The sequence below is a fragment of the Stappia sp. genome (assembly GCF_965276915.1).
GTDB lineage: Bacteria > Pseudomonadota > Alphaproteobacteria > Rhizobiales > Stappiaceae > Stappia.
The window spans coordinates 1,761,704-2,213,546 of the sequence record NZ_OZ255709.1 but is presented as its reverse complement, the minus strand read 5'-3'; the positions used below and the strand labels follow the sequence as shown (position 1 = coordinate 2,213,546).

423 protein-coding genes, 2 tRNA genes and 2 riboswitches (2 of these 427 cut by a window edge) are annotated in these 451,843 nt (G+C 66.2%); of the genes, 170 read left to right on the top strand and 255 right to left on the bottom strand.

What is annotated here, in order from left to right; translation table 11 throughout:
• From ACQY46_RS10360 to dctP (ACQY46_RS10340), 5 genes are all read right to left on the bottom strand, one after another.
• On the bottom strand, positions 1–993 hold the 5' portion of the coding sequence (locus tag ACQY46_RS10360; RefSeq protein ID WP_428700158.1) for a malonate--CoA ligase. Its footprint begins 525 nt before the window's first position; the window shows 993 of its 1,518 coding nt (coding positions 1–993); its start codon is at positions 991–993; the stop codon falls past the left edge of the window.
• Positions 990–2,351 (bottom strand): malonyl-CoA decarboxylase, encoded by a 1,362-nt coding sequence (locus ACQY46_RS10355; protein ID WP_428700157.1) that lies wholly within the window; start codon positions 2,349–2,351, stop codon positions 990–992. The genes ACQY46_RS10360 and ACQY46_RS10355 overlap by 4 nt, the downstream gene beginning before the upstream one ends.
• A complete protein-coding gene (locus tag ACQY46_RS10350; protein ID WP_428700156.1) occupies positions 2,348–3,664 on the bottom strand; it encodes a TRAP transporter large permease in 1,317 nt (438 codons plus the stop codon). Before ACQY46_RS10350 ends, ACQY46_RS10355 begins: the two co-directional genes overlap by 4 nt.
• Positions 3,661–4,146, bottom strand: a complete 486-nt coding sequence (locus tag ACQY46_RS10345; RefSeq protein WP_428700155.1) for a TRAP transporter small permease subunit — start codon at positions 4,144–4,146, stop codon at positions 3,661–3,663. The genes ACQY46_RS10350 and ACQY46_RS10345 overlap by 4 nt, the downstream gene beginning before the upstream one ends.
• Positions 4,147–4,306: 160 nt before the next feature.
• Complete coding sequence (gene dctP, locus ACQY46_RS10340; protein ID WP_428700154.1) at positions 4,307–5,311, bottom strand: TRAP transporter substrate-binding protein DctP; 1,005 nt, start codon at positions 5,309–5,311, stop codon at positions 4,307–4,309.
• Positions 5,312–5,489: 178 nt separating this feature from the next.
• Here dctP (ACQY46_RS10340) and ACQY46_RS10335 point away from each other — a divergent pair, with 178 nt between their 5' ends.
• From ACQY46_RS10335 to ACQY46_RS10325, 3 genes are all read left to right on the top strand, one after another.
• Positions 5,490–6,194 (top strand): GntR family transcriptional regulator, encoded by a 705-nt coding sequence (locus tag ACQY46_RS10335; RefSeq protein WP_428700153.1) that lies wholly within the window; start codon positions 5,490–5,492, stop codon positions 6,192–6,194.
• 566 nt (positions 6,195–6,760) lie between these two features.
• Positions 6,761–7,291, top strand: coding sequence for a PadR family transcriptional regulator (locus tag ACQY46_RS10330; RefSeq protein ID WP_428700152.1), 531 nt, complete (start codon positions 6,761–6,763; stop codon positions 7,289–7,291).
• Positions 7,285–7,914 carry a GyrI-like domain-containing protein gene (locus tag ACQY46_RS10325; RefSeq protein WP_428700151.1) on the top strand — a complete coding sequence of 210 codons (630 nt, stop codon included), beginning with the start codon at positions 7,285–7,287 and terminating at the stop codon, positions 7,912–7,914. Before ACQY46_RS10330 ends, ACQY46_RS10325 begins: the two co-directional genes overlap by 7 nt.
• A 301-nt stretch (positions 7,915–8,215) precedes the next feature.
• On the opposite strand, the gene ACQY46_RS10320 is transcribed toward ACQY46_RS10325, so the two are convergent.
• Positions 8,216–8,932 carry a haloacid dehalogenase type II gene (locus ACQY46_RS10320; protein WP_428700150.1) on the bottom strand — a complete coding sequence of 239 codons (717 nt, stop codon included), beginning with the start codon at positions 8,930–8,932 and terminating at the stop codon, positions 8,216–8,218.
• Between ACQY46_RS10320 and ACQY46_RS10315 the strand changes: the two genes are divergently transcribed.
• On the top strand, positions 8,820–9,971 hold the full coding sequence (locus ACQY46_RS10315; protein ID WP_428700149.1) for a LysR substrate-binding domain-containing protein: 1,152 nt from the start codon (positions 8,820–8,822) through the stop codon (positions 9,969–9,971). The genes ACQY46_RS10320 and ACQY46_RS10315 overlap by 113 nt on opposite strands.
• Positions 9,972–9,992: 21 nt before the next feature.
• Here the strand turns inward: ACQY46_RS10315 and ACQY46_RS10310 are convergent, their stop codons facing one another.
• Positions 9,993–10,721 (bottom strand): L,D-transpeptidase, encoded by a 729-nt coding sequence (locus ACQY46_RS10310; RefSeq protein ID WP_428700148.1) that lies wholly within the window; start codon positions 10,719–10,721, stop codon positions 9,993–9,995.
• Positions 10,722–11,009: 288 nt separating this feature from the next.
• On the opposite strand from ACQY46_RS10310, the gene ACQY46_RS10305 reads away from it, so the two are divergent.
• Together ACQY46_RS10305 and ACQY46_RS10300 are read left to right on the top strand one after the other, a co-directional pair.
• Positions 11,010–11,729 (top strand): FadR/GntR family transcriptional regulator, encoded by a 720-nt coding sequence (locus ACQY46_RS10305; protein WP_428700147.1) that lies wholly within the window; start codon positions 11,010–11,012, stop codon positions 11,727–11,729.
• A 124-nt stretch (positions 11,730–11,853) separates the two neighbouring features.
• Complete coding sequence (locus tag ACQY46_RS10300) at positions 11,854–13,692, top strand: ABC-F family ATP-binding cassette domain-containing protein (RefSeq protein WP_428700146.1); 1,839 nt, start codon at positions 11,854–11,856, stop codon at positions 13,690–13,692.
• 134 nt (positions 13,693–13,826) lie between these two features.
• Here the strand turns inward: ACQY46_RS10300 and ACQY46_RS10295 are convergent, their stop codons facing one another.
• The 11 genes from ACQY46_RS10295 to ACQY46_RS10245 all read right to left on the bottom strand — a co-directional run bounded on the left by ACQY46_RS10295 (position 13,827) and on the right by ACQY46_RS10245 (position 23,011).
• Positions 13,827–14,048 carry a hypothetical protein gene (locus tag ACQY46_RS10295; protein ID WP_428700145.1) on the bottom strand — a complete coding sequence of 74 codons (222 nt, stop codon included), beginning with the start codon at positions 14,046–14,048 and terminating at the stop codon, positions 13,827–13,829.
• A 35-nt stretch (positions 14,049–14,083) separates the two neighbouring features.
• Positions 14,084–15,361 (bottom strand): hypothetical protein, encoded by a 1,278-nt coding sequence (locus ACQY46_RS10290; protein WP_428700144.1) that lies wholly within the window; start codon positions 15,359–15,361, stop codon positions 14,084–14,086.
• 186 nt (positions 15,362–15,547) lie between these two features.
• The gene (locus tag ACQY46_RS10285) at positions 15,548–15,727 is read right to left on the bottom strand and encodes a hypothetical protein (protein ID WP_428700143.1); all 180 of its coding nucleotides are present in this window, start codon (positions 15,725–15,727) and stop codon (positions 15,548–15,550) included.
• On the bottom strand, positions 15,724–15,954 hold the full coding sequence (locus tag ACQY46_RS10280; protein WP_428700142.1) for a hypothetical protein: 231 nt from the start codon (positions 15,952–15,954) through the stop codon (positions 15,724–15,726). Before ACQY46_RS10280 ends, ACQY46_RS10285 begins: the two co-directional genes overlap by 4 nt.
• Complete coding sequence (locus ACQY46_RS10275; protein ID WP_428700140.1) at positions 15,951–16,403, bottom strand: group III truncated hemoglobin; 453 nt, start codon at positions 16,401–16,403, stop codon at positions 15,951–15,953. Before ACQY46_RS10275 ends, ACQY46_RS10280 begins: the two co-directional genes overlap by 4 nt.
• The gene (locus ACQY46_RS10270) at positions 16,400–16,843 is read right to left on the bottom strand and encodes an RrF2 family transcriptional regulator (protein ID WP_428700139.1); all 444 of its coding nucleotides are present in this window, start codon (positions 16,841–16,843) and stop codon (positions 16,400–16,402) included. The genes ACQY46_RS10275 and ACQY46_RS10270 overlap by 4 nt, the downstream gene beginning before the upstream one ends.
• 142 nt (positions 16,844–16,985) lie before the next feature.
• Positions 16,986–17,546: a GDYXXLXY domain-containing protein gene (locus tag ACQY46_RS10265; protein WP_428700138.1), complete on the bottom strand. Its 561-nt coding sequence runs from the start codon at positions 17,544–17,546 to the stop codon at positions 16,986–16,988.
• Entirely contained in the window at positions 17,543–18,904 is a 1,362-nt protein-coding gene (locus tag ACQY46_RS10260; RefSeq protein ID WP_428700137.1) for a DUF2157 domain-containing protein, read from the bottom strand. The genes ACQY46_RS10265 and ACQY46_RS10260 overlap by 4 nt, the downstream gene beginning before the upstream one ends.
• Before the next feature lie 90 nt (positions 18,905–18,994).
• The gene (locus tag ACQY46_RS10255) at positions 18,995–20,503 is read right to left on the bottom strand and encodes an inorganic phosphate transporter (RefSeq protein WP_428700136.1); all 1,509 of its coding nucleotides are present in this window, start codon (positions 20,501–20,503) and stop codon (positions 18,995–18,997) included.
• A gap of 141 nt (positions 20,504–20,644) precedes the next feature.
• Positions 20,645–21,142: an NUDIX hydrolase gene (locus ACQY46_RS10250; protein WP_428700135.1), complete on the bottom strand. Its 498-nt coding sequence runs from the start codon at positions 21,140–21,142 to the stop codon at positions 20,645–20,647.
• A gap of 225 nt (positions 21,143–21,367) precedes the next feature.
• Positions 21,368–23,011: a peptide chain release factor 3 gene (locus ACQY46_RS10245; RefSeq protein WP_428700134.1), complete on the bottom strand. Its 1,644-nt coding sequence runs from the start codon at positions 23,009–23,011 to the stop codon at positions 21,368–21,370.
• A gap of 191 nt (positions 23,012–23,202) precedes the next feature.
• Between ACQY46_RS10245 and ACQY46_RS10240 the strand changes: the two genes are divergently transcribed.
• Entirely contained in the window at positions 23,203–23,778 is a 576-nt protein-coding gene (locus tag ACQY46_RS10240; RefSeq protein WP_428700133.1) for a DUF2585 domain-containing protein, read from the top strand.
• An 84-nt stretch (positions 23,779–23,862) separates the two neighbouring features.
• Positions 23,863–24,852, top strand: a complete 990-nt coding sequence (locus tag ACQY46_RS10235) for a hypothetical protein (protein WP_428700132.1) — start codon at positions 23,863–23,865, stop codon at positions 24,850–24,852.
• Here ACQY46_RS10235 and ACQY46_RS10230 read toward each other — a convergent pair.
• From ACQY46_RS10230 to ACQY46_RS10220, 3 genes are all read right to left on the bottom strand, one after another.
• Positions 24,779–26,611: a glucosamine inositolphosphorylceramide transferase family protein gene (locus ACQY46_RS10230; protein WP_428700131.1), complete on the bottom strand. Its 1,833-nt coding sequence runs from the start codon at positions 26,609–26,611 to the stop codon at positions 24,779–24,781. The two genes, ACQY46_RS10235 and ACQY46_RS10230, sit on opposite strands and share 74 nt — an antisense overlap.
• 103 nt (positions 26,612–26,714) lie before the next feature.
• Positions 26,715–27,326, bottom strand: coding sequence for a TetR/AcrR family transcriptional regulator (locus tag ACQY46_RS10225; RefSeq protein ID WP_428700130.1), 612 nt, complete (start codon positions 27,324–27,326; stop codon positions 26,715–26,717).
• Between the two features lie 86 nt (positions 27,327–27,412).
• Positions 27,413–28,588 (bottom strand): acyl-CoA dehydrogenase family protein, encoded by a 1,176-nt coding sequence (locus tag ACQY46_RS10220; RefSeq protein ID WP_428700129.1) that lies wholly within the window; start codon positions 28,586–28,588, stop codon positions 27,413–27,415.
• A 106-nt stretch (positions 28,589–28,694) separates the two neighbouring features.
• Between ACQY46_RS10220 and ACQY46_RS10215 the strand changes: the two genes are divergently transcribed.
• Together ACQY46_RS10215 and ACQY46_RS10210 are read left to right on the top strand one after the other, a co-directional pair.
• Entirely contained in the window at positions 28,695–30,254 is a 1,560-nt protein-coding gene (locus ACQY46_RS10215) for an acyl-CoA carboxylase subunit beta (protein ID WP_428700128.1), read from the top strand.
• A 7-nt stretch (positions 30,255–30,261) separates the two neighbouring features.
• Entirely contained in the window at positions 30,262–32,259 is a 1,998-nt protein-coding gene (locus tag ACQY46_RS10210) for an acetyl/propionyl/methylcrotonyl-CoA carboxylase subunit alpha (protein ID WP_428700127.1), read from the top strand.
• 14 nt (positions 32,260–32,273) lie between these two features.
• Here the strand turns inward: ACQY46_RS10210 and ACQY46_RS10205 are convergent, their stop codons facing one another.
• Together ACQY46_RS10205 and ACQY46_RS10200 are read right to left on the bottom strand one after the other, a co-directional pair.
• A complete protein-coding gene (locus tag ACQY46_RS10205) occupies positions 32,274–32,906 on the bottom strand; it encodes a DsbA family protein (protein ID WP_428700465.1) in 633 nt (210 codons plus the stop codon).
• A 41-nt stretch (positions 32,907–32,947) separates the two neighbouring features.
• Positions 32,948–33,559, bottom strand: coding sequence for an NAD(P)-dependent oxidoreductase (locus ACQY46_RS10200; RefSeq protein WP_428700126.1), 612 nt, complete (start codon positions 33,557–33,559; stop codon positions 32,948–32,950).
• A 148-nt stretch (positions 33,560–33,707) separates the two neighbouring features.
• Here ACQY46_RS10200 and ACQY46_RS10195 point away from each other — a divergent pair, with 148 nt between their 5' ends.
• Entirely contained in the window at positions 33,708–34,091 is a 384-nt protein-coding gene (locus ACQY46_RS10195; protein WP_428700125.1) for a winged helix-turn-helix transcriptional regulator, read from the top strand.
• Positions 34,092–34,114: 23 nt separating this feature from the next.
• Here the strand turns inward: ACQY46_RS10195 and ACQY46_RS10190 are convergent, their stop codons facing one another.
• Both ACQY46_RS10190 and ACQY46_RS10185 read right to left on the bottom strand, forming a co-directional pair.
• Positions 34,115–34,438, bottom strand: a complete 324-nt coding sequence (locus tag ACQY46_RS10190; RefSeq protein WP_428700124.1) for a 2Fe-2S iron-sulfur cluster-binding protein — start codon at positions 34,436–34,438, stop codon at positions 34,115–34,117.
• Positions 34,439–34,553: 115 nt separating this feature from the next.
• Positions 34,554–35,738, bottom strand: coding sequence for a cytochrome P450 (locus ACQY46_RS10185; protein WP_428700123.1), 1,185 nt, complete (start codon positions 35,736–35,738; stop codon positions 34,554–34,556).
• Between the two features lie 138 nt (positions 35,739–35,876).
• Here ACQY46_RS10185 and ACQY46_RS10180 point away from each other — a divergent pair, with 138 nt between their 5' ends.
• The 12 genes from ACQY46_RS10180 (at position 35,877) to hpaH (ending at position 48,620) form a co-directional block, all read left to right on the top strand.
• A complete protein-coding gene (locus ACQY46_RS10180; RefSeq protein ID WP_428700122.1) occupies positions 35,877–36,788 on the top strand; it encodes a LysR family transcriptional regulator in 912 nt (303 codons plus the stop codon).
• Positions 36,789–36,914: 126 nt separating this feature from the next.
• Positions 36,915–37,475: a homoprotocatechuate degradation operon regulator HpaR gene (gene hpaR / locus ACQY46_RS10175; RefSeq protein ID WP_428700121.1), complete on the top strand. Its 561-nt coding sequence runs from the start codon at positions 36,915–36,917 to the stop codon at positions 37,473–37,475.
• 148 nt (positions 37,476–37,623) lie between these two features.
• Positions 37,624–38,778, top strand: coding sequence for an ABC transporter substrate-binding protein (locus ACQY46_RS10170; RefSeq protein ID WP_428700120.1), 1,155 nt, complete (start codon positions 37,624–37,626; stop codon positions 38,776–38,778).
• 120 nt (positions 38,779–38,898) lie between these two features.
• Complete coding sequence (locus tag ACQY46_RS10165; RefSeq protein WP_428700119.1) at positions 38,899–39,939, top strand: branched-chain amino acid ABC transporter permease; 1,041 nt, start codon at positions 38,899–38,901, stop codon at positions 39,937–39,939.
• Positions 39,936–41,696, top strand: a complete 1,761-nt coding sequence (locus ACQY46_RS10160; protein ID WP_428700118.1) for an ATP-binding cassette domain-containing protein — start codon at positions 39,936–39,938, stop codon at positions 41,694–41,696. The genes ACQY46_RS10165 and ACQY46_RS10160 overlap by 4 nt, the downstream gene beginning before the upstream one ends.
• On the top strand, positions 41,693–42,466 hold the full coding sequence (locus ACQY46_RS10155; protein WP_428700117.1) for an ABC transporter ATP-binding protein: 774 nt from the start codon (positions 41,693–41,695) through the stop codon (positions 42,464–42,466). Before ACQY46_RS10160 ends, ACQY46_RS10155 begins: the two co-directional genes overlap by 4 nt.
• Before the next feature lie 29 nt (positions 42,467–42,495).
• Positions 42,496–42,888, top strand: coding sequence for a 5-carboxymethyl-2-hydroxymuconate Delta-isomerase (locus ACQY46_RS10150; protein WP_428700116.1), 393 nt, complete (start codon positions 42,496–42,498; stop codon positions 42,886–42,888).
• Between the two features lie 12 nt (positions 42,889–42,900).
• A complete protein-coding gene (hpaE, locus tag ACQY46_RS10145; protein WP_428700115.1) occupies positions 42,901–44,418 on the top strand; it encodes a 5-carboxymethyl-2-hydroxymuconate semialdehyde dehydrogenase in 1,518 nt (505 codons plus the stop codon).
• A gap of 56 nt (positions 44,419–44,474) precedes the next feature.
• Complete coding sequence (gene hpaD / locus ACQY46_RS10140) at positions 44,475–45,455, top strand: 3,4-dihydroxyphenylacetate 2,3-dioxygenase (RefSeq protein WP_428700114.1); 981 nt, start codon at positions 44,475–44,477, stop codon at positions 45,453–45,455.
• A 58-nt stretch (positions 45,456–45,513) separates the two neighbouring features.
• A complete protein-coding gene (locus tag ACQY46_RS10135) occupies positions 45,514–46,920 on the top strand; it encodes a pyridoxal phosphate-dependent decarboxylase family protein (RefSeq protein ID WP_428700113.1) in 1,407 nt (468 codons plus the stop codon).
• Positions 46,921–46,929: 9 nt separating this feature from the next.
• Positions 46,930–47,814, top strand: a complete 885-nt coding sequence (locus ACQY46_RS10130) for a fumarylacetoacetate hydrolase family protein (RefSeq protein WP_428700112.1) — start codon at positions 46,930–46,932, stop codon at positions 47,812–47,814.
• 2 nt (positions 47,815–47,816) lie between these two features.
• On the top strand, positions 47,817–48,620 hold the full coding sequence (gene hpaH, locus ACQY46_RS10125) for a 2-oxo-hept-4-ene-1,7-dioate hydratase (protein ID WP_428700111.1): 804 nt from the start codon (positions 47,817–47,819) through the stop codon (positions 48,618–48,620).
• A 107-nt stretch (positions 48,621–48,727) separates the two neighbouring features.
• Here the strand turns inward: hpaH and ACQY46_RS10120 are convergent, their stop codons facing one another.
• Entirely contained in the window at positions 48,728–50,122 is a 1,395-nt protein-coding gene (locus ACQY46_RS10120; protein ID WP_428700110.1) for a PLP-dependent aminotransferase family protein, read from the bottom strand.
• 142 nt (positions 50,123–50,264) lie between these two features.
• Between ACQY46_RS10120 and dctP (ACQY46_RS10115) the strand changes: the two genes are divergently transcribed.
• From dctP (ACQY46_RS10115) to ACQY46_RS10095, 5 genes are all read left to right on the top strand, one after another.
• Positions 50,265–51,299 (top strand): TRAP transporter substrate-binding protein DctP, encoded by a 1,035-nt coding sequence (gene dctP, locus ACQY46_RS10115; protein WP_428700109.1) that lies wholly within the window; start codon positions 50,265–50,267, stop codon positions 51,297–51,299.
• An 85-nt stretch (positions 51,300–51,384) separates the two neighbouring features.
• A complete protein-coding gene (locus tag ACQY46_RS10110; protein ID WP_428700108.1) occupies positions 51,385–51,888 on the top strand; it encodes a TRAP transporter small permease subunit in 504 nt (167 codons plus the stop codon).
• On the top strand, positions 51,885–53,198 hold the full coding sequence (locus tag ACQY46_RS10105; RefSeq protein WP_428700107.1) for a TRAP transporter large permease: 1,314 nt from the start codon (positions 51,885–51,887) through the stop codon (positions 53,196–53,198). Before ACQY46_RS10110 ends, ACQY46_RS10105 begins: the two co-directional genes overlap by 4 nt.
• Before the next feature lie 11 nt (positions 53,199–53,209).
• The gene (locus ACQY46_RS10100) at positions 53,210–54,487 is read left to right on the top strand and encodes a hydroxymethylglutaryl-CoA reductase, degradative (RefSeq protein ID WP_428700106.1); all 1,278 of its coding nucleotides are present in this window, start codon (positions 53,210–53,212) and stop codon (positions 54,485–54,487) included.
• Positions 54,488–54,510: 23 nt separating this feature from the next.
• The gene (locus ACQY46_RS10095) at positions 54,511–55,404 is read left to right on the top strand and encodes a hydroxymethylglutaryl-CoA lyase (RefSeq protein WP_428700105.1); all 894 of its coding nucleotides are present in this window, start codon (positions 54,511–54,513) and stop codon (positions 55,402–55,404) included.
• 36 nt (positions 55,405–55,440) lie between these two features.
• Here ACQY46_RS10095 and ACQY46_RS10090 read toward each other — a convergent pair whose 3' ends face one another.
• From ACQY46_RS10090 to ehuB, 6 genes are all read right to left on the bottom strand, one after another.
• Positions 55,441–56,433, bottom strand: a complete 993-nt coding sequence (locus ACQY46_RS10090; protein WP_428700104.1) for a cyclodeaminase — start codon at positions 56,431–56,433, stop codon at positions 55,441–55,443.
• Positions 56,423–57,430 (bottom strand): hydroxyectoine utilization dehydratase EutB, encoded by a 1,008-nt coding sequence (gene eutB / locus ACQY46_RS10085; protein WP_428700103.1) that lies wholly within the window; start codon positions 57,428–57,430, stop codon positions 56,423–56,425. Before eutB ends, ACQY46_RS10090 begins: the two co-directional genes overlap by 11 nt.
• Entirely contained in the window at positions 57,427–58,248 is an 822-nt protein-coding gene (gene ehuA, locus ACQY46_RS10080; protein WP_428700102.1) for an ectoine/hydroxyectoine ABC transporter ATP-binding protein EhuA, read from the bottom strand. The genes eutB and ehuA overlap by 4 nt, the downstream gene beginning before the upstream one ends.
• Complete coding sequence (gene ehuD / locus ACQY46_RS10075; protein WP_428700101.1) at positions 58,248–58,916, bottom strand: ectoine/hydroxyectoine ABC transporter permease subunit EhuD; 669 nt, start codon at positions 58,914–58,916, stop codon at positions 58,248–58,250. The genes ehuA and ehuD overlap by 1 nt, the downstream gene beginning before the upstream one ends.
• Before the next feature lie 3 nt (positions 58,917–58,919).
• Positions 58,920–59,585 carry an ectoine/hydroxyectoine ABC transporter permease subunit EhuC gene (ehuC, locus tag ACQY46_RS10070; protein WP_428700100.1) on the bottom strand — a complete coding sequence of 222 codons (666 nt, stop codon included), beginning with the start codon at positions 59,583–59,585 and terminating at the stop codon, positions 58,920–58,922.
• Positions 59,586–59,690: 105 nt separating this feature from the next.
• Positions 59,691–60,542, bottom strand: a complete 852-nt coding sequence (gene ehuB, locus ACQY46_RS10065; RefSeq protein ID WP_428700099.1) for an ectoine/hydroxyectoine ABC transporter substrate-binding protein EhuB — start codon at positions 60,540–60,542, stop codon at positions 59,691–59,693.
• Positions 60,543–60,855: 313 nt separating this feature from the next.
• Here ehuB and ACQY46_RS10060 point away from each other — a divergent pair, with 313 nt between their 5' ends.
• Positions 60,856–61,587, top strand: coding sequence for a GntR family transcriptional regulator (locus tag ACQY46_RS10060; protein WP_428700098.1), 732 nt, complete (start codon positions 60,856–60,858; stop codon positions 61,585–61,587).
• Between the two features lie 90 nt (positions 61,588–61,677).
• Here ACQY46_RS10060 and ACQY46_RS10055 read toward each other — a convergent pair whose 3' ends face one another.
• The 36 genes from ACQY46_RS10055 to ACQY46_RS09880 all read right to left on the bottom strand — a co-directional run bounded on the left by ACQY46_RS10055 (position 61,678) and on the right by ACQY46_RS09880 (position 100,752).
• The gene (locus ACQY46_RS10055) at positions 61,678–62,133 is read right to left on the bottom strand and encodes a YaiI/YqxD family protein (RefSeq protein WP_428700097.1); all 456 of its coding nucleotides are present in this window, start codon (positions 62,131–62,133) and stop codon (positions 61,678–61,680) included.
• A gap of 411 nt (positions 62,134–62,544) precedes the next feature.
• A complete protein-coding gene (locus tag ACQY46_RS10050; RefSeq protein ID WP_428700096.1) occupies positions 62,545–62,811 on the bottom strand; it encodes a hypothetical protein in 267 nt (88 codons plus the stop codon).
• Positions 62,808–63,668 (bottom strand): energy transducer TonB, encoded by an 861-nt coding sequence (locus ACQY46_RS10045; protein ID WP_428700095.1) that lies wholly within the window; start codon positions 63,666–63,668, stop codon positions 62,808–62,810. The genes ACQY46_RS10050 and ACQY46_RS10045 overlap by 4 nt, the downstream gene beginning before the upstream one ends.
• A 158-nt stretch (positions 63,669–63,826) precedes the next feature.
• Positions 63,827–64,222: an ExbD/TolR family protein gene (locus ACQY46_RS10040; RefSeq protein ID WP_428700094.1), complete on the bottom strand. Its 396-nt coding sequence runs from the start codon at positions 64,220–64,222 to the stop codon at positions 63,827–63,829.
• 9 nt (positions 64,223–64,231) lie between these two features.
• Entirely contained in the window at positions 64,232–64,615 is a 384-nt protein-coding gene (locus tag ACQY46_RS10035) for a biopolymer transporter ExbD (protein ID WP_428700093.1), read from the bottom strand.
• A complete protein-coding gene (locus tag ACQY46_RS10030; RefSeq protein ID WP_428700092.1) occupies positions 64,605–65,321 on the bottom strand; it encodes a MotA/TolQ/ExbB proton channel family protein in 717 nt (238 codons plus the stop codon). Before ACQY46_RS10030 ends, ACQY46_RS10035 begins: the two co-directional genes overlap by 11 nt.
• A 54-nt stretch (positions 65,322–65,375) precedes the next feature.
• Positions 65,376–66,461 carry a DUF6925 family protein gene (locus tag ACQY46_RS10025; RefSeq protein ID WP_428700091.1) on the bottom strand — a complete coding sequence of 362 codons (1,086 nt, stop codon included), beginning with the start codon at positions 66,459–66,461 and terminating at the stop codon, positions 65,376–65,378.
• On the bottom strand, positions 66,458–67,273 hold the full coding sequence (locus ACQY46_RS10020) for an ABC transporter ATP-binding protein (RefSeq protein ID WP_428700090.1): 816 nt from the start codon (positions 67,271–67,273) through the stop codon (positions 66,458–66,460). The genes ACQY46_RS10025 and ACQY46_RS10020 overlap by 4 nt, the downstream gene beginning before the upstream one ends.
• Positions 67,270–68,268, bottom strand: coding sequence for a FecCD family ABC transporter permease (locus tag ACQY46_RS10015; RefSeq protein ID WP_428700089.1), 999 nt, complete (start codon positions 68,266–68,268; stop codon positions 67,270–67,272). Before ACQY46_RS10015 ends, ACQY46_RS10020 begins: the two co-directional genes overlap by 4 nt.
• Complete coding sequence (locus ACQY46_RS10010; RefSeq protein ID WP_428700088.1) at positions 68,265–69,032, bottom strand: ABC transporter substrate-binding protein; 768 nt, start codon at positions 69,030–69,032, stop codon at positions 68,265–68,267. Before ACQY46_RS10010 ends, ACQY46_RS10015 begins: the two co-directional genes overlap by 4 nt.
• A gap of 91 nt (positions 69,033–69,123) precedes the next feature.
• Positions 69,124–69,720 carry a DUF7676 family protein gene (locus ACQY46_RS10005; RefSeq protein ID WP_428700087.1) on the bottom strand — a complete coding sequence of 199 codons (597 nt, stop codon included), beginning with the start codon at positions 69,718–69,720 and terminating at the stop codon, positions 69,124–69,126.
• 67 nt (positions 69,721–69,787) lie between these two features.
• Positions 69,788–71,740, bottom strand: a complete 1,953-nt coding sequence (locus ACQY46_RS10000) for a TonB-dependent receptor plug domain-containing protein (RefSeq protein ID WP_428700086.1) — start codon at positions 71,738–71,740, stop codon at positions 69,788–69,790.
• Positions 71,741–71,916: 176 nt separating this feature from the next.
• Positions 71,917–72,132, bottom strand: a riboswitch (cobalamin riboswitch).
• A 378-nt stretch (positions 72,133–72,510) separates the two neighbouring features.
• A tRNA-Phe gene (locus ACQY46_RS09995) sits at positions 72,511–72,586 on the bottom strand.
• A 178-nt stretch (positions 72,587–72,764) separates the two neighbouring features.
• Positions 72,765–75,569, bottom strand: a complete 2,805-nt coding sequence (locus ACQY46_RS09990) for a FecR domain-containing protein (protein WP_428700085.1) — start codon at positions 75,567–75,569, stop codon at positions 72,765–72,767.
• Positions 75,570–75,604: 35 nt separating this feature from the next.
• Entirely contained in the window at positions 75,605–77,014 is a 1,410-nt protein-coding gene (locus tag ACQY46_RS09985; RefSeq protein ID WP_428700084.1) for a tetratricopeptide repeat protein, read from the bottom strand.
• A 206-nt stretch (positions 77,015–77,220) separates the two neighbouring features.
• On the bottom strand, positions 77,221–78,858 hold the full coding sequence (locus tag ACQY46_RS09980) for a bifunctional metallophosphatase/5'-nucleotidase (RefSeq protein ID WP_428700083.1): 1,638 nt from the start codon (positions 78,856–78,858) through the stop codon (positions 77,221–77,223).
• Positions 78,859–79,127: 269 nt separating this feature from the next.
• Positions 79,128–79,961, bottom strand: a complete 834-nt coding sequence (locus ACQY46_RS09975) for a FecR family protein (RefSeq protein ID WP_428700082.1) — start codon at positions 79,959–79,961, stop codon at positions 79,128–79,130.
• Positions 79,962–80,084: 123 nt separating this feature from the next.
• Positions 80,085–80,324 carry a DNA gyrase inhibitor YacG gene (locus ACQY46_RS09970; RefSeq protein WP_428700081.1) on the bottom strand — a complete coding sequence of 80 codons (240 nt, stop codon included), beginning with the start codon at positions 80,322–80,324 and terminating at the stop codon, positions 80,085–80,087.
• A gap of 53 nt (positions 80,325–80,377) precedes the next feature.
• Positions 80,378–81,184 (bottom strand): SDR family NAD(P)-dependent oxidoreductase, encoded by an 807-nt coding sequence (locus ACQY46_RS09965; RefSeq protein WP_428700080.1) that lies wholly within the window; start codon positions 81,182–81,184, stop codon positions 80,378–80,380.
• Positions 81,181–82,716, bottom strand: a complete 1,536-nt coding sequence (locus ACQY46_RS09960) for an AMP-binding protein (protein ID WP_428700079.1) — start codon at positions 82,714–82,716, stop codon at positions 81,181–81,183. The genes ACQY46_RS09965 and ACQY46_RS09960 overlap by 4 nt, the downstream gene beginning before the upstream one ends.
• A 114-nt stretch (positions 82,717–82,830) precedes the next feature.
• The gene (locus ACQY46_RS09955; protein WP_306030559.1) at positions 82,831–83,514 is read right to left on the bottom strand and encodes a Maf-like protein; all 684 of its coding nucleotides are present in this window, start codon (positions 83,512–83,514) and stop codon (positions 82,831–82,833) included.
• A gap of 54 nt (positions 83,515–83,568) precedes the next feature.
• Positions 83,569–83,787 carry a translation initiation factor IF-1 gene (gene infA, locus ACQY46_RS09950; RefSeq protein WP_224807306.1) on the bottom strand — a complete coding sequence of 73 codons (219 nt, stop codon included), beginning with the start codon at positions 83,785–83,787 and terminating at the stop codon, positions 83,569–83,571.
• Between the two features lie 114 nt (positions 83,788–83,901).
• Positions 83,902–84,306, bottom strand: coding sequence for a low molecular weight phosphatase family protein (locus ACQY46_RS09945; protein ID WP_428700464.1), 405 nt, complete (start codon positions 84,304–84,306; stop codon positions 83,902–83,904).
• 53 nt (positions 84,307–84,359) lie between these two features.
• Positions 84,360–84,848, bottom strand: coding sequence for a UPF0262 family protein (locus tag ACQY46_RS09940; RefSeq protein ID WP_428700463.1), 489 nt, complete (start codon positions 84,846–84,848; stop codon positions 84,360–84,362).
• Between the two features lie 382 nt (positions 84,849–85,230).
• The gene (gene hisD / locus ACQY46_RS09935; protein ID WP_428700078.1) at positions 85,231–86,526 is read right to left on the bottom strand and encodes a histidinol dehydrogenase; all 1,296 of its coding nucleotides are present in this window, start codon (positions 86,524–86,526) and stop codon (positions 85,231–85,233) included.
• Between the two features lie 75 nt (positions 86,527–86,601).
• The gene (locus ACQY46_RS09930; protein ID WP_428700077.1) at positions 86,602–87,039 is read right to left on the bottom strand and encodes a DUF2948 family protein; all 438 of its coding nucleotides are present in this window, start codon (positions 87,037–87,039) and stop codon (positions 86,602–86,604) included.
• 153 nt (positions 87,040–87,192) lie between these two features.
• A complete protein-coding gene (locus tag ACQY46_RS09925; protein ID WP_428700076.1) occupies positions 87,193–90,591 on the bottom strand; it encodes a bifunctional diguanylate cyclase/phosphodiesterase in 3,399 nt (1,132 codons plus the stop codon).
• Positions 90,592–90,961: 370 nt separating this feature from the next.
• A complete protein-coding gene (locus ACQY46_RS09920; RefSeq protein ID WP_428700075.1) occupies positions 90,962–91,729 on the bottom strand; it encodes an SDR family NAD(P)-dependent oxidoreductase in 768 nt (255 codons plus the stop codon).
• The gene (locus tag ACQY46_RS09915) at positions 91,726–93,366 is read right to left on the bottom strand and encodes an SMP-30/gluconolactonase/LRE family protein (RefSeq protein WP_428700462.1); all 1,641 of its coding nucleotides are present in this window, start codon (positions 93,364–93,366) and stop codon (positions 91,726–91,728) included. Before ACQY46_RS09915 ends, ACQY46_RS09920 begins: the two co-directional genes overlap by 4 nt.
• Before the next feature lie 65 nt (positions 93,367–93,431).
• Positions 93,432–94,406: an NAD-dependent epimerase/dehydratase family protein gene (locus ACQY46_RS09910; protein ID WP_428700074.1), complete on the bottom strand. Its 975-nt coding sequence runs from the start codon at positions 94,404–94,406 to the stop codon at positions 93,432–93,434.
• Positions 94,406–95,512 carry an ABC transporter ATP-binding protein gene (locus ACQY46_RS09905; RefSeq protein ID WP_428700073.1) on the bottom strand — a complete coding sequence of 369 codons (1,107 nt, stop codon included), beginning with the start codon at positions 95,510–95,512 and terminating at the stop codon, positions 94,406–94,408. Before ACQY46_RS09905 ends, ACQY46_RS09910 begins: the two co-directional genes overlap by 1 nt.
• Before the next feature lie 3 nt (positions 95,513–95,515).
• On the bottom strand, positions 95,516–96,346 hold the full coding sequence (locus ACQY46_RS09900; RefSeq protein ID WP_306030569.1) for a carbohydrate ABC transporter permease: 831 nt from the start codon (positions 96,344–96,346) through the stop codon (positions 95,516–95,518).
• 10 nt (positions 96,347–96,356) lie between these two features.
• On the bottom strand, positions 96,357–97,265 hold the full coding sequence (locus ACQY46_RS09895) for a carbohydrate ABC transporter permease (RefSeq protein WP_306030570.1): 909 nt from the start codon (positions 97,263–97,265) through the stop codon (positions 96,357–96,359).
• 94 nt (positions 97,266–97,359) lie between these two features.
• Positions 97,360–98,634 carry an ABC transporter substrate-binding protein gene (locus tag ACQY46_RS09890; RefSeq protein ID WP_428700072.1) on the bottom strand — a complete coding sequence of 425 codons (1,275 nt, stop codon included), beginning with the start codon at positions 98,632–98,634 and terminating at the stop codon, positions 97,360–97,362.
• A gap of 25 nt (positions 98,635–98,659) precedes the next feature.
• Entirely contained in the window at positions 98,660–99,829 is a 1,170-nt protein-coding gene (locus ACQY46_RS09885; protein WP_428700071.1) for a mandelate racemase/muconate lactonizing enzyme family protein, read from the bottom strand.
• The gene (locus tag ACQY46_RS09880) at positions 99,826–100,752 is read right to left on the bottom strand and encodes a dihydrodipicolinate synthase family protein (RefSeq protein WP_428700070.1); all 927 of its coding nucleotides are present in this window, start codon (positions 100,750–100,752) and stop codon (positions 99,826–99,828) included. Before ACQY46_RS09880 ends, ACQY46_RS09885 begins: the two co-directional genes overlap by 4 nt.
• 110 nt (positions 100,753–100,862) lie before the next feature.
• Between ACQY46_RS09880 and ACQY46_RS09875 the strand changes: the two genes are divergently transcribed.
• Genes ACQY46_RS09875 through ACQY46_RS09865 form a run of 3 tightly spaced genes read left to right on the top strand, consistent with a single transcriptional unit; the run spans position 100,863 to position 103,367 of the window.
• Positions 100,863–101,819, top strand: coding sequence for a 2-dehydro-3-deoxygalactonokinase (locus ACQY46_RS09875; RefSeq protein ID WP_428700069.1), 957 nt, complete (start codon positions 100,863–100,865; stop codon positions 101,817–101,819).
• Entirely contained in the window at positions 101,806–102,438 is a 633-nt protein-coding gene (locus tag ACQY46_RS09870) for a 2-dehydro-3-deoxy-6-phosphogalactonate aldolase (RefSeq protein ID WP_428700068.1), read from the top strand. Before ACQY46_RS09875 ends, ACQY46_RS09870 begins: the two co-directional genes overlap by 14 nt.
• A gap of 32 nt (positions 102,439–102,470) precedes the next feature.
• Entirely contained in the window at positions 102,471–103,367 is an 897-nt protein-coding gene (locus ACQY46_RS09865) for a DMT family transporter (RefSeq protein ID WP_428700067.1), read from the top strand.
• Here ACQY46_RS09865 and ACQY46_RS09860 read toward each other — a convergent pair.
• The 9 genes from ACQY46_RS09860 to ACQY46_RS09820 all read right to left on the bottom strand — a co-directional run bounded on the left by ACQY46_RS09860 (position 103,274) and on the right by ACQY46_RS09820 (position 116,180).
• Entirely contained in the window at positions 103,274–103,870 is a 597-nt protein-coding gene (locus tag ACQY46_RS09860; RefSeq protein ID WP_428700066.1) for a DUF2478 domain-containing protein, read from the bottom strand. The two genes, ACQY46_RS09865 and ACQY46_RS09860, sit on opposite strands and share 94 nt — an antisense overlap.
• A gap of 12 nt (positions 103,871–103,882) precedes the next feature.
• On the bottom strand, positions 103,883–105,163 hold the full coding sequence (locus ACQY46_RS09855; protein ID WP_428700065.1) for a molybdopterin molybdotransferase MoeA: 1,281 nt from the start codon (positions 105,161–105,163) through the stop codon (positions 103,883–103,885).
• Positions 105,160–105,777 (bottom strand): carbonic anhydrase, encoded by a 618-nt coding sequence (locus ACQY46_RS09850; protein ID WP_428700064.1) that lies wholly within the window; start codon positions 105,775–105,777, stop codon positions 105,160–105,162. Before ACQY46_RS09850 ends, ACQY46_RS09855 begins: the two co-directional genes overlap by 4 nt.
• Before the next feature lie 34 nt (positions 105,778–105,811).
• Complete coding sequence (locus ACQY46_RS09845) at positions 105,812–106,678, bottom strand: peptidylprolyl isomerase (protein WP_428700063.1); 867 nt, start codon at positions 106,676–106,678, stop codon at positions 105,812–105,814.
• Between the two features lie 63 nt (positions 106,679–106,741).
• Positions 106,742–107,464, bottom strand: coding sequence for a respiratory nitrate reductase subunit gamma (narI, locus tag ACQY46_RS09840; RefSeq protein ID WP_428700461.1), 723 nt, complete (start codon positions 107,462–107,464; stop codon positions 106,742–106,744).
• On the bottom strand, positions 107,464–108,162 hold the full coding sequence (gene narJ, locus ACQY46_RS09835; protein ID WP_428700062.1) for a nitrate reductase molybdenum cofactor assembly chaperone: 699 nt from the start codon (positions 108,160–108,162) through the stop codon (positions 107,464–107,466). The genes narI and narJ overlap by 1 nt, the downstream gene beginning before the upstream one ends.
• 11 nt (positions 108,163–108,173) lie before the next feature.
• Positions 108,174–109,697: a nitrate reductase subunit beta gene (gene narH / locus ACQY46_RS09830; RefSeq protein WP_428700061.1), complete on the bottom strand. Its 1,524-nt coding sequence runs from the start codon at positions 109,695–109,697 to the stop codon at positions 108,174–108,176.
• Positions 109,694–113,446 carry a nitrate reductase subunit alpha gene (locus tag ACQY46_RS09825; RefSeq protein ID WP_428700060.1) on the bottom strand — a complete coding sequence of 1,251 codons (3,753 nt, stop codon included), beginning with the start codon at positions 113,444–113,446 and terminating at the stop codon, positions 109,694–109,696. The genes narH and ACQY46_RS09825 overlap by 4 nt, the downstream gene beginning before the upstream one ends.
• Positions 113,447–113,459: 13 nt before the next feature.
• Positions 113,460–116,180: a nitrate/nitrite transporter gene (locus ACQY46_RS09820; protein ID WP_428700059.1), complete on the bottom strand. Its 2,721-nt coding sequence runs from the start codon at positions 116,178–116,180 to the stop codon at positions 113,460–113,462.
• Between the two features lie 280 nt (positions 116,181–116,460).
• On the opposite strand from ACQY46_RS09820, the gene ACQY46_RS09815 reads away from it, so the two are divergent.
• Entirely contained in the window at positions 116,461–117,159 is a 699-nt protein-coding gene (locus ACQY46_RS09815; RefSeq protein WP_428700058.1) for a helix-turn-helix domain-containing protein, read from the top strand.
• A 15-nt stretch (positions 117,160–117,174) separates the two neighbouring features.
• Here ACQY46_RS09815 and ACQY46_RS09810 read toward each other — a convergent pair whose 3' ends face one another.
• Together ACQY46_RS09810 and ACQY46_RS09805 are read right to left on the bottom strand one after the other, a co-directional pair.
• The gene (locus ACQY46_RS09810) at positions 117,175–117,843 is read right to left on the bottom strand and encodes an NnrU family protein (protein ID WP_428700460.1); all 669 of its coding nucleotides are present in this window, start codon (positions 117,841–117,843) and stop codon (positions 117,175–117,177) included.
• A 2-nt stretch (positions 117,844–117,845) separates the two neighbouring features.
• The gene (locus tag ACQY46_RS09805; protein ID WP_428700057.1) at positions 117,846–119,048 is read right to left on the bottom strand and encodes an NnrS family protein; all 1,203 of its coding nucleotides are present in this window, start codon (positions 119,046–119,048) and stop codon (positions 117,846–117,848) included.
• A 135-nt stretch (positions 119,049–119,183) separates the two neighbouring features.
• Here ACQY46_RS09805 and ACQY46_RS09800 point away from each other — a divergent pair, with 135 nt between their 5' ends.
• The gene (locus ACQY46_RS09800; protein WP_428700055.1) at positions 119,184–119,588 is read left to right on the top strand and encodes an Rrf2 family transcriptional regulator; all 405 of its coding nucleotides are present in this window, start codon (positions 119,184–119,186) and stop codon (positions 119,586–119,588) included.
• 22 nt (positions 119,589–119,610) lie between these two features.
• Here the strand turns inward: ACQY46_RS09800 and ACQY46_RS09795 are convergent, their stop codons facing one another.
• A complete protein-coding gene (locus tag ACQY46_RS09795; RefSeq protein ID WP_428700054.1) occupies positions 119,611–120,468 on the bottom strand; it encodes a LysR family transcriptional regulator in 858 nt (285 codons plus the stop codon).
• A gap of 168 nt (positions 120,469–120,636) precedes the next feature.
• Between ACQY46_RS09795 and ACQY46_RS09790 the strand changes: the two genes are divergently transcribed.
• From ACQY46_RS09790 to ACQY46_RS09760, 7 genes are all read left to right on the top strand, one after another.
• Complete coding sequence (locus tag ACQY46_RS09790) at positions 120,637–121,905, top strand: NAD(P)/FAD-dependent oxidoreductase (protein WP_428700053.1); 1,269 nt, start codon at positions 120,637–120,639, stop codon at positions 121,903–121,905.
• Positions 121,902–123,080, top strand: a complete 1,179-nt coding sequence (locus tag ACQY46_RS09785; RefSeq protein WP_428700052.1) for an NAD(P)/FAD-dependent oxidoreductase — start codon at positions 121,902–121,904, stop codon at positions 123,078–123,080. The genes ACQY46_RS09790 and ACQY46_RS09785 overlap by 4 nt, the downstream gene beginning before the upstream one ends.
• A gap of 11 nt (positions 123,081–123,091) precedes the next feature.
• Positions 123,092–123,805 (top strand): SDR family NAD(P)-dependent oxidoreductase, encoded by a 714-nt coding sequence (locus ACQY46_RS09780; RefSeq protein WP_428700051.1) that lies wholly within the window; start codon positions 123,092–123,094, stop codon positions 123,803–123,805.
• Between the two features lie 57 nt (positions 123,806–123,862).
• A complete protein-coding gene (locus ACQY46_RS09775; protein ID WP_428700050.1) occupies positions 123,863–125,404 on the top strand; it encodes an ABC transporter substrate-binding protein in 1,542 nt (513 codons plus the stop codon).
• A 161-nt stretch (positions 125,405–125,565) separates the two neighbouring features.
• A complete protein-coding gene (locus tag ACQY46_RS09770) occupies positions 125,566–126,507 on the top strand; it encodes an ABC transporter permease (protein WP_306031393.1) in 942 nt (313 codons plus the stop codon).
• On the top strand, positions 126,504–127,418 hold the full coding sequence (locus tag ACQY46_RS09765; RefSeq protein WP_428700049.1) for an ABC transporter permease: 915 nt from the start codon (positions 126,504–126,506) through the stop codon (positions 127,416–127,418). The genes ACQY46_RS09770 and ACQY46_RS09765 overlap by 4 nt, the downstream gene beginning before the upstream one ends.
• Entirely contained in the window at positions 127,415–129,211 is a 1,797-nt protein-coding gene (locus tag ACQY46_RS09760; protein ID WP_428700048.1) for an ABC transporter ATP-binding protein, read from the top strand. Before ACQY46_RS09765 ends, ACQY46_RS09760 begins: the two co-directional genes overlap by 4 nt.
• A gap of 313 nt (positions 129,212–129,524) precedes the next feature.
• On the opposite strand, the gene ACQY46_RS09755 is transcribed toward ACQY46_RS09760, so the two are convergent.
• Entirely contained in the window at positions 129,525–130,013 is a 489-nt protein-coding gene (locus tag ACQY46_RS09755) for a MarR family winged helix-turn-helix transcriptional regulator (protein ID WP_428700047.1), read from the bottom strand.
• Positions 130,014–130,123: 110 nt separating this feature from the next.
• Positions 130,124–131,356 (bottom strand): DUF3179 domain-containing (seleno)protein, encoded by a 1,233-nt coding sequence (locus ACQY46_RS09750; protein WP_428700046.1) that lies wholly within the window; start codon positions 131,354–131,356, stop codon positions 130,124–130,126.
• A 429-nt stretch (positions 131,357–131,785) separates the two neighbouring features.
• On the opposite strand from ACQY46_RS09750, the gene ACQY46_RS09745 reads away from it, so the two are divergent.
• The 4 genes from ACQY46_RS09745 (at position 131,786) to ACQY46_RS09730 (ending at position 134,609) form a co-directional block, all read left to right on the top strand.
• Positions 131,786–131,977, top strand: a complete 192-nt coding sequence (locus ACQY46_RS09745) for a PLDc N-terminal domain-containing protein (protein ID WP_428700045.1) — start codon at positions 131,786–131,788, stop codon at positions 131,975–131,977.
• A 226-nt stretch (positions 131,978–132,203) separates the two neighbouring features.
• Positions 132,204–132,401 (top strand): NepR family anti-sigma factor, encoded by a 198-nt coding sequence (locus ACQY46_RS09740; protein ID WP_428700044.1) that lies wholly within the window; start codon positions 132,204–132,206, stop codon positions 132,399–132,401.
• The gene (locus ACQY46_RS09735) at positions 132,401–132,979 is read left to right on the top strand and encodes a sigma-70 family RNA polymerase sigma factor (protein WP_428700043.1); all 579 of its coding nucleotides are present in this window, start codon (positions 132,401–132,403) and stop codon (positions 132,977–132,979) included. Before ACQY46_RS09740 ends, ACQY46_RS09735 begins: the two co-directional genes overlap by 1 nt.
• A gap of 34 nt (positions 132,980–133,013) precedes the next feature.
• Positions 133,014–134,609, top strand: coding sequence for a sensor histidine kinase (locus ACQY46_RS09730; RefSeq protein ID WP_428700042.1), 1,596 nt, complete (start codon positions 133,014–133,016; stop codon positions 134,607–134,609).
• Positions 134,610–134,707: 98 nt separating this feature from the next.
• On the opposite strand, the gene ACQY46_RS09725 is transcribed toward ACQY46_RS09730, so the two are convergent.
• Both ACQY46_RS09725 and ACQY46_RS09720 read right to left on the bottom strand, forming a co-directional pair.
• Entirely contained in the window at positions 134,708–134,887 is a 180-nt protein-coding gene (locus ACQY46_RS09725) for a DUF1328 domain-containing protein (RefSeq protein WP_306031386.1), read from the bottom strand.
• A 123-nt stretch (positions 134,888–135,010) separates the two neighbouring features.
• The gene (locus ACQY46_RS09720; RefSeq protein ID WP_428700041.1) at positions 135,011–135,442 is read right to left on the bottom strand and encodes a hypothetical protein; all 432 of its coding nucleotides are present in this window, start codon (positions 135,440–135,442) and stop codon (positions 135,011–135,013) included.
• 3 nt (positions 135,443–135,445) lie between these two features.
• On the opposite strand from ACQY46_RS09720, the gene ACQY46_RS09715 reads away from it, so the two are divergent.
• The 3 genes from ACQY46_RS09715 (at position 135,446) to ACQY46_RS09705 (ending at position 137,368) form a co-directional block, all read left to right on the top strand.
• Positions 135,446–136,453, top strand: a complete 1,008-nt coding sequence (locus ACQY46_RS09715; protein ID WP_428700040.1) for a PRC-barrel domain-containing protein — start codon at positions 135,446–135,448, stop codon at positions 136,451–136,453.
• A 141-nt stretch (positions 136,454–136,594) separates the two neighbouring features.
• Positions 136,595–136,945, top strand: coding sequence for a DUF883 family protein (locus ACQY46_RS09710; protein ID WP_428700039.1), 351 nt, complete (start codon positions 136,595–136,597; stop codon positions 136,943–136,945).
• A 3-nt stretch (positions 136,946–136,948) separates the two neighbouring features.
• Positions 136,949–137,368 carry a hypothetical protein gene (locus tag ACQY46_RS09705; RefSeq protein ID WP_428700038.1) on the top strand — a complete coding sequence of 140 codons (420 nt, stop codon included), beginning with the start codon at positions 136,949–136,951 and terminating at the stop codon, positions 137,366–137,368.
• 12 nt (positions 137,369–137,380) lie between these two features.
• Here ACQY46_RS09705 and ACQY46_RS09700 read toward each other — a convergent pair whose 3' ends face one another.
• Positions 137,381–137,926, bottom strand: a complete 546-nt coding sequence (locus tag ACQY46_RS09700; protein ID WP_428700037.1) for a sigma-70 family RNA polymerase sigma factor — start codon at positions 137,924–137,926, stop codon at positions 137,381–137,383.
• A complete protein-coding gene (locus ACQY46_RS09695; RefSeq protein WP_428700036.1) occupies positions 137,923–138,123 on the bottom strand; it encodes a NepR family anti-sigma factor in 201 nt (66 codons plus the stop codon). The genes ACQY46_RS09700 and ACQY46_RS09695 overlap by 4 nt, the downstream gene beginning before the upstream one ends.
• A 136-nt stretch (positions 138,124–138,259) precedes the next feature.
• Here ACQY46_RS09695 and ACQY46_RS09690 point away from each other — a divergent pair, with 136 nt between their 5' ends.
• Entirely contained in the window at positions 138,260–139,054 is a 795-nt protein-coding gene (locus ACQY46_RS09690; RefSeq protein WP_428700035.1) for a response regulator, read from the top strand.
• Positions 139,055–139,179: 125 nt separating this feature from the next.
• Here ACQY46_RS09690 and ACQY46_RS09685 read toward each other — a convergent pair whose 3' ends face one another.
• A complete protein-coding gene (locus ACQY46_RS09685; protein WP_428700034.1) occupies positions 139,180–139,377 on the bottom strand; it encodes a CsbD family protein in 198 nt (65 codons plus the stop codon).
• A gap of 191 nt (positions 139,378–139,568) precedes the next feature.
• On the opposite strand from ACQY46_RS09685, the gene ACQY46_RS09680 reads away from it, so the two are divergent.
• Together ACQY46_RS09680 and ACQY46_RS09675 are read left to right on the top strand one after the other, a co-directional pair.
• Positions 139,569–141,167, top strand: coding sequence for a CHASE domain-containing protein (locus ACQY46_RS09680; protein WP_428700033.1), 1,599 nt, complete (start codon positions 139,569–139,571; stop codon positions 141,165–141,167).
• Between the two features lie 119 nt (positions 141,168–141,286).
• Entirely contained in the window at positions 141,287–142,348 is a 1,062-nt protein-coding gene (locus ACQY46_RS09675) for an AI-2E family transporter (RefSeq protein ID WP_428700032.1), read from the top strand.
• A gap of 40 nt (positions 142,349–142,388) precedes the next feature.
• Here the strand turns inward: ACQY46_RS09675 and ACQY46_RS09670 are convergent, their stop codons facing one another.
• Positions 142,389–143,345, bottom strand: coding sequence for a LysR family transcriptional regulator (locus tag ACQY46_RS09670; protein WP_428700031.1), 957 nt, complete (start codon positions 143,343–143,345; stop codon positions 142,389–142,391).
• A gap of 165 nt (positions 143,346–143,510) precedes the next feature.
• Here ACQY46_RS09670 and ACQY46_RS09665 point away from each other — a divergent pair, with 165 nt between their 5' ends.
• The 5 genes from ACQY46_RS09665 to ACQY46_RS09645 all read left to right on the top strand — a co-directional run bounded on the left by ACQY46_RS09665 (position 143,511) and on the right by ACQY46_RS09645 (position 147,801).
• On the top strand, positions 143,511–144,062 hold the full coding sequence (locus tag ACQY46_RS09665) for a hypothetical protein (protein WP_428700030.1): 552 nt from the start codon (positions 143,511–143,513) through the stop codon (positions 144,060–144,062).
• Positions 144,063–144,076: 14 nt separating this feature from the next.
• Positions 144,077–144,856, top strand: a complete 780-nt coding sequence (locus ACQY46_RS09660) for an alpha/beta fold hydrolase (protein WP_428700029.1) — start codon at positions 144,077–144,079, stop codon at positions 144,854–144,856.
• Positions 144,857–144,882: 26 nt separating this feature from the next.
• A complete protein-coding gene (gene dctP, locus ACQY46_RS09655) occupies positions 144,883–145,947 on the top strand; it encodes a TRAP transporter substrate-binding protein DctP (protein WP_428700028.1) in 1,065 nt (354 codons plus the stop codon).
• A gap of 70 nt (positions 145,948–146,017) precedes the next feature.
• Positions 146,018–146,500, top strand: a complete 483-nt coding sequence (locus ACQY46_RS09650) for a TRAP transporter small permease (RefSeq protein ID WP_428700027.1) — start codon at positions 146,018–146,020, stop codon at positions 146,498–146,500.
• Positions 146,497–147,801 (top strand): TRAP transporter large permease, encoded by a 1,305-nt coding sequence (locus ACQY46_RS09645; RefSeq protein ID WP_428700026.1) that lies wholly within the window; start codon positions 146,497–146,499, stop codon positions 147,799–147,801. Before ACQY46_RS09650 ends, ACQY46_RS09645 begins: the two co-directional genes overlap by 4 nt.
• 96 nt (positions 147,802–147,897) lie before the next feature.
• On the opposite strand, the gene ACQY46_RS09640 is transcribed toward ACQY46_RS09645, so the two are convergent.
• The 7 genes from ACQY46_RS09640 to ACQY46_RS09610 all read right to left on the bottom strand — a co-directional run bounded on the left by ACQY46_RS09640 (position 147,898) and on the right by ACQY46_RS09610 (position 155,206).
• Positions 147,898–148,710, bottom strand: coding sequence for an ABC transporter ATP-binding protein (locus ACQY46_RS09640; RefSeq protein ID WP_428700025.1), 813 nt, complete (start codon positions 148,708–148,710; stop codon positions 147,898–147,900).
• Entirely contained in the window at positions 148,707–149,675 is a 969-nt protein-coding gene (locus tag ACQY46_RS09635; protein WP_428700024.1) for an iron chelate uptake ABC transporter family permease subunit, read from the bottom strand. Before ACQY46_RS09635 ends, ACQY46_RS09640 begins: the two co-directional genes overlap by 4 nt.
• A gap of 22 nt (positions 149,676–149,697) precedes the next feature.
• Positions 149,698–150,660 (bottom strand): ABC transporter permease, encoded by a 963-nt coding sequence (locus ACQY46_RS09630; protein ID WP_428700459.1) that lies wholly within the window; start codon positions 150,658–150,660, stop codon positions 149,698–149,700.
• Positions 150,661–150,713: 53 nt separating this feature from the next.
• Positions 150,714–151,643 carry a siderophore ABC transporter substrate-binding protein gene (locus tag ACQY46_RS09625; RefSeq protein ID WP_428700023.1) on the bottom strand — a complete coding sequence of 310 codons (930 nt, stop codon included), beginning with the start codon at positions 151,641–151,643 and terminating at the stop codon, positions 150,714–150,716.
• A 29-nt stretch (positions 151,644–151,672) separates the two neighbouring features.
• Positions 151,673–152,650, bottom strand: coding sequence for an alpha/beta hydrolase (locus ACQY46_RS09620; protein WP_428700022.1), 978 nt, complete (start codon positions 152,648–152,650; stop codon positions 151,673–151,675).
• The gene (locus ACQY46_RS09615) at positions 152,647–152,940 is read right to left on the bottom strand and encodes a DUF2218 domain-containing protein (RefSeq protein WP_428700021.1); all 294 of its coding nucleotides are present in this window, start codon (positions 152,938–152,940) and stop codon (positions 152,647–152,649) included. Before ACQY46_RS09615 ends, ACQY46_RS09620 begins: the two co-directional genes overlap by 4 nt.
• A gap of 85 nt (positions 152,941–153,025) precedes the next feature.
• Entirely contained in the window at positions 153,026–155,206 is a 2,181-nt protein-coding gene (locus ACQY46_RS09610; protein ID WP_428700020.1) for a TonB-dependent siderophore receptor, read from the bottom strand.
• Positions 155,207–155,510: 304 nt separating this feature from the next.
• Between ACQY46_RS09610 and ACQY46_RS09605 the strand changes: the two genes are divergently transcribed.
• Together ACQY46_RS09605 and ACQY46_RS09600 are read left to right on the top strand one after the other, a co-directional pair.
• Positions 155,511–156,374, top strand: a complete 864-nt coding sequence (locus tag ACQY46_RS09605; RefSeq protein ID WP_428700019.1) for a helix-turn-helix domain-containing protein — start codon at positions 155,511–155,513, stop codon at positions 156,372–156,374.
• Positions 156,375–156,936: 562 nt separating this feature from the next.
• On the top strand, positions 156,937–158,631 hold the full coding sequence (locus tag ACQY46_RS09600; protein WP_428700018.1) for a methyltransferase domain-containing protein: 1,695 nt from the start codon (positions 156,937–156,939) through the stop codon (positions 158,629–158,631).
• Positions 158,632–158,698: 67 nt separating this feature from the next.
• Here the strand turns inward: ACQY46_RS09600 and ACQY46_RS09595 are convergent, their stop codons facing one another.
• A complete protein-coding gene (locus ACQY46_RS09595; protein ID WP_428700017.1) occupies positions 158,699–159,523 on the bottom strand; it encodes an IclR family transcriptional regulator in 825 nt (274 codons plus the stop codon).
• The gene (locus ACQY46_RS09590; RefSeq protein WP_428700016.1) at positions 159,513–159,959 is read right to left on the bottom strand and encodes an acyl-CoA thioesterase; all 447 of its coding nucleotides are present in this window, start codon (positions 159,957–159,959) and stop codon (positions 159,513–159,515) included. Before ACQY46_RS09590 ends, ACQY46_RS09595 begins: the two co-directional genes overlap by 11 nt.
• Positions 159,960–160,015: 56 nt before the next feature.
• Between ACQY46_RS09590 and ACQY46_RS09585 the strand changes: the two genes are divergently transcribed.
• From ACQY46_RS09585 to ACQY46_RS09535, 11 genes are all read left to right on the top strand, one after another.
• Positions 160,016–162,751: a benzoate-CoA ligase family protein gene (locus ACQY46_RS09585; protein ID WP_428700014.1), complete on the top strand. Its 2,736-nt coding sequence runs from the start codon at positions 160,016–160,018 to the stop codon at positions 162,749–162,751.
• Between the two features lie 117 nt (positions 162,752–162,868).
• A complete protein-coding gene (locus ACQY46_RS09580) occupies positions 162,869–163,849 on the top strand; it encodes a TAXI family TRAP transporter solute-binding subunit (protein ID WP_428700013.1) in 981 nt (326 codons plus the stop codon).
• A gap of 70 nt (positions 163,850–163,919) precedes the next feature.
• Entirely contained in the window at positions 163,920–165,881 is a 1,962-nt protein-coding gene (locus ACQY46_RS09575; RefSeq protein ID WP_428700012.1) for a TRAP transporter permease, read from the top strand.
• Positions 165,882–165,921: 40 nt separating this feature from the next.
• Positions 165,922–166,617 (top strand): fumarylacetoacetate hydrolase family protein, encoded by a 696-nt coding sequence (locus tag ACQY46_RS09570; RefSeq protein WP_428700011.1) that lies wholly within the window; start codon positions 165,922–165,924, stop codon positions 166,615–166,617.
• Positions 166,618–166,621: 4 nt separating this feature from the next.
• On the top strand, positions 166,622–167,269 hold the full coding sequence (gene maiA, locus ACQY46_RS09565; protein ID WP_428700010.1) for a maleylacetoacetate isomerase: 648 nt from the start codon (positions 166,622–166,624) through the stop codon (positions 167,267–167,269).
• Positions 167,270–167,302: 33 nt separating this feature from the next.
• Positions 167,303–168,409, top strand: a complete 1,107-nt coding sequence (locus tag ACQY46_RS09560; RefSeq protein ID WP_428700009.1) for a cupin domain-containing protein — start codon at positions 167,303–167,305, stop codon at positions 168,407–168,409.
• Positions 168,406–169,083 (top strand): maleylpyruvate isomerase N-terminal domain-containing protein, encoded by a 678-nt coding sequence (locus ACQY46_RS09555; protein WP_428700008.1) that lies wholly within the window; start codon positions 168,406–168,408, stop codon positions 169,081–169,083. Before ACQY46_RS09560 ends, ACQY46_RS09555 begins: the two co-directional genes overlap by 4 nt.
• Positions 169,084–169,199: 116 nt before the next feature.
• Positions 169,200–171,401 carry a TonB-dependent receptor gene (locus tag ACQY46_RS09550; protein ID WP_428700007.1) on the top strand — a complete coding sequence of 734 codons (2,202 nt, stop codon included), beginning with the start codon at positions 169,200–169,202 and terminating at the stop codon, positions 171,399–171,401.
• A gap of 12 nt (positions 171,402–171,413) precedes the next feature.
• Positions 171,414–172,676 carry an MFS transporter gene (locus tag ACQY46_RS09545; RefSeq protein WP_428700006.1) on the top strand — a complete coding sequence of 421 codons (1,263 nt, stop codon included), beginning with the start codon at positions 171,414–171,416 and terminating at the stop codon, positions 172,674–172,676.
• Positions 172,673–173,350 carry a class I SAM-dependent methyltransferase gene (locus ACQY46_RS09540; protein ID WP_428700005.1) on the top strand — a complete coding sequence of 226 codons (678 nt, stop codon included), beginning with the start codon at positions 172,673–172,675 and terminating at the stop codon, positions 173,348–173,350. Before ACQY46_RS09545 ends, ACQY46_RS09540 begins: the two co-directional genes overlap by 4 nt.
• Before the next feature lie 111 nt (positions 173,351–173,461).
• Positions 173,462–174,007: a TetR/AcrR family transcriptional regulator gene (locus tag ACQY46_RS09535; protein WP_428700004.1), complete on the top strand. Its 546-nt coding sequence runs from the start codon at positions 173,462–173,464 to the stop codon at positions 174,005–174,007.
• A gap of 120 nt (positions 174,008–174,127) precedes the next feature.
• Here the strand turns inward: ACQY46_RS09535 and ACQY46_RS09530 are convergent, their stop codons facing one another.
• Positions 174,128–175,843, bottom strand: a complete 1,716-nt coding sequence (locus tag ACQY46_RS09530) for a ShlB/FhaC/HecB family hemolysin secretion/activation protein (RefSeq protein WP_428700003.1) — start codon at positions 175,841–175,843, stop codon at positions 174,128–174,130.
• A gap of 92 nt (positions 175,844–175,935) precedes the next feature.
• Complete coding sequence (locus ACQY46_RS09525) at positions 175,936–181,524, bottom strand: MBG domain-containing protein (protein ID WP_428700002.1); 5,589 nt, start codon at positions 181,522–181,524, stop codon at positions 175,936–175,938.
• A gap of 224 nt (positions 181,525–181,748) precedes the next feature.
• Here ACQY46_RS09525 and ACQY46_RS09520 point away from each other — a divergent pair, with 224 nt between their 5' ends.
• Together ACQY46_RS09520 and ACQY46_RS09515 are read left to right on the top strand one after the other, a co-directional pair.
• Positions 181,749–183,203 (top strand): sensor histidine kinase, encoded by a 1,455-nt coding sequence (locus ACQY46_RS09520; protein WP_428700001.1) that lies wholly within the window; start codon positions 181,749–181,751, stop codon positions 183,201–183,203.
• A complete protein-coding gene (locus tag ACQY46_RS09515; protein WP_428700000.1) occupies positions 183,200–183,901 on the top strand; it encodes a response regulator transcription factor in 702 nt (233 codons plus the stop codon). Before ACQY46_RS09520 ends, ACQY46_RS09515 begins: the two co-directional genes overlap by 4 nt.
• Positions 183,902–184,090: 189 nt before the next feature.
• Here the strand turns inward: ACQY46_RS09515 and ACQY46_RS09510 are convergent.
• Positions 184,091–184,165, bottom strand: a tRNA-Thr gene (locus tag ACQY46_RS09510).
• Positions 184,166–184,367: 202 nt separating this feature from the next.
• Here ACQY46_RS09510 and ACQY46_RS09505 point away from each other — a divergent pair.
• Positions 184,368–184,589: a hypothetical protein gene (locus ACQY46_RS09505; RefSeq protein ID WP_428699999.1), complete on the top strand. Its 222-nt coding sequence runs from the start codon at positions 184,368–184,370 to the stop codon at positions 184,587–184,589.
• An 81-nt stretch (positions 184,590–184,670) separates the two neighbouring features.
• Here ACQY46_RS09505 and ACQY46_RS09500 read toward each other — a convergent pair whose 3' ends face one another.
• Positions 184,671–185,150, bottom strand: a complete 480-nt coding sequence (locus tag ACQY46_RS09500; protein WP_428699998.1) for a protoglobin domain-containing protein — start codon at positions 185,148–185,150, stop codon at positions 184,671–184,673.
• Positions 185,151–185,354: 204 nt separating this feature from the next.
• Here ACQY46_RS09500 and ACQY46_RS09495 point away from each other — a divergent pair, with 204 nt between their 5' ends.
• Positions 185,355–185,831: an RrF2 family transcriptional regulator gene (locus ACQY46_RS09495; protein ID WP_428699997.1), complete on the top strand. Its 477-nt coding sequence runs from the start codon at positions 185,355–185,357 to the stop codon at positions 185,829–185,831.
• A gap of 25 nt (positions 185,832–185,856) precedes the next feature.
• Here the strand turns inward: ACQY46_RS09495 and ACQY46_RS09490 are convergent, their stop codons facing one another.
• From ACQY46_RS09490 to ACQY46_RS09465, 6 genes are all read right to left on the bottom strand, one after another.
• Positions 185,857–186,303, bottom strand: coding sequence for a response regulator (locus tag ACQY46_RS09490; protein ID WP_428700458.1), 447 nt, complete (start codon positions 186,301–186,303; stop codon positions 185,857–185,859).
• A gap of 104 nt (positions 186,304–186,407) precedes the next feature.
• Positions 186,408–186,584, bottom strand: coding sequence for a cbb3-type cytochrome oxidase assembly protein CcoS (gene ccoS / locus ACQY46_RS09485; RefSeq protein ID WP_306027287.1), 177 nt, complete (start codon positions 186,582–186,584; stop codon positions 186,408–186,410).
• A complete protein-coding gene (locus ACQY46_RS09480) occupies positions 186,584–188,806 on the bottom strand; it encodes a heavy metal translocating P-type ATPase (protein ID WP_428699996.1) in 2,223 nt (740 codons plus the stop codon). The genes ccoS and ACQY46_RS09480 overlap by 1 nt, the downstream gene beginning before the upstream one ends.
• Positions 188,807–188,857: 51 nt before the next feature.
• Complete coding sequence (locus ACQY46_RS09475) at positions 188,858–189,382, bottom strand: FixH family protein (protein WP_428699995.1); 525 nt, start codon at positions 189,380–189,382, stop codon at positions 188,858–188,860.
• Between the two features lie 119 nt (positions 189,383–189,501).
• Positions 189,502–190,959, bottom strand: coding sequence for a cytochrome c oxidase accessory protein CcoG (gene ccoG, locus ACQY46_RS09470; RefSeq protein WP_428699994.1), 1,458 nt, complete (start codon positions 190,957–190,959; stop codon positions 189,502–189,504).
• A gap of 431 nt (positions 190,960–191,390) precedes the next feature.
• On the bottom strand, positions 191,391–193,274 hold the full coding sequence (locus ACQY46_RS09465) for an amidohydrolase (protein ID WP_428699993.1): 1,884 nt from the start codon (positions 193,272–193,274) through the stop codon (positions 191,391–191,393).
• A gap of 381 nt (positions 193,275–193,655) precedes the next feature.
• On the opposite strand from ACQY46_RS09465, the gene ACQY46_RS09460 reads away from it, so the two are divergent.
• Both ACQY46_RS09460 and qhpR read left to right on the top strand, forming a co-directional pair.
• Positions 193,656–195,671: a tyramine oxidase gene (locus ACQY46_RS09460; RefSeq protein WP_428699992.1), complete on the top strand. Its 2,016-nt coding sequence runs from the start codon at positions 193,656–193,658 to the stop codon at positions 195,669–195,671.
• A 115-nt stretch (positions 195,672–195,786) separates the two neighbouring features.
• Positions 195,787–196,836: an AraC-like transcriptional regulator QhpR gene (gene qhpR / locus ACQY46_RS09455; protein WP_428699991.1), complete on the top strand. Its 1,050-nt coding sequence runs from the start codon at positions 195,787–195,789 to the stop codon at positions 196,834–196,836.
• Between the two features lie 11 nt (positions 196,837–196,847).
• Here qhpR and ACQY46_RS09450 read toward each other — a convergent pair whose 3' ends face one another.
• Positions 196,848–198,284: a peptidoglycan-binding domain-containing protein gene (locus ACQY46_RS09450; protein ID WP_428699990.1), complete on the bottom strand. Its 1,437-nt coding sequence runs from the start codon at positions 198,282–198,284 to the stop codon at positions 196,848–196,850.
• A 153-nt stretch (positions 198,285–198,437) separates the two neighbouring features.
• Between ACQY46_RS09450 and ACQY46_RS09445 the strand changes: the two genes are divergently transcribed.
• A complete protein-coding gene (locus ACQY46_RS09445; protein WP_428699989.1) occupies positions 198,438–198,581 on the top strand; it encodes a hypothetical protein in 144 nt (47 codons plus the stop codon).
• 58 nt (positions 198,582–198,639) lie between these two features.
• Here the strand turns inward: ACQY46_RS09445 and ACQY46_RS09440 are convergent, their stop codons facing one another.
• The 5 genes from ACQY46_RS09440 to ccoN form a co-directional block, all read right to left on the bottom strand.
• Positions 198,640–199,023 carry an SH3 domain-containing protein gene (locus ACQY46_RS09440; protein WP_428699988.1) on the bottom strand — a complete coding sequence of 128 codons (384 nt, stop codon included), beginning with the start codon at positions 199,021–199,023 and terminating at the stop codon, positions 198,640–198,642.
• A 181-nt stretch (positions 199,024–199,204) separates the two neighbouring features.
• Positions 199,205–200,083: a cytochrome-c oxidase, cbb3-type subunit III gene (gene ccoP, locus ACQY46_RS09435; RefSeq protein WP_428699987.1), complete on the bottom strand. Its 879-nt coding sequence runs from the start codon at positions 200,081–200,083 to the stop codon at positions 199,205–199,207.
• Between the two features lie 4 nt (positions 200,084–200,087).
• Complete coding sequence (locus ACQY46_RS09430) at positions 200,088–200,243, bottom strand: cbb3-type cytochrome c oxidase subunit 3 (protein WP_428699986.1); 156 nt, start codon at positions 200,241–200,243, stop codon at positions 200,088–200,090.
• Positions 200,244–200,259: 16 nt separating this feature from the next.
• The gene (gene ccoO, locus ACQY46_RS09425; protein ID WP_428699985.1) at positions 200,260–200,994 is read right to left on the bottom strand and encodes a cytochrome-c oxidase, cbb3-type subunit II; all 735 of its coding nucleotides are present in this window, start codon (positions 200,992–200,994) and stop codon (positions 200,260–200,262) included.
• Between the two features lie 14 nt (positions 200,995–201,008).
• Positions 201,009–202,661 carry a cytochrome-c oxidase, cbb3-type subunit I gene (ccoN, locus tag ACQY46_RS09420; RefSeq protein WP_428699984.1) on the bottom strand — a complete coding sequence of 551 codons (1,653 nt, stop codon included), beginning with the start codon at positions 202,659–202,661 and terminating at the stop codon, positions 201,009–201,011.
• Between the two features lie 356 nt (positions 202,662–203,017).
• On the opposite strand from ccoN, the gene ACQY46_RS09415 reads away from it, so the two are divergent.
• Positions 203,018–203,584: a GNAT family N-acetyltransferase gene (locus ACQY46_RS09415; protein WP_428699983.1), complete on the top strand. Its 567-nt coding sequence runs from the start codon at positions 203,018–203,020 to the stop codon at positions 203,582–203,584.
• 42 nt (positions 203,585–203,626) lie between these two features.
• On the opposite strand, the gene ACQY46_RS09410 is transcribed toward ACQY46_RS09415, so the two are convergent.
• The gene (locus ACQY46_RS09410) at positions 203,627–204,763 is read right to left on the bottom strand and encodes an AbrB family transcriptional regulator (protein WP_428699982.1); all 1,137 of its coding nucleotides are present in this window, start codon (positions 204,761–204,763) and stop codon (positions 203,627–203,629) included.
• An 89-nt stretch (positions 204,764–204,852) separates the two neighbouring features.
• Between ACQY46_RS09410 and hemN the strand changes: the two genes are divergently transcribed.
• Positions 204,853–206,202: an oxygen-independent coproporphyrinogen III oxidase gene (gene hemN, locus ACQY46_RS09405; RefSeq protein ID WP_428699981.1), complete on the top strand. Its 1,350-nt coding sequence runs from the start codon at positions 204,853–204,855 to the stop codon at positions 206,200–206,202.
• A 104-nt stretch (positions 206,203–206,306) separates the two neighbouring features.
• Here hemN and ACQY46_RS09400 read toward each other — a convergent pair whose 3' ends face one another.
• The 7 genes from ACQY46_RS09400 to ACQY46_RS09370 form a co-directional block, all read right to left on the bottom strand.
• Positions 206,307–207,020, bottom strand: a complete 714-nt coding sequence (locus ACQY46_RS09400) for a helix-turn-helix domain-containing protein (RefSeq protein ID WP_428699980.1) — start codon at positions 207,018–207,020, stop codon at positions 206,307–206,309.
• Positions 207,021–207,249: 229 nt separating this feature from the next.
• Entirely contained in the window at positions 207,250–207,588 is a 339-nt protein-coding gene (locus ACQY46_RS09395) for a response regulator (protein ID WP_428699979.1), read from the bottom strand.
• Between the two features lie 184 nt (positions 207,589–207,772).
• Complete coding sequence (locus tag ACQY46_RS09390; RefSeq protein WP_428699977.1) at positions 207,773–208,384, bottom strand: response regulator transcription factor; 612 nt, start codon at positions 208,382–208,384, stop codon at positions 207,773–207,775.
• Entirely contained in the window at positions 208,381–209,568 is a 1,188-nt protein-coding gene (locus ACQY46_RS09385) for a two-component system sensor histidine kinase NtrB (protein ID WP_428699976.1), read from the bottom strand. The genes ACQY46_RS09390 and ACQY46_RS09385 overlap by 4 nt, the downstream gene beginning before the upstream one ends.
• Before the next feature lie 124 nt (positions 209,569–209,692).
• Entirely contained in the window at positions 209,693–210,862 is a 1,170-nt protein-coding gene (locus ACQY46_RS09380; protein ID WP_428699975.1) for a pyridoxal phosphate-dependent aminotransferase, read from the bottom strand.
• Between the two features lie 83 nt (positions 210,863–210,945).
• Positions 210,946–211,374 (bottom strand): large-conductance mechanosensitive channel protein MscL, encoded by a 429-nt coding sequence (gene mscL / locus ACQY46_RS09375; RefSeq protein WP_428699974.1) that lies wholly within the window; start codon positions 211,372–211,374, stop codon positions 210,946–210,948.
• A gap of 73 nt (positions 211,375–211,447) precedes the next feature.
• The gene (locus ACQY46_RS09370) at positions 211,448–212,110 is read right to left on the bottom strand and encodes a hypothetical protein (protein ID WP_428699973.1); all 663 of its coding nucleotides are present in this window, start codon (positions 212,108–212,110) and stop codon (positions 211,448–211,450) included.
• Between the two features lie 110 nt (positions 212,111–212,220).
• Here ACQY46_RS09370 and ACQY46_RS09365 point away from each other — a divergent pair, with 110 nt between their 5' ends.
• Together ACQY46_RS09365 and ACQY46_RS09360 are read left to right on the top strand one after the other, a co-directional pair.
• The gene (locus tag ACQY46_RS09365; RefSeq protein ID WP_428699972.1) at positions 212,221–215,745 is read left to right on the top strand and encodes a PAS domain-containing hybrid sensor histidine kinase/response regulator; all 3,525 of its coding nucleotides are present in this window, start codon (positions 212,221–212,223) and stop codon (positions 215,743–215,745) included.
• A 132-nt stretch (positions 215,746–215,877) separates the two neighbouring features.
• Entirely contained in the window at positions 215,878–216,477 is a 600-nt protein-coding gene (locus ACQY46_RS09360; RefSeq protein WP_428699971.1) for a cytochrome P460 family protein, read from the top strand.
• Between the two features lie 39 nt (positions 216,478–216,516).
• On the opposite strand, the gene ACQY46_RS09355 is transcribed toward ACQY46_RS09360, so the two are convergent.
• Complete coding sequence (locus ACQY46_RS09355) at positions 216,517–217,200, bottom strand: response regulator (protein ID WP_428700457.1); 684 nt, start codon at positions 217,198–217,200, stop codon at positions 216,517–216,519.
• 365 nt (positions 217,201–217,565) lie between these two features.
• On the opposite strand from ACQY46_RS09355, the gene ACQY46_RS09350 reads away from it, so the two are divergent.
• From ACQY46_RS09350 to pip, 5 genes are read left to right on the top strand one after another with little or no spacing between them, the layout of a single operon-like run.
• Positions 217,566–217,865, top strand: coding sequence for a DUF4212 domain-containing protein (locus ACQY46_RS09350; protein ID WP_428699970.1), 300 nt, complete (start codon positions 217,566–217,568; stop codon positions 217,863–217,865).
• The gene (locus ACQY46_RS09345) at positions 217,862–219,697 is read left to right on the top strand and encodes a sodium:solute symporter family protein (RefSeq protein WP_428699969.1); all 1,836 of its coding nucleotides are present in this window, start codon (positions 217,862–217,864) and stop codon (positions 219,695–219,697) included. The genes ACQY46_RS09350 and ACQY46_RS09345 overlap by 4 nt, the downstream gene beginning before the upstream one ends.
• A gap of 29 nt (positions 219,698–219,726) precedes the next feature.
• Entirely contained in the window at positions 219,727–220,023 is a 297-nt protein-coding gene (locus tag ACQY46_RS09340; RefSeq protein WP_428699968.1) for a hypothetical protein, read from the top strand.
• A gap of 4 nt (positions 220,024–220,027) precedes the next feature.
• On the top strand, positions 220,028–220,357 hold the full coding sequence (locus ACQY46_RS09335; protein ID WP_428699967.1) for a hypothetical protein: 330 nt from the start codon (positions 220,028–220,030) through the stop codon (positions 220,355–220,357).
• A 54-nt stretch (positions 220,358–220,411) separates the two neighbouring features.
• Positions 220,412–221,362 (top strand): prolyl aminopeptidase, encoded by a 951-nt coding sequence (pip, locus tag ACQY46_RS09330; protein WP_428699966.1) that lies wholly within the window; start codon positions 220,412–220,414, stop codon positions 221,360–221,362.
• Between the two features lie 13 nt (positions 221,363–221,375).
• Here pip and ACQY46_RS09325 read toward each other — a convergent pair whose 3' ends face one another.
• A complete protein-coding gene (locus ACQY46_RS09325) occupies positions 221,376–221,780 on the bottom strand; it encodes a secondary thiamine-phosphate synthase enzyme YjbQ (RefSeq protein ID WP_428700456.1) in 405 nt (134 codons plus the stop codon).
• 290 nt (positions 221,781–222,070) lie between these two features.
• Between ACQY46_RS09325 and ACQY46_RS09320 the strand changes: the two genes are divergently transcribed.
• Both ACQY46_RS09320 and ACQY46_RS09315 read left to right on the top strand, forming a co-directional pair.
• Positions 222,071–223,039, top strand: a complete 969-nt coding sequence (locus ACQY46_RS09320; protein WP_428699965.1) for an alpha/beta hydrolase — start codon at positions 222,071–222,073, stop codon at positions 223,037–223,039.
• A gap of 44 nt (positions 223,040–223,083) precedes the next feature.
• Positions 223,084–223,956 (top strand): acyl-CoA thioesterase, encoded by an 873-nt coding sequence (locus ACQY46_RS09315; protein WP_428699964.1) that lies wholly within the window; start codon positions 223,084–223,086, stop codon positions 223,954–223,956.
• Between the two features lie 3 nt (positions 223,957–223,959).
• Here the strand turns inward: ACQY46_RS09315 and ACQY46_RS09310 are convergent, their stop codons facing one another.
• From ACQY46_RS09310 to ACQY46_RS09290, 5 genes are all read right to left on the bottom strand, one after another.
• Positions 223,960–224,463: a hypothetical protein gene (locus ACQY46_RS09310; protein WP_428699963.1), complete on the bottom strand. Its 504-nt coding sequence runs from the start codon at positions 224,461–224,463 to the stop codon at positions 223,960–223,962.
• A 105-nt stretch (positions 224,464–224,568) separates the two neighbouring features.
• Entirely contained in the window at positions 224,569–225,189 is a 621-nt protein-coding gene (locus ACQY46_RS09305; RefSeq protein ID WP_428699962.1) for a 2-hydroxychromene-2-carboxylate isomerase, read from the bottom strand.
• Between the two features lie 59 nt (positions 225,190–225,248).
• Entirely contained in the window at positions 225,249–226,904 is a 1,656-nt protein-coding gene (locus tag ACQY46_RS09300) for a cisplatin damage response ATP-dependent DNA ligase (protein WP_428699961.1), read from the bottom strand.
• A gap of 13 nt (positions 226,905–226,917) precedes the next feature.
• Entirely contained in the window at positions 226,918–227,340 is a 423-nt protein-coding gene (locus ACQY46_RS09295; RefSeq protein WP_428699960.1) for a DUF4440 domain-containing protein, read from the bottom strand.
• A complete protein-coding gene (locus ACQY46_RS09290; RefSeq protein ID WP_428699959.1) occupies positions 227,337–228,470 on the bottom strand; it encodes a ligase-associated DNA damage response exonuclease in 1,134 nt (377 codons plus the stop codon). The genes ACQY46_RS09295 and ACQY46_RS09290 overlap by 4 nt, the downstream gene beginning before the upstream one ends.
• Before the next feature lie 108 nt (positions 228,471–228,578).
• Here ACQY46_RS09290 and ACQY46_RS09285 point away from each other — a divergent pair, with 108 nt between their 5' ends.
• The gene (locus ACQY46_RS09285) at positions 228,579–231,110 is read left to right on the top strand and encodes a ligase-associated DNA damage response DEXH box helicase (RefSeq protein WP_428700455.1); all 2,532 of its coding nucleotides are present in this window, start codon (positions 228,579–228,581) and stop codon (positions 231,108–231,110) included.
• Positions 231,107–231,832, top strand: coding sequence for a ligase-associated DNA damage response endonuclease PdeM (gene pdeM / locus ACQY46_RS09280; RefSeq protein WP_306027249.1), 726 nt, complete (start codon positions 231,107–231,109; stop codon positions 231,830–231,832). The genes ACQY46_RS09285 and pdeM overlap by 4 nt, the downstream gene beginning before the upstream one ends.
• A gap of 67 nt (positions 231,833–231,899) precedes the next feature.
• Here the strand turns inward: pdeM and ACQY46_RS09275 are convergent, their stop codons facing one another.
• From ACQY46_RS09275 to ACQY46_RS09265, 3 genes are all read right to left on the bottom strand, one after another.
• Positions 231,900–232,706 (bottom strand): TIGR02186 family protein, encoded by an 807-nt coding sequence (locus ACQY46_RS09275; protein WP_428699958.1) that lies wholly within the window; start codon positions 232,704–232,706, stop codon positions 231,900–231,902.
• A complete protein-coding gene (locus ACQY46_RS09270) occupies positions 232,703–233,638 on the bottom strand; it encodes a sulfite exporter TauE/SafE family protein (protein WP_428699957.1) in 936 nt (311 codons plus the stop codon). The genes ACQY46_RS09275 and ACQY46_RS09270 overlap by 4 nt, the downstream gene beginning before the upstream one ends.
• Before the next feature lie 218 nt (positions 233,639–233,856).
• Complete coding sequence (locus tag ACQY46_RS09265) at positions 233,857–238,167, bottom strand: peptidoglycan-binding protein (protein ID WP_428699956.1); 4,311 nt, start codon at positions 238,165–238,167, stop codon at positions 233,857–233,859.
• Positions 238,168–238,540: 373 nt separating this feature from the next.
• Between ACQY46_RS09265 and ACQY46_RS09260 the strand changes: the two genes are divergently transcribed.
• The 6 genes from ACQY46_RS09260 (at position 238,541) to ACQY46_RS09235 (ending at position 246,524) form a co-directional block, all read left to right on the top strand.
• Positions 238,541–238,999 (top strand): MerR family transcriptional regulator, encoded by a 459-nt coding sequence (locus ACQY46_RS09260; RefSeq protein ID WP_306027245.1) that lies wholly within the window; start codon positions 238,541–238,543, stop codon positions 238,997–238,999.
• Positions 239,000–239,411: 412 nt separating this feature from the next.
• Positions 239,412–241,208, top strand: coding sequence for an acyl-CoA dehydrogenase C-terminal domain-containing protein (locus ACQY46_RS09255; RefSeq protein ID WP_428699955.1), 1,797 nt, complete (start codon positions 239,412–239,414; stop codon positions 241,206–241,208).
• Positions 241,209–241,391: 183 nt separating this feature from the next.
• The gene (locus ACQY46_RS09250; protein ID WP_428700454.1) at positions 241,392–242,516 is read left to right on the top strand and encodes an acyl-CoA dehydrogenase family protein; all 1,125 of its coding nucleotides are present in this window, start codon (positions 241,392–241,394) and stop codon (positions 242,514–242,516) included.
• Positions 242,517–242,601: 85 nt separating this feature from the next.
• Positions 242,602–243,810: an acetyl-CoA C-acetyltransferase gene (locus ACQY46_RS09245; RefSeq protein ID WP_428699954.1), complete on the top strand. Its 1,209-nt coding sequence runs from the start codon at positions 242,602–242,604 to the stop codon at positions 243,808–243,810.
• Between the two features lie 29 nt (positions 243,811–243,839).
• Complete coding sequence (locus ACQY46_RS09240; RefSeq protein ID WP_428699953.1) at positions 243,840–244,298, top strand: cupin domain-containing protein; 459 nt, start codon at positions 243,840–243,842, stop codon at positions 244,296–244,298.
• 15 nt (positions 244,299–244,313) lie between these two features.
• Positions 244,314–246,524 carry an FAD-dependent oxidoreductase gene (locus ACQY46_RS09235; protein WP_428699952.1) on the top strand — a complete coding sequence of 737 codons (2,211 nt, stop codon included), beginning with the start codon at positions 244,314–244,316 and terminating at the stop codon, positions 246,522–246,524.
• Positions 246,525–246,597: 73 nt separating this feature from the next.
• On the opposite strand, the gene ACQY46_RS09230 is transcribed toward ACQY46_RS09235, so the two are convergent.
• The 3 genes from ACQY46_RS09230 to ACQY46_RS09220 form a co-directional block, all read right to left on the bottom strand.
• The gene (locus ACQY46_RS09230; RefSeq protein WP_428699951.1) at positions 246,598–246,990 is read right to left on the bottom strand and encodes a hypothetical protein; all 393 of its coding nucleotides are present in this window, start codon (positions 246,988–246,990) and stop codon (positions 246,598–246,600) included.
• Positions 246,969–247,394 (bottom strand): HEPN domain-containing protein, encoded by a 426-nt coding sequence (locus ACQY46_RS09225; protein WP_428699950.1) that lies wholly within the window; start codon positions 247,392–247,394, stop codon positions 246,969–246,971. Before ACQY46_RS09225 ends, ACQY46_RS09230 begins: the two co-directional genes overlap by 22 nt.
• A 68-nt stretch (positions 247,395–247,462) precedes the next feature.
• On the bottom strand, positions 247,463–247,912 hold the full coding sequence (locus ACQY46_RS09220; RefSeq protein WP_428699949.1) for an META domain-containing protein: 450 nt from the start codon (positions 247,910–247,912) through the stop codon (positions 247,463–247,465).
• A 375-nt stretch (positions 247,913–248,287) separates the two neighbouring features.
• Here ACQY46_RS09220 and ACQY46_RS09215 point away from each other — a divergent pair, with 375 nt between their 5' ends.
• Positions 248,288–248,563, top strand: coding sequence for a DUF6460 domain-containing protein (locus ACQY46_RS09215; protein WP_428699948.1), 276 nt, complete (start codon positions 248,288–248,290; stop codon positions 248,561–248,563).
• Positions 248,564–248,573: 10 nt separating this feature from the next.
• Here ACQY46_RS09215 and ACQY46_RS09210 read toward each other — a convergent pair whose 3' ends face one another.
• From ACQY46_RS09210 to ACQY46_RS09180, 7 genes are all read right to left on the bottom strand, one after another.
• A complete protein-coding gene (locus tag ACQY46_RS09210; RefSeq protein WP_428699947.1) occupies positions 248,574–249,476 on the bottom strand; it encodes a histone deacetylase family protein in 903 nt (300 codons plus the stop codon).
• 146 nt (positions 249,477–249,622) lie between these two features.
• Positions 249,623–250,069, bottom strand: coding sequence for a MarR family winged helix-turn-helix transcriptional regulator (locus ACQY46_RS09205; RefSeq protein WP_428699946.1), 447 nt, complete (start codon positions 250,067–250,069; stop codon positions 249,623–249,625).
• 1,556 nt (positions 250,070–251,625) lie between these two features.
• Positions 251,626–252,291 carry a hypothetical protein gene (locus ACQY46_RS09200; RefSeq protein WP_428699945.1) on the bottom strand — a complete coding sequence of 222 codons (666 nt, stop codon included), beginning with the start codon at positions 252,289–252,291 and terminating at the stop codon, positions 251,626–251,628.
• Positions 252,288–253,448 carry an NAD(P)/FAD-dependent oxidoreductase gene (locus tag ACQY46_RS09195; protein WP_428700453.1) on the bottom strand — a complete coding sequence of 387 codons (1,161 nt, stop codon included), beginning with the start codon at positions 253,446–253,448 and terminating at the stop codon, positions 252,288–252,290. Before ACQY46_RS09195 ends, ACQY46_RS09200 begins: the two co-directional genes overlap by 4 nt.
• Positions 253,449–253,541: 93 nt before the next feature.
• Positions 253,542–257,057 (bottom strand): AAA family ATPase, encoded by a 3,516-nt coding sequence (locus tag ACQY46_RS09190; RefSeq protein WP_428699944.1) that lies wholly within the window; start codon positions 257,055–257,057, stop codon positions 253,542–253,544.
• The gene (locus tag ACQY46_RS09185) at positions 257,054–258,301 is read right to left on the bottom strand and encodes a metallophosphoesterase family protein (RefSeq protein WP_428699943.1); all 1,248 of its coding nucleotides are present in this window, start codon (positions 258,299–258,301) and stop codon (positions 257,054–257,056) included. The genes ACQY46_RS09190 and ACQY46_RS09185 overlap by 4 nt, the downstream gene beginning before the upstream one ends.
• Before the next feature lie 146 nt (positions 258,302–258,447).
• Complete coding sequence (locus ACQY46_RS09180) at positions 258,448–260,289, bottom strand: glycosyltransferase family 2 protein (protein ID WP_428699942.1); 1,842 nt, start codon at positions 260,287–260,289, stop codon at positions 258,448–258,450.
• A gap of 324 nt (positions 260,290–260,613) precedes the next feature.
• On the opposite strand from ACQY46_RS09180, the gene ACQY46_RS09175 reads away from it, so the two are divergent.
• Positions 260,614–261,504: a transporter substrate-binding domain-containing protein gene (locus ACQY46_RS09175; protein ID WP_428699941.1), complete on the top strand. Its 891-nt coding sequence runs from the start codon at positions 260,614–260,616 to the stop codon at positions 261,502–261,504.
• Here the strand turns inward: ACQY46_RS09175 and ACQY46_RS09170 are convergent.
• Entirely contained in the window at positions 261,475–262,326 is an 852-nt protein-coding gene (locus tag ACQY46_RS09170; RefSeq protein WP_428699940.1) for a sterol desaturase family protein, read from the bottom strand. The two genes, ACQY46_RS09175 and ACQY46_RS09170, sit on opposite strands and share 30 nt — an antisense overlap.
• 177 nt (positions 262,327–262,503) lie before the next feature.
• Between ACQY46_RS09170 and ACQY46_RS09165 the strand changes: the two genes are divergently transcribed.
• On the top strand, positions 262,504–263,157 hold the full coding sequence (locus ACQY46_RS09165) for an alpha/beta family hydrolase (RefSeq protein ID WP_428699939.1): 654 nt from the start codon (positions 262,504–262,506) through the stop codon (positions 263,155–263,157).
• A 212-nt stretch (positions 263,158–263,369) separates the two neighbouring features.
• On the opposite strand, the gene ACQY46_RS09160 is transcribed toward ACQY46_RS09165, so the two are convergent.
• Both ACQY46_RS09160 and ACQY46_RS09155 read right to left on the bottom strand, forming a co-directional pair.
• Positions 263,370–266,798: an efflux RND transporter permease subunit gene (locus ACQY46_RS09160; protein ID WP_428699938.1), complete on the bottom strand. Its 3,429-nt coding sequence runs from the start codon at positions 266,796–266,798 to the stop codon at positions 263,370–263,372.
• A gap of 2 nt (positions 266,799–266,800) precedes the next feature.
• Complete coding sequence (locus ACQY46_RS09155) at positions 266,801–268,198, bottom strand: efflux RND transporter periplasmic adaptor subunit (protein ID WP_428699937.1); 1,398 nt, start codon at positions 268,196–268,198, stop codon at positions 266,801–266,803.
• A 340-nt stretch (positions 268,199–268,538) separates the two neighbouring features.
• On the opposite strand from ACQY46_RS09155, the gene ACQY46_RS09150 reads away from it, so the two are divergent.
• Positions 268,539–268,835, top strand: coding sequence for a hypothetical protein (locus tag ACQY46_RS09150; RefSeq protein ID WP_428699936.1), 297 nt, complete (start codon positions 268,539–268,541; stop codon positions 268,833–268,835).
• 10 nt (positions 268,836–268,845) lie between these two features.
• Here the strand turns inward: ACQY46_RS09150 and ACQY46_RS09145 are convergent, their stop codons facing one another.
• The 3 genes from ACQY46_RS09145 to ACQY46_RS09135 are packed head-to-tail and all read right to left on the bottom strand — an operon-like array spanning position 268,846 to position 271,968.
• Entirely contained in the window at positions 268,846–269,829 is a 984-nt protein-coding gene (locus ACQY46_RS09145; protein WP_428699935.1) for an Hsp33 family molecular chaperone, read from the bottom strand.
• Positions 269,830–269,836: 7 nt separating this feature from the next.
• Entirely contained in the window at positions 269,837–270,769 is a 933-nt protein-coding gene (gene argF / locus ACQY46_RS09140; RefSeq protein ID WP_428699934.1) for an ornithine carbamoyltransferase, read from the bottom strand.
• Positions 270,769–271,968, bottom strand: a complete 1,200-nt coding sequence (locus ACQY46_RS09135; protein ID WP_428699933.1) for an aspartate aminotransferase family protein — start codon at positions 271,966–271,968, stop codon at positions 270,769–270,771. The genes argF and ACQY46_RS09135 overlap by 1 nt, the downstream gene beginning before the upstream one ends.
• Positions 271,969–272,449: 481 nt before the next feature.
• Here ACQY46_RS09135 and ACQY46_RS09130 point away from each other — a divergent pair, with 481 nt between their 5' ends.
• Positions 272,450–272,995 (top strand): GcrA family cell cycle regulator, encoded by a 546-nt coding sequence (locus ACQY46_RS09130; protein WP_428699932.1) that lies wholly within the window; start codon positions 272,450–272,452, stop codon positions 272,993–272,995.
• Between the two features lie 158 nt (positions 272,996–273,153).
• Here ACQY46_RS09130 and phoB read toward each other — a convergent pair whose 3' ends face one another.
• The 7 genes from phoB to ACQY46_RS09095 form a co-directional block, all read right to left on the bottom strand.
• A complete protein-coding gene (phoB, locus tag ACQY46_RS09125; protein ID WP_428699931.1) occupies positions 273,154–273,852 on the bottom strand; it encodes a phosphate regulon transcriptional regulator PhoB in 699 nt (232 codons plus the stop codon).
• A gap of 131 nt (positions 273,853–273,983) precedes the next feature.
• Positions 273,984–274,694 (bottom strand): phosphate signaling complex protein PhoU, encoded by a 711-nt coding sequence (gene phoU, locus ACQY46_RS09120; RefSeq protein WP_428699930.1) that lies wholly within the window; start codon positions 274,692–274,694, stop codon positions 273,984–273,986.
• Between the two features lie 93 nt (positions 274,695–274,787).
• On the bottom strand, positions 274,788–275,549 hold the full coding sequence (pstB, locus tag ACQY46_RS09115; RefSeq protein WP_428699929.1) for a phosphate ABC transporter ATP-binding protein PstB: 762 nt from the start codon (positions 275,547–275,549) through the stop codon (positions 274,788–274,790).
• Positions 275,550–275,600: 51 nt separating this feature from the next.
• Positions 275,601–276,845 carry a phosphate ABC transporter permease PstA gene (gene pstA, locus ACQY46_RS09110; RefSeq protein ID WP_428700452.1) on the bottom strand — a complete coding sequence of 415 codons (1,245 nt, stop codon included), beginning with the start codon at positions 276,843–276,845 and terminating at the stop codon, positions 275,601–275,603.
• Between the two features lie 116 nt (positions 276,846–276,961).
• A complete protein-coding gene (pstC, locus tag ACQY46_RS09105) occupies positions 276,962–278,422 on the bottom strand; it encodes a phosphate ABC transporter permease subunit PstC (protein WP_428699928.1) in 1,461 nt (486 codons plus the stop codon).
• 69 nt (positions 278,423–278,491) lie between these two features.
• Complete coding sequence (locus ACQY46_RS09100; protein WP_428699927.1) at positions 278,492–279,529, bottom strand: substrate-binding domain-containing protein; 1,038 nt, start codon at positions 279,527–279,529, stop codon at positions 278,492–278,494.
• Between the two features lie 111 nt (positions 279,530–279,640).
• Entirely contained in the window at positions 279,641–281,029 is a 1,389-nt protein-coding gene (locus tag ACQY46_RS09095) for an ATP-binding protein (RefSeq protein ID WP_428699926.1), read from the bottom strand.
• Between the two features lie 303 nt (positions 281,030–281,332).
• Here ACQY46_RS09095 and ACQY46_RS09090 point away from each other — a divergent pair, with 303 nt between their 5' ends.
• On the top strand, positions 281,333–281,944 hold the full coding sequence (locus ACQY46_RS09090) for a tetratricopeptide repeat protein (protein ID WP_428699925.1): 612 nt from the start codon (positions 281,333–281,335) through the stop codon (positions 281,942–281,944).
• Positions 281,945–281,950: 6 nt separating this feature from the next.
• Here ACQY46_RS09090 and ACQY46_RS09085 read toward each other — a convergent pair whose 3' ends face one another.
• The 6 genes from ACQY46_RS09085 to ACQY46_RS09060 form a co-directional block, all read right to left on the bottom strand.
• Positions 281,951–282,661, bottom strand: a complete 711-nt coding sequence (locus tag ACQY46_RS09085; protein ID WP_428699924.1) for a hypothetical protein — start codon at positions 282,659–282,661, stop codon at positions 281,951–281,953.
• Positions 282,658–283,143 carry an SRPBCC family protein gene (locus tag ACQY46_RS09080; protein WP_428699923.1) on the bottom strand — a complete coding sequence of 162 codons (486 nt, stop codon included), beginning with the start codon at positions 283,141–283,143 and terminating at the stop codon, positions 282,658–282,660. The genes ACQY46_RS09085 and ACQY46_RS09080 overlap by 4 nt, the downstream gene beginning before the upstream one ends.
• Positions 283,144–283,259: 116 nt before the next feature.
• A complete protein-coding gene (locus ACQY46_RS09075) occupies positions 283,260–284,105 on the bottom strand; it encodes an ABC transporter permease (RefSeq protein ID WP_428699921.1) in 846 nt (281 codons plus the stop codon).
• Entirely contained in the window at positions 284,102–285,391 is a 1,290-nt protein-coding gene (locus tag ACQY46_RS09070) for an ABC transporter permease subunit (protein WP_428699920.1), read from the bottom strand. The genes ACQY46_RS09075 and ACQY46_RS09070 overlap by 4 nt, the downstream gene beginning before the upstream one ends.
• Positions 285,392–285,395: 4 nt before the next feature.
• Positions 285,396–286,511 (bottom strand): ABC transporter ATP-binding protein, encoded by a 1,116-nt coding sequence (locus ACQY46_RS09065; RefSeq protein WP_428699918.1) that lies wholly within the window; start codon positions 286,509–286,511, stop codon positions 285,396–285,398.
• 93 nt (positions 286,512–286,604) lie between these two features.
• The gene (locus ACQY46_RS09060; RefSeq protein ID WP_428699917.1) at positions 286,605–287,723 is read right to left on the bottom strand and encodes an extracellular solute-binding protein; all 1,119 of its coding nucleotides are present in this window, start codon (positions 287,721–287,723) and stop codon (positions 286,605–286,607) included.
• A 348-nt stretch (positions 287,724–288,071) separates the two neighbouring features.
• On the opposite strand from ACQY46_RS09060, the gene ACQY46_RS09055 reads away from it, so the two are divergent.
• The 8 genes from ACQY46_RS09055 to ACQY46_RS09020 all read left to right on the top strand — a co-directional run bounded on the left by ACQY46_RS09055 (position 288,072) and on the right by ACQY46_RS09020 (position 295,951).
• Entirely contained in the window at positions 288,072–288,995 is a 924-nt protein-coding gene (locus tag ACQY46_RS09055; RefSeq protein WP_428699916.1) for an MBL fold metallo-hydrolase, read from the top strand.
• A 130-nt stretch (positions 288,996–289,125) separates the two neighbouring features.
• Entirely contained in the window at positions 289,126–289,833 is a 708-nt protein-coding gene (locus tag ACQY46_RS09050; RefSeq protein ID WP_428699915.1) for an HAD family hydrolase, read from the top strand.
• A gap of 2 nt (positions 289,834–289,835) precedes the next feature.
• Entirely contained in the window at positions 289,836–290,549 is a 714-nt protein-coding gene (locus ACQY46_RS09045) for an HAD family hydrolase (protein WP_428699914.1), read from the top strand.
• Between the two features lie 129 nt (positions 290,550–290,678).
• Positions 290,679–292,301 carry a long-chain-fatty-acid--CoA ligase gene (locus tag ACQY46_RS09040; protein ID WP_428700451.1) on the top strand — a complete coding sequence of 541 codons (1,623 nt, stop codon included), beginning with the start codon at positions 290,679–290,681 and terminating at the stop codon, positions 292,299–292,301.
• A gap of 104 nt (positions 292,302–292,405) precedes the next feature.
• A complete protein-coding gene (locus ACQY46_RS09035; protein ID WP_428699913.1) occupies positions 292,406–293,416 on the top strand; it encodes a DUF1499 domain-containing protein in 1,011 nt (336 codons plus the stop codon).
• A gap of 276 nt (positions 293,417–293,692) precedes the next feature.
• On the top strand, positions 293,693–293,839 hold the full coding sequence (locus ACQY46_RS09030) for a hypothetical protein (protein WP_428699912.1): 147 nt from the start codon (positions 293,693–293,695) through the stop codon (positions 293,837–293,839).
• 127 nt (positions 293,840–293,966) lie between these two features.
• On the top strand, positions 293,967–294,941 hold the full coding sequence (locus ACQY46_RS09025; protein ID WP_428699911.1) for a magnesium transporter CorA family protein: 975 nt from the start codon (positions 293,967–293,969) through the stop codon (positions 294,939–294,941).
• The gene (locus ACQY46_RS09020; protein WP_428699910.1) at positions 294,938–295,951 is read left to right on the top strand and encodes a hypothetical protein; all 1,014 of its coding nucleotides are present in this window, start codon (positions 294,938–294,940) and stop codon (positions 295,949–295,951) included. The genes ACQY46_RS09025 and ACQY46_RS09020 overlap by 4 nt, the downstream gene beginning before the upstream one ends.
• A 9-nt stretch (positions 295,952–295,960) precedes the next feature.
• Here the strand turns inward: ACQY46_RS09020 and ACQY46_RS09015 are convergent, their stop codons facing one another.
• A complete protein-coding gene (locus ACQY46_RS09015; RefSeq protein ID WP_428699909.1) occupies positions 295,961–296,470 on the bottom strand; it encodes a GNAT family N-acetyltransferase in 510 nt (169 codons plus the stop codon).
• Positions 296,471–296,700: 230 nt separating this feature from the next.
• Here ACQY46_RS09015 and ACQY46_RS09010 point away from each other — a divergent pair, with 230 nt between their 5' ends.
• From ACQY46_RS09010 to ACQY46_RS09000, 3 genes are all read left to right on the top strand, one after another.
• The gene (locus ACQY46_RS09010) at positions 296,701–297,204 is read left to right on the top strand and encodes an RT0821/Lpp0805 family surface protein (protein ID WP_428699908.1); all 504 of its coding nucleotides are present in this window, start codon (positions 296,701–296,703) and stop codon (positions 297,202–297,204) included.
• A 128-nt stretch (positions 297,205–297,332) separates the two neighbouring features.
• Positions 297,333–298,340, top strand: a complete 1,008-nt coding sequence (locus ACQY46_RS09005; RefSeq protein ID WP_428699907.1) for a DnaJ C-terminal domain-containing protein — start codon at positions 297,333–297,335, stop codon at positions 298,338–298,340.
• 12 nt (positions 298,341–298,352) lie between these two features.
• Positions 298,353–298,481, top strand: coding sequence for a hypothetical protein (locus ACQY46_RS09000; RefSeq protein ID WP_428699906.1), 129 nt, complete (start codon positions 298,353–298,355; stop codon positions 298,479–298,481).
• A 21-nt stretch (positions 298,482–298,502) separates the two neighbouring features.
• Here the strand turns inward: ACQY46_RS09000 and ACQY46_RS08995 are convergent, their stop codons facing one another.
• From ACQY46_RS08995 to ACQY46_RS08985, 3 genes are read right to left on the bottom strand one after another with little or no spacing between them, the layout of a single operon-like run.
• Positions 298,503–299,366, bottom strand: a complete 864-nt coding sequence (locus tag ACQY46_RS08995) for an SDR family oxidoreductase (RefSeq protein ID WP_428699905.1) — start codon at positions 299,364–299,366, stop codon at positions 298,503–298,505.
• A gap of 28 nt (positions 299,367–299,394) precedes the next feature.
• The gene (locus ACQY46_RS08990; RefSeq protein WP_428699904.1) at positions 299,395–300,150 is read right to left on the bottom strand and encodes a crotonase/enoyl-CoA hydratase family protein; all 756 of its coding nucleotides are present in this window, start codon (positions 300,148–300,150) and stop codon (positions 299,395–299,397) included.
• 23 nt (positions 300,151–300,173) lie between these two features.
• The gene (locus tag ACQY46_RS08985) at positions 300,174–301,943 is read right to left on the bottom strand and encodes an acyl-CoA dehydrogenase (RefSeq protein ID WP_428699903.1); all 1,770 of its coding nucleotides are present in this window, start codon (positions 301,941–301,943) and stop codon (positions 300,174–300,176) included.
• Between the two features lie 196 nt (positions 301,944–302,139).
• On the opposite strand from ACQY46_RS08985, the gene ACQY46_RS08980 reads away from it, so the two are divergent.
• The 3 genes from ACQY46_RS08980 to ACQY46_RS08970 all read left to right on the top strand — a co-directional run bounded on the left by ACQY46_RS08980 (position 302,140) and on the right by ACQY46_RS08970 (position 304,896).
• On the top strand, positions 302,140–303,132 hold the full coding sequence (locus ACQY46_RS08980) for an L-threonylcarbamoyladenylate synthase (protein WP_428700449.1): 993 nt from the start codon (positions 302,140–302,142) through the stop codon (positions 303,130–303,132).
• 436 nt (positions 303,133–303,568) lie between these two features.
• Entirely contained in the window at positions 303,569–304,498 is a 930-nt protein-coding gene (locus tag ACQY46_RS08975) for a histone deacetylase family protein (protein WP_428699902.1), read from the top strand.
• A gap of 143 nt (positions 304,499–304,641) precedes the next feature.
• Positions 304,642–304,896, top strand: a complete 255-nt coding sequence (locus tag ACQY46_RS08970; RefSeq protein WP_428699901.1) for an exodeoxyribonuclease VII small subunit — start codon at positions 304,642–304,644, stop codon at positions 304,894–304,896.
• Between the two features lie 20 nt (positions 304,897–304,916).
• On the opposite strand, the gene ACQY46_RS08965 is transcribed toward ACQY46_RS08970, so the two are convergent.
• The 12 genes from ACQY46_RS08965 to ACQY46_RS08910 form a co-directional block, all read right to left on the bottom strand.
• Positions 304,917–306,035, bottom strand: a complete 1,119-nt coding sequence (locus ACQY46_RS08965) for a class I SAM-dependent methyltransferase (protein WP_428699900.1) — start codon at positions 306,033–306,035, stop codon at positions 304,917–304,919.
• A gap of 35 nt (positions 306,036–306,070) precedes the next feature.
• Positions 306,071–307,330 carry a class I SAM-dependent RNA methyltransferase gene (locus ACQY46_RS08960; protein ID WP_428699899.1) on the bottom strand — a complete coding sequence of 420 codons (1,260 nt, stop codon included), beginning with the start codon at positions 307,328–307,330 and terminating at the stop codon, positions 306,071–306,073.
• Between the two features lie 51 nt (positions 307,331–307,381).
• On the bottom strand, positions 307,382–308,125 hold the full coding sequence (locus ACQY46_RS08955) for a TlyA family RNA methyltransferase (protein WP_428699898.1): 744 nt from the start codon (positions 308,123–308,125) through the stop codon (positions 307,382–307,384).
• 12 nt (positions 308,126–308,137) lie between these two features.
• The gene (locus tag ACQY46_RS08950; protein ID WP_428699897.1) at positions 308,138–308,272 is read right to left on the bottom strand and encodes a hypothetical protein; all 135 of its coding nucleotides are present in this window, start codon (positions 308,270–308,272) and stop codon (positions 308,138–308,140) included.
• A 27-nt stretch (positions 308,273–308,299) separates the two neighbouring features.
• A complete protein-coding gene (locus ACQY46_RS08945; RefSeq protein ID WP_428699896.1) occupies positions 308,300–308,917 on the bottom strand; it encodes an SCO family protein in 618 nt (205 codons plus the stop codon).
• Between the two features lie 7 nt (positions 308,918–308,924).
• Positions 308,925–309,533 carry a copper chaperone PCu(A)C gene (locus ACQY46_RS08940; protein WP_428699895.1) on the bottom strand — a complete coding sequence of 203 codons (609 nt, stop codon included), beginning with the start codon at positions 309,531–309,533 and terminating at the stop codon, positions 308,925–308,927.
• A 49-nt stretch (positions 309,534–309,582) separates the two neighbouring features.
• Complete coding sequence (locus ACQY46_RS08935) at positions 309,583–309,975, bottom strand: hypothetical protein (protein ID WP_428699894.1); 393 nt, start codon at positions 309,973–309,975, stop codon at positions 309,583–309,585.
• Positions 309,976–310,064: 89 nt separating this feature from the next.
• Complete coding sequence (locus tag ACQY46_RS08930; protein ID WP_428699893.1) at positions 310,065–311,474, bottom strand: MFS transporter; 1,410 nt, start codon at positions 311,472–311,474, stop codon at positions 310,065–310,067.
• Positions 311,475–311,662: 188 nt separating this feature from the next.
• The gene (gene dxs, locus ACQY46_RS08925; RefSeq protein WP_428699892.1) at positions 311,663–313,582 is read right to left on the bottom strand and encodes a 1-deoxy-D-xylulose-5-phosphate synthase; all 1,920 of its coding nucleotides are present in this window, start codon (positions 313,580–313,582) and stop codon (positions 311,663–311,665) included.
• Positions 313,583–314,029: 447 nt separating this feature from the next.
• On the bottom strand, positions 314,030–315,349 hold the full coding sequence (gene ribB / locus ACQY46_RS08920; RefSeq protein ID WP_428699891.1) for a 3,4-dihydroxy-2-butanone-4-phosphate synthase: 1,320 nt from the start codon (positions 315,347–315,349) through the stop codon (positions 314,030–314,032).
• Positions 315,350–315,417: 68 nt separating this feature from the next.
• Positions 315,418–316,503, bottom strand: a complete 1,086-nt coding sequence (aroC, locus tag ACQY46_RS08915) for a chorismate synthase (protein WP_428699890.1) — start codon at positions 316,501–316,503, stop codon at positions 315,418–315,420.
• 98 nt (positions 316,504–316,601) lie between these two features.
• Complete coding sequence (locus tag ACQY46_RS08910) at positions 316,602–317,822, bottom strand: DUF3095 family protein (protein WP_428699889.1); 1,221 nt, start codon at positions 317,820–317,822, stop codon at positions 316,602–316,604.
• 242 nt (positions 317,823–318,064) lie between these two features.
• On the opposite strand from ACQY46_RS08910, the gene ACQY46_RS08905 reads away from it, so the two are divergent.
• On the top strand, positions 318,065–318,349 hold the full coding sequence (locus ACQY46_RS08905; protein WP_428699888.1) for a DUF1344 domain-containing protein: 285 nt from the start codon (positions 318,065–318,067) through the stop codon (positions 318,347–318,349).
• Positions 318,350–318,412: 63 nt separating this feature from the next.
• Here the strand turns inward: ACQY46_RS08905 and ACQY46_RS08900 are convergent, their stop codons facing one another.
• Together ACQY46_RS08900 and fabI are read right to left on the bottom strand one after the other, a co-directional pair.
• Positions 318,413–319,039, bottom strand: coding sequence for a histidine phosphatase family protein (locus tag ACQY46_RS08900; RefSeq protein ID WP_428699887.1), 627 nt, complete (start codon positions 319,037–319,039; stop codon positions 318,413–318,415).
• A gap of 90 nt (positions 319,040–319,129) precedes the next feature.
• A complete protein-coding gene (gene fabI / locus ACQY46_RS08895) occupies positions 319,130–319,951 on the bottom strand; it encodes an enoyl-ACP reductase FabI (RefSeq protein ID WP_428699886.1) in 822 nt (273 codons plus the stop codon).
• 226 nt (positions 319,952–320,177) lie between these two features.
• Between fabI and ACQY46_RS08890 the strand changes: the two genes are divergently transcribed.
• On the top strand, positions 320,178–321,602 hold the full coding sequence (locus tag ACQY46_RS08890; protein WP_428699885.1) for an FAD-binding oxidoreductase: 1,425 nt from the start codon (positions 320,178–320,180) through the stop codon (positions 321,600–321,602).
• Between the two features lie 9 nt (positions 321,603–321,611).
• Here the strand turns inward: ACQY46_RS08890 and ACQY46_RS08885 are convergent, their stop codons facing one another.
• Positions 321,612–322,409 carry an SOS response-associated peptidase gene (locus ACQY46_RS08885; protein WP_428699884.1) on the bottom strand — a complete coding sequence of 266 codons (798 nt, stop codon included), beginning with the start codon at positions 322,407–322,409 and terminating at the stop codon, positions 321,612–321,614.
• Positions 322,410–322,527: 118 nt separating this feature from the next.
• Between ACQY46_RS08885 and ACQY46_RS08880 the strand changes: the two genes are divergently transcribed.
• The 4 genes from ACQY46_RS08880 to ACQY46_RS08865 all read left to right on the top strand — a co-directional run bounded on the left by ACQY46_RS08880 (position 322,528) and on the right by ACQY46_RS08865 (position 324,490).
• The gene (locus ACQY46_RS08880; protein WP_428700448.1) at positions 322,528–323,034 is read left to right on the top strand and encodes a hypothetical protein; all 507 of its coding nucleotides are present in this window, start codon (positions 322,528–322,530) and stop codon (positions 323,032–323,034) included.
• A gap of 70 nt (positions 323,035–323,104) precedes the next feature.
• Entirely contained in the window at positions 323,105–323,554 is a 450-nt protein-coding gene (locus tag ACQY46_RS08875; protein WP_428699883.1) for an NUDIX hydrolase, read from the top strand.
• 85 nt (positions 323,555–323,639) lie between these two features.
• Entirely contained in the window at positions 323,640–324,071 is a 432-nt protein-coding gene (locus tag ACQY46_RS08870) for a TIGR02301 family protein (RefSeq protein ID WP_428699882.1), read from the top strand.
• Positions 324,072–324,217: 146 nt separating this feature from the next.
• Positions 324,218–324,490, top strand: coding sequence for a hypothetical protein (locus ACQY46_RS08865; protein ID WP_306027166.1), 273 nt, complete (start codon positions 324,218–324,220; stop codon positions 324,488–324,490).
• A gap of 34 nt (positions 324,491–324,524) precedes the next feature.
• Here the strand turns inward: ACQY46_RS08865 and ACQY46_RS08860 are convergent, their stop codons facing one another.
• A complete protein-coding gene (locus ACQY46_RS08860; RefSeq protein WP_428699881.1) occupies positions 324,525–325,154 on the bottom strand; it encodes a LysE family translocator in 630 nt (209 codons plus the stop codon).
• A 211-nt stretch (positions 325,155–325,365) separates the two neighbouring features.
• Between ACQY46_RS08860 and ACQY46_RS08855 the strand changes: the two genes are divergently transcribed.
• Both ACQY46_RS08855 and ACQY46_RS08850 read left to right on the top strand, forming a co-directional pair.
• Entirely contained in the window at positions 325,366–326,052 is a 687-nt protein-coding gene (locus ACQY46_RS08855; protein ID WP_428699880.1) for a hypothetical protein, read from the top strand.
• Between the two features lie 15 nt (positions 326,053–326,067).
• Complete coding sequence (locus tag ACQY46_RS08850) at positions 326,068–326,451, top strand: DUF427 domain-containing protein (RefSeq protein WP_428699879.1); 384 nt, start codon at positions 326,068–326,070, stop codon at positions 326,449–326,451.
• 35 nt (positions 326,452–326,486) lie between these two features.
• Here the strand turns inward: ACQY46_RS08850 and ACQY46_RS08845 are convergent, their stop codons facing one another.
• Positions 326,487–327,755 (bottom strand): L,D-transpeptidase family protein, encoded by a 1,269-nt coding sequence (locus tag ACQY46_RS08845; RefSeq protein ID WP_428699878.1) that lies wholly within the window; start codon positions 327,753–327,755, stop codon positions 326,487–326,489.
• Positions 327,756–328,092: 337 nt separating this feature from the next.
• On the opposite strand from ACQY46_RS08845, the gene ACQY46_RS08840 reads away from it, so the two are divergent.
• Positions 328,093–328,851: a hypothetical protein gene (locus ACQY46_RS08840; RefSeq protein WP_428699877.1), complete on the top strand. Its 759-nt coding sequence runs from the start codon at positions 328,093–328,095 to the stop codon at positions 328,849–328,851.
• A gap of 100 nt (positions 328,852–328,951) precedes the next feature.
• On the opposite strand, the gene ACQY46_RS08835 is transcribed toward ACQY46_RS08840, so the two are convergent.
• Both ACQY46_RS08835 and ACQY46_RS08830 read right to left on the bottom strand, forming a co-directional pair.
• Positions 328,952–330,256, bottom strand: a complete 1,305-nt coding sequence (locus ACQY46_RS08835; RefSeq protein WP_428699876.1) for an ArgE/DapE family deacylase — start codon at positions 330,254–330,256, stop codon at positions 328,952–328,954.
• 39 nt (positions 330,257–330,295) lie between these two features.
• Positions 330,296–331,120 carry a class II glutamine amidotransferase gene (locus tag ACQY46_RS08830; RefSeq protein WP_428699875.1) on the bottom strand — a complete coding sequence of 275 codons (825 nt, stop codon included), beginning with the start codon at positions 331,118–331,120 and terminating at the stop codon, positions 330,296–330,298.
• 339 nt (positions 331,121–331,459) lie between these two features.
• Here ACQY46_RS08830 and ACQY46_RS08825 point away from each other — a divergent pair, with 339 nt between their 5' ends.
• The 4 genes from ACQY46_RS08825 to ACQY46_RS08810 all read left to right on the top strand — a co-directional run bounded on the left by ACQY46_RS08825 (position 331,460) and on the right by ACQY46_RS08810 (position 334,656).
• The gene (locus tag ACQY46_RS08825) at positions 331,460–332,410 is read left to right on the top strand and encodes a YgfZ/GcvT domain-containing protein (RefSeq protein ID WP_428699874.1); all 951 of its coding nucleotides are present in this window, start codon (positions 331,460–331,462) and stop codon (positions 332,408–332,410) included.
• Positions 332,411–332,423: 13 nt separating this feature from the next.
• Positions 332,424–333,074, top strand: coding sequence for a hydrolase (locus tag ACQY46_RS08820; RefSeq protein WP_428699873.1), 651 nt, complete (start codon positions 332,424–332,426; stop codon positions 333,072–333,074).
• Between the two features lie 95 nt (positions 333,075–333,169).
• The gene (locus tag ACQY46_RS08815) at positions 333,170–333,694 is read left to right on the top strand and encodes a tyrosine phosphatase family protein (RefSeq protein ID WP_428699872.1); all 525 of its coding nucleotides are present in this window, start codon (positions 333,170–333,172) and stop codon (positions 333,692–333,694) included.
• Positions 333,691–334,656, top strand: a complete 966-nt coding sequence (locus tag ACQY46_RS08810; protein WP_428699871.1) for an NUDIX hydrolase — start codon at positions 333,691–333,693, stop codon at positions 334,654–334,656. Before ACQY46_RS08815 ends, ACQY46_RS08810 begins: the two co-directional genes overlap by 4 nt.
• Here the strand turns inward: ACQY46_RS08810 and ACQY46_RS08805 are convergent.
• Positions 334,637–335,185 carry a MarR family winged helix-turn-helix transcriptional regulator gene (locus ACQY46_RS08805; RefSeq protein ID WP_428699870.1) on the bottom strand — a complete coding sequence of 183 codons (549 nt, stop codon included), beginning with the start codon at positions 335,183–335,185 and terminating at the stop codon, positions 334,637–334,639. The two genes, ACQY46_RS08810 and ACQY46_RS08805, sit on opposite strands and share 20 nt — an antisense overlap.
• A gap of 173 nt (positions 335,186–335,358) precedes the next feature.
• Between ACQY46_RS08805 and ACQY46_RS08800 the strand changes: the two genes are divergently transcribed.
• The 4 genes from ACQY46_RS08800 to ACQY46_RS08785 all read left to right on the top strand — a co-directional run bounded on the left by ACQY46_RS08800 (position 335,359) and on the right by ACQY46_RS08785 (position 340,300).
• The gene (locus ACQY46_RS08800) at positions 335,359–335,847 is read left to right on the top strand and encodes a PaaI family thioesterase (protein WP_428699869.1); all 489 of its coding nucleotides are present in this window, start codon (positions 335,359–335,361) and stop codon (positions 335,845–335,847) included.
• Between the two features lie 87 nt (positions 335,848–335,934).
• A complete protein-coding gene (locus tag ACQY46_RS08795) occupies positions 335,935–336,621 on the top strand; it encodes an RluA family pseudouridine synthase (protein WP_428700447.1) in 687 nt (228 codons plus the stop codon).
• Positions 336,622–336,840: 219 nt separating this feature from the next.
• A complete protein-coding gene (locus ACQY46_RS08790; protein WP_428699868.1) occupies positions 336,841–338,112 on the top strand; it encodes a cell wall hydrolase in 1,272 nt (423 codons plus the stop codon).
• A gap of 325 nt (positions 338,113–338,437) precedes the next feature.
• On the top strand, positions 338,438–340,300 hold the full coding sequence (locus ACQY46_RS08785) for an EAL domain-containing protein (RefSeq protein WP_428699867.1): 1,863 nt from the start codon (positions 338,438–338,440) through the stop codon (positions 340,298–340,300).
• A 9-nt stretch (positions 340,301–340,309) separates the two neighbouring features.
• Here ACQY46_RS08785 and hyi read toward each other — a convergent pair whose 3' ends face one another.
• The 5 genes from hyi to ACQY46_RS08760 form a co-directional block, all read right to left on the bottom strand.
• On the bottom strand, positions 340,310–341,092 hold the full coding sequence (hyi, locus tag ACQY46_RS08780; protein WP_428699866.1) for a hydroxypyruvate isomerase: 783 nt from the start codon (positions 341,090–341,092) through the stop codon (positions 340,310–340,312).
• Between the two features lie 71 nt (positions 341,093–341,163).
• The gene (gene nadC, locus ACQY46_RS08775) at positions 341,164–342,030 is read right to left on the bottom strand and encodes a carboxylating nicotinate-nucleotide diphosphorylase (protein WP_428699865.1); all 867 of its coding nucleotides are present in this window, start codon (positions 342,028–342,030) and stop codon (positions 341,164–341,166) included.
• Positions 342,027–343,661 carry an L-aspartate oxidase gene (locus tag ACQY46_RS08770; RefSeq protein WP_428699864.1) on the bottom strand — a complete coding sequence of 545 codons (1,635 nt, stop codon included), beginning with the start codon at positions 343,659–343,661 and terminating at the stop codon, positions 342,027–342,029. The genes nadC and ACQY46_RS08770 overlap by 4 nt, the downstream gene beginning before the upstream one ends.
• 245 nt (positions 343,662–343,906) lie before the next feature.
• Complete coding sequence (nadA, locus tag ACQY46_RS08765) at positions 343,907–344,989, bottom strand: quinolinate synthase NadA (protein WP_428699863.1); 1,083 nt, start codon at positions 344,987–344,989, stop codon at positions 343,907–343,909.
• Positions 344,990–345,414: 425 nt separating this feature from the next.
• Entirely contained in the window at positions 345,415–346,452 is a 1,038-nt protein-coding gene (locus tag ACQY46_RS08760) for a hypothetical protein (protein ID WP_428699862.1), read from the bottom strand.
• 368 nt (positions 346,453–346,820) lie between these two features.
• Between ACQY46_RS08760 and ACQY46_RS08755 the strand changes: the two genes are divergently transcribed.
• Positions 346,821–348,062, top strand: coding sequence for an MFS transporter (locus tag ACQY46_RS08755; RefSeq protein ID WP_428699861.1), 1,242 nt, complete (start codon positions 346,821–346,823; stop codon positions 348,060–348,062).
• 79 nt (positions 348,063–348,141) lie between these two features.
• Entirely contained in the window at positions 348,142–348,405 is a 264-nt protein-coding gene (locus tag ACQY46_RS08750; RefSeq protein ID WP_428699860.1) for a hypothetical protein, read from the top strand.
• Between the two features lie 18 nt (positions 348,406–348,423).
• Here ACQY46_RS08750 and glyS read toward each other — a convergent pair whose 3' ends face one another.
• The 5 genes from glyS to ACQY46_RS08725 all read right to left on the bottom strand — a co-directional run bounded on the left by glyS (position 348,424) and on the right by ACQY46_RS08725 (position 354,940).
• Positions 348,424–350,658 carry a glycine--tRNA ligase subunit beta gene (gene glyS, locus ACQY46_RS08745; protein ID WP_428699859.1) on the bottom strand — a complete coding sequence of 745 codons (2,235 nt, stop codon included), beginning with the start codon at positions 350,656–350,658 and terminating at the stop codon, positions 348,424–348,426.
• Positions 350,659–350,781: 123 nt separating this feature from the next.
• Positions 350,782–352,725, bottom strand: a complete 1,944-nt coding sequence (locus ACQY46_RS08740; protein ID WP_428699858.1) for a DUF2207 domain-containing protein — start codon at positions 352,723–352,725, stop codon at positions 350,782–350,784.
• An 11-nt stretch (positions 352,726–352,736) separates the two neighbouring features.
• Positions 352,737–353,294: a LemA family protein gene (locus ACQY46_RS08735; RefSeq protein WP_428699856.1), complete on the bottom strand. Its 558-nt coding sequence runs from the start codon at positions 353,292–353,294 to the stop codon at positions 352,737–352,739.
• 164 nt (positions 353,295–353,458) lie between these two features.
• On the bottom strand, positions 353,459–353,944 hold the full coding sequence (locus ACQY46_RS08730) for a hypothetical protein (RefSeq protein WP_428699855.1): 486 nt from the start codon (positions 353,942–353,944) through the stop codon (positions 353,459–353,461).
• A 66-nt stretch (positions 353,945–354,010) separates the two neighbouring features.
• The gene (locus ACQY46_RS08725) at positions 354,011–354,940 is read right to left on the bottom strand and encodes a glycine--tRNA ligase subunit alpha (RefSeq protein WP_428700446.1); all 930 of its coding nucleotides are present in this window, start codon (positions 354,938–354,940) and stop codon (positions 354,011–354,013) included.
• 302 nt (positions 354,941–355,242) lie between these two features.
• Here ACQY46_RS08725 and ACQY46_RS08720 point away from each other — a divergent pair, with 302 nt between their 5' ends.
• Together ACQY46_RS08720 and ACQY46_RS08715 are read left to right on the top strand one after the other, a co-directional pair.
• Positions 355,243–355,659 carry a hypothetical protein gene (locus tag ACQY46_RS08720; protein WP_428699854.1) on the top strand — a complete coding sequence of 139 codons (417 nt, stop codon included), beginning with the start codon at positions 355,243–355,245 and terminating at the stop codon, positions 355,657–355,659.
• Positions 355,660–355,927: 268 nt separating this feature from the next.
• Positions 355,928–356,341, top strand: coding sequence for a MerR family transcriptional regulator (locus ACQY46_RS08715; protein WP_428699853.1), 414 nt, complete (start codon positions 355,928–355,930; stop codon positions 356,339–356,341).
• A gap of 43 nt (positions 356,342–356,384) precedes the next feature.
• Here ACQY46_RS08715 and ACQY46_RS08710 read toward each other — a convergent pair whose 3' ends face one another.
• The 3 genes from ACQY46_RS08710 to ACQY46_RS08700 all read right to left on the bottom strand — a co-directional run bounded on the left by ACQY46_RS08710 (position 356,385) and on the right by ACQY46_RS08700 (position 358,602).
• Positions 356,385–356,570, bottom strand: a complete 186-nt coding sequence (locus tag ACQY46_RS08710; RefSeq protein WP_428699852.1) for a hypothetical protein — start codon at positions 356,568–356,570, stop codon at positions 356,385–356,387.
• Between the two features lie 31 nt (positions 356,571–356,601).
• Entirely contained in the window at positions 356,602–357,468 is an 867-nt protein-coding gene (locus ACQY46_RS08705; RefSeq protein ID WP_428699851.1) for a S49 family peptidase, read from the bottom strand.
• A gap of 114 nt (positions 357,469–357,582) precedes the next feature.
• Entirely contained in the window at positions 357,583–358,602 is a 1,020-nt protein-coding gene (locus ACQY46_RS08700; protein WP_428699850.1) for a uracil-DNA glycosylase, read from the bottom strand.
• Positions 358,603–358,793: 191 nt separating this feature from the next.
• Between ACQY46_RS08700 and ACQY46_RS08695 the strand changes: the two genes are divergently transcribed.
• A complete protein-coding gene (locus ACQY46_RS08695) occupies positions 358,794–360,473 on the top strand; it encodes an electron transfer flavoprotein-ubiquinone oxidoreductase (protein ID WP_428699849.1) in 1,680 nt (559 codons plus the stop codon).
• A gap of 69 nt (positions 360,474–360,542) precedes the next feature.
• Here ACQY46_RS08695 and ACQY46_RS08690 read toward each other — a convergent pair whose 3' ends face one another.
• The 3 genes from ACQY46_RS08690 to ACQY46_RS08680 form a co-directional block, all read right to left on the bottom strand.
• Positions 360,543–361,100 (bottom strand): flavodoxin domain-containing protein, encoded by a 558-nt coding sequence (locus ACQY46_RS08690; protein ID WP_428699848.1) that lies wholly within the window; start codon positions 361,098–361,100, stop codon positions 360,543–360,545.
• Between the two features lie 110 nt (positions 361,101–361,210).
• Positions 361,211–363,514, bottom strand: a complete 2,304-nt coding sequence (locus ACQY46_RS08685) for an NADP-dependent malic enzyme (protein ID WP_428699847.1) — start codon at positions 363,512–363,514, stop codon at positions 361,211–361,213.
• Between the two features lie 96 nt (positions 363,515–363,610).
• Positions 363,611–364,282: a ceramidase domain-containing protein gene (locus ACQY46_RS08680; RefSeq protein WP_428699846.1), complete on the bottom strand. Its 672-nt coding sequence runs from the start codon at positions 364,280–364,282 to the stop codon at positions 363,611–363,613.
• A gap of 152 nt (positions 364,283–364,434) precedes the next feature.
• On the opposite strand from ACQY46_RS08680, the gene moaB reads away from it, so the two are divergent.
• Positions 364,435–364,992 (top strand): molybdenum cofactor biosynthesis protein B, encoded by a 558-nt coding sequence (gene moaB / locus ACQY46_RS08675; protein WP_428699845.1) that lies wholly within the window; start codon positions 364,435–364,437, stop codon positions 364,990–364,992.
• Here the strand turns inward: moaB and ACQY46_RS08670 are convergent.
• On the bottom strand, positions 364,989–365,831 hold the full coding sequence (locus tag ACQY46_RS08670; RefSeq protein ID WP_428699844.1) for a helix-turn-helix domain-containing protein: 843 nt from the start codon (positions 365,829–365,831) through the stop codon (positions 364,989–364,991). The genes moaB and ACQY46_RS08670 overlap by 4 nt on opposite strands.
• Positions 365,832–365,984: 153 nt before the next feature.
• On the opposite strand from ACQY46_RS08670, the gene ACQY46_RS08665 reads away from it, so the two are divergent.
• Positions 365,985–366,878, top strand: a complete 894-nt coding sequence (locus ACQY46_RS08665; RefSeq protein WP_428699843.1) for a hypothetical protein — start codon at positions 365,985–365,987, stop codon at positions 366,876–366,878.
• Between the two features lie 110 nt (positions 366,879–366,988).
• Complete coding sequence (locus ACQY46_RS08660; protein ID WP_428699842.1) at positions 366,989–367,957, top strand: MBL fold metallo-hydrolase; 969 nt, start codon at positions 366,989–366,991, stop codon at positions 367,955–367,957.
• A gap of 79 nt (positions 367,958–368,036) precedes the next feature.
• On the opposite strand, the gene ACQY46_RS08655 is transcribed toward ACQY46_RS08660, so the two are convergent.
• Together ACQY46_RS08655 and ACQY46_RS08650 are read right to left on the bottom strand one after the other, a co-directional pair.
• Entirely contained in the window at positions 368,037–369,521 is a 1,485-nt protein-coding gene (locus ACQY46_RS08655; protein WP_428699841.1) for a flavin-containing monooxygenase, read from the bottom strand.
• Between the two features lie 65 nt (positions 369,522–369,586).
• Positions 369,587–370,087, bottom strand: coding sequence for a cupin domain-containing protein (locus ACQY46_RS08650; protein ID WP_306027122.1), 501 nt, complete (start codon positions 370,085–370,087; stop codon positions 369,587–369,589).
• A 290-nt stretch (positions 370,088–370,377) separates the two neighbouring features.
• On the opposite strand from ACQY46_RS08650, the gene ACQY46_RS08645 reads away from it, so the two are divergent.
• The 4 genes from ACQY46_RS08645 to ACQY46_RS08630 all read left to right on the top strand — a co-directional run bounded on the left by ACQY46_RS08645 (position 370,378) and on the right by ACQY46_RS08630 (position 374,035).
• The gene (locus ACQY46_RS08645) at positions 370,378–371,370 is read left to right on the top strand and encodes a helix-turn-helix domain-containing protein (RefSeq protein ID WP_428699840.1); all 993 of its coding nucleotides are present in this window, start codon (positions 370,378–370,380) and stop codon (positions 371,368–371,370) included.
• A gap of 325 nt (positions 371,371–371,695) precedes the next feature.
• Positions 371,696–371,926 (top strand): hypothetical protein, encoded by a 231-nt coding sequence (locus ACQY46_RS08640; protein ID WP_428699839.1) that lies wholly within the window; start codon positions 371,696–371,698, stop codon positions 371,924–371,926.
• 201 nt (positions 371,927–372,127) lie between these two features.
• Positions 372,128–373,258 (top strand): PA0069 family radical SAM protein, encoded by a 1,131-nt coding sequence (locus ACQY46_RS08635; protein WP_428700445.1) that lies wholly within the window; start codon positions 372,128–372,130, stop codon positions 373,256–373,258.
• A gap of 105 nt (positions 373,259–373,363) precedes the next feature.
• Complete coding sequence (locus ACQY46_RS08630; protein ID WP_428699838.1) at positions 373,364–374,035, top strand: ribonuclease HII; 672 nt, start codon at positions 373,364–373,366, stop codon at positions 374,033–374,035.
• A 75-nt stretch (positions 374,036–374,110) separates the two neighbouring features.
• On the opposite strand, the gene ACQY46_RS08625 is transcribed toward ACQY46_RS08630, so the two are convergent.
• The 9 genes from ACQY46_RS08625 to ACQY46_RS08585 all read right to left on the bottom strand — a co-directional run bounded on the left by ACQY46_RS08625 (position 374,111) and on the right by ACQY46_RS08585 (position 382,603).
• The gene (locus ACQY46_RS08625) at positions 374,111–374,590 is read right to left on the bottom strand and encodes an ATP F0F1 synthase subunit B (protein WP_428699837.1); all 480 of its coding nucleotides are present in this window, start codon (positions 374,588–374,590) and stop codon (positions 374,111–374,113) included.
• A gap of 10 nt (positions 374,591–374,600) precedes the next feature.
• Positions 374,601–375,152, bottom strand: coding sequence for a F0F1 ATP synthase subunit B (locus ACQY46_RS08620; protein ID WP_428699836.1), 552 nt, complete (start codon positions 375,150–375,152; stop codon positions 374,601–374,603).
• 117 nt (positions 375,153–375,269) lie between these two features.
• The gene (locus ACQY46_RS08615; RefSeq protein WP_067220716.1) at positions 375,270–375,497 is read right to left on the bottom strand and encodes a F0F1 ATP synthase subunit C; all 228 of its coding nucleotides are present in this window, start codon (positions 375,495–375,497) and stop codon (positions 375,270–375,272) included.
• Between the two features lie 78 nt (positions 375,498–375,575).
• Entirely contained in the window at positions 375,576–376,334 is a 759-nt protein-coding gene (locus ACQY46_RS08610) for a F0F1 ATP synthase subunit A (protein ID WP_428699835.1), read from the bottom strand.
• A gap of 84 nt (positions 376,335–376,418) precedes the next feature.
• A complete protein-coding gene (locus tag ACQY46_RS08605) occupies positions 376,419–376,778 on the bottom strand; it encodes an AtpZ/AtpI family protein (RefSeq protein WP_428699834.1) in 360 nt (119 codons plus the stop codon).
• Positions 376,779–377,099: 321 nt separating this feature from the next.
• Complete coding sequence (locus ACQY46_RS08600) at positions 377,100–377,465, bottom strand: phospholipid-binding protein (RefSeq protein WP_428699833.1); 366 nt, start codon at positions 377,463–377,465, stop codon at positions 377,100–377,102.
• A 180-nt stretch (positions 377,466–377,645) separates the two neighbouring features.
• Positions 377,646–381,110 (bottom strand): chromosome segregation protein SMC, encoded by a 3,465-nt coding sequence (smc, locus tag ACQY46_RS08595; RefSeq protein WP_428699832.1) that lies wholly within the window; start codon positions 381,108–381,110, stop codon positions 377,646–377,648.
• 84 nt (positions 381,111–381,194) lie between these two features.
• The gene (locus ACQY46_RS08590; protein ID WP_428699831.1) at positions 381,195–381,833 is read right to left on the bottom strand and encodes a DsbA family protein; all 639 of its coding nucleotides are present in this window, start codon (positions 381,831–381,833) and stop codon (positions 381,195–381,197) included.
• A gap of 197 nt (positions 381,834–382,030) precedes the next feature.
• A complete protein-coding gene (locus ACQY46_RS08585; RefSeq protein ID WP_428699830.1) occupies positions 382,031–382,603 on the bottom strand; it encodes a DUF721 domain-containing protein in 573 nt (190 codons plus the stop codon).
• Between the two features lie 166 nt (positions 382,604–382,769).
• Between ACQY46_RS08585 and mutY the strand changes: the two genes are divergently transcribed.
• Positions 382,770–383,864 (top strand): A/G-specific adenine glycosylase, encoded by a 1,095-nt coding sequence (gene mutY, locus ACQY46_RS08580; protein WP_428699829.1) that lies wholly within the window; start codon positions 382,770–382,772, stop codon positions 383,862–383,864.
• Between the two features lie 109 nt (positions 383,865–383,973).
• On the top strand, positions 383,974–384,522 hold the full coding sequence (locus ACQY46_RS08575; RefSeq protein WP_428699828.1) for a 2OG-Fe(II) oxygenase: 549 nt from the start codon (positions 383,974–383,976) through the stop codon (positions 384,520–384,522).
• A gap of 19 nt (positions 384,523–384,541) precedes the next feature.
• Here ACQY46_RS08575 and ACQY46_RS08570 read toward each other — a convergent pair whose 3' ends face one another.
• A complete protein-coding gene (locus ACQY46_RS08570; protein ID WP_428699827.1) occupies positions 384,542–386,080 on the bottom strand; it encodes an AMP nucleosidase in 1,539 nt (512 codons plus the stop codon).
• Between the two features lie 381 nt (positions 386,081–386,461).
• Between ACQY46_RS08570 and ACQY46_RS08565 the strand changes: the two genes are divergently transcribed.
• The gene (locus tag ACQY46_RS08565) at positions 386,462–387,622 is read left to right on the top strand and encodes a site-specific DNA-methyltransferase (protein WP_428699826.1); all 1,161 of its coding nucleotides are present in this window, start codon (positions 386,462–386,464) and stop codon (positions 387,620–387,622) included.
• Positions 387,623–387,726: 104 nt separating this feature from the next.
• On the opposite strand, the gene ACQY46_RS08560 is transcribed toward ACQY46_RS08565, so the two are convergent.
• From ACQY46_RS08560 to ACQY46_RS08515, 10 genes are all read right to left on the bottom strand, one after another.
• The gene (locus ACQY46_RS08560; RefSeq protein ID WP_428699825.1) at positions 387,727–388,311 is read right to left on the bottom strand and encodes a hemerythrin domain-containing protein; all 585 of its coding nucleotides are present in this window, start codon (positions 388,309–388,311) and stop codon (positions 387,727–387,729) included.
• Positions 388,308–389,018: a cysteine hydrolase family protein gene (locus ACQY46_RS08555; RefSeq protein WP_428699824.1), complete on the bottom strand. Its 711-nt coding sequence runs from the start codon at positions 389,016–389,018 to the stop codon at positions 388,308–388,310. Before ACQY46_RS08555 ends, ACQY46_RS08560 begins: the two co-directional genes overlap by 4 nt.
• A gap of 22 nt (positions 389,019–389,040) precedes the next feature.
• The gene (locus ACQY46_RS08550; RefSeq protein ID WP_428699823.1) at positions 389,041–389,511 is read right to left on the bottom strand and encodes a MarR family winged helix-turn-helix transcriptional regulator; all 471 of its coding nucleotides are present in this window, start codon (positions 389,509–389,511) and stop codon (positions 389,041–389,043) included.
• Between the two features lie 249 nt (positions 389,512–389,760).
• Positions 389,761–391,353, bottom strand: a complete 1,593-nt coding sequence (gene gcvPB / locus ACQY46_RS08545) for an aminomethyl-transferring glycine dehydrogenase subunit GcvPB (RefSeq protein WP_428699822.1) — start codon at positions 391,351–391,353, stop codon at positions 389,761–389,763.
• Positions 391,354–391,672: 319 nt separating this feature from the next.
• Complete coding sequence (gene gcvPA / locus ACQY46_RS08540) at positions 391,673–393,019, bottom strand: aminomethyl-transferring glycine dehydrogenase subunit GcvPA (RefSeq protein WP_428699821.1); 1,347 nt, start codon at positions 393,017–393,019, stop codon at positions 391,673–391,675.
• A gap of 1 nt (position 393,020) precedes the next feature.
• Positions 393,021–393,383, bottom strand: coding sequence for a hypothetical protein (locus ACQY46_RS08535; protein WP_428699820.1), 363 nt, complete (start codon positions 393,381–393,383; stop codon positions 393,021–393,023).
• Positions 393,380–393,883 carry an OsmC family protein gene (locus tag ACQY46_RS08530; RefSeq protein ID WP_428699819.1) on the bottom strand — a complete coding sequence of 168 codons (504 nt, stop codon included), beginning with the start codon at positions 393,881–393,883 and terminating at the stop codon, positions 393,380–393,382. Before ACQY46_RS08530 ends, ACQY46_RS08535 begins: the two co-directional genes overlap by 4 nt.
• Positions 393,884–393,888: 5 nt before the next feature.
• The gene (gcvH, locus tag ACQY46_RS08525) at positions 393,889–394,260 is read right to left on the bottom strand and encodes a glycine cleavage system protein GcvH (RefSeq protein WP_428699818.1); all 372 of its coding nucleotides are present in this window, start codon (positions 394,258–394,260) and stop codon (positions 393,889–393,891) included.
• Between the two features lie 72 nt (positions 394,261–394,332).
• Positions 394,333–395,475: a glycine cleavage system aminomethyltransferase GcvT gene (gene gcvT / locus ACQY46_RS08520; protein ID WP_428699817.1), complete on the bottom strand. Its 1,143-nt coding sequence runs from the start codon at positions 395,473–395,475 to the stop codon at positions 394,333–394,335.
• A gap of 194 nt (positions 395,476–395,669) precedes the next feature.
• Positions 395,670–395,762, bottom strand: a riboswitch (glycine riboswitch).
• Positions 395,763–395,887: 125 nt separating this feature from the next.
• The gene (locus tag ACQY46_RS08515) at positions 395,888–396,496 is read right to left on the bottom strand and encodes a hypothetical protein (RefSeq protein ID WP_428699816.1); all 609 of its coding nucleotides are present in this window, start codon (positions 396,494–396,496) and stop codon (positions 395,888–395,890) included.
• 307 nt (positions 396,497–396,803) lie between these two features.
• On the opposite strand from ACQY46_RS08515, the gene ispH reads away from it, so the two are divergent.
• Genes ispH through rnhA form a run of 4 tightly spaced genes read left to right on the top strand, consistent with a single transcriptional unit; the run spans position 396,804 to position 399,887 of the window.
• Complete coding sequence (gene ispH, locus ACQY46_RS08510; RefSeq protein ID WP_428700444.1) at positions 396,804–397,763, top strand: 4-hydroxy-3-methylbut-2-enyl diphosphate reductase; 960 nt, start codon at positions 396,804–396,806, stop codon at positions 397,761–397,763.
• 21 nt (positions 397,764–397,784) lie between these two features.
• Complete coding sequence (locus tag ACQY46_RS08505; protein ID WP_428699815.1) at positions 397,785–398,417, top strand: LysE family translocator; 633 nt, start codon at positions 397,785–397,787, stop codon at positions 398,415–398,417.
• Positions 398,418–398,469: 52 nt separating this feature from the next.
• Entirely contained in the window at positions 398,470–399,435 is a 966-nt protein-coding gene (thrB, locus tag ACQY46_RS08500) for a homoserine kinase (protein ID WP_428699814.1), read from the top strand.
• On the top strand, positions 399,432–399,887 hold the full coding sequence (gene rnhA / locus ACQY46_RS08495) for a ribonuclease HI (RefSeq protein ID WP_428699813.1): 456 nt from the start codon (positions 399,432–399,434) through the stop codon (positions 399,885–399,887). The genes thrB and rnhA overlap by 4 nt, the downstream gene beginning before the upstream one ends.
• A gap of 181 nt (positions 399,888–400,068) precedes the next feature.
• Here the strand turns inward: rnhA and ACQY46_RS08490 are convergent, their stop codons facing one another.
• The 5 genes from ACQY46_RS08490 to ACQY46_RS08470 all read right to left on the bottom strand — a co-directional run bounded on the left by ACQY46_RS08490 (position 400,069) and on the right by ACQY46_RS08470 (position 407,290).
• On the bottom strand, positions 400,069–402,996 hold the full coding sequence (locus ACQY46_RS08490) for an EAL domain-containing protein (RefSeq protein ID WP_428699812.1): 2,928 nt from the start codon (positions 402,994–402,996) through the stop codon (positions 400,069–400,071).
• Between the two features lie 10 nt (positions 402,997–403,006).
• Positions 403,007–403,693 (bottom strand): GNAT family N-acetyltransferase, encoded by a 687-nt coding sequence (locus tag ACQY46_RS08485; RefSeq protein ID WP_428699811.1) that lies wholly within the window; start codon positions 403,691–403,693, stop codon positions 403,007–403,009.
• Between the two features lie 18 nt (positions 403,694–403,711).
• On the bottom strand, positions 403,712–405,007 hold the full coding sequence (locus tag ACQY46_RS08480) for a M16 family metallopeptidase (protein ID WP_428699810.1): 1,296 nt from the start codon (positions 405,005–405,007) through the stop codon (positions 403,712–403,714).
• Entirely contained in the window at positions 405,007–406,416 is a 1,410-nt protein-coding gene (gene thrC / locus ACQY46_RS08475) for a threonine synthase (protein ID WP_428699809.1), read from the bottom strand. Before thrC ends, ACQY46_RS08480 begins: the two co-directional genes overlap by 1 nt.
• 274 nt (positions 406,417–406,690) lie before the next feature.
• On the bottom strand, positions 406,691–407,290 hold the full coding sequence (locus tag ACQY46_RS08470) for a YqgE/AlgH family protein (RefSeq protein ID WP_428699808.1): 600 nt from the start codon (positions 407,288–407,290) through the stop codon (positions 406,691–406,693).
• 292 nt (positions 407,291–407,582) lie between these two features.
• On the opposite strand from ACQY46_RS08470, the gene ACQY46_RS08465 reads away from it, so the two are divergent.
• Complete coding sequence (locus ACQY46_RS08465; RefSeq protein WP_428699807.1) at positions 407,583–408,464, top strand: protein-disulfide reductase DsbD domain-containing protein; 882 nt, start codon at positions 407,583–407,585, stop codon at positions 408,462–408,464.
• Positions 408,465–408,632: 168 nt separating this feature from the next.
• On the top strand, positions 408,633–409,118 hold the full coding sequence (locus ACQY46_RS08460; RefSeq protein WP_428699806.1) for a peroxiredoxin: 486 nt from the start codon (positions 408,633–408,635) through the stop codon (positions 409,116–409,118).
• Between the two features lie 74 nt (positions 409,119–409,192).
• Here ACQY46_RS08460 and ACQY46_RS08455 read toward each other — a convergent pair whose 3' ends face one another.
• The 9 genes from ACQY46_RS08455 to coxB form a co-directional block, all read right to left on the bottom strand.
• Positions 409,193–409,960, bottom strand: a complete 768-nt coding sequence (locus ACQY46_RS08455) for an SURF1 family protein (protein WP_428699805.1) — start codon at positions 409,958–409,960, stop codon at positions 409,193–409,195.
• Positions 409,950–410,372 (bottom strand): DUF983 domain-containing protein, encoded by a 423-nt coding sequence (locus ACQY46_RS08450; protein ID WP_428699804.1) that lies wholly within the window; start codon positions 410,370–410,372, stop codon positions 409,950–409,952. The genes ACQY46_RS08455 and ACQY46_RS08450 overlap by 11 nt, the downstream gene beginning before the upstream one ends.
• 57 nt (positions 410,373–410,429) lie before the next feature.
• Positions 410,430–410,843: a L,D-transpeptidase family protein gene (locus tag ACQY46_RS08445; protein ID WP_428699803.1), complete on the bottom strand. Its 414-nt coding sequence runs from the start codon at positions 410,841–410,843 to the stop codon at positions 410,430–410,432.
• 113 nt (positions 410,844–410,956) lie between these two features.
• Positions 410,957–411,817, bottom strand: coding sequence for a cytochrome c oxidase subunit 3 (locus ACQY46_RS08440; RefSeq protein WP_428699802.1), 861 nt, complete (start codon positions 411,815–411,817; stop codon positions 410,957–410,959).
• Positions 411,818–411,885: 68 nt separating this feature from the next.
• The gene (locus tag ACQY46_RS08435; RefSeq protein WP_428699801.1) at positions 411,886–412,518 is read right to left on the bottom strand and encodes a cytochrome c oxidase assembly protein; all 633 of its coding nucleotides are present in this window, start codon (positions 412,516–412,518) and stop codon (positions 411,886–411,888) included.
• 19 nt (positions 412,519–412,537) lie between these two features.
• Positions 412,538–412,693: a hypothetical protein gene (locus tag ACQY46_RS08430; protein WP_428699800.1), complete on the bottom strand. Its 156-nt coding sequence runs from the start codon at positions 412,691–412,693 to the stop codon at positions 412,538–412,540.
• Positions 412,690–413,640: a heme o synthase gene (locus ACQY46_RS08425; RefSeq protein WP_428699799.1), complete on the bottom strand. Its 951-nt coding sequence runs from the start codon at positions 413,638–413,640 to the stop codon at positions 412,690–412,692. Before ACQY46_RS08425 ends, ACQY46_RS08430 begins: the two co-directional genes overlap by 4 nt.
• A 99-nt stretch (positions 413,641–413,739) precedes the next feature.
• Positions 413,740–415,338, bottom strand: coding sequence for a cytochrome c oxidase subunit I (gene ctaD / locus ACQY46_RS08420; protein WP_428699798.1), 1,599 nt, complete (start codon positions 415,336–415,338; stop codon positions 413,740–413,742).
• Between the two features lie 108 nt (positions 415,339–415,446).
• Positions 415,447–416,364 (bottom strand): cytochrome c oxidase subunit II, encoded by a 918-nt coding sequence (coxB, locus tag ACQY46_RS08415; protein ID WP_428699797.1) that lies wholly within the window; start codon positions 416,362–416,364, stop codon positions 415,447–415,449.
• Positions 416,365–416,894: 530 nt separating this feature from the next.
• On the opposite strand from coxB, the gene ACQY46_RS08410 reads away from it, so the two are divergent.
• Positions 416,895–417,392 (top strand): invasion associated locus B family protein, encoded by a 498-nt coding sequence (locus tag ACQY46_RS08410; protein ID WP_428700443.1) that lies wholly within the window; start codon positions 416,895–416,897, stop codon positions 417,390–417,392.
• Positions 417,393–417,465: 73 nt separating this feature from the next.
• A complete protein-coding gene (gene tldD, locus ACQY46_RS08405; RefSeq protein WP_428699796.1) occupies positions 417,466–418,890 on the top strand; it encodes a metalloprotease TldD in 1,425 nt (474 codons plus the stop codon).
• Between the two features lie 34 nt (positions 418,891–418,924).
• Here the strand turns inward: tldD and ACQY46_RS08400 are convergent, their stop codons facing one another.
• The 3 genes from ACQY46_RS08400 to purD form a co-directional block, all read right to left on the bottom strand.
• Positions 418,925–420,022 (bottom strand): phosphotransferase family protein, encoded by a 1,098-nt coding sequence (locus ACQY46_RS08400; protein ID WP_428699795.1) that lies wholly within the window; start codon positions 420,020–420,022, stop codon positions 418,925–418,927.
• A complete protein-coding gene (locus ACQY46_RS08395) occupies positions 420,019–420,948 on the bottom strand; it encodes an alpha/beta fold hydrolase (RefSeq protein ID WP_428699794.1) in 930 nt (309 codons plus the stop codon). Before ACQY46_RS08395 ends, ACQY46_RS08400 begins: the two co-directional genes overlap by 4 nt.
• A 118-nt stretch (positions 420,949–421,066) precedes the next feature.
• Complete coding sequence (gene purD / locus ACQY46_RS08390; protein ID WP_428699793.1) at positions 421,067–422,350, bottom strand: phosphoribosylamine--glycine ligase; 1,284 nt, start codon at positions 422,348–422,350, stop codon at positions 421,067–421,069.
• A 169-nt stretch (positions 422,351–422,519) separates the two neighbouring features.
• Here purD and ubiA point away from each other — a divergent pair, with 169 nt between their 5' ends.
• On the top strand, positions 422,520–423,464 hold the full coding sequence (gene ubiA, locus ACQY46_RS08385; protein WP_428699792.1) for a 4-hydroxybenzoate octaprenyltransferase: 945 nt from the start codon (positions 422,520–422,522) through the stop codon (positions 423,462–423,464).
• Between the two features lie 33 nt (positions 423,465–423,497).
• Here the strand turns inward: ubiA and ACQY46_RS08380 are convergent, their stop codons facing one another.
• On the bottom strand, positions 423,498–424,082 hold the full coding sequence (locus ACQY46_RS08380) for a DUF6101 family protein (protein WP_428699791.1): 585 nt from the start codon (positions 424,080–424,082) through the stop codon (positions 423,498–423,500).
• A 229-nt stretch (positions 424,083–424,311) separates the two neighbouring features.
• On the opposite strand from ACQY46_RS08380, the gene ACQY46_RS08375 reads away from it, so the two are divergent.
• The 6 genes from ACQY46_RS08375 (at position 424,312) to lpxK (ending at position 429,865) form a co-directional block, all read left to right on the top strand.
• On the top strand, positions 424,312–425,655 hold the full coding sequence (locus ACQY46_RS08375; RefSeq protein ID WP_428699790.1) for a TldD/PmbA family protein: 1,344 nt from the start codon (positions 424,312–424,314) through the stop codon (positions 425,653–425,655).
• The gene (locus ACQY46_RS08370; RefSeq protein WP_428699789.1) at positions 425,648–426,439 is read left to right on the top strand and encodes a 3'(2'),5'-bisphosphate nucleotidase CysQ; all 792 of its coding nucleotides are present in this window, start codon (positions 425,648–425,650) and stop codon (positions 426,437–426,439) included. Before ACQY46_RS08375 ends, ACQY46_RS08370 begins: the two co-directional genes overlap by 8 nt.
• A 62-nt stretch (positions 426,440–426,501) precedes the next feature.
• Positions 426,502–426,744 (top strand): DUF4170 domain-containing protein, encoded by a 243-nt coding sequence (locus ACQY46_RS08365; protein WP_306027072.1) that lies wholly within the window; start codon positions 426,502–426,504, stop codon positions 426,742–426,744.
• Positions 426,745–426,798: 54 nt separating this feature from the next.
• Positions 426,799–427,488, top strand: coding sequence for a lysophospholipid acyltransferase family protein (locus ACQY46_RS08360; protein WP_428699788.1), 690 nt, complete (start codon positions 426,799–426,801; stop codon positions 427,486–427,488).
• Complete coding sequence (locus tag ACQY46_RS08355; protein ID WP_428699787.1) at positions 427,485–428,810, top strand: 3-deoxy-D-manno-octulosonic acid transferase; 1,326 nt, start codon at positions 427,485–427,487, stop codon at positions 428,808–428,810. The genes ACQY46_RS08360 and ACQY46_RS08355 overlap by 4 nt, the downstream gene beginning before the upstream one ends.
• Entirely contained in the window at positions 428,807–429,865 is a 1,059-nt protein-coding gene (gene lpxK / locus ACQY46_RS08350) for a tetraacyldisaccharide 4'-kinase (RefSeq protein WP_428699786.1), read from the top strand. The genes ACQY46_RS08355 and lpxK overlap by 4 nt, the downstream gene beginning before the upstream one ends.
• On the opposite strand, the gene ACQY46_RS08345 is transcribed toward lpxK, so the two are convergent.
• Together ACQY46_RS08345 and ACQY46_RS08340 are read right to left on the bottom strand one after the other, a co-directional pair.
• On the bottom strand, positions 429,838–430,059 hold the full coding sequence (locus ACQY46_RS08345) for a DUF2093 domain-containing protein (protein WP_428699785.1): 222 nt from the start codon (positions 430,057–430,059) through the stop codon (positions 429,838–429,840). The genes lpxK and ACQY46_RS08345 overlap by 28 nt on opposite strands.
• 113 nt (positions 430,060–430,172) lie before the next feature.
• A complete protein-coding gene (locus ACQY46_RS08340) occupies positions 430,173–431,969 on the bottom strand; it encodes a monovalent cation:proton antiporter-2 (CPA2) family protein (protein WP_428699784.1) in 1,797 nt (598 codons plus the stop codon).
• A gap of 143 nt (positions 431,970–432,112) precedes the next feature.
• Between ACQY46_RS08340 and ACQY46_RS08335 the strand changes: the two genes are divergently transcribed.
• The 3 genes from ACQY46_RS08335 to ACQY46_RS08325 all read left to right on the top strand — a co-directional run bounded on the left by ACQY46_RS08335 (position 432,113) and on the right by ACQY46_RS08325 (position 434,586).
• Complete coding sequence (locus tag ACQY46_RS08335; RefSeq protein WP_428699783.1) at positions 432,113–432,589, top strand: MOSC domain-containing protein; 477 nt, start codon at positions 432,113–432,115, stop codon at positions 432,587–432,589.
• 129 nt (positions 432,590–432,718) lie between these two features.
• A complete protein-coding gene (locus ACQY46_RS08330; RefSeq protein WP_428699782.1) occupies positions 432,719–433,573 on the top strand; it encodes a patatin-like phospholipase family protein in 855 nt (284 codons plus the stop codon).
• A gap of 419 nt (positions 433,574–433,992) precedes the next feature.
• The gene (locus ACQY46_RS08325; protein WP_428700442.1) at positions 433,993–434,586 is read left to right on the top strand and encodes an MBL fold metallo-hydrolase; all 594 of its coding nucleotides are present in this window, start codon (positions 433,993–433,995) and stop codon (positions 434,584–434,586) included.
• A 22-nt stretch (positions 434,587–434,608) separates the two neighbouring features.
• Here ACQY46_RS08325 and ACQY46_RS08320 read toward each other — a convergent pair whose 3' ends face one another.
• The 3 genes from ACQY46_RS08320 to ACQY46_RS08310 form a co-directional block, all read right to left on the bottom strand.
• A complete protein-coding gene (locus tag ACQY46_RS08320; RefSeq protein WP_428699781.1) occupies positions 434,609–434,953 on the bottom strand; it encodes an antibiotic biosynthesis monooxygenase family protein in 345 nt (114 codons plus the stop codon).
• A 97-nt stretch (positions 434,954–435,050) separates the two neighbouring features.
• A complete protein-coding gene (locus ACQY46_RS08315; RefSeq protein ID WP_428699780.1) occupies positions 435,051–435,776 on the bottom strand; it encodes a hypothetical protein in 726 nt (241 codons plus the stop codon).
• A 169-nt stretch (positions 435,777–435,945) separates the two neighbouring features.
• Complete coding sequence (locus ACQY46_RS08310; protein ID WP_428699779.1) at positions 435,946–436,659, bottom strand: hypothetical protein; 714 nt, start codon at positions 436,657–436,659, stop codon at positions 435,946–435,948.
• A gap of 250 nt (positions 436,660–436,909) precedes the next feature.
• On the opposite strand from ACQY46_RS08310, the gene ACQY46_RS08305 reads away from it, so the two are divergent.
• Positions 436,910–437,617, top strand: a complete 708-nt coding sequence (locus tag ACQY46_RS08305) for a Crp/Fnr family transcriptional regulator (RefSeq protein ID WP_428699778.1) — start codon at positions 436,910–436,912, stop codon at positions 437,615–437,617.
• Positions 437,618–437,644: 27 nt separating this feature from the next.
• On the opposite strand, the gene ACQY46_RS08300 is transcribed toward ACQY46_RS08305, so the two are convergent.
• The 3 genes from ACQY46_RS08300 to ACQY46_RS08290 all read right to left on the bottom strand — a co-directional run bounded on the left by ACQY46_RS08300 (position 437,645) and on the right by ACQY46_RS08290 (position 440,006).
• Positions 437,645–438,514, bottom strand: a complete 870-nt coding sequence (locus ACQY46_RS08300) for a hypothetical protein (protein ID WP_428699777.1) — start codon at positions 438,512–438,514, stop codon at positions 437,645–437,647.
• A 133-nt stretch (positions 438,515–438,647) separates the two neighbouring features.
• Complete coding sequence (locus ACQY46_RS08295) at positions 438,648–439,079, bottom strand: nucleoside deaminase (protein WP_428700441.1); 432 nt, start codon at positions 439,077–439,079, stop codon at positions 438,648–438,650.
• 567 nt (positions 439,080–439,646) lie between these two features.
• The gene (locus ACQY46_RS08290) at positions 439,647–440,006 is read right to left on the bottom strand and encodes a hypothetical protein (RefSeq protein ID WP_428699776.1); all 360 of its coding nucleotides are present in this window, start codon (positions 440,004–440,006) and stop codon (positions 439,647–439,649) included.
• Positions 440,007–440,108: 102 nt separating this feature from the next.
• Here ACQY46_RS08290 and ACQY46_RS08285 point away from each other — a divergent pair, with 102 nt between their 5' ends.
• Positions 440,109–441,770, top strand: a complete 1,662-nt coding sequence (locus tag ACQY46_RS08285) for a pseudouridine synthase (RefSeq protein ID WP_428699775.1) — start codon at positions 440,109–440,111, stop codon at positions 441,768–441,770.
• The gene (gene rsmD, locus ACQY46_RS08280) at positions 441,767–442,321 is read left to right on the top strand and encodes a 16S rRNA (guanine(966)-N(2))-methyltransferase RsmD (RefSeq protein ID WP_428699774.1); all 555 of its coding nucleotides are present in this window, start codon (positions 441,767–441,769) and stop codon (positions 442,319–442,321) included. The genes ACQY46_RS08285 and rsmD overlap by 4 nt, the downstream gene beginning before the upstream one ends.
• Positions 442,322–442,354: 33 nt before the next feature.
• Here the strand turns inward: rsmD and ACQY46_RS08275 are convergent, their stop codons facing one another.
• The 6 genes from ACQY46_RS08275 to ACQY46_RS08250 form a co-directional block, all read right to left on the bottom strand.
• Positions 442,355–443,356 carry a radical SAM protein gene (locus ACQY46_RS08275; RefSeq protein WP_428699773.1) on the bottom strand — a complete coding sequence of 334 codons (1,002 nt, stop codon included), beginning with the start codon at positions 443,354–443,356 and terminating at the stop codon, positions 442,355–442,357.
• A complete protein-coding gene (locus tag ACQY46_RS08270; RefSeq protein WP_428699772.1) occupies positions 443,353–443,874 on the bottom strand; it encodes a hypothetical protein in 522 nt (173 codons plus the stop codon). The genes ACQY46_RS08275 and ACQY46_RS08270 overlap by 4 nt, the downstream gene beginning before the upstream one ends.
• 87 nt (positions 443,875–443,961) lie before the next feature.
• Entirely contained in the window at positions 443,962–445,641 is a 1,680-nt protein-coding gene (locus tag ACQY46_RS08265; protein ID WP_428699771.1) for an FAD-dependent oxidoreductase, read from the bottom strand.
• Between the two features lie 18 nt (positions 445,642–445,659).
• Positions 445,660–445,938, bottom strand: a complete 279-nt coding sequence (locus ACQY46_RS08260; protein WP_428699770.1) for a hypothetical protein — start codon at positions 445,936–445,938, stop codon at positions 445,660–445,662.
• A 117-nt stretch (positions 445,939–446,055) separates the two neighbouring features.
• Entirely contained in the window at positions 446,056–447,966 is a 1,911-nt protein-coding gene (gene mutL / locus ACQY46_RS08255; RefSeq protein WP_428699769.1) for a DNA mismatch repair endonuclease MutL, read from the bottom strand.
• Between the two features lie 143 nt (positions 447,967–448,109).
• Positions 448,110–450,047 (bottom strand): cache domain-containing protein, encoded by a 1,938-nt coding sequence (locus ACQY46_RS08250; protein ID WP_428699768.1) that lies wholly within the window; start codon positions 450,045–450,047, stop codon positions 448,110–448,112.
• Between the two features lie 293 nt (positions 450,048–450,340).
• Between ACQY46_RS08250 and ACQY46_RS08245 the strand changes: the two genes are divergently transcribed.
• Together ACQY46_RS08245 and ACQY46_RS08240 are read left to right on the top strand one after the other, a co-directional pair.
• On the top strand, positions 450,341–451,213 hold the full coding sequence (locus ACQY46_RS08245; RefSeq protein ID WP_428699767.1) for a TIGR01459 family HAD-type hydrolase: 873 nt from the start codon (positions 450,341–450,343) through the stop codon (positions 451,211–451,213).
• A 230-nt stretch (positions 451,214–451,443) separates the two neighbouring features.
• Positions 451,444–451,843: the start of a hypothetical protein gene (locus ACQY46_RS08240; protein ID WP_428699766.1), read on the top strand. The gene runs 641 nt beyond the window's last position; the window shows 400 of its 1,041 coding nt (coding positions 1–400); the start codon lies at positions 451,444–451,446; its stop codon lies beyond the right edge, outside the window.

The following is a 451,843-nucleotide window of genomic DNA, read 5'->3' as shown; positions in this document are numbered from 1 at the left end:
GACGCCGGGCAGCGGATAGCCCACCGTCCCCGGACGGCGGTCGCCCTCATAGGGGTTGGAGGTGTTCATGTTGGTCTCGGTCATGCCGTAGCGCTCGAGGATCGCATGACCCGTGCGGGCGCTGAAGGCCTTGTGCACCTCGGCCGAAAGCGGCGCGGAGCCCGACACGAAGAGCCGCATGTGGGCGGCCAGCTCGCGGGTGAAGTCGTCGGTGCCGAGAAGCCGCGCATAGAAGGTCGGCACGCCCATCATCGTCGTGGCGCGCGGCATCAGCCGCAAGACGTCGGCGAGGTCGAATTTCGGCAGGAACAGCATCGACCCGCCGGCCAGCAGCGTCACGTTGGTGGCGACGAAGAGCCCGTGCGTGTGGAAGATCGGCAGTGCGTGCAACAGCACGTCCCGTTCGGTGAACTTCCAGTAGTCGCACAGCACCCGCGCGTTCGAGGCGAGGTTCTCGTGGGAGAGCATGGCGCCCTTCGAGCGGCCCGTCGTGCCGGACGTGTAGAGGATCGCTGCGAGGTCGCCGGGCCCGCGCGCGATGTCGGAGAATGTCGTCGCGGCCGCGTCGGCCCGCGCGCGCAGGCTGCCCCTGCCGTCGGCGTCGAGCGTCTCGACCTTCGCGCCGACCTTGCCCGCAACGCCCTTCAGCGCGTCAAGCCGCGCCGGATCGCAGACCAGCAGCGCCGGTTTGGCGTCGCCGACGAAATAGTCGATCTCCGCCGGCGTATAGGCGGTGTTGAGCGGCAGGAAGATGGCGCCGGCGCGCACCGTGCCGAGGTAAAGCATCAGGGCTTCCGGCGATTTCTCCACCTGCACCGCGACGCGGTCGCCGGGCGCTACGCCCAGCGCGACGAGCGCGTTGGCGAAGGCGGCCGAGCGTCCGATGAGACCGCCATAGGTGGTGACCTCGCCGGCCGGCGTCTCCAGGAAGGGCGCCGCTTCGTCGCGGACAGCCGAGAGGATCTGGGAAAAGAGATGGTTTTCTTGCGTCATGCGACGGGGTCCGGTGTCTGTTTTTTCTGTTCGGGGACGGCTTTCAGCAGGCGGGTGACGCCGCTGGCGGCGGCCACCACGCCATTCGCCGCGAAGGCTTCGTGGTTCTTCTCTATATGGCCGAGATCGTAAAGGTAATTGACCATCAGCCCGTAGGACTGGCGCAACCCGTTGCGCGAGGGATCGGCGTTCCAGTTGACGCGTTCCAGCCGCGCGCCATTGCCCAGATGAAAGCGGGCGACCGGATCGAGCGGCCGCTGGCCGCCGCGTTTCTCGCGCACCAGATAATGCGCGCAAAGCGCCTTGAGCGGTTCGCGCGCGGTCTCCGGCAAGGGTTCGCCGGTGTCCGCCTCCAGCATCCCGCGCAGCTCTTCGGAGACGAGCGCGGGCAGTGGCGGCTCGCCGCTTTCCAGCGCCGATGCCAGCCAGGCACGGAAACCGGGCACCGGCGACAGGGTCACGAAGGTCTTCAGGTTGGGCAGGTCGCGGCGCAGTTCCTCCACCACCTGCTTGATCAGGAAATTGCCGAAGGAGATGCCGCGCAGGCCCTCCTGGCAGTTGGAGATCGAGTAGAAGACGGCGGTGCCGGCTTCGGCCGCGGCAAGCTCGTCGCGGCCCTCCGCCAGAATCGGCGGGATCGCGCCGGGAATGTCGCGGGTCAGCGCCACCTCGACGAAGATCAGCGGATCGTCGACCAGCGCCGGATGGAAGAAGGCATAGAGCCTGCGGTCGGCCAGGTCGATGCGGCGGCGCAGGTCGTTCCAGTCGCTGATTTCGTGCACCGCCTCGTAGCGGATGATGCGTTCCAGGATCACCGCCGGCGTCGACCAGTCGATGCGCTGCATGACCAGGAAGCCGCGATTGAACCAGGACGAGAACAGGTGTTCGAAATCGCGGTCGACCTCGCGCAGGGCCGGATTGGCGCGCAGCGCGTCGATCAGGTCCTTGCGCATCCTGACGAGCGCCGAGGTGCCGCCGGGCGCCAGGTTCAGCCGGCGGATCAGCTCCTGCCGGCGCGGCTCCGAGACCGCGTGCAACTGGCGCAGGCGCGCATCGTCGTCCGGCGCCTCGATCACCGCGCGGGCGGCGGCCTCGACGTTTTCCCGGTTCGCGCCGAAACGCTCGTGCAGCTCCTGAAAGAACGCCACCCGCTCCTCCGCCGACAGCCCCGCATAGCTCGTCAGCACGTCCCGGGCGAGCGCCACGCCCGACGCCTCGCCGCGCCCCGAAAGCAGCGCCTCGCACAGTTCGCCCAGCGCCCGGCCGCTGGGGATGCGCTCGCGGCGCAGGTCGAGCAGGTGCCGTCCCTGTTCCGCGATCGAGGCAAGGAGGTCGTTGAAGAAGCTGCTGCGGTTCATAAGGCGGGTCCCATCAACAGGTTCGGCAGCCAGAGCGCGATCTCCGGCACCAGGCACAGGAGCACGATCCCCGCGACCATGCAGCCGACATAGGGGAGCGAGCCGCGCAGGATCTCGCCGAGCGTGATGTTCGGCGCGATCCCGTTGATCACGTAGAGATTTAAGCCCACGGGCGGTGTGATCAAGCCGATTTCCATGTTGATGGTGAGGATGACCGCGAACCAGTAGGGATCGAAGCCCGCCTGGATGATGATCGGCAGCAGGATCGGCGCGGTCATCAGGATCACGGCGACCGGCGGCAGGAAGAAGCCGGCGAACAGCAGGAAGGCGTTGATGATCGCCATCAGCACCCACCTGTTCACATCGAGCGCCGCGATCCATTCGGCGATGGTCTGGGTGATGAACAGCGAGGAGAGCGCGAAGGAGAACAGCTCCGAGGCGCCGATGATCATCATGATCATCACGCTCTCCTTCAGCGTGTCGCGGAACAGGGTGCTGTAGAGCGACAGCTTCCAGAGGCGGTAGATCAGGGCGACGAAGATCAGGCAGAACAGCGCGCCGACGCCGGCCGCCTCCGAGGGCGTCGCGACGCCCCCGTAGAGCACGTAGAGAATGGCGAGGATGATGCCGAGGAAGGGCAGCACCCGGGGCAGCACCTCCAGCCGCTCCCTGAACGAGAAGCGCCGGCCGAGCGCGTCGAGGCCGATGCCCCGGCGATGGCAATCATAGATCGTCCAGGCCATGAACAACGCCGTCAGCATGGCGCCGGGCAGCAGGCCGGCAAGGAACAGCCGGCCGATGGAGGTCTCGGTGGCGATACCGTAGACGATCATGGTGATCGATGGCGGGATGAGGATGCCGAGCGTGCCGCCGGCGGCGATGGAACCGGCGGCGATCTCGTTCGGATAGCCGCGCTTGGTCATCTCCGGGATGCCCATCTTGCCGATCGCGGCGCAGGTCGCCGGCGAGGAGCCGGAAAGCGCGGCGAAGATCGAGCAGGCGCCGAGATTGGAGAGCACGAGACCGCCCGGCACCCGGTTCAGCCACCGGTCGAGGGCCTCGTAGAGGTCTTTGCCGGCGGGCGAGGAGGACACCGCCGCGCCCATCAGGATGAACATCGGGATCGACACGAGGCCGAAGGAGGCGAGACCGCCGAAGAAGGTCTCGCCGAGGATCGACACGCTGCCCCAGCCATCGGCGAGGATGAGCGCGACGATCGAGACGAGGCCGAGCGCGAAGGCGATCGGCGTGCCGATGGCCAGCAGGCCGAGCAGGCCGACAAGGACGCCGGCGCCCCAGAGCATGGGCGTCATTTCGCGCCTCCATGGATCTTCATGATTTCAGCGATGTATTGCAGCACCATCATGCCGATGCCGAGCGGCAGCGGCAGCAGGGGGATCCACAGCGGGATCGCCCAGACCGTGTCGGTGCGCCAGCCATAGGACCAGGCCTCGTGGAAATAGGTCCAGCCGGACCAGGCAAGCAGCGCGCAGAAGGCGATGCCGACGAGGCCCGACAGGGTCTGCAGCAGCCGGCGGACCGGCGGCGAGGCGCGCAGCTGGAACAGGTCGACATTGACGTGGCCCTTGTGCAGCAGCACGTAGGGCGAACCGAGAAAGGTCGCCGCGACCAGCGCGTAGATGACGTATTCGGTCTGCCAGATGGTCGAGCCGTTGAGGAAGTAGCGCACGATCACCATGTGGGTGACGACGAGCGCGGCCGTGCCGGTCAGCACCATCGCGACGACGCCGAGCGCCCGCGACACGGCCGAAACCGCTGAAATGTAGAAAGACATCGCCTTTTATGTTCCAGGTTCGACCGGCAGGCGGCAAGCCGCCGCCGGGAGGCCCGCGCCTGAGAAGGTACGGGCCGCTCGTGAAGATGGTCGGTCGGGGCGTTAACGGCGATCCGGGGCGAACCGCCGGCCGGGCCGGCCGGCGGTTGCCGTTTGCGGATCAGTCGACGGCAAGCGCCTTGGCGATCAGCTCCTCGCCGCCGGGAACGTTCTCGGAGAAGTTCTTGTAGGACGTCTCCTTGGCGATCGAGAGCCAGGCGTCATAGTTCTCCGGGCTCATCTCGACAACCTCGACGCCGGCGCTCTTGAACGTCTCGGCCATCTTGGCGTCGAGCCCCTTGGCCTCGCCGGCGAAATAGTCCTCGGCCACCTTGCCGGCCGCCAACAGTGCGTCCTGCTGCTCCTTCGACAGCTGGTCCCAGCTGCGCTTCGACATCAGGATCGGCTCGTACATGAACCACAGCGCGTTGGCGCCGGGCGCCGTCAGGCAGGTGGTCTGCTCGTAGAGGCGATACGAGACGAACGAGCCGGACGAGGTGTTGGCCGCATCGAGCACGCCGGTCTGGAGGCCGGTATAGATCTCCGAGGACGGCATCGAGGAAATCGACGCACCAGCGCCCACCAGCATCTGCTCGAAGGCGGGACCGGCGGCGCGGGTCACCTGGCCCTGCATGGTCTCGGGCGAGGTGATGCACTGCTTCTTGGAGGCGAAGCCGCCGGCAAGCCAGGCATCGGCGATGACGACCACGCCCGCATCGTTCACGATCTTCTTGATGTCGTCCATGAAGGGCGAGGTGTTGAGGCGGGCGGCGCGGTCATGGTTGCGCACCAGGCCCGGCATCAGCGTCGCCGAGAACTGCGGATGGCGGCCCGAGGCATAGTCCAGCGGGAAGGCGGAAATGTCGAGCTGGCCCTTGGTCATGGCGCCCCACTGCTCGCGCGCCTTGAACAGCGACTGGCCCGGATAGACCTTGATCTCGACGCCGACACCGGCCTTGGCGACCTCGCGGGCGAGGATCTGGACCATCTCGTCGCGCACGTCGCCCTTGCCGCCCGGCCACTGGTGCGAGGCCTTGAGGACGACGTCTGCGGCATGAGCTGCCGGAACGGCGATGGCGAGCGCGGTGGTCAGGCCGAGAGCGGCCCTCGTCAGTTTCTTGAGCATGTGTTTCCTCCCACTGCCGATCGGCGTTTGTCGCGGCCGCCGGCTTGCGTGTCTTCGGGACGGCACGACGACCGGCCCCCCGCCGGCGTTTTCCGTCTGCCCACAGGCAACCACCGGACTGCATCCAAGTCAACGGTTTTTGTATACAAGAACGCCGCGCTTGCATAAGCTCTCCGACATGGACGCTTCGACCCCTTCGCACAAACCGGCGACCCGCGCCGCCCAGGCCCTGCGTGAAACGCTGGAATACGACATCGCCGTCGGGCTCTACCCGCCCGGCACCCGGCTTGACGAGGTCTCGCTCGCCACGCGATTCCAGGTGTCGCGAACACCGATCCGCGAGGCCCTGATCGAGATGTCGGCCTCGGGCCTCGTCGAGATCCGGCCCCGGCGCGGCGCCTTCGTGCGCGAGATCGGCATCCCGCGGCTGATCGAGATGTTCGAGGTGATGGCGGAACTGGAGGCGATGTGCGCAAGGCTTGCCTGCCGGCGCATGACGGTGTCGGAGCACCAGGCCTTGCAGGCGGCACACGAGGCCTGCGAGGCAGCGGCGGCGGCCGGAGAGCCGGACGCCTATTTCCACGCCAACGAGAAGTTTCACGACGCGATCTACCGGGGCAGCGGCAACAGCTTCCTTGCCGAGCAGGCGCGCTCGCTGCAAAACCGGCTGAAGCCCTATCGGCGCCTGCAGCTTCGGGTGCGCAACCGGATGGGCGGTTCGCTCGCCGAGCACCAGCAGATCGTCGACGCGATCCTGGCCGGCGACGACCGCAAGGCGGAAAGCGCCCTGCGCTCGCACATCCTCATCCAGGGCGAGCGGTTCAACGACTTCGTCGCCTCGCTCAGCACGGTGGGAGAACCGGCGCGCAGCCGCGCCGGCTAGGACGTGGACTCATAATTGTGCCGGAAACGGCGTCCGGTCCGGCAATGACCCGCCAGAAAGGCCGCGATGGCCGGGGCGGGGCCCCGGTCAAGCGGTATGACGCCGCGGATCGAAGCCGGACGGGCGCCCTCCGGGTATGAGAGAACGGGCTGGCAACGGCGTCGCACCCCCTTGAAAACCCGGCGGTTTCCTGCGGGTTTGCTCCTGGTATCCAGTCCCGTTCCCTCATACCGTTTCTCGCCAGAATTATGAGTTCACGTCCTAGTGTGGTGAATATGAAATACGCCTCACTTTGGCGTCACGCCCAGAGCGTATTTCAAATTCGAAAACAACAATAGAAACATAAACTTACTAGTCACCCCCTTGAATCTGAAGTTCGTTCAGAGCATGCCGGGAAATGTGACGAACTTCAGATTCTGGTGACTAGGGTCCGTTGACAAAGGGTGCCCCGGAGGAGCAGCTGCCGATCGTTCGCGGCTGCCTTTTGGCGGAAAGCGAATCCCGCGAGTGAAGGGCCTGAATGCTTGACGCCTGCCATTCTCATATTCTAGTACTAGAATATGCCGATGAATCTTACAGATTCTGAACTCCTGTTGCTCGGACTCGTCGCTGAGATGCCGCGCCATGGATATGAGCTTGAACAGATCATTGAAGCGCGGGGGATGCGCGAGTGGACGCAGGTTGGCTTCTCGTCGATTTACTTTGTGCTGGGCAAGCTGGAGAAGGCGGGACTTGTGGCGGCCGAGGTACCCGCGGGTGCGAAGGCGCGGAAGACGTTTTGCATCACTTCATCGGGCCGTGAGGTTCTGGGCGAACAGACCATTGCTGCCCTCGGAACATATCGCCCGACGTTCTCGTCACTCCTGCTCGGAATGGTGCACTGGCCAGTGCTGTCACGCGATGCGGCACTGGATGCCTTGGAGGCACGCCTGCCGTCGGTCGTCGCGGAACTCGAGCGGCTCGAGCGCGTGCGCCGACAAAGGCAGCCCATGCCTGATCATGTCGAGGTTCTCTTTGATTTTTCGGCCGGCCAACTGAACGCCGAGCGCAACTGGATCAGCACCACACTGGACTATATGAGAAGCAAGCCATGGTAGACGAAGCACTGATCGATCTGACGCAGGACCGGACCACATTGCGCACGCTGTACGCGCCACCGGCAGGTGCCTTCAGCGTGGTCGATGTGCCCAGGCTTCCCTTCGCGATCCTGGATGGGGAAGGCCCACCCGAACAGACCTCCATCCAGGCTGCGGTGAAGGCTCTCTACACCGCAATCTACGCCATCCGGCGCGAAGCGCGGGAGCGAATGGGCAAGTCCTTTGTCGAGCCGCCGGTGGAAATCCTCTACTGGGCGGACGACATGCGCGACCTGGCAGCGGGCAATCGCGAGAAGTGGCATTGGCGCGTACAGATTACCCTGCCGGTTTGGGCCGACGCACAGAGACTGAAGGACTCGGCTGCCGAGGCGAGGCACGAATTGGGCGATAAGCCTGCCGTTCGATGGGAGGTTCTGGCCGAAGGCACGTGCGTTCAGTTCCTGCATCTTGGCGAAACGGACGACCTTCCGGAGATTCTGGCAGGGCTCTACGGCGACTACCTGGCGCAGCAAGGGCTGGAACCGGATGGCCCCTATCACGAGATCTATCTCGATGATTGGAGCCGCGTTGCACCGCGTCAGCGCAGGATCATCCTCCGGCAGCCGGTGCGCCCGACGAGGTAGGTGAAAGTCCGGCGCTGGCTGGCCCTTCTTGCAAAGACCGGTATCCATGGCTTTTGCGGCGGCAAGTGCGAGGACGCCCAGGAAGGAAGCCTTGAACCAGTCACGCCGCGATCCGGGAAACCCTCTTGTCAACAGACCCTAGTGTGGTGGATTTGAAGTCCGTTTCATTGGCTGCTGCAAGCTCCGAAACGGACGTCAAATCCAAGAACCACACTAGAAACATAAACTTGCTAGTCACCTTCTTGAATCTGAAGTTCGTTCAGAGCCTGTCGCGAGTGAAGCGAACTTCAGATTCGGGTGACTACGCTCCAAGCCGGTCGGCAAGGTCGAGCAGGTCCTTGCAGCTGTAGTCCCACCCCTCGCCCGCTTCCCGGTTGCCGGCCTTGGACGGATCCCCCGCATTCGACCGGGCAATATGGGCAGTCTTCAGTCCGCAATCGCGCGCCGCTTGCAGGTCGTATCCATGCGCCGCCACCAGCATCGCATTTTCCGGCTTCACCCCAAGCAGCTCGCATGCGCCCAGATAGGCCCGCGGCACCGGCTTGTAGGTTTGGGCGATATCGGCGCCGACAACCGCGTCCCATGACAGGCCGTTGTGTCTCGACACATCCACCAGAAGCCGGGTGTGCCCGTCGGACAGCGGCGCGACAATGAAACGCGCCCTCAGGCGGGGAAGCCCTTCAGTCAGATCCGGCCAGGCCTTCAGCCGGTGCCAGGCCCGGTTGAGCTGTTCGAGTTCCCCGGGAGGGAATGCCCCCGGCGCCAGCCCGAATTGCCCGAGGCAGGCCTCGAGGTTCTCCCGGTTCACCTGATCGAGCGAGACGAAGGGGCGCTCGCCGCGACGCACCGGCTCGACCGAGGCGTCGTAGCGACCGACCCAGGCATCGGCGAAGGCGGCGGGATCGATGTCGCCGCGCCCGTTGCGTTCGAGGAACGCGCGGGTCTCGGCCGCGATGCTGCCGCGCCAGTCGACCATGGTCCCCAGGACGTCAAAGAAAAGCACGTCGATCGTGTGCATGTCTGCCTCCGTTGGCTTCGGGCGAGTTTCAGACCCCGGCACGCCATGGCCATGCTTATATTGCACGACGAAAACGCGCCGATTTCCTTGGCAAGGACTAGCCTATCTGATCAAATCCGTAAGACCAGAAACCCTGATCCGGCATAAGCGTGAAGTTATGGTACCGCGTCGTCATCTCCCTCCCCTCCGCCTGCTGTCGGCGTTCGAGGCCGTCGTGCGGACGGGCGGCATGCAGAGCGCGGCAACGCAGCTGAACGTTACCCAGCCCGCGATCAGCCAGGCCCTGCGGAGCCTTGAAGAGCACGTCGGGACGAGGCTGCTCGACCGCGGCAAGCGCCCGGCCGCCCTGACCGAGGCCGGCCGCATCCTGCTTCACGCGGTGTCAGGCGGGCTCGACCAGATCGAAAGTGCGATCGGAAAAATCAGGGTTCAGGAGCAGGAAAGGCGGAACGTCGTGACGATCGCCTGCACTGTCTGCACCGGCATGTACTGGCTGATGCCGCGCCTGGCGGCGTTCTACGCCCGCCATCCGGAGATTGTCGTCCAGGTGGTGCCGACCTCCGGCACCCCGCGCTTTGCCGCCGAAACCGACCTCCTGATCCGCTACGGCGCGGGCAACTGGCCGGACGGCCGCTGCGAACGGCTGTTCGACGAGCGGCTTGTGCCCGTCTGCAGCCCCGGGATCCTTGAGCGGATCGGCCCCGGAAACTTCGCCAAAGCCACCCTTCTTCACGTCGAGGCGGACGAGGACCTGTCGCCGGGCTGGGACGAGTATTTCGACGCAACCGACCTGCCGCACGCGCGGCAGGGCGACCTTTCCTTCGGCGACCATGTGCAGGCGACCCAGGCCGCGCTGGCGGGGCTGGGGGTGATGCTCGGATGGATCGCCAACACCGCCGACCTCGTCCGGGAGGAGCGGCTGGCGGTCTTCCACGACCGGGCCGTCATTCCCGGCGGCGCCTATTACCTGGTGAGCCCGCCGCAGGGAGCGGACAAGCCGGCAGCGGCGCTGCTGGCCGCGCACCTGCAGGCGGGCTGAGGCCCCAGGAAGTTGTCGACCTCAGGAGGTTGTCGAGGCCTTCGACAGGACGACCACCTTGGTGTGGGTCGGCACCCGCTGGAACAGGTCGAGGATGTCCTGGTTCCACATGCGGATGCAGCCCGACGAGACGCTGCGGCCGATGCTCGTCGGCTCCTTGGTGCCGTGGATGCGGTAGAGCGTGTCGACGCTGCCCTGCCACAGGTCGAGGGCGCGCGCGCCGAGCGGGTTCTTCGGCCCGCGCGGATAGCCGTCCTTCCAGTATTTCTCCAGCCCCGGGTTGCGGGCGATCATCTCGCGCGGAGGGCGCCAGAGCGGCCACACCCGCTTGACCCGCACCTTGGCATCGCCCGACCAGGCAAAGCCCGCCTTGCCGACGCCGATGCCGTAGCGCAGCGCCTTGCCGCCGGGCAGCGTCCAGTAGAGAAACTTCGAATAGGGATCGACGATGATCGTGCCGGCCGCGTGGCGGCTGTCATGGTCGACGACCTGGCGCCAGTACTTGCGGTCGAAGTTCTTGTAGGGGATCGCCGGGATCTTGAAATCGTAATCCGTCAGCGCCGCATAGGCCGAGGCGTAGTCGAAATCCTCGCCCGGCAGCGGCGGCGTGTTGGGAGCCGCTCCCGTCAGCGCCGCGCCGGTGGTGCCGACGCCCGAGCTCTGGCAGGCGGCAAGAAGCAGCGGCGCACCGACGAGGAGGGCGCGGCGGCTCAGAAGAACGGATCGTGATGCGGAACGTGTCGGTTCCATGTCTGAAATGCTCCCGGTCGACGGGTGGAAAACCCGTCCCTCATATCCGATCGGGACCTCGAGCGCGAGTGCAGCCGTGCAACGCCGCCCGACGATCTTGCCCGCGCGCCCTTCACAAACGCGCGAAACAGTCGGCACAAATGCGTGAGAAAGCCGGCCGGCACCCCTTTCCGGCATGATTTTCCCTGTTTTTCTTGATTTGCCGGCCGCAATCGCGGAAGGCATAGGCCAGCGCCGCGATCCGCACGCGAGGGACGGGCCGCAACCACGATGCAAGAGACGAAACCGATGTCATCCGCCCCGCCGCAGCTGCGCGGCAATCTCAAGTCCGCCGTCGCGGAAATCATCGCGCTGCGCATTCTCGACGGCACCTATCCGCCGGGAACGACGCTGCCGACCGAGGCGGACCTGCTTGGCGATCTCGGCGTCAGCCGCACCTGCCTGCGCGAGGCGCTGCAGATGCTGGTCGGCAAGGGGCTGATCACCTCGCGGCCGAAACACGGCACCAGCGTGCGCCCGGCCGTCGACTGGAACTATCTCGACGACCAGATGCTGTCCTGGCGGCGCAAGGTCGTGCCGCAGACCCAGCTGCTGGCCGAACTGGTCGGCATCCGCGAACTGGTCGAGCCGGAGGCCGCAGCCCTGGCCGCGCTGAACGCCACGGAGGCCGAGATCGCCGCCATGCGCGAGGCGCTCGACGCCATGGGCATCGCCGACGGCAACCGCACGCCGGCGACCCTTGATGCCGATGTGCGCTTCCACCGGCTGCTCTTGGCGGCCAGCGGCAATGCATTGATGTCCGGGCTCGGGGCCTGTATCGAGAACGCGCTGCGCGCCTCGATCCGGATCACCTCGGACCCGAAGGTCAGCGACCCGATCGCGCTCGGCCAGCATGCCGGCGTGCTCGACGCGGTCGCGGCCCGCGATGCCGAGCGGGCCCGCGCCGAGATGCGCAAGCTGATGGCGATGACCCGCGCGCTGCTGGTCGATGCCGGCGCCCTCGACTGACACCACGCCGACCTGATACCAACACCCGGCGCGGCGGCGCGGGCTCCTCCAGGCCCCTCCCGCGCACCTTGCCGCGCCGCGCTTCGCCGCGGCTTTCGAACACGAGCCCTCAACGCGAGACTTCATGGCCCCTCCCCTTCTGCATCTTCGCGACATCGCGCTCACCTTCGGCGGCACGCCGCTCCTCACCTCGGCCGAATTGCAGGTCGGCGAGGGCGACCGCATCGGCCTTGTCGGGCGCAACGGCTCGGGCAAGTCGACGCTGCTGAAGATCGCCGCCGGCCTTGTCGAGGCCGATGCCGGCGAGCGCTTCGTCCAGCCCGGCCGCACCATCCGCTACCTGCCGCAGGAGCCGGATCTTGCCGGCTTTGCCACCGTGCTCGACTACGCCTCGGGCGGCCTTGCGCCCGGCGACGAGCCCTACCGCGCGCAGTACCTGCTCGATGTGCTGGGCCTGCGCGGCGACGAGGATCCGGCGACCCTTTCCGGCGGCGAGAAGCGGCGCGCCGCGCTTGCCCGCACGCTGGCGCCCGAGCCCGACATCCTGCTTCTCGACGAGCCGACCAACCATCTCGACCTGCCGGCCATCGAATGGCTGGAGAGCGAGCTTTCCTCCATGAAATCGGCCCTCGTCCTGATCAGCCACGACCGCCGTTTCCTGGCGGACCTCACCCGTGCCACCGTGTGGATCGACCGGGGCATCGGGCGGCGCCACGACCGGGGCTTTGCCCATTTCGAGGCCTGGCGCGACGAGGTGTTCGAGCAGGAGGAACGCGACCAGCAGAAACTCGCGCAGAAGATCAAGCGCGAGGAGCACTGGATGACCTACGGCGTCACCGCCAGGCGCAAGCGCAACATGCGCCGCGTGCGCGAACTCGCAGACCTCCGCGCCCAGAAGAAGTCGCATCGCGGGCCGCAGGGCAATGTGCGCATGACCGTCGGCGAGACGGAGGTTTCCGGCAAGCGGGTGATCGAGGCGCGAGGCATCGCCAAGGATTTCGGCCCCGGCCCGGTGGTCGACGGTTTCTCCACCCGCATCCTGCGCGGCGACCGGGTCGCCCTTGTCGGCGCCAATGGCGCGGGCAAGACGACGCTCCTGAAGATGCTGACCGGCGCGCTCGAGCCCGACAGCGGCACCGTCATCCTCGGCTCCGGCCTCACCATGGTGACCATGGACCAGTCGCGCGAGGCGCTGAAGAAGGACGAGACCGTCTCGGAGATCCTCACCGGTGGCGGCGGCGACCAGGTGATGCTGAGCGACGGGCCCCGCCACGTCGTCTCCTACATGAAGGACTTCCTCTTCGCCCCCGAACAGGCGCGCACGCCCGTTTCCGCCCTGTCGGGCGGCGAGCGCGGCCGGCTGCTGCTCGCCCGGGCCCTCGCCCGCGCCTCCAACCTTCTGGTCCTCGACGAGCCGACCAACGATCTCGACCTTGAAACCCTCGACCTCCTGCAGGAAATGCTCGCCGATTATCCCGGCACGGTGCTCCTCGTCAGCCACGACCGCGACTTCCTCGACCGGGTGGCGACCTCCGTCGTCTTCGCCGAAGGCAACGGCGTGTGGCGCGAATATGCCGGCGGCTATTCCGACATGATCGCCCAGCGGGGCGCCGGCGTTGCCGCGCGCAAGTCCGTCACCGAAAGCGGCGGCAGGACAAAAACCTCCGACGACAAGTCCGGCGGGAACACCTCTGGCAGCGAAAAGACGGGCGGAGACAAGGCGAAGAAGAAGTCGAAACTCACCTTCTCGCAGCAGCACCAGCTGAAGACCCTGCCGAAGGACATCGAGAAGCTCGGCGCCGAAATCGCAAAGCTGCAGGGCGAGCTGGAAGACCCGAAACTTTATGCCCGCGAGCCCAAGCGCTTCGACACGCTGATGGCCAAACTCTCCGACCTGCAGTCGAAACTCGCCACCGCCGAGGAGACCTGGCTGGAACTGGAGATGCTGGCGGAGGAAGGGTGAGGTGAGCGATGGAAAATGATAAGGACACTCTAGTCCAACATTCTACACCTTAGCATATTATACCACCTCGAACACCTCCCCAATCGGGGACGTGTCGCCACTACACAGCACAAATACAACTAGCCACCATCTAACTATTTACAAGACTCTTTCTTGCGCTGAAGGTGACTTTCAATTTTTTCGGTATCCAACTTATACTTCCCAATATCTTCAAATAAATCGCTATGCATATCTCGAATAATTGACTGAATCTCATCTTCAAGCCAACCGACATCGGAAACATTGTACTCAAGGTCTCCACGCTTGAATCTAACGAAAAGGTTTCTCTCGCGCTCCATCAAGCTTGCTTGCTTCATAACTTGGTCCCTCGATTATGCGCAGATCACACCTATCAGAAACGCCGAAAATAGGCCGTGTTTAGGTCCGGCTGAAAATAGTGCTTGCGCCGTATCCAGACAAATCCCTCCGCCTTGCTGATTACAGCGACATCGACGTCGCCACCCACCGTGTCCGCCTCCATTGACACCTTTCGCTTCAAAGAGGTCAGTTCGATAAGCGAACCAGCGACCAATGGCAACTCACTCTTGGGTAAAAATCTTACCATTTGTAATAGCGGCTGAGAATAGTTTTTATCCATGTACTCATCCAATCGACGCATTTCATTTTTAATTATGTCGACAGCAGGTGCCTGCAATTCCTTAGATAGCTCCTTACGAAGGTCGTCATCTTCTTCATCTGGGACAAGCAATGATAAAACTTTATTTCTAAACGCAAATATTGCAAAAAGCATCCTAGCCTGAATATGCAACAACAGATCTGAAGACGCACCATCAACAAATGATTCAACCATATCCTTTTGCGCAAACCCAGAAACGAAAGCAGGATTCTTGTTTCGATCTATATCAACCGATTTTGTCTGCTGAATTTTAAGTTGACCTCCAATTATTCCGTCTATTTCATAGGAAACAAGCGTCGGACACAGATCCTTATTACCAAATCCACAAAAAACAAGCCCAGATAAATTCTTGCTCATAATATTTTTTCTTAAAATTATTTCAAAATATTTCCATATTTTATTTTTATTTGCCTTTGAAATTTTTCCTATAAAATAACTATCACATATATCATCATCAATTGCCTCAAGTATTATATCTTTTGGAAACTTTATATTTTTTATGTTCGGGATATCTTCATATTCTTCAGCAGAAACGATTAATTCATCAATCTTTCGAGAAAATTTCGCGCCAAATTTATTTTTTTCTGGCCTACCAGAGGTCAATGAATCTCTAAATATGGTTTCACACGCAGATTTTATATTTGGAAGAGCAACAGATCTTATAATACTAACCGCACCAATCCACTCATTCACATCCTCATACGGAATATCATTGCCCAGATATTCGATGAACTTATCCGCATATTCGACAAGACTATTGTACCCATCATCAGGGATTTTCTTCCGAAATTCCTTGATGAGAACTTCAAGAGGAAGATTCATAAAATTAATATTACCATATATCATTATGGCAACAGGATGTTTTTTACTTAATTCAAATATTTTATTTACAGAATTATATACTTTCTTATTTTCGCCTACGCCGATTGTTACTGCACTATCTGCAGCTAAGCAAGCGGCTGACATATTTAAGATCGCGATCTCGGCAGTCATTCTAAATCTCCCGAATCAATAATTCGCTCATTGAGCATATAATAAATAGAATTCAAAATAAATTCTCTGTGGTCGTTATCTCATAGACGAAACGTTGCTTGGAGCCTTCACCCAGTTATGCCTGACGAAAGCGTGCTTTGAGCACCGCGTACGGTCGTTGTCGTTGCAAGTCGACATCGGCCGACCCTACACCATCATCCCCACCACCAGCCAGATATAGAGCGGCATGGGCGCGGCGCCCCAGAGCAGCGCCCAGGGCCAGATCCGGCCCCAGCGGCTGCGCTGCGGCATTGCCTGCGCTCCCCTCTCCGCCCGCGCGCCCTCGCCCGCTGCCGCGTTTGCCTGCCCGTTTGCATGTCCGTTCATGCCACGCTCCCCGCGATGTTCAGGAGGGTCAGGACGACGACGGCGAATATGCCGGCGCCGAAACCGTATTTGGCGGCCGAGAACAGCGCCCGGCCCGTCGCATCGAGGACCGGCACGCGTCCTTCCGCGCGGTCCTCGCGCAGGCCCAGCGTCAGCGCGCCCAGATAAATGGCGAAGAAAAGCCCCGTCCCGACCTCGGCGAGGATGACGACAGCGGCGATGCTCATGGCCTCTCTCCGGTGTTGAGGGGCGGCAGGCCGGAAATGGCGAATTCCAGGCTCTGGGCGATGCGCCGTGCCCGCTCCATGAAATAGGGGCCCGCCTCCGGGTGCGGCGCGGTGTCCTTCAGCACCTGTTCGAAAAGGCCGAGCCAGACGCCGAAATGCCAGGGCTGCAGGTCCGTGAGCTTCGTGTGCGCCGGCACGGGCTTGCCCGAATAGCGGCCGGCATTCATCGCCACCGAGGCCCAGAAGTCCTTCATCTTGGCCAGATGCGGCCCCCAGTCGTCGCCGATCTCCTGCCCAAAGATCGGCCCGAGCAGCGCATGGGCGCGGATCCGCTCATAAAACGTCTCGACCAGCAGCGAGATATAGGCATCGTCAATGCCGAGTCGCGCCGCTTCGCGCTGGATTTCCTCACGGCGCTCGGCCGCGCTCCTGACCCTGATCGTCGTCATGCCGCCTCTCCGGTGAGAATGTGCCTGAGGCCGCTGTTGCCGGCCACAAGGTCGTCGATAGAATAGGTGTCGAGCACCGCGAAGAAGGCCTCGCGGGCCGCGTGAAGGGCGTGTTTCAGCTGGCAGGACGGGGTGATCCGGCAGGTGCCGTTGCCGCCCGGGAAGCAGTCGACCAGCGCGGTGCCCTCCTCCAGGTGGCGGACGACGCCGCCGACGCTGATCCGTTTTGCCGGAAGCGCCAGTCGCAAGCCGCCGCCGCGCCCGCGCACCGCCTCCACCAGCCCGGCACGGACCAGCGCCTGCGCGACCTTCATCAGGTGGTTTTTCGAGATCCGGTAGCTCTGCGCCACGTCGGCAATGGTGGCGAGGTCATCCACGCCCACAAGCGCCAGATGCATCAGCATGCGCAGGGCATAGTCGGTCTGGTGCGTCAGCCGCATCGGTCTCTCCATAAAAGATGCGTATCAGATACCTCTTTTTGAGAGCGCCGCGCAAGGAAAAACATGCATCTCAAATGCTTCTTTTATGCGACGCGGCGTCGCAGGGCTTTATGACAGCCCGGCAACCCGGACCACGGGCAGCTTAAAAGGCGCTGTCCTGAAGCAGCACCTTGCCGTCGGCCATGAGGCGCAGCGGCGCCGCTGCGCCGCCCGCACTCACCGCGACGACGAGGCGGACCCGGTCGCGCGGCATGCGCTCGATGTCGAGCCCCTGTCCCTCCGGCACGAAGAACGCGTCGAGGCCGTAGTCCACGGCAAGGCTCTGTCCCGCGCGGTGGCCGCGCACCCGGCCCCGGATCGCCAGCCGGCCGTCCTCGGGGGCCGCATCCCGCAGCGCCACGGCGCGGTGGATGCCCTCCTCGTCCGCCTCCAGCACGGCCCAGACGGGATCGTCCTGGTAGACGCTGTCGGCGAGATCGCCCGCCTCGACCACGTTGATCTGCGGGTTGAGGATGACGTAGTCGCCGCGCAACAGGTCGCGCGGGTCGATGGGGGCGAGCGCCAGCGTCACCTCGGTGCCCGTCGCGTGCACGCGCAGCCGCTCGGTGAGCGGCAGGGCGACCAGCGCCAGCTGGATCAGCGCGACAAGACCCCATTTCATAAAGGGGGAGCGCATGAAGGGGGAGCGGAGCGCGGCGGTCATGTGTTGTCTCCCGTGGCGGTCCCGGCCCGCTGACGGCGCATCCGGCGCGCGGCGACAATGGCGACAGTGACCAGAACGATGCCGGCGACAAGGAAGAACACCGACTGGCCGAGCAGCGAGCCGACCGTGACATAGAGCAGGAAGAACAGCGCTGCGGCGATGCCGACATTGCCGGTGGCGCTCCAGCCCCTGTTGTCGCCAAGCGAGCCGGCCGCGCTCGTCGCCACCATGGCGCCCAGCACCAGGGCCGCCAGCACCACCCGCGCCTCCGGCGCCATGATCAGCGCCAGCGGACAGGCGAGCATCAGCAGCACCGCGCCCGCCAGTGCCTGCGCGGCCTGGTCGCCGCTTGCGCGCGCGAACATGAGGGCAAGGCCCGCCAAGGCAAGCACGAGGGTCAGCCAGAGCGGCCAGACGGAGAGCAGGTCGCGCGCCGCGACGCCCTTGTCCAGCGCGTCGAAGAAACCGAGCACGAGCGAGAGCAGCGCCGTGCCCGCGAGCAGCAGCAGCCCGTATGTGTCGGCGGAACCGGCAAGGCGCGCGGCGCCCTCGCCCGTGTCGCCGGCAAGGCGTCCGGCGCGCGAGGCCAGCACCCGGCCCCAGGCGACCAGCACCGCGCCGAGCCCGGCAAAGGCCGGCAGCACGGCGAATTCCATGTCGGAGGAGGAGAGCGTGTAGCGCGCCTCGAGCAGGGCGGCGAAGAGCCAGCCATAGACCGCGGATGCCTGCAGCAGCACGATCCAGCGCCCGGCCAGCGAGGTGCGGCGCAGCACATGGCCGGCCGTCAGCGCCAGCAGCGCCAGTGCGATCGCCGTCTCCGCCAGCGTCGGGCGGGGCGGGTCGCCGATCCAGGCAAGCCAGGTGATCGCGGCAATCGCGCCGGCGACCAGCGAGGCGCGCGAGCCGCAGATCCAGGCAGCGGCCAGCGCGCCGATGGCGATCAGCAGCGCGCCGCCGGCCCAGTCGACCGGCAGGTGGTACATCTGGCCGACCAGCGACATGCCGCTGACGAAGACCAGCGTCGCGAACATGGTCGCCAGGTCGGCAATGCCTTCGCGCCCGCGTGCCGCCATCGCGGCGGCGAAACCGTGCGCGCCGAGGAGCAGCACGGCGATGCCGGCAAGCTTGGCGGGGCGCGGGATCGCATCCCAGTTGGCGGCGACGAAGGCGGCAACGGCAAGCGCCAGGCAGATCGTGCCGATGCCGGCAAAGAGCGCCGGCAGCCGGCTTGACGCCTGCGGCGCGGCCGCCAGCTCTGCCCGGATGTGGCCCGCGCCCTCCGTGCCGATCCAGCCCTTTTCAAGCCAGCGGACGAGATCCGCTTCCAGCAGCTTGCGGTAGTGCGACCGGTCCATCATTCCTCACCCTGCATGCATGGCCCCGCGCCGGGGTCGACAAGGCCGTCCGCGCGCGTTGAAAGTCAATCCCTTGTACGCACGCGCCGGCCTTCAATGCACCAGCGAGAAGCCCGCCCAGACGATGGCGGCCAGAAGCGCGGCCGCCGGCACGGTCACCACCCAGGCGCTGACGATGGTCAGCACATGGGCGCGGCGCACCAGCTTGCGGCGGCGCAGGTCCGCCGGCTCCGGATGGCGCCAGCTGCCGGCGATGGTCACGGCGACATCGTCGATCCGCTCCAGAACGCGGCGGGTGCGGATGCGGTTCGTGTACCATTCGCGGTAGAAGCCGACGCCGAACACGGCACCGACGGCAATGTGGGTGGAGGAGACGGGAAGCCCCAGCGCGCTGGCCAGCAGCACGGTGGCGGCGGTCGCCAGCAGCACGCAGAAGGCGCGGATCGGGTTCAGCCGGGTGATCCGCTCGCCGACCATGCGGATCAGTTTCGGCCCGAACAGGAGCAGGCCGAGCGAGATGCCGAGCGCCCCGACCAGCAGCACCGGCAGCAGGAAGTCCTGGCCCGTGTAGCTCCAGTTCTCCTGGTCGAGGGCGGAAAAGATGGCGGCGACCGGACCGACCGCGTTGGCGACGTCGTTGGCCCCATGGGCGAAGGAGAGGATCGCGGCGGCGGCGATCAGCGGCACGCGGAAGAGCTGGCGCAGCGAGCTGTTGCGGTTCTCCAGCCCGTGCGCGGCCCGTCCGACGAAGGGCACGGCGAGCAGATAGGCGCCGAGCGCGGCCGCCATGCCGATGGCGAGGGCGCCGAGAGCGCCCGGCGTGCGCGCCGGCGGCAGGCCGATCAGCACCAGATAGAGCGTGAAGGTTCCCGCCAGCAGCGCGAACAGCACCGGCAGCCAGCACCTGGCGGCGGCGATCTTGTCGTCCCGATACATGATCCGGTTCTTGATCAAGGCCAGGCAGCCGGCGGCGGCGAACGCGCCGAGCAGCGGCGAGACCACCCAGCTCGCGGCAATGGCCGCGATGGTGCCGCCATCCAGCGCGGAAACACCGGCCGAGGCGAAGCCGGCGCCGAGCACGCCGCCGACCACCGCGTGGGTGGTGGAGACCGGCGCACCGATGACGGTTGCAAGGTTGATCCACAGGGCGGCGGCGACCAGGGCGGCCAGCATGGCGAGCGGAAAGTCGGCCGGGCGGGCGAAACTGTCGAGGTCGATGATCCGCGAGGAGATCGTCGTCACCACCTCCGAGCCGGCGAGCAGCGCCCCGGCGCTTTCGCAAATGGCTGCAAGCACCAGCGCGCTGCCCATGGTGAGCACGCGCCCGCCCACCGCCGGGCCCATGTTGTTGGCGACATCGTTGGCGCCGATGTTGAGCGCCATGTAGCCGCCGAGCACGAGCGCCGCGGTCAGCAGCAGCCAGTGGGAGCTGTCGGAGAAGAACAGGGCGGCGACACAGGCCGTGACGATGAGGAACAGGAGGCCGAAGCCGAGCGTCACATAGGAGCGCGACAGGTAGGCCGTCGCCTCCTCCACATAGGTGAACTTGTCGAGATCCTTGTCGATCGTCGATCTGGATTGTCGGGAGATCCGCTCGCTCATTGTCCTATGCTGCGCCAGATGCGTAACGGTTTGGCGACACAGACCCGCGAGATACGGACCCCGGAAGCACAGACCCGCGAGACACGCCCCCCGGAAGCACCGGGCAGGCCCGCCGCATGCCGGCGTAGCGCGGCGCCGTGATCACCGCAGGCGGTCCAGCAGCCGCACATTGCGCAAGAGGCCCGAAAGCTCCGGCTCGTGCACGTTGCGTGCCGCTTCCTGCGGGGCAAACCAGCCAAAGCGGCGCTGGCCCTTTTCCGGCCAGTCCTCGTCGATGGAAACGACGGCAAGCGGAAACACCTGCACCCGCACCCGGCGGCGCAGCCCGTTGTCGAGCACCTTGCGGTAGAAGAAGCTGCCCAGCGGATCGGCGCCGATATCGCCGACAAGCCCCGCCTCTTCCCAGGCCTCGCGCGCCGCCGTCTCGCTCAGCGAGCGGCCTTTTTGCGGCCAGCCCTTGGGCAGCACCCAGCGGCCCGTGTCGCGGCTCGTCGCCAGCAGGATCTCCAGCGCACCCTCGCCGTCGCGGCGCCACGGCAGCGCCGCGACCTGAACGGCGGCCGGCTTGCCGCCGAGCCACAGGCGCATGATCTCGATCGCATCCCCGATGCGCGAGTTCCCCCTGGGTTCGGTTGGCACGGCTAGGGCCACGGCTGGAATGCCCCTCTTGTTGCGGCTCGACTGCTGCGTTTCGCTGTCCGATCGCTTTAGTCGTTGTCGAATCAAACAGAATCAATGAAGCCGTCATACTAACGGCTGATATGTCAGAGATAGGGCGCGTCGCGCCGATTTGCAACAAAAAGCGTAATATGTGCGCCTTTTGTTGCAAGCCGGGCGTCCTGCGCGCGCCCTTCGGGACCCTGCTCAACCCTCCGGCGTATGGACGATTTCGCGGGTCTCGCGGAAACGGATATCCGGGTTCTTCTCTCCGACATAGTTTACCTCCCAGGCATTCTTGAAAAGGTAAACGGGCCGGTCGTCGCGATCCTGGGCAACGCTCATGCGGGTCGTTTCCAGGAACTTGCGCAAGGTCGTCTCGTCGTCGCACTCGACCCAGCGCGCGGTGCTGTAGGGCACCGGGTCGAAGCCGATCTCGGTCGCATACTCGTTGCGCAGCCGGTCGACGACCACGTCGAGCTGCAGCACGCCGACAACGCCGACGATCCAGTTGGAGCCGATCTGCGGCTTGAAGATCTGCACAAGCCCCTCCTCGGCCAGGTCCATCAGGCCCTGGCGCATCTGCTTGACGCGCATCGTGTCGGAGAGGCGCACGCGCCGCAGCACTTCCGGGGCGAAGGCCGGCAGGCCGGTGACGTGGATCTCCTCGCCCTCGCTCAACGTGTCGCCGACGCGCAACTGGCCGTGGTTGGGCACGCCGATCACGTCGCCGGGATAGGCGGTCTCGGCCAGTTCGCGCTCCTCGGCGAAGAAGAAGATCGGCGCGGTAACGGCGATGGTCTTGCCGGCGCGCACGTGTTTCAGCTTCATGCCGCGCTTGAAGACGCCCGAGCACAGGCGCACGAAGGCGATGCGGTCGCGGTGCTTGGGGTCCATGTTGGCCTGCACCTTGAAGACGAAGCCGGTGACCTTCGGCTCCTCCGGGCGGATCACCCGCGTCGTCGCCGGCTGGGCATGGGGCGCGGGGCCGGAGCTGGCGATGAACCGGATGATCTCCTCGACGCCGTAGTCGCGCAGCGCCGAGCCGAAGAAAACCGGCGTCATGTGCCCTTCCAGGAAGGCCTCGCGGTCGAAGGCCGGATAGGCCTCGGCGCCGAGTTCGACATTCTCCTGAAGCTCGGCCAGCACGTTGGGAAACAGCGTCTCGACCAGATAGGGATCGTCGACGCCGCTCACCTGCCGCTCGGTGTCGAGGCGCTGACCGCGCCCTTCCGAGGAAGTCAGGAACGTCTTCGTCTGCCAGTCGTAGACGCCGAAGAAATCCGAGCCCATGCCGACCGGCCAGGTCATCGGCGTCACGTCGAGGGCCAGCGCCTCCTGGATCTCGTCCAGCGCCTCCAGCGGATGTCGGCCCTCCCGGTCGATCTTGTTGATGAAGGTGATGATCGGGATGTCGCGCAGGCGGCAGACCTCGAACAGCTTGCGCGTCTGGGTCTCGATGCCCTTGGCCGCGTCGATGACCATGATCGCCGCGTCCACCGCCGTCAGGGTGCGGTAGGTGTCCTCGGAAAAGTCCTCGTGGCCCGGCGTGTCGAGCAGGTTGAAGGTGATCCCGTCGCGCTCGAAGGTCATCACCGAGGACGAGACCGAGATGCCGCGTTCCTGCTCGATCTTCATCCAGTCGGAGCGGGCGCGGCGGCGCTCGCCGCGGGCGCGCACCTGGCCGGCGGCACGGATGGCGCCACCGGACAAGAGCAGCTTTTCCGTCAGCGTCGTCTTGCCCGCATCCGGATGCGAGATGATGGCGAAGGTGCGCCGGGTCAGATGCGACGGCGCGGTCCCGGCGGCATTGGTTGCCCCTGCATCGGCGCGGGTTTCGGTGAGGCTCATGGCCGCTCCCTGGAGTTCGGTCTGGAGTTTGCTGGCGCCGGCCGGTTCCCGTCCGCGCGAAGGTTGGCGCAAGGTCTAGTCGTTTGCACCGGCAAATTCCAGTGCGCCTTGCGCATGGCGGCTTTCCCGACCATAGGTGTCGGACCTTCAGACCGCCCTCCCCGCCAATGAGCAGGACGAGACCCCGCCGCATGACCCTCTCCCGCCGCGCCCTCGCGCCCCTCCTGACCGGGCTCGTGCTGATCGCCCTGACCGCCGTCATCCTGCTTGCCATGGGCCGCGTGCCGATCTGCACCTGCGGCGAGATCAAGCTGTGGACCGGCGACGTCGTCTCCGCCGACAATTCCCAACACCTGGCCGACTGGTACGTGCCCTCGCACATCATCCACGGCATGCTCTTCTACGGGCTGTTCCATCTGGTGACGCCGCAGCTGTCGCTCGGCTGGCGCGCGGTCGGGTCGATCGTCATCGAGGCCGCCTGGGAGATCCTCGAGAACAGCCCCCTGATCATCGACCGCTACCGCGAGGCGACCATCGCCGTCGGCTATACTGGCGACAGCGTCATCAATTCCGTCGCCGATATCGGCTGGATGCTGCTCGGCTTCTGGCTGGCGCTGCGCCTGCCGGTCGCGCTCACCGTCGCGCTGGCGCTCGCCATGGAGATCGGCACGGCCATCGTCATCCGCGACAATCTCACCCTCAACGTGATCATGCTGGTCTGGCCGCTCGATATCATCCGCGACTGGCAGCAGGGGCTGGGCGGTTAGGCCGCCCGCGCTTGACACGACGCGGCCGGGCGGCAATCTCCCCGTTCCGACCGGCGTTTCACTCGCCCGCATGAAAAGGCCGCCATGTCCCTCGCCTATCCGCTCGCCCTTGCAGCACTCGGCGGCTGCGCCGCGACAGCGGTTGCCGTGCACGATTTCTTCGAGGGCGAGACGCTGGTTGCCGACCTGATCCGCACCCGCCGTCTGGCGCGGCGCGACATTGCCGACCTTGACGCCCGCGCGGCGGCAGCCACCGAGCGCGGACCCGTTGTCAGCCTGACGACGATCCCGAGCCGCATCGGCCATATCGCCATGACGATCAAGAGCCTGCTCGACCAGACGCTGCCGCCGGTGGAAATCCGCCTCAACGTGCCGGAACACTCGCGCCGGGAAAATTGCGGCTACGAGATCCCGGACTGGCTCGCGGCGCTCCGGTGCGTCACCATCGTGCGGTGCAAGGATTTCGGCCCGGCGACGAAGCTCTTCCCGACACTGACGCGCGTGCCGGAGGAGACGGCCATCGTCGTCGTCGACGACGACCGGATCTATCCGCCGGACTTTCTGGAAAACCTCGCGGCCCACGCGGCGGCGGAGCCGGATGCCGCCTTCGGCCTTTCGGGCTGGGTGGTGCCGGGCGACTTCATCGACCGTTCGACGACGCTGCGCAGCAATCTCTTCATGCTGCCGCCCGCGCCGATCCGTGCCCGGCGCATCCGCAAGCCCGTCGCCATCGACATCCTGCAAGGGTTTTCCGGCTACCTCGTGCGGCCGCGCTTCTTTCCCGAAATGGAGGCGATGCTCGCCCATCGCGACGCGCCGGAAGCAGCCTTCTTCGTCGATGACGTGTGGATCTCCGGGTTTTGCGCGGCGCCGAAATACGTCGCCCCGGCAAGGCGCGCCGGGTTCCAGATGATCAGCCGGATGTCCTTCTACAAGGCGTCGAGCCTTGCCCTCGTCAATCGCGGCGAGGGCACGCCGGAAACGCGCAACAACACCATCGTCATCCGCCATCTCGCCGAGCGCTGGACGGTCGGCGGCCATCGACTGGCCGGGTCTCGTCCACCAGCCGGCTGACCGCCCCGGCGATCCCGGCAAGCACGTGCGGATCGCCGGCGAGAAAGCGCTTGGCGGCCGGGTCGAGCCGGTTGAGCCGGCGCCCGATCCAGGGCAGGCCCGAGACGAAGCCGAGCCGGGTGCGCAGGTCGAAGGCGACCGTGTCGCCGGCCATAGAGACATGATGCGGCGAGGCAAGGCGCGCCAGATCGGCGAGCGGATGCCCCGCGCCCACTGCCGTCTCGCGATAATCGCCCGTCTCCAGCCCGGCCATGCGCCGGACCTCGGTTCCCTGGCCGTAATAGCCCGTGTTCTTCTGCATCACCCGCAGCAGGCCGTCGCCGTCGGCAAAGACGCCGCCCGCCCCCCGGCCGAGGCCGTTTTTCGCGTCGGCGAAGATCTTCTCGTCATTGACCGGCAGCGGCTGGAAACCGCCCGACAGGAGGTCGCGCGCCCGGCAGGCGGTCAGCCAGCGCGGCCCGTCCGCTCCCGCCGGCTTCTCGCAGGTGACAAGCCACCACCAGTCCTCGTGCCGGAAAAGCAGGCTGTCGACCGCGTCGCGCCCCTCGAAGATGCGGCGCACCCGCCGCCATTTGTCCGGAAAGCGCTCGCATTGATAGAGATCGAGCGCGCCCATCGCGCAGGTCTCCGGCAGCATGTAGAGCGTGCCTTCCGCCTCGAAGAGGAACGGAAAGCTCGCATGCTCGCGGATCGGCAGGACGGGGACCGCGGGGCCCGGCGTCAGGTCCTCGCCCAGTTCCATCGCCACCAGCCGGCCGCGCTGCTCGAGATACTCGAACTCCTCGACGAAGAGCCAGGTCCGCCCGTCGCGCTGCCACAGGAAGGGATCGGCATAGTAGCTCAAGGCCGGCGTTGGCACAGGCGTCGGAACGCTGTCGCCGGCACGCATCACGAAGGTCTGGAAGTGCTCCTTGGGGAACCGGTGCAGGCCCAGAACCCGGCGGCGATAAAAGTCCTGCCAGCGCAGGTTGAGCCGGTCTCCCGCCTTGTAGGCGCGATGCCAGAGCCGCTGCAGCGGGTCGGTCCAGGCCGGGCGGCTTGTGTCGATCTTGTTGCGCGACGACATCCAGCGCACCGGCCAGGGCGAACTGATGTCGATGTCGCCCGCGTTGAGGGTGAGATCGCCGCGCTTTTGCGCCCGGAACAGCAGGATGGAGAGGATCGCCTGGTCGGCATTGTGGCTGTGGTCGGGCCGCGCCGGGATGAACACTTTCGGATCGAGCGAGAGCTCCGCCCAGTCGATCAGCAGGTCGCGCGCGGCGGGCCGGGCGAGATCAAGGCCGACAACGCCGCCGACGCGGATTTGCCGGTCGAGGAATTCCGGCTCCACCGCGAGCCTGTCACGGATTTCGGCGGCGCAGCGTTCGGCAAGGTTCGACTGGCCCGAAAGCGTGTAGGTGCCGAGACGGTCAAGCTCGGCGAGCGGCGCGTCGAGGGGGCCGTGAAACAGCGTCGCGCTGTCGAACCAGAAGAGCCGGCCGCCGAAACGCTCCGCCGCATCGGCGATGACCAGCGGCTTCCAGGCATAGGTGCCGGCGGCGGGCGCCACATGCGCCGGATAGGGCACCAGGCTGAAGGGCAGGAACTCGGCGAACGCAAAGCGCGCCGCAAGGCTTTCACGCTCCGCCGGATCGAGCCCGAGGTCGTAGACGGCGATCCGCGCGGTCGTCCCGATGCCGTGCCGCCTGACGCTTTTCAGGAACTGCGCCAGCGTTCGGGCAAAGGCCGCGTCTGCGGCGGTGACGATGGTCAGCGACATGAAAGACAGCGCCTTGTGGCGGCCGGACGGCCGGGAACTTCGGGGTGGCTCGTTCGTTCATGTCCGACCGGGCGCTGCGATGCAAGCGCCGGCTTGCGCGGGTTCAGGCAGGGCCGCCCGGCTCCCCCGGCAGCAGCCGCGCAAGCGTTTCGACATAGCCCGCGACATCGTCCCTTTCGGGGGCGAACCATTCCAGCGACCAGTTCAGCGCACCGATCAGCGCATGACGCAGGTAGCGCACCCGGTTGGCATCGGCGTCCGGCCCCAGATAGGCGCGGATGATGCCGCTCCAGACCTTGTCATAGGCGCGGCGCACCTCTTTCAGTTCCGCCTGCACGGCCGGGGGCACGAAGGGATAACAGCGGATATGGGCGGAGGCGAAGTCGCTCGCCGACTGCAGGCTCTGAAGGTGGATACGCAGCGCCGTGACAAGCCGGTCCCTCGGCGGGATATCCCCGGCCTCTTCCAGCCCTTGCGTCACCGCCTCGGAGACGATCTCGACGCCGGCCCGCATCACCTCGCAGGCCAGCTCCTCCTTCGAGGAGAAGTGGTAATAGAGGCTGCCGGCCTTCATGCCGACCTCGGCCGCCAGATCGCGCAGCGACGTCTCGGCATAGCCGCGCTCGCGCATCATCCGGGCGGCAACCGTCAGGATCTCGTGGCGCGCCACCTGCGCCTTCCGCGTCGGCTTCCGCAGCGTCGTTTCCTCGATCAAAAATGACTCTCCATTTCGACAATTTTTGGCGAGTTTGACGCAAATTCTGCGTCAAACTTGTCGCATTGCGACAAGCGCCGCGCGCCTCACATGCGCTTGGCGACCTCTTCCAGCATCACCTCGGTCGCCCCGCCGCCGATCGACTGCACCCGGGCGTCGCGCGCCATGCGCTCGATCGTGCTCTCGCTCATGAAGCCCATGCCGCCATGGAACTGGACGCAGGCATACATGACCTCGTTGACCAGTTCGCCGCAATAGGACTTGATCATCGACACCTCGCGCACGAGATCCTCACCGGCGGCGGAGCGGGCAGCCGTTGCATAGATCATCTGCCGCCCGGCCTCGACCCGGGTCGCGAGTTCCGCAAGCCGCTGGCGGATCACCTGTTTTTCCCACAAGGGGGCGCCGAACGCCTTGCGTTCGCGGGCATGATCCACGGTCAGCTCGATCGCCGCCTGCGCCTCGCCCATCGACATGGCGCCAAGCACGAGCCGCTCGTTCTGGAAGTTCTTCATGATGGCGTAGAAGCCGCGCCCCTCCTCGCCGAGCACGGCGTCCGCCGGCACGCGCGCGTCGACAAAGGAAAGCTCGGCCGTGTCGGAGCTGCGCCAGCCATGCTTGTCGAGCGCCCGCGAAACACGGAAGCCGGGCGTGTCCTTCTCCACCAGGAACATGGTCACCGACTGGCTCGCCGGGCCGGCCGCCTCGGTCTTCGCCGCCACGCAATAAAGGTCCGCATGAACGCCGTTGGTGATGAACATCTTGGAACCGTTGAGCAAATAGTGGTCGCCCTCGCGCCGCGCCGTGGTCCGGATGCCCTTCACGTCGGAGCCGGCATCCGGCTCCGTCACCGCGACCGCCGTGATGAGTTCGCCTGAAATCACGCCGGGCAGGTAGCGCGCCTTCTGCGCCGCGCTGCCGGCATTGAAGACGTGGACCGAGGCCATGTCGGTATGGACCAGCGCGGTGATCGCAACGCCCGCATAGGTCGAGCGGCCAAGCTCCTCGGCGAGGACCACCGTCGCCCGCTCGTCCATGTCGGAACCGCCATATTCCGCCGGATAGCGGATGCCGAAGAAGCCCAGCTCGCCCATCTTGCGCAGGACGGCGCGCGGGGTCAGCCCGTCCTTTTCCCACTGGCCGGCATGCGGCTTGATCTCTTCCTCGACGAAGCGGCGCACCTGCGCCCGCAGCATGTGGTGCTCCTCCTCGAAGAAGAAGCTGCTGGCCGTTGTCGCGTCAAATCCGAGTGTCGCCTTCATGTTCCCTGCCCTTCTGTCCGGCCGGTTTCAGGCCCTGTCGTTTGACATAATTTCTAACGAACGTTAGACAGAACGTCAAACCGGATAGTGGCAAGGGAGGCGCGCCGTGCCCGACATCGAGACGCCGGCAATCGGAAAACTGGTCGAGGACTTGCGGGCGAAGCACGCCGCCGCCTCGCAAGGGGGCGGCGAGAAGTTCCGCGCCCGCCACACCGAGCGCGGCAAGTGGTTCGTGCGCGAGCGCATCGAGTTCGCCCTCGATCCCGGCACCGCCTTCCTGGAGCTGTCGCCGCTGGCCGCCCACGGGCTTTACGGCGGCGAGGTTCCGGGCGCCGGCATCGTCACCGGCATCGGCCTGATCCACGACCGGCCTTGCATGATCATCGCCAATGACGCGACGGTGAAAGGCGGCTCCTTCTTCGCAGAGACGGTGCGCAAACATGCCCGCGCCCAGGAGATCGCGCAGGAAAACCGCCTGCCGGTGATCTATCTGGTCGATTGCGGCGGCGCCTTCCTGCCCGAGCAGGACCGGGTGTTTCCCGACAAGGACCATTTCGGCGGCGCCTTCTGGCGGCAGTGCCAGATGTCGGCGCAAGGGCTGCCGCAGATCTCCGTCGTTTTCGGCGGCTGCACGGCGGGCGGCGCCTATATCCCGGCGCTCAGCGACCAGGTGATCATGGTGCGGGGCACGGGGCGCATCCACCTTGGCGGACCGCCCATCGTCAAGGCGGCGATCAACGAGATCGTCGACGGCGAAACGCTGGGCGGCGCCGACATGCACACCAGCGTTTCCGGCGTCAGCGATCATGTCGCGGCCGACGAGGAAAGCGCACTGCGCAAACTGCGCGAGATTGTCGCCCATCTCGGCGAGGGCCGCCGGATCGCGCCGCCGACGCAGGCCGGCACACCGCCCTCGCCCGCCTTCGGCACCCCGTCCGATCATGCGCCGGTGGACCTGAAGCGCCCCGCCGACATGCGCGCGCTGATCTGTTCGATGGTGGACGGATCGCGGCTTTCGGAGTTCAAGCCCGACTATGGCGCGACGCTGATCACCGGATTTGCCCATCTGCACGGCTATCCGGTCGGGATCCTTGCCAATGACGGGGCGCTGTTTTCGGAAAGCTCCCTGAAGGGCGCCCATTTCATCGAGTTGTGCGACCAGCGGCAGATCCCGCTCCTGTTCCTGCAGAACATCACCGGCTTCATGGTCGGCACGGCGGCGGAGCGCGGCGGCATTGCCAAGCATTCCGCCAAGCTCGTCTACGCGGTCTCCAACGCACGCGTGCCCAAACTCACGGTGATCGTCGGCGGCTCCTATGGCGCGGGGAATTACGGCATGTGCGGGCGCGGCTTCCGTCCGCGCTTCCTGTTCTCCTGGCCGAACGCACGCATCGCGACGATGAGCCCGGATGTCGCGTCGACGGTCGTCACGGAGTTGCGCCGCGCCAGCCTGACAAGCGCGGCAAGCGAAGCCGATATCGCCGAACTGGACCGCCGGACGCGGGCCCAGTTCGAGGAACAGTCCGATCCCTATTACGCCACCGCGAGGCTCTGGGACGACGGCATCATCGAGCCGGACCAGACCCGCGACGTCATGGGCCTTTGCCTGGCGCTTTCCGCCGGAGAGCCGCGGGACACCGGCCCGCGTCCGGTCTACAGGATGTGAGGCCTCCATGTTCGACAGCCTTCTGATCGCCAATCGCGGCGAGATCGCCTGCCGCATCATCCGCACCGCGCGCCGTCTCGGGTTGCGCACCATCGCGGTCCATTCCGACGCCGACCGCGATGCCCTGCATGTGCGGATGGCGGACCAGGCCGTGCCTATCGGTGCCTCCCCAGCGAGCGAGAGCTATCTCAGGGTCGAGCGCATCATGGCGGCCGCAAGGGCGACGGGCGCCGCCGCGATCCATCCGGGCTACGGCTTTCTCTCCGAACGGCCGGACCTCGCCCGGACCTGCGCGCAGAACGGCCTCATCTGGGTCGGTCCGCATGTTGCCGCGATCACCGCCATGGGATCGAAGATCGAGGCCAGGCGGATCGCCGAAGCGGCAGGCGTGCCCTGCGTTCCCGGTTATTCGGGCGACGACCAGAGCGACGCCGCGCTTGTCGCCGCAGCCCGCAGGATCGGCCTGCCGGTGATGGTCAAGGCCAGTGCCGGCGGCGGCGGCAAGGGCATGCGCGCCGTCTTCGCCGAAGCGGAGCTTGCCTCCGCCATCGCCTCCGCCAGGAGCGAGGCGGAGCGTGCCTTCGGCGACGGCCGGCTGCTTGTCGAAAAGCTCGTCCGGAACCCGCGCCACATCGAGGTCCAGCTTCTCGGCGATGCCCATGGCAACCTCCTCCATCTCTTCGAGCGCGACTGCTCGGTCCAGCGCAACCACCAGAAACTGCTGGAGGAAGCACCGGCCCCGAACCTCGATCAGAAGACCCGCGAGCGGCTTTTTTCGGCCGCCCTCAGGCTCGGCCGGGCCATCGGATACGACAATGCCGGAACGGCCGAGTTCATCATGGATGGGGCGAGCGGGGATTTCTTTTTCCTGGAGATGAACACGCGCCTGCAGGTGGAGCACACCGTCACCGAGGAGATCACCGGGATCGACCTGGTCGAGATGCAGCTGCGCGTTGCCGCCGGGGAGGCGCTGCCTTTCGCACAGGACGAGATCCGTGCCACCGGTCACGCCATCGAGGCACGGTTGACGGCGGAGGATGCCGGCGCAGGGTTTCGCCCGCAAACCGGCGAGATCGTGCATTGGCGCCCGTCCCCGGACCTGCGCTGCGACAGCGGCATAGAGGCCGGATCGACGGTGGGTGTCTTCTACGATTCGATGATCGCCAAACTCGTCGCCCACGGCCGCGACCGGGACGAGGCCCGCCGCAAGCTTGCCGCCGGGCTGGAGCGAACGGCAATCGCCGGAGTGACGACCAACCGCATGTTTCTGCGCGATGCCGTCCAGCGGCCCTGCTTCGCCGAGGGACGCGCGACCACCGGTTTCCTCATGCAGGAGTGGCCGGACGGCTGGCAGGCGGAAGACACGGCCGACAGCCTTGTCCTCGCGGCCCTTGCCCGGCATCTGCGAGACCGGCCCGGCCTTTCCCCTGCACGGCCCGCCTCTCCCTGGCAGGCGCTTGGCGGCTTTCGCCTCCTTGCCAAGGCCGGCAGCCCAGCCCGCGCCACCTATCTCGATGCCGACCGGCCCGACGCTCGGGTGACGATCGACGGTCGCGCGAGCCCCTTTGCGGTGACGCATGGCGGCGAGACACGAGAGATTTCCGCTGAATGGCGGGACGGGACGACACTTGCCGTTTCAGTGGACGGCCGGTTCGAGACGGTCGGCGCGCTCACGCCTGGCGACACCGTTCATCTGTGGAGCGCGCGCCATGATGCCGTCCACCGGATCATTGCGGCCGGCGACTTCGATGCCGGCCAGGCCGGAGAAGGTGCGGGCGCGGCGGACCGCATCACGACACCGATGCCGGGACTGCTCGTCTCGATCAGCGTTCGTCCGGGCGACAGGGTGGCAAAGGGCGACACGCTGGCGGTGATGGAATCGATGAAACTCTTGATCGACCTGAAAGCGGCCGCGCCCGGCACCGTCACCACTGTCAGGGCGGCGGCCGGGGATACGCTCGATGCCGGCGCGGTTCTGGTCACGCTCGACCCCGACGAGACCTGAGCCGGGCGTGGATGTCAGGCCGCCTCGAGCCTGGCGAAAAGCGCGTCCGGATCGCCGTAAAGCACGTCCGTCCCGATGAGGCGACGCGCCCCGCCCTTGTCCAGGACGAGGGCTGGCACGCCGCGCGCGCCGAAGCGGGCCATCCCGGCGCGCCCGGTCCCGATGCGCTCGCGATTGGCCTGGACAAGCTTCTCGTCCGGGGCGGCGAAGAGGTTCGCCGCCTCGTCCAGTCCCATATCCTCCAGAACCTCCGCAACGACAACGGGATCGCCATTGTCCCTGCCCGCCACGTAGCGGACGCGCTGGATGGCGGAGAGCGCCTCCAGCTCGCGCTCCGGAGCGGTGAGGCGCACCGCCGTCAGGGCCAGCGTTGCTGGCCCGGAATCGACGCGGGACGCGTTGCCGCCCAGCACATTGGCGCGATAGGCCTCGCTGAAGGGCTGCCCGCTCAGACTGGCGATGCGCTGGTCCGCCTCCCAGGCATGCGCGGCAAACCCGGCATTCATCGGGAAGGCGCCCTCGCCCGCAAACAGGCCGGAAGGGACCAGTTCAACCGAGATGTCCGGGTGCCGGTCGGCCTGCACGATGGCCGGCAATGCGCCGTAGCACCAGCCGCACAGGGGATCGAAGATATAATCCAGATGCATCATCGACACGGTCTCCATGGTCCCTGTCCCTGCCTGTGACGTCAGTAACCGACGGTGAAACGCTGACGCGAGTGCTTCGGCGTCTCGATCTCGTCGACCATGGCAATGGCATAGTCCTCGAAGGAGATGCTGCTGCCGGTCTCGTTCGCCAGAAGCGCGTCCTTGCCAAGCCGGAACCGGCCGGTGCGCTCGCCCGGCACGAACATCGCGGACGGGGACAGGAAGGTCCAGTCGAGATCGTCCGCGCTCTTCAGCAGATCAAGGAAACGCGCGCCGCCGAGGGCCTCTTCCCTGTATTCGGCCGGAAAGTCCGGCTGGTCGACCAGCCTCTGGCCCGGCGCCACCTCAAGGCTGCCGGCACCGCCGACGACCAGATAGCGCCTGACGCCCGAGGCACGCGCGGCCTGCAGGAGGATGGCCGGATCGCTGACGCTGAAATGCACCGAGCTGATCACCGCATCATGCCCTTTCAGAAGAGCGGCAAGGCCTTCGGCGTCGTAGACATCGCCCTTCGCCGCCGTCACGCCCGGCAGCGCCGCGATGCGCTCCGGATTGCGGGCAATCGCCGTCACCTTGTGGCCCCGGTCGGAGAGTTCCTTGAGGATGCGCGCTCCGGCATTGCCGGATGCGCCGATCAGCGCAACATGTGTCATGTTTCATCCTTTGGTTTCAAAATCGGATCTGGTCTATTATCCAGACTGAAACCCAGTTAGGACGGACGCGTCAAACCCGCAAGAAGTCATCTTTTCGCGACATGGTCATCGCGGCGTGACCCTTGGCGCTGGCAGGAAAGGACCTCGCATGATCACTGAAACCGAACTCCCCAAGTCCCGCTCCTTCGAGCAACCCTGCCCGATACGCGACGTGCTGGACAGGATCGGCGACCAATGGAGCCTGCTTGTGCTCGACGCATTGGCCGGCGGGACCTTGCGCTTCAACGCGATCTCGCGACAGATCGACGACATTTCCAAGCAGATGCTGTCCAAGACCCTGCGGCGGCTGGAGCATGACGGCTTCGTCCACCGCACGGTCTACGCGGAGGTTCCCCCGCGGGTGGAGTACGAGCTGACCGGGCTCGGACGCTCCTTCCTGGAGCCGATGAAGGGCCTGATCGCCTGGGCGGACACCCATCATGCGGCAATCTGCGAGGCGCGGGCCGACTACTCCGCCAGGGAACCGGCCTGACCGCCGGCGGAGCCCGAGATTTCCTAAACCTGCGTGTCGGGCACCCGGACCGCCAGCCCGTCCAGTTCCTCGGTGAGCAAGACCTGGCAGCCCAGACGGCTGTTTTCCTGCCGCCCCGAGGCGGCGAAGTCGAGCATTTCAGCTTCGTTTTCGGAGATCGGCGGGAGCGCCGCGTCGTGACCCGGCTCGACGTGAACATGGCAGGTGGCGCACATGGCCGAGCCGCCGCATTCGCCGACAATGCCGGCGACATCGTTCGAAACCGCCGCCTGCATGATGCTGGTGCCGGCCGGCACGTCGAGCGTGCGGCTCGATCCGTCGGGCTGGATATAGGTGATGCTGGGCATGGCAAACCTCGCAAGGGATATCGGGGGCGGGCGGGGCCGTGGCGCCGCCTGTCATGCGGCCGCGCGCCGGACCTTCAGGTCGAAGCCGATAGCGGCCGGACGGCCCCGGCGCGGCTCACGCATCCCACCGGCAGGGCAGGTTGAGGGGACCGCGGAAGACCCAGCCGCCAAAGCGCACCGGCGGTTCGTCTGCAAGCCGCAGGTTCTTCAGCCGGCCGAACAGGGCCGGCAGCGCGACCTCGCCCACCTGCACCCGCGCCGCCCAGGCACCAAGGCAGAAATGCGGGCCACCGCCGAAAGCGACATGCGGCTTCTTCGCCCGGTGAATGTCGAAGGCGTCGGCCCTGTCGAAGACGCTCTCGTCGCGGTTGCCCGACGCCAGCACGACACCGATCCGAGCGCCCGCCGGCAGCAGGGTGCCGCCCAGTTCCACCTCGCAGGTGGTCTGGCGCGGATACATGCCGATCGGCGAGACCCAGCGCACGGTTTCCTCGAAAACGGCCCGCCACAGGGCGGGATCGGCCTCGACCGCGGCGCGCTGCGCCGGATCGGCGAGAAGCGCGAAGGCGGCGGTCGCGATCGCATCGCGCGGCTCGTTGAGGCCGCCGCCGATGATCACCTTGACGTTGGCGGCGATCTCCTCCCGGTTCAGCGGGTCCTCCGCATGCAGCATGCAGGAGACCAGCGAGCGGTCCGGGTTGCGCTGGAGGTAGGGGATCATCTCGTCGAGCGCCGCGTCGACACCGGCGGCGGCGGCCTCCGAACGGCGCCAGATATCCGGGTCGTCGGCATAGTTGCCGGTGCCGTCCATCATCGCCTGCGACCACTCGCGCAGGTCCTTCTGGTCGACATTGGTCAGGCCGAGCATGCCGGCCAGCGACAGGGCCGCGCAAGGGGCGGCGAACCGGTCGAACAGGTCGGCCTCGCCCTCCCCGATGAAGCCGTCGATGAGTTCGTCGACGATGCGGCGGAACTCGGGCATCCAGTGGGTCTTCACCGTCGCCGGCCGCAGCGCCGGTTCGCAGGCGATGCGCTCTCGGCGATGGCTCGGCCCGTCCTTGCGCAGGAGCGAATGCCCCATGACGCGCTTCATCAGCGACTTTTCCTCATCGGCGCTGAAGATTTCGGGCTGGCGCTCCAGCGTCACGATGTCCGCATGACGGGTGACCAGATAGCGGTTGGCGGCCGGCACCCAGGCAACCGGCTCCTCCCGCCGGAGCCGCTCGTAGACGGGATAGGGATCGTCCCAAAGATCGGTGAGCCGCACGCCTTCGCCCGGCCTTGCAACCTTCGCCTCCATCGCAGTCTCCTCCGCATCGCAAGCGGAGCCTTTTCCTGGCTCCGTCTTCTTCACGGCAGAGTGTTGCGGGAGATAGAAAACATGTAAAACAGATTTAATCGTATTACTAAGCCTGTTTTTCAGGGGAAGGTGCCCGCCATGCAGATCCCGCGCTTTTCGCTCAGGCAGATCGGCTACTTCCTCGCCATCGCCGAGGCGGGCTCGATCCGGGCCGCTTCGGAACGGCTCAACATCTCCCAGACAGCGCTCTCGCAGGCGCTCACCGACCTTGAAACGGAACTCGGGACGCCGCTCCTGGCGCGCCGGCGGTCGCTCGGGGCCAGCCTGACGGCGGCCGGGATACGCCTGCTCGGCGAGGCCCGCGCCGTCCTCGATGCCGCCGACGACCTCTATGCCGCCGCCAGCGGCTGGGACCAGGGGCTGGCCGGACGGCTTGCCGTCGGGTGCTACACGACCATGGCGCCGATGCTCGTACCGCGCCTTTTCTCCGGCTTCATGCAGCAGCATCCGGCAATCGAGCTGGAACTGATGGAAGGTTCGGCCGACCGGATCCGGGCGGAGCTGCGCGCCGGCATCTGCGAGCTTGCCCTGCTCTACGAGTTCGGCCTCGGCGACGACGTCGAGCGCGAGCGGCTTTACGAACTGCGCCCCCACGTCGTGCTGCACAAGGACCATCCGCTGGCGGACCGGGAGGAGGTCGACCTGCGCGATCTTGCCGGCGAACCCTTCATCCTGTTCGAGCTCGCGCCGGCGGCGAGCAACACGTTCGAGGTCTTCGCCCAGGCCGGCGTGCAACCGCGGATCGTCTACCGGACATCGAATTTCGAACTGGCGCGCTCGCTCGCGGCGCGCGGACTGGGATATACGATGCTGATCCAGAAGCCGGCGCTCGACACCAGCTACGATGGCAGCCCGGTGGTGACCCGCTACGTCAGCGGACTGGCGAGCCGCTATCAGGTGGTTCTTGCCTGGGCCAGGTCGGCGAGACTGACGCGCCGCGCCGAAGCCTTTCGCGGCTTCTGCAAGGAGACGCTCGTCGCCCGTGCCTGAACACGCTCTCGCCACCCCGGACGAGGCGCTTTTCGGGTTCACGGCGCTGGCGGGATCTATCGCCACAAATTAGGTTATCATGTGAACTAACGGCCCGCGTGCATGCGGAGCAAGCGGAGACAATCGATGAAAGAGGGCGGCAATCCCGATATCAACAGGGACGCAGGTGCCGGGGCAGCGACCGCAAAGCCGGGATCGCGCGCCAGGCTGCGCGATTTCTCGCGCTCGCTGCCGATGTCGCTTTTGAAGGCACGCGAGGCGGTGATGCGCCACTTCCGGCCGGGCCTGCATCACTTCGGCATCACCGAGCAGCAATGGCGCGTCCTGCGCGCCCTGACCGCGGTGGAAACCATCGAGGTGATGGCGCTGGCGGAGGCGACGTTCCTGCTCCCTCCGTCCCTGTCCAGAATCCTGAAAGACCTTGAGGAACGGAAACTTATCCTGCGCCGCACCTCCCCGCAGGACATGCGGCGGGGGATCATCTCGATCACCGTCGAGGGGCGCCACCTGATCGACCAGGCCGGCGTTCACTCGGAAGCGATCTATGCAGAGATCACCAGTCGCTACGGCGCCGAAAAGCTTGCGGAACTGCAGGGAATGCTGAGGGACCTCGAGGCGATCCTGGCCGAGCCGATCGACCTTTCAGCCGCGCCGGTCGCCGTCCCGCCGCGCAAATCCGACGACTAGCGCCTTCCCGACACCGCCACCCGGATCGGCAGCAGCTCCGTTGCGAAAAATAAATGAACATGTTAATTACATTTCCCGTGGAGAGAGATCCGGATCGGCATTGCGCCTGGTTACCGCTCTCCGAAAGCGCTCTTTCTGGGAGGAAAACATGCGTATTCAGATCATCGGCCTTGTTGCGGCCGCATCTCTGGCGGCCTCGACGGGCGCCCAGGCGGACATCAAGATCGGCGCCATCCTGTCGCTGACCGGACCGGCGGCCTCGCTGGGCATTCCGGAAAAGAACACGATCGACGTGCTGCCGCGCACCATCGACGGCGAAGCGGTCGAGTTCATCATCCTCGACGACGCCAGCGATCCGACCAATGCGGTGCGCGCGGCCAAGAAGCTGATCGACGAGGAAAAGGTCGACGTCATCATCGGCCCCTCGATCACGCCGACCTCGCTCGCCATCATCGAGACGATCGCCGCCGGCAAGACGCCGATGATCTCGGCCGCCGGTTCGGCGGTCATCGCCAAGCCTGTCGAGGGACCCAAGACCTGGGCCTTCAAGCTTGCCCCCGAGGAACCGACGATGGCCGCCTATGTGTTCGGCCAGATGAAGGACGACGGCAACCGGACGGTCGGTTTCATCGGCTTCAACGACGCCTTCGGCGATTCCTTCATCGGCGCCTTCAAGGCGGTGGCGACGGAAAGCGGTTTCGAGGTGGTGGCGGACGAGCGCTACAACGCCAGGGACACGAGCGTCACCGCGCAGGTCCTCCAGGTGATCTCCGCCAATCCGGACGCGGTCATCATCGGCGCCTCCGGCACGCCCGGCGTGACGCCGGTGCTCGAACTGCGCGCCCAGGGCTATGACGGCGCCATCTATGTCAACCAGGGCATGGCCAATCCGGACGTGCTGCGCGTCGGCGGCGCGGCCCTCGACGGCGTCATGCTTGCGGTTTCTCCCGCGCTCGTCGCCGAGCAGCTTGCCGACGACAACGTGGTGAAGCCGGTCGCGCTCGAATATGTCGCGGCCTATGAAAGCAGGTACGGCGAAGGCACGCGCTCGCTCTTCGGCGCGACCGTGTGGGATGCCTTCCTGGTGGTCTCCGCCGCCGTTCCGGAAGCGCGCAAGACGGCGGAACCCGGCACCGAAGCCTTCCGCGAGGCGCTGCGCGCGGCGGCCGAGCAGACCAGCGAGATGGTCGGCGCCCAGGGCGTCTTCAACATGAGCCCCGGCAACCACAACGGCACAGATCTCCGGGCCCAGGTTCTGGTGCGCATCGAAGACGGCAAGTGGATTTACGTCCCGCGCGACTGACGCTTCCGCCCGGATACAACGCCGGTGCCCGCGTGCGGGCACCGGACCTCTCGCCGGACGGGATGCCGTTCCCGTGCCCGTGCCATGACCGCCTGACCGATGCGGGACGGAGCTGCCCCCATGAATTCGACAATCGCCGTGCTGCTGGCACAAAACGGCCTGACCAACGGCGCCATCTACGCCCTGCTGGCGCTGGTGCTCGTCATGGTCTTCTCGGTGACGCGGATCATCCTGATCCCGCAGGGCGAGATCGTCGCCTATTCCGCCCTGACGCTGGCCGCGGTCCGCAGCGGCGAGGTTCCCGGCATCGTCTGGCTGCTGCTCGGCGCGGGCCTTGTCGCCGCGACGATGGAACTTCTCGCCGCGCGGCGCCCGGGCGGACACGAGGGCAGCATCCGCACGGCGGTCGCCTATGCGGTGCTGCCGGCGGCCGTGGCGGGACTGGCCTGGATCACCGTGCCGCTGAGGCCCGGCCTCTGGTTCGATCTCGCGATGACACTGCTGCTGGTGGTTCCGCTCGGACCGCTGATGTACCGCATCGCCTTCCGCCCGCTCGCCAATGCCTCGGTGCTTGTCCTGCTCATCGTCGCGATGGCCGTCCACTACGTGCTGACAGGCCTCGGCCTCGTGTTCTTCGGCGCCGAAGGCGTGCGCAGCCCGGCGCTTCTGGCCGGACGCGTCGAGCTTGCCGGCATCTCGCTGTCGCTCCAGGCGCTCTTCGTCATCGGCGCGTCGCTGGGCATGATCGTCGCCATGGCGTTCTTCTTCGGCACGACGCTCAGGGGCAAGGCGCTGCGCGCCACCGCGTTCAACCGCACCGGCGCCCGGCTCGTCGGCATCCGCACCGCGAGCGCCGGCATGCTGGCCTTTGTCCTCGCCGGTCTGATCGGCGCGATCTCCGGCCTGCTGATCGCGCCGCTGACGACGGTCTATTACGACACGGGCTTCCTGATCGGCCTGAAGGGCTTCGTCGCCGGCATCCTCGGCGGGCTGGTGTCCTATCCGCTGGCCGCACTCGGCGCGATCGGCATCGGCCTGCTGGAATCCTACGCGTCCTTCTGGGCGAGCGTGTTCAAGGACGTCATCGTCTTTTCCCTGCTCATCCCGATGCTGCTGTGGCGCAGCCTGAAGGCCACTGACCTGGAGGAGAACGAGGAATGACACCTCGTCATCTTTTCGTTGCCGCCCCGCTTGTGGCAATCCTGGCGGCGCCGCTCGTGCTCACCTCCTACCAGCTCACCTTGATGAACTTCGTCGGGCTGGCCGCGATCGTGGTCACCGGCCTCGTCCTGCTGACCGGCATCGGCGGGCTGACATCCTTCGGCCAGGCGACCTTCGTGGGCATGGGCGCGTACGCCACCGCGTTCCTGACCACCTCCTACGGCCTCTCGCCTTGGCTGACGCTTTTCGCCGGGCTCATGGTGGCGGGCGTGGCGGCAGCCTTCATCGGCGCCATAACGCTGCGCCTGTCCGGCCACTACCTGCCGCTGTCGACCATCGCCTGGAGCCTCAGCCTGGTCTTTCTCGCCGGCAACATGGAGGTGCTCGGCGGACACAACGGCATGACCGGCATACCGGGCCTGAGCCTCTTCGGCATGCCGTTGTCGGGTGCGTCCTACACCTGGCTGATCTGGGCCTTCGTCCTCGTTTCCCTGCTTTCGGTCCACAACCTGATCGGCTCGCGCGACGGGCGGGCGGTGCGCTGCCTGCGCGGTCGCCGGGTGATGGCGGAAAGCTTCGGCGTCGACACGGCGCGGCTGAAGACCGCGATCTTCATCCACGCGGCGCTCCTTGCCAGCATCTCCGGCTGGCTCTATGCCCACCTGATCCAGTTCGTGAACCCCTCCCCCTTCGGCCTCAATATCGGCATCGAGTACCTGTTCATGGCGGTGATCGGCGGCGCGGCGAACCTGTGGGGCGCGGTGGCCGGCGCCGCCGCCCTCATTCTGGTGCGCGACGGACTGCAGGACATCGTCCCCGGCCTGCTCGGCAGCGGCGGCGCGGCGGAGAGCATCATCTTCGGCCTCCTGATGGTGCTGATCCTGCAGCGCGCGCCGCAGGGCCTGATGCCCTATCTGCTGCGCCTGGCACCGGCCAGGCCGCCGCTTGTCGTGGACGATGCCGCAGCACCGCTGCCGCGACGCGTCAAGCCGGCGGCCGGAACGAAGCTGCTGCGGGCCGATCGCCTGCGGCGGCATTTCGGCGGGCTCATAGCGGTCAACGAGGTCTCCTTCGACGTCTCGGCCGGCGAGATCGTCGGCGTCATCGGCCCCAACGGCGCCGGCAAGTCGACGCTGTTCAACCTGCTGACCGGCGTGCTGCGCCCCTCCGCCGGCGAGATCCGCTTCGCCGACACGCGCATCGACACCCTGCCCTCGCGCGCCATCGCACGGGCGGGCGTCGCCCGCACGTTCCAGCACGTGCAGCTCAAGTCCGACATGTCGGCGCTGGAGAATGTCGCCGTCGGGGCCCATCTCAGGAGCCGCAAGGGCATGCTCCCGGCGATCCTTCGCCTCGACCGGGCCGAGGAGCAATCGCTTCTGGCGGAGGCAAAGCGGCAGATGGAGCGCGTCGGGCTCGGCGAATACCTGCAACAGGACGCGGGCAGCCTCGCGCTTGGCCAGCAGCGCATCCTGGAGATCGCCCGCGCGCTCGCCGCCGACCCGGTGCTGCTCTTGCTCGACGAGCCGGCCGCCGGCCTGCGCCACCACGAGAAGCAGGAGCTCGCCGGCGTGCTGAAGCGGCTGCAGGGCGAAGGCCTCACCATCCTGATCGTCGAGCACGACATGGACTTCGTCATGAACCTGGTGGACCGGCTGGTCGTCATGGATTTCGGCCAGAAAATCGCCGAAGGCGTGCCGGCGGACATCCAGAACAACGGCAAGGTCCAGGACGCCTATCTGGGAGCCGTCGCATGAGCGCGCTACTGGAGGTCACGGATATCTCGGTCTCGCATGGCAAGGTGCTTGCCGTGCAGGGCGTCTGCCTGCAGGTGAAGCCGGGCGCCATCGCCACCGTGATCGGCCCGAACGGGGCGGGCAAGACCACGCTGCTCAACGCCTTGATGGGGCTCCTGCCCTGCAGCGGCGGCATGCGCCTCGAAGGCCGCGACATCACCGGCGACGGGGTGGAGGAACGGGTGGAGCAGGGCCTGTGCCTGGTCGCGGAAAAACGCGAGCTGTTCGGCGAGATGAGCGTTGCCGACAATCTCCTGCTTGGCGCCTACAGCCGGCGGCGCGTTCGCGACGGCAGCCGCGAGGAGGATCTTGGCGATGTCTACGACCGCTTTCCCCGGCTTCGCGAGCGCCGCAACCAGCTCGCCGGCACCCTGTCGGGCGGAGAACGGCAGATGCTGGCCATCGCCCGCGCCTTGATGGCGCGGCCGAAGCTCCTGATGCTCGACGAGCCGAGCCTCGGACTGGCGCCGCTGATCGTGCGCGAGGTGTTCGCCATCGTCCGCTCGCTGCGCGATGCCGGCGTCTCCATCCTGATCGTCGAGCAGAACGCGCGCGCCGCCCTGCAGGTCGCCGATCACGGCTATGTTCTGGAGGCCGGCAGCATCGTCATGGAAGGCCCGGCCGCGGACCTTGCCGCCGACCGGCGGCTGATCGAAACCTATCTCGGCTTTGGCGGAAAGCCGGGCGAGACGCCGGAAGCCGCCGCGCGCGCCGGCACCACCGTTCAATAGTTGCAAAACCTCACGTGGATCAACGACAGATGCCGCATCTCTCCATCGAATATTCCGCCAATCTCGACGAGCGGGCCGACATTGCCCTGCTGTGCGACCGGCTGCTGGAGGCGATCCAGGGGTGCGGGCTGTTCGAGACCGGCGCCGTCCGGGTGCGGGCGTTGCGCAGCGCCCATCACGCGATCGCCGACCGCCACCCGGACAACGCCTTCGTCGACATGAGTTTCCGCATCGGCCGGGGACGCAGCACGGAGGAAAAGAAGCGCGCCGGCGAGGCGATCTTCGCGGCCGCACAGACGGTGCTCGGCCCGCTTCTGGCGCATCCGCATTTCGCCTTGTCACTGGAAATCCGGGAGATCGACCCGGACCTGAGCTGGAAACGCAACGCCATGCACGCGCGGCTGCGCGACCCGCAAGACTGAGGAAGACGCATCATGTCTAATCTTGAGGACAACATCGCCAGGGCACAGGGCTATCTCGCCCGCTTCCGCCAGGACGGCGTGCCCAACCATATCGCGGGCACCGCCTGCCCGGCACTCGACGGCGAGACATTCGAGACGATCTCGCCCGTCGACCTTGCGCCGCTGGCCCGGGTCGCCCACGGCAAGGCCGCCGATATCGACCGGGCCGCGCGGGCCGCGAAGGAAGCGTTCCCGGCCTGGGCGGCGCTTGGCGGGGCGGCACGCAAGGCGCTGCTGCACAGGATCGCCGACGCCATCGAGGCGCGGGCGCAGGAGATCGCCTTCGTCGAATGCATGGACACCGGCCAGGCGCTCAGGTTCATGTCCAAGGCGGCGCTGCGCGGCGCGGAGAATTTCCGCTTCTTCGCCGACCGGGCGGCGGAAGCCCGGGACGGCAAGGCGATGCGGGCCGAGGGCCAGGTCAACATGACGACCCGCACCCCGATCGGGCCGGTGGGCATCATCACGCCGTGGAACACGCCCTTCATGCTGTCGACCTGGAAGATCGCTCCCGCGCTCGCCGCCGGCTGCACCATCGTGCACAAGCCCGCCGAACTGTCGCCGCTGACGGCGCGCCTGCTGGTCGAGATCGCCGAGGAAGCCGGATTGCCGAAAGGCGTGTGGAACCTCGTCAACGGCTTCGGCGAGGATGCCGGCAAGGCCCTGACCGAGCATCCCGACATCAAGGCCATCGGCTTTGTCGGGGAAAGCCGCACCGGCTCGATGATCATGCGCCAGGGCGCGGAAACGCTGAAGCGGGTGCATTTCGAGCTCGGCGGCAAGAACCCGGTCATCGTCTTCGCCGATGCCGACCTGGAGCGCGCGGCCGATGCGGCCGTCTTCATGATCTATTCGCTGAACGGCGAGCGCTGCACCTCCTCCTCGCGCCTGCTGGTGGAGGACAGCATCTACGAGGCGTTCACGGCGAAAGTCGCGGAGAAGGCCGCCCGCATCAAGGTCGGCCACCCGCTCGACCAGCAGACCACCGTCGGTCCGCTGATCCACCCCGTGCACGAGAAGAAGGTGCTCGACTATATCGGGATCGGTCGCTCGGAAGGCGCCCGTGTGGCAGCCGGGGGCACGAAATTCGACGGACCGGGCGGCGGCTGCTACGTCGCTCCCACGCTGTTCACGAACGCTCACAACGGCATGCGCATCGCCCAGGAGGAGATCTTCGGGCCGGTGCTGACGGCGATCCCGTTCAAGGACGAGGCGGAGGCGCTGGCGCTCGCCAACGACGTCCAGTACGGCCTGACCGGCTATCTGTGGACCGCCGACATCACCCGGGCGTTCCGTTTCACCGACCGGCTCGAGGCCGGCATGATCTGGGTGAACTCGGAGAATGTCCGCCACCTGCCGACCCCCTTCGGCGGCGTCAAGAGCTCCGGCATCGGCCGCGACGGCGGCGACTGGTCCTTCGACTTCTACATGGAGACGAAGAACATCGCCTTCGCCTCCGGCTCCCACGCGATCCCGAAACTGGGCGGCTAAGCGCCGGCCGCCGAACCACTGACCGCCCGCCTGCAGGAGGGCCGGAGGAGACCGCAATGCCCATACCCCAACCCAACCTCTACCCGCCCTTCAACATCGTGCGCCTCAGCCATGTGGAATTCGGCGTCACCGATCTGGCGCGGTCGCGCGCCTTCTATGTCGACACGCTCGGCCTTCAGGTGAGCGACGAGACCGCCGACGCGATCTACCTGCGCGCCATGGAAGAGCGCGGCCATCACTGCCTCGTGCTCAGGCGGTCCGACACGGCGCAAGCCCGCGATCTCGGCTTCAAGGTGTTCGACGAGGAGGACCTGGAAAGGGCCGCCCGCTTCTTCACGGGCAAGGGCCTGCCGGTCGCGTGGGTCGAGCGGCCCTACCAGGGGCGGACGTTCCAGACCCGCGACCCGCACGGCATTCCGCTGGAGTTCTACTGCAAGATGGACCGGCTCGCGCCGATCCATCAGAAATACGCGCTCTACAAGGGCGTCAAGCCGCTGCGGATCGACCACTTCAACTGCTTCTCGCCAAATGTCGACGAGAGCGTCGCCTTCTACAACGAGATCGGTTTCCGGGTGACGGAATATACCGAGGACGAGGTGACCGGCCGGCTGTGGGCCGCCTGGACCCACCGCAAGGGCGGCGTCCACGACATCGCCTTCACCAACGGCCGGGGACCGCGCCTGCACCACACCGCGTTCTGGGTGCCGACGCCGCTCAACATCATCGATCTTCTCGACCTGATGGCGACCACCGGATGGGTCTCGAACATCGAGCGCGGACCGGGCCGTCACGGCATCTCCAACGCCTTCTTCCTCTATGTCCGCGACCCGGACGGCCACCGCATCGAGATCTACTGCTCGGACTACCAGACGGTCGATCCCGACCTTGAGCCGATCCGGTGGGACCTCAAGGACCCGCAGCGCCAGACATTGTGGGGTGCGGCCGCGCCGCGCTCGTGGTTCGAGGAAGGCAGCCTCTTTGCCGGCACGCCGGTGCGCGACGCGGAGCTCAACGCCCAGCCGATCGTCGCTCCCTGACGGACAGTACATATACGCCGGCAAGCGCCGGAAACACGGCAGCGGACAAGGAGGGGACATGGACAGCGAAGAATTCCGGCACTGGTCGCGGCAGGCCGCCGACTGGGGAGCGGACTATCGGGCGACCTTGCGCGAGCGACCGGTGCGCGCGCAGACGAGGCCGGGCGACATCGCCCGCCAGATCGGCGACGCGCCCCCGGAAGCCGGCGAGAACATGGAGGCGATCTTCGCCGACTTCGAGCGCATCATCCCGGACGGCCTCACCCATTGGCAGCATCCGCGCTTCTTCGCCTATTTTCCGGCCAACGCCGCCCCGGTCTCGGTCATCGCGGACTATCTGGTCACGGCCATAGCCGCCCAGTGCATGCTCTGGCAGACCTCGCCGGCGGCGACCGAACTCGAGACCCGCGTGATCGACTGGCTGCGCCAGGCGCTCGGCCTGCCGGAAGGTTTCTCAGGCCTCATTCAGGACTCCGCCTCCACAGCGACCCTCACTGCAACGCTGGTCATGCGCGAAAAGGCGCTCGGCTGGAAGGGCAACAGCGAGGGGCTGGCGGCGCACAGGACGGTGCGCGTCTACGCCTCCAACCAGGTGCATACATCGATCGACCGGGCGATCTGGATCGCCGGTATCGGCGAGGCCAACCTGTTGCGTATCCCCACCCGCGGAGCGCTCAACGGAATGAACCCGGCAGCGCTCGATGCGGCGATCCGGGCCGACCTTGCCGCAGGCCACATCCCGGCCGGAGTGATCGCCTGCACCGGAGGCACCTCGATCGGGGCATGCGACCCGATCCGCGAGGTCGCGGCGATCGCCAAGGCGCATGGGCTCTACCTGCATGTCGACGCGGCCTGGGCCGGATCGGCGATGATCTGCCCGGAATTTCGCGTGCTCTGGGACGGCATCGAGGCGGCGGATTCCATCGTCTTCAATCCGCACAAATGGCTGGGCGCCAATTTCGACTGTTCGGTGCAGTTCATCCGCAGCCCCGAGGACCAGGTGCGCACGCTCGCCATCCAGCCGGAGTTCCTGAAAACGCACGGCCATGACGGTTTGATCAACTATTCCGAATGGTCCGTCCCGCTCGGCCGTCGCTTTCGTGCGCTGAAACTCTGGTTCCTCATGCGCCATCACGGTCTCGAAGGCCTGCGCGGCATGATCCGCAACCATGTGAAGTGGTCGCAGGAACTGGCGCGGCGACTGGCGGCCGAACCGGATTTCACGATCGTTAGCGAACCGGTGCTCTCGCTGTTCTCGTTCCGCCACGAGGGCCCCGGCGAGCCCGACCAGCGCAATATCGCGCTCGTCAACGCCATCAATGACGACGGCCGCATCTACCTGACGCAGACCCGTGTCGACGACCGCATCGCCATCCGCTTCCAGGCCGGCCAGTTCGAGATGACACAGGACGATACCGACACCGCCTTCGAGGTGATCACCGAAATCGCCCGCGGACTGGCCTGAGGAGAGTACATGTCACGCCCAAGGTTTCTCAGCTTCACCCGCAACGGCAGGGCCGGCTACGGCCTTCTGGCCGGTGACGGCGTGGTCGACCTTTCCGCCCGCCACGGCGCCCGCTGGCCGAGCCTGCGCGAGGTGATCGAGGCCGGCGCGCTGGCATCGCTGGTCGACGAGGCCGCGGCACTTGCCGCCGACCATGCCCTTGCCGACATCACCTGCGAGATACCGATCCCCGCGCCGGAAAAGATCATCTGCGTGGGGGTCAACTTTCCCGACCGCAACGAGGAGTACAAGGACGGCAAGGAGGCACCGCCCAACCCGTCGCTGTTCATCCGCTTCCCGCGCTCCTTCACCGGGCACGGGCAACCGCTGATCCGGCCGCCGGAAAGTTCGCAGCTCGACTACGAGGGCGAGATCGTCATCGTCATCGGCAAGCCCGGCCGGCGCATTGCGGAGGCGGCGGCGCTCGATCACATCGCCGCCCTGTCGCTGTGCAACGAGGGCACGCTGCGCGACTGGGTGCGACATGCCAAGTTCAACGTCACCCAGGGCAAGAATTTCGACCGCAGCGGCGCGATGGGCCCCTGGCTGATCCCCTTCACGGATGAAGCGCAGATCGCCGATATCGCGCTCGCAACCCGCGTCAACGGCGAAACACGCCAGAGCGACCGCACCGGCCGCATGATCTTCTCGTTCCGCAAGATCATCAGTTACGTGTCCACCTTCACCACGCTGGTCCCCGGCGATGTGATCGTTACCGGCACCCCGACCGGCGCCGGCGCGCGCTTCGACCCGCCAATCTGGCTGAAGCCCGGGGACGTGGTCGAGGTCGAGGCGGAGGGGATCGGAACCTTGCGCAACACGGTCGCAGACGAAACCGCGATGGAGGAGACCTGACCATGCTCAAGGAACCGGAGATCGAGGAGGCCGCCGCCGCCCTCGACAACGCGGAACGGGGCCGCCGGCAGATCGGCCTCCTCTCCCTGCAGCATCCGGGCATGACCATGGACGACGCCTACGCGATCCAGGCCGCCTGGGTGCGCAGGAAGATCGCCGACGGCCGCCGGACGGTGGGCTGGAAGATCGGCCTGACCTCGAAGGCCATGCAGAGCGCCCTCAACATCGACATTCCCGATTCCGGCGTCCTGCTCGACGACATGGTGTTCGCGGACGGCGCGACCATCCCGGCGGACCGTTTCATCCAGCCGCGCATCGAGGCGGAGATCGCCTTCGTCATGAAGGCTCCGCTCAAGGGGCCGGGTGTCACCGTGTTCGACGTGCTCAATGCCACCGACTACGTGACGCCGGCGCTGGAAATCCTCGACACCCGCATCACCCGTGTGGACGCGAAGAGCGGCACCGCCCGCAACGTGCTCGACACGATCTCCGACAATGCCGCGAATGCCGGCATCGTCACCGGCGGACGGGCGATGCGCCCGGACCAGATCGACATGCGCTGGATGGGAGCAATCGTCTCGCGCAACGCCGAGGTCGAGGAAACCGGGCTCGGCGCCGGCGTCCTCAACCATCCGGCCCGCGGCATCGCCTGGCTGGCCAACCGCCTCGCGCTTTACGAAGACGGCATCGAAGCCGGACAGGTCGTGCTCGCCGGGTCCTTCATCCGTCCGGTCGAGGCGCGCCATGGCGACACGATCGTTGCCGATTTCGGTGCTCACGGCTCCGTCAGCGTGTATTTCGCATAGGGTGTGGACCGCCAGCCCGGTGAGACTGGCGAAGCGCGGCGTGAGAACCGGGCCTGGAGCCGGCCTTGCGGATGCCCGGGTCACATGCCCGGGGGCTTTCACTACGTTCAGCGCACCTGTTCACTGAGGAAGTCGAGGAAGGCCGGGTTCGTCCCGTAGGCGACATTGACGCGGATCGCCGCCCTGCCCCCGGATGCCCGGTCCGGCCGGAACAGGCTGCCCGGCGCAAGGAAGATGCTGCGCTCGGCCGCCTTCCTGCACAGCTCCAGCTCGTCGATCTCGCCGGAAAACTCGGTCCACAGGTAGAAGCCCGGCGTGACGCTTTGCCGGACCTTGAGACCGACAGCCTCAAGTCCGGCGCAGGACGCCTTGTGCGCCTCCTCGACCCGCGCCTTCAGGCGCCGCAGGTGGCGGAGATACTGGCCGCCCTGGATGAGGTTGAAGACGAAACGCTCGACATAGTCCGAGGTCGCGACCGTGGTCAGCATCTTCAGGTTGGCGAGCGCGCCGACAAGCGAGGGATGGCCGGCGACGAAGCCGCAGCGCAGGCTCGCCGACAGGGTCTTGGAGAAGGTCCCGACATAAAGAACCCGGTTGAGCTGGTCGAGGGCGGCAAGGCGCGGCAGCGTGGTCGGGACGATGTCGGCGAGCGCATCGTTCTCGACGATCAGGAAGCCCCAGCGCTCGGCAAGCTGCATCAACCCGAAGGCAACAGCCGGCGACAGGGTGCTGCCGGTCGGGTTGTGGGCGAGCGACTGGGTGAAGAACACCTTCGGCCGGTGTACGGCAAGGCGCGCGGCGAGATCCTCAAGGTCGGGACCGTCGGGACCGCGGCGGATGCCGATCATCCGCGCCTTGGCGAGGGTCAGCTTGCCGAACAGCGGGTAATAGCCTGGATCGTCGACGAAAACCGTGTCGCCCGGCTCGATCAGGTGGCGGATGATCAGGTCGAGACCGTGATTGACCCCGTGGGTGAGCAAGAGCCCGTCCGGCTGCACGGAGATGGAGCGCTCCAGCAGCCACATGCGCAACCGCTCGCGCAAGGGCGCATAGCCCCAGGAGCTGCCATAGCCGAAATCGACGGCTTCCGGCTCGGCCGTCTTGAAGCCGGAGAAGTAGCGCTTGAGCTCGGAACCTTCCGTCCAGAAGGCCGGAGGACGGCCGTCGCCGGGGCGCACCTCGTAATGCTGGTCGAGCTGTTCGCGCAGCAGCGAGACCACATCGACGGCGGCCGCCACATGCGGCGCCGGCGGCACCGCGCGCGGCAGCTGGAACTGGGCGACGTAGTAGCCGGATCCCGCGCGCGCCTCGAGCAGCCCTTGCGCGACGAGCTGGTCATAGGCATCGGCCATCGTGTTCTTGGAGACGCCATGCTCGCGCGCCGCCTGGCGCACCGATGGCAGCCGCTCGCCCGGCTTGTAGGCCCCGGCGGACAGAAGCCCGCTCACATGCTGGACGATCCGCCCGGCGCGCGTGACCCGTGCATTGCTAGTTCTGGGCATTGCTAATTTTGGCGATGACTGTCCCACCTCTTTTGTTGGGACAGTCATCGCGAAATCGCATGGCACTGTCCCTTGATTGTCCCAGTTTATTTTATGACAATTTACACCGGTCGACAATCAAACCATCCCTGGGAGGAAATCCATGACCGAATTGAATCGCCGCCGGTTCCTGACCGCATCGGCGCTTGGTGGCGCCGCCACGCTTGCAATGCCCGCAATCGCCAACGCGCAGGAAGGCGTCCAGTGGCGCATGCAGGCGCTCTGGGACGGCGGCACGACGCCGTTCGAGTTCGAGAAGAAATTCGTGGAGCGTGTCGGCGAACTGACCGACGGCAAGTTCGAGATCAAGCTGTTCTCGGCCGGTCAGCTGGTTCCCGCCGCCCAGGCCTTCGACGCGGTGCGCTCCGGCGCCTTCCAGATGATGAAGACCTTCGACGGCTACGAGGCCGGCAAGATCCCGGCCTTCGCCTTCACCTCGACCATCCCCTTCGGCTTCCCCGATCCGGACCAGTACGAGGCATGGTTCTACGAGCTCGGCGGTCTCGACATGGCCCGCGAGGCCTATGGCAAGGCCGGCCTGACCTATATCGCGCCGACCGTCTATGGCGAGGAGCCGATCCACTCGACGGTGCGCATGGAAAGCATCGCCGACATGGCCGGCAAGAAGGGCCGCTTCGTCGGCCTTGCCTCCGCCGTGATGGGCGATCTCGGCGTTGCCGTGACGCCGATGGCGACCGCCGAAGTCTATTCCGGCCTCGAGAAGGGCCTGATCGATTTCGCCGACCGCGGCGACCTGACCGCCAATTACGAGGCGGGCCTGGCCGAGGTGGCCAAGTACATCATCCTGCCGGGCGTCCACCAGCCGACGACCGCGACCAGCTATGTCGCCAACTCGGCCGCCCACGCCGCCCTGCCCGCGTCCTTCAAGGCAGCGCTTGCGGTCGCTGCCCGCGAGATTTCCGGGTCGCTGCGCCAGCGCATCATCGTGCAGGACACCCAGGTGCTCGACAAATATCGCGAGAAGGGCGTCGAGGTGATCCGTCTCGACCAGGGCGACATCGCCGAAGCCCGCTCCAGGGCCGTGCAGTCCTGGTCGAACGCGACCAAGGGCGATCCGCTGGCGACGAAGATCGTCGAAAGCCAGACCGCCTTCATGAAGTCGCTCGGCCTGCTCTGAGCGAACGCCTCGCACAACACCTCGCGGGCAGCGCATGCGCTGCCCGCCCTTTCCTGCCGCACCCGACGCGGCCAGACGGCAGCTCATGAAAACGCTCAGCGCCCTTGTCACCGGCCTCAACCGGATCCTTTTCGTCATCGCGGCCGCCATCATCTTCGCCGTCGTGCCGATGCTGCTCTACGAGGTCGTGGCACGCTACGTCTTCGACGCCCCCACGGTCTGGGCGATGGAGGCGAGCACGCTTGTCTTCGGGCCGCATTTCATGCTGGCCGGTCCCTACCTGCTGCATCTGCGCGGCCATGTCTCCGTCGACATCCTCAGCGACCGCGTCTCCGGCGTGCCCCGGCGGATGCTGGAGATCTTTACTTTCTCGGTGATCGCGATCTTCGCCGCCGTCTTCGCCAAGGTCAGCTGGCCGCTGGCGATGAACGCCTACATGCTGGGCGAAACAAGCTTCTCCGCCTGGAACCCGCCGATCTGGTGGGTCAAGTTCATCGTGCCCTTCGCCTTCGCCATGCTCTTCGCCCAGGCATTGGTCGAGCTCTTCGCCGCCCCCTCGCGGGCCTCGAACGAGGAGGCGCGGCCATGAGTTCCGAACTCGTCCTGGCGGTCATGTTCGCAAGCCTTGTCGGCCTGCTGCTGACCGGCGTGCCGCTCGCCTTCACGCTCGGCGCCCTCGCCCTTGTCTTCACCGTCACGCTGTGGGGCGAGGCAGCCCTCGCCGTGACCGTGCTCAATCTCTACGACACGATGCATTCGGAATCGCTGCTGGCGATCCCCCTTTACGTGATGATGGCAAGCGTGCTGCAACGCTCCGGGGTCATCGAAAGCCTCTACAAGGCGATGGAGCTGTGGTCGCGGCGCCTGCCCGGCGGGCTTGCGGTCGGCACCATCGCCATCTGCACCATCATCGCCGCGATGACCGGTATCGTCGGCGCCGCCGTCGCGGCCATGGGCATGCTGGCGCTGCCCTCGATGCTGAAGCGCAACTACCAGCCGGAACTGGCCATCGGCACGATCTGCGCCGGCGGCACGCTCGGCATCCTGATCCCGCCCTCGGTGATCACCATCGTCTATGCGGTGACGGCGCAGGCCTCCATCGGGCAGATGTTCATCGCCGGCGTGGTTCCCGGCCTGCTGCTCGCCTCGCTCTATATCGGCTATATCGTGCTGCGGGCCACGCTCAACCCGGCGATCGCCCCGCGTCCCGAGGAGATCGAGGACATCACCTGGGGCATCCGCATCGCGGCGCTCAAGTCGCTGGTGCTTCCCATGCTGATCATCGTCGGCGTGCTCGGCACCATCTACATGGGCATCGCCACCCCGACCGAGGCCGCCGCCGTCGGCGTCACGCTTGCCTTCGTCTCGGCGATCATCGAGCGGCGTTTCGGCTGGGAGCTCATCCAGGACGTCGGCATGGACGTCGTCAAGGTGACGACGATGATCCTGTGGATCACCATCGGCGCCCGCGCCTTCGTGGCGATCTTCACCGGCACGGGCGGCGCGGATTTCCTGCTCGACTTCATCCAGAACCTGGATGCGGATCGCTGGATCGTCCTCGCGGTGATGCTGGCCATGCTGTTCTTCCTCGGCATGTTCCTCGACGAGATCGGCATCATCCTGCTCTGCGTGCCGGTGTTCCTGCCGGTGATCGACTTCCTCGGCTTCGACAGGCTGTGGTTCGGCATCCTGTTCCTCGTCTCGGCGCAGATGGCCTACATCTCCCCGCCCTTCGGCTACACGCTCTTCTACATGAAGGGCGTGCTGCCCGCCGGCATCGGCATGGGCACCGTCTACCGCGCGATTATTCCCTTCATGCTGCTCCAGGCCCTCGGGATCCTGATCTGCGCAATGTTCCCGGAGCTGGTGCTCTGGCTTCCCAACTCCATGATCAACTAACAGGACACATGATGAGCGACGCCCGATCGTCCCGTATCGAAGGCCTCCACAAGATGACGCCGGAGGCCCGCCTTCAGGCCGTGGCCCGGCAGGCAGGCCTTGGCAACGCGGCCATCGCCAGCCTTTCCGCAGCCGCGCAAGGCCAGATCGAACTGGCCGATCGCCTTGTCGAGAACGCCATCTCGGCCATGTCCATTCCGGTGGGCATCGCCACCAACATGATCGTCGACGGGCAGGAAGTGCTGGTGCCGATGGCAACGGAGGAATCCTCCGTTGTCGCCGCCGTGTGCAACGCGGCCAAGCGCTGCCGGCCGACCGGCGGCTTCCGCACCTCCTCAAGCGGTCCGGTGATGGCCGCGCAGATCCAGCTTCTGGGCGCGAGCGATCCGGAAAACGTCCGTCTCAAGGTCTATGAGCGGATGGAAGAGATCCGCACCATCTGCGACGAGACCGACCCGCTGCTGGTCAAGTTCGGCGGCGGCTTCCGCGACCTCGACATTCGCGTCATCGACACCGACGAAGGGCCGATGACCATCGTCCACATCATCGTCGACACGCGCGATGCCATGGGCGCCAATGCCGTCAACAGCATGGCCGAGGCCCTGGCGCCGAAGCTGGTCGAGTGGACCGGCGCGCGCAGCCTGCTGCGCATCCTGACCAACCTTGCCGACCGGCGCGTGGTGCGGGCCCGCGCCGTGTGGCCGCTGGACGAGATCGGCGGCGAGCAGGTGCGCGACGACATGCTGTCGGCCTACCACTTCGCCGATGCCGATCCCTACCGCGCGGCCACGCACAACAAGGGCATCATGAACGGCGTCAGCGCCGTGGTGCTGGCGACCGGCAACGACACCCGCGCCATCGAGGCCGGGGCCCATGCCTTCGCGGCGAAGGACGGCCACTATCGCTCGATGTCGCGCTGGGAAGCGGACGGCGACGGCAATCTGGTCGGCATCCTCGAAATGCCGATGGCCGTCGGCCTGATCGGCGGCGCCACCAGGATCCACCCGACCGCGCAGGCCAACCTGGAGATCCTCGGCGTCAAGACGGCGGACGCGCTGGCGCGCATCATCGTTTCCATCGGCCTTGCCCAGAACTTCGCGGCGATGCGCGCGCTTTCGACGACCGGCATCCAGAAGGGCCACATGGCCCTTCACGCCCAGAATGTCGCCCTGCTCGTGGGCGCGGTCGGGGATGAAATCGACCGGGTGGCGAGCGAACTCAAGGCGCTCGGCAAGGTGCGGCAGGATCTTGCGGAAGAGATTCTCGCGCGGCTTCGCGCAGGCAAGTAAGCCGGAGCTGCGAGGAGACAAGGATGAGCGAGCACGTTGCAATCGTCGAGGTCGGCCCGCGCGACGGGCTGCAGGCCCGCAAGGACCCTGTCGCGACGACGGCCCGCATCGGCCTCGTCGAGCATCTGCGCCGCGCCGGCGCAAGGCGCATCGAGGTCGGCTCCTTCGTCTCGCCCAGGGCCGTGCCGCGCATGGCCGATACCGCCGAGGTGATGGCCGCGACCGGCTCGCGCGGGCGGGACGGCGACATGGTGCTCGTCGCCAGCGAACGCGGCCTCGACCAGGCGCTGGAAAACGGCGCGCGCGCCATCGCGGTGTTCACCGCCGCAAGCGACGCTTTCGCGGAAAAGAACATCGGGCGCACGGTGGCCGAATCGCTTGCCCGTTTCCGCCCGCTCGTTGCCAAGGCACGGGATGCCGGGGTTTTCGTGCGGGGCTACGTCTCGACGATCACCGACTGTCCCTATTCGGGCAGGATCGCCCCTCACCCGGTGTCGGAGGTGTCGCGCGCCCTTCGCGACATGGGCTGCGGCGAGATTTCACTCGGCGAGACGCTCGGCAAGGCAACGCCGGCGCGCATCGCGGCGGTGGTGGAGGCGGTCGCCCGGCACGTTCCGCTCACGGAGCTCGCCGCGCATTTCCATGACACTTACGGCATGGGCATCGCCAATGTCGCCGAGGCGCTGCGTCTCGGCATCCGCACCGTGGATGCAGCCGCCGGCGGGCTCGGCGGCTGCCCCTTCGCGCCCGGCGCCAGCGGCAACGTCGCCACCGAAGACGTCCTCTACCTGCTGCAGGGCGAGGGTTACGACTGCGAAATCTCGATGGAGCCGCTGCTCGACGCGGTCGCCTTCATCGAGCGCGACATGGGCATCCGGCCGACCAGCCGCGTCTACAAGGCGCTGCGCGGCGGCTGAGGGCATCGAGCCGTCAGGCGCATTGCCATGAAAGGTTCAGGTCATGATGGTTGAGCCTGCGCCCGCCTTGCGCGCGGCGTCCAGCGCATGGGTCGCGATGGCAGTGTCTTGCGCGCCGGTGCCGGTCAGGTCGCAGATCGTGACCTGGTCGTCGGACGTGCGCCCTGTCTGCCGGCCGGTGACGATCTCGCCGAGCTCCGGCGGCGTGCCGCCGCGCCACAGGCCTGCGGCAAGCGCAGCCCGCAGCTCGCCGAGGGCCTCGCACTGGCTGACCCGGTCGCAGACGTAAAGGTCGGCGGCTGCGAGTGCCGCCGCCTCGATCTCGTTCTTGCCCGCCTGGTCAGAGCCCATCGCCGTGATGTGGAGGCGAGGATGCAGCCATTCGGCCTTGAGCACGGGCTCTTCGGCCGGCGTTGTCGTGACGACAAGCTGGCTCTGTGCCACGGCCCGCGCCGGATCGTCGACCGCCGCGGCCTCGATCTTCAGCCCCTCGGCGAGGTCGGCCGCGCAGGCTTGCGCCTTCGCCATGTCGCGGCCCCAGACGAGAACGCGGGAGAACGGGCGCACAAGATGGGCCGCCTCGATCTGCAGCCGGGCCTGGATGCCGGTGCCGATCACGCCGGCGGTCTCGACCCTGGCGGGCGCAAGGTGGCGCGCGGCAACGGCGCCGGCGGCAGCGGTGCGCACATCGGTCAGGTAGCCATTGTCGAGCAGCAGGGCCTCGACAAGACCGGTCCTGGCCGAAAACAGGATCATCAGCCCGTTGAGGCTCGGCAGGCCGAGCTTCGGATTGTCGAAGAAGCCGGGGCTGACCTTGATCGCGAACCCGTCGAAGCCGGGGATATAGGCGGTCTTCACATCGACCTCGCCATTGGCCTCAGGGATCGCCATCGACAGGATCGGCGGCATGACGACGGCACCGGACGCAAGGGCGGTGAACGCCCGTTCCACCACGTCGATGGCCGGCAGGCCGAGCTTCACCAGTCCGCGCAGGTCCGTCGCGGTCAGGATGGTCACCTCATGCGCCATAGCTGCGTCCCTTTACCTCGACATCGCCCAGCCTGACGCCGCGCCCGGCGACGACATCGGTGAAGCTGGTCATGTCGACATTGCGCCCGGTCAGGATGGTGGCGACGGGGCCGCCAAATGCAGGCAGCCTGCCTGCCTTCACAGCGGCGATGCCGACGACGCTGGCGCCCTCGGCCACCATGCGATCCTCGAAATAAAGCGTCTGCATCGCATCATAGATCTCGTCCTCGGTCACAAGGACATAGTCGTCGAGAAGGTCGCGGCACATGGAGAAGGTCAGCCGGTTCTCAAGTCCGATGCCGCCGCCGAGCGAGTCGGCAAGGCTCGCCACTTCCTCCACCTCGACCGGCCGGCCGGCCCGAACGGATGCGTGCATGGCCGCGCCCCTGTCCATGGTGACGCCGATGATCTTGATGGACGGCTTGATCGCCTTCGCCGCCAGCGCCACGCCCGCCGCCAGCCCGCCGCCGGACAGCGGCACGAGGATCGCGGCAAGGTCGGGCCTGTCCTCCAGCATCTCCAGGCCGATGGTGCCCTGCCCCGCGATCACCAGAGGGTCGTCGAACGGCGATATCTCGGCCAGCCCCTCCTCGCGCGCCAGGCGCCGGCTCTCGGCATGCGCGTCGTCCTGGCTGCGTCCGGCGATGCGCACTTCCGCCCCCAGGGCGCGGATGCCGTCGACCTTGGCCTGCGGCACCAGCGAGGACATGCAGATGACGGCCCTGAGGCCCCTGGCCCGCGCCGCATAGGCGACGCCCCGGCCGTGATTGCCGGTGGAGCAGCAGGTGACGCCGGGCGCGCCGGCCGGAACGGCCGCGACCGCATTGAGCGCGCCGCGCAGCTTGAACGCGCCGATGGGCTGTGCCGTCTCCAGCTTCATCAGGAACTCGGTGCCCGAAATGGCGCCGACATGCAGCGAGGGCACCAGCGGCGTGCGCGCGGCCACGCCGGCGATTGTCGCCCGCGCCGCCAGGATGTCGGCAAGATCGATGGTCAACCTGCCTCCTTCACCGCGCTCAGGAACTGCTGGGTGCGCTCCTTCTGCGGGTTGCCGAACAACTCGTCGGGCGTCCCCTGCTCCTCGATGCGCCCGCCATAGAAGAAGCAGACGCGGTCGGAGATGTCCTTGGCGAAGCCCATCTGGTGCGTGACCATGAGCATGGTCAGGTTGTGCTCGGAAACGAGCTTGCGGATCACCGTGGTGACCTCGCCGATGACTTCCGGGTCGAGCGCGGAAGTCACCTCGTCGAACAGCATGACCTTGGGGCGCATGGCGAGCGCGCGGGCGATGGCGACACGCTGCTGCTGACCGCCGGACAGACGCGAGGGATGCTGGTCGCGCTTTTCCGCCATGCCGACCATCGCCAGAAGCTCCTCGGCCCGCTCCCGCGCGTCCTGCTTCGACAGGCCGAGCACGTGCACGGGGCCTTCCATGCAGTTTTCCAGCGCCGTCATGTGCGGAAAGAGATTGAAGTGCTGGAAGCACATGCCGATCTTCGAGCGCATCTGACGCAGGTGCCGGTTGTTGGCGCGAACCAGCTTGCCCCCCTCCGGCATGTGGGTCAGCGGCTCGCCATCGACATAGATGACGCCTCCATTGATGGTCTCCAGCGTCATCAGCATGCGCAGGACCGTCGTCTTGCCCGAGCCGGACGGGCCGATGACCGTCACCATCTCGCCCTCGGCAACATCGAGATCGAGCGAGTCCAGAACCACCAGACTGCCGTAGGACTTGGTGACCTTCCTGAAGCTCACCATCGGGGTCGGGTCGCCCTCAAGCGCGAGAGGAAAGCCGGATACGTCTCTGGTGTCCATCAGCTCAATCCGAGTTTGCGGCGCACCCAGGTCTCGAAGAACCGGACCGCTGCCGCCGTTGGTAGCGAGATGCAAAGGAAGATGATGCCGACGAGCGTGAAGGGCTCGAGGAAGCGATAGGTCTCGGAGCCGATGGCGTTGGCCGTGTGCATCAGTTCCGCAACGCCGATGACCGAGAGCATCGGCGTGTCCTTGAAGATGCCGACAAGGTAGTTGCCCATGCCCGCCAGGGAGGGCGGCAACGCCTGCGGAAGAATGACGCGAAAATACGTGCGCGGCATCGACAGGTTGAGCGATTTTGCCGCCTCCCACTGGCCCTTCGGCACGCATTCCAGGCCGCCGCGATAGACCTCGGACAGATAGGCGGCGTAATGCAGGCCGATGGCGATCATTCCGGCCGTCCACGGCGACAGCCTGATGCCGAACTGCGGCCCGACATAGAAGACGAAGAAGATCTGCAGCACCAGGGGCGTCGAGCGCACGAACTCGACCGCCTCGCGCACGACCATGGTGAGCGGCCTGAACGGGGTGCGCTGTGCCAGGGCGAGCACCAGCCCCAGCACCACCGCGATGGCATAGCCCAGCCCGGCCGCCAGCAGCGTGTTGCCGGTCGCCACCAGCAGGCGGGGCAGGATTTCGAAGGTGAAGTCCCAGCGCCAGTCGAACATGGCTCAGGCCCTCCCCATCTTGCGCATCATGAACCGTTCGAGCCAGCGCATGAACGGCGTGATCATGAAACGCGCCAGCACATAATAGATGATGAGCGCGGTGCCGAAGGCCTCCGCCGACATGAAGGTTGTGCCGTTGATCTGCTTCACCTGGAACATCAGGTCGGCGACGGAGATCAGCGCGACGAGCGCGGTTCCCTTGAGGAGCTCGATCAGAAGATTGCCCCAGGACGGCAGCATGATGAGCACCGCCTGCGGCAGGATCACCCGGCGCATGCGCTTGGCCGGCGACATGTTGAGCGCCAGCGCCGCCTCCCATTGCCCCTTCGGCACGGAGAGGATCGCGCCGCGCACGAGCTCCGCGCCATAGGCGCCGAGGTTCATGCCGACGGCGACGAAGCCGGCCGTGAACTTTTCCAGCGTGATGCCGAAGAGCGGCAGCACGAAGAAGATCCAGTAGAGCTGCACGAGCAGCGAGGTGCCGCGGAAGATCTCGATATAGACCATCGCCACGCCGCGGACGGCGAGATTGGGCGCCATCCGCATCAGGCCGGCGGCCACGGCGATCATCACGGCCAGAAGCGAGGCAAGCACGGTCAGCGCCATGGTGATGAACGTGCCGCTGACGATCCGGTCGCTGTACTGGCTGAGAAACTCGAAATAGGACATGCCGCTCAGACCTTGCTCAAGGCCACGAAGGCGAGGCAGGCATCGCCCGCTCAGGCATCGGGGAAGGAAGGCGGGCCGGACGAGCCGGCCCGCCCTTCGTCATTGTCAGCGGTTGGCGCAGACCCATTCGGTGGTCTTGTCGCCGGGAAGCGAGCCCTTGCCGTAGCCATACTCGGCGACCGCGGCGAGCATTTCCTCGGACCCGATATACTCGGCCTGCGCCGCGTTGAACTTGGCCAGGAATGCCTCGTCAGCCTTGCGGAAACCGATGCCGGCCCAGTTGAAGGAGTCCTCCGGCATGGCGTCGGGATCGGAGGCCTCGACAGCACCGTTCGAGCTGTCGGCCAGCTGCGTCATGGTGAAGTAGGTGCCGGCACCGGCATCGGCACGGCCCGCCCGCACGGCAGCCAGGATCTCGGTCGGCCCGGGCACCTGCATGATGTTGGCCTCGGGCACGCCGGCGGCCTTGGCGGCCTCGATGTTGGAATAGCCGGCACCGGTGACCATCACCGCATTGCTCTCGACGAGGCTTGCGTAGTCGCTGATGTTCTTGGGGTTGCCGGGCGCCAGGATGAAGCCGTCTCCGACCTTCGCCATCGGTTCGGAAAAGGCGATGTTCTCGCAGCGGCTCGCCAGGATGTTCATGCCGCCGGTGACGATGTCGAAGCGGTTGGCGTTGAGGCCGGGAATGAGCCCGCCCCACTCCGTCTGCACCGGCTCGATCTTCTCGAAGCCCATCTTCTTCAGAACGCCGATGGTAAAGGCGTTGACGAAGCCCTTGGGACTGCCGTCGTCGCCCGGATAGGCGAACGGAATCTCGTTTGCGAAACCGATGCGGATCGGCTCGCCTTTCTCGGCTCGCTCCAGCAGGGACTGGGCGTTCGCGGAGCCCGCGAAACCGAACGCGAACATGGCCATGCCAAGCGTGGCTAGGCCCTTGAAGATTGCGCTTTTCATGAGGCTCTCCTGTGTTCCACTAATTGTTGTCTTCTTATGTTGTGCACAACATCATGCTGCCTCAGACTGTGTCAATGGAATTTAGCGGAAATCCGGAGAGATATCGTCATCCGCCCCGCAGGGCGCAACAAAGATGTATACATTGGAGGATGAAGCGCTCCTGTCGCCGGGGTTCCAAAGAGCCTCCTCGTTGTCGTGGGGGCCGGCGCGGCCTGCAGGGCCGGGACCTTGCCGCCCGCCTGGAAATGCCGGACAAGCTGCGGCGCCGACACAGCGCGGGGGAGACGCCCTTGAACCGGGATGGAGATAGCCGATGACGGAAAAACGCGCGGCCGCGGGGCCCGCCGACGAAGGCGCGAGGGGTCGGTTCGAACGCATCTACCAGACCCTGCGAACGCGCATCTGCCTGCTCGACTACGCGCCGGGCAGCCGCCTGCGCGAGGAGGACCTGGCGGACGAGTTCAACGTGTCGCGGACGCCGATCAGGCGCGTTCTCGTCAAGCTGGAGGCGGAGGGCCTGTTGCGGTCTATGCATGGCGTCGGCACCATCGTCACCGACATCGACGTCAACGAACTGGCGCAGGTCTATGAGTTGCGCGTCGAACTGGCCGAACTCATCGGCAAGCTGTCGCCGACCGTTGTCGACGAAGCGCTGGTGGCGCGGTTCCGCGACATCCGGGCGCGCTGCGACCGGATGGTCGCCGACGGCGATCCGCGTTCGTTTTCACGGATCAACATGGAGTTCTTCCACCTCTTCACCACGTTGACGACCAACGAACCTCTGCGCGAAATCAGCGAACGGCTCTACTATCAGACCGCCCGGATCTGGCTGAAGACGGCTTCACGCCTGAGGAACTTCGACGAACTGATCAACAACGAATTCGTGACCTTTCAGCGCGAGGTCGCCGACATTACCGAAGCGGTCGGGCATGGCGACCTGATCGCCGCCGGCCATGTCAGACGCGCACATATCGCCATGAGCTTCAGCAGGATCCGCAAGGCAAGCCTGTCCGGCGGTCACGCCGCCGCTGCGGATAGCGAATAGCAAGACGCCGACCAGAGCCGGTCCGTCCGGCCGGGACCGCGAGCAAGACGGGCCGGCAAGACGGGTAGGCAAGACGGGTAGGCTTCTCCCCTATCGGTGTTTCAGCGCCAGCCTGGCCAGCCTGTCCAGCGCCTGCAGGAAGCGGGACCGGTCGGCCTGCGAAAAGGCCCGGCCTCCGCCCTGGTGGAACGGGTCCGCGGCGCGGATGTCCTGCATCAGGTCGCGGGTCGCCAGACGCCCGCCGATATTGGAGAGGGTCAGGATCTGCCCGTCGTGCTGCAACACATGCGAGCCGGCCTTCAGGCACCGGTCCGCAAGCGGGATATCCGCGGTGACCACGACGTCGCCGGGGCCGCAATGCTCGGCGATCCACTTGTCGGCCACGTCCGGCCCCTCGGCAACGATCCTGAGCGAGACGAGCGGGTTTCTGGAGGGCCGTATCCCGCCGTTGCAAACCAGCACCACGGGGATTTCCAGTCTCGACGCCACACGCTCCACCTCGGACTTGACCGGGCATGCATCGGCATCGACATAGAGCGTGGTCACTTTGCGAGATCCCCGTATTGGCTGGCACAGGTCAGGTTCTGCGAACCTCCTCCATCGGGCGGTTTTCTTCAACCCGTCCCAGAAGCGTCCTATGCCGCCGACGGGCCTGCCTCGGCCCTGGTCCGACCGGGTCGCCTTGCCGCCGGCCGGAACGCGCCAGCCAGGCCTATGAGCCCGAACGGCACGTCCCCGTTACAGCACGGTAAGACGGCGGCGCAGCGGGCCGGCGCGGAGAAAGGTTTGCGATTTCAGCGGGAATAGTGGTGCCCAGGGCCGGGGAGGAATTCTTGATATATATCAAACTGATAAATCAAGGTTCGGGAACTGGATATCCCGTGACATCCCGCTGTGTTCCGCGCCGTTTTCCCTAACCCCAAATGACAAAAGGCCCCCGCGTGAGCGGGGGCCAAGTCATGTACGAAAGAATTTTATCACCGCGTCCCAGTTGGAGACGAGGAAGGCGGCGGCGGCGAGTTCTTTCGAGCAGGCATCAAGTTGCTCCATTTGCGACTTGCGCAGGAGGCGCAGGCCTTCGGCCTCCGCTTCGGCCGTTGCGGCCATCGTCCTGGCACCGCCCTTCATCATCAGCGAAGCCGAAATCGACGGAATGTTGGCTATGCTGGAGGCGACGCTGGAAGACGTACTGGCGGCCGCCTGACGGCGGCCGCTCCCGCTCAACGGTATTCGAACCGGAGAGGAACCCTGAAAGTCAGCGGCCTGCCGCCCATGGCCGAGGGAAACCTTGGCATGGGCGAGGCGCGTCGCAGCGCTGCCATCGTCGCAGCGTCGAGAAGGGTCTCTCCCGACGAGCCGACGATCCGTCCGCCGGACACCCGGCCGTCGCTCGACACGGTGAAGCGCAGGACCGCGGTTCCCTCCAGTTGCCTTCGTCGCGCCTTGGGCGGATAGCGCTTGGCGCGGTGGAGACGCGACAGGACCTTTCCCTTGTAGTTGGAGAGAGACGCGGCGCCCGCCTCGTCCGAACGGCCGTCGGCGCGACCGCCGGTGACCGCCTGCGAACGTGTCCGCGACGCGGACTGGGCACCCCGTCGGGACGAGACCGGAGCACCGGCCGACGCCTGCCGCGTCTTGCGGGGACGCGCCTTTTCCGGGCGTTCGCGGGTCCGCGCATGCTCGGGCACGGCAGGTTTGGCAAGGGGCGAAGGCGGTACCACAACTGCCGCAACAACCTCACCCGCTTTCGGCGGACGCAGGGTATCGTTGACCGGCTCAGCCGCACGCACCGGATCAGATGCCGAATCGGGTGGCAGATCGGTTGCCAGATCGGGCGAAACAGGCCGCGCCTCGATGACGGGGGCGGCCGCAACCGTCTCCACCGTGCTGACAGCCTTCGCCACCCCACCCCTCACGTCCGCAGGTTCCCGCGTTTCGGTGACGCCGGCGGAAACAGGCTGTGGCAAGGCGGTGACCCTTGCAGGTGTTGGGCTGGGCTGCGCCACGGCCACAGTTTCCGCGGCAGGTGTGAGTTCGGTCTCGCGTGCCTTGGATTCTACCAGTTCTGCGGTTTCCGCCATAGATCCCGCGACAAGGTCCTCCAGGGAACCGACCACCGCAACCGGAGCCCCCGAGGACGCAGCGATACGCGCCGCATCCTCGTGAGGCAGGAGCATCGGTATCGCCGCATGCGCGGAAAGCGAGGCGACCACACCAAGAAGCAGGTAGTGGCGCGCCTTCACCTGTCGGCCCTTTCTGTAAGCAGAACGAGGGAGGCACCGCTTTGCGACAGCCTGCGCAGCACCGGCTTCAACTCGTCAACGGACAGTCTCCCGTCGGCGGCAATCACCAGCCTCACGCTCTCGTCCAGCCCTTTACCCAGGGACACCAGGACCTCATCGAGTGTCACCGGCACTCCGTCACGCGACAACGCGCCGGCTCGGTCGATGACGAGTGCCCCGGTCGAACGGATGGCCTCCTCTGCGGCCGGATCGACCGGCGGGGCGATTTCGCGGGCGTCGTCGCGCGAGACGGTTCCGGCGAAGAGAAAGAAGATCAGCATCAGGAAGACGATGTTGATCAGCGGAATGGTGCTGTCCGTCGTCGTTCGCCGGCGCGAAGGTCCCAGATCCATCGCCGCCTCCTACCGGTCGCCCGCAAGAACAACCGGAGCGAGCTGCGATGCTCGTACCGCCGCAATGGCGAAGACGAGGTCCTGCACCTGCGCGCCGGCTTCCGACCGGATCGCGACAACGCGCGTCTCGCCCGACCGTAATTCCCCAAGAAGGACCGGCAACGCCTCCGGCGTGACCGGAACCCCGTTGAGGTCAAGCCGCTCGGCATCATGCAGGCGCAGCAGCGCGGGACGCGTTTGCGCGCCTCCCCCTTCCTGTCCGGCACCGACCGGCATGGCCTGGTAGCGGGAGAAGCTCGTCGCCAGCATGAAGAAGAGCAGCAACAGGAAGATCACGTCGATCAGCGAAGTCAGCCCGACGGGCCTGCGCCCCAAGGGCCGGTCATGCTGCATGTCCGGCCTCCAGTCCGACCAAGGCCGGTTCTTCAGCGGACGCCGCCGGTTCCGCCACGGCCCCGGTGAAGAAGGCGGTGACCAGCGAGGCCATCGCGACCTGCTCGCGTTCAAGACGGCCGTCCAGCCAACCGGTGATCGCGGAAACCGGAATGGCGATGGCAAGCCCGACAGCCGTCGTCAGCAAAGCCACCCAGATGCCGCCTGCAAGGACCGAAGGGTCAACCGCCGCACCGGCCCCCTGCATCCCGCGAAATGCCTCGATCATGCCAATCACCGTACCGAAGAGCCCGATGAGCGGTGCCGTCTGCGCAATCATATCGAGGGCGCGCAGATAGGCGCGCAACTCCGCGAGCCGGTTCCTGCAGACCCGCTCGATATCCTCCCTGAGCGATGACGGATCTGTATTCCGGCGCATGGACGCGGCGACAAGCCGCGCGGCAACGTCGCCGAGCACCGTGCGATCATCTTTCAGGAGCGCGCCGGCATCGCCCTTGCGGCCCTCGAGCCAGGCCTTGAGGGCGCCATGTCCACGGGTATGACGCCCGATACCGGCCACCTGGAACTGGAGGACCTTGCCGAGAACAATCGCAAGTGCCGCGACCGACAGGAGAAGCAACAGTAGGACGACGGGCCCGCCGGCCTCCACCAGATCGGCAAGCGGGTGGGCAAAGGGCGGGAGGGCGGATGATAGGCGATCAAGCATGTCGGTTCGCTTTCCTGAAAGCTATGGCGGGCCGGGTGGTTCGCGGCGGCGTGGTCACGGCGCCGGGCCGGCTGCCGCGCGCGAGGCTTCTCCCTCGCTTTCATGACCGGGACGCTCGTCCTCGACGGCGTCGGGTTCCTCCGTCAAATGGTCGAACCGCCGGCGCAGCCGGTCGATCCGCATCGAAAGGTTCCGCTTCCCATGAAGCGCGGCCTGTCGTGCCTGCTGCCGCAGAGCGATACGCAGGCCAGTCCGCTCGAGTCGCGTCGCCGGTTCCTGCAAGGCGTCCTCCGCGCCCTCCTCCAGCGCCGTCAAGACCCGGTCCTTGGCGGCGACATAGGAGGTACGCCCGAACAGGCGCAACAAGACCTGGAAGGTCTCGAAGCGCTGCAAGTCGAAGGGGATGTCCTCGCCCCGCGCACCCATCACGGCACTGGGCGGATGCAGCATGGCGCAGGGCACGAGACCGTCCGGGATCGGCGTGTTCGCCGAATGGGTCCGACCCGAGCGCAGCAGTTTCGGCAAGACGTGGGTGTGCGGGCCGTCGGGCGAGATGCCGCCCGTATCCGGCCCGCCGATTTTCTGGAAGACTTCCACCCGCCCGAGGCGCGAGCGGACGACACGATGCGGATGCGACGACAGGATCGTGCCCATGACCGGGTTGCCGGGCTCCATCAGCGACCGACCGGCCCGCGCGCGCAGCACGCCGAGGAGCTCCGGATCGGCGGTGCGGATACAGAATTCGATCTGCGGCTGCGCAAGCCCCATGTCGAACAGGACCGCGCCTCGGTCCTCCGGACGCAAGGCCTCGTCGTCGGGGCCGAGTTCGGTGAGTACTTCCCGGCTGGGCACCGCCGCCTTGTCGGCCGGCAGGCACAGCGCCAAGCCATGTCCCCACCGCTCGGCTCGCGGGCTGAGCGTCTCGAAGGCGACCGCAACGGTCTCGGAAAGCGCCTCGGGCTCCAGGCGGATGCCGCCCTTTTCCGTCGCCCGGCAGAGGTTGTCCGCCCGGTCGACGGCAATCCTGTCATCCGGCCGCTGATGGAACTCTCCAATAGCGCCGAAGGACCCGATGCTCCAGCCGGCATCCCGGTCGACGAGCTGGGTCCGCAGGACATTCCTCAAGGATTGCATGGTCATGTGGGCAACTCTCCTTCCGCAGGCCAACAGGCGGGCCCAGCGCCGACAAGGCCGGAAGGCACCATCGCCGGCCGACCGTCGATCACAACGCCCTCGGCCCGAATGCCGTAGACTTCGGCAAGACGCGTCCGGTCCAACACCGCTTGCGGTGTGCCGTCCGCGACAAGCCGTCCCTCGTGCAGCAGCAGGAGCCGGTCGCACCAGCGGCTCGCAAGCGTCAGGTCGTGCAGCGAGACGAATACCGACCGGCCTTCCGCGACGACGCCCTGCAGGATCTGCATGAGCGCGATCTGGTGGGCCGGATCGAGACCGTTGACCGGTTCGTCGGCGATATAGACGTCGGGCTGCTGGGCGAGCATGCGGGCGATCAAGACCCGCGCCTGCTCGCCGCCCGACAGCGCGTTGAAGGCACGTCGGGCAAAGCCCAGGACGTCCATCCGCTCCATCGCCTCGCGGGCATGCCGAAGGTCCGATGCCGAGGCACCGACAAAGGCCGGGCGATGCGGCAGGCGGCCAAGCAGCACGACATCGAGACAATCCATCGCCCAGTGCACGGTCCGCTCCTGCGGCATGTAGGCGATCCTGCGCGCTCTCTCCCCCGCCGGTATTCCGGCAACGGCCTGCCCATTCCAGGCAATGCTGCCGGAATGCTCCTGCAAACCGGTCATCGCCCGCATGAGGGTCGACTTGCCCGCACCGTTCGGGCCGACGATGCCGACAAGCTGCGGCACCTCGCAGCGGAAGGAGACCCCGTCGAGTACCGACCGGCCGCCACGACCGACGCCGGCATTCTCGCAGTCCAGGCGGATCATGCGGCACGCCTCCGCAAACCAATCAGCAGCCAGAGAAAGAAGGGCGCGCCAAGGATGGCCGTGACCACCCCGAGCTTCAGGTCGCGATCAGGCATCACCAGGCGAACAAGAATGTCCGCAGCAAGCAGGAAGGCCGCCCCTCCCAACGCACTCGCCGGCAGAAGGCGGCCCGGACGGTGCCCGACCAGCGGGCGCAGGAGATGCGGTACGATCAGGCCGACGAAACCGATCGCGCCGCTGACCGCGGTGGCGCCACCGACCCCTATCGCCGTGCCGACCACGGCAAGGATCCGGGTCCGGGTGAGGCTGATGCCAAGGCTTCTCGCGACATCCGCGCCAAGCGCCAGCGCATCGAGGGCGCGTCCCGTCAGCCCGAGCAGGACGCCTCCGAGCAGGATAAACGGCAGGGCAAGACCGACATGCGCCATGCTGCGGTCGGTGAGCGAGCCCAGCATCCAGAAGACGATCTCCAGCGCCGCGAACGGGCTGCTGGAAAGATTGAGTGCAAGCGAGGTCAGCGCCCCCGCAAGCGAGGTCAGCGCGACGCCGGCGAGGATGATGACCAGGACGTCATTGGACCGGCCAACCAGCATCTGCAGCAGAGTGACGGCGACAAGCGCTCCGAGCAGGGCGCAGAGCGGCAAGGCATAGGGATGCAGCAGCGTCAGCCCGGCATAGATGGCAACGACGGCACCCAGCGAGGCGGTCGCCGAAATGCCCAGCAGACCGGGCTCGGCCAGCGGGTTGCGCAGGAAACCCTGCAGGACGGCGCCCGAGAGGCCGAGGATCGCACCGATTGAGAGGCCGAGCAGGGCGCGAGGCAACCGGATCTCGGCAAGGATCAAGGCCTCGGCGCCATCCGTGTCGCCGATGGCCGAGAGCAGCAGGCGCGGGTCGATCCACACCTGACCTGTCGCAAGCGAGAGGACGAAGAGAAGGCAGACCAGACCCGCCAGAAGGGCGAGCAGCATCGGGTAGCGGCGATCCGCGGTCATCGGTCGGCACTCCCTGCCCCGCCGGCGACATGCGCTGCGGCCCGCAGGCGCTCAACCGCGCCGAGCGTCAGCGGCGTTCCGCAGATCCAGTAGCGGCTGTCGGCCGACAGGCGGCGTTCCTCGCCGAAGCGTGCCCGGAGCGCGGGATGGCGCAGGATGTCGGTGGCGCGCGAGGGATCGGCCGACCAGCGCTCCCAGACCAGGATGAAATCCGGGTTGGAGAGAACAAGTGTTTCCAGCGGCAGACGCGAGGTGCCGGACAGTCCCAGTTCCTCGCCGAGATGGCGAAAGCCGGTTTTCTCGACGATCTCATTTTCCAGCGTTCCCCCGCCTGTGGTGAAGCTGTTGGCGCCATAGGAGCCGAGCACGGGAACCTCGGCCGCCCCGGCCAGTGCGGATATCCCCGCCAGTTCGGTATCGAAGGCCGCGTTCAGAGCCTCGGCCTGACGTTCGCGCCCCAGGATCGCGCCCATGCGGGTCACGTTGCCGCGGATGTCGGCGAAGGAATTCGCCGGCTCGAACTCTTCCACCCGCCGCCCCAGCCGCCGAAGCAGGTTGACGGTTGCCCGCGTCGTGTAGGTGCCGGCGATGACCAGGTCCGGCCGCAGACGGAAGATCTCCTCGGCAAGACCGTGATTGATGACGAGCCCGTCCGTTTCCGCGCTCATCAGCGAGATGCCCGGGTCATTGGCAAGATGGGAGACCGAGACAAGCTGGCCGGGCGCCGCGACCAGCATCGCCAACTGGTCGGTACACAGGTTCATGGAGACGACACGTCGCGGCGGTTCCCCGGCGCGGGCGCCGGCGACCGTAACCGTCGCTGCCGTCAGAATTGCCAGAAGGCAGAGGACACCTCTACTTGCCACCGAACCCGGCCCCTTCCTCGTCCAGTGACTCGGGTGCCCGGCCGAGCCATGTGCCCGAGATCGCTCGCCAGCTCGCAAGCCGCGCGAAAACCGGAATTTTCGAAAGACTGTCGTCGTCCTCGATGAACGGATTGGGGAAGAACACCGAGAGCATCGGCTCGTCCGCGCCGTTCCACATCTCGAACCCCCAGGTCACGGGTTTTCCGTCACGACCGAACCCGCGGAAGAACTGCGCCCTGGACGGCTTGCGACGCAGGCGCAGATCGTCGGGCGTCGGGAATGCGGCGCTGCCCCGGTTCTCTCCGATGCACAGGTGAAAATGCCCGCCAGTGGCGAACATCACGGTGAGATAGCCGTCCATCAGCCCGATGGAGGTCGGCTTTCCCGGGCACTTCCATTCATAGGCCGCCCCCTCGATCAGCGGCCCGAAACGGATCCCCTCGAAATGGTTCTCGAAAATGTCCCGCAAGATCGGCTCAAGCACGGCCTCCTGCGGCGGCACCGACCAGACCTCGCGTCTCATACGCCCGTCTTCCGTCCGAATGGTCTCGCTCGGTTCCGGGCCACCCCGCCAGTTCGCATCCATTTCCCAATCTCCTTTTATGCCTGGGTTCCGGACAGAAAAGAGGGCTGACGCCCCCTTCCCGTTTTGGTCAGAAGGTTGCCTTGACGCCGGCAAAGGCCGTCAGCCCCTGCGTGTTGAAGCCGAAAACTTCCTGATAATCCTGATCGAGCAGGTTCTCGACCCGGCCATAGACCGTGAAGTTCTCCGAAACCTGGTAGTCGGCGCCGACATTGACGAGGAAGTACTCACTGAGCGTGACGCGGGTCTGCGGAGTTGCGGTGATGAACTCGCTGTCCTTGATCCGGCCGTTGTAGATCGCGTCGAGAAAGAGGTTCCCGCGACCCTCGTCAAAGCCGTAGGTGAGGCTGAGCGACGCGGAATGCTTCGGCCTGCGCACCTCTTCCAGGCCCGAGGGCTCGGTCGCATCGAGATAGGTATAGGTGCCCTTGGCATGCAGCTCCGGCAGCAGTTCCACACTGAGCGACACCTCGACGCCCTGGCGCTTGCTGGTGCCGGCCAGATTGACCGGCGTCGTGCCGACGCCCGGCACGAACGGTGTCTGGATCTCGTCCTCCAGACGTTCCCTGAAATAGGTGACATCGACCCGTGCCCGGTCATCCCAGAACCGCTGCTCGACACCGAAATCCCAGGCAAAGTTCGTTTCCGGACGCAGGTTCGGGTTGCCCGCAAAGCTTGAGGGAATGAAGCCGTACTGCTCGAAGAAGGTCGGATTGGTGACGCCGGTACCGATCGAGGCGTGGAACCTTGTGCCCGTGTCGCGCAGCAGATAGGCGGCGCTGGCGCTGTAGGTCAGCGTGTTTTCAAAGGCCTCGTTCTGGTCGAAGCGCAGCCCGGCGCTCAGGAACAACTGGTCCATGAAGGCGCCGCGATATTCGGCGATGTAGCCGACGAGATCGCGCTGCTTGCCGGGAACCTGCGACGGGCTGAAGGCCGGATAGGGGTTCTTGAAATATTCCCGCTCCCACTCCAGCGCGCCGGTCAGGCTGTGCTCGGCACCGAGAAAGTCCGGCGTTTCCGCCGTCACGGTCGCCTGGTAGCTGGCGTGCAGCCGGCGGTCGTCGTTGCCATTGAAGGAGCTGCTGCTGAAGCCCCGACGCTCCAGGTCGGTGTATTCCGCGCGCACCTTCTGCACGAAGCGGTCATCGAACAGCGACCAGGACAGCCCGACCCCGGAGTAGAACTCCTTCGTCGCATTGTAGCCGGGTGTGTCGATCACCTGTCCCTGGGTCGGCGTCGCGGGAAAGGCGAAATCCTGATCGTCCGTGTCCGACTTGCGGTCGACATATCGGGCGCTCAGGTCAAGGGCGAGATCCTCGGTGATGTCCCAGTTCAGCCGGCCATTGAGGGTCGCGTTGCGGTCTCCGTCCTTTTCCGTGCCGAAGTCGGAAATGTTGAAGCCCTCGTTCTCCCGAAAGGCACCGGAGACCGCGACGTCGAAGGTTTCGCCGCCGCCGCGTATGCCGACATGACCAAGCACGGTCCTGTCAGTGCCGGTCTCTGTACGGGCCGTCACCCGGATATCGTTGCGCAGGCCGCCCTTCGTCGTGATCGCGATGACGCCGGACGTCGCGTTCGAGCCGTAAATCGCGCTCTGGGGACCGCGCAGCACCTCGATCCGCTCGATGTCGGCGACCTGAAGGCCGCCGAAGTCGAACTCGCCGCCCGACGTCGAGGCGACCTCGACCCCGTCGATCAGAACCAGGACGTGATTGGCCTCGGAACCACGGATGCGCACCTGAGTCAGCCCGCCATGCGAGCCGGTTCGCGACACGGCGAGGCCCGGCACCTTGCGCAGTGCATCGGCAACGTAGCGGGTCTGGGTCTTCTCCAGTTCCTCGCCGCTCAGCACCGTGTGGGCCCGCCCCACTGCCTCCGAGGCCATCGGCGTACGCCCTGCGGAAACCACCACCTCGTCGAGATCGATCTCCTCGGCCATAGCCGGCCGGGCCATGGCGGCACCTGCCCCCAGCAGGATGGTCAGGATCCGAACGCTCGCAGATCCGCGCAAAATCACATTCATTCAGACACACCCCCAGCGTGCGCCGGGATGCCCATCGGAACCCCGGTCGCCAGACAACATGGACCTGCAGCGGAGACCAGGCGTGCTATGAACGCACGTTTCCGGCCCGCGAAAGCAGGTATTTTTCGGGTGTCACCTCAACGGAAAGCCGCACCTCGACACACCCCGTATCGAAGGTCGGGTGACTGACAGGGGCAGGTCTCCTGGCTTGCGGGTCAATGCGGGCGCTCACCTTCCCAACCTCGCCTTCGGGCGACGTCAGTGGTTTGCGGAACGCCTACTCTCCGCTCACAGTTGCGGGGGCAGCCACGGTCTCGGCCCCTGATGGGTACGCCTCACCGTGTTCCCTTTTCATCCGAGTCACACTCGGAACCTCTGTCGACGGCAAAGAAAGCGCAGACGGGTCTGGGAGTCGACTGCAGCTTGTGGCGCTGCAATTCCCCCCGACCGGCCCTGGGCAAAGCAGCGGGCGGTCAGCCGTGCCCGCGGCGAACGCATCAGCAAGAGGATGAGCTTCGACCGTACCCGGACCCCGAAGCGGCTGCGCCGCACAGAGTGGCCATGGACAGCGTGTCGACAATGAAGGAAACCGTCCGGCGCACGAAGGCGGCGCGACAAAAAGTACTGGCCGCGTCCGGCATGAAACTGCTGGTTCACAACAAGGGTCGGTCGGCCGAAATCCTCGGTTTCCCGAACGCTTGCGGCCAGAAACAGGGGTTTGGGGAAAAACCGAACGCCAACATGTTGTTTTTGCTGGCGATTGAAAATAGTGGTGCCCAGGGCCGGAATCGAACCAGCGACACGCGGATTTTCAATCCGCTGCTCTACCAACTGAGCTACCTGGGCCCGGGCGGTTCGCGATCATCCGCGACGCCTCGAAGTGCCGGTCTTATAGAGGCTCGTTCCCGGCCTGTCCAGCGACAGCTTGCAAGTTTTGCACAAGCCCTGTCTGAAAGCCGGCGCAGGCTGCCGGCCACCCTGCACCGCCTTGGAAAGGAACGCGTTTCGGTGCGTGGTTGGCCCGCTACTGCTGGCCGACGACAACGCCGGTCGCCGTGTAGGTGCCGGTCGGATTGCTCAGCCCGAAGCTGCCGACCACGCCCTGCGCCGGACCCGCGGGACCGCGCACGAACGCACCGGTCAGCGTGCCGGAAATGTCGCCCTCCACCTCGGCGATGGCACCGCCGAAGTGATTGAGCGAGGTGGCAAGCCCGGCCGGCCCGGCAACGGTCCCGCCGACATCCACGCCGTCGAAACCGGTGATGCTGGCCGAGCCGACCCGCGAGCCGAAATTGTAGGTCATGCTGAAATTGCCGGCGGCGAGATACTGCGCCTGGCCACCCTCGGTGCTGCGCGCGACATTGCCGACCGCGTGTCCCGAATAGGAGGCAGAGCCCGACGACGGCAGTTCGCCGAAGGTGGAAACGTCCCCGGCGGCCCAGGTGCCCAGATGCACGATGTCGTTGCGCTGTGCGCCCGGCCCCGTCGCGGTGGTGTCCTCGCCGGAGAACCGGGTGCCCCAATAACCCCATTCGAGAAAGGCGCAGGTGCAGCGCGCGACGTCGGTGAGCAGGGCGTTGTCGGCGCCGCCGATCAGCGTCGAGGGCACCATGAAGCTGCGCGGATTGCTGTCCGGCACCAGCACCTCCTCAGCATCGGTGATGGCGAAGGTTTCGCCGAAATTGTGGGTCAGGGCATAAGTCCCGTCATCGATCAGCGCCGACTGGCCGCTGGGGCCAGTGGTGAACAGGCTGTCGCCGAACCCGAGCACAAGGCCGGCGAGATGCGGATCCCGTCCCAGCACGTCGGCAACCGACATGCCGGCACCGATCGAATTCGAGGTCGCGTCGAAGACCATGACGAGCGCGTCCGGCGTCACCGACCAGAACGGCGTCGCGGTCCCGCCAAAGGACCCGGCCTCCACCATCCCCGAGGCAAAGCCGTTGAGGACACGGGAGGTGCGCGAATATTCGGGGATCGGCGTCACCGATTGGAGTTGCGCCACATGCAGATAGCCCGCCACCTGCCCGTTCGGGCTGTCATAGGGCGAGGGAGGAACGGCCGAGACGTCATGCCCGACATCCAGTGTCTCAAGCCCGTAGCCCAGAACGAAGGTCTCGGCGTCCGGACCGAAGACATGACTGCCGTCGGCAGCGGCGACCGAACTGACGGGGCCGCCGAAGGAGACCGACGGGTCGTCCGCCGATGCCCGGTAGCCGCCACGGCGCGGACCACCGACGACAAAGCCGCTGGTCTCGTCCTCGTGGATCCGTCCGACCGACAGCGAGATGGCCGAGGACTGGGACAGGCCGCTGCCCTCGATGTTCATCGAGGCAACAAGGAAGCGCGGGTCATCGGCGATCAGATCGTCGCCGGCAACGAGAAGGAGATCGCTGGTGCGCACATTGGCCAGAAAGGCCGACCCGAGCGCATCCGCCGCAAGCGGATTGAGGAAATAGAGATCGTGACCGGCGCCAAGCCGAGCGGTCTGGACCGGATCGGCGGAAAGCCTGTAGCGACGTACCTGCGCGCCATTGTCGGCCCGCACCGTGGCCGGGTCGGTACGGGTGCCCCAGAAGCCGAAAACCGGCTGGCCGGTCGCCAGAACCGGTGTCGACCCGCCCTCGAACGCACTCAGAAGCGAGGCCGAAATCTCCTCGAAATAGGTGAAGGCGACGAAATGGTCGCCGCTCCTGTGAACGGTCCCCACCACGACGCGGTCGCCGCTCGTCACCACCCGGAAAGCCGCCTCGTCGCCGCTTGGCAAGGGTATGGCGAGCGTCTCGCCGTCGATCGTTCCGGTGATCTGCGTCCCGTCCTCCCCGACGGTGAAGACAACCTCGCGGTCCGCGGCGGTGCTGCCGCCGAGCAGGCCCTGGGCACCGGGATCGGTCACGGAGAACGTCTCGGAGGCGGGACTGTAGGATGCGCCGGCCGAGAGCACGCGAACGCGCACGGTCGACCCGTCGACCGGCGTGTCGGTCCGCCGCACGATGTCGCTGTTGGCGCCCCGGTTGATCACATTGGTGACATGCCCGCTTTCGTTGATGTTGGTCGAGCGCACCACCTGCGGCTTCGGCCGCGGCGCGACATTGGTCGTCGGTCGGCCGGAATTCCCCCTGCCCACCGGAGAGCGGGCGACCGTCCGGTCGGTCGGCGGGGTCGGGGCTCCGCCCGACTGCCCCGGCGAACCGGACAGCCCGCGTTGCACGCCGCCGATGTCGGCCTGCGTGGTGCGGCGGACGACAGGACGCTCCAGGCTGCCTGACAACGCCGCGGCAACCGAGAGCGTATAGCCGCGCTCGTAGATGCGGCTCTGCTCGCCATTCTTGCCGATGAAACTCAGTTCGTCACCGAAGAGCAGCGAGAACCGGCTTTCCTCTCCCCGCACGTTGAGATTGGCGATGCCGCCGCGTATGCCGATCGTGCCGACGGGTGTCTTGACGGTGACGCCGCCGGCGGTCTTGCTGAGCTTGCCGCCGACAAAGCGGGCGACGCCCTTGCCGAACGAGGCAACGAGGCGGCCGGTGCCCGTGTCCGGATCGTAGACGAATTCATCGATCACCAGATCGGAATTGGCGCCCACCGTAAAGGTCGAGCCGTCGACCAGAAGGATCTGCACGAGCCCGTCGCCGCGTGTCTCGATGCGCTCGCGAAAAATCAGGTTGTCGCCGAGGATAACCGTGCGCGCCGATGCACCCGGCGGGGTGCGCGAAGCGTCCTGGTTGACCGCGGCGGCAACGCCCACCCGTTCGCTGGCGCCGGAAGCGGACAGGACGAGCAGCAATGCCATGCCGGCGATGCCGGCAACGCCGAGTTGCTTGTGCATGTCAGGCTCCTCGCTCCGACAGCCGATAACAGATCTTAAAACGCCTTGACGACGCTCAGCGTCACGGACGCGTTGGAATAGTCACGCGTCTGGTAATTGGATTGCATTCGCCGGAACTCGGCCGACAGGGCAAGCGCGAAATCCGCGCGCAACGGCACCGTCAGTCCGCTTCGGAGCCAGAACTCGTTGTCCCGCTGGCTTTCGGTGAAGCTGACGGCCGGATCCGGCCGGTCGTACTGCCGGCGAATATAGCCCGCATCCCAGTCCAGCGACCAGGGTGCCTCGATCCTCTCGATCGGCGAGGCAAAACGATAGGTGGCGCCGATACCGGCTCCTAGCTCCCAACTCTGCTCGAAGCGGGCTGCCGCGTTCTCGTAGTCACCGAGCACGGTGAGGCGCGCCGACCAGTTGTTCGTCAACTGATAGCTGTGGGCCGCCTCCGCCAGGATCTGATATCCGTTGCGGTTGCTCACTGTCGGATAGACGGCGCTGTCGCGGAACCAGCGGTAGCGGTATTCGAGCTTTGCGGTCAGCGCGGAGCGCAGGCTCGGCTGGACGGCGACGCGAGCGCCAAGGCCGGTGGCGCCGGAATAGTTCGTGTCGTCAAGGCGCACGCCGGAGAGAATGCCGTAGACGCCGAACCGGGCATTGTCGATGTCGAACCGCGCAAGGTTGAAGGAGGGACCGAAGGTCAGCTCCGCCAGTTCGCTGTTCAGCCGGGTACTGTCGAAATAGCGGCCGCCATAGAAAAGCAGGTCCGCCTCCAGCAGGTCGCCCTGGGTGCCAAGGTCGTAGGCAGCATGGATGTTGCCGGCGATGAACACGTTCCAGTCGGCACGGCCGACAGCCGTGTCATCCAGCAGGAAATTCACGCCGTTGAGCGTCACCTGCCGTCCACCGGGGCCGGCATTGGCATTGGACTGCCAGCGCAGGCCCGAAACCACCGTGGCCGAGAACTTCGTCGGCTCCTCGGCATTGTCGATCGCCGCCAGGAAGGTCTGCACCCGCTGTTCGACTTCGGCGGGAACGTCGGGCGCCTGCAGGGCCGCCTCGAAATAGGAGCGCGCCGCGTCGAAGGAACCCAGCCGGTAATAGAGAACGCCGAGTTCGAGCTGGATACGCGGCAGGCCCGGCGCGTAGATGAGCATGCGTTCGAAGGTTCCGATCGCCGCCTCGTAGTCGCCGATGCGGGCGGAGACGGTCGCGTACTCGAAGGCAATGTCGAGATTGGCCGGATCGCGCAGCATGGCCGCCAACAGCTCGGTCTGGCGGGCTTTCAGCTGATCGTCCGACACCAGTGCCGCGGAAGAGGCTCCGTTCGCGGAAAACTCCGTCGATGTCTGAGCGGGCGCCTGGGCAAGCGCATGACCAGCGAAAACGGCAACCGCCAACGCCGCACCAGCGATACGCATCACACCACGCCGGGCAATCTGGGCCAAGCTCACGAGCCCCTCCGAGCCGAATTCATGTACAAGAACGCGGCGAGCTTACGTTAGGCGAGTTGCGGGAGTCCCGATCCTTGGTCAAACCTGCAGGGATTTCCACGGGGATGTTGCATTCATGGCACAAAAGGCGCGCGGCCAGGCCGGCCGCGCGCGCCACGTGACCAAAATCCGGTCAACATCGCAAGGACGGAGTGTGCAGCGCGCCCTTACTTGACCTCGCGCGATCGACCTTCCGTGAACGGCGTGTAGCCATCCTGAAGCGCGCCGATATAGTCGGCGACGACCACTTCGAGCCCGGGTCCGAAGTCATAGGCGTTCATTCCGGCCTCGGCGAACACCTTGTAGCCGTCACCGCCGCGGCGCATGTAGTCGTTGGTGACGACGCCATAGGTCTTGTCCGGGTCGATCGGCTCCCAGCCGTTCTCGCCATTGACCTCGACCTGGATGATACGGCCGTCACCGGGTTTGCGGGCGCGGGTCCAGGAATAGCGGATCCCGGCGACCTGCGGGAACCGTCCGGCCCCCTCCTCGACCTGGGAGACCCCGTTCTCCAGAGCGGCGATCACGTCCTTGCCCTTGAGCTGGAACGTCGCCAGTGCGTTCTGGAACGGCAGCACGGTCAGAACCTCGCCCATGGTGATCTCTCCACCCTCGATCGAGGCGCGAAGCCCGCCGCCGTTCTGGATCGCGATCTGAACGCCTTGCGCCCTGGTGCGATCCAGCATGGCGTCGGCGACGAGATTGCCCATCGGGCATTCCCCGGCACGGCAGGTGTCGCGCGAGCCGTCGATCACCCCGGTGGCACTGCCGATCACCCTGGCCCGGACCTCGTCGAGCGGCGCGGCAAGTTCCGAGAGCCGCGCGGCCACCGCCTTGTCGGCCGGAACGGAGGCATCGAGAAGGATCGGGTTGCCGCTGGCGGACGTCACGTTGCCGGCATCGTCGAAGACGACCTCGATCTCGCCGAGGAACTTGCCATAGGCATAGGCCTGGACGATGGGAACCTGTTTTCCGGACGGGTTCTGGACCAGCACCGGATAAGGCCCGGCCGCTCCCTCGAACGTGTTCGACAGGAGGGTGTGCGAATGGCCGCCGACGATGATGTCGATCCCCGGCACGCGGGACGCAATCTCCATGTCCCGCGGCAGCCCCATATGGGTGATCGCGACGATCTTGGTGATGCCGGCGGCTTCCAGCCCCTCGACGGCGCCCTTGAGGTAATCCTCGGCCCGCGAAAACAGGACATTCGGCCCCGGCGACGAGGTTTCCACGGTATCCTCGGCCAGGGCGGACACGATGCCGATCCTCTCGCCGCCGACCTCCAGCACCAGCGTACCGGGCACCTTGCCCTTCAGGGTCGGTTCGTTCTCCACGTTGATGTTGCCGGACAGAACCGGCGCGTCGACCTTGTCGATGAAGTCGGACAGCCCCTTGGGCCCGTCGTCGAATTCGTGATTGCCGACGGCCATCGCGTCGAAGCCGATCATGTTCATGAACTCGGCCGCGGCGGCTCCCTTGTAGGTCGTGTAGAAGAGCGAGCCCTGAAACTGGTCGCCGGCATCCAGCGTCAGCACGTTGCGGCCGGCGGCGGACAGCGCGGCGCGCCGGTCGTCGATCTTCGCCTTGATACGCGCAACGCCACCGAAGCACTTGCCTTCGGTTTCATCCTTGGCGCTGCAGGTTGAATCGTACTTGTTGATGGCCTCGAGGCGGGAGTGCAGATCGTTGATATGCAGGATCGTCAGAGCATAGTCGGCCCGCGCCGTCGCCACTCCCAGAACCGCGGTTCCGCCAAACCCGCAAGTCAGCGCCAAGGCGCAGGCACCCAACATTCCCAGCCGCATGTCCGTCGTCTCCCAGATCATCCTTGTCCGACCCCGCCGGGACCGTCCAGGCTACGCAAACGAGCGGACACCGGAGCCGTCGAGCCCAGCCTGCCGGCGCCAGATTGCGCGCCATGTCGGCAGGCGCAGGATATCGCCCTTGCCTGTCGAGACTGCCAGCTTGCCGGAGGGATATCAACAACTCACGGGAGGTCGGCGGTCCTGCCTGCCCGACATTCACAGGCACGAGTGCGCCTGTTGCCGGACCGCCGCGGGAACCGTGGCCCGGTTCAGCAGTAGTAGCCGCAATACTGCTTGGTTTCCTGAAGGATCACGGAATTCGCGTGATTGAGATCGAGCAGGCCGCGCGGCACGCCGCGCTGCCCCAGAACGGGCGCCGGGAATTGCGGCAGAGGCGCCGAGTCCAGTGCGGAGTTGACCTGCGAGAACTTCTTCAACCGGCCGTTTCCGGCGCGATTGCCGGAGGGCCCGTTGCCGGACAAGAGAGAGTTGACCAGCGCCAGGATCGACTTGGGCGTCCGCTGCGACGTGCCCCCGGCGCCCGAGGGCACGATCGAGAAGCCCGGCCGGTAGACCCGGGTCACCTTGCCATTGCGTCCGGTGAAGGTGAGATCCTTGCCGAAAAGGAAGGAGAAGATCGTCTGGCCGTCGCGGTCGACAAGATTGGCCATGCCGCCACGAACGCCGATCGTCCCCTGGCGGGTATTGATGGTGACGCCGCCGCGGTTCTTGGAGATCTTGCCGCCAACATACCGCGCCACGCCGCGCCCGAAGGTCGCCACGAGCTTGCCCTGCCCCTCGGCCGGCCGGTAGACGAACTCGTCGATCACCAGGGTTGAATTCGGACCGACCACGAAGTTCGACCCGTCGGCGAGAAGCACCTGGACGAGACCCGAGGGACCGGTCGCGATCCGCTCACGGCTGAACATCTCCTTGCCGATCCGCACGGTCTTCATCGCGCCGCCGCCAACCTGGCTTGTGGCGCTCTGGTTCACGGCGCTGGCGACCCCGACACGGTCCGCCGCCGCGACACGACCGGCCTGCGCGGAAACAAGCGATCCCGCGACGAGCGCGGTGGCGAGGAGACGGGCGGAGAAGGTCATTTCAAGGCTCCTGTCGGGCGGTGTGCCGGAACGAGCGGGCTGCCAGATCCTGAAAGTCAGCTTATCCGCGGCCCCGGCCCCTGTCGGTGATGACGGTCACACAATGGCGGTCTTGCCCTTGCGTCATCCGTCTGTGTCTCCACGCGCGTCGATCTCGGCGAGCTCCGCCAGATCTTCCGGCTCGAGTTCCACAACGGGAACGCTGTAGCCGCCCGAGAGCCAGCGATTGAGATCGACGTCGGCGCAACGCGCCGAGCAGAACGGCTTGAACCGTTCGATCGAAAGCTTGCTGCAGACCGGGCACGGCCGGGCGCGAAAATCCTTTCGCGAGGACTTGCCTGACGGACCTTCCACTGGGGGCATCTGCAATTCCTGATTGTCGACAACGAGGCCGCCGGACGGCAGCCAACCTGTTCTCAGCTATACTTTAGCGTGATGCCGCCGTCGACCACCAGCGAATGGCCCGTGATATAGCGCGCATCGTCGCTTGCCAGAAACAGCGCCGCGTTCGCCACGTCCCATGCATCTCCCATGTGGCCCATCGGCACCTGGCCGTCACGCTTGCGCCACATCGCCTCGACGTCTCCGTCGCCATAGACGCTGGCAAGACCGGCGGCATGTTCGACCATCGGGGTCTTCATCAGGCCGGGCAGCACCGCGTTGACCCGGATGCCGCGCGCGGCATACTCGACGGCCGTGGTGGCGGTGAGGTGATTGACCGCCGCCTTGGAGGAATAATAGGTCGAATAGGCAACGCCGGTATAGCGAAGCGAGGCAATCGACGAGATGTTGACAATCGCACCGCCGCCACCGCGCTCCATCACCGGGATGGCGTGCTTCATGGCGAGAAAAACGCTCTTCAGGTTGACCGCATGGACCCGGTCCCACTCGGCCTCGTCGAGTTCGACGACACCGCCGACCTCGGCAATGCCGACATTGTTGTCGAGCACCTGCAGCCCACCGAAGCGGTCGACGGCAAGCTGAACGGCGGCCGCGACCTCCGCGCTCTTGGTGGCATCGCAGGCGATGGCGACGGCCTCGCCGCCCTCGCTCTCGATCAGGGCGCGCGTTTCCTCGGCCGCCGCCGCGCTGATATCGGCGCAAACCAGCCGGGCCCCTTCACGGGCAAAGAGCACGGCCGTCGCCTTGCCGTTGCCCCAGCCGGGTCCGACGGACCCCGCCCCGATGACGAGCGCCACCTTGCCTGCCAAACGTCCGCTCATTCCGTTCCCCCCACTTGCGAACCGCCCCGCCCCGCCACGCGGCGCGCATCCCTGGAGCGCAATTCCGTCTTCAGGATCTTGCCGTAGTTGTTCTTGGGCAGCGCCTCGATCCGGATGTAGTCCTTGGGTCGCTTGAACCGGGCGATCCGGTCGAGACACAACGCATCGAGCTCGCGCGGTTCGGCATCGCCCGCGTAATAGGCGACGACGCTTTCGCCCCACTCCGCGTCAGGGCGCCCGATCACCGACACCTCGCGTACGCCCGGATGGGTCAGAAGCACCTCCTCCACCTCGCGCGGATAGATGTTCGTGCCGCCGGAAATGATGACATCCTTGGAACGGTCCTTCAGCGTCAGGTAGCCGTCTGCGTCGAACATGCCGACATCGCCGGTGTGCAGCCAGCCGCCGGCGAGCGCTTCCCCGGTGGCCTCGGGATTGTTCCAGTAGCCGAGCATGACCGTGTCGCCGCGCACCAGGATCTCGCCGCTCTCGCCATGCGACCCGTTGGCTCCGTCGATGCGCACCTCGACGGCCGAGTTGGCAATGCCGGCGGAGCCCAGCCGCTGCTCCCAGTGCGGATGACCGCGATCGGCAATGTCGGCCTTCGACAGAACCGTCGTGGTCATCGGCGTCTCGCCCTGTCCGTAGATCTGGGCAAACCGCGGGCCGAAACGGTCAATCGCCCGGATCGCGTCCACCACATGCATCGGCGCGCCGCCCCAGATGAGCGTGCGGATGTTGTCCGCTTCGGCCTCCATCTGGCATTCGGTCAGCCGCTTGATCATGGTCGGCGCGGCAAACATCGACAGGCGCGGCGTGCGGGCAACGATGCCCAACACCTCCTCGGGCTCGAACCCGCCCGACGCGGCGACGGCATTGACGCCAAAGCGCATCACATGCGCCATCGCGTAGAGGCCGGAGCCATGGCTCATCGGTGCCGCGTGAAGCAGCGTGTCGCCGGGTTCGGTCGGATCGACATCCGTCAGGTAGGCATAGCTCATCGTCGCCAGATTGCGGTGACTGAGCATCGCCCCCTTGGGCCGGCCGGTGGTCCCCGATGTATAGAAGAGCCAGGCAAGCCCGTCCGGCGCCACATCGGCCAGAGGCAGGGGATGGCCGGCGACAAGCGTCCAGAAGGCGGGACTGCCGAGCACAACGACGTCGCGCAGTGCCTCCGGGGCATGCGCGGCGACCTCCGTCTCCATGCCTTCGCTTGCGAAAACCAGACGCGCACCGCTGTTCTCGAGGATCCAGCCGATCTCGGCGCCGTGCAGCTTGGCATTGACCGGTACGGCGGCAAGACCCGCCCACCAGATCGCGTAAAGCGCCTCAAGATAATGGGGACCGTTCTTGGCGACAATCGCGACGCGATCGCCAGCCTCAAGGCCGTAGCGGCCACGCAGGGCGCCGGCGAGCCGGGCCGAACGGCCGGCAAAATCGCGATAGGTGGCGACGGGCTCGAAGCCCCTCGCCAGGGCCGTCTGCTCGGGCCGGGACCGGCCGGCCCGCGCCAGCCAGGCAGCGAGATTCATGTGTCCTCCACGCATCTTGTCGTTCTTGCCAGGTCACGCGGACGCATGCCCCTGCGCATTTATCGCAGGGAAGAGACGGCAAGGCCAAGCCGAAAACAACGAAAAGGGAGGGTGTCAGGGACGGATCCGAGCCGGGTCCTGCCATCCGTCGAGAACCGGATACTTGAGACCCGACAACATGTTGACGGTCTCGTGCAGCGGCAGGCCGACGACGTTGGAATAGGATCCGACGAGCTTTGCCACGAAGGAACCCGCAAGCCCCTGGATGGCATATCCGCCTGCCTTGCCGCGCCATTCACCGCTTGCCAGATAGGCGGCGATCTCTGCACGGGACAGCTTCTTGAAGCGGACGCGGGTCTCGACAAGGCGCTGCCTGACGACATCCTTCGGCGCACTCACGCAAAGCGCGGTATAGACGCGGTGGCCACGCCCCGAAAGAAGCTGCAGGCAGGCCTCTGCCTGCTCACGCGTCTCCGCCTTGGGAAGGACGCGGCGCCCGACCGCGACGACCGTGTCGGCGGCCAGCACGAGCCCGTCGATATTGGCTTCCACGCGGTCGGCCGCCCGCCGGGCAACCTCCGCCTTGGTGCGGGCCAGCCGCTGGGCAAGCGCCCGCGGCGTCTCGCCCTTGCGCGGGCTCTCGTCGATATCCGCCGGCAACAGGCTGTCGGGGTCGATACCGACCTGCTGCAACAGGGCCAGGCGGCGCGGCGAGCCGGAGGCGAGCACGAGTGTCGGGCGGCCGGTATCCTGCCGGCCCCTCGATGTGTCGTTCTGGTCGGGTGCGGAGGCGATCATCGGACCGCGTTCTTTCTGCCGGACGGCTGGCGGTGGCGAGGAGTCACGCCGGCCTTACTTGAAGCGGTAGGTGATGCGACCCTTGGTCAGGTCGTAGGGCGTCATCTCGACGAGCACGCGGTCACCCGCAAGCACGCGAATGCGGTTCTTGCGCATGCGGCCAGCAGTGTGGGCAATGATTTCATGTTCGTTTTCGAGCTTGACGCGAAACGTCGCGTTGGGGAGCAGTTCCGTAACCACCCCCGGAAATTCGAGGACTTCTTCCTTGGCCATATGGATTCCTGATTAGCGAGCCAGATGTGGCGGGAACCTAGCGGATCGCATCGAGAAAGGGAACAGGCTGGATTCGCGGAATTTAGCCGGTCGCCGGAGCTGTCCGGACGCGGGTCAGCCCCCGGGCGTCGACGTCCAGCCGAAGCGCTTCTTGATCCGTGTCATCAGCATGTCGCGGACACTGCGGTAGCTGTCGAGAATCTGGTCGCGCGAGCCCGTCGCCAGCGTCGGGTCGGGCGTCGGCCAGTACTCGACTTCGACCGCATCCGTACGTGTCATTTCCAGCGCCTTGTGATGCGCTTCGGGCGCCAGCGTGATGACCAGGTCGAAGCCCGATTCATCGAGATCCTCGAAGGTTTTCGGGCGATGCGCCGACAGGTCGCACCCGATCTCCTCCATCACCGCGTCGACGAAAGGATCGGGCTCGCCCTCCCGCACGCCACAGGATTTCACATAGACACGTCCGGGAAACAGCTTGGCGAGGATGGCGGCCGCCATCGGCGAGCGCACCGCGTTCATGCCGCAGGTGAAAAGCACCGCACCGGGCGTCGTTCCCGGCCGCGTCACGCCGCCTATCCTTTCCAGTGCAGGGCGCAGACGAGCGTGAAGAGCCGTCGGGCGGTCTGCATGTCGACGCGGATCTTGCCTTCCAGGCGCTCCATCAGGATCCGCGACCCCTCGTTGTGAACGCCGCGGCGCCCCATGTCGATCGCCTCGATCTGGCTCGGCGTCGCCGTCTTGATCGCCTCGAAGTAGCTCTCGCAGATGAGAAAATAGTCCTTCACCACCTTGCGCAGCGGCGTCAGCGAAAGAATGTGCGTGACGACGCGCTCGCCCGCCTCGCCCGACACGCTGAAGATCAGGCGCTTTTCCACCAGGGAAAGATGCAGCTGATAGGGGCCGGAAGTGTCGCCGATCGGCTCGAACTCGTTGTCCTCGATCAGATCGTATATGGCGACCGCCCGCTCGTGCTCGATATCGGGCGTGGAACGGGAAATGGACCCCTCGTCCAATTGAACGGCGACGAGGCGCGCCTTCTTCGCTTCAGCGTTGTCCGGCATTGCCGTCATCACTCGATCCCGTCTTGCATGGCCGCCGGCAGGCGACCGAACCCTTGCCTTCAACACCTAAGGTCAGGACCTATTAAATTGGCGAACATGGTCGGAGCGAATTTGTACGGAGGCTAGGAGCAAAACCGAAGGAAGGCTGAAGCCTTTCAAGGGCTTGCGACGCTGACGCCCGTGCAAATTCGCCCGATCCGAAGGATCGTTCGATCTGACGGCGATCTGCGGCGTCAAGGCTCTCGACCGGGGCGCCAGCCCCGCTCCTCGAGCCTTTCCTGGCATCTCTTGTCATATCAAACGCCATTTTCGTCAATTTAATGGGTCCTGACCCTAGCCCGGCATCCGCGGTCCCGACAAGGGCATCGCGTTCCGCCAGCCGTCAAAGATTGAGGCGGATGGCGACCGAACGCCCGTGGGCGCCGAGGCCCTCCGCCTCCGCCAGCGCGATCGCGGCAGGTCCCAGTTCACGCAGATTCTCCGCCGTGCAGCGCAGGATGGATGTCCGCTTGACAAAATCGAGGACGGACAGGCCGGAGGAAAAACGGGCCGAGCGCGCCGTCGGCAGCACGTGGTTGGAACCGCCGATGTAGTCGCCGATCGCCTCCGGCGTGTAGCGCCCGAGAAAGACGGCGCCGGCATTGCGGATCCGGTCGAACAGCGCATCGGGATCGGCGACCGCGAGTTCGAGGTGCTCCGGCGCGATGGCATCGACAAGGGCCGGCGCCTCGTCCAGGGAACCGACGGTGATCACCGCGCCGAAGTCGGCCCAGCTCGCCCCGGCCACCTCGCCGCGCGGCAATGTCGCAAGCTGGCGTTCGACCGCCGCTTCCACGGCCGAAGCGAAGCCCGCGTCATCGGTGATCAGGATCGACTGGGCGCTGACGTCATGTTCGGCCTGCGACAAGAGGTCGGCGGCGATCCAGTCGGGATCGTTCTCACCGTCCGCCACGACGAGGATCTCGGAGGGACCCGCGATCATGTCGATGCCGACCGTCCCGAAGACGCGCCGCTTGGCGGCCGCGACATAGGCGTTTCCGGGCCCGACGATCTTGGAAACAGGTTTGACGGACGCGGTCCCGAAAGCAAGGGCCGCGATCGCCTGCGCCCCGCCAATCCGGTAGATCTCCGTCACGCCCGCCAGATGCGCCGCGGCAAGCACCAGCGGGTTGAGAACCCCGTCGGGGCTGGGAACGCACATCACCATGCGCGACACGCCGGCAACCCGCGCGGGCACCGCGTTCATCAGCACCGAGGACGGATAGCTTGCCGTGCCGCCCGGGACATAGAGCCCGACCGCCTCGACCGCCGTCCAGCGCGACCCGAGCTCCACGCCGATCGGATCGGTGTAGCGGTCGTCCGCGGGCATCTGCCGGGAGTGATGAGCCGCGATCCGGTCGCGCGCCAGCGTCAGGGCCTCCAGCGTGCGCGCATCGATGCGCGCCAGCGCCTCCTCGATCTCCCGCGGCGTTACCGCAAGCTCGGCCATCGATGCCGCGTCAAGCCGGTCGAAACGTTTCGTGTAGTCGAGAAGCGCGGCATCGCCTCGCGCCTTCACATCCTCGATGATGTCACGAACGACCGCGTCCACGTCGGCCGAAGCCTCGCGCTTGCCCGCAAGAAGAGCATCGAAACTTGCTGTGAAATCGGATGCGCTGGTGGAAAGGCGGATAGCCAATGGTTTTCACTCCGCGAAGAAACCTGTCAGGGACGGCCCCTTCATCCGCGCCACGGATGCAGAGGCAAAGGCATGTCAGTCGAGTTGATGGCTCGGCTGATGGTCCGTTGCCCAGGCGGCGCCGAGATCGGCGAGCTGCGCTTCAATGCATTCCACCGAGAAGGACAACGTGCCCCCTCCGGCGAACAGCAGGTCGATACGGCCGGCCGGCGCGGTGGTGGCCGTGAAGCTGACGGCAAGGAGCGACAGGACGGCATCCTTGGCATCCTGGCGGATGTTCTGCGCCTTCAATTCGCCGGCCCGGGCGAACGACAAGGCGGCGCGGCGGCGCTCTTTCGCATCGCGCGGCCCCTTCTCCTCCTTGTCCCAGGCGAAACGGTTCATCGCCACGACCAGGTGACGGTCGCGCGGATAGTACCTGATGTCGCCAACCTTCAGCACCGCGTCCTGCACCTGCGCGGAAATGACGGCGAGGTCTTCCTCGTCAAGCGCGGCGAGTTTGAGCTGCGGCATCGGCAAGCCACCTCATTGATCGGGTTCGTGTCCGCCCGCCCGGCCCGGGCGGAGGTTCCGCCCTTACCTAATGAATTCGCGCGGCAAAGCAACAGGTGAGTGGCACCGCGTCACCGGACGCACCGAGTGTACCGCAAAACGGCAGGTGAGAACTCAGGCGACGAAACGCAGCGCCTCGGCGGGCATCGGCGGCCCGAACAGGCGTCCGGTTCCCCGCACGCAACCGGCGGCGCGCAGCAAGGCGAGGTGTTCCTCGCTGTCGACCCCGTCGACGCCCACATTCACGCCGAGTGTGCCGGCAACGGAAACCAGCGCCCGCATGACCGTCTCGCCGCGCTCCCCCGCCAGCACGTCGTCCAGTCCGGCGCGGTCCATTCTCAAGGCATCGAAACGGAAACGTCCGAGCAGGCGAAGCGAGGAGGTGTCCGATCCGAAACGGTCGAGGACGAGCCGTGCGCCGACGCTGCGCAAGTCCCGCAGTTGGCGCATCGCATCCGCCGCGTTGACCAGGAAATAACCGTCGGACACCTGCAGGTGCAGCCTTGAGGGGTCGAACGACATCTTCTTGACGGCGGCGGAGACGATGGCCGGCAAGGTTTCCAGGCCAAACTGCCGGACGCTCAGGTCGAGCGCGATCAGGTGGTCGTCCGGCCAGGCTGTGGCACTCTCGACAAGGGACCCGATCAATGCCGAGGTCGACGCCTCGAGCGCGGCGACGTCCTGATGGGCATCGGCGCCCGGCGTCTCCTCCAGTTCCGTGCTACGCCCCCCCACGGCGTGGTATCCCCTCACCTCGGACGTCCGCAGGCAGACGACGGGCTGGAACATGACTTCCGGCATCTCGGGCGATGCAGCCGGTCGACCGGCAAGGGGAGCCGCATGGCGCCGCGAACGCGCACCCAGGGCCTGGTTGTCCGCCAGCCTGTCGGAGGCCCGATAGATCCGGAAGTTGTTTCGCCCCTCGTTCTTGACGGCGTAAAGAGCCGCATCGGCCTTGCGCATCAGATCGCTGATGCTCGCGCCATGCAGCACCGGGGCGATGCCGATGCTTGCCCCGATCCGCACGCCGCTGCCGTCGATGACAAATGGCGGTTCCATCGCAGCAAGTATGCGCCGGGCGATGGTTTCCGCCAGATCCGACGGCCAGGGCATGCCGGACGCGGAGGAAAGCACCACTGCGAATTCGTCTCCCCCCACGCGCCCCACGATGTCGCTGCCGCGCACGCATTGCCCCAGACGTTCGGCCACTTCGCGCAACAGCTGGTCGCCGGCATTGTGACCAAGGGCGTCGTTGACGGGCTTGAACCGGTCAAGATCGATCAGCATGAGAATACCGGCGCATGTCCCGGTCGACGCATCCTGCCCCGGTGGCTCCGGACGCGCGACAAGCTCGCCCAGTTGCTCGTTGAGATAGGTCCGGTTGGCAAGCCCGGTCAGCGTGTCGTGACGGGCAGCATAGAGCACCTGGTTGGCGACGGCCTCGCGCTCGGTGACGTCCTCGTGCGTGCCGACCCAGCCGCCGTCCGGAAGCGGCGCATGGACGGTCGAAACCACGCGGCCTGACCGCAAGTGGAAGAGGGACCTGACCGTGTCCCCGGCCAGCAGCTTGCGCCGCAGTTCCGCGACATAACGGTCGACCTCCTCCCGCGTTTCTCCGCAGGTCCCTTCCGCGAGGACAAGCTCCTCAAGCCGCAAGCCCTGACGGAGGTCCTTCAGATGGCGTTCGAAGAGCCAGACGTAATTGTCGTTCCACAGAAGCAACTGCCCGTTCCTGTCGAAGACGCTCACACCCTGGTTCATGTTTGCCAGAACGGTTTCGAGCTCGTCGGACTTTTCCCGTGCGACCCGCTCCTTCTCGATCAGCCGGCGTTCGATCAGCTTTCGGTCGGTAATGTCCATGAACGTGGACAGCAGCCCGCCGCCGGGAAGGAACGTGCCGCGAATGTCGACGACGGTCCCGTTCGGCCGGCTGCGCTCATAACTGTGAATGTTGCTGCCGAGGATCGCCTCCAGCCGCTCGCGTGTCAGTCGTTCGACATCCCCGGCACCGTATTCGCCACGCTCGGCATTCATGCGGACATAGTCTTCAAGGGACGGCCGGTTCGCCAGATATTCGGGCGTTACATCGAGAAGAACCTCGAAATTTCGGTTCCACCCGGCAACCTTGTGTTCCTCGTCGAAATAAACCACCGCACCGGGGTAGTTCTGGAACACGCCTTCCAGGGTCATGGCCTGGCGCGCCGTCTCGGTGATATCGCCCAACGAGATCACTACACCCGCCTCGGCGCCATCGGCAGGGCTGGCGAACGGCACAGCATTGAGATTGAGCCACCTGAGCCCGCGCCCGCCAGGCAGGTTGAGACCGGCCACCATGTTCGAGAGCCGCGAAGGATCGGCGGCCCCGTCGGCGAGCAGGTTTCCCAGCGGGGCCTGATCGCGCGACTTCTCGACGAAGCAAAGGTCAAGGTCCGACAACCGGGTTCCGGCGAGATCGCTGGTGTCGATGCCGAGCATGACCAGCGCGGCCGGGTTGCAGGAAATCACCGCGCCGTCTCTGTCGACGACAACGACACCTTCGGACAGCGATTCCAGCGTGCTGCGATAAAGCGCCTCTGAATGCTGCAGCCGCAATTCGGCGGTCTTGCGATCAGTGACGTCGCGGATCGCACCGATGATGCGAACGACCTTGCCATCATGAAGGACCGGCCGACCTGCCGTGCGAACCCAGCGTTCGCGCCCGCGGGCGGTCAGAAGCGGCAGTTCCAGAGAGTAGGGAAGCGCGTCTTCGCAAGCGGCGCGGACTGCCTCGCGCAGGACCGGCTGCACTTCGGGCGCAAAAAAACCGAGGGCCTTGCCGAGTTCCGGCACGTAGCTGTCATCAACCTCGTGGAGTGCCCGCGTCTGCTCGCTCCAGGTGAGCGCGCCGCGCTCCAGGTCCAGCTCCCATCCGCCGACGCCCGAAACGCTGGTTGTCTGCGCAATCAACTCCGTTTGCGTCTCGACCAATGCCCGTTGCCGGTTCGTTTCCTCCCGCAGGCGGCCCGCCTCCGCGGCATTCGCATAGGATCCGATCAGCCCTTCCACGGCCGTTGCCAGCCGGCGAAGCTGGTCCATCTGAGCCTGGGAGGGATTTCGGGGCTTCGTGTCGATCACACAGAGGGACCCAAGCACATGCTCGCCGTCCAGCGACAGCGGACACCCTGCGTAGAACCGGACACCGACGGGACCCGTTACCAGGGGACTGTTGGCGAAACGCTCATCGGCCAGCGCGTCGGGTACGACGAGCGGCTCGGATCCGAGTATCGTGTACCGGCAGAAGGCGGCATCTCGATCGGTGCTGTCGATCTCAAGTCCGCAACTCGCCTTGAACCACTGCTCGTCCTCGTTGACCAGCGTCACCAGCGCCACCGGGCAATCGAACAGTGTCGCGGCGACCTCGACGATCGCGTCGAATTCCGGGCTCTTTCCGGAACGCATGATCCCGAGGCGATGCAGCGCCTGAAGGCGGCTCTCCTCGTTTTGCGGCAGCGGATCGGTCGAGAACGAATTCATGAGCACAGTATGCATGGCAAGGAGTAAACGCTTCCAAACAATCACAAGAAAATTCTACTGATTGGAAAAATTCCCTTAACCGTGTCCGAGGCGCGACAGGTTGGCTGAAGTAACGCAGCGACACTTCTACCAGTACACTGCTGCAGGGCTACGCTCTGCTCCCGATCGAGCCTCCCGGCCGGGTTCCGTCCGGAGCCGCTGCGTGCGGACCGCCAGGTCCGTTGCCGGGAACGAAATTTTCGAAGCGGCGCGCACGGATGCAGCCGGCATGCCCGACAGCACCGACCCGCCATCCTTACAGAGCGTCATCTTCCCGGACCCCAGGCTCAAGACTGCGCCGAAAACCGCGTCTGGTCCGGCAACGATCCGCTCAGTAGCCGCCCGAGAGCACGACCGTCTCGCCGGTCATGAAGCTGCAGGCGCCGGATGCCAGGAAGATCGCCGCGCCGACCATCTCCGACGGGTTGCCGGCGCGGCCCATCCAGTTGAGCTCGCGCACATAGGCCTCCCAGCCATCGGGGTCCGCCTGCTTGCGGCCGGCGTTGCGGTCGGTATCGACAAGGCCGGGGGCAAGCGTGTTCAGCAACACACCGTGGCGCGCGTAGTCCCGCGCCTGGCTTTGCACGATGTTGTGCTGGGCCGCCTTGGTCGCCGCATAGGCGGTGACGACCGCCTTCGGCCGCAACTGGTTGATCGAACCGATATTGACGACCCGCCCCCAGCCGCGCGCCGCCATGCGCGGCAGGCAGGCCTGCAGCATTTCTACCGTCGAGCGCAGGTTGACCGACAGTTGCAGGTCAAGATCCTCTTCGGTGAGATGCGCAAGGTCGGCATTGACCTGGGCTGACGCGTTGACCACGAGAATGTCAAGGTGCCCGGCAAGCTCTTCCGCCGCCTCCACCAGCCTGCGCCCGGCACCGCGCTCGCCAAGATCCCCCGACAGCGCCAACGCCTGGCCGCCGTCCCTCTCGATCAGCGCAAGGGTCTCCGCAGTCGAGGCCTCGCTCTGGCCATGCACGATGACGGTCGCGCCGGCCCCGGCCAGACCGAGAGCAATGGCGGCGCCGATCCCCCGGCTCGATCCGGTGACAAGCGCAACGCGGCCCGACAGGCCGAAGACGTCCTGCAACGATGTCATCCTGGCAATCCGGCAGAAGGGTCGAACAGCGTCACCGGCGTTCCGCGCCAACCCGGCCGGCAGGCGAAGAGCCCTCCCGACAGCGGCGCTTCGGACAAGGTCGAGGCCGGCAGGCGTGTGCGCGCACTGGTGATGTAGAGCGTCGCCATGTCGTCGCCGCCGAAGGCGATGCTTGTGGGACGAGGCACCGGCAGGTCGATGCTGCGCTCCAACCGCCCGTCAGGCAGGTAGCGGTTGACCCGCCACCCGTCCCAGATCGCGCACCAGATGCCGCCCTCGGTGTCGACCGCGATACCATCCGGCCGCCCCTCCGCCTCCGGGATCCGGGCGAGCACCCGCCGGTTGGCGAGCACACCCTCGCCCGGCTGGAAGTCATAAGCGTAGATCAGGCCGGGCACGGTATCGACGAAATAGAAGACGCTGTTGTCCGGGCTCCAGGCCATGCCGTTGCCGACCGAGATGCCGCTTTCCTTGCGCGCGACCGTGCCATCGGCGCCGACCCGGTAAAGCGCGCCGCTGGGCTTGCTCGCATCGAGGCGCATGGAGCCGACCCAGATCGCCCCGCCGGGGCCGACCTTGGCATCGTTGAGGCGGTTTTCCTGGATGCCCGCTTCCGGATCGACAAGCGTGTCGAGGCGCCCGCTGGCGAAATCGAGAAACTCGATGCCGTCCTGGGTCGCGGCAACCAGCCGTCCGTCCGCGCAGGGCATGACGGCGCTGACCAGCTTGCCGGTCTCGCAGATCTCGTTGCGACCGCTTTTCGGATCGAAGCGATAGACCGCCGGATGCAGGATATCGACCCAGCAGAGCTTTCGCGTCACGGGGTCCCAGACGGGGGCTTCGCCGAGTTGCGCACCCCAGGGCAACACGCAGGCAAGATCGTCCGGCGTCTGCGACTGCGAGCTGCGCGGGCGGGGCCTGGAGCTGATGGCAATGGCGCCGGCGGCACCGGTGATCCGCCTCGCAGCGGCGATCAACTCCCGGCCGACGGGATGGATATGCGAAGCGTCCAGCCGTGACGAGGGTCCGAGCGTCACGAGCGCACCGATCGGCGTGCCGTCCTTGCCGGCAATCGCGACGGCAACGGAATTCACACCCGCAAGATGTTCCTCGTAGGAGACCGAATAGCCGCGCGCGCGCGTCAGGGTCAGATCCGCCTGCAAGGCCTCGATGCCGGTGATCGTGTGAGCCGTGAAGCGCTCGAGCACGAGACGCTCGAGAAGGGCGCGGGCAAAACCGGGCTCCTGGAATGCGAGCAGCACCTTGCCGGCGGCCGTACAGTGCAGCGGCGCGCGCCGGCCGGTGTCGACCCGCACGCCGAGCCCGTCACCCGAGCGCTCGTCGATATAAAGCACATGCTCGCCGTCCAGCTTGCACAGGGCAACCGTCTCGCCCAGTTCGGCCGACAGGCGCTCAAGTTCGGGCGCGGCTGCCGTCGGCAGGTCGAACGTGTCCCAGACCCGGTGCGAAAGCTCCAGGAAGCGCGGCCCGATCACATAGGTGCCGCGCTCCTCGTTCTGACGCACCAGGCCGAAGGCGATGAGCGTGCGCAGGATCCGCGCGAAGGTCGGCTTGGGCAGGCCCGACTGGCGCAACAGGTCGGCAAAACGCATCGGCGTTTCCGCGTCCGCGACCATGTCGAGAAGCGTCAGCCCCTTGGCGAGCGCGGCCGTGCCCGAGGGCACGTCCTTGCGCAGGGTCGCTAGGCGTGTGTCCGCGTCCGCCACGTCCCCGCCGCCTCCTGCAACATGCGTTCGATCGTCCATTGCGGCCTGAACCCCAGCCTTTCGCGTATCCGTGCGTTCGACGTTTCGTAATCGACCCCGGCGCCCGGCAGGTCAACGGCAACCACCGGCCATCCCGTGATTTCGGCCATGGCCGGCAACAGCTTGCCGAAATCGACGGGATCGGTCGCGCCGAGATTGAAGGTCTCGCCAGCGGCCTTGTCCGACTCAAGCGCAAGCATGAGGCCCGCCACCATATCCCGCGTGTCGGTGATGTGCATCCGGTAGGGGCGCCCGGCTTCGTTGCGCGCCAGCACATGCGCCGGCTCCCCGGGATCGGCGGCGCGCAGCAGATCGGCGACAGCCGAATTGCCCATGCGCTCCTGCTGGCGGATGCGCGGCTGGAGAAAGAAGCGCGGGCCGGAGAAGACGCTGCCGGGATCAAGCAACTCGCTCGCGTCCTGGGTGTGAGAGAAGCGCAGGATCACCGTTTCCATCCGGCCCGCCCTCTGGTGAAAGCGCACAAGCTCCTCGCCGAGCAGCTTGGTCAGACCGTAGGGCGAATTGGCGCGCAGCGGGTGGTCTTCGCTCAGCGGCAGCGAAAGCGGCGCGTTCTCCGGGTAGACCTCGCCGGAGCTGGCAAAGACGAAACGCCCGACGCCGGCCTTCGAGGCCGCGTCGAGCAGAACCCGCGTGCCCTCGACATTGGCGCGGAACATCGCCGCGCGGTCGGCCTCGATCCAGGACATGAAGGCACCCAGATGCAGCACGGCCTCGATGCCGGCAACGGCCCGTTCGCAGGCGTCCGGATCGTCGAAGCTGCCCGTCACCTCGTCGAGAGCGGCGTCGCAAGAGCGCAAGTCGAAGCCGCGGACCTCGTGCCCCGCAGCGGCAAGCGCTGCCACGGCCGAGCGCCCCACCCGCCCGGCGCTGCCGGTTACCAGAATGCGCATCAGCGAAGCGCCTTTTCGGTTGTTGCATCAAAAAGATAAAGATCGGCAGGATCGAAAGAGAGAGCCAGTTCGTCATGCTCGGACATGTGTCCGGTGTGGCTGAGCCGGGCGATCAGTCCCTTGGACTTGTCTTCCTCGCCGTCCTCGCGCGCCACCGTGTGGGGCCCGCCGTCGAAATAGACGTATTTCTCCGAGCCGAGGCTTTCGACAAGGTTCGGCCTCACCTTGAAGGAGGCAGGTCCCGCACCGAGCTTCAGGTGCTCCGGCCGGATGCCGGCGATCACGGCGGAGGCCCCCGCAAGCCGCGCCTCGTCGATCTCGACACGATTGCCGAAGACGTCGAGCCAGGCGCGGCCGCCCTCCCGTTCCACCTCGGCGGACAGGAAATTCATGCCCGGCGAGCCGATGAAACCGGCGACGAAGAGGTTGTCGGGGCGCTGGAACAGCGTGTCCGGATCGGCGATCTGCTGGATCACGCCGTCGCGCATGATCACCACCCGGTCGGCCATCGTCATCGCCTCGATCTGGTCGTGGGTGACATAGACGGTGGTCACGCCGATGCGCTGGTGCAGGGCGCCGATCTCGGCGCGCATGTGTACCCTCAGCTTGGCGTCCAGGTTGGAGAGCGGTTCGTCCATCAGGAAGGCCTGCGGCTGGCGAACGATGGCCCGGCCGAGCGCGACGCGCTGGCGCTGGCCACCGGACAGGTCCTTCGGTCGCCGGTCGAGATATTTCTCCACCTCCAGCGTGCGGGCGACCTCCGCGACCCGCGTCTCGATCTCCGCCGCCGGCATGCCGCGCATCTTCAGCCCGAAGCCGATGTTCTGGCGCACCGTGAGATGGGGATAGAGCGCGTAGTTCTGGAACACCATGGCGATGTCGCGATCGCCGGGGGCCAGGTCCGTCACCTCGCGTTCGCCGAGAAAGATCTCGCCGCCGCTCGCCGGTTCCAGTCCGGCCAGGATCTTCAGCATGGTCGACTTGCCGCAGCCGGACGGGCCGACCAGCACGATGAACTCGCCTTCGGCGATCTCCAGCGAGAAGGGCTTCAGCACCTCCACCGCGCCGTAGCTCTTGTGGACGTTTCGGATCGAGATATTCGCCATGTCTTATTTCTCCGCACCGGCGGTGAGACCACCGACCAGGTAGCGCTCCAGGAACAGGTAGATGAGGATGATCGGCACCGCGACGAAGACGGCCGCGGCCGAAATCTCGTTCCAGTCCGTCGTGTATTCGCCGCGCATCGTGGTGATGCCCAGATTGGCGGTCCAGCTGCCCTGCGCGTTGATCAGGAAGGTGCGGGCATAGGCATAATCCGCCCAGCTGAGCACGAAGGCATAGAGCGCGGTGGCCGCCAGTCCGGGCGTTGCCACCGGAAGCACCACGCGCAGCATCGCCCCCATCGGCGAGCAGCCGTCGACCATCGCCGCCTGTTCAAGCTCGCGCGGGATCGTGTCGAAATAGCCCTTCAGCATCCAGGTGGTGAAAGGGATGATCAGCGTCGAATGGGCGATCACCAGCGTCCACAGGCTGCCGATCATCCCGAAGCTGCGGAAGATCGAGAAGAGCGGAATGACGAGCAGCGTCGCCGGCAGCATCTTCGCCGTCAGGATGAAGAGGCCGAGCGAATGGCCGCCGCGGATGGAAAAACGCGAGAGCGCATAGCCGGCCATCACCGAGACCACCATGGACAGCGCCACGGAGCCGATTGCCGCCAGCATCGAGTTCGCCAGCCACGTCGGGATCGGCCGCTCCTCCCAGACCTTGGCGAAGACCTGCCACTGGGCGTTCTCGGGCCAGAAGCTCGGCGGCAGTTGCGACAGGTCGGCGGAGGTCGACAGCGCGGTGACCAGCAGCCAGTAGACCGGGAACAGGATCAGCGCCGCCAGCAGGATGACAGTGCCGTAGAGCACAAGGCTCTGCATCGGGGTTCGTTTCATCGCCGTTGCCTCAATACATCGCGCGGGTCTCGCGACCCAGCATCAGCAGGCTGGCGACGACGCAGATCACCAGCGTGACCACGCCGACCGCCGACGCATAGCCGAAGTTGAAGAAACCGAAGGCCTGGTCGTAGGTCATGATCGACAGGGTCTGGGTCGATTTCAGCGGCCCGCCCTCGGTCAGCACCTTGATGATCGAGAAATCGCGGAAGACCCAGAGGATGACCAGCACGAGGGTGACGCCGAGCACCGGCATCAGGAGCGGCAGGGTGATCCAGCGGAAACGCTGGAAGACATTGGCGCCATCGACCTTGGCGGCGTTGTAGAAGTCGGCCGGGATCGACTGCAGCCCGGCCAGGGTCATGATCGAGACGAAGGGGAACCCCTTCCAGATCATGGTGATCGCCACGGCCCAGAAGGCGGCGCCCGGCGTGGAAACCCAGGCGACCATGCCGTCGGAGAGGCCGAGGGTGACGAGCAGCCAGCTCATCAGGCCGAAGGAGCTGTCGAAGATCCAGGCGAAGATCACCACCGCGATGACCTCGGGCACCGCCCAGGGCAGCGCCATCGCAAGGCGCGCCAGCGTCCGTCCCCGGAACCGGTTGTTGACGAGAAGCGCCGTGGAGACGCCGGTCACCAGGCTGCCGATCGTGACGACGCAGACGAGCTTCAGCGTCACCCAGCAGGCCATCCAGAACTCCGCCGAGGAGAACAGCTTTTCGTAGTTCGCCAGGGTGAAATCGGCCCGTGGCGCACCGATGCGCGGCAGCTTCACCGCCTGCAGGGACAGGTCGATCGAGATGACCAGCGGGTAGACGATGATCAGCCCGACAAGCAGCACCGCCGGCGCGAGCAGGATATAGCCGAGCAGGTGCTGGCGGCTGGGCCGGGCCAGGTCGAATATCCGGGCGCGTGTCATGCAACCTCCTGCCGCCGGCACTGCGCGGCGGCGTTTCACAGTCTCAAGAAAAGACCGGCCCCTCATGCGAGGAGCCGGTCGTCGCCGCGGGAACTCAGCCCTTCTGGATGGCCTCGGCGCGCGCCTGCATGGTCTTGACGACATCCGCCGGATCGAGATCCTCGATCAGCATCCGCTGCACCTCTTCCTGCACCATCTTGCCGAACTCGTTGTACTGGATCTCCAGTCCGGTCGGGATGCGGTCGACATTGGCCGCCGCGGCCGCCTTCATCGTCTCGATGAGCAGCGGGAAATGCGGCACCTCCTTTTCGACGCCGGAAACGTCTGCTGCCGGGCTCGGCGGCGTGTTCTTGCCGATGGTGGCGTATTTGCGCTGCCATTCGGGCGACATCACCAGCTTGACGAAGTCCCAGACGAGCGCCTTCTCCTCATCGGAGATCTCGCTCGCCATGCCGAGCACGTTGGACGAGCCGCCGACCGGCGGGGTAAAGGGCGGAACCGCGACGACGGTGTCGGCGGCGGCCGCGCCCTTCTGCATCGTGCCGTAGAGCCACGGCCCGTCGAGGCGGAGCGCCACCTTGCCGTCGGCAAAGAGCTTGCGGATGTCGCCGGCCGACATGTCGACCGGGGTCAGGCCTTCCTTGACGACGGTCTTCCAGCGGGTCAGGCCCTCGACCATTTCCGGCGTGTCGATGGTGACCTTGCCGTCGGCATCGGTCCAGTAGGCACCGGCGTCGAGGATGTAGCTCAGCATCTCGGTGAGGTACTGGCCGGCGCCGCCCTTGGTCTCGTGCCCGGTGCCGAACTGGTCGGTGATGCCGTCGCCGTTGAGGTCCTTGGTGGTCTTGCGCGCCACGTCGAGGAACTCGGCATAGCTGGTGGGAACCGCAAGGCCTTCCTTGTCCAGGATCGCCTTGTTGTAGGCCATGATGAACCCGAAATAGTTCAGCATGATGCAGGCGGTCTCGCCGCTCCACACGCACTTGCCCTGGCCGGCCCAGCCGGCCGTGTCGATGCCGTCCTTCTCAAGCCAGGGGCCGAGGTTCTCCATCCAGCCGTTCTCGGCGAAGGACTGGTATTCGAACGAGGCCAGATGCACGATATGCGGCGGCTGGCCGCCGGCAAAGAGCGTCGTCATCGTGTCCGCGTAGGCGGCGCGCTCGACCTTGGTGAACTCGACCGTCACGCCGGGATGGCTTTCCTCGAAGGCGGCGATGGCCGCCTTCCACCAGTCGCCGGTGCCGGCATCGTCCACCTGCCATGAGACGAATTTGAGGGTCGTGTCGGCCAGCGCCGGCGACAACATGGTCGCCGACAGCATGGCGGCAATCGTCGCGGCCTTGACGGATCGTCCGAAGAACTTGGTCATTTGCGTTTCCTCCACTTGGCTTTTTTTAGATCCGCTGCATGAGGCGCAGCGCTTCCTCCGATGGCCTGACCCCAAGCCCCGCACCGGTCGGCAGGCGGTAGGTACCCTCCCTGCAATCCATGTCGCCGGTGAGAAGGCGTCGGTTCGGCTCGAAAATCGAATGCTGGAACTCGTGGCCGATAAGCGTCGGCAGGGCGGCGCTCGCCTGCAGGCTGGCGGCGAGGAATATCCCGGCGCCGATCGTTGCATGCGGCAACACGTCGATGCCGCGCTCGGCGGCAAGCGTCCCGATGCGGGTGAAATTGGTGATCCCCTTGTGCCCCATCTCCGGCTGGACGATGGAAATCCGGCAGCGCTCGACCCGGTGGCGCATGTCCCAGACCGTGCGCCATTCCTCGCCGACGGCGATCGGCACGTCGGTTCCCTTCGACACCTTTTCCAGCGCCGCGATATCCTCGGTGCGCACCGGCGCCTCGGCGAACCACAGCCCGTGCGGTTCCATTGCCCCGATCAGGGCCAGCGCCTCGTCGGCACTCTGGTTCCAGTGCATGTCGGCGGCGATCCGCGCATCCGGCCCGAGAGCCGCACGCAAGCTCTCCATCTCCGCCGCCGGGCCGTCATCGGCCACCGGGGTCGCAAACTTGAAGGCGTTGAAGCCGCGCGCCTGCCAGGACAGGGCTAGCTCGGCGCGGGCGCCAGCAGTCTTTTCCGGCAGGCCGGACACATAGGCGGGAATGATCTTCGACCGGTCGCCGCCGAGAAGCTCCGCAACCGGCTTGCCGGCGATCCGCCCGGCAATGTCCCAAAGCGCGATGTCGATGGCGGCAAGCGCGTCGACATAGAAGCCGCCGGTATAGCCGCGCACACGCATCAGGTCGTAGAGATCGTCGTAAATCGCCGATGGGTCTGACGGGTCCCGCCCGATGGTGAAATCGGTGAGCAGGTCCTTGATGATCTCCGCGACCGCACCGGGCGCCACCAGGCCGTAGGTCTCGCCCCAGCCGGTAACGCCGTCCCGCGTCTCGATGCGCACGAGCACGCTGCGGTCGAAAGTCGGATAGACCGTGCGGTTGCCCCTGCGCACCAGGTAGCCGCGCGCATTGGGTTCCTCGCCCGGTCGCGAGGCTCCCAGATAGGGCGTGTCGCGCGTCTGCATCAGCGCGAAGACCTCGATGGCGCGAACTGCGTCGCTCATCGACGCCCCCCTTCGACCGCCAGCGGCGCGGCGATCAGTCCGAGCTCGGCCAGGTTGGCGTCGATATCGGCGATGGCCGGGGCATCCAGCTCCGGTGTCGGCGCGCGAACAACCGTATTGTCGAGGATGCCGCGCCGGCTCATCACATGCTTCGTCAGGCGCATCCGATAGACCGCCTGGAGCGTCAGCAGCGGCAGGGTCCGCACATAGATCGCGCGCGCCTCGTCGCGGCGACCGGCGCGCCAGGCCCGGTCCATCGCGACATGCTCGTCGACAATCTCGATTGCCGGCATGGCCGCACAGGCCCCGCGCGCATATTCATCCAGGATATAGCGCGCCCCGCCGCCGCCGATGATCCCGGCAAGGGTCTCCGGCCCGTGCGCGACCAGATGGGAGATCGCGGGTCCGGCCGGCAAGGTCTCCTCCTTGATATAGACGACCTGCGGCACCGCCCCGGCGATGCTGACAAGCGCCTCCGGCGAGATGTCCGAGCCGCGCGGCGCCGGCGCGTTCTGAAGCACGATGCGCGCGCCGGGAAGCCCGGCCGCAACCTCGGCCATGAAGGCCGTGACCGCTCCGGCCTCCGGCCCGATCGCCACCGGAGGCTGGATCATCAGGTGATGGACGCCGACCGCCGCCGCCGCGCGTCCGTGCCCGATCACTTCGACGGCCGATCCCGCACTGGCACCGGCAATGATCGGAACGCGACCGCCAACCTCGTCCGCCACGACCGCAAGCAGTTGCGAGCGCTCGGCGCCGTCGAGCTTCTCCACCTCGCTGGCAAACCCCGGGAAGACGACACCATCAACGCCGCAGTCCAGCGCGAAACGCACCAGGCGTCGCATCGCCGATGCATCGACCTCACCCGCCTTGGTGAAAGGGGTCGGAAGAACGGGAAGAATGCCAGCAAGCGCGCTCGTCATCTATATGTCCAATATGTGAGACTATGTTTCATAAATTGACACTATCTTGTTTCCCGAGCTAAGACAAGCATCAATGCTCTCGCGCCACGCCGTGCCCGAAAGGACCCTTCATGCCCTCCATCCCGGAATTGCCCGCAGCCCATGTCGTCGTCGACTGGGGCACCACGTCGTTTCGCGCGGTGCTTCTGTCGGCCGACGGCGCGATACGCGACCGGATCGAGACCGGCGACGGCATCCAGTTCGTCGACAAGGACGCGTTCGAGGCGACACTGCTGCGTCTGCTCGAGCCCTGGCTGGCGGCGGAGGGCGCGCTCGACATCGTGCTCGTCGGCATGGTCACCAGCCGCAACGGATGGATCGAGGTGCCCTATGTCCCCTGCCCCTGCACGCCGGGCGACCTTGCCGGCGGTGCGGTCCGGCGCCGGCTCGTCAACGGGTCTTGCGCGATCCTGCTGCCGGGGATCAACGATCCGGCGCGCAAGCCCTTTCCCGATGTCATGCGCGGAGAGGAAACCCAGATCGTCGGCTTCGGCCTTGAGAAGGACGCGACGATCGTGCTTCCCGGCACGCACAGCAAATGGGCACGTATCGCCGGCGGCCGCATTTCCGGCTTTCGCACCTTCGTGACCGGCGAACTCTACGCGCTGCTTGTCCAGCATTCCTTCATCGCGCGCGCCGCCGGCGCGGCGACCGAAGGCGGATCCTCCACGGCCTTCGAGCGCGGCATCTCCGAAGGCGCAACGGATACGATCGATGGCGAGGCAATGATGTCGCTGATCTTTTCGGCACGCACCGGCATGCTGGCCGGCGAACTCGCCGCCGCCGACATTCGCGACTATGTCTCCGGCCTGCTGATCGCCCAGGAATTCCGTCAGGCTCGGGCCTGCGGCTTCTTCGGGCAAGGCGACCGGATCGGCATTGTCGGCAATGACGGGCTCAACCGGCGTTATGCCGATGTTGCACGCCATTTCGGGCTTGAAGTCGTCGCTGGCAGCGAGCATGCCGCCATCGATGGTGCGCGCGCCATTCTTGCAGCCGGAAAAGGAACCCGCCATGACGCTGCATGACGCCCTTGCTGCCTGCCCGCTCATTGCGATCCTGCGTGGCGTGAAGCCGGACGAAATCCTCGGTGTCGCCGGGACCCTTTATGATGCCGGCTTCCGCGCCATCGAGGTGCCGCTGAACTCGCCCGATCCCTTCGCCAGCATCAAGCGGCTGGCTGGAACCTATGGCGACAGGGCGATGATCGGTGCCGGAACCGTCACCGACCCGGCCGACTGCCGGCGCCTCGCCGAGGCGGGAGGCCGACTGATGGTCGCGCCGAACTACGCACCCGATGTCGTCGAGGAGGCGCAGCGCCTCGGCCTCGTCACACTGCCGGGCGTCGCCACTCCTTCGGAAGCCTTCGCCGCGCTACGCCAGCGGGTCGACGGACTGAAGCTCTTCCCGGCCGACGCCATCGGCATGGCGGCGCTGAAGGCCTGGCGCAGCGTCATGCCGAAGGACGCATTGCTGCTGCCGGTCGGCGGCATCGATGCCGCCTCGATCGCCGACTGGCGCAAGGCCGGCGCCGACGGGTTCGGCATTGGCGGCGCGCTCTATCGGCCCGGCACCGACCTCGACACGCTGGCCAAGACCGCGAAAGATTTCGTCGCCGCCGCGAGAGCCGCCTTTCCCCGGGACTGACCTCCGCCCCAGCCTCCAACTCCGGAGCTTTCATGAGCCGCAAGGCAGACGTGCCGACCGCACCGGTGACGGCGGTCCCACAACGACCGGCGCCGGACGAGAAGCGCGCCCTTGTCGAGGGGCTGTTCGCCGTCGGTGCCGGCGTCATCAACAATGCCTGCGTCAAGCTGCTGGCGACGATGCCGACGAGCCAGCTCATCCTGTTGCGCGCCGCGGGAACCGTGCTGGTCCTGCTGCCGGTGATGATCCGGCGCGGGCTGCGCCGGCCGCCGCCGGCGGTGATCGCGCGGGCCGCCCTCGAGGCGCTGGCCACCGTCTGCCTGATGCACGCGCTGACGCTCGCCTCGCTCAGCTTCATCGCAACCGTGATGATGACGATCCCCATCGGCGTGATGGCGGCGAACTGGGTGCTCGCCGGAGAGCCGCTCAGCCCGCGCGGCCGGGTCCTGCTGCTGATCGGGTTTGCCGGCGCCATGGTCGCGACCGGGCCGGCGCTGGCGGGCAGCGCCAGGGGCGCCATCTTCGCAATCATCTCGGCCGTGTTTTACGTGACGCGCGACCTGGTCACGAGCCGGCGCGCATCGGACGCTTCCAGCCTGGAACTGTCCTTCACCGCCAGCATCGCGACGCTGGTCCTCGCCGTGGCGCTCGGTGCCATCACCGAGTGGCGTCCCCTGCAAGCCGGCGAGAGCGGCATTCTCGCCGCGATGATCGGCTTCTACATCCTCAGCAACCTGCTGATCGCCTCGGCGACGCGGGCACGCCGTTCGACGCTGGTCGCGGCCACGCGCTACTCCGCCGTCCTCTGGGCGGCACTCTTCGATCTCGTCCTCTTTCAGGCCGCCCCGCGCCCGCTGACGCTTGCCGGCGCCGCGCTGATCGCCGTCTGCGGGCTCGGATTGATGTGCACGGAACGACGTCCGTCCTGAGCGGCAACCGCCTCCCAGACCCAGGCGGCAAGATCCGCGGCGTGCGGCGGCAACTCGACGGCAAGGCCGCCACAAAACTCCTGGAAGGCCGGCGCGTTCAAGCGGTTCAGCCCCACCAGAACAGGGATCTCCCTGCCAATTGCTTCAGCAATCAAGTCGCGGAAACCGCGCCCTTCCGCCTCATGCTTGCCGAACTTGTTGATGATCAGGACATCGGCGCCGGCGGCAAGCCGCGCTCCCACGAGACCGACGGCGCTCTCCAGCGCGTCCGGATCGAGCCGGCAGCCGCGCGACGCCTTGCCGAGCGACTGGGAAATGCGGATCACCGGCCCTTCGGGCAGGATCTTCACATCCATGTCGCAGGGACCGTCGTCCGGCCGCTCCGAATTGACCTGGACCGTTCCGCAAACACGCAGGCCATCCACCTGCAACACCTCGGAAAGAGAGGCCATCAACAGGTCCACATCACCGCGCCCCGGCGATATCGCAAATGCAAGTTTCATCAAGAGAACTCCCTATCTTTCGAAAAACTGTACGAATTCGAGCAAATCTCCTTCCGAGATTGACTCGACTTCGGCCGGGATCAGCACAAGCCCGTCAGCCTGGGGCAGCAGCGACACGCGGGCGGAATTGGTCACGTCAGGGCACAGGATCACCTCACGGCCCAATCCGTCGAACCCGGCAAGGCGGGCGAGCCGCAACTCGCAGCGTCCAGGCTTGTGGCTCAGTCTCATCCCGGTCACCACGTGGCGCCGACGGGCGCGGGGCGCCGAAATCCCCGCCAGGCGTTCCAGCAACCGGTTGCCGAACAACATCCAGGTGGTGAAGGCGGCAAGCGGGTTGCCCGGCAGGCCAAGCCAGAAGGCCTTGCCAAGGCGTCCGAACGTCAACGGCTTGCCGGGCTTGATGGCAACGCCGCTGAAGACGGTCTCGCCGCCAAGGCCGCTGATGGCGGGACGAACGAGATCCGCAGCACCGGCCGAGACGCCGCCGCTGGTGACGATGACATCGGCCGTCTCCGACAGACAGGAAAGACGCGCCCTGAGCGGACCCAGCGCATCCCCCTCGTGGCGCGAGACCAGAACCTCGACATCCTCGCGGGAGATGGCCGCCGCCAGCATGGGGGAATTGACATCCCAGATATGAGCCCCCGCAAGCGGATCGCCGGCCGGGCGCAATTCATCGCCGGTGGCAAGGATCACGACACTGAGCTTGCGGCGAACGCGGAGCGATCCCGCACCTGCCGCAGCGGCAGCGGCGATCTCCCGCGGCCCGAGCCGGGTTCCCGCCGCCACGATCACCTGGCCGGGCATCATGTCCTCGCCTGCGGGGCGGATATGGGTGCCGACCTCCGGGCGACGGCGAAGGACCAAGCGGTCGCCCTCGCGCTGCACATGCTCCTGCATGACGACGGTGTCCGTTCTCTTCGGCAAGGGCGCACCGGTCAGCACCTGCACGGCGCTTCCCTCGCGCACCGCGTCGCCCGGGACGTGGCCGGCAGCGATGCAATCGCCAACCGGCAGGACCCAGGGCCCCTCGCCCTCGAGCGTGCCGGCGGCGAGCGCGTATCCGTCCATCGCGGCATTGTCGAAAGGAGGCGACAGGGTGGCGGAAATGACGGGTTCGGCCAGAACACGGCCTCGTGCGTGTTGCAGGGAAACGTGCTCGGTCTCCTCGACCGCAACCGACTTCCCCGCGATCCGGGCGAGCGCCCCGTCGAGTGACAGGAGACCGTCGCCAACCTCATCCTCGCCGCAGCCGCATCCTGGTCGTTCGAGACGATGCACGGTCTTCATGACCTAACCTCCGGAGTGAAATGATCTTGCGCAACCGTGCAGTCGAGGTTGCGCAAAAGCCCGTCGTTGAGCCCGTAGATCAGGCCGTGGACATTGATGTTCCCGCCGCGTGCCCAGGCGCGTTGCAGGATCGGCGTTTCCGATACCCGCCGGACACCCTCGATGACATTGAGCTCGGCCAGCCGGTCACGCCGGTCCTCGACGGACCGGGCCCGGGCAAGATCGATCGCATAGGCCCGCGCAAGACGACGGATCGGTTCGAGCCAATGGTCGGCGAGCCCGTGCGGAAGGCCTTCCGTCGCGGCCCTGACGCCGCCGCAGCCATAGTGCCCGCAGACGATGATCTCGCGGATACCGAGCGTGTCGACCGCGAATTCCAGCGCGCTCAGAAGGTTCATGTCCGAGGAATGCACCACGTTGGCGACGTTGCGATGGACGAAGACCTCGCCGGGATCGAGACCGGCCACCACGTTGGCCGGCACCCGGCTGTCGGAGCATCCGATCCAGAAGAACTCCGGCGACTGGCGGATGGCCAGCCGCGCGAAATAACCCGGCTCCTGTGCGTTGCGCTGCGCCGACCATTCGCCGTTTCGCCTGAGCAGGTCACTGAGCATGCAGAACCTCCGAAAACGGGACCAGGGCGTCGCGTCAGGCAGTCCGGGTGGAAAGATCGACACCCGAAATCTCCGCCGAAGCCACGAGATCCGCGACAAAGGCCCGGGCGGCGCGTGCCCAGGACGCCTTTTCCATGGCGGCCGCGATCTTGGGACGAACGGCCTCGTAGGGAAGCACCTGCCCTTCGGCCAGCGCATCGAGACGGATCACGTGATAGCCGTGCCGTGTTGCCACCGGCTCCGCCGTGACCTCGCCGTCGCCAAGAAGGCGCAACGCCGTCTCGAATTCCGGCACGGTGTCGCCCGGGCCAAGCTGGCCGAGGGTGCCGCCACTGGATCGCGATCCGCAGTCGCTTGCGCGCGCGGCGAGCCTTGCGAAGCCGGACGGATCGGCCAGCGCCTCGGCACAAAGCCGGCGTGCCCGGTCGCGCGCGATCGCCGCGCCCGTCTTGTCTCCCGGCTCGCAAGCGCACAGGATATGCGACACTTCCCACAGCGGCGGCGACCTGAAGCGCGAGGGGTCGCGCTGCCATTCCTGGCGGACTGCCGCGTCCTCGGACGGGGTAGCCTCGACGACCAGGTCCAGCAGCGCCCGGATACGCGCCTCCTCGTCCGTCTCGTAGCGCCCGGGGCCGACCTCACGCCGCTCCGTGACGATCTCCCGCCGGGCCGCTTCCTGCAGCAGCAGGGTGCGGATGGCGAGCGCCTCGGCGGCGCGCTGCCAGGCGGCGCGCGGCGAGCCGTCCCGGACAGGATGGTTTTGCGCTTCCGTGCCGATCGCCGCGACCGGCAGATGTTCGCCATTGACGACAATCTCGCGCATGAACGGCTCGGCCGCCGTTTCCTGTCCTTCCACCGCGACGCCCTTCACGGCGATCACTGTTCGACGGGCATTGGCCATGTTCTTTCTCCGAAGGTTCGGGCGGCTGCAAGTCCATGCAACCGCACCCGTGTCGAGACCGTTTCAGGACTGGCGCGTACCGCGCCCGGCAAGCGGCGTCTGCCGCCGGGAGCGGACGATCTGGTAGCCCGGCCGCAGCAGGTAGCGCAGCGGCGCCGACAGCATGTGGACGAGCCGGGTGAAGGGAAACAGCAGGAAGATCGTCAGGCCGAGCGCCAGATGCAGCTTGAAGATCGGCGAGACGTCGGCGATATGCGCGGCCGCGTCCTTCTGGAAGGTGAAGATCCCCTGCGCCCAGGCCATGAATTTTGTCATCTCGTGGCCGTCGAGATGCTGCAGCGAGACGACGATGGTCGCCAGGCCCAGCACCAGTTGGGCAAGCAGCAGCGCCAGAATGCCTATATCGGCGAAGCTGGACGTCTTGCGAATGCGGGGATCGGTCCAGCGCCGGTGGAACAGCATGCCGCCGCCAATCAGAGCCATCACGCCCGCAATGCCGCCGCCGACGACGGCAAGAAGCTGCTTGGCGCCATGGCTGATGCCGAGCATGTCGAACACCCAGATCGGCGTCAGCAGGCCGAAGAGATGTCCGAAGAAGATCACCAGCACCCCCACATGGAACAGCACCGAACCAATGACGAACTGGCGCCTGCGCAGGAGCTGCGACGATGACGATTTCCAGGTGAAGGGGTCACGCTCGTAGCGCGCGATCGAACCGATCGCGAGCACCGACAGCGCGATATAGGGATAGATACCGAACACGAAATTGTGCATCTCGACCTCCATCATTCAGCCGCGTGGCCGTGAGCGAGCGGAACGGAAACGGGTGTGTCCATGCGCGCCAGCATGTCGCGCACCTGCGGGCATCCGGCATTGGGATCGGGACCGAAGGTCACTTCGCTCTCCTCCCAGACACGATCGAGCGCCTCAAGGTCGGAAGGATCGATCTCCGGTTCGGCCAGAAGCCCGGCAAGCGCCGTGTCGTCCGGACGCGCGTCGGCGAGTTGTCCCAGGGTTTCGAAGGCCGCCGCATAGGCGCTTTCGCGCCGTTGCAGACGCTGACGCAAGGCCTCAAGGATATGGGCGGCATCGGCGAGAATATCGGTCGCCTCCTCCGCCGGCCGGTTCGACAGAAACTCCAGCAGCACCGGCAGGTGATCCGGCAGCTCGGTTGTCGCGGGCTCAAAGCCTGCGGCACGATAGGTCTCCAGCAGCGAGACCATCGCCCCGCCACGGTCGCGGCTCTCGCCGTGAACATGCTCGAACAGGTTCAGCGACAAGGAACGGGAGCGATCGAACAGGCCGACATAGGCTTCCTGCAGATCGTAGATATCGCCCGTGGCGAGCATGTCGCAGAGATCGCGCATGCCGCGTCGCGCCAGCGCCGTGAGCCTTGTCTCGGCGGCAAAGACCGCCGAGATCTCGGGCATGGCGCGCTGCAGTTCCTCGCCCGGATAGCTGAGCACCAGGGACAGGGCTTTCATCGAGCGGTCCATCACATCACCTCCGTCGGCATCTTCAGCGGCCGCTTCTTGCCGCCGAACAGCGACGCCTGGCTGGTTCCCGACGAGCAGCCATTGCCGTCGGTGAAGCCGCAACCACCCTTGAGGTCATAGGCTTCCTCGACCTGTTCGCGATGGGTCGTCGGGATGACGAAGCGGTCTTCGTAGTCGGCAAGCGCCATGATCTTGTACATGTCCTCGATCATCCGCCCGGTGAGGCCGACACGCTCGGCGATGCCCTCGTCGAGCTCGCCCTCGATGGTCTTGGCGCGCATGTAGGCGCGCATCGCCAGCATCCGCTCAAGCGCCTGCACCACCGGCCCCTCGTCGCCCGCCGTCAGCATGTTGGCGAGATACTTCACCGGAATGCGCAGCGAGCGCACGTCAGGCATGGCGCCGTCGACGCCGATCTTGCCGGCTTGGGCGGCGTTCTGGATCGGCGAGAGCGGCGGGATGTACCAGACCATCGGCAGCGTCCGGTATTCGGGATGCAGCGGAAAGGCGACCTTCCACTCCATCGCCATCTTCCAGATCGGACTTTCCCGCGCGGCGCGGATCCAGTCCTCGGGGATGCCGTCGGCGCGCGCCGCCTCGATCACCGCCGGATCCTTGGGGTCGAGGAAGATGCCGAGCTGCGCGTCGTAGAGATCCATCGGGTTCTCGACGCTTGCCGCTTCCTCGATCCGGTCGGCGTCATAGAGGATGACGCCGAGATAGCGGATGCGCCCGACGCAGGTCTCCGAACAGACGGTCGGATTGCCGCTCTCGATACGCGGATAGCAAAGCGTGCACTTCTCCGACTTTCCGGTCGACCAGTTGTAATAGACCTTCTTGTAGGGGCAGCCGGACACGCACATCCGCCAGCCGCGGCACTTCTCCTGGTCGATCAGGACGATGCCGTCCTCCTCGCGCTTGTAGATCGCACCCGACGGGCAGCTCGCCGCGCAGGTCGGGTTGATGCAGTGCTCGCAGAGCCGGGGGAGATACATCATGAAGGTGTTCTCGTATTCCCCGTAGATCTCCTTCTGGATGCCTTCGAAGTTGTAGTCCTCGCCGCGCTTGGCGAACTCGCCGCCGAGGATCTCCTCCCAGTTCGGCCCCTTCTCGATCTTCTCCATCCGCTCGCCGGTGATCACCGAACGCGGACGCGCCGTCGGGAAGGCCTTCATCTCCGGCGCCGACTTCAGATGGTCGTAGTCGAAGTCGAAAGGCTCGTAGTAGTCGTCGATCTCGGGCAGGTCCGGATTGGCGAAGATGTTCGCCAGGATCCGCCACTTGGAGCCCTGCTTCGGCCGCAGCTTGCCGGAGCGCGTGCGCTCCCAGCCACCGTTCCAGCGCTTCTGGTTCTCCCAGTCGGTGGGATAGCCGGTGCCGGGCTTGGTCTCGACATTGTTGAACCAGGCGTATTCAACGCCCTCGCGGCTGGTCCACACGTTCTTGCAGGTTACCGAGCAGGTGTGGCAGCCGATGCATTTGTCGAGGTTGAGCACCATGCCGATCTGTGCGCGCACTTTCATTGGGCGGCCTCCTCGTGGCTTGCGTCTGCGGACGCGGGCTCATCGAGCCAGTCGACCTTGCGCATCTTTCTCAGGACGATGAATTCATCGCGGTTGGAGCCGACGGTTCCGTAGTAGTTGAAACCGTAGGATTGGTGGGCGTAGCCGCCGATCATGTGGGTCGGCTTGAGCACGGCGCGGGTGACCGAATTGTGGATGCCGCCGCGCAGGCCGGTCTTCTCCGAGCCCGGCGTGTTCACGATCTTCTCCTGTGCGTGATACATGAAGATCGTGCCGTCCTTGATGCGCTGCGAGACGACCGCACGCGCGGTCAGCGCACCGTTGGCGTTGTAGGCCTCGACCCAGTCATTGTCCTCGATCCCGGCCCGCTTCGCGTCCGTCTCGCTGATCCACACCACCGGGCCGCCGCGGTTGAGCGTCAGCATCAAGAGGTTGTCCGAATAGGTGGAGTGGATGCCCCATTTCTGGTGCGGGGTGATGAAGTTGAGCACCAGGTGCGGCTCGCCGTCGCGCGCATCCGTGTTGATGCGCCCGGTGACGGTCTTCAGGTCGACCGGCGGCCGGTAGGAGACCAGGCCCTCGCCGAAGGCCCGCATCCACAGATGGTCCTGATAGAGCTGCTGGCGGCCGGTCAGCGTGCGCCAGGGGATCAGTTCGTGGACGTTGGTGTAGCCGGCATTGTAGCAGACCGTCTCGCTCTCGATCCCCGACCAGGTCGGCGAGGAGATGATCTTGCGCGGTTGAGCGGCGATGTCGCGGAAGCGGATCTTCTCGTCTTCCTTGGGCAGTGCCAGATGGGTGTGGTCGCGGCCCGTGAAGTCCGACAACGCCTGCCAGGCCTTGACCGCCACCTCGCCGTTGGTTTCCGGCGCAAGCATGAGGATGACCTCGCTCGCGTCGATGTCGGTGACGATGCGGGCGCAGCCCTTGGCCGGGCCTTCCTCCCACACGCCGTTGAGGTCGCGCAGGTGCTGGACCTCGTGACCCGTCTTCCAGGCAATGCCCTTGCCGCCGTTGCCGACCTTGTCCATCAGCGGGCCGAGGGCGACGAAGCGGTCATACAGCGCCGGATAGTCCCGCTCGACGGCAATGAAGGCCGGCGCCGTCTTGCCCGGGATCAGGTCGCATTCGCCCTTCTTCCAGTCCTTCACCTGGTCCTGTGCGATCTCGGCCGGCGTGTCGTGCAGGATCGGCAGCGCGACGATGTCGGTCTCGCGGCCAAGCACCTCCGGCGCGACCTGCTGGAACTTGGCGGCGATCGCCTTGAAGATTTCCCAGTCCGACTTGCTCTCGTAGGCCGGATCCACCGCCGCCTGCAGCGGGTGGATGAAAGGATGCATGTCGGAGGTGTTGAGGTCGTTCTTCTCGTACCAGCTGGCCGTCGGCAGGACGATGTCGGAATAGACCGCGGTGGTCGACATGCGGAAGTCGATGCAGACCAGCAGGTCGAGCTTGCCGCGCGGTGCCTCGTCGTGCCAGCGCGCTTCCTTGGGAAGCGGGCGCCCCTCCTCCTTCAGGTCACCGCCCAGGACGCCGTGATCGGTGCCGAGCAGGTGCTTGAGGAAATATTCGTGCCCCTTGCCGGACGAGCCGAGCAGGTTGGAGCGCCAGACGAAGAGATTGCGCGGCCAGTTCTCCGGCGCATCCGGATCCTCGCAGGACATCTCGAGCTCGCCGGACTTCAGGCCGCGCGCGACATAGTCCTTGATCTCGACGCCGGCCTCCTTTGCGGCGCGGGCAACGTCGAGCGGGTTCTGCTTCAGTTGCGGCGCGGACGGCAGCCAACCCATCCGCTCGGCGCGGATGTTGTAGTCGATCATGCTTGCGTCCCAGTCGCCCTCGGGCGCCGTCGGCGACAGGATCTCGCTCGCCTCCAGCGTCTCGTAGCGCCACTGATCGGTATGGGCGTACCATGCGGAGGTGGAGTTCATGTGGCGCGGCGGGCGGCCCCAGTCGAGCGCGAAGGCGAGCGGCGCCCAGCCGGTCTGCGGCCGGAGCTTTTCCTGGCCGACATAGTGGGCCCAGCCGCCGCCGGACTGGCCGATGCAACCGCACATCACCAGCATGTTGATGACGCCGCGATAGTTCATGTCCATGTGGTACCAATGGTTCATCGCCGCGCCGATGATGACCATGGACTTACCCTTGGTCTTTTCCGCGTTGGAGGCGAATTCCCGCGCCACATGGGCGATCTTGTCGGCCGGCACGCCGGTGATCTTCTCCGCCCAGGCGGGTGTGCCGGGGCAGTCGTCGGCGTAGTCGCTCGCCACCCAGTCGCCACCAAGACCCCGGTCGAGGCCGTAATTGGCGCAAAGCAGGTCGAACACCGTGGCGACCGCGACCTCGCCATCGGCGGTCTGCACCCGTTTTACCGGCACGTTGCGGGTGAGGATGTCGGGACGCGTGTCGCCGGTGGTGAAGGCCTCGCTCGCCGCACCGCCGAAATAGGGGAAATCGACGCCGACGACGTCGTCGCGGTCCTCTTCGCCGATGAAAGTCAGCTTCAGCCGCGTCTCGGCCGCGCCGGCACGTTCCTCAAGGTTCCAGGTGCCCTTCTCGCCCCAGCGGTAGCCGATGGCGCCGTTGGGGGCGACGAGCGAACCGGAACTCTCGTCGTAGGCGACGGTCTTCCACTCGGGATTGTTGGCCTCGCCGAGCTTGCCGTCGAGATCGTCGGCGCGCAGGAAGCGGCCCGGGACCAGCCGCCCGTCGCGCGCCTCCAGCCGCACCAGCATCGGCATGTCGGAATATTGGCGGCAGTAGTCCTCGAAATACTCCGCCTGCCGGTCGAGATGGAACTCGCGCAGGATGACGTGGCCGAACGCCATGCCCAGCGCCGCGTCGGTGCCCTGCTTGACGTTGAGCCACACGTCGCCGAACTTCGCCGCTTCCGAATAGTCGGGACAGATGACGGCCGACTTGGTGCCGCGATACCGCGCCTCGGTGTAGAAATGCGCGTCCGGCGTGCGGGTCTGGGGAACGTTCGATCCCCACAGCAGCAGGTAACCGGCATTGTACCAGTCGGCCGATTCCGGCACGTCCGTCTGCTCGCCCCAGGTCATGGGCGAGGCCGGCGGCAGGTCGCAATACCAGTCGTAGAACGACATGCAGACGCCGCCGAGCAGGCTCAGGTAGCGGGAGCCCGCGGCATAGCTGACCATCGACATGGCCGGGATCGGCGAGAAGCCGAAGACCCGGTCGGGACCATACTTGCGGGTCGTGTAGGCATTGGCTGCGGCGACCAACTCCGTCGCCTCGTCCCAGCTCGCCCGCACGAAACCGCCCTTGCCCCGGTTCTCGACATAGGAGGCGCGCAGCACGGGATCGTTCTGCAGGCGCGTCCAGGCGGCGACCGGGCTCATCGTGCGGCGCATCTCGCGCCAGATCCTCATCAACCGGCCGCGCACCAGCGGGTTCTTCACCCGGTTGGCGGAATAGAGATACCAGCTGTAGCTGGCGCCGCGGGCGCAACCGCGCGGCTCGTGGTTGGGAAGATCGGGGCGGGTGCGGGGATAGTCGGTCTGCTGGGTCTCCCAGGTGACGATCCCCGACTTGACGTAGATTTTCCAGCTGCACGAGCCGGTGCAGTTCACGCCGTGGGTGGAGCGCACGATCTTGTCGTGGCGCCAGCGGTTCCGGTAGGTCTCCTCCCAGTCGCGGTTTTCACGCGTGACCTGGCCGTGGCCGTTGGAGAACCTCTCCAGTTCCTTCGACTGGAAGAAGTTCAGTCTGTCGAGCAGATGGCTCATGGTCCGGTCCTTTCTATTCGGCGGGCTGGGCGGTGGCGGCCGCTGCGCGGCCACGTTCGATGTCGTGCAGGAGGCCGCCCGGGCGCGTGTACCAGGCCCAGGTGATGACGAGGCAGATCACGTAGAAGCCGAGGAAGCCCCAGAGCGCGGCCACGGGAGCTCCGGTCATGGCGATCGAGGTGCCGTAGGCCTTGGGGATGAAGAAGGCGCCGTAAGCGGCGATCGCGCTGGTGAAGGCGATGATCGCGGCGCTCTCGCGCTCCGCCTGCTTGCGGCTCGCGGCCGCGTCCAGCTCCGGCATCAGGCGCGGGATCTCCCGGCCCATGATCGCGGGGATCATCTGGAAGGTGGAGGCATTGCCGATGCCGGTCAGCAGGAACAGCGCCATGAACGCCGCGAAGAAACCCTCGAAGCTGCCCGCACCGATCGAGGCGATAACGCCGAAGACCGCCAGGATCATGCCGGCGAAAACCCAGACGGTGACCCGTCCGCCGCCGAAGCGATCGCTGACCCAGCCCGTTGCCGCGCGTGACAGCGCACCGACAAGCGGACCCAGGAACACATACTGGAGAGCGTTCACTTCCGGGAACTGCAGCTTGGTGAGCAGCGGGAAGCCCGCCGAGTAGCCGATGAAGCTGCCGAATGTGCCGGTGTAGAGAATGCACATCAGCCAGTTGTGCTTGCGGCCGAAGATCACCGCCTGCTCGCGGAAGCTCGCCTTGGCGTCGGCGATGTCGTTCATGCCGATCCAGGCGGCGGCGGTCGCCATCAGGATCAGCGGAACCCAGACGAAGCCGGCGTTCTGCATCCACAGGCGCCCGCCGTCGGACATGACCTGCGGCTCGCCGGCAAGGGCGCCGAAGACGCCCGCCGTGATGACCAGCGGCACCAGGAACTGCATCACCGAGACGCCCAAGTTGCCAAGCCCGGCATTGAGCGCCAGCGCGTTGCCCTTCTCCGCCTTGGGGAAGAAATAGGCGATGTTGGCCATCGAGGAGGCGAAGTTGCCGCCACCGAAGCCGCACAGCAGCGCCAGGGTGAGGAAGATCAGGTACGGAGTGTCAGGGTTCTGCACCGCATAGCCGATGCCGAGCGCCGGCAGGAGCAGCGAAGCGGTCGAAAGCGTCGTCCACAAGCGGCCACCGAAGATCGGCACCATGAAGCTGTAGAAGATGCGCAGCGTCGCGCCCGACAGGCCCGGCAGCGCCGCCAGCCAGAACAGTTCTCCGGGCGTGAAGTCGAACCCGATGGCGGGAAGCCGGGCGACGACGACCGACCAGACCATCCAGACCGAGAAAGCCAGAAGCAGCGACGGGATCGAGATCCACAGGTTGCGGCGCGCGACATGGCGGCCCGTCCCTTCCCAGAAGCCCTTGTCCTCCGGCCGCCAGTCGTCGAGCATGCGCGGCATCGCGGTCTTCTCGGGATGGTGGATCGGCTGCATCTCGGGCAGTTGCGGCAGGGCATCCAGCGCCTCGCCGTGGGCTGCCCGCTCCATCGCGCGGACCGACAGGTGCATCCACGCAAGCGAGACCGCGACGACGCCGAAGAGCAGCGCGAAACAGCTCGTATAAATGCCGCTCAAATCGAGCAGCGCGCCGAAGGCGATGGGCAGGACGAAACCGCCAAGGCCGCCGATCATGCCGACGAGACCGCCGACCGCGCCGACGTGATTGGGATAATAGACGGGGATGTGCTTGAAGACGGCCGCCTTGCCGAGGCTCATGAAGAAGCCGAGGGCGAAGAGCGTGCCAACGAAGGGCCACAGGCCCATTTCCGTGGTGAAGGAGATCAACCCGTCCTTGCCGCGAATGACATAGTCGGTCGGCGGGTAGGAGAGCATGAACAGCAGCACGAGGCTGAAGCCGAAGGTCCAGTACATTACCGAACGGGCACCGAAACGGTCCGACAGATGACCGCCATAGGCGCGGAACAGGGAGGCCGACAGCGAGAAGGCCGCGGCGCTCATGCCGGCGGTTCTCACGTCGACGCCATACACGTCGATCAGGTAGTGCGGCATCCACAAGGCCAGCGCGACGAAAGCGCCGAAGACGAAAAAGTAGTAGAGCGAGAAGCGCCAGACTTGGAGGTTTTTCAGCGGCGCGAACTGCTGTGCAAGGCTCGGCGACTTGATGCCGCTGCGGCGGCGCTCGATGAGTTCCGGATCGTCCTTGGCGAAGATGAAGAAGAGAACGCCGACGATGGCAAGGCCGATCGCCCAGGCGTAGGCGACGCCATGCCAGCCATAGGCGACCATGACGAAGGGCGCGACGAACTTGGTCACCGCCGCACCGACATTGCCGGCGCCGAAGATGCCCAGCGCCGTGCCCTGACGGCCGGCATCATACCAGCGCGAGACATAGGCAACGCCGATGATGAAGGAGCCGCCCGCAAGGCCGATGCCGAGTGCGGCGACCAGGTACATCGTGTAGGAATGGGCCAGTGTCAGCGCCCAAGTGGCCAGCGCCGTCAGTATCATCTGCGCCGAGAAGACAAGGCGGCCGCCGTATTTCTCGGTCCAGACACCGAGGAAAAGGCGTGTGACGGAGCCGGTCAGGATCGGGGTCGCGACGAGAAGTCCGAACTGGGTGTCCGTCAGCCCGAGCTCGTCCTTGATCGCCACGCCGATGATGGAGAAAATCGTCCAGACCGCGAAACAGGCGGTGAACGCGATTGTGCTCAGTGCCAGCGCGCGATTTTGTTCGGCGGGTCTGACGCTGTCAGTGGTTTGCATGTCGATGCCTCCAGGCGGATGCGCTTCGCTCGAGCCAAAAGCTCAGGCGCCAACACAGCAGGAGGCGGGTGTGCCGAACTTGATCCAAGTCAAGAAACACGTAAAAGTCTTTTGAAATAAATGGCTTATAGAAAAATGTCAGCTCATCGGCGCAACCCGTGCAATTCGTCGATCAACATAGAATTCATATTATTCTGATGTTTTTTGTTTCTTCTCTTGATAAATATCAAGAGAAGAAACACGACCGCAGTCGGCAGGCCGCGACGGGCAAGGGTGGGCAATGAGAACCAGTGACATTCCGGAGGTCCGCAGTCTCCCCCTGTTCAGCAACATGAGCGACGACAGTTTCGGTGCGCTCATGCGGGCGGCCTATGTCCAGACCTTCCCCCCGCATGTCGAAATCGTTTCCGAGGGCGATGCCTGCGACTTCCTGCATATCGTGGTGGACGGCAGCGTCGAGCTCTTCGCCAGTTGGAACGGTCGCGAGACGAGCATGGCGATCGTCCAGCCGGTGAACGCCTTCATTCTTGCCGCAACGATCCGCGACGCGCCTTATCTCATGTCGGCGCGCACCATCGAGAAGACCCGCATGGTGCTGGTCCCCTCGACGGATGTGCGCGCGGTCTTCGACACGGACAACGCCTTCGCCCGCGCCGTCGTCGCGGAACTCGCCCAGGCCTACCGGGCGGTTGTGAAAGGCAAGAAGAACCTCAAGCTGCGCACTTCGATCGAGCGGCTGGCCAATTACCTGCTGCGCATGCGCGCGGTCTCCGGCGGAGGCCCGGAGTTCGAACTCGACATGGAGAAGCGCCGGCTGGCATCGCTGCTGGGCATGACGCCGGAAAACCTGTCGCGGGCGATCCGGGCCCTGCAGCCCTATGGCGTCGAGGTCGACAACAGCCGGGTGCGGATAGACAATCCCGACGAGCTTGTCCGCCTGGCAAAGCCGACACCGCTGATCGACGACCCCGAGCATTGAGACCGACCGGGTTGGTCAGGGGAGCGGGTTGACGCCGATTAGATAGGGGTGGAGCGCGATCAGGCCGAGATAAAGGCAAAGCCCGGCGACGAGACGCAAGGCGAGCGCCTTTGCGGAGACCGGCCCCGGCAGCAGGGGCGACGCCGCGACCGCATCCGACAGCGACTGCCATCCGGCGCCCATTTCACGCTGGCGGCGCCGGTCGACGATCTTCATCCCGGCAAGCGCGAAGGCGGCGAACGTTCCGAAAAGCAGCGCGTGGGCAAGATCGCCATTGGCGATGACATGCGCCGCCGCCCACAGCGCCATCGCGGCAAGCAGCGGATGACGGCACCAGCGGGCAAGCCCTGGATGCGCGGGATCGAAGGTTTCGTTCGCCCGGCCACCGAAGGAGAACGGGTTGGGACGGGCGATCGCCAGCGCGACAATCAGGCAGGCCGGCAGCATCGCCAGTGCCGGCACATGCATCTGCCAGGCCTGCCAGGGCCACAGTGCCACGTAGGGCGCGCGCCCGGCAGCGCCGATCAACCATGCCAGCACGGCGATCGACAGAGCCGAATAGGCGATCAGGAAGGCGGGGCGGCCGATCAGGCCCTCGACCCGGCTCCGCACGACAGGGCGCAACGGCAGCGAATGACTGACAAAGAACACCGCGAAGGCAATCGCCAGCTCCGCCCAGGCCATGCTCACACGGTCTTCCGGTAGCGCGCCAGCAAGGGGCCGTAGAGCACGGCGAAACCGGCAAATGCCGAGATCCATGTGAGGGCGGACAGCACGTAGAGCATCTCCGCCTGGGCCGGTGACAGGCCGGCCAGCACACGCATCAGGACCGAGCAGATCAGCAGCAGATACACAAGCGCCGTTCCCGGGCCGGCGGCAAGCGCCTGTCCGGTATGACCAAGGGTGGCGCGCGTCATCACAGCGAGCGTCATGACGCCGATGGCGCCGGCAAGCCACAGGTGCTGCGCGGCGGCGGTGCCAAGCATCCCGGGGAACAGGATGGCCGTGCCGAGCGCCAGCGCCCCGGCCGGAACGAAGCCGTAGCCGGCGTGCAGGATCCAGACGAGCGGTTCGGCGCCGGTGCGCGCACCGGCCCAGCGCGACAGGCGGAGCGCGTGGAGCGCCCCCGCCGCCATCAATGCAATGCCCGTCGACACCCCCTCGGGCATCACCACCCACAGCGCGAGCGCGACAAACAGGGCCAGAAGGGCCGCCTTGTCAAATCGCCCGAGCGGGCGCGGCAAGCGGGTCTCGCCACGCTTCACCAGCCAGTTGCGGGTGAAGGAGGGCACGATCCGGCCCCCGATGACGGCAATCATCAGCACCGCCGCGGCAAGTCCCAGCCGCAAGCCCGACCCTTGCGCCGCATACTCCCCGCGCGCCGCATCCAGATGGAAAAGCAGATTTCCGGCGATCATGAGGGCGAGCATTGCAAGCACAACAAGGTTCCGCCAGTTCCGTCCGGCGACAAGCTCGCGCAGGATCGCGCCCGCAAGTACCACCTGAAAGGCGAGGTCGACCGCCGCGACCAGGCTTGCCGGAAGTCCGGCCGATACGGCGACCACGATCCGTCCGGAAAGCCAGAGCGTGAAAAGACCGGCGAGCGGCCATCCGACCAGGGGCAGACGGCCCGTCCAGTTGGGCACCGCCGTCAGCAGAAAACCGGCGATCACGGCGCCGAGATAGCCGAACAGGAATTCGTGGGCATGCCAGGAGACCGGGTCGAAGGCGGTTGGCAGGGACAGCCGTCCCGCGAGCATGGGGATCCAGGCCGCCATCGCCAGCGCGGCAAAAACGGCACTGCCCAGGAAGAAGGGGCGGAAACCGTATGTGAGGATCGCAAGGCCCTTCCATGCCCGCATCCGCTCCGCGCTCGTCGCCATTGCCATCGCGCCCTCGCTTGTGTTGGCCTAACCGCGCCGGGTCTCTCGCCACGGCCACCGGCACCATCGGTGAATACGTATTTGAAATACCAATTAACAGATGTTATTACGCATCTCAAATACCAATTCAGGAGCGCGACATTGCGCCTCACATCCTTCACCGACTATGGCTTCCGCGCGCTCATGCGCATGGCCGGCGAACCGGGGCGTGCCTTTTCCACGTCCGAGCTTGCGACAGACCTGCGCATTTCGCGCAATCACCTGGCCAAGGTCATCTCGCGGCTGGCGCGGGCCGGCATCCTTTCAACGCGTCGGGGCGGCGCCGGCGGCGCCGTTCTGGCGCGCCCGGCCGAAGAGATCCGGCTTGGCGACATCGCCCGCATCCTGGAGGCCGACCAGGCGCTGGTCGAATGTTTCGCCGGCGATGCCAGCGCCTGCACGCTGGTGCAGGGATGCCGCCTGAAATCGCGTCTGGCAGCGGCGGAAAACGCGTTCCTCGCCGAACTCGACCGCAGCACGCTTGCCGATTGCGCCTACCCGCCCTGAGCGACAGGCGGCATCGAAACGGTCAACTGCCCTGATAGTGCTGGACGCCACGCTCGAAGTAGTCGACCAGCGCCACGCATTCTCCGCTCAGCTTGTCACCATGCGGCTTGATGATCGAGTATTCGAACCGCTCGACTATATCGACCGGCCGCACCACTCCGCCCATACTCCGGTGATCCTCGGCAGTGAAGGCGTCGACAATGCCGACCCCCATGCCGCGCATGACCAGTGCCGAGACGATGTGCGAAAGATAGGACTTCATCTTCTGCACCGGCGGACGCTGCATCTTGGCGAAGAGCCGGTCGAACGCGCGCCCGGACATGGTGGAATCGACAAAGCCGACAAAGTCGAGATCGGAAAGATCGGCCGGGCGGATCACCGCCTTTTCGCCCAGCGGATGTCCCGGTGCCGCTATGAAGCGGAAAGGCACGGACCCGGAGCGCACAACGTCGACCTCGTATTTGTGCTGCGTTGGAATGCCGAAGCCGATCTGGCACTGGCGCAGCGCCACCTGGCGCACGACCGGCAGCGTTGTCATCGACAGGAACTCGGCCCGAAACTCAGGCCGCTCGGCGGCGAGCAGCGCGATCACCCCGGGCAGCACCGACTGGGCGATCGCCGGGGCGGCGGCGATGGTCAGCGTCGCCCGGTAGCCCTGCCTGATCTGGGCGGCGGCCCGCTCGATCTGCGTCAGGCCGACGAAACTGCGCTCCACCTCGGTCCACAATTCATGTGCCTCGCGGGTGGCGACGACCCGCCCGCCCCTGCGCGCGAAAAGCGGCAGTTCCAACCGTTCCTCGAGATCGCGAATGAGGCGGCTTACCGCAGGTTGCGAAATGGCAAGCTCGTCCGCAGCCGCCGACACGGTACCGGTGCGCATCACCGCGCGGAAAGCCTCTAGAGATCGCTGGGATAAAGACGCCATTATAACATTTCCGCATAAGCGTGGAATAAAACGGTATTTGCCTTATACCGCCCGCCTCCGCAGTCTGACAACAAGGCGCATGTCTGGAGGGGCGATGTGAGCGTGTCAGACGAAAATCGGTCGATGCCGGAGAAGACCCAGGTCGTTGTCATCGGCGGCGGGATCGTCGGCGTCTGCACGGCGCTCTACCTTGCCGAAAAAGGCATCCCCGTCGTCCTGTGCGAAAAGGGGCGGATCGCCGGCGAGCAGTCGTCGCGCAACTGGGGCTGGATCCGCAAGGCCGGGCGCGACAATCGCGAACTCCAGCTGATGATCGAGAGTGCCGCCCTTTGGAACGAGCTTGCGCCACGGCTTGGCGAGGACATCGGCTACGGCATCCGCGGCACGACCTATCTTGCCGCGAACGAAACTGAACTGGCTCGGCACGAGACCTGGCTTGCCGACAACAGCGGCTTCGACCACGGCTCGACGCTCCTCAGCCCGCAACAGACGGACGACCTGCTGAAGCGCAACGACCGCCAGTTCGCCGGCGCGCTGCACACACCCTCCGACGCCACCGCGGAGCCCGCCCTGGCGGTGCCGGCCATGGCCCGCTATGCGGAGCGCCTGGGAGCGACGGTCCTCGAAGGCTGCGCCGTGCGCTCCATCGAACGCAGCGGCGGCAAGGTGCGCGCGGTCGTCACCGAGCGCGGCGAGATCGCCTGCCAGTCGGTGGTGCTCGCCGGCGGCGTGTGGTCGCGCACCTTCCTGGAGAACCTCGGCCTGTCGCTGCCGCAACTGGCGGTGAAGTCGTCGGTGATGCGCACCACGCCAGGGCCCGAAGTGATCGCCGGCGCGGTCGGCGCAACGAACGCATCGCTCCGCCGCCGGGCCGATGGCGGCTACACGATCGCCCGCTCGGGTGCCGCCGAGTTCCAGCTCGTTCCCGCCGCCTTCCGGCACTTCGCGGATTTCCTGCCGATCCTCGCCGACCGCTGGCGAATCATGAAGATCCGCGTGTCCGGCGACTTCTTCGGCCCGCTCGGCCGGCATCGCTGGAAAGCGGACGAGGTGACGCCTTTCGAACAGGTGCGGGTGATGGACCCGACACCCGACCGGCAGCTTCTCGACAGGGTTCTCGCAAGCGCCAAGGCGCTTCATCCGCGTCTCGACGGTGTCGAGATCGCCGAGACATGGGGCGGGCTCATCGACGTGCTGCCCGACGAGATCCCGGTGGTCGACGAACCGCCGGGATGGTCGGGGCTGGTGATCGCCACGGGCCTTTCCGGACACGGGTTCGGCATCGGGCCGGGGGTCGCCAAGCTGGTCGTCCAGCATATCGAGGGCGAAACCCCACTGGTCGACATGAAGCCCTTCGCCTTCTCCCGGTTCACCAGGAAGGCGGCCGCATGACCCGACCCGCTGCCCCGACCCCCGACGTGCTTGTCATCGGCGCCGGCATCACCGGCACCTCGGCGGCACTCGAACTGGTCGGCAGCGGGGCGCGGGTGGAGGTCATCGACAGCTACGGTCCGGCGGCGATGGCATCCGGATGGACGCTTGCAGGTGTGCGTCAGTCAGGCCGGCATCCGGCAGAGTTGCCGCTGGCGCGTGCCGCGGTGGAGATCTGGGCCGGGCTCGACGAAACGCTCGGCGCGGCGACCGGATACCGGCGCTCGGGCAATCTGCGCCTTGCCCGCAACGAGAGCGAAGTCGACACGGTCCGCGCGCTGGTTGCCAGCCAGACCGCAGCCGGCTTGCCCCTCGACTTCCTCCCCGACCTGCAGGCCGTGCGCGAAATTGCCCCTGCCCTGTCCGACATGGTGCTCGCCGCTTCCTTCTGCCCGACCGACGGGCACGCGGATCCCGTGGCAACGGTCGAGGCCTTCGCCCGTCGCGCCGAAGCACTGGGCGCGCGCCTTTCGTTCGGCGAGCGGGTGCTGCGCCTGGAGACCGAGGGCAACCGGGTCGTCCGGGTCGTGACCGACCGCAGGACGCTCTCTCCCGGTGCGGTGCTCATCGCCGCCGGCTTCCTCGTCAACGATCTTCTCGGCCCTCTCGGACATGACATCCCCTTGCGCAGGCCGATGGTGACCGTGCTTCGCAGCGCGCCCTGCGCGCCGCTGCTCACACCGGTCCTCGGCGTCGCCAACGCCGACATGGCGGCCCGGCAGGAAATCTCGGGGCGCATGCGGGTGACGAGCGGGGCGGAGGACTGGCCGGGCGAGATGGTCACGACCGACGGCCGGCCGACCATTCGCCCACGCATGCGCGGTGTGCGCGAGACCATCGACAAGGTGTCCGCCGTGCTGCCCGACTTTGCCGAGATGGAGCTCGCCGGCGTATGGGCCGGCGCGCTCGACCTGACGCCGGACGCCCTGCCGGTGATCGACCGCGTCCCCGGCCTTGCCAATGTCGTGGTCGCCGCCGGATTTTCCGGCCATGGCTTCGGCATCGGCCCGGTGACCGGTCCGATCGCTGCCCGCCTCGTGCTCGGCGAGACGCCGGGTCACGGGATCGACAGCTTCCGCTTCGACCGCTTCGCGAGCAGTGCCGCCGCCCCCGCCCCGCTCACCCTGCACGGATGAAGGAGACCGCCTTGCTCAGTCCCAAAGGTCGCGTCGTGATGGTATCGGGAGCAAGCCGCGGGATCGGCCTCGCGATCGCACGCAAGCTGCTGGACAAGGGCTACAGCGTCAGCGCCGGCGCACGCGACCCGCAGTCCTTGCGGGACGCGCTGTCGGACGCCCCGCAGAACCGCTTCGTTTGCTGCCGCTACGACGCGGCCGACCGCAGCACGCACCAGTCCTGGCTGGACAAGACCCTGGCCCGCTTCGGCCGCCTGGACGGTCTCGTCAACAATGCCGGCACGTCCAACACGTTCTCCATCGAGGAGGGCGACGAGGCGGAGCTCGACGCGCTGTGGGCGATCAATGTCAAGGGTCCGCTTTTCATGACGCGCATCTGCATGCCCCATCTGAAGGCGTCAGGCTCCGGCCGCGTCATCAATGTGGCTTCGCTTTCGGGAAAGCGCGTGCGCAACGAGAACATTGCCTACAATATGACGAAACACGCGGTCATGGCGCTGACCCACGGCACCCGCCGCATCGGCTGGGATCATGGTGTGCGCGCCACCGCCGTCTGCCCGAGCTTCGTCGCCACCGACCTGACCGACGGGGTCACCAAGGTCTCCCGGGAGGAGATGATCGATCCTGCGGACTTTGCCGAGATAACCGCCCTGGCGCTGGCCCTGCCGAACACGGCAGCCATGGCGGAAATGCTGGTGAATTGCCGGCTGGAAGACACGTTGTAGGAGCAGCGTGAACGAGGGCTTCAACAAAAAACAAAACCACGACCAGAGGATGAGAACATGAAGATCAGGACGGGAATTGCACTCGCAGCCATGATGGCGGCGAGCAACGCCTATGCCGCCGGAACGACGCTCAATGTCGGCATGGGCAGCGCCGATGCCGGCAAGCTGGACCCGCATGTGGCCACCTCGACGCCCGACAAGGGGTTGTTGCACTGGATGTTCAACGGCCTTGTGCGGATCAAGCCCGGCGAGGCCAGCCCGGAATTCATCGAGCCCGACATCGCCAAGAGCTGGACCAGTTCCGAGGACGGCCTGACCTGGGTCTTCTCGCTGCGTGACGATGTGGAATGTCACGGCGACTACGGCAAGCTTGACGCCGAGGACGTCGCCTACTCCCTGAAGCGCTCCTCCAACCCGGATATCTCCGCCTTCGCCAAGGATTACAGCGCGATCGACAGCATCGAGGCCAGCGGGCCGCTCGAGGTCACCGTCAAGCTGAAGGAAAAGGTGCCGAGCCTGCTTGGCCTGCTGGTGCCGTATCACGGCGGCAACATCGTGTGCAAAGACGCCGTCGAGGCGCTTGGCGAGGAATACCAGCGCACCCCGATCGGCACCGGCCCCTTCATGTTCGCCGAGTATCAGCCGCAGCAGTTCGTGAAGCTGGTCGCCAACCCGGAATACTTCCGCGGCGAGCCGAAGATCAAGGAAATCTACTACCGCTACATCCCCTCGGACGCCTCGCGCGATCTCGCCTTCCAGGCCGGCGAGATCGACATGATCTACGGCAAGCAGGAGCAGACCTGGGTCGAGCGCATCAAGCAGGTGCCGGGTACCAAGGTGGTGGTGATGAAGCCGGGCGAAATGTCCGTCATCCACCTCAACATGACGATGCCGCCGCTCGACGACGTGCGCGTGCGCAAGGCGGTCGCCCACGCGATCAATCGCGACGCCATGGTCCAGTTCAAGGGGCCGGACGTCACCCTCGCCGCGATCTCGCCGGTGCCCGAAGGCCATCTCGGCTTCACCGCCGACGTGCCGGACTACGAATACTCGATCGAGAAGGCCAAGGCGCTGCTGGCTGAAGCCGGCCATCCCGACGGCGTGACCATCAAGGCGATCCACACGACGCTGCCGGGCATGCTGTCCACGATGGAAGCGCTGCAGGCGCTGTTGCGCGAGGCCGATATCAATCTCGAGATCGAGACCGTCGAGCACGCCACCTTCCACGAGCAGATCCGCAAGGACATGAGCCAGGTGACGCATTACGCCGCCGCCCGGTTCCCGGTCGCCGACGTCTACCTGACACAGTTCTTCCATTCCGCATCGATCGTCGGCACCCCGACGGCGATCACCAACTTCTCGCATTGCGCGGTCGCAGATGCGGAGATCGAGGCGGCCCGGACCGAGGGCAACGCGGAAAAGCAGATCGAGTATTGGGCCACCGCCCAGCGCAAGATCATGGAAGAGGTCTGCGCCGTGCCGATCGTGCAAAGCATGCAGCTGTGGGCCTGGAAGGACACGCTCGACCTCGGTGTCGAGGTGAACGGGTCGCTGAACCTCAGCCCGCCGGTGACCGAGGCCGCATCGTTCTCGGAATAACACCCACTCCGCACCGGGAAGCCCCTCACGGGCCTCCCGGCAAGTGACGACGCGGTCCTCTGCGATAGCCGTCCCGGCTGGCAAAGGGGGCCGCTCTCATCCGCTGCTCCGGTCGCCGCCCCTGCGGCCCAACCCGGCGCGAGCGACGGAGGTGCCCTTGCATGACGGCTTTCATCCTCAAGCGGCTCGGCTTCGCGGCGATCACGCTGTTTGCCGTGCTGACCATCGTGTTCTTCATCGTCCGGGTGCTTCCCGGCGATCCGGCCATGGCCATTCTCGGCGACCAGGCGAGCGCATCGGCACTTGCCGCCCTGCGTGTCCGGCTCGGCCTCGACGTGCCGCTCTACCAGCAATATGTGGAGTTTCTTGCCGGCGTCCTCGTCGGTGACTGGGGCGTTTCCATGGTGTCCGGCCGGCCCGTGATCGAGGAGATCCTCAAGGTCCTGCCGGCAACGATCGAACTGACGCTTGCCTCGCTCGTCCTGGGGATCGCAGTCGGCCTGCCGACAGGCGTATGGTCAGCGGTCCGGCGCAACAAGCTGCCGGACTATCTCGCCCGCATCGGCTCGCTGCTGGGCCTCTCCTTCCCCGCCTTCGTTTCGGCCGTGCTTCTCCTGCTGCTGTTCGCGATCCAGCTGCGCTGGTTTCCGGTGATCAGTTCCGGGCAGGGCGACGGGCTCGGCGACCGGCTGCGCGACCTGGCGCTGCCCGCGATCAACCTGGGCCTGATCATGGCCGCCTACATCACCCGCGTGACCCGTTCCGCCATGCTGGAAGTCCTCAACCAGGACTACGTCCGCACGGCCCGGGCCAAGGGGCTCGCCTTCGCCGTGATCGTCTGGCGACACTGTCTCAGGAACGCCCTGATCCCGGTGGTCACCGTGGTGGGGCTCTATCTCGGCATCCTCATCGGCAATTCCGTGCTGACGGAAATCGTCTTCAACCGCCCCGGTCTCGGAAAGCTCATCGTCGGTGCGCTCAACCAGCGCGACTACACGATGCTGCAGGGAATGATGGTGATCTACACGCTCATCGTCGTGCTCGTGAACCTGGTCACCGACCTGACCTACGGCCTCATCGACCCGAGGATCAAATACGCATGACGACGCCCCAGACCGCCGTGACGGCAAGGCGCCCGTCACGCATGACCTATTACCGCCTCGCCCTGGCGACTGTCGGCCGGGGCGTGTTCAACGCCTTCAACGCCAACAAGACCTCGTGGGTGGGACTTGCCATCTTCGTGGTGGTGGCGCTGCTGGCCATCCTTGCACCGGTGATCGCCCCTTACGATCCACTCGACCAGAACATCCTATACCGGCTGAAACCGCCGTCCGAGGCCCACTGGTTCGGCACCGACTACTATGGCCGGGACACGCTGTCGCGGATCCTGTGGGGTGCCCGCATCTCGCTCGTGATCGGCCTGCTCGCCATCGGTTCGGCGATGATCATCGGCACGCTGATCGGCATGATCGCCGGCTATTTCGGCGGCCGCACCGATCTTCTGATCATGCAGGTGATGGACGTGCTCCTGGCGTTCCCCTCGCTGATCCTCGGCCTCATCGTCGTCGCCATGCTCGGGCCGTCGATCTCCAACCTGGTGATCGCGATCTCGCTCACGGCGATCCCGCCCTTCTCGCGGATCGCCCGGGCGCCAACGATTGCGATCAAGAACCGGGAATTCATCGAGGCCGGCCACGCGCTCGGCTATTCGCATATCCGGCTGATGTTCCGCCACATCCTGCCCAACATCGCGCCGGAGGTGCTGGTGATGGGATCCCTGTGGCTGGCGACCGCCATCCGTGTCGAGGCCTCGCTCGCCTTTATCGGTCTCGGCGTGAACCCGCCGACGGCCACCTGGGGCGGCATGATCCGCGAGGGCTTCGAGAACATTCTCGACAGCTTCTGGCTGGCGCTGTTCCCGTCTCTGGCAATCCTGATCGTCGTGTTTTCGCTCAACCTGCTGGGCGACGGCCTGCGAGACGCGGTCGACCCGCGCCTGAAGGGGGAAGAATGACCGAGCCCATCCTCAAGGTCGACGGCCTGACCACCTCGTTCCGCGTCGACAAAAAATGGCAGCCGGTCGTCCGCGACCTCGACTTCACCATCGACAAGGGCGAGACAGTCGCCATCGTCGGCGAGAGCGGCTCGGGCAAGTCCGTCACCGCGCTGTCGATCATGCGGCTGCTCCAGCCGGGCAGCAGCAGGATCGAGGGATCGGTGCGGCTGGCGGGCACCGACCTTCTCGGCCTTGACGAAGAGGCGATGCGGGACGTGCGCGGCGGCGATATCGGCATGATCTTCCAGGAGCCGATGACGAGCCTCAATCCGGTGCTCAAGATCGGCTTCCAGATCGCCGAAGTGCTGCGCCGGCACCGGGGCATGGACGCCGCCGCCGCCGAGGCCGAGGTTCTGCGCCTTTTCGACCTGGTACGGATTCCCGACGCCAGGCGGCGAATTGGCGAATATCCGCACAGCTTCTCAGGCGGCATGCGCCAGCGCGCCATGATCTCGATGGCACTTGCCTGCCAGCCGAAGCTGCTGATTGCCGACGAGCCGACCACGGCGCTCGACGTCACCATCCAGGCGCAGATCCTGGAACTCGTCCGCGAGCTCCAGAAAGAGATCGGCATGGCGGTGATGTTCATCACCCACGACATGGGCGTCGTCGCGGAAATCTCCGACCGGGTGGTCGTCATGCTGCGTGGCGACAAGGTGGAGGAAGCACCTGTCGCCGACCTCTTCGCCGCGCCGCAGCATGCCTATACGAAAATGCTGCTCGGCGCCGTGCCGAAGCTCGGCGGGCTCGGCGATACCAGGACCCCGCGCCGGTTCCCGAAGCTGGATGCGAACGGCGCCGGCCCGGAACCGGAAAACGAGCCGGACACACGCGGCAAGACGCTGCTCGAGGTCCGGAACCTCACCACCCGCTTCACCATTCGCGGCGGCCTGCTCAACAGGCCGGTCGGCAATGTCCACGCGGTCGAGGACGTCTCGCTGACGCTCGCCGAGGGCGAGACGCTGGCGCTTGTCGGGGAATCCGGATGCGGCAAGTCGACGACCGGCCGCTCGATCTTGCGTCTCGTGCAGCCCGCCGGTGCGGAAATCCTGTTCGAGGGCAAGGACCTGATGGCGGCCAACCATTCGGAACTGCGGATTGCCCGCAGGCGGCTGCAGATGATCTTCCAGGACCCCTACGGCTCCCTCAATCCGCGCCAGGCGGTCGGTTCGGCCATCGCCGAACCCATCCGGGTCCATGGGCTGATGGACGACGAGGCGATCCCGGACCGGGTGAGCGAGTTGCTCAACCTTGTCGGGCTGGAGGCGGAGCATGCGCTGCGGTTTCCCCACGAGTTCTCCGGCGGCCAGCGGCAGCGCATCTGCATCGCCAGGAGCCTGGCGCTCGAGCCCAAGGTGATCGTCGCGGACGAGTCCGTCTCCGCCCTCGACGCCTCGATCAAGGCGCAGGTGATCAACCTGCTTCTGGACCTGCAACGGGAACTGGGGCTCGCCTATCTGTTCATCAGCCACGACATCGCCGTGGTGGAGCGGGTCAGTCACCGTATCGCGGTCATGCTGCTCGGCGAGATCGTCGAGATCGGCCCGAGGGATGCCGTCCTGCGCAACCCCCAGCACCCCTACACGAAGAAGCTGATCGAGGCCGTCCCCATTCCCAACCCGGCGGAGAAACGCAAGCGCGGGAGCCTGCTCTCCGACGAGCTGAAAAGCCCTGTGCGCGCGCTCGACTGGATACGCCCGGCCTCGCGGATGTACCCCGTCGGCGAAGGCCATCTGGTGCGCGAGTTTTAGGGGCGTGAACTCGTAATTCCGGTGAGAACCGGCTTGAGGGAGCGGGACTGGATACCGGGAGCAGGCCCGCAGGAAGCCATCCGGTTTTCAAGGGGGGCGCCGCCGTTGCCAGCCCGTTCCCTCATATCCGGAGGGCGCCCGTCCGGCTTGGATCCGCGGCGTCGGACCGCTTGACCGGGATCCCTCCTTCCGGCCATCGCGGCCTTTCTGGCGGATCATTGCCGGACCGGGCGCCGTTTCCGGCACAATCATGAGTCCAAGCCCTGAAAGGGCGAAATATCCCTTTCCCGCCTTTCACAAAACAGTCAAGTGGTCACAGAGAAGATCGCGCCTGGCCAGCACGATCTTCAATTAACTCCATTGCCGAGACAAGATTTGCGAACTGAACTTCCGTCAATCCTCCAAAAATATATCTATGGACTGAATTTCTTTCTGTTGCACCTGCATTTATAATATCCTGAGTTTCCGTCGCCACGGAGAGAAGAGTTACCCTTCGATCGGCGGGAGAAACTGTCCGAACAACCATGCCACGTTCTTCCAGCAGCTTGGTTTGGGCCGTAACGAAGGTGGATTTCACATGCAGCTTTTCAGCAAGTCTGCCAACAGGAACGCCGTTTCCATTGTCGTCAGACATGATTGCGAACAAGATGAGCCACTGTGGACCACTGACGCCTAACTGCTTTGCCCATGCCTGGCGGATCTCATGCAGATGGTTCGACAGCGAAAACGCACTCCAGATAAACCGGTTGATACGATCACTATCGTCTGTAGCCGGAATGGCGACGTTCGAAGTTTTTTCCATAGCGCCGATCCCATGACCTGCTTCGCATTGTCCGATCCACCCAGGCTCGGAAATCCAAAAGTCCGGACCCAATGGTGCATCACCAATACAACCGTGACCAGTTTCTATATTCAGGCGGCCCCACGTTTTCCCTCGCAGGTTCCGAGTTCAATCTTCCCGACCGGATTGACCACGGTTTCCGGATAGAAATTCTGCCACACAACCCAGAAGGCCTCGGATTTCATAGTGCTAAGCCGCGGAAGGATCCTCCCGTCGACGCGACCGCCAAACGCGATGTCCACACCAACCGTTTCACGCGATCCGATGTACATTCCAAGGCTCTCGTCGTCCAGGTGATAGACGACATGAATGATCGTGCCTCCGATATCGAGGTCCAGCCGATCGTCGTGATCACGCACGTGTTGCTTTGTGACGGCGAAGTAAGTGTCCCCGACATTCGCTCCGAAGATTTTCTGCTTGTTGGGCAGTCTGGAATCGAACCGCTCGATTGTCGGGAATGTCGGTTTCTCCTTGCTCGCCTGCTCATCGACAGCATGGGCGAAAACCCAGTGCGTGATGCGGTCGAAGACGGCAAGGAAAGGGTTGCGTAGGAAAGAGGGAAACAGGTTCAGGAAGACCTGACCTTGCGGGAAGCGCTTCCTGAACGCGCGGAACGGCATCCGGTATGTCGCCACTTCGGGCATCCGCGGGCCGTTCTTGCCGTCCCGCTCCCTTGTTCCCCAAAACTGTTGAACTGGTTCGCCTGTAGATTTGTCCCACATGACCAGATTATTTTCGAGCTGGGTCACCGCCTCAAGCTCGACTGGCGCCCCGCCGATCTCGGGAACATAGGCGATCCCCATGTTGGTCAGCCCGCAATAGGTCAGAACCGTACCGTCAGGATCGCCAGGGATGCCCGCGACATGAGGTCTGAGCACATGTCGGTCCGGGTGGCCGAATGCGCCGCGTGCGGTCTCGACCACGATGAGGCTCGTCTCGTCATCGATATGAGGCGTTGCCTGCGATATATCGAAATAGCGTGCACCGGATTGTTGTGATCGCATCATGAGCTTGGGATTTACGTATCCCATGAACAGAAATATCAGGATCAGGACGCTTGCCCCGACGATGGCGATCACCGTGATCCGATCGAATCCTCCGACAGACGCCGCCGCAAGTCCGCACCCCCAGAGGATGCCCAAAGCCAGTATCATCGGATGTCTATTGTAGAACGTTCGCATGGTCTTCTTGCGGCTTGTGCGCAAAACCCACTGACTTATGTCAGCCAGGTCGCGGAAAAGAACAAGGCTCAACGCGAGGGCCGCAAGCATGAAGGTGAGCGCAGCGAGGGAGTGGATAGACATGGCAATCTCCGTTAATGAATAACTAAATTATATAATTTAGTTACTTATGTCAAGCTTGCCATATGCGACCGCGCGCCACTCCTTTCAACTGGCGCTGCCGCGGCCGGCCGGAGGCTGGCCACAACCGAAAGCGAGAGCGCAGGCGCAGAACCCGCTGCCGTTGTCCACCCTGACCACCTTCGCATAGCCCACCTCGCGGCAGACCCGATCACGGGTTTGCGCAGAACCCTCGCCCCGGTCGCTGAACCGCAGGTCGGTCGCGGACCCACGGCGGACATCACACAACATACGCGGGCGGCGATGGCAGTCCGCTTGGCGCGCCGGGTCCGGCACCTGCCCTATCGCGCCGTCCGATGGAACCAAATCATACGGGCCGCGTTCTGCTTGCGAAGGCCGCGCTTGCGGCACACAAACCTGAGGAGCGAGATCATGGGCATTGAGGTCGGAGGTCTGCTGGGTCTCATCATTCTGGTTCTCGACGTTTACGCCATCGTGAAGACGGTCGGATCGGGATCATCCACCGGTAGCAAGGTCGTCTGGGTGGTTCTCATCCTGCTCCTGCCGGTCATCGGCTTCCTGCTCTGGCTGGTCGCGGGACCGTCAAGACCGGCACGCGCATAACGCCCGCAACCCGGTCATCAAAAAAAACACGAGCCGATGGAACCAAGGCGATCGCGGTGCGTTTGCCTTGAACGTTCCGTCCTTGCGGCAGCGGCGCGGGCGCAGGTTTTCCCACTCCCGGCTCCTGAAATGCCCGGCCCCGGCAACGCGGGACAGCCTGGCTAGCCACTTGGGGAAGGTCTGTCCCGTCGCGGCCCTGCCTGTTCTTGAAAAGGAAATGTCTGACATGGCAACTCCGAGCCACAAAACCCTGCAAGAAGAAGTGCGGTCGGGCGCCGACGAGGACATTCACGCGCGCATCGGCACCCGTTTGAAGGCCTATTACGAGGACATCCTGACGCAACCGGTGCCTGACCGTTTCGAAAATCTGTTGAGACAGCTCGACGAACAAGGCGCTTCCCCGCGCGAACAGGAGAAACGCTGATGGCGAACGTACCTGTCGAAACCCGCGAGGAAATGCTGGCCTGCATCCCGAGCCTGCGCGCCTTTGCCACCTCCCTCACGGGCACCCGGGACCGGGCCGATGACCTCGTCCAGGAAGCGTTGATGAAGGCGTGGGCGAATATCGGCCGCTTCAAGACCGGCACCAACATGAGAGCCTGGCTCTTCGTCATTCTGCGCAACGCGTTCTATTCCAGCTGCCGCAAGACCAAACGCGAGGTGCCGGACCCGGACGGCCGGTATTCCGACACCTTGGCCGAACATCCGGGCCAGACCGCTCATCTCGACTTCGAGGATTTCCGCGACGCCCTTGCGCAGTTGCCGGAAGACCAGCGCGAGGCGCTTGTCCTGATCGGAGCATCCGGCTTCTCCTATGAGGAGGCGGCGGAAATCTGCGGTTGCGCGGTCGGAACGGTAAAAAGCCGTGTCAACCGGGCCCGCAACAGGCTGGCCGAAATTCTCAGTGTGGTGTCTGCCGGGGAGTACGGGCCCGACCAGTCCATCCAGGCAGCGGTTTCGATGTCCTCGGTGTCAACGGTAAAGCTCAGTGCCATGGAATAGATTACCCCCGACAAGCACAAGGCTTGATCGCCGATTGTTCGGCCATATCGCGGCGGCACTGGTGCCACTCGCCGCCCTGGCCTTCCTGTTGTCCTATTCGGACCATCTGCGCCGCGCGGACGAAGAACACGCCCGCTTCATCGACTACGCGCGCCTGATCGGCCAGTCGAGCGCCAAGGTGATGGCACGCGCGGAAGGGTATGCCGGCGCGCTTGCCGCCCTTCCCTCCACCAGCCTTGGAGATTGTGAAGATCTGTTCGCCTCCATGCGCGAGGAGTTGATCGAGGCCGTCGAGCTGGACATCGCCCGCGGTGGGGAACGGCTGTGCAGGGTCGTCCTGAGCGAGGGCAAAATCACCCCGCTCCCACCAGGCTCGGCGCGCGTGCCTGCTAGTGCCGCGATCGCCGTCTCCCGCATCAATGAAGCAACCGGCGTGCGCATCGGGATCGGCCTGCGCCCCCAGACGCTTCTCACTGCGCCGATCGCGGCCACGATCTCCAGCAATATCGGGTTTGCCCTTGTTGACGAAGTCGGCACCGTCCTGGCCTCTCACACCTATGACACCAACTATCAGCGAGCCTTTCTGGATGCTGTCGGCAGTCTCACGCCTGTGAACTGGCCAGCCGGATCGTTCACGGAGAACGACAACGGATGGTATATCGGCTCCGCCGCTTTGCCCGGCACGCAATACCGCGTCGTCACCGCCAGCCAACCCACGGCGACATTGCTTGAGCCCTGGCTCAGCATCACCAGCGCCCTCGCGCCCCCCCTCCTGCTTCTCGCTATCGTTTTCGTCGTGCTGCGCTACGGCATCCAGCGGTTCCTTTTGCGCTATCTCAACCACATCTACGCGACCTTCCGCAGATACGGGGCCGGCGACACCAGGGCGCGCGTCGGCGAACTGGTCGCCGCTCCGCCCGAGATAAGCCTGCTTGGAATAACGTTCGACATGATGGCCGACCGTATCGACCATCGGGCACGCGACCTGGAGGCAGCTCTCGGCGAACAGCAGCGGCTCAGCCGCGAACTGCACCACCGGATCAAGAACACCCTGCAGATGATCACCAGCCTCGTGGCGATGCAGCGGCGCGACGCAATGCAGGACAACGAGAAAGCCGTCCTGCGCGTTGCCCTGGAGCGGGTTCTGTCCATCTCTGCCGCATACCGGGTTTCCTATGCCTCGAACGAGGGGACGGACGTGGCCATAGAGGCCCTGGTTCGGGACGTGGTGGAATCGCTGAGGGGACCTGCGATGGTGTCACAAGGCAAAGTCCGAATTCTTTTCAGCGGGACAAGCCGATCGTCCATCGACCTCGACCGGGCAATCCCGTTGGCATTCATTCTTGCCGAACTGCTGCCACAGCGTTTCGACGGCCTGCAACACGGTGAGAGGCTCAATATCGAGATAGAGGGAGGGGAGACGATCTCCCTCCTGATTTCAGGGGCGAGCGGAATCGAGGAAGTCCTTGACGACGTGGAGGAAGAGGCACCGCTGCGAGCACGCCTTGTTCGTGCCTATCTTCGTCAACTCTCCGCATCCTGCACTTTGGAAGGCAACACGACACGACTGGAGATACCAGCGGCCCGCCAGCCGGAGACGCCCGATCGGGCCGGAAACTCGTCAATCTGACCGGCGCCGCGCGCTTCCGCTCAAGCCAATCCAGAAAAAAGCGCCGCGGACGATGGTGTAGACCGCGGCGCTTTGTCTTGAAGGGACAGGCTTGCTTGTCAGACCGTCGGCGGGCGACGGCCGCTGATCAGGCCGTAAATCACCGAAACGACGAAAAGCACCAGCGCGACCACGAAAATCAGCTTGGCGATCCCGATTGCGGTACCGGCCACGCCGCCGAAACCAAGAAACGCCGCGATCAACGCGATGACCAGAAACGTCAGAGCCCAGGCAAACATCGTTTTCTCCTTATCGTCAGTTCAGGATATTTCGGCGAGTTTCGTACAAAACCAGAGAAACTGACTTCAACTCGCAAGCACCCTGATCCATTCGCAAGATCAAGACCGCAGGCATGCGGAACGTCATGCGCTGTCCATTGAAGAACGCCTCAAGCTCAATTTGGTTCGATTGAAAATTGCCAGACCCGATTTGAGTTCCGCGATCATCGACAAGCCGTTCCGGACAGGGACATCAACACCCGTGTATCCATGCAGACATATTCTGCCCGGCCGGAACACCTTCGACATGCGGTTTGCATCGACCTGCCCCCTTTCGCGAGATCCAGGCCCGACGACAGGCGTCCCCGGCCTTTCCCTTGGATCCGGCCCTTTCAAATAAACCGCGAGCACCTCCCCGGCCGAGAACTCATGCAGGTCATCCATAAACGATTGAAAAAATCCCGGAACTTTTCCAACGGCAGGAAGTTGACCTGACATCAACAGCATGAACTGCGCATGCGACCACATGTACTGCGCGGATGCGTTGACGACGACGAATAAACATCGGGAGATCATGACATGATCCGCACACTTCTGACGACCACCGCCCTCGCCGCCGCCCTGACCACGGGCGCCCTGGCGGATGACGCAATGAAGACGGAGGGCCGGGCCGAGGCGGGCTCCGGTGACGCCGTCTTCTCCATCCAGTCCGACACACAGCCGATGCAAAGCGAAAACGGCTACTTCGCGGCCTCGCAGTCCCAGATCCTGGCGACCTCGCTGATCGGCAAATCCCTGTACAACGGAGCCAGCGGAGAAGCTGAGGCGATTGGCGAGGTCAACGACGTCGTCCTGTCGCAGACCGGCGAGGCCGAGGCCGTTGTCGTTGGTGTCGGCGGCTTCCTCGGCATCGGGGAGAAGGACGTTGCAATCGACTTCCAGCGTGTCAGCTGGGTCGAGCGGGACGGTGAGCGCTGGTTGACGATCAGTGCCACTCAGGAAGAGCTGGAAACCGCTCCCGCCTTCGATCGCACGGTGCTCATGCCCGAGAACACGGCCGAGATGTCTCGCGACAGGAGCGTGATGGCCGACAACCGGACGACCTCGTCGTCGTCCGGAACCGGGCAGCCGAGCGCGTCGGGTGAGACAACGGGCGCTGCTTCGACCGCTCCCGCGGTTCCCCTCGACAAGTCTGCCGAAGCGCAGGATCCGGCGATGCAGTCGGACGATACCGCAATGCAGTCCGACACCGTGGACCGGGATATCCTGGCCGAGGCATCTGTCGCCAGCGCCGACGAACTGATCGGTACGCCGGTCTACGGTGCTCAGGACGAGGACCTCGGTGCGGTCAATGATGTGATCGTGTCCAGGGACGGCGTGGTCGAGGCCTTCATTCTCGACGTGGGCGGGTTCCTTGGAATCGGCGCCAAGCCGGTCGCAATTGACGTGACCACGCTCGAGATCAAGAAGGACGAGAACGGCTCCCTGCATATCTACACCGATTACACGCAGGAGCAGCTCGAAGCCCTTCCGGAATACTCGGGCGACGCCACCGAAGCCAAGCCGGATGCAAACATCACCCAGTAGCATCCGACCTTTCCAAAGAAGACGCCGGCCGCCCGGCCGGCGTTTTCGCTTGTTCCGGTCCCGACACGACAGACCCGCAAATTTCCTGGAACGATTCCGCGCATGGCGCGTTGTTCCCTTACCCAATCAAGGAGGTACAAGATGGCCAGCACCGCTGCCGCTACCCGCAACACGACTTCCGGTTCCAATGCGCGCTCGGAAGAGCACGCGGCAACGATCGAGCAGAACATCGAACGCCTTCGCGGCGACATTTCGGCCCTCGCGGAGTCGATCACGCGCTATGGCACCGACAAGACCGGCGAGTACAAGGACCGGGCGAACAAGGCAGGCAAGAACATCGCGAATGCCTCCCAGCAGACGCTCGACAGCCTGACCGAGGAGCTCAACAAGCTGGAGCGTTCGCTGACGACGCAGGTTCGCGAGAAACCGCTGCAGTCGCTCGGCATCGCCGCCGGCATCGGCTTTCTCGTTGCTCTTCTTGCGCGGCGCTGACCGATGCTGCGCCTTGTGCCACTCTTGGCTTCGGCCCTTGGCACGGATTTCGGTGCGGTTCTGCGCAGGGGGCGCCGGTCGGCCCTGATTTGTCTCTTGGCCGGCGTCCTGCTGCTGGGTACATACGCTGCCGTGCTTGCCGCTGCGGGGCTTTATCTCTCCACGCTGCTGGGCGCCGTCAACGCGGCGCTTGCTATTGCCGCGGCGCAGTTGGCGATCGCCACGCTGCTGGTGGCGGCGCTGTCTCTCGTCAACTCGCTGGAACGGCGACGGGAGCGGAAACGTGAGGGCAGTCAGGCACTGCTTGCCACGCTCGCGCTTTCTGCGCTGCCCTCGCTGACGCGCTCGCGAGCCGGGCTCGGCCTGGCTGTTGCCGGCGGTCTGGCCTTGATCCTCGCGGCCAGGAATCGCGACGACAGCTGAAGTCGTCGCCCCTCAGGTCGCGGGCGTTGGCATGTCCGGCGCCGGCATCTCGCCTTCGGCAAGCGTCAGCAGTTCACGCAGTCGGGCACGGGCCCGGTTGACCCGGCTCTTTACCGTCCCGACAGCACAGTCGCAGATATCGGCTGCCTCCTCATAGGAAAATCCGGACGCCCCGACGAGAACGATCGCCTCACGTTGGTCGCTCGGCAACGCCTCCAGCGCCTGGCGGAAATCCTGAAGGGCAAGCGACGCATATTGTCCCGGGCCGACCGCGAGCCTTTCGGTCAGTTGCCCGTCACTGTCCGAAATCTCCCGCCCGGCCTTCCGGGCCCGGCTGTAAAAACCGTTGCGCAGGATACGAAACAGCCAGGCCTTCATGTTCGTGCCGAGCGTGAATGTGTGCTGGTTGGCCCATGCTCGCAGGATCGCATCCTGAACGAGATCATCGGCAAGGTCGCTTCTGCCGCAAAGAGAGACCGCAAAGGCGCGCAAGGCCGGCAACTGCGCAAGCAGAGCACGCTTGAACTCCGGATCCGGAGACGAGGGAGCTTCACTCATTTCCCGCCGGACCCGGAGACTTTTTTCTCCGCCTCGTCCAGTCGCTCCAGAAGCTCCAGAAACCTGTCGGGAATGTCCTCGTCCTGGACGGAATCGTAGAACTCGCGCAGCTTCTCCGTGATCTGCTCGTGGCTGACCGTTGAGTGCTTGCCTGGATGCGGCGTGCTCCCTGCCGCGGTTTTCTTGAATCCGTTCATGGAACGCGTGCCCGGTTGGTTTGCCTGTTCCAGGTTACAGGGCTCAACTCAAAAAATCACCCGCCGAGGGAACTTTCCGTTCTCCCGGGCGTTAGCTTGTTGTTGAATGCCGCCAAAGGCGAACAGGGAGTCACACATGTCACTTTCCACCCGCATTGCGTCTCATCTCCCGTATTTGCGGCGATACGCAAGGGCGGTCACAGGGTCACAGAAGTCCGGCGACGCCTATGTCGCGGCAGCTCTGGAAGCCCTCATAGCGGATGTCTCGAGCTTCCCCGAAACAGGGAACGACCGCGTTTCGATCTACAAGGTCCTTGCCTCGGTCTACGGCTCCGCCCGGATCGAGATAAGCGATGTTCCCTCGCCCTTCGCCTGGGAAAAGCGCGCCAGCGCGAACCTGGCCATGCTGCCCTCGCAAGCGCGTCAGGCGTTCCTGCTCACCTCCGTCGAAGGGTTTGCAAGCGAAGAAGCGGCCGAGATCCTGGATGTTTCGACAGACGAGGTCGACGAGCTTCTTCGCGAAGCCTCGCGCGGCATCTCCAGCCAAATCGCCACCGACATCCTGATCATCGAGGACGAACCGCTGATCGCGATGGACATCGAGCATATCGTCAAGGAACTGGGCCACCAGGTGGCCGGCATCGCCCGTACCCGCACCGAGGCTGTCGACCTCTTCGGCAAGACGCAGCCAAAGCTGGTTCTCGCCGACATTCAGCTCGCCGACGGAAGTTCCGGGATCGACGCCGTCAACGAGATTCTCCAGAACGACGACATTCCGGTGATCTTCATCACCGCCTTCCCCGAGCGGCTTCTGACCGGAGAGCGTCCGGAACCGGCGTTCCTGATCACAAAACCGTTCAATCCCGATATGGTAAAAGCCCTGATCAGCCAGGCGCTGTTCTTCGATCAGAGCGCCGGCGGCAAGGCCTGATCAGCATCTGGTCCCTGGCCGGGCGCGAAAGCTGCAAGACGACACGACAAAAGACCGGGCCGGAGCCTTCATGGCTCCGGCCCGGTCTTTTTCGTGCAAATCATTGCAACCGGATCACTGCCACGTCAGCCGCGTGTCAGCCAGTCGTCAATCTCGCGCTCGGCAGCCTCCTCGGCCCGGCCATAGCGCTCCTGAATCTTCCCGGCGAGTTGTTTGCGGTCCCCCCGGATCACGTCGAGATCGTCGCCGGTGAGACGGCCCCACTCGGCCTGGACCTTGCCCTTGAATTGTTCCCAGCTTCCTTCAACCTGGTTCCAGTTCATGAAAATCTCCTTCATTCTGGCGGAGCCATCCTTCGCGGCTCCACAAAGGCAACGCATTGTCGGGCGAGAAGTTCCCGGAGTTGTCCCGAGCCGATCCCTGCTTCAACGCCAGCCTGACAGGCAGATAAAACCCGTTGGCAGGCGGAGGTTGTGATTGTAGAAAAATCCCATTCCTTGCAGGGAAGTATCGCGTGATCAGAATTTTGCCGCCGGTCGTGTTTGCAGTCGTGGCCCTGATCGGAGCCTGTGTGACCCTGGTGGTCTACGACGCTGAAAAGGCCGCCGATCGTGTGCGCTTCGAAAGCCTCGTCGACGGTGCGGTCGATCGCGTCGTCGACCGGGTGTATCAACACATCGCCCTGCTGATCTCGACCCACGCCTTCTTCTCAGCCAGTTCCGGCGACGTATCGCGCGCGGCCTTCGCCCGTTTCGTGGCCGAGCTCGACCTTGAAGGCGAGTTCAAGGGCATTCGCGGCATAGGCTACGCACAACTCATCGAGACAGGCGATGAACAGGGGATCGAGCGGGAACTCTTGCGAAACTACGCCGTGGAGCGCGAGGTCTGGCCCGTCACGACAATCGAGCGGCGAGCACCCATCACGTTTCTGGAGCCGTTTGACGCGCGCAACCGCGCGGCCCTTGGATACGACATGTTCAGCGAGGCGCGCCGCCGGCAGGCGATGGAAGAGGCGATAGCCAGTCGCGAGCCACGTGCGAGCGCCCCGGTTCAGCTCGCCCAGGAGATAACACAGGTCAAGCAGGCGGGCTTCCTCGTCTACATCCCTTTCAGCGCGACACCAGCCGACGCCGTACAGGGCTTCGTCTATTCTCCCTTCCGCGCCGGCGACCTGCACACGGCAGCGCTTGGCAGGCAACCGGTCCTGCCGATTGCACTCAAGACGCAGGATGCGAGCGATGACGAACCCATGCTCCTCTACCGCTCCGACGGGTTTTCCGAGGACGGCAGCCTCTCCCGGCTGACAGCAGAACGCACGGTAGAGGTCGTCGGCCGGACGTGGGTGTTTTCAGCGCATGCCACAAGTGATTTTCGCGACCGCGCCAGTCACCTCAACTCCCTCGTGGTCGGCACGATTTCCCTGCTTCTCGCAGTCGCCTTCGCCATGTCCACACGCTTCCAGATCAAGTCCGTGGCAGCTGCCCACAGCTTACGCGCCGCATCCGAGAGAGACATCAAGGAAAAGGACCTGATGCTTCAGGAAATGAAGCATCGCATCAAGAATTCGATCGCCCGCGTGCTCGCGATAGCCAGGCAGACCGCCAGCAGTTCGAGCGACATGGACGAGTTTTCGCAGTCCTTCGCCGCGCGGCTCAACGCGATGGCCAATGCCCAGGACATGCTGACCCGCTCGCACTGGCGACGCACGGATCTGCGCGAGCTGCTTGCAACGGAACTCGAGCAGGTGTTCGGAACAAGTCATGCTGACGACAAGATCGACGGGCCGCCGGTGCTTCTCGACGAACGCGCGACCCAGGCGCTCGGTCTCACGTTCCATGAACTTGCAACCAACGCCCTCAAATACGGGGGCCTGTCGGACGATGGCGGCGATCTGCGCATCCGGTGGGAGATACACGGCCCGCGGCGGGCGAGAAAACTGCGGCTCGAGTGGATCGAAACCTCGCCGGTGCCTGTGTCGCCACCTCAGGACAACGGCTTTGGAACCCGCCTCATCGAGGCCAACATCCTCGGCGAGCTCGGTGGCACGCTTGAGCGGACATTCCCGCCGGAAGGCATGCGCTTCACCATGGTCATTCCTGTCGGGCCGTCGTGACCTTGCGATCACATGACCGCCACGGCGCGGGGGAACTTTTGCGTTCCAAATGCGTTCTATCCTGACGAGGACCGGCAACTGGCCGCGGTCCATCCATCCTTCAGGAGACGCGGATCCCCTTGCAAACCGTCGATTTCGAAGCCCTCCTCGCCAACACATCGCGACTTGCGATCATCGCGATAGGCATTGTCACGGTGATCGCGGCGCTTGAATACGCGCAGATGATCCTGGCACCGATCTTCCTGGCAATTGTCATCGGTCTGATGTTCGGTCCCTTGTCCGACCGGATCGAGCAGATGGGCATCCCGGGCTGGATTTCGGCGCTTGGCGTGGTGGCAACCTTCCTCATGCTCATCGCCGTGGCCGGAACCGCCTTCGCGGTTCCCCTGTCCGGCTGGATGGACAGGCTTCCCTCCATCTGGGAGCGCCTGCAATCGGAGCTGACAAGCTGGAAGGGCGTGGTTGCGTCCATCGGCGGTATCCAGGAAAATCTGCGGACGGCGATGGGTCAGGGAGCAAGCATGAAGGTCGACGTGGAGGACACGTCCGCGGTCGAGAGCGTCGTCTTCTTTGCACCCGCCTTCATGGCCCAGATTATCCTGTTCCTGGCCAGCATGTATTTCTTCATCGCGACGCGTAACGACATTCGCGAAGCCGCGCTTTCGCTTTGTGTGAACCCGAGACTGCGCCACAGCGCCCGGCGCATATTCGTAGAAGTCGAGGCGCGCGTGTCACGCTATCTTCTGTCGATCACCGCAGTGAACATCGTCCTGGGACTCGCGGTGTCGGCCACGCTGTTCGCACTGGGCGTTCCCTCGCCATTTCTGTGGGGCATGCTGGCGGGTGCGCTCAACTACCTGATCTATATCGGCCCGGCGGTGATGGCACTGATCCTGACGGGTGTCGGGCTGGCAACGTCCGACAGTACGCTGGGCATCCTGCTGCCCCCGGCTGTCTATCTCGGCCTCAACCTGCTCGAAGCCCAGTTCCTGACGCCAGCCGTTCTGGGCCGCGCCATGACGCTGAATCCCTTTGTCGTGCTTCTGTCGATCGCGACATGGATATGGCTGTGGGGGCCGGCCGGCGGTTTCATCGCCGTTCCCTCGCTGCTGATCCTGGATGCCATCCTGAGGAACATCATGCCGGCACAGCCCGAAGAGCCCACGCGGCTTCTTGTGTAAGACGCCCTCGCCCGGCGAGCCTTTCGGCCGATTGCGGTCGTCAATGCGTCCCCGCGCAGAGCTGCGGCATGTCGCCCGCGTCCGGGGACTGGCGACGACAGACCTCGATCACCTGTTCGCGCAACCAGACATGCGCCGGCGACAGATGCGTGCTCTTGTGCCACATCATCTGGATATCGAGCGGAGGCAGGTCGATGGGCGGCGAGAAGGTAATCAGGTCGAAACGGGCGGTGAACAGTTTTGCTAGCCGTTCCGGCATCGTCGCGACGAGATCCGAGCGCTCGAGCAGAAACGGCACGCCGACGAAATCGGGTTTCGAGATGGCCACGCGGCGGATCAGGTTCATCTTCGCAAGCGCCTCGTCGAGCACGGCCCGATACATGGTCGCCTCGGCCGGCTCGATCGCCACATGGTCAAGGTCGCAGAAGCCGGCAAGCGTCAACGGACCGGCGATGGCCGGGTTGCCGCTGCGCGCAAGGCAGACCATCCGGTCGGAAAAAACCCGCCTGGAGATGAGGTCGCCCGGAGCATCGGGAAAATAGGACACCGTCAGATCGACGCTGCCTTCTCCGAAAACGCGGGCCAGCCGGAACGGATCCGGCCCGACGACGCGCAACTTCACATGCGGTGCAAGCTCGCGAAACCTTTGTTGCAGCGACGGAATGAGGATCGCGTCGATATAATCGGTCAGGATCAGCGTGAAGGTTCGCCGCGAATGGCGCGGATCGAACCCGCCACTGTCATCCACGAGCCCCTCCATTTCGCGAATGAGGATCTGGACACGCTCGTGCAAGCCCCGCGCCACGTCGGTCAGCACATGCTTGTTGCCCTGCCGTATCAGCAACGGATCGTCGAACACCTCGCGCAACCGCTTCAGGGTCATGCTCATTGCCGGTTGGCTCATTCCCAGCCGCGCCGCGGCCTGGCTGACGTGCCGCTCGCGCAGGAGCGCTTCCAAGGCTCGCAGGTCCTTCAGGCTGTAGTCGATGCCAACCATTTCATACTCTTTAATTATTCGATTTTCGAATAGAGGCTATCAAAGCCAGCCAGTTGCCGCAAACATTCCTCGTCCTCCATTGTCCTTCCTGATAGCTCTCCGCATTTCTCCGGAGGGCTTGCCGGTTGAATGCCGGATATGAGGGAACCGTACAGGGAGAGCAGAATGGCTCTGAAGACCATCCGGGTGAGCCGGGAAGAAATGCGCAAGCGCGTTGCGCTGTTTTCGGAACTGAAGGGGTTTGACGGCGGCCTGCCGGACAGCGACCATCCCGACTGCAAGCGTACGCTTTACAATGTCGTCGGCTTCCAGCCGCCCGAGGGCGCGGACGTTGCAACGACATCGCCCGTGGGTGCGCAGGCGGCCGAGAATGCCTCGATCAAGATCTCCGAGGGATTCAATCTGGGTTATTGCCATGCCAAGCCGGGCAAGGGCCCGATGATGCACAATCACGACACCAACGAGACTTTCATTCCGATGACGGGCCGCTGGCGGTGTTCATGGGAGATCGACGGCCAGGTCGAGGCCTTCGAGCTCGGGCCGCATGACGTGATCTCGTTCCCGCCCGGCGTGCAGCGCCGCTTCCAGAACATCACGTTCGACGAGCCGGACACAGAGCATCTCCTGATGTTCGTGATCAGCGGCAACCAGCCGAAGGCGGAATTCTCGCCGGGCTCTATGGACGAACTGCGCGACCGCGGTCTTCTGACGACCTGATGGCCGGCGAAGCGATGTCGACGCACGAAGAGCAACCTGCCGCATTCGATGCTGCTTTCCCCAGGACGCAATTGCCGGAAAGCCCGCTGTCGTTTCGTCGCGGGCCCTCGGCGAACGGGCGCGCCGTACTGCTCCTGCCGGGTGCAAGCGGGACCTCGGAGTTCTTCTGCCTTGTCGCACCGCTTCTGCGCGACGGCGGCTGCGATCCGGTTCTGGTCGACTATCCCGGAACGCTCGAACCTCGCGCCCTGGCGCGGGAAACGGGAAAGCTGGCAATCCGGCTCGGTCTTGCCTCGCCGCTCGCCGTGGGATGTTCCTACAGCGCCTGGTGGCTGCAATATGCGGCGACGGCGGATCCTTTCGCCGCCCTGATCCTGTGCAACGGCTTCGTCGAAGCGGAGGACCTGAAAGGAAATCCGCTGTTCGACCACGCCGCGATCGCGGCCACGCCGGCGACGGAATTGCGCGAGCAATGGCGCGACCGCGCCGCCGGCGGGCCGTCGACGCCGCTTTCCGCCCTTCTGCTCAAGGCCATGACGGGATGGCTTTCGGAGGAGGACCTGAAAGGACGCCTGATGCAGGTCACCGCCTCGCGACCGGTTCCCGGTCCGGAGCGTTTTGCCGGGCCGGTCACGGTCATCGACTGCCCCGACGACCCGATCGTCACCGCTCCGGCACGGGCTCGGTTCCGGAGAACATGGAAGGAGGCCGGTCACCGACAGGTGCCCGGCGGTCACTACCCTTATGTCAACGCACCGGAAGACTTCGCACGCGCTGTGCTGGCGTCGATCTGACGGAAACAATCACCTGGGAGGGAAACATGAAACTGGGCACGTGGATCAAGGGGGTTTGCGGCATGGCGCTTCTGGCGGCCACCGCGATGGAGGCACGGGCGGACACGTTCCTGTTGCGCATGGGCGGAGGTCATACGACCGGCCTCACCTATGTGGCAACCTATGACACTTTCTTCGCCGACGAGGTGACGAAGCGGGTCAAGGAAAAGACCGGACACGACATCCGCTTCATCAAGGCCTGGGGAGGCAGCGTTGCCAAGGTCGACGGTGCCATCGAGGCGGTTCAGCGCGGCACGCTCGATATCGGGCTTTCACCGATCGGCTTCGAGCAATCGCGGGCGGCACTCCTGAACTACAGCGCCATGGTGCCGTTCACCACCGCCGACCCCGTTCTCCAGGGCCGGGTCGCCACCCGCATGCTTGCCGAGGTCCCGAGCCTCCAGGAAAGCATGAAGCCCTACAACGCCCGCATCCTGTCGATGATGGTGACGGAGGCCTACGGCCTTGCCACGAATTTCGACTGGACGTCCATCGACGAACTCAAGGGCCGGCGCATCGCCATGGCGGGAACCAACGCACCGCTTTTCGTGCCCATCGAGGCCGTTCCGGTGAACCTTGGCATCGGCGAGCACTACCAGGCCATGCAGACGGGCCTGGCGGAGGGCAGCCTCTTCTTCATCTCCGGCATGGAGGCGTTTCGGCTCAAGGAGGTGTCCTCCACGTTCACACGCACGGGCTTCGGATCGCTGTCCACCTTCGTTGCCTTCATGAACGAGGACACCCGCAAGCGCCTGCCCGGAGAGGTGGTGAAGATCATCGACCAGGTGGCCGCCGAGGCCGCGATCATGATCGCCGAGCGCAGTGCCGAACGGGACAAGGCGGTCGCCGAACGGCTCGCGGCCGAGGGCATCACCGTGCGCGACCTTTCCGATGCGGAGCGGGCCCGCTGGGCCAAGGCGGTGGCGGAGATCCCGGCGAATTCGGTCGCCGGCCTCGCCGACCGGGATTACCCGACCGCCGATGTCCTGAAAGCCTATATCCGCATTCTGGCGGAAGAAGGCTACAGTTTCCCCACGGACTACACCTTCTGAGCCAACGGCACCGGCCGGGTCCCGACCCGGCCGGAAAACCGTTCGAGCCGCTCGTCCAATGGGGAAAGACATGGAACGCTTCATCCATCGGGCGGCGGGCCTGCTGGCAGATGCCGGCAGCCTCGTCGTCTATCTTTGCGCGGCGCTGATCGTCTACGACGTGGTGGCAAGGCTTGCTTTCGGTCAGCCTTTCGCCGGAACCGCCGACCTCGTTGCCATCGCCCTTGTGCTCGTCACCTTCCTGCAGGCGATGAAAGCCCTGCTGCGGGACCGACTGCTGCAAATGACACTGCTCTTGAACAAGCTTCCGGGCCGGCTGCTCGCCGTCGCAATGGCCGCAGCGAACGTCGTCGGTGCTGCATTGTTCCTGTGCCTTGCGGCCTTTGCCGTGGAACCGATACTGCAGGCCTACCGCACCCACGAGTTCTTCGGCACCGATGCCTTTCGCGTCACCGCCTGGCCGGTTCGCCTGGCCGTCGCCGTGTTGTGGTGCCTGCTCGCCATCGCCTTCCTGACAAAGGCGCGCACGTCGCTGCAGAGGACTTCCCGATGATCGAACAGACCGCGGCGATCGCGCTCGGCCTCATCTTCGTGCTCTCGCTGGCGGGCGTCCATATCGCGCTCTCCTTCCTGATCGGCTCCACCGTCGGTCTCTATCTGCTGTTCCAGGACTGGTGGATGACGCTGGGCCTGCTGCAGCAGACCGCCTTCGACGGCATTCGCGACTACAACCTGATGGTGATCCCGCTCTTTGCGGTGATGGGCCTCTTGATCGCCCGCTCGGGCGCGGCGACCGACCTGTTCTCCGCCGCCAACCGCACCTTCAGCCGTGTCCCGGCCCGGCTCGCGGTGGCAACGGTGGCCGGCAACGCGCTCTTTGCCGCCGTCACCGGCGTCGGCGTCGCGGCCGCGGCGACGTTCAGCCACATCGCCTATCCCTCGATGCAGGCAGCAGGCTACAAACGCAGCTTCGCCGCCGGCTGCATCGCCGGCTCCTCGGTCCTCGGCCTGCTGATCCCGCCTTCGGTGTTCATGATCGTCTGGGCAATCCTGACGGAGCAGTCGATCGGGCGGCTTTTCGCTGCCGGTGTCCTCCCGGGCATCGCCCTTGCCGTGCTTTTCGGCCTCTACTGTGTCGTGCGCGCGATCCGCAATCCGGAAATGGTCAGCTCGGAGACAGCGGTGGCGGACGCTGCGGCGACGCGGCCCGACCCGGTCGGCATCGTCGGCGTCCTGTTGATCATCCTGGTGACGCTCGGCGGCATCTGGGGCGGGTTCTTCACACCGACGGAAGGCAGTGCCGTCGGTCTTGCCGGCGCCTTGCTGCTGGCCCTGGCCAAGGGAATGAGCCGCACCGCCATCGTCGAGGCGACCCGCGAGGCCGGCATGGTCGTCACGCCTATCATGCTCTTGCTGCTGGGTGCGGCGATGTATTCCAAGCTGCTGGCGCTTGCCGGCATCCCGCAGCTTGTCGGCATGCTGTTCGAGACGATGGAGCTTGGCCCGACAGAGACAATCCTCGTCATGGCGGCGATCTGGCTGGTACTCGGCTGTTTCGTTGACAGCATCTCGATCATGCTGCTGACGGTGCCGCTGTTCTGGCCGATCGCACAGGCCATGGGCATCGACCCGATGGTGTTTGCGATCGTCGGCATCCTGGTCATCGAAGCGGGCGTCCTGACGCCGCCCTTCGGCATCGGCGCGTTCGTCGTGCTGGCCGCGATCCCGGACAAGGAGCTGCGGCTCTCCGAAGTCTTTCGGGGCCTTGCGCCCTACTGGACAATGATCCTTGCCATAGCGGCACTGGTCTATGTCTTCCCTGCACTCGCGACCCTGGTTCCCTCACTTCTCTAGAGGCAGGCGACCAAACGCGAGCGGGCGTGCGGGAGACCGCGCTCCCGTTTCATGCCCCACAAGGAACCCACCACTTTGCGTGCGCAGGTTCGCAAGTCAGTCGTCCGCAACCAGGACCGGTTCCCCGCCCGCTCCCCCTTCGGGCTCGCCCGGCAACGCGTAGGTGGTCACGTATTGCCCCTCCAGACGGTGAACCCTGATCGGGATGTCGTAGATGCTGCTGAGATGGGCACCGGTCATCACGTCCGCAGTGTCGCCGTGAAAGACGACCCGGCCATCCTTCATGCCGATGATCCTGTCGGCGAAGTTGGCGGCGATGTTGATATCGTGCAGCACGACGACCACCGCCTTGCCGAACGATCGCGAGGCGTTGCGCAGAAGATGCATCATCGAGACGGCATGGCGAATGTCGAGGCTGTTCAGGGGCTCGTCGAAGAGCATGTAGTCGGTGTCCTGTGACAGCACCATCGCCACATAGGCCCGCTGCCTCTGGCCGCCGGAAAGCTCGTCGAGAAAGCTGCCGGAGATCGACTGCAGGTCGAGGAAATCCAGTGCCTTTTCCACATGCGCCCGGTCGCCGGGGGACAGGCGTCCGCGCGAGTGGGGATAGCGGCCGAAGGCGACGAGATCGCGCACCGTCAACCGTGCGGCGACCCGGTTTTCCTGTTTGAGAACGGAGAGCCGCCGTGCAAGAAGGTCGCCGGATGCGCGCGCGACATCGAGCCCGTCAACCGTGACGGTCCCCCTGTCGGCAGCAAGCAGGCGCGAGGCAAGGCCGAGCAGTGTCGACTTGCCGGCACCGTTCGGCCCGATGATCCCCGTCAGCCCGCCGCGCGGAATGGCAAGGGTGATGCCGTCGACGACGATGCGTCTCCCATAGGACTTTGTCAGTCCGTCGATCTCGATCAACGCGCCATTCCCCTCAGCAGCATGATGATGAACATCGTCCCGCCGACGAACTCGGTGACGATGCCGACCGTCGAACCCAGACCGAGAACCTGCTCGAGCACCAACTGGCCACCGAGCAGGAGCAGGATGCCCACGAGCACGGCCCCGGCCAGTACCTGGCCATGCCGAAATCCGGGTATCAGCAGATAGGTGACATTGGCAACGAGCAGCCCGAAGAAGCTGATGGGCTCGAACCCGTTGAGCGGGCCGACCAGCGCTGTCGCCACGGATACCTGGAGCGAGACCAGGATGAGGATCAGCGACACCATGCGGCGGTAGTCCAGTCCCAGGTTGATCGCCTGGTCACGACCAAGGAGCAGGACATCGAGCCTGTCCCGCATCCGCCAGACGAGCAGGCAGACGCCGCCCGTCACGAGCGTCGCCACGAGAAGAAGATCGGGCGCGACCCCGTTGAAACTGGCGAAGAGCCGGTCTTGCAGGACAACGAACTCGTTGGGATCGATTACCCGCTGCAGAAGCACCATCAAGCCGCGAAAAAAGAGCCCGAAGACCACGCCGACCAGCAACAACAGATGGAGGTTCTGCCGCGCGCCCAGAAACAGCCAGCGATAGAGGAGCACGGAAAACAGGAGCATCGCGCCCGCCTCGACGGCGAAGAGCAGCCTCGGATCGACGGAGGACAGGCGCGCGGCGCCCAGGAAAAACACGAAGGCCGTTTGCAGCAATGCATAGAGCGCATCGAAGCCCATGATGGACGGAGTGAGGATGCGGTTGCCGGCGATCGTCTGGAAGACCACGGTCGAGACCGCGATCGCCGTCGCCACAACACAGATCGCCAGCAGCTTGCGGGCGCGAAGCGCCAGCACGTAGTCCCAGTTGCCCCGCACGTCGAGCGTCATGAAGATGACGGCCACTGCAACGACCGCGCAGGCCAGCACCAGCAGAACCGTTCGCGGCCTCGTCATCCGGGCCTCCCCCGGCACCTCGTCATGCCGCACGGGTCGAGCGCCCCAGCAGCAGGTAGAGGAAGACGGCGCTGCCGAGCACCCCGAAGACAGTGCCCGCCGGGATCTCGTAAGGTGCCACGATCAAGCGTCCGGCCATGTCGCAGACAAGGACGAGCGCGGCTCCGGCAATCGCCATCCAGGGCAGGGTCCGACGCAGGTTGTCCCCCGCCGCCAGGCTGACGAGGTTGGGAACCACAAGCCCCAGGAACGGGATCGATCCGACCGTGGTGACGACCAGGGCGGAAACCAGCGATACGATGACGAGGCCGACCGCCACGGTCTTCCCGTAGTCGAGGCCCAGGTTTCGGCTCATGTCGCCGCCCAGACCGGCAATGGTGAACCGGTCGGCCGCAAGATAGGCCGCGACGCTCAGAACCAGGGTGAGCCAGAGCAGTTCATACCGCCCGGAGATCACGACGGAGAAGTCTCCGTTACGCCATGCGCCCAGCGACTGCATCAGCCCGTAGCGATGGGCAATGAAGGCCGTCACCGATCCGACGATCCCGCCGAACATGATGCCTGTGAGCGGAACCAGCAGCGGTGCACCCGGCGGCACCGCCCGCAGCAGACGCAGGAATACGGCCGTGCCGGCGCAGGCAAAGCCTGCCGCGACCAGCGACTTGACCACCACCGGCGCCCCGGGGAACAGCAGCATCATCAGCAGCATGCCGAAACCGGCCGCCTCGGTGGTACCGGCAGTCGTCGGCTCGACGAAGCGGTTGCGTGTCAGCATCTGCATGATGACGCCGGCAATCGCCAGACAGGAACCGGACAACAGCAAGGCCATCGTGCGCGGCAGACGGCTGTCCATCAGCGTCGACATCGCGGCCTCGCGCGTGGCGGGGTCGGCAAGACGGGCCGGCGTGAGATCCGCGACGCCGATGAAAAGGCTCGCAGCCGCCAGGGCCGCCAGCACCAGAAGGCCGGCCGTCAGGCCGCCGATTGTCGGGCGAGGTGTTCTTGCTTGCATTTGGGATGCCACGGGCACGTACTGCCCTATTGGATTGCGTTGGCAATCTCGTCGACCATCGCCTGCATGGCGGTCAGGCCGGTGCCGCTCAGATACCAGTTGTCGGGATCCAGATAGACCACCCGGCCAGCTTCCCAGGCCCGTGTCGTGCGGACGATATCGTTGTCGAGAAGGGCCTCGGCCGCCTGCCCTTTCTGTCCGGTGGCGGCATCGCGGTCAATGACAAACAGGAAGTCCGGGTCGGCCTTGAGGATGAACTCGAAGGATATGGCCTGTCCGTGCGTCGCCACCGTCAGGTCCGGAGCGGCCGGCCTGATACCGAGTTCCGTGTGAATGACACCGAAGCGTGACCCGGGCCCGTAGGCACTCATGCGCCCGCCCGTCGTCATGATCACAAGCGCCGTGCCGACACCGCCGGCCTGCTCCTTCAGCTTTGCAACGGATGCCTCCAGTGCCTCGAGCCGTGAGGCCGCCTCCGGCTCCTTGCCCAGAATGCGTGCCATGGACAGGATCTTCCCGGTTGCGTCCTTGAAGTAGTTGCCGGTGTCGACCGTCATATCGATTGCCGGAGCGATCTTCGAGAGCTCGCGGTACTTGGCCGCGGATCGCCCGCCGACAATGATCAGGTCCGGGGCGGCGGCGGCCACGGCTTCGAAATCCGGCTCGAACAGCGAACCGATCTTCGCGTAGCGATCCGCGTCGTATTTCCTCAGATAGGCGGGTTTCACGCCTTCCGGCACGCCGGCCGGTTCGACGCCCAGCGCGTCGAGCGTGTCAAGTGCGGCCAGATCGAAGACGAGCAGGGTCTGCGGCAGGCGCGGCACCTCGGTGACACCTTGCGCATGTTCGATGCGCAGTGTTTCGGCATGCGCATGCGGGACAAGGAGAAGCATCGGCCCCGCGGCCAATGCCAGCACCGGCAACAGAAGCATTCGGGCAAGAGCGATATTGGACATGACTTCCATCCGTGGGATGTGGGGAACTGCTAGCGGCCGGCACATTCAAGCGCGAGCCGGAGCGCGTCGAGGGCGGCGTCAACCTTGGCTGGCTGATGGGCACGCCCCTCATATTCGCGGTAGGCGAAGGCCACGGCACGCCCCTTTCCCGCTTCGGCAAGCCCGGCAAGGGAGCGGGCGTTGGTGACCATGGCGTTGCTGGCGATCCAGCGGCGGCGCGCCTCGAGCTCCCTCCCCTGAACCGGGTCGAAGGGACCGAGGTCTTCCTCCGCGCTGCCAACCGACACCTGCAGGCGCGGCCGGCGGCCGTCCTTCGGCGACGACGTAAGGAATGCGGCCATGTCGGCAAGCATCCGGCGATCGTCAACCCATAGCGAGGGACTGCTTGCGGCATAACAGTCGAAAGCAGCAGGCTCCGTAACGAGGCGGCGCAACACCATCAGACCGCCAAGCGAATGGCCGAACAGCGTTTGCGCGGCTGTCTCGGCACCCAGCGCTGAACGCACGCGCGGCTTCACCTCGCTTTCCAGCAGGTCAAGAAAGGCGTCGCCGCCGCCGAGTTTCGGCCAGGGCTTTCCGTTCGGTCGCTCCGGCATCCGGTGGCTCCCCCCCGCCGAAGCCGCAGGAGGGGTCAGGTCGAAGACCCGTCGGTCGAGGCTCGCCCTGCCCGGCGGGTAGGCGATGGCGGCGACCGCGACCGGAGCGACGCCGACCCTGGCGGCAGCCGGATTGAGCATGCGGGCGATGTCGGTCAGAAGAGCGAAACTGTCCTCGCCGTCGAAACTGTAGAGCACCGGATAACCGCCTTGCGGAGCCGGCCCGTCCGGGCGCCACAGGAGCAGGCGGAACGCCTCTCCCGAGGCCCCGGAGACGAAGGGTATCTCCATTGCCCCCTCGATTGTCACAGGCCGCGAGACCTCGTCCGCCTGCGCGCCACGCACGACAGCCGCCGCGAGAAGCGCGACGGCCGCAATCAACCATCCGGACCGGATTACATTGCGCGTCATGCCTGGACCTTCGGCTCCCAGACGATTTCCGGCTTCTCCCGCCAGGAAAAGCGGGTCAGGTGGTCATGAACGACGAAATGCGTCCGCGCCAGCGTCTCCTGCGTTTCGGACACGCACTCGATTCTCAGAGCGCCATCGTCCGCCCACATGCGGCAGTCGCCGAAGGGAAAGTCGACCTTGCCCGTCTGTGCGTCGAAGCTGACCTCGACCTTGTGGGCAAAGTGCTTGCACAACTGCTGCAGATAGCGCGAAGCATTGGCGGTCGCGACCGTTGTCTGGATGCCCGGCATGAATGAACCTGTCCGCTCTTGAGTTGGCCCGAACGGGGCGGATCATCCGCCCCGTTGCTGTGGTGTATCCGCGGCGCGGACGAGATCAGAACTTTGCCGACAGGCGGAAGGTCGCGCTGCGCGGCTCTCCATAGAAGTTGAACACCGAGGTGCCGCCGACCCGCGAGTAGTACTTCTGGTCGAAGACATTGTTGACGTTCAGCGTGGCGGTGAAGTTGTCGTTGATCTTGTAGCCGGCCATCAGGTCGGCGGTGACATAGCCCGGCGCCTTGATCGTGACGCCCTGCGACACGCTGGAGAACGAGCTGAAGGCGGTGACGCCGCCGCCAACGAAAACGCCCTCGAACGCCCCCGCGGTCTCGTCGAATGTGTACTTGGTCCAGAACTGGAACATGTGCTGCGGCGTATACGTGCTGAAGGTCTGCCCCGCCTGCGCCGAATTCAGATAGCGGCTGTCGGTATAGGTGTAGCCGCCGGCAACCTCCCAGCCCGGCAGCGGCGAGCCCGACGCCTCCAGCTCGACGCCCTGCACCTCGACCTCGCCCTGTGCGATCGACGCGCCGGGAACCAGCGGGTCGGCCACCGCCCGGTTGGTGTCGCGCAGGTTGAAATATGCGAGCGAGGCATTGACGCCGCCGTCGAAGAGCTCGGCCTTCATGCCGATCTCGTATTGCCGGCCGACACGCGGATCGAGGATGTTGCCGGCCGCGTCCGTTGCCGTCTGCGGCTGGAAGATCTCGGTGTAACTCGAATAGGCCGAGAGCCAGTCGGTCACGTCGAAGACGACACCGGCATAGGGCGTCACCTTGGCGTTTACCTGCTGCTTGCTGGTGATCGCGCCGCTGACCAGGTTGGTCGTCGTGGCGTTGTACCAGCTGACGCGGCCGCCGCCGATCAAGGTGAGCCGGTCGATCGGCTTGACGCGGAGCTGGCCGTAGATGCCGAAACGGTCGGTCTTCGTGCCCTGCTGAACCGTGTAGTTCACCGTCGGCTCGGGCAGCGCCGAGTTCCAGCCGTAGATGTTCTGGTTGCCGGCGATCACACCGGCACCCTGCAGCATGGTGATGTCCTGGTTCTGATAGTCGGCACCCAGGATGATGTTGTGCTCCTGGCCGAACAGCTCGAACGGTTTGCTGACATGCGCATCGATGGCGAGCGAGCCCGCCTCGTAATCTCGCGCCAGCCAGCGGGTGTCGGACGTGTCGCCGCCGCCGGAGATGATGTCACCGTTCGGCGCAGCGTAGCCGTTCGCCCAGGCATAGAGGAAGTCGACATCCGTGGCCTGGTAGCGGGCGGAGAGCTTGGCGTGGCCACCGTCATCGAACTTGTGTTCCAGTTCGCCGATATAGTCGGTGACGCTGTTGTCGAAACGGTTCCAGTCGGCACCGGTGAAGGTGGAGCGCGGAAGATCGATCAGCGTGCCGTCCTGGAAAGTCGGAAGGCCGTTGAACGGCGTGATGTCGCGTACCTGGTGGCTGACCGAGAAAGTCGCCGTGGTGCTATCGCCAATGTCGGCCTGGACGGTGCCATAGGCGACGCCGACACCGTTCTCGACACTGTCGACGAAGCCGTTCTCGTGCTGCAAGACACCAACGAAACGGCCGCGCACGGAACCGGATTCGTTCAACCGGCCGGTGACATCGACCTCGCCGCGCTTGTGCTCCCAGGAACCGAACGCTCCCTCGAAGCGGGCCTCGAAATCGCTCTTGGCCTGCTTCAGGCGCATGTTGATGGCGCCGGCCGGCTCGCCGGCGCCGCCGAACAGGCCGGCCGGGCCGCGCAGGATCTCCACATGGTCAATGATCGCCATGTCTGGCTGTGTGCCGTAGACGCTGGAAAGCGGCGCCGGCAACCCGTTGAAGTAGAGGCTGTCGAACTCGAAACCGCGCGAGAACAGGCTGGATCGGCCATTGTCGTTGTTCAGCACGACGATGCCGGGGGTCTCGCGCAGGGCCGTGTCGAGCGAGGTGTAGCCGCCATCCTCGAGCCGCTCGCGCGTCAGCACCGTCGTCGACTGCGGAATCTCGCGGACGGAGAGCACATCCTTCTCGCCGACGCTGATCAGATTTGTCGTGTAGCTGTCGCTACTGTCGGTCTCGTAGCTCGCGCCCTCGATGACGATCCTGTCCAGAACCGTCGGCTCCACGCCCTGCGCGAACGCCGCACTCTCAAGCACGAGGCCGATGGCCGTCGTTGCGAGCAGCATACCGCCCATACGAACGGCGAAACCGCCAGCGACCATCCGGTGGCCCATCTTCGTAGCCATGCATACCCCCATACACCGCCCGGGCGCATTTGCCGAGCGAAAACTTGATAAAAACACTCATGTTTGTTAGAGGAAGGCCTCGACGAATGCCACCGCCCTACCTTTGCGCAAGCGTCAAAGATGTTTGCGGCTCTTGCGGTGCGCGCACGAAAGGCGGCCAGAAATGGCAACCGGTTGTAATATCACAGATAACGACGTTCTCGCGGCAGATCTGAATGACTGTGCCGCCGTAACCGGGCCAGGATTCCGTCTGCTTCGGCCACTGACCTCCTCCAGCGGAGCGGTGTTGCACGGCAATCACCGCATGACCCGGCTGCGGGCAGGCCTGAATGTTCACACCTCCGACACCGTGACGCTGCAGGATCTGGTGACGACAATCGAGCAGCCGCCCGGTCTGACGATCATGATATTCCTCAGCGGCGGCGTGGATGCCACCATTGGCGGCGTCCCCCTCGACGTCGGCCGGCGCGGCGATGAGCCCGTGCGCGGCGTGATGATTTCGCGGGCCCGACCGGATCGTTTTGTCCGCCACGCCCACAAAGGCGATCACATGCGCAAGGTGATCGTCACCATGTCTCCGGAGTGGATCTCAGAAAGCGGCTTCGAGGGCATTGCCGGGCACGAAATCGTCCAGGCATTCTGCAAGACGCATCTGGCGCGCTTCGACTGGGTAGCCAGCCCGGCACTGATTGCGATCGCCGAGCAGATGCTGCACCCCCCGCACAACGAAACCTATCCGGAAGGCCTCTATCTGGAGAGCCGGGCGCTGGATCTCGTGGCGGAAGCCTTCACCGCACTGGCAAGCGAGGGACGGGCCGTGACGCGCGGCCAGCTCTCCCCCGTCGAACAGAAGCGCCTGCAGTCGATCAAGGACGTCATGGCAAGACCGGACGCCGAAGGTCTCCCGCTCGACCGGATCGCCAGGCTTTGCGGTGTCAGCGTCAGCAAGATGCAGCGACTGTTCCGCATCGCGCACGACAGCACTGTCTCCGAATACACCCGCCGGACCCAGCTCGTGCGGGCGCGGCAGCTGCTGGAGCGGGAAGGCATACCGGTTTCCGAAGCGGCTCATGCGGCCGGCTACACAAGCGCGGCCAACTTCGCCACCGCCTTCAAGCGCGAATTCGGACTGTCGCCGCGCGAGGCGCGCCGAAGCGCCAGGGCCTGAGTTTCGCCGCACTGCGCCCGCCTCCCCGGAACGCGGCCAGGCACCGGAACACGTGTCACTCTTCCCTTCAATTCAGAATAAAAAAACTTTCAGATCGTTGTTGACAGCCGGCCACTAAAGATCCCGTGCAATCTGCACGTAATCGCTCGTCATAAATCTTTCACATCGACGAAACCATAAAAATAACAGGGATGTGGATTGCATTCCAGAAGGCCGCATCATCAATCTCCGCCCGGGCCTTGCATCGTCTCCGACCGTCGTTATAGTGCGGTTCAAATCAGAGTTGCGCAGCTTCATCCACTGACGCTTGGGCCCGACGAGGGTTCGCGCGCGCAACCTGTCGGCATGCGTGCCGCTCCTGTGACGGAGTGGCATCCAGCAGCGTGTGCCGGCGTCGCGATTGTCCCTGCATCTCACGATGCCGCCCCGGACCGACGGCGCTAGCAGCTATCGAACCGCGCGTGGCGTCCCCTCGTTCACGCGCCCAAGACACGCACCCAGTGGGCTGCGGCAGCCATGTCGTGCCCAATTGATAAGCCGTGCCCACTTGAAGGAGATCAAGATGAGCTATGTCGCCCGAAAACCCGCCAATGCCGACCTTCAGCCCCGGGAGCAGGTCTATGGCGAGAACCCGCTGGAAGACCGGGAGACCGATCTTTACCGTGGCGAATATGTGAAGTCCTTCGTCGAGAAGTGGGACGAGTTGATCGACTGGGACGCACGGGCCCAGAGCGAAGGTCAGTTCTTCATCGACGTGCTCCGCGCCCGGGGCAAGGAAACGGTTCTCGACGTCGCCACCGGCACGGGCTTCCACTCGGTGCGCCTGACCGAAGCCGGTTTCAACGTCACCTCCGCCGACGGGTCGGCCGCCATGCTTGCCAAGGCCTTCAACAACAGCCAGCAGCGGGGCCTGATCCTCAAGACCGTTCATGCCGACTGGCGCTGGCTGAACCGCGACATCAACGGCAAGTATGACGCGATCATCTGCCTGGGCAACTCGTTCACCCACCTGCATGACGAAGCCGATCGCCGTCGCGCATTGGCGGAATTCTATGCCGCCCTCAAGCATGACGGCATCCTGATCCTCGACCAGCGCAACTACGACATGATGCTGGATCAGGGCTTTCAGTCCAAGCATAAATACTATTATTGCGGCGACAGGGTTACTGCCGAACCCGAGCACATCGACGAAAGCCTGGCTCGGTTCAAATACAGCTTTCCGGACGGCTCCGATTACACGTTGAACATGTTTCCCATTCGCAAGAATTACATGCGTAAATTGCTCTCTGAAGCCGGATTCGCGCGCGTTCGCACCTATGGTGATTTTCAGGAGACCTATGCGGAGAGCGAGCCGGACTTTTTCGTCCATGTCGCCGAGAAATCGACGGTTCATCTCGTACGCTGGGGCGGCGGCACGCGCGACAACGACGAGACCGACATTCGCGACGTCGCCGAGGATTACTACGACAGCAATGACGCCGACACGTTCTACAGCACGATCTGGGGCGGCGAGGACCTGCATATCGGCCTCTATGACGAAACGAGCGACATCCGCGAGGCGAGCAATGCCACGATCGAACGGATGGTCGAGCTGTTGCCTGAGCTGAATGCCGACACGCGCCTGCTCGACCTGGGCGCGGGTTATGGCGGCGCCATGCGGAAGCTGGTCGAGCGAACCGGCTGCGCCGCAACCTGCCTCAACATTTCCGAGACGCAGAACGACACCAACAGGTATCGCAATCGCCGCGCAGGCGTCGCCGACAGGATCAAGGTCGTTCACGGCGTGTTCGAGGACATCCCGGAGGCGGACGCCAGCTACGACGTGCTGTGGAGCCAGGATGCCATCCTTCATTCCGACCAGCGCCAGACCGTGCTGCAGGAGGCCTGGCGCGTTCTCAAGCCCGGAGGCCACTTCATCTTCACCGACCCGATGCAGGCGGACGACGTTCCCGCAGGCGTGTTGCAGCCGGTCTATGACCGCCTCAACCTGACGAGCCTTGGTTCATTCCGCTTCTATCGCGAGGCGGCGCGCTCGCTCGGTTTCGAGATCCTCGCCCAGGAAGACATGACCGGTCAGTTGCGCACCCATTACGCACGTGTCCGGGAAGAACTCTTGGCCAATTACGACGCGCTCCGTGCGAACGAGGCCTCGGCAGAGTATCTCGACAAGATGGCCGTGGGTCTGGAGAACTGGGTCAAGGCCGCGGATGCCGGGCATCTGGCCTGGGGCATCCAGCTTTTCCGCAAGCCGGAATAACCAAGCCTGCCGTGCGGGCCGGTTCTTGTCGGAGCCGGCCCGCGCGTCCCTCGCCCCATGTCGCGGGTCAGCCGTCCTCTTGCGTGCCCGCCAGCGACTGTTTCCTTGCAAACTCGATCAGGCTGGCGACCGCGTCCGACTGCGGACGGGTGACGCCCTGATCGGTCCCGATCAGGGTCACGACCGCCTGTGCCTCGTTCTGCCAGTCGAGGACCGGGGCGGCAATTGCCACGAGACCGGGGATGAACCGTCCGTCGACGGTGGCATATCCGGCATTGCGAATCTCCTCGCGCAAGCTCGCCACCCCCTGCGCCGTTGCCGTCAGGTCCGAAATCAGGTCCGGGTTGCGCCTTGCATGACGCAGTTCGATATCCAGCATCGGACGGATGACGCCAGGCGGCGCCCAGGCGAGAAACGCGCGGCCGGTTGCCGAATTGAGCAACGGCAAGGTGGTTCCAAGCCCCATTGACGTGATGGTCGGCGACGCGGTCCGTTCCCACCGGATGACGGTAGCCCCCTGATTGCCCCAGACCGACAGCAGTCCGGTCAGGCCGGTGTCGGCACACAGTTCCGGCAATTCCTCTGCAGTCCGGTTGACGAAGTCGTGGCGACCAAGGGCGGCGAGCCCAAGGCGGACCGCCCCCGTTCCCAGGTCGTATTTTCCCGACCGACCCGCCTGCTCGACCAGACCGGCATGGATGAAGGATGCCAGATAGCGGTGCGCCTTGCTGAGCGGCATGTCGCAGTCGCGGGCAAGCTCCGACAGCGACACCGCCCGGCCGTATCCGGACATCACCCGCAGCAATCTAAGAGCCGCGTCCAGCGACTGGATGCCGCCGGAGGGTTCGCCGGCGGGTTCGGTGTCCGGCGCTTCGTTCTTTTTATTTTTCATGACCTTCGAGTATCCGGCGCAAGGGGTCGAGTCTTGCCGCCATCATACCGGCCGCACCTTGCGCGAACAGTCCCCTTGTTTCGCACCCCCGCGCCATCAGGCTTTCGCCAGAACGCAGCTCATAGGCCAGGCGAAGCGCCTTTTCCCCCCATTCCTCGACGCTCATTTCGACGATCAGCCTGTCGCCGTTCCGTAGCGGCTTCAGGAACCGCGCCGACACATCCATCAAGCCGATGCCAAGCGCGCCCACCCGTTCGCATAACGCGTCGTGACCGCCGAACTCCCACAGCCAGTCGTGAAAGGCACGGTCAAGCCAGCCGAGGATATTGGGGTAGTAGGCAATGCCCGCCGGGTCACAGTCACCGAAGCTGACACGTAGGGAAAAGCTGTGTTTTTGCTCGCTCATTCTTTCATAATCCAAAATCAGTTGCATCATGTGAAATTATACGTATCTTCCCGCATCAAGCTTGTCGACAGGAAAGGGGGAGGAACATGAGCGGACTTTCGAGGGTGGAAGTGCTGGGTGGAGGTCCCGCGGGGCTCTATACGGCGATCCTGCTGCGCCGGCTGATGCCGCATGTGCATGTGCGTGTGAGCGAGCAGAACCCGGAGGGCGCGACTTTCGGCTTCGGCGTGGTGTTCTCCGATCAGGCGCTTGATTTCCTGAAGGCCGACGATCCCGATATCCACGATCTCGTCACGCCCCACATGGAGCGCTGGCAGAACATGACGCTGAACCTGCCGGCGGAACGGATCACGCTGGACGGCATCGGCTTTTCGGCAATCGGGCGGCTGGAGCTTATCGAGATCCTTCGCCGGCAAGCGTCGTCGCTGGGTGTCGAGCTGCGCTTCGGGCATGCGGTCTCGTCGCTGGACGAGTTCGACGCGGACCTGATCGTCGGGGCGGACGGCCTCAACTCGCTCGTGCGGCAGGAGCTTCAGACCGCGTTCGAGCCGAGGCTGGATCATTTCGACAACCACTTCGCCTGGTTCGGCACCCCGCGCGCCTTTGACACGCTGACCCAGAGCTTCGTCCGAACCGGCAAGGGCGCGCTCAACGCGCATCACTACCGCTACGCCCTCGACCGCAGCACCTTCATCGTCGAATGCGACGACCCGACCTATCGCGCCTATGGCTTTTCCGAGATGAGCGAGGAGGAAAGCGCCAGGGTCTGCGGCGAGATCTTCGCCGAGGCGCTGCAAGGCGCGCCGCTCGTCACCAACCGCTCGCTATGGCGGCAATTTCCGCGACTGTGGTGTGACCGATGGGTCGCCGGCCGAAACGTCCTGCTCGGCGATGCCGCCCACACAGCGCATTTCTCCATCGGCTCGGGCACGCGGCTCGCCATGGAGGACGCGATCGCGCTGGTCCGTGCGCTGGCCTCGCATGCCGATGTCGACGCGGCGCTGGCCGCCTACCAGAACGAGCGCCAGCCGGTCGCCCGCAAGATCGTCGATGCCGCCAACACCTCGGCCGCCTGGTACGAGACCTTTGCGGAAAAGATGGACCTGGCCCCGCTCGACTTCGCCTTCGACTACATGACCCGCTCCGGGCGGGTCGACATGGACCGCCTGCGCGGCCTCGCGCCCCGTTTCATGACGCGCTACGAGACGTTCAAGGCAACTGCTGCGGACCGGCAGGTCACCGATGCCGTCGGCGACGACGCGCCGGGAGCCGCCGAGATCGGCTTCGACAAAGCCGCCCATCCGAACTGCTCGGCCATCCTTTGGGACAATCTCGGGCGCAACCCCGACAAGCCCGCCGTGACCGGCCCCGGCGGCACCCTCAGCTACCGGGAGCTGATCGCCGAGGCATCGCGCTGGGGTCATGCGTTCATCGCCGCCGGCCTGAAACGCGGCGAACGCATCGCGTTCTTCCTCGACGACACGCCGACCTATCCGGCCGCCTTCTTCGGCGCGGTGCGCGCCGGTTTCGTGCCGGTGCTGCTGAACATCCAGACCACCCCGGACGTGCTGAACTTCTTCCTCAAGGACACGGGCGCACGCATTGCCCTGTGCGAGGCCTCGCTCGCCGACCGGTTCGAGGGCGACACGCTGAAGGGCACAGCCCTGGAGACAGTCATTGTCGCGAACGGTCCGGCCGGACGCGACAATCACATCCCGGCCGCCGACTTTCTGTCGGGCCGGCCGGACAGCCTCGCCTGCGCCGATACCGGCCCCGATGACATGGCCTTCTGGATGTACTCCTCCGGCTCGACCGGCCGGCCGAAGGGCGTCGTCCACCTGCATCACGACATGGCCTACACGCAGGCATCCTTCGGCACGCATGTGCTGAAGCTGGAGCCCGGCGACATCTGCTTCTCCGTGCCGAAGATCTATTTCGCCTACGGCTTCGGCAACGCCCTCACCTTTCCGTTCTCGGTGGGAGCAACAACACTCCTGATGCCAGGCCAGCCACGCCCCGACGACGTCCTTGCCCTGATCGAAACATGGCGACCGACGGTCGTGTTCGGCCTGCCGACGCTCTACACGGCGCTGGCCCGGGCCGCGACGCTGGACGCGCGGGACCTTTCCTCGCTGCGCCAGTCGATGTCCGCAGCGGAAATCCTCTCGCAGGAGGTCTACGAAGCCTGGAAAGCGCGGACCGGGCACGGCCCGACCGAGGGCCTCGGTTCGACCGAACTGCTGCACATCTACCTCTCCAACACCACCGACGACCATCGCATCGGGGCGGCCGGCAAGCGCGTGCCGGGCTACGAGATCCGGCTCGAGACGGCGGATGGGACGCAGGCGAAACCCGGCGAGGAAGGCGTCATGTTCGTGCGCGGCCATTCCTCCGCGCCCTGCTACTGGAACCGGCCGGACAAGACCCGCGACACCATGCGCGGCGACTGGATCCATACCGGCGACCGCTTCATCGAGCGCGACGGCCACTACTATTTCCAGGGTCGTGCCGACGACCTGATCAAGGTGTCCGGCCAGTGGGTCTGGCCGCTGGAAGTGGAACGCTGCCTGAACGAGCATCCCGACGTGCATGAATGCGCCGTTCTGGCGCATCAACTGCCCGACCGGCGGATGACGCTGAGGGCGATCGTGCGGCTGCGCGACACGGCAAGGCAGGGCGAGGAACAGAGCGCCCGGCTGCGCGACTACGTCAAGTCGCAGCTGCAGCCTTTCAAGTACCCCCGCGTCATCGACTACATCGACGAGTTGCCGAAGACCGGCACGGGCAAGATCGATCGTCAGGCGCTGCACCAGGCACCCTGAACACGCACCCTGAACACTCACACGGACACGGGACGTCCTGCGGCTTCGCGCATCGCTGGACGGGCGCATGCGAAGCCGGACAGGCATCGACACGATTTTTCAAAGGGAGGGAAAGACATGAAATCGAACAAGCACACACTGACGGGATACATGCTGGCTGCCGGCCTGACGCTGGCCATGAGCGGGACCGCAGCTGCCCAGGTCGCGTCGATCTCGACGCCGCCGCAAGGTTCGGTGTGGAACACGATGGCCTCGGTCATCGCCGGCCAGGCCCGCGAGAGCGCGAACATGCGCATGGTCGTGCAGCCCTATGGCGGCAATGCGCAGATGATGCAGTCGGTCAACGAGGGGCTCGCCGAGTTCTCGCTCAACGACGTCAACGACGTGATCTCCGCCTTTCAGGGCAGCGGCGAATACGACGCCGCGATGCCGAACCTGCGGGTGATCGCGCGGATCAACCCGTTCCCCGTCGGTCTTTATGTCAAGGAGAGCTCCGGCATGACGGCGGTCGCCGATCTGAAGGGCAAGAGCGTGCCGTCCGGCTGGGATGCGTTCCCGATCGCCCGCTCGCACATCTCGGCGATCCTGGCCGCAGGCGGGCTCACCTGGGACGACGTCCGGCAGGTGCCGGTGCCCGAGCTGATCCGCGGCTCCGACGACATGGCGTCCGGCCGTGTCGACAGCGCCTTCTTCGCCGTCGGCGGCCCGAAGGTGGCCGAGGTCGACGCCTCCGTCGGCGGGGTCCGATTCCTGACCGTCGAGGCCAATGACGACACACTGGCAAAGATCCGGCAGGTCCGCCCGGCCTTCTACTTCTCGCAGGTTGCGCCGGCCCCGCCGCGCGTCGGCGTCAAGGAACCGATGGCCTTCGTGACCTGGGACAACATCCTGGTTGCCGGAACGCATGTCTCCGACGCGCAGGTGAAGACGCTGCTCACGGTCCTGTTCGATGAGGCGGAAGCAATCGGCAACGCCTATCCGCCGCTGCGCGCGCTCGACCTGGCAAGCGCCTACAAGGAGTATCCCGGCCTTGAATACCATCCGGCGGCGGCGGCCTTCTTCAAGGCACGCGGTGTGGAACTGACCCCGGTCGAGTGACCGGATACATGGCCGGGCGGCCCCATCTGCCGTCCGGCCCAATCCCCCGCTGCATCCGTCAGGACACATGATGGCGATCAACGAGATTTCGGAAACGTCCGGCACCGCCGGAGATGGCGACACGCGTGCGCCTCTCGGGCTGAAGGCCCTGCTCGGCGGCACGCTCACTCTGCTTTCCCTGGCGCAGGCGGCCGACATCGGTTCCCGGCTCGGGTATTCCTACTATACCGAGCAGTTCCTGGCCGTGGTTCTGGGCCTGAGCCTCGGCCTCGTCTTTCTCGGCAAGGATGCGGCGGGACGGCGACGCGCAGGTCGCGTGCAGCGAATTCTCGACCCCGTCCTCGGCGTCGCGGGACTGGCCCTGTCCTTCTACGTGGCGTGGTTCTACCCCTCGCTGGTCGGACGCGCCATGATGCTGCCCTGGGATGCGCTGGCGGCGGGCAGCCTGCTCTTTCTGCTTGTGCTCGAGGCCTTGCGCCGCTGTGTCGGCTGGGTGCTCGTCATCGTCGTGCTGGCCATCTGCGCCTATGGCCTGATCGGCCATCTGGTGCCGGGCGTGCTGCAGACGCGGGAAGTCGCGCCTGCGCGCATGGCGGTCTACCTCGCCTTCGATCCGAACGGCCTGCTCGGGCTGACGCTGAATGTCGCCGCGACCGTCGTCATCGCCTTCGTCTTCTTCGGGCAGATCCTGCTGTATTCGGGCGGCGCCGGTTTCTTCAACGACATCGCCATGGCGACGATGGGCCGCCGTCGGGGCGGCGCGGCCAAGATCTCCATCGTTGCCTCCGGCCTGTTCGGCTCGATCTCCGGCGTGGTCGTGTCGAACATCGTCGCCACCGGCGTCGTGACGATCCGCCTGATGGTCAATTCCGGCTTCCGCCGTACCACCGCCGCAGCGGTCGAGGCCGTCGCCTCGACAGGCGGGCAGATCGCGCCGCCGGTGATGGGCGCGGTCGCCTTCCTGATGGCGGACATCCTGCAGAAACCCTATTCGGAGATCGTCGTCGCGGCCATCGTGCCGGCACTTCTCTATTACGTCTCGCTCTTCGCACAGGCCGACCTCCTGGCGGCCAAGCAAGACATCCGGACGATCGAGGGCGAGGAGATCCCGCCCGTGTCGCAGGTGATGGCGCGCGGCTGGGTCTTTCTCATCCCCTTCGCCGCAATCGTCGCGGCGCTGTTCTGGTTCAACCAGCGGGCGGAAACGTCAGCGCTTTGGGGTGCCCTCGCCGCCATGGCGATCGGCCTCACCTGTGGTTACGGCCGGTTGCGGATGAGCCTGCGCAACCTTTGGGACTGCATGGTCGAGACCGGCGGGGCCATCACCGACATCGTCATGATCTCGGCCGCCGCCGGTTTCATCATCGGCGTGCTCAACGTCACGGGCCTCGGTTTCGCCGTCACCTATGCACTGGTGGACCTCGGCCAGGGGAACCTCTTTGTCCTGCTTTTGATCTCCGCCGCCGTCTGTCTCGTTCTCGGCATGGGCATGCCGACGGTCGGGGTCTATCTGCTGCTTGCCGTACTGGTCGCCCCGTCGCTGATCGAATCCGGCGTCGAGCCGATCGCCGCCCATCTCTTCATCTTCTATCTCGGCATGATGTCGATGGTGACGCCGCCGGTGGGCATTGGCGCCTTTTTCGCCGCCTCCATCGCCAAGGCACCGCCCATGGCAACCGCCATCGAATCGATGCGCTTCGGCTGGACCGCCTACATCATCCCGTTCCTGTTCGTCTTCTCGCCCGCCCTGCTGCTGATCGGCGACCCGCTCGACAGTCTCCTGGCCGTCGCCACAGCCGTGCTCGGGGTCTACGCGATCTCGGCGGCCTTCATCGGCTGGCTGCACGGGCCGGCCGGTCCCTTGCTGCGGCTGGCGATCGCCGCCGCCGGCATCGCGCTGCTGCTGCCGCCAGGGATCGGCGGCGAGGCGACGCTCTGGGTCAACGGCGCGGGTTTTCTCGCCCTCGCCCTGCTGTGGCACGCGGGGCGCAACGTCTCGAGACGCCGGACGGCCGAAGCTCCGGGCCGCTGACCCCTCCCTTGTCAATCGATACCGAACGAAGGAAACACCGATGTCCTACATATTTCCGCCCGCTCCTGTCCCCACCGTTCCGGTCGTCGGCAGCGAGGCGCTGCTGCCGGTCCGCCGGATCTTCTGCGTCGGGCGCAACTACGCCGCCCATGCCCGCGAGATGGGCAAGGACCCGGACCGCGAGCCACCCTTCTTCTTCACCAAGCCGGCGGACGCCGTTGTGATGAGCGGCGAGACAATCGCCTATCCGCCGGAGACGGAGAACTTTCACTACGAGGCCGAACTGGTCGCGGTGATCGGTACGGCTGGCCGCAACATTTCCCGGGAAAGCACCCTCTCGCACGTCTTCGGCTATGCCATCGGCAACGACCTGACCCGCCGCGACCTGCAGCTCGCCGCGCGCGACAAGGGCCGCCCCTGGGATTTCGGCAAGGCCTTCGACCGCTCGGCCGTGATCGGCCCCGTGCATCCGGCGGAGGCCATCGGCCATCCGCACAAGGGCTTCATCCGGCTCGCCGTCAACGGGACGGTCAAGCAGGAGGCGGACCTTGCCGAGCTGATCTGGTCGGTGCCGGAAGTCGTCTCGATCCTCTCGCATTCCATCGCGCTGCGGCCGGGCGACCTGATCATGACGGGAACGCCGGCGGGTGTCGGACCGCTCGTCGCGGGAGACATCTGCACCGTTGCCATCGAGGGCATGGGAGAAATCACCAGCACAATCGGCCCGCGCGAGTGATCCCATGACCTTGACCCTGCACAATTTCTTCCGCTCCTCGACCTCCACCCGGCTGCGCGCCGCGTTGAACCTGAAGGGGCTGGACTACCGCTATGTCGCCTATGCCCTGCGCAAGGGCGAGACGCGCACGCCGCAGTTTCTCGCCCTCAATCCGCAAGGGCTCGTCCCGGCGCTCGAACGCGAGGACGGACGCGTGCTGACGCAGTCGCTGGCGATCATCGAGTGGCTGGACGAAACCTGCCCGCAGTCCCCCCTGCTGCCGGCCGATGCGGACGGGCGGGCGCGGGTCCGCGCGCTAGCGCAGATGATCGCCTGCGAAGTCCACCCGCTCAACAACCTTCGGGTTCTGGGGTATCTCGCCGAGCAGTTCGGCGCCGACGAGGCCGCACAGAAGGCGTGGTTCACCCATTGGGTTACGGCCACCTTCGACGCGCTGGAAGCCACGCTGGTCCGGGACCGGGACACCGGGGCCTTCTGCCATGGCAACACACCAAGCCTGGCCGATATCTGCCTTTACGCGCAGGTGTGGAACAACCGGCGCTTCGCCATAGACACAAACGCCTGGCCGACCATTGCCGGCATTTTCGACCGGCTTGACGGCATCCCGGCCTTCCGTGACGCAGCCCCGCCGAACCAACCCGACGCGGCCTGACCCCGACCTTTCCAGACAGGAACGAGGATTGCCATGAACGACGCCATGACGCACGAAACCGTCGAGCACGCCATGCAGCCCGAGGACACGCCGGAGCTGCGCGCGCTTTATCGCGGCTTTGAGGAGAACCACCTCATCCCGCTGTGGACCCAGATTGGCGACCTGATGCCGGTTCATCCGAAGCCGCGCGCGCTCGCCCATGTCTGGAAATGGTCGAAGCTGCTGCCGCTCGCCGAGACGTCCGGCGAACTGGTTCCGGTCGGACGCGGCGGCGAGCGGCGCGCAATCGGGTTGGCCAATCCGGGCCTCGGCGGCAATGCCTATGTCAGCCCGACCTTGTGGGCGGCGATCCAGTATCTGGGGCCACGCGAAACGGCGCCCGAACACCGCCACTCGCAGAACGCCTTCCGCTTCGTCGTCGAGGGCGAAGGCGTGTGGACGGTCGTCAATGGCGATCCGGTGCGCATGAGCCGGGGCGATTTGCTGCTGACGCCAGGCTGGAACTTCCACGGCCACCATAATGATACCGACCAGCCGATGGCATGGATCGACGGGCTCGACATCCCCTTCTCGCAGCAGAACGATGTCGGCTTCTTCGAGTTTGGCTCCGACCGCGTCACCGACTACGCGACACCCCGCTTCTCCCGCGGCGAGCGGCTGTGGTGCCATCCCGGCCTGCGGCCGCTGTCAGGATTGCAGGACACGGTCAACTCGCCGATCGGCGCCTATCGCTGGGAGTTCACCGACCGGGCGCTGAACGAACAGCTGCTGCTGGAGGAGGACGGCCAGCCGGCGACGGTGGAACAGGGGCATGCCGCTGTGCGCTACGTCAATCCCACGACCGGCGGCGACGTGATGCCGACGATCCGCTGCGAGTTCCACCGGCTGCGTGCGGGGTGCCAGACACCAACCCGGCGCGAGGTCGGATCGACCGTCTTCCAGGTCTTCGAGGGGCGCGGCTCCGTCGTGCTCGACGGCATGGAGCACAGGCTGGAGATCGGCGACCTGTTCGTCATTCCCTCCTGGATCCCGTGGTCCTTGCAGGCGGAGACGCAGTTCGACCTTTTCCGCTTTTCCGACGCGCCGATCATGGAGCGCCTGCACTTCGCCCGCACCCATGTCGAGACGGCCGGGCGATGACAGCCCGGTCGACGACCGGCGGCCTCGATGAGGCTCGCGCCGCGCTGCGCCAGCGGCAGGGGGCCGGCGCGCGCTACGACGCGGCGAGCGCCCCGGTCCGCGAGCTTTCCTGGGCACGGCGCGGCACGGCATATTTTGCAAGGCTGCTGAACGCGCTGAGCGACGCCGGTCTCGATGCGCCTTCGGCAATCGAGGACGTGCCTCGCCGCGAGATCGTCGCCCATGTCGGCTATCATGCGCGCGCGCTCAGTGAGATCGTTGCCTGGGCACGCCAGCACCCGGGCATCTCCATGCCGGTCGCAGCCTCCCTGGAACCGACCGCCATCCGCCGCAAGGCGACCCAGCCGGCACGGGCGCTGCGCAATCTCTTTGCGCATGCCGAGATCCATCTCAATGTCGAATGGCGCGACCTTGAGGACAGCCACTGGGGGATTGTCGTCGAAGACGAAGGCGGACAGCGTTTCGCCATCCGGGAGACACCCTTGATGCGCGCCCGCACCATCTGGCTTTGCGCCCTTGAACTTGACGCCGGCGGCCGGCATGCGGACGTTCCGCCCGATCTCGCAGAGCAAATTGCGCAGCTGTTGCCCGCGCGAAACGGCAACCGCCTTCAGGCACTCAACGCCTCCGGCGCCGAAACACTGCCTGCATGCTCTGGCGTGATCAGCTTGTAGACGTTTCTCCCCTCGGTGCCCCTTACGGCCGGCAGCCAACAAATATGAGTTTGACACTCATATTTGTTGGCTGGTAGACCAACCAAAATTCATTGGTGGGCGTACCCGGGGGCAAGATGCCGAAGCCAACTGCAACAGACATGACCTGCACCATCCTGATCGCGGCGCTGATCGCGCCGATATCGGGAGAGCTGCGCGCGCAGGACGAGACAGGCACGCTCGCGGCGACGATCGATCTCACCGGAGCGACACGCCTCGACGCAATCCACGTGACAGCCCGCAAGTTCGAAGAGCCGATCGAGCGCGTTCCCTTTTCCATCGACGCGATACCGGCCTCCGATATTGAAGCCGCCGCCATCCGCAACACGTCGGACCTTGCCGGGTGGGTGCCAAACTTCAATTTCTCGGACAGCGGCCTCGGTTTTGCCAACACCGTCAACATTCGGGGCATCGGCTCGTCGTCGGCGCTCATCGCCCCGTCCGTGAACTACTATGTCGACGGGGTCCCGGTTCCCGCCCGCGTCTTCGACCGGCGGTTTCTTGACGTCAGCTCCATCCAGGTATTGCGCGGACCCCAGGGAACGCTCTTCGGCCTCAACTCCCAGGCGGGCGCCGTGGTCGTGTCGACACGGGAGGCGACGGCGGAATTCGGCGCCGGCGCCGGGATCGAGGTCGGCTCGCACGGCCGGCGCCAGTTGAGTGCCCATGTCAACGGAGCGATCTCGGACAGGGTCACCGCGCGCATTTCCGGCGCGTTTCACGGATATGACGGCGACATCCGGAACATCAGCTTCGACGGGCTGGGCAACGTGACCCGCGACGACCGCTCCGTTCGGGAGCAGTATTCCGGAACGGTGTCGGCAAAGATCCGCGCCGAGCTCTCCGACAGCACCGACGCCGTGCTCTCCCTGCGCCATTCCAGAAACGAGGAACGGCCGACGACCGGCGTATGGCTCGACGATCCGGGCTTCCCCCGCAATGCCTACAGCCCGGTGCCGGATTCCAGCGTCGAGACGAGCGGGGCCTCACTGGAAATCACCCATGACCTCGGCTTCGCCACGCTGACGTCGCTCACCGGCATCAGCCACTACGATCTCGGGCTCGAGGCCGACATTCTCGACGGCTTCATCGCCGGCGCCCAGACCGGACTTCCTCCGTCTGCCTTCGGCGCGCCCGGCCTGAATGTCCGCCGCATCGACGAGGTCAGCTCCCAGTTCAGCCAGGAGATCCGCCTGAACGGCCAGATCGGCGACGACGGGCAGTGGGTCGCCGGCGTCAGCGGCCTCCATTCCAGTTTCGAGAGCACGACCGACATCACAAGCCTTGCCATGGCGAACGGTGCCTATACCGGCACTGTCAGGAAAACCAACCTTGCCGCCTTCGGCGAGGTCACCATTCCGGCAACGGACAGGCTGCGGATCATCGGCGGTGCGCGCTACACGTTCGAACATCAGGATTTCGACGGCACCTATGCCGGCCGGCCGAGCGCGGTTCCCAACCTTGCAACGTATGCCGAGAGCAACGGCAGCACCTTCAACTTCGTCACGGGGCGGGCCGGCGTGAGTTTCGATCTCCTGCCGGACCTGACGCTCTACGGGACGATCGCCCGCGGGGAAAAGCCCGGCGGCTACCTGTTCTTCAACCAGTTCGCATCGATGGGCGTTCCGCTGAACGCGTTCGACAGTTCCAGCACCTGGTCCTATGAGGCGGGGTTGAAAGGCCGCCCGGTCGCCGACTGGCTGGACATGTCCGCGTCCGTGTTCTTCAACGACACCAGCGACGAGCAACTCTTCACCTTCAACCCCGTCGCGGGCCGCTTCGACGTCCAGAACGCCGACACCCGCTCCTATGGCCTGGAACTGAGCGTCGATGCCCGGCCGACCGAGACCTTGCGCCTCGGCGCCAACATCGGGCTGCTGAACGCCGAGATCACCGGCGGACGGAACGCGCTCCTGATCGGCAACGATGTCCCCTATGCACCCGGCTTCACCACGGCGCTCTTCGCCGAATACCGCGACGACCTGGATCTCGGCGAGCTTGCCGGCAGTGCCTACGGACGGGTCGAATACCAGCATGTGGGGTCGCGCCAGATCGACCCTGCCAACAGCCGCGAGCTCGACGCCTACAATCTCGTCAACCTCCGCGCCGGATGGGAAAGCCAGACCTTCGACGTTTATGGCTTTGTCGAGAACGCCTTCGACGAGGGCTACGTGACTTCCGCCTATCGTGCGGGCACCGATCCCGGCGGCAACGGCGTGTTCGCAGGCGTTCCGGGCACCGGACGGGCTTTCGGGCTTGGCGCCCGGGTCCGCTTCTGAGGCGCGGAAAAGATGGACACACCCTCCCCCGCCCTTCCTTCGCCCGGCCTCGCCGCAAGATCGGCCCTCTTCCTGGGGCTGGTCTTCAAGGCCTCGGGCATGAGCCTCGCCGTCATCCTGCTGCCGCCGCTCGGTCGCCGGATGGGGTTCTCCGATCTCGAGACAGGCATGGTCATGAGCATCTCGGCGCTTGCCGGCATCGTGATGGCCCCGGTATGGGGCATGCTGACGGAGAGGATCGGCCGCAAGCCGGTCCTGCTTCTCGGCCTGTTCGCACCCGCGGCATGCCTGGCCTTGACTGCGGTTCTCGTCGACCTCCGGTTCTCGATGAGCGTCACCGCGGGCGCAACGCTTGCCGCGGTGTTCGTCATACGGCTGTTCCAGACAGGCTTTTCGGGCAGCGTCATCCCGGCCGCGCAGGCTCACATGGCGGACACGACGCATCGCCGCCGCAGGGTCCAGGGGATGGGCTTTCTCGGCGCCGCCTTCGGGCTCGGCGCGATACTGGGCGGCATGGTCGCCTGGCGGATCGGCGGCGAGGCCCCCGCCCTGTCCTTCGCCCTTGTCGCAGCGCTCCTCCTGCTCGCCGCGACGGGGGCCTGGCTGTATCTGCCGGAAACGGCCCCGCCCCGCGACCGGCCCGCATCGACGACCGGGACCCGTGTCAACGTCAAGGGGTTGTGGCCGCATTTTCTGGTCACGCTGCTTGCGGTTGCCGCTTACGGGGTGATGCAGCAGGTCATGGCCATCAGGCTCCAGGACTACTACCAGGCCGGACCGGTCCAGTCGGTTTCACAAGCCGGGTCCATCCTGGCCGCGGCCGCCCTCTGCATGATCTTCGTTCAGGGTGTGGTCATCTGGCGGCTCAACTGGACGCCGAGGGCGTTCCTTGTGCGCGGCAGCCTGTTGGCGATGCTCGCACTCCTTGGCGTCTGGGCCGCCCCCGGGCATGTCTCCATCCTGATCTCGATGATGGTCTTCGGCGCCGGCCTCGGCCTCCTGTTTCCCGGCAATCTCGGGGCGATCAGCCTGCAAACCCGTGCCGACGGTCAGGGCAGGGCCGCCGGCATCAATGCCGTCTTCCAGGGGTTCGGGATGGCCTGCGGGCCGATCCTCGGCGCGCTGTTGAACGCGCTCTCCTTCGGCGCCGCCCCGGCGTTCTGCGTCGCAGCCTTCCTGGCAGCGGCCGTGCTTGGCGCATGCCGGCAAGTGCCCGCGGAACCCGGGACCGGCCCCGCCGCGAACGACAAACCCAGCCTGGAGCCGCAACAATGAGCAAGCCCCTGTTCTCGGGAACCCATGCCGACACCTACGACACCCGGATCGAGCGCCTGGTTCCCGGCTATCGCCTGGCCCACGAGCTGACGCTGGCAAAACTGGAAACGCTGGTGCCGAACGAGGCCACCATCCTGATCGCCGGAGCCGGAACCGGGACCGAGATAGAACTCTATGCCGCGCACCGCCCCATGTGGCGGTTCGTCGCCGTCGAGCCCTCGCACGACATGGTCGCCATCCTGGTTGCCAAGGCGGAGGTCGGCGGGTTTGCCGACAGACTGGAAATCGTGCGCGGAACGGTCGATGCCCTGAACGCCCGGCATGCGGCCGATGCCTGCGTTGCCCATCTGGTCACGCATTTTCTCGCCGGGGACGAAGCCAAGCAGGCCTTCTTCCAGGCCATCGCCGCCCGGCTCGCGCCCGGTGCCAGCCTCCTGCACCTCGACTACGTGCCCCCGGCGGCCTCGCTCGATCCCGCCTACCGGACCTGGGCCGGACAGATCGGCCAGCCCGAAAGCGATGTGGACATGATGGAAGGCCGTATTCTCAAGAGCTGGGATGCGGCGAACCGGGACCGGCTTGCGGGCCTTTTGCGCTCGGCCGGCTTTGACGATACAAGATCGTTCTTCCAGGCTCTCGACTATCGCTGTTTTTCAAGTCGCCTGCGACACTGACAGTTCAAGACAACCGCGCAGGCCTTCCCTGTCGTTGCACCCGCGACCTTCTGCGCGGCGCGTCCCGAGCGGAAGGTGCCCCGGCCATATGCCCGCTTCATGGAGAGGTCTGTGTCAGAAGATCCGGTACGTGAGAAGATCCTGAAAGCCGCGCTGGACCTGATGCAGGCCTACGGCGTGAAGAAATTCACCCAGCCGCAGGTCGCCAGGGCGGCCGGCATCCGCCAGTCGCACCTCACCTATTACTTTCCCAGAAAGATCGACCTGATCATGGGGCTCCTGCAAGGTCATGGCCGCCCGGCAGAATCCACGGCAACCGATGCGGCCGGCCCCGGACATGCCGCCGCCATCCGCAAGGGCCTCGACGTGCTGACGTCCGACCCCGGGCGGATGCGCTTCTTCCTGAGCCTGATCCTGGAGGCGCAACTCGAGCCCGAGTTGCGGTCGCTTGTCGACGACCATATGACCCGCTTCGATGCGCGGGTCGCGAACTACTACGGCCGAAAGGCTGGCGACCCGGACGTCCTGATGTTCCTGTCCGCCTTGCGCGGGCTGGGCATGCGCCGGCTTGTGGGCGATGGCGACGACGGTATCGACATTGCCGCATTGGAGGCACGGTTCCAGCTGGCGCCAGCCGGCGGAACAGGCGACGCCTAGGGCGATCCTCACCCGCGCGGGGACGAACACAGCCGCCATTTTCCGGTCGCGCCCGGCAAGGGCTCAATTCAGGGCCAGGCGCTCACAATCATGCGCGATGGCCAACCGGATCTACGGTCCTCAGTAGCGCACCGTGAAATGGGCCTGGATCTCCAAGTCGCCGGACCGCGTGGCCCCGGCATTGGTGAGCGCGTATCCGGCGCTGACCCCGGCGGAAACCGACTTCCCGATATCGTAGTCCGCGCCGAGGCCAATGCCGGCGAGCGTCGAAGACCTGCCGCTTGCCGCATCGACGCCGTATCCGACATCGGCGAAGAGATACGACGACAGGCTGTCGGTCAGACCGGTGAACCGGCCCAGGGGCGCAACAGCCGGCAGGCGCAGCTCGTTTCGCCAGTAGAAGCCCCGATCGACGCTGACGTCATCGTATCCGTAACCGCGTACGGCATAGCGACCGCCGAGCGAAATGCGCTCCGTGTCGGGCAGCGGCTGACCCGACAGAACGCCGGTGACGGCGCTGACCCAGTTGAATGCAGACGGCAACGGCGTGACCCGGCTGACATCGACCGCGGCATAGGCATAGCTCACGTCGTCAACACGCCCGTTGGAAAAGAGCGACCAGGCCTTTGCGTCGTTGCTGGCGAGCACGCCGCCGGGATTGCCCTTCACGCGCAGATCGATCGCCGTGCGTCCGAAACTGTCGTCGAAGGTGCGGGTCCAGCCGAGGACGACCTGGAAAAGATCCGCACCGCCATCTGCCACCGGATTGCCGGCGAAAAAGGTCGTGCGCTCCAATCGCTTGAACTCCACCCCGCCATAGACCTCGCCCCAATAGTGGCCAGGCAACAGGTTGGAGACGGCGGAACGATAGATGACCGGCAGTTCGAAGGTCCGGTTCTCGAAAGCAATGAACGGGTTCGTATCCTGCCGGCTGGCCACGAAGGCCGGAGCGATTTCCAGTTCCTGCCGGGCGAAGGTGGGAATGGTGATGCGGGCGGAATGACTGAGATAGTCCGGGTAGTCGCCGTCTTGCGGTGCGAGGCGACCCGGGTCGGCGAAGAGCGTGTCGCTGCCGGTGAGCTGGTAGGACACCACCGTGCCACCGAGCGCGGCAATATAGGCGTTGGCTCCGGCGAAGTAGCGGCTGCGTCCCGAAGCCCTGGAACCGGAATTGGACCAGCCGGCGAAGGCCTGCCACGGCCGCTCCATGCGCACCGTCAGGTCAAGGTTGCTGAGCGCCGCCTCCTCGCCAGGCTTGAAGGCGCCCTCCGCGCGGCGGTAGGGCGTGCGATTGAGCCAGGAGAGATCCTCGTCCAGTTGCGCCGCGTCGATTCGTTCGCCCGGCTTCGCCCGCAGCCGGTCGCGGAGGCCGCCTTCAGCGGGATCGCCGTTGACCGCCACCGTGCCCAGGCGGAATTCGATCACGCGTACCTGCAGCACGCCGGAGGTGATCTCCTGCGGCGGCAGCGTCACCGAGACAAATGGAAAACCGGCGGCACGGTACCGGCGCGCAATGGCCGCCTGAATGTCGCGCGCGAGCGCCAGTGACAAGGGCTGGCCAAGGAACGGGGCCAGGGCACCACGCATGACGACGGGGTCGATCGAGGCCGCAAGCCCGCTGATGCCCGCCTCGGGTCGCTCAACCACGACCCCGGTCTCTCCGACAATGCGGATACCGGCGAGATCGACTCCAAGTGGTGTATCGGTCGCCATGCCGAAATCCTGGGCGTCGACCGAGACCGACGTGGCCGGCATCTCGGGCTGACGGGGAGGATGGCGTTCGATCGCGGACTGGGCCTCGGCAGGGTTCGCGCCGAACACCGCGATCGCAAACACGAGGGCCGTCGCCCTCGACAAGCCTGCCAGGCTGCCGAGGAGGCAGCACCTTACGCAATACATAATGTTCACCATCGTTTTCCGGGCTCGTTTCACTGCGCGCTCGCACTGAGCCACGTGCCGTAAAGCCGATTGCAGGGATAGACGACGCGGGCTTCCGAGGAGCCGACAACGCCGACTTCGCACAAGCCGAACTCGGGCCCTCCAATGCCGTCAGGTCTGACGAACAGCGGTGCATCGCTCTCGAAGATTTGCGGGGACGTCGGGTGTCCCGGAGACGTTGGGGCCGTATTGACGGTCAGCGAGCCGGGCACAAACGTCAGCGCGTAGTTCGCGGATGCACCGAGCGTCCCCTGCTCGATGGCATAGACGCCGGCGGGCGAGCCGATATCCGCAGCCGTCGCGAGCGCACCGTTAAGGGCATCACCATTGACCAGGTTGCCGCCGGTGATCATCCACGTCAGAGCGGGATTGGGATCCCCCTCCGTCCGTTGAATGTCGGCGGCCCTCACGGTGATGGCACGGGCGTCAACCGTCAGGTTGGCACCGGTATAGTCGATGGCGTAGTTGCCTCCCGCCGACAGTGTGCCCTGCCCGATGGCATAGCTGCCGACACCCGTGGTCTCGTCGGCGGCCGTGCTCAGGGCACCGCTGAAGACCGACCCGTCGTCGCCGGCCACGAGGCCGCTATAGCCAAACGTGAAGGTCGGGTTGGTGTCGCCATACGCCCTGCTCACCGCATCCGCCGTCACCGTGATGGTGCGCGGATCGATCGTCAGGTTGGCACCGGTATAGTCGATGGCGTAGTTGCCTCCCGCCGACAATGTGCCCTGCCCGATGGCGTAACTGCCAACGCCGGTCGTCTCGTCTGCAGCCGTGCTCAAGGCACCGCTGAAGACCGACCCGTCGTCGCCGGCCACGAGGCCGCTATAGCCAAACGTGAAGGTCGGGTTGGTGTCGCCATACGCCCTGCTCACCGCATCCGCCGTCACCGTGATGGTGCGCGGATCGATCGTCAGCGTGCCGGTATTGACCGCGATGTCATAGCCGAACTGGCCGGAGTAGAGGCCGTTGGCGATCGTATAGGTGCCGGCGTCGCTGGACGTCAGATCGCTGCCGAGCGTCCCATCAAATACGGCACCCGGATCCGACGCGGTGTAGGTGAAGCCGGTATAGGCGGTACCGTCATAGGTCTTCGACTTGTCGTCGACCGTGACGGTGACGCCGGTCATGAAGGCGCGAAGCAGTGGCGACGTATGGCCCTCGTAGATGCGCCAGACAGCACCGGTGCCACCCTCGCCATCGATGTCCCAGCCGGCGCCCGTGAAGGTTGCCAGGGTCTGCATCCCCGCGGTGGTGAGGCCGGAAACGCCGGGAAGCGTCGCAACGAAGTTGAAACCCGCCGGATCACTCTCGCCGGACGTTTCCGTATTCCAGAAATTGTTCTGGAATGTGTTCTCGGCTCCGAAGCCGACCAGGCCGACGAAGCCGCCGGCCGTGCCGTCGGTCGCGACGACCGTGCCGCTGGAATAGGAGTTGGCAATCGGGCCGTCGAAATTTTGGATGCCCACAAGACCGCCTGCATAGGTGTAGGCGGATACATTGCCGGTCGCATAGGAATTCTCGACCGTACCGTAGTTGCTGCCCGCGAGCCCGCCGGCGGCGTTGCCGAGTGTCGAGACGTCACCGGTCGCGAACGACCGGCTGATCGTTCCGAATGAGACGCCGACCAGTCCGCCCGCATCGAAGTTGGCGTTGAGCGCTCCGCCCGTCGTCACCGTGCCGGTCGCGTAGGAAAGGTCGATGGTTCCGGACGAATCCCCGACCAGACCGCCGATGGACGAAACGGCGCCCGTCCCGGTCACCGCGCCGGTCGCGGAAGACCCGCTGATGGCACCGTTGTTTGACCCGACGAGACCGCCGATTGAACCACCTCCGGTCGTGCTGTTGACAGTTGCCGAGCTGTGGACGTTGGTCACTGTCGAACCGGATGAACCGACGACAGCTCCGACCTGGCCGAACCCTGTGATCGAACCTCCGGCAAGCGTGAGGTTGGAAATCGTCGAGCCGTTGCTTGTCGCGCCGAACAGCCCGACCAGAGAGGCGGTTGCCCGGTCGATGTATAGCCCGGTGATCGTATGAGCCTGACCGTCGAACGACCCCGTGAAGCCGGCGAAAGCATTGATGAAGTCGACCCCATCCGTGCCGATGGCGAGGAAGCCTGCGCCGCCGTTCCAGGCCGTGGTGCCCGACGCGTCGATGTCGTTTTCCAGGACGAAGTCATTGTTGAGCAAAGTTTCTGACGCCATGCCTTGCAGGCCGTAGAGGTCCGCGATCCTGTAGGGCGTCCCCGGCGAACCGTCGCCGCCCAGCGCGCGCAGGAACGTCGCGTCGACCGGGTCGAGACGGAAGTCGCTGGCCGCGAAAGCAGGCAGTGCCGCACCAAGCTGCCGCCAGTCGCCGGCGACAAGGTCGAAGATGCCGATATCGACGGTGCCGTTCGTGCCGGTGGCGACCGATCCGCTGCCACTGATCGTCAGCGAGCCGTTTGCGGCGGTGATGCCCGCGTCAAGCTGGATGTCGCCGCCATTGATGGTTCCGAGTGTAAGCGCGGAAGTGTCAGACCACGCGAACGCGGCTGCAAGCGTCAGGTCCCCGTCCGCCGTCAGGGCGCGATTACCACTGACGCTGTAGGTCCCGCTCCCGCCAAGCGACAGCAGGCCGCCGGAGGTCAGGTTTCCGTTGAGGGCGTAGGCCTGATCCGCCTGCAGGTAGAGCCCGTAGCCGTCATAGGTGACCTTCGTCGACAGCGGATTGAAGAAGTTGATATCCGTATCCGAGTAGGCCCCGAGGGTCGTGTTGAGGTTGACCAGCGTGCTGCCGAGCGTGCTGCCCCCGGCCACGAGATTGAGCGCCGAGCCGTAGATATCGAGGCCGGATACGCCGGTCGCGGTGACGGCGTCGCCGAAAGCCGCGCCCTGCGTGCTCTCGCCATCGAGATAAGCGAGCGCGCCGGCCGCGCCGATCGAGCCCGACGGCAGGAGGATGTAGTAGTAGCCGTTGGCGCCCGTGCCCGCACTGCCGACAAGCGCGCCGCCGGAGATCGCACTGACATCGGCCCCTGCAAGCGCCGTTGTGCCCGCGTCGCTGTAGGCATTGCCGGAAACGGCGACCGGCGTGGTGTCGAACTGCCACCTCAGATAGGGGTACAAGCCTGCGCCAATGCCCCAGACATCGGGATCGAAACCGGCAGGCAGCGTCCCCTGGAGTTCCTCGGTCGTTGCCGCCGTGCCTCCGGTATCCGTCGGTGTGCCGGTCGTTTCGGCATCCCAGTAGCTGTTGGTGACGTTGCTCGGATTGACGCCCACGAGCCCGCCGATATCGTTCGCCCCGGTGAGATAACCGGTGGCGTAGGAGCTGGTGATCGAGCCGCCCGACTGGCCGCCGACGAGCGCGCCGATGTTCTGCGCCGCCTGGCCGCCGCTGGCAACGCCGGTGACGGAACCCATCGCATAGGCGTTGGAAATGGCGCCGCTACTGACGCCGACAAGGCCGCCGAGGTTCTCGTTGCCGCGCACGGCCGCTGTCGAGAAGACATTGTCGAGCACGCTCGTCGACGAGATCTGCCCGACCAGCCCGCCGGCGTTGCCCGCCATGTTCAAGGCTGTGACCAAGCCCGACGAATGGGAATGTGTGATGCTGCCACCATACAAGGATCCGACCAGCATGCCGGTATAGCCGCTCAACGCCGTGACGCTGCCGCTGGCGTGGACATTGGTGAAGGTGGTGCCCCCACGGGCGAAGCCGGCAAGGGCGCCGACATAGGCACCGCCAGTCACGGTCGCATTGACCAGTCCGATATCCCGCACGGTCGCGCCGTTCGCCGAACCAAGGAGGCCCTTGTACGTGCCGCCACCACCATTGATGGTGAGGTTCGAAATTTCGTTGCCAAGACCGGCCAGCGTGCCGGTGAACGGATTTACTCCCGTTCCGACAGGCACGAAACCGACGAAGGCCGAGGCGTCGATCGCTTGCGCGAGCGCGTAGTGGCCGGCCATGTCGAGGTTCATGTTCTGAAGCTGGCTGGCACTGTGGATCAGCGTATAGGCCGTGCCGTTGAGGCTCAGCGCGGCGGACGCGCCCGACAGTGTCACCGAGGCATTGTCGAAGCTGTAGCTGCCGCCGTAGATCATCGCCAGGCCGGCATTCGCGCCCGACCCCGCGATGTCGGCGTTGATCTCGATATTGCGGACGGCATCAAGCGTCAGCGTCGTGTCGGAGCTCCACGAAATGCCATCGTTGATGAAGATGTCGCCGTTGGTGCCGCTGAGGCCCGTATCGCTGTCCAGCGTGACATTGCCCAAGGCCAGATTGGCGGAAACCGTCGCCCCCGTCATATCGCCGCCGGAGGCCGCGATCGTGAGATCCGCCGGGTCGATCAGCCAGGTGCCGGCCCTGCCCTCTTGCGCGAGCGTCGACACGCGCGCGGTATCCGCAACCGAGATGGTCTTGCCGGACGTCTCGACGAAGCCGCCTTCGCCGCCACGGCCGCCGTTCGCCTCGATGCGTCCGGAAAACGTCATCGACTGCGCGGCGAGTGCCATGACGGTGCCGCCGTTCGTGCCCGCGCCCTCGGCGGATGCGTCGATCGTGCCTGAGATGTCGACATCGCCGGCGGTAATCGTGATGTTTCCGCCCTCGCGCGCCGGGTTTGCGCCGGGAACCGGCGGCGGCGCGCTTGCCACCGAGCGTCTGGCCTGAAGGCGCCCCGTGACCTTCACCTGACCGGTCTCCCCGGCGGTCAGGAAGATGCGGCCGCCGGTGTGGCTGACGCCCGATGCCTTGATCACGCTGTCGGTATTGCCGGCAAGGGCATAGACGTTGCCGCCGTTGGCGCGGATCTCGGCGTTGGCGGCTTCAATGGTGCCGGAATTGACCGCCTCGGTGTCACCTCCGCCGATCTTCACCGACAGCAAACCGTCCGCGTCAGTGGCGTCCTTCATCAGGATTTCGTAACCGGCGGCAAGGCCGGCCGTGCCGTTCGGCGCCGCCACCGTGCCGGTGTTGATGACAGAGCGTGCGATCAGCGCCACATCGCCCTGCGCGGAGGAGATCGTGCCCGCGTTCAACACGCCGGCCCGGCTCGTGCCCTTGAAGGTGAGGCCGCCGCCGTCGAGGAAGTCGGCGTCGGTCACGTCATGCGTGGAGGCAGCGAAGGAGCCGCCCGTGGCGACCATGCCGCCGGTGCCGACGACGACACCGGCCGGATTGACCAGATAGAGGCTGCCGGTTGCCGTCAGCGCGCCGTCGATGCGGCTCTGGATGTTTCCGGTCACGCGGTTGAGCGTGGCGCCAGAGCCATTGTCGAAATGGACGCTGCTGCCCTGGCCGATGGAAAACCCGTTCCAGCTGATGATGCCGGCGGCGGAAGACTGGGTGACGTTCAGCGACGAGCCGGACTGCGTGATCGTGCCCGAGCCGCTGGTGAACTGGCCGCCGCTCGGAAGAACCTCCTGCGCCGACAGGGGCAGCGGAACAAGCGCGCTCGTGACCAGCAGGGCCGCAAGGGCACCGCGCGAGCCCCCGCCGGTCGCCCGGCCCTTGGCCGATACGAAGGAGGCGGATCCACGACCCGACTTGCGGTGACCCGTCGTGCGAGACGGTGCGTGGCGCACACCCATCGACATTCTCCCTGCATGCTTGTGCCGCTGAGGACGGCAGCGGACGTGTAGGGCTAAATACCGATGGGGAAGTTTGCGATACCACCTACCAATTCCGATCAATTCTGACCAAATCTGACAAGCTGCCAGAAATCGCCCGGAATCCTTCGCGTATCTCGGCCGGATCGCCGGGAGTGGGCCGGTTGATGACTTGCGCCGGTGCCGCAGGCGAGGCATGAGGAGGGATGCTCGACCTCAATACCCTCATATTGCTGGAGTTCTGCAACACTTCCCTGCAGACCGTCGTATGGCTTCTGGTCTGGCTCACCTGGCGCCGTCTCTACGAGCTCAAGTTCATCGTGGCCGGCTTCGCGATGATCTCGCTCGGGTTGTTGTTGTTGATACTGCGAGGGCCCGAACCCTCCGACCTGCGGATCGTCCTCGACAACGCGGTGATCAAGCTCGGTCTCGTGCTGCTGGCGGACGGACTGGCGCGCTTCCTCGGCCAGCCGCGCATTCTGGGACTTGGCCTCGCCCTGGTCGGGTTCCAGGTGATCTCGTGGAGCGTGGCGGTTTACGTGGTCCCGGAGAGCCTGGCCACGCGCATCCATCTCTCGACCCTGGTGACCGTGGCGATCATGACGATGATGTGCCGCACCCTCGTCACCGACAGGACCCAGCCGCGCGCGCTGCGATGGATCACCATCGCCCTGCTTGTCGAGTATATGGGCGCGAGCATCTTCCAGAGTGCGCTCGCGGAGCTTTATCCGGCGAGCGTGGAGAGTGCCAAGGTCCTGTCCGACGTCAACTCTTGGTACATCTTTCAAGGCGCGCTCTTCCTGCTCGCATTCTTTGCCTGCCTGCTGTTCATGGTCAGCGCGCGGCTGTCGGCCGATCTGCGTGACCGCAACACCGCCCTTGCCCGCGAAGTCGCGGTTCGCCAGCGGCTGGAAGGGGAACTGTCAGACAGCCTCGCCACGGAGAAGGCATTGCGACTGGAGCAACACCATCTCATGCGCATGGTTGGCCACGAGTTCCGCACGCCGCTCTCCATCATCCGCTATGCGACCGAGATGCTCGGCATGCTGCTCGACAAACCGACAGACGCGGTCGCCAAGAGGCTGGCCGGCATCGACGAGGCGTCCGGGCGGATGACCGTGCTGATTGACCGCTTCCTCACCGCAGAACGGCAGGAAGACGGGGTAACGGAGGTGACGCGGATCGACTTCGAAGCCCTGCTGGACGAGGTGCTGCGCCACTTCGATCACGCCGGCCGCAGCGACCGTCTCGTCTTCTCCGTCGCAAGGCCGCTTCCCAACTACTGGGGCGACACCGACATGCTGTTGAGCGTGCTGATCAATCTCGTCGACAACGCTCTCAAGTACTCGCCGGAGGGCCAGGACGTGGAAGCCACGATCGAAGCCGAGCCCGAGGCCTTGCGGATCTCGGTCGCCGATCGCGGCATCGGCGTACCCGTCGCGGAACTCGCCCAGGTCGGCCAGCGCTTCTTCCGGGCCTCCAACACACAGGCGGCGACAGGCACGGGCCTTGGCATCTACACCTGCCGGCGGCTTCTGGGCTACCATCGCGGCACGCTGCAAATCGGCCCGCGTACACCATGCGGGACGATTGCGACCGTACGCCTGCCTTTGCCCGGCATAAGCGAGACCGCAAGAGGCACGATCGAGGAGTTGGCGTGACCCGTATCCTCATCGTCGAGGACGAAGCGATGCTGCGCGGCGACCTCATCGATTTCATGACGCTGAGCGGCTACGAGGCGACCGGCGTCGCCTCCGCCGCGGCCTTGCGCAAGGAGCTGGCAGAGAGAGCCGCACCGCAGGTCGTCATCCTCGACATCGGATTGCCCGATGCCAGCGGCTTCGACCTCGCCCGCGAAATCCGCGCCAGGATCGATTGCGGCATCATCATGCTGACTGCCCATGGCGATGCGGAAAGCCGGATCCGCGGCTTCGAGAGCGGCGCCGACGTCTATCTGGTCAAGCATGCTCCCTTGCGCGAAATCGCGGCGGCGGTGCAAAACCTGCTGCGCCGCATCGGTCTCCTGGAGCCGGACGGCGGGACCGCTCCGGAGCGTTGGCTGCTCGATCTGCGCCGCTGGCATCTCGTGGCGCCGGACGGCAGCGCCATCAAGCTGACCGCCACCGAGTTCACCTTTCTCCAGGCCCTGATCCAGAAAGAGAACGGCGACACGTGTTCGCGCGATGAACTGACCCGGTTGCTGGCGCGTCGCCAGACCCAGTTCGACAACCGACATCTCGACGCGGTGGTCAGCCGGCTCAGGCGCAAGATCGCCAGCCAGACCTCGACGGAATCGCCGATCAAGTCCGTCTACGGCATCGGCTACGCATTCACCGCTGCGGGGCGCATCGAGACCTAGGCCCGGGACCGGCCGCAACGTTCATCCGCGAACGGAGGGCCGTGTGGAACACGGACGCGAAGGTAGCGGGTGCTGATTTTGGGATAGCGGGTCGGCAGGCAGCAGGAGTTTCAATCAGCCTTGCGCGCAGGCCGGCTGGCCTGAAATCCGTCCAAGGCAATTTGCTCCAGGGAAAGCAATCGCCTGAAATGGTGCTGCCGCGGGGATTTGAACCCCGGACCTCTCCCTTACCAAGGGAGTGCTCTACCCCTGAGCTACGGCAGCGATGAGCGCGGGTTTATGCGCAAATTCAGGCATGGTCAAGGGGTCTTCACGGCATTTGCCGCCGCAATCCACGCGACAATCGCAACCCATGACAAAACCTGCGCCCTTGTCATCGCCGCAGCTTTTCCGGCATATCTGCACAAGCGGCCGGAACGCCTGCGGCGCGCTTGGACGATCAACTGCAAAGACCTTGGATACGCGCATGCCGGATCGCCCGCAAAAGCCCGACAACAATCCCTCCGGCAGCCGGGGCCAGGACGGACAGGCCACCGCGCGTGAGGCGCGGCTGGCGGCCGCGTTGCGCGCCAACCTCCGCCGCCGCAAGGCGGCAGGCCGGCAGGCAGGCGCGGACGACAGCCCCGGGAACACCGCTGCGCCGGAGACCCCGGCCTCCCCGCAAGAGGGTGGCAGCGACGACAGCTGATGCGGCCCGAGGCACCGGTCGCGGGTCAGCGCCCGCCGGACCGCCCTCTTCTCTCGGCACCAAGGGGCAGCGGTTCGTCCCTCAATCCACATAGACGATGTAGTAGCTCGACGCAGCGATCGTCATGTCGAGAAAGACAAGGCGGCGCAGCGCAGCCATCATCTCGGCACGGCGCGCTGCACAACCGACCTCGGCAACCAGCACCTGCTCGAAGGCGTTCAGGAACCAGCCGTAGGAGGCGATGTAATCCGTCATGGTCACGCCGTGCCGGTGATGCTCCACGGCGATCGAGCGTACCTGCGTGCGGTAGACGTCATCGATCACTCCGGTGAACAGCTTCCCCCAATACGAAAGCTGTTTGCCTTTCAGCTGACCGATGTCGATTCCCTTCAGCTTCCAGCGTTCCTCGGACATGATCCTGTTGCTGTAGAAGTCGTCGAGAACCATGCGCATGTGCGGAGCCAAAATCCCCCAGGCCTCCGCGGTATTGACCATGTCCTGCCGCGACACCTCGATAAAATCGACGAGATCGTGAACCTTGGCCCAATATTCCGCCTGCATGCCGCCAGCCAGTCTTTTTCTTGTTTCGATTTTTCATATCTATAAACAACACATTCTTTCATGCAAGTTGTTTCTTCATTTATCTCACCCAGTTTTTCGATTTAAAACAAATAACGAAGATGTATATTTACTGAAAAATTGCGCTCCAACATATATCAGAATATTATTTTGATTTAGACGACATCTCGAAAAGGGTCGAACTGAATGAAACTGACAAACAGAACTGATATTGCGCTCAGAACGCTAATATACTTAGCCATAAACGACGAAAGAATAGTGCCTATTGATGAAATAGTGGAGAAGAGCGCAAGTCATCGATCTCAAGTCGTCTCGGCAGTGCAGACCATGCGCAAAAATGGCTATCTCAGATCGGTCGTGGGGCGCAGTGGCGGCATCGCCCTGGCCCGCACCCCGTCCGACATTTCGGTTGCGGAGATCGTAAAGCTTATCGAGCCCGATTTTTACCTTACGGAGTGTCATCTCAGAGGATGCCGCGTGCGCTGCACCTTCTATATGGCGTGCCGGCTGAAGGGGGAGTTCGATACCGCGCTCGCGCGCTTCTTCGACCACCTGGAAGGTATCACCCTGGCCGACCTGGCCGGCAACCGTGAAGCCCTGCTCGCCGAGGTGGCGAAATCCCCCGCAGACCGGTCCCTGCAGCGCGAGGCGAACCTTGCATGAATTCGGCGGTTGCAAGACCTGCCGGTCAGGCGGCCTGGCCGTCCTCGTTGCCGTCCATGCTCTGCCAGATCTTCTGGCGATTGCGGATCTCTCGCGGCGCCGGACCGAAATAGCTCGGGGTCTTGACGAAATCGCGCGGCTGCATGATCACGCTGTTGACCCGCTGGTACAGCGCCTTGGCCGAAATCGGCTTGGACAGCAACTCGTGCACGCCGAGGCGCCGCGCCTCGATGATGCGGCTGCGCTCGGTGTGGCCGGTCACCATGATGATCGGGATATAGGCGAAGGGATTGTGCGGGTTGCGGATCATCCGCACCATGTCGGCGCCGTCGAGAATCGGCATCACCCAGTCCAGGATGAGAATATCCGGATTGGCGCGCTCCATGGCTTCCAGCCCGGATGCGCCGTCTTCGGCCTCGACGATACGCCTGGCGCCGAAACCCTGCAGCATCGTGCGCAGGATCGTACGCATATAGGCGCTGTCCTCGACAAGGAGAAATGTCAGGGATGCCAGATCAAGCGACACGTTGGACCTCCAGTGATCCTCCTTATGACACGCGAAATCTGAAATAACGGTTAGCCGCCGCGATCATTCCCGTCTTTCTCGTCCGGCAGGTCGTCATCTTCCAGTATCCGGTACTTCGCTCCTTCGAGGTCGTCGTACTGACCTGCCTTGAGCGACCAGAGGAATCCGGCCAGCCCCATGAGGCCAAGCGCCAGCGCGACGGGAATAAGATAGATCAGCACGTCCATCAGCTTTCCTCCCCCGCAACGGGCCTGGTGCGCGCGCCATCAAGGCGCAACCGCAAGGCATTGAGGGTAACGACGACGGATGACGAGGACATGGCCAGCGCCGCGAGAAGCGGCGTGACGAGCCCGGCGACGGCAAAAGGCACCGCGACCAGATTGTACACCGTCGAGAACCACAGGTTGTGGACCATGGCGGCACGGGCGCGCCGCGCGTGGCGAAGGGCGTCGGCCACCGGCATCAGCCTGTCGCCGAGGAAAACCGCATCGGCGGCGGCCTGGGCGACATGCACCGCCGTGACCGGCGACATGGACACATGGGCGGCGGCGAGAGACGGCGCATCGTTGAGCCCGTCGCCGACCATCAGAACCCGGGCGCCGTCCGCCGCCAGTTCGCCAATCCGCGCGATCTTGTCGGCCGGCTTCATGCCGGCCCTCCAATCGGCAATGCCAAGTCGTTCGGCCACATCGGCCACGGGCGCGGCGCGGTCACCCGACAGGATTTCCAGCCGGTAGCCGAGCTCCCGCAGGCGGGCGACGGTCTCAGTGGCATCGGGGCGCAGCTTCTGGGCGATGGCGAAGGGCACAGGCGCCTCGTCTCCATCGCGGAAAGCAATCAGCGAGGCTCCGGGATAGCTTGCAAGCGCGGCGTGCGCGGCCGTTTCGGGCAGGCCGCAGAAGACGGCGCCGCCGAGCCGCACCTCCCGTCCGCCCAGCTCGGCCACGACCCCCTCGCCGGGGCACTCGCGCGCACCCTCGACCGGCACGCTGGCGTTCGCGGCACGGGCAAGGGCCACGGCCAGCGGGTGACGGCTCGCAAGTGCCAACCGTCCGGCAAGCTCGCGCACTGCAACGGGCACCTCGTCAGCGTTGACAAGATCGGGCACCGCCAGCGTCAGGGTTCCGGTCTTGTCGAAGACGATCGTGTCGGCCTCCGCCAGCCGCTCCACCGCATCGCCCGCATGGAGCAGCACCCCGGCGCGGAAGAGCAGGCCCGAGGTCACCACCTGGACCGCCGGCACGGCCAGCCCAAGCGCGCATGGGCAGGTGATGATCAGCACCGAGATCGCCACCACCAGCGCCTGCTGCCAGTCGCCGCTGAGGACGAACCAGCCGATGAAGGTCAGGAGCGCGGCCAGATGCACAAGCGGGGAATAGAGCGATGCCGCCCGGTCGGCGAGTTGCACATGGCGCGACTTCGCCTGGGAGGCCGTCTCCAGAAGACGGGTCACCTCATCCAGCAGCGTCGCCCCGGAGGCCATCGTCACGCGCACCGTCAGGTTGGCCGCTGCATTCAGCGTGCCCGCATAGACGACATCGCCCGGCCCGGCCGGGGCCAGCGCGGTTTCGCCCGTCACCAGGCTCTGATCGATTTCCGAGTGTCCCGTCTCGACCCTGCCGTCCAGCGGCACACGCTCGCCGGCGCGGACATGGATCAGATCGCCCGGCGCCACCTTCGACAGCGGCACCTCGCGCAGGGACCCGTCCGGGCGCAGGAGAGCCGCCGTCTCGGCTTTCAGCGCCGCGATATTCTCCGCGAAGGCCCGCGTTCGGCGGCGCATCATATGGTCGAGATAGCGGCCGGTCAGCAGGAAGAACAAGAGCATCACGGCAGATTCGAAATAGGCGTGATGCGCCGACTGAAGCGTCTGCATGACGGACAGGAACAACGCCAGGGACACGCCGATGACGATCGGCACATCCATGTTGAGGCGTCGGGCGGAGATGGCCGAAAGGGCGGAGCGCAGGAAGGGGCGGCCGGCATAGACGGCAGCGGGAAGGGCGATCAGTGCCGAAAGCCAGTGAAAGAAGTCGCGGGTTTCGGTGTCGATACCGGACGCGTTGCCCGACCAGACGGACACAGACAACAGCATGATGTTCATCATCGCGAAGCCGGCAACCGCCAGCGAGCGCAGCAGTTCGCGGCCCGTCGCATCGGCACGTTCGCGCATCTGCGCCGGATCGAAAGGGTGGGTGCGATACCCGAGCCGGGACAATGTCGAAACGACCTGCTCGGCGGATGTCTCGCCATCCCGCCAATCCACGGCAAGGCGGTGGCTGGTGAGGTTGAGGCGGGCTTTCTCGATGCCGGGCTGAGCGCCGAGGCCACGCTCGATCTCGACCATGCAGGCGGCGCAGGTGACACCCTCCACCGCGAGATCCATGTGGGCATGCCCCTCGGGCGTCAACGTGACAAAGGCATCCCAGTCGCGCTCATGCGCCGTCATTGCCGCGAAAACCCTCTTGCGCGCGCCGGCCGAAAACGGACGGCGCCTGCCTCACTGGTCGAGAAAGATGCGGTTGCGGGAGATGAACTGCTCCCCCTCGCCGCCTGACTGCGCGTCGAGATCGAGGATCCATCTTCCGGCTGCCACAGCATCCACCCCGCCCGAATAGCTTCCGGTCTCGCCTTCCTGAAGAGACACGGTACGGGCCGGCTCCGGGCTGGCCGGACGCAAAAGCCTTGCCGTCACCGCCAGCCCCGTCAGCGGAGCTCCGGCCGCGTCGCGCGCCGTCACCGATATGCGGGCCACGCCATCGGCATCGCGCCAGACCTTGCCGGAGACGTCCCAGTTCAGTTCGACCTGGGCGCGCGAGGCGGCGATGCGTCCATTATAGGCCAACCCGTCCTCGTAGGCCTGCTCCGTCACCACGCCGGGGAAGGAGGACAGGGCGAAGTAGACGAAGAACGCGTTGGCGATCAGCATCGCCGAGAAGAACCCGGCAAGCCAGAAGAACACCGTACGGCCGGTCACCGGCCTGATGTCGTCGCTGCTAAAGGTATGCTCTGTAAGATGTGCCATGTCTCGATCCTAGCGAACTCCGCGAAGCCGCAACAGCCGCAAGCCTCCGATCGGGATTACTACTCAGGCGTGTCATGGCCGGCCCCGCACGGGCCGGCCCCCAGTTCAGGGTTCAGGGTTCAGGGAGCCTTGAAGAAATCTTCGGCCCGGGCGACGGCGCCCATCACCGTCTCGGTGATGCGGAATGTCACCGGCGTCGACTTCTGCAGTGCGGCGGCAGCCGGCGAGAACACCAGGACACGCACTTCCCGGGTCGTATCCGGGCCAACGCCGACGACGGGCTTGCCCAACACGTTTTCGGTGATGCCCACCGCCTCGATCCGGGTTCCCGCAGGCATGCCCTCGACCGACAGGATGAACTCGCGCGCCATCTGCCGCTTGTTGAGAAGACGGATCGTGTAACCATTGCGGACCGAACCGTCGGACAGTTCCACATAGATCGGATTGCGGTCGTGCAGGACACTTATGCCCTCGAAGGCACGGGTTGCCAGCGCATAGGCCATGATCGCACCGACCAGGGCGATGATAACTGCGTAGGTGACCGTGCGCGGCCGTACGATGTGCACGACGGCTTCCTTGCCCTCTGTGCGCCGCTTGATGTTTTCATCGGTGTCGTAGGCGATCAGTCCGCGCGGCTTGCCCACCTTGTCCATCACCGTGTCGCAGGCGTCGATGCACAGCCCGCACTGGATGCAGCCGAGCTGGGTGCCGTTGCGGATGTCGACACCGGTCGGACAGGCATGGAAGCACTGGTTGCAGTCGACGCAGTCGCCTGCCGGCTGGCCTTCCTCCTCCAGCTTGCGGTTGTGTTTCAGCGATCCGCGCGGCTCGCCCCGATCGTAGCGATAGGTGACGTTGAGGGCTTCCTCGTCGGTCAGGGCCGCCTGGATGCGCGGCCACGGACACAGGAAGATGCAGACCTGTTCGCGCATATGCCCGGCAAGTGCGTAGGTGGAGAAGGTCAGGATGCCGATCCAAAGATAGGCGGAGAACGGGGCGCTGCCGGTCGCCAGGTCCTTCATCAGGGTCGGCGCATCGGAGAAATAGAGAACCCAGGCGCCGCCGGTCCACCAGGCGATCATCAGCCAAAGCGTATGCTTGGCAAGCTTTTGCGTCACCTTCTGAACCGACCAGGGCTGGTCGGCCAGTTTCATGCGCTCACGCCGGTCTCCCTCGGTGTAGCGCTCGACCCACAGAAAGAGGTCCGTCCAAACGGTTTGCGGGCAAAGGTAACCACACCAGACACGGCCGGCGACCGCATTCATCAGGAACAGTGCCATTGCCGCCAGGATCAGCAGGCCGGTCAGGTAGTAGACCTCCTGCGGCCAGATCTCGATGAAGAAGAAATAGGCGCGCCGGCCGGCCAGATCGATGAGCACGGCCTGGTCGGGCGCATCCGGTCCCCGGTCCCAGCGGATGAAGGGCAGGAAATAGTAGATGCCGAGCGTGATGAAGAGCACGGTCCACTTGATGTTGCGGAACCGGCCATGCACCGCCATCGGATAGATCTTCTTCGCCGAGGCGAACCAGTCGTCCGGGTGGGATCCGCCGCCGGCGGGATCGGTTTCTGCACGCATTGTTCCGTCCATTTCTTCGGCCCTTTGTCCCGCCCCGCTGGACACTTGCGAAACAGGTTCGCGAAGGACATTCGCAAGCGGGTGCCGGCGGTTTGCCGTTTCGCCAGCCCGGCCAATCTACAGCGGCACGCAAGCCCGCAGATTGCGACACGTCAACACCGCGACAATCCGTCACCGCGTCCCGGCGGCACCGGGGTGGCCCTCTTACGGACAAGTAGCAGCTTCGCCCCGGGCCGGCCTTGATCCGCGTCAAGCCGCGTTGCTCGTCAGCGCATCCGGCGGCCGGCAGCAGCCTGCCTCTCCCAGCATGCGCCATCCCGGCCGGAAATGCACATGCTCGCCTTTGCGGACCGAACGTTCGACCGCTGCAAACGCAAAACGCCCGGAGCCTGCGGCCCCGGGCGGCTGCAATCATCGTTGCAGGCAATGCGTCAGCGAATGACGGCAGGCGTATCCCTGGCAAAGCCCGAAGCGAAAGCATCGTACACGAGATCGGGCCCATGCGCATGGCCACCGGACGCTTCAACGCTGGCGGATGCGTGACGCAGGAAGTTGCCAAGCGCATCGCTTCCATCCGGTCCCGGACGCATCTGCAGGTTGCCCTGCTTCTCCTCGCCCTTGCGGGTATAGATGGTCTGGCCGTGCTTGATCGTCTCCTGGACCTTGAGCGTCTCGATCGTCTCCGGGTCAATGGCTGTCGGATCAGCACTCAGCACGATCAGGTCGGCGACCTTGCCGACCTCGATGGATCCCTTTTCGGCTTCCTCGAAGTGCTGATAGGCCGGCCAGATGGTCATCGCCTTCAGCGCGGTCATCACGTCCACGCGCTGGTGCGGGCCGAGAATATCGCCTGACCGCGTGCGGCGGGTCACGGTGGCATCCAGAATGCGCATGCTGTCGGGGAAGGCCACCGGCGCATCATGATGGGAGGAGAACATCATGCCGCGCTCGCGCACCCAGCCGGTCGGGGAGATGTTGTCGGCATTGACCGGGCCGACGGTGCGGTCCCGATGCCAGTCGCCCCAGTAGAAGGTGTGCATGGGAAAGAGCGAGGGAAACATGTCCAGCTCATCGATGGCCGCGACCTGATCCTTGCGCATGAACTGCCCATGGATCAGAACCGGTCGCCGGTCGGCAACGCCGTGTTTTTCCCTCGCCGTTCCGACAGCTGCAATCAGCATGTCCGAAGCGCCTTCGCCATTGGCATGGGTGATGATCTGGATGTCATTCTCGAACGCCCAGTCAATGGCGTCGAACACCTGATCGGCGCTGGCGGCCGCATAACCGGCATAATCCCGGCGATACTGAGCCGGCGGATTGTAGTAGGGCCGGTCGCGCAGCGCCGTGAACCCCTGGGGCGAGCCGTCGATGGTCAGTTTGGCACCGGCGACGCGGAAGCCGTTCTTGTAGGTCCGGGAAACGGTCTGGGCGATATAGTCGCGGTCGACCAGCACGTCGGGATAGGTCACCACGTCAATCTTGATCCGGCCGGCATCGGCAGCAGCCCGCATCAGCTTGACGACGTTCGTTGTCGAGCGTCCTTCCTGGCCGGTGGTGTAGCCGTAGCTCGCCAACAGCTCGGTTCCGGCAACGAAGAGTTCCTGACCGCCCTCCTGGTCGAGACCGGACAGGAGTTTCATCAAGGCAGGAAAGAAGGCCGCTTCCTCAAGCACTCCGTTCGGCTCGCTGCCGCCCTCTTCCCGGCGGATCACGCCGCCGTCCGGGTCCTTGGTCCCGGCCGAGATGCCTGCCACTTCAAGCGCCTTGGAATTGAAGACGCCGATGTGACCGGACTGGTGAATGATCACCACCGGCACGTCCGCGAACACCGCATCGAGATCAGCGCGCGTCGGATGGCGCTGTTCCTTGAGCTGCGCATCGTCATAACCGAAGCCGAGCACGGTTCCGAGCCGCTCGATCCGCTCCGGATAGGCCTTCCGCCACTCGCCAAGCGTCTGCCGCAAAGCGGGAATGTCGTTCACCTTGCCATCGGGCGCAGGCTGGGTGTTGGCCGATACCGCCTGCACGCCAATCATGAAGGCGTGGCCATGTGCATCAACGAAACCGGGCAACATCGCGCGCCCCTTCAGGTCGACGAGTTCGGTCCCCTCTCCCTTGTGCTTCATCACCTCGTCCGCAGGGCCAACCGCGATGATCTTGCCGTCCTTTTCCGCAACCGCCTCTGCGCGCGGCGCGAGGTCGTTCATGGTCAGGATCGGACCGCCGGACCAGATCCGGTCGGCCACCCTCTCGGCGGCGAAAGCTGGCAACGTGCTGAACCCGGCGAGCAACATCGCCAGGAGAGACTTGGACATACTCTTCACAATCATCTCCAATTGACCCCTCACCCGGTTCGCCCGGGAAGCGCGCCATGACGGGGTCCGAAACCAACGGCGCACAGACACGGTGACGCCCGGATCGTTTCGGAAATGTGAAGAAAATCCTGCCGTTCGGCCGGTGCCGCGGGGCAATCCATTCGCGACCCGCAGCGGACGTCGCGCGCCCGTAGCGTCAGGCGAATGCAGGGCAATTTCGCCGAACGACACTTTTCGGGCGCCCGCGGAGGAGGTTCGTTCTGGCCGGAAATGCACAACCGGACCGCGCCGACGCGCCTATCCTGCCGGACGCGGAAAAGACCGGCCAAAGGATTCGGCGCCGCACACCAGACGGGTTCATATCGAGGAGGGGCAATCCCCATGACATCTCACCACTTGAGGTGCGCGGTCCGCGCGCCGCTTTTTGCCGGCGGCTTGCTGGCGCTTGCCGCATCCGCCCTGCCCGCTTCGGGTCATCCGCTTGACGCGCTCACGGAGGCCGAGATCAGCGAGGCGGTGGCGCTTCTGGCCGATGGCGACCACACCGGAGCCGGTACGCTCTATCCCTATATCTCGCTGAAGGAGCCGGAAAAATCCGTGGTCCTGGCGTGGCAGGAAGGCAATCCGGAACCCCGCGCGGTCGAGGTTCACTTCAAGAACGACACGGGAGCCTTCGTCGCCGAAGTCGACCTTGCCGGCGACCGCGTCGTGTCGGTCGAGCCGGCCGGCGGCGAAACCATGATCCTGCTCGCCGAGTTCATGACGGCGATGGAGCTTGCCACCAGCGACCCGGCTTTCATCGCCGGCCTTGAAAAGCGCGGCCTCAAGCCCGACCAGGTTTTCTGCCTGCCGCTGACGGCCGGACGTTTCGGGCTGGCCGAGGAAGACGGCCGGCGCCTGATGAAGGTTCCCTGCTACGTTTTGCCCGAGGGAACGAATTTCTACGCCAAGCCGGTCGAAGGGCTCTATGCGGTGGTCGACCTGAACGCCCGCAACGTCGTCGAGGTCTTCGATACCGGCGCGCGCGCCGTGCCCGAGGACGGCTGGGGCTACAGCGAGACCGAGGTCGAGGCGCGCACCGGCGCCCTGCGTCCGCAAGGCAACCCGGCCGCCCTGTCGCAACCCGGGGGAAGCAATGTCACCATCGAGAATGGCCTGATCTCCTGGGACATCTGGCGGTTCAGGGCACGTGTCGACAAGCGCCCCGGCGTTGTCCTGTCCAACATCGACGTGCGCGAAGGCGAACGCTGGCGCAACGTCCTCTACCAGGCGCATCTGTCTGAAGTCTTCGTGCCCTACATGGACCCGGATGACGGCTGGTACTGGCGCACCTACATGGACAGCGGCGAGTACGGGTTCGGCATCTTCCTGACGCCGCTCAGGCCGGGTGTCGACTGCCCGGCCCACGCCACCTTCCTGCCGGCCGTGGTCCATACGGACGAAGGAGCGCCGCTCTCCATTCCCGATGCGATCTGCATCTTCGAGCGCAATATCGGCGATCCCGCCTGGCGGCATTTCGAGATCTTCGCCCAGTCGGAGACCGAACAGGTTCCCGCCGAGGGGCGTCCGGCGACACAGCTCGTCGTGCGCTCGGCCTCGGAGGTGGGCAATTACGACTATCTCGTCGACTACGTCTTCCACCAGGACGGGCGCATCGACGTGATGGTCGGCTCGACCGGCCTCGACGCGGTCAAGGGCGCGGCGGTAAAGTCGATGAACGAGGCGGGTGCCGCCGAGGAGACCCGCTACGGCACGCTGATCGCCCCGAACCTCGTCGCGCCCAACCACGACCACTACTTCAACTTCAAGCTCGACTTCGACGTCGACGGCCAGGCGAACAGCTTCATGCGTACAGCGCTGGTCGCCGGAACGCCCGAGGACGGAGCGCCACGCCGCTCGTTCTGGGTGACCGAAACCACGATGGCAAGGACGGAGACGGCCGGACGATACAAGGTCAATCCGGACACGCCTGCCATGTACCATGTGATGAACATGGGCGCGGACGGTCCGCTCGGCCACAGGCCCGGCTATATGATCGTGCCCGGCAACTCCGTCGCCTACGGTCCGTTCGACTTTGCCGACGACGCTCCGTTCAAGCGCAACGCCTATATCGAGTACACGCTGTGGAACACGCCCTACAACGTGAACGAGCGCTACGCGGGCGGGCGTTTTGCCTTCCAGAGCGACGGATCGGACACGTTGGCCGCATGGAGCGAGCGCGACAGGCCGATCGCCAACACCGACATCGTCACCTGGTACACGATGGGCTTCCACCATGTGCCGCACACGGAGGACTGGCCGGTGATGTCGACCATGTGGAAGGGGTTCACGCTGCGCCCCTTCAACTTCTTCGCCCACAACCCGGCACTGACCATCCCGTTGCCCAAGGCGAACTGAGCACACAGCCCAGGCGGGCCGGACAGGTTCCGGCCCGCCACTCTCCGCGCCCGTCCCCGCCGATTGACAGCGCCGCCGCACGCGCCCACGATCAGGGCAGCGATCGGATCCGGCCATGCCTGCCCTGCCCCTTCCTCCTGCGACGATTTCCACCTCGGCATTGCCGCTGATTGCGGAGGCGATGCAGGCCAGCGGCGTCGATGCCGCCCGCGCCTTTGCCGAAAGCGGCCTTGGCCGACCGGATCGCGTCACGCAAGGCGCCGCAGCTGCTGCCTGCGACCTGCCGCTTGCCCAGTTCACCGACCTGATGCAGGCCGGCGGCTCGCAGGCGCCCGACGAGGGCCGCATGTGGCGCTGCGGACAGGCGATTGCCGCCCCGGCACTGGCCGAGCTGTTCCCGGCGGGCCTTGAGGCACGCCGGCTCGACGGACTGCTCGACGGACTGCTTGCCGATCTCCAGTCGCTTCAGCACGGAACCGCATTTCAGCGCAGCATCGCCGACGACACCTGCATTCTCACGTATCGCATCATCGATCCGGCAATCTGGCCCCGCTCACGCGATGCGGAATTCACCCTCGCCTTCCTTGATGCCGTGATACGCCGTTTCGCAGCGGGAGACGCCGCATTCCCCGTGGCCCTTTCCTTCGAGCATGAGCGCGACACCGGGGCTTCGCTCGCACGTCTTGCAGGTTCCGCACCGCTCTACGGTCAGCCGAGCAACATGCTTGCCTTCCCGGCGCGGCTTCTCGAAACGCCCGTGCACCCGCCATCGGTGCTGCCGGTACCGGAACGCCTGAGCTTTCGCCCGGTACCGGCCTCGCCGGCCCCGGCCGCGGCGGCGGAGCCGTCCTGCGCGGAAATCATCGAGGCGGTCTACCGGCGGCTCGGACAGGGGCAACTCAGCCAGGGGACCATCGCGGAGGATTGCGGCCTGTCGGAACGCAGCCTGCGCCGCCAGCTCGACCGCCGGGGCCAGTCGTTCCGCTCGCTGGTCGAGGACGCCCGCACCGCCTATGCCCTGTGGGCACTTCGGGAGACACACCTGCCGGTCGGCGAGATCGCCTGGCGGCTCGGGTATGATGACCAGGGCGCCTTCGCCCGGGCCTTCCGCCGTGCAGCCGGCACCTCCCCGTCCCGTTTCCGCCAGCAAAACGGGCGCGATTGACGGCAGGTCGGTCAGTCCCAGTCTTCCGTCATCTCGGCAATACGGCGGCTGTAGCCGCTGATGGTCAGGCTGCCGAGCACCGGGTTGACAACGCCGTCATGATCGATCGTCTCGCCTTCGGCGATGGCATGCACCGTCAGTATCTCTCCGGTCTCCCCGGCAACGTTTCCGGCGAGCAGGCGAATATCCCATTCGGTCGTTTTCCAGTCCTGCGGGTTCGCCCCGGCAAGGCGGGCATTCTGCAGGCGCAGCACGCCGGAGCCGGAGATTTCCCCGCTTTGCGAAACGTGAAGGACCAGCTCTCCCGATCCGGTGCCATTTCCGGTTTCGGTGTTGGCGAGCGTGACCTTGCCCACGCCGCCGGTGAAGACAGCCTTGCCCTCGAAGGCGACATACGGCGTCTCGCTGGCGGAACGCGGCGTGTTGTACTTGCGCTTGTCATGCGCGCGCAGGTCATTGCCGCTTATGTGAATCTTGAACTCGCCGTTTTCCGTCACCCCCCGGCCGCCATGTCCCTTGAAAAGCGTGCCATGGAGATGGGCCCTGGCGTTGCCAAAGCGGCGGCTGTAGCGCGCGACCGGCCATCCGCCGGGCGAGCTGTATCCGAAGTTGACCCAGCCCGTTGCGAACGGTCCCTCATCGTCGTAGCGACCCACGTTGGCCTTGGCGCGCTCGTAGGATTTCTCCCCCGTCTCGATCACCTCGTAGAATTCCGTGCCCCCCTCGCGCCTGACGAGTTGCAGCTTGTCTTCCCATTCCGATCCGCTCAGCTTTCCGGTTTCCCGGTTGAAGCAAAGATCGGTCATCTCCAGAACGCGGCGCGTCCCCTCTCCGGTGAAGCTGTACCAGGCGATCGCCCGGCCGGTTTCCCCCTCGCAGCCGGTCAGCCGGTGATAGGGATAGAGGTCGTCGTTTTCCGTCGTCGCAGCGACGGCCGTTGAAGACCCGGCCGTCAATGGCGGCTTCCCAGAAGCGGCGGGCTCGGCTTTCGGCGCGGCGGCGATGAGCGCGGGGGACGTTGCCGCGCTCTTGGCACCCGCCCTGGCAAGCGCCTCGAGCACGGCAAAATGGGACGCGGGCAGTTCCTCGTTCGCAGCCAGACCGTGGCGCTCCTGGAAGCGCCGGATCGCGGACCGCGTCGCCGCATCGCTGATCCCGTCGACCGTTCCGGGGTCGAAGCCGAGGGCCGCCAGGTAGCGCTCCGCCAGCAGCGCCATGCCGGGCGTCCCCTGCCCCGCCGTGCTTGCGACACCTGCGCGTGCTGCCTGCGATTGCGCTTCGTAGCCCTCGGCCTTCGCCATTATCCCGGGTGCGCCCGAGGCAGGGGCAGCAAACCGCGCCGCCGGGCATTCGGAAAGCGCGCGAGAGGACCCTGCGAGCGACAACCGGGCATGGGCGCCGTCGACTGTCGACAGCGCCACCGCGCTGCCCTTCGCGAGTTGGTCCATGAGGTTGCGCACCAATCCCGCCTGCGCCCCGTTCCCCGGCTCAAAGCGCCCGTTCGTGAAGACGAAGCCAAAGGGTCTTCCGCCATCGATCGTGACCGATGCGGGGCCCGTCGGCGCGGTACCGGCAATCGTAATCTCCAGGGAGGGAAACGCGTGACCGCAGGAAACCAACAGCCCGTTGCCACCGGCATCTACGCCGACGAGCGTATCTCCATCAAGGCGCTCGGTGAACCAGCCTTGCGCCACGGCGGAACCGCAGAGCCCCCAGAAAACGGCGGGCAACAAGGCAAGGCATGACAGAAGGCGCATGCGGAACGGTCCTTCGATATGTTCAGGATCGGCGAACAGGGAAATGTCAGCCGGCAAGGTCCGCCAGCCAGTTGCCATGCACCCAGCCCTTCTTGCCGCGATAGGGCAGGAGCCGCTTTTTGGCCGGCGAGGTGCAACCCGGTTCAGAGCCGCCGAAGACGACGCCGAACCACTTGCCGTTCATGTCGAAAGTGAAAACCTTGTCGCCGTTCCTCAGCCGGCCGATCTCGCGATACTGCGAGCCCGGGCCGGAGCGCACGGCGAGAAAGCCATCCCCGCCCGCCTTCAGGCCGGACACGACGCTCGTCGCGCAGGTCGGCAGGTCATCGCCGCCATACTCGTATATCGGCACGTCGAGATCATCGGCCAGCGCGCGCTGGGACAGGCCAAGCATGGCCACGGCAATCAGTCCGGCAAACAGAAACCGCATCGGTACCCCCATCCCTGGTCCCGCCTGACGGCAATTGTGGTAGCGGGACACCCGCCATGTTGTGCGAAGACACAAGCCCGGTGCAACCCTCCAGGCGCGAAAAAGATCAAGCCCGCGCACGAATGAAAAGGCGCCCCGGAGGGCGCCTTCTGTCTCTTGGTCCGGAGAGGATGGTGAGGGCCTATTCGCCGCCGCCCAGCGCGTGGACATAGACGGCAAGCGACTTGACCGTTGCCGGGTCGAGGCGCGGCGCCCAGGCCGGCATGACACCGTTGCGGGCGTTGGTGACCTGCGCCTTGATCGCCTCCACGGATTTTCCATAAAGGTAATTGTTCGACATCAGGCTCGGTGCGCCGACTTCCTTCATTCCCTTCAGGTCGTCGCCATGGCAGGCGGCGCAGTTCTCGACATAGACCTGCTCGCCGGCGGCAAGGTCGACACCGTCGTCAGGCGTCGCCCCGGCACGGCTTGCCACGAAATTGGCCACCTGCGTGATCTGCTCCTTGTCGAGCATCTCGTCGCGGCCGAATGCGGGCATTTCGCCGAAACGGGCCTCGTCATGCCCGGAGCGGATGCCGTATTGCAGCGTCAGGTGGATGTCCTCGAGCGTGCCGCCCCAGATCCAGTTGTCGTCCTGCAGGTTGGGATAGCCCTCGGCACCCGTCGCGCCGCTGCCGTGACAGGCGGCGCAATTGTCGCCGAAGGCGGCGCGGCCGTTGGCCATCGCAAATTCCATCAGGGACTGGGTCGACTGGATTTCCTCGAGCGAGGCGTTGATCAGCTTCTCGCCGATCTGCGCGCGCTCCGCCATGCCGGCCTCGTAGGCGGCCAGGGCGTTGGCGCGCTGGCTGTCGCCAAGAACGCCGGAGGTGTAGCCGGAAACCAGGGGCCACGCGGGATAGACGACCCAGTAGCCGATGGCCCAGACGATGGTGGCATAGAAGATGTAGAGCCACCATTTGGGCAGCGGGTTGTTGAGTTCCTTCAGTCCGTCCCATTCGTGACCGGTCGTCTCGACGCCGGAGATATGGTCGACTTCCCTTGTTTTCATGTCAGCCATGTTCTCAATCCTCCCGCAAGGGGATCTGCGCGGCCTCGTCAAAGCGCTTGGCGTTTTTCGGCCACAGCGCATAGGCGAGAACGCCCGCAAACAGCACCACGAAGTACACCAGGCCCCAGGTCTGGGCGAAGCTGGCGACGGTTTCGTATGTCTCGTTCATCACACGCTCCTTGCCGTCAGCGCAGGTTGGCCTTGTTGTCGTAGATCGAGAAGTCGACCAGCGTGCCCATCATCTGCAGATAGGCAACGAGCGCGTCCATTTCGCTCACCCGCTTCGGATCGCCGTCGAAATCCCTGACGATGGCGTTCGGATAGCGTTCGAGGAACGCGTCGACATTGTCGCTGTCAGGACTGGCCTGCGCGACGAGGTCGCGAGCTGCCTCCCCGACCTGCTCCTCGCTATAGGGCACGCCAACCACGATATTGGCCTTCAGGTGATCGGCGATGTCGCGCGTCTCGACCCGGGCGTTAAGCAGGAACGGATAGCCGGGCATGATCGATTCCGGCACCACCGAGCGCGGGTTCACAAGGTGGTCACGATGCCATTCGTCGGAGTATTTTCCGCCGACGCGGGCAAGATCGGGACCGGTGCGCTTCGATCCCCACTGGAAGGGGTGATCGTACATGCTCTCGGCCGCCAGGCTGAAGTGGCCGTAACGCTCCAGTTCGTCCCGCATCGGCCGGATCATCTGCGAGTGGCAGAGATAACAGCCCTCGCGGATGTAGACGTTGCGCCCCGCGAGTTCGAGCGGGGTGTAGGGCCGCATGCCCTCCACCTTCTCGATCGTGCTCTTCAGGTAAAAGAGCGGGGCAATCTCGACCAGGCCGCCGATGGAAACCACGATCAGGATGCCGATGACGAGAACCAGGGAGTGCTTCTCGAAGATTTCGTGCTTGTTCCAGATGGACATTTCTGCCTCTCCCCTTACTCGGCCGGAGACATGGCGCCGGCGGGAAGGGTCTCGGCCTCTTCAGCCTCACCATGCCGCACGGTCATCCAAAGGTTGTAGGCCATGATCAGCGAGCCTGCGACGAACAGGGCGCCGCCAAGGGCACGGATGACATAGAAGGGATGCATCGCTTCCACGGTCTCGATGAAGGAGTATTCGAGGAAGCCGAGGCTGTCGTAGGCGCGCCACATCAGGCCCTGCATGATGCCCGAGACCCACATCGCGCAGATGTAGAGCACGATGCCGATGGTGGAGATCCAGAAGTGCCAGTTCACCAGCTTGAGCGAGTAGACCTGCTTCTTGTTCCACAGCCAGGGGATCAGGCAGTAGAGCGCGCCGAAGGAGATGTAGCCGACCCAGCCGAGCGCACCGGAATGCACGTGACCGATGGTCCAGTCGGTGTAGTGCGACAGCGAGTTGACCGACCGCAGGCTCATCAAGGGGCCCTCGAAGGTCGACATGCCGTAGAAGGCGATCGAGACCACCATCATCCGCAACACCGGATCGGTGCGCAGCTTGTCCCAGGCCCCCGACAGGGTCATCAGGCCGTTAATCATGCCGCCCCACGAGGGCATCCAGAGGATGATCGAGAAGGTTGCACCCAGCGTCGAGGCCCATTGCGGCAAGGCCGTGTAGTGCAGGTGATGGGGACCGGCCCAGATGTAGAGGAAGATCAGCGCCCAGAAGTGCACGATCGACAGGCGGTAGGAATAGACCGGCCGCTCGGCCCGCTTGGGCACGAAATAATACATGATGGCGAGGAAGCCGGCGGTCAGGAAGAAGCCGACCGCGTTATGGCCGTACCACCACTGCACCATGGCATCCTGCACGCCCGCCCAGACGATGTAGGACTTGGTTCCGAAAACGGAGACCGGGATCGTCAGGTTGTTGGTGATGTGCAGCAGCGCGATCGTGACGATGAAGGCGAGGTAGAACCAGTTCGCCACGTAGATATGCGGCTCCTTGCGCTTCCACAGCGTGCCGAGGAAGACGAGCAGGTAGGCGACCCAGACGATGGTCAGCCACAGATCCGCGTACCATTCCGGCTCGGCATATTCCTTCGACTGCGTGGCGCCGAGCAGATAGCCCGTGCCGGCAATGACGATGAAGACGTTGTAGCCGAGGATCACGAACCAGGGGGCAATGGTGCCCGGCATCCGCGCGCGGCTGGTGCGCTGGACCACGTAGAACGAGGTCGCGAGCAGCACGTTGCCGCCAAAGGCGAAGATCACCGCGGACGTGTGCAGCGGCCGCAGCCGGCCGAAGCTCGTCCAGGGCAGGTCCAGGTTCAGCACCGGATAGGCGAGCTGCAGGGCGATGATCAGGCCGACCGTGAAGCCCGCAACGCCCCAGAACACTGCCGCCCAGGCACCGAACTTGATCGGGCCGAGGCTGTAGTTGGGCTTGCCGCCGACTTCCTGTGGAGCCGGGGCGCGACCGTCGAAATAGTTCTTGAAGATGACGAACGCGCCGGCTGCCGCCGCCAGCGAACCGATCGACATGTGAAACGCCATGACCTGATCGTAGGTCTTGCCCGCGATGATCAGGCAGGCGAAGGCAATCGCGACGAGGAACGCGGCAAAGAAGCCCTCCTCCATCGTGATGTATTTGGCTTGTGCTTGAGCCATTTTGCGCCCCGAGTATCTTGATGATCCAACCCCAGCGGGTCGAGACGGACGGTATGACGTGCACACCGGTTTCCGCCTTGATCCAGGTCAACCGACCTTGAGACAAGCGCCCGGCAATTACATCCGCAAAAGCCCGGGTGCGACGAATTGTTTCTGAAATTCTTTCATTCCGAACAACGAACTAGGTACTATCACCTAAGAGTTTCGGTGGGTCTTCTCGACAGCAGCCCGTCGGGCGGCCTCGTCCCTTGACGGAGCATCACGCGACGACCATATCGCGGTCGAACCACCTGCCGGGCAAAGGCCCGACGTTCCCCGCGCTCTCCAGATACCCCAACCGATCGGAACGCCCGTCCATGGCACCAGACGTCTCCATGCTGACATGCAGCACGGCTCGCCTTGTCCTTCGCCCCTTCAGGCTTGAGGATTTCGACGCCTACAGCTTTTACCATCAGCGCGAGGACGTCTATCGCTTTCTGTACAGCGCCCCCCCTGAAGCTGAGGCGCTGCGGGCCGGTTTCGAGGCAGCGATGCAGACGGGACTTGCACGCGCCGGCGACACGCTGCGCCTGGCCGTCGAGCGTGCGGACGACGGGGCCGTCATCGGCGAGGTCCTGCTGAAACTGGCCGATGGCGCGGCGATGCAGGCCGAGATCGGCTACATCTTCAATCCGCGCTACGGCGGGTCAGGCTATGCGACCGAGGCCGTCGAGGCGATGATCGGCATCGGTTTTCGCGCGTTCGGCTTCCACCGGATTTTCGCCCGCATCGACACGCTGAACCACGGCTCGGTCGGGATCGTCGAGCGACTGGGTCTCAGGCGCGAGGCGCATTTCATCGAGAACGACCGCTTCGATGGTGTCTGGGGCGACGAATTCGTCTATGCCACACTTGCAAGGGAATGGCAGGCATCGCGCGCCTGACGAACCGGGAGGGCAGGACGGGACGGGACGTCCTGCCCTTTCTCAGTTCGGCTTTTCCGGCGGCCCGAGCAACCGCCGCGTGATCAGCGGCAGCAGCAGCACCATGCCGACATAGCGCGCCAACTGATGGGCCGCGACGAAGGCCGGATCGAGATTGAGCAGGAAGGCGAGCAGCGTCATCGCCTCCAGGCCGCCGGGCGCAAAGGCAAGCAGAAGCTGGCCGAACGGCAGGCCGAAGAAAGCCCAGATCAGGCCCGAGATCGCGGTCGCGATGCTCATGCCGACGATGAACGCGCCAAGCGACACCCCGATCATGCGCGCGAACTCGCGCGGTGAAAGATTGGTGAAGCGGCAACCGATGACGCAGCCGAGACCGACAAGCGCCGGCATGCTGAGCCATTGCGGCATCTCCACCTGCATCCAGCCGGCGGCGTTGACAATCGCACTCAGAAAGAACGGACCGGTCAACCAGCCGGCGGGCACGCCCGCGCGGTTGAAGACATAGCCCGCGGCAAGACCGGCCGCAGCCAGCAGCGCCAGCATTTCGGGTGACAGCGGGTCGACCTGTGGCGGCAGCCCCGACCCGTGCGTATCGCTGCCGACAATGACGGCAGGCAGCACCGCAACCAGCACGAAGACGCGAAAGCTTTGCGCCATCACCACCCGCATGGCATCCGCGCGCGGGTAGGAAAGCGTCAGGATCATCACATAGGACAGAGCACCAGGGATCGCGGCGAAATAGGCGGTCGGCTTGTCCCAGCCGGCAACCTTGCGCTGAAAGACATATGTGGCCCCGAGAATCGCCACAACGGAGACGACCAGCAGTGCCATGGTCACGGGCCATTCCCCGATCCGCGCGATCGTTTCCGGCTTCACGCCGGACCCCATCGTCAGCCCGAGAACGACGAAAAGCGCGTCCCGCAGGCCGTTCGGCATGGCGCAGGGAACCCCGGACAGCACGGCCACGGCAACCAGCACCATGGCCCCGGAAAGCCAGGCGGCGGGGAAACCGAGGACATGGAAGATGCCGCCGCCCAGCGCGCCGAGCGCGAGCGTCGTGGCAGTCTTCAGGATGAGGGAGGCTTGCGGCGAAATGGTCGTGATCCGGAAAGCTGACGTGAATCGAAGGCATTTCATATTACAAATATCCGCTCGCAGGCGCATGCCTGAAATGCGCAACCGACCCCTGCGCCACGTGCAAGGCGGATCCGCAGGCCGGCTTGAGCCAGATCAAGGCGGCGCGACCGAGGCAAGGCGATTGTCGCCCCATGACAGATCTCGACCACCGCTACGCGACCCGCTCGGTTCCGCGCTACACCAGTTACCCGACCGCACCGCATTTTCATGCCGGCGTGACGGGCGCGACCTATGGCGACTGGCTCGCCGCGCTTGCACCTTCAAGCGAGCTGTCGCTCTACCTTCACGTTCCCTTCTGCCGCAACATCTGCACCTATTGCGGCTGCCATACGAAGGCGGCGCGCAAGGACGGACCGCTGCACGACTACGCCGAGATTCTGCTGTGCGAAATCGATCTCGTCGCGGCGCGGCTCGGCAGCGGGCATCCGGTCAGCCACATTCACTGGGGCGGCGGCACACCGAGCCTGATGCCGCGCGAGCCCTTCCTGGCCATCACTGCCGCGCTTCGTCGGCACTTCGACATCGGTGAAGCCTGCGAACATGCCATCGAGCTGGATCCCAGGACGGTAACGCCTGAACTCGCCGAAACCCTGCGCGAGGCCGGCATCACCCGGGCCAGCCTCGGCGTCCAGGATTTCGACCTGACGGTGCAAAAGGCGATCGGCCGGGTGCAACCCTTCTCGCAGGTGGCACGTGCCGTCGACCGGCTGCGCGCCGTCGGCATCACGCAGATCAACTTCGACCTGATGTACGGCCTGCCGCACCAGGACGTCGAGACGATCGCCGAGACTGTGCGATTGACCCGTGAGCTTGCTCCCGGCCGCATCGCCCTGTTCGGCTATGCCCATGTGCCCTGGATGAAGAAGCACCAGCGGCTGATCGACGAGACCGCCCTGCCCGACACCCGGGCACGGCTGGCGATGGCCGACTTCGCCCGCCACGAGCTGGTCGAGGCCGGTTACGAGGCGATCGGGCTCGATCATTTCGCCCTGCCCGACGACAGCATGGCGCTCGCTCTGCGCGCCGGCACGCTGCGCCGCAACTTCCAGGGCTACACCACCGATACCGCCGATACGCTGATCGGCTTGGGCTGTTCCTCCATCGGCCGACTGCCGCAGGGCCATGTGCAGAACATGCCAGACACGGGCGGCTGGTCGCGGGCGGTGCGTGACCGGCTTCTGCCGGTGGCGCGGGGGTTCGCACTGTCAAACGAGGACCGAGCGCGCGCCGCGATTATCGAGCAACTGATGACCGGGCATATGGCCGACCTTGCAGAGATCGCCCGCGCCCACGGCTTTGCCGAAGTGCATTTCGCCGGAGACCTTGCCGCGCTTGAAGAGATGATCGACGACGGCTTGGTCGAAGTCAGCGGCTCCCGTGTTACGATAACCGAACCGGGTCAGCGATACGCCCGCGTCGCGGCCGCCGCCTTCGACGCCTATCTGGACCGGGGCACCGCGCGCCATTCGCTCGCCGTGTGAGACCGGAACGCGTACCGATACGCCGACAAAAAGAAACCCGGATACCGAAGTATCCGGGTCAGCCCGCATGGAGGGAGCGGGCAAGGTCGAGTGCAGATCGTGTTTCAGTGAATGCCGGTGAGCTGGCAAAGACCGCAGACGCGATTGACATGAATACGGTCCTGGCGCTCGAGACGGATCACACCGCGCCGCTTCAATTCGGAGATCACCCGGCTGACCGTCTCGATTGTCAGGCCGAGATAGTCGGCAATTTCCTGCCGCGTCATGCTCAGCGCCAGGTCGTGGCCGTCGCATTCCGCGTCCCGCGGACCGATGCAATCGTCCCCGCCGCGGTCCGGCACCATGCGCAGCAGGTAACTGGCGACACGTTCCATGGCGGACTTGCGGCCAAGCAGCATGGCGTGTTCGTGCATCTTCTCCATCTGCGAGATCAGGCATTTGGAGACGTGACGCTGCAGCGTGTTGCAGCCTTCGATCTCTTTCCGGTCGAAAGCGGAGACCCGGGCGGGCGTCAGCGTTTCCGCCGAGCAATCGTAGCGCGTGCCGGCGGCAATGCCGAAGATCATGCCCGGGTTGAGAATCTCGACAACCTGCCGGCGCCCGTCCGGAAGCAGCTTGTAGAGCATGACGATGCCGTCATCGAGTTCAAAGACCCGGTCAGCCTGATCGCCCTCATAGAAGATAATGGAATGCTGGGCATGGCGCTGGGAGCGTGACTGGAGACCTCGTCTGGCGTCACCGTCGAGCCTGTGATCAACAACAGGCGGCACGACAGAGATCTGCGGGATACCGTCGCCGGTGCGTTCCAGATAAGCCATCGTCGTGTCCTCCTGAGACTGTCTGCGTGGCTGCCGGGAAACCTTGCACGAGCGGCGCGTCCGCCTGCTCCGTGCTGCACCCGTGTCCCGTCCGACACAAGCGCTCCGTCAACCTGTCACAATTCTAGGAGCAAGTCGTGATGACTGTAATTCGGTCGTTTTCGTACGACGTATTACCTAGAGCGTCATTTGCGCGCACCGGGAAATACAACGACGGAACAAATCCTTGTCAAAGATGGGCAACGAGCGCTTCCTCGGTCAGGGGCTTGCGCAGCAGGATCGCCGGGATGTTCGTACCGAACAAATCGGCGATTGCACGGCTCGATTGCCCGGTGATGGCGATCACCTTGGGCGGACGCTTCATGGAATCGAGCCAGCGGATAAGCTGCATGCCGCTGACACCGGGCAGGCCGAGATCCACGATCACCGTGTCCTCCTGGCGCGGAGGCTTGCCTTCAAAGAAGCTTTCGGCGTCGGGATAGATGATGGACTTGTGCCCGATCTGGTCGAGCAGAAGCGCGAGGGAATCCCCCACTCCCAGGTCGTCCTCGACAATATGGATGATCACCGACCCTTGTCCCTGCCAGCTGGCGGCAAGCGGCGAAAAGCCCCGTCGGCCGCACAATGCAATGGACCGGAGGTAGTGTACTCATCCGGTCACCAGACAGGGAATATAGTCCCTTCCTCTCCTCTCAAAAATCAGGAGGAACACGCAAGGCGGAGACTTCGCAAGAACGGGTGCGATGCGGCGTTCACTCGCGGGAAAGAACAATCCGGACCAGGTCGGCAGCGTTGCGCGCGCCCAGTTTTTCCATGATCCGGGCACGATGAACCTCGATCGTGCGCGGGCTGATGCCAAGCGTGCGGCCCGCCTCCTTGTTGGATGCGCCGGCCGTGATTTCCTCAAGCACCTCGCGCTCGCGCGGCGTCAGCGTTTCGGCGCCGGGGAACGTGCGTTCCGGCAACTTCTCGCCGGCCGCCTTCTGTGTCGCTGCGATGGCATCGCGCACGCGCGTCACCACCGTCTCCGCGTCGAAGGGTTTCTCGATGAAGTCGTGCGCGCCCTGCTTGATCGCCTCCACCGCCATCGGGATGTCGCCCTGGCCGGAAATGACGAACACCGGCGTCCGGAACCCGTCGAGCTGCAGCTTGCGCAGAATCTCGATGCCGGATTGCCCCGGCATGTGGACGTCGAGAATGACGCAGTCGCCGGGCGCTCCCCCGGTTCCCACATAATCGAGAAAGGCCTCTCCGGTTTCGAACGAGGCCACGTCGTAGCCTTCAAGATCGAGCACCAACGTCAGGGCATCGCGGATCGCGGGATCATCATCGACAATGTGAATTGTCTGCGCGCTCTCGCTCATGCGGTAGGTCCTTTCATGGTTGGGACGGTGTCGGCAGACGCGCCGTTCTGTGCCGGCCTGCCGAGCGGCAGCCGCAGCACGAACGCGGCCCCTCCCTCGCCCCCGTTTGGCTCGACGGCGAGATCGCCGCCATGATTTTGTGCAATCGAGCGCGAGATCGTCAGGCCGAGACCGAGCCCGCCCTTCTTGACGCTGGAAAAAGCACTGAAAAGCGTCGGGACCACCTCTGCGGGCACGCCGCCGCCCGAATCGGTGATGCGGATGAACATGTCGTCCCCCAGCACCGCGGCCGACATGCCAACACGTTTGACGGGTGTATTGCGCACAGCTTCGAGCGCGTTCCTGACCAGGTTGATCAGGATCTGCTGAACCTGGACCGGGTCGACACTGATAGGCGGCAACCCGTCCGCGACGGAATTCGTGATGTCGATGCCGCTGCAATCCGTGCCCAGCGTCACCAGTTCGAGGCATTCATGCACGAGCTGGGCGATGTCCACCTGCCGGCGCTCGGGGTCGCGCTTCTCGACGAAACGGCGCATGCGCTGGATGATGTTGCTCGCCCGCTCGGCCTCGCGCACGCCCTTGTCGACGATCTCGACGAGCTTCCCGTCGGGATGGTCGTCGCTGACCTTCCGCTTGGCTGCCTGCAGGTAAAGCATGATCGCGGTGAGCGGCTGGTTGAGTTCGTGCGCGATCGCAGCGCCCAACTCGTCGAGCGCGCTGATCCGGGTCATGCTGACGAGTTGTCCCTGCACTTCGGCAAGGCGCCGTTCGACGACCTTGCGCTGGCGAAGGTCTCGCAAGATGCCGATGAACTGGCGTCCCTCCGGCGTTGCCGCCTCGCCGACCGACAGCTCAAGGGGGAATTCCGTCCCGTCACGGTGGCGGCCGCGAACCTCGCGGCCAATGCCGATGATGCGCTTTTCCCCGGTATCGAGATAGTGACGCACATAGCCATCATGCGCATGAGCATAGTCCGACGGCATCAAGAGCTTGACGTTCTGGCCCCGCACCTCTTCGGCGGAAAAGCCGAACAATGTTTCGCAGGCCTTGTTGAAGAGGATGATCCGGGCGCGGTCATCCATCACGACAATTCCGTCGACGGCTGTTTCGAGCACGCTCTCGAGGCGCGCCTCCGAGACACTCGGAGGAACAGGCGAACCCTGGCTGTTGTCTTCGCGCATGACTGGCCCAATCCAATCCGGTTCCGTCACCCGGCCGCCAGGCGCCCGTTTCCGGAAATGTCTTCAACAGTCCGAATTTTTTTTCGTGTACGCAAAAATCCGTAACGCAATTACGTGTGCGTCGTCAACGCGCCAGCCAAGCGGTAAGCCGCTGCGAGGCGCGCTCCAGATCGTGCCGCGAACGCGCGAAGCACAGGCGCAGGAACCCCTCGCCGCCCTCGCCGAACGCGCTTCCCGGAGCAAGGCCGACGCCCGTCTCCGCCACGATGCGCTTTGCGGTCTCGCGGCAGTCGGGATGACCGTCTATGCCGAAGAAGACGTAGAAGGCACCTTGCGGCTGCGCGAACCGTACCCGATTGCTCCCCCCGAGCGCCTCGCGGACGATCGCAAGGCCCTCGTCGGCACGACGAACCTGCTCCGTGACGAAATCTTCGCCCTCGCCCAGCGCGGCCACCGCCGCGCGCTGCATGAACTCGGCAACGCCGGATGTCGAATACTGGATGAGGTTCTCGACCACCTGCCCCATGGCCGGCGGGGCCGCCAGCCAGCCGACACGCCAGCCGGTCATCGCCCAGTTCTTTGAAAACGTGTTGACGTAGAGGATCAGGTCGTCCGGCTCCGAAACATCGAGAAACGACGGTGCGCGCGCCTTCCCTCCTGGAACAAAGCGGCTGTAGACCTCGTCCGAGATGATCCACAGGCCCCGGCGGCGCGCTTCTTCCAGAATGGCAGAAAGGGTCTCGCGATCGGCCATCCAGCCGGTCGGGTTCGAAGGCGAATTGAGATAGATGGCGCGGGTGCGTGGGCCCACCGCGGCGAACAGGCGCTCGACGTCGAGCGTCCAGCCGTCCGGCGAGAATTCCAGCGGAACGGCGACGGCCTTAGCTCCCATCACACCGATCGCGGCGGGGAAATTCGGCCATGCGGGCGATGGATAGACGACCTCGTCGCCGGCGCCGGCAACCGCCTGGACGGCGATCTGGATCGCCTGCATCCCGGATCCGGTGACGAAATAGCGCTCGCTGCCCCAGTCCCGGCCGAAATGACGCAGGTGATAGCCGGCGAGCGCCTCGCGCAGCGCCGGGATGCCCCGCTGGTAGGTGTAGAAGGTTTCGCCCCGGGCCAGGGATTCCTCCGCGGCCCGGCGAATGAACCCCGGCGTGGGAATGTCGCCCTCGCCAACCCAGAGCGCAATCAGGTCTTCGCGCTCGCGCGCGAAATTCACCACTTCGACAATACCGCTTTCGGGCGCGGAACGCGCCTCCGGCCTCAGGGCCGCAATCACATCGGGCATGGGTCAGTCTCTTGGCGGGAGTGGCGGAGCACCCGGCGCTCGGAACGCGGTCCCGCGTTGCCGCCGCCGGGCACGAGCCGCAATCAGCGGGATTTCAGAAGGTCGCGGATCTCGGCGAGGAGTTCCTGGTCCTTGGTCGGAGCCGCCGGCGCGGGCGGAGCCGCCTTTTCCTGTTCGCGCAGGCGGTTGACGCCCTTGACCACGACGAACAGCGCGAAGGCGACGATGACGAACTTGATGACGGCGTTGATGAACAGGCCGATGTTCCACGTCACCGCGCCGGCTTCCTTCGCCGCCTCGATGGTGAGGTAGGGACCGGGCGTCGCGCCTTCGCTCAGGATCACGAAAAGTTGGGAAAAATCGATGCCGCCGATGATCAGGCCGATCGGCGGCATGATCACGTCGTCGACCAGCGACGAGACGATGGCACCGAACGCTGCGCCGATGATGATGCCCACGGCCATGTCGACCATGTTGCCCTTGACGGCAAACGCCTTGAATTCCTTCAGCATGATGGTTCCGCCCGTTGCTGTTCGATGTCGTGACCGGCGCCCTGTGCGCGCGACCGGTCCTGCCAGTCGTCGTTTAGCATGGCGCCGGCGATCCTGAAATTGGAGAGTTTTCGGGGGCACCCGCGATCCCCACCGCGTCGATTTCCCGGGAAAACCGCGCGTGGATGCCGGCGAGCACCAGTCGCAAAAGGTTGCGCAGAACCTCTTCCTCGCCCTGCCTCCGGTCCGCATCGACGATCGGATCGAGCGGCAGCAACGCATGAAACCGGGCAGCCCCCGGCCGCGAAACCATTGCGCGCAGGTCCAGGGGCGGGCGCATCGCCAGTTGTTCCAGAGCGGCGCGGACGTCGTCCTCGACCTCGCCCCCTGCCGCCGTCAGCCGATCCAGCGCGGCCAGCGCCTCGCGCTGCAGGACCTCGTCGAAGCGCGCGGCCCGCTCCCGCGCCGTTGCGGCATCGGCCAACAGCATGTCATGCGCTGCCAGCCGCGCCGCCCGCGTCACCCAGACAAGGCAAAGGGGCGCCGCCCGGTACCGCGCCGCATCGAGCCGTTCCTGAAAGGCTGGCGAGGAGAAAAGCGCCGGCCAGCCGCGCCCGGTCCGCATCCTTGCGTAGTCCTGCATGACGCGGTTGCACAGGTAGCCGGCCTCCAGGGCGAGCGCCCCGGCCAGATCGTCGCAATCGGCAAGCGCGACCGCGCGATCGCCGCGCAGCCATCGCCGAAATCGTTCCAGCACCCCGTGTCTCCTATCGCCGTCCGGCCAATGGACAGCATCGGACAACTGTGGTCCGATCGGCAAAAGCTGGCAAGGAGGAGCCGGCAGGCAGCGCGGGAGGAACGGCACGAATGCTGGAGGGATGGGTCGTCGTCGTCGCGGCGCTCGGCTACGTGCTGTTGCTGTTCGCGATCGCCAGCTATGGCGACAGGACGGCGCGCTGGACGACATCCGGCCACGGCCGCCCGCTGATCTACGCCCTGTCGATCTCCGTCTACTGCACCTCCTGGACCTTCTTCGGCTCGGTCGGCACGGCAACGCGCAGCGGCCTTGAATTCCTGACGATCTATATCGGACCGATCCTGGTCTTCGCGCTCGGCTATCCGCTGCTGCGCCGGATCATCCGCCTTGCCAAGAGCGAGCGGATCACCTCGGTGGCCGACTTCATCGGCGCGCGCTACGGCAAGAGCCAGCCGGTCGCGGCCGTGGTGGCGATCATCGCCGTCGTCGGCATCGTCCCCTATATCGCGCTGCAGCTGAAGGCCGTGTCGCTGTCGGTGACCACCATGATCGGCCACATGGACCTGTCCGCCGGACCTCCCGGCCTGCCCTATTTCGACGACATCACCCTGATGATCGCCATCGGCATGGTGGTCTTCGCCTGGCTGTTCGGCACCCGCCACATCGACGCGACCGAGCACCAGGAAGGGCTGATGCTGGCGATCGCCGCCGAAGCGGTGGTCAAGCTCTTCGCCTTTCTCGCGATCGGCATCTGGGTCACCTATTTCCTCTATGACGGGCCGGGCGACCTCTTTTCCGCGATGGCCGCCGACACCCGCGTGGTCGATGCGATGGCGGGCGAGTTGTCCGGTGGCAACTGGGTGGTGATGACGCTGCTTTCGGGCATCGCGGTCATCCTGCTGCCGCGCCAGTTCCACGTCACTGTGACGGAGAACAATTCAGGCGCGGAACTGCGCCGCGCCACCTGGCTGTTTCCGCTCTATCTCGTTGCCATCAATCTCTTCGTCGTACCGATCGCGGCGGCCGGAATGATCATCCTGGGTCCCTCCACCAACCCGGACACCTATGTGCTGGCGCTGCCGATCGCCGCCGACAATCCGTGGCTGGCGCTGATCGCCTTCGTCGGCGGCCTTTCTGCCGCGACCGCCATGGTGATCGTTGCCAGCGTCGCGCTGGCGATCATGATTTCCAACGACCTGGTCATGCCGCTGGTGCTCCGCCGCTCCAGCGAGGACGCCATCATCTCCTCCAAGGGCGAGGACATGAGCCGTCTCCTGCTGCTGACGCGGCGGGCGGCGATCTTCGTCACCCTGCTGCTGGCCTATGCCTATTACCGTGCCGCCGGCGACACCGCCGCGCTGACCTCCATCGGCCTCCTGTCCTTCGCCGCCATCGCGCAATTCGCACCCGCCTTCTTCGGCGGCCTGGTCTGGCGGCGGGGCACGGCGCGCGGCGCCATCGCCGGCATGCTGTCGGGCTTTGCGATCTGGGTCTACACGCTGTTGCTGCCGACCTTCGCCCAGTCGGGCCTGATGTCCGACGGCTTCATGGAGAACGGCCCCTTCGGCATCTGGCTGTTGCGGCCGCAGGCGCTGTTCACGCTGGCCTTCGACCCGCTCACGCATGGCGTCTTCTGGAGCCTGGCGATCAATGTCGGCGCCTATGTGCTGGTCTCGCTGTCGCGCGCGCCGGAACCGATCGAGCGCCTGCAGGCCAATATCTTCGTGCCGGCGGAATTGTCGCCCGCGCCAGGGCTGCGGCTGTGGCGCACATCGGTCACCGTCGGCGACCTGCAGGCGACCATCGCCCGCTATCTCGGCGAGGAACGCACCGAGCGCTCGTTCCAGCGTTTCACCCGGGAGCGAGGGCGCGACTCCGATCCGGCCGCCCTCGCCGACGCGCAGATATTGCGGTTTTCCGAACAACTGCTCGCCAGCGCCATCGGCGCCGCCTCCTCGCGGCTGGTGCTGTCGCTTCTGGTCAAGCGGCGCGACGCCTCCAGCAAGGGTGCGCTGAAACTGCTCGACGATGCCACCGTTGCCATCCAGTACAATCGCGACCTCCTGCAAACCGCGCTCGACCAGGTGCGGCAGGGCATTTCCGTGTTCGACCGCGACCTGCGGCTGATCTGCTGGAACCGCCAGTTCCGCGAGTTGCTGGGGTTGCCGGCGGAATACGGCCAGGTCGGAACGCCGCTCGACGCGATCCTGCGCTACAACGCCAAGCGGGGCGAATTCGGCAATGATTCCGTCGAGGCAACGGTCGGAGACCGCATCGACAAGCTCGCCGTGCGCCACGAGACGTTCCAGGAACACATGATCAACGGCGGCCTCGTTCTGGAGGTGCGCACCAGCCCCATGCCCGATGGCGGCATCGTCACCACCTATACGGATATCACCGAGCGCGTGCTCGGCGAGGAGGCGCTGGCGCGCGCCAACGAGACGCTGGAACGACGGGTGCGCGAGCGGACGCTGGAGCTGACGCGCGTCAACGAGGAACTGACGGAAGCCACGGCGCTCGCCGACGAGGCCAATCTCGGCAAGACCCGCTTCCTCGCCGCCGCGGGCCACGACATCCTGCAGCCGCTGAATGCCGCGCGCCTCTACGCCTCCAGCCTGATCGAGCGCTTCTCGGAGGGCGAGTTGAAGCATCTGGTGCAGAATGTCGGCGCGTCGCTGGAATCGGTGGAGGAAATCATCGGCGCCGTCCTCGATATCTCGCGGCTCGACACCGGCGCGTTGAAGCCGGAGGTGACCGTGTTCCGCCTGGAGGAGATCCTCAATCCGTTGCGCACCGAGTTCGAGCCGGTCGCGCGCGAAAAGGCGCTCGACCTGCGCATCCTGCCGACCAGCATCAGCGTGCGGTCCGACCGGCGCCTGCTGCGCCGCCTGCTTCAGAACCTTGTCTCCAATGCCATCAAGTATACCCGCTCGGGCCGGGTCCTGGTGGGAGTGCGCCGGCGGCGCGGCAAGGTCGTCGTCGAGGTGTTCGACACGGGCATCGGCATTCCCGAATCGAAGCAGAAGCTGATCTTCCTGGAATTCCATCGCCTCGACGACGGCGCACGCGAGGCGCGCGGTCTCGGGCTTGGCCTGTCCATCGTCGAGCGCATCGCCCGCGTCCTCGACCATCCGGTCGAGCTCGTCTCGCGCGCGGGCCACGGTTCGCGCTTCTCCATAGAGTTGCCGGCCGCGGCCTCGGTACCGGTGGTCCTGGAACCTCCTGCCCCGCTGGCCAACGCTTCCGCGCTGCGCGGCCTGCACGTGCTCGTGATCGACAACGAACCGCAGATCCTCGACGGCATGCGGGTGCTGCTCAGCGGCTGGGGATGCCGGGTGACCACCGCGCTGGATCCGCGTGAAGCGGCGCGCAAGGCGAGCGAAAACAGCGACCGGCCGGATGTCCTGGTCGTCGACTACCATCTCGACGAAGGCACCGGCGTGGAGGCCGTCGTCCAGCTGCGCTGGCGTTTCGGCGTCGAGATCCCCGCGATGCTGGTCACCGCCGACCGGAGCCAGGCGGTTCGTGCCGAGGCTGCGGCAAAAGGCATGGATATGCTCAACAAGCCGCTCAAGCCCGCCGCCCTTCGCGCCTATCTTTCCCGGCTTCGCGGCGCGGCGACGGCCGCGGAGTGACGCAGGTCACAATTTCCTTCAAACGACCGTGTAAAGGCTTGCATTGTCCGTGACCGGCGAACCACGGAACTTGCTGAGGCGCGGCCGCATTTCGCGGTACCGGCGTCTCTGGAACGCTTCGGGGAACACCAAATGAAACGACGTCTGCAACTGGTTCTGGCCGGCCTGGCGCTTGCCCTGTCCGGTCACGCCGCACAAGCGGCCTGCGAGGCCGGAAAGGCGGGATACGAGCTGACACCGACGGAAGCGACTGCCGTCTATGACTGCCTCAAGGCAGAGCTTCTTGACGGCTACCTGCAGGGGGACAAGCGCTGGATTCCGGCCGACTACGTCGCCTCCTACCGCTCCTGGACGCCCGCCAGCGCCTTTCCGGCCGCGCCCGGCTTCCACGGCGAGCGGCTGCTGATGACTTACGTCAACGAGATCGGCGCCGACACCTATCTTGAGTACAGGGACGAGGGCGTCATCGTTCCCGCCGGCACGGTGATCGCGAAGGAAAGTTTCGCGGTCGACGAGCAGGGCAAGGTGCAACCCGGTCCGCTGTTCATCATGGAGAAGGTGGAGGCCGGCCGATCCCCGCAGACCGACGACTGGTTCTACATGGCAGTCGCGCCGAACGGATCGCCGATGGCCATGGACGTGATCTCCGCCTGCAGCGAATGCCACCAGCAGAATTTCGGCGCCCAGGGCGGTCTCGGCTATCCGGTTCCCGAGGCGCGGGTCACGCGCTGACCCCGCCCCGGCTTTCCCCGGCGGCGGGCGGGCTTGCGCTCAGCGGGCGACCGCGGCCTGCCACTGGCCCAGTTCGATCCTGGAGGCGGCGATCACCGCCTGTGTCCGGCTTTCGACGCCGAGCTTCTGCAGGATCGCCGAGACGTGTGCCTTGACGGTCGCCTCGGAGACGCTGAGTTCATAGGCGATCTGCTTGTTCAGCAGTCCTTCCGACAGCATCATCAGCACCCGCACCTGCTGCGGCGTCAGCGTCGCGAGACGGTGGACCATGTCGAGAAGCTCGTCGTCATCCTCGCCGAGATCCACGTCCGGCGGCGTCCAGGCCCCGCCCGCCATGACGCTGAGGACAGCATCGCGAATCACCTCGATCCCAAGCGACTTGGGAATGAAGCCGGACGAACCGAGCTCCATGCAGCGGCGGATCGTCGAGACGTCCTCGGTCGCCGAGACGATGACGACCGGTACGCTCTGGTACTGGGCGCGCAGATACATCAGCCCGGAAAACCCCCGCATGCCCGGCATCGACAGGTCGAGCAGGACGAGGTCCACCTCTTCATGCTTCTCGAGTTGCGTCGCCGCATCCTCGAGTGTTCCGACCTCGGATATCCCGGCTTCCGGATAGAGCGTCTCGAGCGCCTGGCGCAGCGCGCCGCGAAACAGCGGATGATCGTCGGCAATCACGAAATGATAGCTTGCGTTGTCCGACACGCCGGCTTCCTCCATCGACGTCGGCCGAGACACGCCGCGCGCGAGTTGTCGCGCCGCCCCCTCGTACCTTTCCTTGACCGGCGCGCCCGCAGGCCAGCCCGCGAAGGCCAGCGCCGGTCTCCCCCCTGAACCGATCCTTCCGGCTCCCCCACCGTTTGGATCAGTTTCGCTTTGCATTATCGTCACTGGCCACGGCGGCTTCAAGCGGTAGCAGGCCGCCAGCGTGGCCCGGATCAGTATCGCCCGTCTGTCCCGGCCATGTCCTTGCACAATTTTCCACGGCGGCACAGTCGTATATGTGTCGAATGCCGGGTCATACTGACTGCGATGCGAATCACGCATCGCAAGGGAAACATGGATCCGTCGGGAGATTCTGGCGAATGACGCAGCTTTCGGAACAGCCGCCCGCGACCGCGCGGCGATGGTGGCAGCAGACGATGCGGCTCGCCTTGCTGACCCTTGCTGTCCTGGCCGTCTTCGCATTCGCGGTCCATGCCTTCGTCGGCGCGCTCGACACCCTGGTCTTCTTCGGCTTCCCGCTCGGTTACTACATGGCGGCACAAGGATCCGTCATCGCCTTCGTCGTCCTTGTGTTCTGGTTCGTCGCCCGGCAGGAGCGCATCGACCGGAAGGCCGGCGTGGCGGAGCCCTCCCCCCGGGATCCGGAGGACAGCCTGTGAACCCGCCCGGCGCACCGGATCCGTTCCTCGACAATCTCGGCCGCATCTACGGAACGTTCATCGGCGGTCTCCTCGCCATCGTCGGCACGCTGGCGATCCTTGAACAGCTCGGCCTTCCGGACCGGATCACCGGCTATGTCTTTGTCTTCGTGACGCTCGCCATCTATGCCGGCATCGGCATCGCGGCCCGCACCATGCGCGTCTCGCAATACTATGTCGCGGGACGCCAGGTGCCGGCGGTCTACAACGGCATGGCGACCGCAGCCGACTGGATGTCCGGCGCCTCCTTCGTCGGAATGGCCGGAACGCTCTACGTGCTCGGTTATGACGGGCTGGCCTATGTGATCGGCTGGACCGGCGGATTTGTCCTCGTCGCCGTGCTGATCGCGCCGTTCCTGCGCAAGTTCGGCGCCTTCACCGTGCCGGACTTCCTCGGCGCCCGCTTCGGCGGAAACCTGGCGCGGATGATCGGCGTTCTCGTCCTTTTCGCCTGTTCCTTCACCTATGTGGTGGCGCAGATCTACGCCACCGGCCTGATCGCCTCCCGCTTCCTCGGCTTCGCCTTCGAAACCGCGGTCTATGTCGGGCTTGGCGGCATCCTGCTGTGCTCGATGTTCGGCGGCATGCGCGCCGTCACCTGGACGCAGGTAGCGCAATATCTGGTGCTGATCCTCGCCTATCTGTTGCCGGTCGCCATCCTGTCCGCACAGGAATTCGGCTTCCCCCTGGCCCAGGCGACCTATGGCGGCGTTCTCCAGCGGATTACCGAGCTCGAGCAGCAGATGCTCGCCTCCGGCCTTGCCGATCCGGCGACGCTGGTGCCGCATCTTCAGCCTTTCACCACGCTCGATCCGCTCAATTTCTTCGCGCTGATCGGCTGCCTGATGATCGGCACCGCCTCCCTTCCGCATATCCTGATGCGCTACTTCACGGCGGCAAGCGTGCGCGACGCCCGGCGTTCGGTTGCCTGGACCCTGCTCTTCGTCGCCATCCTCTATGTCACGGCACCGGCCTATGCCGCCTTTGCCAAGCTGGAGGTCTATCAGAACGTCATCGGCGCCGGGCTCGATGCACTGCCGCAGTGGATCTACACCTATGGCAAGCTCGGGCTCGTCGACATTTGCGGACAGAGCGCGGCCTCGGCCGACGCGGTGCGCGAGGCCTGCTCTGCACAGCCCGGCAACACCGGCGTGCTGCGCCTCCCCGATCTCGCCATAGACCGCGACATGATCGTCATCGCGATGCCCGAGATTGCCGGACTGCCCTACGTGATCGCCGGGCTCGTGGCCGCGGGCGGTCTCGCCGCCTCCCTGTCCACCGCCGACGGGCTGCTGCTTGCGATCGCCAACGCGCTCAGCCACGACGTTTATTACCGCATGGTCGACACCCGCGCGCCGGCAAGCCGCCGGCTGTTCATCGCCCGCCTGCTGCTGCTGGGCGCCGCTCTCCTGGCCGCCTTCGTGGCCTCGCTACGCCCCTCCGACATCCTGTCGATGGTTGCCTGGGCCTTTTCGCTGGCCGCCGCCGGCCTGTTCCCGGCGCTGGTGCTCGGCATCTGGTGGCGGCGCTGCACGGCGGCGGGTGCCGTGTGCGGCATGATCGCCGGCTTCGGCATCACCTTCTACTATCTGGCGATGACCCAGTTCGGCGGCATGGAAGAATGGTACGGGGTGAAGAATGTCTCGGCGGGCCTGTTCGGCGTGCCGCTCGGCTTCGCGGTGGCGATACTTGTCAGCCTGGTCACCCCGGCACCGTCACGCCACGTGCAGGCGCTGGTTCTGGAGATCCGCAAGCCCTCGGGCGAGCCGGTCCTGCGCGACGGCGCTTCATGACGACGCCCGAAAACGATGGCTGAGGCCGGATGAGCCTGTCGGTCTTCATGATCGTGAATTTCCTGCTGGCGACCCTCATGTATCTCATGCTCGGGCGGTTGGTGCTGCGCCTGCTGCTCGGCCCCCTGGAGGACGGCATCGTCCAGCGTGCCTTTGCCCGCGGGACGGATCCTGTTGCCGCCGCCGTCCGCCTGGTCACGCCCCGCCGCGTGCCCGACACGTTGCTGCTTCTGTTTGCCGCCGTCTGGCTTGTCGTCCTGCGCGTCGCGCTGGTCGTCGGCTTTGCCAACGCGGGCCTTCTGGCACACACCGGCGCGGGAGGCTGAGAGGATGGCACGAGACCACGGCCTTCTTGCCGCGACCGCGCTGCTTGCGCTTGCCAACGGGTTTTTCAATCCGTTGCTCGCTCCCCAGACGATGGCGGCCGTCATCCTGCTCGCCCCGCAGCCCGTCGCCGCCCTGCCTCAGGCGCTGGCGTTTTTCTCCATCGTCCTCGGCGCCCTGCTGACGCTCGTTGCCGGCGGCGTTCCGGCCGCCCTTTACGAACGCGTCCTCGGCCGGCAGCCCGACGACCCTGGCACGGCGCTGGTGTGGTTCTGCGCGACCGCTCTGCTTGCCCTGCCGGCAATCGTGATGGCCGGCCAACTGCTTTTGCGCTAGTTGAATTCCCGTCCCGCCACAGGCCGTATCCGGCCGCCCCAAGGAACGCATCCGATGACCGAAGCGCTGTTTCCCCCGCTGCAGCCCTATGCCACGGGCCAGCTTCCCGTCAGCGAGTTGCACACGCTCTACTACGAGGAATGCGGCAACCCGCAGGGCATCCCGGCGGTGTTGCTGCATGGCGGGCCGGGCGGCGGGGCGGGCGAGATCATGCGCCGCTTCCACGATCCCGAGCGCTACCGGATCATCCTCTTCGACCAGCGCGGCTGCGGCCGGTCGACGCCGCATTCGGAACTGCGCGAGAACACCACCTGGGACCTTGTCGCCGATATCGAGCGGCTGCGGGAACATCTTCACATCGACCGCTGGCAGGTCTTCGGCGGATCCTGGGGGTCGACACTGGCGCTCGCCTATGCCCAGACCCATCCCGAGCGGGTGTCATCGCTGGTCCTGCGCGGCATCTTCCTGCTGCGCCGCGCCGAGCTCCTCTGGTTCTACCAGGAGGGCGCGAGCTGGCTCTACCCGGATCTCTTCGCGCCCTACCGGGACTTCATCCCGCAGGCCGAGCGCGGCGACCTGATCGCCGCCTATCACCGCCGGCTGACCGGACCGGACGAGGCGATGCAGGTGGCGGCCGCGCAACGCTGGGCGGTCTGGGAGGGCTCGACGCTGTCGGTTCTGCGCGATCCGGCGCGCGAGGCCGCCTTTGGGGAAGCGCGCTACGCCCATGCCTTCGCCCGCATCGAGGCACATTACTTCGTCAATGGCGGTTTCTTCACCCATGACGACCAGCTGCTGCGCGGCGTCCCGGCGATCCGCGACATTCCCGCCGTGATCGTGCATGGCCGCCACGACGCGGTCACGCCAATGAAAAACGCGATCGACCTTGCCAATGCCTGGCCGAAAGCGGAGTTGCGCATCGTCGAGGATGCCGGCCACGCGGCAAGCGAACCGGGCATCGTCGCGGCGCTGGTCGGCGCCACGAAGGCCTTTGCCCGGGACTGACGAACGGCGGCTTTCAGGTCCCCAGATAGCGTAGCGTCAGGCTGCGCTGATGCGGTTCGCGCCGGTGCTCGATCAGGTAGACTTCCTGCCAGGTGCCCAGATCGAGCCGCCCGGCCACCACGGGCACCTGCAGGCTGACGCCGGTCAGCGCGCTTTTCACATGGGCCGGCATGTCGTCGGGTCCCTCCGTGGTGTGCCGCCAGGCCGCGTCTTCGGGCGCCAGCCGTGACAGGGCGTCGGCCAGATCGGCCTGCACGTCGGGGTCGGCATTTTCCTGGATCGTCAGCGATGCGGAAGTGTGGCGCAGGAAGACCGACAGTTCCCCGTCGCGTGCGCCCTGCTCGGCAAGCCATGCATCAAGCGCCCGGCCGATTCCGTAGAAGCGCGGGCCTTTGGTCGCCACCATCAGCCGGCCCATGCGCTGACGCAGGTCGAGCCCGTCATCCTCGAAGGTCCAGCACTCATAGGGTTGCGGATAGCGGGTCTGGCGCATGGTTCGGCTTGCCTCCTGGAGGAGGCAGAGTATGCGATTGCCGGCACGCCAGCGCAAGCTGGACACCCCCCGGAGGGTGAGGATCGCTCCGTGCCGGGTCAGGCCTGCAACGTCAATCGGTTAACTTGGGTTGCGGGGCTTGGCATCGCCCCCCGCAGCCATTAGCCTGCACCCGCTTATCCCTTATTCGAGCAAGGCAACGGGGCGGTGGCCGCATGGCTGCATACGATTTCACCAACACGTCTTTCGGCCAGGCGACCGAGGAAACGCGCGACTTCAATCGCGACCTGCTGCGACGCCTGACGCTGCTGCCGGACCAGTGGTCCTATCCGCCATCGGTGATCCGTGAGCGAAGGGCGGAAGGGCTCGGTCCGTTCCCGCGGCCGCCGCGTTCGCCCGATGCCAGGGAAATCGAGATCGACGGCCCGCACGGCAAGGTGCGCCTGCGCCTTCTTGCTCCGAAAAACCGCCCTTCCACCGGTGCCTATCTGCACATCCACGGGGGCGGCTGGACGCTCGGGGCCGCCGATGAACAGGATCCGCGCCTCGGCGAACTTGCCGAAGCGACGGGGCTCACGGTGGTTTCATGCGACTACCGGCTGGCGCCCGAGCATCCCTATCCGCAAGGTCCCGACGACTGCGAGGCGACCGCCCTGTGGCTGCAGCGCGAGGGGGCCGGTCTTTTCGGCGGCACGCGCTTTGCCATCGGCGGCGAGTCGGCTGGCGCCAATCTTGCCGTCACGACGGTGCTGCGCCTGCGCGACGGGCACGGCATCTCCGGCCTGTTCGGCGCCGCGGTGCTGGTCTGCGGCTGTTATGACCTGCGCCTGACGCCCAGCGCCCGCAACTGGGGCGATGCCAAACTGGTTCTCAACACCCGCGACCTGACCATGTTCGCGCGCCACTACCTTGCCCACGGCCAAGATCCGGCGACACCCGACGTCTCGCCCCTGCTGGCCAATCTTGCCGGGCTGATGCCGGCGCATTTCGTCGTCGGCAGCGAGGACCCCCTGCTTGACGACACGCTTTTCATGGAAGCCCGCTGGCGAGCCGCCGGCAACAGCACGGATCTTGCCGTCCATCCGGGCGGCTGCCACGTCTTCCAGCATTTCGACCTCGAGATTGCCCGTGCCAGCAACCTGGCCATCGACCGGTTCCTGAACGCAACGCTTTCTCCCGCCTGAACATCACCCTCCAAACCATTCGACACGCTCCCGGGGAGCCGACCATGCCTGCATTCGAAACATTGTTTTCCTTCGTGAATTGCTGGGAGTGCGACGAGAACGATCATCTCAACGTGCAATTCTACCTCGCCCGCTTCGAGGAGGCCGACCGGCAGTTCCGGCTGATGACCGGCCTCAGCGACGCGGTCGCCGGCGCCCGGCGTGCCCGCCACATCCGCTATCATGCCGAGCTCTATGCCGGCGACACGCTGATGGCGACCAGCCATATCGCCTTCGACGGCCCCTACATGCTGACCGTGGTCCACGAGTTGCGCCGCACGGTCGACGGTGTTCTGGCCGCCACCGCCATCGACGGGTATGCGCCCTCCGACGGCATGGCCCGGGAACTGCGCCGCCGGTTTCAGGAAGCAAGCGCCCCGATGCCCGACAAGGCGCAGCCGCGCAGCCTGTCCTCGGCGCCCGAGGCGACCGGCGTCACCGCCCGCCAGGTGGAGGCTGCCGGCGCCAATGTCGTCCACCGGGCCACGGTGCTGCCGCGCAACACCGGTCCGGACGGCCGGGCCGACGATGCCTTCGCGCTCGCCTGCTTCACCGAAGGCGCGCCGCATGTGTGGAACCGCACGCCGATGACCGACGCCTGGCTGACCAAGCGCGGCCTGGGCCGTGTCGCGGTGGAAATGAAGCTTGTCTGGGCAAGCCCGCTGAAACAGGGCGAGCCGGTCCTGACCTTGAGCGGACTGACCGGCGCGAGCCGGACGACCTTCACCTTCCGCCACTATCTCTACGAGGCGCGGACCCACCGTCTCGCGGCGATCTGCGACGTGGTCGCGCTCACCATGAACCTTGAAAGCCGCAAGGCGGTGCCACTGCAGGAGGAGATTCGCTCGGCGATCCTCAAGGGCCTGCTGAAGCGCTGAGCGCTACTTGCCCATCCCCTCGTATTCGTCGCGCAGGGTCTTCATCAATCCGAAGAAGCGGCGCATCGCCTGCTCTGTGAAGTCGAGCGCCTTGTCCAGCTCGGCTTCCTCCTCGGGGCTGAAGCGCGGACGCCCGTCCTCCTCGCGCGGTGGCGTGCCGGGCGCCGCTTCCGGCACGCTACGGGGCGGCGTTCCGGGACGGGCATTGTCCGTCCCTCCCGAAAGCCTGGCATTTTCCGCGCGCAACGATGCCACTTCCCCGGCAAGGCGCGCGATCTCCGCCTCGAGAGCAAGCTGTGCATCGGGAACGGGCACGCAGCGCCAGCTGTCGTTGCGAAGGCTGCATTCGGCCACCCGGCCGTTCTGCCGGTCGAGGCGCAGATAGCCCTCACCGGCGGGCGCCAGCACATAGCGGTCGTCCGCCTGCGGCCGGTCCGCCCTTTGGGCCGCGGCGGGCCAGGCAACCGCGCCGAGCACGGCAACAAGCACAAGGGTCGCGATCCGCATGACGTTTCTTCCTCGTCTGTCCGGCGGGAATTGCCGGTCGCCGTCAGGCGATCATGACGTCCCGCCATGGCAAAAGCACGACCATGCGTGCGTTCGAATGACGGTTCAGGGCTGCCCGAAAGGGCCACGGCCACTGGAAAGCGCCGCTTCCAGCAACTCCAGCCGGTCCTGTCCCCAGAAAACCTCGCCGTTCAGGACATAACTCGGCGATCCGAAAACCCCCTCGGCGATCGCCTCGGACTGGTTCTCCATGTAGCGTTCGACAATCTGCTTCTCGCCGGCATGGGAGATCACAGCCGCCGCGTCCAGCCCGAGCTTGCCGAGGATCGACTTGTGCGTATCTTCCTCGGCGATGTTCTGCTCCGCCACCCAAAGGGCCTCGAACACGGCCTGCGTGTAGGCGGCCACCGGCCCGCCATCGACGGCAATCGCCAGCGCGATGCGGTCGGCAAGGTCCGGATTGACCGGGAAATAGGCCGGCTGCAGGGTCAGCGGCAGGTTGCGGAACTCGCGCCAGCGCTGCAACTCCACCAACCGGTAGGCCTGGCGCACCGGATGGCGCTTGGCCAGCGGCAGGCCACCGGTTTCGGCGAAGACCGTGGTCAGCGACACCGGGCGGAAGCGCACTGCGTAGCCCTGCTTGTCGGCCATGGCGAGAAATGCCGTGTGGCCGAGATAGGCCCAGGGTGAGGCGTGCGTGTAGAAATAGTCGATGACGCGCTGCATTCAGGCTGTTCCTCGCTCAGCATTTTCCGCCGGCACCCTGCGACGGGACGCGCCGGCGATCAAGCACCGTCTGCCGGACCATCCCCGATCAGCTCCAGCAAGGTGTCGATCCGGTCGGCCTCGACCGGCGGCTTGTCCCGGCGCAGGCGGGAAATGCGCGGAAACCGCATCGCCAGGCCCGACTTGTGGCGACCGGACCGGCTCAGTCCTTCGAACGCGACTTCCAGCACCAGTCCGGCCTGCGCCTCGTGCCGCACCTCGCGCACCGGACCGAAGCGGTTGACCGTGTTGTTGCGCACGAAGCGGTCGATCTCCAGCAGTTCCTCGTCGGTAAAGCCGAAATAGGCCTTGCCGACAGGTACGAGTTCCTCGCCGCCGTCCTCGCGCGGTCGCCAGACGCCGAACGTGTAGTCGGAGTAGTAGGAGGAGCGCTTGCCGTGGCCGCGCTGCGCATACATCAGCACCGCATCGACCCGATAAGGATCGCGTTTCCACTTGAACCACTGCCCCTTGGGACGGCCGGGCAGATAGGGTGCCTCCCAGCGCTTCAGCATGAGGCCCTCGATCGCCGCGGCATCGCCGCCAGCATGAAACGCGGACGGGTCGGAACGCGCTTTTCCCAGCGCCTCCCAGTCATCTGCCATGACCAGCGGCGAAAGGTCGATGCGGGGATGGTCCAGCGCTGCGAGAAACCGTTCCAGCATTGTTCGCCGTTCACGGAAGGGGCGCTCGCGCAGATCCTCGCCCTCAAGCGCCAGGAGGTCGTAGGCGCGGATCGCGGCCGGATGGTCTCGCATCATCTTCGCCGTCACCGTCTTGCGGTTGAGCCGTTGCTGCAAGGCGTTGAAGCTCTGCGCCAGCCCGTCGGTCACGACCAGCAGTTCGCCGTCTATGGCGGCATCGAAACCGAGCGTTTCGACAAGATCGGGAAACGCTGCGGAAATGTCCTCGCCGGTGCGCGTGTAGAGCCGGCGACGCAGCGCCCCCGTCCGGTCCCGCGCGGCTGCGGCCTGCACGCGGATGCCGTCCCATTTCCACTCGGCGGCGAATTCGCCTGCATCGAGCGCCGCCATGTCCCGCGCCTCCAGCGGATGGGCGAGCATTGCCGGGCGAAACGGCACGGGATCGTCGGTCTGCGGCCGGTCGCCCTTGCCGGTCGCCCAGGCGAAGAGCGCCTCATAGGGCGGGGCGAGCCCGTGCCAGACTTCCTCGACATCGTCGGGCGTGAGCGAACCGAGGCTCGCAACGGCGGTCTTGGCGAGCCGGGCGGAAGCGCCGACGCGAAGCCCGCCGGTCACCAGCTTGAGCAGCGCCCAGCGGCCGGTCTCGTCGAGCGTGCCGAGCCAGCCGGCGATCAGTCCCGACACTTCGCCGCGGCCCGCCCTTTCCAGCCGTTCCACCACCTCGTCGAGCGAAGGCGGCTCGCCGGCCGGACCCGTTTCCGGGACGGGCCAGATCAGCGCGATCGTCTCGGACAGGTCACCGACGAAGTCATAGGAGAGCGCGAAGAGATGCGGGTCGACACGCTCGGCGGCAAGCGCGCGCAAGGTCGCCGGCTTGGCGTTGCGGAACCGCAGGTTGCCGGTCAACGCGGCAAGCGCGTAGCCGCGCGCCGGATCGCTCTCGCGCGAGAAGTAGTCGCCAAGCAGCGCCAGCTTCGCCGAGCGGCGCGGCTCGAAGGACACCCGGTCCAGCAAGGTGGCGAAGCCGTGCATCCGGGCGGGCCGGTCAGGGCTCGTTGACGATCATCGCGATGCGCCAGGTGTCGCCGTCATAGATCAGGTGATAGTGGCAGGTGAACTCGATCACCGGCTCGCCATCGGCATCCGATTGCACCCAGGCAAGCGTTGCCATGCCCGCGTCTCCCTCGACATGGGTCGAAAGCACGTCAAAGGCGGAGCTCACCACGCCCTCCTTGTCGAGCGCGGCGAACAGCTTCTCGATGTTCTCCAGAAGCTCCTCGTCATCCTGGAAGACATTGCCCTTGCCGAACTGCCAGATCACCGCCGGATAGGCGAAACAGTCGGCAACGCTTTCCGCGTCGAAATCCTCGAACGCCTCGCGGTAATCATCGAAGAGGTCGAGCAGACCCTCGTCGAACCCCTCGTCAGGCTCCTGCAGGCCTTCGGGCCCTGAAATCTCGTCGCTCATCTCGCACTCCCGGTCCCGGCGGTCGCATCCGCCCGTGTCTCGGCCAAAGTCCCGGCCTTTCGCTCGACGGCATCCGTCGTGTCGCCCTCATCGCCATAGCCGATCAGGTTGAGCGGCCGGGCTTCCAGGCCCTGGCTACCGCACCAGTGCACCAGGGCCTCCTCCGCTCCGTGCGTCACCCATATCTCGCGCGCGCCCGTCTCGACAATCGTCCTCCTCAGATCATCCCAATCGGCGTGGTCCGATATCACCAGCGGCAGTTCCGCACCGCGCTGGCGCGCCCTTGCCCTGACCCGCACCCAGCCGCTGGCGACCGCCGTGACGGGATCGCCGAAGCGCCGCGCCCAACGGTCGGCGAGCTGGCCCGGCGGGCAGAGCACGATTTCACCCGCCAGGTCCCTCGCCCGCTCGCCCACCTGCTCGAGCGGGCCGAGACCGACCCCCTGCTCCGCATAATAGGCGCACAGCCGCACCAGCGCACCGTGCAGATAGATCGTCCTCTCATAGCCGCGTGCCCTGAGTTCGGCGATCAGCCGCTGCGCCTTGCCGAGCGAATAGGCGCCGACGAGATGCGTCCTCTGTTCAAACAGCCTGTGGCTCGCCAGCAGCTTGTCGATCTCGCCGGCCACCGGCGGATGGCGGAATACGGGAAGGCCGAAGGTCGCCTCGGTGATGAAGACATCGCACTCGATCAACTCGAACGGCGCGCAGGTCGGGTCCGCCTGGCGCTTGTAATCGCCCGAAACGACGATGCGCCGTCCTGCCGCTTCGATCAGCACCTGCATGGACCCGAGCACATGGCCGGCCGGATGGAAGGAGACAGTGACCTCGCCCAGCCGGGTCCGCGCGCCCGGCCCGGCCACCTGGGTGCTGCCCGCGAAATCCTCGCCGTAACGGATCGCCATGATGTCGAGCGTCTCGCGCGAGGCGAGCACCGCACCGTGGCCGGCACGCGCATGATCGGCATGGCCATGCGTGATCAGCGCCCTTGCCACGGGGCGCACCGGGTCGATGTGAAAATCGCCGCGCGGGCAGTAAAGCCCGGCCGGCGTCAGCGTCAGGATGTCGCCGCCAGTGGTTGGTGTCGTGGCCGGCTTCGTGGTCGGCGTCGTGGTCTGTGGCCTCGTCATGACTGCAAATGTAGGCATGCGGCGAGAGATTGGAAATGCATGCACCGGTCCATGGTTTCCGATCCGTACCTCGACGCCTCGCCCGCGAGGCCTTATCTCTGTCAGGCGATGGATGCCGCCGCTGCTTCGCCCCTGTTGCCGGAACGCTTCGCCCGCTGGTTCGAGAGCCGCGGCTGGCACCCGCGCGCCCACCAGCTCGAACTGCTCGAGATGGCAAGGCAGCGCGATTCGGTGCTGCTGGTCGCCCCGACCGGCGCCGGCAAGACGCTGGCCGGCTTCCTGCCGAGCCTCGTCGCGCTCGCCGCGCGGGGAAAACGCAAGCCGGGCTCGGCCGGACGGCGCGGGGTGCACACGCTCTATATCTCGCCGCTGAAGGCGCTGGCCGTCGACATTGCCCGCAACCTCGAGGCACCGGTCGAAGGGATCGGGCTCGACATCCGCATCGAGACGCGCACCGGCGACACGCCCTCGCACAAGCGCCAGCGGCAGAAGCATGTTCCCCCCGACATCCTGCTGACGACGCCGGAGCAGATCGCCCTGCTCTTGTCGGACGCGCAGGGACGGCAGATGCTGAGCGGGATCGACACGATCATCCTCGACGAGCTGCATGCGCTCGTCACCTCCAAGCGCGGCGACCTGCTGTCGCTCGGGCTCGCGGCCCTGCGCCGCCTGTCGCCGGGCCTGCGCAGCATCGGACTTTCGGCGACGGTCGCCGAGCCGGACGACCTGCGCGCCTATCTCGTCGGCCAAACGCCGGATGAGGAGCCGGAAACCAAACGCGCGCTGGCGGGACTGGTGACGGTGGCCGGCGGGGCGGAGCCGGACATTTCCATCCTCGACACGGCCGAGCGGCTGCCATGGTCCGGCCATTCGGCCCGCCATGCCGTCGGCGAGATCTACCGGATCATCAAGGATCACCGCACCAGCCTCGTCTTCGTCAACACCCGCTCGCAGGCCGAGGCGCTGTTCCAGGCGCTGTGGCATGCCAATGACGAGAACCTGCCGATCGCGCTGCATCACGGCTCGCTCGATGTCGGCCAGCGGCGCAAGGTCGAGGCGGCGATGGCGGCCGGCGCCCTGCGCGCCATCGTCTGCACTTCCTCGCTGGATCTGGGCATCGACTGGGGCGACGTCGATCTCGTCGTCAATGTCGGCGCGCCGAAGGGCGCCAGCCGGCTGGCCCAGCGCATCGGCCGCGCCAACCACCGCATGGACGAGCCCTCGCGCGCGATCCTGGTTCCGGCCAACCGGTTCGAGGTGCTGGAATGCCAGGCCGCGCTCGCCGCCTCGCGCGCCGGCCATCAGGACACGCCGCCCTTGCGCACCGGCGGGCTCGACGTCCTCGCCCAGCATGTGCTCGGCTGCGCCTGCGCCGGGCCGTTCGATCCGCTCGAGCTCTATCGCGAGATCCGTTCGGCCGAGCCCTATCGCGGTCTTGGCTGGGAGCAGTTCGAGCAGGTCGTCGACTTCGTCGCCACCGGCGGTTATGCGCTGCGCACCTACGAGCGCTACTCCCGCCTGAAGCGCGAGGAGGACGGCCGCTTCCGCCTGTCGCATCCGAAGATCGCGCAGCAATACCGGCTCAATGTCGGAACGATCGTCGAGGCGCCGATGCTGAAGGTCCGCCTGGTGCGCTCGAAGGCGGACGGGCGGCGCACGCCCGTAGGACGTGGCGGGCGCTGGCTCGGCGAGATCGAGGAGTGGTTCGTCGAACAGCTCGCGCTCGGCGACACGTTCCTCTTCGCCGGCGAGGTCCTGCGCTTCGAAGGCCTGCGGGAGAACGAGGCCTATGTCTCGCGCGGACAGGCGGAGGCGCCGAAAATCCCCTCCTACCAGGGCGGCAAGTTTCCGCTCTCGACTTATCTGGCGGCAAGCGTGCGGGCGATGGTCGCCGATCCGCAAAGCTGGACGGCGCTGCCGGCCCAGGTGCGCGAATGGCTGGAGATCCAGCAATTGCGCTCCGCCCTGCCGGCTCCCGACGGCTTGCTGGTGGAGACCTTCCCAAGGGCCAACAAGCACTATCTCGTCTGCTATCCGTTCGACGGCCGCCTCGCCCACCAGACGCTCGGCATGCTGCTTACCCGCCGGCTGGAGCGGATGGGGGCGCGGCCGATGGGCTTCGTTGCCAACGACTACGCGCTCGCCGTGTGGTGCCTCGCCGATCTCGGCGAAATGATCGGCTGCGGCCGGTTGTCGCTGGCCGAGCTCTTCGACGAGGACATGCTGGGCGACGACCTCGACGCGTGGCTGGCGGAATCCAGCCTGATGAAGCGCACCTTCCGCAACTGCGCGGTGATCGCCGGGCTGATCGAGCGCCGCCATCCGGGACAGGAAAAGAGCGGCCGGCAGGTGACAATCTCCTCCGACCTGATCTATGACGTGCTGCATCGGCACGAGCCGGATCACATCCTCCTCCAGGCGACCTGGCAGGACGCGGCCACAGGACTTCTGGATATCTCCAGATTGGGTGAACTTCTCCGCCGAATTCGCGAGCGAATCGCGCATACTCCGCTCGCACGGGTGTCCCCGCTCGCCGTTCCGGTGATGCTGGAGATCGGCAAGGAGCCTGTGTACGGAGAAGCGCAGGAAGCGCTGCTCGCAGATGCCGCCGACGATCTGGTCAGGGAGGCCATGGGGTGAGGCCGTTCACAGCCCGTATCGAAACGCGCCGATATGCGCCCGTCTGCCACGACATCTCCATTGCCGGAGAGCTTGTCGGCCTGCATGACAGCGGCGCGCTCTGGTGGCCGGACCAGAACACGCTCGTGGTCGCCGACCTTCACTTCGAGAAAGGCTCGTCCTTCGCCCGCAAGGGCGTGATGCTGCCGCCCTACGACACGGCCGCGACATTGGAAAAGCTTGCCGAGGCCATCGACGCCTTCCAGCCCACGCGCGTTGTCGCGCTTGGCGACAGCTTTCACGACGGCGAAGGATCGGACCGGCTGCCGGCAGCCTACCGGGCAATGCTCACCACCCTGCAGCTTGGCCGCGAATGGATCTGGGTTACCGGAAATCACGACCCCGTCGCCCCGGTCGGCCTGTGCGGCGAGACCGTCGACGAGGTCGCGCTCGGTCGGCTCGTCTTCCGGCACGAGCCCCTCGCCGGCGCCGATCCAGGCGAAATCGCCGGGCACCTGCATCCGGCGGCACGCATCCGCCGTTACGGCCGCAGCGTGCGCCGTCCCTGCTTCGCCACCGACGGCCACAGGCTTGTGATGCCGGCCTTCGGCGTGCTGACGGGCGGGCTCAACGTGCTCGACCAGGCCTGGAAGCCGTTCTTCACGCCCCGCGCCTTTTCGGTCTTCCTTCTGGGCGACGGCCGTCTTTATCCGTTCACGGCAAGCCGCCTCGTCGGCGACTGACCCTCTTCACATCCCGGAACACCACCGCAGGCCGGACGTCCCGCACGGTGCGTGCTCGCGTCGCGCTCTAGTCGCGACGGAAGATCACGCCGGCCAGCCAGCCCGTGAAGATCGCCAAGACGATGGCAATCAAGCCGTAGGCGGCCGAATACTGATGCGCCAGCCAGAAGGTGAACTGCTCGAAGCCGGTCTTGGCGATGCGCAATTCCTGCTCGTCCTGGGCAAGCAGCGTTCCGCCCCGCAGCAGGTATGTCGAGACGGTGTAGTCGCCGACCGGCACATTGGCGGGCAGCGGCACGGTCGTGCGGAACAGGGACTCGCTGAGGAAGGTGACCGCCCCGCTGCGCTCGGCAAACAACCCGCTGGCCACCCTCAGGCGCAGCAGCGCCGCGCGAAAGTTGGCACGATCGGTGATCGGCACGTCCGATGCGTGAGCGATGGGCAGGTTGAGGAAGTGCAGGCCGATACGATGACGCTCCAGCACCGAGCGGGAGGCCATTTCATGCGGCGGGCGCGAGGTGTGAACGGCCAGAAAGCTCGGCACGTCGGAGAAGGTTTCTGCGTCGCGGTTGACCCAGATACCGAGGAAACGGCCCTTGCGCCTGGTGGTGACATCGACTTCCGGGCCGCTGACCACGACGGCAATGTCATAAGGGTCCGGCCGCCCGACCGTCAGCGCGTCCCGCGCGATCTCGCCGAAGACGACGATGCGGGTGCCGGTGAAATTCGACTCGATCCGGACCTCGTCGGAGGAGATGTCGGCGACAAGGCTTTCCGCCTGTACGAGGGCGGGCGCCAGCACAGCGGCAAGGCCGCCGGCCAGCACGGCGGCGGCAACACGGCGGCCAACGGAGGAACGGCGAAACGTGGTCATCGCGTCGCCTCCACCAGCGGCGAGACGGCAACGGAAAAGAGCTCGTCGGGCTGCACCAGCAGGTTCACGGCGAACCGCACGCCCACGGAGAGCACCAGCAGCGCCAGCAGCAGGCGCAACTGGTCGCCGCGCAGCTTCTGGCCCATGCGCGCCCCGAACTGGGCGCCGATCACGCCGCCGATCATCAGCGTCAGCGCCAGCACGACATCGACCGACTGGGTCGACATCGCGTGCAGGAAGGTGGCCGCGGCCATCGTGAACAGGATCTGAAGGAGCGACGTGCCGATGACGATGTTGGTGGGCACCCGCAACAGGTAGATCAGCGCCGGCACCATCATGAAGCCGCCGCCGATGCCCAGGATCGTGCCGAGAAAACCGATGATCGCGCCAAGGCCGACGATCGGTATCACGCTCACGTAGAGACGCGAGCGGTAGAAGCGCATCTTCAGCGGCAGGCCGTGCACCCAGTTGTGCTTGCCGGGCTGGCGGGAGGGCACCCGCGCTCCGGCCCGCCGGCGGGCCATGGCGCGCAGCGATTCAAACAGCATCAGGCCGCCGATGGCGCTCAAGAACGTGACGTAGGAAAGCGAGATGACGAGGTCGAGCTGACCGAGCTTCTGCAGCAGGCCGAACAGCCAGACGCCGACGGCCGAACCCGCCACACCGCCGATCAGCAACACCCAGGCGAGCTTGAAGTCGATCATCTTGCGCCGCCAGTAGGCGACAACGCCGGAGGCGGACGAGGCGACGACCTGCGTCGTCACGGTCGCTACCGACACGGCCGGAGGAATGCCGGAGAAGATCAGGAGCGGGGTCAGCAGAAACCCGCCGCCAATGCCGAAAAGGCCCGAGAGAAAGCCCACGGCGCCGCCCATCCCGAACACCATGAACATGTTGACGGGCAACTCGGCGATGGGCAGGTAGATTTGCACGGCACACCGGCGGATTGGCCGCTTGCGCTCGTCAAGCGGGGTGAATGTTGGTCAGGCGGCGCGCATCCGCCGGTTCCACGGTTTGCACCGTTTCACGGCGGTCCCCGGAAGCCCGCGCGTTTCCCCGATAAAGCGCGGGGAACGCTGTCATGTCAACGCAGGAGCTGCGGCTTTTTCCGCTCTTCAGGCGACGTCCGGCCTGTCGCGCCGGTCGCCCGTCAGATCGACTGGCCGATCAGCACCTTGACCAGGTCCTTCGAGATCGCTCCGGTGACGGGAAGACCGTTCGCTTCCTGGAAGGCGCGCACGGCGTCCCGGGTGCGCGGGCCGACCTGGCCGTCGGGCGTGCCGGGATCGAAACCGCGCTTGGCCAGCAGGCGCTGCACGCTCATCACGATGTCCTGCGGCTCGACTGAGATATTCGCGCGCGGAGCCGTTTCCGGCTGCACGGTCCAGCCCGGGCTCAGCTCGACCTCGTTCGCCGAGACCAGGCGCGGCGCTTCCTTCCAGGTCTCGACCGCGATCCGGGCCTCGGCCAGTTCTTCCTTCGACAGCATGTTGGCCAGTTCGTCGCGCTTGTTGCCCGCATCGCGGTCGCCCTGACGGGCGGCAAGCGCGAACCACTTGTAGCTTTCGACCAGGTTCTTCTCCAGGCCCAGGCCACGGGCGTAGAGGATACCGAGATTGTACTGGCTGTCAGCAAGGCCGAAATTCGCGGCCTTCTTGAACCAGTAGGCGGCATCGGGAAACTCGGGGCTGCCGGAAAAGCCCTCGGCATAGAGGACGGCCAGATTGTGCGAGGCCTTGGCATTGCCCTGCTCGGCGGCGCGCCGGTACCAGTCGCGTGCCGTCTCCAGGTTCTTCTCCACCCCGCGCCCCTTCTCGAAGAGGCTCCCGAGGCGGTACTGGGCAGGTGCGAGACCGGCTTCCGCGGCCTTGGCATAGTATTTCGCGGCCTCGGCGAGGTCCGGCGTTGAGCCAGCGCCTTCCGTATAGTTGACGGCAATGGCGAAATAGGCCGCCGGATCGCCGGTGGCCGCTGCCTGGCGCAGAGCGATCGGGCCGGCCGCCTGGGGAATGCCGCCGATCGACACGTCCGGTGCCAGCGACGCCTCGGCGCTCGACGAGACGCCCTGCTGCGGCAGATCGAAGCCGGGGGCACTTGTCGGCGTGCTGGCTGCGGCGTCGCCGGGTGTCTGGAACTGGCTGCCGGGAATGCCGGCCGGGTTCGGGGAGAACCCGCCATCGAACGGCGTCTGAGGGCCGAAGGCGACATCGGGGCCGGGTTCCGTGGCGACCTCGCCGGTCGGCGGGGTACCGGCAGGCGCCATTGCCGCCGGATCGCCGGAAGCGACGGAACCGGTCCCCTGCACCTCACCCGGCGCATGACCGGCGGATGCCATGGCGGCCGGGGCTTCGGCCATGCTCTCCCGCTGCTGCCCGCCGGCTCCCCTGGCGGAGCGAGCGACATCGCTGGAAGCCCCCGCCGATGTCCGGGTCTCGTCCATGCCGGCAGCGACAGGCGCACCGCCGCCAACGCTGGTCTCGATGGCCGCAGGCGTCTCGAGCGATGCCATGTCGGTCTGCGACGGCGACACCTGCTTGAAGATCTGCAAGGCGCCGACGGCGATCACGACGGCGGCGGCCGCGAGCATCACGGCCCGGCGGCCTCCGATGGAGAACAGCCTGCGGCCGCCCTTTTCGCCGGCCTCGGCCAGTTCGTCGCCACCTTCCGCAACCGGGCGCGTGTCGGCGCGCAGTTCGGCGGTCGCCGCCTCGGCCCGCTTGCGGGCGCTGTCGGCCCGCGGGCCATCCCGGCGGTCGCCGGCAAGCGGCATGTCGACCGGCGTATCGAGCGTTACGTCCGTGACGTCCGCCTGCTCGTCCTTGCGCTTGCGGCCAAGCCGGGAGCGCAGCCACCCTTTCGCGGAGGCGGCCTTTTCCTCGACCTGGGCAGAACCCATGAAGCCGAGCGGAGATTTCTGCTGGCCGGCCTCCTCGGCGGCGGCCTGGGCGGCGCGGCGCGCCGCCGCGATGAAGTCGGCCTTGCGGTCGCGGCCGTCCTGCGGCTGTCCGCCGGCGCGGGTGGCAGCCGGGTTCTGGGCCTGGGCCGGCCTTTGAGGGGCGCCGGCGGGACGCGCGGATGCCGGCCGTGCGGGCGCCTGCGGAGCCGTGTCCGCCGCGCGGGCATTGCCATGAACCTGCGCCTGCGAGGCATGGGCCGCCTGGCGGACACGCGGCTTGCCGGACCCCGGCTCCAGCGGCCGGTCGTCTTCAAGGCTGGGCATCGGCATACCGGCCGCACGGGCTTCCTGCTCCAGCGACATCAGCCGGGAATTGATCGAGGCGAGCACGTCCTGGACGCTGTCCATGGAATCGCGCGCCCGCCGTTCCGAACTGGTGGCGGCCTCCATCAGGCGATGCAGGTCGCCGCGCAGGGCCTGGGCGACGTCGCTGCCATCGCCCGAGGCGCCGGACTGCAGCGCCGACTGGATTTCGCCGAGCCGGGCAAAGCCGGTTTCGGCCGCGTCGAGCTTGCTCGCCAGCGCCGCGATCTTGTCCTCGACCTGCGCCAGGACGGCATTGTCCTCGCTTGAGGCTCCCCGGTTCACCGCTTCGGCAAGGTCGCGCAGCTGCGCTTCGAGTTCGGCCGTGACAACCGGGCGGGAGACGCTTTCGCGCAAACCGGCGATCTCGCGATGCAATGCATCGAGGTCCCCGGTTTCCGCGGTTCCGCGTCCGGCCTCGAACCGCTCGTTAAGACGGGAAATGCCGTTTTCCAGGCGGGCGATCAGGTCCGCCTCGATGGTGCCCTGCTGCCCCTCGGCCATCAGGGTCACGCCTTCGGGGCGGTCGAGCGCGTTGATCTTGCCGTCGATCGCGGCGAGACGCTTCTCCAGCAGCGTGAAGGCCGCATCGTAGCTCGGCGGCATCTGCCGGGCGTTCTCGATCCGCTTCAGCCGACCGGCGATCTCTCCAAGCTTCTCGTCGATCTGGGGATCGCGGCGCTCCGCCCGGTCATCCGCCAGCATGCCGGCGATCTGCTCCAGCCGGTCGTTCAGGCGATCGACGGCGCCGGCCTGGGGAAGGCGGTGCTCGATGGCGCCGACCCGGCCGGCCAGCTCGCGCTGGCCCTCGACCAGACGGTCGATCGCATCGAAACGAACCGACAGCGACGACAGGCGCTCGTCGATACCGGCCAGAAGGTCGTTGACGTCGATCCGCTCGACCAGATCGCGCACGGCGCGGATCTCGCCGCGCAGCAGGGCCATGTCCTCGCCGCCGTTGCGGCGCACGAGTTCCTCGACCCGGCGGCCGATATCGGCGACCCGGTCGTCCAGGGCGACGAGTTGGTCGGCGCGGGGCACGATCCGGAACGCGTCCTCGATGTCAGACAGGCGCTGTCCGAGCTCGCTGACGAGGCGAGGCTCGAGACGGTCGCGCGCCATCTCGTCGAGGCGCTGCACCAGATGAGCGTAACCGTTTTCGAGCGACTGCAGCATGCCGTCGACGTTCGACTGGCCGATCATCGCGCGCAGGTCGGAGATCTCGGCGCGCACCTCATGCACGAAGCGGGTGTCGGTGCGGTCGGCCCGCAGGCGCTCGACCGCTTCCGACAGGCGCCGCATCTCGCCGCTTTCCCGGGCGACAGGCCGCGCACGCTCGGCACGCAGGGATTCCATCAGCACCGCGCGCAGCTCGCCGATCTCCCGGCGCATGACGTCAAGACGCTCGTCCCGCGTGCCGTGGGCGCGCTCGACACGCTGCGCCAGGTCGTGGATCAGCGGACGCAGGTCATCGTCGGCGCGCAGGGCGGGACGGGTGGCAGGGCGCGGATCCTCGCGCAGCGGGCGGTGCGGCGGCGCGTAGTCGTCTGCATAGGCATCGTAAGCCTCGGGGACATCATAGCTACCGGCGTAGCTGTCCCCGGCCTGCGAATAGCCGTCATAATCATGGCGGGCAACGTCATGGTCTTCCGGCTCGTAGGCGTGCGCCTCCATCGCCGGCCGTGCGCGACGAGCGCCACGCGAGGCGTCCGGAGCCTGCGACAGGTCCTCGACCCGGCGGTCAAGCCGGTCGAGCGCACCGAGCACCGCCTCGATACGGCTGGTGCGGGCATCGACGGGCTGGGCGGGACGATCGGAGCGCGCGCGTGCAGCGGCAGCCCGCCGGGCATGGCGATTGGGTTCGGCCTGCATTGCGGCCTGGGTCTGGGCCTGAGTCTGGGCATGGGCATGGGTCTGGGCATGGGCCATTGCCTGGCGCGGCGCGGCAGTGGCGGGCGCATCCATCAACCGGCCGAGCGCGTCGGCGACATCGTTGAGCTGCTCGCGGGCTCGCGCCCTTTCGGGAGCGCGCGTCTGGGAACCGCGCGGGTCGGCCGGCAGCGGAGCCGGGCGCTCGCCGGTCCAGGCGGGGGCGCGCCGACGCGGCTCGTACCAGCTGTCCGCATCGCCGGCCGGGTCACGGCCATGCCCCGCCTCGGGGTCCGTGCCGCCTTGAGTGCGATGTCGCGCGTTCCAGGACATATGAATGGCCTCTTCAACCCAGTTGGGCGCGCCGCTCGGCGCAAGACTTGTTCTTCTTCCGGACCAAAGACGGCTACACGGGATCCGGACGACCTTCGGCTAAACTGTCGCTGCTTATGGTAAACAGGCGGTTAAGCGGCGCGTTTACATGGTTAACCAAACATGAACGCGTGGTGCGGAACGCAACGGCGAGCCTGTCAGGTTTGCCGAGGCGCTTGACGCTTACGTGCACGGAATGTATTCCGAAGGCAGGTGACGTTATGTCAGGTGCCGGGGGCGGATGCAGGTCCGCGCATTCGCGATGCCGGTCACGGCCCGCCCCGATCCGGATGGCGGCCGTCTCCGGCACGTCAATACAGACAAGGAACAAGCCATGAGCGAAGCGCTCTCGGTCAACAACGACATCGTCGAGGCGGTCGCCGCCAAGGACGAATCCACAAAGAAGACGCTTTTCACGATCGGCGATCTTGCCAAGGAATTCGGCGTAACCTTGAGGACACTTCGTTTCTACGAGGACAAGGGGCTGATCAACCCGCGCCGTGACGGCATGAACCGCGTCTACACGCGCCGGGACCGGGCACGTCTGAAGCTGGTCCTGATGGGCAAGCGGGTCGGCTTCTCGCTGGCCGAGATCCTCGACATGCTCGATCTCTACGACCTGCGCGACGGCCAGGTGACGCAACTGCGGGTCGCGCTGTCGCGCTTCCAGAGCCAGATCGACGTGCTCGTCGAGCAGCGCCGCGACATCGACCAGGCGGTCGAGGAGCTCGGCCGCACCGTCGAGATCGTCTCCGGCATGCTGAAGGAAAAGGAGACCGAGGCGGCGGAGTAATCCCCGCCTCGCGAAAACCGGCGGGTGAGTCGCGGGGCGGCCGCCCGGACCGGCCTGTCCCCGCACACGCCCCTGCGCCGACCGCCGGCGCGAGCATGCCAGGAAGCCGAAAACCGGCGCGCATTTCGTGCAAACGCGACAAATTTGGGCTCAAATCTGCGTAAATTTGTCCAGATTCTGATCGAAATTGATTCAAACACGACAAAGCCGCCGCGCTTCCGCAAGGATATGTCTTGCCGGAGCCGGGCCGCCGCCATATAACGTGCCCAAGGTGACGTTTACGGAAACGTCAAGTTCATCCGGCTAGAGTGATCCTGCCGGAGCGAGACTTGAAGCGACGTTGGCCCAGGCCCGGGAGAGATCCGGGCCAGATCCGGGCCAGATCCGGGCCAGATCCGGGGAGGACAATTTCATGCCGAGCTACAAAGCGCCTGTGCAGGACGTGATGTTCCTGCTGAACGACGTCCTTGGCTATGAGAGCCACGGCAACCTGCCGGGATTCGCCGACGCCACGCCCGACCTGGTCGAGGCGATCCTGAGCGAGGGCGCAAGGTTCTGCGAGGAGGTGCTGGCGCCGCTCAACCCGGTCGGCGACCGAGCGGGCTGCACCCGCGACGGCGAGGGCAACGTCACCACGCCGAAGGGCTTCAAGGAGGCCTACGAAACCTATCGCGAGAATGGCTGGATCGCGCTCTCCATGCCGGAGGAGTTCGGCGGCCAGGGCCTGCCGACCACCCTCAACTCGATCATCCAGGAATTCATGTCGGCGGCGAACCTGGCCTGGGGCATGTATCCGGGCCTGTCGCAGGGCGCGGCGGCCGCGCTCGCCGTGCACGGCTCGCAGGAGCAGAAGGCGCTCTACCTGAGCAAGCTCGCCTCCGGCGAATGGTCGGGCACGATGAACCTGACGGAGCCGCATTGCGGCACCGACCTCGGCCTGATCAAGTCGAAGGCCGTGCCGCAGGGCGACGGCAGCTACAAGATCTCGGGCCAGAAGATCTTCATCTCCGCCGGCGAGCACGACCTGACGGAGAACATCGTGCACCTGGTGCTGGCCCGCATCGAGGGCGCGCCGGAAGGCACCAAGGGCATCTCGCTCTTCATCGTGCCGAAGTTCCTGCCCGACGGCGACGGCAAGCCCGGTGCGCGCAACCCGGTCTCCTGCGGTTCGCTGGAGGAGAAGATGGGCATTCACGGCAACGCCACCTGCGTCATGAACTATGACGGGGCGACGGGCTGGCTGCTCGGCGAGGAAAATCGCGGCCTCAACGCCATGTTCGTGATGATGAACGAGGCGCGGCTGGCCGTCGGCATCCAGGGTCTCGGCCAGTCGGAGGTCGCCTACCAGAACGCGCTCGCCTATGCGCGCGACCGGCTGCAGGGACGCTCCCTTACAGGCCCGAAGAACCCGGACGGCAAGGCCGACCCGATCATCGTCCATCCGGACGTGCGCCGCACGCTGCTGTCGATCCGCACCTTCAACGAGGCGGCGCGCGCGCTGGTGCTGTGGACCGCGCTCAAGTCCGACACCTCGCACCGCTCCGACGACAAGGCGGCGGCCCAGGCGGCGGACGACCACATGGGCCTGATGACGCCGGTGATCAAGGGCGTGCTCACCGACAAGGGGTTCGACAACGCGGTCGCGGCCCAGCAGATGCTCGGCGGTCACGGCTATATCGAGGAATGGGGCATGTCGCAGTTCGTGCGCGATGCCCGCATCACCATGATCTACGAGGGCGCCAACGGCATCCAGGCGCTGGACCTCGTCGGCCGCAAGCTGCCGCGCGACGGCGGCCGGGCGGTAATGGCCTTCTTCAACGAGGTCGGCACGTTCCTCAAGGACAACGCCGGCGAGGAGGCCGTTGCTCCCCTGCTCGGGCCGATGAAAGCCGGTCTCGACGACCTGCAGAAGGCGACCATGTGGTTCATGAACAACGCCATGGCCGAACCCGACAATGCGGGCGCCGGCTCCACCGACTACATGCATCTCTTCGGCACGGTGGCGCTCGGCTACATGTGGGCGCGGATGGCGAAGGCCTCGGCGGCCGCACTTGCCTCCGGCGCAAGCGGCGATGACCGCTTCCACGAGACCAAGCTGACGCTCGCCCGCTACTTCATGGAACGGCACATGCCGGAGACGAGCCTGCGCCTTTCTCGCATCTCGGCCGGCGCCGAAACGATGATGGGCCTCGACGCGGACGCGTTCTGACCCCACGATCGACCGGCGGCCGGTGAACGGCCGCCGCCGCGACTGCCTGGACCGGCCCAATCGAACAGGAAGGGGCTGCAACCGGGCATCGACACGCCTTGACGAAAGGCCGCCGCCCGGCGGCCCCGGCGCCACGGGAGGGAAACCGGATTGACTGCAAGCATCGCCGCCACACCATCATGGATGACCGAGGAGCTGGGGCTGCTCGACGACGCCTTCGCGCGTTTCCTGGAGCGCGAGATCGCCCCGGACTACGAGGATTGGGTGGAGGCCGGTCGCGTCACCCGCGAGGCCTGGAAAAAGACCGGGGCCGGCGGCTTCCTTTGCGCCGGCATGCCGGAGGAGTATGGCGCGGCAGGCGGCAGCTTTGCCCATGAGGCGGTGATCATCCGCAGGCTCGGCGTTGCCGGCTTCGACCATTTCGGCATCGCCCTGCACTCGGCGATCGCCGTGCCCTACATCCTGCACTACGGATCTGACGAGCAGCGAAAGCGCTGGTTGCCGGGGCTGGCGTCGGGAGACCTGGTCGCTGCCATCGCGATGACGGAGCCGGGCACCGGCTCCGACCTGCAGGCGATCCGCACGACGGCGGTGCGCGACGGCAATCACTACCGGATCTCTGGCGCCAAGACGTTCATCACCAATGGCCAGCTGGCCAACCTGATCATCGTCGTCGCCAAGACCGACCCGTCCGCCGGATCGAAGGGCACATCGCTCTTCGTCGTGGAGACCGACAAGGTCGAGGGTTTCCGGCGCGGCCGCAATCTCGACAAGCTCGGTTTCAAGGGCAACGACACGTCGGAGCTGTTCTTCGACGACGTCAGGGTCCCTGCCGATGCGCTGATCGGCGACGAGGAGGGACGCGGTTTCTACCAGTTGATGGAACAGCTGCCGCAGGAGCGTCTGGTCGTTGCCGTGCAGGCGATGGCCGCGATCGAACGCGGCCTTGCCCTGACGCTCGACTACGTCAAGGAGCGCCAGGCCTTCGGCAAGCGCATCCTCGATTTTCAGAACACCCAGTTCAAGCTGGCGGAGCTGAAGACCGAGGCGACCATCGGCCAGGTCTTCGTCAACGAGTGCATTGCCCGCCATGTCGCCGGCGAGCTCGACAGCACCACCGCCTCGATGGCCAAATACTGGACCACCGACCTGCAGTCCAAGGTGATGGACCAATGCCTGCAGTTCTTCGGCGGTTATGGCTACATGAACGAGTACCCGATTTCCCGTCTTTACGCGGATGCCCGCGTCCAGCGGATCTATGCCGGAACCAACGAGATCATGAAGGTCCTGATCGCCCGCAGCCTGTGAGGCGCGCCATGCAGCGCGTCTGCCAGCGTGTCTGGCGGCCTGCCGCCGGCGAACGGCAACGAGACGACAAGCCAAGGAGGCTCCAATGGCCGACGCATTGATTTTCGACCATGTGCGCACCCCGCGCGGACGCGGCAAGAAGGACGGCGCGCTCTACGAGGTGCCGGCGGTGCGACTGGCGGCCGAACCGCTGAAGGCGCTGCAGCAGCGCAACGACCTGGACACCAGCCAGGTCGACGACGTGGTGCTCGGCTGCGTCGATCCGGTCGGCGAAGCGGGCGGCGATATCGCCCGGGCAGCGGTGTTTGCCGCGGGCTACGACCATTCCGTGCCCGGCGTGCAGCTCAACCGGTTCTGTGCCTCGGGCCTCGACGCAGTGAATTTCGCCGCCGCCCAGGTGATGAGCGGTCAGCACTCCCTGGTGGTCGCAGGCGGCGCGGAATCCATGAGCCGCATCGGCATCGGCGCCTCGGGCGGTGCCTGGCCGGTCGATCCGCAGGTCGCCCTGCCCTCCTATTTCATGCCGCAGGGCGTCTCCGCCGACCTGATCGCCAGCAAGTACGGCTTCAACCGCGACGATGTCGATGCCTATGCGGTCGAAAGCCAGAAGCGCGCCGACACCGCCTGGAAGAAAGGCTATTTCGGCAAGTCGGTGGTCCCGGTGCGCGACGTCAACGGACTGACCATTCTCGACCGCGACGAGCACATGCGGCCCGAGACGGACATGCAGTCGCTCGCCGCGCTCAACGCCTCCTTCGAGATGATGGGGCAGATGGGCGGCTTCGACGCGGTGGCGATCCAGGCGCATCCGGAACTGGAGACGATCCGGCACGTGCATCACGCCGGCAATTCGTCCGGCATCGTCGACGGCGCGGCGGCCGTGCTGATCGGCAGCCGCAAGGCCGGGCGCAGCGCCGGGCTGACGCCGCGCGCGAAGATCCGCGCCTTCGCCAATATCGGGTCCGAGCCGGCCCTGATGCTGACCGGGCCGGTCGACGTCACCGAAAAGCTGCTGGCGAGCGCGAAGATGTCGCTGAAGGACATCGACCTGTTCGAAATCAACGAGGCGTTCGCGTCCGTCGTCCTGCGCTACCGGCAGGCATTCGACCTCGACCCGGACGTGGTCAACGTCAATGGCGGCGCCATCGCCATGGGCCATCCGCTCGGCGCGACCGGCGCGATGATCCTCGGCACGGTGCTCGACGAACTGGAGCGGCGCGACCTCAACACCGCGCTGGTGACGCTGTGCATCGGCGCCGGCATGGGCACAGCGACCATCATCGAGCGCGTCTAGGCGCGGGTCTGGAACCGGAAGGAAAACGGATGCCGAAGATCGACATTGCCGCCATCGCGCCGCGCACAAGCAGCATCTATCCGGCCGCCTTCGCGGACCGGATGCGGGGCCGCTCCAAGCAGGCGCTCGGGAACGCTGCCGGGCTCACCCAGTTCGGCGTCAACCTGACGCGACTGGCGCCGGGTGCAATCTCCGCATTGAAGCACTGGCACGAAAACGAGGACGAGTTCGTCTTCATCCTGGAGGGCGAGGCGACGCTCGTCGAGGACGACACGGAAACGCTGCTTGTCGCCGGCGAGGCGGCCGGCTTCAAGGCGGGCGAGCGCGTGGCGCACCAGCTTGCCAACCGCACGGAGCGCGACGTCGTCTATCTGGAGGTCGGGACGCGGGCGCCGCGCGAGCAGGCGCATTACCCGGACGACGACCTCAGCTACCGGCGCGACGAGACCGGCAACCATCTCCATCGCAAGGACGGCACGCCCTACTGACCTCAGGAGGCCGACATGGCTTACGCGAATTTCTCCCTGACCAATGATTCCGGTATTGCCCATATCGTCTGGGACATGCCGGGAAAGAGCATGAATGTCATCGACATCTCGGTGATGGACGAACTCGACGAGCTGATCGACAAGGTCGCCGGCGACGCCACGCTGAAGGGCGCGGTCATCACCTCCGGCAAGCCGGCCTTTTCCGGCGGCGCGGACCTCACCATGCTGGAGGGCCTGCTCCGCGATTTCCACGCCAAGCGCGCGAGGGACCCGGAAGGCGCGGCGCAGCTTCTGTTCGACGGATCCCGGCGGCTGTCGCAGATCTTCCGCAAGCTGGAAACCTGCGGCAAGCCTTTCGTCGCCGCGCTGAACGGCACCTGCATGGGCGGGGCGACCGAACTGGCGCTGGCCTGCCACGCCCGCATCGCGGCCGAGGAGGATGCCTTCAAGATGGCGCTCCCCGAGGTCAAGGTGGGGCTCTTCCCCGGCGCCGGCGGCACACAGCGGGTGATGCGCATGGCCGACGGACAGCAGGGCATGCAGTTCCTGCTGCAGGGCAAGACGCTGAACGCGAAACAGGCGCTGGCGATGAAGCTCGTCGACGAGATCGCCCCGGGAAAGAAGCTGGTGGCGGCCGCCGTCAAGCTGCTCAAGGCCGGCGTCGATCCCGTCAAGCCCTGGGACAAGAAGGGCTTCAAGCTGCCGAACGGCCCGGTCTACTCGCCCGCCGGCTTCCAGTTCTGGCCGGCGGCCAACGCCATCTACCGGCGCGAGACGCATGACAACTATCCGGGCGCGCGCGGCATCATGCAGTCGGTCTATGAGGGCCTCTTGATGCCGATGGACCAGGCGCTGACGGTGGAAAGCCGGAATTTTGCCCATGTGCTGCAGACGCCGGAGGCGGCGAGCATGATCCGCTCGCTGTTCGTCTCCATGCAGGAGCTCAACAAGGGCGCGCGGCGGCCGGCGGACGTCAAGGCGAACCGCATCCGCAAGGTCGGCATTCTCGGCGCCGGTTTCATGGGTGCCGGCATTGCCTATGTCACCGCCAGGGCCGGCATCGACGTGGTGCTGATCGACCGCGACCAGGAGGCGGCGGACAAGGGCAAGGCGCATTCCGACGCGCTGGTCTCCAAGGCGATGAAACGCGGTCGGGCCACCGAAACCGACCGCGAGGCGCTGCTTTCCCACATCACCGCGACCCCCGACTACGAGGCGCTGGCGGACTGCGATCTCGTGATCGAGGCGGTGTTCGAGGACCGCGAGATCAAGCGCACCGTCACCGAGAAGGCGGAGGCCGTGCTGAAGACGCGGACGATCTATGCCTCCAACACCTCGACCCTGCCGATCAGTTCGCTGGCGGAAGCCTCGAAGCGGCCGAAGAACTTCATCGGCATCCACTTCTTCTCGCCCGTCGACAAGATGATGCTGGTCGAGGTGATCCTCGGCAAGAAGACCGGCGACAAGGCACTGGCGATGGCGCTCGACTACATCAAGGCAATCAAAAAGACGCCGATCGTGGTCAACGATTCGCGCGGCTTCTACACCTCGCGCGTGGTGATGACCTATATCCGCGAGGGACTGATGATGCTCGCCGACGGGGTGCCGGCGGCGATGATCGAGAATTGCGGGCGCATGGCCGGCATGCCAGTGGGACCGCTGTCGCTGGGCGACGAGGTGGCGCTCGACCTTGCCTGGAAGATCGTCTCGGCGACACGCAAGGATCTCGGCGTGAAATATGTCGAGGGCCCGCTCGACAACATCCTGGAAGAGATGGTGGTCAATCGCGAGCGCTTCGGGCGCAAGAACGGCAAGGGCTTTTACGACTACGAGGGCCGCGAGAAGAAGCTGTGGCCGGGCATTCCCGACGTCGTCGGCAAGCCGAAGCCGGCCGAGGCCTTCAATGTCGAGGAGCTGAAGCAGCGCTTCCTCGTCATGCAGGCGCTGGAAACGGCGCGGATCTTCGAGGAACAGTGCCTGACGGATGTGCGCGAGGCGGATGTCGGCTCGATCCTGGGCTTCGGCTTCGCGCCATTCACCGGCGGCACGATCTCCTATATCGACGGCATGGGCACCGCGGCCTTTGCGGAGCTGTGCCGCAAGTTCACCCGCAAATGGGGCCCGCGCTTCAAGGCCAACCGGCTTTTGAAGGAGATGGCCAAGACCGACGAGCGCTTCTACGTGCGCTTCGCCCCGGACAAGGGCGAGGAGCGGGACGCCGCCTGAGACGCGGGGGGCGCCAACGCCTGCACGCCGGACACAAGAAAGGGCGGCCGATGGCCGCCCTTTTGCGTTCCCGTCAGGAGATCACCGGTACCGGCTCGACAAAAACCGGTACGACATCGAAAACATAATGTTCGCCGAACAGGTTGTTTCGCAGGTTCTTTCCAGTGAAATCACGGATCTGCTGGAACCTGCGAACGCCGAGCATGACCGGATGGTCGCCCTCCACCAGCTTCACCCGGCTCGGCTCAAGTCCGCCCAGCCGTCCAAAATCCCGCCCGACTATCGTGGCGACACGCATATAGGCATCGTGCCGGTTCGCATCGGCATCCTCAAGCGCCAGCCAGAGCCGCCAGGAGGTCTCGTTTTCCTCGTCGCGCACCCAGGCCGCGGATGTGACCGCTAGCCCTTCCCTGTTCAGTTCGTCCACCAAAAGCCTGGCGGATGTCACCAATGCAGCCTGATCCATGGCAGGATCCCCGTATCGGGCTCGTCCGTCGCGGCGAGCATGCGTTTGGTATCGACCTGCCCCATTATCGCGTAGCGGGTCTCAACTTTCCACTCCTTGACGATTGCCCAGTTGGCCGCGAAGCCTGGTTCGTCGCGGGCTCGGCGCTCCAGCTCTCCCCGCAGGTTCGCCGTACCAAGGAGCCCATCCAGATCGTGCTTGTAGATCTGCTCGACGAGCTTGCGCTCCGGAATCGCATGTTCGCGAAACTGGCTGGCGATGCGGGCTTTGATCGCCGTCTCCACAGCATAGCCGCAGAGATAGTAAGCGGCGGAGTATCGTTCGTGCGCCGGGAGCAGCTTGGCGTCAGCAAGCTTTTCCTCCGCGATTCGGCGCAGATCATCACGATGCAGCCATACCGCCATGGCACCCAATCTCAACCAGAAATAGAAATCAGGTTGAAACTAGCCTCACCGAAACAGAATGGCCAGACCTACTTGCCGACAAGCAGCACCACGGCGGCGCCGGAACGGTCGCGCAGGAGCACGCGGCCCGGCATGCCGTCGACCCTGACGACGGCGGGGAAGAAATGCAGGAAGCGGCGCTCCAGATCGCCGGCCGGGCCCTGGCAGGCCATCCTGGTCGCCATCACCTTTTCGGAGACGGCGAGATCCTGGCCATCCTGCTCCAGCGTGCCGCGCAGGCGGTTGCAGCCGGCCGAGGCGAGCCACAATCCGTGCCGGTCGACGGTCACCTCCGTGCGGCCGGCAAGCGTGCCGTCGAGGTCGACCAGCGCACCGCCGGGAGCCGCCAGCGCCGCGATGCGCCAGGTGCCGGTGATCGAGGGCTCCTGCTGCGCGCCGGCACTTCCGGTCGCGGCGGAAAACGCCAGGGCGAGGGCGGCGGCCAGGCATGCGAGGGGTTTGCGGGCAATCGTGATCATGGCTGAACTGTCCTTGGCTTTGGCCCGCCGCACCGTCTGTTGCGGTCGTTCGCGGGCCGGCTCGGTTCCCGTTTTCCTCGCGCAGGGGCAACCGACTTGCAGGCGCTGCGCGACGCGGTCCGCCGCCTCCCGGACCGCAGCCCGTTGCCGGGCAGGAAACGCCCCCTGCCATCATCCGGACGCAAGCGAGGTTTCCCGTTCCATTGTGGCATCATCTTGACGTTTTTCCCAAGGATCCATGTCAATGCACCGAAACCGCGCCGGCACGTGCCTGCATTTTCGGTTTGATCGCAAGGGGCCGCCCGCCTACATCTCGGGATGACCGACCGGGCGGACAGCCGGGAACCGAACGCAAGCACATTTCAGGAACCGCCGATGACCAACCGACCGCTCAGCCGCTTTCTCGGGGACACGCCCGGCCGCGTGATCCTCAAGCTCCTGGTGCTCTCCTTCGTTGTCGGCGTGCTTCTTTCGGCGCTCGACCTGCATCCGCTCGACGTCTTCGACGGTGTCGTCAGCTTCATCCGGCGGCTGTGGGACCTCGGCTTCGAGGCGCTCGGCCAGCTCGGCGGCTATTTCGTGCTCGGCGCCCTCGTCGTGGTGCCGGTGTGGATCGTCATCCGCCTGATGAACCTGGGGCGCGGCGGCTGACGCACGATCGTCAGGCGAATTCCGCCGCCACCGCGTGCAGGATCGCGTGGCGGCGCGCCAGCCGGTCGATATCCTCCAGATAGCCGCCGCCGATCACCCCGGCGAGGGGAATGCCGGCGCGGCGCACCGTCCCGATGACGAAGCGCTCGCGCGCTTCCAGCCCCTCGTCCGACAAGGACAGACGGCCGAGCCGGTCGTCACCATGCGGGTCGACGCCGGCGTTGTAGAAGACAATGTCGGGGCGGAAGGATTGCAATGCCTGCGGCAGGGCGCGCCGGAGTTCATCGAGATAAGCGGCATCGCCAAGCCCGTCCTCCAGCGCGATATCGAGCGTCGAGGCGACCTTGCGCACAGGGTAGTTGCGCCTTGCATGCATGGAGAGCGTGAAGACCGAGGGCGTGCAGGCGAGGATTTCGGCGGTGCCGTCGCCCTGGTGCACGTCGAGGTCGACCACCATCGCCCGGCGGATGGCGCCATCGGCCATCAGCACCCGGATCGCAACGGCAACATCGTTGAAGACGCAAAAGCCGGCGCCATGGGCGCGGCGGGCATGATGGCTGCCGCCGGCGGTGTTGCAGGCGATGCCGTGTTCCAGCGCCAGCGTTGCCGTCAGCACCGTGCCGGCGGTGGCGCAGCGCGCCCGAAAACCGACCGCCTCGCTCATTGGCAGGCCGATCTCGCGCACGATCCCCGGCGGCACGGCGGCCGCGAAAACCTGGTCGACATAGGCGCGCTCATGGGCCAGCGCCACCCATTCGGCGGGCGCGGGGACCGGCTGGCGATAGCTGCCCGGCGCCACGATCCCCTCCTCCACCAGCACCTCGGCAAGGCGGCGGAACTTGTTCATCGGGAACCGGTGACCGGCCGGGATCTCGGCGCAATAGGCGGGATGATGGACGACGGCAAGAGGCATGAAGGAACCGGCAGGCAAGGTGGATGGCGGGTGTCTCGTACCGGTTTATACGCGAGCGGGCGGCGCGAGGACCAGCACCGGCGGCGGCAACGGACAGTCCCCCGCGCTTTCCAGGGAAGCGCGGGGGACTGTCCAGGGTCAGGGCTCTAGGACTGCGCCACGGCAAGGGGCCGGGCGCGGCTTGCCGGCGGACCGGCGAGACCGCGATGGAGTTCGGCCAGCTGGGCCTCGCTGATCGTGGTGGCCGGCAGACCCGCGACCACGTCACTGACGATGGCATCGGCATCCGACACCAGGATCTCGCCCGCCCCGGTCAGGCAGGCAAGGCTCTGGCGGGCGTCGCGCTCGCCCTTTTCAGTGGTGACATAGCCGATCTTCTCCAGCGGCTTCAGCGCGCGGGTCACGGCCGAGGGCGTCAGCCCGACGGCCTGGGCAAGCTCGACCCGCATGGCGCGGCCTTGCGGAAACTCCGAAAGGCTCTTCAGCAGGCGATACTCGCGAAAGCTGACACCACGCGCGCCGGCCAGCGGCCGGTCGAACCGCTTCTCGATCAACCCGGCGATATCGAGCAGCGAGAACACGAGGGTATTCATGATCGCATCCTTTCCTGATACGTGGCTGTTGCAGTCTATATACGTGAGTAATCACGCAATTCAAGGGCAGGCTTCGAGACGCCGTGACAGGCATCGGGCGAATGCGGACGGGCGGGGGCAGAACAAGAGCAACCGGTCTTGCTCGGTTCCAACCCATGCTCAGGCTGTCACCCCGGGCGAGCATCGCGAGACCCGGGGTCCATTCGTCCCCAGAGCAGGAGCGATGGGATCGCGGGAGGTGGCTTTCGTACCCCCCACTGATGGCGAAGGGCTCCGCGCCTGCCGCAACCGGCTGAGACCACCACAGCCGCCCGGGTTGCCAATGGATCCCGGATCAAGTCCGGGATGACAGCGGAGGGGGAGGCAGGGGTCGGCACCGGCAGCATGAGATGGCGGGACTGGCCGGTGCCGCCCCCCCTCTGTCCCCTCTCGGGGACATCTCCCCCTCAAGGGGGGAGAGGGGTGCGCGTGGCGATGCCCGTAGTCCTGTCATTTCGGCCGGTTTGCGGTGGGATTGGCCGGTGCCCGCTCCCTCGCAGGCCCGCGCTCAGGCCGTCACCCCACAACAGCGAGGACGGTTGTCAACCGCCACCTCATACTCGGCCGTCACCCCGGGCAAGCATCGCGCGACCCGCGGCCCATTCGTTCCCAGAGCGGAGGCGACGGGGTCGCGGCGGTCGCATGCCGGTCCGTCGCGACCGGCGGTGTCGGTAAAGGGCGGAGGTGAAGGGCTCCGCGCCCGTCACGACTGACAGTGCCTGCCACACCCGCCGGGGTTGCCAATGGATCCCGGATCAAGTCCGGGATGACCGCCGAGAAGAGGCAAGGCCGGCGTGTCGCCGCCCCACCCTCATGCCGCCGCCCGCGCTCAGGCCGTCACCCCACAACAGCGAGGACGGTTCGCAATCACCACCTCATACTCGGCCGTCACCCCGGGCAAGCATCGCGCGACCCGGGGCCCATTCGTTCCCAGAGCGGAGGCGACGGGGTCGCGGCGGTCGCATGCCGGTCCGTCGCAACCGGCGGTGTCGGTAAAGGGCGGAGGTGAAGGGCTCCATCAGCCGCGACCGGTGAGGGCCGCCACGCCTGCCGGGGTTGCCAATGGATCCCCGCTCGGAGGCGGGGATGACGTCCGAGGGGGAGGCAAGGCCGACGTGACACCAGCGGTGCGGAGGGATGATGGCGGGGGGAACGGCAAGGGCGGCGCCAGCACCATCTGGCGGCGGGGTTGGTCGGTGCCCGCTCCCCCCTCTGTCCCCTTTTCGGGGACATCTCCCCCTCAAGGGGGGAGAGGGGCGCGTGTGGCGATGCTCGCACTCCCGCATCACGCGGCGCAGTCGGCGCTCCGTCGCCACCGCATCCTCATGCCGTCACCCCACTCTCCGCGCGTCACCCCACAACAGCGAGGACGGTTCGCAATCACCACCTCATACTCGGCCGTCACCCCGGGCAAGCATCGCGCGACCCGGGGCCCATTCGTTCCCAGAGCGGCGGCGACAGGAGCGCGGCGGTCGCGTGACGGTCAGCCCTCTCCCGTCACGATCAGCCGGTCAGCCCTAACCCGTCACGACCGGGCAGCGGACAAGGTGCCAGTCCTCGGACAGGCCGCGACTGTCGAGCGCGCGCTTCAACCGGTCGCTGATGAAAAAGTGGATGTAGATCGACTTGTCCCACCAGATGTCGCGCCCCGCGAGGGCGTTTTCCGAAAAGAGCAGCAGCGGCGCCCGGGCGCGGACGACATCCACACGCCATCGCCCCTGCGACATCGCATCGAGACCCTTCTCATCGGACCGCTCCCTCAGAAAGGCGTCCTTCCTGTTGCCCTGGCTGAGATAGAAGAACGCGCCCGGCATCAAGGTTTTACCGTCCGGATGCCAGAGGCGCGCGGGATAGAGCGCACCCTCGCCCATGTCGAAGCTTCGCACCACCTCGGCGCTTTCGCCCGACAGAAAAGTGAAACCATTGGAAAAGATCTGCGGTGCCGGTTGTTCGTGCGCTGGGGGATAGTGCTCGGGACGCGGATAGTTGTCTGTCGGGAACCGGTCTTGTGGCAGGAACCATCCGACCTTTGTTTGCTTGATAGATTTCAGGATTGGTTCGGGTGCTTTACCGCCGTTTTCGAAACTTTCGGCAGGCACCCATGCCCGACCATTTTCACCAAGACCATGCCCCTGGACGAGCCAGATGCAGGGTTCCGGTCCGCTTGGATCCTGCCCGCTCATCTCCCCGTCCTTTCGGCAATGGCGGTGCCGGCAGCCCAGCCGGACGACCAGGCCCACTGGAAATTGTAGCCGCCGAGCCAGCCGGTGACGTCGACGACCTCGCCGATGAAATAGAGGCCGGCCACCGATTTCGCTTCCATCGTCCTTGAATCGAGGCCGGCGGTGTCGACGCCGCCCAGCGTCACCTCGGCCGTGCGGTAACCTTCCGTGCCGATGGGGAAGAGGTCCCAGCCCTGCAGGGTAGCGGCAATGGCGGAAAGCCGCCGGTCGCTCGCCTCGCCCATGGTTCCCGACCAGCCGTGAAGCGCCGAGAGATGGGCGGCGAGCCGCTTCGGCAGGAGTTCGCCCAGCGCGTTGACGATGGTGCGGCGGCCGTTTTCCCGTTTCGAGGCCTTCAACTCGGCAAGCAGGTCGCGGCCGGGGAGGAAGGCGACGCGCACCGGCTGGCGCTCGCGCCAATAGGAGGAGATCTGCAGGATGGCGGGCCCCGACAGGCCGCGATGGGTGAAGAGCAGCGCCTCGTCGAAAGAGGTCTTGCCGCAGGAAACGCGCGCATCGGCAGCGACGCCGGCAATCTCGCGGAAGCCGGCCAGCACATCCTCGCCGAAGGTGAGCGGCACCAGCCCGGCGCGGGTCTCGGTCACGGCGAGGCCGAACTGTTCGGCGATCCGGTAGCCGAGGCCGGTGGCGCCCATCTTGGGGATCGACTTGCCGCCGCAGGCGACGACGAACTGGCGGCAGGCGACGCTTGCCGCCCCCTCGCCGCCAAGCGTCACCGCAAAGCCGTCTTCCTGGCGCACAATGCTTTCCAGCACCGTGCCGAGGCGCAGTTCGGCGCCGGCCTTGCGCATCTCGCCGACCAGCATGGCGATGATGTCCTTGGCGGAATTGTCGCAGAAGAGCTGGCCGAGGGTCTTTTCGTGCCAGGGGATCCCGTGCCGGTCGACCATGGCGATGAAGTCGCGCGGCGTGTAGCGGCCGAGCGCCGACTTGGCGAAATGCGGGTTGGCGGAGATAAAATTGCGCGCCGTCGCGCCGGTATTGGTGAAATTGCAGCGCCCGCCGCCGGAAATGCGGATCTTCTCGCCCGGCGCCTTCGCATGGTCGATGAGAAGCACGCGGTCGCCGCGCGCGGCGGCATGGATCGCGCACATCATGCCGGCGGCGCCCGCGCCGAGGATCAGCGTGTCGACCGTCTCGTTGCGCACTGTCTGACTAAGCACGGCACGGCTCCGGCATCGGGCGGTCCTTCAGAATTCCAGCAGGTCGAGCCGGTCGCCGAGCTCGCGCCGGGCGATGTCGACGACGCTGGCATGGTGGGTGAAGAGGATCGGCTGGATCACCTGTGACTGGCCGGCGAGCGTGCGCAGGCCGGCGGCGGTGCGGGCATCATCAAAGCTCTGGAAGAGATCGTCGCCGATGAAGGGCGCGGCCTCCGCCCGCCCGGCATAGTCGGCGAGGAAGGCAAGGCGCAGGGCGAGATAAAGCTGGTCGCGGGTGCCCTCGCTGAGGCCGTCAAGACCGACCGTCTCGCCGCTGGCGCGGCGGGCGAGAAGCTGTGGCCGGTCATCCTCGCCGAATTCGCGCCGCAGGCCCTCGAAAGCGCCTTGCGTCAGCGAGGCGAAGAGCTCCCCGGCGCTGGCCAGAAGCGGATCGCCCTGGCGGGCGCGGTGATGCTCCAGCGCACCTGACAGCAGCAGCGAGGCAAGGCGGGTGACGAACCACTGGCGGCCAAGCTCAACCAGCTCGGCCTCCGCCGACAGGCGCTCGAAGGCGGCCTTTTCCGCGCCCTCGCCCGCTTCCGCCGCCTGGCGGGCGGCGCGTGCCTGCTGCAAGTGGCCATGCGCCTCCTTCAGCGCGTCGGTGCGGCTCTCGCTCTCGCTGCCGAGAACGGCAAGCTCGACGCGGGCCGCCTCCGGGTCGAAACCTGACAGTTCGGCGGCGACATCCGCGCGCGCCTCGCCTTCCGCCGTCTCGTCGAAGAGCGCAAGATCCCCGGCAAGGGCGCGGGCGAGCGTGTCGCGCTCGGCAAGGCGCTCGGCAAGGCCCGGCAGATCGGCATCGCGCAAGGCTTCGGGCAGGCCGGCCACAATCGCGGCCCGTGCAGCGGCCGCTGCCTGATGCGCGCCTTGCGCCCGCGACAGCGCCTCGCCGGCGCGCTGCAGCGTCTCCTCCGCCCCTTCCGCGCGGGCGAGCGCGACGCGTTCGCCATCCAGCCGCGCCTGCAGTTCCGCAACAAGCGCGTCGGGCGCTGTATCGGCCAGGCCGTGTTCAGCCAAGCCTGGGATGAGGCGGACGGCAAGCGCACGCGCTTCAGTGGCGAAGATCTCGTTGTCACGCAGCATGCCGCGCACCCGGCCGGCGCGGTTGTCGCGCTCGCGCAGGGTCGCGGGCAATTCCCGCCAGACGCCGAGCAGCGCCTCGGCGGCCTCGATCTCCATGCCGGCGGTGCCGCCGACGGCGACAAGCGCCACGTCGAACCCCTCGCGCCACTGGCCGAGCGCGGCATCGAGCACTGCCGCCCGGCCCTGCGCATCGGCAAGGCGGGCGCGCGCATCCCCGATCCGGCCGGCAAGGCTGCGCCCCTCGTGGAACGCGGCGCCGCGCGCCTCCAGCTCCTCGGCCACACGGCGGTGCAGGAGAGCAACGTCCTCGGTCTCGTCCGCCGTCAGACCGAGAGCGGCGGCAAGGGTGGCAAGTGGCGGGCGAATGCGCGTCGCGGCAAGCCCGAGCGCGGCAAGCCGCGCGGCGATTTCGCCGGCCTGTTCGCGCTCCTCCAGCAGCCGGTCGACGGCGCGGCGCCACTCGATCATCGCGGCAACGCCGGATGGCTCGATGCCGAGCGGTGCGAACAGCGCCTTCCAGGCGGCAATCGCGTCCGCCCGCTCGCCGGAAAGGCGCTCAGTCTCGGTTTGCGTTGCGGCCTGCTGGCGGCGGAACTCCGCGCGCCGGGCGGTGTCGGCGGCATGGCGGGAGACCCGGTCGGCCTCGGCAATCGCCCGGTCGGCAAGGCTGTCGGCGGCGTGGACAAGACCGGCAAGATCATCGCGCAGCGGCTGGCGGGCGGCAGCGACATCCGCCTCCACGAGACGGGCAAGGGCCGCATCGCGCGCGGCGCGGGCGGCGAGAATCCTCTCCGGCGAGGGCATCTCCTCGCCGCGCCCGGTCTCGGCGATGGCGATGTCGAGACGGGCGATTTCCTCACCTTCCGCAAGGCGGCGCCCGGCATTGCGGCGCAGGTCCTCGGCAAGCTCTTCGAAGCGGGCGCGGTGCTCGCCCATCTCCTCCACGCCCGGCAGGCGGGCGGCGGCAAGCGCATCCGCATCGGCGACCGGTTCGGCCAGCGGCGGCGCGAGACGGGCGGCCTGCTCGGCGACGCGGCGGCAAAGGCGCTGGTGCTCTCCCGACAGGCGGTCGCGCTCCTCAAGCGCGCGGATGTCGGGGGCAAGGGCCGCAAGCCGCGCCCGCAAGGGGGCCGGATCCTGCGGCGGGGCCGCGCCCGCCTGCCGTTCCAGTTCGGCGAGCGCCTTCTCCTCGCGGGCAAGCACCGCGACAAGATCGGCGCGCTCGCGGCGCAGCTCGCGGCCCTCGGCAAGGCGCGCGGCCAGGTCGGCAAGGGCGGCATCGCCCGGCTGCAACGCGCGCAGGGCCTCGCTCTCGGGGGTCGAGGAACCGCCTTGCCCGAGACGGTCGAGAAGCGCAAGCAAAGCGCGCTCGAACTCCTCTGCCTCCCCCTCGATGCGCGGCAGTTGCTCGCGGCGCTGGCGATAGGCATCAAGCCTTGCATGCAGCGCGGTGATCTCGCCGCCGGCGGCCAGCAGCGTCTCGTCGACGGCGATCGCGCTCCGCCGGGCGAGTGCTTCGTCGCGGGCGCGGGTCGCCTCGTCGAGGGCATGCCGCGCGCCCTCGCAGGCGGCCATCGCGGCGCGAAGCTTCTCCGACAGGCCGGCGGGCAATTCGGCCAGATCGGCGAAGGCGGCAAGCTCGTCCTCGGCGCGGCCGATGCGGCTGAGGAGCGGCAACAGGGCGAGCAGCTTGCGCAGACTTGTGGCGCGGCGGCCGGTTTCCGTGAGCGCCGCCTCGGCCTCGGCAACAGAAGCGGCGGCGGCCTCGACCTCGGCATTGAGGCGCTTCCATTCGGGCGCGCGCAGGGCACGGTCGCGCTCGGCGCGGCGGGCGACATCGTGGCGGTCGAGAACCTGGTAGATCTTGCGGTCGCGCGAGGCGCGCGGGGCAAAGAGCGCATCGGCCTCGGCCTCAAGCGCGCCGCGCAGGGCGTTGAGCCCGTGCAGACCGGAGGCGGCGGCGAAGACCCGGCCGCCGTCCTCGCCCTCGCCGTCGATGAGGGCGTCGCCGCCTTCCTTCAGCCGTGCGGAATCGAGCCCGAAGGAGAGCCCGAAAACCTCTCGCGACAGCCCGCCGAGGAACGGCGCCAGCGCATCGTCGCGCAAGGGGGCTTCCGCCTCGTCGTCGGAAAGCAGCGTGTTCTTGCGGCCCTTGCGGCGGCGGAAGGCAAGCTCGCCCCCGTTTGAGGCGCGCAGGCTGGCGGCGACCCGCAGGTCCTTGCCCTCATGCAGGAAGTCGTAGCGCGGCGCGTCGCGCTTTTCGGAAAAGCCGAAGAAAAGGTCGGAGATAGCCGCGAGCGCCGAGCTCTTGCCGGCCTCGTTGGGCCCGTAGAGAAGATGCAGGCCGGCACCGGGCCGAAAGCGGAACTCCCGGTCGGTCAGGGCACCGTAGCGGATGAGGTGAAGGCGCTCGATCCTCACGCCTGCCCCCCTTCCGCGATCCGCTCGGCCAGCAGCAGGCGCGCCTCGGCGAGCAGCGTATCGAGGTCCTCGCCGAAGGGCGCGGCCGGATCGACAAGCCCAGCCAGCTTGCCGGCCAGCAGGGCGAGCTGGCGCTGCGCCTCGGCGCGCAGTTCTTCGTCCCCGGAGGCTTCCTCGATCAGAGCGCTCAGGTCGAGGGCCGCGTCGCCGGCAACCAGCGGTGCGATCTCCCCTTCCGGCCGAAGGTCGAGCTGGAGTTTCTCCAGCCAGGCCTCGGTTGCCAGATGGCCGCAGAGATTGACGATCTCGTCGGTGAGCGTTGCCCGGTTGGCGATGGCCCAGCCTTGCAGGGACGTGCGGCCGAAAAGACGGACGCGCAGGGCGAGCGGGCGCCCCTCGCCCGCCTGCAGTGCCTCGCCGATGGCGGCTTCGGCGGCGCGCAGCAGCGCCGGCAGGTCGCTGGCGGTCGAGACGTCGACCTCGACCCGGGCAAAGCGCGCCTCGTCGACGATCAGCCGCTCGATCCCCGCGACAGCCCCCTCCTCCACATGGACGAGGACGGCCCCCTTCGCCCCCGTCTCGCGGATGCTGCGGCCCTGGATGTTGCCGGGAAAAATCACCGGCGGGTCGGCATGGACTATCTCGTGGGCGTGGACATGGCCGAGCGCCCAGTAGTCATACCCCTTCGACAGCAGGTCGTTGAGCGAACACGGGGCGTAATCGGCATGGGGCGGGCGGCCGGTCAGCGAGGTGTGCAGCACGCCGATATTGAGATGACCGGCGAGGGCCGGCGGATAGGACAGCGCCAGATTGTCGGTCACCTGCCTGTCGGCGAAGCCCTGACCGTGCAGGGCAACGCGCAGGTCCCCGATGACATGGGTCTGCGGCTTGCGGGTGTCGAAACTCGCGACATTGTCCGGCAGGGTGACGGACTTCGTGACGACGCTTTCCGCGTCGTGATTGCCGCGCAGGACGAAGACGGGAATGCCGGCGCGGCCAAGGCGGGCCATCTCGCGGTTGAAGAACAGGCCGACGGAATTGTCCGGCCAGGGCCCGTCATAGACATCGCCGGCGATCACCAGGAACCGCGCGCCCAGCTCGATGGTGCGGGTGACGAGCGAGGCGACCGCCTGGCGGGTGGCATCGCCGAAGCGTTCGGCCATCGCGGGATCGCGCGCGGCAAGGCCGGCAAGCGGGCTGCCCAGATGAAGATCGGCCGCGTGAACGAAGGAAAAGGACGCCAAGTGCCTGCCTGCCGGTTCGTCATGACCGCTGCCGCCGGTGAGGCCGGAGCAAAACGGGAATCGCCGCGTTTCGGCGGCCTCTCGTCTCCTGTCTATCGCGCGCACGGACAATGCTCAAACCCGCTGTTGCGCACGTCGCCTGTGCCTCACCTGCTTCCAGGGGCACGGCGCGGCCGGCGGGCAAGGCCGTGCTCGGTCTTGCTCCAGTTGTGCGGTTGGCGGACGAGGTCGATCACCGCCGCGTAGAAGGCAAGGCTCTGGGCCAGCCAGTAGACCGGGATGAGCAGCAGGTCGTGCAGGGCCGGCAGGCGGTTGCGGGCCGCCGAACCGCCGATCGCAAGCAGCGTCATGCTGGCATAGCACAGCACCACGCTGACGCCGGCGAGCGTGAAGGTCACGCCGGTGAGCGCATCGGCATAGAATTGCAGATCGGCAAGACCCGAGCCGTAGAGCAGCAGGATGGCGACGAAGACCGGGTGCGCGGCAAGCGTCACCACCATGCCGAGGAGGTAGACCAGAAGCACGGCAAGACGGGTGCGGCGCATCTCGCCGGCAAGAGCGAAAGGATCGCGCAAGGTGACGAGAAGCGTCTGCAGCCAGCCCTTGAGCCAGCGGGTGCGCTGGCCGTGCCAGGCACGCCAGGTGAGCGGCGCCTCCTCGAAGGTGGTGGAGGCAAGCATCTCGAGGCGGTGGCCGGCGCGGCAGAGGCGAATGGCGAGATCCGCGTCCTCCGTCACGTTGTACGGGTCCCAGCCGCCGACCGCGACAAGGGCGGCGCGGCGAAAGTGATTGGACGTTCCGCCGAGCGGAAAGGGCCAGCCGCGCGCCGCCATCCAGGGCAGAAGACAGTCGAAAAGACCGGAATATTCCAGCAGGAACTGGCGGGGAAAGAACCGCGCGCTGCGATGATCGATGGCCAGGTGCGCCTGCAACGCCGCGACGCCAACGGGCAGTTCCGCAAACAGCGAGGCGGCAAGGCGGAGCTGGTCCGGCTCGGGCCTGTCCTCCCCGTCATAGACCGCGACGATCTCGCCGCGCGCCTGCTCGAGCCCGTGCGTCAGGGCGCGCGGCTTGGTGCGCGGACCGGCGCCGCGCACGGTGAGGATGCGCATATGGGGGAGAAGTTCGGGCGCCAGCGCGGCGGCCGTTTCCGCATCGTCCTCCTCAAGCAGAAAAAGGATCTCCAGTCGGCCCTGCGGATAGTCGAATGCCGCCAGATGGGTGACAAGGCTGCGCGCGACACGGGTCTCGCGGTAGAGCGGCACGAGCACCGTATAGGCAGGCAGCTCGACACCGGAAAGCAGCCGGGCGGGCGAGCGGGCCCTGGGGCGCGACACGCCGGCGAGCGCGCGCACCGCGCCAGGCAGCATGCCGAGCACCGTGACCGCAACGGAGAGGGCGACACCCATCATCTTCAGCGACAGGAAGTGACCGGCCGCAAGCGCTGCAAGAAGCGCCGTACCGACGGCGACCTGCTGCGGCGTGAGCCGGCGGCGGGCGCTCAGCGCGGGTTTTTCGACGGCAAGACGCAAGGCCGGATCGGCCGCGCGGGCGGCACCGGCGATCGCGGCGGGAGTGGCGATGCGAAGACGGCGGGCCAGATCCGGCGCCCGCCGCAGCAGCGCGCGGATCGCCGGCACCGTCTCGGGAAGCGGGGCCAGCACCACGACGCGCTCGCCGAGGGCGTTGCGGCCGCAGAAGACCGGCCCGGCAACTCCGGGCGGCAACGGGAAGCGGGCCGAGAAATCGGCATGGAACGCGCCTTCGGGCAGAAACGGCAGGTCGAGGCTCTCGGCAAGCGCGCAATAATAGGCCTCGGCCGAGACCAGCCCGCGCTCGACGGCAAGCCGGGCAAGGCGCACGGGCGAGCCCCCGGCACGCCCGGCCAGCCCGTGCAACAGGGCCACCGGCACGCCCCGCCGACCCAGCAGCGCGATTTCCGGCGGCAGCGTCACGCGATGCCGCGCGGCCCCCCGGACAGGCTGCACGGACGTTCCGCGCCGTATGGTGACGGTTCGGCTGGACGAGCCCGCATGGGCATGTGATAGAATCGACCCGATATCCGGAACGGCTGCAGGTTCAGGGCCGGGACGCAGCGTCTCGACCATCAGCCGGGCCGCCGGATCCGATGCGACGGACACCGCAGCCGGTGACGCGGCTGCAAGCAGGCACGCCCTGGCAGAACTTGCGGCGACAGGACTTGCAGCGACAGGACTTGCAGTGACAAAGGATGCCCCGGAAGACCGGACAGCAAAACAACCGGCGCCAGCGCCCCCATGCAGCCTGCCCCCCGACAAACGGCCAAAATGCTGATGCGATTTGATAGCAGAACCCTCGTCTTTGCAACCCTTGCTTTCATTTCGGTTGCATTCAGCCCGATTTCCGCGATCCGCCCGGCGGCCGCGCAGGATCTAGGGCCGCTCGCCCCGAATGCCGATGCGATGCCGGTAACGGTGCCCAACTTCTGGGACCCGCGCGGCATCGGCGACCGCCCGCTGATCGAGCCGGAGACGATCCGGTTCCTGGCGAGCGATGATTTTCCTCCCTTCTCGTTTCGCGACGGGACGGGCCGGCTGACCGGCTTCAACATCGATCTGGCACGGGCGATCTGCGAGGAAATGAACGCGGCCTGCTCGCTGCGGATCAAATCCTTCGACGCGCTGGTGCCCGCGCTGGTGCGCGAGGAGGGCGACGCGATCATCGCCGGGCTTGCCCTGACCGAGGCAAACGTGAAGACGCTGCGCTTCTCCGACCGCTATCTCGGCCTGCCGGCGCGCTTTGCGGTGCTGAAAGGCAAGGAGGTGGACCCGACGCCGGAGGGACTGGCCGGCAAGCGTATCTCGGTCGTCGGGGGAACCGTCCACGAGGCGTTCCTGAAGGCGTATTTCGCCGATGCGGAGATCGTCGCCTATGAAGGTGCCACGGAGGCGCGCGCCGCGCTCGGCACCGAAGAGGCGGCCGCCCATTTCGGCGACGGGCTGTCGCTGTCCTTCTGGCTCAACGGCACGACCTCGGGCAACTGCTGCACGTTCGTCGGCGGGCCGTGGATCGAGCCGGGCTATTTCGACAAGGGCATGGCCATCGCCTTCCGCGCCGACGACAGCGTGCGCCAGGCGGCTGTCGACCACGCGCTCTATCGGCTGCAGGTCGACGGCGTCTATTCCGAGCTCTACCTACGCTATTTCCCCGTCGGTTTTTACTGAGGCCGCGGCCTCCGGAGATGGCACCTCCGTCGCGGCTTCAGGCCGGCGGAACGGCAGCGCCAGCGACCAGAGGATGCCGGTCGGCCCCTCGTGCTGATACTCCGTCAGGCCGATCACCATGCCCTCGTGGCCGTCGCGCGGCTGGTCGGTATAGGTGGCGAAGATCCGGTCCCAGACGGCAAGGTTGAAGCCGTAGTTGGAATCCGTCTCCGCGCGGATGACGGAATGATGCACCCGGTGCATGTCCGGCGTGACAACGAGAAGCCGCAGCCAGCGGTCGAGAGCGAGCGGCAGGCGGAAATTGGCATGATTGAACATGGCCGCGCCGTTGAGCACCACCTCGAAGACCAGAACCGCCCCGGCCGGGATGCCGAAGGCGAGCACGATGGCCGCCTTCCAAAGCATCGACAGCACGATCTCCAGCGGATGAAAGCGCAAGGCCGTGGTCAGGTCGATGTCGCGGTCGGCGTGGTGCATCTTGTGGATGCGCCACAGCAGCGGGATCTTGTGCGAGGCCCAGTGCTCGAGCCAGACGCCGAAGTCGAGCAGCACGAAGCCAAGCATCGCGGCAAGCCAGAACGGCAGGCCGGCCAGCGCGAACAGGCCGTAGCCGCCGGCTTCCGCCCACAGGGCAACGCCCACGGCGGCCATCGGGAAGACGATCCTGAGCACGGCGGTGTCGGCGGCGACAATGGCGAGATTGGTGGTCCAGCGGCGGGCGCGCGAAAAGATCAGCTCGCGGCGCGGCAGGACAAGCTCGAACAGCGCCATCGCCGCGAAGATACCGAGAAACAGCAGCAGCCTGACCGTCGCTTCACTCATTCCTGGCTCCCGCCTTCGTTGCCCACGGGCCCTGCCCGCCCGATGATGCGTGTCTTCGCTCCGGCTTGTCAGGGGCGGATTTACCCCTCGCAGGGACGAGCCACGCTTGCACCTTACCCCATCCCGTGGGATAGGCGGTCGCAACGAATTTCAACAGATCGCGACCAAAGGCCACGCATGACCGAGCTTCTCTGGACCCGCCCCGAAGGCGACACGCCGGCCGTGGCGACGCTGCTGCTCGCCCATGGCGCCGGCGGAACGATGGATTCCGGCTTCATGAACCGTTTCGCCGGCCACGCGGCGGCGGCCGGGCTGGCGGTCGCCCGGTTCGAGTTCGCCTACATGGCCGGGCGGCGCAATGGCGGGCCGAAAAAGCCCCCGCCCAAGGCGGAACTGCTCGTCAGCGAATACCAGGCGGCGCTGCAGGCGGTGTTGGCGCAGACGAGCGGGCCGGTGCTGATCGGCGGCAAGTCGATGGGCGGACGGGTCGCCGCGATCCTGACGGCCGGCGGATCGCTGCCCAAGCGCGTCGCGGGCGTTCTTTGCCTTGGCTATCCGTTCCATCCGCAGGGCAAGCCCGACGACTGGCGCATGGCCCCGCTGGAAGGCGCCCGGCGGCCCGTGCTGATCGCGCAGGGCGACCGCGACGGGTTCGGCAGTGCGGCGGACCTGGCAGACAAGACCCTGCCGGAGCATGTGCGGATCGACTGGCTGGAAGACGGCAATCACGACCTTGCCCCGCGCGGGGCGTCACCGGCGACCTGGGACGGCAATCTGGCGCGGGCAGCGTCCATGGCGGCGGAGTTCGCAAAGCAGTTGTCAGCCGCGTAGTCGCCGGCAACGCAAGATTTCAGACGCATTTTCACGACGCGCGGCGCTGCGCGCCCGCTGGAAAATGCGTCGCCGGCGACCTGGGACGGGAACCTCGCCAGGGCGGCGTCCATGGCGGCGGAGTTCGCAAAGCAGTTGTCAGCCGAGTAGTCGCCGGCAACGCAAGCTTTCTGACGCATTTTCACGACGCGCGGTGCCGGAATTGCGGGTTGCTACTCCGCCGGAACGCCGCCGCTTCCGGACATGCGGGCGGGCGGGCCGGAGACGTCTTCGCCCGGGCCCGGACGTGGCGCACGCGAAGTCGAGAGGAGCCGGGCGATATCGTCGCCAATCCCCATCAGGGCCGGCACGAGGACGAGCACCAGCACGGTCGCCGTAGACAGTCCGAAGACGATGGTGATCGTCATCGGCATCAGGAACTTCGCCTGCAGGCTCGTCTCGAACAGCAGCGGCGCGAGACCGCCAATGGTGGTCAGCGAGGTGAGCAGCACGGCACGCAGGCGGTCCTGCGCCGAGGACACCGCCGCATCGGCGACCGACTGACCCTCCTTGATGCGGTCCTCGAAGCGGTCGACCAGAATGATCGAGTTGTTGACCAGGATGCCGGAGAGGCCGAGCAGGCCGATGAAGCTGAGGATGGTCAGGTCGTAGCCCATCATGTAGTGGCCGAAAACCGCGCCGACGGCCCCGAACGGGATGATCGACATCACCGCCAGGGGCTTGAAATAGCTGGCGAAGATCGCCGCAAGGATGATGTAGATCATCGCCATCGCCGCGACCGTGCCGAGCTGCAGGTCGGAGAAGGCGGCGCGCCGCTCCTCCTCGCGCCCCGAATAGCGGTAGTCGGCGCCGTACTTGCCGGCGATCTCCTGCATCTTGCCGGTCTCCAGGTCCTGGACGATCTGGATGTTGGAGGTGACGTCGGCATCCACATCGGCCGAGACGGAGATGGTGATGCGGCCGTCGCGGCGCTGGATGACCGAGAAGCCCTGCCGGTCGGAGAGGGTGATCACCTCGGTCAGGGGCACGAAACTGCCGCCCGGCGCCTTCAGTGCGAGGTCGCGCAGCGCGCCGCCGCCGCCAAGCTCCAGCTCCTGCTGGACGCGGATGGTGATCTCCTCCTCGCCGCGGGCAAAGCGGCGCGGGATGGTGCCTTCCAGGGCCGATCGGATCTGGCGGGCGGCGTTCTCCACGGTGAAGCCGAGCGCCCGGCCGCGCGGGCTGAGCTCGATGACCAGCTCCGGCTTGCCATAAGGCAGGTCGTCGGCGACCCCGTCGACGCCGGGATAGGCGGTCAGGAGTTCCTGCAGCTCGAGCGAAGCCTGTTTCAGGGCGGTGATGTCGTCGCCCATCAGGCGGATGTCGAGATCGCGTCCCGGGGGGCCGCCGCGCCGCTCGAACACGGCGACGCGCTTGGTGCCGGGAATGTCCGGCAGGGCCCGGCGCCAGGCCTGGACGACCTCCGGCGTGCGGATGCTGCGCTCCTCCGAAGCAGTGAGCTGCACGTCGATGCTGGCGACGTTGTTGCCGCGATTGTAGCCGGACTGGCCGAGCGTCGCGTAGGAGGCGACGACGAGCTTCTCGCCGTTTTCCGCCGTCAGCCGCTCCTCCGCCTGGCGCAGCGCCGCATCGACCCTGAGCAGGGCCGCCTCGGCATCCTCGATGGAAATGCCTGCGACGAAATCGACGGAGGCGCGGATGTTCTCCGCCTCCGGCGAGGGGAAGAAGCGGAAACCGACATGATTGCCGCGCATCAGCCCGGCGGTGAGCAGCAGGGTGGCGACCGCAACGGCGACCGTGACATAGCGCCAGTTGTAGGCGGCGCGCACGAGGCCGCGGAAGGGAACGTCCCGGGTCCAGCCGAAGCCGGCGTCGAAACCGCGCCGGAACCAGCCCGGACGTTCGTCATAGGGGCTGCGGGCGCGCAGGCGGCGCAGCACGAGGAGCAGGAACTCCAGCGCCGCGGCGAGGAGGAAGAAGAGACCGAGCACGACGGTGTCGAAGGCGATCTCGCCAAGGCCCTCGCGGGCGGAACGGGCAGGCACCGCCAGCCAGTCGAGCCAGGGCGGCACGGCGATGTCCGGGCGTCCGGCAAGGCCGATGACGAAGAGCGCCGGCGCACCGGCGAGAAGCACGACCCGCCACCAGCTCCACGACGGCACGCGCGACAGCGAGTGGGCAAGGTGGCCCGGCAGCACGAAGAAGCACTCGACGATGCTGGCGATCACGACGGCGATGACGACCAGCGGCAAGGCGCCCATGATCTGGCCGATCGTGTCGCCCATCAGCATGATCGGCAGGAAGGCGGCGATGGTCGTTGTCGAGGCTGCGACGATGGGCCAGAGCATGCGGCCCGCCCCCTCCTCCGCCGCGGCGTAGGGGCTGTCGCCCATGGCGACGCGGGTCGCGGTGTGCTCGCCCACGACAATGGCGTCGTCGACAATGATGCCGAGCGTCATGATCAGCGCGAAGAGCGAGATCATGTTGATGGTCTGGCCCGAGATCCACATGATGCCGATGGTCGCCAGGATGGCGACGGGAATGCCGGCCGCCACCCACAACGCGATGCGCGCATTGAGGAAGGCGAAGAGCACGATGACGACGAGGAAGAGACCGGAAATGCCGTTCTCGACCAGGATCATGATGCGCTGGCTGAGGCCTTCGGCGCGCACCTCGTACTTGACCAGTTCCAGCGATTGCGGCAGCCGCGGCCCGATCTCGGCGAGGTAGCGGTCGAGAATGGCGTTGACCTTGAGCTGGTCGGCCTGGGCGGAGCGCTCGACCGTCAGCTCGACAGCCCGCATGCCGTCGGAATAGCCGATCACCTGGTCCTTGTCGTAGGAGCGGGAGACCTCGGCGACGTCGCGCAGCTCCACCTTCTCGCCGCTGGGGAACGACTTGACGACGATGCGGCTGATCGCTTCCGGCGAGGTGGTGTCGGCGACCGCCCTCACCTGCCGCTCGACGCCGCCCTGGAGATTGCCGGAGGGCAGGTCGCGGGTGTTGGCCGCGACGCGTTCGGAAATGTCGGCGAGCGTCATGTCGAGGCGGCGCAGCTCGCGCTCGGGAACCTTGACGACGAACTCGGTGTCGCGGAAGCCGTTGAAGGTGACCTTGTCGATGCCGCGCGCGATCAGGTCGTCGCGGATCTGGCGGGCATAGCTTTTCAGCGCGTCCTCGCTGAAGGGACCGCGCAGGGCGACGCGCGCCACCCGGTCGAACCAGTTGGCGAGCGAGATGCGCGGGGTCTCGGCGTCCTCCGGCAGCGTGGTCACGCCGGCGATCGCCTGCTCCACGTCCGACAGCGCCTTCTGCATGTCGGCGCCTTCGAGGAACTCCAGCCGCACCGAGGCCGATCCCTCGCGGGCGTAGGAGATCATCTCGTCGACATTGTCGATGAAGCGCAGCTCCGGCTCGACCGCCTGCAGAATGTTCTTTTCCACGTCCTCCGCGCTGGCGCCGGGCCACGAGATGGACACCGAGATGCGGTCGATGACGATCTGCGGGAAGAATTCCGCGTTGAGCCGGGCCAGGCCAAAGGCGCCGAACAGGATCATCAGCACCATGACCAGGTTGGCCGCGTTGTGGTGCCGCAGGAAATGGCCGATGACGCTCTTGGGGACGTAGCCGGTGTCGCGCATGGTCACTGTTTCCCGCCGGCGGATGCCGGCTTTTCGCCGCCCGAGGCGCGGTTCGACGGCTCGGCGACGAGGATGCCCTCGCCGGCCTGGTCAAGACGGGTGGCGACCAGTTGGTCGCCGTCCCGAAGATCGCCGCGCACGATCAGCTCGGTCCCGTCGAAGGCGACGACCTCAACATCGCGCCGCACGGTGCGGCCGTCGACGGCGACGAACACGTGGTCGGTCCCGTAGAGGGCACCTTCGGGAATGCGTGCGGTGCCGGGATAGGTGCGGTCGTCAAGGCGAACCTCGACAAAGGCGCCGGGTCGCAGCACGGTCTGGCCCTCCGCCACGGTGACGTGGGCGTAGACGTCGATGCCGCCGCGCTGGAGCGCCACATCGGCGCCGATGCGCCGGATCTCGCCGGAATAAGTGACGGGCGTGCCGCCGATATACCACAACACCTCGACCGGGCGGCCGACGACGGTGCCGCTGTCGGCCAGGATGCGGCCATACTGGTTGTCGGACAGGGTCAGGCGCACCTCGAGCGCATCGCGGTCATAGAGCGTCGCGACCACGTCGTTGACGCCGACGAGCCGGCCGATGGCCGCGTTCTCGGATCGCACGACAGCCGAGAAAGGCGCTTTCAGCACTGTGTCGGCAAGGTTTTTCTGTGCCTCTTCAAGGCGCCATTCGAGCCGCTCGATCGCCGCTTCCTGCTGGGTGACCCGGGCGGTCTCGACGGTCAGCGCATTACGCCGCTGCTCAAGCGCCTGGGCGCGCTGGGAGACGAGCAGCCGGCGCTCGTCGAGGGTGCGTTCGGTAACCGAGCCGCTGTCGCGCAGCTGGGCAGCCCGCTCCAGGTCGCGTTCGGCAAAGGCAAGCTGCTCGCGCGCGCGCTCGACATTGCCTTCCTCCGTGGCGACCCGGCCACGCGCCTCGACAAGCACGGCGCGGGCCTCGGCCAGGTTGGCGCGGGCCTCGGTGACCGCACCCTCGTACTGGAAGCGGTCGATGGCGACGAGCTCCTCGCCGGCGGTGATCACCGAACCGGTCTCGAGCAGCGGATTGACACGGATGATCTCGCCGGCGACGAGGGTCCGCAGCTCCGCCGTGCGCGCCGCCAGGACTTCCCCATAGAGAGACAGGAGCGGTGCGTGATCGCGGATCCCGACCGGTTGCAGCTCGACGATATAGGTGGTCTCGCGCGCCTGGCGGACGGGGACAGGGTCCTTGGCGAGGATCAGCCGGGACATGCCCTGATAGGCGAGGCCAAGGACGGCAAGCGCGACCAGCGCCTGAAGCAGGGCCTTCATCGCCAGGACGCCGATGCGCCTGCGGGAGCGCGCCCGGGGCTGCGGCCGCTCGAAGGCGACATCGCCCTTTGGCGACTGCGAGACGTCCGCGACGGATTTCAGCATGACACTCTTTTCCACTCGCCCTTTGTCCACTCGCCCTTTGACCACTCGTCCTTTGTCCACACGCTGGTGTCCACTCGCCGGCTTTCTGCACGCGCCCGCCCCTTTATAGGGGGACGGTCGCGGACTGGATTGCTACGCGCATGCACACTGCGCCGTTCGAGACTATCGAAGCGGCCGCCATGGCTTGCAAGTTCAAGAGTGTATCAAAATGTGGCCGTGCGGGGCGCTGACGCTTTCCGCGACAAAGTTGCGCCCGTTGCAGCAGTTTGATCCAGCGCATTTCGCGGTTGCGCGAGCGCGATCAGAATGAGGTCTGACGTTGACCAAGGGGGATACGCGCATGACGAAGAACCATACCGCACCGGACCCCGATGGCAGACCCGAAGGCAAGGACAAACCGGATCCGCTCACCGAGCAGACAGGTCGCGGTTGGATGAACCCGGTCGGCCCCGACCCGGTCCTCTACCCAGATCCGCCCCCTGCGACCGCTCCTGCACCGCTGCCGCCGAGCCCGCCGGCGAGCGGCACCGTGCCGATCGCGTCCGGACCTGCGGAGATCGGATCAGGAACCGTCGAGGTTGGATCAGGTACGGTCGATGTCGGCTCCGGCACGCCGACGCTGCCGAAGGCAGAGTGAGGCGGCGGCGTCAGAACTCGCCGGCCTCGTAGTCGTAACGGGTGTTGCAGAAGCGGCAGGTCACCTCGATACGGCCATCGACCGTCATGTCGGTGCGCTCCTCCCCGGTGAAGCCCTTCAGCATGGCGCGGATGCGCGTGTCCGAACAGCGACAGCGGTCGGCGAGAGGTTGCGGAGCGAAAACGCGAACGCCGCGCTCGTGGAAAAGCCGGAAAAGCAGGCGCTCGACACTCATCTCCGGATCTCCGAGTTCGGAATCCCGCAGTGTCTCGACCAAAGCGCGGGCCTCGCGCCAGGCGTCGTCCTCCTCGACGAAATGCTCCCCGGCACCTTCCGGAGCATCGCCGGGCGGCAGGTCGGCCTGCCGCATGCGTTCCGGCGCGTCGGGCAGGAACTGGGCAAGCACGCCGCCGGCAAGCCATGAGTGACGCGGCGCGGCGCCCGGCTGCCGGTCGAGCACCTCGCCAACGGCAATGCGCACCACGGTCGGGATCTGTTCCGACTGGGCGAAATACTGGTGCGCCACCTCTTCCATGGTGGTGCCGTCCAGCGCGACGATGCCCTGGTAGCGGTTCATCGCCGCGCCCTGGTCGACCGTCATCGCCAGATGGCCGCGACCGAGCAGCGCCGGCGTATCGGTGGCGCCGCGCGCTTCCGCCTCGGCGACAGCCTCGGCGTCGAACTGGGCGCATGCGCGCAGGCCGTCCGGCGTCTGGAAATCGACGACCAGCATGGAGACCGGACCGTCCGTCGTCGTCTGCAGGGTGAAGCGGCCCTCGAACTTCAGCGAGGTGCCGAGCAGCGCGACAAGCGTCGCCGCCTCGGCCAGGAGCCGCGAGACGGGCGCCGGATAGGCGTGCCGGTCGAGGATGCGGTCGAGCACCGGGCCGAGCAGGACGGCGCGACCGCGCACGTCGAGCGGCTCGACGGCGAAAGGCAACACGGCATCGCGCCCGGCCGGGGCGACACCGAGCCGTTCAAGTTCGTCCTGCATGCTCATCTCATGCGCCCTGCAACGCTCCGAAGCACCAGGCAAGAATGCCCTTTTGCGCGTGCATCCGGTTCTCCGCCTCGTCGAAAACGACAGACTGGGGGCCGTCCATCACCTCGGAGGTCACCTCCTCGCCGCGATGGGCGGGCAGGCAATGCATGAAGATCGCCTCGCGGTCGGCCTCGCCCATCAGGCGTGAGTTGACCTGGTAGGGCTTCAAGAGGTTGTGGCGGTCGCCATCGTCGTCGCCCATCGACACCCAGCAATCGGTGACGACGCAGTCGACACCCTTCACCGCCTCGAACGGATCGTCGGTGACGCGGATCTGCGCGCCGGCACGGCGCGCCGTGGCGATCAGCTCCTCGGGCGGGGCCAGTTCGCCGGGCGTTGCGATGCGCAGCTCGAAATCGAACTTGGCAGCCGCATGGACCCAGGAGGCGAGCACGTTGTTGCTGTCGCCGGTCCAGGCAACCGAACGACCGGAAATCCTGCCCTTCTTCTCCTCGAAGGTGAGCACATCGGCCATGATCTGGCACGGGTGGGTGCGCTTGGTCAGGCCGTTGATCACCGGCACGGTGGCGTGCTCGGCCAGCTCGCGCAGGGCGTCATGGTCGAGGATACGGATCATGATGGCGTCGACATAGCGCGACAGGACGCGGGCGGTGTCGGCGATGGTCTCGCCGCGGCCGAGCTGCATTTCCGCGCCGGTCAGCATCAGGGTCTCGCCGCCGAGCTCGCGCATGCCCACATCGAACGAGATGCGGGTCCGCGTCGAGGGCTGCTCGAAGACCATGGCGAGCACGCGGCCGGCAAGCGGGCCGTCTCCGGACACGCGCACGGGACCGCGCGCCTGCTTGATGCGCCGGCTGCCGTCGAGAATGAAACGAAGGTCCTCATCCGCGACATCCGTGAGGTCGAGGAAATGGCGTGGCTGAATGGTCATTACTCGGCAGCTCCCCGCTCAAGTCCGCTTTCCATGGCGGTGGCCGCCTGCTCGATCCGCGACACGGCCTCCTCGATCTCCGCCTCGGTGATCGTCAGCGGCGGCATGATGCGCAGCACATTGTCGCCGGCCCCGACGGCCAGGACGCCCGCCTCGCGGAAGCGGGCGAGAAGATCGGTGTTGGTGACCCGGCACTTGAGGCCGAGCATCAGGCCCTTGCCGCGAATATCCTCGAAAATGGCCGGATGGCCGTCGACGACGCCGGCCAGCTTCTGCTTCAGCAGCAGGCCCTTTTTCTGGACCTCCTCGAGGAAGCCGTCGGCAAGAACCACGTCGAGCACGGCATTGCCCACCGCCATGGCGAGCGGATTGCCGCCATAGGTGGTGCCGTGGGTGCCGGGCTTCATGCCGGAGGCCGCCTCCTCGGTCGCAAGGCACGCGCCGAGCGGGAAGCCGCCGCCGATACCCTTGGCAACCGCCATGATGTCCGGCGTGATACCGGCCCATTCATGGGCGAAGAGCCTGCCGGTGCGGCCGACGCCGGTCTGCACCTCGTCGAGGAGGAGCAGGATGCCGTTGTCGTCGCACAGCTTGCGCAACTCGCGCAGATACTCGGTCGCCACCGGCCGGATGCCGCCCTCGCCCTGGATCGGCTCGATCAGGATGCCGGCAGTGGTCTCGCCGATGGCGGCAAGCAGCGCCTCGTGATCGCCGAAGGGCACCTGGACGAAGCCGGGCGCCTTGGGGCCGAAGCCCTCAAGATACTTCTCCTGCCCGCCGGCGGCGATGGTCGCCAGCGTACGGCCGTGGAAAGCCCCCTCGAAGGTGATGATGTCGATCCGCTCCGGCTCGCCCTTGGCATAGAAATAGCGCCGCGCCGTCTTGATCGCGCATTCCAGCGCCTCCGCGCCCGAATTGGTGCAGAAGACGCGGTCGGCGAAGGTTGCCTGCGTCAGCTTGCGGGCGAACTCCTCCTGGCCGTCGATGCCGTAGACGTTGGAGACGTGCCAGAGCTTGCCCGCCTGCGCCTCGAGCGCGGCGACCAGCGCGGGATGGCAGTGGCCGAGAGAGTTCACCGCGATGCCGGCGGCGCAATCGAGAAAGCGTCGGCCATCAGCGGTCTCCAGCCACACACCCTCGCCACGCGCGAACGAAAGGTTCGCACGGCTGTAGGTCTGATAGAGAGATGACGCTTCCATGTCCGTCCAGCTCCTCGTTGCGGGCCTTTCGCCCGGATCCGCGTCCGGGTCACCCGGCTCGCGGTCGAAAAATGCCGGCGATGCCCGTGCGGGCCCGCCTCCCGTCCCGCCCCCGGCCGCCTTGAAAAGGACGGGCCTGAAAGCAATATGCCGCCCACGAGAGGCGGCACGACCAGGAAGCCCCGTTATACACCTCGCAGGCGCGAGAAAGTCAACGGTATTGGCGTGCCCGGCAACCACCGGAAAAGGCCGGCACCGGCTGCTTTCCTGGGGAAAACCGGATCAATCCCCAGGTGAATCGGGTCTGCGTCTTGCACTCAAAACGCGGCATATTGTAGTTTCCAAATTAACAAATACGACATCTCGTGTAACCGACTCACAAAAGCCTCAAAATCCGGCAATGAGCGGGGCGCCCCTACGGTGTGCCGATAACCTTTTATTAACCAGATGTCGGAGCCCGATCCAACACGGAGTCATGCGCATGTCCTGGACAAGCGAACGCGTCGACCTTCTCGCCAAGCTCTGGAGCGATGGCCTGAGCGCCAGCCAGATTGCAGCCGAGCTCGGCGGCGTGACCCGCAATGCGGTGATCGGCAAGGTGCACCGGTTGGGCCTCTCGGGCCGCGCCAAGGCGCCCTCCAACAGCCAGAAGGCCCGCAGCAAGCCGGTGAAGACCGCCGGCGGCCAGGCCGAGGCGGCTCAGGGCGGCGAGACGCAGCCGCAGGCCGGACCGCAGACGATCGGCGCGACGGCGCTGAAGATGGAGACCGCTCCGCAGGCCGCTCCCGCACCGCGGGCAAAGCCGGTCGCCGAGCTGGTGCCGATCGCCAAGCGGGCGACGATCCTGACGCTGACCGAGCGGACCTGCAAATGGCCGATCGGCGACCCGACCAAGGACGACTTCTACTTCTGCGGCCACCAGTCGACCCCGGGCGTGCCCTATTGCGCCTATCACTGCCGCATTGCCTACCAGCCGGCGAGCGACCGCCGCCGCGACCGCAGCGCCCCGACCGCTGCTATCGGCTGACCTTCAAGGCCGGGCGAAGCGCCCGGCGACACGCCCGTGAAAAAGCCCGCCGGCGGTCACCGCGGCGGGCTTTTTCACGGGCGTTTTCGTGGGCGGCAGGTGGCCGCAAGAGACAGACGCGGAGCGCGCCGAAGCCCTGTCCCGACGTGCCGGGACCCCTACGAGGCTGCGGCGAACTGGTCGTTGAAGGCGTAGCCCGCACCGCGCACGGTGCGGATCGGGTCCGGCGACTTGCCCCGGTTGATCGTCTTGCGCAGCCGCCCGACATGGACGTCGACGGTGCGCTCGTCGACATAGACGTCATGTCCCCACACGCCATCGAGAAGCTGTTCGCGCGAGAAGACACGGCCCGGCGAGGTCATCAGGAACTCCAGCAGGCGGAACTCGGTCGGCCCGAGATGGATCTCGCGGCCCGAGCGGCGCACGCGGTGGGTCTCGCGGTCAAGTTCGAGATCGCCGGCGCGAAGCTGCGAGGAGACGACCTCGGGCTTGGCGCGGCGCAGCATCGCCCGCACCCGGGCCATCAGCTCGGGGATCGAGAACGGCTTGACCACGTAGTCGTCGGCACCGGTGGCGAGCCCGCGAATGCGCTCGGACTCCTCGCCCCGCGCCGTCAGCATGATGACAGGCAGGCGTTCGGTCTCGGCGCGCGAGCGCAACCGGCGACACAGCTCGATGCCGGACAGGCCCGGCAGCATCCAGTCGAGAAGCAGGAGATCCGGCTGGCTTTCGCGCAGGCGGATATCGGCCTCGTCGCCGCGCATGCAGGTCTCGACCGAGTATCCCTCGGCCTCGAGATTGTAGCGCAGCATCATGATCAGAGGTTCTTCGTCCTCGACAATCAGAACCTTCGGCATTCCAGGTAACCTCGTTCACCCGACCCGTCCGGTTGGCCGGCGGGGCATTCCCCGCCCCGCGGCCTCCGGACGTTCTTGTCACTTGATGCGCCGGCCCCGGAGGGGTCTCCCGCCGGCGCCGTTTTCGCGCCTCAGGAGGCGGCGCCGGCCTCGACACCGGTCTCGTCGACCTTCTGGCGCTCGTCGGTCGGCAGCACGCCGGTCGACATGTAGATGACGTTCTCCGCGATGTTGGTCGCGTGATCGCCGATGCGCTCGATGTTCTTGGCGCAGAACAGGAGGTGGGCGCAGATCGAGATCTGGCGCGGATCCTCCATCATGTAGGTGAGCAGCTCGCGGAAGATCGAGGTGTAAAGCGCGTCGACCTCGTCGTCGCGATCACGCACCGAGGCGGCGGCAACCGCGTCGCGGCTGCCATAGGCATCCAGAACATCCTTGAGCTGCACCTGGGTGAGCTCGACCATGTGCTCGACGCCGAGCGCGAACTTCTTGGAATCGAAGCTGCCCTCGATGGCGATGACGCGCTTGGCGATGTTCTTGGCCAGATCGCCGACGCGCTCCAGGTCGTTGGAGATGCGCATCGCGGAAATCACGTCGCGCAGGTCGCTGGCGACCGGCTGGCGGCGGGCGATGATCAGGATCGCCTGCTCCTCGACCTCGAACTGGAGCGCATCGACGCGCTTGTCCTGGGCGATGACGCGACGGGCCAGTTCCTTGTCCATGCGCACCAGCGCGGAAATGGCATCGTTCAGCATCACTTCGGCAAGACCGCCCATTTCCGACACGCGGCCGGCGATCTCCTTCAGCTCCTCGTCAAAGGAGGACACGGTATGTTCGCTCATGTCTCTTCTCCATCGGGCGTTCCCGCCCTGTCTGCGCCGGGGGGCGCATTGCCTGCGCCACACCCCGCCTGGAAAATCGCGACCTTCCGGATCTTATCCGAAGCGGCCGGTGATGTAGTCCTGGGTGCGCTTGTCCCGGGGGTTGGTGAAGATCTCCTTGGTCTCCCCTTCCTCGACAAGGTTGCCGAGGTGGAAGAAGGCGGTGCGCTGCGACACGCGGGCGGCCTGCTGCATCGAGTGGGTGACGATGACGATGGTGAAGTTCTCACGCAGTTCATCGATCAGCTCCTCCACCTTGGCGGTGGCGATGGGATCGAGCGCCGAGCAGGGTTCGTCCATCAGGATCACTTCCGGATTGACCGCGATGGCGCGGGCAATGCAGAGGCGCTGCTGCTGGCCGCCGGAAAGTCCGGTGCCGGACTCGTCGAGCCGGTCCTTGACCTCGTTCCACAGGCCCGCTTTCTGCAGGCTGGAGGCGACGATCTCGTCCAGGGTCGCCTTGCTGCGGGCAAGCCCGTGAATGCGCGGTCCGTAGGAGACGTTGTCATAGATCGACTTGGGGAACGGGTTCGGCTTCTGGAACACCATGCCGACCTTGGCGCGCAACTGCACCGGGTCGACCTTGGGATCGTAGATGTCCTCGCCGTCGATGAGGATGTCGCCCTTCACCCGGCACACGTCGATCGTGTCGTTCATGCGGTTGATACAGCGCAGGAAGGTCGACTTGCCGCAGCCGGAGGGGCCGATGAAGGCGGTGACGGTCTTCTCCGCGATTTCGAGATCAACGTCCTTGATGGCATGGGTCTCGCCATAGAAGACCTGGACCTTCTTCGCGGAAATCTTGGAGTCTGACATGGCGACAACCTTATCGGCTTTGAGCAATTGGTTCATGGTTCCAGGTCTCCCTTACCAGCGACGCTCGAACCGGCGACGAAGGATGATCGCAACAAGGTTCATCATCACGAGGAATACGAGCAGGACGATGATCGCCCCGGATGCGCGCTCGACAAAGGCCGGGTCGCCACGCTGCGTCCAGTTGTAGACCTGGACGGGCAGCGCGGAGGCCGGGTCGAAGAACCCTTCCGGCGGAGCCGCCGGAAACTCGCGGACGAAAGCCACCATGCCGATGAGCAGCAGCGGCGCCGTTTCGCCCAGTGCCTGTGCAAGGCCGATGATCGTGCCGGTCAGAATGCCCGGCATGGCCAGCGGCAGCACATGGTGGAAGATGGACTGCATCTTCGAGGCGCCGACACCGAGTGCCGCGTCCCGGATCGACGGCGGCACCGCCTTCAGCGAGGCGCGGGTCGCGATGATGATCGTCGGCAGGGTCATCAGCGTCAGCACCAAACCGCCGACGATGGGTGCCGACTGCGGCAGACCGACGAAGTTGATGAAGACGGCAAGACCGAGAATGCCGAAAACGATGGACGGCACCGCCGCGAGATTGGCGATGTTCACCTCGATCACGTCGGTGAAGCGGTTTTTCGGCGCGAATTCCTCCAGGTAGATGGAGGCCGCCACGCCAATCGGCAGCGACAGGACCAGCACCACCAGCATCATGTAGGCGGAACCGAGGATCGCCACGCCAAGACCGGCAGCCTCAGGCCGGGTATCCGACGCATCCGGCGCGGTGAAGAAGTTCCAGTTGAAGCGGGTAACCAGTACGCCTTCTTCTTTCAGCTTGTCGGCGAGACGCAGCTGTTCCGGCGAGACGTTCCGGTCGAGTGCCGCGCTCTCCATCGACACACGCCCCTTGTAGTAACCGTCGATGCGGCCGGAGGCGAGCAGGTTGAAGGGAACGGTCTCGCCGATCTGGGTCGGGTTGGCGAGGACGTAGCGCCGCAACTCCGCCGGAGCTTCCTTGGAGATCAGGTCGGCGGCATCCTTGGACGAAAGACCGTCAACGGAGACACCGACTGCAGCCAGTTTGTCGTCCATCGCCTTCTGGATGATCGGCGCGTAACCGAAGGTCGACACCTTGGCGATCTTCTCCAGATCGCCGTCTCCTGCTTTGTCGAGCCGCTCCGGATCCAGATAGATGTCGAGTGCGACATAGGTCTGCTGGAAGGACGACAGGCCGTTTGAAAGGATCGAGGCAAGAAGCCCGACCAGAGCGAGCACGCCGAGGATCACCGCGGCAAGTCCGAGCATGCGAAACCTGGCTTCGGCAGCGTTGCGGCGCTTGGTGCGAGCGTCCGCCGCCAGAAGCGACATCTTCGGGGCCGGGCTCGATACCGAACCGGCAGCGGCAGTGATTGTCGCGTCGGTCATTCGTACTGCTCCCGATATTTGCGGACGATGTAGAGGGCAAGGACGTTGAGCCCGAGAGTGAAGACGAACAGGGTCAGGCCGAGAGCGAAGGCAACGAGCGTCTCCGGACTGGCGAACTCCGTGTCGCCGGTAAGCTGACTGACGATCTTCACGGTGACCGTGGTCATGGCTTCAAACGGATTGAGGTCGAGCCTCGCCGCCGCACCGGCACCGAGAACCACGATCATGGTCTCGCCGATAGCGCGGGAAGCCGCGAGAAGGATGGCACCGACGACGCCAGGCAGCGCGGCCGGCAAGATCACCTGCCTGATCGTTTCCGACTGCGTCGCCCCGAGACCGTAGGACCCGTCGCGCATCGCCTGCGGCACCGCGTTGATAATGTCGTCGGACAGCGAGGAGACGAAGGGGATCAACATGATGCCCATCACCAATCCCGCAGTCAGAACCGACGAGGAGGAACTGCCAAGACCGGCCGGCTGCGCGATCCAGTCGCGAATGAAGGGACCGACAGTGATCAGGGCAAAGAGACCGTAGACGATGGTCGGAATGCCCGCCAGCACCTCGATCGCGGGCTTGGCGAAGCCACGCAGCACCCTGCCCGAATATTCGGAAAGGTAGATCGCGATCATCAGGCCGATCGGAACCGCGAAGAACAGTGCCACGAACGACACGTAGAGCGTGCCCCAGAGAAGCGGCAGGATGCCGAGATCGGAGCCGCCGCGGAACTGGGGGTTCCACACCGTGGAGAAGAAGAAGTCCTGCGCCGGATACATCTTGAAGAAATTGAACGTTTCGAACATCAGCGAGGCAACGATGCCGACGGTCGTCAGGACGGCGACCGAAGACGACCCGATCAGCAAGGCCAGGACAAAGGTCTCGCTGGTGTTGCGGGCCCGCATTTCCGGCGTGATGCGGACGTAAAACCAACCGCCAAGACCAAGGGACAGTGCCACGGCGAGAACCGCCATCAGGGTCTGCCCGGTGCTGTTCCCGCTCCTGAAGGCCTTGGCCGCCTCGAGCACTTCGACCGGAATGTCCGACCCGACGGCGACGCCGACATCGGCCAGGCGCGACCGGATATTGGTGAAGTCGGCCCGCAGCCGCTCCAGCCCGGCCTCATCCAGCCCGCCGGTTTCCATCAGCGCGTCCAGCCCGCCGGCAACCCGCTCGACATCCGCCATCACAAGGCTGCGCGCGCCGCCCTCGGGGATCACGCTGTCGGGGATCATGCCGTTCACCTGGCTGTGCAGCACGATCGGCTGAAGGAACAGCCAGGCGATCATCAGGAGAAGCGCCGGTACACCCGCGAACAGGGCCACCGCCTGTCCGTAATAGCCGGGGAGAGAATGCAGTTTGCGCCCGCTTTTCGCAGAGAGAGAAAGCGCGCGCTGTTTGCCGAAATAATAACCGAGCCCGGATATGCCCAGCACAATCAGCAAAAGAATACCAATATTCATGGTCTTTCCGCCGCTAGCCGCCAGAAGAAAACCGGTGACGCGAGGACCGCGCCACCGGGTGCTTCAGTGTCAGTTCAGCGGACCCATCGGGGTACGGTTCTTGACCATTTCCTGGGTCTTGGCGAGCTCCGGATCGGAGACGAGGCCGTATTCGGCGAGCGGGCCGTTCGGGCCGGCGATCTCGTCGGAGACGAAGAACTCGATGTACTCCTGGAGGCCCGGGATGACGTCGAGATGGGCGTTCTTGACGTAGAAGAACAGCGGACGCGACACCGGGTACTCGCCCTTGGCGATCGCCTCGGTCGTCGGCACGATGCCGTTCATGGTCGCGACCTTGAGCTTGTCGGTGTTGTTCTCGTAGAACGACAGGCCGAACACGCCGATGCCGTCCTTGTTGGCGGCGATGCGGGCGAGCGTCTCGGTGTAGTCGCCGTCGATGTCGATCGAGCGACCGTCGGTGCGAAGCGCCATGCAGGCCTTCTCGGCGTCCTTCTCGGAGGTGCCGGCGTCGACCATGGCCTTCAGCGCGCCGTTCTCTTCGCAGCCATCGATGATGACCTTTTCGTCGAAGACTTCACGGGTGCCGTGCTTGGTGCCGGGGACAAAGGCAAGGATCGCCTGGGCCGGCAGGTCGGCGCGGATCTCGTTCCACATCGTGTAGGGATTGTCGACGAGCTGGCCGTCCTTGACCACCTTGGCGGCAAGGGCATTGTGCCAGTCCGACGGGGTGAAGGCGAAGGAGTTGCCGTTGATGTCCGAGGCAAAGACGATGCCGTCATAGCCGATACGGACTTCCTGGATCTCCGTCACGCCGTTCTGGGCGCAGAGATCGATGTCCGACTGCTTGATGCGCGAAGAAGAGTTGGCGATGTCGATGGTGTTCTCGCCCACGCCCTCGCAGAGCTTCTTGCGACCGGCGCCCGAACCACCGGACTCGACCACCGGGGTCGGGAATTCGGTGTTCTCGCCGAAGGCCTCGGCAACGATGGAAGCGTAGGGAAGGACCGTCGAGGAACCGGCGATCTGGACCTGGTCACGGGCAACGGCGGCGCCGGCGAATGCAACCGAGGCAATCGCGGTCGCGCTGAGAAGAGCTTTGATGTTCACCTGATCTCTCCCTGGATTTCAGGATTAATAATTCGACCCCCCACAGACTTATTCCTGCAAGGTCAGGGGCACCCTAGTCCTGCCCCGTGATGCTTATATGAACGTTGAGTATCAGTTTTGTGACAGATCAAGCGTATGTTTTAAAAGGGCTTTATCGCCATCACCCGGTTCTTCGACGAGGGTCGCCGCCGGGATTTTGACACTGAAGCAGGCTCCTTCGCCGGGCGTGCTCTCGATCTCCAGCCGCGCCTTGTGACGGGTCAGGATGTGCTTGACGATGGCAAGGCCGAGACCCGTCCCCTTCATCTCGCGACTGGTCGAGACATCGACGCGGTAGAAGCGCTCGGTCAGGCGCGGCAGGTGCTGCGGCGCGATGCCCGGGCCGAAATCGCGAATGGCCAGCACCCAGATGCCCGGTGCATCGGCACGGGCGGCCTCTCCGGCGGCGAGGTCGATCTCCACCCGCTTGCCGGATGCGCCGTATTTGATGCTGTTCTCGACGAGATTCTCGATCACCTCGATGAGCTCGTCGCGATCGCCGCGCACCATGCAGGGCGCTTGCGGCGTCGTCACCTCGACCGTGACGCCGGCCTCGTCGGCGACCGGTTTCAGGGCGTCGCAGGTGTGGCGCAGCAGCGGCGCCAGGTCGAGCACCGTCTCCGGCTGCACATGCGCCTTCAACTCAATGCGCGACAGCGACAAGAGGTCGTCGATGAGCCGGCGCATGCGGTCACCCTGCTGCAGCATGATCGCAAGAAAGCGCTCGCGCGCCACCGGGTCGTCGCGGGCCGGGCCCTGCAGCGTCTCGACGAAGCCGGTCAGCGAGGCGAGCGGGGTGCGCAGCTCGTGGCTGGCGTTGGCGACGAAATCGGCGCGCATGCGCTCCAGCCGCCGCTGCTCGGTGAGGTCCTGGACGGTGACGAGGATGAACCGGAGGGGCGCGGCACTCGCCTCACCGCCCTCGCCGCCTTGCGCCAGCGGAGCGACGAAGGCCTCGAGCCAGCTTTCCATCGGCACCCGCTCGCTCCACTCGATACGCTGTGCCGGACCGCCGGCGGCGACCTTGTCGAGCGCCTCGAGCAGGGCGGGAATGCGCAGCCGCATGGAGAGCGGATCGCCGGGATGCGGGTCGCCGAAACGGACCCGGGCGGCGCGGTTGACATAGCGGGTGATGCCGCGCCGGTCGACGATGAAGCAGGGATTGGGGAGCGCGTCGGCGAGATGCTTCATGCCGGTGTCCGGCCAGGGAGAGACCTGGCGCGCCTGGCGCTGGCGACGGGCAACGAGAAGCCGGCGGCGGGGCGCGAAAAGCGCGGCAAGAGCCATGACCGCGACGCCCGCCAGCGCGACCGGCAGCGTCACCACCGCCTGCCACCAGGCGGCCGCGGCCAGCGCGACCGCGGCACCAAGCACCCAGCGCTGCGCAACAAGGCGCGCGCGCAGTTCACCGAGAAAGTTTCCGGCGGCCGGTGCCGGGCGGTCCGTGCTCTCGTCGTTCATCTCTGCCTGTCGCCGCACATCGCTGCCGGGCTCCGCGTGTCGTTGTGGCCCGCGCGCCCTTGCATCACACGGGCGGCGGCAGTGCGCGACACGGATGCGGCAAAGGGGCGGAAACGGGCGCCCTGAATAGCACGGCGCGCATGACAGTCCCAAGACGGAAACGTTTCCGCGCGGCGGCGGCCCCGCGCGGCGCCTTCCCCGGCAGGCCCGGCGATGCTATCCCGGTCGGCGTGACATGCGGCTGGCGGGGCCTCTTGCCCTCGCCGGACATGGAGGAGCTTTCCCGATGGAGGCGGCCGTCAGATGACCCCCGCACAGGCTGCCGAGACGTTGCCGCGCGCGCTCGCCGCGCAGGACTGGCCGGTTGCACGAAAGGCCCTCGCCCGGCTGCTGCGCGCCGATCCGGGAAACGCCTCCCTGCACTATAATCTCGGTCTCGTGCTGCGCCGGATGGAGCGTCCCGAGGAGGCTCTCGCCGCCTTCGGCACGGCCTTGAAGCATGCGCCGGATCACGTCAACGCGCTGTTCGAGACGGCATCGGCGCGGATGGAGCTCGGGCGGATCGAGGAGGCGGAGGCGGACTTTTCCGCCTATGCGGCGCGCGTGGCGGACGATGCGGATGCCTGGCTCAATCTCGGCCGGCTGCGCCTGCGGCTGGACCGCGCCGAGGCCGCGGCGGAGGCCTTTGCCCGGGCCCGGACCTTGCGCAAGGACGATCTCGAGGCACGGATCGGCGAGGCGGAAGCCGGCCTCCGACTTGGGCAGGAGAGCGGCCTTGCCACCTTGCGGGCGCTTTATGCCGAACAGCCGAGCCTGCGACCGCGCCTGCTGAAGGCGATGAGCCAGGGGCCCAGAGGACGGATCCCGCTGGCAAGCCACGCGCTCACGCGCAGCGCCTGCGACGAGGCCGGCTGATCCGCCTCACCTTTCGCGCGGGGCGCGGAAGGCCTTGCGGTAGAGGCCCGGATCGTCCTGCAATCCGTCCTGCACCTCGCCGTGGCGATCAAGTTCGCGCGCATCCATGGCGCCGATGTCGAGTTCCAGCGCCTCGCGGCGCAGGGGAAAGCCCTGCGCCACGGGCGTGCCGGCGGGAAGGCAGCCGGAAAATCCCGCATCGCGCCAGATCGCGGGAAAATGGACGAAGCCGTCGCGGTAGCGGTCGCAGTCGACGAGGCCCGCGAGCGTGCGGAACGGCAGATCCTCGCGGTTGAGCGGATGGGTGAAGAGAAGCGACACGCCCTCGGGCGCCGCCACCGTCCAGAAATTGGTGAACTTGACCACGAACTGCCCTTCCGGCAGCCCGAAGGGAACGCCGGCCGCCTGTTCGGGCACATGCAGGCCGATCGGCGACCGGGTCTGGCGGGCATGGGGCGCGGGCGGCGGCGACCAGTCCCAGGAGATCTCGCCGTTCTCGACGGTAAGGTCGGCGGCGAGACGGAACATCACGCCTTGCGCCAGCGCGTCGATCAGCGGCGGGCAATGCTTCAGTGTCCTCACTTCCGCGCCGCCAAGGGTCTCGCTGGCAACGAGGGAGGGAACCGCCTTCAGCCAGTCCGGCAGGCTGGCGCGGGCCGGCACCGGCTCGGGCACATGGCCGAGCAGCTCCGGCAGGCAGCGGAAGGAGAGCTTCATCGCGGCGAAGGCTTGCGCGCGGCGGCTTCGGCCAGCGCGTCAAGGCAGAAGGGCCAGCCTTCGGGCGAGGCCATCGCCGCGCGGTAGCCCTCGCCGGCCTCGCCATGGCGCAGGAAATCGCGATGCGCCAGCTCGACCAGCGTGCCGTCGGCCATGGCGCGGAACTCGACCGTCACGCGGCTGGCGGCGGCCGGGTCGGCGATCAGCTGCCTGTCCGGCGAGATCTGCCAGGCAAGGCGGAGGAACAGCGGCGGCTCGATCGAAAGCACCGTGCCCCAGACCAGGCGGGCGCCGCCCGGCACCTGCTCGGAACAGGCACCGCCCGGGAAAGGCTCAATGGAAAGGTCGGCCGCCGGGTCGCGCGAGAAGGTGTAATCGCGCGGCCACCATTCGCCGATCCGTTCGACGAAAAGATCGAAAGCGGCCTCGCGCGACAGCGGCAGCGACCGGGTGAGAACGATTGGGGTGTCCGCGTCGGACATGTCGGCTCCCGGTGGGACAGGTTGCAGGCGTTGGCCGGCACGCGGCCAATGCGCGGCCAGCCGACGAAGGGTCGCAAGCATTGCCCTCCGGCGTCAACCGCCGGAGAGGAACAGGATCATGCGGGCCGGGCGCGGCGCTTGGCCAGAACCCAGCTCGTCGCGGCGATGATGGTGATCAGCACGAAGATCACGCCGATCACGTTGATCACCGGCGACAGGCCGAAGCGCATGCGCGCGCCAATCTCGGTGACCAGCGTCCATTGCGGGCCGATTGCGAAAAAGGTCGTGTTGTAGTTCTCGATCGACTGCAGGAAGGCAATGACCGAGGCGGTGAGGACGGTCGGCATCAGGAAGGGCAGCGTGATGCGGCGAAAGACGAGGATCGAGGAGGCCCCGAGATCCAGCGCCGCCTCCTCCAGCGCCCGGTCCTGGCGCTGCAACCGGGCCATGAACATCAGCATGCAGTAGGAGGCGATGAAGGCGGCCTGGGCGATGGTCGCAGTGAGCAGGCCCGCCTCGATGCCGAAGGCGTCGCGCCAGAAGATCATGGTCGTCGCGCCGAGCACGATGCCAGGCGTCAGGATCGGCGAGACAAGCACCGTGTAAAGCAGGGTCGAGGCGCCGGAACTCAGCCGCGTCAGCACCAGCGCCCCGGCAAGGCCGAGCGGAATGGCGATGACGATCACCCCGGCGGCGATCTGCAGCGAATAGAGCAGGCCGGTGACGAAACGGGTGTCGCCCGGGAGCCCGGCAAACCATTTCAGCGTGAAGCCCTGCCAGTCGGTGACCGACGGCGTCGGGTTGGCGTTGAAGGCGGCCGCCACCATGAACAGCAGCGGCAGGAACATGTAGGCGAAGAAGACGAGCAGGTAGAGCGACAGGATCGCGTCCGACCAGTCCCTCGCCTTGCGGCGCGGCGCGGCGGCGGCGCCCGGCGTGTTCTCGAGGGTCGCGACACTCATTTGGCGATATCCCTGATGCCGACCTTGAAGACGGCCATGTTGACGAGGACGAAGGCGATGCAGGCGATCAGCAGCGCCAGAGAGTAGGCGGCGCCCTCGTTCCAGGAATCGGCCTCGAAGAAGCGGCGGTAGATGACCTGCGCGAACCAGTCGGGATGCAGGCCGCGGCCGACGATCTCCGGCACGGCGATGGAGCCGGCGGACAGCATGAAGGTCATGATCGCACCGACCGCGATGCCCGGCTTGGCATGCGGCAGGACGATGCGCCAGTGGATCCGCCAGGTGGCGCTGCCGAGATCGCGCGCCGCCTCGATCTGGTTGCGGTCGAGCGTCTCGATCGTGTTGTAGATCGGGAACACCATGAACAGCACATAGGCATAGACCATCACGGTAAAGACGGCGCCGTTGGAGGCGACGAAGCGAATGCCCTCCCCGGCCTGCATGTCGATGAGGCCGATGGCGTCAAGGACGCCGTTTAGGATGCCGTTCTTCTCCAGGATCATCACCCAGGAGAAAATGCGCAGCAACTCGTTGATCGCGTAGGGGATGACAAGGCCGAGCATCAGAAGCGCGAGCTTGTTCGCGTTTTTCGTCGTCGCCGCCGCATAGGCGACCGGATAGCAGACGACGAAGGCCAGCACCGTCACGCAGAGAGCATAGAACAGGGTCGAGACGAAGATCCGGAAATGGATGTCGCTCATGTTGGTGAAGTTCTGGAGCGAATAGGTCTCGTTGATGCCGACGGCCGAATTGTTCGAGGATTCCTCCTCCTCGAGCCCGGCGAGACGCGTCTGCAGCTCCGCCTTCTCGGCCTCGAGTTCCGCGATGCGCGCCTCGATCTGCGCCGGCGGCAGGGTCGGGCTTGCGGATGGCGCGAACGGACTGGGCGCAACGCCCGGCGTCGGTGTCGGGGACGGGCTCGGCGAGAGGCTCGGCGTCAGCGACGGGGCGGCCGGAAGGGAGGGCGTGGCCGATGGCGACGGCAGCGACGGCGTCAGGGACGGAGACGGCACCAGCCCGCCTGCCGCCCCGCCGGCGGGCGCGGAGACGCCCTCCAGGTCGCTTCGCAGGTCACGCAGGTCGGTGTCGATCTCGAAGACCCGCGTATAGGCACGGTCGATCTCCAACGACAGGGTCGCCGCCTCCCCGGCACGGTCGGTGTAGGTGAAGGCGCGCTCGATCAGGCGCGCCTGCGGCAGCACGATGAGCAGCGCGATCCAACCTGCGGTGAGCAGCAGGAAAACCGCCGTCAGCCCCTTGCCATAGCTCCTGATCAGCGAGGCCATGGCGTCAGGCCCGCTCGGCAAGGGCGGACAAGGGTCGCATCACCAGTGTGTCCTCGGCGGAAAACAGCAGGGTCTGCTCCTCGTCGGAACCGAGCCCGGCGTCTCCGGTGTTGTGCAGGTTGACCTGGATCGCCTGGCCGGCGGCATCGAGATGCAGGTTGATGAGCGGGCCTTCCAGGTCGCGCCGCTGCAGGCGGGCGACAAGGCGGTTGTGGGCCCCGCCGCCAGCCGGCGCAACGCCGTCGGTGCGGTTGCCCAGCCAGACCCGCTCGGGGCGCACCATGGCAAGCGCCTCGTCGCCGATCGCCAGCCCGTGCCGGTCAAGCCCGCGGAACGTCCCGAGTGCCGTCTCCACCTCGACCTGGCCGTCGGAGGTGGCGGTGACACGCCCGGAAAAGACGTTCTGCTCGCCGACGAAACTGGCAACGAACGGGGTCGCGGGACGGTTGTAAATGTCGTCCGAGGAGGCGACCTGCTCCACCACGCCGCGATTCATCACCGCGACCCGGTCGGACATGGTCAGCGCCTCGCCCTGGTCATGGGTGATGTAGATGAAGGTGACGCCGGTCTTGCGCTGCAGGTCCTTGAGCTCGCTGCGCATGTGCTGGCGCAGCTTCAGGTCGAGCGCCGAGAGCGGCTCGTCGAGCAGCAGAACGGACGGTTCCACGGCAAGCGCGCGGGCGATCGCGACGCGCTGGCGTTGTCCGCCGGACAATTCGGTCGGCCTCTTCTCGCCCTGGCCGGTCAGCGCGACCATGGCAAGCAGTTCCTCGGCGCGCTGGCGCCGGTCCTTCTTCGACACGCCGCGGGCCTCGAGGCCGAAAGCGACGTTTTCCCAGACACTCATCAAGGGAAAGAGCGCCAGGTTCTGGAAGATCAGCGCGGTCGGCCGCGCATTGGGGCGGATGCCGGTCATGCTCTTGCCGCCGATGCGCACGTCGCCGGCGCTGGGGTCGAGAAAGCCGGAAACCATGCGCAGGATGGTCGTCTTGCCGCAGCCGGAAGGACCGAGAATGGAGAAGAACTCCCCGGCATTGACAGTCAGGTCGGTCGGCTGGACGGCGGTAAAGTCGCCAAACCGCATCGACACGCCATCGAGAACGACGTCTTGTCCGTGCATGAGCCCCTCATTTCGCACGCAGGCGGGAGGCGAACTCCCGCGAAGGATGCGGATCGCGGCAGGACGCCGCGATCCGCCAGATCAGGTCACGCCTCAGGCGTTGGTGATCTTGTCGACATATTCCTGACGCAGCGTGGCGAACCACGGCGTGTCGGCCTGCCACCACCAGAGATTGGCGAGGTTGTCGGCATTGTAAACGTCGGCGAACTGGGCCTTGTAGTTGTCGCCGGCATATTCGGCAGCCCCGGCAACGGCCGAGTTGTAGCCGGTGTTCATGGCCAGCAGGCCCGCCATCTTCGGGTCCAGCATGGCGTTCAGGAAGGCATAGCCCTGATCGACATTCTCGGCGCCCGACGGCACGCCCATGGAATCCATCCAGGTGATGCCGCCTTCCTTGGGCATGCGGTACTTCCACTTGGCGTCTTCCCGGTTCAGCAGGAGCCCGGTGGTGTCCCAGGTCTGGCCGATGGTGGCGCCGGCCTGCTTGAAGGCATTGGTCGCCTCGGTGGCGTTGTTCCAGAACGCGGCGATGTTGGCCTTGCGCTCGATGATGAACTTGGCGCAGGCATCCCACACGCGGCGGGCATCATCCTCGGTCTTGTAGACGTCGAGCATGCGGTTCGACTTGACCTCGCCGATGGCGTCGAGGTGGAGGCCGACGCCCATGATCACCGACTTCTGGCGGAACGCGGCCTTGCCGGCGGCCTCGGGCGACCACATGGTGCCGTAGGAGACGTCCTCGGCGTTGAAGGCCGAGCTGTCGAGCGTGATCGCCTCGGTGCCCCAGTTGAACGGCAGCAGCATGCGCTTGCCGCGATAGGTGCCGCCGAGCTGGACGCTGTCGCGCAGCATGGAGGGGATCAGGGCGTCGAGCTTCAGCTTGCTCTCGTCGATCGGAGCCAGCAGGCCGTCCGGATAGTAGTTGTTGCCGTTGGTGATCGAGGGGAAGATCACGTCGAAGCCCTTGCCGCCGGCGGCCTTGAGCTTCTGCTCGGCCTCGTCGTTGGAGCCGTAGGTCGACAGGTTCACCTTGATGCCGGTGTCGCCTTCGAACTTGTCGATCATGTTCTGCTGGATGTAATCGCCCCAGGCGAAAACATTGACCTGGCCCGAGGACGCGAGCGCGTCGCCTGCCTTGAGGATGGCGGGTGCGGCAAGCAGCGTCGATGCGGCTGCGGAGCCCTTGAGCACCGAACGGCGGGAAATGGACATGTCGGACCTCTCCGTTTCATTGATTCTGTGAGCGGCAACGGTGTGGCGGTTCTCCTCCCGCGTCGCTCGCTCGGCCTTAGGTCAAATTGACAACGATAGTATGACATGGAGGGCACGCCGCCGGCCGGCAGGCCAAGATGGCGTGGACAGGCTTGTCGCCCGGCCGCCACGTCGACCTGCGCTTGACTGTCCCCCTTCATGCAGTCCCGACGTTATTTCCGCAGAAAAAAGGATGCAACCCAAAGATTAGCCGGCTGTGGACCATTTCCTTGCCAGTTTGCGCGCTTGCCGGGAGCGCCCTTTTTCGTATAGGCAAAAGCGAAAATCAGACACGGATCGCCGAAAGCCATGGTTTCCCTGCGACATGACCGCGATTTCGACCCCCGATACGGCAGTGCGGTGGAGATTTCGCAAGCGATACGCCGCCTGACCGCGCACAATCCCGGTCCGTTCACATGGCATGGCACCAACAGCTACCTGATCGGCCGCGACGAGGTGGCGGTGCTCGACCCGGGTCCGGCCGACGCGGCACACATGGAGCGGCTGGTGACGGCGGCCGGCGAGGGCCGCATCGCCGCGATCCTCGTGTCGCACACCCATATGGATCATTCCCCCGGCGCGCGGATGCTGAAGCAGATGACCGGCGCGCCGATCATCGGCTGCGGCGCGCATCGGGCGGCGCGGCCGCTGAACGCCGGCGAACGCAATCCGCTCGATGCCAGCGCCGACGGCGAGCACCGGCCCGACCGCGAGATGGCGGAGGGCGACACGCTCGTTGTCGACGGGCTGTCGCTGACCGCGATCGAAACGCCGGGACACACCGCGAACCATCTCGCCTTCGCGCTCGACGAGGGGAGCATCCTCTTCTCCGCCGACCACGTGATGGCCTGGTCGACGTCGATCGTCGCACCGCCGGACGGCGCGATGAGCGCCTACATGGCCTCGCTCGCCAAGCTGGCCGGGCGCGGCGACGCGCGCTACCTGCCCGGCCATGGCGGCCCGGTGGAGGATCCCGCCGCTTACGTCGCCGGGCTTGCAGCCCATCGAAGGGCGCGCGAACAGGCGATCCTCGACCGCCTGGTCTCGGGCGCGCAGACGATTCCGGAGATGGTCGCCACGATCTATGCCGATGTCGATCCCGCCCTGCATGGCGCGGCCGCACTCTCCGTGCTGGCGCAGGTCGAATGGCTGGTCGAGCGCGGGCTCGTGCGCGCGGACGGGGAACATCGCGATACGCCCGTGACATTGGCGAGCCGGCTTGTCGCCACCTGACCTCCTGCGGCTTTGACGAAACGCAGGGAACGTGGCATTTCACTTCTGCTTCAGTTTCCCGAATGTCCGCGCCCCGGCCGCAGCCGGCGGCCGGACGCAGCCTGACCTTCCTTCCGACGGACCGACCCCCATGCGCATCAAGGCCGTACTCTTCGACCGCGACGGCACGCTGACCGACTTCGACCGCACCTGGGGACCGGCGATCTCGCACGTGCTGCGCGATCTCGCCGGCGGCGACCCGGAAATCCTGCGCGTGCTGCAGGATCTCGCGATGTTCGACGTGGAGCGCGCCTGTTTCACCGGCCCGTCCGTCCTCAAGGTGCAGTCGCCGGCCGACTATTCCACCGGATGGGCGGAAGTGATCGGCGAAAGCGACCCGAAGGCCATGCTGGAGCGGATCGAAACGACGCTGCTGGAACATTGCGCCCGCACCGTCACCCCCTTCGACGGCGTGGTCGACACGCTCAAGACGATCCATGCCGGCGGCCTGCCGATGGGGATCGCCACCAACGGCACGGAAGCCTCGGCCCGCAAGCAGATGCATGCGCTCGGCCTTGGCCAGGCCTTCGGTTTCCTCGCCGGCTACGACAGCGGACACGGCTCCAAGCCGGAGCCCGGCCAGCTTCTCGCCTTTGCCCGCCACACCGGGCTGGCACCGCAGGAAATCGCCATGATCGGCGACAGCCTGCACGACATGCATGCGGCCAAAGCCGCCGGCATGTTCCGCATCGCGGTCACGACGGGCGCCATCGAGCGGCCGGCGCTGGAAGCGGAGGCGGATGTGGTCATCGACACGATGGCGGAGCTGCTGCCGCTGGCGCTCGGACGGGCGGCCTGACGATGGCGGCGATAGAAGCGGTTCTCTTCGACAAGGACGGCACGCTGATCGACTTCCAGGGCACCTGGGGGCCGACCTTCCACGTCCTGATGAGCGAATTGTCGGGCGGCGACATGGCGATCGCCGAGCGGCTGGCGGAAGCTGCGGGTTTCGACCTACCGGCCCGTCGCTTCGCGCCCGATTCGGTGCTCGTCGCCGGCTCCAATGACGACATTGTCGATGCCTTCGCCGAGATTCTCGGGCTGCCCGACCCGCGAGCGCTCGCCGACGACATCAACGCCCGCATCGGCGACATGAGCCTGCCCTATCTGTCACCTTTCGACGACCTGATACCGATGCTCGACCGGCTTGCCGTGCACGGGCTGGTGCTCGGCGTGGCGACCAACGATTCGGAAGCCTCGGCCCGCGCGCAACTCGCGGCAATGGGCGTCAGCGACCGTTTCGCCGCGATCATCGGCTTCGACAGCGGCCATGGCGCCAAGCCCGGCCCCGGCATGGTCACGGGCTTTTGCGAGGCGCTCGCCCTCGACCCCGCCTCCGTCGTCATGGTCGGCGACAGCCTGCACGACATGCATGCCGGGCGGGCCGCGGGCGCGCGCACCCTCGCCGTCACCACCGGAACGGTCGGCGCCGAGGTGCTGGCCCCGCATGCCGATCATGTGGCCACGTCGCTGAGCGAGGCGCTCGCCTGGATCGAACTCCAGCGCGCCGGATAAGGCTCTCCTCCCGCCCTTGCGCCGGAGACGCGCTGGACAGCGCCCCGGTTGCCGGTGCTATGCTCCTCCTTACAAGAAAAACCTCGCCACAAGAGGCACTTGCCGGAGGAACACATGCCACAGCCCGTCATGCCAGGCCTGATGCAGGACTGGTCGCTGACCTGCACCCGAATCCTGGACCACGCCGCGCGCAACCATCCGGGGCGGGAAATCGTCTCGCGCTCCGTCGAGGGACCGATCCACCGCACCACCTATGCCGAAGTGCATGCGCGCGCGCTGCGCCTGGCGAAACGGCTTCAGGCCGACGGCATCCGCGAGGGCGACCGGGTGGCGACGCTGGCCTGGAACACCTGGCGGCACATGGAGGTCTGGTACGGGTTGCTCGGCATCGGCGCCGTCTATCACACGGTCAATCCGCGCCTCTTCCCCGACCAGATCGCCTGGATCATCAACCACGCCGAGGATCGTTTCCTCTTCGTCGACCTTACCTTCCTGCCGATCGTCGAGAAGATCCGGCCGCAGCTTGCGAACATCGAGAAGATCATCGTCCTCAGCGATGCGGCGCATCTGCCGGAGAGTTCACTCGATCTCGTGCCCTACGAGGAGTGGCTGGCCGAGAGCGACGGCGACTTCGCCTGGGTGGAGCTCGACGAGAACGCCGCCGCCGGCATGTGCTACACCTCCGGCACCACCGGAAACCCGAAGGGTGTCGTCTATTCGCACCGCTCCAACGTGCTGCACGCGATGGCCGCGTCGGTGCCGGACATGCTCGGGCTTTCGGCCCGCGACCGGGTGATGCCGGTGGTGCCCTTCTTCCACGCCAACGGCTGGTCGCTCGCCTTCTCCTCGCCGCTGAGCGGCTCCGCGATGGTGATGCCCGGGCCGCGCATGGACGGCGAGGCGATCTGGGAACTGCTCGACGGCGAACGCGTGTCGCTGACCGCCGCGGTGCCGACCGTCTGGCTGATGTTGCTGCAATACCTGGAAAAGAGCGGCAAGACGCTGCCCCATCTCGACCGCGTGGTGATCGGCGGATCGGCCTGCCCGCGCGCCATCACCAGGGCTTTCGAGGATGTCTACGACGTGCGGGTCAAGCATGCCTGGGGCATGACCGAGATGAGCCCGCTCGGCACGGTCTGCGCGATCAAGGAGGAGGTCGCGGAGCTTGCCGGCGAGGCGATGCTCGACCTGCAGGAAAAACAGGGCATCGCGCCCTTCACCGTCGAGATGAAGGTTACCGGCGACGACGATGACGAACGCCCCTGGGACGGGCGCACTTTCGGACGGCTGAAGGTGCGCGGACCGGCGGTCTCGCGCGCCTACTACAAGGAAGAGGATGCCACCGTCCTCGACGGGGAGGGTTTCTTCGAGACCGGCGACGTCGCCCATATCGATGCCCAGGGCTACATGCAGATCACCGACCGGGCCAAGGACGTGATCAAGTCCGGCGGCGAGTGGATCTCGACCATCGACCTGGAGAACCTGGCCCTCCTGCACCCGGACGTCGCCGAGGCGGCGGTGATCGGTATCGCCCATCCGCAATGGGACGAGCGGCCGCTCCTGGTGATCGTTCCCAAGGACGGAACGCAGCCGGACAAGGCCTCGATCATGGCCGTGTTCGAGGGGCGGATCGCCAAGTGGTGGACGCCGAACGACGTGGAGTTCGTCGACGAGATCCCGCATACCGCGACCGGAAAGATCAAGAAGACGGCGCTGCGCGAGCAGTTCTCGGGCTACGCTTTCGACGCGTAGCCAGGCGGGCCGCCCTGCACAAGGCGGTTCGCAATTCCGTTCGCTCATGGTAAGCGGTTGGAAGCAAACGCGTTCGTCCGCACGTCGTGCGAAAGTCCGCATCCGTGTCCGTCGCCACAGGGATCTCCGCCCGCCGCATGCGCAAGGTTCTGCCCATCTTCCGGTCGCGGCTCGCGGCGGCAAGCGTCAAGAGCGGACGGCTGGCGGTGCCGGTCCTGGTGATCGCAGCACTGGCGCATCGCGCCCAGTTCGTCACCACGCCGCAATTCCTCGTCCTGCTCGCCCTTGGCGTCCTGCTTGCCGCCTTCGCCTGCGCCGCCGCGACGCTGGCAGCGCTCGCCCTGTGGCGGAAGGGCGGCACCGGCTGGGCACAGGCGATCCGGGGTTTTGTCTACGGCGCACTGGCGCTTGCGCCCGTCGCCTTCTCGCTGCACGCCTTCGCCACCCATCCCCGGCTTGCGGACGTCAGCACCGACACGGCAAACCCGCCGGCGCTGGCCGGTGGACGCGCGTTTTCCGGCGCCGCGCTGCAGGAGCAGACCTATCCGGATCTCGTCACCCGCCGCTTCCGCATCGCGCCCGGCGACCTGCACCGGGCAGCGCTCCAGGTGGCCGACAGCAGCGGCTGGACGGTCACGGCCGAACTGCCACCCGGCATGCCGGACGAGCCGACCCGGTTCCAGGCCGTGGCGACCTCCCTGATCTTCGCCTTTCGCGACGACATATCGGTGAGGATCATGCCCGACCCGGTCGGCGCCCGCTTCGACATCCGCTCCGCTTCCCGTTTCGGCGAACACGACCTCGGCGCCAATGCCACCCGCATCCGCCATTTCCTGGAGGATCTCGACGCGGTCCTGATCGCCGCCTATGGCGCGATCGAGCCCGTCGAGGAGGACGACGAACTGCCGGACCTGCCGCTGGCCGACCCGGACGCACCGCCGCGCGAGGACGGGCCGCCGCCGCTTCCGGGCGCCAAACCGGAGGCGCAGGGCACACCGGAGGACGACGACGGGGAGCAGACCGGGCTGCCGCAGCTGGAGGAGCTGCCGCCGGAGCTCTCGGAAATCTACGAAGGAGATCAGCCTTCGGCTCCCGGGACCGACACGGCCCAGTAAACGTTGCAAACCGGCAACAGATGCCATTGCAAAGACAGCACAGTTCTTGGAACTCTTTGAAAACAATAGCGCCCTGCCATTTTTAGCGGTTTCGCGGGCATTGGAAAAACCGCAAGCCGGCGGCGAAAAATCGCGAAAGGTTACAAGGCGATAAGAAGAGTGACTGGCGCCAACATGTTTCCTTGCGTCATCCTTAGTTTTGTCCAAATCGGAACAGATTTGTGCGCAATGCCAATGGGGATGATCCCCCGGCGCCACGAGTACCTGGACCCAGTGATGACTTCCAAAGCGACCCAAACCGCCCCGACAGCCCCCCGCCCGAATCTCGACGCGCTTTACAAGCCGGTGGGCATCAATGCCGTGACGGCGGCCAACATCTGCAAGACGGGCAAGGTCAAGGCTTCCGCGCCCAAGGCCAAGTAGGCACCGTCGCAGCTGCGACCGGACGGGCGGGGTCTCCGCCCGACACGGCTTTTTTGCGGTAAATCCGACATGAAATCAGGCTAGGTTTCCGGGGCAGCCAACGCGACGTTCCGGGAGCCTTATCCTCATGATCACAGCCTACACACTCGACGCCGGCAAGATTGTCGAGGTGCGTTGCTCAACGGAAACGCGCATTCCCGATCTGGCCCTGTGGGTCGACCTTGCGACACCCACGCCCGACGAGCGGGCGCTGGCGGAGGCATGGATCGGCACAGAGATCCCGACCCGCGAGGAAATGGCGGCGATCGAGACCTCGGAGCGCCTCTACGAGGCGGACGGCGCCTTGATCATGACGGCGGTGATGCCGCTGATCGCCCGCGATCCCGACCCGAAGACCGCCTCGATGACGCTGGTCGCCACCAAGGGACTGCTGGTCTCGCTGCGCCACGGGGAGCCGGTGTCGGTCTCCGTCGCCGTACGCCGTATCCAGAGCGAATCGATCCCCATTCGCGGCGCGACGGATATTCTCTTCGTGCTCCTCGATGCCATTGCCGACCGGGCCGCGGACGTGGTCGAGGACTGCTCCAGCGCCTTCGATGCCGCTGCCAGCGACGTGTTCGAGCGCGGGATCGACAGCCGCAAGAGCGCGCAATACAAGGCGACCATCCAGAAGATCGGCCTGATCGGCCTGAAGATCGCCCGGATGCATGATTCCTGCGCCAGCCTGGAACGGCTGTTCCTGTTCCTGTCGGTGCACGCCAAGACCATCGGCCTCACCGGCCAGCAGAAGACCGCGGCGAAGGCCCTTGGACGGGATATCCGCTCGATCCGCGAGCATGCCTCGGGGCTCGATACGCGGCTCAACTTCCTGCTCGATGCGACGGTCGGCCTGGTCAACCTGGAGCAGAACCAGATCATCAAGATCTTCTCGGTGCTGGCCGTCGTGTTCCTGCCGCCGACGCTGATCGCCTCGATCTACGGTATGAATTTCGGCGACATGCCGGAACTCAGATGGGCCTGGGGCTACCCGTTCTCGATCGGCATCATGCTGGTCTCCGTCGCCCTCACCTTCCTTTATTTCCGTTGGAAGAAGCTGCTTTGAAGCCTGCTGGCGGTCTCTTCACACGGTTGCTGCGCAAGCTGCGCGACGCCAACATCCTGCCGCTCGTCCACAGGCGCCGGCCAGGCCGGGGCCGGTGGTCGCGCATCGCCGTCCGGGACCGGGGCGAACGCCTGCCCCTGCGCGGCAGGTTCGCGTCCGAGTTCCTCCCCGGCTGCTACCGCGCCTACTATCCCGTCCTCGCCCTGCGCAGCGATGCCGCGCTTGCCCGGCACTACGAGCGGCGCGGCCGGGCAGAGGGGCGCGTCGGCGCGCCGCAGGCCTTGCGCCGCCAGTTCATCGACGCGTTGCAGACCGACGAGCCGGCGCTGGAGATCGGCGCCTTCCACCGGCCGATGCTGAAGGGAGCTAATACCAGGCATTTCGACATCCGCACGCACGACCAGCTCGCCGCCTATGCAGTACAGATCGGCGAGGATCCCTCCGGCGTTCCGCAGATCGACTTCGTCTCCCCGCTCGGCGACCTCTCGATCATCGGCGAGAAATTCGCCCTCGTCGCCTCCTCGCATGTGATCGAGCACCAGCCGGACCTCGTCGCGCATCTGGTACAGGTCGAGCGACTGCTGGAGCCCGGCGGCCTCTACGCGCTGGTCATTCCCGACTGCCGCTACTGTTTCGACCATTTCATCGCGCCCTCGACGATCGCCGAAGCGGTCGCCGCCTGCATCGAAGGCCGAAGGGTGCACGGGCTCGGCAAGATCATCGAGATGCGCGCGCTCACCACCCACAACGATGCGGTTCGGCACTGGCATGGCGACCACGGCACACTGGACAATGTCGAGGACATGACCCGTGCGGCGATCGACGAATGGGAGGCAAGCGCCGGCGGCTATGTGGACGTGCATGGCTGGCGCTTCACGCCGGAAAGCTTCCGCGAGATCATGACGCTCCTGAACGAACTCGGCCTGACCGGGCTTTCACCCTACCGGGTCTACCCGACGCCCTACCGCGCCGGCGAGTTCTGCGCCGTACTGGAAAAGCGCGGCGGCTGACTTCACGGATCAGGACGCCGCCCGCAAACGCCTTCGATAGAGCGTGACCGGTTCGCCGCGATAGGTGGCCTCGGCATAGGAACGGAACCCGGCCCGCCGGGCGACCGCGATCGAGGGGGCGTTGTCGGGCGCGATCATGCAGGTCGCCAGATCGCGGGGGATGTTGGCCGCCCCCCAGGCCAGCATCGCGGCGACGGCCTCCCCGGCGTAGCCGAGACCCTGACGCTCCGCGATCACCATCCAGCCGGCCTCCGCCGTCCCGTCGAGCGAGGGCTCCACGTCCCGGCGGAAGTCGATGAACCCCGCCTCCCCGACGAAACGGCCGCCGGCGCGCTCCGTGAGCGCCCAGTAGCCGAAGCCGAGAACAGCCCAGTGGCCACGGGCCCGCAGCAACCGGGACCAGGCCTCCTCACGGGTTTCGACAACACCGCCGACGGCAAGCCGCGGGTCGCTGCGCATGGCGAAGAAGACGTCGAAATCCTCCACCCGCAAGGCACGCAGGCAGAGGCGTTCGGTCATGACTTCCGGAGCGCGGTCGAATGCATGCATGGATCTGTGCGGCCTTCCGATTCGTTTCGACCGGCCGGGCGCTTTGCCACCGGTGCGTGCAAGCTGCTGCCATAGCAGCCAAAACGGAAACGCTGAATTACCCCGGTTACAGTTTGTTAATCGGTTTCTCCGATCCTGTTGCAATGGCGCAACATCCTCGCTTGCGAGGCAGTGCGCGGAAAGCCCCAGGAGCCATCGCCATGACATCCAGGCACGGCATTGCGACATCCTTCGGACGACACGAGGTCAAGGCCGGCTTTCGCCGATGCGGCACCGCGCTTGCCCTTGGCCTGACGCTGCTCGCCGGAGCATGCGGCAGCGTGTCGATGCCGATGGGCAGCGCCGACCCGGAAACCCCGCTCGACCTGACAGGCTCCATCGACGGGCAGCAAAATCCCGCCGACGTGGATATCAGCGCGCAGGACCGCGCGATCATCGCCAAGGCGATCGCGACAGCGCGCGAGGACGGCATCGCCGAGCCGCCGTTCTCCTGGAACAATCCGATCAGCGGCAACTCGGGCACGATCATCGCCCTGGTCGACGACACGCCGGCCAACGGCACCGGCTGCGCCCGCTTCGAAACGACGGCCAACACGATCGGCGGTGTGCGCGCCTATAACGGTGTCGCCTGCCAGGACCTGATGCGCGACTGGGCCGTGATCGGTCTCACCGTCAAGGACGGCAACGACGACAGCGCAGGCTGAAGTCAGGACGGCGGCCTGCAAGGGCAGCCGGCAGGCTACTGGATTTTATTCCTATCAATTACCATATGGTTCACGAGCATCGCGCGGGTGTATACCCGTGTCCACCATTCATCATTGCGGTCTGAACCATGCGTGACCCCTATAGCGTCCTCGGCGTCGGAAAGTCTGCGAGCGAGGCCGAGATCAAGAAGGCGTTCCGGAAGCTCGCCAAGACGTGCCATCCGGACCAGAACGCCGACAATCCCCAGGCCAAGGAACGCTTCGCGGAAGCGAACCAGGCCTATGAGATCCTCGGCGACAAGGACAAGCGCGCGCGCTTCGACCGGGGCGAGATCGACGCCGAAGGCAAGCCGAAATTCCATGCCCACGGCTTCGAGGGTTTCGGCGACAACGACATCTTCCGCCAGGCACGCGGCGCACGCGGCGGTTTCGGCCAGGGCGGTGCGGCCGGCGGTGGCGGCTTCGACGATATCCTGAACGACATTCTCGGAGGTTTCGGCGGCCGGGCGCGCGCGGGCGCGGGGGCCGGCGCGGGAGGCCCCGGCATGGGCGGAGCCGGCATGGGGGCAGGCATGGGCGGCGGACGGGCGGCCACGCCCCGGCGCGGTGCCGACGCGCAGGTGACGGCGCGTGTCACGCTCGAGCAGCTGGTGCATGACCACAAGGCCCGCGTGACGCTGCCCTCGGGCAAGGCCCTCGACGTCAAGCTGCCGGAGGGAACGACAGACGGCGAGAAGATCCGGCTGCGGGGCCAGGGCCATCCCGGCGAGAACGGCGGCAGTGCCGGTGACGCCATCGTCGAGATCCGGCTCGCCCGGCACCCGCTTTTCGTGCCGGCCGACGACGACCTGAAGCTGGACCTGCCGATCAGCCTCTACGAGGCGGTGCTTGGCGGCAAGGTGCGGGTGCCGACGCTCGACGGAGCCGTCAACCTGACGGTCGCCGCGAACGCGCGGGCCGGCAAGACCATGCGGCTGAAAGGCAAGGGCCTGCCCAACAAGAACGGCGGCCGGGGCGACCTCCTGGTGACGCTGCGCATCGTCCTGCCCGAGGAAGAGGACGAGGAACTTGCGACCCTGATGCGGGCCTGGAAGGAACTGCGCCCCTACCGGCCGCGCGGCCCCGAATTCGACTGACGGGTCCGGCCGATGGCGGATCGTGGCGGCAAATCACGCAAGTCCCGCAAGGACGCCCATCCTGTCTGGCGCGTCCTTGCCTTTGCCGTGGCGGCCGGCGCCTTCCTCGGCGCGCTCTTGTGGAAGGCCATGGGCTGGTAGGCTCCAGCGCCGAACTTGCCGTCAGCCCTTCACGGGCCCCGTCGATGCCGGCGCAACGCTGTCGTCGGGCACGAAGAAATCCGGCATCAAGGGCATCGACGGATCGACCCGGTAGCGGTCGAAATCGCTGACGCCGCGCGAGGCGAGGAAGGTGTCGTCGATCAGGAAGTTGCCGGTGAACTCGCGCGAGGGACTGGTGAAGATCTCCCAGGCCGCGTCGGCCAGGATCTCCGGCGTGCGGCTCTTCGAGACCATGTCGCCGCCGCCGATGAGGTTGCGCACAGCGGCGGTGGCGATCGTCGTGCGCGGCCACAGGGCGTTGACGGCGATGCCCTTGTCGCGCAATTCGCCGGCAAGGCCGAGCACCGCGAGGCTCATGCCGTATTTGGCGATGGCATAGGGGGTGAAGGGGGCGAACCACTTCTCCTGCATGTCGAGCGGCGGCGACAGCATCAGGATATGCGGGTTGTCGGCGCGCGCCAGATGCTCCAGCGCATGCTTGCAGCAGGCCAGCGTGCCGCGCGTGTTGATCTGGTGCATCAGGTCGAAGCGCTTCATGTCGGTCCGGGCAAGCGGCGTCAGCTGGATGGCGCTGGCGTTATTGACGAGAATGTCGATCCCGCCGAAAGCCTCCACCGTGCGCGCCATCGCCTCCGCCACATTCCCCTCGTCGCGCACGTCGACGACCAGCGGCAGGGCACGGCCGCCGGCTGCCTCGATCTCCTCGGCGGCGGTGTAGATCGTACCCTCCAGTTTCGCATGCGGCTCGGCGGTCTTGGCCGCGATGGCGACACTGGCCCCGTCCCGGGCGGCGCGCAGGGCAATCGCCTTGCCGATGCCGCGCGAGGCGCCGGTGATGAAGAGCGTCTTGCCCTTGAGCGACATGTCGATCCTCCCGTTGGTGGCACCCGGCTCAGCCGGCCGGCCGCGCCCTGTCCATGAATGCGGTGAAGGCGGCGCGGGCCTCATCGGAGGAAAGCCGCTCGGAAAAGAGCCGGATCTCCTCCTCCATGCGGGCCCGCAGCTCGTCACGGTCGCCGACCAGCAGGGCGCGTGACAGGCGCATGGCCTCCGCCGGCTTGGCGGCAATCGCCTGCGCAGCGGCCAGCGCACGCGGTTCCAGCTCCTCCTCCGCGACGATGTGATTGACGAAGCCGGCGGCCTTTGCCTGCACCGGATCGAAAGGCTCGCCGAGGCAGAGCAGCTCAAAGGCGCGGGCATGGCCCATGGCGCGCGGGGCAAGCAGGCTTGCGCCGGCCTCCGGCACAAGGCCGAGATCCAGGAACGGCGTGCGGAACACGGCGCGCGGACTGGCGAAGATCATGTCGCAATGAAACAGCAGCGTCGTGCCGACGCCGATGGCAAGTCCGTCGACGCCGGCGACGAGCGGCTTGTCGCACTGCACCAGCGCGCGAAGGAACCGCACCACCGGCGCATCCTGCATGCCGCCGCCGGACATGGCGAAGCCGAGAAAGTCGCCAATGTCGTTGCCCGAGGTGAAAGCTCCAGGCACACCCAGGAGGAGATGGGCGCGGATCCCCTTGTCCGTGTTGCCAGCCTCCAGCGCACCGGCGAGCGCCTCGTACATCTCGCCGGTCAGGGCGTTTTTCTTCGAGGGCCGGTTCAGGCGGATCACCTGCACCGCGCCGTCGCGCTGGATCTCGATCATCCCGGTTCCTTTCAGCTCAGGCCTCAGGCGGCCGGATCATAGGCAAGCACCGCATCGGCGGCGGCGATCACCTGCTCCTTCAGCGCCGCGGTCTCGGCGAGATGGGCGGCGGCGAAGTAGCGGGCCAGAAGCAGGCGACGTTCGGCGGCAGGCGACTGCTCGCCCCGGCAGGCGAGCGCGCCCTTGACCAGCATGGCGCCGCCATAGGCGATGCCCATCAGCCGCAGGAACGGCGTGGCACCGGCCAGCGCCTCGCTCTGGCGCCCTTCGCCCAGCGCCTCCAGCATCCACTCGGCGGCGTCCGAAAGGCTCCCCAACGCCCGCTCCAGCCGGCTACCCGCATCGGCGAGCTCCGAGCCGGCGCCGTGCGCTTCCTGCGCGATCGCCGAAAGCTCGGCGATCAGGCCGCGAATATGGTCCCCGCCGGAGAGCGGCAGCTTGCGAGTGACCAGATCGATCGCCTGAATGCCGTTGGTGCCCTCGTAGATCGGAGCGATGCGGGCGTCGCGCAGGTGCTGGGCAGCACCGGTTTCCTCGACATAGCCCATGCCGCCATGGATCTGGACGCCAAGCGAGGCGACCTCGACGCCGATATCGGTGGACAGCGCCTTGGCGATCGGGGTCAGGGTTGCGGCGCGTTCGCTCCAATGGGTGCGGGCGTCCGCGTCGCCGGCAAGCCGCGCCATGTCGATCGCATGCGCGTTGGTGAAACAGGCGGCGCGGGCGACCTGCGTCCAGGCCTGCATGGCGAGCAATGTGCGGCGAATGTCGGGATGACCGGCAATCGGGCTCATGCCCTCGCCGGTGTCGCCGGCGACGCGCCCCTGGCGGCGCTCGTTCGCATAGGCCAGCGCCTGCTGGGTGGCACGCTCGGCGACGCCGAGGCCCTGGATGCCGACCGACAGGCGGGCGTTGTTCATCATCGTGAACATGCAGGCGAGGCCGCGGTTCTCCTCGCCGATCAGCCAGCCGATGGCCCCGCCCTCGTCGCCATAGACCATGGTGCAGGTGGGTGAGGCATGGATGCCGAGCTTGTGCTCGATGCCGGCGCAGCGCACGTCGTTGCGCTTGCCCAGCGAGCCGTCGGCGTTGACGAAGAACTTCGGCACGAGAAAGAGCGAGATGCCGCGCGTGCCGGCGGGCGCGTCCGGCAGACGGGCGAGCACCAGATGGACGATGTTGTCGGTGAAGTCCTGCTCGCCGAAGGTGATGAAAATCTTCTGCCCGAAGATGCGGTAGGTGCCGTCACCGACGGGTTCGGCGCGGGCCCGCAGCGCGTTGAGGTCGGAGCCGGCCTGCGGCTCCGTCAGGTTCATGGTGCCCATCCATTCGCCCGAAACAAGCTTCGGCAGGTAGGTGTCCTGCAACTCGCGGCTGGCGTGCTTTTCCAGCGCCTCGACCGCGCCCATGGTCAGTGTCGGGCCGATGGCAAAGGCCATGGAACCAGAATTCCACATCTCGAGCGCCGCCGCATGCAGCATCATCGGCAGGCCCTGGCCGCCGAATTCCGGCGAGCCGGTCAGCGAGTTCCATCCCCCTTGCGCCCAGGCACGGTAGGCCTCGCGCCAGCCCGGCGGCATGGTGACCTCGCCGTTTTCCAGTTTCGCGCCGACACGGTCGCCGGGCGCGTTGAGCGGCGCGATCTCCTCGGCCGCAAAGCGCCCCGCCTCCTCCAGGATCGCGTCCACCAGATCGTCGGTCACCTCCGCGTGGCCCTCGTGGGCAAGCACATCGGCAAGGCCGGCCACATGCTTCAACGTGAAGGCAATCTCCGAAACGGGGGCACGATACATATTTCACTCCCTGGCAGGCGCGGGCCGGCGGCTTGACGAAATGCGGCACAGGCCGCAGAACCGCCGGGCATTTGTGGTTGGGCGCGAGGATGGTCCGTGTTGACGTGAACGTCAATCGGTGACGTTGCGGCAAGGCTTTCCGGTGCCGGGGCGGCTCCCGCCTCGCGAAGGACAACAGTACGGAGTGAACGAGGCGATGCGCCGCTGGCAGATCGATCCCAACGAGGAGAACTGGCGCGCCACCGCCGCCTTCGAGGCGGCGGTGGCGGATCTCGTCGCGGGCCGGCTTCTCGCCATACCGACGGAAACGGTCTACGGGCTCGCCGCCGACGCCTCCAACGCGCTGGCCTGCGCCGACATCTATGCGGCGAAGGGACGGCCGAGCTTCAACCCGCTGATCGCCCATGTGGAATCCACGGAAGCGGCCGAGCGGCACGCGCTGTTCGATACGCGCGCCCGGGCATTGGCCGAGGCCTTCTGGCCGGGGCCGCTGACGATGGTGCTGCCGAAACGGGTCGACAGCCCGATCTGCGAGCTTGCCACGGCCGGCCTGCCGAGCGTGGCGCTGCGGGTGCCGGCAGCGGCGATCATGCGCGATCTGGCGCGAGCGAGCGGCCGCCCCATTGCCGCGCCCAGCGCCAACCGGTCGGGGCGTATCAGCGGCACCACGGCCGAGGCCGTGGCCGGCGATCTGGGCGACCGGCTGGCCCTGCTCATTGATGCCGGGCCGACCCCGGTCGGGGTGGAGTCCACCATCGTCGCCCTGACCGACGAGCACGCGCGCCTGCTGCGCCCCGGCGGCATCGAGCGGCAGGCCATCGAGGCCGTGCTCGGCGAAACGCTTGCAGCGCCCCTGTCACGGCCGGATGACGCGCCCGACGCCCCGGGCATGCTGTCCTCCCACTACGCGCCGCGCGCGGCCCTGCGGCTCGACGCCACCCATGTGGAGCCGAACGAGGCGCTGCTCGCCTTCGGTCCCGACCTGCCGCCAGGCGCGGAACATGCCCGGGCCGTCTTGCAGCTGAGCGCAAGGGGCGAGTTGCGCGAAGCGGCGGCGCGGCTCTTCAGCGCCATGCGCCAGCTCGATGCAAGCGGCGCAGAACGCATTGCGGCAATGCCTGTACCGGAGACCGGCCTCGGCGAGGCGATCAACGACCGGCTGCGGCGGGCGGCGGCGCCGCGCCTCTGACGTCCGGCCCGACTCCGGCATACCCGGCCGGTTGCAAGCGACAGATGAGAGCGTCGAATACTGTTATTTTTTACAATGAAAACCATATGCCGCTGCGTAAGACCCAACGCAACCCCAAGATGAAAATTCACCTTTTTCGCATTCCGCCTTCTGCAAAGCCGGCGAATCAATTAGTATTATAATTGCCTTCACAGGCGATGCAGCGGACCTCCCCTACGGGCCTTGTCATGCCCGCACCTTCCACCGGGGCCGGCAGTCGGATGCCGCCCCGGCTTTCTTTTGTCCGCCAGCCCGCATGCCGGCCCTCCCGGTTCCCTCCCCAAGGCTTGCACATCCTGCCATGCCGTTTGCGCTCGCTCATTGACAGCCGCCTGACCGGCCGGTCAGATGGGCGCGAAACGCCAGCATCGACAATGGCCCGCGCAAGGAAACGCTCTTGGGAACGCTCTACCTGCACCATTCCGCCTATCTCGACCATCTGACGCCGGTCGGTCATCCCGAGCGGCCGGACCGGATTCGCGCGATTGACCGCATTCTCGAGCATGAGCGCTTCCAGACCCTGCAGCGGGACATGGCACCGATGGGCCGGATTGCCGACATCGCCCGCGTCCACCCCTCCTCCTATATCGACATGCTGCACAACGCCGCCCCGACGGACGGGCTGGTGCGCATCGACGCGGACACGACCATGTCGCCGGGCAGCTGGGAGGCGGCGATGCGCGGCGTCGGCTCAGCCTGCCGGGCCGTCGACGAGGTGATGGAAGGCAAGGTCAGCAACGCGTTCTGCGCCTCGCGCCCGCCCGGGCATCACGCCGAGACGGCCCGCGCGATGGGGTTCTGCTTCTTCAACAACGCCGCCGTCGCCGCCCGGCACGCGCAGGAAACATACGGCGCGGAACGGGTCGCGATCATCGACTTCGACGTGCATCACGGCAATGGCACCCAGGACATCTTCTGGAACGACCCGAGCGTGATGTACTGCTCGACCCACCAGATGCCGCTTTATCCGGGATCGGGCGCGGCGAGCGAGCGCGGCGAAGCGGACACGATCGTCAACGCGCCGCTTTCAGCCGGTGACGGCGGCGAGGAGTTCCGCGAGGCGATGGAGGTTGCGATCCTGCCCCGGCTGGAGACGTTCCAGCCGGACCTGGTGATCATTTCCGCCGGGTTCGATGCCCATCAGCGCGACCCGCTCGGCGGGCTCAACCTTGTCGAGGCGGACTTCGCCTGGGCGACCCTGAGGCTGATGGACATCGCCGACCGGCATTGCGGCGGCAAGGTGGTCTCGCTGCTGGAAGGGGGCTACGACCTGGAAGGGCTCGCCCGCTCCGCCGCCGCCCATATCATGACGCTGATGAAGGCCTGAGGCGGCCCTTGCCGGTCCTGGCCGGCGCTCCCTGTCCACAGCCAGTGCGGACGGGACCGGCAGCGCTCCTTGCCCGGGCCGGCCACGGCCTCTAGGATCGCCGCTCAACCGATGAAACCCGTCACCGACCCGGGAGCCCCTGCGTGAGCCGAGACGAGATCGACCCGGAGATCACAGCGCTTGCCTTCGAAGCAGCGCTGAAAGAGCTGGAGACCATTGTCGGCCGGCTGGAGCGCGGCGACGTGCCGCTGGAGGAAAGCATCCAGCTCTATTCGCGCGGCGATGCCCTGCGCCGCCATTGCGACACGCTGCTGAAATCGGCCGAGGCCAAGGTCGAGCGCATCCAGCTCGCCGAGGATGGCAGCGCGGCAGGCACAGCCCCCCTCGACGTCGACTGAACGACCGAGCGCGTGGACGCTCACGCCTTCTCGTAGAGCGCGACGCGCGAGAGGAAAGCGGGAGACAGCTCCCGGCGGCGCAACCCGCCCGCCGAGAACAGCGCATCGAGATCCTCCGCCAGATAGCTGCGGTAGTAGGGCTCGTGGAAGAGGTCGGGGAAGAGCTCCAGCAGCCCGTCGTTTTCCGGCAGGTCCCCGCTCTGCAGGCTATCGATAAAGATCAGGCGCCCGCCCGGCTTCAGCACCCTGCCCAGCTCGGCGGCGACAACGGCCCGCACCTTCGGCGGCAACTCGTGGAAAAGATAGACGCAGCTCACCGCGTCGAGGCTTTCATCCGCGAAGGGAAGGCGCTCGGCATTGGCATTGACGAACCCCGCCCGGCCGCGCCGGCCGGCGGGCAGCGCCTCGCGGGCATGCGCCAGATAGGGTTCGGACAGGTCGACGCCGACGCCGCGCAGGCGCGGGAAGGCGGCAAGCGCGGAGGCAAGCAATCCGCCGGTGCCGCAGGCAATGTCGGCATAGGCGACACGGCGCTGGTCCTTCTCGCGCAGGAGTTCCGACAGATGCACGAGCCCCTGCCGCCGCATCGCCGCCGTGGCCCCCTTGAACAGCACCTCGACCTGGAAGTCGTAGATGCGGGCACTGTCGCGTGACAGCCAGCCATCGGTCTGGAAATGAAAGTTCTGCCGGTAGTATCGCGGCAGGCCGGAGGCGGCCTCGCGGGTGGTATCGAACACCTCCTGATGGGCTTCGCTCACCCGCCGCCTGGCGACCTTGGGCACATCGGCCAGAAAGCTGCGGCTGAGATCGAGAAAGGCGCGCGGACGCCCGAACTCGCCCTCCGGCACGGGATAGTGGCCTGCCTCGATATTGGCGAGGTCGCGGGCGAAAAGCCCCGCGATCTGGGAAAAGAGCCGCTTGAGGTCGGGGGTCGACGTCGTTCGCGCAGGCTTCGGCGGCCGGGTGGACGTCTCCTCTTCGCCGCGCTCCAGGCGGGCCTTGCGCACCACCCGGCGGGAGATTGCCTGGGCCACTTCCCCGTGGGCCGCGAACCAGACGACACGGGAGCCCTGGCGCGCCACATAGCGCGCCCTGCGGGCCCAGTTGAAGGCACGACCGGCGAGGCTTGCTTGCGCCATGAGCTTTCCCCGACATCCGTTGCCGGGCGACCTTCTCAGCCGCGCGACAGAACCACCACAACCTCAATATGGGGCGAATGACGGAACTGATCCACCGGAAGGATGGAGCGCGGCCGGTAACCGCCATCGACGAGGATGCGCAGGTCGCGCGCCAGTGTCGCCGGATTGCAGGACACGGCGACGACGACCGGGACCTTCGAGCGGGCAATCTCGCGGGCCTGTGCCTCGGCACCGGCGCGCGGCGGATCGAAGACGACCGCCTCCATGCCCCGGCCGAAATCGTCGAGCTCGCCGGCGGTGAGCGGGTTGCGCATCAGGTCGCGGCGCTCGGCATGGATCTGGCGCAGCGCCCCTGCACCGCCGCGCATCGCCCGCTCGAGCGCGGCCAGGGCCGGCTTCTCGCCCTCCACCGCGCGGATGGTCGCCTTGCGGGCAAGCCGGAGCGCGAAGGTGCCCGACCCGCAGAAGAGATCGGCGACCTTGCGCGCCTTGCCGACACCGGCGACGACGCGCTCGACCAGCGCCTGTTCGCCGGCAGCCGTTGCCTGGACGAAGCTGCCCGGCGGCGGCACGACCGTCACGCCGTCCATCAGAAGCTCCGGCGAGCGGGCCTCGACCAGCACCTCGCCATTGAGCGACAGGCGGGCGATGCCCGCGGCCATCGCCTCTTCAATGAGGCCGGCCACGGCCCTCGGCTCGGTTCGCGCCGGCGAGGCCAGCGCCAGGTCGGCGCCGTTCGGCGTGGCAAGCACGGTCAGCGTCACCTCGCCCTTGCGCGGCATGACGCGCGCAGCAAGCGACCTCAGCACCGGCAACAGGCCGGAAAGCTCCGGCACGAGCACCGGACAGGTTTCGATATCGACGAGACGATGGCTGGCCCGCTCATGAAAACCGAGCAGGATGCGGGATCCGGCGCGGGCGGCGGCGAAGACCGCGCGGCGGCGCCCCGCCCCGCCTGCATCGACCGTCGGCTCGACCAGCGATGCCCAGTCCTCAAGTCCCCTGGAGGCGAGGGCGGCGATGACCTGCCCGCGTTTCCATTCCAGCTGCGCGGGAAGCGCCATGTGCTGGAGGGCGCAGCCGCCACAGGTGCCGAAATGCGGACAGGCGGGCTCCACCCGGTCGGGAGATTGCGTCACCACCTCGACCATGCGGGCGCGGGTGCCGTCAGGGGTGACGCGCACCGTCTCGCCCGGCAGCGCGAAAGGGACATGGACGGGACCGTCGGGCGTCTCCGCCCTGCCCTCGCCCTTGTGGGCAAGGGCGGTGATCTCAAGAAGGTTGTCTTTGCTCATCGCGCCCGATTAGGCCTTTGAACCGGCAAGCGCAAGTGCGGTGAGCGCGGCTCAGTCGGCCTTCTGCCCGGCAAGCAGCCATTCGGCATTGCCGTCACCGCCGGCAATCGGCGACGGCGCAAGGCCGACAACCGACCAGCCGGGCTGTTCGCCGAGCCAATCGGAGAGATCGCGGGCGACCGCCTCGCCCACTTGCGGGTCGACCAGGCCGCCCTTGCCGACCGCGTGCCAGCCGGCCTCGAATTGCGGCTTGACCAGAAACAGCCCCAATGCCCCGGGGGCGGCGAGCGCAAGCGCCGGCGGCAAGGCAAGGCGCAGCGAGATGAAGCTCATGTCGGAGACGACGATTTCAGGCGCCTCGCCATCGAGATCGGCCAGGTCAAGCGCGCGCGCGTTGACCCCGTCGCGGCGGCGCACCTGCGGCAGTGCCGCGATCCGCTCGTGAAGCTGGTCGTGGCCGACGTCGATGGCATGGACGCGGCGCGCGCCGGCCTCGACCAGCACCTGGGTGAAGCCCCCGGTCGAGGCGCCGAGATCGAGCGCGACCTTCCCCGCCACATCGATGGCGAAGCGCTCCAGCCCGGCCTTCAGCTTGAGTGCCGCGCGCGAAACATAGTTTCCGGCCGGATCGTCGATGGAAAGCTCGGCGTCGACAGCGACCTTCTGGCCTGGCTTTTCAACGGCAAGACCGGCGACGCGCACATGGCCGCGCAGGATGGCGTCACGGGCCCGCGCGCGGGTCTCGACGAGGCCCCGCGTCACCAGCAGCTGGTCAAGCCGGTCCCTGTCCGCCATGAAAGCCGCCGTTCAGAAGCAGTTGGCGATGCCGGTGAGCAGCCGCTCGACATAGATGCGCTCCCCGTAGACCCACCACAGCAACCCGCTCGCCGCGAAGGCGGCGGCGAAGAAAATGCCGGCGGGGAGCATCAGGTCGGAGCGCATCTCTCAGGTCCGTGTCAGGTGCGAGGGTCAGCCGGCATTATCGATCAGGCGGCGCAGTTTGGCCATGGCGTTTTCCGGTGCCTCTTCATAGGCGATGGTGCCGACGAAACGGTTGTCGGAATCCATCAGGAAAACCGCGGCCGAATGATCCATCGTGTAGTCGCCATCGTCGAGCGGCACCTTGCGGGCATAGACCCGGTAGGCCGCGAGCATCGCCTCGACCTGCTCCGGCGAGCCGGTCAGAGGGCGGATGCGGTCGTCGAACGCGGCGACGTAGTCGCGCATCACCTCGGCCGTGTCGCGCTCCGGATCGACGGAGACGAAGGCGAAATTGACCTTGTCAGCGTCAGGCCCGAGTTTCTCGATCCACATCTGCGTCTCGGCGAGCGTCGTCGGGCAGACGTCCGGGCAGAAGGTGAAACCGAAGAAATAGGCCGTCGGCTTGCCCTTGAAGTCCGCCTCCGTGACGGTTCGTCCGGCCGCCGCGTCGACCATCGTGAACGGACCGCCGATGGATGCGGCGGGCGACAGCAGCCCTCCGCCCTTGGGGCCGAGATAGTGCTGGGCGGTGACAAATCCGATGGCGCCGAGCAGGACGGCCACCGCCGCCCATGCCACATAGCGCAGGATCTTCAATCCTGACATGCTCGTCTCAATCCTTCGACTTGTCGTGGGTCATGTGACCGGCTTCGCCGCCATGGTCCGTCTTGCCGTGATCCATCGTGCTGTGATCCATGGTGCCGTGGTCCATGCTGCCGTGGTCCATCTGGCCACCGGCATGTTCGCCATGCTCAGGTCCCTTGGCGCCGATACGCTCGACCTTGAAATCGAGCGTGACCTCGCCCGCCTTCTCGAAGGTCAGCGTGACCGGAACGTTCTCGCCTTCCTTCAACGGCCCGGTGAGGTCGAAGAACATGACGTGATAGCTGCCGGGCTTCAGTTCAAGCGTGCCGCCGGCCGGAACCGGAATGCCGTCCGCCATCTCGCGCATCTTCATGACGCCGTCGGCCACGGTCATCTCGTGAAGTTCCGTGCGCTTGGAGACATTGGCCGAGGCGGAAACGAGACGGTCCTCGCCGCCGGCATTGACGATTGTGGCAAACCCGCCGCCGGCCCTGGCGCGGGGCGGCGTTGCCCGGGTCCAGGGGGAGGAGACGGTGATGTCGCCGACGGTCTTCGTGTCATGGGCAAACGCCGGAACGGCGAGAAGAGCAGACAGGACGAGGGCCGCGCTGGTCGCGGCGGTCTTGAAAAAGGTCATGATGATTTTCCGGATTTCGATTGCAGTTCCGCCGCGCGCCAGGCGCGGCTCACACGGGCAATGAAACCGGAACGGGCGGGGCGCGAATGCCCCCCGACGCCAGGAGCGCGCGCGCACCGGGCGGCGTGTCGCGCATGACGAAGCGCGGGGACGAGACGCGAAGCACCGGGCGCACCGACACGGCAGCTGACGCGCAGCCGCCCGTCAGGCAGGCCGTGCCATGCGGACAGACGGGACCGCAAGGACAAATCCCCTTGCCGTGACCGGGGGCAGGCTGTGCATCCCCGTCGGCCGCCTGACCGCCAATGCAAAGAACCTTGAGACCGCTGTCGCCGCTTGTCGCGGCCGCCGTGAAGGTGCCGGCAACGAGCTGGACGACGAGCGCAAGCGCGCAGAGCACCGCCAGCGGCAGCGCCTCGCGTCTGAACAGCCCAAGGAGCATGGTGTCTCTCGTCATCGGCGCGACAATGCCCCAGCACCCGGCCAAGGTCGAGGGGTGATTTGCCGCAGGCCCCGCCTGCTGCCTGCCGCTCAGCGGGAGGGCATGACCGCGTCTCTGTCGTCGGGCCCGGGTTCCGAAGCGCCGTCATCCTCGACATTTTCGGGACCGAGGGAGAAATGCTCCTCCATCACCGGGCCGTCCTCCTCGCCTGTCTCGGCATCGCGTTCATAGTCATAGGCCGGAAACTCCTCCGGCGAGATGACATAGGGATCCTCCAGGTCGAGCGGTTCCGGCGACAGCACGGTACCGACCTGGGCCGAGGCGGCATAGTCGAAGTCGGTCTTGTCTTCCACCGACAGGGCGGCGCGCTGGAACAGGCGGGAGAAGATGTAGAGGCCCATCACGGCCTGGATGATGGCAACCTGCAGGAACAGTCCCCACGGACCGACCGACTGCATCAGGTAGGAGGCCGTCAGCGGGCCGATGGACGACCCGATGCCGAAGGCGAGGTTCATGCCCGAGGAGGTCTCGACATAGTCGTCGCGGTCGGCGTGGTCGAACGCGTGCGAGGCGGCGATCGCATAGGCGGGCTGCGTCGCGACCCCGGCAAGAAGGGCAAGCATCAGCGCCATGCCGACACCGTCGATCGAGACGGTCATGAAGACGATGCTGACAAGCACGGCGCTCACCGACAGGCCGAGCAGGATGAGGCGGCGATCAAGCCGGTCGGACAGGCGGCCGATGGGCCATTGCGAGATCGCACCGGCACCGACGATGGCAGCGGCGAAATAGGCGGCATTGTTGGTGGTTAGGCCGATCTGGATCGCATAAAGCGGCGCCAGCATCCACAGCGCGCCCTGCGTCACGCCGATCAGCAGCACCGCGACCAGCGCCGTGGGCGAGTTGCGGTAGAGCTTGACCGGACGGAAGCGCACCACCGTGATCGGCGCCGGCTGGTTGGCGGTGGTCAGCGACACCGGGATGACCGCCAGGCTGACGGCGACGGAAGCGATGGCAAACGGCACGAAAGTGGAAATGTCGGTCGCCGTCAGCGAGATCTGGCCGGCGGTCATCGCGGCATAGACCAGCACGATGTAGATCGACATGATCGTGCCGCGGTTCTCGTTGGAGGCCTGCTCGTTGAGCCAGCTCTCGACGATCATGTAGAAGCCGGCGAGACAGAAGCCGGAGACGATGCGGATCAGGCTCCAGGCGAGCGGGTCGACCATCAGGGGGTGGAAGATCGCGGCGGCCGACATCAGCGACACCAGCGCGGCAAAGGCGCGGATGTGGCCGGCGCGCATGATCACGTAGGGCGCGCCGAGGCAGCCCAGCACCAGTCCGAAGAAATAGCTCGACGACACCAGACCGACCGCAAGGTCGGAAAAGCCCGCCTGCGAGCCGGCCAGCGGCAGCAAGGTGCTTTGCAGCCCGTGCCCGGTGACAAGCAGGGCGATGGCGATGAGGAGGGCCGATACCGGGGCCAGCGTCTGCGCCATGGTCGCGCTCTTTCCTGATCTGGCTCGTCGGTGCGCACGGACAATTCCGCGCAACCACAAGAAACGACAGCAGCTCAAAGCCGCTGCCCGGTGCATCAGGGCGACCGTTTCAACATTCGCAAGAGACTGTCAATCACGGCGAGACGCATGGCGTCCCGACCCATGCGCATAGCTCTCGCGGCACCTTCTCAGGCGAGGCGCGCCGCCGCGGCCGCGTCCTTGCCGAGAGCGGAGAAGACCGTCGTCATGATGCCCTTCACGTCGAGCCCGGCCTCGGCATGCATGCGCTCCGGCTTGTCGTGATCGAGGTAACGGTCCGGCAGGCAGACAGGCCGCACCTTCAGCCCCGCGTCGAGCATGCCGCGCTCGGCAAGCCGGTGCAGGACGTGGGAGGCAAAGCCGCCGACCGAGCCTTCCTCGACGATCACCAGAACCTCGTGCTCGCGGGCAAGCCGAACGATGAGGTCCTCGTCGAGCGGCTTGGCGAAGCGGGCATCGGCGACGGTGGTCGAAAGACCCGCCGCATCGAGCTCGTCGGCCGCGAGCAGGCATTGCGCCAACCGCCCGCCGAAGGAGAGCAGCGCCACCTTGCCGCCCTCGCGCAGCACACGGCCGCGGCCTATCTCCAGAACCTCGCCGCGCTGCGGCAGCTCGATGCCGACACCCTCGCCGCGCGGATAGCGGAAGGAAATAGGCCCCTCGTCATAGGCCGCCGCCGTCGCCACCATGTGCCTCAGCTCCGCCTCGTCGCCGGCCGCCATCACAACGAAGCCGGGCAGGCAGGCGAGATAGGCCGTGTCGAAGCTGCCGGCATGGGTGGGGCCGTCGGCACCGACAAGCCCGGCGCGATCGATGGGAAAGCGCACCGGCAATCCCTGGATCGCGACGTCGTGCACCACCTGGTCGTAGGCGCGCTGCAGGAAGGTCGAATAGATGGCGCAGAAAGGCTTGTAGCCCTCGCTCGCCATGCCGGCGGCAAAGGTGACGGCGTGCTGCTCGGCGATGCCGACGTCGAACGTGCGGGCGGGATAGGCCTCGCCGAAGAGGTCGAGCCCGGTGCCGTCGGGCATCGCCGCCGTGATGCCGACGATGCGCTCGTCGTGGCGCGCCTCCTCGATCAGGCTCTCGGCGAAGACCCGGGTGTAGCTCGGCGCGTTGGCCTTGGGCTTCGCCTGCTTGCCGGTGACCACATCGAACTTGGCGACGCCGTGATACTTGTCGGCGGAGTTCTCGGCCGGCTCGTAGCCCTTGCCCTTGCGGGTGACGACATGGATCAGGACCGGACCCTGATGGGTGTCGCGGACATTCTTCAGCACCGGCAGGAGATGATCGAGATTGTGGCCGTCGACCGGCCCGACGTAGTAGAAGCCGAGCTCCTCGAACAACGTGCCGCCGGTCCAGAAGCCGCGCGCGTATTCCTCCGCCCGCGCGGCCTTTTCCTTGAGCTGGCGCGGCAGCGCCTTGGCGAGCTGCTTTGCGGCATCGCGCAGGGTCATGTAGGTGCGGCCGGAAACGAGGCGGGCCAGATAGGCGCTCATCGCGCCTACCGGCGGGGCAATCGACATGTCGTTGTCGTTGAGGATGACGATCAGCCGGGAATGCTGGGCGCCGGCGTTGTTCATCGCCTCATAGGCCATGCCGGCGGACATGGCACCGTCGCCGATGACGGCGATGATGTTGTTCTTGCGCCCCTCAAGATCGCGCGCCATGGCCATGCCGAGGCCGGCGGAAATCGAGGTCGAGGAATGGGCCGCGCCGAAGGGATCGTACTCGCTCTCAGAGCGCTTGGTGAAGCCCGACAGCCCCCCGCCCTGGCGCAGGGTGCGGATGCGGTCGCGCCGACCGGTCAGGATCTTGTGCGGGTAACACTGATGGCCGACGTCCCAGATCAGCCGGTCATCGGGCGTGTCGAAGACATAATGGAGCGCCGTGGTCAGCTCAACCACGCCAAGGCCCGCCCCCAGATGACCGCCGGTCACCGAGACGGCGTCGATCACCTCCGCCCGCAGTTCATCGGCGAACTGGCGCAGGTCGCGCTCCGGCAGAAGCCGCAAGTCGTGCGGGGTTACCACGGTGTCCAGAAGCGGGGTGTCGGGGCGTTTGTACACGAGGGCGGTCCCAGAGGTTCATCGCTTGGTTTCGGCACCGCTTGCGCGGATCTCGCCAAGGCGCTCAATACCACCATGACCATATAGTGCGCAAACATGCTGCTTGCAGGTGCCGGTCGTGCGACCGCACCGGTCGGCAGCGCCCGCGCGAGAATCGGCATCATGACGGCTGCACGCGAGAGCCTTGCCGTTATCGTCATGCAACCTTAAGTAATTCAAGCCCTGTCGAAAGTGATGATATTCCGGGAAAATCTCCGCCAACATCACCCCCAAGGGTGATGGACACAAGAGCAAAACCTACTAAACAGAGGTTGTGGTCGATGGGGCCACGTGCACAGTGATCGACTTGAGGCCGTGCCTGCGCACGGCCTCTTTTTTGCCGGCTACCCTTGCCTGCCCGGCCTTATGCGGCCAGGCGGGCCTTCGCGACGGGAGCGAAAGCGGGACTTACCCCTCCCGGATCTCCGTTCCCTCGATGACGATGCCGAAGCCTTCCAGGCCCACATAGTGACGCTGACGCGATGCCAGCAGCGTGATCGAGTTGACGCCGAGATCCTTGAGGATCTGCGCGCCGAGACCGACCTCGCGCCACTGCTCCTCGCGGGCCTGAGCCGACTGGTGCTCCTCGTCCTCGGCCGCCATCAGGTCGGTGCGCGCGCGCCGCGCCTGACGCGCAACACCGACGGAACCTTCCCGAAGATAGACCACCACGCCACGGCCGCGTGCGGCGAAATCGCGCATCACGTCGTCCATCACCCGCGTATCGCCGAAAACATCGTCGAGCACGGATTCCAGCTGCAGGCGGACCGGAACGTTGCGGCCGTCGAGAATGTCGCCATAGACGACGGCGACATGATGCATCGGGTCATAGGGCGTCGAATAGGTGACCGCATAGGCGGGACCGGCAATGGTCTCGACAGGCTGCTCGGCAACCCGCTCGACCAGCCGCTCCATGCGCTGCCGCCACGAGATGAGATCGGCGACGGACACCACCTTCAGCCCGTGCTCGGCGGCGAACGCGACCACCTGGTCGCCACGCTTGACGGTGCCGTCATCGTTGACGAGTTCGGAAATCACGCCGACTTCCGGCTGGCCGGCAAGACGACAGAGATCGACCGCGGCCTCGGTATGACCGGAGCGCATCAGCACCCCGCCCTCGCGCGCGACAAGCGGGAAGATGTGGCCCGGGCGGGCGAAATCGGCGGCCCCGGCGTTCGGGTTGGCAAGCCCGCGCACGGTGGAGCAACGCTCCTCGGCCGAGATGCCGGTGGTCAGGCCGTGGCGATAGTCGACCGAAATGGTGAAGGCCGTGGAGAGCGGCGCATCATTATCGGCAACCATCGGGTCGAGCCGCAGCCGCCGCGCTGCGTCGCGGGTCATCGGCGCGCAGACGATGCCGGAGGTGTGACGGACCATGAAAGCCATCTGCTCGGGCGTGATCAACGCGGCGGCGACAACAAGGTCGCCCTCGTTCTCACGGTCGTCATCATCCGTAACGACGAGCATCTCGCCGCGTTCGAATGCGCGGATCGCCTCCGCGACACGGGTCTGGGACATGTCCAATTCCTTGGATCCTTTCAAGCCGAGAAGGTCATTCGGGGTCACGGCGCCGCCAGTGGCGACCGCGATCCGTTCCGCGCTGTCGCGCGACACCCAGACGCCAGGATCGTTGCACAACGCCGTCACCGCCGCCGGCGACAGGCCGGCGCGCCGGGCAAAGGCCGAGCGGGTTTCCTTGTTGATCGTGAGCCAGGCATCCAGACGCATGCCGGCATTTTACCAACAGAAAATTCAGTGGCAATAAAAAATTCGATAAAATTCAGCAATACTGAAAATCAACCGACCTGACCACGGTGACGAAGATAGTGATCTGCGAGAATGCAGGCGACCATCGCCTCGCCAACCGGCACCGCGCGGATGCCAACGCACGGATCATGGCGGCCCTTTGTCCGCACATCGATTTCCTCGCCCGAGCGGGTCACCGACTTGCGCGGGGTGAGGATCGAGGATGTCGGCTTGACCGCGAAGCGCGCGACCACCGGCTCGCCGGAGGAAATGCCGCCGAGCACGCCGCCGGCATTGTTGGTCAGGAACACGGGCCGGCCGTCTGCACCGATGCGCATCTCGTCGGCGTTTTCCTCGCCGGTCAGCGTCGCCGCCTCGAATCCGTTGCCGATCTCCACGCCCTTGACCGCGTTGATCGACATCAAGGCGCTCGCGATGTCCTGGTCGAGCTTGCCGTAGATCGGCGCGCCGAGGCCGGCCGGCACGCCTTCGGCGACGATCTCGACAACCGCACCGACGGAGGAACCGTCCTTGCGGATCTGGTCCAGGTAGTCGGACCAGCGCGCCGCGGTGGTCGCATCCGGACAGAAGAACGGATTGTTGCCGATCTCGCTCCAGTCCCAGCGCGACCGGTCGACCTTGTGCGGGCCGATCTGGACCAGCGCACCGCGCAGGACGAGGCCGGGGATCACCTTGCGGGCGATCGCACCGGCCGCCACGCGCGCGGCCGTCTCGCGGGCCGACGAACGGCCGCCGCCGCGATAGTCGCGGATGCCGTATTTGGCGTCGTAGGTGAAATCCGCGTGGCCCGGCCGGTAGCTCTCGCGGATCTCGGAATAGTCCTTGGAGCGCTGGTCGGTGTTCTCGATCATCAACGAGATGGGCGTTCCGGTGGTGCGCTGCACGCCGTCATCGCCGCTCATGACGCCGGACAGGATGCGCACCGCGTCGGCCTCCCGGCGCTGGGTGGTGAACCGCGACTGGCCCGGCTTGCGCTTGTCGAGGAACGCCTGGATCCCGGCTTCGGAGATCTCGATCAGCGGCGGGCAACCGTCGATGACGCAGCCAAGCCCGGGACCGTGGCTCTCGCCCCAGGTCGTGACTCGAAAAAGGTGACCAAAGGTGTTGTGCGACATCGGCTTCGTCCGGGCGGGGGTTCGCGACTGCAGTCTTGCACAGGTCTTCTAGTTCGGCCTGCGCCGCAGGGAAACCGTAAAAAGAGCCCCGGCGTAGCTCAAACCGAGGGCGGGGCGGTGGGCGCAGCGGAAGACGCCGCGGCAAGCCGGGCCTTGAAATCGACGGCGGCGCGCGCGAAGCCTCCCCCCGCCCCGTCGATGAAGTGAATGTGCCGGCTCTGCTCGATGCTGAAGACGAGGCACGTCATCAGCGCCGAATGCGAGACATGCATGCCGTAGACAAGCCGCCCGTCCGCCTCGCCGCTGGCAAGATATTCCGAAAGTGCGGCCGTCTCGCCGGCATCGAGATCGAGGACCAGGCGCAGCGTGTCGTCGAACTTGCGGAAATCGGTGTTCAGGGAGACTTCGCGCAGATACTTGCGCGGCTCGAACGGGCCAAGCCGTTGGCCTGTGACGACGCCGAAGACGAAGGCAAGCGAGGCGAGAAACCCGGAAAGATAGATCCGCCATGTACCGCGCCGCCAACCGACCATGCGCGCCTCCATCCTGAGACCCGACGGGGGGAAACGGAACTTCAGCGAGCTTCGGCGAACCGGCGCGCTGGCGGGATCGGATGCGGCCAGGTCGATACCGAGCAGCGAGCGCAGGTCGAAAAGCAAGTGCTTCAGGTCCTCCACGCGGCCGCTCGCCGGACGCAGGATCAAGGTCACCATGCGGCCGCGCTCGGCCGGCAGCGCCTCCCAGCGGCAGGAAAGTCCGTCGAGCGGAGCCGGACCGGCGGCGCTGCTCTCCGCGAGGCGATAGGGAGCGACGCGGGTTTCGTCCTTGAGGATCGTGTCGGCCAGTTCGATGCCGCCGCCGGAAAACATGGCGAGGTTGTTGCCGAGGCTCAGTTCGAACTTCGCGACACGCAGGTCGGCACCCTGCCGCCTGAGATCGCGCGCCGGGATCGCGGCAACGCGCAGGTCGAGCCCGGCAGTCTCCCGCGCCATGACCCGAACGCGGACGAGGGCCTCCGACGCCGCCTCGGCAAGCGATGGCGGCACCGCGGCCATCGCCCCGTCGCCGCCGAAGACGAAAGGAAGATCGGCACGCCCGGCCGCGTTCAGCACCGCCGTGACGACGGCCGCTGCAACCATGTTGACGGTCTTGTACTGTCCCGCCGCGACCGCGTCGCGCGAGCGCACGATGTCCGCGACCAGCAACGTCCAGTCGTCCGGCAACGGCGCGAAGGCCTCCGCCTCGCTGACCCGTCCAAAATCGCTGAAGACCGGCAGGCCTTCGTAAAAGCCCTCGGTTCCCTCGGTCATTTCCGCCATCGAAACGCCATCCTTGGCCCCTACCAACGACCCCCGTTCGACCGTGACGATCCACGCGCCGGCCGCAGTCCTCAAGAGCCTATACGGCTTCGACGCGGGGATGGTTGCGCAAAGTCGTGTCGAACACACGTTAGTGACAGCATATCCTGCCCGCGCCACGACGCCTCAACCTCTTGACGCCGACGCGCAGGTTTTGTTCGATCCTGCCCGATCGCCAAGCGGGCGGGGCCACGGAGACGAGAATGAAGCGCATCCTTTCGAAGACACTGGCGAAGACCCCTGCAAAGATGCTGGGTATCCTGGCGCTCGCCGCGCTGGCATCCGGTGCCGCCTGGGCCGGCGAGGTCGAGGCAACGATCGTCGAGATCCAGCCGGACACCGGCAAGCTCGTCCTGTCGGACGGCACCAGCTACGAGATTCCGGTCGACTTTTTCGTCGACGACCTGAAGTCCGGCATGCGCGTACTCGTCTTCTTCGACGAGGGCGGCAGCGCCAAGACGCTCACCGACGTCCAGATCCTCAACTGAACGAAGCCGTCCCGGCCGACGCAGCGGCGGCGACACCGTCCGCTCGCGCCCCCGGTCACGGCCTCAGACCCAGTCGACCTCGCTGCCGGTCCATACCAGCATGCGGTCCTGCGGGATGTCCAATCCGGGAATATCCTGGTTCGGAAGCGATCGCAGGCGCCCCTGCAGGACACGCATGACGCCGCCATGCGAGATGACGACGGACGGGCGCGTCAGGGTTGCGAGCCAGGCATCGATGCGGCTCGACAGCATCCGGTAGCTCTCGCCCTCGGGCGGCACGAAACCCCATTTGTCGGCCTTGCGCGCCGCCGCCAGTTCCGGCGTGCGCTCGGCAAGCTCGGGGATCGTGTAGCCTTCCCAGGCGCCGAACGTGATCTCCAGAAGCCGCTCGTCACGCTGGCAGGTATCCGCTTCGACGCCGAGCTCGCCGCAAATCAGTTCCATCGTCTCCACCGCCCGCGACAGGGGGGAGACGAAATAGGAAAGCCCGTTCTTGTCGATGCCCTTGTCGGCGAAGTAGTCGCGCAGGGCCGCACCGTTGCGGCGCGCCTGGATGCGACCCGTGTCGTTGAGCGGGATATCCCGCCGCCCCTGCATGCGTCCTTCCGCGTTCCAGTCGGTCTGGCCGTGACGGATGAAGACCATGAACGGGGGGACAAGACGCGCAATGCCCGTGTCGGCGCTGCTCATCGAACCTCCATCACACAAACGATCCGTCACCCGCGTGGCCGCAAGCCACCCGGGTCACAGGATCTGAAAACCGGGAAAATTGCGGTCGGATCAGTCCTTCACCACGGTGGTGATGTCCGGCGCGTCGACGGCCTTCATGCCGACGATATGGTAGCCGCTGTCGACATGCTGGATCTCGCCGGTGATGCCGCGCCCGAGGTCGGACAGCAGGAACATGGCGGCATCGCCCACTTCCTCGATGGTCACGGTGCGGCGCAGGGGCGCGTTGTACTCGTTCCACTTGAGGATATAGCGGAAATCGCCGATGCCGGATGCGGCAAGCGTCTTGATCGGCCCGGCGGAGATCGCGTTGACCCGGATCCGCTTCTTGCCGAGATCGGCGGCGAGGTAGCGCACGCTTGCCTCGAGCGCTGCCTTGGCGACGCCCATCACGTTGTAATGCGGCATCACCTTCTCGGCGCCGTAATAGGTGAGCGTCAGCATCGAGCCGCCATCGGTCATCAGCTTCTCGGCGCGCTGCGCGACGGAGGTGAACGAATAGCAGGAGATCTGCATCGTGTTGCGGAAGTTCTCCGGGGACGTGTCGACATAGCGCCCGGTCAGTTCGTCCTTGTCGGAAAAGGCGACCGCGTGGACGAGAAAATCGATCTTGCCCCAGGTCTTGGCGAGGCCGTCGAACACCGCGTCGATCGAGGCCTCGTCCATCACGTCGCAATGGCCGGCCACGGTGGCACCCAGTTCAGCAGCCAGGGGCTCGACCCGCTTGCGCAATGCATCTCCCTGATAAGTCAGTGCGATTTCCGCGCCCGCATCGGCGAGCGCCTTGGCGATCCCCCAAGCGATGGACCGATTGTTCGCGACGCCCAAGATAAGCCCGCGCTTTCCAGCCATCAGTCCCTGTGTCATCGCCATGCTGTGTCTCCTGCACGCCAAAAATCGCGGATGATTTCGGCCGAACCCGACCCGCGTATCCGCGCCCGAACCACAACCGCCGGCCGGGACGGGTTCGTATGGCACAGCCCCCTAGCCGCTTCAAGCCACTGACAGGTCTCCCGCACGGATCGACCGACGGGGAAAATGTGATATGCGTGACCGTCGAATTTTGCTCCCTCAGATGCCAGACGCCGGTCCCGCCGCCATGCCCGACACCGCACTCCTCGCCCCCCTCGTCGACATCGTCGGCGCCCGCAACGCGCTCACCGCCCCGTCCGACACCGCGCCCTACCTGCGCGAGTGGCGCGACCTTTATGTCGGCAAGACCCCTGTCGTGCTGCGGCCGGGCAGCCGGGACGAGGTTGCCGCGATCCTCTCCCATGCCGATGCGAACGGCCTGAAGATCGTTCCGCAAGGGGGCAATACGGGTCTCGTCGGCGGGCAGATACCCGATGATTCCGCTACGGAAATCGTCCTCAGCCTGGGCCGCCTGAACCGCATCCGCGAGACCGATGCGGAGGGCTTCTCGATGACCGTCGAGGCCGGCTGCACGCTGCAGGCAATCCACGACGCGGCTGCGGAAGCCGACCGCTTCTTCCCGCTCACGCTCGGCTCCCAGGGCTCCTGCCAGATCGGCGGCAACATCGCCACCAATGCCGGAGGCACCGCCGTGCTCGCCTATGGAAACACCCGCGACCTGGTTCTCGGACTGGAAGTGGTGCTGCCGGACGGGCGTGTCGTGGAGGGGCTGAGAGGGCTGCGGAAAGACAATACCGGTTACGATCTGAAACAATTATTTATCGGTTCGGAAGGCACGCTCGGCATCGTCACGGCCGCTGTCCTCAAGCTTTTCCCCAGGCCGCGCGCCCAGGACGTCGCCTTTGCGGGAATCGCTTCGCCGCAGGACGCACTGTCGCTGTTTTCCCGGGCGCGGGCCCGTGCCGGCGCGATGCTCACGGGCTTCGAGTTGATGCCGCGCGTCGGGCTTGAGTTTTCGGTCCGTCACCTGGCAGGCGCGCGCGATCCGCTGCAGGCGCCCTCCCCCTGGTATGTCCTGATGGAACTGTCCTCGGGTACGGAAGAGGACGGCAGCGAGACCCCGACGCGGACGCTGATGGAAACCATCCTCGGCGAGGCCTACGAGGCAGGCCTGGTGGAAGATGCAGCGCTTGCCGGTTCGGTGGCGCAGTCGGCCGCTTTCTGGCACCTGCGCCACGGCATGTCGGAGGTGCAGCGCGAGGAAGGCGGGTCGATCAAGCACGACGTCTCCGTGCCTGTCGCAAGCGTTCCGGCCTTTCTCAAGGAGGCGATCGCCGCGGTCGAGGCTCTGGTGCCTGGCTGCAGGCCCGTGCCCTTCGGCCACATGGGCGACGGCAATATCCATTTCAATGTCAGCCAGCCGTTAGGCGCCGACAAGGCCGCCTTCCTGGCGGGCTGGGACGAGATGAACGCGGTCGTCCACGGGATCGTGCTGAAGTTCGGAGGCTCGATCTCGGCCGAACACGGCATCGGCCGTCTGAAGCGCGATCTGCTCGCCGACGTCAAGAGCCCGGTGGAGCTTGAGTTGATGCGCCGCATCAAGGCCGCCTTCGACCCGAACAACACGCTCAATCCGGGACGCGTCTTATAGCGGCCAGGGTCAGAAAAGGTCGAGTTGGTCCGCGTCCGGCCTGGCGCTGCCGGCGGCCCGGCGCGTTGCCCGGCTCGTCCCGTCCGCCGGGGCCTGCGTGTCCGTCTTGGCGGGCGCGCCTGGCGCCGTGGCGGCCACCGGCACCGTCAGCGCCGGGTCGTCCTCGCGTGCCGAGTTGACCCGCCCGGAGACCGGTACCGCCTCGAACAGATCACCGGCGGCCGGGCGCAGCAGGGTCAGCGCCTCCTTCAGCGGCGTGCCCCCGACGTCGAGCCAGGTATCGAAATCCTCGGGCGCGACAACGACCGGCATGCGGTGGTGGATCGGTGCGAGCGCAGCGTTTGCCGGAACGGTAAGAAGGGCCCCGGTCTCGATCTCGCCGCCATCGGGATCGCACCATTCCTCCCAGAGACCGGCGAGGGCGACAATGCCGCCGTCGCGCGGGCGAATGAAATAGGGCGTCTTGTCGCCCGTTTCCGGGCGGTGCCACTCATAGTAGCCGGAGGCCGGCACGAGGCAGCGACGATGGCGGATGGCCGCGCGAAAGGACGGCTTGTCCGCCGCCGTCTCCGCACGTGCATTGATCAGCAGCGAGAAGGCTGCCGGGTCCTTGACCCACCCGGGCACAAGACCCCAGCGCACCAGCGCGAAGCGGCGCTCGCCATGGGAGAGGCGCACGGTCGCGATCGGCTGCGTCGGCGCGATGTTGTAGCGCGGCGGAAAGTCCGCACCTGGCGCATCGCCGCGATATCCGAACAGCGCGCTGACCTCGGCCGAGCTCTGCTTGAGCGCGAAACGTCCGCACATGGCCGCCCTCCTTGTGTCCCCGGAATTGCTCCTGCCCGTTGGTATCGCATTCCGTGAATTAGGCAAATTGAAACCCGATGACGATAGATTCGCCATGAACTGTCCGGAAAGGCGGCACATGAGCTTGGCGGAAATGATCTTGGGCGAGGGAGATTTGTCGGCTGACAGGCTTGTCGCCGCCAATATCAATCCGCACACCGGTCTCGCCACCGATTATCTGAACCATTTCAACGAAGTGGTGATGATGCTCGAGATGCTTCCGGCGATGCCCGAATGCGCCGAGGAAGTGCTGGAGTGGCAGCCGCTCAGCTACGAGCAGCATTTCGAAGCCTCCAATTTCGCCGAGAAGAACCTCGCCATCAAGGCGTTCCACGCCGCCCCCGCCGCCGTCCGGCGCGCGTTGCGCGACGTCGTTACGACGCTCAACACCGCGGTCTGCGAGAAACAGGGCCGGCTGCGCGACGCAGCGGAGATCGCTCCGCTCGCCGATGCGATCGCCCGCGAAACGGCGGACGAGATCAAGCCCCTTATCGCAACGGCAAGCGGCATCATCCACGGCCATCTCGACCCGGCGGAAACCGTCGAAACCGATTCGCAGGCCGAGATCGACGCACTCTTCGCCTGACCGGCCTGCTCCAGCCAGGGTCGCGACAAGCCGCTTGCCCCGCCCGCCCGGCGTGGCATTCTCGCCAACCATGAACGACGCGCCGCCTCCCCCTGCCCCTCCCCCTCATCCCCGCCTTGGCGTCAGCGTGCTGATCCTCGACAGGAATCGCGTTCTGCTGGTCCGGCGCGGCAAGCAGCCCTTTCGCGGCCACTGGAGCCTGCCGGGCGGGTCCGTCGAGTTTGGCGAGAGCCTGCGCGAGGCGGCCCGGCGCGAGCTGGCCGAGGAGACCGGGCTTGGCGCCGAGATCGAGCCCCGGCCGGTGGAACTGGTCGAGGCGATCAGCACCTCCGAAGCGGAGAACGGCGGGCATCACTTCGTCATCGCCGTGTTCAGGGGAACAGCGCGCGACGGCATCCCCGTTGCCGGCGATGACGCGGAGGCCGCCGCCTTTGTCGGGCTTGCCGAACTGGAGGGATTGACGATGACACCGGGAACCGCGGCACGGATCCTGCGTCTCGCGGCGGCCCGGGAAAGATGACGCGCGACCAGTCACTGCCGGCAGCACGTGCAGCGCTTGCCACAATGGCTTGCGCAACCTGCCCGGCCGACGCATCTTGCCGGGCATGACGCCGCGCTTCCCGTTCCCCCTTCCGGCTTCCCGCCGCTTCGCGCCTCTCCTGTGCCGCGCTGTGCTCGCCACTGCCTTGCTGATGTCGGGGCAGGCGCTGGCCCAGGATGCCGCGCGGGGGGAAGATCCCCCCTATGAGGCGGACCTGATGCGGCTCTCCGAGATTCTCGGCGCCCTGCATTACCTGCGCCCGTTGTGCGGATCGTCCGACGGCAGCCTGTGGCGCGACCAGATGCAATCCCTGCTCGATGCGGAAGTGCAGGACGATGAACGCGAGCGGCGGTTCATCGAACGTTTCAACCAGGGATATCGAGGTTTTTCATCGGTTTACCGGCGGTGCACGCCGGCGGCGCAAGAAGCGTTGGCCCGCTATATCGACGAGGGCGGCGCTTTGATCCGCAACGTCACCACCCGCTACAATCGCTGATCGGATACTTTCGCAGCGTTAACCATATTCGCGGGAATTTAGCGAAGATTTTAAGCTTTTCTTTACGGTTCCCGCCCGACTCACGCACAGTAGCCGCCAAAGGACATACCGGAATCCAGCTTCCGGCAGGCACAGGCGGGTCAACCATGCAAGACACAGAGAACACCGATCTCGAGTTCGACGAGGGTCCGGTCACCGACCAGGACATCCGCCGGATGGCGCTCGGCTACATCGATGATGCCTTTGCGGAAGCCGTCGCCGACGGCATCGATTCGGCTGCCGTTGCCCATGCGGCCCTGTTCACCGCATTCGCCGATCTCGTCGCCTCGTTTGGCGAGGAAGCCGTTGCCCAGCTCGCCGAAGGGCTGCCGGAGCGGGTGCGGCGCGGCGATTACACGATCTTCAAGCCGATGCACTGAACCGGTCGACAAGACGAATGCCGGGTTCGGATGACTAGCCGAGCATGTAGTGGTGCAGGAAGATGGCGATGCCGAAGGCGATCAGCGCGGCCCCCGCGCCCCGGTTGATCCACAACAGCCAGGTGTCGTTCATCTGCAGGCGCAGCCGCGAGACCAGCGCCGAAAGCATTACCCACCAGGAGACCGCGCCGGTCAGGACGCCGGCGACGAGCATCGCCGCCCCTACATAGTCACCCGGGTCCGGCGCCCATTTCCCCAGACTTCCGAAGATCGCAAGAAATCCCAGCACCACGCCGGGATTGGTCGCCGTCATGACGAAACCCGTGGCAATCCCCGACATCAGGCTCGGCGACGGCTCCTCGTCGTTTTCCAAGTGCGGCCGGCTCAACAGGATGCGGATCCCGAAGACGATAACCAGCAGCCCGCCGACCGTCTGGATGATGGCACTGTTCTCGTCGACAAAATCCGACACGGCGGTGACGCCGAAGGCCGCGAAGCTCGCGTAAAGGCCATCGGCGAGCACCGCGCCGAGGCCGGCGCAGAACCCGGCAAGAAAGCCCGACCGCAAGGCCCGCTGTATGGCGGCAATGTTGATCGGCCCGACCGGCGCGCTGGTCGCCAGCCCGACCCCCAGACCTACCAGGAAGAAGAACGGTTCCTGCAAAGACGTTCGTCCCCGTCGTCTGTTCCCGCGCCTCCACGCGGGCGCTCCCTGCCGCCCATCCCTAGCGACCGCCTTGCGCAAGCTCAACCGCACAATCGGATTTTTTGCCCGTTCCGACCGGGGGCGCCTCTCGCGATCCTGTGATTTCAACACGCCGCGGCGTGGTATAGGGTCCACGCATCAGCCTGAACCGGGACCCGAAAGGATTGCCATGCTACCGGTCCGCCCCCTTGCCGTCGCCCTCGGACTGCTTTCCGCCACCTGCGCCCTGCCTGCCGGCGCCGCGAGCGTGCAGACCGAACGGATCCAGGTCCAGCCGACCGAGGAGGCCGTCGAAACGCAGAAAATCCCGGCCGAGGACCTGGCGCCCCAAGAGCCTTTTGCCGAACCGGGCACGGCGGCCTCGGGCGCCTATGGCGCGCAGCCTGTCCACCTGCCGGAAGTGTTCTACGGGGATGCGGACCTGCCCGGGGCGGTCGCCCGCACCCGCGCCCAGTTGCTCGAAGCCGCCCATGCCGGCGACCTGGAGCGGCTGCGCATGGTGCTGGAGGGCAACGAGATGATGCCCACCCTCACCTTCGGGGAGATGACCGATCCGATCGAGTATCTGAAATCGGCATCCGGCGACCCGGAGGGGCTGGAAATCCTCGCGATCCTGACGGAGCTCCTCGAAACCGGCTATGTTCATGCCGACAAGGGCACGGCGCAGGAAATGTATATCTGGCCCTATTTCGCGCGCATGCCGCTCGCCCGGCTGAGCAACGAGCAGAAGGTGGAAATGTATCGCATCGTCACCTCCGGCGATCTTGCCGAAATGGAGACGACCGGCGCCTGGACGTTCTACCGGGTGGGCATAGGTCCGGACGGAACGCTGCATTACTTCGTCGCAGGAGACTGATCGGGAGACGACATCATGGCCAATCCGGCCCCGGGCTTCGCACGTCATCCGGACCACAAGATCACTCTGCACCGGTCCGATGAACGCATCCGCGTCAGCATCAACGGCATCCCCCTGGCGGAGAGCCGCAACAGCGTGATCCTGCGCGAGAGCGGCTATCCACCGGTCCACTACCTGCCCAAGGCGGACATCCGCACGGACTGGCTGGTGCGCTCCGCCCACTCCACTCGCTGCCCGTTCAAGGGCGAGGCGACCTACTGGAATGTCGATGCCCCCGACAGCGAGGTGGAGAACGCAGGGTGGAGCTACGAGACCCCCTATGACGAGGTCGCGGAGATCGCCGGGCATATCGCCTTTTATACCGATCGCGTCGACGTCACGGTCGGCGGCGACGGTTAGGGTCGGGACCGGAGAGACGAGCCGGTCCGTCGCCCCTACTGGCGGGTCATCACCACGAAATCGGTGCCCAGTCCCGAATGCAGGCGGAACGGACGGTCGGTGACCATCAGCGAGGAGCCGGACGCAAGGTTTGCCTCGACGAAGGAACGGGCGTCGTCGCTCCATTCGAAGCGGTCGAGCACGCTGGCCGGGGTGACGCCTTCGGCGGCATCCGCGACAACGCTCATCCAGCGCGACGTCTCGCCCTGTCCGACACCGCCGATGACCGTGAAGAGATGGGTGCCGAGCGGCGCATCCGGATCCTTCAGCACCACATTGGCGGAGAACACTTCCCTGAACTTGCGCCGGACATAGAGCCGGCCGGTCGCCGGCCCCGGTTCGCCGGCTTCGGCATAGAGCGCCTTGAGAACGACGTCCGTCGGCTCCCCGGTGACGGGAAGCTCGGCTCCCTCCTGGAACAGGCGGATCGCGGCCCGCGTCTTGCGTCCGATCACGCCATCCACCGGACCGGGTTCGTAGCCGAGCCGGTCAAGCACACGCTGCAGGTCGCGCAAGCGCTCCTGCGGGCTTGTCCGGGTGACGAGGATGCGCAGCGGCTCGCGCGGCAATTCCAGCGCCGCCTCGGGCATCCCGATCGCCCCGACCGTGTCGGACGCGCTGTCCTCGACGGGCCCGGGAAGCGCGGGACGCAGGCCGACCTCGAGGCTCGCCACCGTCGTCTCGGGCAGGCGCAGGGCCGGCAGGGAGGCGTGAACGATTTCGCTCGGGCGGGTCTTCTCGCGCGTGACGATGACATGACCGCCCCGGCCCGTCATGGCGAAGAGTTCCTTGGCGAAGCCGCGCGGCAGGCGGACACAGCCATGCGAGGCGGGATAGTTGGGCACGCGCCCCTCGTGCAGGGCGATGCCGGACCATGTCAGCCGCTGCATGTACGGCATCGGCGCGTTGTCGTAGATGTTGGAGAAATGCCGCCGGCGCTTTTCCAGAATGCTGAAGACGCCGGTGGGCGTGCCATAGCCGGCCTTGCCCGACGAGATCCTGGTGGTTTCCACGAGGCGGGTGCCGCGATAGACCTCCAACTGCTGGTCGGAGAGCGAAACAAGGATCTGCAGCGGCGCTTCGGACAGGGCATCCTGACCGCCGATGCTCGCAACGCCACCGGCGACAGGCGTCATCGCCTTGCCGTCCCGCGCGTTCGCCGGCAGCGCGCCCAGCGCCAGCAGGGCCGCGACGGCAACAGCCGTCACCTGTCCGGCAAAAACGCCCTTCGACGTGCCACCCATGGTCTTCAAAGTCTCGATCATCCGCCCAACCTTCACCCTTGGATTTCTACGGCGCGACTGCATTTAACCGCAAAGCCGTGAATCCGACGTTAGTTTCGACAAGGTTTGGGCTTGTTTGACTCAAATTGCCGTGATGGCGGTCACAAAGGGCACGGTTGGAGACTGCAACCGATTCGCCCTTGTCCACACAAAACCTCTTGCAAACGCAAAATATCCTTGCTTCGCGCGGTCATTTCCCGATTGCGACTCAGGTCACGATTCGGAATCTTTTAACCAAGACGGCTTTCCCGGCCGAAAGCACACAAGACAAGACGACCAGAAACGCCACCCGGACAACGGGCCGGCGAAGGAGATTGCCGTGTTCAAACCGCAGAATGGCGTGGAGCGCAAGAGCCCGAACCTCTTCACCGACATCACCGAGATCCGCATGTCGGATTGTCCTGTCGAGGCCGACGCCCTGCCGGTGGTGAACCGCCTGCTCCAGCACCATCCCTGCTTCCGCAACATCAGCGAGACCTTCGAGGCCGGACTTTTCGACATCGTCGAAATGAACTTCATCGAATGCAATCCGGCGCAGGAGCGTGCGTTGCGCGAGCTGGTGCATCTTCTGTCGCGCCGGATTCTCGACATCTTCGAGGCTTCGCTCCTGATGAAGCAACTGTCGCTGGAAGACGGCTCCGCGAAACTGACCAGCACGCAGCTGGCAGCCTTCATCGAGACCGCCCGCGAGGAGGCACAGATCCAGTGCCTCGACATCAACGAGCTGCGGCCGGCTTCCGAGGACCTTGCCTATGCGGCGGTGCTGAGAAGCATCTTCGACGAGTTGCGGGCTTATCTCGGCCTGCCGACGCTCGACCTCGAATTCCTGATCGGAGACATCAAGGCCTGCATGGACCTCGTCGTCCAGCGCCACGTCTGGCGGCGGATCCGCATCGAGACCGAAACCCATCGCCGCGTCGGCGAGCAGATCGAATCGCTGTTGGCGCTGGCGAACGATGCCGGCCAGAGCCGTATTCCCCGCCTCTTCACGATCCGGCCGATCCCGGCCAGTGCCCGCATCGCCAGCATCTCCGCGGCCCTTGGCGGCTCACGCGGCTCACTGCCAAGCCCTGCCTGACCTTGCTCCCACACGCCCTATCCAAGCCCGCCAGGCCCCTCTCCGCGCGAAAAGGTCCCGCCCGCAAGGCGGGCCTTCTTTTTTTGCCGGCCGCCGTTCCTCAGCCCTCCGGCCCGGTCACCGGTTCCAGCCCGCACCAGTCGGCGATGAACAGCGCGATGGCGCCGGTCACCCGCCGGATCGAGGCAAGGCTGACGCGCTCGTCGAACCCATGCACGCTCTCCGAGAGGGGTCCGTAGACCAGGCAGGGCATGCCGGCATAGATGACGAAGACCCGTGCATCGAGATAGGCTGGCGAAACAAAGCTCGAAAGCGCGCTGCCGGCGGCAAGCCCGTGCGCGCGGGCAAGGGCCGCCTCCGCCTCGCTCCCCTCCTCCAGTACATAGCCGCGGGCGAAGAAGCCGTTCCACGTGACTTTCGGCGGCCGGTTGCCGAGAAAGGCGTCATCGGCCAGAACGTTCGCCAGATGCGCCTCGATCTCGCGCGCCCGCGCGGCGGGATCGTCGCCCGGATAGATGGCGATGCGACAGGAAAGCCGGCACCAGGCCGGCACGGACGAGGCCCAGTCGCCACCCTCGATCCTGCCGACGTTGAAGTTGATCGGATGGTCGAGTTCGGCAAAATGGGGATGCCCGGATTTTTCCGCGTTCCAGGCCTCCGCAAGCTCCTTCAGTGCAGCGATGACCCGGTAACCCGCCTCGATGGCATTGGCGCCGGAACCGGCCTCGCGCACATGCACGGGATGGCCGGCGACATCGACGTCGAACCAGAGCACGCCGACATTGGCGCGCACCAGCCGTTCATCGACCGGTTCGGGAATGATCGCGGCATCGGCCGTGTAGCCCTCGACGAGGCAGGCGAGCGCGCCATTGCCGGTGCATTCCTCCTCGACGACGCTCTGGAAATGCACCCGGGCCGCCGGCTGGAAGCCCAGGCGGCGCAGCGCGTCGAGGGCGAAAAGATTTGCGGCAATACCAGCCTTCATGTCGCCGCCGCCGCGACCGTAGAGCCAGTCGCCGACGCGCCTGGGCACGAAGGGCGGCGAGACCTCCCACATCTCGGGCGGCCCCTCCGGCACCACGTCCATATGTCCGTTGAGGATCAGCGAGCGCCCTGTCTCGCGGTGCGGGCGGTGCGTTGCGACCACATTGACGGCCTGTGCGTAGTCGACGCCAACCACTGGCGAGAAACCCGGATGGTCGTGGATCCTTTCAATGTCGATCGTGAAGCTGTCGACCGCATAGCCGCGCCGTTCCAGCTCGCCGGCGATGAAATCCTGGGCCGGTTTTTCCGCCCCGCGCAGCGAGGGAAAGCGGATCAGGGCTTCGGTGAAGGCGATCTGATCCTCGAAGCCTTCATCGACCGCGCCCAGAATGTCGCGGGCAAGAGTGGCGTCCGGCATCATGACCTCGCTTCAGGATAGCTCGTTCCGGAAGTTTCCCGCTCAGGACGACATCGAACGCATCGGACGTTCCAGGTTCCCTGTGCCACGGGACGGATTGATCGCATGAACGGCAACGCCGTCACTGCCCAGTTCGTACAGGATATCCGGCTCCACGACACGCCAGCGCGCGCAAGGGCCTTCAAGCGGCTCGGACGCGAAGGCACGGCCGCCGTGATCGAGGCAGTCGGAGAGATAGAGCGAGGGCGCACGGCCGTCATCGGCGAAGCGGAAGGCGAAGATGCGCTCGCCGTCGCTGAAAGCACAGGTCAGGCGGAGCGGCTCGCCGCGTGTGCCGCGCCGTCCGGCGATCTCGAGCAACCGGGCGAGCGTTGCGTCGAGCGCGGCTTTCGGATCCGTATCGAGACCGTTGCTCAGCAGCAGCAGGAAGAAGAGCTCCGAATCGGTCGTGCCGCGCCGCGTGGCGTAGAACTCGTCGGCAATGCAGGCTTCCATGTCCCGGCGCAGGGCGGCGAAGTTGCCGATGCAGCCATTGTGCATGAAAGCCCAGCGCCCATGGGCGAACGGGTGGCAATTGTCGCGGGAGGCAGCGCCCGTCGTCGCCGCCCGCACATGGGCAAGGAAGAGCCGGGAGCGCACCAGCCGGCAGACACTCGGCAGGTTGGTGTCGGCCCAGGCCGGCAGCACGTCCTTGAACAGGCCTGGCTCGGGCAGGTGGCCGTACCAGGCGATGCCGAAGCCGTCGCCATTGACGCGCAGTTTCGCCTCCTGCGCATCCTGGCTCTGCACGAGCAGCGAGTGGCGCGGGCGGGCGATGATGTTTTCCAGCGGAATTTCGGCACCGAGATAGGCAGCCAGACGGCACATGGCGGAACGACCTGAAAGCGCTGGGCCGGAGCGACCGGCGGAGCGGATCGAAGACATCACATGCTAATGCGCAACTCGTAACAAAGCGTGTCGAATTTTCGGCAGATGAACGATTCAACGGGAACTTGTCCCAAGACCTTCCTACATATCGACCATCTCTGCCGCCGCCGGCCGCCTCGCCAGGGGCCAGCCTGCCGATATGGCCGCCGCCCTCCCGACTGCCCCTTGCCGGAACCTTGTTGACCCGTAAGATCCGGCCTATGTCGCCATGAGCGGGGCGGGACGATGGCGAGTCGCGCCACGCACACGCCGCCGCTTGTCTCGAGGACCGAAATGAACATGACCGGCATCAGCGAGAATTCCGCGACCACGCAGGACGCGACACAGGCCGCCGCGAGGCTCGACTGGCGCGGCCTTGTCCGTGTCGGCGGGCCGGATGCACACGGCTTCCTGCAGAACCTCCTGACCTGCGACCTCGACAAGGTCGATGCGACGACCGGCGGCTACGGCGCGCTGTTGACGCCGCAGGGCAAGATCCTGTTCGATTTCCTGATCGTCGGCCACGGGGACGGCTACCTGATCGAGGCAAACCGGGAGCAGATCGCCGACCTTGCAAAGCGGCTCGGTTTCTACCGGCTGCGCGCCAAGGTGGAGATCGAGGATGTCTCCGGCGAACGGGGCGTGCTTGCCGCCTGGGGCGAGAAGCCGGAGGCGGCGGACGCAATCGTCATGGCCGATCCGCGCTTTGCCGGTTTCGGCTGGCGCGTCTATGCCCCTGCCGCAGGGTCGACTGGTGGGCCGGTTGGCGGGCCGGCTGGCGGGCTCGACGGCTTTTCCGACGCGCCGGCTTCCGCCTATCACGCGCGGCGCGTGGCGCTCGGCCTGCCGGAGGCGCCGTTCGATTTCACACCCGGCGACAGTTTCCCGCACGACGCGGACATGGACGACCTCAACGGCGTTGCCTTCGACAAGGGCTGTTTCGTCGGCCAGGAGGTCGTCAGCCGGATGCAGCATCGCGGCACCGCCCGGCGCCGCATCGTCAAGGCAAGCGCCGAAACCGCCCTGCCCGAAACCGGAACGGAGATCCTCGCCGACGGCAAGCCGGCCGGAACCCTGGGCAGCGTCGCCGGCACCCAGGGCCTGGCGCTGGTACGGCTCGACCGCATCGCCGGCGCGCTCGCGCGGGGCGCCGATGTCACGGCGGACGGCATTCTCCTCACCTTCGCCCTGCCTGAGTTCGCGCGCTTCACCTGGCCGCAGCAAACGGGCGGCGGCGAGGACGACGCGTGAGGGAGCCGCTCCCATGAGCCGCGGGCCGAAAAAAACGGCGTCCGAGCCGCGCGCCTGGCAGCGCATGCTGTCGGGCCGCCGCCTTGACCTGCTCGACCCCTCCCCGCTCGATGTCGAGATCGAGGACATCGCCCACGGACTTGCCCGGGTGGCACGCTGGAACGGCCAGACCGTCGGCGACCATGCCTTTTCCGTCGCCGAGCACTCGCTGCTTGTGGAAAAACTGGCGCGGCGGCTGCAACCAGGCCTGAGTGCCGACGAGCGGCTTTGCGTGCTGCTGCACGACGCGCCTGAATACGTCATCGGCGACATGATCTCACCGTTCAAGGCGGTGATGGGCGGCAACTACAAGGAGATCGAGGCGCGCCTTCAGGCGGCGATCCATCTCCGCTTCGCCCTGCCCGCGATCATTCCCGAAAAGACCCGCGTGCTGACCAAGAAAGCGGACACCGTCGCGGCCTATTTCGAGGCGGTGGAACTGGCCGGTTTCGACGACGGGGAAGCGGCGCGGATCTTCGGCCAGCCCGGCGGCCTCGTTCCCGCCAGCGGACAGTCCCCGAGGCTCGGATTGACCGCGCTGCCGGCGGCGAAGGCGCAACTGCTTTTCCTGAAGCGTTTCGAGGAAATCGAGGCGGCACGGCGCGCCTGCTCATCAGCGCGGTGACAGGCGCTGCCTGCTGCCCTAGATAAGGACAAGGGCGAGTCGCGCTCCGGGACGCATCCGGGAGCCGCGGCACCGATCAAATCGCAGGAGGGGCAATGATCACCGTGTGTTCGCTGGCGCGTCTGTCGGAAACCGTCGAGCGCACCGGCGCCCGTCGCCTGGTGACATTGATCAGCGCGGGAACCGAGGTGCGCCGCCCCCAGAGCATTGCCGCCGGCGATCATCTTTTTCTCGCTTTCAACGACATCACCGCACCGGCCGAGGGCCTGACCCCGCCGGGCGAGATACATGTGCGCCAGCTTCTCGACTTCGTCGGCGCCTGGGACCGGGCGCAGCCGATGGTGATCCATTGCTTCGCCGGCATCAGCCGGTCCACGGCCGCCGCCTATATCAGCGCCTGCGCGCTCTCCCCGCATGCCAGCGAGGTCACGCTGGCAAAGGCCCTGCGCACGGCCTCGCCATCGGCGACCCCGAATGCCCGGCTGGTGGCCCTGGCCGATACGCTGCTCGGGCGCGAGGGCCGGATGACGGCGGCGGTGAAGGCGATCGGCCGGGGGGCCGACGCCTACGAGGGAACGCCCTTCACCCTCGATATCGCCGCCGCCGCGGGCCGCCCATGATCGAGATCGGCCTCAACGCCGTCATCGTCTCCGTCGCGGATCCCCAGCCGCAGGTCCTGACCATTGCGGCGAAGCCGGAGAACCCGGCCCAGTCGCTGCCCTTCGGCCCGTTCGATCCGACACGCCACCGGACCTTCGAGATCGGCCTGCGCGAATGGGTCGAGGAACAGACCGCGCTGAAGCTCGGCTATGTCGAGCAACTCTACACGTTCGGCGATCGCGGCCGTCACCACATCCACTCCGACACAGGGCCGCATGTGGTCTCGGTCGGCTATCTGGCCCTTGCCCGGCAGACATTGCGCTCCGACGAGGCCCTTACGCTGCAGAACGCCCAGTGGCGGTCATGGTACAGCTTCTTTCCCTGGGAAGACTGGCGTTCCGGCATGCCGGCCGTGGTGCAACAGGAAATCCTGCCGGCGCTGGAAGCCTGGACCTCCGCGCCGATACCGCGCGACAGCCCGCCCCGGGCACGCTCGCGCGGCGAACAGGTGCATCAGGCGTTCAACATCCAGGACGGGATGTGGAACGAGGAACGGGTCCTCGATCGCTACGAGCTGCTCTACGAAGCCGGCCTTCTGGAGGAAGCCCGACGTGACGGACGCCCGGCGGCGCTGAAGCGCGGCGACCTGCCCGGCCTCGGCCAGCCGATGCTCTACGATCACCGGCGCATCCTGGCGACCGCCATATCGCGGTTGCGCACGAAGCTGAAATACCGACCTCTCGTGTTCGAGCTGATGCCGCACATCTTCACGCTGACCGACCTGCAGCGCTGCGTCGAGGCGATCTCCGGCCGGCACCTGCACAAGCAGAATTTCCGCCGCCTGGTGGAAAAGGGCGACCTGGTGGAGCCGACCGGCGAAACCTCGACCCAGACCGGCGGCCGCCCGGCGGCACTTTTCCGCTTCCGCCACGAGGTGCTGAAGGAGCGCCCGGCCCTCGGCCTCAGGGTCGGCGGGCGGTAGTTTCGCTTGCGGCCGTGGCCTCCCCGCCAGTTCCATCTCCGCCAGCTCCATTCCCCTTCAACTCCCCGGACCTGACGTGGCGTGCGCGGCGAGCCTTGTCCGGATCGTATTGCGTGGTCGCCGCCTCGGCCTCGGAGAGCAGCTCCCAGAGCAGCGCCACCCGCTCCGGTCCCATGGCATGGCGCATGGTGCCCTCCGCCCGGCGCCAGCCGGCGACACCTTGCGCAAGGCGCTCGCGGCCTGCACCGGTCAGCGCGACGCGGCGCTCGCGGCGGTCGCCGGCCGGACCGGTCTCGACAAGCCCGGCCGCCTCAAGCCGGTCGATTGCCCGGGTCAGCGTGCTGCGTTCCGCCCCGACCCGCTCGGTCAGTTCCGACGCGGTTCGCGCCCCGTCATAGGCAAGGCTCGCCAGCACCGCGAATTGCTGCGGCGTCAGGCCGCTGTCGGCGAGTGCGTGTTCATAGAGGCGGGTGACGACACGACCGGCGCGGCGCAGGCGATGACAGGAGCAGAAGAGGCTGGCATTCATGCCGCAGAGTAACACGGTCAAAGTTGCGTGCATAGGCACGCACTTGCCGGATAGCGATGTCGAGATCTCCGTCCCCGAGCATGCCCCGAGACGGGAAACCGGCTTGCGGATACCTTGCATGGCGGCGGCGTCCATGTATATGTGCATATGCACACAAAACGAGGAACGATGCGATGGATTTCGGTGACCGCACCTTCGGCCTTGCCGATCCCGCCGAGGCGGCCTCCTTGAGCGGGCTGGAACAATTGCGCGGCATGATCGCCGGCCGCCTGCCCGCCCCGCCGATCTGCCGGACGATGAATTTCGTCCTGACGGACGTGGACGCCGACTTCGCCCGCTTCGAGGGCGAGCCCTCCTTCGACCACTACAATCCGCTCGGCACCGTGCATGGCGGCTGGATCGCGACGATCCTTGATTCCGCCCTCGGCTGCGCCGTGCACACGACGCTTGCTCCCGGCGAGGGCTACACGACCGTCGAGTTCAAGGTGAACAACGTGCGCCCGGTGTTCGAGACAAGCGGACGGCTCATATGCGATGGCAGGGTGCTGCATCGCGGCCGCCGGATGGCGACCTCGGAAGCACGGCTCGTCGACGGCAAGGGCAAGCTGGTCGCCCACGGCGTCGAAACCTGCATGATCTTCCCCGCCGGCGAGACACGCTAAGAGGCGGGCCTCCCGCCTGCCCGAACTGCCGCCCCCGGACCACTGATGGCCCTTTGCATGGCGCGCCCGGCCCGTTATGTGGGGACGATGCAGGAACACACGCCCCCAGGCTTGCCGCTTCCCGACCGCGTCTACGCGCCGCCGCGCGAGCCGCTGCTGGTCGTGCTGCATCGCGACCCTGACCTGCTCGTCGTCGACAAGCCGAGCGGACTTCTGAGCGTGCCCGGCAAGCACCCGCGACTTGCCGACTGCCTCGCCGCGCGCGCGCTGCAACTTCATCCAGACGCGCGCATCGTCCACCGCCTCGACATGGATACGTCCGGCGTCATGGTGCTGGCGCTGAACGCGGCTGCCCACCGTCATCTCGGCCTGCAGTTCGAACGTCGCCACGTCAGCAAGGCTTATGTCGCGCGCGTTGCCGGTCATGTCATGCAGGATAGCGGCACCATCGACCTGCCGCTTTGCACCGACTGGCCGAACCGGCCGCGGCAGATGGTCGATCACGAGGCAGGCCGGGCTGCGCTCACCAACTGGCGGGTGCTGGCGCGCGAGGAGAACGCGACGCGGGTGCTGCTGGAGCCGCTGACCGGCCGGTCGCACCAGTTGCGCGTCCACATGCGCGAGCTTGGCCATCCGATCCTCGGGGATCCGCTCTACGGCACGCCCGAGTCGCAAAACGGCGCACCGCGCCTTCAGCTTCATGCCGAGAGCCTGACGATCCGTCATCCGAACGGCGGCGCTCCCACGACATTCGCCAGCATCTGCCCCTTCTAAGAAAAACGCTTTTCCAAGAGCAATTTGGCCTGTTCAGGGCCCGCCGCATTAACCATGACGGACCCAGTACAGGGTCCCGAAAACATGGAAACCGGCCGCATTCCGTCCCTATTAACTCTCTTTCAAGGTTAAACCGCGAGGATCAACTTTAGACATCGCGTCACGGCCCCCTCGCCGGACGTTCCCGACCTCTTGCCGCATGGACCGGAGTTGCCGCGTATGACTGGCACGGTGCAAACGCTTGGCCACCGCCTCGCCCCCCGTCGAAGAGCCGACGGTCCGACCCGCACGGGGCGGAACGCGCATGGCACGAAGAGACCCGTTGCCTGGCGCCTCGCCGCGCTTGCTCCGGTGATCTATCTCGCCTGGTCCGGCTCCATCGGCCAACAGGACATCACCGCGTTGATCGAGGCAACGCGCGGCAACGCCCCGCGCTGGATGTCCGCGATCGAGGCGGCTCCCCATACAAGCAGCGTCGCGCCTTCCCTCGTCCTTGCCGATGCGTCGCAGGACCGCAAGGGCGACACTCCCGACTACGCGATCACCAACGCGGCGCCGGGCACGGACCCGGCCGTGGTGCGCGGACTGGAGACCTTCGTCAAGGAAAGCGCTCCCAAGCAGCCGCCGGCACGCACGCCCGTGAACCGCTCCGCCAAGGGCGACCGCTACGTATCGCTCGCTCCCGACCGCGAGATGGTCGGCGTCGCCGCCGGCTCGGTCTACACGATGACCAGCATGATCGGCGGACGGACTTCCGCCGACCTGCCGCGCGTCGCCTTCGTGCGCCCCAATATTCCTGTCGGCCTCGAAGGCACGGCACTTGCCAGCGCCAGTACGACCGGCAAGGGCTCGCCGCTCGACCTGGCAAGGCTTGCCATGGCGCGCAACGTGGCGGCAACCAGCGTCTCCTACGCCTCCGCCTACGCCCCGCAGGGAATGGATAATGTGCGTGCGCCCTTCGAGGCGCTGCTTGGCGGGAACCCGCTGGCGCCGGGCACAGGCGACGAGGCGGCGCTGGAAACCAACAAGGACAGCGATCCGTTCTGGTGGGCCAACCGCGCCCTTCCCGCCAGCGTGATCACCGCCAAGGAACAACGCTGTCTCGCCGAGGCCGTCTATTTCGAGGCCCGCGGCGAACCGGTCGACGGCCAGGCGGCCGTTGCCCAGGTCGTGCTCAACCGGGTGCGTAACCCGGCCTACCCGGAAACCATCTGCAAGGTCGTCTACCAGAACCGGCACCTGCGCAACCGTTGCCAGTTCTCCTTCGCCTGCGACGGGGTCCGCGACCGGATCAGCGAAAAGCTCGAATGGGAGGTCGCCCAGAAGGTCGCTCGCGAGACCGTCTCGGGACAGCGCTATCTGGAAAAGGTCGGCGCCTCGACGCACTATCACGCGACCTATGTGAACCCGCGCTGGGCGCGCTACATGAAGCGCCTCGACAAGATCGGCCAGCACATTTTCTACAAGACCAAACGCGGCGGCTGGAGCTGATCCGGCCGTCTCGCCGGCCCAGTCCGGCGACATCGCGGCGGGCCGCTCCTCGATCCGTGCAAGGTTCCCTTTACAATTAGAATATATGACTTTTTTCGCCTGCAGCCCGGCTGCGGGAACATTCACGACGTTCCGAATTCGATTGTTCATTGCGGCGAAAAGGCCATCTCATGGATTTCGTGCGAAGCTCCGCGCGGCTCCCTGCATTCATACCGTCACCATTCGGCTGCAAGACTGGTGCCCGCCAGTCGCGATTCGGCCCGAGACCGGTACCGACTGCGCGCACGACCGGATGCAACGACGCCGGCGAACGAAGGAGCCAGATGTGAGCGACAACGCCGGCGGCATTGCCGAGGCCCTGCGCGCCACCCGCAACCTGCCGCTCTTCATGACGCAGGCCGAGGCAGCGCTGGACTATGCCTTCCAGCCGATCGTGGACATCCATTCCGGCGCGGTGTTCGGCTACGAGGCGCTCTTGCGGGAATTCGGCAGGCTGGGGTTCGGCTCACCGCGCGAGGTTCTCGACTATGCCGCGGACAACGGCCGCATCGCCGAGTTGGAAAGCCTGCTGAGACGCAAGGCGATCGCCAAGTTCGCGCGCATGAACGTCTCGGAAAAAACCAAGCTGTTCCTGAACATCGACGCCCGCAACCTGTCGGCAATGCAGGAGCAGCTCGAGGCGACGCAGGCGGCCACCCGCGCCCATGGGCTGTCACCCTGGCACATATGCCTCGAGATCCCGGAAATCCACGAGCGCTTCGCCCAGAACGACCTGCACAGCTTCGTCACCAGCGCACGCGACCATGGCTTCGGCATCGCCCTCGACGACTTCGGGCAAGGCTACTCGCAGCTCCGCCTGCTCTACCAGTACGAACCCGGCATCCTGAAGATCGACCGGTTCTTCATCACCTCCTTGCAGAACGACGCCCGCAAGCGGCTGTTCGTGTCCAGTGTCGTCGATCTGGCTCATGTTCTCGGCATCCGCGTCGTTGCCGAAGGCGTCGAAACCCCGTCCGAGCTGCGCGCATGCCGCGATGTCGGCTGCGATCTCGTTCAAGGGTACCTGATCGCGCGTCCCTTCACCGACATCACCCAGGCTCGCCCCGCCTATGCCGTTCAGGGCGACAGGCCTGACCGCCCGGACATGCGCAAGCATGCCGATCTCGATTTCCTCGAAAAGGAAATGGCGCGCGTCCCGTCAATCAGCGAAAGCGGCTCCATCGCCCAGGCGCTGGACATCTTCCAGGCAAACCCGCAGCAGACCATCCTTCCCGTGGTCAACGCGGCCAACGAGCCGAGGGGGTTGATCCGCGAGGCCGACCTGAAGAGCTTCCTCTACCTGTCCTTCGGGCGGGACCTGCTGCTCAATCCGACCATCGACAATCACCTGAGGCGTTTCATCCGTCCATGTGCGATCGCCGACATCAACGCGCCGCTCGCCCGGCTGGTCGATGTCAGTTCGGAAGAGCTGGCGGACGGCATCGTCATCACCCGCGCCGGCCGTTACGCCGGTTGCCTGCTTGCCCACTCGCTGCTGAAGATCTCGAACGAGGCGCGCCTGCAGATCGCCCAAGACCAGAACCCGCTGACAAAGCTGCCCGGCAATTCGGCTATCTCCGACCATGTTGTGCGAACAGGGGCGGGAGCGGACCGGGACCGGTCCCTGTGCTATATCGACTTCGACAACTTCAAGCCCTTCAACGACGCCTACGGGTTTCGCATCGGCGACCGGGCGTTGATCCTGTTCTCCGAATTGCTCAAGCGGAAGCTGGACATGGGTCGCGCCTTTGTCGGCCATGTCGGAGGCGACGACTTCTTCGTCGGACTGGAAGACTGGCCGCGGGACAAGGTCGCCCGGCACATGCGCGACCTGCGAGCCGACTTCGCCCATCAGGTGGAAAGCCTCTACAGCCCCGAACACCGCCGACAGGGTTTCATTCTCGCCGAGGACCGCACGGGACGGATGCAGACCTATCCGCTGCTGACCTGCTCGATCGCCGTCATGCATATTCCCAAGGGCGTGGCGATCGACAATCTCGACATGCTGAGCAATCACATCGCCCGGCTGAAGCAGCACGCCAAGGCGCAGGCCGACGGCGTCGCCATCGCCAGTATCGGCACACCTCTGGAAAGTCAGGGAACAGGAGCGGGTCGCCCATCCGACCCGGCGCTTCGCTCGACAGCGTGAGAGCCGGCGTCAGCCAACCCGGGCGGCGGCGAACCAATCGAGCCCGGCTTCCGTCGACGCCAGGGGCCTGTACTCGGCACTGACGAAGCCGTCATACCCGATCCGGTCGAGATGGCCGAAAAGAAAGGGATAATTCAGCTCGCCCGTTCCCGGCTCATGACGGCCGGGCGTATCGGCAATCTGGATGTGCCCAATACGCGGCAGCAGTCGCGCCAGACGGTTGGCGATATCCCCCTCCATCACCTGCATATGGTAGATGTCGTATTGCAGGAAGAGGTTGTCGACGCCGACCTCGTCCATCACCGCGATTGCCTGGTCCGAATGGTTCAGGAAGAAGCCCGGCATGTCGCGGGTGTTGATCGCCTCGACGAGCAGGCGAAGCCCGGCGCGCTCCAGACGTTCGGCCGCATATTTCAGATTGTCGACAAGCGTCGCGCGCAGCAGCGCGGGATCGGCCCCCTCGGGCGCCAGGCCGGCAAGGCAGTTCAGCTGCGGGCAGCCGAGTTCCGTCGCGTAGGCCACCGCCCAGTCGACCCCCGAGCGAAACTCCGCGACCCGATCCGGCAGGATGGCGATGCCGCGCTCGCCCGCCACCCGGTTGCCCGGCGGAAAGTTGTGAAGGACAAGCTGCAGGTCGGCGGCGGTCAGGCGGGCCGCGATCTCGTCCGGCTGGAATTCGTAGGGAAACAGGAACTCCACCGCCGTGAACCCCGCATCGGCAGCGGCCTGGAACCGGTCAAGGAAGTCGTGCTCGGTGAAGAGCATGGAGAGATTTGCAGCAAACTTCGGCATGGCGTCCCTTTGCGGCAGAGACTTTCGCCAATGCCGCCCGACTTGTCGAGCCCCTAGCACAACCCGGGGCTTCAGCGGAGGACGATGTCGAGGCCGAGGTCCAGGACAGGAGCGGAATGGGTGATCCAGCCGACGGAGATCAGGTCGACCCCGGTTTCCGCCACGCCCGCGACCGTCTCGAGCGTGATGCCGCCGGAAGCCTCGAGCAGCACCGCACCGCCGGCGATGGAAACCGCCTCGCGCAGCATTCCCGGCTCCATGTTGTCCAGCATCACCACATCCGGGCGCGCGGTGAGCGCCTCGCGCAGCTGGTCGAGCGTGTCGACCTCGACCTCGACCTTGACGAGATGGCCGGCAAAGGCGCGCGCCGCATCGATGGCGGCACGCACGCCGCCGGCAACCGCGATGTGATTGTCCTTGATCAGGATCGCGTCATCGAGGCCGAAGCGGTGATTGGCGCCGCCGCCGCAGCGCACCGCGTATTTCTCGAAGGCCCGCAGACCCGGCGTCGTCTTGCGGGTGCAGACGATGCGGGCCTTCGTATGCGCGGTCCGGTCGGCGAACAGGCCGGTCGCCGTCGCAACCCCCGAAAGGTGACCTAGAAAATTGAGGGCAACGCGCTCTGCCGACAACAGCCCGCGCGCCGGCCCGTCAATGCGCATCACCACGTCGCCGGGGGCTAGCCGTGCGCCGTCGGCGACGAGCGGCTCGACCCGGATCGCGGGATCGCTCAGCCGGAAGGCCGTCTCGGCAAGGGCGAGGCCGGCGAGACGGCCGGGCTGCCGAGCGGCGATGACGGCGCTGGCGCCAAGCTCCGGGGACAGGGTCGCCTGGGCGGTGATGTCGCCGGCCCGGCCCCAGTCCTCCAGCAGGGCCGCGCGGACAGCATCCTCGACCAGAAGGCCAGGCAGAACCGGAAGATTGGCGGTCGCACTCATGTCTCGTCTCCGCTCTCAAGTGCGAGCCGGGCAACGGCGGCACGCCCGACCTCGCTGTCGCGGGCGGCCACGACCGCCGCCTCGACATCCTTGAGGGTGACGAAGGAACGCCGGGCGAACGCGGGATCGGTTTGAGGAAAATCGGACCGCCAGTGCCCGCCCCGGCTTTCCCGGCGCATCAACGCGGAGGCGGTGACAGCCTTGCAGGTGGTCATCATGTTGCGGATCGAGCGACGCTTGCAGCGCGCCTCCAAAGCATCGATGACGGCAAGCGTTCCGGTGAGCCCTTCCGCGTCGCGGATCACCCCGACGCCGGCGGCCATTGCCCGTCGCAACAGGCCAATGGCCTCGCGCTCGACCTGGTTGCGCCGGGTCGGTTCCTGAATGTGGTCGTCGATGCCAGGCCAGTGCGCGGTGCGCGGATTGGGCATCTGGTTCTGGATGTCCTCGGCGATGCGGGCGGCGAAGACCACCGTTTCCAGCAGCGAGTTGGACGCCAGCCGGTTGGCCCCGTGGGCACCGGTGGAGGCGACCTCGCCGGCCGCCCAGAGATTGTCGAGCGAGGTACGACCGTTCGCGTCGGTCAGCACGCCGCCCATGTGATAGTGCTCGGCCGGCGCCACCGGGATCGGCTCGCGAACCGGATCGATGCCGGCCTTCAGGCAGGCGGCATGCACCGTCGGGAAGCGCTCCGGAAAGGCCGCGCCGATTGCCTCCCGGCAGTCGAGGAACGCCCCTCGCCCCGAGAGCGTCTCGGCGAAGACCGCGCGCGCGACGACGTCGCGCGGGGCGAGTTCCTTCAGCGGATCGATCTCCTCCATGAACCGCCGGCCGGTGCGATCGATCAGGATCGCGCCCTCGCCGCGCAGCGCCTCGGAGGCAAGCGGTGCCGGGTCGTGGCCGACATTCAGCGCGGTCGGGTGAAACTGGACGAATTCCGCATCGGCGATCACCGCCCCGGCATTGAGCGCCATGGCGATGCCCTGGCCGTTCGCCTCCGGCGGGTTGGTGGTCACCGCGAAGAGATGGCCGATACCGCCGGAGGCAAGCACCACGGCATGCGCCGGGAAGGCAAGCCGCTCGCGATCGCCTCGGCGGCGGGCAAGCACACCGGTGACAAGGCGCCCTTCGTGCAGCAACTCCTCGCCCAGATATCCCTCGACAACCCGGATCGACGGGGTCTTGCGAACCGCGGCGACAAGCGCGTCCATGATCGCCCGCCCGGCCATGTCGCCGCGCACGCGCACGATCCGGTTGACCGAGTGGGCCGCCTCGCGGGAGAGCTGCAGCCGGCCTTCCAGGTCCATGTCGAACGGCACGCCGTAGCCGAGCAGGTCGCGAACGCGGTCGCCCGCCTCCTCGGTCATCAGCCGCACGATCTTCTCGTCGCACAGGCCGCCGCCGACAGCCATCGTGTCGGCAGCATGGGAAGCGGCGCTGTCCTCGTCGGAAACGGCAGCGGCGATACCGCCCTGCGCCCAGGCCGAGGACGCGCCCTCGCCGATCGGCGAGGCGGACAGGATGGTGACCGGCCGCGGTGCCAGCTTGAGTGCGCAGAACAGGCCGGTGAGGCCACCGCCAAGGATGACGACATCGTCGATATGCGAAGTGGCAGGGCGGGCTGACGTCATGTTTTCACGTCCGGGGAAGGGCCAAACGGGCCATGGGCAGGAACGAGGCCGGCAAGCGACCTCGGGCAAGCGGGGGCATGTCGAGGGTTTCGGGCCGGGGCCGGCCGCCGTCGGTTTGCCTCATCCGAAAAGCAACACGGAGCGATCCGCCTCGACGAAGGCCGTCCGGTTCCGATCTTACCCCGGCACCGCAGCTTGCCAAACGAAATGCGCCCGAAGCGGGAGGCTCCGGGCGCGACCAAATGTCAGCTCTTGAGATTGATCATCCGCTCCACGGACTGGCGGGCGCGGGCCGCTATACCCGGATCGACGGTCACCTCGTCGCGCATCTCGACCAGTGCATCGAGGATCTTCGACAGGGTGATGCGCTTCATGTGCGGGCACAGGTTGCAGGGCCGCACATAATCGACGCCCGGCGTCTCCGAGGCGATGTTGTCGGCCATCGAGCATTCGGTCACGAGCATCACCTTGCCCGGCCGGTTCTGCTTGACCCAGTCGATCATGCCGGCGGTCGAGCCGGTGAAGTCGGCTTCGTCGACCACCTCGGGCGGGCATTCCGGATGGGCGATGATCTTCACCGACGGCTCGATCTCGCGATATTCGCGCAGTTCCGCCGCAGTGAAACGCTCGTGCACCTCGCAGGCGCCCGCCCAGGTGAGGATCTCGACATCGGTCTGGCGCGCCACGTTGGCGGCCAGATACTGGTCCGGGATCAGCAGCACCTTCGGCGCGTTGAGGCTCTCCACCACCTGGACAGCGTTCGCCGAGGTGCAGCAGATGTCGCATTCCGCCTTCACGTCGGCGGAGGTGTTCACATAGGTGACGATCGGCACGCCGGGATGCTTCTCGCGCAAGGCCCTCACGTCGGCGGCGGTGATCGATTCGGCGAGCGAGCAGCCCGCCTTCATGTCCGGGATCAGGACCGTCTTGTCGGGATTGAGGATCTTCGCGGTCTCGGCCATGAAGTGCACGCCGCACTGGACGATCACGTCCGCGTCGGTCTTCGCCGCTTCCTTGGCGAGCGCCAGGCTGTCGCCGACGATGTCCGCCACGCCATGGAAGATTTCCGGCGTCATGTAGTTATGCGCCAGGATGACGGCGTTGCGCTCTTTCTTGAGCTTGTTGATCGCATGGATCACCGGCGCCAGCACCGGCCACTCGATCTGCGGAATGAAGTCCTTGACCTTCTCGTAGACCGGCGCGGTCGCCTCGGCGACTTCCGGCGTGTAGGCAAGCTCGGGCCGCTCAAGGGGCGCGAAGCCCGAGGCACGCGCCGGTGCGGCGCTGGCGGCGGGACGGTGACCGATATCGAGTGCAATGGTGGCCATGATGACCTCCCTGGCTTTCCGGACCGCCCGCGAGGCACGATCCGTGTGCATGGAGCAATGCGTCGATCCGGGCAGAACGCTCTCGCGCGGGCAGCCTCGGATCGCCTTTTGCTCAATTTGAGCATAAACCGTCGTTTAAAAAACGCGGCAATAGCCGTCGGTTATGCTCGTACGGGGCATATATAGGCATCCACCCGGCGCTTGCCAATGTCTTTCTTGTCGCAGCATCATTATTTTGTAGGATGAATGGATATTGCTATTCTGTTTCAAAGACTTGCTCGACCGCCCGGCGCACCGCACCGAGCGCCGGCGCCAAAGCCGGCAAATGGCCGGCGGTCATCATCCAGACCGCGAGACGGGCGGTGAACCTGAAAGGGCTCTGGAAGCCAAGCCACATAGCAACCTTGAACGCAGATATATAAGGACTATCCAAATTTTTCTAAAAGAAAGTCATACAAATCCTGAATGCTGGGTTTTATTTTCTCCCACCCTCGCACCTTCCGAGATATCAAAATATTCGAAAATGATCGATCCCCCCTCCAAGCATCCACGCTGCCTAAATAAAGCGCATGAAATACATCTCGATAATCCGAACTAGAAACACTTCTACCGCTGAGAGACGCATTAATATAAGCCGAAAATATTTCATATACTCCCAAATCTTGAAGCTCGCCCCGTGAATTTCCGAATATACTATCTGCTGTAAATTCTTTTGAACCTCCAGAAGCACTTAATTTCGAAAGAAAGCCTCGCACAAATCGATCATCGAAGCCAACTTCTTTGAGACCTTTCCTTAACTCAGATTTTTTTTCCTTTACAACCTTCTCTGCCTCTCGCATCTCAACCATGCAAGATTGCATGCCAGAAATGGCATCAACGACTCTCCTTTCATTGTCCGCAAAAATCCTTTGCAGAACATCTCTTTCCTCTTCAAGATTATGAAAGATACGAAAAAGCGCTTCAAAGTCTACCAACCATCGACGAAGCGCCGCATCTGCGTCATCAATACTTATGTCCCCTTTCAGGAAACCTCTCCAATAATCTCCGTCAATAAACTCCCGCAAGAAGGGAACCTCCTTCCAGGGATCATCAAATCCGGCTAAGATATAGGGGTTTCGTAATACTTCATCTCGAAAAACCTTTGGCGAGGAAAGCCTCCTCCGATGAGCGCGGGAAAGTCTTTCGTGATGACGAATTTTCACGCGCATAGTTTCGACAAAATTACTAAAGCTAAATTTATTCAATGATGAAACCGGCATCCAACCTTGCTCACCATCTAGATTTATCCCGGACAAAAGATCAGAGATATACGGCAAGCAGGCACCTCTTGATAGAGAATTTAACATCCTAGCGCGCATTATTCTATCTTCGAAATAAACACCAGATGCAGGCTGTAGAACTTCAGATAAAATGGGAGCCGAAATTGGAACTGACACGTTTCCTGAATCAACCAAATCCACCATATAGTCTCTTACTTTTCTATATATAGATCCATCTTCACATTTATACATTCTGAGGAAATCTTGCGAATCGAGATAAATTTTTAATGTCATTGTATAAAGCCCCTAGACTGGCGATAACATCCACTCAAGATTATTTCTTCATCCGCACGACCAAAATTAAACGAATTCTGGATCATTTACTTGGAGATCGCAATTCGTGTGGGGGTTTACCCTCACTTACCACACCGGAGCCGTCCCCCCCCAACCCATTCGCCGTGTGAATGTGAAACACGAAGATGTTTCACTTTTCGGCATGGGAGTCTTGCCGCATAGTCACCCGCAAATGAGATTGCCGGCCATCGCGCCGGCCCTTCGCCGGGAATTCCACGATGACAACCGCCTCCCCTTCCCCGCTGCCGCGCCTGGCGGTCAGCCTGCCGCTGATCATCGTCTGCGGCTGCCTCGTCGCATTGATCAGCTTCGGCCCGCGCTCGGCGCTCGGCCTCTTTCTCACTCCGATGACGGAAGCGCGCGGCTGGTCGCGCGAGATCTTCGCGCTGGCGCTTGCCATCCAGAACCTCGTTTGGGGCGCGGCACAGCCGGTCGCCGGCATGATCGCCGACCGCTTCGGCACCGCGCGCACCATCGCCTTTGGCGGTGTGCTCTACATGGCCGGCCTGATCATCATGGCGCAGGCCGAGAGCCCGCTTATGCTCTATCTCGCCGGCGGCGTCCTGATCGGCCTCGGCGTCGCCTTCTCGTCCTTCTCGCTGGTGCTGGCCGCCTTCGGCCGCGCCGTGACGCCGGAGCAACGCTCGCTCGCCTTTGGCGTCGGCACGGCTGCCGGTTCCTTCGGCCAGTTTCTCTTCGCCCCGCTCAGCCAGGGGCTTCTCGACGCCTTCGGCTGGCAGGAGACGCTCTACATTCTCGGCGGGCTGATGCTCGTCGTGCCGTTTCTCGCCATCGCGCTAAGGGGCAAGCCGGCCGCCTATGTGCCCGGGTCGGGCATCGCCGACCAGAATCTCGGCCAGGCCATCGCCGAGGCCTTCCGCACCCGCGGCTTCATCCTGCTCACCTTCGGCTTCTTCGTCTGCGGCTTCCACGTCGCCTTCATCACCGTGCACCTGCCGCCCTATATCGCGGATATCGGCCTCGACCCGAAATGGGGCGCCATCGCCATCGCGCTGATCGGCTTCTGCAACGTGTTCGGGGCGCTCGCCTCCGGCTATATCGGCGGCCGCTTCTCCAAACCCTATTTCCTGTCGCTGATCTATATCGGCCGGGCCATTGCGATCTCGCTGTTCCTGGTGGCTCCGGCAACGCCGCTGAGCGTGCTGGTCTTTGCCGGCACCATGGGCTTCCTGTGGCTGTCCACCGTGCCGCCGACATCCGGGCTCGTGGCGGTGATGTTCGGCCCGCGCTACATGGCCACGCTGTTCGGCTTCGTCTTCTTCTCCCACCAGATCGGCTCGTTTCTCGGCGTCTGGCTGGGCGGGCGGCTCTATGACCAGACCGGCTCCTATGACGTGATCTGGTATCTCGGCATCGGGCTCAGCATCTTCGCCGCGCTCATCCACTGGCCGATCCGGGAGGAGCCGGTGGCCCGGCTTTCGGCAATGCCGGCGGAGTGATCCGCCGGCAATTCCCTTGACGCTACGTCACGATCCCTGATTGACTTCATCCGCGTCCCCACAACCGGAGATCACGCGGATGAAATGCGGAAGCCTTGAAAATCAGGCGGTCAAGGCCGGAGGCATCGGCCGCACACCGTTTAAAGCAGTGCGGCACGCCTTCGCCAATGTCATGGAGGCGGGCAACGGCGGCTGCGGCTTTGTCGGCGAGTGCGAGGCCGGCAAAAGCTGCGGCTTCGTCATCACCCAGATCGTCGATATCTCCGTCTCGGTGCAGGCCGATTACTACGAGGCGTCGGTGTCGACCAACGGGCGGTGCCAGTGCATCGACCCGACGCCGTAGCAGCACCGATCTTTCGTCTCAGCCGGCGATCTTCGAGAAGTCGGCGACACTGAGGGTTGCCTCGCGGATTTCCGCCAGCAAACGCAGCCGGTTGAGGCGCAGATCCGCATCGTCCGCATTGACGAGAATGTCGTCGAAGAAGGTGTCGACGGGCGCACGCAAGGCGGCCAGTGCCGTCATCGCGCTGGCGAAGTCCTCGCCCTTGAGCGCTTCGCGAATATCGGCACGCGCCGTATCGATGGCGGCGGCGAGCTCGATCTCGGCCTTCTCCACCAGATGGTCGGCATGCGGGCGGCCGGAAATCTCAGCCCCGTCCTTCTTCTCTTCCGCGCGCAGGATGTTCGCCGCCCGCTTGACGCCGGCAAGCAAGTTCGTCCCGTCCTCGGTCGCAAGGAACGCGCCCAGCGCCTCGACGCGCTTCACCACCATCAGGAGATCATCCTGACCCTCCAGCGCGAACACCGCGTCGATGAGGTCGTGCCGTGCGCCCTGCTCGCGCAGATGCACTTTCAGGCGATCGCCGAAGAAGGCGAGGAGGTCCTCCACAAATCGCCAATATCCAAAGTGTTTTGCGTTGTTTTGATGCGTACGCAGATATTCAAGGAGGCGTCCACCCTGCCTCTGAACTTTAAATGCGTAGTTCGGAAACTTTCGTTTGAAATCCTCTTCAGTCCATTGGGCGCTAAGGTCGTAATCTATCTGGTGCGGCTCAACGAACTGCTGATGTGTAGATTCGAGAACAGTGAGCAAATCTAACAAGCGCAACCGCAGCCCGTTCTCCAGCACGATGCGGATGACGCCGAGCGCTGCACGGCGCAGGGCGAAAGGATCCTTGGAGCCGGTCGGCTTTTCGTCGATGGCCCAGAAGCCGGCGAGCAGGTCGAGCTTGTCGGCAAGCGCCACCGCGATGGCGACCGGATCGGCCGGCACCGCGTCGGACGGGCCTTGCGGCTTGTAGTGATCCTCGATGGCAAGCGCCACCGATGGCTCCTCGCCCTGCATCTGCGCATAAGTGCGGCCCATCTGGCCCTGCAGTTCCGGGAACTCGTAGACCATCTGCGTCGGCAGGTCGGCCTTGGCAAGACGCGCGGCGCGGCCGGCCTTTTCCATGTCCGCGCCAACCAAGGGCGCGATCTCGCGGGCAAGCGCCTCGAGACGGTTTACCCGCGCGCCCTGCGTGCCGAGCTTCTCGTGGAAGACGACGCTGTCGAGCTTCGGCAGCCGGCTTTCCAGCGGCGCCTTGAGGTCCGTCTCCCAGAAAAAACGGGCGTCTGAGAGCCTTGCGCGGATCACCTTCTCGTTGCCGGCGATGATCGTGGCGCCGCCATCGGCCGCTTCGATGTTGGAAACCGCGACGAAGCGGTTGGAGAGCTTGCCGGTCGCGGGATCGCGCAGCACGAAACACTTCTGGTTGGCGCGGATCGTCAGGCGGATGACCTCGTCGGGGAGTTCGAGGAACGCCTCCTCGAAGGAGCCGACGAGCACCACCGGCCATTCGACCAGACCGGCAACTTCCTCAAGCAGGCCCTCGTCCTCGACCAGTTCCAGGCCGAGCGCCATGGCCCGGTTGCGCGCGTCGTTGGCGATGATGTCCTTGCGTCGGTCGGCATCGAGCACGACCTTCGCCTTCTCCAGTTTGTCGGCATAGTCCTCGAGCCGGCGCACCTCGAAGGCATCGGGCGCCAGGAAGCGGTGGCCGCGCGTCATGTTCGACGAAGCGATCCCGTCGATCTCGAAGGGGATCACCTCGGGTTCCTCGGTCTCCGGCCCGAAGGTGGCGACGATGGAATGAAGCGGCCGCACCCAGCGCAAGTGACCTGCCCCCCAGCGCATCGATTTCGGCCAGGGGAAACCCCGGATGATGTCCGGCATGATCTCGGCGAAAATCTCGGGCGTCGCGCGCCCCGGTTTCTCGATCACCGCGACGTAGAAGTCGCCCTTCTTCGGATCGGAGGCGACCTGCGCCTCGTCGATGGAGGCAAGTCCGGCGCCGCGCAGGAACCCTTCAAGCGCCTTTTCCGGCGATCCGACGCGCGGGCCTTTTCGCTCTTCCCGGGTCGGCTTCGAGCCGGCCGTCAGCCCGGCGATGTGCAGCGCCAGGCGGCGCGGCGTCGCGAAGGCCTTGGCGCCCTCATAGGTCACGCCCCGGTCGACCAGCGCATCGGTCACCAGCTGCTTCAGGTTGTCCGCCGCGCGGCGCTGCATGCGGGCGGGAATTTCCTCGCTGAAGAGCTCCAGGAGAAGGTCGGGCATCGGGCGGTCTCGAAGTTTGGGGCCGGGATACGCGCACCTGCGCACGGCATCCGATTTTCATCCCGCGTCCGTTAGCAAGTGCGGGGGGAAAAGTCACCCCCGCGCAAGCGCCGGGGAGCGAAACTACCAGCCGCCTCCACCGCCGCCGCCACCGCCGCCGCCGGAGAACCCTCCGCCTCCACCGCCGGAACTGGAGGATTTCGGCGCGGGAAGCGAGGACGTGAAAGTGCCCGACATGGCGCCTACCGTGTCTCCCAGGGTTCCGGCGACATCATGGCTGTCGAAGGCCCGGCCCGAATACCAGGTCGGCGCATAGGCGGTCGCCGCGGCCGCGCCGGCCGCCGTCAGAAGCCACGTCTCGAAGGCCTTCGACCACGGCTTTTCGACGTCGAGCGCCACCGCATAGGGAAGCAGCGTCTCGAAATGGGAAGGGCTCATTCGAGGCGCCCCTTTCATGTTCATCCGGTCCTTTTCGGCGACCTCGAGATACATCTTCAGGCCCTCGATCTCGTCCGTGACCGCGCGGCCGAGCGCGGTCGGGGCGCCGATCAGGAAATAGAAGAGGATGTTGACGGCAAGCAGCGCGACGGCAATGAGCGCCAGCGGCGGAATGGCCCCTTGCGCCTGCAGCAGCGCAGCCGCGCCGACGAGGTGGCCCATGGTGATGAAGCCAAAGACGACGAGGGTGAAAGCGACCCGTAACGCGATGCTGCCCGAGCGGCGAAACGCCTTGCCGATCTGCACGGTGAACATGACCACGACAAAGGTGATCATGAAAATCGGAATCATGAAGGCGATCTGGTTGTCGCTGAGATTGCCGAAGGCGAGCAGCGCGAAGATCGTCACGACGGAAATCGCGACTCCGGGAACAAGATAAAGCGTGTTCGACTTGAAGAAGCGGTTGCGGTTCTCGCCCTCGATGGCACCGCGGAAGGTGTTGCCGAACGACTTGACCGCCGTGCCGTTCGCCTTGGAGACGGTGAAGCTTCCCTCGCGCCCGTCGAGCCACTGCGCAATTGCCTTTTCGCCGCGGGCCAACCCGCTGTAGTCGCCTTGCGTCCCCGCCGGACGGGTCAGTGTCAGGTCGCCGGCCAGGTCCTCGAGCACCAGCCGCCCCTTGACGGCGAGGCTGATGCAGGCGGCGGAGAGCGCCCGCCAGCCGCCATCGCCGAATCCCTTGCGCGCAACGTAATTCGACAGCGCGGGCGAGATCCCTTCAGGACCCTCGAAACGGGGAAAGATAACGCCCTTCGGCGGATCGCGGCCAACCAGCCACCAGGCCCAGAGATAATAACCAAGGACAAGCGCGAGGCCGATGCCGCCAAGGATTTCGCCAAGATGGTCGGACAGGAAATAGCCCAGTTCCTGTTCGGCGGTCGGCTCGGCGACCACCCCCTTTGCCATCTCTACATTGACGGTCAGCCCTTCGCCGGGTGCCAGGACGCGCGTGGAGGCAAACAATACGCTGCGGCCTCCATCCTCGACGCGGGCCGTAAAGTCCCGGCCGGCGGCGCCATAGGCGCCCGTATAGGCAGAGTAGTCGCTGGCCGTCGCGCCCTCGGGCAGCACGACCCGTGCGACCGCCTTGTCGATCGGGAAATTCCACTCGTTGCCGGTCGCGTTCCAGTAGACCTCGTCATGGCTGCCGAAGAAGCGGACCTGCCGGTCGGTGCGATAGACGAGCGTGTAGGTGTGGATGCCGGGGGAGAGAAAAACCTCCTCCCGGCCAATATAGATGCGCACCCCGCTACCGCCGCGATTGACGGAATAGCCGTCCTCCTCGCCATCTCGCCGAACCGAGACGAGATCGAAGCCGGCCATAGCCCTGCTCCCGTCCGGCGTTTCGAAGGCAAGCGGGATATCGCGATAGACGCCCCGGCGGATCTGGCTCCCTTCCGCACGCACCCGGATCGTCTCGGTGACCGTGAATTCGCCGTCGGCGGCAACCTCGACCGTCGAATTGAAGGCCAGAATGCGCTCGTCGGCCTGCGCGGCGGTTGGCGCCATGCACAGGACGAACACGACAAGCCAACCGGCGATCAGGACCGGGAGATTGCGGAGACGCATGACCCGCCCCTTCAGAACGCGACCTTGGGCACGGCCCTGTCGGCCGGGTCCTCGATCTCGAAGTAATCCTCCTGCGTAAAGCCGAAGCGACCGGCAACGAGGTTCGAGGGGAAGCTCTCCACCACGACGTTGAGTGCGCGCACCGCACCGTTGTAGTAGCGTCGGGCCATCTGCAGGGCGTCCTCGGTCTTCTCGATGGAGGCTTGCAGGTCGCGGAAGTTCTCGTTGGCCTTGAGATCGGGATAGGCTTCAGCCACGGCGAAGAGGCGGCCCAGCGCCTGGGACAGCATGCCTTCCGCCTGGGCGCGGCCGGCAACGTCGTCGCGCGGCATGCCGGCGGCCTTCGCCCGCATCTCGGTCACCGCTTCCAGCGCATCGCGCTCATGCGTCGCGTAGCCCTTCACCGTCTCGACCAGATTGGGAATGAGATCGGAGCGGCGCTTCAGCTGCACGTCGATGCCGCTCCAGCCCTCGCGCACCATCTGCCGTTTCCGCACCAGGTCATTGTAGAGATAGACGAGATAAAGGCCGACCAGAACGATCAGCCCGAGCACGATCCAGGTAGCCATGTGGCAAAGGTCCCCTTGCGTCCGCGATTGGCGCTTACGCTACTGCAAGCACGGAACACTTGAAACCGCCATCGCCGCGCGGACTGTGACGCAGGTCACCAGCCGGGCGAAACCGGCCGCGTCCGGCCGCCACCCCGGCCGAGCCCGGTGCGGGCGACCCTCTCTCAGCGATAGAAAAAGAGGATTTCCTGCTGCGGGTTGCGGCGCCAGACCCTGGGGTCGGACGTGGCGCCGAAATAATCGGTGAAATAGCGCTTGTGGATCCAGCCGCAGGATTTCCACTTCGGCGCGCGCACGCACATGTAGCCGGAAAAACCGCCGACATCGTCGACATGAACCGTGCCGCCCGGCAGCGGACGGCAATTCACGTCGACCGGCTGCCCCTTCTTCGTGCTGGCAAGGGCGCTGCGGGCAGCCGCGTGCTTGTCCTGCCGGTTCGGGTTGCTCTTGTCGATGCGCCCCAGGAACTCGATGTTGTAGGCGTGGGCGCGGGTCCGGAGCGTCTTGTTGAGCTTGTCCCACTCGCCCTTGCTGGAGCAGACGGACAGCGGCGTGATCCCCCCCTTGGTCTTTGCCAGGGCGGGCGGGGCGGAAACGGCGACACATGCCGCAAAAATCGCGGAAAAGACCAAAACGACGAAACGCTGCATTGCAATGCCTCCCGGTAGAAACATCGAGGCAACTAGCATGCCAGGCGTGTACCGGCGAGCGAAAACCTACCCGGAGTAGCCGACGCCGCCGGCTTCGGTCTCCAGGAAGGCCGCACCGCAGGCCTTGGCCAGTTCCCGCACGCGCAGGATGTAGCTCTGGCGCTCGGTCACCGAGATGACGCCGCGGGCATCGAGCAGGTTGAAGGCATGACTTGCCTTGATGCACTGGTCATAGGCCGGCAGCACCACCTGGTGGACGGCGGCACCGGCCGCATCGCGCGCCTTCGCCCCGGCATCGAGCAGGCGGCGGCATTCCTCCTCCGCATCCTTGAAATGGCGGAACAGCATGTCCGTGTCGGCGTGCTCGAAATTATGCCGGGAGTATTCCTGCTCGGCTTGCAGGAAGACGTCGCCATAGGTGACCTTTTCCGCACCCTCGCGGCCGTTGTAGTTGAGGTCGTAGACGTTATCGACGCCCTGGATATACATGGCCAGCCGTTCCAGCCCGTAGGTGAGCTCGCCGGAAACGGGCGCGCACTCGAAACCGGCCACCTGCTGAAAATACGTGAACTGCGACACTTCCATCCCGTCGCACCAGCATTCCCAGCCAAGCCCCCAGGCGCCGAGCGTCGGGCTCTCCCAGTCGTCCTCGACGAAGCGGATGTCGTGCAGGGCCGGATCGAGGCCGATCGCGTAGAGGCTGCGCAGATAGAGCTCCTGCAGGTTTTCCGGCGACGGCTTCAGGATCGCCTGAAACTGGTAATAATGCTGCAGCCGGTTGGGGTTCTCGCCGTAGCGCCCGTCGGTCGGGCGGCGCGAGGGCTGCACATAGGCCGCCTTCCACGGGCGCGGCCCGAGCGAGCGCAGCGTCGTCGCCGGATGAAACGTGCCGGCACCGACCTCCATGTCGTAGGGCTGCAGGACGACGCAACCCTGGTCCGCCCAGAAACGCTGCAGCGTCAGGATCAACCCCTGGAAGGAGTTCTCGGGCCGCATGTGCGCAGGCACGGCTTCGCTCGTCATGTCTCTCGTCCTTGAATTCGGCGGGAACGCAGCCACGGGCGTGCCCCGGCTGGCGCCGGGCGAGAGGTGCCATCAACACCCGCCTGCGTCAAGCAGGAGCAGGCGCCGGGGCGGGGCGAACCGCCTTCGCCTCAACTGTGCTGCACGTCACAGCACCCGATCTTCCCTTACGGCATCATCAAAATGCGATGACGGAACAGAGGAGACAATCCCCGCGCCATCCAGAGCCGGACCGGCGGAATGGTTCCGCGGCCGGAGACATGGAGGACGAAAAAATGTTTGAACTCAAGACATTGACACTGGCAGGCGTGACCGCCCTTTCCATGGCGCTTGCAACCACCGGCGCCCTGGCACAGGCCAGCACCAACGGCAATGGCGGCGGCGCCACAACCAGCGCGACCGACAGTTCCCCGCCGGCAGGCGGCGGCGGCAGCAAGGTCTGGGGCCATCGCGGATCGGCCAACGGCGTCATCCTTTGCGCCACGCGCGAATGCATGGGCTCGGAGACCGCGGCAGCGGTGGTGACCCACTCGCCGAACTATCCCCGCAGGCGCTACGGCCGCGAGAGGATCGTGCAGAGCCCGCCGGCGGACAATTGCAGCAAGGTCCGGTATGTCTATCCGAACGGCACCGTGATCGTGCAGTCGACCTGCCCGCGCGCCGTCCGCGGATACACCGCCACCTACCGCTGAGGCCTCACCTCGCAATCCAGGCCGGGAGCTGCGACAGCGCAGCCCCGGTCCGGCGGCATGTCCGGCACTGCCCCGCCCGAACTCCCCGCCGGAACTCCCTGTCCGTACTCCCTGTCCGTACTCCCCGTCTGCCCTTCGGCCGGACAGCGCCATCAACCCACATCTATGCGAGCGCCCCCTTTCCGCTCACTCCCTTGATTCCGCCTTGCCGATGCGACCGCGCGCCCCTAAATGCTCCAGAGACTAGAGCTTCAGGAGAAAACTCGCGATGTACTCGATCGGGGAACTGTCCCGGCAATGCGGCGTCAAGGTGCCGACCATCCGCTACTACGAGCAGCAGGGACTGATCGAGGAGCCGGTTCGCTCGGCCGGCAACCAGCGGCGCTACTCGCAGGCAGCGCGCGACCGGCTGACCTTCATCCGTCATGCCCGCGACCTCGGTCTGTCGCTGGAGGCTATCCGCGAATTGCTGCATCTCAGCGAGAACCCGCAAATGCCCTGTACGGAGGCGCACCTGATCGCGGGCAGCCATCTTGCCGGCATTCGCGAGAAGATCGCACGGTTGCGGAGACTTGAAGGGGAATTGTCGCGGGTGCTGGCGAGCTGCCACGGAGAGACCGTCGGCGAGTGCAACGTGATCCACACGCTTGCCGATCATGCCCTGTGCGAAACCGAGCACTGACGAGCGCAGTGCCGGGCACCATCGGCGCCCGGGAATGCGACGCTCAGTCCTTCGGCCGGTAGCGGCCTGTCTCGGGATCCCGTTCGAGCGTCTTGATCGGCTGTCCATCGGGCGTCTTGCGGGCGACCCTGGAGACCTTCTTCTCGATCCGGCCCATTTCCCGGCGAACGGCACGGACAAGCAGGTAGCCGCCAATCGCCAATCCCGCTGCTGCAAATACATTGACCATTTCATCCTCCCGGGCTGAGGGTCACTTCAGCCTAAAGTCCGTAGCGTGCCCATAATGCGCGCTGCTCCAGCGTCGCGACGGCGTCTTCGGCCCAGCCTTCGCTCAAGGATCCGCCCGAAAGCAGGCTTGCCCCGGAGACGCCGACGCCCTGCTTGCGCGAGAAGATCGACCGCGGGCCGCCCACGAGCCGCATCTTCACCTTGTCCCCGAACCTTGCGCGCAGGACCGAGCGAATGTTGCCGATGCCGTCGACAAGACCGAGATCGCGGGACGTGCTGCCGGTCCAGAACAGACCGGAGAAAAGGTCCGGCGCCTCGGACAAGACATCCCCGCGCCGCGCCTTGACCAAGGCGATGAAGCTCTCGTGCATCTCCTGCTGGATGGTCTTCAGATGCAGAACGTCCTCGTCCCGCTCAGGACGGAAGGGGTCGAGGATCGCCTTGCTTTCGCCGGCCGTGTGCACCCGTCGCTCGATGCCAAGCCTCGCGATCGCGTCGGTGAAGCCGAAGCCCGCGGAAACCACCCCGATGGACCCGACGATCGAACTGGCATCGACAAAGATCTCGTCGCCGGCCACCGCGAGCATGTAGCCACCGGACGCCGCCACATCCTCGACGAAGACAAGCACCTCGCGCTTCTTCTCCGCGGCAAGTTCCCGGATCCGGTCATGGATCAGGCGCGACTGCACCGGCGACCCGCCGGGCGAGTTGATGACCAGCGCCACCGCGGGCGCCTCGAAACCGAAGGCCTTGTCGAGCGCCGGAGCAAGCGCGGCGAGCGACAGCCCGGGGCGGAGCGGCGAGACCATGCCGATGGCGCCCTGCAGGCGGACGACCGGAATTGTCGTCGGCACCTCGCCCCATTTGCCCGGAAGTCGTCTGCGGATGCGGTCGAACAAGAGAAATCCCTTCGATGAGGCAGTCGGGAATGTCGGAGCCGAAAAAGCGGCTCCTGCCCATATAGGTGGCGGCGCGAAGAAGGAAAAGACACCTGCGCACCATCCGTGCGCGGATCAGCCGGCCTGAGCGGTGGCAAGCGCCTCGCGCACGGCCAGGAAATCGCGCCAGGCCAGCCGCTTCTGCACCGGATTGCGGAGCAGATAGGCCGGGTGCAGCGTCGCCACCGCCGCGACCGAGCCGTCCTCGCCAAGCGGCATCTGCGTCCAGCGGCCGCGCAGGCGCAGGATTCCCTCCTGGGCGCCGGTCAATGCCTTGGCGGACGCGCCCCCCAGGAAGACAAGCACGCGCGGGCGCACAAGCTCGATCTGGCGCAGCACGAACGGCTTGCAGATCTCCGTTTCCTGCGGGCTCGGAGTGCGGTTGCCCGGTGGCCTCCAGGGCACGACATTGGTGATGTAGACATCGCCGCGTGTCAGGCCGATCGCCTCGATCATGCGGTCGAGCAACTGGCCGGAACGCCCCACGAACGGCACCCCGCGCAGGTCCTCGTCGCGACCGGGCGCCTCGCCGACAAACATCAGCGACGCGTTGGCCGGTCCGTCGGCAAAGACAAGCGACTTGGCCGTCAGGCGCAGGTTGCATCCCTCGAAACGGGCGAGCGTCTCGCGCAGCTCCTCCAGTGTTGCAGCCGTGCGGGCCGCATCACGCGCGGCGACGACAGCCTCGTCACCGGGCAGGACCGCACCCGAGGCCGTGGTGAGTGCGGCCGGCGGCTGGGCCACAGGACGCACGTGCTCCTGCGCGGGCGCAGGCCGCGGCCCTGTCTGCGCGCCGCCGCGCAAGGACGCCGGTGCCGCATCATGCCGGTCGGAACGGGCCTGGTTCGTCTGAGGCCGGGTGCCCTGGTCGTGTGTGCCCTGGATTTGCGCGCCATAGGGCTGGCGAGCGACCGGTGGCCGGGCCGTGAGCGCGAAGGCATCGACCGGCCCGCTCTCCAGCCAGGCATCGGCACCTGCGGAGACATAAAAATCGAGCAGCGCCTCGAGACCGGCGGCAACCGTCATGTCACGCGACGGGTCGGCAAGCTGCGCGTCCCCGGCGGGATGGTCGTCGATCGGCTCTCTTGGTTCCATGCCCCTGTTGTGCCGCATCGACCGGCGAAGCGCAATTGCCTGGACTTGACCGGACAAGCGCTGCTTCCTATTCCCTTTACGTAAACGTAATATTCCTGTCATTGGCTTATCGACATTGCAGCGACTTTCGCGCTGCACTAAACAGAAAGCGCGAAAAGGCGAGGCACAGGGCACATGAGAGGGAGAGTGCTATGAGCGAGACGGAGACGCTGGGCGAACGCGAGAGCATGGATTTCGACGTCGTGATTGTCGGCGCCGGTCCGGCCGGCCTGTCCGCCGCGATCCGGCTCAAGCAGATCGCCGCGGAAAAGGGCGAGGAGCTCTCCGTCGTCGTGCTGGAGAAAGGCTCGGAAGTCGGGGCCCACATCCTTTCAGGTGCCGTGGTCGACCCGGTCGGTGTCGACAAGCTGCTGCCGGGCTGGCGCGAAGAGGTCGACACCCCGTTCAAGACGGAGGTGACGGCCGATCATTTCCTCGTGCTCGGGCCGGCGGGCTCCATGCGCCTGCCGAACCTCATGATGCCGTCTCTGATGAGCAACCACGGCAACTACATCGTCTCGCTCGGCAATGTCTGCCGCTGGCTCGCCGAAAAGGCGGAGGCGCTCGGCGTCGAGATCTATCCGGGCTTTGCCGCGGCCGAGGTTCTTTATGACGACGAGGGCCGTGTCGTGGGCGTCGCCACCGGCGACATGGGCATCGGCCGGGACGGCAAGCCCAACGCGGGCTTCACACGCGGCATGGAACTGCGCGGCAAATACGTGCTGATCGGGGAAGGCGTGCGCGGCTCGCTGGCCAAGGAGCTGATCGCCCGCTTCGACCTCGACAGGGACAGCGATTTTCCGAAATTCGGCATCGGCATCAAGGAACTGTGGCAGGTCGCGCCGGAGAACCACCGCCCGGGGCTGGTTCAGCACTCCTTCGGCTGGCCGCTCGGCAACAGGACCGGTGGCGGTTCGTTCCTCTATCACCTTGAGGACAACCAGGTCGCCGTCGGCTTTGTCGTCCACCTCAACTACAAGAACCCGTACCTGTCGCCCTTCGACGAGTTCCAGCGGTTCAAGACCCACCCGGCCATCCGCGAGACGTTCGAGGGCGGCAAGCGCATCTCCTATGGCGCCCGCGCCATCACCGAGGGCGGTTACCAGTCGGTGCCGAAGCTCTCCTTCCCCGGCGGATTGCTCATCGGTTGCTCGGCCGGCTTCGTCAACGTGCCCCGCATCAAGGGATCGCACAACGCGATGCTGTCGGGCATGCTGGCGGCCGAGGAAGTCGCGGCGGCGCTCGCACGCGGCGAGGCGAACAGCGAGCTCGGCCACTACGACACCGCCTGGCGCGAGAGCGAGATCGGCCGCGACCTGAAGAAGGTGCGCAACGTCAAGCCGCTGCTGTCGCGCTTCGGCACGCTGCTGGGCACCATGCTCGGCGGGTTCGACATGTGGACCAACGAGCTTTTCGGTTTCTCCTTCTTCGGCACCGTCTCGCACGGCAAGCGCGATTCCGAAAGCCTTGAACCGGCTGCCAGGCACAGCCCCATCGCCTATCCCAAGCCTGACGGCGAGGTCTCCTTCGACAAGCTCTCCTCCGTGTTCCTGTCGAACACCAATCACGAGGAAGATCAGCCGATCCACCTGAAGGTGAAGGACGAGGCACTGCAGAAGGCGTCGGAACACGATGTCTTCGCCGGCCCCTCGAACCGCTACTGCCCGGCCGGCGTCTATGAATGGATCGAGGAAGGCGAGGACGCGCCGCGCTTCCAGATCAACGCGCAGAACTGCGTTCACTGCAAGACCTGCGACATCAAGGACCCGAACGGCAACATCACCTGGACGGTGCCCGAGGGCGCCGGTGGGCCGAACTACCCGAACATGTGAGACGTCGTCCCTGCCGGAACGTTTCGGTCCGCGATCAGGTCAAGCCAGGAGGCCGCGCATGGCGCGGCCTCACGCGTATTCGTGTCCCGCTGCCCTTGCCCGTCCCATGAACGTCTGAAGGAAAACATCGAGCGCGGCCCAGTCGGTGAATTCCATGTCGCCTGAAGGGGCCATCTCGACACCCTTCTCGCGCAGGATGCGATGGATGACCCAGCGCTTCAGGAAACTCATCCGCCGGTCATGAACGGCCCCGGCGGCGAGGTGCACGCTCGTTGCCTCCCAGTCGAGTTCGTCGAACATGTCCTCGACCGCGGCCCGGGCCCCGGCGAGGTCCTCCTCCAGCTTTGACGTCGCCGACAGGCTGACCGAGATGAACGCGGTGGGCACCCGGTCAAGCCGGGCGCGCTGCTTGCGGATGAACTCGACCATCTCGGCCTGGTGACGTCCCACATGAAGCGAGGCGGCCAGCACCGCCGCGTCGAAGGTGCCGAGTTCGAGCGTGGCGGCCGCCCGGGCATCGACCAATGTCGCCTGGTCTCCCGCTCCGCGAAGCCAGTCGGCAACGCGTCCGGCAATCTTTTCCGTCTGGCCTTCCGTCGTGGCGTAGACCACCAGAACATGTACCATCGTTTCCACCCTGCAGTGCCTCTCCGGGCCCTGTCAGGGTGCATCAGCCGGACGACGCTTTCATGACGCGAGTCAACACGATCATGAGAAAGCCGGCAAATGAATTCTGGTCAGGCCCGGTTGCGCGTCTGCGCCTCCACGGCGGCGAAGGCCGACATGTTGACCACGCCGCGCGAGGTCACCGACGGGGTGAGGATGTGCATCGGCTTGGCCGTGCCGAGCAGGATCGGGCCGACATGCAGGCTGTCGGTCATCACCTTGACGAGGTTGAGAGCGATGTTGGCCGCATCGAGCGAGGGGAAGACCAGCAGGTTCGCTTCGCCCGTCAGGCGCGAATCCGGCATCACCCGCCCGCGCATCGCCATCGACAGCGCGCTGTCGCCGTGCATTTCGCCATCGACCTCGAGATCGGGAGCCAGATCCTGCAGCATGGCCAGGGCCTCGCGCATCCTTTCCGCCGACTCCATGTCGCGCGAGCCGAAGTTGGAGGCCGAAAGGAGAGCGGCGCGCGGCGTGATGCCGAAGCGGCGGATTTCCTCGGCCGCGAGCATCGTCGTCTCGGCAATCTCGCGGGCGCAAGGGTCGATGGTGACATAGGTGTCGGTGAAGAAGGTCGCGCCGCCCGAATTGATCAGCAGCGACAGGGCGGAGAAGTCCTGAACGCCGGGCGCCGTGCCGATGATGCCGCGCACATCGGCAAGATGCTTGGAGTAGCGCCCCTCGAGGCCGCAGATCAGCGCATCCGCCTCGCCGCGGTGCAGAGCCAGCGCACCGATCACCGTGGTGTTGGAGCGCACCATGGTGCGCGCCGCCTCGGGCGTCACGCCGCGCCGGCCGATCAGCGACAGCAGGCTGTCGACATAGTCGCGGTAGCGCGGATCGTCCTCCGGATTGATGCACTCGAACTCGCGGCCCGGGCGCACCCTGAGACCGAAGCGCTCGCAGCGTGCCTCGATCACCGACGGTCGCCCGATCAGGATCGGCCTTGCCAGCCGGTCCTCGATCAGCACCTGGGCTGCACGCAGCACGCGCTCGTCCTCGCCGTTGGAGTAGATGATGCGCGTGTCGCTGTCACGGGCGGCCGCGATGATCGGCTTCATGATCAGGCCGGAACGGAAGACGAACCGGTTGAGCCTGTCCTGATAGGCGTCGAAGTCCTCGATCGGCCGGGCGGCAACACCGGTCTCCATCGCGGCGCGCGCCACCGCCGGCGCGATGCGCAGGATGAGCCGCTGGTCGAAGGGCGACGGGATCAGGTATTTCGGGCCGAAGGTCTCGCTGACGCCGCCATAGGCGCGCGCGGCGATCTCGGACGGCTCCTCGCGGGCGAGCTCGGCGATCGCCGCGACGGCGGCGAGCTTCATTTCCTCGTTGATGCTGGTCGCCCCGACATCAAGCGCGCCCCGGAAGATGTAGGGGAAGCAGAGGACGTTGTTGACCTGGTTGGGATAATCCGAGCGGCCGGTGCACATCATCACGTCGTCGCGCACGGCGAGTGCCGCTTCCGGCATGATCTCCGGCCGCGGATTGGCAAGCGCCAGGATCAGCGGCTTGTCCGCCATGCTCCCGACCATCTCCGGTTTCAGCACACCGGCGGCGGAGAGGCCGAGGAAGACGTCGGCGCCGGGGATCACATCGGCCAGGGTGCGGGCCTCCGTCTCCTGGGCGAAAACCGACTTCCACTCGTCCATCAGGGTCTCGCGGCCCTTGTAGACAACGCCCTCGATATCGGTGACGAAGATGTTCTCGTGGCGCGCACCCAGCGACACCAGCAGGTTGAGACAGGCCAGCGCCGCCGCGCCGGCGCCCGAGGCGACGATCTTGACCGCCGATATATCCTTGCCGGCCAGCTCCAGGGCGTTCTTGACGGCGGCGGCGACGATGATCGCCGTGCCATGCTGGTCGTCATGGAAGACGGGAATGTTCATCCGGTCGCGCAACGCGCGCTCGATCATGAAACATTCCGGCGCCTTGATGTCTTCAAGGTTGATGCCGCCGAAGGTCGGTTCCAGCACCGCAACCGCATTGACGAAGCGCTCTACATCGAGTTCGTCGACCTCGATGTCGAAGACGTCGATGCCGGCGAATTTCTTGAACAGGACCGCCTTGCCCTCCATGACGGGCTTGGAGGCGAGCGGGCCGATCGCACCCAGGCCGAGAACGGCGGTGCCGTTGGAGATGACCGCAACGAGGTTGCCGCGCGCGGTGTAGTCCGCCGCGAGCGAGGGATCGCGGGCGATTTCCATGCAGGGCGCGGCGACGCCCGGCGAATAGGCCAGCGCCAGGTCGCGCTGGTTGCCGAGCGGCTTGGTCGCCTGGATCTCCAGTTTCCCCGGATGCGGGTAACGATGGTAGAAGAGAGCTGCCTCGTCGAGATCGTTGGCGGGCTTTTCCGGTGTCTTGTTGTCGGTCATGACGATCCACTTGAGGCTGGCTGACGAAACTTGCGACGGCTTACCATCGAGCCGCTCCCCTCCCCTTCGAATTCGCCCCCATCGGCGCCTCGTCTCTCACGAGCGCAGGCTCGTCCGGATGAGGGTGCGAATCAACAGGTACAGGACCACGGCATTCAGGCAATGCCATACGAAATGCGTTCCCAGAGGGAAAGACGGGCAAAATGGGATATCGGCCGTCCTGAAGGCAAGGGAAATCACGAAGATCGCCCCGACGAGCGCAAGCGGGCCTGCCGCCGCGCGGTTGAGCCGGCGGGCCACCGCCGCCACGGCCAGGATGGCGACGGCCGCCGGCACGTAGCCGGCGGACGAGCCAACCACCCCGGAAAGCAGCGGCGCCACCCCGTAGCCTGCGAACAGGAAGGCAAGGGTCAGCGCCATCGAGGGGACCAGCCCCAGACAAAGAATGCGCCGCATCGCCAGGAAGAAATAGAAATGGATGAAGACGGCAATCGGCACCACATCGGCAAGCACCGACCAGCGCGTGGCGATCGTATGGAACAGAAACGATCCGATGCCGATCACGAAAAGGATGAATATGAGCGCGGGCACCGCCCAGTCATCGGGCGGTGTGCACGGCACCTTGCGGCGCTGTTCGGCGCGCCAGACACGCCATGCGGCCGCAGCGGAAATGAGAAAAGCCGCATTGGTCAGCGCATTGACCGGCTCGGCCCAGAACCCGGGATCGAGCCGTTCGCAATAGGCATCGATGGACCTCGTCCAATCCATCCCCTCGCCTCCTTGCCTCGTTGCGCGGCGAACCCGCTCCCTGGACCTGCGACCGCTCGCCGTCTGGCGTGCGGGTGCCGACGGCCCTATCCTGCACCGCAATCGCGTGCTTGTCTTGCCTGCCCGCAGTCCCTCAGAGGATCACCACGCTCATGCATCGCATTGATGACAGCCGTCCCTTCGTCCCTCTCAACATCGCGGTGCTGACCGTGTCCGACACCCGGTCGCTGGACGAAGACCGCTCGGGCGCGACGCTCGCCGCCCGGATCACCGAGGCGGGCCACGTTCTGGCCGGCCGGGACATCGTCACCGATGACGTGGAGAAGATCCGCGCCGTCGTGAAGGGCTGGACCCTGTCGGACGGCGTCGACGTGGTGATCACCACCGGCGGCACCGGCTTCACCGGCCGCGACGTGACGCCGGAGGCGATCGAGCCGCTGTTCGACAAGCGCATGGACGGTTTCTCGGAGGTCTTCCACCGCATCTCCTACGACAAGATCGGCACCTCGACGATCCAGTCCCGCGCGACCGGCGGCGTCATCGACGCGACCTATGTGTTCGTGCTGCCCGGCTCCCCCGGCGCCTGCAAGGATGCCTGGGACGGCATTTTGAAGTTCCAGCTCGACTACCGTCACATGCCCTGCAACTTCGTCGAGATCATGCCGAGGCTGGATGAACATCTGAAGCGCGGCAAACTGCGCGAAGCCTAAGGGGCGGGTTCCAGTTGTGCGGGATTGACCCCAAAGGTCGCACGGAAGGCCCGGGCGAAATGCGCCCTTGACGCATAACCGACTGCCAACCCGGCCGTCCCGCTTGCCGCGCCTTGCGCGATCAGCCGGCGTGCAACAGCCATTCTCTCTCGGCGCAGGATCACCGACAGCGCCTGCCCTTCGCCCGCAAGGCGGCGCCGGAGCGTCGATTCCGACAGGGCCAGGCGCGTGGCGATGTCGGCTGCCGTCCATCTCCTGTCCGGTTCGCTGCGCACCAGCCGGGCGACACGCTCGGCGATCGTCACGTCGAAGAGCGGCCTTGCGGCCGGCGCATCGTGCAGCAGGGCGAGCAGTTCGTGAAGCCGCGCCGTGCGAAGGACGGCCTCAGCCGGTCCGGCATCAATGGCGTCGGCCGCATGCAGCAGGGCCTGGACCCGCCCGGGCGTCAGGGGAACGACGAAGGTGTCCTGCGCCGGCGCCCGCGCCGCATCGCCCGGGCCGACCTGCGGCAGCATGTCGGGCTCCACCGGCAGGATCAGGGACTGGTAGAGATGCGTCCGTCCATCGGGCTCGTTGACGATCTCCAGGTCGACCGCCGCCGGCAGGACGAATGCCGTGCCGGCAGCAAATCGCTCCGAGACGTCTCCGAGCCACACCTCCTTCGCCCCGGACAGCACAATGCCGATCAGCGGCCGGTCAAGCCGTACGCAGGCCAGCCGCTCCCGTTCGAGCGCGCAATAGGAGAACAGCCCGGGCGCGTGCTCCGAGATCCCGGACACACCCTGAACGCGGTAGCGCGACAAACCCGCGCGCAGCCGGCTTGCCAGTTCGTTTCTCAAAGAACCGTTGTCCATCATGGCGCGAGACTAGGCCATCGGCCGGCGCCCGGCAAAGCCGGTATGACCGGATCGGGTTCAAACCTGATCAGGACGGGACCGCGCGATGCGTCCCGGGGCTCTAGCTTCCGCTCATCTGATGACCGGAGAGACCCCATGCGTTACACACTTGCTCCCCTTTTTGCCGGCGTCCTGGCCGCCCTCGCGTTGTCGCCGGCCCAGGCAGACACGGCGGCCAGGATCATTGAAGGTTTCAGCAATCCCGAAAGCGTTTTGATCGACGGACCGCGCAGGTTCGTCTCCAATCTCGGCGCGAAACTGGACCCGACCGGCCATGACGGCGACGGCTTCATCAGCGAGCTGGACGCTACGGGACGTATCGTCGCCCTGCGCGCCTTCCCGGCGGAAGGCGAGACGCTCGACGCTCCCAAGGGCATGGCGCTTGCAGACGGCCGTCTCTATGTCGCCGACATCGATCGCGTCGTCGGCTTCGATGTTTCCTCCCGCCGGAAGGTCTTCGAGGCTCGCGTTCCGACCGGCGCGCCCGGCCTGCTCAATGACCTGGTGAGCGTGCCGGAAGGGCTTGCCGTCACAGACACGTTGCGCGGCACCGTCTACCGGGTCGATCTGGGGACAGGAGCCTTCACGAGCGTCGCCTCCGGCATCCCCGGCGCCAACGGCATTGCCTGGGACGCGCGCGGGAACAGGCTTCTCGTTGCCGGTCTCGGCGCCCGGTTCGAAGGCGGCGACCTGTTCGAGGTGAGCGTCGATGGCGCGGTGCGCAAGCTCGACAGAGGGCCGCATGGCATTCTCGACGGGCTTGTGTTGCTGCCGGGCGAAAGGATGCTGCTCTCCGACTGGCGGGCGTTCGACCCGCCGACGCCGGGCGTCCTCTCGCTGCATGCCGGAGACGGAACCGAACTGGCAAGGCTGTCGCTGCCGCGCGAGGTTCACGGACCGGCCGATTTTGCCGTGGACACCGCCGCCGGGGCGATCTGGGTGCCGCTGATGCAGGACGGAATGGTGCTGGTGGCGCCCCTGGTGCGCTGAGGGCTGCGGGGAAGCCGTTCACGGATGCGTGATCGTCGCTTCCCCTACGTCCTTCCGGGCCTAAGTTCGGCTTCGACCGTTACAGGCATCCCGACGGGAGGACATCCGACATGAGCATAGTGAACCTGAACCGCCGCGCATTGATCGCCGGCGCCGCCACCGCTGCCCTCGCCGCGCCCGCCATCATCTCCGCGAGCGGGCGCGCGAGCGCCGCCGCCCCGATGCTCGGCGTCGCCACCCCCACCTTCAACCGCGTCAAGGTGGGCGACTTCGAAGTCACCATGATGCTTGATGCGGCCCGCACGATGGACGGTCCGCATCCGATCTTCGGCGAAGACCAGGAAGCGGCGGCCGTATCGGAGCTGCTGGCAGCAAACCACCTGCCTTCCGACAAGATGGTCAACGGCTTCACACCGGTGATCGTGAATACAGGTTCCGAGCTGGTGCTGTTCGACACGGGCCTTGGCGGCGACAACGGATCTCTGACGGCGCAACTCGCCTCCGCCGGATATTCCCCGGAGCAGGTCGATATCGTCGTCCTCACCCACATGCATCCCGACCACATCGGCGGGCTGATGACCAACGGCGCGCCGACCTATCCGAGCGCGCGCTACGTGACAGGTCAGACCGAGTTCGACTTCTGGACCCATGAGGACCGTCTCAGTGGTCCCACCGAGCGGGTCGCCCGACTGGTGCAGACAAACGTCAAGCCGCTTGCCGAAAAGATGACCTTCGTCGGCGGCCACAAGGAAGTGGTGCCCGGCATCCTGGGCCTCGACACGCCCGGCCATACGCCCGGGCACATGTCCTTCCACCTTTCAAGCGCCGGCAAGCAGCTCCTGATCTGGGGCGACATCGCCAATCATTTCGTCGTCTCGATCCAGCGCCCGGACTGGCACGTGCGCTACGACATGGACAAGGAGAAGGCGGCCGCGACGCGCAAGACGATGTTCGACCTGATCATCGCCGAGAAGATCCCCGTCACCGGCTATCACATGCCGTTCCCTGCGCTTGGCTATCTGGAGACCGCCGGAGAAAGCTATCGCTGGGTTCCCGCCGCATATCAGTTCACGCTCTGAGACGATCCGTGGCCCGTTCCGGGTACCGCACCACCGACGGGGCCGGCGCAAGCCGGCCCCGTTTTCGTATCCCCGGCCATCAACCGGCGGAGTAGGCCGGAGCACTTTCAAGGAAGCGACCATAGGCCTCTGCATCCGGCGGGCGGAAGGTCTCCGCAAGAGGATTGCGCCGACGCTCGCGCGCGCCGATATCGGCGAGAAGTTCGTCCAGATGGCGGAAGTGGTAGGGCGCCGAACACAGGCCGCCATAGACTCGGGCGGCGGGCCTGACCGACTGGCGCCACGCCATGTGTTCCTCGATCCAGCGGGTCATTTCCCCCGCATCCGGCTGGCTCTCAAGCTTCCCGTCGGCATAGCGCACCAGCCACTGGGCGGCGATGTCGCTGGTCAGCACGGTGGCAAAGCTCGAGTTGAACCCGACGAAGCCGAGATCCGGCACATCCGGATTGACGATCAACCGGTAGAGCCGGTACTGGCCGTCGGGCGCAACGAGCGCCTCCCGTGTTGCTTCGTCGAGATAGGGCACGCCGAGCTTCCAGCCGACCGCCTGGATCGCCAGGTCGAGTGCGATCCGCTCGCCGCCCGACAGAACGACCTCGCCGTCCCCATAGCGCTCGAACGTGCCTTGAACGGCCCTGATCTTCCCCTTTTTCACAAGCTCGAAGAACCCTTCCGTGGCGATCGGCAGTCCGCAGGAGATGGTGCTTTCGATTGGCTGGCTGGGGCGCATGCCGAGCCGCTTCAGTCCGAACTGGGTCGTCAAGAGGGTCTCAAGGCCCCGCCAGTTGGCCCAGACAAGCGGCTTCGCCAGGGCGCGGACCATACGGGCAACGCGCCCCTCGCCCCAGGGCGGAAACATGCATTCGGACGCTCGGCAATAGAGGATATGCTTGAAGTTCACCAGGCCGCCAAACCGATAGGGAACCCGCCAGACCGGCTCCAGGTAGACGATGGCGACCTCCTCGGCCCCTTCCTTTACCGCGTTGACGGCAACATCCGTCGCCGACTTGGAGAAGCCGAGGACGACGACCTTCCGCCCCCTGACCAGCGCCGGATCTGTGTATTCGCTCGAATGGAGGATGCGTCCGCCGCCGTCAAGAAACGCCTCCTCGCCCGGGTGGTGCAGGCGGTTGGGGTCGGTGAAAGTGCCGCTTGCCACCACGACGAAGTCGAAGCCCTCGCGAGCGCGGGTGCCGTCCTGGCCCTCGACCTCCAGGTCCCAGCCGCCGCCCGCGCGCCGGTGCATCGCGCTCACGCTCCGGCCGAACCGGATCAGCGGCAGCAGGTCGAACCGCCCGGCGAACTCCGTGAGATAGGCATGGACCTGCGCCCCGCTCGGCCACTCGGGAAAGTCCTTCGACATGGCGAGCCCGGTGTAGCGGTAGAGATCCTTGGGGCTTTGCGTCCTGATACCCGGATAGGAACGCGACGGGGCCCACACTCCGCCAAGCTCCTGGCTGCGTTCGAGCACGGTCACCTCGTGCCCCTTGTCCCGAAAGGCGCGCGCGGACGCAAGTCCGCTGACGCCGGCGCCGATGACGCAAACGCGCTTGCGATTGACCATGGTTCCTGTCCCTGCTTGCCTGAAATCGGTGCCCGCCCCGGCGGGCACACCGCGAGATGTCCGGCTCAGACCTTCAGTTCGAGCGGATCGAAGACCATGTCCTCGGGCTTGAGGAAGAAGACTTCGCGCAGGGCCGATTGGCGCACGACCTCCGCCGGATCGCCGAGATTATGCAGGTTGTCGAAGAGCTCGCGCAGGCGGCGCGCGGGGCTGACCCAGAAGATCGCCCGGGCCGGCTTGTCGGTGAGATTGTAGTAACCGTGGGGAATGCCCATCGGCATGCGCACGACATCACCCGGATGCGCCTGGTGGTGCTGCCCGTCGAGATAGAGGTCGAAGCGGCCCTCGAGCACATAGATGAACTCGTCCTGGGTCGGATGGACGTGCGGCGGCACGAACGTGCCGGGAGGGTCGAGCGTCTCGAAGGAGAAGCAGGCCTCGCCTTCCGTCTTCATCCAGTAGGTGTGGCCGAGAATGCTCCACTCCACCCCGTCATGGCCGGTTCCCGCCCGGGTGATGCCCGGATCGGTGTTGACCTTCACCATGTTGGCGATTGCCTTGCTCATTCGAAGTCTCCCCTCTGGCGCGCATCGCGCGCATCCGTCCTCTGGCGCGGGCCGTACACGCATGTCTGATCGCGGTGCCGGCTCTTGTTCGCATCTCCAATGAAAGCGCGTGTCCGCGCACGGCGTCTATCCGCTAAACGCTGCCCCTGTCCGTAAAACGCAGCTCGTCACGCATTTTGCCGGCTTTCCGGCGCGGATGACGTGCCCCGGTCCCCGTGCTAGGCTTTTCGCCAACAAGGACCGAAAACGGTCCGGCTTCCAGAGGACGGGTTTACGATGACAGGTGCGCCATGACGGCGGCGCGCGTGCCGCTTGCCGACTACGGGAAGGTGGCCACGCGGGACGTCCACCAGGCGGCCGAACAGGTCGGCCGCATTTTCTGCGCGCACCGGCTTGCGCCCCTCGACCGGGCTCCGGGTTTCAACGCGCTCCACAATCACTGCCGCTTTCCCGGCGGATCCATCAACTACGTCGCCTATGGCGGGGATGTCGAGATCGATCCCGGTTGCCTGGAGCGCTTCTTTCTCCTGCAGATCCTGCTGAAGGGGGCGGCCGAGATCCGCTGCGGCGGCAGGACGACCGAAACAAGCCCCGGGCAGGCGGCCTCGCTCCTGTCGCCAACGCAGCCGTCCGTCATGCGCTGGCGGGCCTCCTGCGGCCAGTTGATCCTCATGCTCGACCGGGCGCCGGTCGAAGCCGCCGTCTCGGAACTCCTGCAGGAAGATGTCGGCGAACTGGTGTTCTCCCCTCGCGTGCGGCTTGACGGCGACTTCGGCCGCACGCTCTTTGCCCAGGTTTCCCGACTGGCCGCACGGGCCGAAGCAGGCAGCGCCGAGAGCGATGCGGTGCTGGCGCGGATCGGCGACACGATTGCCCAGGCCCTGATCTGGAACCAGGACAGCAACCGCCGCCTGCTGCTGCTGAAGAGCGAAGATCGCACGCCCCTGCCCCCCGCGCGCATCGCGCGGGCGCTCGGCTATCTCGACGCCCATCTGGAGGACCCGCTCGACGTGGCGGATCTTGCCCGTCATTGCGGCTGTTCCATCCGGGCCTTGCAGACCGCCTTTCGCCGACATTGCGGGGAAACCATCACCGCAACCCTGGAGACGCGCCGTCTTGCCCTGCTTCGCCAGCGCCTTCTGTCCCGCGACAGGGATTACAGTGTAACCGAGCTCATCCACGCCTGCGGCTTTTCACATCTGGGACGCGCAGCACTTGCCTATCGTCAGGCCTATGGAGAACGCCCGAGCGACACGCTGCGCGCCTCAAGAGCCTCCATGTGAACTGTTCCTCGCATGGAGACGGCAGGGAACCGCATATTATTGAGAATTATCGAAAGTTAATCCTGCCAATAATCACAATCATTCACTAAATTTCTCCCTGTATTCAATTTGCTATACTCCTTCAAAGAATTCATAAACTTGAAACGAAAAACGGTTTTATCCTCAATCGCCCGATAATAGTCATGTTGTTTTCCCTAATTCTCCTTCTCTCGATCACTTTTGAGACCGACTTCGACTTCACCTTGCTTCCCGTGAACGGCTGCAGGCCGCTCATCGGTTGGCCGGCTCAAGGCCGTGCCAAACCAGAACCGGAAGGAATCTGACCATGAAGAGACTGTTCATCGCCCTCGCCGCCCTTGCCTTCACCGGGGCAGCCGTCGCTCAGGGTGCCAGCTTCGCGGACATTGATGCCGACCAGAGCGGTGACCTGACCTATGCCGAGGTGACCGCAATCGCTCCCGAAGTCACGATGGAGGCTTTCTCCGCAGCCGACGCCGACCGCAACGGTTCGCTCTCGGAGGCCGAGTTTGCCGTCCTTGCCGGCAGTGGCGGGTAACCCCCTCCCCGTTCGCCACGGCTGATGCCGCCGCCCCGTCTGGCCAATGCCAGGCGGGGCGGTCGCGCTGTCCGGCAAGAGCACCCGGGACATCTGTTCTCGAAAGGCGGGGATGACGCCGAATCCGGTTCTCAGTCGAATTTGTTCCTGATATGTTCCATGAGCGGTCCATTCGGGACGACAGTGGAGCAGGCGACAGGCATGCGTGCCAACAGCAAGAAGCCCGACCTTTCCTCAAGCAGCGAGGGCAAGAGCGATATCGCCGATATCGATGCGCATCGCGGCCGCGGCCGCGGGGCCGGCCTCAACATGGCCGGTCGTTACGAGCGCGAGAGCATCGAGGCCTTCGATGACGGCTGGGGAACCCTTGAAACGCTGCCGCCGTTCAAGACCCATCTCCAGGAAGAGCGCGCCCGGACGATCATCACGCGCAACGAATCGCCCGACATTTCCTTCGACCGGTCCATCAATCCCTATCGCGGGTGCGAGCACGGCTGCGTCTACTGCTTCGCCCGGCCGAGCCATGCCTATATAGGCCTGTCTCCGGGCCTGGATTTCGAAACCCGGCTGACGGTCAAGCCGAATGCCGCCGAGCTGCTGGAGCGCGAGCTGTCGCGTCCCGGATACACACCGCGCACCATCGCCATCGGCACCAACACCGATCCGTACCAGCCGGTCGAGCGGGAGCAGAAGCTGATGCGCGACATCCTGTCCGTTCTCGACAAGTGCAATCACCCGGTCGGGATCGTGACGAAATCGGCGCTGGTGCTGCGCGATGCCGACATCCTTGCATCGATGGCCGAGCGCGGTCTGGCGCGCGTCGCCATCTCGATCACCACGCTCGACCGCAAGCTGGCGCGGACGATGGAACCGCGTGCAGCAACGCCCCAGAAACGGCTCGACGCCGTTCGCGGCCTCTCGCAGGCCGGCATACCGACTTCGGTGATGGTGGCGCCGGTCATCCCGGCGCTGACCGATTCGGAGATGGAGCGGATACTGGACGCCGCCTCGGAACATGGCGCGGCGGGCGCCGGATACATCCTGCTGCGATTGCCGATCGAGGTCAGCCCGCTGTTTCGCGACTGGCTGCTGCGCCACCGGCCCGACAGCTACCGCCATGTCATGAACCTGATCCGCTCGATGCGCGGCGGCAAGGACTATGACGCGGAATGGGGCAAGCGCATGCGCGGCGAAGGCCCCTATGCGAAACAGCTCGCCAACCGTTTCGCACTTGCCTGCAAGCGGCTCGGGCTGAACCGGACGCGCAAGCCGCTTGCAACCGACGCCTTCATCCGGCCCACCGCCGGAGGCGTCCAGCTGCAGCTCTTTTGAGCGCGCCCTGCCAAACCAGCCAAGCCAGGTCCCGGCAACGGCAACTTCCCGTGGATCAGCCCACAAGCGACTTGCGGCGCGCCGGTCCGCCGCCGACGATGCGCCATGGCCCTTTCGCTCCAGACGACCCTGCATCTCGATCTCCCCTCCCGCCTCTCACCGAAAAAGGAGGCGCGTCTGGCTGCGGATTTCGAGGGCCGTCTTGCCGGCATCGACGAAGCCGGTCGGGGGCCGTGGGCGGGGCCGGTCAGCGTTGCCGCCGTCATTCTCGACCACAAGGCGCTGCCGCGGGGACTGGACGACTCCAAGGCGCTCGCCGAGCGCGACCGCGAGCGGCTCTACGGCGAGATCCTTGCAAGCGCGACTGTCGCTGTCGCCTTCGCCTCGCCGGCACGCATCGATGAGTTGAACATCCGCGCCGCGACGCTCGACGCCATGGCGCGCGCGGCACGGGCATTAGAGACCCTCCCTGCGGCGTGCCTTGTCGACGGGCGCGACGTGCCACCGGGCCTGCCGTGTCCCGGTCAGGCCGTCGTGAAGGGGGATGCGCGCATGCTTTGCATCGCGGCCGCCTCGATCGTTGCCAAGGTCGCCCGGGACCGGCTGATGACCCGCATGGACGGCATATGGCCCGGATACGGCTTCGCGGCCCACAAGGGCTACGGCACTGCCGCCCATGCCCTGGCCCTTGCCCGGCTCGGCCCCTGCCCGCTGCATCGCCGGAGCTTCCGCCCGGTGCGCGCCCGGATCGAGGAGGCAAGCCGGGACAGCGCCTGAGCCGAAAATGCCTGCCTCAAACGAAAACGGCCCCTTGCGGGGCCGTCTCAATCCAGCGGGAGAGAGCAAGACGCGTCAGTTGAAACGCGACTTCACTTCCTCGATGCTTTTGGCCAGAAGATCCTCGCCAACCGCGCCCGACACCTTCTTGGAAAGGATCGTCTCGGCGGCAGCAATCGCGATATCCGCCGCGCGGCTGCGCACTTCGGCGATCGCCTGGCTCTCTGCCTGGGCAATCTTGCGCTCGGCCGCGCTCGTGCGGCGCGCGATCATTTCCTCAAGGGCGGTGTTCGCCTCAAGCGTCAGGCGGTCCGCCTCGCGCTTGGCTTCCGCGACGATTCCCTCCGCCTCGGAAACGGCCTCCTGGCGACGGCGCTGGTAGTCCGCCAAGAGGGCCTGGGCCTCCTCGCGCAGACGGCGGGCGTCCTCAAGCTCCTTGCGGATGGTGTCCGCGCGCTTGTCGAGCGAAGCGCCGACCGTAGCCGGGATCTTGAAATAGGCGACCAGGCCGAGAAAGATGACGAGGCCGACCAGAGCCCATGCTGAAGCGTCCATCAGGCTGTCCTCACTTCATCGCCGTATCGACGGCCTTGGTAAGTTCGGTCTTGGTCGGCGCCTTGCCGATCAGGGCCTCGACCAGTTCCGACGTCGTGCCGGTGGCGATCTCGCCGACATTCTCGAGCGCCGCGCGCTTGACGTCCCCGATCCGGGTCTCGGCTTCCGCCAGCTTCGCTGCAAGCTCGCCTTCGGTCGCGGCACGGCGCGCCTCGACGTCGCTCTTCAGCTTGTCGCGGGTTTCCTGGGCGATCTTGTGGGCGTTGGTACGCGCCTCCGCCAGGGCCTGCTCATAGGCGGCGATCGCGGCGTTGCTCTCTTCGTTCAGACGGTTCGCTTCCGCGATGTCCCCCGCGATGCGGTCGCGGCGATCCTCGAGGATGCCACTGATACGCGGAAGGGCAACCTTGCTCATGATCCAGTAGAGCAGGCCGAAGGTAATCGCCAGCCACAGGATCTGCGACGCGTAGGTGGTTCCGTCGAACGGCGGAAACGTTCCGGGGGAGTGCGCGTCGGCGGGCACCTGTGTGCCGGACGTGGTATCGGCGCTAGTCGTGGCCATCTGTCTCTCCAATGCCGCAGCTTACGCTGCATCGCGGCGGCCGCGATGCGATGACCGGGCACGACTGGCGCGCCCGGTCAATAATCTCGCGTCGCTGACGCAATTCGACGTCGTGGATCAGACGGCGAACAGCAGGAGAAGCGCGACGAGAAGCGAGAAAATGCCGAGCGCCTCGGTCACGGCGAAACCGAAGATGAGGCGGCCGAACTGGCCATCGGCGGCAGACGGGTTGCGCAGGGCGCCCGACAGGTAGCTGCCGAAGATGTTGCCGAGGCCGAGAGCCGTACCGGCCATGCCGAGACAGGCGAGACCTGCACCGATGTACTTTGCTGCTTCAGCTTCCATGACACTTGCTCCTTGAGATAAGTTTTCAGCGACGAAACGACGGCTCCGCCTTATTGCGGAGCCGAACCAAACTGACTTCTAGTGGCTCGGATGCAGCGCATCGTTGAGGTACATGCAAGTCAGAACCGTGAACACGTAGGCCTGCAGGAAGGCCACGAGGAACTCCAGGCCGGTCAGCGCGACCGTCATCGCCAGCGGCAGGATCGACACGAGCGGGCCGAAGATGCCCAGACCTTCCGCCGCGATCAGCGAGGTGACGAAGCCGGCGAACACCTTCAGGGTGATGTGTCCCGCCAGCATGTTGGCGAAGAGACGAACCGAGAGGCTGACCGGGCGCGACAGGAACGAGATGATCTCGATCGGCGTCACCAGGAAGAACAGTGCCGGCGGCACGCCATCCGGGGTGAACAGCTTGAGAAACTTCAGCCCGTGCTTGGCGAAGCCGTAGATCATCACCGTACCGATGACCACCATAGCCAGCGCGAAGGTGACGATCAGGTGGCTGGTGACGGTGAAGAAATACGGGAACATGCCGATCAGGTTGGCGATCAGCACGAACATGAAGAGCGAGAACACCAGCGGGAAGAACCGCATGCCCTCGTTGCCGGCCGAACTTCGCAACGTGTTGGCGACAAACTCGTAGGACATTTCCGCCAGGGACTGCCAGCGCCCCGGAACGAGACCGCGACCGCCGGTCGATAGCATCAGGAACGTCGCGACGACGGCCGTGGTGGCGACCATGAACAGGGCGGAATTGGTGAAGGACAGATCGAGGCCGCCAACCTCAATCGGGACGAGATTGATGATCTTGAACTGGGAGATCGGATCGTTCGCCACCGGGTCGGCCCCTCTTTAGCGGTCGCATTTCGCGCGCACGCGCCATGTCTGTTCGCGCAAAAGCGCCATGATTCTGGTTTCAAACTACCCGTCGTTCATCCTGTCCTTCTGCTCCGCCATCAAACCGGCGGAACGCAGGACATTCAGAACGCCCGCGACGAAGCCCAACAGCAGGAACACGATCAAGCCCCAGGGACTTGTACCGAACCCTTTGTCGATCATCCAGCCGATGGCCGCCCCGACCAGAATGCCGGCGACGAACTCCGTCGACAGCTTCATGGCCTGCGCGTAACCTTGGCCCGCACCAGAGGACGCGCGCTTGTCCGCCTCGGCGGACTTCGTCGTTCGTTCCTCAAGCGAGCGCACCAGCCGGTTCTTTCGCTCGGACAGTTCCGCTTCCGTCGGCCGTTGACCGTTGCCTGGTCCGTTCTCGTCCGGAGACATCACTACCGTCCCCTTTCCTCGATACGCACCGGCCCGCGCCGCCTGCCCCTGGAAGCCGGGCGCACCATAGTCGGCACCCCTGCACCTGTCAAGAACGCTTGCGTGATACTTAACATATTGAATTCAATACCTAATCGTTGTCCGAACATAGCGCGATCGAGCTTTTCCGGCAGAGGGCGCGCGGCGATGCCGCAGCGCGGCGCAAGAGCCGTGCGCCGCGTCCTTGCACGAGAATCCGCGGGATGGGGACCCGGCGGCCCGGCAACCGCCGGAGCCGGCGCGCGCGAAGACCGCCCGTCCCCGGGTTGCTGCGCCTGCGAGCTACGGAAAAGCCCGTCGTCCTTTCGCGTTCGCCAGGACCTTGCCTGCCGAATCCAGCGCCTCCACCCGGATTTCATAGGTGTGCCGGGTCGGAGGACAGGGACCGCGATACCGGAACGCGCCGTAAGGCAACTTGTTCTTGCCTGCATAACCGACCGTCCCGCCACCGTGGTTGTAGTTGATCGCATTGAGGTCGACCATCTTGAAGCGGAGCTTCACGGTTCCCTTTGGGACCTTGGACAGGCTGATAGGGGGAGACTTCGAATCGAAACATTTCGCAGTCGGTCCCCAGGTAAAGCTCATCGACATCGCCGAAGCAGCGGAAACCGAGCAAACGAATGCAATGGCAGCAAGCAGAATTCGCATTGTCATCCCCCAGACTGAAATGCCGCTGCTCCCCTTGCATGACGGGCTCAATGCCCGCAGGAGACGTGGCTTTGCGTCAATCCTTGCAACGTAGCACGTGGCATGAAGAAGGGGTATCGAATGCCGCTGCGTTCCGCCGCTGAAGCCCGTGCTTGCCGTGCAAGCATCTTGCGGGTCGCCTCAGCCGGCTTCGAGGAACCGCTCCGCTGTGTCCAGATCGACGGACACGAGCTGCGAAACGCCGCGCTCCGCCATCGTGACGCCGAACAGGCGGTTCATCCGGGCCATGGTGATCGGATTGTGCGTGATGACGACGAAGCGGGTGGCGGTCGAGCGGGTCATCTCGTCGAGCAGGTCGCAATACCGCTCGACATTGGCATCGTCCAGCGGTGCATCGACCTCGTCGAGCACGCAGATCGGCGCCGGATTGGTCAGGAAGACGGCGAAGATCAGCGCCATGGCGGTCAGCGCCTGCTCGCCGCCCGACAGCAAGGTCATCGTCTGCGGCTTCTTGCCCGGCGGCCGGGCGATGATCTCGAGGCCCGCATCCAGCGGATCCTCCGCATCGACGAGCTGCAGCTCGGCCGTGCCTCCGCCGAACAGGTGGGTGAACAGGCGCTGGAACTGCGCGTTGACCGTCTCGAAGGCAGCGAGCAGGCGTTCGCGCGCCTCCCGGTTGATGTTGGAGATCGCGCCGCGCAGCCGCTTGATCGCCTCGATCAGGTCGTCACGCTCGCCGACCAGGGTGCCGCGCTGCGTCTCGATCTCGGAAAGTTCGTCCTCGGCACGCAGGTTCACGCCGCCAAGCCGCTCGCGCTCGGCCTTCAGTCTCTCGACGCGCCGCTCGATGCCGTCCGGCTCGGGCAGCGGCGCGCCCTCCTTCAGGCCGGCCAGCCCCGGCAGTTCCGAAACCGCCGCTTCCAGCGCCTCGTCGATCCGCGCCTCGACTTCCGCCTTGCGCCCGCGCGCCGCCGTCAGCCGTTCTTCCGCGCGAATGCGGCGCTCGCGCGCCTCTCCCAATTGCGACAGCGCGGCCTGCGCCTCCGCATCGGCGGCACGCTGCGCAGCTTCGGCGCCGACCAGAAGATCGTCGGCGGCCCGGCGCGCCTCCTCGGCAGCGGATATTTCGGACAGCAGCGCGCGGCGCTTCAGCTCGATATCCTCGGGCGCCTCGACGAGCGCGGCGCGTTCCTCTTCCGCCGTCCCGATGCGCTCGCCCAGTATCTCGATCTGCTGGCGTGCACCGGAGGCACGCTGCACCCAGCTCGCCCGCTCGCGGCCGATCGCTTCCATCCGGCGGCGGCGCATGTCCGCCTCCCGGGCAAGACCGTCGGCAGCGGCCCGCTCGCGCGACAGGGCAGCGCGCGCCTCCGCCGCTTCCGCCCGGGCCGTGTCGATCGCCCGCGACAGGTCGCCATCGCCGGCGATACCGGCAAGCGCCGCCTCGGCGGTCCCCACCGCCTCGCGTGCCTCGCCAAGATCGGTTTCCAGCCGCTCGACACTCTCGCGCAGACCCGCCAGCCTTGCTTCGGCCTCCGCATGGGCCCGCTCCAGGCGCAGCACCTCCTGGCGCGCGGCATCCGCCGCCCCGCGCGCGGCCTTGACCTCCTGGCGCGCGGCCTCCTCGGCCTCGCCGGCGCGGGCAAGCCTTGCCCCGGCATCCTCGAACGCCGCGCGCAATGCCGTCAAACGCTCGGCGCCCGTGGCAATCTCCGTCTCCAGCGCGGCGAGACGGTTCTTGCGCGCCAGGCGCTGCGCCGCCGCGGTCGGCGCATCGGCCGCAATGGTAAACCCGTCCCAGCGCCAGACCGCCCCGTCCCGGTTGACCAGCCTCTGCCCTGGCCGCAGGAGGGGCATCAGGCGCGCGCCCTCCTCCCCTTCGACGACACCGATCTGGGCAAGCCGCCGCGCCAGCGCCTGAGGCGCCTCGACAAAGCGGGCCAGCGCCTCGACGCCCTCGGGCAGCGCCGGATCGGACTCTCGACCTGCCTCGCCCCGGTCCGTCCAGCGCATCGGCGCATCGCCGCCAAGAGGCGCATCCAGATCCTCGCCCAGCGCGGCCCCGAGCGCCGTCTCGTATCCGGGAACCGCCGACATCGCATCGACGACCGGCGGCCAGTCGCCAACCTGTCCGGCAGCCAGCACATCGGCCAGCGTGCGCGCCTCGGTCTCCAGCCGGGAGAGCCCTGCTTCCGCCTCGGCGAGCGGCATGCGCGCCGCTTCCAGCCCGGTGCGCCCGGCCCTTGTGCGTTCCTCGGCGGACAGCGCCAGCTCCTCCGCCGCATCCAGCCGCTCCTCGGCAACGATCAGAGCCTCTCGGCCAAGCTCGAGGTCCGGAGCGTCTTCCAGTTCGCCCTGCAGGCCGGAAAGTTGCGCCGCCGCCTCGCCATGCTGGCGGGCCAGCCGGTCGGACCTCTGGCAGGCTGCCTGATGCGCCTCGGCCAGTTGCTGGCGTCTTGCATGAAGCGCGGCCTGTTCGCCGGTCAGCGCGGCTAGCCTCTCCTCCGCCACCTGTACCGCCTCGCCGGCCGCCTCGACGAGAAGCGCCGCCTCGGCCGCGCTTTCCTCCTCGGCAAGGGCCTCGCCGCGCAGGTCCTCTTCTTCCTCGGCAAGCCGGGCGAGGTGCTCGTCGTTTTCGGAGATCAGCGCCTGTTCGCGGGCAATATCCTGGTGGAGCTGCTGCAGGCGCCCGGCAAGATCGGAGAGCCGTTCGCGCACCCGGCGCTCCTCACCGTCAAGTTCGTTGCGCGCCAGGACGAGCCTCTGCACCGCCGCGCCGGCGCGAGCGGCGGCGTCGCGCGCCTCCGGCACCTTGTAGGAGGCGATCGCCTGCGCCTTGGCCGCCTCCGCCTGACGGGCCGCCACCTCGCGCACGCCCTTCTCCGCCTCGGCGAATTCGGCGTCCGCTGCCGCCAGCCTGTCGCGGCAGTCGACCCAGCGCAGGTAATAGAGCGCAGCCTCGGCGGAGCGGATTTCGGCGGAAAGGTTGCGGAACCGGCTTGCCTGACGGGCCTGCCGGCGCAAGCTGTCGAGCTGGCCGTCGATCTGGACGAGCACATCCTCCAGCCGGTCCAGGTTCTGCTCCGCCGCGCGCAGCCGCAACTCCGCCTCGTGCCGGCGCGAATGCAGGCCCGAGATGCCGGCGGCCTCTTCCAGGATCTGCCGTCGGGACGTCGGCTTGGCGGCGATCAGTTCGCCAATCTGCCCCTGCCGCACAAGCGCCGGCGACCGCGCGCCGGTGGAGGCATCGGCAAACAGAAGCTGCACGTCGCGGGCGCGCACGTCACGGGCGTTGATCTTGTAGTTGGAGCCGGATTCGCGCTCGATACGGCGCGTCACTTCCAGCATGTCGGCGTCGTTGAAACCGCTCGGCGCCGTGCGCTCGGCATTGTCGAGGAAGAGCGTGACTTCCGCCGTGTTGCGGGCCGGGCGGTTGAGGCTGCCGGAAAAGATCACGTCGTCCATGCCGGACGCGCGCATGTTCTTGTAGGAATTCTCGCCCATGACCCAGCGCAGGGCCTCGACAAGGTTGGACTTGCCGCAACCATTGGGACCGACGACGCCGGTCAGGCCGTCGCCGATGATGAACTCCATGGGTTCGACAAAGGACTTGAAGCCCAGGACGCGCAGCTTGTTGAACTTCATGGATGCGGTGTCGCTGGGATCTGGCGGGAAGCGCGCGCGAAACGGCGCAGGCCCGCGCCTGTCGCGTTTCGCGCCGAAAGCCCCCTAGAGGTACTTCGCGGCTTCCTTGTCGAGTTGCTCAACACTGATCGCACCGCTTACCTTGTTTCCGTTGAAGAAGAAGGTCGGCGTGGAGTCTACGCCGAAGTCCGATGAGGCACGGTCGCGCGTCGCGTTGATCCCGTCAAGCAGAGCCTGATCCGTCAGCGTCTTTTCGAAGCTTTCCTGTGTGAACCCGATCTGCTTGGCGAAATTCAGCAGCGAATTGTAGGGATCGTTGCTGAAGGCCCAGTTGCGCTGCTCGGCGAACATGACGTCGATCACGTCGAAATATTTATCCTCCGGAACCGACCTGGCGAGCATGAAGGCGGCGGCGGCCACCGGATCGAGCGGAAACTCGCGGAAGATGAAGCGCGCCTTTCCGGTCTCGATATATTCCTTCTTAAGGTGCGGATAGGTGGCCTTGTGGAAATTGGCGCAATGCCCGCAGGTCATCGAGGCGTACTCGACGATGGTCAGCGGCGCGCCTTCCTCGCCAAGAACCTTCTCGGGCAGCGTGCCCGGCTCCAGCAACTTGTCCATGTCCACCGACTGGGCCAGTGCCGGAAGCGCTGAAAGCGCGGTGCCCGCAGCCAGAAGCCCGGCGGAGGAACGGAGGATCAACTGTCGGCGGTTCAAGGTCACGAGCGCTATCCCATCTCAGTGCGTTGGTCGCGAATATGCATCAAATCCTTGCGCGAAACGGCGCATGGCCGCAGGAGGCTGTTTATCGCCTTTCACGCATGCGTCAACCGACACGCAGAATATGGCGTCTTTGGGAGTGCCGGAAGAGCGATCGCCGCCTGTCGATCACAACCTCGCGAGGGGGAGAAAGAGAAGCCTCAGCGGGACTTGGCAAGGACGGCCCTGCCCAGCTTTTCAAGGGCGGCTCCCAACGCGGTGCCCTCGACCGGGCGCAGCACATCGGACAGTTCCGCCTCCTCCGCACTTGTCAGTGCCCTGAGCCTTGGCGGAGCCTTGCGGCGCGGCGGGGTCAGCGGCCGCTGCAGGATGCGGATCCGCCCGACCGCGGCCCAGCCGAAGAAGCCGTTGATCCGCTCGATCACCTGCGGCATGTCGTGGGTCAGCATCAGCGCCGTGGCGCCGTCGGTCTGGACGGTGAGCGTCGCCGGACGCGCCTGGCCATCCGCATCGTCCCTTTGGCCGCGCTCGCGCGGCCAGTCGAGCCGCGTCGGCTGGACCCGTCCGGCATAGCGCTCGCCAACAATGTCGGGCCAGTCGGCGACAAGATCGGAGGCGGCGAAACCGCGCTGCCGGCACGCCTTGTCGAGGCTGGCCCCGATCAGATCGGCAAGCGGACGCGCACGTGTCACCCGCCGCATGTAGGCCCGGGTCTGCGTACCCTGCCCTCGCGCGGCCGGACGTCCGGACCCTTTTGCCTGCGAATCGCTCATCAATCGAGTGTCGCCCGTCAATTGCGACCCTTTTGCGACAAAATCTGCCGAACTCCCCGTTGTTTCAGCCTGCTGCTCCTTTGCGGAAGCCCCAATCCACAGGCCCGCACCCCCCGGATGCGAAAGACACTTGAAATCGCGGCCTGCCACCCGATCCTGTGTGCCGATGACCATCCTGGACCATGCCCCCTCCCCCGACCTCGCGGCCGACCTGCTTGCCTGGTACGACACCCATGCCCGCGCCCTGCCCTGGCGGGTGCCGCCGGGGTCGCGGCAGGCCGGGACGCGCGCCGATCCCTATCGGGTATGGCTGTCGGAAATCATGCTGCAGCAGACGACCGTCCAGGCGGTCAAACCCTACTTCCTCGACTTCACCGCACGCTGGCCGACGGTTGACGATCTTGCCCGCGCCGACGAGGCCGATGTGATGAAGGCATGGGCGGGGCTTGGTTATTATTCCCGGGCCCGCAACCTGAAGGCCTGCGCCGAAACCGTGGCGCGCGAGCATGGCAGCCGGTTCCCGGAGACGGAGGAGGCGTTGCGCGCGCTGCCGGGCATTGGCCCCTACACGGCCGCTGCGATCGCAGCGATTGCCTTCGACCTGCCGGCGACCGTGGTCGATGGCAATGTCGAGCGGGTGATATCACGGCTCAGGGCGATCGAAACGCCGCTTCCCGCCGCCAAGGCCGACATCCGCGCCTTTACCGCCGAACTCGTGCCGCAGGAACGACCCGGCGACTTCGCGCAGGCGATGATGGATCTCGGCGCCAGCCTGTGCAGCCCGCGCCGGCCCGCCTGTGCGCTGTGTCCCTGGTCGGCCCCTTGCGCGGGGCGCGCGGCCGGCATCGCCGAGACGCTGCCGCGCAAGGCACCGAAAGCACCCAAGCCAACGCGGCGCGGGATGGCGTTTGTGGTGATCCGCGCCGACGGGGCCGTGCTGCTGCGCAGACGCCCGCCGAAAGGCCTCCTTGGCGGCATGAGCGAACCGCCGGTCAGCACCTGGGGCGAGGATATCGGCACCGACGACCTTGCCCTTGTGCCTGCGGAACTTGGCGCGATGAAACTGCGCTGGGCGCGCATTGCCGGAGACGTGCGTCACACCTTCACCCATTTCCATCTCGAGCTGGGAATCTGGCGGGCGGAAGCTTCGGCAGCGCTCGCCATTCCGGCCGGGCACTGGTGGTCGACGACGCGCGATCTCCCCGGAGAAGCACTGCCCACGGTGATGCGCAAGGCCGTGGAGGCGGGCCTGAGGCGCTGAGGACGGCATCAAAGCCGTTGCGCTTTGCCGCAAACTGCCGCATAGACGCGCGCCCCCGGGTCGCAAGATTTCAAAGGCATGCCCTCAAGCCGTTGCGGAGACTTCGGCCATGTTCACGCATTCCGTTTCTGCCCTTTTCTCGACCCGCGAGGCGGCGGAGATCATTCGTCTCGCCGAGGATGCACACTCAACAGCCGGCGGGCTTGTCGGCGGGCTGCATCACCACAACATCCGCCGCGCCGAAATATCCTGGCTCGACGATACGGGAACCGCCGCCTGGGTGATGGAGCGCGTCGTCACGGCGGTGGCAAAGGCCAATCGCGAGCATTTCGACTTCGCCATCACCGACTTCAGCGAAAGGCTGCAGGTCGCCTCCTATGACGAGAGCATCGCCGGCCACTATGACTGGCATTCCGACATCGGCGACGGCCCGATCGCGCAAAGGCGCAAGCTGACCATCGTCGCGCAGTTGAGCGATGCGGGTGACTATGCCGGGGGCGAGTTGCAGATCAACCTGGGCGGTGCGGTGCAGACGGCAGAGCGCGGCACGGGCGATGCCACGCTGTTCGCCTCCTTCATGCTGCACCGGGTCGCGCCGGTCACGCATGGACGGCGCCATTCCCTGACCTGCTGGTGCCACGGCCCGGCCTTCCGCTGAAGCCGACGACCGACGATGCCTACTGGAACGCGGTCTCGGCGAAGGAGCGAAGCTTGCGCGAATGGAGCCTCTCGCGCGGCATCGCCCGCAGCTTCTCCATGCTGAGAATGCCGATCTTCAGGTGCTGGGAGACCTGGCGTTTATAGAAATCCGTCGCCATGCCGGGCAGCTTCAGCTCGCCATGCAGCGGCTTGTCGGAAACGCAAAGCAGGGTTCCGTAAGGCACGCGGAACCGGAACCCGTTGGCGGCAATGGTCGCCGATTCCATGTCGAGCGCGATTGCCCGCGACTGCGAGAAGCGCTGCACCGGTTCGCGGTGGTCGCGCAGTTCCCAGTTGCGGTTGTCGATGGAGGCAACGGTGCCGGTGCGCATCACCCGTTTCAGCTCGTAGCCGGCATAGCCGGTCACTTCCTCCACCGCCTTTTCCAGCGCCACCTGGACCTCGGCGAGCGGCGGGATCGGCACCCAGGCGGGAAGGTCCGCGTCGAGCACGTGGTCCTCGCGCACATAGCCGTGGGCAAGCACGTAGTCGCCAAGCTTCTGGCTGTTGCGAAGGCCGGCGCAGTGCCCCAGCATCAGCCAGGCATGCGGGCGAAGCACCGCCACATGATCGGTGATTGTCTTGGCGTTGGAGGGACCCACGCCAATGTTGATCATGGTGATCCCCGACTGGCCCGCGCGGGCGAGATGGTAGGCCGGCATCTGCGGAAGGCGCATCAAGCGGTCGCCATCGGCAGGTTCCAGCTCTCCCGCCCGCGTCACCACATTGCCCGGCTCGACGAAATGGGTATAGCCGCTCTGCGGGTCGGCGAGCAGTTCCTTCGCCAGACGGCAGAACTCGTCCATGTAGAACTGATAGTTGGTCAGGATCACGTAGTTCTGGAAATGCTCGGCCGCCGTCGCGGTGTAGTGCTGCAGGCGGTGCAGCGAATAGTCGACGCGCGGCGCGGTGAACGGCGCCAGCGGCCGCGGCTGTCCCGGTGCCGCCTCGAACGTGCCGTTGACGATGGCATCGTCGAGAACCGAAAGATCCGGCAGATCGAAGACGTCGGCGAGCGGCCGCTGCAGCACCTCGGCCGCGCCCTCCACATGCGTCCCGTCATAGAAGGCGAAATGCAGCGGGATCGGCCGGTCGCTCGTGCCGATCTCGACCGGCACGTCGTGATTGCGGATGAGCAGCTCGATCTGTTCCTTCAGATATTCCGTGAACAGATCGGGCCGGGTCACGGACGTCGAATGAACGCCCGGCCCCGAGACGAAGCCATAGGCGAGCCGGCTGTCGACGCGTGAATGGGTTGCGGTGACGATGCGGATCTCAGGATAGCAGGCGCGCACCCGCCCCTCCGGTATGTCCCCGGCAAGGAAGGCCTGGAACGCGTCACGCAGAAAAGCTGCGTTGTCCTCGAATATCTCCTGAAGGCGGGCAACGGCGGCTTTGGCGTCGGTAAAGGGCTCGAACGGCGCCCGGGGCGGTTGGTGCAACACCCCTTCGGCCCCTGTTGCCTCCGGTCCCGTGCCTTCCGGTCCCGTGCCGGTCTGAGCGGATTCGATACCCATTCAATTGCCTTTCTTTTCTCGTTCTTGTTCTGGCGTCCCAGTATGAAATTTTTTTCATCTCCCGAAAAGTTCTTTCATTCCGCCCTTCGTCGATCCATCACCATGCCCGGAAATTAACACTCTCCAGTGACGAAAAATGGCATTTTGCAAGGCGCAGCCCGCGTGCCCAGGAATTCGGCAACTCCGTCAGGCCGTTAGGCAAAATCTGCCGGCAAGCCTCCTGGGAGCTCCTGTTAACGAAGCGAAGCAGGCAGCGAATGCCGTTCTGAAATGGTAAACATAGTATTGATTCAAATAAGCTTTTTTGTTTGGGCCCTTAACCGCTGATTTACCAAGCCCGGTAACCATGATGCTCGTAATTGCGTGAGGTTCTGCGTCGCAATGAGTGTACAGCGTATCGGGGTGCCCGCCGTGGCACCCCACCCTTCCCGAGCCCTTCCTGCCACGCCCGGCGCCGCGCCGAGCGCCGCCTGGCTTGACACCATCCTCAAGGGGGATTGTGTCGCTGCGCTGGAGAGGTTGCCCAAGGACTCCGTGGACCTCGTGTTCGCGGATCCACCGTACAATCTCCAGCTTGGCGGCGACCTGCACCGGCCAGACCAGTCGAAGGTGGATGCCTGCGACGACCACTGGGACCAGTTCGCCAGCTTCGAGGCCTATGACGCCTTCACCCGCGCCTGGCTGATGGCGGTGCGACGGGTGCTGAAGCCGAATGGCGGGTTGTGGGTGATCGGCTCCTACCACAACATCTTCCGCGTCGGCAGCATTCTCCAGGATCTCGGATTCTGGATCCTGAATGACGTCGTCTGGCTGAAGTCCAACCCGATGCCGAACTTCCGTGGCAAGCGCTTCACCAACGCGCATGAAACGATGATCTGGGCCTCACCGTCGAAGGATGCGAAATACACCTTCAACTACGAGGCACTGAAGACCTTCAACGACGATCTCCAGATGCGCTCCGACTGGCACCTGCCGATCTGCACCGGCGCCGAGCGGCTGAAGAATGACGAGGGACAGAAGGTCCATCCGACACAGAAGCCGGAAAGCCTGCTCTACCGGGTGCTTCTCGCCTCGTCCAATCCGGGCGACGTGGTCCTGGACCCCTTCTTCGGCACCGGCACCACGGGCGCCGTCGCCAAGCGCCTTGGCCGCCATTTCGTCGGCGTCGAACGCGAGCAGGACTATATCGATGCCGCACGCGCGCGCATCGATGCGGTGGTCCCGACGAACGAGGCGGCCCTTGGCGTCAGCCAGAGCAAGCGCTCGGCGCCGCGTGTGCCCTTCGGCAACCTGCTGGAGGCAGGCCTGCTCGATCCCGGCGCGCGGCTCACCTGCCCCAAGGGCCGGCATGTGGCCACGGTCCGGGCCGACGGGTCGCTTGCCTGCGGCCCGCATAACGGTTCCATTCACAAGGTCGGCGCCCTGGTCCAGGGGCTCGAGGCCTGCAACGGCTGGACGTTCTGGCATGTCGAGGCGAACGGAAACCGGCGGCCGATCGACACGCTGCGAGACACCTTCCGCAAGGCCCAGGCCGCGGCCTGAGCCGTTCAACGACTTTCCAGAGCGCTTCCCCGCGCGAAATTGCCGCCCCCGTCCGGACAGACCGGCCGGGGGCGGTTTCGTTTCTGCCGCTGTGCGAGAACCGGTCAGCCGACCCCGAGTTCCGTTTCGCCCCGCTCCAGAACGAGCGGCACGATCAGGTCCTCCTCATCCTCCAGATGGCGCATGAGGCCGGAAATCAACCGGTCGCTGTCCGCGGCGTAACGATCCGCGGCCCGGCGAATGCGGTCCCGGTCGCCGTCGCCAAGCAGGCCAAGCAACTCGTTGGCCCGGGTGACAACCGTCCCGATACGTTGGTGGATCAGTTCGTGGTCGCCTTCCAGGATCTCGAAACCGCGCACGAGCCGCGTTTCCGCCGCCATGAAGACCGGGAAATAGTGGTGATCCTCGATCATGTGATGGTGATGCAACTCGCCCAGGAAATGCTGCAGGCGCGGCGCCAGGAAGCCGCCGAAGCGCTCCGCCGCGATCTCGCCCTCGCGGAAGCTCCCGAGCGCCTGCGAGAGCGTTTCGCCGAGCGTTCGAAACCCGTCGTGGCGCGACAGCCAGAACTGCATCAGGCCGCCAAGGTTGTCGTGGGTTTCCCAGGTACCGCGGGGATGCTGCTCAAGGAGGAAACGCAATTCGCCAGGCAGGCCGGCACGGCTGTCGAGATCGGCACTGTCCGTCATCGGTATCCGCTGCTTTCAAGGGACATGTCCCGCCCAAGATGGGGCGTCCCGTGTTCCAGGCAAGGCGCAAACCGCACTTCGCGCGCGGCAAGCGCCGCCTTCTCGCGCAGCCAGCGTCGAGGGTCCGCGGTCAGCGAGCCGGCCTCGTCGATCTCGACAGCATAGCCGCGATTGCGCGCTCCATGAGCGGTCCGGGCAACACAATGGGCAAGGTCGAGCCCGGCAAGGCGGAGCCGGCCGACGCCCGCCTCGTCCAGAAACCGCTCCAGCTCCCGGTTCGAAAAGCCGTCGCCGACATGCTTGACGAAGACGGGAAAGCCGTCAGCGTCGATATCCCTGTCGAGACGCCCGCCCGGCCGTCCCGGATTGCCGGCCCCGCCGAGCAGAAGGCTTGCGACCAGTTGCACGGCGCGCCCCTCATGCTCCTGGCGGATGAAGGCGACCGGCTCGCCCGCGTTTCTCGCCTGCGCCACACGTTCGTTGATGCGGGCGATCGCGTGATCCCGCGCACCCGGATCATAGGCGTTCGCGCCTTGCGACCTCGTGAAATCCTCCTGCATGTCGATGACGAGAAGCGCGCCTTTCGCGGCATCGCCTGCAATCGGCTCCCCTAGTGTCGGACGGGCGATGCGCCGCGCGGTCGCAACGAAATAGAGGGCCAGGGCGGCGAGAACCGCGGCAACAGAGCCCAGGATGATGAGCCACATGGAGGATCTCCTTGCGAGGGTGTCAGGCAAGCGGGCGGGGATGGTCCGGATCGTCCTCGAATGGCGAGAAATGCTCCAGACAGGCCGCGAGCACGGCACGCGCGGCCTCTACCTCCGACGACGACAGGCGCGCGGCGAGGCCGGCAATGGCCGCGTCCTCGCGTTTGCGAATACCCGCGAACAGGCCACGCCCCTCCTCCGTCGCCGCGATGAGATACGACCGTCGGTGCGCGGGGTTCGCCCTTCGCTCGACAAGGTCGGCGACACGAAGGCCGTCGACCCATTTCTGGATGTTCTGACGCGGCAGGAAGAGCGCACGGCCGATTGCCGGAACGCTCAGCGGCCCGCTTTCCACCAGAAGCGCCAGCACCGCGCGCTCCCCAACCCCGATACCTGTGCCGTCCAGATGATCGCCAACCGAGCGGACCACCCGCCGGTGCAGCGGCCGCACCTGCTGCAGGAGGTCGTACAGAGCCTGAATGTTGTCGGCCATCGCGCTCTCTATTAACATGCAATGTGTCATAATGACATATCATATGTCTTTTTACGCGCAAGCCCGGAATCGAAAACGCCCGGCGCGATGGCCGGGCGAGGGGATGACAAAGCCTCCAGGAACCGTCATCCCGGGCAAGGCGTCAGCCGCGACCCGGGATGACGCAGGGTGGGCATTCGTCCTTTGTCGGCAATCTGCGCCCGGCACGGGGCCGGGCGCCCGCATTCTTCAGCCTTGCGGATCAGTCGGCTACTCGGCCGCCTGCGGCTGCACGTCCCGCGCCGCCGGACGCTCCCACTTGAGCACCGGGTTGCGCGCCGCGCGGGTCTCGTCGAGGCGACCGCGCGGGGCATGGAACGGCGCCCCCTTGAAGCGGTCCGTCTCGCCCTTCTGTGCGCTCATGACGAGATCGCGCATGGTGGCGATGAACAGGTCCAGCGAGGAGCGGCTTTCCGATTCCGTCGGCTCGATCAGCATCGCGCCATGGACGACCAGCGGGAAATACATGGTCATCGGGTGGTAGCCCTCGTCGATCATCGCCTTGGCGAAATCGAGCGTGGTGACGCCGGTATCCTTGAGGAAGCTGTCGTCGAACAGCACCTCGTGCATGCACCAGCGCTGGCCGAACGGCAGGCTCATCAGGTCCTGCAACCCGACACGCACATAGTTGGCGTTGAGCACCGCGTCTTCCGAGGCCTGTTTCAACCCGTCGGCGCCATGGCTCTTCATGTAGGCGAGCGCGCGCACATACATGCCCATCTGGCCGTGGAAGGCGGTCATGCGGCCGAAGGGCGTCTCGCCGTCCTTCAGTTCGCTCTCGCTCTCCACCCAGGTGACGCCGTCGCCTTCCTTGCGCAGGAACGGCAGCGGCGCGAAGGGCGCCAGCCGCTCGGAGAGCACCACCGGCCCGGCACCCGGACCGCCGCCGCCATGCGGCGTCGAGAAGGTCTTGTGCAGGTTGATATGCATGGCGTCGACGCCGAGATCGCCCGGGCGGGCCTTGCCGACGATGGCGTTGAAGTTCGCCCCGTCGCAGTAGAAATAGCCGTCCGCGGCGTGGATCGCCTCGGCAATCGCGATGATGTCGCGCTCGAACAACCCGCAGGTGTTGGGGTTGGTCAGCATGATGCCGGCGATGTCGCCTTCATGCTCGGCGATCCGCGCCTTCACGGCTGCCGTATCGACCGTGCCGTCCTCGCGCGCCTCGATGGAGACCACCTTGTAGCCGAGCAGTGCCGCCGTTGCCGGATTGGTGCCATGGGCGGATTCCGGCACCAGCACGATCTTCGGATCGCGGCCGGCTGCCGTATGCGCCGCCTTGATCGCCATCATCCCGCACAGTTCGCCATGGGCGCCGGCCTTGGGGCTCATGGCAACCGCCGACATGCCGGTCATGGTGACCAGCCAATGGGCAAGTTCGGCGATCAGCTCGACCGCGCCCGGCACGGTGGAGAGCGGCTGCATCGGGTGGATGTCGCCGAAGCCCGGCAACCGCGCCATCTTCTCGTTGAGGCGCGGATTGTGCTTCATCGTGCAGGAGCCGAGCGGATAGAGGCCGGCATCGATGGCGTAGTTCTTCGAGGACAGGCGCACATAATGGCGCATCGCCTCCGGCTCGGTCAGTGCCGGAAGGTCCGGTACCGCCTTGCGGGCAAGCGCGCCGAGCGCCGGCGCAAAATCCTCCGGCTCGTCGAGATCGACGCCGCAGACATCCATGCGGCCGGTCTCGAACAGCAACGGCTCTTCCATCGCCAGCGCCTTGTTGCCGGTGAAGGTCGGATGCTCGCTGGTGATTGCCATATCAGAGGGAGCGGACGGACGGCCCTGGTTGTTCATGCTCATGCCGCAGCTCCCTTGTCTGTGTAATATGCTATAGCGACGCATCGATAGAGTTCAACGAAAGCCGCAGATATCTCCGCGAGAGACGAATTCCTCACGCTGTCAAAATTAATCCCTCCCCTAACATCATTTCTCTTATATTTATTTATCAAACTCACATAATAATCATACGCGTCCAAACATGAATCTGGAAAATCATTTCTAACAAGAACCAATATCTCCCTATATGCATGCGCTATATTACTTTTCGCAGGCACATCAAAGGACAGCATTGTATCTAGCGCTTCGTTCATTTTCTCGAAGCAGGAGTGCCATCGAGTATTCATGCCAGCACCTCCTTCAGCGCCGCGACGAAGGCCGCGCGGTCCTCGTCGGAATTGACCTCGCTCGCGGCAACGAGGAGCAGGTTTTCCAGATCGCCCTTGCCCGGCTCAAGGCGCGACACGGGCACGCCGCCGAGAACGCCCTTGTCCGCCAGTGCCTCGACAACGCCGTCGGCCGCTCCCGGCAGCTTCACGGTGAACTCGTTGAAGAACGTGTCGTTGACCACCGAGACGCCCGGCACGGTCTCGAGCATCGCCTTCAGCTTCACCGCGTTGGCGTGGTTGATGCGGGCGAGCTTCGCCAGGCCATTGCCGCCCAGAAGCGTCATGTGGATGGTGAAGGCGAGGCAGCAAAGCCCTGAATTGGTGCAGATGTTGGAGGTCGCCTTGTCGCGGCGGATGTGCTGCTCGCGGGTCGACAGCGTCAGCACGAAACCGCGCTTGCCGTTGGAATCGACCGTCTCGCCGCACAGCCGGCCCGGCATCTGGCGGATGAACTTCTGCTTGGTGGCGAAAAGACCGACGTAAGGCCCGCCGAAATTGAGGCCGTTGCCGATCGACTGGCCCTCGCCGACGACGATGTCGGCGCCTTGCGCGCCCGGCGATTCGACCAGGCCGAGCGACACCACCTCGGTGAAGACGGCAATGAGCAGCGCCCCGTGGGCATGGGCCTTTTCGGCGATCGGCCTGAGATCGATCAGGTGCCCGTAGACCGACGGCGACTGGACGACGACGCAGGAGGTCTCGTCGTCGATGGCGGCGAGAATGTCCTCGGTGCCGGCCGGATCGGCGCCGAGCGCCTCGACCCGGTCGCCCGCCATGGAGCTCAGCCCCTCGACAACCTGCCGGTAGTGGGGATGCAGCCCGCCGGAGAGCACCGCCTTGTTGCGGCGCGTCACCCGGTGCGCCATCAGCACCGCCTCGGCGGTGCCAGTGGAGCCGTCATACATGGAGGCGTTGGCGACCTCCATGCCGGTCAGCGCGGCGACCTGGGTCTGGAACTCGAAGAGGTACTGCAGCGTGCCCTGCGTCACCTCGGGCTGGTAGGGCGTGTAGGAGGTGAGAAACTCGGAGCGCTGGATCAGGTGGTCGACGCTGGCCGGCACATGGTGCTTGTGGGCGCCGGCGCCGACGAAGAAGGGCACCGAGGAGGCGGCAACGTTCTTCGCCGCCATGCGGCTCATGTCGCGCTCAACGGCAAACTCGCCCTGGCGGCGCGGCAGGTCGAGCAGCCCGTCGATGCGGGCGGATTTCGGGACGTCGACGAAGATCTCGTCGATGTCGGAGATCCCGACCCGCGCCAGCATGTCGGCGCGGTCGGCATCGGAGAGCGGCAGATAGCGCATTTCAGGTCCTCTTGAGATCGTCTCTCATTTCTTGAATCAGCTTCCGCATTACCTCAGGGCGATCTTCATGGGGCACGCCAGAAACAGGGTTTGTTTCCAAATATCTGGACAGTAGCGCCCTCACATTTTCAGACCCAAACAGGTTACATCTACTGATCCAATTTCCTGACATTATTGAATTCTTTGAAGATGGATCTATTTCAGATTCTGCAATGGAACTCAGAAATCCGAGATAGGCTTCCTTCTTCTCGTTGTAGTCTCTTTCCCGAGCATATTTCTTGCTCTGCAGCCAATGCTGCACGAACGATTGGAAGATCGCCCCTAAACCGAACGCCCCGATGGAGGCTCCCAACAGTTCAATCATGAGCTTCTATCGCCACTGTTGTCGGCAAGCGTGGCGGGGGAGGCCTCGACCACGATCTCGCTTTTCACGGAATTGGCGATGAAGCAGGCCTCGTGGGCCTGATGATGCAGGGCATCGAGCCGTCCGGCATCCGGGAGGGTGTTGCCGGCGAGCACGACCTGCGGGCGCAGCGTAACGCGGGTCACGGCCATCTTGCCGGGGGCGACCCGCTCCATGACGCCTTCGGCCCGGTCGCGATAGCTGTCCACGACAAGGCCGTCGCGGCGGGCAAGGTCGAGGAACCACAGCATGTGGCAGGAGGAGATGGCGGCGACGAAGGCCTCTTCCGGGTCGACCGCCGCCTCGACGGAATGCGGCAGGGGCACGACACTCGGCGAGGCCGAGGCCGGCACGGTGACGCCTCCGTCAAAGGACCAGTCATGGCCGCGGCTGTAGGCATTGGCGGCGAAATCGCCGTCACATCGCCAGATCACGTCGGCCCGGTAGAGGTGCTTCGCCATGGCGCTCAGAGCCCTTCGACATGAGCCTTGTAGGCGGCTTCGTCCATCAGGCCTTCGAGCTGCCCGGCGTCAGAAAGCCGGATCCGGACGAACCAGGCCGACCCTTCCGGGTCCTCGTTGACCTTGCCCGGTGCGTCGGCCAGCGCGTCATTGGCCTCGACGATCTCGCCGTCGAGCGGCGCATAGACCTCGGATGCGGCCTTGACGCTCTCCACGACAGCCGCCTCGTCGCCCTTCGACACCTTGCGGCCGACCTCGGGCAGTTCGACGAAAACGACATCGCCGAGCTGCTCCTGGGCATAGGTGGTGATGCCGACGGTGGCGATATCGCCGTCGACGGTGATCCACTCGTGATCTTCGGTGTAACGGGTGCTCATGTCTTTCTGGTCCTCCGGAAGGGCCGTTATTGTGGCCGGTTCAGGTCAATGCAAAGTGGTGGATGCCGGCGCTCAGGCGGCCGGCTTGCGGTAATAGCGCTGCTGGACGAAGGGCATGGCGGCCACCTCGGCGTCGAGTTCGCGGCCGCGCACGACAAGCTTCACCGGCGTGCCGACGGCCGCATGGGCGGCATCGACATAGCCCATGGCAATCGGAGCACCGAGCGTCGGTGCAAAGCCGCCGGAGGTCAGCACGCCGATCACCGGGCCGTCGGACGAGCGGATTTCCGCCCCCTCGCGCGCCGGGGCACGCCCGGCAAGCGTCAGGCCGACGCGCATGCGCCTTGCGCCCTTGTCGAGTTCCGAAAGAATGCGCGCCGCGCCGGGAAAATCGCCTGCTTCCTTGCGCCGCTTCTGCAGCACGAAGGTGATGCCGCCCTCGACCGGCGAAGTCGTCTCGTCGAGGTCGTGGCCGTAAAGGCAAAGCCCGGCCTCGAGGCGAAGCGAATCGCGGGCGCCCAGACCGACCGGGCCGACGCGCTCGTCGGCAAGCAGCGCCCGGGCGAGCGGCTCGGCCGCACCGGCGGGTACCGAAATCTCGTAGCCGTCCTCGCCCGTATAGCCGGAGCGCGAGACATGCACCGCGATGCCGTCGAACTCCATCTCGGCCGCGCCCATGAAGGCAAGGTCGGCGGCGGCCGGCGCGTGCGAGGCCATCACCTCGGCGGCCATCGGTCCCTGCAGCGCCACCAGCGCGCGGTCCCCGATCGGCTCGAGACGGACATTCGCCGGCAGGCCGGCGGCGATCGTGGCGTAGTCGACATCCTTGCGCGAGGCGTTGACGACCAGATAGAGGCGGCCGTCGTTTTCCGCACCCAGCGGGCGGGTCACCATCAGGTCGTCGACAATGCCGCCATCGGCATTGAGCAGCACCGTGTAGCGCTGGCGGCCGGGCTTCAGGCCCGCCACATCGGAGGGAACCATCGTCTCCAGCGCCCGTGCCGTCGTCTCGTGGTCCGGTCCGACGAGAAAGGCCTGGCCCATGTGCGAGACATCGAACAGGCCCGCCTTCTCGCGGGTCTGGGTGTGCTCCGCGATGATGCCGGCGGGAAACTGCACCGGCATCTCGTAGCCGGCGAACGGCACGAGGCGGGCGCCCAGTTCGCGGTGCAGGTCTGTCAGCGGTGTCGAGAGAAGCGTGTCGGCATCGGCCATTGCGGTCGTCCTGGCTCTAGAGGGTCTGGTGACGCGAACACGTTTCGTATCCACGCACCCCCTCTGTCCTGACGACCTGAGAGATTTCCCGCCCGGCGCGCGGCCCGTGGCCGGCGCCCCCAGTAGAAAGGCGGTTACTCCTTCGGTGAGGACGCACGCATCTTGCGATGCGTCATCCTGCTTTCCAGAGCGTTGCTCGACCTGCGGTCCTTTTGCCTGAGAGTTTCCGGGGCGGTTGCTCCTTCGGCGCCGACGCCCGTGGCATCGACCTCTCCCGCAGTTCGTCTGGACGGGGCGGGAACGACAATCCGTCAGTCCAGCCCCGTCGGTGGCGCACAACGTCTACGCCACCAAAAATCCTAACCTCGCGTCGCATTGTCGACAGCCCGTGCCGGACTGTCAACACACCTCCCTATTGCCGCCGTTTCGCGTTCTCGTCCAGCGCAATCTGAACCTTGATGGAAGGACCCTGGGGAACAACGAAGTTTTCCTCCACGAGAGCCCATTGTTCGGCGGGCGCTCCGGCGCCGAGCGTGACGGGCACGGTGAGGACGCGCGTCTCGGGCTTGGCCCTGGCGTTGTCCTCGTCGAGATTGCGGTAGGTCACACGGATCGGCAGGAAGATCTCGCCCCCCTGGAAGGCGGGCCCCGGCGTCACGCGCCCGGACACGCCGAGCGTCATCTTCACCTCTGCGCCCTCGCGCCGGCAACGGCGAGCCCACTTCTCCAGGCTCGCCTGATAGAGAAGCGCGCGCGGATCGTCATCCTTGCCGCGCTGGTAATGCATGACGAAATAGCGGCCGGCCTCGACCTCGAGCGGCGGACAGGGAACGTCCTTGGCGAAGATCGACGGATTGATGTCATCGACAACGGACTTGTCCGCCATATTGCCGGAAATCACCGTCTTGGCGATGCCGTTGCCGACATCCGAAACGTCGCCGCCGCCGCAGCCTGCAAGGGCCAGTCCGAGCGCCAGGGTGGCGACCTTGCCGGAGAGACGGATCCATTCGGCCTGCTGCATGCCAGTCTTTCCCAGTTCTGATTGTCTCGATGCGCATATCCAGCGCCCGTCTATATCAGGGCCATCGCAGCTTGGCGAGACAAAGGCCGGAAAGCGGAAAGCGGCACCCGCGCGGAGGTTCCCCTGCTCCTCCCCGCGCCCCTTGACACACCCTGCCCCCGTACCTCTATTGCCGGTAAGGGGCACGATACGCTGGCCGGCCATCATTTGCCGGCGCGATACGGACAAGCAAGGAGGCCCGGGCTTGGCTTCGACATCCCAGGCGAACACCAGATCCCAGACGAATACCGGCGAGACGACGCACACGCTGCCGCCGCTCACCGTGATGCTGTGCGCGCCGCGCGGCTTCTGCGCCGGCGTCGACCGGGCCGTGCAGATCGTCGAGCTTTCGCTCGAGCGCTTCGGCGCACCGGTCTATGTGCGGCACGAGATCGTCCACAACAAGTTCGTGGTGGAAAGCCTGAAGGCCAAGGGCGCCATCTTCGTCGAGGAGCTGGACGAGATCCCCGGCGATCATGTCGACCGGCCGGTCGTCTTTTCCGCCCATGGCGTACCGAAATCCGTGCCGGCGGACGCGCAGGCACGCAACATGTTCTATCTCGACGCCACCTGCCCGCTGGTCTCCAAGGTCCACAAGGAAGCGGAGATCCATCACCGGCGCGACAGGGAGATCGTCCTGATCGGTCATGCCGGCCACCCGGAAGTGATCGGCACGATGGGGCAACTGCCGGAGGGGTCGGTCCAGCTGGTGGAGACCGTGGAGGATGCGCGCCGCTTTCAGCCGGCCGGCAACCGCGCGCTTGCCTGGATCACCCAGACGACGCTGTCCGTCGACGACACGGCCGAGATCGTCGCCGTGCTGACGCAGCGCTTCCCCGACATCGTGGCGCCGCACAAGGACGATATCTGCTACGCCACCACCAACCGCCAGGAAGCGGTCAAGGCGGTGGCGCCGCAGGTCGACGCGCTGATCGTCGTGGGGGCACCCAACTCGTCCAACTCGCAGCGCCTGCGCGAAGTGGCGGAGCGCGCCGGCTGCCCCAGGGCGGTTCTCGTCCAGCGGGCGACGGACATCCCCTGGACGGAGCTGGGCCCGCTTGAGCGCCTCGGCATCACCGCCGGCGCCTCGGCACCGGAAGTGCTCGTCGAGGAAATCATCGAGGCCTTCGCCACGCGCTATGACGTCACCGTCGAAAGCGTCCGTACGGCCGAGGAAACCATCTCCTTCAACCTGCCGCGTGCGCTGCGCGAGGCTGCGGCCGAGTAGGCCGGCGGAAAGGATCGCACGATGGAATGGCTGGGCGTTCTGGGCGCGGTGTTCGCGATCTTCATTCCCGCGCTGATCTTGCCGGGCCCCGATTTCATCGCCGTGGTGCGCTCGTCCATGGCCCATGGCACGCGGCACGGATTGCTGACCACGCTCGGAGTTTCGGCAGGTCTGGGATTTTATGCGAGCCTGTCGCTGCTCGGGCTTTCCGCGATCCTCATCGAATACCAGTGGCTGGCCTTCGCCCTGCGCGTTCTCGGCGGCCTCTATCTCGCCTATCTCGGGGTCCGTCTCCTGTTCACCCGGCCGGCGCCCATCGAGATCGGCACGGCGGACGGCGCACAGGGCAAGACACCTCTCCTCTTCGGGTTTCTCGTGACGCTGACCAATCCCAAGGCCATCGTGCTGTTCACCAGCGTTTTCGCGACATCCGTCACCGGCGACATGCCCAACTGGGTAATGGGTGCGATGGTCGCGCTTGTGGTGCTATCGGCAGGCACCTGGTACACGCTCGTCAGCCTGTTCATGTCTTCGGCGCCCGTCATCCGCCGCTTTTCCCGTGCCAGGCACTGGATAGAGCGGGCCGCGGGCGTCTGCTTCATCGGCATCGGCGGCCGCATTCTCGCCGACAGCCGCACGCCTCTCGCCCCCTGAGGTCCCTCCCCGCCCCGGGACAGTTCGACGTTTCAAGGACACTGACGCAGACATGGCCGTTTACACCGATGTATCCGACGAGGATCTCGCGGAGTTTGTCGCCGGATACGACATAGGCGGCGTTCTCGCGCTGAAGGGCATCGCCGAAGGCGTCGAGAACTCCAACTACCTGCTGCACACCCAGTCGGGCTACTACATCCTGACGCTCTACGAGAAACGGGTGGAACGCGGCGACCTGCCGTTCTTCCTCGAGCTGATGCGTCACCTTGCAGCGCGGGGCATCTCCTGCCCGCAGCCGGTCGAGGACCGCTCCGGCTCCATGCTGGGCGAACTCGCCGGCCGGCCGGCCGCGATCATCTCGTTCCTGGACGGCATGTGGGTGCGCCGGCCCAAGCGCGAGCACTGCACCGCCCTGGGCGAGGCGCTCGCCCGCTTTCACCTGGCCGGCGCCGATTTCCCGATGACGCGGCCGAACACGCTCTCGGTCGAGAACTGGCGGCCGCTGCTCGAGGGCTCTCTCGACCAGGCCGACACGATCGTCGAGGGGCTGGGAGCGGAGCTGTCCGCCGAGCTCGACCATCTGGAAAGCCGCTGGCCGGAGGGCCTGCCCTCCGGCGTCATCCATGCCGATTTGTTTCCCGACAACGTGTTCTTCCTTGGCGAGGACCTGTCGGGCCTGATCGACTTCTACTTCGCCTGCAACGATGCCTTCGCCTATGACGTGGCGATCTGCCTCAACGCCTGGTGTTTCGAGCCGGATCTTTCCTTCAACGTCACCAAGGCCCGGGCGCTGCTCAACGGTTACCGCTCCGTGCGCGGGTTCACCGACGAGGAGTTCGCCTCGCTGCCGCTGCTGGCGCGCGGCGCGGCGCTGCGCTTCCTGCTGACCCGGCTGCATGACTGGCTGCGCGTGCCGGAAGGCGCGCTGGTGACGCCGAAGGATCCGCGCGAATACCTTAGAAAGCTGCGGTTCCACCAGGGCGTGGCAACGGCTTCCGACTACGGGCTTGTCTCGTGACGGCAGAGAAGTCCCAGCGCGTTTCCATCCATACCGACGGTGCCTGCTCGGGCAATCCCGGCCCTGGCGGCTGGGGCGCGCTGCTGCGCTTCGGCGCAAACGAGCGGGAGCTTTGCGGCGGTGCGGCGGACACCACCAACAACCGGATGGAGCTGACCGCCGCGATCGAGGCCCTGAGCGCCTTGAAGCGACCCTGTATGGTCGACCTGCATACCGACAGCACCTATGTGCGCGACGGCATCACCAAGTGGCTCTACAACTGGAAGCGCAACGACTGGCGTACCGCCGACAAGAAGCCGGTGAAGAACGCCGACCTGTGGCAGGCGCTCGACACGGCGCGAAACCGGCACGAGGTTGTCTGGCACTGGGTCAAGGGCCATGCCGGCCATGACGACAACGAGCGCGCCGATGAACTGGCGCGCAAGGGCATGGCACCTTTCAAGAAGAAATAGGCCCGCCGGACGGCACCGGCGCTCGACGGACACATTGCCAGGTCCCGGGCCGGATCCCGGCCGGAAATTCGCTCCGGTGTGCCGGATGGTATTGTTTTCGAGAACCGGAGCGGAGCGTACATTCAGGTACGTGAGCACCGGAAGCGCAGAAAACGACGCCAAACGGCCGCCGGAGTAGAATTTACGACCGCAGGGCGTCCATTTCCGCCTGCAGAAGCCTCGTTGCCTGGACCGCTTCCATCGGCTGGCCAAAGAGGAAGCCCTGCGCGTATTCGCAGCCGAGCTGGTGCAGTTCGAGCGAATCGGACTCCGTCTCCGCCCCTTCCGCCACCACCTGCATGCCCAGGTCATGCCCCAGCGCGACGATGGAGCGCAGGATAACGGGCCGCGCGCTGCGCCCGTTCGAGCGCACGAAGGACTGGTCGACCTTGATCGTGTCGAAGCGGAAGCGCTGCAGGTAGCTGAGGCTCGAATAGCCGGTGCCGAAATCGTCCAGCGACAGGCCCGCGCCAAGCGCCCTCAGCCGCTCCAGCATCCGGGCGGAATATTCCGGGTTGGCCATGACGACCGATTCCGTCAGCTCCAGCTTCAGCGTGCCCGGGGCCAGCGACGAGCGCGACAGCACCGACTTGACGTCGTTGATCAGGTCGTGGCGCAGCAGCTGCAGGGACGAGATGTTGACACTGGCGAAGAGCGGCACCGGCAGACGGAACGACTGCTGCCACTCCGACAGCTGCCGCGCGCCGCGGTCGAGCACGAACAGGCCGAGCTCGTTGATCAGGCCGGACTGCTCGGCCACGGGAATGAATTCCACCGGCGAAATCGCGCCCCGGCGCGGATGGTTCCATCGGGCCAGCACCTCGAAACCGGCGATGGACCGATCCGCCAGCCGCACGATCGGCTGGTAATAGACCGTGATGCCGTCGCTCTTCAGCGCCTTGCGCAGGTCCGCTTCCAGCTCGATGCGGTTGACCCCGCTGGTCTGCAGGGTCGGACGGAAGACCTCGACCCGGTCGCCTCCCAGGCGCTTGGCGTGGTTCATGGCCATGTCGGCTTCGCGCAACAGGTCCGCCGCGCCGGTGCTGTCGGCCTCGTAGATGGCAATGCCGACGGAAGCAGTCAGGAAAACCTCGCGCTCGCCGAAGGTGATCGGCGAGCGTACCGCCCGGCGTACCGCATCGGCAAAGGCCGCGACGCGGTCCGCCGATTGTTCGGACAGGAGCAGGAGGCCGTAGGTGTCGCCGTTCAGCCGGGCCAGTGAATCCTGCGGCTTGAGCTGGCGCGACACGCGCCTGGCAATGGTCAGGAGAATGCTGTCGCCGGCGGACAGGCCGATGGAATCGTTGACCTGTTTGAACCTGTCGAGATCGATGATCAGCACCGACGGGCGGCCGAGCCCTTCAGCGCGCGCCCGGGCGATCGCCGCGTGCATGCGGTCCATGAACAATTCGCGGTTCGGCAGGCCGGTCAGGTTGTCATGCACCGCATCGTGCAACAGCCGTTCCTCGGTCACCTTCTGGTCGGTGATGTCGAGCAGCGTGCCGACGCAGCGGATCACCTCGCCGTCGGAGCCGACGATGGGCCGGGCGCGCAGGCGGAACCAGCGGAAATGGCCGTCGTCGGCGCGCAGGCGGAACGCCTGCGAGATACGGCCCCGGCGCTGGTCGATGACCGCGTCGAGCGTGCCGCGGAACGTGTCGCGGTCCTGCGGATGGAGGATGTCCAGCCAGTCGCGCGCGGGCCCCTCCAGCAGGCCCTGCTTGAGACCGAGAAGATCCTCCACCTCATTGCCGGTGGAGATCCGGTCGCGGTCGATGTCCCAGTCCCAGATGATGTCGCCGGAACCGGTGAGCGCGAGGGCGCGGCGCTCGACGTCGGAGATCAGTCCTTGCGCGATGGCGCCGCCGGCAAACGCGTGTTGCATCACCGTGAAGCCGATCAGCAGCACCACCAGGACCAGCCCGCCGGCAAGCGCCGGCTGGACGATGTCGTTGGCAAGCGAGCCCGTCACGGTCATGCCCGCGCCGATCAGCCAGGACAGCAGCAGCACCCAGGTCGGCACGAGCATGATCGCCCGGTCGTAGCCCTGCCAGGCGAGCGTCGCGATCACCGCGAAGCCGAGGACACCGATGATGCCGAGCGAGATCCGCGCGATGCCGGCGGCGACCGAGGGGTCCCAGACCGCGACCCCGAGCAGGCCGAGCACCAGGATCAGCGTCGCCAGGGCCAGGTGGCTGTAGCGGATATGCCAGCGGTTCAGGTTCAGGTAGGCGTAGAGAAAGATGATCAGGCTGGCCGCCAGCGCCACCTCGGCACAGGCCCTGTAGAGCTGCTCCTCGCCCGGCGTGATCTGCAGAACCTTGTTCCAGAAACCGAAATCGATGGTCAGATAGGCCAGAACCGACCATGCCAGCACGGCGGTCGCGGGGAACATGATCGTTCCCTTGACCACGAAGAGGATGGTCAGGAACAGGGCCAGAAGGCCGGAAATGCCCAGGATGATGCCGCGGTAGAGCGTGTAGGCGTTGACCGTGTCCTTGTAGACGTCCGGCTCCCACAGCCGCAATTGCGGCAGGCCGGGCGTGCGCATCTCGACCACATAGGTGACGACTGCGCCGGGATCGAGCGTGATCAGGAAGACATCCGCCTCCTGGCTCGACTGGCGCTCCGGGGCGATGCCCTGGCTCGGCGTGATCGAGGCGATCCGCGAGGCGCCGAGATCCGGCCAGATCAGCTGCGATCCGACAAGCTGGAAAAAGGGCGCCACGATCAGGCGGTCGATCTGTTCGTCACCGGGATTGGACAGCGCGAAGACGGCCCAGCTCGTATTGGCATCGTCGCGCGAGTTCACCTCGATGCGCCGGACGATCCCGTCGGCGCCGGGCGCGGTCGAGACCTGCAGGCTCGGCCCCTCGAAGGGATAGAGGTCGACCGCGCCGGTCAGGTCCATGGCGTCGCTGCGCGCCGGCACCTCGACGGCCTCGATGGCGCCCGCCGGAGCGAGCGCGTATAGCCACGCCGTCAGCGCGAGCACTAGGATGTTGAGAAAACGCAACCGGTTTACCCGCTCAGATTCGGCTTTCACGAGGTGTCGGACACATATCGGCATCCGTCCCATCTCACAAGATTTCTTTCTCGTCGGCCAGCAAACCCGCCTGCACGTGCCAGACCGGAGATTGTCGGGGCTGAATATCGGCGACGATATCGCCTGTGGCCATGTCGCTTGAAAGCCTGGCGAAAAGAAGATGATCTTCCCACTTGCCGGCGATCCGCAGGTAGTGGCGGGCGTAGCCTTCGCGGGAGAAACCGGCTTTTTCAAGGAGACGCTGCGATGCGGCATTGTGAGGCAGGCACGCCGCCTCGACCCGGTGCAAGGCAAGTTCCCCGAAGGCGAAGGACAGCAGCACGCGCACCGCCTCGCTCATGTAACCCTTGCCGGCATGGGCGGCCCCCATCCAGTAGCCGAGCGAGCAGGCCTGTGCCACGCCGCGGCGGATATTGGACAGTGTCGCCCCGCCTACCAGCGCCCCGTCCTCCTCGCGAAACAGGAAAAACGGATAGGCTCGGCCGTCGCGGATCTCGCGGGCATAACGACGCAGGCGGCGGCGATAGGCCGGGCGGGTCAACTCGTCGTCGGCCCATTGCGGCTCCCAGGGCTGCAGGAAGGCGCGGCTTTCCTCGCGCAGCGCCGCCCAGTCGATAAAGTCATGCGGCTGCGGGGCCCGCAGGTGCACGGCGCTCGCCCCCTCGCCGCCGCGCAGGACCCTGGCCGTTTCCGTCGTGGCGAAAGCCCTGAGCAACGACATCGCCGCCTCCTTGCGAGATCAGGCGCCGACCGCGCGCGCCGGCCGGGTGCCGAGCCTGGCACCGACCGCATCCGCATCGAGGGCAAGCGGCAACTTGTCCCCCTTCGGACCCACGACCGAAAGCGTCGGCGCGCCGGCGAAGGTCTCGGCCGCCACCTTGCGCACCGTTGCAAGCGTCACAGCATCGACACGCGCCTGGATCTCCTCCGGCGAGAGCACCTCGCCGTGGATCATCAACTGACGGGCGATCTGGCCGGCGCGGGCCGCCGGGCTTTCCAGCGACATCATCAGGCCGGCGCGGATCTGGGCCTTGGCCCGGTCGATGTCGGACTGGGTGATCTCCTGCGCGGCCCGGCCGATCTCGTCGACCAGAACCGGAAACAGTTCGGCAATGTCCTCCTCGCCGGTCGCGGCGTGAATGCCGAACAGGCCGGTGTCCTGGAACGCCCAGTGGAATGCATAGATCGCGTAGCAAAGGCCGCGCCGCTCGCGGATTTCCTGGAAGAGCCGCGACGACATGCCCCCGCCCATCACCGAAGCCAGCACCTGGATCGAGTAGTAGTCCGGCGCACGATAGGGCTTGCCCTCGAAGCCTAGCACCAGCTGGACCTCCATCAGGTCGCGTTCGATCGCGGCACTGCCACCGACATAGCTGGACGGATGCGGGATCGCCGCCGATTTTCCCGACAGTCGGCCGAGATGATTTCGCGCCAGCTCGACGACGGCGTCATGGTCGACCGCACCGGCGGCCGAGAGCACCATGTTCTCGGCCCGGTAATGCTCGGCCAGATAGGCCCGCAGGTCGTCCGGGGTGAAGGACATCACCGTCTCGCGCGTTCCCAGGATCGGCCGCCCGATCGGCTGCCGCGGCCAGGCCGTTTCCTGGAACTGGTCGAAGACCTTGTCGTCCGGCGTGTCGTGGGCGGCGCCGATCTCCTGCAGGATGACGTGTTTCTCGCGCACCAGCTCGGCCGGGTCGAAGCTCGAGTTCTGCAGGATGTCGGCGATCAGCTCCACCGCCAGCGGCACATCCTCGGCAAGCACCCGGGCATAGTAGTTGGTGTGCTCGACGCTGGTCGAGGCGTTGAGCTCGCCGCCGACCGCCTCGATCTCCTCGGCGATCTGCTGGGCGCTGCGGGTCGCGGTGCCCTTGAACGCCATATGCTCGAGCAGATGACTGATGCCGTTCTGTTCCGGCGTCTCGGAACGCGAGCCGGCGCTGATCCACACGCCGAGCGCGGCGGTCCGCAGATGCGGCATGGTGTCCGTCACCACGGTCAGTCCGTTTTCAAGCCTCGTCACCCTTACCTGCATCAGGACACCTCCAGGCCAACGGCGCGCGCTTGACGCAGGACGTGGTCTTCAACGGACTGGCGGTCGCCGGCCACACGCTCGAAGCGTTCCGGCGCCGTCATCATGGATTGCAGTTCAGGCGGCAGAGCGGGGCGCACCCCGCAGGCAGCCTCGACCGCATCGGGAAACTTCGCCGGATGGGCGGTCGCCAGCACCACCATCGGGGTGCCGCTGTCCGCCTGCCGGGCCGCCACCTCGACGCCGATCGCGGTATGCGGATCGAGCAGGTAGCCGGTCTCGTCCAGCGTCCGGGCGATGGTGGCGGATGTCGCCGCCTCGTCGCAGCGGCCGGCATCGAAGCCGGCACGGATCGCATCGAGCGGACCGGCTGCAAGTTCGAAGCGGCCCGACTGGGCAAGCCGTGCCATCAGCGACCGGATTTCACCGGCATCGCGACCGTGGACCTCGAACAGGAGCCTCTCGAAATTCGAGGAGATCTGGATGTCCATCGAGGGCGAGATGGTGGGCACCACGCCGCGCGTCTCGTAAGCGCCGCTTTCCAGTGTCCGCGCGAGGATGTCGTTGGAATTGGTGGCGATCACCAGCCGCTCGATCGGCAGGCCCATGCGGGCCGCGACGAAGCCCGCGAAGATGTCGCCGAAATTGCCGGTCGGCACGGTGAAGGAGACCGGGCGATGCGGGGCGCCGAGCGCCGCGCCCGCGACGAAATAATAGACCACCTGGGCGACGATGCGGGCCCAGTTGATGGAGTTGACGCCGGCAAGCTGCACCCGGTCGCGGAAGGCCGCGTGGGTGAACATGCCCTTCACGATCGCCTGGCAGTCGTCGAAGGTGCCGGCAAGCGCCAGCGCATGGACGTTGGCCTCCACCGGAGTGGTCATCTGACGGCGCTGCACGTCGGACACACGCCCGTCGGGGAACAGGATGAAGACGTCGGTGCGCTCGCGGCCCCTGAACGCGTCGATCGCCGCGCCGCCCGTGTCGCCGGAAGTGGCGCCGACGATGGTCGCCCGCTGGCCGCGCTGTTCGAGCGCGTGGTCCATCAGCCGGCCGAGAAGCTGCATGGCGACGTCCTTGAAGGCAAGCGTCGGACCGTGGAACAGTTCCAGCACGAAACGGCCGGGCGCGATCTGGACAAGGGGAGTGACCGCCGGGTGGCGGAAGCCGGCATAGGCCTCGCCGATCATCCGCGACAGATCGTCGGCCGCGATGTCGTCGCCGACGAAAGGCGCGATCACGGCCTGTGCGACCTCGGCATAGGGCCGCCCGGCGAACCCCGCGATGGTCTCCGGCGAAAGCTGCGGCCAGGTCTGCGGGACATAGAGCCCGCCATCGGCGGCAAGGCCGGTCAGAAGCACGTCGGCAAAACCGAGGACCGGCGCCTCGCCCCTTGTACTCACATATTTCACGACGGCGACATCCTCCAGGGGTCGTTGGCCGATGGCCGGCCTTGATCTTCTTCTGCCCGGCTTCAGCCGGCCCCGGCAAGGGCGAACTGCCAGAACGAGTGAACCGGAGACAGATGCACGGATCGTCCGGGACGCAGAGACCGCCCGTCGCCGGCGCTGTCCCGCAGTCCAGAACCACCTGCTGCATCCATGCGCACCCTAGCCCCGCACTCAGGCACGGGCAAGACGCGATGCAGGGCCGCGAGACGGCGCCACAACGGGCGAGGAACAGGCCTCAGGCGTGGCCTGCCTCGCTCGACAGCCTTCCCGGATCGATCCCGATCTTGGCGAAGGCGCGGTCCCACCTGCTATCCAGCGGCGCATCGAAAATGATCGCCGCGTCGGCCGGTCCCGTGATCCACCCGTTTTCCTGTATTTCCGTCTCCAGCTGCCCTGCTCCCCAGCCGGCATAGCCGAGAGCCAGCATTGCCTGGTTCGGACCGCGCCCTTCCGCGATGGCACGCAGGATGTCGAGCGTCGCGGTGAGGCAGATGCCGTCCTGGATCGGCATGGTCGAATTGGCGATGACGAAGTCGCCGGAATGCAGGACGAAGCCCCGCCCGGTCTCGACCGGCCCGCCGCGATGTACCTGCATCCGGTTCGCAGGGCCGGGCAAGCGGATGTCGCCCTCCTCGGCGATGATGTCGAGCTGGCGCAACAGGTCGGGAAAGGTGAGGCTCGGCGCCCGCTGGTTGAGCACGATGCCCATGGCCCCTTCCGCGGAATGGGCGCAAAGGTAGATCACCGAATGGGCAAAGCGCTCGTCCGCCATCTGCGGCATGGCAATGAGAAGCTGGCCTGCCAGCGAAACATCGAACGCGTCATCATCCTGCATGCCAGTCGTCTCCATGAAACGTCCCGAAAACGAAACGTGTCGATGCCGCCCCCGGCTCCCCGCCCCTCCCAATCGCTCCTCGCATGGCCGCATCGGCTTGCGGCAATGCGTGAATTCGTTCAGCCAGTCTACGACGGCGGCGGCCTCATGTTAACTGCTGCCGGTGTTTCGATCACGCAGTTGTGCCGCGCCGGCTGTGGACCGGCGCATTTCTTTGCGTCATCACTGGCAACCGCCCGATCAACCTGACGAGGATCACATGGTGCTGCATTCAAGGTCCAGGCGCGCGCCATTGGCAGTCGCCCGGCACCCTGCCCTGCCTGCCGTTCTCATCGCCCTTCTCCTCTGCCCGGCCATTGCTCCGGCGGCCGAGACGGAATGGCAGAATGTCGCGGGAGCGCATGTGCGGGTGATCGCGTCCGGCGCGCAGGACGCCTCCCCGGTCGGCGACGCGGCCATCCAGATACGCCTGGATCCGGGCTGGCACACCTATTGGCGCTTTCCGGGCGAGGCCGGCATCCCGACAACGGCGGATTTCGCCGGCTCGACCGGTATCGAGGGCGCGCGCCTGCGTTTCCCCCCGCCCGAGACCTATTCCGATCCCTATTCGACCTCGATCGTCTACCGGGACGAGGTCGTGCTGCCGATCGACCTGGAGGCCGGGAAGACAGACGGGAGCGCAGAGGGGAAGGCAACGCTGCGGGTGCATCTCGTTTTCGGGGTCTGCCGCGAAATCTGCGTGCCGGGCGAGGCCCGGTTCGAGCTTCCGCTGAATGCGACCGGGTCGGATTTCGCCGCGCGCATGGCGATTGCCTCGTCGCGGCTGACCCTGCCCCGACCCCAGGGCGAGGCGCCGCCGCGTATTGCGTCCGTCCATCTGTCGGAAGTGGCGGAGACCTCCGAAGGCGGCAAAAAGACCGAAGGCAAGCTCGCGATCTCCGTCGAGCTGCCGGCCGGCGCCGGCGATCTCGCCCTTTACGCCGAGGGGGCGCCCGGCTCCTATAACGGCGTGCCGAAGCTCGTCTCCCGGCAGGGCGACGTTGCCGTCTTCTCGCTGCCGATGCAGGGCCTGCAGAAGGCAAAGGACGGCAGCCGACCACTTTCGCTGGTGCTCGTCGTCGACGGCAATGCCGTCGAACACCAGGTCGATGTCGCCGCTCCACCCCCTGGCTAGGTTCGCTCGGCCTGGTCCGGCAGCAACAAGTCCGCCTTTCGCGCGATTGCCGCTCGACGCGCGCCATCTGAAACCCTATGTCAGTCGCGCGGGCTTTCGTGTCCGCGCGCCTTGCGCTTCTCGCAAGATCCGGATTCCAAAAGACCCAGACCCGGGAGACCTTCCACGATGACCATCCAGGTGGGCGACAAGCTGCCCGACACCAAGTTCAAGACCATGACCGCCGACGGCCCGGCGGAACGCTCCAGCGCCGACCTGTTCGGGGGACGGACCGTCGTTCTCTTCGCCGTTCCCGGCGCCTTCACGCCGACCTGCCACAACAACCACCTGCCCGGCTTCGTCGAGCATGCCGACACGATCCTCGGCAAGGGTGTCGACGAGATCGCGGTGGTTTCCGTCAACGACGTCTTCGTCATGGATGCCTGGGCCAAGGCCAGCGGCGCGGGCGGCAAGGTCACCTTTCTCGCCGACGGCAGCGCCGAGTTCGCCAAGGCGATCGGCATGGAGCTCGACGCCTCGGGCTTCGGCATGGGCGTGCGCTCGAAGCGCTACGCGATGATCGTCAAGGACGGTACGGTCGCGGCGCTGAATGTCGAGGACATGCCCGGCAAGGCCGAGGTCTCCGGCGCGGCGGCGATCCTGTCGGCGCTCTGACCGGTCGCAGACAAGCGGCATGAACTCGCGGTCGCTCCGGCAACGGGGCGGCCGTTTTCACATCCACCCGCCGGTCAGTCCCGCGCCTTGCGCCTTTCGCCGCGCGCAAAGACGATGAACACGACGATCAGCGCCGCCCCGAGCCCGTACCACGTCACCACGTATTGCAGGTGGTTGTTGGTGAAAGTCATGATCGTCTCGCCGGCCTGCGGCAATCCTCCGGGCGGCGTGTGGCGGGCGACCAGGTCGATGGTGAACGGAGCGATTGCGACATCCGTGACGCCAAGCGAGGCCGCCATCTTCGGAGCCTCTCGGACGAACCAGATGTTTTTCGCCCTGTCCGGCTCGACGGTGAGCATGTTGCCGCGCTCGTCACGGCGCCAGAGGCCGGTCAGCGTGACCGTGCCTTGCGGAGCGGCGCTCTCCGGGCGGGTTTCCGGCTGCCGCATGGGCTCGGGCACAAAACCCCGATTGACCATGACGACGCCCCCGCCTTCGATCTCGAACGGAGCATAGACGAAGTATCCCGGTCCCGCGTGCAGGCCATTCGGCTTGCCGAGCGAGAGATAGTAATAGGCCTCGGCGGGCAGGAAACGACCCGTCACCGTCACCGGCCGGTAGTCCCATGCCTCTTCGGTCATGAGCGGCCATTCATCCGTGGGCGGCAGCTCGACCGGCGCCAGACCCGGACGCTGTTCGACACGCTCGATCAGCTGAAGCTTCCATTGCAGCCGCTCCACCTGCCAGGTGCCGAGCGCCATCAGGATGGCGAAAGCGATGGCCGTTGCGACGGCCGGCCAGAGCAGCCTGCGCCCCCAACCTTGTGCCGTTTCACTCGTCAACACGTCCCTCCCGGGCGCTGTGGCGGTACTGCTGGGCGATCATCAGCCCCTTCAGGGGGCGCAGCATGCCGAGACCAAGGATCACCGTGAGCGGCAGCCAGAGGACCATATGAAGCCAGATCGGCGGGCGAAACGTCATTTCGACAGCCAGCACGAGCCCGACGACGATGAAACCGACGATCATGATGATGAACACCGCCGGGCCGTCGCCGCTGTCGGCGAAGTCGAATGACAGACCGCAATTCGAGCAGGCCGGGCGCGTCGCGAGGAAGCCCTTGAAGAGCCGCCCCTGGCCGCAGCGCGGGCAGCGACCCGCGAGCCCGGTGCGCATGGCGTCCTGCGGCGGATAGTGGGCCCGGTCGGCATGCGGCCGGTGGTTGGCGGTATCGGCATGATCGGCGGGATCGGTCATCTGCAGCGCTCCCGGCGCGGGGTTCACGCTCCGGCCCGGTGCCGGAGCAGCGGAGCTTCAGGGAAGGATGTCGATCGGCGTGCCGTTCGGCACGAGCCGCCAGATCTCCTCGATCTCGTCATTGGTGACGGCGATGCAGCCATCCGTCCAGTCGACATATTGATGCAGGGTGCCGAGCCAGCCAAATCCGTTGCGCATGCCATGGATCATGATCATGCCGCCCGGATCCTCCCCGCGCGCGGCGGCCTCGGCGCGGTCCCGCTCATCAGGATAGGAGACATGCAGCGACAGATGGTAGGCGCTGTCCGGATTGCGCCAGTCGACGACATAGCGCCCCTCGGGCGTGCGGCTGTCGCCCTCCCGGCGCTTGTCTCCCTGCGGATCGCCGCCAAGCGCCACCGTGTAGCGCCTGAGTTCTGAGCCGTCCCGGTCGAGCAGCAGCAACAGGCGGGCGGCTTTGCGGACCTCCACGCGCCCGGCCCGGGACGCTCCACCCTCAACGAAACTGTCCGCGGCGGGTGCGGCCGCCGCGGACAGGAAGACCAGGACGGATGCCGCGATCCGGCACCACATCCTCATGACGATCAATGCGCGGAACCGGCCGCCCAGATGTAGATCGACACGAACAGGAACAGCCAGACCACATCGACGAAGTGCCAGTACCAGGCCGCCGCCTCGAAGCCGAAATGCTTCTGCGGGGTGAACTGGCCGATCGAGGCGCGGATCAGGCAGATCAGCAGGAAGATCGTGCCGACGATGACATGGAAGCCGTGGAAACCGGTCGCCATGAAGAAGGTCGCGCCGTAGATCGAGCCGGAGAAGCCGAAAGCCGCGTGGCTGTACTCGTAGGCCTGGACGAAGGAGAACAGCACGCCGAGCACCACGGTCAGCGTCAGGCCCCACTTCAGGCCCTCGCGGTCGTCATGCAGCAGCGCGTGATGCGCCCAGGTCACCGTCGTGCCGGAGGTCAGCAGGATCAGCGTGTTGAGCAGCGGCAGGTGCCAGGGATCGAAGGTCTCGATGCCGGCCGGCGGCCAGACGCCGCCGGTCGCCTCGACCCGGGCGAACTGCGCCGCGTCGTTGGGGAACAGCGAGGCGTCGAAGAAGGCCCAGAACCAGGCGGCGAAGAACATCACTTCCGAGGCGATGAACAGCAGCATCCCGTAACGCAGGTGCAGCTGCACGACAGGCGTGTGGTCGCCGGCGATGGATTCGCGGATAGTGTCGCGCCACCAGCCGAACATCACGTAGAGGACGACCAGCGTGCCGACGGCGAAGATGCCCCAGCCGGCGAGATCGACGCCGAACAGGAGGAACTCGCCGCCGCGTGTGTAGCGGAACAGGCCGACGGCGCCGAGCGCCATGAGGAAGGCGCCGATGCCGCCGAGGAACGGCCACGGGCTCGGATCGACAAGATGGTAATCGTGGTTCTTGGCGTGCGCCATGGGTACTCTCCCCCGGTTTTCTCTCATGCCGCCCGCGGGCGGAAGTCAGGCATCTAGAAATCAGGCATCTACATGCGGTCGTTGGCGTCCGGCGTGGCGGGTGCGGCCGCGACCGGCGTTTCGGCTCCCTTCACAGGGAAGAAGGTATAGGAGAGCGTGATCTCCTTGATGTGCTTCAGCTGCTCGTCCTCGTCCATGGCCGGATCGACGAAGAACACCACCGGCATCTCGACGGATTCACCCGCCTTCAGCGGCTGCTCGGTGAAGCAGAAGCACTCGATCTTGTTGAAATAGGACCCCGCCGCGAAGGGCGTGACGTTGAACACGGAGGTTCCGATCGTCCCGTCGCCGCCGCGGTTCGTCGCGACATAGGCGACCTGCGTGCTCTCGCCCATGCGCAGCGTGACCGTGCGCTGCTTCGGCTTGAAGTCCCAGGGCAGGTCGGAATTGACGTTCCCGTCGAAACGCACGGTGATCTTGCGATCGATGATCGTGCCGGTCGGCGCGTCGGCGCGCTGCGTCGTGCCGCCGTAACCCGTCACCTGGCAAAACAGTTCGTAGAGCGGCACCGCTGCATAGGCCGCGCCGGTCATCGCCATGACCCCACCGAGAACGGCCACGGCCACCCGGCGGTTGGAGCGCGACAGCCGTGCCGAGCCGGCTGCCGGGTCGGTATCGCGGGATCCGGTTTCACGCGTCATGCGATGCACCTCCCTTTCCTCAAAGCGACCGGTCGAACACGCCAGGTCCCATCTTGACCAGCGTGATCACGTAGAAGAGCAGCACCAGCCCGGCCAGCGCCAGGCCGATGGCGACCGACCGGCCACGCTGTCGGCGCTTCTGGTCTTCGGTCGGGCGAATTCCGTCGTCGCTCACAGCCAGCCTCCCGGGGCAAACCGGCCGACGAGGCTGTCACCGAGCAGCAACGCGAAGACCAGGAACAGATAGACCAGCGAGAAGGTGAAGAGGCGCACGGCCGCCTTGCGGGCGGGCTCGCCCTCCCGCACCGTGTAGACACGAAGCGCGTACCAGACGAAGGCGGCGCCGAGAATGGCGGCGGCCACGCCGTAGAAGGCGGACGCGAAGCCGAGCAGTGCCGGCGCGACGCCGATCGGGGCGAGCAGCAGCGAATAGACGAGGATCTGGGTGCGCGTCGCATCCTCGCCGGCGACGACCGGCAGCATCGGAATGCGCGCCGCCTCGTAGTCGCCGCGCTTGAACAGCGCCAACGCCCAGAAATGCGGCGGCGTCCACATGAAGATGATGAGGAACAGGACGGTGCTTTCCAGCGTCACCGACCCGGTCACGGCGGCCCAGCCGATCATCGGGGGAAAGGCGCCGGCGGCCCCGCCGATGACGATGTTCTGCGGCGTCGAGCGCTTCAGCCACATCGTGTAGACGACCGCGTAGAAGAAGATCGTGAAGGCGAGCAGCCCGGCCGCCAGCCAGTTGACGGCGAGCCCCAGCACGACGACCGAAAAGGCGGAGAGCGTCAGGCCGAAGGCAAGCGCCTCCTCGCGGGTCACCTTGCCGGCCGGGATCGGGCGCTTCACGGTCCGCGACATGACCGCGTCGATATCCGCGTCGTACCACATGTTGAGCGCGCCGGACGCGCCCGCGCCCACCGCGATACACAGGATCGCGACAGCCCCCAGGACCGGATGGAGCGAGCCGGGCGCGATCAGCAGGCCAACCAGCGCGGTGAAGATCACCAGCGACATGACGCGCGGCTTGAGCAGCGCCAGGTAATCGCCGACATCGCCCTGCCCGCCGAAGGCGGTGGCGTCGTCAAGGCTGCGGTCCTGGAGTTCTGCGAGCGACATGTCTGGTCCTTGCGGTGATCCGGGAAACCCGGACCGGGTCGAATTTCGGGACACCGCGCCGGCGAACCGGCGTGGCGTCCCGTTTCTGCTTGCGCGCGCCTACTTGATGCGCGGCAGGGTCTCGAACTGGTGGTACGGCGGCGGCGAGGACAGGGTCCACTCCAGCGTCGTCGCACCCTCGCCCCACGGATTGTCGGCAGCCTGGCGCTTCTTGGCGAAGGCCTCGACGATACCAGCCAGGAACACCAGCACGGCGAAGGCCGAGATGTAGGAGCCCCAGGACGAGACCGAGTTCCAGCCCGCCAGCGCATCCGGATAATCGACATAGCGACGCGGCATGCCGGCCATCCCGAGGAAATGCTGCGGGAAGAAGACGAGATTCACGCCGATGAAGGTGATCCAGAAATGGGCCTTGCCGATGGTCTCGTTGTACATGTAGCCGAACATTTTCGGGAACCAGTAGTACCAGGCACCGAAGATGCCGAACACCGCGCCCAGCGACAGCACGTAGTGGAAATGCGCGACCACGTAGTAGGTGTCGTGCATGGACCGGTCGAGACCGGCATTGGCGAGCTGGACGCCCGTCACGCCGCCGACGGTGAACAGGAAGATGAACCCGACCGCCCACAGCATCGGAGTGCGGAAGGAGATCGAACCCTGCCACATGGTGGCGATCCAGGAGAAGATCTTCACGCCCGTCGGCACCGCGATCACCATCGTGGCGGCGACGAAATAGGCCTGCGTGTCGACGTCGAGGCCGACCGTGTACATGTGGTGGGCCCAGACGATGAAGCCGACCACGCCGATCGCGACCATGGCGTAGGCCATGCCCAGATAGCCGAAGATCGGCTTGCGGGCGAAGGTCGAGATGATGTGGCTGACGATGCCGAAGGCCGGCAGGATCAGGATGTACACTTCCGGGTGGCCGAAGAACCAGAACAGGTGCTGGAACAGGATCGGGTCACCGCCGCCGGCCGGATCGAAGAAGGTCGTGCCGAAGTTGCGGTCGGTCAGGAGCATGGTGATGCCGCCGGCGAGAACCGGGAGCGACAGGACCAGCAGGAAGGCCGTCACCAGCACGGACCAGGCAAAGAGCGGCATCTTGTGCAGCGTCATGCCCGGCGCGCGCATGTTGAAGATCGTGGTGATGAAGTTGATCGCGCCGAGGATCGACGAGGCGCCGGCCACGTGCAGCGACAGGATCGCGAGATCCATCGCCGGTCCGGGCTGGCCGGAAGTCGACAGCGGCGGGTAGATCGTCCAGCCGCCGCCGACGCCGTTGCCGCCCGGAGGCCCCTCGACGAAGAGCGAAAGCAGCAGCAGCAGGAAGGCCGGGGGAAGCAGCCAGAAGGAGATGTTGTTCATCCGCGGGAACGCCATGTCCGGCGCGCCGATCATGATCGGCACGAAGAAGTTGGCGAAGCCGCCGATCAGCGCCGGCATGACCATGAAGAAGATCATGATCAGGCCGTGCGAGGTCGTGAACACGTTGAAGGTGTGCGGATCGGAGAAATACTGCATGCCCGGCTCGTGAAGCTCCAGGCGAATGCCGACGCTGAGCGCGCCGCCGATGATGCCGGCGATGATCGCGAAGATCAGGTAGAGAACGCCGATATCCTTGTGGTTGGTCGAATAGACCCAGCGCGTCCATCCGGTAGGATGGTCATGGTCGCCTTGCGCGTGCGCAGCATAGGCCATCTTCCAGCTCCCTCGTTTGAGATTTTCGAACGGGTCCGGGATCGCGGCCATCGGCCCTCTCCCGCCCGGGTCGCGCGGGCATCACCGCCCGCGCCTTGCTTGATTTTGTCAGCGGGCGGCGACGTCGAGCGTGCCGGTTGCCGCACCGGCGGTGCTCGCCGGCTTGCCGAGCGCCGCCATCAGCTGGTCGTTGGCCGCATCGACATCGGTCTTCGCCGCTTCCGCCCAGGCGTCATAGAGTTCCTGCTCGACCACCCGGATGGCGATCGGCATGAAGGCGTGATCCTTGCCGCACAGCTCCGAACACTGGCCGTAATAGATGCCGGTCTTCTCGGCCCGGAACCAGGTCTCGTTGAGACGGCCGGGAACGGCATCCATCTTCACGCCGAAGGCCGGCATGGCGAAGGAATGCAGCACGTCGGCGGCTGTGACCTGAACGCGGACCGTCTTGTTGACCGGGACAACCATCTCGTAGTCAACGGCGAGCAGGCGGGGATATTCCTCGGCCGGGCGACCGTAGCGGTCGGCCTTTTCGGCGCGGCCCTCGTTGTCGAGCATGTAGGAGGACAGCGAAACGCCCTCCATGCCTTCGTCCGTATAGTCGTAGGTCCAGGCCCACTGAAGGCCGGTCGCCTTGACCGTCATGTCATAAGCGGGAATTTCCAGCTGCTTGTAGAGCAGGCGGAAGGACGGGATCGAGATCGCCACCAGGACGAGGATCGGCACCAGCGTCCACACCACCTCGATGACGGTGTTGTGGGAGGTGCGCGAGGGCGTCGGATTGGCCTTCGAGTTGAAGCGGAAGATGCACCACAGGAGCAGGCCGAGGACGAACAGGGTGATCACGGTGATGATCACCAGCGTGAAGTCGCTGAACCAGGTGATGTCTTCCATGACTTCCGTCACAGCCGGCTGAAAGCCCATCTGCCACGGTTCCGGCTGCGCGGCCGATGCCGCGCCTGCAAAGCCCAGCGGGGCCAGTGCCGCCGCCGCGATCGTCGTCAGACGCTTGACCAGTCCTGTCACGTCCGTGCTCCCTTCCTGACCCCCGGAGATCCATGCCGGAGGTCTATTACCCAATTCTTGCGGCGCTGTCGCCGTGCCCGTCTCGCGAAAGCCGTCTCGCGCTGCCAGTCGTTTTCTAGCTTATCGCATGACGACATGACAGAAAGGGGCGTCAAAACGCCGCAAGACCGCTTGATCGACGTCAAAGTCGGGATGAAAAACCATAAGCCGCCACGTAGCGCAATGCACGAGTTGCGGCAATGCCCAAATTCCGGCTCAATCCTGCCATCCCCTCCCGCGTGTTCCCGAAAAGGTGGTTCGGCGTCTTCGCCATGCGGGAAAGCGGGCCGTTGCGGTGCCTTTCGCCTTGAAATCGGCTTTTCAAGGGTCGACAAAGCTCTGCATGCGCGACGAACCGCGAATCAGGCGACACTCGCCGGCGACGCGGCGAAGTTCCGGCGCCGCGCCACCTGACCGCGGCGGTGCTGTCGCCGATCGACCGATTGCCGCGAACCAACGGAGTTCTGACCGTGCCAGTTTTCACCAAGCCGATGAGTTTCCGCATCGCCGCCGTGCTTGCCGTCCTTGCCCAGATCATGGCGGCGCCGCTGGCGCATGCGCAAGGCGCGGTCCGCTCGGTCCATGGCGACTGGCAGATGCGGTGCGACACGCCGGCCGGCGCCCAGGAAGAGCAATGCGCGCTCATCCAGAACGTCACCGCGGACGACCGCGAGAATGTCGGCCTCTCGGTGATCGTGTTGAAGACGGCCGACAAGAACTCGCGTTTGCTCAGGGTGCTTGCACCGCTCGGCGTGCTGTTGCCGATGGGGCTTGGCCTGAGGGTCGACAACGCGGATGTCGGGCGGGCCGGCTTCGTTCGCTGCCTGCCGAACGGGTGCATCGTCGAGGTGGTGATGCAGGACGACCTGGTGAACAAGATGCAGACCGGACAGGCCGCCACCTTCGTCATCTTCCAGACGCCCGAGGAGGGCATCGGCATTCCGATCTCGCTGAACGGCTTCTCCGAGGGATTCGCCGCCCTGCCCTGATGCGGGGGCTCCTGCGCAATCAACACGGCCGCGATGTCGCGGCGATCGCGACTGTCCCGAAGGAAGCGAATCGATGACCGACACGGCAACCGACCTTCTTTCCGGCACCGGCCTGTCCGAAGACCGGGCGCGCGCCATTGTCGGCGCAGCGCTTGCCCGTGCCGATGACGGCGAGCTCTTCCTTGAGTACCGGCAGTCGGAAAGCCTCGTCTTCGACAATGGCCGGCTGAAGGGCGCCAATTACGACACGACGCAAGGCTTCGGCCTGCGCGCCGTCGCCGGCGAGGCGGCCGGCTACGCGCATTCCGGCGATATCTCGGAAGCGGCCTTGAAGCGCGCCGCGGACGCGGTCTCCGCCGTCACCTCCGGGCATTCGGGAACCTACGCCGCCGCTCCGCGGCGCACCAATGCGCGGCTTTACGGCGATGCCAATCCGCTGCAAACCCCCGCCTTCGCCGACAAGGTCGAACTGCTGCAGACGATCGATGCCTATGCAAGGGCCCGCGATCCCAAGGTCCGCCAGGTGAGCGTCTCGCTCGCCACCTCCTGGCAGGTGGTCGACATCCTGCGCGCCGACGGCCACCGGGTCCGCGACATCCGCCCGCTCGTTCGTTTCGGCGTCTCCGTCGTCGCCGGCGAGGGATCGCGCCAGGAGAGCGGCTCGCACGGGTTCGGAGGCCGCGACATGGTCGATGCCTTCGTCACCGAGGAGAGCTGGAAGGGCGCCGTCGACGAGGCCTTGCGGCAGGCACTGGTCAATCTGGAGGCGGTGCCCGCCCCGGCCGGCAGCTTCGACGTGGTGCTGGGGGCCGGCTGGCCCGGCATCCTGCTGCACGAGGCGGTCGGGCACGGGCTGGAAGGCGACTTCAACCGCAAGAAGACCTCGGCCTTCGCCGGTCTGATGGGCCAGCGCGTCGCCTCGAAGGGCGTCACCATCGTCGACGACGGCACCATCGGCGGCCGGCGCGGGTCGCTGACCATCGACGACGAGGGAACGCCGACCGGCCGCACGGTGCTGATCGAGGACGGCATTCTCACCGGCTACATGCAGGACCGGCAGAATGCCCGCCTGATGGGCACGCAGTCCACCGGCAATGGCCGGCGCCAGTCCTTCGCCCACATCCCCATGCCGCGCATGACCAACACGATCATGCTGGGCGGCGAAAGCGACCCCGGCGAGATCCTGGAAGGCGTCAAGGACGGCATCTACGCCGTTTCCTTCGGCGGCGGCCAGGTCGACATCACCTCGGGCAAGTTCGTCTTTTCCTGCACCGAGGCTTACCGGGTCGAGAACGGACGCATCGGTGCGCCGGTCAAGGGTGCGATGCTGATCGGCAACGGCCCGGACGCGCTGACCCGGATCAGCGCCATCGGCAACGACATGGCCCTCGACCCCGGCATCGGCACCTGCGGCAAGCAGGGACAGGGTGTGCCGGTCGGCGTCGGCCAGCCGACGCTGAGGATCAACGCCATGACCATCGGCGGCACCGCCGTCTGATCACAGACACGGCAACATCCGCCGCGAGCGCCCGTCACGCCCCCGCGCGTCTGGCGAAAGCCCAGGCGGTTTCGGCGAGCGGGCGGACCTGGCGTTCCATCACCGCCGCGTTGGCATTGGTCGCCGTGCCGTCGCGCACCCGGCCTGCAATGCCCTGCAGGATCGCGGCGATGCGGAAGAAATTGTAGGCAAAGAAGAAGTCGAGATCCTCGGCGACGGAAAAGCCCGTCGCCCGCTCATAGGCGGCGATGTAGCCGGCAAGCAGCGGCAGGCCGAGCGCCTCGATATCATGTCCCTTCAGCGTGCCGATACCGCCGCCGTCCGGCCCTTCCGGCATCACCCATTGCATGCAGTGATAGGTGAAGTCGGCGACCGGATCGCCGAGCGTCGACAATTCCCAGTCGAGGACGGCGGCGACCTCGGCACGGCCGGGCGTCACGATCAGGTTGTCGAGGCGAAAGTCTCCATGCACCACCCGGACCGGGCCGGCCTGGGGCAACCGCGTCGGCAGCCAGTCGATCAGCCGGTCCATCTCGGCAATCCGCCCGATCTCCGAAGCACGGTACTGTTTCGACCAGCGGGCGATCTGGCGGGCGACATAGCCCTCGCCCTTGCCGAAATCGCCGAGCCCCGCCGCCGCCGGCTCGATCCCGTGTAAATGCGCCAGGGTCGCGTTCATCTCGCCGTAGACGGCGGCGCGCGTTGCCCGGTCCTCTCCCGGCATGGACGGGTCCCAGAAGATCCGCCCCTCGACCTTGTCCATCACGTAGAAGGACGTGCCGATCACCGCTTCGTCCTCGCACAGGCAATGGACGCGCGGCACGGGAAAGCCCGCCTCGCCGAGTGCCTTCATCACCCGATATTCACGGTCGATCGCATGGGCGGAGGGAAGCAACCTGCCCGGCGGCTTGCGGCGCAGCACATAGGATGCGCCCGGCGTTTCCAGCAGGTAGGTCGGGTTGGACTGGCCGCCCTTGAACTGGCTGGCGCCGAGCGGCCCGGCAAAGCCCCGCACGGCGCCCGAGAGGAAATCCGCCAGCCGTCCCGTATCGATGGCGAGCGCGTCCGGCACCTCCTGTGTCCCGGAAAAGGCCTGCTGCCGGTCGAAACCTCCGGCTTCCCCGGAACTCACGCCAGCGCTTCCTGCAGGAAGAAGGGCAGCATCGCATCGAGCGTTTCGGCCGGGTTCTCCTCCACCAGGAAATGGCCGGCATCGACACCGGTGCCGCGCACATCGTCGGCCCAGCGCGACCACGTGCCGAGCGGCGTCGAGGTTTTTTCCGCAATGCCCCGGTTGCCGTAGAGCACCAGCACCGGACAGCCGATACGCCGGCCCGCCTCGCGGTCGGCCGTATCCAGCTCCATGTCGATGGTGGCGCCGGCCCGGTAGTCCTCGCAGGCCGCGTGCTGGCGCGCCTCCTGCAGGAAAGAAGCCCGATAGGCGGCGAGCGCGCGCGGATCGAAGGCGGACAGGTCCTTGGTCGCCGTCCAGCTCGCCAGCGTGTGCTCGAGATAGAAATCCGCGGCGCCGGCGATCAGCCGTTCGGGCATCGGCCGGGGCTGGGCCAGGAACAGCCAGTGATAGATCGCCATCCCGTAGTGCCAGTCCATGTTCCGCCAGTAGTCGTAGGTCGGCAGGATGTCGAGCACGGCGAGCCGCGCGACACGGTCGGGATGGTCAAGCGCCATGCGGTAGGCGACGCGTCCGCCCCGGTCGTGGCCGGCGACGGCGAACCGCTCGTGGCCGAGCCCGGCCATCACCGCGACCATGTCGGCCGCCATCGCCCGCTTGGAATAGAGGTGGTGCCCGGCATCGCCCTCGGGTGCGTCCGATGCGCCATAGCCGCGAAGGTCGGCAACAACCACGGTGAAATCACCGGCCAGTTCGCCCGCCATCTTGTGCCACATGGCATGGGTCTGGGGATATCCGTGCAGCAGCAGCAGCGGCGGTCCCGAGCCGCCGATCCGGCAGAAGATGTCGACGCCGTCGCCGCGCAGCATCTCGCTGCGGAAGCCGGGAAAGAGGTCGTCCGCCTGCCCGCTTGTACCGATGCCCATGATCTGCCTCCCGCGTTGCCCGGGCGGCATGCGCCCGGACCCGTCCTTCCCGCGAGAATGGCGGCTTTTGCGTTCTGCTTCAAGACGATCGCCGGGAGACGGTCGGCTCCGGCCGGCCTCAGCCGCGCGTTTCCTCGCGCGCCACCGCGCGCCAGCCGATGTCGCGGCGGCAGAAGCCCTCCGGCCAGTCGATGCGCTCGATGGCGGCATAGGCGCGCGCGCGCGCGTCGGCCACCGTCGCACCCAGCGCCGTGACATTGAGCACCCGCCCGCCATTGGCCAGCACCGCATCACCCTCGGTTCGGGTTCCCGCATGGAAGACCTTCAGCGCCGGGTCGCCGTCGAGTTCGGCAAGACCGCGGATCTCGCTGCCCTTCTCGTAGATACCCGGATAGCCCCTGGCCGCCAGCACGACGGTCAGCGCAACCTCGTCGCGCCAGCGCGCCCCGACCCTGTCGAGCGTGCCGTCGACGCAGGCAAGCATCAACGTGACGATGTCATCCTTGAGACGCATCATCATGACCTGGCATTCGGGATCGCCAAAACGGGCATTGTATTCGATCAGCTGCGGCCCCTTGGCGGTGATCATCAGCCCGGCATAGAGAACGCCGGCGAAGGGCGTTCCTTCCGCCGCGAGCCTTGCCACGGTCGGCTCGACGATCTCGCGCATGGCGCGCGCCGTCATCTCGGCGGTCATCACGGGTGCCGGGGAATAGGCGCCCATGCCGCCGGTATTGGGGCCGGTGTCGCCCTCGCCGACGCGCTTGTGGTCCTGCGCGGTGGCCAGCATCAGGGCGTTGCGCCCGTCCGACAGCACGAAGAGGCTCGCCTCCTCGCCCTCCAGGAACTCCTCGACCACCACCTCGGCGCCGGCGGCCCCGAACTCGCCGTCGAAACACGCGTCAATCGCCGCGAGCGCCTCGTCCTCGGTCATCGCCACGACGACGCCCTTGCCGGCGGCAAGCCCGTCCGCCTTGACCACGATCGGCGCGCCCTTCTCGCGCACATAGGCGCGCGCCGCCCCGGCGTCGGTGAACCGGCCGTAGCCGGCGGTCGGGATGCCCGCCCTGGCACAAAGATCCTTGGTGAAGCCCTTCGACCCCTCGAGCGCTGCCGCCGCCTTCTTCGGCCCGAAGGCCTTGATGCCGGCCCCGGCAAGGTCGTCGACGAGACCGGCCACCAGCGGACCTTCCGGCCCGACGACGACAAGGCCGATGTCGTGGTCGCGGCAGAAGGTGATGACGGCGGAGGCGTCACTCGTGTCGAGGGCAACGCAGGTCGCCTCCGCGGCGATGCCGGCATTTCCGGGCGCGGCATAGAGCGTATCCGTCAGCGGCGAATTGGCGATCGCCCAGGCAAGCGCGTGCTCCCGTCCGCCGGATCCGATCAGCAGGATATTCATCTGTCGCTCACCCCGTTCCTTCGCATCGCCGTGCCCGCCGCATGCACGGCGCCACGTTCCACAGGCCCGCGTCGTACAGGCAGGTCCGGCCGGAGACAAGCCCCGCCCTTTCATCCCCGGAGCAAAGGCTTTATCACCCGACAGGACACGGGTTGCGACAGGTGAGGCAATGCAGGACGAGACGATTACCGGCCGGGTGGCCGACGCGGTTCGCGGGCACTGGGTCGATACCCATGCACCGGACTGGCTGCGCCCCTACGCCCGGCTTGCCCGCTGGGAGCGCCCCATCGGCTGGTGGCTGCTGCTGTGGCCCTGCTGGTGGTCGGCGGCACTCGCCGCGATCGCCGGCGGCAAGGCCTTCCCCGATCCCTGGCACATGGTGCTCTTTCTCATCGGCGCGGTGGCAATGCGCGGCGCCGGCTGCACCTATAACGACCTTGTCGACCAGGAGATCGACGACAAGGTGGCGCGCACCCGTTCGCGGCCGCTTCCCTCGGGCCAGGTGTCGCGGCTGCAGGCAAAGGTGTTCCTTGCCGCGCAGGCCCTGACGGGGCTCGCCGTGCTGCTGCAGTTCAACTGGTTCGCCGTCCTGCTCGGCATCGCCTCGCTGGCGGTGGTCGCCGTCTATCCGTTCATGAAGCGGGTGACAAACTGGCCGCAGCTCTTTCTCGGCCTCGCCTTTTCCTGGGGCGCGCTGATGGGCTGGGCGGCGGCGTTCGGCCGGCTCGACTGGCCGGCGGTCGCGCTTTATGCCGGTGGCATCCTGTGGACCATCGGCTACGACACGATCTATGCCCACCAGGACAAGGAAGACGACGCATTGGTCGGGGTACACTCGACCGCAAGGCTTTTCGGGGACTGGACCAAGCCCGCGCTCGCCGCCCTTTACGGCGGGGCGACGGCTCTCTTCGCGCTGGCACTGTTCGGGGCGGATGCCGGGCCGGCCGCGTTTGCGGGACTGGCGCTTGGTCTCGGTCATCTGGTCTGGCAGATCGTCCGGCTCGACATCGACGATCCGGACCAGTGCCTGAAGCTCTTCCGTTCCAACACCAGCTACGGCTGGATCGTCTTCGCGGGGCTCGTTCTCGAGGCGATGGTGCAGGGGCTGCTTTAGGGTCGGGACCCCGGCCGTCAGCCCCTGACGGGTTCAGGTACGGGCGATGATCTCGCGCTCCGCCCGGTGCACGTGCGGCGCCCCGTCGGCCTTGCCGGGCTTGCGCCGCAGCAGGAAGCGCGGACGGCGGCCGGTCAGCGCGGCGACGCGGCGGCGTGCCGGCACCAGCGGCACACGTGCGGGGTGTTCGGGACCGTCGACACGGGTGACGGACCCGTCCGGCTCCACGAGAAGCAGCGGCAGGCCGAGCGCCTCGCCCCAGCCGCACCAGTCGTCGGCGAGACCCTCAAGGCGGTCGTCGACGGCCAGTTCGATCGACATGGCCGGGTCGCGGTGCATGAGCCCGATGCGGGCCTTCAGCGTGCCCGGCTCCTTGCCGGGAACAACCTGGGCGAAAACGCCGAGGAAGACGTTGACCGGCTGGACCAGTGTCAGCGGCAGGCCGGCGAGCCGACGTTTGACGATGACCTGCTGGCGGTCGATATAGACGTCGAACGTCGTCGGTTCGCAGGCGGTGCCGCGGGTCGCGAAGCGGTGCGGCATCTGCGCGGGATCGAGCCGCGCGGTGCGGCCCGATCCGTTTGCAGTGGCGTCCTGATGTGCTGTTTGACGGCTCAATTCGCTCTCCATCGGGCCATTTTTCTGTTGGCCTCTGATGGGTTCAATCTAGCAGCGAGCCCTCCCGATACGCTTAACAAGCACGGTTAAGTTTTTCTGATTGCAACCAGGGTTAGCCATTGGTCACCGAAGAGGGCAAACAAATCGTGACCATGCCGGCCTGCCCGCGCTTGCCGTTGGCGGCGACGATGACTAGAGCTTTGGGCGCAACTCTTTCAGGGACGACATGATGCAAACACCGATCGACCAGGGCAAGCTGATGGACGAGGCACGCCGGCTTGTCGCCGCGGCCCGGGCCGCCGGCGCCGATGCGGCCGACGTCGTGGCGGCAACCGGTGTCGCCTTCTCCGCCGATCTGCGCGACGGCAAGGTCGAGGAAAGCGAACGGGCCGAAGGCGACGACGTCACCTTGCGCGTCTTCTGCGGCGGGCGCGTCGCCAGCGTCTCGGCCAACTCCTTCCAGGATGGCGAGCGTCTCGCCGAGCGGGCGGTCGCCATGGCCCGTGTTGCGCCGGAAGACCCGTTCGCAGGCCTCGTTCCCGCCGACGAGATCGCCACCGGCTTTCCCGAGCTTGACCTTCTCGACCCGGCAACCGTCGACGCGGCGATGCTGGCCGAGCGCGCAAAGGCGGCCGAAGCCGCCGCTCTCGCGGTGGCTGGCGTCACCAAGTCGGGCGGCGCCAGTGCTTCCTGGCGCCTTGGCGGACTGGTGCTGGCGACGAGCGAAGGCTTTTGCGGCGGCTATCTCGTGTCCCGTCACGGCGTCTCCGCGACCGCGATTGCCGGCGAAGGCACCGCGATGGAACGCGACTACGATTATGACAGCCGCGGCTTCCTTGCCGATCTGGACGATGCCGCCGATATCGGCCGGCGCGCCGGCGAACGGGCGGTTGCCCGCGTCAACCCGCGCCGGCTGTCGACGCGCACCGCCGACATCGTCTACGAGCCGCGCGCGGCGCGCTCGCTGCTCGGCCATCTTGCCGGCGCGATCAACGGCGCCGCCATCGCCCGCGGCACAAGCTTCCTGAAGGACCGGCTCGGCCAGGCGATCCTGCCAGCCTCCATCTCCGTCATCGACGACCCGACCCGGCCGCGCGGCGCGGCAAGCCGTCCCTTCGACGGCGAGGGCCGCCCGGTTGCCCCGCTGACGCTTGTCGAGAACGGCGTCCTCACCCAGTGGCTTCTGGACACGCCGGCGGCCCGGGAGCTTGGCCTTGCACCGAATGCCCGCGCCTCGCGCGCCGGCGCCGGCACCAGCCCCTCGGCCACCAACCTGACGCTCTCGCCCGGCAACCGGTCGCAGGCCGAACTCCTGGCAGGCATCGGCACGGGCCTCTTCGTCACCGACCTGATCGGCCACGGCGTCAACGGCGTCACCGGCGACTATTCGCGCGGCGCGTCCGGTTTCTGGGTCGAGGACGGCGAGATCGTCTTCCCGGTATCTGAGATCACCATCGCCGGAAATCTTGTGAGCATGTTCGCCTCGCTTGTCGCCGGCAGCGATCTCGACACACGTTCGGCCTATGCGGTTCCCAGCCTCCTGGTGAAGGACATGACCATTGCCGGTGAGTGACAGCCACGCCAACCTTGCCGACATGGAACTGATCGCCGGTGCCGCGCGCAGCGGCGGCGAGATCGCGCTCTCCTATTTCCGCAAGGATCCCAGGCGCTGGACGAAGGAGAACGATTCGCCCGTCTCCGAGGCGGACCTTGCCGTCGACCGCCATCTCGCCGAGGTGCTGCGCGCCGCCCGGCCGAATTACGGCTGGCTGTCGGAAGAGACCGCCGACGATCGCTCGCGGCTGGGAACGGCGCGCAGTTTCGTCGTCGACCCGATCGACGGCACCCGTGGTTTTCTCTCCGGCTCGGGCGAATGGACTGTCGCGATCGCCGTCGTCGAGGCCGGCCGGCCCGTGGCCGCGGCGCTCTACCGTCCGGTCGGCGACGACCTTTACGTGGCGGTCCCGGGACACGGGACCCGGCTCAACGGACAGCCCGTGTCGATCTCCTCGCGGGACCGGCTGAGGGGTTCGAGCGTCGCCGGACCCAAGAGCATCGCGGCACGCGCCGGGCTGACCGCGACCGGCCTTTCCCACGCCGGCTATGTTCCCTCGCTCGCGCTTCGCCTCGCGCTGGTCGCGGAAGGACGCATCGACCTTGCCGTGGTGCGCGAGAACGCCTGCGACTGGGACCTTGCGGCCGCCGACCTTTTGGTGCAGGAAGCGGGCGGCCTGCTCGAGGACCTTGACGGTCGCGCGCTTGCCTATAACCGGGCCAGTGTCCGGCACCCGGCGCTCGTGGCCGGTCCGGCGGCGCTTGTCGATCCGTTGCGGCCGATCCTCGCCGACCTGATGTAACCCTGTCCGCCCGGCCGGATCATCCGGCCAGCCCTGCGATACCCGTTCTCGGAGAGACGTCCATGACGACCACGGAATCCGGCAAGCAACTGCTCCACCTCGTATTCGGCGGCGAGCTCGAACAGGTCGACGGCCTTACCTTCCGCGATCTCGAAGATCTCGATCTCGTCGGCATCTACCCGAACTACGCCAGCGCCTACGCGGTCTGGAAGCAGAAGGCGCAACAGTCGGTCGACAACGCCCACATGCGCTACTTCATTGTCCACATGCATCGCCTGCTGGACCCGGAAACCGACGGGAAGTAGGCGCTTGCGGCAGTTCCCACCCAGGCTGGACCCGGTGCCGGCGCGGAGCGCGTCATGCTGAAGCGCATCGGCCGCAGCCCGGTCGTGCAGCGCCTGCTCGGCACCGCGCTCGCCGCCTATCTGAAGCTGGTCTACAGGACGAGCACTGTCCGTCTCGACCCGCCCGACCGGTTCGAGCGGATCGACGGGGAGATGCCGGCGATCGTCGCCACCTGGCATGGCCAGCATTTCGCCGTCCCGCTGCATCGTCCTCCCGGTCACGCCTTCCGGGTCATGGTCTCGCGCTCCGGCGACGGCGAGATCAACGCGGTTGCCGCGCGCCGTCTCGGCCTTGGCGTGATCCGCGCCTCCGGCGCCCATCATGCCCATCAGGTCGCCAAGCGCGGCGGCATGCGCGGCTTCATCGAGGCACTGCGCTGCCTGCGCGAGGGCGACAGCATCGCGATGACGGCGGACGTGCCCAAGGTGTCGCGGATCGCGGGGCTTGGCGTCGTGCAGCTCGCCCGCCATTCCGGACGGCCGATCCTGCCGGTCGCCGTCGCCACCAACCGCCATATCGACCTTCCGAGCTGGGACCGGGCGACGATCAACCTGCCTTTCGGCCGACTGGCCGTCGTGGTCGGCGAGCCGATCCGTGTCGCCGCCGATGCCGACGAGGACGCACTCGAAGCGGCCCGCCTTGCCGTCGAGGCCGGCGTCAACGCGGCGACCGAGCGCGCCTATGCCCTGGCGAAAAGCGGATGAGCGACGCGCCGGTCCGGACATCGCTCGCCTCCCGCCTTGCCGGCGCCGCCCTGCTGGGCGCCTACCGGGGCTTCGGGCTTGCCGTGACGCCGTTGCTGCCGATCCTCTTCGCCCGCCGTGCCGCGCGCGGCAAGGAAGACCCGTCGCGGCGGGGAGAACGTTTCGGCCGCACAGCGAAAGCACGACCGCCCGGACGGCTTGCCTGGCTGCACGCGGCCAGCGTCGGCGAGATGAACGCCGCCCGACCGCTGATGCAGGCGCTGCGCGCCAAGGACTTCACGGTGCTCTTGACCACCGGCACGGTCACCTCGGCGCGGATCGCGGGCGGCGAGAGCGATCCCGGCGTCATCCACCAGTTCGTGCCCTACGACACCCCGTCCAACTTCGCCCGCTTCCTGCGTCATTGGCGGCCCGATCTCGCGATCACGCTGGAATCGGAAGTCTGGCCGGCGATGATCGCAGCACTTGCCGCACGTCGCATCCCGCTGGTCGTGGCAAGCGCCAGCATGTCGGAACGCACCGCGCGCGGCTGGTCGCGCATGCTGCCGCTGGCACGCGCGGTGTTTTCGCGCATCCCGCTCTGCCTTGCGCAGACCGCCGCAGATGCCGCGCGCCTGCATCACCTCGGCGTTCCCCGGGTCGAGATCTGCGGCAACCTGAAATTCGACGGCACGACGCTACCTGTCGACGAGGACGCCCTTGCCGTGCTGCGCGCCCGCATCGCGGACCGGCCCGTCTGGCTTGCCGCCAGCACCCATGACGGGGAGGAACTGCTGGCCGCCCGCGTCCACCAGGCGCTCGCCGCCGATTTTCCCGGACTGCTGACGATCGTCGTGCCGCGCCATCCCGAGCGCGGCGATGCCATCGCGGCGAGCCTTGCGGCTCGCGGGCTGACGCTGTCGCGCCGCTCGCATGGCGAGCTGCCGTCGCCCGACGGCGACATCTATCTCGGCGACACGATCGGCGAGATGGGCCTGTTCCACCGGGTCGCGCCGGTCGCCTTCATCGGCAAGTCGCTGGTGCCGGAAGGCGGACAGAACCCGCTTGAGGCCGCCCGTCTGGAGACCGCCATCCTGACCGGACCCCATGTCTTCAACCTGCAGGACATCTACCGTCCGCTGATCGCCGCGCAGGGCGCGGAAGTCGTCGAGGATGCGGACGCACTTGCCCGGGCCTTGGCGCGCCTGCTCGCCGATCCCGAGCTGACGCGGGCGCGCGCGGCGACCGCCGCCAGCGTCGTTGCCGCGGGAAGCGGCGCGCTTGCCGCCTCGCTGGATGCGCTGGCGCCTCTGCTTGCCGCCCTGCCGGAGAAACGAAAATGAGCGGCGGCTGGCACAGCCCGGCCTTCTGGTGGCAGGCGCGCCCGAGCCTTGCGGCCCGCCTGCTTGCCCCCCTTGGCCGGATCTACGGCGCGGTCACGGCGGCCCGCATGGATCGCAAGCCCCGTGCCCGCCCGAAAATTCCGGTGATCTGCATCGGCAACCTTGTTGCCGGCGGCAGCGGCAAGACCCCCTTCGCGCTGGCGCTTGCGGGCCTGCTCGCCGATGCGGGCGAGCGGCCGGTCTTTCTCACGCGCGGTTATGGGGGGCGCCTGTCGGGAGCGACCCCGGTGCAGGTCGAGCCTCGGCACCACACGGCGGCCGATGTCGGCGACGAGGCGTTGCTGCTGGCTGGTTGCCGGCCCACCGTGATCTGCCCCGACCGGGTCGCCGGCGCGAGCATTGCCGAAACACTCGGATCGGTGATCCTCATGGATGACGGGTTCCAGAACCCGTCTTTGGAAAAGACCGTCTCACTTGTGCTCCTCGATGCCGCCAGCGGCATCGGCAACGGGCAGTGTCTTCCCGCCGGGCCGCTGCGCGCGCCGGTCGCCCGTCAGCTCCCGCATGGGCACGCGCTTGTCGTCGCCGGCGAGGGCGCAGGGGCCGAACCGGTTCGCAGCGCCGCTCAGGCACGGGCTCTGCCGGTGTTCGAGGCACGGATTGAACCCTGCAACGCCGCGCTGGTCGACGGGCTTTCCGTGCTCGCCTTTTCCGGCATCGGGCGGCCGGAAAAATTCGTCGAAAGCCTGACCCGTGCCGGCGCGACGGTCGTCGGCCAGCGGTTTTTCGGCGACCACCACACCTTCCGCGAGGCGGAGGCACGGCAGCTGCTGGACGCTGCGAATGCGGGCGGGCTGACACTTGTCACCACGGCCAAGGACCACGTCCGCCTCGGCGGCGTACAGGCGCCCGCGCTGAACGAACTGGCGGCGCGCAGTCTGGTCCTGGAGGTGGAGATGCGCCTGCGCGAGCCGGCCGGCCTCGTTGCGCTGCTTCTTGACCGGATCGCCGCGTTCAGGGCCCGATCTCAGGCGGTGTCGCCGGTTTCCCTGTAGCGGGCAAGCGCGCTTTGCGCGTCGACATAGGCTTCCTGGCGCGAGACGCTCCAGTATTTCAGTTCGTCCAGCGGTATCGACTGGCCGGTCACCGCACAGCGCACGAAAGTGCCCGGCGACAGGATCTGGAAGTCGGCGTCCAGATAGCGGATGCGCGCCTCGCCCGGCACGCGCGGTGTTTCGTATCGGTTCATGCGTCTGTTGCCTCTGGCTGCCGTTCGCCGGCGCCTTTCGGTCCTCAATACAGGGCCGCCATCGCCTTGACCACCCCCTGCCATGCCGCCGCCACCCGTCTGCGGGCCCTGGCTCACTCGCCTCGCTCCCCGGACACATCGACCGTGCCGGCCGGCGGCCGACGCGGCGTCACCCGATGCAGCGTGTCGGTGCCCGCCATCATGCCCTCGCGCATCTGGATCTCCATGCGCTCGTTGTCCCGGCGGCGCACATCCTCCTCGATCTCCGCGATGCGGTCGGCGGCAATGCCGAGCTCGCCCAGCGCCGCACGGGCAAAGGAGATGCTGGATTCGAACGTCTCGCGGATGTGGTAATCGACCCCTTGCCGGGTCAGTTCCAGCGCATGCACTCGGTCGGTGGCCCTGCAGAACAGCTTCGCCGCCGGAAAACTCGCCCGGATCAGCTCGATTGCCTGGCTCATGACCTTGTCGTTCTCGATGCACAGCGCGACGAGCACCGCCTTGTCGGCGCCGGCCGCCTTCAGCACGTCCGGCCGTGTCGCATCGCCCACATAGACCTTGTAGCCAAGCTTGCGGGCATAGGCGACGCGCTCGGCGCGGTTGTCGAGCGCGATGATCTCGACCTCCTCGGAGGTGAGCATCTGCGCCACCATCATGCCGAAGCGGCCAAAGCCGACGACCAGCACCGCAGGCCGCGCCTCCTCGAAGGTCTCGACCGCATCGGTGACGACGCCCCGGCGCTGCAGGCGGCGCACCAGCATGTCGTGAAAGGCACATCCGAGCGGGGTGAACAGCATGGTCAGCACGACGATGGCGATCAGCAGGGTCAGCGTGTCGCGGCCCAGGATGCCGGCGGTCGCCGCGGCGGTGAACAGGACGAAGGCGAACTCGCCGCCCTGGGGCAGCGTGAAGGCGATCTTCAGCGCGTCCGCATTGCTGGAACCGAAGATCCGTGACAATGCCCAGATCAGCACGCCCTTGACGCCCATCACCGCGACGACCCCGAGCGCCACGACCTCCCAGTTGGCGATGGCAAGGCCGAGGTCCAGCGACATCCCCACGGAGATGAAGAACAGTCCCATCAGCAGCGCCCGGAACGGTTCGATATCGGCTTCCAGCGTGTGCCGGAAGCTCGATTCGGCCAGCATCACGCCGGCCAGAAAGGCGCCGAGCGCCATCGACAGGCCGGCGGCATGCATGATCGCGCCACTGCCCAGCGCCACCAGCAGGGCCGCCGCCAGCATGACTTCGCGGGCGCGCACCCGCGACAGCAGCGTGAACAGCGGCGTCAGCAGGTAGCGTCCCGCGATCACGACGCCGCCGACCGCGGCGATGGTGATCGCCACCTGGGCAAGCACGTCGGTCAGGCCACCGCCCTCGTCGCGCGGCGACAGGATCGGGATCAGCGCCAGCAGCGGCACGATCGCCATATCCTGCAAGAGCAGGATGCCGAAGGCGCGCTGGCCGTAGGGCGTCGTCAGATGGCCGCGCTCCTGGAGGATCTGCAGAGCGAAGGCGGTGGAGGACAGGGCCAGTCCGAGACCCGCGATCACCGCCAGTTCGCCCGGTTGTCCGGCCAGCAGCAGCAGTCCGACCAGGGCCGCGCCGCAGGCCAGCACCTGGGAGGTGCCGAGCCCGAAAATGTCGCCCTTCATCTTCCACAGCCGCGCCGGTTCCAGTTCCAGACCGATGACGAAGAGGAGCAGGACGACGCCCAGTTCGGCAACGCCCAGGATTTCGTCGGCCGAGCGGATGAAATCGAGCCCGTAGGGCCCGATGGCGAGCCCGGCCGCCAGAAAACCGACGACGGAACCGAGGCCGACACGTTTGGCGAACGGCACGGCGACCACCGTCGCCGACAGGAACAGGAGGGATTCGGCGAAAAAGGGAGGTACGGCTTCGCTGGCCATGGTGTCTCTTGTTGCTTGCGCGGGCCAGTCCGGACGGCGGAATCGGTTGACGGCCGAGACTAGCGACTTTCGTCCCGCCGCACCATCTTGACCGGTGATCCGCTTCGCGCGGCACGCGCCGACCAGGGACAGGACAAGAACGCATGGAGCTGAAGCAACTGCTGGCCCGTCATGCCGGCGAAGGCAGGGTCGACTGGATCGGCATCCGCCCCGCCCGTCTTGAGCCGGTGCGTGTGGTCGAAAGCGCCGAGATCGGCGAAGGCGGCATTGCCGGCGACCACTATACGAGTGGCGGCAAGCGCGCCGTCACCCTGATCCAGGCCGAGCATCTGCCGCTGATCGCCGGCTTCGCCGGGCAGGCCGGCATCGACCCTGCACTGCTGCGTCGAAACATCGTCGTTTCCGGCATAAATCTCGCCGCACTGCGCCACCGCGACATACAGCTCGGGGCTGCGCGCCTGCGCATCACAGGCCCCTGCGCGCCCTGCAGCCGGATGGAGACCGCCATCGGCTTCGGCGGCTACAACGCCATGCGCGGGCATGGCGGCTTCTATGCCGAGGTGCTCGCATCCGGCCGGATCTCGCTCGGCGACACGGTGCGGCCCCTTGGCGACGACTGATAGCGCCTGCCCGCCACGCGGCAAGGGCGACGACGGCGGCCGCCATATTGCGCCCCCAATCCTGCGCTTCCTGTCGGGCAACGCGTCATCGGCAACGCACCACGGAACGGCATTTCAGGCGGAGAACACATGAGCAGACCCCGGATCGGGCTGGCACTGGGCGGCGGCGGCGCACGCGGCATGGCGCATGTTCCGGTGATCGAGGCCTTTGGCGATCTCGGCATCGTCCCCGACGCGATCTCCGGCACGTCGATCGGCGCCATCTTCGGCGCGGGCTTCGCCGGCGGGCTGGACGGCGAGGCATTGCGCGAGGTTTCGGAGGCGATCTTCCGCGACCGCAACGCGGTGCTTGCCCGGCTTTGGAAGCTGAGGCCGCGCAAGCTCGGCGACTTCTTCGGCAATCCCCGCATCATGCAGTTCGACGCCGGCAAGGTGCTGGAGCAGTTCGTCGGGCCGCATATTCCCGCCACCTTCGAAGAATTGCAGATACCACTCTCGGTGATCGCCACGGATTTCTTCCGCTGCCGCGAGGTACAGCTCTCCTCCGGCCCGCTGCATGCCGCCGTCGCCGCCTCGATGGCGATCCCCGCCCTGTTCAAGCCGGTGACGCTCGACGAGCGGATCCTGGTCGACGGCGGACTGGTCAATCCCCTGCCCTTCGACGCGCTGCCGGCCGATATCGATATTGTCGTCGCCTCCGACGTCGTCGGCTCGCCGATCCCGCGCAAGGGGCGGATGGTGCCCGGCGCCACCGATGCGGTCTTCGGCGCAACCCAGATCCTGATGCAGTCGATCACCCAGGAAAAGCTCAAGAGCCGGCAGCCGGATATCCTTATCAAGCCCGACATTGCCGGCTTCCGGGTTCTCGACTTCATGAAGACCGATCGCATCCTCGCCGCCGCCGAGCCGATGCGCGAAACGACCAAACAGCGCATCGCCGCGGCGATCGAGGCCTTCGAGCGAAGGGCCGGGGCGGCGTCCTGAGGCAGGCCGGCGCCGCAGGGTTCTTGAAGCCTTTCCGCCCGGCCCTATCCTATCAGGGCGGAGCGACCCGAAGGAGCCCTGCCATGGCCTTGCCGCCCTCATCGCCCGCGCCTGCGTGCGACCCTCTTCCGCCCGGCACGCAGACGCGCCGCACGGATGCGCCACGCAGCTCTCGGCGGCCTCGCGGGTTTGCCCGGTCTTTGGTGCCGGCTGGTGTCCCGGCTTTCATCCTGTCGCTTGCCTTGGCCGTTCCCCTGGCGCTTGGCTCCGGCGGCTCGGCCCTCGCCTCCTGCCAGTTGCTGGCCGGGGGCGGCTGGATCACCGAGGCGGCGCCTGTCCACCTGGCCGCCCTCGAGCGCGACCAGGTCGGCATCACCTATATCGGCCACGCGACCTTCGAACTGGAAACGCCAACGGGCGTGCGCATCGCCACCGACTACAACAATGTCCATCGACCCGAGCGACTGCCGCGCGTCGTCACCATGAACGGCGCCCATTCCACCCATTTCACCCTCAATCCCGACCCCGGCATCGAGCATGTGCTGTTCGGCTGGAACCCGGATGGCGGGCCGATGGACCACGATCTCACCGTCGGGGACGTGCGCATCCGCAACCTGCAGACCAATATCCGTGGCTGGGACGGGGAAACCCGCCGGCTCGGCAATTCGATCTTCGTCTTCGAGGTGGCGGATCTGTGCATCGCCCATCTCGGCCACCTGCATCACCGCCTGACCCAGGACGACCTCGCCCGGCTCGGCACGATCGACATCGTCTTCGCACCGGTCGACAATGCCTCGACCCTGCGTCTCGACAGCCTCGTCGAAGTGCTCAAGGCGGTGTCGCCGCGCATCGTCATCCCGATGCACGCCTATACCTACGGATCGCGCGAGAGTTTCACAGCGCGGATGGCGACCGAAGGCTACACGGTCGAGACCTCGCCGAGCCCGCTCTATGTGGCAAGCCGCGCCGCGCTGCCGGCAATGCCCACCGTTCTGGTCCTGCCCGAGCATTGAGGCGGAACCGGCCCGGCCCGCCTCACCCGTGCAGGGCGATGCTGTCTTCCGGGGCCTCGTCGCGCTGGTCCATGCCGTAATCGCGGATGACGCCGGCGACCCGCAGCCGGTAGTTGGCAAAATGCTTGCCGCGCCCGGCCGCCTGGGCGATGCGGTGCTCGGCCTCGTGCCGCCATTTCGCAAGCGCTTCCTCATCGCGCCAGAAAGAAACGGAGAGCAGCTTGCCCGGCTCGGTCAGGCTCTCGAAGCGCTCGACCGAGATGAAACCGTCCTGCTCGGCAAGCAGCGGCTTCAGGCCGGCGGCAATGTCGAGATAGGGTTCCTTGTGGCCGTCCTTCGGCCAGACCTCGAAAATAACGGCGATCATCGTCTCTCCCTCCGGCGCCACTTCGTCACGGGCAGTTCCGATATATCGCGAGCCGGACGACAGGGTCGAGGGCCAAACCGCCTCTTGCGGGGAAGGGTCAGCGCGGCTGGAAGGTGTTGCTCGCCGTATAGGTCAGGCGGACCACCGACACGCCGGCGAAGTCGACATCATAGGCGCCCTGCACCACCGCCTGGGCGAGGACATCCCCGGCAAAGGTCTGCGCGGGTCCCGCAATAACGGAATAGGCCGGGGCCGGCGCGAGCGTTTCAACCAGATTGGGCAGATACTGCCGGGCCTGCGTCGCGGCATAGCGTCCCGAGGTATCGACCTCGTCGATTGCCCAGCAGCCAGCGTAGTAGACAAGCGCCGCCGCCTGTTCCGCCGCCGTCGGCACGCTTGCATCGCTTTTCATCGTGAACCCGGCTGTCCCCGCCTTCGTGATGGAGACGAGCTTCGGCGCCCCGTGGCCGGCGCTTCCGGCAAAACCTGCCGCCACGCTGTCGTCGCCGCCGGCACTGAGCGGCGCCGCGACCGTCTCCAGGAAGCCGCCGGCACCCTTCGCGCTGATCTCGCCGAGCGCGTAGGCGAAATCCTCCGCCCAGTAGAAATAGCCGGTGGAGACGACACTGCCGACCTTGCCCGGGATGACCCCGACCAGCCAGGCCAGCGGCAGGGGCGCCGGCCCGGACGGCACGGTGCTTGCCGTCCCGGGATCGGCCAGCATCACGAAGGTCTGGTCGTTCGGCGTTTCATTCCAGATTTCGAGGTTGAAAGGAGAAACGGCCTCTTCCTCCTTCGGAACCCGGCCCCGCCTGAACGGCATCTTTCTCTCCCTTCCCCGCAACCGCTGTCACAGCCTCGGCGGTGGCCGCGCGGCCGCCCCGGCAAGATCCTTCCCGCGCGGACACGATGCCGCCCCGGCAAGATCCCTCCCGCGCGGACGCGATGCCGCGCGGGAAGCGTTCAGCCGTCAAGCGGCTGCCGGAGGCGGCTCAGGCCGACACGAACTGGTTTTCCTCGGTGAACCTGAGCGTGCGCGTCGTCACCCCGTCGAACGTCACCTTGTAGGCGGCGGTCGACGTCGCCGTGTCGATCACCTGGCCTTCGACGAAGGAGCCCGAGATGATGTAGTAGGTCGGCTTCGGCGTGAACTGGTACAGGAGGTTCGGCAGCAGCTCGACGACGACGGTCGGCTTGTTGTTCATGCCGATACCGACATTGACCGTCATGTTCTGCGACTGCGTCTGGACATGGGTCGGGATCAGCCCGTCCGCCTGAACCTGGATCTCGCCCTTCTTGCCGGAGGTCGGGTCGGAGGGAAAAGCGGGCGCGCCGTTCGGGAACGTCCCCAGATAGGTGACGTTGAGCATGTTGTCGCTGTCCACGGCGACGCCGATATTGCTTGCCGTGGTGAAGCGGCGCGGATCCGTCGTCGTGCCGATGTCCTGCACATAGCCGGTGTTCGCAGAATACTCGATCTGCCAGTCGAACCGCGACTGGCTCGGATTGCTCGGGCTGCCGGGCGCCGCCGTGCCGAGCATCCAGGCGAGAGACAGGGGATCGGTCGAGGGGCCGACGATGTTGGGGATCGTCTGGAACATGGCGAATTGCTGCAGGCGACTGTTCTCGTTGAGAACCGTCAGGCTGTAGGGCTGCGGGGCTTCGAGATCCCGGTTGAGCGCGAGGGCTCCCATTCGAAAAGTCATTTTTCTCTCCAATGCCGTTTCAATCGGAAAACATGGCGGCGCGCCCTTCCGCCGCCGGCGGGACACGCCGGTAGCGGGCGCCGGAACAGTCCGTGTGCCGCCGGTTACACCTCCCCGCCAGTGTCGGCGGGAGACGATCTCGAGGCTAGAGCACAATCGAAAGGCGAGCTGTTCCCCGCGATACAATTAAAAATTGAAAATTCGATTACCACTTACAATGATTGCATTTTCGGGAGGTCGGCGGGGGCTCATGTCACGGAACCAGTCACGAACTGAACGATCGACCATTCTTCGGTCGCTCCCCCTTTTTTCCCATTTCGAGGCAGCGGCGCTGGAGCGCGAGGTCGCGTTCCTCCAGGAGACGGAATTCGATGCGGGCCAGCCGGTCTTTCAGCAGGGCGAACAGCTCGAGACGGCTGTTCTGCTGATGTCCGGTTCCGTCGCCATGCGGCTGTCATCCGAGGAGGGAAGGGAGGTCATCGTCCGCGAACTGGGTCCCGGCGACATGTTCGGCGAGGTCGAGCTGATCACCGGGGAGCCGACGCTCTGCGAGGCCGTCGCCCTGACGCGAACACGTGCCTTGCGCGTTCGCCGCGCGCTGTTCAACCGTCTGCTGGATGATCCGGGCTTCTCCCGAAAGCTTCTCGTGCGGGTTTGCGGCCAGGTCCGGGAGATCATGGTCTTCGCGGAAACCATGTCGCTTCATACGCTCGAGACACGGCTCGCCCGTCTTCTCATCAGGCTGTCGGACAGGGATGGCCGGGATGTCGGCGACGGCATCCTCATCGACCGGCCGATCTCCCAGAGCGTCATCGGTCAGATGATCAACGCCAGCCGCCCGAAGATCAATCTGCAGATGCGCCGCTGGCACTGCGCCGAATTCATCCGGGTGCAGGGGAGCCATATCACCATTCTCGACCCGGACGCGTTGAACGCTCTGTCGCGGCCGCTGCGCTGACAGCGGCCGCGACAGGGCATGGCGATCCTATCGGCACCCGCCGGCGACATAGGCGAACAGGTCTTCAGTCAGGTCCTTGAAAACCGGACCGTAGACATTGCCGCCGCCACCCGAGGAGATCGAACTCACCGCCGTGAACGGCGCCGCGTCGCCTGTAAACCACGCCCCGCCGCTGGCGCCCTGGGTGAGCTGGTTCGGCGCCGCCTGAAAGGCATCGCCGATCGTCGCGACACGTTGCGAGGGCTGCTTGTACATGCGCGCGCCATTGTCGAGGGCCGCCGGATAGCCGATCAGCGTCACGTCGGTGAACGCGGCATCCTTGCCGAGCGCGAATTTTCCGACCGCGCTGTCCGTCCGGGTCTTGAGCACCGCATAGTCGAAGGCGCTGCGCTGGGGCGACGGCGGATCGTCGGCAACGTCCGGCCAGGCGGCCAGGACGGCGGCGTTGTCGATCTCGAACTGGGTACCGCCGCCGCCGTCATAGGCGCGATAGAAGGTGATGTTGGTCGCCTGGTTGCCGCCCTTGTACATGCTGTGCGCGGCGGCCAGCACGGTGTTGTCCATGGCGACGAACTGGGCGCTGGCCTGGAAGTCCTGCCCGCCGCGGGTGTAGAACAGCTTCCCGCCATAGGAGAAGGGAGCAACGGCCACATCGGCCCGCGCCGGGGCCACCATCGGGGCATCGGCCGCCGCACGGTCAGGCGGGTTGACGAGGCCGAACACCTCGTTGACTGCGGCCGCACGTCGTTCCGGGGTCCAGTACTCGATATCGGCGGCCATCAGGGCGGTGTTGGGTTCCCAGCACAGGAAACGGTCATCCGCGCCATGGGCGGGTAGGGCGATTGCAAGGACGCCCGCAACGGCGCCCATCGATGAGAAACGGAAACGGCAAGACATCCTGATCTCCAAACTTCTTGTCCTGAAACGATGCGCCGCGGAGCGAAAGGGCACCGGCGGCAACAAGAAGCCTAGCAATCGACCTGGACGGCCTCAGTCTCCGGGGAAACAGAAAACGCGAATTTCTCCGCCCTCACGCCCTGCGGTTGCGAAAGAATACTTTCAGAAGCTCTGCCGCATCGCGCGCCGCAAGGCCCGAATAGACCTCCGGCGCATGATGGCAGGTGGGCTGCGCATAGAGCCGCACGCCGTTTTCCACCGCCCCGCCCTTCTCGTCGGCGGCGCCGAAATAGAGCCGGCGGATGCGGGCGAAGGAGATGGCCGCCGCGCACATCGGGCAGGGCTCCAGCGTCACATAGAGATCGCAGTCCGGCAGCCGCTGGCTTGCCGTCGCCGCACAGGCCGCGCGCAGCACGAGAACCTCCGCGTGGGCGGTCGGATCGGCAAGCTCCAGCGTCCGGTTTCCGGCCGCCGCGATCACCTCGCCGTCACGCACCAGAACGGCACCGACAGGCACCTCGCCGCGCGCGGCCGCGGCCCGCGCCTCGGCCAGCGCCAGGTCCATGAAACCGCCACCGGACAGGGTCTGTCCGGGACCTTCCGGGGGGGCTTTCGGGGTGTCGTCCGCACTGCTCATCGCGGCAGACCCTACAGTGGCGGCATGGCAAAGAAAATCCCGCAGGCGGGCGCTGCGGGCCGCCCGGCGGAAAACGCATGACGCCCCGCCGAAAAAGCCTGCTTCCCCGCATCTTGCGGCTCTGGTATGACGCGCGCCATGACCAAAGACAAACGACCCTCGCGGCCCGAGCGCCGCTCCTCCGCTCCGGCTGGCTCCGGCGGCGGACGATCCGGCAACGGCAAGCCGCGCGACGGCGCTTCCAAGTTCGGCTCCGGCCGGCCGCCGGGCAAGCACGGCGGCGGAAAGCCCTTCGGCGACCGGCCTTCCGGCGGGCGCGGGGGCAAACCCGGCGGTGACAGGCCGCAGGGTGACAGGCAGCAGGGTGACCGGCCCCAGGGCAGGGCAGCCGGCGCAGAGCGCTCGTTCGGCGATCGGCCGCAAGGTGGCCGTGGGCCCGGTGAACGGTCTTTCGGCGACCGCCCGTCCGGCGACAGGCCGTTCCGCGACCGTCCGTCAGGCGAGCGCGGGTCCGGTGATCGTGCCTTCGGTAACAGCGCGGGCGGTAACAGCGCGGGCGGTAACAGCGCGGGCGGCAACCGCTCGGGCGGCAGCAAGTTCGGTGGCGGCAAGTTCGGCGGCGACAGGTCCGGCGGGAGCCGGCCGGCCGGCGGCGGCTTCGGAGCCCGAAAGTCCGGCGATGCACGAAGCGACGAGCGTCCGCGCGGCGATCGCCCGCAGGGCGCCGGGTATCGAGGCGACAGGTCCCAGGGTGACAGGCCCCAAAGAGACAGGCCGCACGGAGACAGGCCGCAAGGCGGCCGCTCGTTCGGCGACCGTCCGCGAGGCGACAGGCCGTTCGGTGATCGCCCCCATGGAGACCGCCCCCAGGGAGACCGTCCGCGTGGCGACAGGCCTTATGGCGAGCGGCAGGGCGGCGAAACCCGTCCCCGCCGCGATGCGGCCGGAGCGGGCGGCATGGCACCGCGGCGCGGGCCGAAGCCCGGCGCGCCGAAGCGCGACAAGACCCCTCCCCCGGGCGCGGCCCCGATCGCGGCGCGCACGGATGGCGCGGAGCGCGTCGCCAAGGTGATGGCGCGCGCTGGGCTTTGCTCGCGGCGCACGGCGGAAAGCTGGGTGATCGCCGGGCGCGTCGCCATCAACGGCACGGTGCTCATCTCGCCGGCCGTCACGGTCACCGATGCCGACACGGTCACGGTCGACGGTGTGCCGCTGCCCGAGCGCGAGCGCACGCGGCTGTGGCTCTATCACAAGCCGCGCGGGCTGGTGACCACCAACTCCGATCCGGAAGGCCGCCAGACCGTCTTCGACCACCTGCCGAAGGAACTGCCGCGCGTCCTCACCATCGGCCGGCTCGACATCAACACCGAAGGCCTGCTGCTGCTGACCAATGACGGCGGGCTTGGCCGCGTTCTGGAGCTTCCCGCGACCGGCTGGCTGCGCCGCTACCGGGTGCGCGCCTATGGCCGCATCACCCAGGCGGAACTCGACAAGCTCGCCGACGGCATCGCCATCGACGATGTGCTCTACGGCTCGATCGAGGCCGAGATCGACAAGGAGCAGGGCGACAACGTCTGGATGACGATCGCGCTCCGGGAAGGCAAGAACCGCGAGATCAAGAAGGTGCTCGAGCATCTGGGTCTTGCGGTGAACCGCCTGATCCGCGTCTCCTTCGGTCCGTTCCAGCTCGCCGACCTGCCCGAGGGCGACGTGCGCGAGATCCGTGGCCGCGTGCTGCGCGACCAGCTGGGCGACCGGCTGGCGGAAGAGGCTGGTGTCGATTTCGAGGCGCCGCTCCTCACCAATGTTCCCGGCGGCGAGGCCGTCCCCGGCAAGACGCCGGTCAAGGGAGCTGCACCACGCGGTGCCGTTCGCCAGGAAGGCCGCTACCTGAGTGCCCGCGAGGGTCAGGACGCCAGCGACCAGCGCGCGAAAAAGCGTGGCCATGACAAGGATGGCGGCGGGCGCGGCAAGGATGGCGGCCGCGGCGCCGGTCGGCGCGACGAGGGCGAGCGCGCGCCTTCCGCAAAGCCGCAGCATGTCTCGCCGCGCTCGCGCTTCCGCTTCACTCCGGAGACCATGCCGCGCGGCCCCAAGGATGATGCCCAGCGCAAGGGCCGGCGTCGGCGCATCTGGGACGAGGACGGCGCGCTCGTCGTCGACACCGCACCGGTGGACGACGATGCCAAGGGCGGCGCGCGCGGCCCGGCGCGCGGTGGTGCCGGCCGGCCGCAAGGCAGGGGCGGCGACGATCGCGGCTTCCGGCCGCGCACCGATGCCCGGCCCGGCGATTTCGGCAATGACAAGGATGGCGGCAAGGGCGGAGACCGGGGCGGAGATCGGGGCCGCGACCGTGACGGAGAGCGCGGCGGCGGCAAGCCCTTCGCACCGCGCGGTGGCCCTGCAAGAGGGGGTCCTTCAAGAGGAGGTCCTTCACGAGGGGGCCCCTCCCGTGACGGCTCTTTCCGTGGCGGGCCCGCGAAAGACGGCGGCGGTCGCGGCGGACCTGGCAAGGGTGGTCCCTCCCGTGGCGGTGCTCCCCGCGGCGGAGCTTCACGCGCCGGACCTGGCAAGGCCGGACCGGGCAAGGGCGGAGCCGGACGGGGCCGCAAGCCGTGAGGATCGTTGCCGGACGCTTCCGGGGAACAGCAATCGAGGCGCCGCGCGGCGCCTCGACACGGCCGACCAGCGACCGGCTTCGGGAAAACGTCTTCAACGTGCTGGCGCACACCTATCCGGAAGCGCTTGACGAGACCCGCGTGCTCGATCTGTTCGCCGGCAGCGGCGCGCTCGGCCTGGAAGCACTCAGCCGGGGCGCGCGCACCTGTCTCTTCGTCGAGGACGCCAGCCCGGCGCGGGCCGCGATCCGCGCCAATGTCGAGGCGCTAGGCCTGACCGGCGCGACAAAGATCTTCCGGCGCGACGCCACCCGCCTTGGCCCGGCCGGTACGATTGCTCCCTTCGATCTCGTCTTCACCGACCCCCCCTATCGCCAGGGGCTGGGCGAGCAGGCGCTCGCCGCCGCGCGCGAGGGAGGTTGGCTGGCGCCCCGCGCCCTCGTCCTTCTCGAAGAGGATGCCCGCACGGATGTCGAGGCGATCGAAGGCTTCGAGCTTGTCGACCGGCGCAAGGTCGGCGACAGCCAGGTGCTGTTCTTCCGCGCTCCCTGAGGGGCATTCCCGGCGACGCAACCGCGGCCCGCACTACCACACCGTTGCGGCGTATTGCGGCTTCAGGTGATCCTCCAGCTTGCTGCCGTCGGGTGCCTTGATCTTGTAGCATGCCGGATAGGCCGCATGACGAATGCGGTCCGCCCCTTCCGAGAACCAGACTTCCCGGAAAGGCAGATCCCGGCAATTCCCCATCCGTGAATGATCCTTGGCAATGTCGCAGCCCAGCACGTCGAAATCGCTGGTGATGTTGACATGGGTCCACCCGGCGGAACACGCGCCGCAATCGAAGCTGGCGGTCGTGTGAAGCGATGCTTGCGGATCCACCGATGCGTGCCCAAGCGTGCGCATCTGCACCCGCAGCGAGGGCAGGAACAGATCCTCCGGAAACTGCTTCTCATACTCGTTGAGACGCATCCAGAAATCCAGTGCCTCGGCTTCGTCGAGCAGCAGTTCAGGATGTTCCAGGGCCGATGCGGTCCGCTGGATGTTGAGGAAATGGAACCGTTTGACGCGCGGATAATAGGCCTCGATGATCCGGTGCGCGTTGGCGACATTGCCCTTGTGCACGACACAGGCAATCTGCACCTCCAGGCCCGTGCGGCAAACCCGGTCGAGCGCATCGAGAACCCGTCGCGTCTTGCCGCGCGCCATGTCGTTGACTTGCGGATCGACGGAGTCGATCGACACCTGCAGGATGAAGTCCTGCCGGGTCGTGATCCGGTCGAGTTCGTCGATCAACCGGTCGGAGAGCGAGACGCCGTTCGACAGCAATCCGACCCGGATGCGCCCGGCGATGCACCGCCGGATGATTTCCAGGATTTCCGGATGCAGGGTCGGTTCCCCGCCGGCCAGGGTCACGTCGAAGACGCCCATCTCGACAAACTCATCCACCAGTTCAAGCACCCGGGCCGAATCCATGCGGCGGCCGGAAAAAGGCTTGGCATAGCAGTACTTGCAGTCGAGGTTGCAGTAGTCCGTCACCCACAGGCAGACTGTGAAGGGCGCCCGCAGCACTTCCTGCCGGGCGTTCATTGCAGGCTCCAGAGCCCGGCCGCCTTCAATTGGCGGACGAAGCCCTCGACCGTGTCCGTTTTGAAGCCGGCATACTGGCGAACCTTCGGCTCTCCCTCATTCTTCAGATGTTCCGCCTGCAGCGCCTTGAACAGTTCCGCGCCGGCACGGTTCAGTTTGTAGACCCTGTCGCTGCGCGGCTCGAAGACGATCGCGCCGAATTCCTCCTCGCGCATGATCGCCGTCCGCAGGGGATCGAGATCAGGCCGGCGCCCCATGCCGATCGCCTTGGTGTGGTTCTCGATCCACTGGTTCTCCAGCCATTGCGCCCGCCAGTCCGAAGGCACTGCGGCGAGTTTGGGATCGACACCGAACACCTGGGCCTCGACCTGAACGCGTTCCGCAAGATCTCCGGTGATATCCTTGCTCAATTCGGAGAAACGCTTCAGGTATGTCTGATGCCCTTTCCCTACGGGAAATTCCTGATTGAGGGAGTACATGTAAAGCTCGACAGTCGGTTCTTCAGATTTCGAAGCCATTTTCCAACTCCTCATGAAAATAATTCCGACCAAAACACGGGAACTATATCATAAAACGTGCATTCAATGAAATATGCATTCTATGGTTTAAGAACGAGCGGCCTGCCTCCCGGACAGGCAATCGAGGGCACTGCGCTGAGGCATCGCGCGGCCCGCCATCTCGCGATAGAGACCGAGCAGGTTCTCCACCGTTGCGGTCAGGGCCGGCGGGGGGGCCAGGCGATCGAGTGCCAGCCTCGCGACGTCGCGCCCCGCCAACCCGATGCCGTGCACCACGGGCAGGAAGAGATTGGCCGAAACCGCCCCCGATCCGGCCTGGAAATGATCGTTCCTGGGAAAGTCGCGCCGCCACAAGTCCAGCCATTCCAGCATGCGACCACCGGTCGCTCGTCGCTGCATGTCCAGCCAGAAGGGTGTGTCCGCGCGCCCGGTACAATAATGCAGCAGCACAAAATCCCGAAAATCGTCGAACATCGCCGCCACGAACCCGTTATAGGCGCTTGCGGTGATCGCGTCCGGCACTCTGCCCCGGCCGGCCTCCAGCAGGGCGAAGAGCCGCTGCAACTGGACAAGCGTCGCGTGAATCGACGTCGCTTCCAGCGGCTCGATGAAAGACGCGGCGAGCCCCGCCGCAAGCACGTTGCCGTGCAGCACCTGTTCCAGCCGCCCGCTCTCGAAATCGATCCTGCGAACGCTGTCGGGCGCGAGGCCGCCCAGGGTCTCGGAAAGCTCCCGCAAGGCCTCCTCGTCGCCCAGATGCCCGGCCGAATACACGTAACCGACGCCGATCCGGTCGCGGGTCGGGATGTTCCACATCCAACCGGCCCGCATCGCCTGCGCCAGCGTCGCGGTGTGGATCGGCCGCCCCCGCGGATGCGGCAGCTGCACCGCCAGTGCCCGGTTCACCGGCAGAAGGTCGCCATAGCCGCGCCATCGCGCCTGTCCTGGCGTCAGCAGGCAGCGGGCAAAGCCGCTGCAGTCGATGAAGAGATCGCCATCAATCGTTTCGCCCGTCTCGGTCACGACCCCCGAAACAGATCCGTCACCTCCCCGCCGCACCTGCGACACGTGGGCATGGACGCAGGTGACGCCAAGCCGGATGCAGGCGGCCTCGAGATGTCGCGCAGCGGCGCCGGCGTCGAAATGAAAAGCATGACTGGGAATTAGCTCATAGCCGTTGCCGTTCTCGAACACCGGCACGCGCCTGCGGCGCATCAGCCATGTATGCAGATAGGCGTCCGCCGCCGGGCGGCCCGCGGCGACGCAGAACGCCTGGGTAAGTGGCACATCCCACCCCGCCAGTCCCGGGACGAGGCTTTCAGGGGCATCGATCGGTCCCCAGTAGCTGCCGCCATCGGCCCGCCAGCCGCGATGCTCGATGCCAAGCTTCAGGGTTGCACGGGCGTCACGCAGGAAGGCGGCCTCGTCGAGCCGGTTGCGAGGATCGCGCAACACCGAGGCAAGAAGCCCCGTGCTTCCCTCGCCGACGCCGATGGCCGGTCGATGCGGTGAAACGATCACGGTGACCGTCCACCCGCCGCGTTTGCCGGACACCGGTCCGTACAGGCCCTCGAGGAAGGCACGCGCAAGAACCGCCGCCAGCCAGCCGGCGGTTCCGCCACCCACGATGACGATGGATCTCACCGGATATTGGCCGGGCATGAAAATCACCCCTGAGGTGCAACTCCCGCATACTGCGACCATAGCACGAGCAACTCGCGGCCCGAAGCCGCACCTGGCGTCCCGCTTGTTCTCCAAGCCGGACAAAACCTCGATCCTTCTGCTTCAGAGATGGTTGCCACCCGGTTTCCGCCTGGGCCGGGTGCGGCGCAGGACGGGCGCAAGGGCGCGGGGGGCGCGCGTTTCCAGCCAGATGAACGTGCCGTCGAGACCGGCCCAGCGGCGGCGACGGCCGCGCAACCAGCGGTTCGCCTGGCGGCTGGTCCCGAGTATCAGCATCATGCCGCCGACAAGCATCGGCACGCCGGTCGGCAGCGGCGTCCATACGGTCAGCAGGCCGAGCAGGATCAGGATGGCGGCCGCCGCCCAGGCAAGAACCCTCATCGCGACTCACCTTCGCCGGGACCCACGTGTGATCCCGCAGATGACACGCGGCCTGCGACATCCGCGTGACGGCGCCTGCATGACGGGCCTGCATGACGGGGCTGTCGCAAAAAGCCGCTATTTGCGACCGAACAGCCGCTCGATATCGGAGAGCTTGAGTTCGATCCAGGTCGGCCGGCCGTGGTTGCACTGGCCGGAATTGGGCGTTGCCTCCATCTCCCGGAGGAGCGCATCCATTTCCTCCGGCCGCAACCGGCGTCCGGCGCGCACCGATCCGTGACAGGCCATCGTCGCCGCCACATGGTCGAGCCGCTCGCGCACCCGCGTCGTCTCGTCCCATTCGGCAAGATCGTCGGCAAGGTCGCGCACCAGCCCGCGAATGTCGATCTGGCCCAGCATCGCCGGCGTCTCGCGCACCGCCACGGCACCGGGACCGAACGGCTCGATGACAAGACCGACCTCCTCCAGATCGCCCGCGCGCGCGACAAGCCGGGCAATGTCCTCCTCCGGCAGTTCGACCACTTCGGGGATCAGGAGACCCTGGCGGGCGACGGCCTTGCGGCCAAGCGCCTCCTTCAGGCGCTCGTAGACAAGCCGCTCATGCGCGGCATGCTGGTCGACGATCACCAGCCCGTCCTCGGTCTGGGCGATCACATAGGTCGCGTGCAGCTGGGCCCGCGCCGCGCCAAGCGGGCGCGCCAGGCGCTCCGCCTCGATCTCGCCGGAATGGGCGCGCGCGTCGGCGGACGGGCGGTCGACGCTTTCGAACCCCGCCTGCGGCGCCTCGCCGAAGCCGGCCACAGGCTGCGGCACGCCGACGCTCGCGCCATCGGCACCGAGCGGGCGAAACGCCGAGGCGCGCCAGTCGGATGGCGGTGCGCCGAAACCGCGTCCCTGCCCTGCCGGCATGCGCCCGGCCGGCATCTGTTCGCCCGGCATCTGGCCACCTGGCATCTGGCCCTCTTGCGCCCGCGCCGCGCCGCCGGTTGCAAAGGCCGCCAGCGCCGCCTGCGCATTGTGCGTGGAAGAGCGGTAGCCGGCCTCGGCGAAGACCTGCCGCAGCGCGCCGACGACAAGGCCGCGCACCAGCTGCGCATCGCGGAAGCGGACATCCGCCTTGGCCGGGTGAACGTTGACGTCGACAAGGCGCGGATCGAGCTCGATGAACAGCACCGCGACCGGATGGCGGTCGCGGGCGAGCACATCGGCATAGGCGCCGCGCAATGCCGACATCAGCAGCTTGTCGCGCACCGGCCGGCCGTTGACGAAGAAGAACTGGGCGAGCGAATTGGCCCTGTGAAAGGTCGGCAGGCCGGCAAGCCCGTGCAGGCGCACCCCCTCACGCACGGCATCGACAGGCCTTGCGTTTTCGACGAATTCCGTGCCCATCACCTGGGCGATGCGGGCGGCAAGCGCCGTCTCGCCGCTGGCCGAGGCAAATGTCAGCGTCTGCCGGTCGGAGCCGGACAGTTCGAAGCGCACGGACGGGTTGGCGAGCGCCAGGCGCTTGACCACATCGGTCACCGCCGCCCCTTCCGCCCGGTCGGACTTGAGGAATTTCAGCCGCGCGGGTGTCGCGAAAAAGAGGTCGCGCACCTCGACCCGTGTTCCGACCGGCCGGCCGGCGGGCTCGGGGCCGCGCTTCACGCCGCCTTCGACGCCGACGGTCCATCCATGCGGATCTCCCGCGTGGCGCGAGGTGAGCGAAAGCCTGGCGATGGCGCCGATGGACGGCAGCGCCTCGCCACGAAAGCCCAGGCTGCGGATGTCGAAGAGGTCGTCCTCGGAGAGTTTCGAGGTGCAGTGCCGCTCCACCGCCAGCGGCAGTTCGTCGCCGGGGATCCCCGAGCCGTCATCCTCGACCCGGATCAGTGTCTTGCCGCCGGCGGCGGTCGCCACCGAGATCCGCCCGGAGCCCGCGTCGAGCGCGTTCTCGACCAGTTCCTTGACGACGCTCGCCGGGCGCTCGATCACCTCGCCGGCGGCAATCTGGTTGATCGCGTGATCGCTCAACTGCCGGATGGTCATTCCCGGGTTCCGCTCCGAATCGTGCCCTTGCCCGGCGACAGCATCCTCCTTTTGCCGGCGCGAGGCCACCCGTGCACCGGCTTCCTCCCCGTAACAGAAAGGGGCGCCGCGGCGCCCCTTGTTTTCGTCACTTGCTTCCCCGCTCAGGCCGCCGCCACCCCTTGCAGGAAGCGCTCGATCTCCTGCCGGAAGCGGGCGGTGTGGCGGGACGCCTCGCCGGTCGCCCCGAGCACGGATTTCGCCGAGCGGTTGGTCTCGTCCACCGCCTCGTCCAGCGCGCCGATGCTGTCGACGACCGAGCGGGTGCGGGTCGCGGCAAGCTGGATGTTGGAGCTGATCTCCGTCGTCGCGGCGCCCTGCTGGACGACGGCGGCTGCGATGGCGCTGGTGTGATCGTTCACCTCACCCATCGTCTCGGCAATCTCGGCAATCGCGTTGGCAGTGTCCGACGTCGCCGACTGGATCGCGACGATCTGGCCGGAGATCTCGCCGGTTGCCCGCGACGTCTGGTCGGCAAGCTGCTTGACCTCGGCGGCAACGACCGCGAAGCCCTTGCCGGCATCGCCGGCGCGCGCCGCCTCTATCGTTGCGTTCAGCGCCAGCAGGTTGGTCTGCTCTGCAATCGCCTGGATGAGGGTCACGACCTCGCCGATCTTGGCGGCCGAGGCCGCCAGTCCGCCAACCTTGGCGTTGGTCGCCTGGGTTCCTTCCGCCGCCTTGGCGACCACTGCCGTGGTGCGCTCGACCTGGGCGGAGATCTCGCGGATCGAGGAGGCCAGTTCCTCGGCCGCGCCGGCGACCGACTGGACGTTGCCCGACGCCTCGCGCGAGGCGGACGATGCCTCGTCCGCCTGGGCCGCGCTGGAGGAGGCGACCGTTTCCAGCGTCCGCGCCGTCGCATCGAGGCTCGACGTTGCCCCGTCGACGGCGGCAAGCACGTCCGCGGAGGTCGCCTGGAAGCCGGAGATCAGGGCATCGACCCGCTTCTGGCGCTCGTCCCGCGCCCGCTGGTCGCCAAGCTGCTGCCCCTCCAGCCGCTCCTGCTCCACCCGGTTGTCGCGACACACCTCGATGGCGCGGGCAATGTCGCCGATCTCGTCGGACCGCTCGCGCCCGGCCGCCTCGAAGCCGGTATGACCGCCGGCCAGCTCCATGATCTGCCCGGTCACGGTACGCAGCGGATTGCAGATCGAGCGAACCGCGTAAAGCACGGCGGCGCCGGCGATCGCCAGCAGCAAAAGACCGACAACCACACCGGCAAGCTGTGCCTTGCCGGCAATCGCCACATAGGCCGTGCGGTCGACCGCGATCACGGCCACGGCGATCTCGTTGCCGGAATAATCATTGATGCCGAGCCGGTCGAGATAGTAGTCGCCGGATGCCGAGACCATGCCGCCCGAGGCCGTCTCCTCGACCAGCGAGATCGGGTCCATCCCCTCCGGCAGGCGGTTGCCGATCACCTCAAGCCCGTTCTCGCCGCCGCGCAGGACCGCGACCGGATAGCCGGTCTTGTCGGTGAATTCGCCAACGAACATCTCGTGGAACCCCAGGCCGAACTCGACCGAGCCCAGGTGCCGGCCCTCGCGCAGCACCGGCACCACGCCGCGAATGCCGATGCCGGCCACGCCTTTCTCCAGGCCCGAAATGTCGGTCACGCCGGCATTGGTTCCAACGACCGTGGCGCGGAAGGACGACAGGTCGTCGCCGAATTTCTCCGGCTTGTGGACCCGCAGGAAGGAGGTTGCCGGCGGCAGGTGGAACTGGAACTGGCGGATGCCGAACCCGTCCTTCAGTGTCTTGAAGACGGGTACGAACTCGCCGGCCAGCGCCTCGCGGTCGCCGGCCTCGAACAGCGCCTGGATGTTGCCCTGCCCGGCAACCAGCTTGGCCATCGCCAGCGCCTGGCGGCTTTCCGCCTCGACCTGCGCCTGGAACTGTCGCTTGGCGCCCTCCACCTCGCGCTGCAGCGCCGTGTCGATCAGGCTGCCGGCAACCCATTGCGAGATCAGGACGGCGGAGATGGCGCCGAGAAGCGCCAGCGCCACCGTCACCAGGATCATTCGAGCACGTATCGTCTTCATCGGAATCTCCGCAGAAACGGGAAGCAGGAAAGGCGGGCCGTATTTTCTCGACCATGAACATTCATGAGTGACTGAAATTCATCGTCAGGTTGCATTCGACAAGCTGAACAATTTCTTAAGCAATCCCGCCTTCCGTAACGGAAAGTCCATCAAAAACAAGTCATTAGTCCAGATTCTGGTCGACGGGGCCTGTCTGCCTTTTCCTTTTCGGCGCCGATCAACTATGGTCCGCCGGCACGGCCACCGCCCCGCCCTCCCGCTTGTCCCCGTTCCGGTTTCCCAAAGAGGTCCAGATGACCCAGTCCGCGCCGCTTCTCGTTCCCGGCCTTTCCGCCCTCGCGCCGTCCTATCGCGCCGTCCTGTGCGACGTCTGGGGCGTGCTGCACAACGGCGTCGTCTCCTTTCCCGCCGCCTGCGAGGCGCTTGCCGCCTATCGCCGGGAAACCGGCTGCCCGGTGGTGCTGATCACCAACTCGCCGCGCCCGGCCGGCCCGGTGCTGGAGCAGCTTGACGGTTTCGGCGTGCCGCGCGAGGCCTATGACGACGTCGTCACGTCCGGAGACGTGACGCGCGGCACGATCGACGCGACCCGGGACAAGCCGATCCTGCATATCGGGCCGGCCAGGGACCACGCGCTGTTCGACGGGCTCGACGTTCGCCTGGTCGGGGAGACGGAGGCCGGGCAGGTGGTGTGTTCCGGCTTCATGGACGACGAGAACGAGACGCCCGACGACTACCGCGAGCAGCTTGCCCGCCTGGTGGCGCGCGGCCTGCCCTTCCTGTGCGCCAATCCGGACATCGTGGTGGAGCGCGGCGACCGGCTTGTGTGGTGCGCCGGCGCGCTCGCCCGGCTCTACGAGGATCTCGGCGGCACGGTGACCATCCTCGGCAAGCCGCATGCCCCGATCTACCAGGAGGCGATTTCCCGCGTCGAACGGCTTGTCGGCGCGCCGGTGCCGCGCGGCGACATCCTGGCGATCGGCGACGGACTGCCGACCGACATCCGCGGCGCGGTCGCCAACCAGCTCGACGTGCTGTTCATCACCGGCGGTATCCATGCCGCCGATTTCGGTCCGGTCGCGGAGCCGGACGAGGCCCTGGTGCGCCGCCGGCTGGCGGAGGAAGGCCTCTCGGCACGCGCCGCCGTTCCGCATCTGGTCTGGTGAGGCAGGGCCGGGCGAACCGCGACCGGTAGCGACAGCGCCCGCCCCTCGCCTGTTCATGCGGGAAGAGGGTAGCGCTGCGTAACCCCAGTTTGTATGCTGTCAGGTACAATGGCCGTTTTCGGGGGACGCGATGCGCCGTTCCCATCATTGATTGACACGCAGAGCTGGGGGGCTTCATGCGGGTTTTGGCATTCTTGCCGCGAATTTCGCGGATGGCGACGATCGCATGCATGACCTTGACGATGGGTCTGGCCACGTCGGTTGCGGTGATGGCGAAGAACGATGCCACGCCGCTGCAGACGTTCCAGGCCTACATCATCAACAACGACCTGCAGGCGGCCCAGTTCTTTCTCCAGAACGGCATCGTCAAGGCGGAGGATGTCGACACCAGCGCCCTGTTCCTGAAGGCGCTTTTCGCCAACAACCAGAATGGCCGAGACGCACGGCCGCTCGACTTCGACAATATCGAGCAGGTCGGTGCGCTCTACGACTACCTGTCGGGGATCGGACCGGTCGACCTGAACGGCCGCACCCGCTGCTGGCGTCGCGACAGGTGGACGAGCGACCGCTGGTGCGGACTGGCGGCGGTCATGCTGGCGCAGGGCATCCGGCCCGCGACCATTTCCTTCT

What these genes read in the sequence shown, in the direction of transcription:
- ACQY46_RS10355 (WP_428700157.1), bottom strand. Translation starts at nt 2,351, where the DNA reads ATGAACCGCAGCAGCTTCTTCAACGACCTCCTTGCCTCGATCGCGGAA.
- ACQY46_RS10350 (WP_428700156.1), bottom strand. Translation starts at nt 3,664, where the DNA reads ATGACGCCCATGCTCTGGGGCGCCGGCGTCCTTGTCGGCCTGCTCGGC.
- ACQY46_RS10345 (WP_428700155.1), bottom strand. Translation starts at nt 4,146, where the DNA reads ATGTCTTTCTACATTTCAGCGGTTTCGGCCGTGTCGCGGGCGCTCGGC.
- dctP (WP_428700154.1), bottom strand. Translation starts at nt 5,311, where the DNA reads ATGCTCAAGAAACTGACGAGGGCCGCTCTCGGCCTGACCACCGCGCTC.
- ACQY46_RS10335 (WP_428700153.1), top strand. Translation starts at nt 5,490, where the DNA reads ATGGACGCTTCGACCCCTTCGCACAAACCGGCGACCCGCGCCGCCCAG.
- ACQY46_RS10330 (WP_428700152.1), top strand. Translation starts at nt 6,761, where the DNA reads ATGAATCTTACAGATTCTGAACTCCTGTTGCTCGGACTCGTCGCTGAG.
- ACQY46_RS10325 (WP_428700151.1), top strand. Translation starts at nt 7,285, where the DNA reads ATGGTAGACGAAGCACTGATCGATCTGACGCAGGACCGGACCACATTG.
- ACQY46_RS10315 (WP_428700149.1), top strand. Translation starts at nt 8,820, where the DNA reads ATGTCGCCGCGCCCGTTGCGTTCGAGGAACGCGCGGGTCTCGGCCGCG.
- ACQY46_RS10320 (WP_428700150.1), bottom strand. Translation starts at nt 8,932, where the DNA reads ATGCACACGATCGACGTGCTTTTCTTTGACGTCCTGGGGACCATGGTC.
- ACQY46_RS10310 (WP_428700148.1), bottom strand. Translation starts at nt 10,721, where the DNA reads ATGGAACCGACACGTTCCGCATCACGATCCGTTCTTCTGAGCCGCCGC.
- ACQY46_RS10305 (WP_428700147.1), top strand. Translation starts at nt 11,010, where the DNA reads ATGTCATCCGCCCCGCCGCAGCTGCGCGGCAATCTCAAGTCCGCCGTC.
- ACQY46_RS10300 (WP_428700146.1), top strand. Translation starts at nt 11,854, where the DNA reads ATGGCCCCTCCCCTTCTGCATCTTCGCGACATCGCGCTCACCTTCGGC.
- ACQY46_RS10295 (WP_428700145.1), bottom strand. Translation starts at nt 14,048, where the DNA reads ATGAAGCAAGCAAGCTTGATGGAGCGCGAGAGAAACCTTTTCGTTAGA.
- ACQY46_RS10290 (WP_428700144.1), bottom strand. Translation starts at nt 15,361, where the DNA reads ATGACTGCCGAGATCGCGATCTTAAATATGTCAGCCGCTTGCTTAGCT.
- ACQY46_RS10285 (WP_428700143.1), bottom strand. Translation starts at nt 15,727, where the DNA reads ATGAACGGACATGCAAACGGGCAGGCAAACGCGGCAGCGGGCGAGGGC.
- ACQY46_RS10280 (WP_428700142.1), bottom strand. Translation starts at nt 15,954, where the DNA reads ATGAGCATCGCCGCTGTCGTCATCCTCGCCGAGGTCGGGACGGGGCTT.
- ACQY46_RS10275 (WP_428700140.1), bottom strand. Translation starts at nt 16,403, where the DNA reads ATGACGACGATCAGGGTCAGGAGCGCGGCCGAGCGCCGTGAGGAAATC.
- ACQY46_RS10270 (WP_428700139.1), bottom strand. Translation starts at nt 16,843, where the DNA reads ATGCGGCTGACGCACCAGACCGACTATGCCCTGCGCATGCTGATGCAT.
- ACQY46_RS10265 (WP_428700138.1), bottom strand. Translation starts at nt 17,546, where the DNA reads ATGACCGCCGCGCTCCGCTCCCCCTTCATGCGCTCCCCCTTTATGAAA.
- ACQY46_RS10260 (WP_428700137.1), bottom strand. Translation starts at nt 18,904, where the DNA reads ATGATGGACCGGTCGCACTACCGCAAGCTGCTGGAAGCGGATCTCGTC.
- ACQY46_RS10255 (WP_428700136.1), bottom strand. Translation starts at nt 20,503, where the DNA reads ATGAGCGAGCGGATCTCCCGACAATCCAGATCGACGATCGACAAGGAT.
- ACQY46_RS10245 (WP_428700134.1), bottom strand. Translation starts at nt 23,011, where the DNA reads ATGAGCCTCACCGAAACCCGCGCCGATGCAGGGGCAACCAATGCCGCC.
- ACQY46_RS10240 (WP_428700133.1), top strand. Translation starts at nt 23,203, where the DNA reads ATGACCCTCTCCCGCCGCGCCCTCGCGCCCCTCCTGACCGGGCTCGTG.
- ACQY46_RS10235 (WP_428700132.1), top strand. Translation starts at nt 23,863, where the DNA reads ATGTCCCTCGCCTATCCGCTCGCCCTTGCAGCACTCGGCGGCTGCGCC.
- ACQY46_RS10230 (WP_428700131.1), bottom strand. Translation starts at nt 26,611, where the DNA reads ATGTCGCTGACCATCGTCACCGCCGCAGACGCGGCCTTTGCCCGAACG.
- ACQY46_RS10220 (WP_428700129.1), bottom strand. Translation starts at nt 28,588, where the DNA reads ATGAAGGCGACACTCGGATTTGACGCGACAACGGCCAGCAGCTTCTTC.
- ACQY46_RS10210 (WP_428700127.1), top strand. Translation starts at nt 30,262, where the DNA reads ATGTTCGACAGCCTTCTGATCGCCAATCGCGGCGAGATCGCCTGCCGC.
- ACQY46_RS10205 (WP_428700465.1), bottom strand. Translation starts at nt 32,906, where the DNA reads ATGCATCTGGATTATATCTTCGATCCCCTGTGCGGCTGGTGCTACGGC.
- ACQY46_RS10200 (WP_428700126.1), bottom strand. Translation starts at nt 33,559, where the DNA reads ATGACACATGTTGCGCTGATCGGCGCATCCGGCAATGCCGGAGCGCGC.
- ACQY46_RS10195 (WP_428700125.1), top strand. Translation starts at nt 33,708, where the DNA reads ATGATCACTGAAACCGAACTCCCCAAGTCCCGCTCCTTCGAGCAACCC.
- ACQY46_RS10190 (WP_428700124.1), bottom strand. Translation starts at nt 34,438, where the DNA reads ATGCCCAGCATCACCTATATCCAGCCCGACGGATCGAGCCGCACGCTC.
- ACQY46_RS10185 (WP_428700123.1), bottom strand. Translation starts at nt 35,738, where the DNA reads ATGGAGGCGAAGGTTGCAAGGCCGGGCGAAGGCGTGCGGCTCACCGAT.
- ACQY46_RS10180 (WP_428700122.1), top strand. Translation starts at nt 35,877, where the DNA reads ATGCAGATCCCGCGCTTTTCGCTCAGGCAGATCGGCTACTTCCTCGCC.
- hpaR (WP_428700121.1), top strand. Translation starts at nt 36,915, where the DNA reads ATGAAAGAGGGCGGCAATCCCGATATCAACAGGGACGCAGGTGCCGGG.
- ACQY46_RS10170 (WP_428700120.1), top strand. Translation starts at nt 37,624, where the DNA reads ATGCGTATTCAGATCATCGGCCTTGTTGCGGCCGCATCTCTGGCGGCC.
- ACQY46_RS10165 (WP_428700119.1), top strand. Translation starts at nt 38,899, where the DNA reads ATGAATTCGACAATCGCCGTGCTGCTGGCACAAAACGGCCTGACCAAC.
- ACQY46_RS10160 (WP_428700118.1), top strand. Translation starts at nt 39,936, where the DNA reads ATGACACCTCGTCATCTTTTCGTTGCCGCCCCGCTTGTGGCAATCCTG.
- ACQY46_RS10155 (WP_428700117.1), top strand. Translation starts at nt 41,693, where the DNA reads ATGAGCGCGCTACTGGAGGTCACGGATATCTCGGTCTCGCATGGCAAG.
- ACQY46_RS10150 (WP_428700116.1), top strand. Translation starts at nt 42,496, where the DNA reads ATGCCGCATCTCTCCATCGAATATTCCGCCAATCTCGACGAGCGGGCC.
- hpaE (WP_428700115.1), top strand. Translation starts at nt 42,901, where the DNA reads ATGTCTAATCTTGAGGACAACATCGCCAGGGCACAGGGCTATCTCGCC.
- hpaD (WP_428700114.1), top strand. Translation starts at nt 44,475, where the DNA reads ATGCCCATACCCCAACCCAACCTCTACCCGCCCTTCAACATCGTGCGC.
- ACQY46_RS10135 (WP_428700113.1), top strand. Translation starts at nt 45,514, where the DNA reads ATGGACAGCGAAGAATTCCGGCACTGGTCGCGGCAGGCCGCCGACTGG.
- ACQY46_RS10130 (WP_428700112.1), top strand. Translation starts at nt 46,930, where the DNA reads ATGTCACGCCCAAGGTTTCTCAGCTTCACCCGCAACGGCAGGGCCGGC.
- hpaH (WP_428700111.1), top strand. Translation starts at nt 47,817, where the DNA reads ATGCTCAAGGAACCGGAGATCGAGGAGGCCGCCGCCGCCCTCGACAAC.
- ACQY46_RS10120 (WP_428700110.1), bottom strand. Translation starts at nt 50,122, where the DNA reads ATGCCCAGAACTAGCAATGCACGGGTCACGCGCGCCGGGCGGATCGTC.
- dctP (WP_428700109.1), top strand. Translation starts at nt 50,265, where the DNA reads ATGACCGAATTGAATCGCCGCCGGTTCCTGACCGCATCGGCGCTTGGT.
- ACQY46_RS10110 (WP_428700108.1), top strand. Translation starts at nt 51,385, where the DNA reads ATGAAAACGCTCAGCGCCCTTGTCACCGGCCTCAACCGGATCCTTTTC.
- ACQY46_RS10105 (WP_428700107.1), top strand. Translation starts at nt 51,885, where the DNA reads ATGAGTTCCGAACTCGTCCTGGCGGTCATGTTCGCAAGCCTTGTCGGC.
- ACQY46_RS10100 (WP_428700106.1), top strand. Translation starts at nt 53,210, where the DNA reads ATGAGCGACGCCCGATCGTCCCGTATCGAAGGCCTCCACAAGATGACG.
- ACQY46_RS10095 (WP_428700105.1), top strand. Translation starts at nt 54,511, where the DNA reads ATGAGCGAGCACGTTGCAATCGTCGAGGTCGGCCCGCGCGACGGGCTG.
- ACQY46_RS10090 (WP_428700104.1), bottom strand. Translation starts at nt 56,433, where the DNA reads ATGGCGCATGAGGTGACCATCCTGACCGCGACGGACCTGCGCGGACTG.
- ehuA (WP_428700102.1), bottom strand. Translation starts at nt 58,248, where the DNA reads ATGGACACCAGAGACGTATCCGGCTTTCCTCTCGCGCTTGAGGGCGAC.
- ehuD (WP_428700101.1), bottom strand. Translation starts at nt 58,916, where the DNA reads ATGTTCGACTGGCGCTGGGACTTCACCTTCGAAATCCTGCCCCGCCTG.
- ehuC (WP_428700100.1), bottom strand. Translation starts at nt 59,585, where the DNA reads ATGTCCTATTTCGAGTTTCTCAGCCAGTACAGCGACCGGATCGTCAGC.
- ehuB (WP_428700099.1), bottom strand. Translation starts at nt 60,542, where the DNA reads ATGAAAAGCGCAATCTTCAAGGGCCTAGCCACGCTTGGCATGGCCATG.
- ACQY46_RS10060 (WP_428700098.1), top strand. Translation starts at nt 60,856, where the DNA reads ATGACGGAAAAACGCGCGGCCGCGGGGCCCGCCGACGAAGGCGCGAGG.
- ACQY46_RS10045 (WP_428700095.1), bottom strand. Translation starts at nt 63,668, where the DNA reads ATGGCGGAAACCGCAGAACTGGTAGAATCCAAGGCACGCGAGACCGAA.
- ACQY46_RS10040 (WP_428700094.1), bottom strand. Translation starts at nt 64,222, where the DNA reads ATGGATCTGGGACCTTCGCGCCGGCGAACGACGACGGACAGCACCATT.
- ACQY46_RS10035 (WP_428700093.1), bottom strand. Translation starts at nt 64,615, where the DNA reads ATGCAGCATGACCGGCCCTTGGGGCGCAGGCCCGTCGGGCTGACTTCG.
- ACQY46_RS10030 (WP_428700092.1), bottom strand. Translation starts at nt 65,321, where the DNA reads ATGCTTGATCGCCTATCATCCGCCCTCCCGCCCTTTGCCCACCCGCTT.
- ACQY46_RS10025 (WP_428700091.1), bottom strand. Translation starts at nt 66,461, where the DNA reads ATGACCATGCAATCCTTGAGGAATGTCCTGCGGACCCAGCTCGTCGAC.
- ACQY46_RS10020 (WP_428700090.1), bottom strand. Translation starts at nt 67,273, where the DNA reads ATGATCCGCCTGGACTGCGAGAATGCCGGCGTCGGTCGTGGCGGCCGG.
- ACQY46_RS10015 (WP_428700089.1), bottom strand. Translation starts at nt 68,268, where the DNA reads ATGACCGCGGATCGCCGCTACCCGATGCTGCTCGCCCTTCTGGCGGGT.
- ACQY46_RS10010 (WP_428700088.1), bottom strand. Translation starts at nt 69,032, where the DNA reads ATGAACCTGTGTACCGACCAGTTGGCGATGCTGGTCGCGGCGCCCGGC.
- ACQY46_RS10005 (WP_428700087.1), bottom strand. Translation starts at nt 69,720, where the DNA reads ATGGATGCGAACTGGCGGGGTGGCCCGGAACCGAGCGAGACCATTCGG.
- ACQY46_RS10000 (WP_428700086.1), bottom strand. Translation starts at nt 71,740, where the DNA reads ATGAATGTGATTTTGCGCGGATCTGCGAGCGTTCGGATCCTGACCATC.
- ACQY46_RS09990 (WP_428700085.1), bottom strand. Translation starts at nt 75,569, where the DNA reads ATGCACAAGCAACTCGGCGTTGCCGGCATCGCCGGCATGGCATTGCTG.
- ACQY46_RS09980 (WP_428700083.1), bottom strand. Translation starts at nt 78,858, where the DNA reads ATGCGGCTGGGAATGTTGGGTGCCTGCGCCTTGGCGCTGACTTGCGGG.
- ACQY46_RS09975 (WP_428700082.1), bottom strand. Translation starts at nt 79,961, where the DNA reads ATGACCTTCTCCGCCCGTCTCCTCGCCACCGCGCTCGTCGCGGGATCG.
- ACQY46_RS09970 (WP_428700081.1), bottom strand. Translation starts at nt 80,324, where the DNA reads ATGCCCCCAGTGGAAGGTCCGTCAGGCAAGTCCTCGCGAAAGGATTTT.
- ACQY46_RS09965 (WP_428700080.1), bottom strand. Translation starts at nt 81,184, where the DNA reads ATGAGCGGACGTTTGGCAGGCAAGGTGGCGCTCGTCATCGGGGCGGGG.
- ACQY46_RS09960 (WP_428700079.1), bottom strand. Translation starts at nt 82,716, where the DNA reads ATGAATCTCGCTGCCTGGCTGGCGCGGGCCGGCCGGTCCCGGCCCGAG.
- ACQY46_RS09955 (WP_306030559.1), bottom strand. Translation starts at nt 83,514, where the DNA reads ATGATCGCCTCCGCACCCGACCAGAACGACACATCGAGGGGCCGGCAG.
- infA (WP_224807306.1), bottom strand. Translation starts at nt 83,787, where the DNA reads ATGGCCAAGGAAGAAGTCCTCGAATTTCCGGGGGTGGTTACGGAACTG.
- ACQY46_RS09945 (WP_428700464.1), bottom strand. Translation starts at nt 84,306, where the DNA reads ATGAACGCGGTGCGCTCGCCGATGGCGGCCGCCATCCTCGCCAAGCTG.
- ACQY46_RS09940 (WP_428700463.1), bottom strand. Translation starts at nt 84,848, where the DNA reads ATGCCGGACAACGCTGAAGCGAAGAAGGCGCGCCTCGTCGCCGTTCAA.
- ACQY46_RS09930 (WP_428700077.1), bottom strand. Translation starts at nt 87,039, where the DNA reads ATGCCGCAGCTCAAACTCGCCGCGCTTGACGAGGAAGACCTCGCCGTC.
- ACQY46_RS09925 (WP_428700076.1), bottom strand. Translation starts at nt 90,591, where the DNA reads ATGAATTCGTTCTCGACCGATCCGCTGCCGCAAAACGAGGAGAGCCGC.
- ACQY46_RS09920 (WP_428700075.1), bottom strand. Translation starts at nt 91,729, where the DNA reads ATGACATCGTTGCAGGACGTCTTCGGCCTGTCGGGCCGCGTTGCGCTT.
- ACQY46_RS09915 (WP_428700462.1), bottom strand. Translation starts at nt 93,366, where the DNA reads ATGGTCGCGGACGCGGAAACGCCGATGCGTTTTGCCGACCTGTTGCGC.
- ACQY46_RS09910 (WP_428700074.1), bottom strand. Translation starts at nt 94,406, where the DNA reads ATGCGCATTCTGGTAACCGGCAGCGCCGGGCGGGTGGGGCGCTCGGCC.
- ACQY46_RS09905 (WP_428700073.1), bottom strand. Translation starts at nt 95,512, where the DNA reads ATGGCGAATATCTCGATCCGAAACGTCCACAAGAGCTACGGCGCGGTG.
- ACQY46_RS09900 (WP_306030569.1), bottom strand. Translation starts at nt 96,346, where the DNA reads ATGAAACGAACCCCGATGCAGAGCCTTGTGCTCTACGGCACTGTCATC.
- ACQY46_RS09895 (WP_306030570.1), bottom strand. Translation starts at nt 97,265, where the DNA reads ATGACACGCGCCCGGATATTCGACCTGGCCCGGCCCAGCCGCCAGCAC.
- ACQY46_RS09890 (WP_428700072.1), bottom strand. Translation starts at nt 98,634, where the DNA reads ATGACCAAGTTCTTCGGACGATCCGTCAAGGCCGCGACGATTGCCGCC.
- ACQY46_RS09885 (WP_428700071.1), bottom strand. Translation starts at nt 99,829, where the DNA reads ATGAGCGACGCAGTTCGCGCCATCGAGGTCTTCGCGCTGATGCAGACG.
- ACQY46_RS09880 (WP_428700070.1), bottom strand. Translation starts at nt 100,752, where the DNA reads ATGACGAGCGCGCTTGCTGGCATTCTTCCCGTTCTTCCGACCCCTTTC.
- ACQY46_RS09875 (WP_428700069.1), top strand. Translation starts at nt 100,863, where the DNA reads ATGCCCTCCATCCCGGAATTGCCCGCAGCCCATGTCGTCGTCGACTGG.
- ACQY46_RS09870 (WP_428700068.1), top strand. Translation starts at nt 101,806, where the DNA reads ATGACGCTGCATGACGCCCTTGCTGCCTGCCCGCTCATTGCGATCCTG.
- ACQY46_RS09865 (WP_428700067.1), top strand. Translation starts at nt 102,471, where the DNA reads ATGAGCCGCAAGGCAGACGTGCCGACCGCACCGGTGACGGCGGTCCCA.
- ACQY46_RS09860 (WP_428700066.1), bottom strand. Translation starts at nt 103,870, where the DNA reads ATGAAACTTGCATTTGCGATATCGCCGGGGCGCGGTGATGTGGACCTG.
- ACQY46_RS09855 (WP_428700065.1), bottom strand. Translation starts at nt 105,163, where the DNA reads ATGAAGACCGTGCATCGTCTCGAACGACCAGGATGCGGCTGCGGCGAG.
- ACQY46_RS09850 (WP_428700064.1), bottom strand. Translation starts at nt 105,777, where the DNA reads ATGCTCAGTGACCTGCTCAGGCGAAACGGCGAATGGTCGGCGCAGCGC.
- ACQY46_RS09845 (WP_428700063.1), bottom strand. Translation starts at nt 106,678, where the DNA reads ATGGCCAATGCCCGTCGAACAGTGATCGCCGTGAAGGGCGTCGCGGTG.
- narI (WP_428700461.1), bottom strand. Translation starts at nt 107,464, where the DNA reads ATGGAGGTCGAGATGCACAATTTCGTGTTCGGTATCTATCCCTATATC.
- narJ (WP_428700062.1), bottom strand. Translation starts at nt 108,162, where the DNA reads ATGAAAGCCCTGTCCCTGGTGCTCAGCTATCCGGGCGAGGAACTGCAG.
- narH (WP_428700061.1), bottom strand. Translation starts at nt 109,697, where the DNA reads ATGAAAGTGCGCGCACAGATCGGCATGGTGCTCAACCTCGACAAATGC.
- ACQY46_RS09825 (WP_428700060.1), bottom strand. Translation starts at nt 113,446, where the DNA reads ATGAGCCATCTGCTCGACAGACTGAACTTCTTCCAGTCGAAGGAACTG.
- ACQY46_RS09820 (WP_428700059.1), bottom strand. Translation starts at nt 116,180, where the DNA reads ATGCAAACCACTGACAGCGTCAGACCCGCCGAACAAAATCGCGCGCTG.
- ACQY46_RS09815 (WP_428700058.1), top strand. Translation starts at nt 116,461, where the DNA reads ATGAGAACCAGTGACATTCCGGAGGTCCGCAGTCTCCCCCTGTTCAGC.
- ACQY46_RS09810 (WP_428700460.1), bottom strand. Translation starts at nt 117,843, where the DNA reads ATGGCCTGGGCGGAGCTGGCGATTGCCTTCGCGGTGTTCTTTGTCAGT.
- ACQY46_RS09805 (WP_428700057.1), bottom strand. Translation starts at nt 119,048, where the DNA reads ATGGCAATGGCGACGAGCGCGGAGCGGATGCGGGCATGGAAGGGCCTT.
- ACQY46_RS09795 (WP_428700054.1), bottom strand. Translation starts at nt 120,468, where the DNA reads ATGCGCACCGGTACCGTGTCGGCGGCTGCGGACGAGCTTGCCATTTCG.
- ACQY46_RS09790 (WP_428700053.1), top strand. Translation starts at nt 120,637, where the DNA reads ATGCCGGAGAAGACCCAGGTCGTTGTCATCGGCGGCGGGATCGTCGGC.
- ACQY46_RS09785 (WP_428700052.1), top strand. Translation starts at nt 121,902, where the DNA reads ATGACCCGACCCGCTGCCCCGACCCCCGACGTGCTTGTCATCGGCGCC.
- ACQY46_RS09775 (WP_428700050.1), top strand. Translation starts at nt 123,863, where the DNA reads ATGAAGATCAGGACGGGAATTGCACTCGCAGCCATGATGGCGGCGAGC.
- ACQY46_RS09770 (WP_306031393.1), top strand. Translation starts at nt 125,566, where the DNA reads ATGACGGCTTTCATCCTCAAGCGGCTCGGCTTCGCGGCGATCACGCTG.
- ACQY46_RS09765 (WP_428700049.1), top strand. Translation starts at nt 126,504, where the DNA reads ATGACGACGCCCCAGACCGCCGTGACGGCAAGGCGCCCGTCACGCATG.
- ACQY46_RS09760 (WP_428700048.1), top strand. Translation starts at nt 127,415, where the DNA reads ATGACCGAGCCCATCCTCAAGGTCGACGGCCTGACCACCTCGTTCCGC.
- ACQY46_RS09755 (WP_428700047.1), bottom strand. Translation starts at nt 130,013, where the DNA reads ATGGAAAAAACTTCGAACGTCGCCATTCCGGCTACAGACGATAGTGAT.
- ACQY46_RS09750 (WP_428700046.1), bottom strand. Translation starts at nt 131,356, where the DNA reads ATGTCTATCCACTCCCTCGCTGCGCTCACCTTCATGCTTGCGGCCCTC.
- ACQY46_RS09745 (WP_428700045.1), top strand. Translation starts at nt 131,786, where the DNA reads ATGGGCATTGAGGTCGGAGGTCTGCTGGGTCTCATCATTCTGGTTCTC.
- ACQY46_RS09740 (WP_428700044.1), top strand. Translation starts at nt 132,204, where the DNA reads ATGGCAACTCCGAGCCACAAAACCCTGCAAGAAGAAGTGCGGTCGGGC.
- ACQY46_RS09735 (WP_428700043.1), top strand. Translation starts at nt 132,401, where the DNA reads ATGGCGAACGTACCTGTCGAAACCCGCGAGGAAATGCTGGCCTGCATC.
- ACQY46_RS09725 (WP_306031386.1), bottom strand. Translation starts at nt 134,887, where the DNA reads ATGTTTGCCTGGGCTCTGACGTTTCTGGTCATCGCGTTGATCGCGGCG.
- ACQY46_RS09720 (WP_428700041.1), bottom strand. Translation starts at nt 135,442, where the DNA reads ATGATCTCCCGATGTTTATTCGTCGTCGTCAACGCATCCGCGCAGTAC.
- ACQY46_RS09715 (WP_428700040.1), top strand. Translation starts at nt 135,446, where the DNA reads ATGATCCGCACACTTCTGACGACCACCGCCCTCGCCGCCGCCCTGACC.
- ACQY46_RS09710 (WP_428700039.1), top strand. Translation starts at nt 136,595, where the DNA reads ATGGCCAGCACCGCTGCCGCTACCCGCAACACGACTTCCGGTTCCAAT.
- ACQY46_RS09705 (WP_428700038.1), top strand. Translation starts at nt 136,949, where the DNA reads ATGCTGCGCCTTGTGCCACTCTTGGCTTCGGCCCTTGGCACGGATTTC.
- ACQY46_RS09700 (WP_428700037.1), bottom strand. Translation starts at nt 137,926, where the DNA reads ATGAGTGAAGCTCCCTCGTCTCCGGATCCGGAGTTCAAGCGTGCTCTG.
- ACQY46_RS09695 (WP_428700036.1), bottom strand. Translation starts at nt 138,123, where the DNA reads ATGAACGGATTCAAGAAAACCGCGGCAGGGAGCACGCCGCATCCAGGC.
- ACQY46_RS09690 (WP_428700035.1), top strand. Translation starts at nt 138,260, where the DNA reads ATGTCACTTTCCACCCGCATTGCGTCTCATCTCCCGTATTTGCGGCGA.
- ACQY46_RS09685 (WP_428700034.1), bottom strand. Translation starts at nt 139,377, where the DNA reads ATGAACTGGAACCAGGTTGAAGGAAGCTGGGAACAATTCAAGGGCAAG.
- ACQY46_RS09670 (WP_428700031.1), bottom strand. Translation starts at nt 143,345, where the DNA reads ATGGTTGGCATCGACTACAGCCTGAAGGACCTGCGAGCCTTGGAAGCG.
- ACQY46_RS09665 (WP_428700030.1), top strand. Translation starts at nt 143,511, where the DNA reads ATGGCTCTGAAGACCATCCGGGTGAGCCGGGAAGAAATGCGCAAGCGC.
- ACQY46_RS09660 (WP_428700029.1), top strand. Translation starts at nt 144,077, where the DNA reads ATGTCGACGCACGAAGAGCAACCTGCCGCATTCGATGCTGCTTTCCCC.
- dctP (WP_428700028.1), top strand. Translation starts at nt 144,883, where the DNA reads ATGAAACTGGGCACGTGGATCAAGGGGGTTTGCGGCATGGCGCTTCTG.
- ACQY46_RS09650 (WP_428700027.1), top strand. Translation starts at nt 146,018, where the DNA reads ATGGAACGCTTCATCCATCGGGCGGCGGGCCTGCTGGCAGATGCCGGC.
- ACQY46_RS09645 (WP_428700026.1), top strand. Translation starts at nt 146,497, where the DNA reads ATGATCGAACAGACCGCGGCGATCGCGCTCGGCCTCATCTTCGTGCTC.
- ACQY46_RS09635 (WP_428700024.1), bottom strand. Translation starts at nt 149,675, where the DNA reads ATGACGAGGCCGCGAACGGTTCTGCTGGTGCTGGCCTGCGCGGTCGTT.
- ACQY46_RS09625 (WP_428700023.1), bottom strand. Translation starts at nt 151,643, where the DNA reads ATGTCCAATATCGCTCTTGCCCGAATGCTTCTGTTGCCGGTGCTGGCA.
- ACQY46_RS09620 (WP_428700022.1), bottom strand. Translation starts at nt 152,650, where the DNA reads ATGACGCGCAATGTAATCCGGTCCGGATGGTTGATTGCGGCCGTCGCG.
- ACQY46_RS09615 (WP_428700021.1), bottom strand. Translation starts at nt 152,940, where the DNA reads ATGCCGGGCATCCAGACAACGGTCGCGACCGCCAATGCTTCGCGCTAT.
- ACQY46_RS09610 (WP_428700020.1), bottom strand. Translation starts at nt 155,206, where the DNA reads ATGGCTACGAAGATGGGCCACCGGATGGTCGCTGGCGGTTTCGCCGTT.
- ACQY46_RS09605 (WP_428700019.1), top strand. Translation starts at nt 155,511, where the DNA reads ATGACCCGGCTGCGGGCAGGCCTGAATGTTCACACCTCCGACACCGTG.
- ACQY46_RS09600 (WP_428700018.1), top strand. Translation starts at nt 156,937, where the DNA reads ATGAGCTATGTCGCCCGAAAACCCGCCAATGCCGACCTTCAGCCCCGG.
- ACQY46_RS09595 (WP_428700017.1), bottom strand. Translation starts at nt 159,523, where the DNA reads ATGAAAAATAAAAAGAACGAAGCGCCGGACACCGAACCCGCCGGCGAA.
- ACQY46_RS09590 (WP_428700016.1), bottom strand. Translation starts at nt 159,959, where the DNA reads ATGATGCAACTGATTTTGGATTATGAAAGAATGAGCGAGCAAAAACAC.
- ACQY46_RS09585 (WP_428700014.1), top strand. Translation starts at nt 160,016, where the DNA reads ATGAGCGGACTTTCGAGGGTGGAAGTGCTGGGTGGAGGTCCCGCGGGG.
- ACQY46_RS09580 (WP_428700013.1), top strand. Translation starts at nt 162,869, where the DNA reads ATGAAATCGAACAAGCACACACTGACGGGATACATGCTGGCTGCCGGC.
- ACQY46_RS09575 (WP_428700012.1), top strand. Translation starts at nt 163,920, where the DNA reads ATGGCGATCAACGAGATTTCGGAAACGTCCGGCACCGCCGGAGATGGC.
- ACQY46_RS09570 (WP_428700011.1), top strand. Translation starts at nt 165,922, where the DNA reads ATGTCCTACATATTTCCGCCCGCTCCTGTCCCCACCGTTCCGGTCGTC.
- maiA (WP_428700010.1), top strand. Translation starts at nt 166,622, where the DNA reads ATGACCTTGACCCTGCACAATTTCTTCCGCTCCTCGACCTCCACCCGG.
- ACQY46_RS09560 (WP_428700009.1), top strand. Translation starts at nt 167,303, where the DNA reads ATGAACGACGCCATGACGCACGAAACCGTCGAGCACGCCATGCAGCCC.
- ACQY46_RS09555 (WP_428700008.1), top strand. Translation starts at nt 168,406, where the DNA reads ATGACAGCCCGGTCGACGACCGGCGGCCTCGATGAGGCTCGCGCCGCG.
- ACQY46_RS09550 (WP_428700007.1), top strand. Translation starts at nt 169,200, where the DNA reads ATGCCGAAGCCAACTGCAACAGACATGACCTGCACCATCCTGATCGCG.
- ACQY46_RS09545 (WP_428700006.1), top strand. Translation starts at nt 171,414, where the DNA reads ATGGACACACCCTCCCCCGCCCTTCCTTCGCCCGGCCTCGCCGCAAGA.
- ACQY46_RS09540 (WP_428700005.1), top strand. Translation starts at nt 172,673, where the DNA reads ATGAGCAAGCCCCTGTTCTCGGGAACCCATGCCGACACCTACGACACC.
- ACQY46_RS09525 (WP_428700002.1), bottom strand. Translation starts at nt 181,524, where the DNA reads ATGGGTGTGCGCCACGCACCGTCTCGCACGACGGGTCACCGCAAGTCG.
- ACQY46_RS09520 (WP_428700001.1), top strand. Translation starts at nt 181,749, where the DNA reads ATGCTCGACCTCAATACCCTCATATTGCTGGAGTTCTGCAACACTTCC.
- ACQY46_RS09505 (WP_428699999.1), top strand. Translation starts at nt 184,368, where the DNA reads ATGCCGGATCGCCCGCAAAAGCCCGACAACAATCCCTCCGGCAGCCGG.
- ACQY46_RS09500 (WP_428699998.1), bottom strand. Translation starts at nt 185,150, where the DNA reads ATGCAGGCGGAATATTGGGCCAAGGTTCACGATCTCGTCGATTTTATC.
- ACQY46_RS09495 (WP_428699997.1), top strand. Translation starts at nt 185,355, where the DNA reads ATGAAACTGACAAACAGAACTGATATTGCGCTCAGAACGCTAATATAC.
- ACQY46_RS09490 (WP_428700458.1), bottom strand. Translation starts at nt 186,303, where the DNA reads ATGCGTACGATCCTGCGCACGATGCTGCAGGGTTTCGGCGCCAGGCGT.
- ccoS (WP_306027287.1), bottom strand. Translation starts at nt 186,584, where the DNA reads ATGGACGTGCTGATCTATCTTATTCCCGTCGCGCTGGCGCTTGGCCTC.
- ACQY46_RS09480 (WP_428699996.1), bottom strand. Translation starts at nt 188,806, where the DNA reads ATGACGGCGCATGAGCGCGACTGGGATGCCTTTGTCACGTTGACGCCC.
- ACQY46_RS09475 (WP_428699995.1), bottom strand. Translation starts at nt 189,382, where the DNA reads ATGGCACATCTTACAGAGCATACCTTTAGCAGCGACGACATCAGGCCG.
- ccoG (WP_428699994.1), bottom strand. Translation starts at nt 190,959, where the DNA reads ATGCGTGCAGAAACCGATCCCGCCGGCGGCGGATCCCACCCGGACGAC.
- ACQY46_RS09465 (WP_428699993.1), bottom strand. Translation starts at nt 193,274, where the DNA reads ATGTCCAAGTCTCTCCTGGCGATGTTGCTCGCCGGGTTCAGCACGTTG.
- ACQY46_RS09460 (WP_428699992.1), top strand. Translation starts at nt 193,656, where the DNA reads ATGACATCTCACCACTTGAGGTGCGCGGTCCGCGCGCCGCTTTTTGCC.
- qhpR (WP_428699991.1), top strand. Translation starts at nt 195,787, where the DNA reads ATGCCTGCCCTGCCCCTTCCTCCTGCGACGATTTCCACCTCGGCATTG.
- ACQY46_RS09450 (WP_428699990.1), bottom strand. Translation starts at nt 198,284, where the DNA reads ATGGACCAACTCGCGAAGGGCAGCGCGGTGGCGCTGTCGACAGTCGAC.
- ACQY46_RS09440 (WP_428699988.1), bottom strand. Translation starts at nt 199,023, where the DNA reads ATGCGGTTTCTGTTTGCCGGACTGATTGCCGTGGCCATGCTTGGCCTG.
- ccoP (WP_428699987.1), bottom strand. Translation starts at nt 200,083, where the DNA reads ATGGCTGACATGAAAACAAGGGAAGTCGACCATATCTCCGGCGTCGAG.
- ACQY46_RS09430 (WP_428699986.1), bottom strand. Translation starts at nt 200,243, where the DNA reads ATGAACGAGACATACGAAACCGTCGCCAGCTTCGCCCAGACCTGGGGC.
- ccoO (WP_428699985.1), bottom strand. Translation starts at nt 200,994, where the DNA reads ATGTCCATCTGGAACAAGCACGAAATCTTCGAGAAGCACTCCCTGGTT.
- ccoN (WP_428699984.1), bottom strand. Translation starts at nt 202,661, where the DNA reads ATGGCTCAAGCACAAGCCAAATACATCACGATGGAGGAGGGCTTCTTT.
- ACQY46_RS09415 (WP_428699983.1), top strand. Translation starts at nt 203,018, where the DNA reads ATGGCACCAGACGTCTCCATGCTGACATGCAGCACGGCTCGCCTTGTC.
- hemN (WP_428699981.1), top strand. Translation starts at nt 204,853, where the DNA reads ATGACAGATCTCGACCACCGCTACGCGACCCGCTCGGTTCCGCGCTAC.
- ACQY46_RS09400 (WP_428699980.1), bottom strand. Translation starts at nt 207,020, where the DNA reads ATGGCTTATCTGGAACGCACCGGCGACGGTATCCCGCAGATCTCTGTC.
- ACQY46_RS09390 (WP_428699977.1), bottom strand. Translation starts at nt 208,384, where the DNA reads ATGAGCGAGAGCGCGCAGACAATTCACATTGTCGATGATGATCCCGCG.
- ACQY46_RS09385 (WP_428699976.1), bottom strand. Translation starts at nt 209,568, where the DNA reads ATGCGCGAAGACAACAGCCAGGGTTCGCCTGTTCCTCCGAGTGTCTCG.
- ACQY46_RS09380 (WP_428699975.1), bottom strand. Translation starts at nt 210,862, where the DNA reads ATGCCCGATGTGATTGCGGCCCTGAGGCCGGAGGCGCGTTCCGCGCCC.
- mscL (WP_428699974.1), bottom strand. Translation starts at nt 211,374, where the DNA reads ATGCTGAAGGAATTCAAGGCGTTTGCCGTCAAGGGCAACATGGTCGAC.
- ACQY46_RS09365 (WP_428699972.1), top strand. Translation starts at nt 212,221, where the DNA reads ATGCTGGAGGGATGGGTCGTCGTCGTCGCGGCGCTCGGCTACGTGCTG.
- ACQY46_RS09360 (WP_428699971.1), top strand. Translation starts at nt 215,878, where the DNA reads ATGAAACGACGTCTGCAACTGGTTCTGGCCGGCCTGGCGCTTGCCCTG.
- ACQY46_RS09355 (WP_428700457.1), bottom strand. Translation starts at nt 217,200, where the DNA reads ATGGAGGAAGCCGGCGTGTCGGACAACGCAAGCTATCATTTCGTGATT.
- ACQY46_RS09350 (WP_428699970.1), top strand. Translation starts at nt 217,566, where the DNA reads ATGACGCAGCTTTCGGAACAGCCGCCCGCGACCGCGCGGCGATGGTGG.
- ACQY46_RS09340 (WP_428699968.1), top strand. Translation starts at nt 219,727, where the DNA reads ATGAGCCTGTCGGTCTTCATGATCGTGAATTTCCTGCTGGCGACCCTC.
- ACQY46_RS09335 (WP_428699967.1), top strand. Translation starts at nt 220,028, where the DNA reads ATGGCACGAGACCACGGCCTTCTTGCCGCGACCGCGCTGCTTGCGCTT.
- pip (WP_428699966.1), top strand. Translation starts at nt 220,412, where the DNA reads ATGACCGAAGCGCTGTTTCCCCCGCTGCAGCCCTATGCCACGGGCCAG.
- ACQY46_RS09325 (WP_428700456.1), bottom strand. Translation starts at nt 221,780, where the DNA reads ATGGGCCGGCTGATGGTGGCGACCAAAGGCCCGCGCTTCTACGGAATC.
- ACQY46_RS09320 (WP_428699965.1), top strand. Translation starts at nt 222,071, where the DNA reads ATGGCTGCATACGATTTCACCAACACGTCTTTCGGCCAGGCGACCGAG.
- ACQY46_RS09315 (WP_428699964.1), top strand. Translation starts at nt 223,084, where the DNA reads ATGCCTGCATTCGAAACATTGTTTTCCTTCGTGAATTGCTGGGAGTGC.
- ACQY46_RS09310 (WP_428699963.1), bottom strand. Translation starts at nt 224,463, where the DNA reads ATGCGGATCGCGACCCTTGTGCTTGTTGCCGTGCTCGGCGCGGTTGCC.
- ACQY46_RS09305 (WP_428699962.1), bottom strand. Translation starts at nt 225,189, where the DNA reads ATGCAGCGCGTCATCGACTATTTCTACACGCACGCCTCACCCTGGGCC.
- ACQY46_RS09300 (WP_428699961.1), bottom strand. Translation starts at nt 226,904, where the DNA reads ATGCACGGCTTCGCCACCTTGCTGGACCGGGTGTCCTTCGAGCCGCGC.
- ACQY46_RS09295 (WP_428699960.1), bottom strand. Translation starts at nt 227,340, where the DNA reads ATGAGCGACGAGATTTCAGGGCCCGAAGGCCTGCAGGAGCCTGACGAG.
- ACQY46_RS09290 (WP_428699959.1), bottom strand. Translation starts at nt 228,470, where the DNA reads ATGACGAGGCCACAGACCACGACGCCGACCACGAAGCCGGCCACGACA.
- ACQY46_RS09285 (WP_428700455.1), top strand. Translation starts at nt 228,579, where the DNA reads ATGGATGCCGCCGCTGCTTCGCCCCTGTTGCCGGAACGCTTCGCCCGC.
- ACQY46_RS09275 (WP_428699958.1), bottom strand. Translation starts at nt 232,706, where the DNA reads ATGACCACGTTTCGCCGTTCCTCCGTTGGCCGCCGTGTTGCCGCCGCC.
- ACQY46_RS09265 (WP_428699956.1), bottom strand. Translation starts at nt 238,167, where the DNA reads ATGTCCTGGAACGCGCGACATCGCACTCAAGGCGGCACGGACCCCGAG.
- ACQY46_RS09260 (WP_306027245.1), top strand. Translation starts at nt 238,541, where the DNA reads ATGAGCGAAGCGCTCTCGGTCAACAACGACATCGTCGAGGCGGTCGCC.
- ACQY46_RS09255 (WP_428699955.1), top strand. Translation starts at nt 239,412, where the DNA reads ATGCCGAGCTACAAAGCGCCTGTGCAGGACGTGATGTTCCTGCTGAAC.
- ACQY46_RS09250 (WP_428700454.1), top strand. Translation starts at nt 241,392, where the DNA reads ATGACCGAGGAGCTGGGGCTGCTCGACGACGCCTTCGCGCGTTTCCTG.
- ACQY46_RS09245 (WP_428699954.1), top strand. Translation starts at nt 242,602, where the DNA reads ATGGCCGACGCATTGATTTTCGACCATGTGCGCACCCCGCGCGGACGC.
- ACQY46_RS09240 (WP_428699953.1), top strand. Translation starts at nt 243,840, where the DNA reads ATGCCGAAGATCGACATTGCCGCCATCGCGCCGCGCACAAGCAGCATC.
- ACQY46_RS09235 (WP_428699952.1), top strand. Translation starts at nt 244,314, where the DNA reads ATGGCTTACGCGAATTTCTCCCTGACCAATGATTCCGGTATTGCCCAT.
- ACQY46_RS09230 (WP_428699951.1), bottom strand. Translation starts at nt 246,990, where the DNA reads ATGGATCAGGCTGCATTGGTGACATCCGCCAGGCTTTTGGTGGACGAA.
- ACQY46_RS09225 (WP_428699950.1), bottom strand. Translation starts at nt 247,394, where the DNA reads ATGGCGGTATGGCTGCATCGTGATGATCTGCGCCGAATCGCGGAGGAA.
- ACQY46_RS09220 (WP_428699949.1), bottom strand. Translation starts at nt 247,912, where the DNA reads ATGATCACGATTGCCCGCAAACCCCTCGCATGCCTGGCCGCCGCCCTC.
- ACQY46_RS09215 (WP_428699948.1), top strand. Translation starts at nt 248,288, where the DNA reads ATGACCAACCGACCGCTCAGCCGCTTTCTCGGGGACACGCCCGGCCGC.
- ACQY46_RS09210 (WP_428699947.1), bottom strand. Translation starts at nt 249,476, where the DNA reads ATGCCTCTTGCCGTCGTCCATCATCCCGCCTATTGCGCCGAGATCCCG.
- ACQY46_RS09205 (WP_428699946.1), bottom strand. Translation starts at nt 250,069, where the DNA reads ATGAATACCCTCGTGTTCTCGCTGCTCGATATCGCCGGGTTGATCGAG.
- ACQY46_RS09200 (WP_428699945.1), bottom strand. Translation starts at nt 252,291, where the DNA reads ATGAGCGGGCAGGATCCAAGCGGACCGGAACCCTGCATCTGGCTCGTC.
- ACQY46_RS09195 (WP_428700453.1), bottom strand. Translation starts at nt 253,448, where the DNA reads ATGATGTGCGCGATCCATGCCGCCGCGCGCGGCGACCGCGTGCTTCTC.
- ACQY46_RS09175 (WP_428699941.1), top strand. Translation starts at nt 260,614, where the DNA reads ATGCGATTTGATAGCAGAACCCTCGTCTTTGCAACCCTTGCTTTCATT.
- ACQY46_RS09170 (WP_428699940.1), bottom strand. Translation starts at nt 262,326, where the DNA reads ATGAGTGAAGCGACGGTCAGGCTGCTGCTGTTTCTCGGTATCTTCGCG.
- ACQY46_RS09165 (WP_428699939.1), top strand. Translation starts at nt 262,504, where the DNA reads ATGACCGAGCTTCTCTGGACCCGCCCCGAAGGCGACACGCCGGCCGTG.
- ACQY46_RS09160 (WP_428699938.1), bottom strand. Translation starts at nt 266,798, where the DNA reads ATGCGCGACACCGGCTACGTCCCCAAGAGCGTCATCGGCCATTTCCTG.
- ACQY46_RS09155 (WP_428699937.1), bottom strand. Translation starts at nt 268,198, where the DNA reads ATGCTGAAATCCGTCGCGGACGTCTCGCAGTCGCCAAAGGGCGATGTC.
- ACQY46_RS09150 (WP_428699936.1), top strand. Translation starts at nt 268,539, where the DNA reads ATGACGAAGAACCATACCGCACCGGACCCCGATGGCAGACCCGAAGGC.
- ACQY46_RS09145 (WP_428699935.1), bottom strand. Translation starts at nt 269,829, where the DNA reads ATGCAGGACGAACTTGAACGGCTCGGTGTCGCCCCGGCCGGGCGCGAT.
- argF (WP_428699934.1), bottom strand. Translation starts at nt 270,769, where the DNA reads ATGACCATTCAGCCACGCCATTTCCTCGACCTCACGGATGTCGCGGAT.
- ACQY46_RS09135 (WP_428699933.1), bottom strand. Translation starts at nt 271,968, where the DNA reads ATGGAAGCGTCATCTCTCTATCAGACCTACAGCCGTGCGAACCTTTCG.
- ACQY46_RS09130 (WP_428699932.1), top strand. Translation starts at nt 272,450, where the DNA reads ATGTCCTGGACAAGCGAACGCGTCGACCTTCTCGCCAAGCTCTGGAGC.
- phoB (WP_428699931.1), bottom strand. Translation starts at nt 273,852, where the DNA reads ATGCCGAAGGTTCTGATTGTCGAGGACGAAGAACCTCTGATCATGATG.
- phoU (WP_428699930.1), bottom strand. Translation starts at nt 274,694, where the DNA reads ATGAGCGAACATACCGTGTCCTCCTTTGACGAGGAGCTGAAGGAGATC.
- pstB (WP_428699929.1), bottom strand. Translation starts at nt 275,549, where the DNA reads ATGTCAGACTCCAAGATTTCCGCGAAGAAGGTCCAGGTCTTCTATGGC.
- pstA (WP_428700452.1), bottom strand. Translation starts at nt 276,845, where the DNA reads ATGCTCGGACTTGCCGCGGTGATCCTCGGCGTGCTCGCTCTGGTCGGG.
- pstC (WP_428699928.1), bottom strand. Translation starts at nt 278,422, where the DNA reads ATGAATATTGGTATTCTTTTGCTGATTGTGCTGGGCATATCCGGGCTC.
- ACQY46_RS09095 (WP_428699926.1), bottom strand. Translation starts at nt 281,029, where the DNA reads ATGAACGACGAGAGCACGGACCGCCCGGCACCGGCCGCCGGAAACTTT.
- ACQY46_RS09090 (WP_428699925.1), top strand. Translation starts at nt 281,333, where the DNA reads ATGACCCCCGCACAGGCTGCCGAGACGTTGCCGCGCGCGCTCGCCGCG.
- ACQY46_RS09085 (WP_428699924.1), bottom strand. Translation starts at nt 282,661, where the DNA reads ATGAAGCTCTCCTTCCGCTGCCTGCCGGAGCTGCTCGGCCATGTGCCC.
- ACQY46_RS09080 (WP_428699923.1), bottom strand. Translation starts at nt 283,143, where the DNA reads ATGTCCGACGCGGACACCCCAATCGTTCTCACCCGGTCGCTGCCGCTG.
- ACQY46_RS09075 (WP_428699921.1), bottom strand. Translation starts at nt 284,105, where the DNA reads ATGAGTGTCGCGACCCTCGAGAACACGCCGGGCGCCGCCGCCGCGCCG.
- ACQY46_RS09070 (WP_428699920.1), bottom strand. Translation starts at nt 285,391, where the DNA reads ATGGCCTCGCTGATCAGGAGCTATGGCAAGGGGCTGACGGCGGTTTTC.
- ACQY46_RS09065 (WP_428699918.1), bottom strand. Translation starts at nt 286,511, where the DNA reads ATGCACGGACAAGACGTCGTTCTCGATGGCGTGTCGATGCGGTTTGGC.
- ACQY46_RS09060 (WP_428699917.1), bottom strand. Translation starts at nt 287,723, where the DNA reads ATGTCCATTTCCCGCCGTTCGGTGCTCAAGGGCTCCGCAGCCGCATCG.
- ACQY46_RS09055 (WP_428699916.1), top strand. Translation starts at nt 288,072, where the DNA reads ATGGTTTCCCTGCGACATGACCGCGATTTCGACCCCCGATACGGCAGT.
- ACQY46_RS09050 (WP_428699915.1), top strand. Translation starts at nt 289,126, where the DNA reads ATGCGCATCAAGGCCGTACTCTTCGACCGCGACGGCACGCTGACCGAC.
- ACQY46_RS09045 (WP_428699914.1), top strand. Translation starts at nt 289,836, where the DNA reads ATGGCGGCGATAGAAGCGGTTCTCTTCGACAAGGACGGCACGCTGATC.
- ACQY46_RS09040 (WP_428700451.1), top strand. Translation starts at nt 290,679, where the DNA reads ATGCCAGGCCTGATGCAGGACTGGTCGCTGACCTGCACCCGAATCCTG.
- ACQY46_RS09030 (WP_428699912.1), top strand. Translation starts at nt 293,693, where the DNA reads ATGACTTCCAAAGCGACCCAAACCGCCCCGACAGCCCCCCGCCCGAAT.
- ACQY46_RS09025 (WP_428699911.1), top strand. Translation starts at nt 293,967, where the DNA reads ATGATCACAGCCTACACACTCGACGCCGGCAAGATTGTCGAGGTGCGT.
- ACQY46_RS09015 (WP_428699909.1), bottom strand. Translation starts at nt 296,470, where the DNA reads ATGACCGAACGCCTCTGCCTGCGTGCCTTGCGGGTGGAGGATTTCGAC.
- ACQY46_RS09010 (WP_428699908.1), top strand. Translation starts at nt 296,701, where the DNA reads ATGACATCCAGGCACGGCATTGCGACATCCTTCGGACGACACGAGGTC.
- ACQY46_RS09005 (WP_428699907.1), top strand. Translation starts at nt 297,333, where the DNA reads ATGCGTGACCCCTATAGCGTCCTCGGCGTCGGAAAGTCTGCGAGCGAG.
- ACQY46_RS09000 (WP_428699906.1), top strand. Translation starts at nt 298,353, where the DNA reads ATGGCGGATCGTGGCGGCAAATCACGCAAGTCCCGCAAGGACGCCCAT.
- ACQY46_RS08995 (WP_428699905.1), bottom strand. Translation starts at nt 299,366, where the DNA reads ATGTCGCTCAAGGGCAAGACGCTCTTCATCACCGGCGCCTCGCGCGGC.
- ACQY46_RS08990 (WP_428699904.1), bottom strand. Translation starts at nt 300,150, where the DNA reads ATGATCGAGATCCAGCGCGACGGCGCGGTGCAGGTGATCCGCCTGAAC.
- ACQY46_RS08985 (WP_428699903.1), bottom strand. Translation starts at nt 301,943, where the DNA reads ATGTATCGTGCCCCCGTTTCGGAGATTGCCTTCACGTTGAAGCATGTG.
- ACQY46_RS08980 (WP_428700449.1), top strand. Translation starts at nt 302,140, where the DNA reads ATGCGCCGCTGGCAGATCGATCCCAACGAGGAGAACTGGCGCGCCACC.
- ACQY46_RS08965 (WP_428699900.1), bottom strand. Translation starts at nt 306,035, where the DNA reads ATGGCGCAAGCAAGCCTCGCCGGTCGTGCCTTCAACTGGGCCCGCAGG.
- ACQY46_RS08960 (WP_428699899.1), bottom strand. Translation starts at nt 307,330, where the DNA reads ATGAGCAAAGACAACCTTCTTGAGATCACCGCCCTTGCCCACAAGGGC.
- ACQY46_RS08955 (WP_428699898.1), bottom strand. Translation starts at nt 308,125, where the DNA reads ATGGCGGACAGGGACCGGCTTGACCAGCTGCTGGTGACGCGGGGCCTC.
- ACQY46_RS08950 (WP_428699897.1), bottom strand. Translation starts at nt 308,272, where the DNA reads ATGCGCTCCGACCTGATGCTCCCCGCCGGCATTTTCTTCGCCGCCGCC.
- ACQY46_RS08945 (WP_428699896.1), bottom strand. Translation starts at nt 308,917, where the DNA reads ATGTCAGGATTGAAGATCCTGCGCTATGTGGCATGGGCGGCGGTGGCC.
- ACQY46_RS08940 (WP_428699895.1), bottom strand. Translation starts at nt 309,533, where the DNA reads ATGACCTTTTTCAAGACCGCCGCGACCAGCGCGGCCCTCGTCCTGTCT.
- ACQY46_RS08935 (WP_428699894.1), bottom strand. Translation starts at nt 309,975, where the DNA reads ATGCTCCTTGGGCTGTTCAGACGCGAGGCGCTGCCGCTGGCGGTGCTC.
- ACQY46_RS08930 (WP_428699893.1), bottom strand. Translation starts at nt 311,474, where the DNA reads ATGGCGCAGACGCTGGCCCCGGTATCGGCCCTCCTCATCGCCATCGCC.
- ribB (WP_428699891.1), bottom strand. Translation starts at nt 315,349, where the DNA reads ATGCGTCTGGATGCCTGGCTCACGATCAACAAGGAAACCCGCTCGGCC.
- aroC (WP_428699890.1), bottom strand. Translation starts at nt 316,503, where the DNA reads ATGTCGCACAACACCTTTGGTCACCTTTTTCGAGTCACGACCTGGGGC.
- ACQY46_RS08910 (WP_428699889.1), bottom strand. Translation starts at nt 317,822, where the DNA reads ATGGCGGAAATGACCGAGGGAACCGAGGGCTTTTACGAAGGCCTGCCG.
- ACQY46_RS08905 (WP_428699888.1), top strand. Translation starts at nt 318,065, where the DNA reads ATGAAGCGCATCCTTTCGAAGACACTGGCGAAGACCCCTGCAAAGATG.
- ACQY46_RS08900 (WP_428699887.1), bottom strand. Translation starts at nt 319,039, where the DNA reads ATGAGCAGCGCCGACACGGGCATTGCGCGTCTTGTCCCCCCGTTCATG.
- fabI (WP_428699886.1), bottom strand. Translation starts at nt 319,951, where the DNA reads ATGGCGATGACACAGGGACTGATGGCTGGAAAGCGCGGGCTTATCTTG.
- ACQY46_RS08890 (WP_428699885.1), top strand. Translation starts at nt 320,178, where the DNA reads ATGCCCGACACCGCACTCCTCGCCCCCCTCGTCGACATCGTCGGCGCC.
- ACQY46_RS08885 (WP_428699884.1), bottom strand. Translation starts at nt 322,409, where the DNA reads ATGTGCGGACGTTTCGCGCTCAAGCAGAGCTCGGCCGAGGTCAGCGCG.
- ACQY46_RS08880 (WP_428700448.1), top strand. Translation starts at nt 322,528, where the DNA reads ATGAGCTTGGCGGAAATGATCTTGGGCGAGGGAGATTTGTCGGCTGAC.
- ACQY46_RS08875 (WP_428699883.1), top strand. Translation starts at nt 323,105, where the DNA reads ATGAACGACGCGCCGCCTCCCCCTGCCCCTCCCCCTCATCCCCGCCTT.
- ACQY46_RS08870 (WP_428699882.1), top strand. Translation starts at nt 323,640, where the DNA reads ATGACGCCGCGCTTCCCGTTCCCCCTTCCGGCTTCCCGCCGCTTCGCG.
- ACQY46_RS08865 (WP_306027166.1), top strand. Translation starts at nt 324,218, where the DNA reads ATGCAAGACACAGAGAACACCGATCTCGAGTTCGACGAGGGTCCGGTC.
- ACQY46_RS08855 (WP_428699880.1), top strand. Translation starts at nt 325,366, where the DNA reads ATGCTACCGGTCCGCCCCCTTGCCGTCGCCCTCGGACTGCTTTCCGCC.
- ACQY46_RS08850 (WP_428699879.1), top strand. Translation starts at nt 326,068, where the DNA reads ATGGCCAATCCGGCCCCGGGCTTCGCACGTCATCCGGACCACAAGATC.
- ACQY46_RS08845 (WP_428699878.1), bottom strand. Translation starts at nt 327,755, where the DNA reads ATGATCGAGACTTTGAAGACCATGGGTGGCACGTCGAAGGGCGTTTTT.
- ACQY46_RS08835 (WP_428699876.1), bottom strand. Translation starts at nt 330,256, where the DNA reads ATGATGCCGGACGCCACTCTTGCCCGCGACATTCTGGGCGCGGTCGAT.
- ACQY46_RS08830 (WP_428699875.1), bottom strand. Translation starts at nt 331,120, where the DNA reads ATGTGCCGTCTGGCTGCCTATCTCGGTGCCGAAATTCCGCTGGAAAAC.
- ACQY46_RS08825 (WP_428699874.1), top strand. Translation starts at nt 331,460, where the DNA reads ATGACCGGCATCAGCGAGAATTCCGCGACCACGCAGGACGCGACACAG.
- ACQY46_RS08820 (WP_428699873.1), top strand. Translation starts at nt 332,424, where the DNA reads ATGAGCCGCGGGCCGAAAAAAACGGCGTCCGAGCCGCGCGCCTGGCAG.
- ACQY46_RS08815 (WP_428699872.1), top strand. Translation starts at nt 333,170, where the DNA reads ATGATCACCGTGTGTTCGCTGGCGCGTCTGTCGGAAACCGTCGAGCGC.
- ACQY46_RS08810 (WP_428699871.1), top strand. Translation starts at nt 333,691, where the DNA reads ATGATCGAGATCGGCCTCAACGCCGTCATCGTCTCCGTCGCGGATCCC.
- ACQY46_RS08805 (WP_428699870.1), bottom strand. Translation starts at nt 335,185, where the DNA reads ATGAATGCCAGCCTCTTCTGCTCCTGTCATCGCCTGCGCCGCGCCGGT.
- ACQY46_RS08800 (WP_428699869.1), top strand. Translation starts at nt 335,359, where the DNA reads ATGGATTTCGGTGACCGCACCTTCGGCCTTGCCGATCCCGCCGAGGCG.
- ACQY46_RS08795 (WP_428700447.1), top strand. Translation starts at nt 335,935, where the DNA reads ATGCAGGAACACACGCCCCCAGGCTTGCCGCTTCCCGACCGCGTCTAC.
- ACQY46_RS08790 (WP_428699868.1), top strand. Translation starts at nt 336,841, where the DNA reads ATGACTGGCACGGTGCAAACGCTTGGCCACCGCCTCGCCCCCCGTCGA.
- hyi (WP_428699866.1), bottom strand. Translation starts at nt 341,092, where the DNA reads ATGCCGAAGTTTGCTGCAAATCTCTCCATGCTCTTCACCGAGCACGAC.
- nadC (WP_428699865.1), bottom strand. Translation starts at nt 342,030, where the DNA reads ATGAGTGCGACCGCCAATCTTCCGGTTCTGCCTGGCCTTCTGGTCGAG.
- ACQY46_RS08770 (WP_428699864.1), bottom strand. Translation starts at nt 343,661, where the DNA reads ATGACGTCAGCCCGCCCTGCCACTTCGCATATCGACGATGTCGTCATC.
- nadA (WP_428699863.1), bottom strand. Translation starts at nt 344,989, where the DNA reads ATGGCCACCATTGCACTCGATATCGGTCACCGTCCCGCCGCCAGCGCC.
- ACQY46_RS08760 (WP_428699862.1), bottom strand. Translation starts at nt 346,452, where the DNA reads ATGGTGGATTTGGTTGATTCAGGAAACGTGTCAGTTCCAATTTCGGCT.
- ACQY46_RS08755 (WP_428699861.1), top strand. Translation starts at nt 346,821, where the DNA reads ATGACAACCGCCTCCCCTTCCCCGCTGCCGCGCCTGGCGGTCAGCCTG.
- ACQY46_RS08750 (WP_428699860.1), top strand. Translation starts at nt 348,142, where the DNA reads ATGAAATGCGGAAGCCTTGAAAATCAGGCGGTCAAGGCCGGAGGCATC.
- glyS (WP_428699859.1), bottom strand. Translation starts at nt 350,658, where the DNA reads ATGCCCGACCTTCTCCTGGAGCTCTTCAGCGAGGAAATTCCCGCCCGC.
- ACQY46_RS08740 (WP_428699858.1), bottom strand. Translation starts at nt 352,725, where the DNA reads ATGCGTCTCCGCAATCTCCCGGTCCTGATCGCCGGTTGGCTTGTCGTG.
- ACQY46_RS08735 (WP_428699856.1), bottom strand. Translation starts at nt 353,294, where the DNA reads ATGGCTACCTGGATCGTGCTCGGGCTGATCGTTCTGGTCGGCCTTTAT.
- ACQY46_RS08730 (WP_428699855.1), bottom strand. Translation starts at nt 353,944, where the DNA reads ATGCAGCGTTTCGTCGTTTTGGTCTTTTCCGCGATTTTTGCGGCATGT.
- ACQY46_RS08725 (WP_428700446.1), bottom strand. Translation starts at nt 354,940, where the DNA reads ATGCGGCCCGAGAACTCCTTCCAGGGGTTGATCCTGACGCTGCAGCGT.
- ACQY46_RS08720 (WP_428699854.1), top strand. Translation starts at nt 355,243, where the DNA reads ATGTTTGAACTCAAGACATTGACACTGGCAGGCGTGACCGCCCTTTCC.
- ACQY46_RS08715 (WP_428699853.1), top strand. Translation starts at nt 355,928, where the DNA reads ATGTACTCGATCGGGGAACTGTCCCGGCAATGCGGCGTCAAGGTGCCG.
- ACQY46_RS08710 (WP_428699852.1), bottom strand. Translation starts at nt 356,570, where the DNA reads ATGGTCAATGTATTTGCAGCAGCGGGATTGGCGATTGGCGGCTACCTG.
- ACQY46_RS08700 (WP_428699850.1), bottom strand. Translation starts at nt 358,602, where the DNA reads ATGGAACCAAGAGAGCCGATCGACGACCATCCCGCCGGGGACGCGCAG.
- ACQY46_RS08695 (WP_428699849.1), top strand. Translation starts at nt 358,794, where the DNA reads ATGAGCGAGACGGAGACGCTGGGCGAACGCGAGAGCATGGATTTCGAC.
- ACQY46_RS08690 (WP_428699848.1), bottom strand. Translation starts at nt 361,100, where the DNA reads ATGGTACATGTTCTGGTGGTCTACGCCACGACGGAAGGCCAGACGGAA.
- ACQY46_RS08685 (WP_428699847.1), bottom strand. Translation starts at nt 363,514, where the DNA reads ATGACCGACAACAAGACACCGGAAAAGCCCGCCAACGATCTCGACGAG.
- ACQY46_RS08680 (WP_428699846.1), bottom strand. Translation starts at nt 364,282, where the DNA reads ATGGATTGGACGAGGTCCATCGATGCCTATTGCGAACGGCTCGATCCC.
- moaB (WP_428699845.1), top strand. Translation starts at nt 364,435, where the DNA reads ATGCATCGCATTGATGACAGCCGTCCCTTCGTCCCTCTCAACATCGCG.
- ACQY46_RS08665 (WP_428699843.1), top strand. Translation starts at nt 365,985, where the DNA reads ATGCGTTACACACTTGCTCCCCTTTTTGCCGGCGTCCTGGCCGCCCTC.
- ACQY46_RS08660 (WP_428699842.1), top strand. Translation starts at nt 366,989, where the DNA reads ATGAGCATAGTGAACCTGAACCGCCGCGCATTGATCGCCGGCGCCGCC.
- ACQY46_RS08655 (WP_428699841.1), bottom strand. Translation starts at nt 369,521, where the DNA reads ATGGTCAATCGCAAGCGCGTTTGCGTCATCGGCGCCGGCGTCAGCGGA.
- ACQY46_RS08650 (WP_306027122.1), bottom strand. Translation starts at nt 370,087, where the DNA reads ATGAGCAAGGCAATCGCCAACATGGTGAAGGTCAACACCGATCCGGGC.
- ACQY46_RS08645 (WP_428699840.1), top strand. Translation starts at nt 370,378, where the DNA reads ATGACGGCGGCGCGCGTGCCGCTTGCCGACTACGGGAAGGTGGCCACG.
- ACQY46_RS08640 (WP_428699839.1), top strand. Translation starts at nt 371,696, where the DNA reads ATGAAGAGACTGTTCATCGCCCTCGCCGCCCTTGCCTTCACCGGGGCA.
- ACQY46_RS08635 (WP_428700445.1), top strand. Translation starts at nt 372,128, where the DNA reads ATGCGTGCCAACAGCAAGAAGCCCGACCTTTCCTCAAGCAGCGAGGGC.
- ACQY46_RS08630 (WP_428699838.1), top strand. Translation starts at nt 373,364, where the DNA reads ATGGCCCTTTCGCTCCAGACGACCCTGCATCTCGATCTCCCCTCCCGC.
- ACQY46_RS08625 (WP_428699837.1), bottom strand. Translation starts at nt 374,590, where the DNA reads ATGGACGCTTCAGCATGGGCTCTGGTCGGCCTCGTCATCTTTCTCGGC.
- ACQY46_RS08620 (WP_428699836.1), bottom strand. Translation starts at nt 375,152, where the DNA reads ATGGCCACGACTAGCGCCGATACCACGTCCGGCACACAGGTGCCCGCC.
- ACQY46_RS08615 (WP_067220716.1), bottom strand. Translation starts at nt 375,497, where the DNA reads ATGGAAGCTGAAGCAGCAAAGTACATCGGTGCAGGTCTCGCCTGTCTC.
- ACQY46_RS08605 (WP_428699834.1), bottom strand. Translation starts at nt 376,778, where the DNA reads ATGTCTCCGGACGAGAACGGACCAGGCAACGGTCAACGGCCGACGGAA.
- ACQY46_RS08600 (WP_428699833.1), bottom strand. Translation starts at nt 377,465, where the DNA reads ATGCGAATTCTGCTTGCTGCCATTGCATTCGTTTGCTCGGTTTCCGCT.
- smc (WP_428699832.1), bottom strand. Translation starts at nt 381,110, where the DNA reads ATGAAGTTCAACAAGCTGCGCGTCCTGGGCTTCAAGTCCTTTGTCGAA.
- ACQY46_RS08585 (WP_428699830.1), bottom strand. Translation starts at nt 382,603, where the DNA reads ATGAGCGATTCGCAGGCAAAAGGGTCCGGACGTCCGGCCGCGCGAGGG.
- mutY (WP_428699829.1), top strand. Translation starts at nt 382,770, where the DNA reads ATGACCATCCTGGACCATGCCCCCTCCCCCGACCTCGCGGCCGACCTG.
- ACQY46_RS08575 (WP_428699828.1), top strand. Translation starts at nt 383,974, where the DNA reads ATGTTCACGCATTCCGTTTCTGCCCTTTTCTCGACCCGCGAGGCGGCG.
- ACQY46_RS08570 (WP_428699827.1), bottom strand. Translation starts at nt 386,080, where the DNA reads ATGGGTATCGAATCCGCTCAGACCGGCACGGGACCGGAAGGCACGGGA.
- ACQY46_RS08565 (WP_428699826.1), top strand. Translation starts at nt 386,462, where the DNA reads ATGAGTGTACAGCGTATCGGGGTGCCCGCCGTGGCACCCCACCCTTCC.
- ACQY46_RS08560 (WP_428699825.1), bottom strand. Translation starts at nt 388,311, where the DNA reads ATGACGGACAGTGCCGATCTCGACAGCCGTGCCGGCCTGCCTGGCGAA.
- ACQY46_RS08555 (WP_428699824.1), bottom strand. Translation starts at nt 389,018, where the DNA reads ATGTGGCTCATCATCCTGGGCTCTGTTGCCGCGGTTCTCGCCGCCCTG.
- ACQY46_RS08550 (WP_428699823.1), bottom strand. Translation starts at nt 389,511, where the DNA reads ATGGCCGACAACATTCAGGCTCTGTACGACCTCCTGCAGCAGGTGCGG.
- gcvPB (WP_428699822.1), bottom strand. Translation starts at nt 391,353, where the DNA reads ATGAGCATGAACAACCAGGGCCGTCCGTCCGCTCCCTCTGATATGGCA.
- gcvPA (WP_428699821.1), bottom strand. Translation starts at nt 393,019, where the DNA reads ATGCGCTATCTGCCGCTCTCCGATGCCGACCGCGCCGACATGCTGGCG.
- ACQY46_RS08535 (WP_428699820.1), bottom strand. Translation starts at nt 393,383, where the DNA reads ATGATTGAACTGTTGGGAGCCTCCATCGGGGCGTTCGGTTTAGGGGCG.
- ACQY46_RS08530 (WP_428699819.1), bottom strand. Translation starts at nt 393,883, where the DNA reads ATGGCGAAGCACCTCTACCGGGCCGACGTGATCTGGCGATGTGACGGC.
- gcvH (WP_428699818.1), bottom strand. Translation starts at nt 394,260, where the DNA reads ATGAGCACCCGTTACACCGAAGATCACGAGTGGATCACCGTCGACGGC.
- gcvT (WP_428699817.1), bottom strand. Translation starts at nt 395,475, where the DNA reads ATGGCCGATGCCGACACGCTTCTCTCGACACCGCTGACAGACCTGCAC.
- ACQY46_RS08515 (WP_428699816.1), bottom strand. Translation starts at nt 396,496, where the DNA reads ATGCAGCAGGCCGAATGGATCCGTCTCTCCGGCAAGGTCGCCACCCTG.
- ACQY46_RS08505 (WP_428699815.1), top strand. Translation starts at nt 397,785, where the DNA reads ATGGAATGGCTGGGCGTTCTGGGCGCGGTGTTCGCGATCTTCATTCCC.
- thrB (WP_428699814.1), top strand. Translation starts at nt 398,470, where the DNA reads ATGGCCGTTTACACCGATGTATCCGACGAGGATCTCGCGGAGTTTGTC.
- ACQY46_RS08490 (WP_428699812.1), bottom strand. Translation starts at nt 402,996, where the DNA reads ATGCCGATATGTGTCCGACACCTCGTGAAAGCCGAATCTGAGCGGGTA.
- ACQY46_RS08485 (WP_428699811.1), bottom strand. Translation starts at nt 403,693, where the DNA reads ATGTCGTTGCTCAGGGCTTTCGCCACGACGGAAACGGCCAGGGTCCTG.
- ACQY46_RS08480 (WP_428699810.1), bottom strand. Translation starts at nt 405,007, where the DNA reads ATGCAGGTAAGGGTGACGAGGCTTGAAAACGGACTGACCGTGGTGACG.
- ACQY46_RS08470 (WP_428699808.1), bottom strand. Translation starts at nt 407,290, where the DNA reads ATGCAGGATGATGACGCGTTCGATGTTTCGCTGGCAGGCCAGCTTCTC.
- ACQY46_RS08460 (WP_428699806.1), top strand. Translation starts at nt 408,633, where the DNA reads ATGACCATCCAGGTGGGCGACAAGCTGCCCGACACCAAGTTCAAGACC.
- ACQY46_RS08450 (WP_428699804.1), bottom strand. Translation starts at nt 410,372, where the DNA reads ATGACCGATCCCGCCGATCATGCCGATACCGCCAACCACCGGCCGCAT.
- ACQY46_RS08440 (WP_428699802.1), bottom strand. Translation starts at nt 411,817, where the DNA reads ATGGCGCACGCCAAGAACCACGATTACCATCTTGTCGATCCGAGCCCG.
- ACQY46_RS08435 (WP_428699801.1), bottom strand. Translation starts at nt 412,518, where the DNA reads ATGACGCGTGAAACCGGATCCCGCGATACCGACCCGGCAGCCGGCTCG.
- ACQY46_RS08425 (WP_428699799.1), bottom strand. Translation starts at nt 413,640, where the DNA reads ATGTCGCTCGCAGAACTCCAGGACCGCAGCCTTGACGACGCCACCGCC.
- ctaD (WP_428699798.1), bottom strand. Translation starts at nt 415,338, where the DNA reads ATGGCCTATGCTGCGCACGCGCAAGGCGACCATGACCATCCTACCGGA.
- ACQY46_RS08410 (WP_428700443.1), top strand. Translation starts at nt 416,895, where the DNA reads ATGAGTTTCCGCATCGCCGCCGTGCTTGCCGTCCTTGCCCAGATCATG.
- tldD (WP_428699796.1), top strand. Translation starts at nt 417,466, where the DNA reads ATGACCGACACGGCAACCGACCTTCTTTCCGGCACCGGCCTGTCCGAA.
- ACQY46_RS08395 (WP_428699794.1), bottom strand. Translation starts at nt 420,948, where the DNA reads ATGGGCATCGGTACAAGCGGGCAGGCGGACGACCTCTTTCCCGGCTTC.
- purD (WP_428699793.1), bottom strand. Translation starts at nt 422,350, where the DNA reads ATGAATATCCTGCTGATCGGATCCGGCGGACGGGAGCACGCGCTTGCC.
- ubiA (WP_428699792.1), top strand. Translation starts at nt 422,520, where the DNA reads ATGCAGGACGAGACGATTACCGGCCGGGTGGCCGACGCGGTTCGCGGG.
- ACQY46_RS08375 (WP_428699790.1), top strand. Translation starts at nt 424,312, where the DNA reads ATGCAAACACCGATCGACCAGGGCAAGCTGATGGACGAGGCACGCCGG.
- ACQY46_RS08365 (WP_306027072.1), top strand. Translation starts at nt 426,502, where the DNA reads ATGACGACCACGGAATCCGGCAAGCAACTGCTCCACCTCGTATTCGGC.
- ACQY46_RS08360 (WP_428699788.1), top strand. Translation starts at nt 426,799, where the DNA reads ATGCTGAAGCGCATCGGCCGCAGCCCGGTCGTGCAGCGCCTGCTCGGC.
- ACQY46_RS08355 (WP_428699787.1), top strand. Translation starts at nt 427,485, where the DNA reads ATGAGCGACGCGCCGGTCCGGACATCGCTCGCCTCCCGCCTTGCCGGC.
- lpxK (WP_428699786.1), top strand. Translation starts at nt 428,807, where the DNA reads ATGAGCGGCGGCTGGCACAGCCCGGCCTTCTGGTGGCAGGCGCGCCCG.
- ACQY46_RS08345 (WP_428699785.1), bottom strand. Translation starts at nt 430,059, where the DNA reads ATGAACCGATACGAAACACCGCGCGTGCCGGGCGAGGCGCGCATCCGC.
- ACQY46_RS08340 (WP_428699784.1), bottom strand. Translation starts at nt 431,969, where the DNA reads ATGGCCAGCGAAGCCGTACCTCCCTTTTTCGCCGAATCCCTCCTGTTC.
- ACQY46_RS08335 (WP_428699783.1), top strand. Translation starts at nt 432,113, where the DNA reads ATGGAGCTGAAGCAACTGCTGGCCCGTCATGCCGGCGAAGGCAGGGTC.
- ACQY46_RS08330 (WP_428699782.1), top strand. Translation starts at nt 432,719, where the DNA reads ATGAGCAGACCCCGGATCGGGCTGGCACTGGGCGGCGGCGGCGCACGC.
- ACQY46_RS08320 (WP_428699781.1), bottom strand. Translation starts at nt 434,953, where the DNA reads ATGATCGCCGTTATTTTCGAGGTCTGGCCGAAGGACGGCCACAAGGAA.
- ACQY46_RS08315 (WP_428699780.1), bottom strand. Translation starts at nt 435,776, where the DNA reads ATGCCGTTCAGGCGGGGCCGGGTTCCGAAGGAGGAAGAGGCCGTTTCT.
- ACQY46_RS08310 (WP_428699779.1), bottom strand. Translation starts at nt 436,659, where the DNA reads ATGACTTTTCGAATGGGAGCCCTCGCGCTCAACCGGGATCTCGAAGCC.
- ACQY46_RS08305 (WP_428699778.1), top strand. Translation starts at nt 436,910, where the DNA reads ATGTCACGGAACCAGTCACGAACTGAACGATCGACCATTCTTCGGTCG.
- ACQY46_RS08300 (WP_428699777.1), bottom strand. Translation starts at nt 438,514, where the DNA reads ATGTCTTGCCGTTTCCGTTTCTCATCGATGGGCGCCGTTGCGGGCGTC.
- ACQY46_RS08295 (WP_428700441.1), bottom strand. Translation starts at nt 439,079, where the DNA reads ATGGACCTGGCGCTGGCCGAGGCGCGGGCCGCGGCCGCGCGCGGCGAG.
- ACQY46_RS08290 (WP_428699776.1), bottom strand. Translation starts at nt 440,006, where the DNA reads ATGGGGGCGATCACCGAACGGCCTGTCGCCTCGCGGACGGTCGCCGAA.
- ACQY46_RS08285 (WP_428699775.1), top strand. Translation starts at nt 440,109, where the DNA reads ATGGCACCGCGGCGCGGGCCGAAGCCCGGCGCGCCGAAGCGCGACAAG.
- ACQY46_RS08275 (WP_428699773.1), bottom strand. Translation starts at nt 443,356, where the DNA reads ATGAACGCCCGGCAGGAAGTGCTGCGGGCGCCCTTCACAGTCTGCCTG.
- ACQY46_RS08270 (WP_428699772.1), bottom strand. Translation starts at nt 443,874, where the DNA reads ATGGCTTCGAAATCTGAAGAACCGACTGTCGAGCTTTACATGTACTCC.
- ACQY46_RS08260 (WP_428699770.1), bottom strand. Translation starts at nt 445,938, where the DNA reads ATGAGGGTTCTTGCCTGGGCGGCGGCCGCCATCCTGATCCTGCTCGGC.
- mutL (WP_428699769.1), bottom strand. Translation starts at nt 447,966, where the DNA reads ATGACCATCCGGCAGTTGAGCGATCACGCGATCAACCAGATTGCCGCC.
- ACQY46_RS08250 (WP_428699768.1), bottom strand. Translation starts at nt 450,047, where the DNA reads ATGAAGACGATACGTGCTCGAATGATCCTGGTGACGGTGGCGCTGGCG.
- ACQY46_RS08245 (WP_428699767.1), top strand. Translation starts at nt 450,341, where the DNA reads ATGACCCAGTCCGCGCCGCTTCTCGTTCCCGGCCTTTCCGCCCTCGCG.